This window comes from Pseudomonas sp. AC532 (assembly GCF_979258965.1).
In genome coordinates this window covers 4,405,704-4,858,998 of sequence record NZ_OZ409888.1, presented here as the reverse complement: position 1 = coordinate 4,858,998, position 453,295 = coordinate 4,405,704, and the positions used below count along the sequence as shown (strand labels likewise).

General features: G+C 63.1%; 422 protein-coding genes, 20 tRNA genes and 5 pseudogenes (2 of these 447 only partly in view). 187 read left to right on the top strand and 260 right to left on the bottom strand.

The features are described from left to right. The 14 genes from ACZ0AV_RS22660 to ACZ0AV_RS22595 form a co-directional block, all read right to left on the bottom strand. Nucleotides 1-583 carry the start of an STY4851/ECs_5259 family protein gene (locus ACZ0AV_RS22660; protein ID WP_499153096.1) on the bottom strand. It extends 2,738 nt beyond the left edge of the window, so 583 of the gene's 3,321 nt are visible here — the first part of the coding sequence; it begins with the start codon at nt 581-583; its stop codon lies beyond the left edge, outside the window. A 431-nt stretch (nt 584-1,014) separates the two neighbouring features. Beyond that, a tRNA-Pro gene (locus ACZ0AV_RS22655) sits at nt 1,015-1,091 on the bottom strand. Between the two features lie 88 nt (nt 1,092-1,179). Further along, complete coding sequence (locus ACZ0AV_RS22650) at nt 1,180-1,536, bottom strand: MerR family transcriptional regulator (protein WP_013791840.1); 357 nt, start codon at nt 1,534-1,536, stop codon at nt 1,180-1,182. Next, nucleotides 1,517-1,819, bottom strand: a complete 303-nt coding sequence (gene ihfA, locus ACZ0AV_RS22645) for an integration host factor subunit alpha (RefSeq protein ID WP_013791841.1) — start codon at nt 1,817-1,819, stop codon at nt 1,517-1,519. The genes ACZ0AV_RS22650 and ihfA overlap by 20 nt, the downstream gene beginning before the upstream one ends. A gap of 3 nt (nt 1,820-1,822) precedes the next feature. Beyond that, on the bottom strand, nt 1,823-4,201 hold the full coding sequence (gene pheT, locus ACZ0AV_RS22640) for a phenylalanine--tRNA ligase subunit beta (RefSeq protein WP_499153095.1): 2,379 nt from the start codon (nt 4,199-4,201) through the stop codon (nt 1,823-1,825). 45 nt (nt 4,202-4,246) lie between these two features. Further along, the gene (pheS, locus tag ACZ0AV_RS22635) at nt 4,247-5,263 is read right to left on the bottom strand and encodes a phenylalanine--tRNA ligase subunit alpha (RefSeq protein ID WP_070883499.1); all 1,017 of its coding nucleotides are present in this window, start codon (nt 5,261-5,263) and stop codon (nt 4,247-4,249) included. 97 nt (nt 5,264-5,360) lie between these two features. After that, the gene (gene rplT / locus ACZ0AV_RS22630) at nt 5,361-5,717 is read right to left on the bottom strand and encodes a 50S ribosomal protein L20 (protein ID WP_225833270.1); all 357 of its coding nucleotides are present in this window, start codon (nt 5,715-5,717) and stop codon (nt 5,361-5,363) included. A 27-nt stretch (nt 5,718-5,744) separates the two neighbouring features. After that, the gene (gene rpmI, locus ACZ0AV_RS22625) at nt 5,745-5,939 is read right to left on the bottom strand and encodes a 50S ribosomal protein L35 (RefSeq protein ID WP_042552869.1); all 195 of its coding nucleotides are present in this window, start codon (nt 5,937-5,939) and stop codon (nt 5,745-5,747) included. A gap of 60 nt (nt 5,940-5,999) precedes the next feature. Continuing rightward, nucleotides 6,000-6,551: a translation initiation factor IF-3 gene (gene infC / locus ACZ0AV_RS22620; RefSeq protein WP_499153431.1), complete on the bottom strand. Its 552-nt coding sequence runs from the start codon at nt 6,549-6,551 to the stop codon at nt 6,000-6,002. Then, on the bottom strand, nt 6,551-8,473 hold the full coding sequence (gene thrS, locus ACZ0AV_RS22615) for a threonine--tRNA ligase (RefSeq protein WP_499153094.1): 1,923 nt from the start codon (nt 8,471-8,473) through the stop codon (nt 6,551-6,553). The genes infC and thrS overlap by 1 nt, the downstream gene beginning before the upstream one ends. Nucleotides 8,474-8,753: 280 nt before the next feature. Beyond that, a tRNA-Val gene (locus ACZ0AV_RS22610) sits at nt 8,754-8,830 on the bottom strand. Between the two features lie 508 nt (nt 8,831-9,338). Further along, nucleotides 9,339-10,298, bottom strand: a complete 960-nt coding sequence (locus ACZ0AV_RS22605; protein ID WP_499153093.1) for a PA2778 family cysteine peptidase — start codon at nt 10,296-10,298, stop codon at nt 9,339-9,341. After that, complete coding sequence (locus ACZ0AV_RS22600; RefSeq protein ID WP_499153092.1) at nt 10,283-10,684, bottom strand: PA2779 family protein; 402 nt, start codon at nt 10,682-10,684, stop codon at nt 10,283-10,285. Before ACZ0AV_RS22600 ends, ACZ0AV_RS22605 begins: the two co-directional genes overlap by 16 nt. Before the next feature lie 197 nt (nt 10,685-10,881). Beyond that, nucleotides 10,882-11,775, bottom strand: a complete 894-nt coding sequence (locus ACZ0AV_RS22595; RefSeq protein ID WP_499153091.1) for a LysR substrate-binding domain-containing protein — start codon at nt 11,773-11,775, stop codon at nt 10,882-10,884. A 150-nt stretch (nt 11,776-11,925) separates the two neighbouring features. Here ACZ0AV_RS22595 and dkgB point away from each other — a divergent pair, with 150 nt between their 5' ends. Next, entirely contained in the window at nt 11,926-12,729 is an 804-nt protein-coding gene (gene dkgB, locus ACZ0AV_RS22590) for a 2,5-didehydrogluconate reductase DkgB (RefSeq protein WP_499153090.1), read from the top strand. Between the two features lie 7 nt (nt 12,730-12,736). Here dkgB and arfB read toward each other — a convergent pair whose 3' ends face one another. Next, entirely contained in the window at nt 12,737-13,150 is a 414-nt protein-coding gene (gene arfB / locus ACZ0AV_RS22585; protein ID WP_499153089.1) for an alternative ribosome rescue aminoacyl-tRNA hydrolase ArfB, read from the bottom strand. A 140-nt stretch (nt 13,151-13,290) separates the two neighbouring features. Between arfB and ACZ0AV_RS22580 the strand changes: the two genes are divergently transcribed. Further along, a complete protein-coding gene (locus ACZ0AV_RS22580) occupies nt 13,291-14,421 on the top strand; it encodes a metal-dependent hydrolase (RefSeq protein WP_499153088.1) in 1,131 nt (376 codons plus the stop codon). A 190-nt stretch (nt 14,422-14,611) separates the two neighbouring features. Here the strand turns inward: ACZ0AV_RS22580 and ACZ0AV_RS22575 are convergent, their stop codons facing one another. From ACZ0AV_RS22575 to hppD, 7 genes and pseudogenes are all read right to left on the bottom strand, one after another. After that, nucleotides 14,612-15,325 carry a methyl-accepting chemotaxis protein gene (locus ACZ0AV_RS22575; protein ID WP_499153430.1) on the bottom strand — a complete coding sequence of 238 codons (714 nt, stop codon included), beginning with the start codon at nt 15,323-15,325 and terminating at the stop codon, nt 14,612-14,614. 141 nt (nt 15,326-15,466) lie between these two features. Further along, nucleotides 15,467-15,655 (bottom strand): annotated as a pseudogene (locus ACZ0AV_RS22570) (HAMP domain-containing protein); the annotation flags it as partial. Between the two features lie 1,171 nt (nt 15,656-16,826). Further along, nucleotides 16,827-18,224 carry an amino acid permease gene (locus ACZ0AV_RS22565; RefSeq protein ID WP_499153087.1) on the bottom strand — a complete coding sequence of 466 codons (1,398 nt, stop codon included), beginning with the start codon at nt 18,222-18,224 and terminating at the stop codon, nt 16,827-16,829. Between the two features lie 96 nt (nt 18,225-18,320). Continuing rightward, on the bottom strand, nt 18,321-18,971 hold the full coding sequence (gene maiA, locus ACZ0AV_RS22560) for a maleylacetoacetate isomerase (protein WP_499153086.1): 651 nt from the start codon (nt 18,969-18,971) through the stop codon (nt 18,321-18,323). Nucleotides 18,972-19,081: 110 nt separating this feature from the next. Then, entirely contained in the window at nt 19,082-20,062 is a 981-nt protein-coding gene (locus ACZ0AV_RS22555; RefSeq protein WP_499153085.1) for a fumarylacetoacetate hydrolase family protein, read from the bottom strand. Continuing rightward, nucleotides 20,062-21,201 (bottom strand): homogentisate 1,2-dioxygenase, encoded by a 1,140-nt coding sequence (locus tag ACZ0AV_RS22550; RefSeq protein WP_499153084.1) that lies wholly within the window; start codon nt 21,199-21,201, stop codon nt 20,062-20,064. The genes ACZ0AV_RS22555 and ACZ0AV_RS22550 overlap by 1 nt, the downstream gene beginning before the upstream one ends. A 4-nt stretch (nt 21,202-21,205) precedes the next feature. Beyond that, on the bottom strand, nt 21,206-22,288 hold the full coding sequence (gene hppD, locus ACZ0AV_RS22545) for a 4-hydroxyphenylpyruvate dioxygenase (protein WP_499153083.1): 1,083 nt from the start codon (nt 22,286-22,288) through the stop codon (nt 21,206-21,208). A gap of 303 nt (nt 22,289-22,591) precedes the next feature. Between hppD and ACZ0AV_RS22540 the strand changes: the two genes are divergently transcribed. Then, on the top strand, nt 22,592-23,197 hold the full coding sequence (locus tag ACZ0AV_RS22540) for a hypothetical protein (protein ID WP_499153082.1): 606 nt from the start codon (nt 22,592-22,594) through the stop codon (nt 23,195-23,197). Between the two features lie 796 nt (nt 23,198-23,993). On the opposite strand, the gene ACZ0AV_RS22535 is transcribed toward ACZ0AV_RS22540, so the two are convergent. From ACZ0AV_RS22535 to ACZ0AV_RS22510, 6 genes are all read right to left on the bottom strand, one after another. Continuing rightward, complete coding sequence (locus ACZ0AV_RS22535; RefSeq protein WP_499153081.1) at nt 23,994-25,772, bottom strand: ABC transporter ATP-binding protein; 1,779 nt, start codon at nt 25,770-25,772, stop codon at nt 23,994-23,996. Then, nucleotides 25,765-26,397 carry a DsbA family protein gene (locus ACZ0AV_RS22530; RefSeq protein WP_499153080.1) on the bottom strand — a complete coding sequence of 211 codons (633 nt, stop codon included), beginning with the start codon at nt 26,395-26,397 and terminating at the stop codon, nt 25,765-25,767. The genes ACZ0AV_RS22535 and ACZ0AV_RS22530 overlap by 8 nt, the downstream gene beginning before the upstream one ends. 2 nt (nt 26,398-26,399) lie before the next feature. Further along, a complete protein-coding gene (gene trhO, locus ACZ0AV_RS22525; RefSeq protein WP_499153079.1) occupies nt 26,400-27,341 on the bottom strand; it encodes an oxygen-dependent tRNA uridine(34) hydroxylase TrhO in 942 nt (313 codons plus the stop codon). Nucleotides 27,342-27,456: 115 nt separating this feature from the next. Further along, nucleotides 27,457-29,076, bottom strand: coding sequence for an EAL domain-containing protein (locus ACZ0AV_RS22520; protein WP_499153078.1), 1,620 nt, complete (start codon nt 29,074-29,076; stop codon nt 27,457-27,459). A gap of 110 nt (nt 29,077-29,186) precedes the next feature. Continuing rightward, a complete protein-coding gene (locus ACZ0AV_RS22515; protein ID WP_499153077.1) occupies nt 29,187-29,492 on the bottom strand; it encodes a BolA family protein in 306 nt (101 codons plus the stop codon). Between the two features lie 53 nt (nt 29,493-29,545). Next, a complete protein-coding gene (locus ACZ0AV_RS22510; protein ID WP_499153076.1) occupies nt 29,546-30,046 on the bottom strand; it encodes a DUF2059 domain-containing protein in 501 nt (166 codons plus the stop codon). Nucleotides 30,047-30,295: 249 nt separating this feature from the next. Between ACZ0AV_RS22510 and ACZ0AV_RS22505 the strand changes: the two genes are divergently transcribed. The 3 genes from ACZ0AV_RS22505 (at nt 30,296) to ACZ0AV_RS22495 (ending at nt 33,381) form a co-directional block, all read left to right on the top strand. Then, nucleotides 30,296-31,306, top strand: a complete 1,011-nt coding sequence (locus tag ACZ0AV_RS22505) for a DUF2804 domain-containing protein (protein ID WP_499153075.1) — start codon at nt 30,296-30,298, stop codon at nt 31,304-31,306. A 67-nt stretch (nt 31,307-31,373) separates the two neighbouring features. Continuing rightward, a complete protein-coding gene (locus tag ACZ0AV_RS22500) occupies nt 31,374-32,768 on the top strand; it encodes a class II fumarate hydratase (protein ID WP_499153074.1) in 1,395 nt (464 codons plus the stop codon). Continuing rightward, nucleotides 32,761-33,381 carry an NAD(P)H-dependent oxidoreductase gene (locus tag ACZ0AV_RS22495; protein WP_499153073.1) on the top strand — a complete coding sequence of 207 codons (621 nt, stop codon included), beginning with the start codon at nt 32,761-32,763 and terminating at the stop codon, nt 33,379-33,381. The genes ACZ0AV_RS22500 and ACZ0AV_RS22495 overlap by 8 nt, the downstream gene beginning before the upstream one ends. Nucleotides 33,382-33,495: 114 nt before the next feature. Here the strand turns inward: ACZ0AV_RS22495 and ACZ0AV_RS22490 are convergent, their stop codons facing one another. From ACZ0AV_RS22490 to pcaQ, 5 genes are all read right to left on the bottom strand, one after another. After that, nucleotides 33,496-34,434: an AEC family transporter gene (locus ACZ0AV_RS22490; RefSeq protein WP_499153072.1), complete on the bottom strand. Its 939-nt coding sequence runs from the start codon at nt 34,432-34,434 to the stop codon at nt 33,496-33,498. Nucleotides 34,435-34,438: 4 nt separating this feature from the next. Beyond that, nucleotides 34,439-35,569 carry a cell division protein ZapE gene (zapE, locus tag ACZ0AV_RS22485; protein WP_499153071.1) on the bottom strand — a complete coding sequence of 377 codons (1,131 nt, stop codon included), beginning with the start codon at nt 35,567-35,569 and terminating at the stop codon, nt 34,439-34,441. After that, nucleotides 35,559-36,167 carry a protocatechuate 3,4-dioxygenase subunit alpha gene (gene pcaG / locus ACZ0AV_RS22480; protein WP_499153070.1) on the bottom strand — a complete coding sequence of 203 codons (609 nt, stop codon included), beginning with the start codon at nt 36,165-36,167 and terminating at the stop codon, nt 35,559-35,561. The genes zapE and pcaG overlap by 11 nt, the downstream gene beginning before the upstream one ends. 10 nt (nt 36,168-36,177) lie before the next feature. Then, nucleotides 36,178-36,897, bottom strand: coding sequence for a protocatechuate 3,4-dioxygenase subunit beta (gene pcaH / locus ACZ0AV_RS22475; RefSeq protein WP_499153069.1), 720 nt, complete (start codon nt 36,895-36,897; stop codon nt 36,178-36,180). Nucleotides 36,898-37,096: 199 nt separating this feature from the next. Further along, a complete protein-coding gene (gene pcaQ, locus ACZ0AV_RS22470) occupies nt 37,097-38,023 on the bottom strand; it encodes a pca operon transcription factor PcaQ (RefSeq protein ID WP_499153068.1) in 927 nt (308 codons plus the stop codon). Between the two features lie 750 nt (nt 38,024-38,773). Between pcaQ and glgA the strand changes: the two genes are divergently transcribed. From glgA to ACZ0AV_RS22390, 16 genes are all read left to right on the top strand, one after another. Beyond that, a complete protein-coding gene (gene glgA / locus ACZ0AV_RS22465; protein ID WP_499153067.1) occupies nt 38,774-40,318 on the top strand; it encodes a glycogen synthase GlgA in 1,545 nt (514 codons plus the stop codon). Beyond that, nucleotides 40,318-42,060, top strand: a complete 1,743-nt coding sequence (gene treZ / locus ACZ0AV_RS22460) for a malto-oligosyltrehalose trehalohydrolase (RefSeq protein ID WP_499153066.1) — start codon at nt 40,318-40,320, stop codon at nt 42,058-42,060. The genes glgA and treZ overlap by 1 nt, the downstream gene beginning before the upstream one ends. Beyond that, entirely contained in the window at nt 42,057-44,135 is a 2,079-nt protein-coding gene (gene malQ / locus ACZ0AV_RS22455) for a 4-alpha-glucanotransferase (protein ID WP_499153065.1), read from the top strand. The genes treZ and malQ overlap by 4 nt, the downstream gene beginning before the upstream one ends. Then, nucleotides 44,128-46,932 (top strand): malto-oligosyltrehalose synthase, encoded by a 2,805-nt coding sequence (locus ACZ0AV_RS22450; RefSeq protein ID WP_499153064.1) that lies wholly within the window; start codon nt 44,128-44,130, stop codon nt 46,930-46,932. Before malQ ends, ACZ0AV_RS22450 begins: the two co-directional genes overlap by 8 nt. Next, complete coding sequence (locus ACZ0AV_RS22445) at nt 46,929-47,261, top strand: DUF2934 domain-containing protein (RefSeq protein ID WP_499153063.1); 333 nt, start codon at nt 46,929-46,931, stop codon at nt 47,259-47,261. Before ACZ0AV_RS22450 ends, ACZ0AV_RS22445 begins: the two co-directional genes overlap by 4 nt. A gap of 18 nt (nt 47,262-47,279) precedes the next feature. Next, nucleotides 47,280-49,409, top strand: a complete 2,130-nt coding sequence (gene glgX / locus ACZ0AV_RS22440) for a glycogen debranching protein GlgX (RefSeq protein WP_499153062.1) — start codon at nt 47,280-47,282, stop codon at nt 49,407-49,409. After that, nucleotides 49,406-50,434, top strand: a complete 1,029-nt coding sequence (locus ACZ0AV_RS22435) for an acyl-CoA dehydrogenase family protein (RefSeq protein ID WP_499153061.1) — start codon at nt 49,406-49,408, stop codon at nt 50,432-50,434. The genes glgX and ACZ0AV_RS22435 overlap by 4 nt, the downstream gene beginning before the upstream one ends. After that, nucleotides 50,431-51,189, top strand: coding sequence for a PIG-L deacetylase family protein (locus ACZ0AV_RS22430; protein WP_499153060.1), 759 nt, complete (start codon nt 50,431-50,433; stop codon nt 51,187-51,189). The genes ACZ0AV_RS22435 and ACZ0AV_RS22430 overlap by 4 nt, the downstream gene beginning before the upstream one ends. Then, the gene (locus tag ACZ0AV_RS22425; protein ID WP_499153059.1) at nt 51,186-51,812 is read left to right on the top strand and encodes a class I SAM-dependent DNA methyltransferase; all 627 of its coding nucleotides are present in this window, start codon (nt 51,186-51,188) and stop codon (nt 51,810-51,812) included. The genes ACZ0AV_RS22430 and ACZ0AV_RS22425 overlap by 4 nt, the downstream gene beginning before the upstream one ends. Next, nucleotides 51,809-52,453, top strand: a complete 645-nt coding sequence (locus tag ACZ0AV_RS22420) for a glycosyltransferase family 2 protein (RefSeq protein ID WP_499153058.1) — start codon at nt 51,809-51,811, stop codon at nt 52,451-52,453. The genes ACZ0AV_RS22425 and ACZ0AV_RS22420 overlap by 4 nt, the downstream gene beginning before the upstream one ends. 162 nt (nt 52,454-52,615) lie before the next feature. Beyond that, a complete protein-coding gene (locus tag ACZ0AV_RS22415; RefSeq protein ID WP_499153057.1) occupies nt 52,616-53,029 on the top strand; it encodes a CBS domain-containing protein in 414 nt (137 codons plus the stop codon). Nucleotides 53,030-53,127: 98 nt separating this feature from the next. Next, nucleotides 53,128-54,039, top strand: a complete 912-nt coding sequence (locus ACZ0AV_RS22410; protein WP_499153056.1) for a DUF72 domain-containing protein — start codon at nt 53,128-53,130, stop codon at nt 54,037-54,039. Beyond that, nucleotides 54,036-54,815 (top strand): endonuclease/exonuclease/phosphatase family protein, encoded by a 780-nt coding sequence (locus tag ACZ0AV_RS22405; protein WP_499153055.1) that lies wholly within the window; start codon nt 54,036-54,038, stop codon nt 54,813-54,815. Before ACZ0AV_RS22410 ends, ACZ0AV_RS22405 begins: the two co-directional genes overlap by 4 nt. Next, a complete protein-coding gene (gene clsB, locus ACZ0AV_RS22400; protein ID WP_499153054.1) occupies nt 54,812-56,044 on the top strand; it encodes a cardiolipin synthase ClsB in 1,233 nt (410 codons plus the stop codon). The genes ACZ0AV_RS22405 and clsB overlap by 4 nt, the downstream gene beginning before the upstream one ends. Further along, nucleotides 56,005-57,033: a lysylphosphatidylglycerol synthase domain-containing protein gene (locus tag ACZ0AV_RS22395; protein WP_499153053.1), complete on the top strand. Its 1,029-nt coding sequence runs from the start codon at nt 56,005-56,007 to the stop codon at nt 57,031-57,033. Before clsB ends, ACZ0AV_RS22395 begins: the two co-directional genes overlap by 40 nt. Before the next feature lie 108 nt (nt 57,034-57,141). Next, complete coding sequence (locus tag ACZ0AV_RS22390; RefSeq protein WP_499153052.1) at nt 57,142-57,354, top strand: DUF3079 domain-containing protein; 213 nt, start codon at nt 57,142-57,144, stop codon at nt 57,352-57,354. On the opposite strand, the gene ACZ0AV_RS22385 is transcribed toward ACZ0AV_RS22390, so the two are convergent. The 3 genes from ACZ0AV_RS22385 to pdxR (ACZ0AV_RS22375) all read right to left on the bottom strand — a co-directional run bounded on the left by ACZ0AV_RS22385 (nt 57,351) and on the right by pdxR (ACZ0AV_RS22375) (nt 61,598). Continuing rightward, complete coding sequence (locus tag ACZ0AV_RS22385) at nt 57,351-58,571, bottom strand: PrpF domain-containing protein (RefSeq protein ID WP_499153051.1); 1,221 nt, start codon at nt 58,569-58,571, stop codon at nt 57,351-57,353. The genes ACZ0AV_RS22390 and ACZ0AV_RS22385 overlap by 4 nt on opposite strands. A 71-nt stretch (nt 58,572-58,642) precedes the next feature. Further along, nucleotides 58,643-59,917, bottom strand: a complete 1,275-nt coding sequence (locus ACZ0AV_RS22380) for a cytochrome P450 (RefSeq protein ID WP_499153050.1) — start codon at nt 59,915-59,917, stop codon at nt 58,643-58,645. Between the two features lie 223 nt (nt 59,918-60,140). After that, nucleotides 60,141-61,598: a MocR-like pyridoxine biosynthesis transcription factor PdxR gene (gene pdxR, locus ACZ0AV_RS22375; protein WP_499153049.1), complete on the bottom strand. Its 1,458-nt coding sequence runs from the start codon at nt 61,596-61,598 to the stop codon at nt 60,141-60,143. 94 nt (nt 61,599-61,692) lie between these two features. Here pdxR (ACZ0AV_RS22375) and ACZ0AV_RS22370 point away from each other — a divergent pair, with 94 nt between their 5' ends. From ACZ0AV_RS22370 to ACZ0AV_RS22360, 3 genes are read left to right on the top strand one after another with little or no spacing between them, the layout of a single operon-like run. Continuing rightward, a complete protein-coding gene (locus ACZ0AV_RS22370; RefSeq protein ID WP_499153048.1) occupies nt 61,693-62,319 on the top strand; it encodes an FMN-binding negative transcriptional regulator in 627 nt (208 codons plus the stop codon). Beyond that, the gene (locus ACZ0AV_RS22365; protein WP_499153047.1) at nt 62,312-62,773 is read left to right on the top strand and encodes a GNAT family N-acetyltransferase; all 462 of its coding nucleotides are present in this window, start codon (nt 62,312-62,314) and stop codon (nt 62,771-62,773) included. The genes ACZ0AV_RS22370 and ACZ0AV_RS22365 overlap by 8 nt, the downstream gene beginning before the upstream one ends. A 14-nt stretch (nt 62,774-62,787) precedes the next feature. Further along, nucleotides 62,788-63,477: a GNAT family N-acetyltransferase gene (locus ACZ0AV_RS22360; RefSeq protein WP_499153046.1), complete on the top strand. Its 690-nt coding sequence runs from the start codon at nt 62,788-62,790 to the stop codon at nt 63,475-63,477. Between the two features lie 52 nt (nt 63,478-63,529). Here the strand turns inward: ACZ0AV_RS22360 and ACZ0AV_RS22355 are convergent, their stop codons facing one another. The 3 genes from ACZ0AV_RS22355 to ACZ0AV_RS22345 form a co-directional block, all read right to left on the bottom strand. Further along, nucleotides 63,530-64,135, bottom strand: coding sequence for a LysE family translocator (locus ACZ0AV_RS22355; protein ID WP_499153045.1), 606 nt, complete (start codon nt 64,133-64,135; stop codon nt 63,530-63,532). Between the two features lie 47 nt (nt 64,136-64,182). Then, nucleotides 64,183-65,022, bottom strand: a complete 840-nt coding sequence (locus tag ACZ0AV_RS22350) for an AraC family transcriptional regulator (protein WP_499153044.1) — start codon at nt 65,020-65,022, stop codon at nt 64,183-64,185. A 180-nt stretch (nt 65,023-65,202) separates the two neighbouring features. After that, nucleotides 65,203-66,291 carry a DUF1615 domain-containing protein gene (locus ACZ0AV_RS22345; protein ID WP_499153043.1) on the bottom strand — a complete coding sequence of 363 codons (1,089 nt, stop codon included), beginning with the start codon at nt 66,289-66,291 and terminating at the stop codon, nt 65,203-65,205. Nucleotides 66,292-66,518: 227 nt separating this feature from the next. Here ACZ0AV_RS22345 and ACZ0AV_RS22340 point away from each other — a divergent pair, with 227 nt between their 5' ends. Beyond that, complete coding sequence (locus ACZ0AV_RS22340) at nt 66,519-66,803, top strand: hypothetical protein (protein ID WP_499153042.1); 285 nt, start codon at nt 66,519-66,521, stop codon at nt 66,801-66,803. Nucleotides 66,804-66,895: 92 nt separating this feature from the next. Here ACZ0AV_RS22340 and glgB read toward each other — a convergent pair whose 3' ends face one another. The 7 genes from glgB to ACZ0AV_RS22305 all read right to left on the bottom strand — a co-directional run bounded on the left by glgB (nt 66,896) and on the right by ACZ0AV_RS22305 (nt 78,139). Next, nucleotides 66,896-69,100 carry a 1,4-alpha-glucan branching protein GlgB gene (gene glgB, locus ACZ0AV_RS22335; protein ID WP_499153041.1) on the bottom strand — a complete coding sequence of 735 codons (2,205 nt, stop codon included), beginning with the start codon at nt 69,098-69,100 and terminating at the stop codon, nt 66,896-66,898. Then, nucleotides 69,097-72,435: a maltose alpha-D-glucosyltransferase gene (treS, locus tag ACZ0AV_RS22330; protein ID WP_499153040.1), complete on the bottom strand. Its 3,339-nt coding sequence runs from the start codon at nt 72,433-72,435 to the stop codon at nt 69,097-69,099. Before treS ends, glgB begins: the two co-directional genes overlap by 4 nt. A 12-nt stretch (nt 72,436-72,447) precedes the next feature. Further along, nucleotides 72,448-74,472, bottom strand: coding sequence for an alpha-1,4-glucan--maltose-1-phosphate maltosyltransferase (locus tag ACZ0AV_RS22325; RefSeq protein ID WP_499153039.1), 2,025 nt, complete (start codon nt 74,470-74,472; stop codon nt 72,448-72,450). Nucleotides 74,473-74,747: 275 nt separating this feature from the next. Beyond that, nucleotides 74,748-76,358 (bottom strand): non-homologous end-joining DNA ligase, encoded by a 1,611-nt coding sequence (ligD, locus tag ACZ0AV_RS22320; protein ID WP_499153038.1) that lies wholly within the window; start codon nt 76,356-76,358, stop codon nt 74,748-74,750. Nucleotides 76,359-76,369: 11 nt separating this feature from the next. After that, on the bottom strand, nt 76,370-77,194 hold the full coding sequence (gene ku, locus ACZ0AV_RS22315; protein WP_499153037.1) for a non-homologous end joining protein Ku: 825 nt from the start codon (nt 77,192-77,194) through the stop codon (nt 76,370-76,372). A 128-nt stretch (nt 77,195-77,322) separates the two neighbouring features. Further along, nucleotides 77,323-77,565, bottom strand: coding sequence for a hypothetical protein (locus tag ACZ0AV_RS22310; protein ID WP_042555677.1), 243 nt, complete (start codon nt 77,563-77,565; stop codon nt 77,323-77,325). Nucleotides 77,566-77,647: 82 nt separating this feature from the next. Continuing rightward, complete coding sequence (locus ACZ0AV_RS22305) at nt 77,648-78,139, bottom strand: MgtC/SapB family protein (protein WP_499153429.1); 492 nt, start codon at nt 78,137-78,139, stop codon at nt 77,648-77,650. Between the two features lie 217 nt (nt 78,140-78,356). On the opposite strand from ACZ0AV_RS22305, the gene ACZ0AV_RS22300 reads away from it, so the two are divergent. From ACZ0AV_RS22300 to ACZ0AV_RS22290, 3 genes are read left to right on the top strand one after another with little or no spacing between them, the layout of a single operon-like run. Further along, entirely contained in the window at nt 78,357-78,575 is a 219-nt protein-coding gene (locus ACZ0AV_RS22300; RefSeq protein ID WP_499153036.1) for a hypothetical protein, read from the top strand. A 23-nt stretch (nt 78,576-78,598) separates the two neighbouring features. Next, nucleotides 78,599-79,180: an NAD(P)H-binding protein gene (locus ACZ0AV_RS22295; RefSeq protein WP_499153035.1), complete on the top strand. Its 582-nt coding sequence runs from the start codon at nt 78,599-78,601 to the stop codon at nt 79,178-79,180. Continuing rightward, nucleotides 79,177-79,434, top strand: a complete 258-nt coding sequence (locus ACZ0AV_RS22290; RefSeq protein ID WP_499153034.1) for a hypothetical protein — start codon at nt 79,177-79,179, stop codon at nt 79,432-79,434. Before ACZ0AV_RS22295 ends, ACZ0AV_RS22290 begins: the two co-directional genes overlap by 4 nt. 112 nt (nt 79,435-79,546) lie before the next feature. Here ACZ0AV_RS22290 and ACZ0AV_RS22285 read toward each other — a convergent pair whose 3' ends face one another. Beyond that, a complete protein-coding gene (locus ACZ0AV_RS22285) occupies nt 79,547-82,003 on the bottom strand; it encodes a glycogen/starch/alpha-glucan phosphorylase (RefSeq protein WP_499153033.1) in 2,457 nt (818 codons plus the stop codon). 18 nt (nt 82,004-82,021) lie between these two features. After that, entirely contained in the window at nt 82,022-82,420 is a 399-nt protein-coding gene (locus ACZ0AV_RS22280; RefSeq protein ID WP_499153032.1) for a DUF2513 domain-containing protein, read from the bottom strand. A gap of 452 nt (nt 82,421-82,872) precedes the next feature. Between ACZ0AV_RS22280 and ACZ0AV_RS22275 the strand changes: the two genes are divergently transcribed. After that, nucleotides 82,873-83,136, top strand: a complete 264-nt coding sequence (locus tag ACZ0AV_RS22275) for a hypothetical protein (RefSeq protein ID WP_499153031.1) — start codon at nt 82,873-82,875, stop codon at nt 83,134-83,136. A 52-nt stretch (nt 83,137-83,188) separates the two neighbouring features. On the opposite strand, the gene ACZ0AV_RS22270 is transcribed toward ACZ0AV_RS22275, so the two are convergent. After that, a complete protein-coding gene (locus ACZ0AV_RS22270) occupies nt 83,189-83,578 on the bottom strand; it encodes a hypothetical protein (RefSeq protein ID WP_499153030.1) in 390 nt (129 codons plus the stop codon). Between the two features lie 224 nt (nt 83,579-83,802). Between ACZ0AV_RS22270 and ACZ0AV_RS22265 the strand changes: the two genes are divergently transcribed. Both ACZ0AV_RS22265 and ACZ0AV_RS22260 read left to right on the top strand, forming a co-directional pair. Then, a complete protein-coding gene (locus ACZ0AV_RS22265) occupies nt 83,803-84,252 on the top strand; it encodes a MarR family winged helix-turn-helix transcriptional regulator (protein WP_499153029.1) in 450 nt (149 codons plus the stop codon). A 218-nt stretch (nt 84,253-84,470) separates the two neighbouring features. Continuing rightward, nucleotides 84,471-84,899 (top strand): organic hydroperoxide resistance protein, encoded by a 429-nt coding sequence (locus ACZ0AV_RS22260; RefSeq protein ID WP_013791921.1) that lies wholly within the window; start codon nt 84,471-84,473, stop codon nt 84,897-84,899. Nucleotides 84,900-84,963: 64 nt separating this feature from the next. Here ACZ0AV_RS22260 and ACZ0AV_RS22255 read toward each other — a convergent pair whose 3' ends face one another. After that, nucleotides 84,964-85,233: a putative quinol monooxygenase gene (locus ACZ0AV_RS22255; protein WP_499153028.1), complete on the bottom strand. Its 270-nt coding sequence runs from the start codon at nt 85,231-85,233 to the stop codon at nt 84,964-84,966. Nucleotides 85,234-85,284: 51 nt separating this feature from the next. Further along, on the bottom strand, nt 85,285-86,022 hold the full coding sequence (locus ACZ0AV_RS22250; protein ID WP_499153027.1) for an SDR family oxidoreductase: 738 nt from the start codon (nt 86,020-86,022) through the stop codon (nt 85,285-85,287). A 275-nt stretch (nt 86,023-86,297) separates the two neighbouring features. On the opposite strand from ACZ0AV_RS22250, the gene ACZ0AV_RS22245 reads away from it, so the two are divergent. After that, nucleotides 86,298-87,209 carry an AraC family transcriptional regulator gene (locus ACZ0AV_RS22245; RefSeq protein ID WP_499153428.1) on the top strand — a complete coding sequence of 304 codons (912 nt, stop codon included), beginning with the start codon at nt 86,298-86,300 and terminating at the stop codon, nt 87,207-87,209. Between the two features lie 56 nt (nt 87,210-87,265). Here ACZ0AV_RS22245 and ACZ0AV_RS22240 read toward each other — a convergent pair whose 3' ends face one another. The 6 genes from ACZ0AV_RS22240 to dnaX all read right to left on the bottom strand — a co-directional run bounded on the left by ACZ0AV_RS22240 (nt 87,266) and on the right by dnaX (nt 94,688). Next, entirely contained in the window at nt 87,266-89,734 is a 2,469-nt protein-coding gene (locus tag ACZ0AV_RS22240; protein WP_499153026.1) for a TonB-dependent siderophore receptor, read from the bottom strand. A gap of 148 nt (nt 89,735-89,882) precedes the next feature. After that, nucleotides 89,883-90,830, bottom strand: coding sequence for a FecR domain-containing protein (locus ACZ0AV_RS22235; protein ID WP_499153025.1), 948 nt, complete (start codon nt 90,828-90,830; stop codon nt 89,883-89,885). Next, nucleotides 90,827-91,339 carry a sigma-70 family RNA polymerase sigma factor gene (locus ACZ0AV_RS22230; protein ID WP_499153024.1) on the bottom strand — a complete coding sequence of 171 codons (513 nt, stop codon included), beginning with the start codon at nt 91,337-91,339 and terminating at the stop codon, nt 90,827-90,829. The genes ACZ0AV_RS22235 and ACZ0AV_RS22230 overlap by 4 nt, the downstream gene beginning before the upstream one ends. 175 nt (nt 91,340-91,514) lie before the next feature. Continuing rightward, complete coding sequence (gene recR, locus ACZ0AV_RS22225) at nt 91,515-92,114, bottom strand: recombination mediator RecR (RefSeq protein ID WP_499153023.1); 600 nt, start codon at nt 92,112-92,114, stop codon at nt 91,515-91,517. A 163-nt stretch (nt 92,115-92,277) separates the two neighbouring features. Further along, on the bottom strand, nt 92,278-92,604 hold the full coding sequence (locus ACZ0AV_RS22220) for a YbaB/EbfC family nucleoid-associated protein (protein ID WP_042555660.1): 327 nt from the start codon (nt 92,602-92,604) through the stop codon (nt 92,278-92,280). A 17-nt stretch (nt 92,605-92,621) separates the two neighbouring features. Further along, complete coding sequence (dnaX, locus tag ACZ0AV_RS22215; RefSeq protein ID WP_499153022.1) at nt 92,622-94,688, bottom strand: DNA polymerase III subunit gamma/tau; 2,067 nt, start codon at nt 94,686-94,688, stop codon at nt 92,622-92,624. Nucleotides 94,689-95,135: 447 nt separating this feature from the next. Between dnaX and ACZ0AV_RS22210 the strand changes: the two genes are divergently transcribed. Together ACZ0AV_RS22210 and ACZ0AV_RS22205 are read left to right on the top strand one after the other, a co-directional pair. Continuing rightward, a complete protein-coding gene (locus ACZ0AV_RS22210; protein WP_499153021.1) occupies nt 95,136-95,357 on the top strand; it encodes a hypothetical protein in 222 nt (73 codons plus the stop codon). Nucleotides 95,358-95,471: 114 nt separating this feature from the next. Beyond that, nucleotides 95,472-95,759, top strand: coding sequence for a DUF3509 domain-containing protein (locus tag ACZ0AV_RS22205; RefSeq protein ID WP_499153020.1), 288 nt, complete (start codon nt 95,472-95,474; stop codon nt 95,757-95,759). A gap of 60 nt (nt 95,760-95,819) precedes the next feature. Here the strand turns inward: ACZ0AV_RS22205 and ACZ0AV_RS22200 are convergent, their stop codons facing one another. After that, nucleotides 95,820-96,389, bottom strand: coding sequence for a DUF1287 domain-containing protein (locus tag ACZ0AV_RS22200; RefSeq protein ID WP_499153427.1), 570 nt, complete (start codon nt 96,387-96,389; stop codon nt 95,820-95,822). Between the two features lie 179 nt (nt 96,390-96,568). Between ACZ0AV_RS22200 and ACZ0AV_RS22195 the strand changes: the two genes are divergently transcribed. Further along, nucleotides 96,569-96,742, top strand: a complete 174-nt coding sequence (locus ACZ0AV_RS22195) for a PA1571 family protein (RefSeq protein ID WP_499153019.1) — start codon at nt 96,569-96,571, stop codon at nt 96,740-96,742. 12 nt (nt 96,743-96,754) lie between these two features. Here the strand turns inward: ACZ0AV_RS22195 and pdxB are convergent, their stop codons facing one another. After that, the gene (gene pdxB, locus ACZ0AV_RS22190) at nt 96,755-97,906 is read right to left on the bottom strand and encodes a 4-phosphoerythronate dehydrogenase PdxB (protein WP_499153018.1); all 1,152 of its coding nucleotides are present in this window, start codon (nt 97,904-97,906) and stop codon (nt 96,755-96,757) included. 165 nt (nt 97,907-98,071) lie between these two features. Between pdxB and ACZ0AV_RS22185 the strand changes: the two genes are divergently transcribed. Then, nucleotides 98,072-99,463, top strand: a complete 1,392-nt coding sequence (locus ACZ0AV_RS22185) for an MATE family efflux transporter (protein ID WP_499153017.1) — start codon at nt 98,072-98,074, stop codon at nt 99,461-99,463. Between the two features lie 187 nt (nt 99,464-99,650). Here the strand turns inward: ACZ0AV_RS22185 and tusA are convergent, their stop codons facing one another. After that, nucleotides 99,651-99,893, bottom strand: a complete 243-nt coding sequence (gene tusA / locus ACZ0AV_RS22180; protein WP_499153016.1) for a sulfurtransferase TusA — start codon at nt 99,891-99,893, stop codon at nt 99,651-99,653. Nucleotides 99,894-99,942: 49 nt separating this feature from the next. Further along, a complete protein-coding gene (rlmM, locus tag ACZ0AV_RS22175) occupies nt 99,943-100,998 on the bottom strand; it encodes a 23S rRNA (cytidine(2498)-2'-O)-methyltransferase RlmM (protein WP_499153015.1) in 1,056 nt (351 codons plus the stop codon). Between the two features lie 248 nt (nt 100,999-101,246). Here rlmM and acnA point away from each other — a divergent pair, with 248 nt between their 5' ends. The 3 genes and pseudogenes from acnA (at nt 101,247) to ACZ0AV_RS22160 (ending at nt 105,818) form a co-directional block, all read left to right on the top strand. Then, complete coding sequence (acnA, locus tag ACZ0AV_RS22170) at nt 101,247-103,985, top strand: aconitate hydratase AcnA (protein ID WP_499153014.1); 2,739 nt, start codon at nt 101,247-101,249, stop codon at nt 103,983-103,985. A 267-nt stretch (nt 103,986-104,252) separates the two neighbouring features. Further along, nucleotides 104,253-104,576, top strand: a pseudogene (locus ACZ0AV_RS22165) (PAS domain-containing protein); the annotation flags it as partial. Nucleotides 104,577-104,900: 324 nt separating this feature from the next. Beyond that, nucleotides 104,901-105,818: a methyl-accepting chemotaxis protein gene (locus ACZ0AV_RS22160; protein WP_499153426.1), complete on the top strand. Its 918-nt coding sequence runs from the start codon at nt 104,901-104,903 to the stop codon at nt 105,816-105,818. Between the two features lie 222 nt (nt 105,819-106,040). On the opposite strand, the gene ACZ0AV_RS22155 is transcribed toward ACZ0AV_RS22160, so the two are convergent. Further along, nucleotides 106,041-106,178: a hypothetical protein gene (locus ACZ0AV_RS22155; protein WP_499153013.1), complete on the bottom strand. Its 138-nt coding sequence runs from the start codon at nt 106,176-106,178 to the stop codon at nt 106,041-106,043. Between the two features lie 162 nt (nt 106,179-106,340). On the opposite strand from ACZ0AV_RS22155, the gene ACZ0AV_RS22150 reads away from it, so the two are divergent. The 8 genes from ACZ0AV_RS22150 to ACZ0AV_RS22115 all read left to right on the top strand — a co-directional run bounded on the left by ACZ0AV_RS22150 (nt 106,341) and on the right by ACZ0AV_RS22115 (nt 110,023). Then, nucleotides 106,341-106,745, top strand: coding sequence for a hypothetical protein (locus ACZ0AV_RS22150; RefSeq protein WP_143024620.1), 405 nt, complete (start codon nt 106,341-106,343; stop codon nt 106,743-106,745). Between the two features lie 408 nt (nt 106,746-107,153). Further along, the gene (locus ACZ0AV_RS22145) at nt 107,154-107,492 is read left to right on the top strand and encodes a DUF6966 domain-containing protein (RefSeq protein ID WP_499153012.1); all 339 of its coding nucleotides are present in this window, start codon (nt 107,154-107,156) and stop codon (nt 107,490-107,492) included. Between the two features lie 35 nt (nt 107,493-107,527). Further along, on the top strand, nt 107,528-107,854 hold the full coding sequence (locus ACZ0AV_RS22140; RefSeq protein WP_499153011.1) for a hypothetical protein: 327 nt from the start codon (nt 107,528-107,530) through the stop codon (nt 107,852-107,854). Beyond that, the gene (locus ACZ0AV_RS22135; protein ID WP_499153010.1) at nt 107,851-108,390 is read left to right on the top strand and encodes a GNAT family N-acetyltransferase; all 540 of its coding nucleotides are present in this window, start codon (nt 107,851-107,853) and stop codon (nt 108,388-108,390) included. Before ACZ0AV_RS22140 ends, ACZ0AV_RS22135 begins: the two co-directional genes overlap by 4 nt. A 17-nt stretch (nt 108,391-108,407) precedes the next feature. Further along, on the top strand, nt 108,408-108,836 hold the full coding sequence (locus ACZ0AV_RS22130) for a GNAT family N-acetyltransferase (protein ID WP_499153009.1): 429 nt from the start codon (nt 108,408-108,410) through the stop codon (nt 108,834-108,836). Nucleotides 108,837-108,875: 39 nt separating this feature from the next. Next, a complete protein-coding gene (locus ACZ0AV_RS22125) occupies nt 108,876-109,037 on the top strand; it encodes a DUF2986 domain-containing protein (protein WP_499153008.1) in 162 nt (53 codons plus the stop codon). A gap of 81 nt (nt 109,038-109,118) precedes the next feature. Next, nucleotides 109,119-109,424, top strand: coding sequence for a SoxR reducing system RseC family protein (locus ACZ0AV_RS22120; protein WP_164090986.1), 306 nt, complete (start codon nt 109,119-109,121; stop codon nt 109,422-109,424). A gap of 263 nt (nt 109,425-109,687) precedes the next feature. Then, nucleotides 109,688-110,023 carry a 5-carboxymethyl-2-hydroxymuconate Delta-isomerase gene (locus tag ACZ0AV_RS22115; RefSeq protein ID WP_499153007.1) on the top strand — a complete coding sequence of 112 codons (336 nt, stop codon included), beginning with the start codon at nt 109,688-109,690 and terminating at the stop codon, nt 110,021-110,023. Between the two features lie 489 nt (nt 110,024-110,512). Here ACZ0AV_RS22115 and ACZ0AV_RS22110 read toward each other — a convergent pair whose 3' ends face one another. After that, complete coding sequence (locus ACZ0AV_RS22110; protein WP_499153006.1) at nt 110,513-110,899, bottom strand: hypothetical protein; 387 nt, start codon at nt 110,897-110,899, stop codon at nt 110,513-110,515. Nucleotides 110,900-110,974: 75 nt separating this feature from the next. Next, nucleotides 110,975-111,670, bottom strand: coding sequence for an alpha/beta family hydrolase (locus tag ACZ0AV_RS22105; RefSeq protein ID WP_499153425.1), 696 nt, complete (start codon nt 111,668-111,670; stop codon nt 110,975-110,977). Nucleotides 111,671-111,769: 99 nt separating this feature from the next. On the opposite strand from ACZ0AV_RS22105, the gene ccoN reads away from it, so the two are divergent. The 10 genes from ccoN (at nt 111,770) to hemN (ending at nt 122,202) form a co-directional block, all read left to right on the top strand. Then, nucleotides 111,770-113,209: a cytochrome-c oxidase, cbb3-type subunit I gene (gene ccoN / locus ACZ0AV_RS22100; RefSeq protein WP_499153005.1), complete on the top strand. Its 1,440-nt coding sequence runs from the start codon at nt 111,770-111,772 to the stop codon at nt 113,207-113,209. Beyond that, complete coding sequence (ccoO, locus tag ACZ0AV_RS22095) at nt 113,209-113,817, top strand: cytochrome-c oxidase, cbb3-type subunit II (RefSeq protein ID WP_499153004.1); 609 nt, start codon at nt 113,209-113,211, stop codon at nt 113,815-113,817. The genes ccoN and ccoO overlap by 1 nt, the downstream gene beginning before the upstream one ends. 4 nt (nt 113,818-113,821) lie before the next feature. Next, nucleotides 113,822-114,022, top strand: coding sequence for a cbb3-type cytochrome oxidase subunit 3 (locus tag ACZ0AV_RS22090; RefSeq protein ID WP_499153003.1), 201 nt, complete (start codon nt 113,822-113,824; stop codon nt 114,020-114,022). After that, a complete protein-coding gene (ccoP, locus tag ACZ0AV_RS22085; protein ID WP_499153002.1) occupies nt 114,019-114,957 on the top strand; it encodes a cytochrome-c oxidase, cbb3-type subunit III in 939 nt (312 codons plus the stop codon). Before ACZ0AV_RS22090 ends, ccoP begins: the two co-directional genes overlap by 4 nt. Before the next feature lie 411 nt (nt 114,958-115,368). Continuing rightward, nucleotides 115,369-116,775 carry a cytochrome c oxidase accessory protein CcoG gene (gene ccoG / locus ACZ0AV_RS22080; RefSeq protein WP_499153001.1) on the top strand — a complete coding sequence of 469 codons (1,407 nt, stop codon included), beginning with the start codon at nt 115,369-115,371 and terminating at the stop codon, nt 116,773-116,775. Nucleotides 116,776-116,886: 111 nt separating this feature from the next. Then, nucleotides 116,887-117,393, top strand: a complete 507-nt coding sequence (locus tag ACZ0AV_RS22075; RefSeq protein ID WP_499153000.1) for a FixH family protein — start codon at nt 116,887-116,889, stop codon at nt 117,391-117,393. Nucleotides 117,394-117,416: 23 nt separating this feature from the next. After that, the gene (locus tag ACZ0AV_RS22070; protein WP_499152999.1) at nt 117,417-119,822 is read left to right on the top strand and encodes a heavy metal translocating P-type ATPase; all 2,406 of its coding nucleotides are present in this window, start codon (nt 117,417-117,419) and stop codon (nt 119,820-119,822) included. Next, complete coding sequence (gene ccoS, locus ACZ0AV_RS22065; RefSeq protein ID WP_499152998.1) at nt 119,819-120,019, top strand: cbb3-type cytochrome oxidase assembly protein CcoS; 201 nt, start codon at nt 119,819-119,821, stop codon at nt 120,017-120,019. Before ACZ0AV_RS22070 ends, ccoS begins: the two co-directional genes overlap by 4 nt. Then, entirely contained in the window at nt 120,012-120,695 is a 684-nt protein-coding gene (locus ACZ0AV_RS22060) for a sulfite exporter TauE/SafE family protein (protein WP_499152997.1), read from the top strand. Before ccoS ends, ACZ0AV_RS22060 begins: the two co-directional genes overlap by 8 nt. Nucleotides 120,696-120,819: 124 nt before the next feature. After that, the gene (gene hemN / locus ACZ0AV_RS22055; protein WP_499152996.1) at nt 120,820-122,202 is read left to right on the top strand and encodes an oxygen-independent coproporphyrinogen III oxidase; all 1,383 of its coding nucleotides are present in this window, start codon (nt 120,820-120,822) and stop codon (nt 122,200-122,202) included. Between the two features lie 31 nt (nt 122,203-122,233). Here the strand turns inward: hemN and ACZ0AV_RS22050 are convergent, their stop codons facing one another. Beyond that, a complete protein-coding gene (locus tag ACZ0AV_RS22050) occupies nt 122,234-122,716 on the bottom strand; it encodes a hypothetical protein (protein WP_499152995.1) in 483 nt (160 codons plus the stop codon). Nucleotides 122,717-122,860: 144 nt separating this feature from the next. Here ACZ0AV_RS22050 and fnr point away from each other — a divergent pair, with 144 nt between their 5' ends. Together fnr and ACZ0AV_RS22040 are read left to right on the top strand one after the other, a co-directional pair. Beyond that, complete coding sequence (fnr, locus tag ACZ0AV_RS22045) at nt 122,861-123,595, top strand: fumarate/nitrate reduction transcriptional regulator Fnr (RefSeq protein ID WP_499152994.1); 735 nt, start codon at nt 122,861-122,863, stop codon at nt 123,593-123,595. 40 nt (nt 123,596-123,635) lie between these two features. Then, nucleotides 123,636-124,184, top strand: a complete 549-nt coding sequence (locus ACZ0AV_RS22040; RefSeq protein ID WP_499152993.1) for an adenine phosphoribosyltransferase — start codon at nt 123,636-123,638, stop codon at nt 124,182-124,184. A 110-nt stretch (nt 124,185-124,294) separates the two neighbouring features. On the opposite strand, the gene sppA is transcribed toward ACZ0AV_RS22040, so the two are convergent. The 3 genes from sppA to rluC are packed head-to-tail and all read right to left on the bottom strand — an operon-like array spanning nt 124,295 to nt 126,903. Continuing rightward, the gene (gene sppA / locus ACZ0AV_RS22035) at nt 124,295-125,272 is read right to left on the bottom strand and encodes a signal peptide peptidase SppA (RefSeq protein WP_499152992.1); all 978 of its coding nucleotides are present in this window, start codon (nt 125,270-125,272) and stop codon (nt 124,295-124,297) included. Continuing rightward, entirely contained in the window at nt 125,262-125,957 is a 696-nt protein-coding gene (locus ACZ0AV_RS22030; RefSeq protein WP_499152991.1) for an HAD-IA family hydrolase, read from the bottom strand. The genes sppA and ACZ0AV_RS22030 overlap by 11 nt, the downstream gene beginning before the upstream one ends. Beyond that, nucleotides 125,950-126,903, bottom strand: a complete 954-nt coding sequence (gene rluC, locus ACZ0AV_RS22025; RefSeq protein WP_499152990.1) for a 23S rRNA pseudouridine(955/2504/2580) synthase RluC — start codon at nt 126,901-126,903, stop codon at nt 125,950-125,952. The genes ACZ0AV_RS22030 and rluC overlap by 8 nt, the downstream gene beginning before the upstream one ends. Nucleotides 126,904-127,642: 739 nt before the next feature. On the opposite strand from rluC, the gene rne reads away from it, so the two are divergent. Then, entirely contained in the window at nt 127,643-130,864 is a 3,222-nt protein-coding gene (rne, locus tag ACZ0AV_RS22020) for a ribonuclease E (RefSeq protein ID WP_499152989.1), read from the top strand. A 346-nt stretch (nt 130,865-131,210) separates the two neighbouring features. Here rne and murB read toward each other — a convergent pair whose 3' ends face one another. The 11 genes from murB to ACZ0AV_RS21965 form a co-directional block, all read right to left on the bottom strand. Beyond that, a complete protein-coding gene (murB, locus tag ACZ0AV_RS22015; protein ID WP_499152988.1) occupies nt 131,211-132,230 on the bottom strand; it encodes a UDP-N-acetylmuramate dehydrogenase in 1,020 nt (339 codons plus the stop codon). Continuing rightward, nucleotides 132,227-132,691 (bottom strand): low molecular weight protein-tyrosine-phosphatase, encoded by a 465-nt coding sequence (locus ACZ0AV_RS22010; RefSeq protein WP_499152987.1) that lies wholly within the window; start codon nt 132,689-132,691, stop codon nt 132,227-132,229. Before ACZ0AV_RS22010 ends, murB begins: the two co-directional genes overlap by 4 nt. Continuing rightward, complete coding sequence (kdsB, locus tag ACZ0AV_RS22005; protein WP_499152986.1) at nt 132,691-133,455, bottom strand: 3-deoxy-manno-octulosonate cytidylyltransferase; 765 nt, start codon at nt 133,453-133,455, stop codon at nt 132,691-132,693. The genes ACZ0AV_RS22010 and kdsB overlap by 1 nt, the downstream gene beginning before the upstream one ends. A gap of 1 nt (nt 133,456) precedes the next feature. Next, the gene (locus tag ACZ0AV_RS22000) at nt 133,457-133,642 is read right to left on the bottom strand and encodes a Trm112 family protein (RefSeq protein ID WP_225833569.1); all 186 of its coding nucleotides are present in this window, start codon (nt 133,640-133,642) and stop codon (nt 133,457-133,459) included. A 41-nt stretch (nt 133,643-133,683) separates the two neighbouring features. Then, the gene (gene lpxK / locus ACZ0AV_RS21995) at nt 133,684-134,691 is read right to left on the bottom strand and encodes a tetraacyldisaccharide 4'-kinase (protein ID WP_499152985.1); all 1,008 of its coding nucleotides are present in this window, start codon (nt 134,689-134,691) and stop codon (nt 133,684-133,686) included. Continuing rightward, on the bottom strand, nt 134,691-135,119 hold the full coding sequence (locus ACZ0AV_RS21990; RefSeq protein ID WP_499152984.1) for an ExbD/TolR family protein: 429 nt from the start codon (nt 135,117-135,119) through the stop codon (nt 134,691-134,693). The genes lpxK and ACZ0AV_RS21990 overlap by 1 nt, the downstream gene beginning before the upstream one ends. Then, nucleotides 135,116-135,772: a MotA/TolQ/ExbB proton channel family protein gene (locus ACZ0AV_RS21985; RefSeq protein WP_499152983.1), complete on the bottom strand. Its 657-nt coding sequence runs from the start codon at nt 135,770-135,772 to the stop codon at nt 135,116-135,118. Before ACZ0AV_RS21985 ends, ACZ0AV_RS21990 begins: the two co-directional genes overlap by 4 nt. Nucleotides 135,773-135,844: 72 nt before the next feature. Further along, on the bottom strand, nt 135,845-138,091 hold the full coding sequence (locus tag ACZ0AV_RS21980) for a DNA internalization-related competence protein ComEC/Rec2 (RefSeq protein WP_499152982.1): 2,247 nt from the start codon (nt 138,089-138,091) through the stop codon (nt 135,845-135,847). Nucleotides 138,092-138,181: 90 nt separating this feature from the next. Beyond that, nucleotides 138,182-139,426, bottom strand: coding sequence for a lipoprotein-releasing ABC transporter permease subunit (locus ACZ0AV_RS21975; RefSeq protein WP_499152981.1), 1,245 nt, complete (start codon nt 139,424-139,426; stop codon nt 138,182-138,184). Beyond that, nucleotides 139,426-140,130 (bottom strand): lipoprotein-releasing ABC transporter ATP-binding protein LolD, encoded by a 705-nt coding sequence (gene lolD, locus ACZ0AV_RS21970; protein ID WP_499152980.1) that lies wholly within the window; start codon nt 140,128-140,130, stop codon nt 139,426-139,428. Before lolD ends, ACZ0AV_RS21975 begins: the two co-directional genes overlap by 1 nt. Beyond that, nucleotides 140,123-141,373 (bottom strand): lipoprotein-releasing ABC transporter permease subunit, encoded by a 1,251-nt coding sequence (locus ACZ0AV_RS21965; RefSeq protein ID WP_499152979.1) that lies wholly within the window; start codon nt 141,371-141,373, stop codon nt 140,123-140,125. Before ACZ0AV_RS21965 ends, lolD begins: the two co-directional genes overlap by 8 nt. Before the next feature lie 95 nt (nt 141,374-141,468). Here ACZ0AV_RS21965 and ACZ0AV_RS21960 point away from each other — a divergent pair, with 95 nt between their 5' ends. Genes ACZ0AV_RS21960 through ACZ0AV_RS21945 form a run of 4 tightly spaced genes read left to right on the top strand, consistent with a single transcriptional unit; the run spans nt 141,469 to nt 143,647 of the window. Next, the gene (locus tag ACZ0AV_RS21960) at nt 141,469-142,041 is read left to right on the top strand and encodes a PilZ domain-containing protein (RefSeq protein ID WP_499152978.1); all 573 of its coding nucleotides are present in this window, start codon (nt 141,469-141,471) and stop codon (nt 142,039-142,041) included. Next, entirely contained in the window at nt 142,038-142,334 is a 297-nt protein-coding gene (locus ACZ0AV_RS21955; protein ID WP_499152977.1) for a phosphodiesterase, read from the top strand. The genes ACZ0AV_RS21960 and ACZ0AV_RS21955 overlap by 4 nt, the downstream gene beginning before the upstream one ends. Before the next feature lie 9 nt (nt 142,335-142,343). After that, nucleotides 142,344-143,063 carry a glycerophosphodiester phosphodiesterase gene (locus tag ACZ0AV_RS21950; protein WP_499152976.1) on the top strand — a complete coding sequence of 240 codons (720 nt, stop codon included), beginning with the start codon at nt 142,344-142,346 and terminating at the stop codon, nt 143,061-143,063. Nucleotides 143,064-143,113: 50 nt separating this feature from the next. Then, nucleotides 143,114-143,647: a P-loop nucleotide/nucleoside kinase family protein gene (locus ACZ0AV_RS21945; RefSeq protein ID WP_499152975.1), complete on the top strand. Its 534-nt coding sequence runs from the start codon at nt 143,114-143,116 to the stop codon at nt 143,645-143,647. A gap of 167 nt (nt 143,648-143,814) precedes the next feature. On the opposite strand, the gene sthA is transcribed toward ACZ0AV_RS21945, so the two are convergent. The 10 genes from sthA to ACZ0AV_RS21895 all read right to left on the bottom strand — a co-directional run bounded on the left by sthA (nt 143,815) and on the right by ACZ0AV_RS21895 (nt 154,240). After that, nucleotides 143,815-145,209, bottom strand: a complete 1,395-nt coding sequence (sthA, locus tag ACZ0AV_RS21940) for a Si-specific NAD(P)(+) transhydrogenase (RefSeq protein WP_499152974.1) — start codon at nt 145,207-145,209, stop codon at nt 143,815-143,817. A 116-nt stretch (nt 145,210-145,325) separates the two neighbouring features. After that, a complete protein-coding gene (nqrM, locus tag ACZ0AV_RS21935; protein WP_499152973.1) occupies nt 145,326-145,559 on the bottom strand; it encodes a (Na+)-NQR maturation NqrM in 234 nt (77 codons plus the stop codon). Beyond that, nucleotides 145,556-146,479 carry an FAD:protein FMN transferase gene (locus ACZ0AV_RS21930; RefSeq protein ID WP_499153424.1) on the bottom strand — a complete coding sequence of 308 codons (924 nt, stop codon included), beginning with the start codon at nt 146,477-146,479 and terminating at the stop codon, nt 145,556-145,558. The genes nqrM and ACZ0AV_RS21930 overlap by 4 nt, the downstream gene beginning before the upstream one ends. Before the next feature lie 103 nt (nt 146,480-146,582). Beyond that, nucleotides 146,583-147,806: an NADH:ubiquinone reductase (Na(+)-transporting) subunit F gene (gene nqrF / locus ACZ0AV_RS21925; RefSeq protein ID WP_499152972.1), complete on the bottom strand. Its 1,224-nt coding sequence runs from the start codon at nt 147,804-147,806 to the stop codon at nt 146,583-146,585. Nucleotides 147,807-147,821: 15 nt separating this feature from the next. Further along, nucleotides 147,822-148,430 carry an NADH:ubiquinone reductase (Na(+)-transporting) subunit E gene (gene nqrE, locus ACZ0AV_RS21920; RefSeq protein WP_499152971.1) on the bottom strand — a complete coding sequence of 203 codons (609 nt, stop codon included), beginning with the start codon at nt 148,428-148,430 and terminating at the stop codon, nt 147,822-147,824. Beyond that, nucleotides 148,430-149,098: an NADH:ubiquinone reductase (Na(+)-transporting) subunit D gene (locus ACZ0AV_RS21915; protein ID WP_499152970.1), complete on the bottom strand. Its 669-nt coding sequence runs from the start codon at nt 149,096-149,098 to the stop codon at nt 148,430-148,432. The genes nqrE and ACZ0AV_RS21915 overlap by 1 nt, the downstream gene beginning before the upstream one ends. 1 nt (nt 149,099) lies before the next feature. Beyond that, a complete protein-coding gene (locus ACZ0AV_RS21910) occupies nt 149,100-149,888 on the bottom strand; it encodes a Na(+)-translocating NADH-quinone reductase subunit C (protein WP_499152969.1) in 789 nt (262 codons plus the stop codon). After that, the gene (locus ACZ0AV_RS21905; RefSeq protein ID WP_499152968.1) at nt 149,881-151,092 is read right to left on the bottom strand and encodes an NADH:ubiquinone reductase (Na(+)-transporting) subunit B; all 1,212 of its coding nucleotides are present in this window, start codon (nt 151,090-151,092) and stop codon (nt 149,881-149,883) included. The genes ACZ0AV_RS21910 and ACZ0AV_RS21905 overlap by 8 nt, the downstream gene beginning before the upstream one ends. A gap of 3 nt (nt 151,093-151,095) precedes the next feature. Further along, complete coding sequence (locus ACZ0AV_RS21900; protein ID WP_499152967.1) at nt 151,096-152,433, bottom strand: Na(+)-translocating NADH-quinone reductase subunit A; 1,338 nt, start codon at nt 152,431-152,433, stop codon at nt 151,096-151,098. A 358-nt stretch (nt 152,434-152,791) separates the two neighbouring features. Beyond that, nucleotides 152,792-154,240, bottom strand: coding sequence for a glyceraldehyde-3-phosphate dehydrogenase (locus tag ACZ0AV_RS21895; protein WP_499152966.1), 1,449 nt, complete (start codon nt 154,238-154,240; stop codon nt 152,792-152,794). A 152-nt stretch (nt 154,241-154,392) separates the two neighbouring features. Between ACZ0AV_RS21895 and mfd the strand changes: the two genes are divergently transcribed. Continuing rightward, on the top strand, nt 154,393-157,836 hold the full coding sequence (mfd, locus tag ACZ0AV_RS21890) for a transcription-repair coupling factor (RefSeq protein WP_499152965.1): 3,444 nt from the start codon (nt 154,393-154,395) through the stop codon (nt 157,834-157,836). 436 nt (nt 157,837-158,272) lie between these two features. Here the strand turns inward: mfd and nagZ are convergent, their stop codons facing one another. Together nagZ and ACZ0AV_RS21880 are read right to left on the bottom strand one after the other, a co-directional pair. Then, a complete protein-coding gene (gene nagZ, locus ACZ0AV_RS21885) occupies nt 158,273-159,271 on the bottom strand; it encodes a beta-N-acetylhexosaminidase (RefSeq protein ID WP_499153423.1) in 999 nt (332 codons plus the stop codon). Nucleotides 159,272-159,513: 242 nt separating this feature from the next. Further along, nucleotides 159,514-160,218, bottom strand: a complete 705-nt coding sequence (locus ACZ0AV_RS21880) for a TetR/AcrR family transcriptional regulator (protein ID WP_499152964.1) — start codon at nt 160,216-160,218, stop codon at nt 159,514-159,516. Between the two features lie 266 nt (nt 160,219-160,484). Between ACZ0AV_RS21880 and lexA the strand changes: the two genes are divergently transcribed. After that, a complete protein-coding gene (gene lexA, locus ACZ0AV_RS21875) occupies nt 160,485-161,096 on the top strand; it encodes a transcriptional repressor LexA (protein WP_499152963.1) in 612 nt (203 codons plus the stop codon). A gap of 10 nt (nt 161,097-161,106) precedes the next feature. Continuing rightward, nucleotides 161,107-161,565 (top strand): SOS-induced cell division inhibitor SulA, encoded by a 459-nt coding sequence (gene sulA / locus ACZ0AV_RS21870; protein WP_499152962.1) that lies wholly within the window; start codon nt 161,107-161,109, stop codon nt 161,563-161,565. A 217-nt stretch (nt 161,566-161,782) separates the two neighbouring features. Here sulA and ACZ0AV_RS21865 read toward each other — a convergent pair whose 3' ends face one another. From ACZ0AV_RS21865 to fadB, 6 genes are all read right to left on the bottom strand, one after another. Then, the gene (locus ACZ0AV_RS21865; RefSeq protein WP_499152961.1) at nt 161,783-162,016 is read right to left on the bottom strand and encodes a hypothetical protein; all 234 of its coding nucleotides are present in this window, start codon (nt 162,014-162,016) and stop codon (nt 161,783-161,785) included. Between the two features lie 113 nt (nt 162,017-162,129). Beyond that, nucleotides 162,130-162,651: a DUF6586 family protein gene (locus ACZ0AV_RS21860; protein ID WP_499152960.1), complete on the bottom strand. Its 522-nt coding sequence runs from the start codon at nt 162,649-162,651 to the stop codon at nt 162,130-162,132. A 49-nt stretch (nt 162,652-162,700) separates the two neighbouring features. Next, nucleotides 162,701-165,307 (bottom strand): type I DNA topoisomerase, encoded by a 2,607-nt coding sequence (topA, locus tag ACZ0AV_RS21855; protein ID WP_499152959.1) that lies wholly within the window; start codon nt 165,305-165,307, stop codon nt 162,701-162,703. 267 nt (nt 165,308-165,574) lie between these two features. Then, complete coding sequence (locus ACZ0AV_RS21850) at nt 165,575-165,811, bottom strand: DUF1653 domain-containing protein (protein ID WP_499152958.1); 237 nt, start codon at nt 165,809-165,811, stop codon at nt 165,575-165,577. Between the two features lie 147 nt (nt 165,812-165,958). Then, nucleotides 165,959-167,134: an acetyl-CoA C-acyltransferase FadA gene (gene fadA / locus ACZ0AV_RS21845; RefSeq protein WP_070882004.1), complete on the bottom strand. Its 1,176-nt coding sequence runs from the start codon at nt 167,132-167,134 to the stop codon at nt 165,959-165,961. A gap of 30 nt (nt 167,135-167,164) precedes the next feature. Then, the gene (fadB, locus tag ACZ0AV_RS21840; protein ID WP_499152957.1) at nt 167,165-169,312 is read right to left on the bottom strand and encodes a fatty acid oxidation complex subunit alpha FadB; all 2,148 of its coding nucleotides are present in this window, start codon (nt 169,310-169,312) and stop codon (nt 167,165-167,167) included. A gap of 432 nt (nt 169,313-169,744) precedes the next feature. On the opposite strand from fadB, the gene ACZ0AV_RS21835 reads away from it, so the two are divergent. Then, nucleotides 169,745-170,572 (top strand): hypothetical protein, encoded by an 828-nt coding sequence (locus tag ACZ0AV_RS21835; RefSeq protein WP_499152956.1) that lies wholly within the window; start codon nt 169,745-169,747, stop codon nt 170,570-170,572. A 35-nt stretch (nt 170,573-170,607) separates the two neighbouring features. Here ACZ0AV_RS21835 and ACZ0AV_RS21830 read toward each other — a convergent pair whose 3' ends face one another. Next, a complete protein-coding gene (locus ACZ0AV_RS21830; RefSeq protein WP_499152955.1) occupies nt 170,608-171,045 on the bottom strand; it encodes a hypothetical protein in 438 nt (145 codons plus the stop codon). Nucleotides 171,046-171,131: 86 nt separating this feature from the next. Here ACZ0AV_RS21830 and ACZ0AV_RS21825 point away from each other — a divergent pair, with 86 nt between their 5' ends. Continuing rightward, nucleotides 171,132-171,569: a universal stress protein gene (locus tag ACZ0AV_RS21825; RefSeq protein WP_499152954.1), complete on the top strand. Its 438-nt coding sequence runs from the start codon at nt 171,132-171,134 to the stop codon at nt 171,567-171,569. A gap of 92 nt (nt 171,570-171,661) precedes the next feature. Here the strand turns inward: ACZ0AV_RS21825 and ACZ0AV_RS21820 are convergent, their stop codons facing one another. Then, nucleotides 171,662-173,590 carry an ATP-binding cassette domain-containing protein gene (locus ACZ0AV_RS21820; RefSeq protein ID WP_499152953.1) on the bottom strand — a complete coding sequence of 643 codons (1,929 nt, stop codon included), beginning with the start codon at nt 173,588-173,590 and terminating at the stop codon, nt 171,662-171,664. Between the two features lie 382 nt (nt 173,591-173,972). On the opposite strand from ACZ0AV_RS21820, the gene ACZ0AV_RS21815 reads away from it, so the two are divergent. Next, a complete protein-coding gene (locus tag ACZ0AV_RS21815; protein ID WP_499152952.1) occupies nt 173,973-175,898 on the top strand; it encodes a transglycosylase SLT domain-containing protein in 1,926 nt (641 codons plus the stop codon). 196 nt (nt 175,899-176,094) lie between these two features. Here the strand turns inward: ACZ0AV_RS21815 and ACZ0AV_RS21810 are convergent, their stop codons facing one another. The 5 genes from ACZ0AV_RS21810 to moaB all read right to left on the bottom strand — a co-directional run bounded on the left by ACZ0AV_RS21810 (nt 176,095) and on the right by moaB (nt 180,893). Further along, a complete protein-coding gene (locus ACZ0AV_RS21810) occupies nt 176,095-176,895 on the bottom strand; it encodes an MOSC domain-containing protein (RefSeq protein ID WP_499152951.1) in 801 nt (266 codons plus the stop codon). A 207-nt stretch (nt 176,896-177,102) separates the two neighbouring features. Beyond that, nucleotides 177,103-178,029, bottom strand: a complete 927-nt coding sequence (locus tag ACZ0AV_RS21805; RefSeq protein WP_499152950.1) for a chemotaxis protein CheV — start codon at nt 178,027-178,029, stop codon at nt 177,103-177,105. A 120-nt stretch (nt 178,030-178,149) separates the two neighbouring features. After that, on the bottom strand, nt 178,150-179,046 hold the full coding sequence (gene yegS, locus ACZ0AV_RS21800) for a lipid kinase YegS (protein WP_499152949.1): 897 nt from the start codon (nt 179,044-179,046) through the stop codon (nt 178,150-178,152). A gap of 99 nt (nt 179,047-179,145) precedes the next feature. After that, nucleotides 179,146-180,357, bottom strand: coding sequence for a molybdopterin molybdotransferase MoeA (locus ACZ0AV_RS21795; RefSeq protein ID WP_499152948.1), 1,212 nt, complete (start codon nt 180,355-180,357; stop codon nt 179,146-179,148). After that, nucleotides 180,354-180,893 carry a molybdenum cofactor biosynthesis protein B gene (gene moaB / locus ACZ0AV_RS21790; protein ID WP_131178386.1) on the bottom strand — a complete coding sequence of 180 codons (540 nt, stop codon included), beginning with the start codon at nt 180,891-180,893 and terminating at the stop codon, nt 180,354-180,356. Before moaB ends, ACZ0AV_RS21795 begins: the two co-directional genes overlap by 4 nt. 69 nt (nt 180,894-180,962) lie before the next feature. On the opposite strand from moaB, the gene mobA reads away from it, so the two are divergent. The 3 genes from mobA to ACZ0AV_RS21775 all read left to right on the top strand — a co-directional run bounded on the left by mobA (nt 180,963) and on the right by ACZ0AV_RS21775 (nt 182,042). Further along, a complete protein-coding gene (gene mobA, locus ACZ0AV_RS21785) occupies nt 180,963-181,535 on the top strand; it encodes a molybdenum cofactor guanylyltransferase MobA (RefSeq protein WP_499152947.1) in 573 nt (190 codons plus the stop codon). 110 nt (nt 181,536-181,645) lie between these two features. Next, nucleotides 181,646-181,867 (top strand): YgdI/YgdR family lipoprotein, encoded by a 222-nt coding sequence (locus tag ACZ0AV_RS21780; protein WP_499152946.1) that lies wholly within the window; start codon nt 181,646-181,648, stop codon nt 181,865-181,867. A gap of 98 nt (nt 181,868-181,965) precedes the next feature. Beyond that, a tRNA-Pro gene (locus ACZ0AV_RS21775) sits at nt 181,966-182,042 on the top strand. An 822-nt stretch (nt 182,043-182,864) separates the two neighbouring features. Here the strand turns inward: ACZ0AV_RS21775 and ACZ0AV_RS21770 are convergent. The 6 genes and pseudogenes from ACZ0AV_RS21770 to ACZ0AV_RS21745 all read right to left on the bottom strand — a co-directional run bounded on the left by ACZ0AV_RS21770 (nt 182,865) and on the right by ACZ0AV_RS21745 (nt 189,719). Then, nucleotides 182,865-183,569 (bottom strand): methyl-accepting chemotaxis protein, encoded by a 705-nt coding sequence (locus ACZ0AV_RS21770; RefSeq protein ID WP_499153422.1) that lies wholly within the window; start codon nt 183,567-183,569, stop codon nt 182,865-182,867. A gap of 198 nt (nt 183,570-183,767) precedes the next feature. After that, nucleotides 183,768-184,652 (bottom strand): annotated as a pseudogene (locus ACZ0AV_RS21765) (methyl-accepting chemotaxis protein); the annotation flags it as partial. A 584-nt stretch (nt 184,653-185,236) separates the two neighbouring features. Next, the gene (locus tag ACZ0AV_RS21760; protein ID WP_499152945.1) at nt 185,237-186,565 is read right to left on the bottom strand and encodes a dicarboxylate/amino acid:cation symporter; all 1,329 of its coding nucleotides are present in this window, start codon (nt 186,563-186,565) and stop codon (nt 185,237-185,239) included. Nucleotides 186,566-186,846: 281 nt separating this feature from the next. Next, nucleotides 186,847-188,217 carry an ATP-binding protein gene (locus ACZ0AV_RS21755; RefSeq protein ID WP_499152944.1) on the bottom strand — a complete coding sequence of 457 codons (1,371 nt, stop codon included), beginning with the start codon at nt 188,215-188,217 and terminating at the stop codon, nt 186,847-186,849. Further along, nucleotides 188,214-188,891 (bottom strand): response regulator, encoded by a 678-nt coding sequence (locus ACZ0AV_RS21750; protein ID WP_499152943.1) that lies wholly within the window; start codon nt 188,889-188,891, stop codon nt 188,214-188,216. Before ACZ0AV_RS21750 ends, ACZ0AV_RS21755 begins: the two co-directional genes overlap by 4 nt. Nucleotides 188,892-189,110: 219 nt before the next feature. Next, nucleotides 189,111-189,719, bottom strand: coding sequence for a hypothetical protein (locus tag ACZ0AV_RS21745; RefSeq protein ID WP_499152942.1), 609 nt, complete (start codon nt 189,717-189,719; stop codon nt 189,111-189,113). 286 nt (nt 189,720-190,005) lie between these two features. On the opposite strand from ACZ0AV_RS21745, the gene napE reads away from it, so the two are divergent. Genes napE through ACZ0AV_RS21715 form a run of 6 tightly spaced genes read left to right on the top strand, consistent with a single transcriptional unit; the run spans nt 190,006 to nt 194,808 of the window. Then, nucleotides 190,006-190,173 (top strand): periplasmic nitrate reductase, NapE protein, encoded by a 168-nt coding sequence (gene napE / locus ACZ0AV_RS21740; protein WP_499152941.1) that lies wholly within the window; start codon nt 190,006-190,008, stop codon nt 190,171-190,173. 24 nt (nt 190,174-190,197) lie between these two features. Further along, a complete protein-coding gene (locus ACZ0AV_RS21735) occupies nt 190,198-190,458 on the top strand; it encodes a chaperone NapD (protein ID WP_499152940.1) in 261 nt (86 codons plus the stop codon). Further along, a complete protein-coding gene (napA, locus tag ACZ0AV_RS21730; protein WP_499152939.1) occupies nt 190,455-192,959 on the top strand; it encodes a nitrate reductase catalytic subunit NapA in 2,505 nt (834 codons plus the stop codon). Before ACZ0AV_RS21735 ends, napA begins: the two co-directional genes overlap by 4 nt. Before the next feature lie 10 nt (nt 192,960-192,969). Then, complete coding sequence (locus ACZ0AV_RS21725) at nt 192,970-193,455, top strand: nitrate reductase cytochrome c-type subunit (protein ID WP_499152938.1); 486 nt, start codon at nt 192,970-192,972, stop codon at nt 193,453-193,455. Between the two features lie 9 nt (nt 193,456-193,464). Further along, nucleotides 193,465-194,061: a cytochrome c3 family protein gene (locus ACZ0AV_RS21720; protein WP_499152937.1), complete on the top strand. Its 597-nt coding sequence runs from the start codon at nt 193,465-193,467 to the stop codon at nt 194,059-194,061. Nucleotides 194,062-194,082: 21 nt separating this feature from the next. Then, complete coding sequence (locus ACZ0AV_RS21715; protein ID WP_499152936.1) at nt 194,083-194,808, top strand: 4'-phosphopantetheinyl transferase family protein; 726 nt, start codon at nt 194,083-194,085, stop codon at nt 194,806-194,808. A gap of 54 nt (nt 194,809-194,862) precedes the next feature. Here the strand turns inward: ACZ0AV_RS21715 and ACZ0AV_RS21710 are convergent, their stop codons facing one another. Continuing rightward, nucleotides 194,863-196,629 carry a sodium:solute symporter family protein gene (locus tag ACZ0AV_RS21710; protein WP_499152935.1) on the bottom strand — a complete coding sequence of 589 codons (1,767 nt, stop codon included), beginning with the start codon at nt 196,627-196,629 and terminating at the stop codon, nt 194,863-194,865. A 10-nt stretch (nt 196,630-196,639) separates the two neighbouring features. Then, the gene (locus ACZ0AV_RS21705; RefSeq protein WP_499152934.1) at nt 196,640-196,906 is read right to left on the bottom strand and encodes a DUF4212 domain-containing protein; all 267 of its coding nucleotides are present in this window, start codon (nt 196,904-196,906) and stop codon (nt 196,640-196,642) included. Nucleotides 196,907-197,179: 273 nt separating this feature from the next. On the opposite strand from ACZ0AV_RS21705, the gene ACZ0AV_RS21700 reads away from it, so the two are divergent. From ACZ0AV_RS21700 to ACZ0AV_RS21680, 5 genes are all read left to right on the top strand, one after another. Continuing rightward, entirely contained in the window at nt 197,180-198,469 is a 1,290-nt protein-coding gene (locus tag ACZ0AV_RS21700; protein ID WP_499152933.1) for a M18 family aminopeptidase, read from the top strand. A gap of 7 nt (nt 198,470-198,476) precedes the next feature. Beyond that, nucleotides 198,477-199,064, top strand: a complete 588-nt coding sequence (gene lpcA, locus ACZ0AV_RS21695; RefSeq protein ID WP_499152932.1) for a D-sedoheptulose 7-phosphate isomerase — start codon at nt 198,477-198,479, stop codon at nt 199,062-199,064. Nucleotides 199,065-199,176: 112 nt separating this feature from the next. Continuing rightward, nucleotides 199,177-201,291, top strand: coding sequence for a mechanosensitive ion channel family protein (locus tag ACZ0AV_RS21690; RefSeq protein ID WP_499153421.1), 2,115 nt, complete (start codon nt 199,177-199,179; stop codon nt 201,289-201,291). A gap of 121 nt (nt 201,292-201,412) precedes the next feature. Next, nucleotides 201,413-202,009, top strand: a complete 597-nt coding sequence (locus ACZ0AV_RS21685) for a LemA family protein (RefSeq protein ID WP_499152931.1) — start codon at nt 201,413-201,415, stop codon at nt 202,007-202,009. A 14-nt stretch (nt 202,010-202,023) separates the two neighbouring features. Beyond that, on the top strand, nt 202,024-203,907 hold the full coding sequence (locus ACZ0AV_RS21680; RefSeq protein WP_499152930.1) for a M48 family metallopeptidase: 1,884 nt from the start codon (nt 202,024-202,026) through the stop codon (nt 203,905-203,907). Between the two features lie 100 nt (nt 203,908-204,007). Here ACZ0AV_RS21680 and ACZ0AV_RS21675 read toward each other — a convergent pair whose 3' ends face one another. Together ACZ0AV_RS21675 and ACZ0AV_RS21670 are read right to left on the bottom strand one after the other, a co-directional pair. Further along, nucleotides 204,008-204,325 (bottom strand): hypothetical protein, encoded by a 318-nt coding sequence (locus ACZ0AV_RS21675; RefSeq protein ID WP_499152929.1) that lies wholly within the window; start codon nt 204,323-204,325, stop codon nt 204,008-204,010. Nucleotides 204,326-204,515: 190 nt separating this feature from the next. Then, complete coding sequence (locus tag ACZ0AV_RS21670) at nt 204,516-205,394, bottom strand: CAP domain-containing protein (protein ID WP_499152928.1); 879 nt, start codon at nt 205,392-205,394, stop codon at nt 204,516-204,518. A 106-nt stretch (nt 205,395-205,500) separates the two neighbouring features. Between ACZ0AV_RS21670 and stpA the strand changes: the two genes are divergently transcribed. The 4 genes from stpA to ACZ0AV_RS21650 all read left to right on the top strand — a co-directional run bounded on the left by stpA (nt 205,501) and on the right by ACZ0AV_RS21650 (nt 209,284). Further along, nucleotides 205,501-206,763, top strand: a complete 1,263-nt coding sequence (stpA, locus tag ACZ0AV_RS21665) for a glucosylglycerol 3-phosphatase (RefSeq protein ID WP_499152927.1) — start codon at nt 205,501-205,503, stop codon at nt 206,761-206,763. Nucleotides 206,764-206,842: 79 nt separating this feature from the next. Further along, entirely contained in the window at nt 206,843-207,742 is a 900-nt protein-coding gene (locus tag ACZ0AV_RS21660) for a bestrophin family protein (RefSeq protein ID WP_499152926.1), read from the top strand. A 470-nt stretch (nt 207,743-208,212) separates the two neighbouring features. Next, nucleotides 208,213-208,539, top strand: coding sequence for a hypothetical protein (locus ACZ0AV_RS21655; protein ID WP_499152925.1), 327 nt, complete (start codon nt 208,213-208,215; stop codon nt 208,537-208,539). 184 nt (nt 208,540-208,723) lie between these two features. Continuing rightward, entirely contained in the window at nt 208,724-209,284 is a 561-nt protein-coding gene (locus ACZ0AV_RS21650; protein ID WP_499152924.1) for an MFS transporter permease, read from the top strand. An 85-nt stretch (nt 209,285-209,369) separates the two neighbouring features. Here the strand turns inward: ACZ0AV_RS21650 and ACZ0AV_RS21645 are convergent, their stop codons facing one another. Both ACZ0AV_RS21645 and ACZ0AV_RS21640 read right to left on the bottom strand, forming a co-directional pair. Then, nucleotides 209,370-210,416, bottom strand: a complete 1,047-nt coding sequence (locus tag ACZ0AV_RS21645) for a DUF2167 domain-containing protein (protein WP_499152923.1) — start codon at nt 210,414-210,416, stop codon at nt 209,370-209,372. A 119-nt stretch (nt 210,417-210,535) separates the two neighbouring features. After that, entirely contained in the window at nt 210,536-210,799 is a 264-nt protein-coding gene (locus tag ACZ0AV_RS21640) for a DUF2798 domain-containing protein (RefSeq protein WP_499152922.1), read from the bottom strand. 147 nt (nt 210,800-210,946) lie between these two features. On the opposite strand from ACZ0AV_RS21640, the gene ACZ0AV_RS21635 reads away from it, so the two are divergent. From ACZ0AV_RS21635 to ACZ0AV_RS21620, 4 genes are all read left to right on the top strand, one after another. Next, on the top strand, nt 210,947-211,879 hold the full coding sequence (locus ACZ0AV_RS21635; RefSeq protein WP_499152921.1) for a LysR family transcriptional regulator: 933 nt from the start codon (nt 210,947-210,949) through the stop codon (nt 211,877-211,879). Between the two features lie 55 nt (nt 211,880-211,934). Next, nucleotides 211,935-212,216, top strand: a complete 282-nt coding sequence (locus tag ACZ0AV_RS21630) for a peptidylprolyl isomerase (protein WP_499152920.1) — start codon at nt 211,935-211,937, stop codon at nt 212,214-212,216. Between the two features lie 144 nt (nt 212,217-212,360). Continuing rightward, nucleotides 212,361-213,509, top strand: coding sequence for a zinc-binding metallopeptidase family protein (locus ACZ0AV_RS21625; RefSeq protein ID WP_499152919.1), 1,149 nt, complete (start codon nt 212,361-212,363; stop codon nt 213,507-213,509). Between the two features lie 52 nt (nt 213,510-213,561). After that, nucleotides 213,562-213,978, top strand: coding sequence for a GFA family protein (locus ACZ0AV_RS21620; RefSeq protein ID WP_499152918.1), 417 nt, complete (start codon nt 213,562-213,564; stop codon nt 213,976-213,978). A gap of 5 nt (nt 213,979-213,983) precedes the next feature. Here ACZ0AV_RS21620 and ACZ0AV_RS21615 read toward each other — a convergent pair whose 3' ends face one another. Then, a complete protein-coding gene (locus ACZ0AV_RS21615; protein ID WP_499152917.1) occupies nt 213,984-214,817 on the bottom strand; it encodes an inositol monophosphatase family protein in 834 nt (277 codons plus the stop codon). Between the two features lie 98 nt (nt 214,818-214,915). Here ACZ0AV_RS21615 and ACZ0AV_RS21610 point away from each other — a divergent pair, with 98 nt between their 5' ends. Continuing rightward, nucleotides 214,916-215,650, top strand: a complete 735-nt coding sequence (locus ACZ0AV_RS21610; RefSeq protein WP_499152916.1) for a sulfite exporter TauE/SafE family protein — start codon at nt 214,916-214,918, stop codon at nt 215,648-215,650. 2 nt (nt 215,651-215,652) lie between these two features. On the opposite strand, the gene dgt is transcribed toward ACZ0AV_RS21610, so the two are convergent. Next, complete coding sequence (gene dgt, locus ACZ0AV_RS21605; protein WP_499152915.1) at nt 215,653-217,125, bottom strand: dGTPase; 1,473 nt, start codon at nt 217,123-217,125, stop codon at nt 215,653-215,655. A gap of 110 nt (nt 217,126-217,235) precedes the next feature. Between dgt and ACZ0AV_RS21600 the strand changes: the two genes are divergently transcribed. Next, on the top strand, nt 217,236-217,427 hold the full coding sequence (locus ACZ0AV_RS21600) for a hypothetical protein (RefSeq protein ID WP_499152914.1): 192 nt from the start codon (nt 217,236-217,238) through the stop codon (nt 217,425-217,427). Here the strand turns inward: ACZ0AV_RS21600 and ACZ0AV_RS21595 are convergent. Then, nucleotides 217,424-217,669 carry a DUF2789 domain-containing protein gene (locus ACZ0AV_RS21595; protein ID WP_499152913.1) on the bottom strand — a complete coding sequence of 82 codons (246 nt, stop codon included), beginning with the start codon at nt 217,667-217,669 and terminating at the stop codon, nt 217,424-217,426. The two genes, ACZ0AV_RS21600 and ACZ0AV_RS21595, sit on opposite strands and share 4 nt — an antisense overlap. A gap of 153 nt (nt 217,670-217,822) precedes the next feature. Between ACZ0AV_RS21595 and ACZ0AV_RS21590 the strand changes: the two genes are divergently transcribed. From ACZ0AV_RS21590 to ACZ0AV_RS21550, 9 genes are all read left to right on the top strand, one after another. Further along, complete coding sequence (locus ACZ0AV_RS21590) at nt 217,823-219,079, top strand: serine hydrolase domain-containing protein (RefSeq protein WP_499152912.1); 1,257 nt, start codon at nt 217,823-217,825, stop codon at nt 219,077-219,079. A 106-nt stretch (nt 219,080-219,185) separates the two neighbouring features. After that, nucleotides 219,186-219,695, top strand: a complete 510-nt coding sequence (locus ACZ0AV_RS21585; RefSeq protein ID WP_499152911.1) for a hypothetical protein — start codon at nt 219,186-219,188, stop codon at nt 219,693-219,695. Nucleotides 219,696-219,817: 122 nt separating this feature from the next. Continuing rightward, nucleotides 219,818-220,519 (top strand): YebC/PmpR family DNA-binding transcriptional regulator, encoded by a 702-nt coding sequence (locus tag ACZ0AV_RS21580; protein WP_111463345.1) that lies wholly within the window; start codon nt 219,818-219,820, stop codon nt 220,517-220,519. 129 nt (nt 220,520-220,648) lie between these two features. Further along, complete coding sequence (locus ACZ0AV_RS21575; protein WP_499152910.1) at nt 220,649-221,242, top strand: hypothetical protein; 594 nt, start codon at nt 220,649-220,651, stop codon at nt 221,240-221,242. A 3-nt stretch (nt 221,243-221,245) separates the two neighbouring features. Beyond that, the gene (locus ACZ0AV_RS21570; protein ID WP_499152909.1) at nt 221,246-221,650 is read left to right on the top strand and encodes an NUDIX hydrolase; all 405 of its coding nucleotides are present in this window, start codon (nt 221,246-221,248) and stop codon (nt 221,648-221,650) included. Between the two features lie 132 nt (nt 221,651-221,782). Next, nucleotides 221,783-222,037, top strand: coding sequence for a hypothetical protein (locus ACZ0AV_RS21565; RefSeq protein WP_499152908.1), 255 nt, complete (start codon nt 221,783-221,785; stop codon nt 222,035-222,037). 233 nt (nt 222,038-222,270) lie between these two features. Further along, the gene (locus tag ACZ0AV_RS21560; RefSeq protein ID WP_499152907.1) at nt 222,271-222,609 is read left to right on the top strand and encodes a DUF2025 family protein; all 339 of its coding nucleotides are present in this window, start codon (nt 222,271-222,273) and stop codon (nt 222,607-222,609) included. A 64-nt stretch (nt 222,610-222,673) separates the two neighbouring features. After that, nucleotides 222,674-223,072 carry a GNAT family N-acetyltransferase gene (locus ACZ0AV_RS21555; RefSeq protein ID WP_499152906.1) on the top strand — a complete coding sequence of 133 codons (399 nt, stop codon included), beginning with the start codon at nt 222,674-222,676 and terminating at the stop codon, nt 223,070-223,072. Between the two features lie 167 nt (nt 223,073-223,239). Next, a complete protein-coding gene (locus ACZ0AV_RS21550) occupies nt 223,240-224,271 on the top strand; it encodes a GGDEF domain-containing protein (protein WP_499152905.1) in 1,032 nt (343 codons plus the stop codon). A gap of 112 nt (nt 224,272-224,383) precedes the next feature. On the opposite strand, the gene ACZ0AV_RS21545 is transcribed toward ACZ0AV_RS21550, so the two are convergent. The 4 genes from ACZ0AV_RS21545 to ACZ0AV_RS21530 all read right to left on the bottom strand — a co-directional run bounded on the left by ACZ0AV_RS21545 (nt 224,384) and on the right by ACZ0AV_RS21530 (nt 227,459). Beyond that, complete coding sequence (locus tag ACZ0AV_RS21545) at nt 224,384-226,039, bottom strand: cation acetate symporter (protein ID WP_499152904.1); 1,656 nt, start codon at nt 226,037-226,039, stop codon at nt 224,384-224,386. Next, entirely contained in the window at nt 226,036-226,347 is a 312-nt protein-coding gene (locus ACZ0AV_RS21540; RefSeq protein WP_499152903.1) for a DUF485 domain-containing protein, read from the bottom strand. The genes ACZ0AV_RS21545 and ACZ0AV_RS21540 overlap by 4 nt, the downstream gene beginning before the upstream one ends. Nucleotides 226,348-226,473: 126 nt before the next feature. After that, nucleotides 226,474-226,818 (bottom strand): hypothetical protein, encoded by a 345-nt coding sequence (locus ACZ0AV_RS21535; protein ID WP_499152902.1) that lies wholly within the window; start codon nt 226,816-226,818, stop codon nt 226,474-226,476. A gap of 68 nt (nt 226,819-226,886) precedes the next feature. Then, nucleotides 226,887-227,459, bottom strand: a complete 573-nt coding sequence (locus ACZ0AV_RS21530) for a flavin reductase family protein (protein WP_499152901.1) — start codon at nt 227,457-227,459, stop codon at nt 226,887-226,889. A 206-nt stretch (nt 227,460-227,665) separates the two neighbouring features. On the opposite strand from ACZ0AV_RS21530, the gene ACZ0AV_RS21525 reads away from it, so the two are divergent. The 5 genes from ACZ0AV_RS21525 (at nt 227,666) to ACZ0AV_RS21505 (ending at nt 231,912) form a co-directional block, all read left to right on the top strand. Then, a complete protein-coding gene (locus ACZ0AV_RS21525; protein ID WP_499152900.1) occupies nt 227,666-229,375 on the top strand; it encodes an amidase in 1,710 nt (569 codons plus the stop codon). Between the two features lie 184 nt (nt 229,376-229,559). After that, complete coding sequence (locus tag ACZ0AV_RS21520) at nt 229,560-230,270, top strand: AzlC family ABC transporter permease (RefSeq protein ID WP_499152899.1); 711 nt, start codon at nt 229,560-229,562, stop codon at nt 230,268-230,270. Further along, complete coding sequence (locus ACZ0AV_RS21515) at nt 230,267-230,581, top strand: AzlD family protein (protein ID WP_499152898.1); 315 nt, start codon at nt 230,267-230,269, stop codon at nt 230,579-230,581. The genes ACZ0AV_RS21520 and ACZ0AV_RS21515 overlap by 4 nt, the downstream gene beginning before the upstream one ends. 229 nt (nt 230,582-230,810) lie before the next feature. After that, nucleotides 230,811-231,401: a PaaI family thioesterase gene (locus ACZ0AV_RS21510; protein WP_499152897.1), complete on the top strand. Its 591-nt coding sequence runs from the start codon at nt 230,811-230,813 to the stop codon at nt 231,399-231,401. Between the two features lie 46 nt (nt 231,402-231,447). Next, nucleotides 231,448-231,912 (top strand): MaoC family dehydratase, encoded by a 465-nt coding sequence (locus ACZ0AV_RS21505; RefSeq protein WP_499152896.1) that lies wholly within the window; start codon nt 231,448-231,450, stop codon nt 231,910-231,912. Between the two features lie 129 nt (nt 231,913-232,041). On the opposite strand, the gene ACZ0AV_RS21500 is transcribed toward ACZ0AV_RS21505, so the two are convergent. Continuing rightward, complete coding sequence (locus ACZ0AV_RS21500) at nt 232,042-232,605, bottom strand: TetR/AcrR family transcriptional regulator (protein ID WP_499152895.1); 564 nt, start codon at nt 232,603-232,605, stop codon at nt 232,042-232,044. 153 nt (nt 232,606-232,758) lie between these two features. Here ACZ0AV_RS21500 and ACZ0AV_RS21495 point away from each other — a divergent pair, with 153 nt between their 5' ends. The 3 genes from ACZ0AV_RS21495 (at nt 232,759) to ACZ0AV_RS21485 (ending at nt 235,844) form a co-directional block, all read left to right on the top strand. Next, on the top strand, nt 232,759-233,838 hold the full coding sequence (locus ACZ0AV_RS21495; RefSeq protein ID WP_499152894.1) for an alkene reductase: 1,080 nt from the start codon (nt 232,759-232,761) through the stop codon (nt 233,836-233,838). A 75-nt stretch (nt 233,839-233,913) separates the two neighbouring features. Next, complete coding sequence (locus ACZ0AV_RS21490; protein ID WP_499152893.1) at nt 233,914-234,702, top strand: SDR family NAD(P)-dependent oxidoreductase; 789 nt, start codon at nt 233,914-233,916, stop codon at nt 234,700-234,702. A gap of 140 nt (nt 234,703-234,842) precedes the next feature. After that, nucleotides 234,843-235,844, top strand: coding sequence for an NADP-dependent oxidoreductase (locus ACZ0AV_RS21485; protein WP_499152892.1), 1,002 nt, complete (start codon nt 234,843-234,845; stop codon nt 235,842-235,844). Between the two features lie 207 nt (nt 235,845-236,051). Here the strand turns inward: ACZ0AV_RS21485 and ACZ0AV_RS21480 are convergent. Together ACZ0AV_RS21480 and ACZ0AV_RS21475 are read right to left on the bottom strand one after the other, a co-directional pair. Then, nucleotides 236,052-236,127 (bottom strand) — tRNA-Thr (locus ACZ0AV_RS21480). A 69-nt stretch (nt 236,128-236,196) separates the two neighbouring features. Further along, on the bottom strand, nt 236,197-237,036 hold the full coding sequence (locus ACZ0AV_RS21475) for a CvfB family protein (protein ID WP_499152891.1): 840 nt from the start codon (nt 237,034-237,036) through the stop codon (nt 236,197-236,199). A 166-nt stretch (nt 237,037-237,202) separates the two neighbouring features. Between ACZ0AV_RS21475 and ACZ0AV_RS21470 the strand changes: the two genes are divergently transcribed. Both ACZ0AV_RS21470 and ACZ0AV_RS21465 read left to right on the top strand, forming a co-directional pair. After that, entirely contained in the window at nt 237,203-237,394 is a 192-nt protein-coding gene (locus ACZ0AV_RS21470) for a PFL_1563 family small protein (RefSeq protein ID WP_175154230.1), read from the top strand. Between the two features lie 253 nt (nt 237,395-237,647). Then, complete coding sequence (locus tag ACZ0AV_RS21465) at nt 237,648-239,864, top strand: LTA synthase family protein (RefSeq protein ID WP_499152890.1); 2,217 nt, start codon at nt 237,648-237,650, stop codon at nt 239,862-239,864. 16 nt (nt 239,865-239,880) lie between these two features. Here the strand turns inward: ACZ0AV_RS21465 and ACZ0AV_RS21460 are convergent, their stop codons facing one another. Beyond that, nucleotides 239,881-240,618: a substrate-binding periplasmic protein gene (locus ACZ0AV_RS21460; protein ID WP_499152889.1), complete on the bottom strand. Its 738-nt coding sequence runs from the start codon at nt 240,616-240,618 to the stop codon at nt 239,881-239,883. A gap of 99 nt (nt 240,619-240,717) precedes the next feature. Then, nucleotides 240,718-241,125 carry a transcriptional regulator gene (locus ACZ0AV_RS21455; RefSeq protein ID WP_499152888.1) on the bottom strand — a complete coding sequence of 136 codons (408 nt, stop codon included), beginning with the start codon at nt 241,123-241,125 and terminating at the stop codon, nt 240,718-240,720. A gap of 182 nt (nt 241,126-241,307) precedes the next feature. Here ACZ0AV_RS21455 and ACZ0AV_RS21450 point away from each other — a divergent pair, with 182 nt between their 5' ends. Next, entirely contained in the window at nt 241,308-243,083 is a 1,776-nt protein-coding gene (locus ACZ0AV_RS21450; protein ID WP_499152887.1) for a S8/S53 family peptidase, read from the top strand. 75 nt (nt 243,084-243,158) lie between these two features. After that, nucleotides 243,159-243,464, top strand: a complete 306-nt coding sequence (locus tag ACZ0AV_RS21445; RefSeq protein ID WP_499152886.1) for a hypothetical protein — start codon at nt 243,159-243,161, stop codon at nt 243,462-243,464. 81 nt (nt 243,465-243,545) lie between these two features. Here ACZ0AV_RS21445 and ACZ0AV_RS21440 read toward each other — a convergent pair whose 3' ends face one another. After that, nucleotides 243,546-244,898, bottom strand: a complete 1,353-nt coding sequence (locus ACZ0AV_RS21440) for a DEAD/DEAH box helicase (RefSeq protein WP_499152885.1) — start codon at nt 244,896-244,898, stop codon at nt 243,546-243,548. 336 nt (nt 244,899-245,234) lie between these two features. Between ACZ0AV_RS21440 and ACZ0AV_RS21435 the strand changes: the two genes are divergently transcribed. Next, nucleotides 245,235-245,870 carry a LysE family translocator gene (locus ACZ0AV_RS21435; RefSeq protein WP_499152884.1) on the top strand — a complete coding sequence of 212 codons (636 nt, stop codon included), beginning with the start codon at nt 245,235-245,237 and terminating at the stop codon, nt 245,868-245,870. Nucleotides 245,871-245,938: 68 nt separating this feature from the next. Here ACZ0AV_RS21435 and rarD read toward each other — a convergent pair whose 3' ends face one another. The 3 genes from rarD to ACZ0AV_RS21420 form a co-directional block, all read right to left on the bottom strand. After that, a complete protein-coding gene (gene rarD, locus ACZ0AV_RS21430) occupies nt 245,939-246,841 on the bottom strand; it encodes an EamA family transporter RarD (protein ID WP_499152883.1) in 903 nt (300 codons plus the stop codon). A gap of 235 nt (nt 246,842-247,076) precedes the next feature. Continuing rightward, on the bottom strand, nt 247,077-247,676 hold the full coding sequence (locus ACZ0AV_RS21425) for an FMN-dependent NADH-azoreductase (RefSeq protein WP_499152882.1): 600 nt from the start codon (nt 247,674-247,676) through the stop codon (nt 247,077-247,079). 140 nt (nt 247,677-247,816) lie between these two features. Then, the gene (locus tag ACZ0AV_RS21420) at nt 247,817-248,131 is read right to left on the bottom strand and encodes a 3-phosphoglycerate kinase (protein ID WP_499152881.1); all 315 of its coding nucleotides are present in this window, start codon (nt 248,129-248,131) and stop codon (nt 247,817-247,819) included. Between the two features lie 76 nt (nt 248,132-248,207). Here ACZ0AV_RS21420 and ACZ0AV_RS21415 point away from each other — a divergent pair, with 76 nt between their 5' ends. The 4 genes from ACZ0AV_RS21415 (at nt 248,208) to ACZ0AV_RS21400 (ending at nt 252,342) form a co-directional block, all read left to right on the top strand. After that, nucleotides 248,208-249,134 carry a LysR family transcriptional regulator gene (locus ACZ0AV_RS21415; protein WP_499152880.1) on the top strand — a complete coding sequence of 309 codons (927 nt, stop codon included), beginning with the start codon at nt 248,208-248,210 and terminating at the stop codon, nt 249,132-249,134. Between the two features lie 198 nt (nt 249,135-249,332). Then, a complete protein-coding gene (locus ACZ0AV_RS21410; RefSeq protein ID WP_499152879.1) occupies nt 249,333-249,887 on the top strand; it encodes a peptidylprolyl isomerase in 555 nt (184 codons plus the stop codon). A gap of 158 nt (nt 249,888-250,045) precedes the next feature. Next, on the top strand, nt 250,046-251,881 hold the full coding sequence (locus ACZ0AV_RS21405) for an ABC transporter ATP-binding protein (protein WP_499152878.1): 1,836 nt from the start codon (nt 250,046-250,048) through the stop codon (nt 251,879-251,881). Between the two features lie 197 nt (nt 251,882-252,078). Further along, a complete protein-coding gene (locus ACZ0AV_RS21400; protein ID WP_499152877.1) occupies nt 252,079-252,342 on the top strand; it encodes a DUF2790 domain-containing protein in 264 nt (87 codons plus the stop codon). A 57-nt stretch (nt 252,343-252,399) separates the two neighbouring features. Here the strand turns inward: ACZ0AV_RS21400 and ACZ0AV_RS21395 are convergent, their stop codons facing one another. After that, nucleotides 252,400-253,524, bottom strand: coding sequence for a GNAT family N-acetyltransferase (locus tag ACZ0AV_RS21395; protein ID WP_499152876.1), 1,125 nt, complete (start codon nt 253,522-253,524; stop codon nt 252,400-252,402). A 425-nt stretch (nt 253,525-253,949) separates the two neighbouring features. Here ACZ0AV_RS21395 and ACZ0AV_RS21390 point away from each other — a divergent pair, with 425 nt between their 5' ends. Both ACZ0AV_RS21390 and ACZ0AV_RS21385 read left to right on the top strand, forming a co-directional pair. Continuing rightward, nucleotides 253,950-255,047: a porin gene (locus tag ACZ0AV_RS21390; RefSeq protein WP_499152875.1), complete on the top strand. Its 1,098-nt coding sequence runs from the start codon at nt 253,950-253,952 to the stop codon at nt 255,045-255,047. A gap of 157 nt (nt 255,048-255,204) precedes the next feature. After that, nucleotides 255,205-255,900 (top strand): DUF2057 family protein, encoded by a 696-nt coding sequence (locus tag ACZ0AV_RS21385; RefSeq protein ID WP_499152874.1) that lies wholly within the window; start codon nt 255,205-255,207, stop codon nt 255,898-255,900. Between the two features lie 79 nt (nt 255,901-255,979). On the opposite strand, the gene ACZ0AV_RS21380 is transcribed toward ACZ0AV_RS21385, so the two are convergent. Then, nucleotides 255,980-257,104 (bottom strand): beta-ketoacyl-ACP synthase III, encoded by a 1,125-nt coding sequence (locus ACZ0AV_RS21380; RefSeq protein ID WP_499152873.1) that lies wholly within the window; start codon nt 257,102-257,104, stop codon nt 255,980-255,982. A 257-nt stretch (nt 257,105-257,361) separates the two neighbouring features. On the opposite strand from ACZ0AV_RS21380, the gene ACZ0AV_RS21375 reads away from it, so the two are divergent. After that, a complete protein-coding gene (locus ACZ0AV_RS21375; RefSeq protein ID WP_499152872.1) occupies nt 257,362-258,969 on the top strand; it encodes an FMN-binding glutamate synthase family protein in 1,608 nt (535 codons plus the stop codon). Between the two features lie 35 nt (nt 258,970-259,004). On the opposite strand, the gene ACZ0AV_RS21370 is transcribed toward ACZ0AV_RS21375, so the two are convergent. Next, nucleotides 259,005-259,970 carry an NAD(P)H-quinone oxidoreductase gene (locus ACZ0AV_RS21370; RefSeq protein WP_499152871.1) on the bottom strand — a complete coding sequence of 322 codons (966 nt, stop codon included), beginning with the start codon at nt 259,968-259,970 and terminating at the stop codon, nt 259,005-259,007. A gap of 128 nt (nt 259,971-260,098) precedes the next feature. Between ACZ0AV_RS21370 and ACZ0AV_RS21365 the strand changes: the two genes are divergently transcribed. Further along, complete coding sequence (locus ACZ0AV_RS21365; RefSeq protein WP_499152870.1) at nt 260,099-262,186, top strand: carboxy terminal-processing peptidase; 2,088 nt, start codon at nt 260,099-260,101, stop codon at nt 262,184-262,186. Between the two features lie 224 nt (nt 262,187-262,410). After that, nucleotides 262,411-264,195 carry an EAL domain-containing protein gene (locus ACZ0AV_RS21360; protein WP_499152869.1) on the top strand — a complete coding sequence of 595 codons (1,785 nt, stop codon included), beginning with the start codon at nt 262,411-262,413 and terminating at the stop codon, nt 264,193-264,195. Here ACZ0AV_RS21360 and ACZ0AV_RS21355 read toward each other — a convergent pair. From ACZ0AV_RS21355 to ACZ0AV_RS21345, 3 genes are all read right to left on the bottom strand, one after another. Then, complete coding sequence (locus ACZ0AV_RS21355; RefSeq protein ID WP_499152868.1) at nt 264,177-264,542, bottom strand: hypothetical protein; 366 nt, start codon at nt 264,540-264,542, stop codon at nt 264,177-264,179. The two genes, ACZ0AV_RS21360 and ACZ0AV_RS21355, sit on opposite strands and share 19 nt — an antisense overlap. Continuing rightward, nucleotides 264,539-264,886, bottom strand: coding sequence for a helix-turn-helix domain-containing protein (locus tag ACZ0AV_RS21350; protein WP_499152867.1), 348 nt, complete (start codon nt 264,884-264,886; stop codon nt 264,539-264,541). The genes ACZ0AV_RS21355 and ACZ0AV_RS21350 overlap by 4 nt, the downstream gene beginning before the upstream one ends. 132 nt (nt 264,887-265,018) lie before the next feature. Beyond that, nucleotides 265,019-265,576 carry a TetR/AcrR family transcriptional regulator gene (locus ACZ0AV_RS21345; RefSeq protein WP_499152866.1) on the bottom strand — a complete coding sequence of 186 codons (558 nt, stop codon included), beginning with the start codon at nt 265,574-265,576 and terminating at the stop codon, nt 265,019-265,021. A 186-nt stretch (nt 265,577-265,762) separates the two neighbouring features. On the opposite strand from ACZ0AV_RS21345, the gene ACZ0AV_RS21340 reads away from it, so the two are divergent. The 3 genes from ACZ0AV_RS21340 to ACZ0AV_RS21330 are packed head-to-tail and all read left to right on the top strand — an operon-like array spanning nt 265,763 to nt 271,504. Further along, nucleotides 265,763-266,929, top strand: a complete 1,167-nt coding sequence (locus tag ACZ0AV_RS21340; protein ID WP_499152865.1) for an efflux RND transporter periplasmic adaptor subunit — start codon at nt 265,763-265,765, stop codon at nt 266,927-266,929. Nucleotides 266,930-266,943: 14 nt separating this feature from the next. Then, on the top strand, nt 266,944-270,078 hold the full coding sequence (locus ACZ0AV_RS21335) for a multidrug efflux RND transporter permease subunit (RefSeq protein WP_499152864.1): 3,135 nt from the start codon (nt 266,944-266,946) through the stop codon (nt 270,076-270,078). Nucleotides 270,079-270,082: 4 nt separating this feature from the next. Beyond that, complete coding sequence (locus ACZ0AV_RS21330; RefSeq protein ID WP_499152863.1) at nt 270,083-271,504, top strand: efflux transporter outer membrane subunit; 1,422 nt, start codon at nt 270,083-270,085, stop codon at nt 271,502-271,504. A gap of 134 nt (nt 271,505-271,638) precedes the next feature. Here ACZ0AV_RS21330 and glpT read toward each other — a convergent pair whose 3' ends face one another. The 20 genes from glpT to leuC form a co-directional block, all read right to left on the bottom strand. Beyond that, on the bottom strand, nt 271,639-272,985 hold the full coding sequence (gene glpT, locus ACZ0AV_RS21325) for a glycerol-3-phosphate transporter (protein WP_499152862.1): 1,347 nt from the start codon (nt 272,983-272,985) through the stop codon (nt 271,639-271,641). Nucleotides 272,986-273,347: 362 nt separating this feature from the next. Further along, nucleotides 273,348-273,424: transfer RNA gene (locus ACZ0AV_RS21320), tRNA-Asp, on the bottom strand. Between the two features lie 97 nt (nt 273,425-273,521). After that, nucleotides 273,522-273,598 (bottom strand) — tRNA-Asp (locus tag ACZ0AV_RS21315). Between the two features lie 34 nt (nt 273,599-273,632). After that, a tRNA-Val gene (locus ACZ0AV_RS21310) sits at nt 273,633-273,708 on the bottom strand. Between the two features lie 98 nt (nt 273,709-273,806). After that, nucleotides 273,807-274,565 carry an SDR family oxidoreductase gene (locus tag ACZ0AV_RS21305; protein ID WP_499152861.1) on the bottom strand — a complete coding sequence of 253 codons (759 nt, stop codon included), beginning with the start codon at nt 274,563-274,565 and terminating at the stop codon, nt 273,807-273,809. Nucleotides 274,566-274,568: 3 nt separating this feature from the next. After that, nucleotides 274,569-275,780: an O-succinylhomoserine sulfhydrylase gene (locus tag ACZ0AV_RS21300; protein ID WP_499152860.1), complete on the bottom strand. Its 1,212-nt coding sequence runs from the start codon at nt 275,778-275,780 to the stop codon at nt 274,569-274,571. An 84-nt stretch (nt 275,781-275,864) separates the two neighbouring features. Further along, a complete protein-coding gene (purF, locus tag ACZ0AV_RS21295) occupies nt 275,865-277,370 on the bottom strand; it encodes an amidophosphoribosyltransferase (RefSeq protein ID WP_499152859.1) in 1,506 nt (501 codons plus the stop codon). Nucleotides 277,371-277,398: 28 nt separating this feature from the next. Next, the gene (locus ACZ0AV_RS21290; RefSeq protein WP_499152858.1) at nt 277,399-277,965 is read right to left on the bottom strand and encodes a CvpA family protein; all 567 of its coding nucleotides are present in this window, start codon (nt 277,963-277,965) and stop codon (nt 277,399-277,401) included. Between the two features lie 74 nt (nt 277,966-278,039). Next, nucleotides 278,040-278,693, bottom strand: coding sequence for an SPOR domain-containing protein (locus ACZ0AV_RS21285; RefSeq protein WP_499152857.1), 654 nt, complete (start codon nt 278,691-278,693; stop codon nt 278,040-278,042). Continuing rightward, nucleotides 278,677-279,984 carry a bifunctional tetrahydrofolate synthase/dihydrofolate synthase gene (gene folC / locus ACZ0AV_RS21280; RefSeq protein WP_499152856.1) on the bottom strand — a complete coding sequence of 436 codons (1,308 nt, stop codon included), beginning with the start codon at nt 279,982-279,984 and terminating at the stop codon, nt 278,677-278,679. The genes ACZ0AV_RS21285 and folC overlap by 17 nt, the downstream gene beginning before the upstream one ends. Further along, nucleotides 279,981-280,865, bottom strand: coding sequence for an acetyl-CoA carboxylase, carboxyltransferase subunit beta (gene accD, locus ACZ0AV_RS21275; protein ID WP_499152855.1), 885 nt, complete (start codon nt 280,863-280,865; stop codon nt 279,981-279,983). The genes folC and accD overlap by 4 nt, the downstream gene beginning before the upstream one ends. Nucleotides 280,866-281,037: 172 nt before the next feature. Further along, nucleotides 281,038-281,670: a phosphoribosylanthranilate isomerase gene (locus ACZ0AV_RS21270; RefSeq protein WP_499152854.1), complete on the bottom strand. Its 633-nt coding sequence runs from the start codon at nt 281,668-281,670 to the stop codon at nt 281,038-281,040. 84 nt (nt 281,671-281,754) lie between these two features. Continuing rightward, nucleotides 281,755-282,621 carry a tRNA pseudouridine(38-40) synthase TruA gene (gene truA, locus ACZ0AV_RS21265; protein ID WP_499152853.1) on the bottom strand — a complete coding sequence of 289 codons (867 nt, stop codon included), beginning with the start codon at nt 282,619-282,621 and terminating at the stop codon, nt 281,755-281,757. Between the two features lie 3 nt (nt 282,622-282,624). Continuing rightward, the gene (locus tag ACZ0AV_RS21260; RefSeq protein WP_499152852.1) at nt 282,625-285,489 is read right to left on the bottom strand and encodes a motility hub landmark protein FimV; all 2,865 of its coding nucleotides are present in this window, start codon (nt 285,487-285,489) and stop codon (nt 282,625-282,627) included. Nucleotides 285,490-285,637: 148 nt separating this feature from the next. After that, entirely contained in the window at nt 285,638-286,648 is a 1,011-nt protein-coding gene (locus ACZ0AV_RS21255; RefSeq protein WP_499152851.1) for an aspartate-semialdehyde dehydrogenase, read from the bottom strand. A 133-nt stretch (nt 286,649-286,781) separates the two neighbouring features. Next, nucleotides 286,782-287,894, bottom strand: a complete 1,113-nt coding sequence (gene asd / locus ACZ0AV_RS21250; protein ID WP_499152850.1) for an aspartate-semialdehyde dehydrogenase — start codon at nt 287,892-287,894, stop codon at nt 286,782-286,784. A 54-nt stretch (nt 287,895-287,948) separates the two neighbouring features. Then, nucleotides 287,949-289,031, bottom strand: coding sequence for a 3-isopropylmalate dehydrogenase (gene leuB, locus ACZ0AV_RS21245; protein WP_499152849.1), 1,083 nt, complete (start codon nt 289,029-289,031; stop codon nt 287,949-287,951). Nucleotides 289,032-289,200: 169 nt separating this feature from the next. After that, complete coding sequence (locus tag ACZ0AV_RS21240; RefSeq protein ID WP_499152848.1) at nt 289,201-289,959, bottom strand: class I SAM-dependent methyltransferase; 759 nt, start codon at nt 289,957-289,959, stop codon at nt 289,201-289,203. Between the two features lie 24 nt (nt 289,960-289,983). Continuing rightward, nucleotides 289,984-290,631 (bottom strand): 3-isopropylmalate dehydratase small subunit, encoded by a 648-nt coding sequence (gene leuD, locus ACZ0AV_RS21235; RefSeq protein WP_070881868.1) that lies wholly within the window; start codon nt 290,629-290,631, stop codon nt 289,984-289,986. 10 nt (nt 290,632-290,641) lie between these two features. Then, nucleotides 290,642-292,069 (bottom strand): 3-isopropylmalate dehydratase large subunit, encoded by a 1,428-nt coding sequence (leuC, locus tag ACZ0AV_RS21230; protein WP_499152847.1) that lies wholly within the window; start codon nt 292,067-292,069, stop codon nt 290,642-290,644. 174 nt (nt 292,070-292,243) lie between these two features. On the opposite strand from leuC, the gene ACZ0AV_RS21225 reads away from it, so the two are divergent. Together ACZ0AV_RS21225 and ACZ0AV_RS21220 are read left to right on the top strand one after the other, a co-directional pair. Then, nucleotides 292,244-293,149 (top strand): LysR family transcriptional regulator, encoded by a 906-nt coding sequence (locus tag ACZ0AV_RS21225; RefSeq protein ID WP_499152846.1) that lies wholly within the window; start codon nt 292,244-292,246, stop codon nt 293,147-293,149. Nucleotides 293,150-293,239: 90 nt separating this feature from the next. Next, complete coding sequence (locus ACZ0AV_RS21220) at nt 293,240-296,167, top strand: EAL domain-containing protein (protein ID WP_499152845.1); 2,928 nt, start codon at nt 293,240-293,242, stop codon at nt 296,165-296,167. 52 nt (nt 296,168-296,219) lie between these two features. On the opposite strand, the gene ACZ0AV_RS21215 is transcribed toward ACZ0AV_RS21220, so the two are convergent. Further along, nucleotides 296,220-296,669, bottom strand: a complete 450-nt coding sequence (locus ACZ0AV_RS21215; protein WP_499152844.1) for an Hsp20 family protein — start codon at nt 296,667-296,669, stop codon at nt 296,220-296,222. Between the two features lie 119 nt (nt 296,670-296,788). Here ACZ0AV_RS21215 and ACZ0AV_RS21210 point away from each other — a divergent pair, with 119 nt between their 5' ends. After that, nucleotides 296,789-297,535: an SDR family oxidoreductase gene (locus ACZ0AV_RS21210; protein WP_499152843.1), complete on the top strand. Its 747-nt coding sequence runs from the start codon at nt 296,789-296,791 to the stop codon at nt 297,533-297,535. 22 nt (nt 297,536-297,557) lie between these two features. On the opposite strand, the gene ACZ0AV_RS21205 is transcribed toward ACZ0AV_RS21210, so the two are convergent. Continuing rightward, complete coding sequence (locus tag ACZ0AV_RS21205; RefSeq protein WP_499152842.1) at nt 297,558-298,538, bottom strand: tRNA dihydrouridine synthase; 981 nt, start codon at nt 298,536-298,538, stop codon at nt 297,558-297,560. A gap of 172 nt (nt 298,539-298,710) precedes the next feature. On the opposite strand from ACZ0AV_RS21205, the gene ACZ0AV_RS21200 reads away from it, so the two are divergent. Then, a complete protein-coding gene (locus ACZ0AV_RS21200; RefSeq protein ID WP_499152841.1) occupies nt 298,711-299,100 on the top strand; it encodes a hypothetical protein in 390 nt (129 codons plus the stop codon). Between the two features lie 4 nt (nt 299,101-299,104). Here the strand turns inward: ACZ0AV_RS21200 and ACZ0AV_RS21195 are convergent, their stop codons facing one another. The 8 genes from ACZ0AV_RS21195 to uvrB all read right to left on the bottom strand — a co-directional run bounded on the left by ACZ0AV_RS21195 (nt 299,105) and on the right by uvrB (nt 304,537). After that, nucleotides 299,105-299,539, bottom strand: coding sequence for an acyl-CoA thioesterase (locus ACZ0AV_RS21195; RefSeq protein WP_499152840.1), 435 nt, complete (start codon nt 299,537-299,539; stop codon nt 299,105-299,107). A gap of 226 nt (nt 299,540-299,765) precedes the next feature. Next, nucleotides 299,766-299,841, bottom strand: a tRNA-Glu gene (locus ACZ0AV_RS21190). A 49-nt stretch (nt 299,842-299,890) separates the two neighbouring features. Beyond that, a tRNA-Ala gene (locus ACZ0AV_RS21185) sits at nt 299,891-299,966 on the bottom strand. 51 nt (nt 299,967-300,017) lie between these two features. Beyond that, nucleotides 300,018-300,093: transfer RNA gene (locus ACZ0AV_RS21180), tRNA-Glu, on the bottom strand. A 57-nt stretch (nt 300,094-300,150) separates the two neighbouring features. Beyond that, nucleotides 300,151-300,226 (bottom strand) — tRNA-Ala (locus ACZ0AV_RS21175). A 145-nt stretch (nt 300,227-300,371) separates the two neighbouring features. Next, nucleotides 300,372-301,853 carry a glutamate--tRNA ligase gene (gltX, locus tag ACZ0AV_RS21170; protein WP_499152839.1) on the bottom strand — a complete coding sequence of 494 codons (1,482 nt, stop codon included), beginning with the start codon at nt 301,851-301,853 and terminating at the stop codon, nt 300,372-300,374. 153 nt (nt 301,854-302,006) lie between these two features. Next, nucleotides 302,007-302,525, bottom strand: a complete 519-nt coding sequence (locus ACZ0AV_RS21165; protein ID WP_499152838.1) for a nucleoside 2-deoxyribosyltransferase — start codon at nt 302,523-302,525, stop codon at nt 302,007-302,009. After that, nucleotides 302,522-304,537 carry an excinuclease ABC subunit UvrB gene (gene uvrB, locus ACZ0AV_RS21160; RefSeq protein WP_499152837.1) on the bottom strand — a complete coding sequence of 672 codons (2,016 nt, stop codon included), beginning with the start codon at nt 304,535-304,537 and terminating at the stop codon, nt 302,522-302,524. Before uvrB ends, ACZ0AV_RS21165 begins: the two co-directional genes overlap by 4 nt. A gap of 190 nt (nt 304,538-304,727) precedes the next feature. On the opposite strand from uvrB, the gene ACZ0AV_RS21155 reads away from it, so the two are divergent. Next, nucleotides 304,728-305,924 carry an amino acid aminotransferase gene (locus tag ACZ0AV_RS21155; protein WP_499152836.1) on the top strand — a complete coding sequence of 399 codons (1,197 nt, stop codon included), beginning with the start codon at nt 304,728-304,730 and terminating at the stop codon, nt 305,922-305,924. 67 nt (nt 305,925-305,991) lie between these two features. Next, a tRNA-Asn gene (locus ACZ0AV_RS21150) sits at nt 305,992-306,067 on the top strand. A gap of 1,810 nt (nt 306,068-307,877) precedes the next feature. Here the strand turns inward: ACZ0AV_RS21150 and ACZ0AV_RS21145 are convergent. From ACZ0AV_RS21145 to ACZ0AV_RS21000, 30 genes are all read right to left on the bottom strand, one after another. Further along, nucleotides 307,878-309,281: a sigma-54-dependent transcriptional regulator gene (locus ACZ0AV_RS21145; RefSeq protein WP_499152835.1), complete on the bottom strand. Its 1,404-nt coding sequence runs from the start codon at nt 309,279-309,281 to the stop codon at nt 307,878-307,880. A 2-nt stretch (nt 309,282-309,283) separates the two neighbouring features. Then, complete coding sequence (locus ACZ0AV_RS21140; RefSeq protein WP_499152834.1) at nt 309,284-310,489, bottom strand: sensor histidine kinase; 1,206 nt, start codon at nt 310,487-310,489, stop codon at nt 309,284-309,286. A gap of 210 nt (nt 310,490-310,699) precedes the next feature. Further along, nucleotides 310,700-312,172, bottom strand: coding sequence for a sigma-54 dependent transcriptional regulator (locus ACZ0AV_RS21135; protein ID WP_499152833.1), 1,473 nt, complete (start codon nt 312,170-312,172; stop codon nt 310,700-310,702). Nucleotides 312,173-312,399: 227 nt separating this feature from the next. Continuing rightward, nucleotides 312,400-312,696, bottom strand: coding sequence for a flagellar protein FliT (locus ACZ0AV_RS21130; protein ID WP_499152832.1), 297 nt, complete (start codon nt 312,694-312,696; stop codon nt 312,400-312,402). A 26-nt stretch (nt 312,697-312,722) separates the two neighbouring features. Continuing rightward, nucleotides 312,723-313,103 (bottom strand): flagellar export chaperone FliS, encoded by a 381-nt coding sequence (gene fliS / locus ACZ0AV_RS21125; RefSeq protein WP_499152831.1) that lies wholly within the window; start codon nt 313,101-313,103, stop codon nt 312,723-312,725. A gap of 240 nt (nt 313,104-313,343) precedes the next feature. Beyond that, nucleotides 313,344-313,733, bottom strand: a complete 390-nt coding sequence (gene fliS, locus ACZ0AV_RS21120) for a flagellar export chaperone FliS (protein WP_499152830.1) — start codon at nt 313,731-313,733, stop codon at nt 313,344-313,346. Continuing rightward, nucleotides 313,734-315,215 carry a flagellar filament capping protein FliD gene (fliD, locus tag ACZ0AV_RS21115; protein ID WP_499152829.1) on the bottom strand — a complete coding sequence of 494 codons (1,482 nt, stop codon included), beginning with the start codon at nt 315,213-315,215 and terminating at the stop codon, nt 313,734-313,736. Nucleotides 315,216-315,232: 17 nt separating this feature from the next. Next, on the bottom strand, nt 315,233-315,613 hold the full coding sequence (locus tag ACZ0AV_RS21110) for a flagellar protein FlaG (protein WP_499152828.1): 381 nt from the start codon (nt 315,611-315,613) through the stop codon (nt 315,233-315,235). A gap of 80 nt (nt 315,614-315,693) precedes the next feature. Beyond that, nucleotides 315,694-316,854, bottom strand: a complete 1,161-nt coding sequence (locus ACZ0AV_RS21105) for a flagellin (protein ID WP_499152827.1) — start codon at nt 316,852-316,854, stop codon at nt 315,694-315,696. Nucleotides 316,855-317,105: 251 nt separating this feature from the next. Next, nucleotides 317,106-321,533: a glycosyltransferase gene (locus ACZ0AV_RS21100; RefSeq protein ID WP_499152826.1), complete on the bottom strand. Its 4,428-nt coding sequence runs from the start codon at nt 321,531-321,533 to the stop codon at nt 317,106-317,108. Then, complete coding sequence (locus tag ACZ0AV_RS21095; protein ID WP_499152825.1) at nt 321,530-321,946, bottom strand: sugar 3,4-ketoisomerase; 417 nt, start codon at nt 321,944-321,946, stop codon at nt 321,530-321,532. Before ACZ0AV_RS21095 ends, ACZ0AV_RS21100 begins: the two co-directional genes overlap by 4 nt. Beyond that, the gene (locus ACZ0AV_RS21090; protein ID WP_499152824.1) at nt 321,937-323,073 is read right to left on the bottom strand and encodes a DegT/DnrJ/EryC1/StrS family aminotransferase; all 1,137 of its coding nucleotides are present in this window, start codon (nt 323,071-323,073) and stop codon (nt 321,937-321,939) included. Before ACZ0AV_RS21090 ends, ACZ0AV_RS21095 begins: the two co-directional genes overlap by 10 nt. After that, nucleotides 323,057-323,539 (bottom strand): acyltransferase, encoded by a 483-nt coding sequence (locus tag ACZ0AV_RS21085; RefSeq protein WP_499152823.1) that lies wholly within the window; start codon nt 323,537-323,539, stop codon nt 323,057-323,059. Before ACZ0AV_RS21085 ends, ACZ0AV_RS21090 begins: the two co-directional genes overlap by 17 nt. Beyond that, the gene (locus tag ACZ0AV_RS21080; RefSeq protein WP_499152822.1) at nt 323,536-324,684 is read right to left on the bottom strand and encodes a CDP-glycerol glycerophosphotransferase family protein; all 1,149 of its coding nucleotides are present in this window, start codon (nt 324,682-324,684) and stop codon (nt 323,536-323,538) included. Before ACZ0AV_RS21080 ends, ACZ0AV_RS21085 begins: the two co-directional genes overlap by 4 nt. Continuing rightward, nucleotides 324,677-325,348, bottom strand: coding sequence for a phosphocholine cytidylyltransferase family protein (locus tag ACZ0AV_RS21075; RefSeq protein WP_499152821.1), 672 nt, complete (start codon nt 325,346-325,348; stop codon nt 324,677-324,679). The genes ACZ0AV_RS21080 and ACZ0AV_RS21075 overlap by 8 nt, the downstream gene beginning before the upstream one ends. Then, nucleotides 325,324-325,926: an HAD-IB family phosphatase gene (locus tag ACZ0AV_RS21070; RefSeq protein ID WP_499152820.1), complete on the bottom strand. Its 603-nt coding sequence runs from the start codon at nt 325,924-325,926 to the stop codon at nt 325,324-325,326. Before ACZ0AV_RS21070 ends, ACZ0AV_RS21075 begins: the two co-directional genes overlap by 25 nt. A 5-nt stretch (nt 325,927-325,931) precedes the next feature. Further along, nucleotides 325,932-326,690: a class I SAM-dependent methyltransferase gene (locus ACZ0AV_RS21065; RefSeq protein WP_499152819.1), complete on the bottom strand. Its 759-nt coding sequence runs from the start codon at nt 326,688-326,690 to the stop codon at nt 325,932-325,934. A gap of 164 nt (nt 326,691-326,854) precedes the next feature. Beyond that, nucleotides 326,855-328,099 carry a flagellar hook-associated protein FlgL gene (gene flgL / locus ACZ0AV_RS21060; RefSeq protein ID WP_499152818.1) on the bottom strand — a complete coding sequence of 415 codons (1,245 nt, stop codon included), beginning with the start codon at nt 328,097-328,099 and terminating at the stop codon, nt 326,855-326,857. Nucleotides 328,100-328,249: 150 nt separating this feature from the next. Further along, a complete protein-coding gene (gene flgK / locus ACZ0AV_RS21055) occupies nt 328,250-330,289 on the bottom strand; it encodes a flagellar hook-associated protein FlgK (RefSeq protein ID WP_499152817.1) in 2,040 nt (679 codons plus the stop codon). A gap of 6 nt (nt 330,290-330,295) precedes the next feature. After that, nucleotides 330,296-331,513, bottom strand: a complete 1,218-nt coding sequence (flgJ, locus tag ACZ0AV_RS21050; RefSeq protein ID WP_499152816.1) for a flagellar assembly peptidoglycan hydrolase FlgJ — start codon at nt 331,511-331,513, stop codon at nt 330,296-330,298. 12 nt (nt 331,514-331,525) lie between these two features. After that, complete coding sequence (locus tag ACZ0AV_RS21045; protein WP_042553173.1) at nt 331,526-332,623, bottom strand: flagellar basal body P-ring protein FlgI; 1,098 nt, start codon at nt 332,621-332,623, stop codon at nt 331,526-331,528. Between the two features lie 11 nt (nt 332,624-332,634). Continuing rightward, complete coding sequence (flgH, locus tag ACZ0AV_RS21040; protein WP_499152815.1) at nt 332,635-333,348, bottom strand: flagellar basal body L-ring protein FlgH; 714 nt, start codon at nt 333,346-333,348, stop codon at nt 332,635-332,637. Nucleotides 333,349-333,408: 60 nt separating this feature from the next. After that, a complete protein-coding gene (gene flgG, locus ACZ0AV_RS21035; RefSeq protein WP_042553101.1) occupies nt 333,409-334,194 on the bottom strand; it encodes a flagellar basal-body rod protein FlgG in 786 nt (261 codons plus the stop codon). A gap of 47 nt (nt 334,195-334,241) precedes the next feature. Next, nucleotides 334,242-334,982: a flagellar basal body rod protein FlgF gene (locus ACZ0AV_RS21030; protein WP_499152814.1), complete on the bottom strand. Its 741-nt coding sequence runs from the start codon at nt 334,980-334,982 to the stop codon at nt 334,242-334,244. A 194-nt stretch (nt 334,983-335,176) separates the two neighbouring features. Further along, on the bottom strand, nt 335,177-336,658 hold the full coding sequence (locus tag ACZ0AV_RS21025; RefSeq protein ID WP_499152813.1) for a flagellar hook protein FlgE: 1,482 nt from the start codon (nt 336,656-336,658) through the stop codon (nt 335,177-335,179). Nucleotides 336,659-336,699: 41 nt separating this feature from the next. Continuing rightward, nucleotides 336,700-337,371 (bottom strand): flagellar hook assembly protein FlgD, encoded by a 672-nt coding sequence (gene flgD / locus ACZ0AV_RS21020; RefSeq protein WP_499152812.1) that lies wholly within the window; start codon nt 337,369-337,371, stop codon nt 336,700-336,702. Nucleotides 337,372-337,385: 14 nt separating this feature from the next. Next, entirely contained in the window at nt 337,386-337,829 is a 444-nt protein-coding gene (gene flgC / locus ACZ0AV_RS21015) for a flagellar basal body rod protein FlgC (protein WP_042553105.1), read from the bottom strand. Between the two features lie 11 nt (nt 337,830-337,840). Next, a complete protein-coding gene (gene flgB / locus ACZ0AV_RS21010; RefSeq protein WP_499152811.1) occupies nt 337,841-338,251 on the bottom strand; it encodes a flagellar basal body rod protein FlgB in 411 nt (136 codons plus the stop codon). Between the two features lie 286 nt (nt 338,252-338,537). After that, the gene (gene cheR, locus ACZ0AV_RS21005; RefSeq protein WP_499152810.1) at nt 338,538-339,365 is read right to left on the bottom strand and encodes a protein-glutamate O-methyltransferase CheR; all 828 of its coding nucleotides are present in this window, start codon (nt 339,363-339,365) and stop codon (nt 338,538-338,540) included. 99 nt (nt 339,366-339,464) lie between these two features. After that, nucleotides 339,465-340,400, bottom strand: a complete 936-nt coding sequence (locus ACZ0AV_RS21000) for a chemotaxis protein CheV (protein ID WP_499152809.1) — start codon at nt 340,398-340,400, stop codon at nt 339,465-339,467. Between the two features lie 79 nt (nt 340,401-340,479). Here ACZ0AV_RS21000 and flgA point away from each other — a divergent pair, with 79 nt between their 5' ends. From flgA to ACZ0AV_RS20980, 4 genes are all read left to right on the top strand, one after another. Beyond that, nucleotides 340,480-341,238, top strand: coding sequence for a flagellar basal body P-ring formation chaperone FlgA (gene flgA, locus ACZ0AV_RS20995; protein WP_499152808.1), 759 nt, complete (start codon nt 340,480-340,482; stop codon nt 341,236-341,238). Between the two features lie 163 nt (nt 341,239-341,401). Beyond that, entirely contained in the window at nt 341,402-341,734 is a 333-nt protein-coding gene (gene flgM, locus ACZ0AV_RS20990) for a flagellar biosynthesis anti-sigma factor FlgM (RefSeq protein WP_499152807.1), read from the top strand. A gap of 105 nt (nt 341,735-341,839) precedes the next feature. Continuing rightward, nucleotides 341,840-342,307 carry a flagella synthesis protein FlgN gene (locus ACZ0AV_RS20985; protein WP_499152806.1) on the top strand — a complete coding sequence of 156 codons (468 nt, stop codon included), beginning with the start codon at nt 341,840-341,842 and terminating at the stop codon, nt 342,305-342,307. Nucleotides 342,308-342,388: 81 nt separating this feature from the next. After that, nucleotides 342,389-343,138: a flagellar brake protein gene (locus tag ACZ0AV_RS20980; RefSeq protein ID WP_499152805.1), complete on the top strand. Its 750-nt coding sequence runs from the start codon at nt 342,389-342,391 to the stop codon at nt 343,136-343,138. An 18-nt stretch (nt 343,139-343,156) separates the two neighbouring features. Here ACZ0AV_RS20980 and ACZ0AV_RS20975 read toward each other — a convergent pair whose 3' ends face one another. From ACZ0AV_RS20975 to ACZ0AV_RS20960, 4 genes are all read right to left on the bottom strand, one after another. Next, nucleotides 343,157-344,488, bottom strand: coding sequence for an MFS transporter (locus ACZ0AV_RS20975; protein WP_499152804.1), 1,332 nt, complete (start codon nt 344,486-344,488; stop codon nt 343,157-343,159). Nucleotides 344,489-344,668: 180 nt separating this feature from the next. After that, nucleotides 344,669-345,328 carry a YceH family protein gene (locus tag ACZ0AV_RS20970; RefSeq protein ID WP_499152803.1) on the bottom strand — a complete coding sequence of 220 codons (660 nt, stop codon included), beginning with the start codon at nt 345,326-345,328 and terminating at the stop codon, nt 344,669-344,671. 358 nt (nt 345,329-345,686) lie between these two features. Next, nucleotides 345,687-345,761, bottom strand: a tRNA-Arg gene (locus ACZ0AV_RS20965). 87 nt (nt 345,762-345,848) lie between these two features. Further along, nucleotides 345,849-349,316 (bottom strand): indolepyruvate ferredoxin oxidoreductase family protein, encoded by a 3,468-nt coding sequence (locus ACZ0AV_RS20960; protein ID WP_499152802.1) that lies wholly within the window; start codon nt 349,314-349,316, stop codon nt 345,849-345,851. 200 nt (nt 349,317-349,516) lie between these two features. Here ACZ0AV_RS20960 and ACZ0AV_RS20955 point away from each other — a divergent pair, with 200 nt between their 5' ends. From ACZ0AV_RS20955 to ACZ0AV_RS20945, 3 genes are all read left to right on the top strand, one after another. Further along, nucleotides 349,517-349,984 (top strand): Lrp/AsnC family transcriptional regulator, encoded by a 468-nt coding sequence (locus ACZ0AV_RS20955; RefSeq protein WP_499153420.1) that lies wholly within the window; start codon nt 349,517-349,519, stop codon nt 349,982-349,984. A gap of 179 nt (nt 349,985-350,163) precedes the next feature. Then, nucleotides 350,164-350,400: a hypothetical protein gene (locus tag ACZ0AV_RS20950; protein WP_499152801.1), complete on the top strand. Its 237-nt coding sequence runs from the start codon at nt 350,164-350,166 to the stop codon at nt 350,398-350,400. Nucleotides 350,401-350,589: 189 nt separating this feature from the next. Then, on the top strand, nt 350,590-350,775 hold the full coding sequence (locus ACZ0AV_RS20945) for a PA3371 family protein (protein WP_499152800.1): 186 nt from the start codon (nt 350,590-350,592) through the stop codon (nt 350,773-350,775). Between the two features lie 38 nt (nt 350,776-350,813). Here the strand turns inward: ACZ0AV_RS20945 and phnN are convergent, their stop codons facing one another. After that, nucleotides 350,814-351,383, bottom strand: a complete 570-nt coding sequence (gene phnN, locus ACZ0AV_RS20940) for a phosphonate metabolism protein/1,5-bisphosphokinase (PRPP-forming) PhnN (RefSeq protein ID WP_499152799.1) — start codon at nt 351,381-351,383, stop codon at nt 350,814-350,816. 447 nt (nt 351,384-351,830) lie between these two features. Between phnN and ACZ0AV_RS20935 the strand changes: the two genes are divergently transcribed. Continuing rightward, nucleotides 351,831-352,160, top strand: coding sequence for an Arc family DNA-binding protein (locus ACZ0AV_RS20935; RefSeq protein WP_027906133.1), 330 nt, complete (start codon nt 351,831-351,833; stop codon nt 352,158-352,160). Between the two features lie 59 nt (nt 352,161-352,219). Here the strand turns inward: ACZ0AV_RS20935 and mgtE are convergent, their stop codons facing one another. Then, nucleotides 352,220-353,668, bottom strand: coding sequence for a magnesium transporter (gene mgtE / locus ACZ0AV_RS20930; RefSeq protein ID WP_499152798.1), 1,449 nt, complete (start codon nt 353,666-353,668; stop codon nt 352,220-352,222). A gap of 317 nt (nt 353,669-353,985) precedes the next feature. Here mgtE and ACZ0AV_RS20925 point away from each other — a divergent pair, with 317 nt between their 5' ends. Continuing rightward, a complete protein-coding gene (locus ACZ0AV_RS20925; protein WP_499152797.1) occupies nt 353,986-354,483 on the top strand; it encodes a DUF4124 domain-containing protein in 498 nt (165 codons plus the stop codon). A gap of 124 nt (nt 354,484-354,607) precedes the next feature. On the opposite strand, the gene ACZ0AV_RS20920 is transcribed toward ACZ0AV_RS20925, so the two are convergent. The 15 genes from ACZ0AV_RS20920 to ACZ0AV_RS20850 form a co-directional block, all read right to left on the bottom strand. Then, a tRNA-Arg gene (locus ACZ0AV_RS20920) sits at nt 354,608-354,684 on the bottom strand. A gap of 71 nt (nt 354,685-354,755) precedes the next feature. Beyond that, nucleotides 354,756-354,832: transfer RNA gene (locus tag ACZ0AV_RS20915), tRNA-Arg, on the bottom strand. Between the two features lie 71 nt (nt 354,833-354,903). Then, nucleotides 354,904-354,980 (bottom strand) — tRNA-Arg (locus tag ACZ0AV_RS20910). Nucleotides 354,981-355,050: 70 nt separating this feature from the next. Next, nucleotides 355,051-355,141 (bottom strand) — tRNA-Ser (locus ACZ0AV_RS20905). Between the two features lie 61 nt (nt 355,142-355,202). Then, nucleotides 355,203-355,388, bottom strand: a complete 186-nt coding sequence (csrA, locus tag ACZ0AV_RS20900) for a carbon storage regulator CsrA (protein WP_013792214.1) — start codon at nt 355,386-355,388, stop codon at nt 355,203-355,205. A 182-nt stretch (nt 355,389-355,570) separates the two neighbouring features. Continuing rightward, the gene (locus ACZ0AV_RS20895) at nt 355,571-356,809 is read right to left on the bottom strand and encodes an aspartate kinase (protein WP_499152796.1); all 1,239 of its coding nucleotides are present in this window, start codon (nt 356,807-356,809) and stop codon (nt 355,571-355,573) included. Between the two features lie 111 nt (nt 356,810-356,920). Beyond that, complete coding sequence (alaS, locus tag ACZ0AV_RS20890; RefSeq protein ID WP_499152795.1) at nt 356,921-359,545, bottom strand: alanine--tRNA ligase; 2,625 nt, start codon at nt 359,543-359,545, stop codon at nt 356,921-356,923. A gap of 219 nt (nt 359,546-359,764) precedes the next feature. After that, nucleotides 359,765-360,766, bottom strand: coding sequence for a low-specificity L-threonine aldolase (gene ltaE / locus ACZ0AV_RS20885; protein WP_499152794.1), 1,002 nt, complete (start codon nt 360,764-360,766; stop codon nt 359,765-359,767). A 56-nt stretch (nt 360,767-360,822) separates the two neighbouring features. After that, entirely contained in the window at nt 360,823-361,833 is a 1,011-nt protein-coding gene (gene astE, locus ACZ0AV_RS20880) for a succinylglutamate desuccinylase (RefSeq protein ID WP_499152793.1), read from the bottom strand. A 9-nt stretch (nt 361,834-361,842) separates the two neighbouring features. Continuing rightward, entirely contained in the window at nt 361,843-362,127 is a 285-nt protein-coding gene (locus ACZ0AV_RS20875; protein WP_042553126.1) for a hypothetical protein, read from the bottom strand. Nucleotides 362,128-362,165: 38 nt separating this feature from the next. Continuing rightward, nucleotides 362,166-363,527, bottom strand: a complete 1,362-nt coding sequence (gene astB, locus ACZ0AV_RS20870; protein ID WP_499152792.1) for an N-succinylarginine dihydrolase — start codon at nt 363,525-363,527, stop codon at nt 362,166-362,168. Next, nucleotides 363,524-364,987 carry a succinylglutamate-semialdehyde dehydrogenase gene (astD, locus tag ACZ0AV_RS20865; protein ID WP_499152791.1) on the bottom strand — a complete coding sequence of 488 codons (1,464 nt, stop codon included), beginning with the start codon at nt 364,985-364,987 and terminating at the stop codon, nt 363,524-363,526. The genes astB and astD overlap by 4 nt, the downstream gene beginning before the upstream one ends. 128 nt (nt 364,988-365,115) lie before the next feature. Further along, nucleotides 365,116-366,132, bottom strand: a complete 1,017-nt coding sequence (astA, locus tag ACZ0AV_RS20860; RefSeq protein ID WP_499152790.1) for an arginine N-succinyltransferase — start codon at nt 366,130-366,132, stop codon at nt 365,116-365,118. A 52-nt stretch (nt 366,133-366,184) separates the two neighbouring features. Next, a complete protein-coding gene (aruF, locus tag ACZ0AV_RS20855) occupies nt 366,185-367,201 on the bottom strand; it encodes an arginine/ornithine succinyltransferase subunit alpha (RefSeq protein ID WP_499152789.1) in 1,017 nt (338 codons plus the stop codon). Nucleotides 367,202-367,331: 130 nt separating this feature from the next. Further along, nucleotides 367,332-368,555: an aspartate aminotransferase family protein gene (locus ACZ0AV_RS20850; protein WP_499152788.1), complete on the bottom strand. Its 1,224-nt coding sequence runs from the start codon at nt 368,553-368,555 to the stop codon at nt 367,332-367,334. A gap of 470 nt (nt 368,556-369,025) precedes the next feature. On the opposite strand from ACZ0AV_RS20850, the gene plzR reads away from it, so the two are divergent. Next, nucleotides 369,026-369,295: a PlzR type 4 pili assembly inhibitor gene (gene plzR / locus ACZ0AV_RS20845; protein ID WP_499152787.1), complete on the top strand. Its 270-nt coding sequence runs from the start codon at nt 369,026-369,028 to the stop codon at nt 369,293-369,295. A 113-nt stretch (nt 369,296-369,408) separates the two neighbouring features. Here plzR and ACZ0AV_RS20840 read toward each other — a convergent pair whose 3' ends face one another. Together ACZ0AV_RS20840 and ACZ0AV_RS20835 are read right to left on the bottom strand one after the other, a co-directional pair. Further along, complete coding sequence (locus tag ACZ0AV_RS20840; protein WP_499152786.1) at nt 369,409-370,461, bottom strand: NAD(P)H-dependent flavin oxidoreductase; 1,053 nt, start codon at nt 370,459-370,461, stop codon at nt 369,409-369,411. A gap of 48 nt (nt 370,462-370,509) precedes the next feature. Next, nucleotides 370,510-371,376, bottom strand: coding sequence for a LysR family transcriptional regulator (locus ACZ0AV_RS20835; protein ID WP_499152785.1), 867 nt, complete (start codon nt 371,374-371,376; stop codon nt 370,510-370,512). 101 nt (nt 371,377-371,477) lie between these two features. Here ACZ0AV_RS20835 and ACZ0AV_RS20830 point away from each other — a divergent pair, with 101 nt between their 5' ends. Both ACZ0AV_RS20830 and ACZ0AV_RS20825 read left to right on the top strand, forming a co-directional pair. Next, a complete protein-coding gene (locus tag ACZ0AV_RS20830) occupies nt 371,478-372,332 on the top strand; it encodes a DMT family transporter (protein WP_499152784.1) in 855 nt (284 codons plus the stop codon). Between the two features lie 340 nt (nt 372,333-372,672). Beyond that, complete coding sequence (locus ACZ0AV_RS20825; protein WP_499152783.1) at nt 372,673-372,918, top strand: hypothetical protein; 246 nt, start codon at nt 372,673-372,675, stop codon at nt 372,916-372,918. 24 nt (nt 372,919-372,942) lie between these two features. On the opposite strand, the gene ACZ0AV_RS20820 is transcribed toward ACZ0AV_RS20825, so the two are convergent. Together ACZ0AV_RS20820 and ACZ0AV_RS20815 are read right to left on the bottom strand one after the other, a co-directional pair. Then, a complete protein-coding gene (locus ACZ0AV_RS20820) occupies nt 372,943-374,754 on the bottom strand; it encodes a glycoside hydrolase family 15 protein (protein ID WP_499152782.1) in 1,812 nt (603 codons plus the stop codon). Further along, on the bottom strand, nt 374,747-375,547 hold the full coding sequence (locus tag ACZ0AV_RS20815) for a glucose 1-dehydrogenase (protein ID WP_499152781.1): 801 nt from the start codon (nt 375,545-375,547) through the stop codon (nt 374,747-374,749). The genes ACZ0AV_RS20820 and ACZ0AV_RS20815 overlap by 8 nt, the downstream gene beginning before the upstream one ends. Nucleotides 375,548-375,718: 171 nt before the next feature. Between ACZ0AV_RS20815 and ACZ0AV_RS20810 the strand changes: the two genes are divergently transcribed. After that, entirely contained in the window at nt 375,719-376,213 is a 495-nt protein-coding gene (locus ACZ0AV_RS20810; protein ID WP_499152780.1) for a CinA family protein, read from the top strand. Nucleotides 376,214-376,216: 3 nt separating this feature from the next. On the opposite strand, the gene ACZ0AV_RS20805 is transcribed toward ACZ0AV_RS20810, so the two are convergent. Continuing rightward, nucleotides 376,217-378,010 (bottom strand): thiamine pyrophosphate-requiring protein, encoded by a 1,794-nt coding sequence (locus tag ACZ0AV_RS20805; protein WP_499152779.1) that lies wholly within the window; start codon nt 378,008-378,010, stop codon nt 376,217-376,219. A 283-nt stretch (nt 378,011-378,293) separates the two neighbouring features. Here ACZ0AV_RS20805 and ACZ0AV_RS20800 point away from each other — a divergent pair, with 283 nt between their 5' ends. From ACZ0AV_RS20800 to ACZ0AV_RS20780, 5 genes are read left to right on the top strand one after another with little or no spacing between them, the layout of a single operon-like run. Beyond that, the gene (locus ACZ0AV_RS20800; RefSeq protein ID WP_499152778.1) at nt 378,294-378,434 is read left to right on the top strand and encodes a hypothetical protein; all 141 of its coding nucleotides are present in this window, start codon (nt 378,294-378,296) and stop codon (nt 378,432-378,434) included. 45 nt (nt 378,435-378,479) lie between these two features. Beyond that, nucleotides 378,480-378,911: a hypothetical protein gene (locus ACZ0AV_RS20795; protein ID WP_499152777.1), complete on the top strand. Its 432-nt coding sequence runs from the start codon at nt 378,480-378,482 to the stop codon at nt 378,909-378,911. Nucleotides 378,912-378,954: 43 nt separating this feature from the next. After that, nucleotides 378,955-379,365, top strand: coding sequence for a hypothetical protein (locus tag ACZ0AV_RS20790; protein ID WP_499152776.1), 411 nt, complete (start codon nt 378,955-378,957; stop codon nt 379,363-379,365). Next, nucleotides 379,365-379,769 carry a phage holin family protein gene (locus ACZ0AV_RS20785; RefSeq protein WP_499152775.1) on the top strand — a complete coding sequence of 135 codons (405 nt, stop codon included), beginning with the start codon at nt 379,365-379,367 and terminating at the stop codon, nt 379,767-379,769. The genes ACZ0AV_RS20790 and ACZ0AV_RS20785 overlap by 1 nt, the downstream gene beginning before the upstream one ends. Beyond that, nucleotides 379,766-380,407: a DUF3618 domain-containing protein gene (locus ACZ0AV_RS20780; RefSeq protein WP_499152774.1), complete on the top strand. Its 642-nt coding sequence runs from the start codon at nt 379,766-379,768 to the stop codon at nt 380,405-380,407. The genes ACZ0AV_RS20785 and ACZ0AV_RS20780 overlap by 4 nt, the downstream gene beginning before the upstream one ends. A gap of 134 nt (nt 380,408-380,541) precedes the next feature. On the opposite strand, the gene ACZ0AV_RS20775 is transcribed toward ACZ0AV_RS20780, so the two are convergent. Together ACZ0AV_RS20775 and ACZ0AV_RS20770 are read right to left on the bottom strand one after the other, a co-directional pair. Continuing rightward, a tRNA-Asp gene (locus ACZ0AV_RS20775) sits at nt 380,542-380,618 on the bottom strand. A 12-nt stretch (nt 380,619-380,630) separates the two neighbouring features. Beyond that, nucleotides 380,631-380,706, bottom strand: a tRNA-Val gene (locus tag ACZ0AV_RS20770). A 319-nt stretch (nt 380,707-381,025) separates the two neighbouring features. On the opposite strand from ACZ0AV_RS20770, the gene rdgC reads away from it, so the two are divergent. From rdgC to sugE, 3 genes are all read left to right on the top strand, one after another. Next, nucleotides 381,026-381,946: a recombination-associated protein RdgC gene (gene rdgC / locus ACZ0AV_RS20765; protein ID WP_499152773.1), complete on the top strand. Its 921-nt coding sequence runs from the start codon at nt 381,026-381,028 to the stop codon at nt 381,944-381,946. 189 nt (nt 381,947-382,135) lie between these two features. Then, on the top strand, nt 382,136-383,074 hold the full coding sequence (locus ACZ0AV_RS20760) for a bile acid:sodium symporter family protein (protein WP_499152772.1): 939 nt from the start codon (nt 382,136-382,138) through the stop codon (nt 383,072-383,074). A gap of 112 nt (nt 383,075-383,186) precedes the next feature. Next, nucleotides 383,187-383,504, top strand: coding sequence for a quaternary ammonium compound efflux SMR transporter SugE (gene sugE, locus ACZ0AV_RS20755; protein WP_499152771.1), 318 nt, complete (start codon nt 383,187-383,189; stop codon nt 383,502-383,504). A 51-nt stretch (nt 383,505-383,555) separates the two neighbouring features. On the opposite strand, the gene ACZ0AV_RS20750 is transcribed toward sugE, so the two are convergent. The 9 genes from ACZ0AV_RS20750 to ACZ0AV_RS20710 form a co-directional block, all read right to left on the bottom strand. Next, a complete protein-coding gene (locus tag ACZ0AV_RS20750) occupies nt 383,556-385,430 on the bottom strand; it encodes an MFS transporter (protein WP_499152770.1) in 1,875 nt (624 codons plus the stop codon). 95 nt (nt 385,431-385,525) lie between these two features. Next, nucleotides 385,526-386,416, bottom strand: coding sequence for a LysR family transcriptional regulator (locus tag ACZ0AV_RS20745; RefSeq protein WP_499152769.1), 891 nt, complete (start codon nt 386,414-386,416; stop codon nt 385,526-385,528). A 446-nt stretch (nt 386,417-386,862) separates the two neighbouring features. Next, the gene (locus ACZ0AV_RS20740) at nt 386,863-387,327 is read right to left on the bottom strand and encodes a nuclear transport factor 2 family protein (RefSeq protein WP_499152768.1); all 465 of its coding nucleotides are present in this window, start codon (nt 387,325-387,327) and stop codon (nt 386,863-386,865) included. A 46-nt stretch (nt 387,328-387,373) separates the two neighbouring features. Next, entirely contained in the window at nt 387,374-389,440 is a 2,067-nt protein-coding gene (locus ACZ0AV_RS20735; protein ID WP_499152767.1) for a 2Fe-2S iron-sulfur cluster-binding protein, read from the bottom strand. A gap of 334 nt (nt 389,441-389,774) precedes the next feature. Further along, complete coding sequence (locus ACZ0AV_RS20730; protein ID WP_499152766.1) at nt 389,775-390,377, bottom strand: glutathione S-transferase family protein; 603 nt, start codon at nt 390,375-390,377, stop codon at nt 389,775-389,777. A gap of 132 nt (nt 390,378-390,509) precedes the next feature. Continuing rightward, entirely contained in the window at nt 390,510-390,839 is a 330-nt protein-coding gene (locus tag ACZ0AV_RS20725; RefSeq protein WP_499152765.1) for an AzlD domain-containing protein, read from the bottom strand. Then, complete coding sequence (locus ACZ0AV_RS20720; protein WP_499152764.1) at nt 390,839-391,549, bottom strand: AzlC family ABC transporter permease; 711 nt, start codon at nt 391,547-391,549, stop codon at nt 390,839-390,841. Before ACZ0AV_RS20720 ends, ACZ0AV_RS20725 begins: the two co-directional genes overlap by 1 nt. 261 nt (nt 391,550-391,810) lie before the next feature. Further along, entirely contained in the window at nt 391,811-392,659 is an 849-nt protein-coding gene (locus ACZ0AV_RS20715) for an AraC family transcriptional regulator (RefSeq protein WP_499152763.1), read from the bottom strand. 2 nt (nt 392,660-392,661) lie between these two features. Further along, nucleotides 392,662-393,231 (bottom strand): GNAT family N-acetyltransferase, encoded by a 570-nt coding sequence (locus ACZ0AV_RS20710; RefSeq protein ID WP_499152762.1) that lies wholly within the window; start codon nt 393,229-393,231, stop codon nt 392,662-392,664. Between the two features lie 262 nt (nt 393,232-393,493). Between ACZ0AV_RS20710 and ACZ0AV_RS20705 the strand changes: the two genes are divergently transcribed. Both ACZ0AV_RS20705 and ACZ0AV_RS20700 read left to right on the top strand, forming a co-directional pair. Continuing rightward, complete coding sequence (locus tag ACZ0AV_RS20705; RefSeq protein ID WP_499152761.1) at nt 393,494-396,970, top strand: hybrid sensor histidine kinase/response regulator; 3,477 nt, start codon at nt 393,494-393,496, stop codon at nt 396,968-396,970. A gap of 395 nt (nt 396,971-397,365) precedes the next feature. Beyond that, complete coding sequence (locus tag ACZ0AV_RS20700; RefSeq protein ID WP_499152760.1) at nt 397,366-397,707, top strand: FKBP-type peptidyl-prolyl cis-trans isomerase; 342 nt, start codon at nt 397,366-397,368, stop codon at nt 397,705-397,707. 24 nt (nt 397,708-397,731) lie between these two features. Here ACZ0AV_RS20700 and ACZ0AV_RS20695 read toward each other — a convergent pair whose 3' ends face one another. The 3 genes from ACZ0AV_RS20695 to ACZ0AV_RS20685 form a co-directional block, all read right to left on the bottom strand. After that, nucleotides 397,732-399,558, bottom strand: a complete 1,827-nt coding sequence (locus ACZ0AV_RS20695; RefSeq protein ID WP_499152759.1) for a glycosyl hydrolase family 28 protein — start codon at nt 399,556-399,558, stop codon at nt 397,732-397,734. 191 nt (nt 399,559-399,749) lie between these two features. Continuing rightward, nucleotides 399,750-401,129 (bottom strand): DNA recombination protein RmuC, encoded by a 1,380-nt coding sequence (locus ACZ0AV_RS20690; RefSeq protein ID WP_499153419.1) that lies wholly within the window; start codon nt 401,127-401,129, stop codon nt 399,750-399,752. A gap of 150 nt (nt 401,130-401,279) precedes the next feature. Then, nucleotides 401,280-401,687: a tetratricopeptide repeat protein gene (locus ACZ0AV_RS20685; protein ID WP_499152758.1), complete on the bottom strand. Its 408-nt coding sequence runs from the start codon at nt 401,685-401,687 to the stop codon at nt 401,280-401,282. A 522-nt stretch (nt 401,688-402,209) separates the two neighbouring features. Between ACZ0AV_RS20685 and ACZ0AV_RS20680 the strand changes: the two genes are divergently transcribed. The 3 genes from ACZ0AV_RS20680 to ACZ0AV_RS20670 are packed head-to-tail and all read left to right on the top strand — an operon-like array spanning nt 402,210 to nt 405,377. Then, on the top strand, nt 402,210-404,816 hold the full coding sequence (locus ACZ0AV_RS20680; RefSeq protein WP_499152757.1) for an intermembrane phospholipid transport YdbH family protein: 2,607 nt from the start codon (nt 402,210-402,212) through the stop codon (nt 404,814-404,816). Nucleotides 404,817-404,830: 14 nt separating this feature from the next. After that, on the top strand, nt 404,831-405,022 hold the full coding sequence (locus tag ACZ0AV_RS20675) for a YnbE family lipoprotein (protein WP_499152756.1): 192 nt from the start codon (nt 404,831-404,833) through the stop codon (nt 405,020-405,022). Nucleotides 405,023-405,032: 10 nt separating this feature from the next. Then, nucleotides 405,033-405,377: a YdbL family probable chaperone protein gene (locus ACZ0AV_RS20670; protein WP_499152755.1), complete on the top strand. Its 345-nt coding sequence runs from the start codon at nt 405,033-405,035 to the stop codon at nt 405,375-405,377. A 154-nt stretch (nt 405,378-405,531) separates the two neighbouring features. Here the strand turns inward: ACZ0AV_RS20670 and pdxR (ACZ0AV_RS20665) are convergent, their stop codons facing one another. Further along, nucleotides 405,532-407,034 carry a MocR-like pyridoxine biosynthesis transcription factor PdxR gene (gene pdxR / locus ACZ0AV_RS20665; RefSeq protein ID WP_499152754.1) on the bottom strand — a complete coding sequence of 501 codons (1,503 nt, stop codon included), beginning with the start codon at nt 407,032-407,034 and terminating at the stop codon, nt 405,532-405,534. Nucleotides 407,035-407,194: 160 nt separating this feature from the next. On the opposite strand from pdxR (ACZ0AV_RS20665), the gene ACZ0AV_RS20660 reads away from it, so the two are divergent. Further along, nucleotides 407,195-408,397 carry an NAD(P)/FAD-dependent oxidoreductase gene (locus ACZ0AV_RS20660; RefSeq protein WP_499152753.1) on the top strand — a complete coding sequence of 401 codons (1,203 nt, stop codon included), beginning with the start codon at nt 407,195-407,197 and terminating at the stop codon, nt 408,395-408,397. A gap of 138 nt (nt 408,398-408,535) precedes the next feature. Further along, nucleotides 408,536-409,162: a LysE family translocator gene (locus ACZ0AV_RS20655; RefSeq protein ID WP_499152752.1), complete on the top strand. Its 627-nt coding sequence runs from the start codon at nt 408,536-408,538 to the stop codon at nt 409,160-409,162. 30 nt (nt 409,163-409,192) lie between these two features. On the opposite strand, the gene ACZ0AV_RS20650 is transcribed toward ACZ0AV_RS20655, so the two are convergent. After that, nucleotides 409,193-409,801 carry a methyl-accepting chemotaxis protein gene (locus ACZ0AV_RS20650; RefSeq protein WP_499153418.1) on the bottom strand — a complete coding sequence of 203 codons (609 nt, stop codon included), beginning with the start codon at nt 409,799-409,801 and terminating at the stop codon, nt 409,193-409,195. 1,173 nt (nt 409,802-410,974) lie between these two features. Next, a complete protein-coding gene (locus tag ACZ0AV_RS20645; protein ID WP_499152751.1) occupies nt 410,975-412,159 on the bottom strand; it encodes an aldo/keto reductase in 1,185 nt (394 codons plus the stop codon). A gap of 189 nt (nt 412,160-412,348) precedes the next feature. Here ACZ0AV_RS20645 and ACZ0AV_RS20640 point away from each other — a divergent pair, with 189 nt between their 5' ends. Then, the gene (locus tag ACZ0AV_RS20640) at nt 412,349-413,329 is read left to right on the top strand and encodes an AraC family transcriptional regulator (protein WP_499152750.1); all 981 of its coding nucleotides are present in this window, start codon (nt 412,349-412,351) and stop codon (nt 413,327-413,329) included. A gap of 15 nt (nt 413,330-413,344) precedes the next feature. On the opposite strand, the gene ACZ0AV_RS20635 is transcribed toward ACZ0AV_RS20640, so the two are convergent. Further along, nucleotides 413,345-413,893 (bottom strand): DUF4124 domain-containing protein, encoded by a 549-nt coding sequence (locus ACZ0AV_RS20635; protein ID WP_499152749.1) that lies wholly within the window; start codon nt 413,891-413,893, stop codon nt 413,345-413,347. A gap of 201 nt (nt 413,894-414,094) precedes the next feature. Between ACZ0AV_RS20635 and ACZ0AV_RS20630 the strand changes: the two genes are divergently transcribed. Continuing rightward, the gene (locus ACZ0AV_RS20630; RefSeq protein WP_499152748.1) at nt 414,095-414,595 is read left to right on the top strand and encodes a hypothetical protein; all 501 of its coding nucleotides are present in this window, start codon (nt 414,095-414,097) and stop codon (nt 414,593-414,595) included. A 55-nt stretch (nt 414,596-414,650) separates the two neighbouring features. Here the strand turns inward: ACZ0AV_RS20630 and ACZ0AV_RS20625 are convergent, their stop codons facing one another. After that, nucleotides 414,651-415,115 (bottom strand): DNA methylase, encoded by a 465-nt coding sequence (locus tag ACZ0AV_RS20625; RefSeq protein ID WP_499152747.1) that lies wholly within the window; start codon nt 415,113-415,115, stop codon nt 414,651-414,653. A 217-nt stretch (nt 415,116-415,332) separates the two neighbouring features. Here ACZ0AV_RS20625 and yghU point away from each other — a divergent pair, with 217 nt between their 5' ends. Then, a complete protein-coding gene (gene yghU / locus ACZ0AV_RS20620) occupies nt 415,333-416,178 on the top strand; it encodes a glutathione-dependent disulfide-bond oxidoreductase (RefSeq protein WP_499152746.1) in 846 nt (281 codons plus the stop codon). Between the two features lie 219 nt (nt 416,179-416,397). Here the strand turns inward: yghU and ACZ0AV_RS20615 are convergent, their stop codons facing one another. From ACZ0AV_RS20615 to ACZ0AV_RS20595, 5 genes are all read right to left on the bottom strand, one after another. Beyond that, nucleotides 416,398-418,134, bottom strand: coding sequence for a retron Ec67 family RNA-directed DNA polymerase/endonuclease (locus tag ACZ0AV_RS20615; RefSeq protein ID WP_499152745.1), 1,737 nt, complete (start codon nt 418,132-418,134; stop codon nt 416,398-416,400). A 200-nt stretch (nt 418,135-418,334) separates the two neighbouring features. Then, nucleotides 418,335-419,087 carry a hypothetical protein gene (locus ACZ0AV_RS20610; protein ID WP_499152744.1) on the bottom strand — a complete coding sequence of 251 codons (753 nt, stop codon included), beginning with the start codon at nt 419,085-419,087 and terminating at the stop codon, nt 418,335-418,337. A gap of 40 nt (nt 419,088-419,127) precedes the next feature. After that, complete coding sequence (locus ACZ0AV_RS20605; RefSeq protein WP_499152743.1) at nt 419,128-419,730, bottom strand: HEPN domain-containing protein; 603 nt, start codon at nt 419,728-419,730, stop codon at nt 419,128-419,130. Then, nucleotides 419,723-420,790, bottom strand: a complete 1,068-nt coding sequence (locus ACZ0AV_RS20600; RefSeq protein ID WP_499152742.1) for a DUF262 domain-containing protein — start codon at nt 420,788-420,790, stop codon at nt 419,723-419,725. The genes ACZ0AV_RS20605 and ACZ0AV_RS20600 overlap by 8 nt, the downstream gene beginning before the upstream one ends. A 71-nt stretch (nt 420,791-420,861) precedes the next feature. Continuing rightward, on the bottom strand, nt 420,862-421,164 hold the full coding sequence (locus ACZ0AV_RS20595) for a DNA-binding protein (RefSeq protein WP_499152741.1): 303 nt from the start codon (nt 421,162-421,164) through the stop codon (nt 420,862-420,864). Between the two features lie 91 nt (nt 421,165-421,255). Between ACZ0AV_RS20595 and ACZ0AV_RS20590 the strand changes: the two are divergent. From ACZ0AV_RS20590 to ACZ0AV_RS20570, 5 genes and pseudogenes are all read left to right on the top strand, one after another. Then, nucleotides 421,256-421,471 (top strand): annotated as a pseudogene (locus ACZ0AV_RS20590) (helix-turn-helix domain-containing protein). After that, the gene (locus ACZ0AV_RS20585; protein WP_499152740.1) at nt 421,459-421,629 is read left to right on the top strand and encodes an Arc family DNA-binding protein; all 171 of its coding nucleotides are present in this window, start codon (nt 421,459-421,461) and stop codon (nt 421,627-421,629) included. The pseudogene ACZ0AV_RS20590 and the gene ACZ0AV_RS20585 overlap by 13 nt, the downstream one beginning before the upstream one ends. 44 nt (nt 421,630-421,673) lie before the next feature. Next, nucleotides 421,674-422,336 (top strand): annotated as a pseudogene (locus ACZ0AV_RS20580) (phage integrase); the annotation flags it as partial. A gap of 61 nt (nt 422,337-422,397) precedes the next feature. Next, nucleotides 422,398-422,676, top strand: coding sequence for an antitoxin of toxin-antitoxin stability system (locus ACZ0AV_RS20575; protein WP_499152739.1), 279 nt, complete (start codon nt 422,398-422,400; stop codon nt 422,674-422,676). Continuing rightward, nucleotides 422,673-422,957, top strand: coding sequence for a type II toxin-antitoxin system RelE/ParE family toxin (locus ACZ0AV_RS20570; RefSeq protein ID WP_499152738.1), 285 nt, complete (start codon nt 422,673-422,675; stop codon nt 422,955-422,957). Before ACZ0AV_RS20575 ends, ACZ0AV_RS20570 begins: the two co-directional genes overlap by 4 nt. A gap of 93 nt (nt 422,958-423,050) precedes the next feature. On the opposite strand, the gene ACZ0AV_RS20565 is transcribed toward ACZ0AV_RS20570, so the two are convergent. Then, nucleotides 423,051-423,140 (bottom strand) — tRNA-Ser (locus ACZ0AV_RS20565). 347 nt (nt 423,141-423,487) lie between these two features. Here ACZ0AV_RS20565 and imuA point away from each other — a divergent pair. Genes imuA through ACZ0AV_RS20550 form a run of 3 tightly spaced genes read left to right on the top strand, consistent with a single transcriptional unit; the run spans nt 423,488 to nt 428,605 of the window. Continuing rightward, nucleotides 423,488-424,108 carry a translesion DNA synthesis-associated protein ImuA gene (imuA, locus tag ACZ0AV_RS20560; protein ID WP_499152737.1) on the top strand — a complete coding sequence of 207 codons (621 nt, stop codon included), beginning with the start codon at nt 423,488-423,490 and terminating at the stop codon, nt 424,106-424,108. A gap of 1 nt (nt 424,109) precedes the next feature. Further along, entirely contained in the window at nt 424,110-425,522 is a 1,413-nt protein-coding gene (locus ACZ0AV_RS20555; protein WP_499152736.1) for a Y-family DNA polymerase, read from the top strand. Continuing rightward, nucleotides 425,519-428,605: an error-prone DNA polymerase gene (locus tag ACZ0AV_RS20550; RefSeq protein ID WP_499152735.1), complete on the top strand. Its 3,087-nt coding sequence runs from the start codon at nt 425,519-425,521 to the stop codon at nt 428,603-428,605. The genes ACZ0AV_RS20555 and ACZ0AV_RS20550 overlap by 4 nt, the downstream gene beginning before the upstream one ends. A 233-nt stretch (nt 428,606-428,838) precedes the next feature. Here ACZ0AV_RS20550 and ACZ0AV_RS20545 read toward each other — a convergent pair whose 3' ends face one another. The 6 genes from ACZ0AV_RS20545 to ACZ0AV_RS20520 form a co-directional block, all read right to left on the bottom strand. After that, entirely contained in the window at nt 428,839-429,294 is a 456-nt protein-coding gene (locus ACZ0AV_RS20545) for a GNAT family N-acetyltransferase (RefSeq protein ID WP_499152734.1), read from the bottom strand. 85 nt (nt 429,295-429,379) lie between these two features. Beyond that, nucleotides 429,380-429,808 carry a group I truncated hemoglobin gene (locus ACZ0AV_RS20540; RefSeq protein WP_499152733.1) on the bottom strand — a complete coding sequence of 143 codons (429 nt, stop codon included), beginning with the start codon at nt 429,806-429,808 and terminating at the stop codon, nt 429,380-429,382. A 2-nt stretch (nt 429,809-429,810) separates the two neighbouring features. After that, a complete protein-coding gene (locus ACZ0AV_RS20535; RefSeq protein WP_499153417.1) occupies nt 429,811-430,656 on the bottom strand; it encodes a DUF3034 family protein in 846 nt (281 codons plus the stop codon). A 17-nt stretch (nt 430,657-430,673) separates the two neighbouring features. After that, a complete protein-coding gene (locus ACZ0AV_RS20530) occupies nt 430,674-432,980 on the bottom strand; it encodes a bifunctional diguanylate cyclase/phosphodiesterase (RefSeq protein ID WP_499152732.1) in 2,307 nt (768 codons plus the stop codon). Beyond that, a complete protein-coding gene (locus tag ACZ0AV_RS20525; protein WP_499152731.1) occupies nt 432,967-433,647 on the bottom strand; it encodes a methylamine utilization protein in 681 nt (226 codons plus the stop codon). Before ACZ0AV_RS20525 ends, ACZ0AV_RS20530 begins: the two co-directional genes overlap by 14 nt. 190 nt (nt 433,648-433,837) lie before the next feature. Further along, complete coding sequence (locus ACZ0AV_RS20520) at nt 433,838-434,590, bottom strand: helix-turn-helix domain-containing protein (protein WP_499152730.1); 753 nt, start codon at nt 434,588-434,590, stop codon at nt 433,838-433,840. A gap of 203 nt (nt 434,591-434,793) precedes the next feature. On the opposite strand from ACZ0AV_RS20520, the gene lon reads away from it, so the two are divergent. The 4 genes from lon to mdoH all read left to right on the top strand — a co-directional run bounded on the left by lon (nt 434,794) and on the right by mdoH (nt 443,099). After that, nucleotides 434,794-437,181, top strand: a complete 2,388-nt coding sequence (lon, locus tag ACZ0AV_RS20515; RefSeq protein ID WP_499152729.1) for an endopeptidase La — start codon at nt 434,794-434,796, stop codon at nt 437,179-437,181. A 203-nt stretch (nt 437,182-437,384) separates the two neighbouring features. Continuing rightward, nucleotides 437,385-438,641, top strand: a complete 1,257-nt coding sequence (locus ACZ0AV_RS20510) for an acyltransferase family protein (RefSeq protein WP_499152728.1) — start codon at nt 437,385-437,387, stop codon at nt 438,639-438,641. A gap of 343 nt (nt 438,642-438,984) precedes the next feature. Then, entirely contained in the window at nt 438,985-440,529 is a 1,545-nt protein-coding gene (locus tag ACZ0AV_RS20505) for a glucan biosynthesis protein G (protein ID WP_499153416.1), read from the top strand. Then, a complete protein-coding gene (gene mdoH / locus ACZ0AV_RS20500; protein WP_499152727.1) occupies nt 440,526-443,099 on the top strand; it encodes a glucans biosynthesis glucosyltransferase MdoH in 2,574 nt (857 codons plus the stop codon). The genes ACZ0AV_RS20505 and mdoH overlap by 4 nt, the downstream gene beginning before the upstream one ends. On the opposite strand, the gene ACZ0AV_RS20495 is transcribed toward mdoH, so the two are convergent. The 3 genes from ACZ0AV_RS20495 to ACZ0AV_RS20485 all read right to left on the bottom strand — a co-directional run bounded on the left by ACZ0AV_RS20495 (nt 443,082) and on the right by ACZ0AV_RS20485 (nt 444,894). Beyond that, nucleotides 443,082-443,873 (bottom strand): hydroxypyruvate isomerase family protein, encoded by a 792-nt coding sequence (locus ACZ0AV_RS20495; protein WP_499152726.1) that lies wholly within the window; start codon nt 443,871-443,873, stop codon nt 443,082-443,084. The genes mdoH and ACZ0AV_RS20495 overlap by 18 nt on opposite strands. A gap of 144 nt (nt 443,874-444,017) precedes the next feature. Continuing rightward, nucleotides 444,018-444,386, bottom strand: coding sequence for a DUF5064 family protein (locus ACZ0AV_RS20490; protein WP_499153415.1), 369 nt, complete (start codon nt 444,384-444,386; stop codon nt 444,018-444,020). Nucleotides 444,387-444,588: 202 nt separating this feature from the next. Then, entirely contained in the window at nt 444,589-444,894 is a 306-nt protein-coding gene (locus ACZ0AV_RS20485; protein WP_499152725.1) for a DUF2288 domain-containing protein, read from the bottom strand. A gap of 292 nt (nt 444,895-445,186) precedes the next feature. Here ACZ0AV_RS20485 and ACZ0AV_RS20480 point away from each other — a divergent pair, with 292 nt between their 5' ends. The 9 genes from ACZ0AV_RS20480 to tsaA all read left to right on the top strand — a co-directional run bounded on the left by ACZ0AV_RS20480 (nt 445,187) and on the right by tsaA (nt 452,609). Next, nucleotides 445,187-446,308, top strand: coding sequence for a branched-chain amino acid ABC transporter substrate-binding protein (locus ACZ0AV_RS20480; RefSeq protein WP_499152724.1), 1,122 nt, complete (start codon nt 445,187-445,189; stop codon nt 446,306-446,308). Between the two features lie 272 nt (nt 446,309-446,580). Beyond that, nucleotides 446,581-447,504: a high-affinity branched-chain amino acid ABC transporter permease LivH gene (livH, locus tag ACZ0AV_RS20475; RefSeq protein WP_070883222.1), complete on the top strand. Its 924-nt coding sequence runs from the start codon at nt 446,581-446,583 to the stop codon at nt 447,502-447,504. Beyond that, nucleotides 447,501-448,760: a high-affinity branched-chain amino acid ABC transporter permease LivM gene (locus tag ACZ0AV_RS20470; protein WP_499152723.1), complete on the top strand. Its 1,260-nt coding sequence runs from the start codon at nt 447,501-447,503 to the stop codon at nt 448,758-448,760. The genes livH and ACZ0AV_RS20470 overlap by 4 nt, the downstream gene beginning before the upstream one ends. Then, on the top strand, nt 448,757-449,524 hold the full coding sequence (livG, locus tag ACZ0AV_RS20465) for a high-affinity branched-chain amino acid ABC transporter ATP-binding protein LivG (RefSeq protein ID WP_499152722.1): 768 nt from the start codon (nt 448,757-448,759) through the stop codon (nt 449,522-449,524). The genes ACZ0AV_RS20470 and livG overlap by 4 nt, the downstream gene beginning before the upstream one ends. Then, a complete protein-coding gene (locus tag ACZ0AV_RS20460) occupies nt 449,524-450,225 on the top strand; it encodes an ABC transporter ATP-binding protein (protein WP_499152721.1) in 702 nt (233 codons plus the stop codon). The genes livG and ACZ0AV_RS20460 overlap by 1 nt, the downstream gene beginning before the upstream one ends. A gap of 264 nt (nt 450,226-450,489) precedes the next feature. Next, nucleotides 450,490-450,576 (top strand): small membrane protein YohP, encoded by an 87-nt coding sequence (locus ACZ0AV_RS20455; RefSeq protein ID WP_111463138.1) that lies wholly within the window; start codon nt 450,490-450,492, stop codon nt 450,574-450,576. 107 nt (nt 450,577-450,683) lie between these two features. Continuing rightward, nucleotides 450,684-451,394: an rRNA pseudouridine synthase gene (locus ACZ0AV_RS20450; RefSeq protein ID WP_499152720.1), complete on the top strand. Its 711-nt coding sequence runs from the start codon at nt 450,684-450,686 to the stop codon at nt 451,392-451,394. Between the two features lie 54 nt (nt 451,395-451,448). Continuing rightward, the gene (locus ACZ0AV_RS20445; RefSeq protein WP_499152719.1) at nt 451,449-451,910 is read left to right on the top strand and encodes a YehS family protein; all 462 of its coding nucleotides are present in this window, start codon (nt 451,449-451,451) and stop codon (nt 451,908-451,910) included. A gap of 6 nt (nt 451,911-451,916) precedes the next feature. Further along, nucleotides 451,917-452,609: a tRNA (N6-threonylcarbamoyladenosine(37)-N6)-methyltransferase TrmO gene (gene tsaA, locus ACZ0AV_RS20440; RefSeq protein WP_499152718.1), complete on the top strand. Its 693-nt coding sequence runs from the start codon at nt 451,917-451,919 to the stop codon at nt 452,607-452,609. 132 nt (nt 452,610-452,741) lie between these two features. Here the strand turns inward: tsaA and grxD are convergent, their stop codons facing one another. Next, nucleotides 452,742-453,068, bottom strand: coding sequence for a Grx4 family monothiol glutaredoxin (grxD, locus tag ACZ0AV_RS20435; RefSeq protein WP_499152717.1), 327 nt, complete (start codon nt 453,066-453,068; stop codon nt 452,742-452,744). 111 nt (nt 453,069-453,179) lie between these two features. Next, on the bottom strand, nt 453,180-453,295 hold the final stretch of the coding sequence (locus tag ACZ0AV_RS20430) for a molybdopterin oxidoreductase family protein (protein WP_499152716.1). Its footprint extends 1,993 nt past the window's final position; the window shows 116 of its 2,109 coding nt (coding positions 1,994-2,109); the start codon falls outside the window, past its right edge — the gene reads right to left on this strand; its stop codon occupies nt 453,180-453,182.

The window sequence follows — 453,295 nt, the reverse complement described above, 5'->3', positions numbered from 1 at the left end:
GGAGCTGACGTGTTTCCAGGGTTTGGAACGCTAGCGGCAGATCCTCCTCGAAATCCGACATCAAGTCCGAGGTGGTCCGGCGGTTTCCCTCGGTACGGAAGAAGTGCTTAATTCCGCGCTTAACCGCTCGGCCAAAGCCGTGTCTGTCATCCTGCACCAACGGCCAGGGCAGCCCGCCTTCAGCAAACAGAGTACCCAGCCAGTCGCGCCTACTATCACGCCGCCGGACGGGACGCTGCCAGTAATCGAGGCCTTTTTGGGTTAGCGTTGCGTGGTAGGCGGGGTTGAGCTGGACTCCTAATGCTGTCTCGGCGCCAGACCAAGACCAGGACCGGTTGTAGTTGCGCCGATACTGCTCGCTGACGAATAGGCAAAAACAGGCACCTAGATGCACTATATGGGCCGGATTGTCGCAACCCTGCAGATGCTGCTTAAGCAGATCACGCAACGAAGCGTATTCACTCTCGGTGAGCTGATAGCTGTATAGCGGCCTACCATTCGGCCCCTTAAAGAGCTCGCGATTGAGCAACAGTTCACTTAGCCAGGCCTTGAAGGGATTGATTACAACCGCATTGATATTCATCGGAACACATCCTTTTGCTCGAAATCTGTTTGCTCAATGCTTGACTAAATCATGCCAGTAATCTGGCAACTTGACATCATCCTTTTGAGTAACGGTAATCCGATGCTTCTGGCGCCAGTTTTCAGAGAGTAAGTTTCTCTCTGCCTCCACCGTACCCTACCTCCAATTGGTGAGGCTGGATGCAACCTGTGGATAAGGCCGAGCAAATGGGCGGTCAAGCAAGACGCAATTTCGTAAGTAGGTAACCTCGGCCTCGCCTGAATTCTCGAAGAAGAATCGAAGCCCCGAGCGAGGCCAACAGGAACGGCTACTCTCTCGGCAGAAAAATCATCGGTGGGGCAAAAAGTGGGGCAAAAATCAGAAGCTTTCAAAAACCTCCAGGCATAAAAAAATCCAGTCACCGCTAAGTGACTGGATTTTTTGGGGTATTTTGGTCGGGACGGAGTGATTCGAACACTCGACCCCTTGCACCCCATGCAAGTGCGCTACCGGGCTGCGCTACGCCCCGACGGGTGTTGCTGGTGCCTTTGGCGTTAGCCGAAAGCGGGAGAGACTATAAACTAAGCATCTGAATTGTGGAAGGTTTTTCTACAAATTCATTTGCGCAGGACGTGGAGTACATCCTCCAGCTCGGCGATCATTTGCTTGATGAGTTGCTTGTACTGGGTGGTGTCGTCCTTGGCTTCTTCGCCGGTCAGGCGCAGGCGTGCGCCGCCGATGGTGAAGCCCTGGTCGTACAGCAGGGCGCGGATCTGGCGGATCATCAGCACATCCTGGCGCTGGTAATACCGACGGTTGCCGCGACGCTTGACCGGGTTGAGCTGCGGAAACTCCTGCTCCCAGTAACGAAGCACGTGCGGTTTGACAGCACAGAGTTCGCTGACCTCGCCGATGGTGAAGTACCGTTTGCCGGGGATGACGGGCAGTTCGTCGTTATGACTTGGTTCCAGCATATGCTTCGACCCTGGCTTTGAGCTTCTGGCCGGGGCGGAAAGTCACGACACGGCGGGCCGTGATCGGGATTTCCTCCCCTGTTTTTGGATTACGACCGGGGCGCTGACGCTTATCGCGCAGATCGAAGTTACCGAAGCCTGAGAGCTTCACCTGCTCATTGAGTTCCAGGGCCTGGCGGATTTCTTCGAAGAAGAGTTCCACCAGCTCCTTGGCTTCTCGTTTGTTCAGGCCCAGTTCATCGTACAGACGTTCGGCCATCTCAGCTTTCGTCAGTGCCCCCATACGCTAGTTCCTTAACGTGGCGTTGAACCTTTGTTCCAGGGAGGTGAGGATGTTCTGGGTCGCGGTACTCACCTCATCGTCATTTAGAGTGCGCGATGGATGCTGCCAGGTCAAGCCAACGGCGAGGCTTTTTCTAAGCGGATCAATACCTTTACCCTGATAAACGTCAAACAACCTGAGGTCGGTCAGCCACTCGCCAGCCTGCTCGCGCATGTCGGCCAGCAGGTGCTGCGCCGGCACGTCGCGATCGACCAGCAGCGCCAGGTCACGACGCACTTCCGGGAAGCGCGACAGCTCCTTGAACGCGGGCATGCGGCCCTGGGTGATTTCGCTCAGCACCAGTTCGAACAGGAACAGCGGCTGATCGATGCCCAGGGTCTTGGCCAGCTCCGGATGGATGGCGCCCACGTAGCCGACCAGGCGCCCTTCCCGCTCGATGCGCGCGGTCTGGCCAGGATGCAGGGCATTGTGCTCGCCCGGCACGAAGGCGAAGCTGCCGAGGTCGCCAGCGGCGGCAAGCAGGGCTTCGACGTCGGCCTTGGCATCGAAGAAGTCCACGCCGTCGCGGCCATGAGCCCAGCTCTCAGGCAGGCGGCTGCCGGTGATCACACCGGCGAGCATTGGCTCCTGCTTGAGCTCGTCCAGTTGCCCCACGAAGCGCAGGCCGCTTTCGAACAGCCGCACGCGCGACTGCTGGCGGTTGAGGTTGTGCTCGACGGCCTTGACCAGGCCCGGCCACAACGAGGCGCGCATGGCGGCCATGTCGGCGGAAATCGGGTTGGCCAGGGTGAGCGGCTGCACGCCCGGGCTGAACAGTTCGAACAGCTTGGGATCGATGAAGCTGTAGGTGATCGCTTCCTGGTAACCACGGGCCACCAGCAGGCGACGCAGCACCGGCAGGTCGGCCACGGCTTCGGCCTTGGTCTGCGGCGCCAGGCGTGCTTGCGGGTAACGCACCGGCAGGCGGTTGTAGCCATACAGGCGGGCCAGCTCTTCGATCAGGTCGACTTCCAGGCTGATGTCGAAGCGGTGGCTTGGCACCTTGACCTGCCACTGCCCTGCCCCCTGGGCTTCGATACCCAGGCCCAGTGCGCCAAGCAGTTTGACGATCAGTTCGTCGTCGAGCTTGAGGCCGAGCATCTGCTCGACGCGCTCGGCCCGCAGGGTGATGGGTGCGATGTTGGGCAGTTGCGCCTGGTCGACCGCTTCGATGATCGGGCCGGCTTCGCCGCCGACGATCTCCAGCAGCAACGCAGTGGCGCGCTCCATGGCCTCGCGGGCCAGTTGCGAATCCACGCCGCGCTCGAAGCGGTGCGAAGAGTCGGTGTGCAGGCCGTAGGAACGAGCCTTGCCAGCCACGGCGATGGTGTCGAAGAAGGCGCTTTCCAGGAACAGGTCGCGGGTGGTGGCGCTGACGCCGCTGTGCTCGCCGCCCATCACGCCGGCGATGGCCAGGGCGCGCTCATGGTCGGCGATCACCAGGGTGTCGGCACGCAGGGTGACTTCCTGGCCGTCGAGCAGCACCAGCTTCTCGCCCTCTTCGGCCATGCGCACGCGAATGCCGCCCTGGATCACGTCCAGGTCGAAGGCGTGCATCGGCTGGCCGAGTTCGAGCATCACGTAGTTGGTGACGTCGACGGCGGCATCGATGCTGCGCACGTCGGCGCGACGCAGGCGCTCGACCATCCAGCGCGGCGTCGGCTTGGACAGGTCGACGTTGCGCACCACGCGGCCCAGGTAACGCGGGCAGGCCTGCGGAGCCAGCACTTCGACCGGGCGCACTTCGTCATGGGCCGGGACGACGACAGCCACCTGCGGGCGGGTGACGGTGGCGTCGTACAGAGCGCCGACTTCACGGGCCAGGCCAGCCAGGGACAGGCAGTCGCCGCGGTTGGGGGTCAGGTCGACTTCGATGCTGACGTCGTCGAGGTCGAAGTACTGGCGGATGTCCTGGCCAACCGGCGCATCGGCCGGCAGCTCGAGCAGGCCGTCGTTGTCGTCGCTGATCTGCAGCTCGGACGCCGAGCAGAGCATGCCGTTGGACTCGACGCCGCGCAGCTTGGCCTTCTTGATCTTGAAGTCGCCGGGCAGTTCGGCGCCGATCATGGCGAACGGAATCTTCAGCCCGGGGCGCACGTTGGGCGCGCCGCACACCACCTGGAAGGTTTCGCTGCCGTTGCTGACCTGGCACACGCGCAGTTTGTCGGCGTCCGGGTGTTGCTCGGTGCTCAGCACCTCGCCGACGATCACGCCGCTGAAGGCACCGGCCACCGGGCTGACGCTGTCGACTTCGAGGCCCGCCATGGACAGGCGCGCGACCAGCTCGTCACGGGACACCTGCGGGCTTACCCAGCTACGCAGCCACTGTTCACTGAATTTCATATTGTCTGTTCTCCTGGATCCATTCGATGACTGAACGCGGTGGCACTAGCGAAATTGCGCCAGGAACCGCAGATCGTTATCGAAGAACAGCCGTAAGTCGTTGACGCCGTAGCGCAGCATGGCCAGGCGCTCGACGCCCATGCCGAAGGCGAAGCCGGAGTATTTTTCCGGGTCGATGCCGCTCATGCGCAGCACGTTCGGGTGCACCATGCCGCAGCCCATCACTTCCAGCCAGCCGGTCTGCTTGCACACGCGGCAGCCTTTGCCACTGCACATCACGCATTGCATGTCGACTTCGGCCGAGGGTTCGGTGAAGGGGAAGAAGGATGGGCGGAAACGCACGCCCAGGGGCTTCTCGAAGAACACCCGCAGAAACTCCTCGATGGTGCCCTTGAGGTCGGCGAAGCTCACACCCTCGTCGACCAGCAGGCCTTCGACCTGATGGAACATCGGCGAATGGGTGATATCCGAATCGCAACGGTACACGCGGCCCGGGCAGACGATGCGAATCGGCGGCTGCTGGGACTCCATGGTGCGCACCTGCACCGGCGAGGTATGGGTGCGCAGCAGCATGTTGGCGTTGAAATAGAAGGTGTCGTGCATGGCACGCGCCGGGTGATGGCCCGGAATGTTGAGCGCCTCGAAGTTGTGGTAGTCGTTCTCCACTTCCGGGCCTTCAGCGATGCCGTAACCAATGCGCGTAAAGAATTGCTCGACGCGCTCCAGGGTACGGGTAACCGGATGCAGGCCACCCGATGCCTGGCCACGGCCCGGCAGGGTGACATCGATCCGTTCGGCGGCGAGCTTGGCGCTCAGCGCGGCCGATTCGAGAATCTCTTTGCGGCTGTTGAGGGCGTCCTGGACGCGCTCCTTGGCCGAGTTGATCAGAGCGCCCGCCTTGGGACGTTCTTCGGCAGACAGGTTGCCCAGAGTCTTCATCACCTGGGTCAGTTCGCCCTTCTTGCCCAGATAGTGAACCCGCAGTTGTTCCAGGGCGTTCACATCGTCGGTGTGGCTGACGGCCTCGAGCGCTTGCGAGACCAGCACATCCAGATTTTCCATTTACAGACTCCAGATACGAAACAGGGGAAGAGCTTGAAGGCTCTTCCCCTATTGGTGACGTTTAGCACCGGGCCGAAACCCGGTGATTGTCGGGGACTTAAGCCAGTACGGCTTTCGCTTTCTCGACAATCGCAGCAAACGCCGCTTTTTCGTTCACTGCCAGATCAGCCAGAACCTTACGGTCGATTTCGATCGACGCTTTTTTCAGGCCAGCGATGAAACGGCTGTAGGACAGACCGTTGACGCGAGCACCAGCGTTGATACGAGCGATCCACAGAGCGCGGAACTGACGTTTTTTCTGACGACGGTCACGGTAGGCATATTGACCAGCCTTGATGACAGCCTGCTTGGCAACACGGAATACGCGCGAACGTGCACCGTAGTAGCCTTTAGCGAGTTTCAGAATTTTTTTGTGACGAGCACGAGCGATAACGCCACGTTTAACACGAGCCATGAGCTATTTCCTCTATCTTGACCGAGATTAACGAACGCGCAGCATGCGCGCGACCTTTGCAACGTCAGACGGATGCACCATGGTGCTACCGCGCAGGTGACGCTTACGTTTGGTCGACATCTTGGTCAGGATGTGGCTCTTGAAAGCGTGTTTGTGCTTGAAGCCGGTGGCGGTTTTCAGGAAACGCTTAGCCGCACCGCTTTTGGTTTTCATCTTTGGCATGTTCGGATACTCCGCATTCAGTTGATATAGATAACCATAAGGCCTGCCGTGCCCTGGAGGTTACTTCTTGCGTTTGGGAGCGATGACCATCATCAGTTGGCGTCCTTCCATCTTAGGATGCTGTTCGACGGTACCGTATTCGATCAGGTCAGCCTCGACCCGCTTCAACAGTTCCATACCCAGCTCCTGGTGGGCCATCTCACGACCACGGAATCTCAGAGAGATCTTGGCCTTGTCCCCTTCCATCAGGAAACGTACCAGGTTGCGAAGTTTTACCTGGTAATCCCCATCTTCCGTCCCTGGACGAAACTTGATTTCTTTAATCTGCTGCTGGTGCTGGTTCTTCTTGGCGATCGCAGCCTGCTTCTTCTTCTCGAAGAGGTGTTTGCCGTAATCCATGATGCGGCAAACGGGCGGCAGTGCGTCCGCGGAGATTTCTACCAGATCCAGCTTCGCGTCTTCGGCAATTTTAAGCGCTTCATCAATCGAGACGATGCCAATCTGCTCGCCTTCAGCGCCAATTAACCGAACCTCGCGTGCCGAGATATTCTCGTTGATCGGAGCCTTCGGGGCAGCTCGTTTATCTTGTCTCATATCACGCTTAATAATAATTACTCCAAATCTTGGCGACCGCGCCGGGAAACCGCTTGTGCGAGCAACTCATTGAATTGGGCGACGGGCATGGAGCCCAGGTCAGCACCTTCACGGGTACGCACAGCGACAGTTTGCGTCTCTACTTCTCGGTCCCCGATGACTAGCAGATAGGGAACCTTGAGCAAAGTATGCTCGCGGATTTTAAAGCCTATCTTCTCGTTCCTCAAGTCGGACTTGGCACGAAAACCGCTTTGAGTGAGTGATTTTTCCACTTCAAGGGCAAAATCGGCCTGCTTGTCGGTGATATTCATCACCACCGCCTGAGTCGGAGCCAGCCATGCCGGGAAAGCGCCCTCGTAGTGTTCGATCAGAATGCCGATGAAGCGCTCGAACGAACCGAGAATCGCGCGGTGCAGCATGACCGGGACTTTGCGGCTGTTGTCTTCGGAAACGTAGCTCGCTTCCAGACGCTGCGGCATGTTCGGGTCGTACTGCAGGGTACCGCACTGCCAGGAACGGCCGAGGCAATCGAGCAGGGTGAATTCGATCTTCGGACCGTAGAACGCGCCCTCGCCCGGCAGGTATTCCCACGGCAGGCCGGCGTCGTTCAACGCATCAGCCAGGGCTTTTTCAGCGCGATCCCAGAAGGCGTCATCGCCGACACGCTTGGCCGGACGGGTGGACAACTTCATCTTGATGTCGCTGAAACCGAAGTCCGAATAGACCTGCAGGGTCAGCTTGATGAAGTCGGCCGCTTCCTTCTTCACCTGCTCTTCGGTACAGAAGATGTGCGCATCGTCCTGGGTGAAGCCGCGCACGCGCATGATGCCGTGCAGGGCACCGGATGCTTCGTTGCGGTGGCAGGAGCCGAACTCGGCCAGGCGCAGCGGCAGCTCGCGGTAGCTCTTCAGGCCCTGGTTGAAAATCTGCACGTGGCACGGGCAGTTCATCGGCTTGATGGCGTAGTCGCGGCTTTCCGATTCGGTGGTGAACATGTTGTCGGCGTAGTTGCCCCAGTGCCCGGACTTCTCCCACAGCACGCGGTCGACGACCTGCGGGGTACGCACTTCCTGGTAGCCATTTTCACGCTGCACGCCGCGCATGTACTGCTCGAGCACCTGGTAGATGGTCCAGCCATTGGGGTGCCAGAACACCATGCCCGGCGCTTCTTCCTGGGTATGGAACAGGTCGAGGCGCTTGCCGATCTTGCGGTGGTCGCGCTTCTCGGCTTCCTCGATGCGCTGGATGTAGGCCGCCAGCTGCTTCTTGTCTGCCCAGGCAGTGCCGTAGATGCGCTGCAGCTGCTCGTTCTTCGCATCGCCACGCCAGTAGGCGCCGGACAGCTTGGTCAGCTTGAATGCCTTGAGAAAGCGAGTGTTGGGCACGTGCGGGCCGCGGCACATGTCCACGTACTCTTCGTGGTAATACAGGCCCATGGCCTGCTCGTTCGGCATGTCCTCGACCAGACGCAGCTTGTAGTCTTCGCTGCGGGACGTGAACACGTCGATCACTTCGGCGCGCGGCGTCACTTTCTTGATGACGTCGTAGTCCTTGTCGATCAGCTCCTTCATGCGCGCTTCGATGGCGGTGACGTCATCAGGGGTGAAGGGGCGCTCGTAGGCGATGTCGTAATAGAAGCCATCGTCAATCACCGGGCCGATGACCATGCGCGCAGTCGGGTACAGCTGCTTGACCGCATGGCCGATCAGGTGGGCGCAGGAGTGGCGAATGATTTCCACGCCCTCGTCGTCCTTGGGCGTGATGATCTGCAGGGTCGCATCGACTTCGATCAGGTCACAGGCGTCGACCAGACGACCGTTGACCTTGCCGGCAACGGTGGCTTTCGCCAGACCGGCACCAATGGATTGCGCCACCTCGAGTACGGATACCGGGTGATCGAACGAACGCTGACTGCCGTCGGGAAGAGTAATGGTGGGCATGGCGCCTCCTCTCCTAGTGGTGACCTCTACCAAAGGCCACATGGGTTGGGATGAGCCAGTAAGCGATCCGGTGGCGTATCTGCCATACAGAGGCAGGAGCCGTGAGGCCCGACCGAGAACGAACCGCAATCACTGGAAGATGCGAAACGGTGGATGCTTTCAGAATCACGACCGCCTGACAAGGCGACCCGAGCACTTTCAGTCGCTGACGCCGCCAACAAGGCGACCGCCATTGAATCGCGACCAAAAAAAATGGCCGCCGAAGCGACCATTTAAAATTTGGTAGGCACAATTGGATTCGAACCAACGACCCCCACCATGTCAAGGTGGTGCTCTAACCAACTGAGCTATGTGCCTGCTGTGGGTGCGCATTCTACGGAGGCGCGCTGAAGAGTCAATACCCTTTTTCGCTAACTGACTAAAAAAACTGAGTTTTTTGGGTTTGAGGTCTGTAGCCGCCCGGCCCTCGCCGTCGTAACGCCAGCCTTTATTCCTGGGTATCGCTTCGCTCAACCAGGCGACGATGATGCGCATCGCCTCGTAGGGTGGAAAACGCCCTTCTTTTCCACCATTGCGGCGATTGCAAGTGGAGCTGGGCTGACGGAAGCGGCGTGAGTGATCCTTCCCTACGCTGCGCGTGGAATGCATTCCGGGACGCTCTGCGTCCCCGCGGACAGGGAAGCGGGCCCGGAACGCCCAAACCCAGCACCCACGCTTGAGCGCGGGTGCGATCAATTAACCTGGCTAGTGGATGAAAGACCGTCAACTATGCGCCCCGATCCACGTTAAAGCAGACAGGTCGGCGTATGGGGACTTGCATAGAAAAACGGCGCTCAATGAGCGCCGTTTTACTTTGCCAGATGGATTACTGGGCTGGGCACGCAATGGGCGCAGCGCACTGGCCCGATGCCGCGCCTTGCTTGCCGATCACGGTGAAGCGCTTGTCGTCCGGAGCGATACGCTGGGCGCATTGGCGGGCGCTGGTCGCTTCGGCTTTGCAGCCGCGCTCGTCGAGCACTTGAGACAAATTGAACCAGCCCGCGGCGAAATCCGGCTGGCGGCTGACGCTTTCTCTGAACGCCGCTTCGGCGCCGCGCAAATCCCCGCCTGCGTAGCGGCTGTTGGCCAGGGCGAACCAGCCTACGGCCTGCTCCGGCCAGCGCTGGGTTGCAGTGCGGTAAGCATGCTGGGCGACATCCTTGCGGCCAACTTCTTCAAGGTCCGCGGCGGCCTTGAGCCAGGTGGTGGGCTCGGCGGTGGCAGGCAGGGTATCGGGCGGCATGGTCACCACGGCCCAGCGCTTGCCCCGCGCCCAGGTCTTGTCGAAGGCGGCGAAGCTGGTCACCCAGCGGCGGCTGGTGCCGGAGCGCAGAATCAGCGTTTGCTCACGGCGGTCATAGCCCACCAGCACCGCGAAGTGCCATTGCGGGTACCAGTCGAATGCCAGGTTCTGCAGCACCAGCACCGGATTGCCGGCAGCCACTTCGGCAAGCAGGGCATCGAGTTTGGGTTTTAGCGGATAAACGAGGAGATCGTGAGAGCGCGCTGCCGCGACCATCTCGACCTGCAGGCTGCCTTCGCGGCCAGGAATGTAGACCTGGTCCTGCAGGAAACCGGGGGTGGTCAGCACACCGCGCTGGTTGAGCATGGTCGCCAGCGCGGCGGGCCCACACTGATAAGCGGTTTGCGGATAAAAAGGGACGCTGCTGAGTTCGACCCGCTCAGGCAGGCGCTCGGCCTCCGGTGACAACACCGGGGACCGAGCGCAAGCGCTGAGCAGGACGATCAGAAGTGAAGCGAGGAGCGGTTTCAGCGATTTATGCATTTGACGAAACTGAACAGGTCGGTGGCGCAGAGCATATCGGTGATGATGAAGATCACCAAGAACAACACGATGATGCCCACCACGCCAGCGCCGGCCGGAGCCTCGGACAGTTGCTGGTTGAATTGCGACAGCTCGGCGCTGGTCAGGTTGTTGATGCGGTTTTCGACCTGATCACGCTCGACACCCATGGCGAGCAGCTTTTCCTTGACCTGCTGGTCGTCGAGCATCGACAGCAGTTGCTGACGGTCGACCTGCTGTTGCTGCTCGGTGAGCACCTCACCCGTACCGATCATCGCGGCGTTGGCGAGTGGAACCTGGGCGATCACCAGGACATGGAACACTGCCAACAGCGCAGCCAAACGACGAAAGAAGGGGGATTTGGTCATTTTGGTATCTCCTTATCAACCATCATCCTAGACCCGTGTGGCACTCGGCCAGTTCCAGGGATATTTGTGGCGCCCCTGCAGGCCGCTACAGGCCAATGAATTCGGGCCTTTCGTTCAGGTTCGCCGGGCCCGCTCCGCGCCTTCGAGTCAGCCCGCTGCGGGCCCATCGAGGGCGCCTCTACAGTGCGGCAAAACTTCTATTCACCACTGCCAAGCTCGGCGCTCAGGTAATCGAGAAAACAGGTGATGCGCGACGTCAGCGCCGTGTTGCGGTAATAGACGGCATGGATCGGCTGGCGAACCTCGACGGTATGCTCGGCGAGGACCTGCACCAGATCGCCGGCGGCGCGGTCGCGGTGCGTCATGAAATCGGCCAGGCAGACGACACCGGCGCCACCCAGCGCCAATTGCCGCAGCGTCTCGCCGCTGGACGCCTGCAGGCTGGGCGCGATGGCATAACTGTCGCCAAGGGCGTGGCGCAAAGGCCACTGGTTGAGGCTGTCGGGCTGGGTGAAGCCGAGCAGGCTGTGCTCCTCAAGCGCCTCGACACTGGCTGGCACGCCTTGCTGGTGCAGGTAGGCGGGGCTGGCCAGAACGCGCAGACGATTGCTGCCCAGCGGCCGGGCATGCAGGGTGGAGTCGCGTAGCGGGCCGATGCGGATGGCCACGTCGGTGCGCTGTTCGATCAGGTCGATGATCTCGTCGCTGCTGTGCAATTGCAGCTCGATATGCGGGTAGCGCTCGCGAAAGCCGGCGACCAGAGGCACCACCGCATGCAGCATGAACGGCGCGGCGGCATTGATACGCAGCCGCCCGGCCGGGGTCTGCCGGCGTACACGCATCTGCTCTTCAGCCTCTTCGACGCTATCCAGGATGCGCCGCGCCTGGGCGAGAAAGGCATGCCCCTCCTCCGTCAGTTCCAGGCGCCGGGTGGTGCGCTGCAGCAGCGTCACATCGAGCTTTTCTTCCAGCCGGCTGAGGGCACGGCTGACGCCCGAGGCGGTCTGCGCCAATTGCTGCGCAGCGGCGCTGATTGAACCGCTGGCAACCACGGTGCTAAAGGCGAGGAGCTCATCGAGGGTGGTTTTCATGTTGGTATTCGTGACTACAGGGCAACTATGTACTGCATGAAACGCGGTTTTTGCGCATAAGTCCACGGCCCATACTGGCTCACTTCCGGCGCAACAACCCGGAACCACCGCTGTCAGCTAAAGACAGTCGTCCATTTGACAGGAGCCCCCATGCAGCAGATTCCCGCCCTAGGCCTCGGCACCTTCCGCCTCAAGGACCAGCACGTCATCGACTCGGTACGCAACGGCCTCGAACTGGGCTATCGGCATATAGACACCGCGCAGATCTACGGCAATGAAGCCGAAGTGGGCCAGGCCATCGCCGACAGCAGCGTGCCGCGCAGCGAACTTTTCGTCACCACCAAGATCTGGACCGACAACCTCGGCGCCGACAAGCTGATTCCCAGCCTGGAAGAAAGTCTGCGCAAACTGCGCCTCGACCAGGTCGACCTGACGCTGATCCACTGGCCCTCGCCCAACGACGAGATTCAGGTTGCCGAATACATGGCCGCCCTGATGGAAGCCAAGGCCGCTGGCCTGACCGGCAAGATCGGCGTGTCCAACTTCACCAACGCGCACCTGCAACAGGCCATGGAAGTGGTCGGTGCCGATCAGATCGCCACGCACCAGGTGGAAATCCATCCGTTCCTGCAGAACCGCAAGGTGGTGGAGTTCGCCCGGCAACACGGCATCCACCTGACAGCCTACATGCCGCTGGCATACGGCAAGGTGATCAGCGATACGGTGATCCAGGGCATCGCCGCCGGCCACGCCGCCAACCCGGCACAGGTCGCACTGGCCTGGGCACTGCAGCAGGGTTTTGCGGTGATTCCGTCATCGACCAAACGTGCCAACCTGGAAAGCAACCTCGGCGCCTTGCAGCTGACGCTCAGCGAGCAGGACATGGCCTCCATCGCCAAACTGGAGCGCGGCGAACGCCTGGCCAATCCGGGGTTCGCGCCACAGTGGGACTGAGCGGCGCCTAGAAATCCACCCGCCCCCTGCCTGCCTTGATCGCCCCGCGCTTGGTCTTGCCTTCCAGCCGACGCTTCTTGGAGCCCAGGGTCGGCTTGGTCGGGCGCCGGGCCTTTTCGGTCTTGCCGGCCGAGCGAATCAGTTCCGCGAGACGCTCCAGGGCGTCGGCACGGTTCTGTTCCTGGGTGCGATATTGCTGCGCTTTGATGATCACCACGCCCTCGGCGGTGATGCGGCTGTCACGCAGGGCCAGCAGCCGCTCCTTGTAGAACGGTGGCAACGACGATGCCTGGCTGTCGAAGCGCAGATGCATGGCGCTGGACACCTTGTTGACGTTCTGCCCGCCCGCACCCTGAGCACGGATGGCGGTGAGCTCGACTTCGTCGTCAGGCAGATGAATGCTGTTGGAAATGACCAGCATGGGGCACCTTGTTTCGGGTGGGCGTCAAGCATAGCCCATGACCGGTGCGGCGCTGCCTGAAACCTTTGCTCGAAATTTGCCGATACAAGATGCGACGCGCTCAAGTAACGTAGTCGACCGCAGGCATTTCAGAGAAGACCATGGACTCGATTACCCAAGCCGTACTCGGCGCCAGCATCCAGGGTGCCCTGCTGGGCCGCTGGCAGGGGCGCAAGGCGCTGGTCTACGGCGCCGTGCTGGGCACGCTACCGGACCTGGATGTAATCATCGACTACGGCGACTCGGTGGCGGCCATGACCTACCACCGAGGTTTCAGCCACTCGTTGTTCGTACTCAGCGGCTTTGCCCTGTTGCTCACCTGGCTGATACGACAATGGCGGCCCAATCCCGGTTATTCGGCGCGGCGGTTGTTTCTGGCGATCTGGCTGGTGCTGATCACCCATCCGCTGCTCGATGCCTTCACCAGTTATGGCACGCAGTTGCTCTGGCCATTCGCACCCACACCGGCAGCCTGGTCGAGTATTTTCATTATCGATCCGGTCTACAGCCTGCCGCTGCTGGGTGCCGTCATCTACGGACTGATCAGGGGCCTGCAGGACAAGGCCAACCCGGTGATCAACTGGGCACTGGCGTTTTCCACCCTGTACCTGGCCTCAAGCCTGGGCGGCAAGTACATGGCCGAACACCGGGTAGAGAGCGAACTGGCGCGCCAGGGCATCGAAGCCGAGGCTATCTTCAGTTCTCCAACGCCATTCAACACCCTGCTGTGGCGGGTCATCGTCATCGATGGGGAGGATTACCACGAAGCACTGGTCGGCTGGTTCGACAGAGCGCCACCGGTGCTGGAACGCATGCCGCGCGGTGCGGGGCTGAGCGAGGCCCTGGCTGATTCGCCGGCCCACCAGCGGTTGAAGTGGTTTACCAACGACATACTTCGCTACGACCGCATCGGCGATCACCTGGTAGTGACCGACCTTCGCCTGGGCGTGACCGGCTTTCACCCGTTCCGCTTCGATTTTGCCCACTGGCAGGACAACGTCTGGAAGGTGCAGCCGTTCATCGAGCGCTGGCCGGCAGAGCGCGGTGACATGCAGCGCCTGGCGCTGCTGCTGGAGCGCATCTGGCACCCCGAAACGCCCGTGCCGCTGGCCTTGTGGGCAAGCGAGCTGAACCGCTACCCGCAGGGCGATAGCGCACCACCCGATGTCCACCTGGCCCCTGGCCGCAAGGCTGCCAGCTCGGCGGACGACGACAGCGACCCAGCGTTGTGAGCCGCGATTGAGCGTGGCGACGACGCAGGAGTGAGCCCAGCTGCTGCAGGCTCAACCAGGGCTGTCGATGCAGCTGTAAGCCACGAGGCCCGATTGCTCGAGCAAGGAGGCTGGGCTGCCGCCGCACAGGCGGCAGCCCAGCCTGAGCCAAACCCCACGCCTGGCCCTGACAGGCGCTAGGCACGGGCCATCAGGTTCGGAACTGCCGCACCAGCCCTTGCAGCTCGACGCCCAGGCGAGCCAGTTCGGCGCTCGAAACGGCAGTTTGCTGGCTGGCACTGGCACTCTGCTCACCGATGTCGCGTACGCGGGTCACGCTCTTGCTGATGGTTTCCGCCACGGCGCTCTGCTCTTCCGCAGCAGCAGCGATCTGCTGGTTCATCTGTTCGATGGTGCTTACTGCCAGGGTGATCCGGCCCAGTGCAGCGCCCGCCTCGCCTGCCAGGCTGACGGTACGCTGGGTCAGCGCGCGGCTGCCCTCCATCTGCTCTGCCGCGCCAGTGGTCAGGCGCTGCAGGTTGGCGATGAGGTTTTCGATTTCCTGGGTAGAGTCATGGGTGCGCCGCGCCAGGGCACGCACCTCGTCGGCGACCACCGCGAAACCGCGGCCCTGATCCCCCGCCCGCGCCGCCTCGATAGCGGCATTGAGGGCCAGCAGATTGGTTTGCTCGGCGACGGCGCGAATCACCTCCAGCACGCTGCCGATGCGCCCGCTTTCCTGGTTCAGCGCCTGCATCGCCTCGGCGGACTGCTCGACCTCCCGGGCCAGCTTGTCCACCTGGCCGATCGCCTGTTGCACCACCTGGTTGCCCTGTTGCGCTTCGCGGTCGGCATCGGCGGCAGCCTGCGAGGCCTGCTCGGCGTTCTGCGCCACTTCCTGCACGGTGGCGGCCATCTGGTGCATGGCGGTGGCGGTCTGTTCGGTTTCCTCTTTCTGGCTCTGCACACCGGCGCTGGTCTGCGCAGTGATGGCCGAGAGCTGCTCGGCTGCCGCGGCGATCTGCCCGACCCCGGTGCCGATCCGCCCGACCAGGTCGCGCAGGCTGCGGGTCATGCCCTGCATGGCGTCGAGCAGTTGACCCAGTTCGTCGCGCCGATCCTGCGGGAGGTCCTGACTGAGATCGCCCTGGGCGATGCGCTGGGCGAAGGCCACCGTCTGGCGCAGCGGCGCGACGATGGAGCGGCTGATGCTCAACGCGGCGAACAGCCCGATCACCACCGCTGCGACGCCCATGCTGCCCAGCAGCAGCATGGCCTTGCGGCTATCGTCGCCCATGCTCTGCTCTTCGAGGTTCTTGGCCTGGTCGGCGAGCGCCAGCACCTGATCGGCCTGCTGCAGCATGGCCGCATCGCTGGCCTTGCTCTGTTCGAACAGTTGCTGAAAGCTGGCGAAGGCCTGCTGGTAGGCCCCGAGCGCCACCAGCGCCGCTTCGATGGCGCGCTTCTGGTCTTCATCGAGCCACACCATCAGCCCGTTTGCCGATGACTGCAGGTCGGAGCTGACGAAATTCCATTCTTCCAGCGCATCCGGGGACCCGTCGATGATGAACTGGCTTTCATGGCTGCGCAGTTCGAGCATGCGCTTGCTGAGGTTGGACGCGGTTTCCGCCAGGGTCAGCGGGTCGCTGCCGCGCAGCTTGTCGCCGGCCAGGCGCAACTCACGCACGGCGTCGTACATGTCCAATTCGATCATTTCGAACTGACCGCGCGCCTCCTGGGCCGCGTCGCTCATCTGCACGCGAGCCTGGCCCGCACGGGTCTGCTGCTGCACGCTGGCGTCGAACTGTTCGAGGTAGTCCGCGGTGGCGGCGTCCATCGCCTGCAGGCGTTCGCGCTCCGCGGGTGTGGCGCTGGCGATCTGCTCGGCCAACCCGGCACGTACCGAGGCGAGCTGGTCACGCATGCGCTGGGCATCGGCTTCACTGTGGCTGATGGCGTAATCGCGCTCGAGCCGCCGAGCGCCGAGGATCTGCGCATTGATGGTCGACAGACCGACGGATTGGGAATGGCCCTGCATGACCGCCTGCACGGCGACGAACCCGCTGCCAGTCACCGCAACGGTCAGCAGCAGTACCAGGCCAAAGCCCACCAGAAGTTTCTTGCCTACGGAAAGGTCGACGAACAGTCGAGTGGCAGAATGCACCATCTAAGCGGCTCCATTTATTTTTATACGTCGCGTTGCGCGAACACCTTGTCGGTGCTCGCGCGGGTAGTGTTGTCAATCAGTTGATCGGCTGACAGGCGCAGATCATTAGCGAAAGCTTAGTAATACCAAGTGGCCACTATAGCGGCAGGCCGACACGGCTGTTTGCCATCGCATGACAAAAGATTGCCGCTCCCAGCACCAGGCAACAGTAGATTGCGCGCTGTCCCGCAGCATCGCGCTGCGGGGGGGCAACCCGCGCTCACCCGGCCTGGCGGGCGAGCCGGCGTTGGCGTAGCTGGAAAGAGACCCAGATGAACAGCAGCCAGAACGGGATGGCGAACACCGACAGGCGAATGCCCGGGATGAACAGCATCACGCCCAGGATGAACAACACGAAGGCCAGGCACAGGTAGTTGGCGAACGGGAACCAGAACGCCTTGAAGGACGGTTCCACGCCCCTGGCCTGCATGGCTTTGCGGAATTTGATATGGGCCAGGCTGATCATCGCCCAGTTGATCACCAGGGCGGCGACCACCAGGGACATCAGCAACTCCAGGGCGCTTTTCGGCACCAGGTAGTTGACCACCACGCAGATCAGCGTGAACGCCGCCGAGAAGAAGATCGCCAGCACCGGCACGCCGCGCTTGTCGACCTTGAGCAGCGACTTGGGTGCGTTGCCCTGCTCGGCAAGGCCATAGAGCATGCGGCTGTTGCAGTACACGCCGCTGTTGTAGACCGACAGCGCGGCGGTAAGCACCACGAAATTGAGGATATGCGCGGCGGTGTCGCTGCCGATCAGCGAGAAGATCTGCACGAAGGGGCTGCTGCCGTAGGAGTCGCCACCGGCGGTGAGGGTCGCCACCAGATCGTCCCAGGGGTGCAGTGACAACAGCACGGTCAGCGCGCCGACGTAGAAGATCAGGATGCGATAGACCACCTGGTTGATCGCCTTGGGGATCACCGTTTTCGGCTGGTCGGCCTCGGCTGCGGTAATGCCCACCAGCTCCAGGCCGCCGAAGGAGAACATGATGATGGCCATCATCATCACCAGCCCTGACACGCCGTTGGGGAAAAAGCCGCCGTGGCTCCACAGATTGCTTACCGACGCCTGCTCGCCGCCGGCGCCGCTGAATAGCAGGTAGCAGCCGAGCAGGATCATGCCGATGATCGCCACCACCTTGATGATCGAGAACCAGAACTCGGTCTCGCCAAACACCCGCACGTTGGTCAGGTTGATGGCGTTGATGAACACGAAGAACACCGCCGCGGTGGCCCAGGTCGGCACTTCCGGCCACCAGTACTGCACGTATTTGCCCACTGCGGTGAGTTCGGCCATGCCGACCAGCACGTACAGCACCCAGTAGTTCCAGCCCGACAGAAAGCCCGCGAATGGTCCCCAGTAAGCGTGGGCGAAGTGGCTGAACGAGCCGGCCACCGGCTCTTCGACGATCATCTCGCCAAGCTGGCGCATGATCAGGAAGGCAATGAAGCCGCCAATCGCGTAGCCGAGGATCATCGACGGCCCGGCGGAAGCCATGACCCCGGCCGAACCGAGAAACAGGCCGGTACCGATGGCGCCACCCAGGGCGATCAACTGAATGTGGCGGTTCTTCAGGCCGCGCTTGAGCGGGCCGGTCTGGAGCATGTCGCTTGGCATCTGTCACCTGTGGGTGATCGACCGTGACGGGATCGAACCCGCTCGGCTCATGGCCAGGCGGAATGGCTGGGGTCTCGCGCTTACCTGCCGCCGGTTTTACTGCGCGTCGGGCTGGGCGTCCGGTGCGGCGTGCCGGAAAGCCTCCAGGGCTTCACAGCGTGCGGTCAGGGCGAGGATGCGAGGGTACGCATCGAGGTCACAGTCGAAACGGCGCGCATTGTACACCTGTGGAACCAAACAGGCTTCCAGATAGCCCGGCCGTTTGGCGAGAGAGAATGCGTCATCGTATACCGCCAGCCCCTGCTCCACGGCAGCCAGGCCCTCGGCGACCCAATGCCGGTACCAGGCGTTTTTCTGCTCTTCAGAGACGCCCAGCTCGCTGGCGAGGTACTGCAGTACCCGCAAGTTGTTGAGCGGGTGCACTTCACAGGCGATGTGCAGCGCCAGGGCGCGCACCGCCGCACGCTGCAGGGGATCGTCGGGAAGAATCGCCGGCACCGGGAAGACCTCGTCGAGGTATTCGAGAATCGCCAGGGACTGGGCGATCCGCGCGCCGCCGTTTTCCTCGTCCACCAGCAGTGGTACCAGGCCCTGCGGATTCAACGCCCGAAAAGCCTCGCCATGCTGTTCGCCACCCTCGCGCACCAGGTGCACCGGCACCTGCCGATAGGCCACGCCCTTGAGGTTGAGGGCGATACGCACCCGGTATGCGGCGCTGGAGCGCCAGTAGCCGTATAGCGTCAACACGGTGACCTCCCCTATTCATCGAAACCCGCCCCAAGGCGAATCAGGCGGCCTGCGCCGAGTACGCGGCAAAGCAGCTATCGCCTCGCGCCGGGGGCGACGCCTCCTACAGGCTAGGGATAGCGCTCTACCTGCTGGTCGATGGCGCCAAAGATGCTCGCGCCGGCCGCATCGAACATCTCGATGCGCACCCGGTCGCCAAACCGGAGAAACGGGGTTTTCGCCTCACCGTGTTCGAGCAGCTCCAGCATGCGTTTTTCGGCCAGACAGCTGGAGCCCGCGCTGCGGTCATAGTTCGACACCGTGCCCGAGCCGATGATGGTGCCGCTGCCGAGCGGCCGGGTGCGTGCGGCATGGGCGACCAGGGTCGGAAAGTCGAAGGTCATGTCGGTGCCTGCATCGGGCTGGCCGAACAGGCTGCCGTTGATGTGCGACACCAGTGGCCGATGCACGCGCCCGTCGCGCCAGCTCTCGCCAAGCTCGTCCGGGGTGACGGCTACCGGCGAAAAGCTCGACGACGGTTTGCTCTGGTAGAAGCCAAAACCCTTGGCCAGCTCGCCAGGAATCAGGTTGCGCAGCGACACGTCGTTGACCAGCAGCAGCAACTGCACGTGCGCGAGTGCCTGTGCAGGCGTGACGCCCATGGGCACGTCGTCGGTGATCACCGCCAGTTCGGCCTCAAGGTCGATGCCCCAGGCTTCGTCACCCAGGCGAATCGGCGCATGGGGCGCGATGAAGACGTCCGAGCCGCCCTGGTACATCAGCGGCTCGTGCCAGAACGACTCGGGCATCTCGGCGCCACGCGCCTTGCGCACCAGTTCCACATGGTTGACGTAGGCACTGCCATCGGCCCAGTGATAGGCGCGCGGCAGCGGGCTGTGGCAAGCGCGCTGATCGAAGTCGAAGGCGGCAGTTTCCAGGCCGTCATTGAGGCGCTGATAAACCGCCTCCAGCTGCGGCCGCTTGCTCGCCCATTCATCCAGCGCGGCCTGCAATGTAGGGGCGATTGCGGGCACCTCGGTGGCGCGGGACAGATCGCGGGACACGACCACCAGCACGCCATCGCGGCCGCTGTTCAGCGAGGCCAGTTTCATCAGGACTCCTTGCCCGGCGCACGCCAGGAATTTACGTATTCGGCGACATCCACCGCGGCGGCAGCATCGGCCACTTCGAGGGCGCGGCGCGTGTCGATCATCACTGCCACTTCGTCAGTGAAGCTGGCAGGATCGATCTGTGCCTTCTTTAGCGCCTTGGGGTGCGGGCCATGGGGGAATCCGCACGGGTGCAGAGTGACCATGCCGGCCTCGATGTTGTCGCGGCTGAAGAAATTGCCGCGGTGGTAGAACAGCACTTCGTCGTAGTCGTCGTTGTTGTGGAAGAACGGCACCTTCAGCGCGCCGGGATCGGACTCCACCGGCCGCGGGGTGAAGGTGCAGACCACGAAACCGTTGGCCACGAAGGTGGTGTGCACCGACGGCGGCAGGTGGTAACGGTGGCTCACCAGCGGGCGGATATCACGCCAGTTGAGGCGCACCACGGTGTTGTCGCCATGCCAGCCGACCACGTCCAGCGGGTTGTAGGGGTAGGTCACGGTACTGATCTGGTTGCGTCGCTTGATGCGGATCTGCCAGTGGCTTTCGTCCTGCTGGGCCTTGAAGGCCTCGTCGATGTGCGGGTGTTCGAGCACGCCCGGGTCGAAAATCGCCTGGGGGCCGAGCAGGCCCTTGTCGGGCAATTGATAGGCGCCGTCGGTATTCTCGATCAGCAGAAAATGACTGGGTACCGTCGGCTCGATACGCCAGGCGGTGCCACGGGGAATCACCAGATAATCACCATCGCGGTATTCCAGGTGACCGAAATCGCAATGGAAGTGCCCTGCACCGTCATGCACGAAGAGCAGCTCGTCGCCATCGCTGTTGCGCACCAGGTGGGTCATGGCGCTGGCGGTCTTCCACACCCGCAGGCGGATGTCGGCGTTGTGCAGGGTCAGCGGCGCCGCAAGCGGGCAGTCGTGCTCACTGGGAATCTGGTTGAAGTTGAAGGCGTGAGGGCGCAATGGCCCCTGCCAATCCACCCAGCCCGTGGGCGGATGCCTGTGGTGCAGGTGAGTAACGGGGCCGAAGAAGCCTTCGCGGCCCATTTCCCGCTCGTAGGTATCGGCCGGGAAGTCGCAATGCGCCTGGCGCGAGTGCTCGCCTTCACGCAGAGGGAAGCTGATCCATTTGCGGCTCATGGCGTCATTCCTCGCTGATTACACCGCGACGCAGCTGATCTTCCTCGATGGATTCGAACAGGGCCTTGAAATTGCCCTCGCCGAAGCCCTGATTGCCCTTGCGCTGGATGATTTCGAAGAAGATCGGACCGATCACGGTATTGGTGAAGATCTGCAGCAGGATGCCGTCGTCGCCCGGCGCTCCGTCAATCAACAGACTCAGGTCACGCAGCACGTCCAGTGGTTCACCATGCCCGGCCACGCGCTGGTCGACTTTCTCGTAGTAGGTATCCGGCGTGTGCATGAAGGCGACGCCGTTGGCCTGCAGCTTGCGCACCGTGGCGTAGATGTCGTCGGTGGACAACGCGATGTGCTGGATGCCCTCGCCGTGGTACTCGCGGATGAATTCCTCGATCTGCGACTTGTCGTCGGCCGACTCGTTGATGGGGATGCGGATCTTGCCGCAGGGCGCGGTCATGGCGCGAGATACCAGACCGGTGAGCTTGCCTTCGATATCGAAATAGCGGATCTCGCGAAAGCCTGCAATACGCTCGTAGAAACCGGACCAGACATCCATCTGCCCACGCTTCACGTTGTGCGTCAGGTGATCGATCATCTGCAGGCCGACGGCGTGGTCGTTTGGGCCACGGCCTTCGATGAACTCGAAGTCCACGTCATAGATGCTGTGTTCACCATAGCGGTCCACCAAGTACAGCAGCGAACCACCGATGCCCTCGACGCAGGGAATGTTCAACTCGCCGAAATTGGCATGACTGCCGACCAGGGTCGCGCCCTGCTCCTTCACGTAGGCGGCGGCCTGGGCGGCGTTGCGCACCCGGAAAGCCATGGCGCAGGCACTGGGACCGTGCTTCTCGGCGAAGGCGTGGACGTGCCCGGTCGGGCTGCCATTGAGGACGAAATTGACGCCGTGCTGCTGGAATAGCCAGACCTGCTTGCTGCGGTGCCTGGCGGTCTCGGTAAAACCCATGGCGCTGAACAGCTGGCGCAACTGCTCGATGCCCTCGGGGGTTGGCGCAGTGAATTCGACGAACTCGAAACCATCGGTTCCGATCGGGTTGTGCTGCTCGATTCTGGCCACGGCGTTCATGGGTTGCCCTCGTTGTGGTTATGGCGTCATGACAATCGAGCCGGACCGGGGCAACAAGGCCTCTGTCCATCGCAACGCACCAACCTGCAGGGCCGGCTGGCAAGCATTCGATACATCGCCAGGAAACTCAGCGGATTTTCCGTAGACAGGCCGTCTCGACTGCCCCATCCCTGTAAACCTTTCGTTACGCCACGGTCGAATTCACTGCCGACGAGATGATGGCCGAATGACAGGCGGGCAGACGCAAACGCTGCCAGAATGACAGCAGTCCGCCCTGCCACACCGATAACAACAGAGGCCACCATGAGCAGTGAAACGCCATCAGACGTCGAGAGCCCGGCAGCCGCCTTCGATCTTGCCCCCGACAGTGATGAGGCACGCCTGGCCAAGCTGGAAAAAGCCGGCCGGCTGAACCGCATCCTCATCTTCGCGCTGGCGCTGCTGCTGTTCATCGTGCTGTCCAGCCTGGCGACCTCGGCGATGGTGAACATGCTCGCCGACGAGCCACCACCGTTCGATCCCGAAGCGTTCGCCGCGCTGCAGCACCGTGCCGAAGCCCTGGAAAAGGAATTGGCCGGCCTGAAGGAGGATCAGAAACGCCAGGACGCTCTGTTGAAACTGGCCGCCACGCCGCCACCGCCCGCGCCAGTCGCCGCGGCGCCAGCGGCACCACCGGCCCAGGACATTGCCGCCTTGAAACTCATGGGTCGCACCCTGCTGGGCCAGGAGCAGAGTTTTCAGCAGAGCCTGCAGGCCCTCAAGAACGGCATGCGCGACCTGGCCGACATGATCCCTGGATCACGCAGTTGGCTGGATGATTACAACGAAGAACTCGACAAGGCCGTCAACGCCAGCGTGCAACGCACCAAGGCGATCCAGCAGTGGGGCAGCAAGCTGCCGCACGAGTAGGGACTGTTTTCGATGGCACGGCGGATCGATTCCAATGATGTGCCAAGGCGGCAATCGTTCGCGCCGGGGGCGACGCTCCTACGCGCATGGTGCGGACGTCGCGATACCTCGTAGGAGCCGCGACCCCGCGGCGAAGGGCGTATACGACGCCGATACCACACTCGGCCACAATTTCTCGCGCCGGGGGCGACGCTCCTACGCGCATGGTGGGGACGCCGCGATTCCTCGTAGGAGCCGCGCCCCCGCGGCGAAGGGCGTATACGACGCCGATACCACACTCGGCCACAATTTCTCGCGCCGGGGGCGACGCTCCTACGCGACTGTGGGACGTCGCGATACCTTGTAGGAGCCGCGACCCCGCGGCGAAGGGCGTATACGACGCCGATACCACACTCGGCCACAATTTCTCGCGCCGGGGGCGACGCTCCTACGCGCATGGTGGGGACGTCGCGATTCCTCGTAGGAGCCGCGACCCCGCGGCGAAGGGCGTATACGACGCCGATACCACACTGGCCACAATTTCTCGCGCCGTGGGCAACGCGCCTACGCGCATGGTGGGGACGTCGCGATTCCTCGTAGGAGCCGCGACCCCGCGGCGAATGGCGTGTACGAAGCCGATACCACACTCGGCCACAATTTCGCGCGCCCGGGGCGACGCTCCTACGCGCATGGTGGGACGTCGCGATTCCTCGTAGGAGCCGCGACCCCGCGGCGAATGGTGGGTGTACTGCGTGACTGGCTGAATGAGCATCGTAGCCAGCGCGCCGCAGCGACAGGCCCAGGAGCTGGCAGCCCGCTAGTGTTGCAGGTTGCCGTAGAGCTTGGCGTACAGACCGCCTTCTGCGATCAACTGGCGATGGTCGCCATCTTCGGCAACGCTGCCGCCATCGAATACCAGCACCCGGTCCGCCTGTTTCACCGCGCTCAGGCGGTGGGCGATGATCAGGGTGGTGCGGCCGTGGAGAAACTGCGCCAAGGCTTTATGCAGGGCGTACTCGGTGGCGGCGTCTAGCGCCGAAGTGGCTTCGTCGAGGATCACCACCCGCGGCTCGGCCAGCACCATGCGCGCGATGGCCAGGCGCTGGCGCTGCCCACCGGACAGACGCACGCCGGAACGGCCGACCACGGTGTCCAGGCCCTGGGGCAACTGGCGAATGGTGGTGGCCAACTGGGCGATGGTCAGTGCTTGCCAGCAGGCTTCGTCACTGCGCTCGCGGCCCATGCACAGATTGGCACGCACGGTGTCGTTGAACAGCGCCGGGTGCTGCAGCACCACCGCGACATGCTCACGGATCACCGGCAGGCCGATCTCTTCCTGGCTGCTGCCACCGAACCGGATCACTCCGGCCTGGGGCGTATACAGGCCCAGCAGCAATTGCACCAGGGTGCTTTTGCCACCGCCGCTGGCGCCGACGATGGCGACCTTCTCGCCGGGCGCAATGGACAGGTTGAGCCCCGCCAGCACTGGCTCCTCGCCATAGGAAAAGGTCAGGTCGTGGATGTCGATCCCCACGGTTTCACGGCCCGTGAACGGGTCGGCGCCGCCAACGTAATCCGGCTCGTCACGCCGGCCGAGCAGTTCGTTGATCCGCGTCAGCGCGCCACCGGCGGCATAGAACGCGTATTGCAGGCTGAGCAGCTGCTCCACCGGGCCGATCATGAACCACAGGTAGCTGAACACGGCGAGCATCTGGCCGATGGACAAGTCGGAGAACAGCACGGTAAGCATCGCCGCCGCCCGGAACACGTCGATGCCGAACTGGAACAGCAGGCCACTTGCGCGGTTCGAGGCGTCGGTCTTCCATTGCGAGGCCACGGCGTAGTCACGCACTTCTCGGGCACGCCCACCGAGGCGGCCGAGAAAGTAGCCCTGGCGGTTGCCGGCGCGCACTTCCTGGATCGAATCCAGGGTTTCCGTCAGCGCCTGAGTGAAATGCGAGGTGCTGTCGTTCTCGAGTTTTTTCAGGTGCTTGACGCGCTTGCCCAGTTGTACCGTGGCGTAGATCACCAGCGGGTTGAACAGCAGGATCAGCAACGCCAGCTTCCAGTGCATCCACAGCAGAATCCCCGAGGTGCCGGCCAGGGTCAGCACGCCGACCAGGAAACGGCTCAGGGTTTCGCCGATGAATTTGTCCAGGGTGTCGAGGTCGGTCACCAGGTGGGTGGTCACCGTGCCGCCGCCGAGGCTTTCGTACTCGGCAAGGGAGATGCGCTTGAGGCGCTCGATGAGGCGTATGCGAATGCGGTAGACGATGTCCTTGGAGAGCCGTGCGAACAGCCGTGCCTGCACCACGTTGAAGATCAGCGCAAAGCCGCGCAGCACGAAGGTCAGCGCCAGCATCAACAGTATGTAGCCGACCGCGCTCTGCCAGGCCTCGGGCAGGAAATTGTCCATCACCTTGAGCGCGGTATTGCCGTCGCCCAGCAATACCTCGTCCACCAGCAATGGCAGCAGCAGGGGAATCGGCACACTGCACAGGGTCGCCAGCACGGCGACCAGATTGGCGACGATCAGCGCGCGCTTGTGGCGCAGGGCCAGGCGACGAATTTCCGCCCAGCTCAGGCGATCAACCATCGATGGCGTGCTCCAGCCAGCGCGCGAGCAAGGGCGACAGCGCCTCGACAGGTTGATAGCCATTGGTAAGCAGGGCCAGGCGCCCACGGTTCTCCGCCAGCAGCGTCGGGAACCCGGCGATGCCGAGGTCCTGCACCCAGCTAAAATCAGCGGCGGTAGCGCTGTGCTGCTCTTCGCTGTCGAACGCCTCGGCGAACTCGATCCGTGGAATGCCGACCTCCTCGGCCAGCTTCACCAGGGTCGGCGCGCGGGTCACGTCCGCGCCTTCCTGGTAGAACGCCTGCTGGATGCGTCGCGCCATGGGCCAGGCGCTCTGCGCATCGAGCTTGCGCACGGTGACCACCGCGCGGCAGGCCGCTTCAGTGTCGTAGCACATGCCTTCGGGCAGACCGGCATCGAAGTCGAACAGTTGCCCGGTGCTGGCATTGACCGCCTGCCAGTAGCCCAGGTAACGGACTCGCGCCGCGGCGTCGATGGCCACCTGGTCACGGCGCAGGCCGCCGAGCACCAGCTCCATCGGCACGCCGCGCTCGGCAGCCTGAGCGGCCAGTGCCTCGACCACCGGCGCGAAGCCCCAGCACCAGGAACACATCGGGTCCATCACATAGAGCAGGCGCGCGTGCATCCTCAGGCCTCGGTTTTCTGACGGGGGTTGTTGCCCAGAGGATGGGGCTGATTGCGGACTTTCGCCAGCTCGATCTGCCGCTGACGCTCGCGAGCCCCTTCGCGGGTTTTCTCCGGCAGCGAATCCCAGCAATGCGGGCAGCTCACGCCCGGGCTGAAGTATTCGCTGGCACGATCTTCGACAGAGATCGGCGTACGGCAGGCGTGGCACTGGTCGTAGTCGCCTTCACTGAGGTCATGGCGCACGGTCACGCGGTTATCGAACACGAAGCAGTCGCCCTGCCACCGGGTCTCTTCCTGCGGCACGTCCTCGAGGTATTTGAGAATGCCGCCCTTGAGGTGATAGACCTCCTCGAACCCTTCGTTGAGCATGTAGCTGGAGGCCTTTTCGCAACGGATGCCGCCGGTGCAGAACATTGCCACTTTTTTGTGTTTGCTGGGGTCGAAGTGCTCGCGAATGTAATCCGGGAACTCGCGAAACGACTTGGTCTGCGGGTCGATGGCGCCTTCGAAGGTGCCGATGGCCACTTCGTAATCGTTGCGGGTGTCGATCAGCAGCACCTCGGGATCGCTGATCAGCGCGTTCCAGTCCTTCGGCTCCACATAAGTGCCGACCCGCTGGTTGGGATCAACGCCCGGCACGCCCAGAGTGACGATTTCCTTCTTCAACTTGACCTTGGTGCGGTAGAACGGCTGCTCGGCGCAGTAGGACTCCTTGTGGTCCACGTCGGCCAGGCGCGGGTCCTGAGCGAACCAGGCGAACAGCCCATCGATGCCGACACGGCTACCGGACACCGTGCCGTTGATGCCCTCTTCGGCGAGCAGCAGCGTGCCCTTTATGCCGTTGGCCAGCAGGGTGTCGAGCAGAGGTTGGCGCAGCGCCTGGTAGTCCGGCAGGGAGACGAACTTGTAGAGCGCCGCGACCACGATGGGGTTGTCGGTCATTGCAGATATCCTTCAGTAGTCGCCCACGTAAAGGGCGGACCTTAGACAAAGAACCACTACCGCCTCGTGCCGCCAGTGATGCCAGAGCACGAGAGGTGAATATGGGGCGCGCAGTTTACTGGTCTTGCGGGGGCAGGTGTACCCCAGGCGACGAGTTCGCAGGGGGCGTGCCGCCCGATGTTGCATTGTGCGCGCGGATGTAGGCGGCCAGCTCATCCATGCTCATCGGCTTGGCAAACACCCAGCCCTGGCCAAACTGAACGCCGGCATCACGCAGGATATCGCGCTGCTGCACGGTCTCCACGCCCTCGGCGATCATCTGCAGATCGAGGGTCTTGGCCATTGCGATGATATGGAACGCAACGCGACTGCTGGGCGTGTCGGTGCCCAGTGCATCGACGAACGTCTTGTCGATCTTCAGGTAGTCCAGGTCGTAGGTGGCCAGGTAGGACAGGCTGGAGTTGCCGGTGCCAAAATCGTCGATGGCAACCTTGAACCCCTTGGAGCGCACGGACAGCAGCACGCTCTGGGCTTTTTCCGGCGACATGAAGCCCCGTTCGGTGGCTTCGATGACGATATTGCGCGAGGTGCCGCCCGCATCGGTGATCAAGGTCTGCAGGCGGGCCTCGGTTGCCGGCGAATGCAGATCATCGGCGGAAAAATTGATGGCGATATGAGTGTCCGGGTAGTCGCGCAGCAGTTGCACGGTATCCCTGGCGACCATTTCCATGACCTGCGCAGTGATCTGCACGATCAGCCCATGCTTCTCGGCGACCGGGATGAATACGCCAGGGCCGATGGCTTCGTCGGCCGGGCGCTTCCAGCGCACCAGGGCCTCGGCACCCACGCAGTAGCCGGTCCGCAGATCGACCACGGGCTGGTAAAGCAGGTAGAACTCGCGGCGACTCAACGCCTGCCGCAACTGTGCCTTGAGCGACAGACGATAGCGCGCCAGGACATATACCAGGCTAGCCAGCAGCAGACCTATAAGGATGCCCAGCGGCAACACGCGCCACATCACCGCGTCGATCTTGCCCTGCAACTGCCCGTGAGTCATGGCCGCGACCACCGAGGTCTCCCGGTTGTCGGCAGGCAGGATGACCACCAGATAACTGCCATCGGCGACCGTCAGCGGCTCGCCCCGGTAGCCGTCCAGCCAGTGCGGCTGGTAGTCGCCGCGGGAGCGAATGATCACGCCCTGGTCACTGATGTGGGTGAGCGAGACGCTCTGGTCGGTCAGGGTATCGAGCACCAGATCCTGGGCGATGATCGCGGCAAAACCATCGCGACCGTTAATGTTGAAATGAGCGCCCGGCACGCTGGGCAACGCCACCCCGCTCCACGACGCCACCCCGGACGCCGTGATGCGATCGGGCGGCCCCAACGCGAGCGGTTGGTCAAGCTGGGTGAACGAGGCGCACAGCAGCGAGTGCTCGCGCAGATAGCCCAGCCCCTTGAGATAAACCGAGCCTGCAGCGACCGCACGCATGCTGCGCAACTGCTCGGGTGAGCAAGGAGCTTGAGGCGGGGTGATGCGCAGTGCCGAGATAGCGATGTCGACCTGGTTGCGCGTTTCCAGCGAGCGCCGCAACACGTCGGCCCCGAGCTGTTCGAGGTAGCGCTGGGCGTCTGCGTGGCCGCTTTGCCAGGCAAGGGAAACGGACAGGCCGATGGGCAGCACGAGGGCCGCGGCGCCCAGCAGGCAGTATAGGAAAACCAGCCTTTTCTTGCGCATCGCAAGGCACCCGTCTATCCGTATTGGCCCGAGTGTACGCTTGTAATCGACGCGATCGCATCAGATTTGTCCCCCGATGCCGAGCGCCTTTCAGGCCTGGAGACGGGGGATCAATGGTCGTGCTTGCTGCCGCCACGGCAGGTCGGCGAATCCGGGGCGATGCCTTGCGCAGCCCACTCCTGAGGCGTGTAGGTGTGCAATGCCAGCGCGTGGATCTGGCTCATCAGATCGCCCAGCACGGCATACACCCGCTGGTGACGTTTAACGGCATTCAAGCCGCCGAACTGCGGGCTGACGATCACGGCCTTGTAATGGGTTTCCAGGCCACGGCTGTGCATGTGGCTCTCGTCCAGCACCTCGAGGTGCTCGGGTTCGAGGGCTGCAAGGGCGGACTGGAGATGTTCGCTTTTCGACATCGGGGGCTCCACGGATGACACCGTGACCGGCTCATGGCCGGCCACGGCGAGGGTCAGGGCTTCTTGACGCCCAGTTCGCTGCTCATGTCAGACAGCAGCTTGTTTACCGACGGCACTGCGGTTTCCAGCTTGGCCTGGGTGAGCTGGGCAGACTGCGCGGTCAGGGCCGGCATCTTCTGCAGCACCTTCTGGCCCAGCGGCGACTGGTAGAAGGCAATCAGGTCCTTGAGTTCCTGCTCGTTGAAGTTGCTGGTGTAGAGCTTGACCATGTCGGGCTTCAGCTTGTCCCAGCCAACGGCCTTGTCCAGCTCGGCATTGGCCTTGGCCTGGTAGGTTTCCAGCACGGCCTGCTTGCTCTCTGGCGCCTTGGCTTCGGCAAAGCGCTGGGCGAACATCTGCTGAACCTGGGCGTACACCGGAACGGCCAGCTTGTCGGCATGGGCGAGCTGCAGAAAGCGCTCGGCATCGGCGGCATGGCTGCGGGCATCGGCCAGCACCTGGGTGCTGCCGACAGCCATCAGTGCGGCAATGCAGAGTGCGGGGATACGGGACATCGGGGTACTCCTGATCGCGAGGGTGAGGTGCTTTGACCGACCGCCGGGCATTTTGTGCCCCGGGGGCCCGGCCCCTCAAGTGTTTTCATGCAGGCAGTGCGCTTACCGCACGCCGGGCAGCGACTGTCATGACTATAGACAAATGCCTACTGGCGCACCCTTCGAGCGCGGTCCAAACTGCCAGTACTTGTTAGGCCATGGCGACCTCTGCATGCTAGGTGGCTGACTCCCGGACACATGGACGTGCCTATGAATAGCCCCCTGATACCCACCCCGCCGATCGCCCTGTGTAATGCACGCGGTCGCCTCAACCCGCACGCCATCGGCTGGTCGGCGCAACCACGGGTCGACTGCTCGCTGCCCGGCAACCTGGGGCGGCGCAAACGCTGGAACCACTGGACCATCAATACGCCGGACTGGACGCTGTCGCTGGTACAGGCCGACATCGACTACGTCGGTTATGGCGCGGTGTACCTGCTCGACCTCGCCACCGGCGACAACGTCGCGCACAGCCAGCTCGCCCTGTTCGGGCGCGGCTGCAGCCTGCCCGACACGCCGCTGGGCAGCCACGCCTTCGAGCACCCTCGTCTGCAGTTGCACGTTCATGAAATGCCCGGGCGCGTGCGACTCACAGCCACCTCGCCGAGTATCGGTGGCCGGCCGCTGCAACTGGCATTGGACGTCCAGCGCCCCACTCACCTTGAATCGGTCAACCTGGTGGTGCCGCTCGGCAGCCGTGGCTTCCACGCCACCTGCCGGCAGGCCGGCCTGCCAGTCAGCGGCAGCGTGCAACTGGGCGAGCGGCTGTACCACTGCGCCACTGGGCACAGCTTCGCCTCGATGGATTTCGGCCGCGGCGTATGGCCGTTCAACAGCCACTGGACCCGCGCGGTGTTCGCCGCGCCGGGAGGCATCGCCGGCAACTTCGGTGCCGGCTGGACCGATCACAGCGGCCTGTCAGAGAACGCCCTGTGGTTTGGCGGACGGCTGCTGCACCTCGACCAGGCCGTGCAGATGCGGCAAACCCAGGCGCAGCCGTTGGCGCCCTGGACACTAGCTACCGAGGACGGTCATGTCGAGCTCACCTTCACACCGCGCCACGTGCATGTCGCCCGGCCGCGCCTCGGGTTCGGGCTGCTGTATGCCGATACCCACGAATGGTTCGGCCAGTACGACGGCCTGCTGCGCAATGCCCACGGCGAGCGCGTACCGGTCAGGGCGGCGAACGGCTGGATGGGCGCGTCGCAAACCCGCTGGTAGCCGATTCGAAGTGGAACGTGTGGCCGTTGCCGCAGCCTAATTGCTGAACAGAACGGAGAGCCTTCCCATGAGCCGCACCGAAACCGACAGCATTGGCCCCATCGACGTACCCGTGGATGCCTACTGGGGCGCACAGACCCAGCGCTCGCGCGTCAACTTCGCCATCGGCGAGGAGCGCATGCCCATCGCCGTGGTTCACGCCCTGGCCCTGATCAAGAAAGCCGCCGCACGCATCAATGACCGTATCGGCGACCTGCCCCAGAACATCGCCCGGCTGATCGAACAAGCCGCCGACGAAGTGATCGCCGGTCAGCACGACACGCAATTCCCGCTGGTCGTCTGGCAGACCGGCAGCGGCACGCAGAGCAACATGAACGTCAACGAGGTGATCGCCGGGCGCGCCAACGAGCTGGCCGGCAACCCCCGCGGAGGCAAGAGCCCGGTGCACCCCAATGACCACGTCAACCGTGCCCAGAGCTCCAACGACTGCTTTCCAACCGCCATGCACATCGCCGCTGCTGGTGCCGTGCAACGCGACCTGCTGCCGGCGGTCGACGAACTGTGCGAGGCCCTGGCGGACCAGGCTGCGCGCCACGTCCGCCTGGTGAAGACCGGGCGGACCCACATGATGGACGCCACGCCCATTACCTTCGGCCAGGAACTGTCGGCGTTCGTGGCCCAACTCGAACTGGCCAAACAGGCAATACGCGCCACGCTACCCGCGGTGTGCGAACTCGCGCAGGGCGGCACCGCGGTTGGCACCGGCCTGAACTCGCCGCCCGGTTTCGGTGAGGCCATCGCCGCCGAACTGGCAGCGCTGAGCGGCCTGCCGCTGAAAAGTGCGCCAAACAAGTTCGCCGCCCTCGCCGGCCATGAGCCACTGGCGGCGTTGTCCGGCGCGCTGAAAACCCTCGCCATCGCCCTGATGAAGATTGCCAACGACCTGCGCATGCTGGGCTCCGGGCCGCGTGGCGGACTGGCCGAGGTGCGCCTGCCGGCCAACGAGCCGGGCAGCTCGATCATGCCGGGCAAGGTCAACCCTACCCAATGCGAGGCCCTCTCCATGCTGGCTTGTCAGGTGATGGGCAACGACGTGACCATCGGCTTCGCGGCCAGCCAGGGTCACCTGCAGTTGAACGTCTACAAGCCGGTGATCATCCACAACGTCCTTCAGTCGATTCGCCTGCTCGCCGACGGCTGTCGCAACTTCCGCCAACACTGTATCGTCGGTATGCAGCCTGATGAGCAGCGCATGGCGGAGCACCTGGAGCGCGGCCTGATGCTGGTCACCGCGCTGAATCCGCACATTGGCTACGACAAGGCTGCCGAGATCGCCAAGAAGGCGTATCAGGATGGCACCACGCTGCGCGAAGCAGCGCTGGCGCTGGGTCATTTGACCGCAGAGCAGTTCGATGCCTGGGTTCGCCCGGAGACGATGCTGGAGGCAGGGCACCATGACTGAAACCGCCAAGAGCGGCGCCACCCCGCTGGAAGGTGACGGCAAGCGCATCCTGATGATCATCGGCTCGCCGAAGAGCGACAGCCTGTGTCATGCGCTTGCCGAGGCCTACGCGTTGGGGGCACGCACCGAAGGGCACGTGGTGCGGCAGATCCGGCTCGGCGAGATCAGCTTCGACCCGGTGCTGCATGAAGGCTACACCCAGAGCCAGACCCTGGAACCGGACCTGCTCGAAGCCCAGCGGCAGATCCACTGGGCCGAGCACCTGGTGTTCGTTTACCCGGTCTGGTGGGGCGGCCTGCCAGCGCTGCTCAAGGGTTTTTTCGACCGTGTGCTGCTGCCCGGTTTCGCGTTCAAGTACCGCACCGACTCGCAGGCGTGGGACAAGCTGCTCACCGGCCGCACCGCGGACCTGCTGGTCACCCAGGACACACCCGGCTGGTACTTCCGCTGGGTCTATGGTGCACCGGCGCACCGCCAGATGAAGCGCACCATTCTCGGCTTCTGCGGCATCAAGACCCGCCGCCTGGCGGTATTCTCTCCGGTTCGCCCATCATCGGAAACCCAGCGCCAGAACTGGCTGCGCCGCGCCGAACAGCTCGGCAGCCAGGTGTAGGCGCCCGCGCCCGGCAGTGTGGGAGCGCGCCATGGGCGCGGCCCGCGCCCACAGTGAGCAACCGGCTCGGAGAGAGCGACGGCCCTCGGGTTGGCGCGCAGCCCGCAGCTGTTCTCAGGGGGTGGCGCCAATCAACACCAGCGCCACACTGATGGTGAAGAACGACAGCACGGTGGCGACCAGCAGCGTGGCGCTGCAGCGATCCTCGAGGCCGAAGCGCTGACCTAGAAGCGGAAAAATACTCATCATCGGCGCGCAGGCGAACAACACCCCTACCGTCTTCATGACCGGGTCGACACCCGGCACCAGCATGAACGCGCAAAGTACCGCCAGCGGGTGAACCACCAGCTTGCCGCTGGCAATCCATGCCGCATCGACCCACACCCCACGTGCCTTCATGCCGAACAACCCGGCACCAATCACGAACAGGGCGAGCGGCGCCGAGACCCCGGCCAGCATGTCGATAGGCTTGAGCAACAGCGCGGGAAGCTCGATGCGCAGCAGCGATACGCCAAGCCCGACCACGATGCCGATGATCACCGGGTTCCTCAGCAGGCGCACGAAGGTCATGCGCAGCACCGTCGACCAGCCATTTCCCTGCTGCTTGCCCGCTTCGGCAAGCGCCAGCGCCAGGGGGATCAGCAGCAGGTTCTCGACCAGCATGCCCATCGCCATGCCCAGCACCGCAGGCGAGCCAATGGCCGCGGCGACCAGCGGATAGCCAATGAATCCGCTGTTGGATACCGACATGCCCATGGCATTGATCGCCGAGCCGGAAAGGTCGTCACCGCGCAGCCAGCGCGAGACACCGAACGCAATGCCGTAGACCACCAGCGAACCCAGGGCGTAGGCCATCAGGTAGCCGGGAATGATTGTCTGCTCGATTGGCGAGGTGCCCAGGGTCTTGATCAGCAGCGCTGGCATGGCGAAGGTGATCACGAAGGTGCCGATGCCGCGCACCTGCTCGCGACTGAGCACGCCGCTCATGGCGGCGGCATAGCCGAGGCCGATCAACAGGAAGACCGGTGCGGTGATCTGGAGAATGTGCAGCACGGGCTCAGAATTCCTTGTCGATGATGCCCAGGGCGCCGTCACCAGCGCCTTCGGCCACGCGCAGCGGGTGTTGCCGCAACTGGCTCAGGCGGCTTCGCGTACGCGCGAAGTCCTGGTGGGCCGAGCCCCGGCACAAGCGCTCCAGGCTCGCCTCACTGCACAGCAGCAGGGTGGTGCCGGCATCGTACGCGATATCGACCAGATTGATGAACCGCTGGCAGGCATCGGTCGGTTGTGAATCCAGGGTCGGGACGCCGCTCAGCGCAAGCCGGGGATAGCGCTGCAGCAACCACAGAAAGTCGGCGGTCGAGTGAGCCCTGCCGCACAGTTCGGCAAACTCCAGCCAGGCACGACCCGGCGCCAGCGCACGCACCCGCAGCGGATGGTGATTGACCTCCAGTACCTGCTCGCGCACCGGGTGATCATCGAGGCCCAGCCAGCGCTGCAGATGAGCCAGGCCACCGACTGATTGCGGCCAGGCGTAGTCGCCCCAGCTCTGCCCGCTGGCGGAACGCTCGCGATAATCGATGCCGGCGTCCAGCGCCAGCACGATGAAACGCTTCTCCAGGGCGTTGATCGCCGGCGTGAAGCGATCACGGTACAGCGGATTGGGGCACAAGCCGGCCGGCGCGTAGTTGGACGTCATCACCAGGCCGACGCCCTCCTCGACCAGTACATCGAGCAAGCGGCGCAGCAGCATGGCGTCACCGATGTCGTGCACGTGGAACTCATCGAAGCACAGCAGGCGGACGTCCTGGGCCAGCGCACGAATCGCCAGCACCAGCGGATCGGGCTGACCGGCGAAGGCCTGCATGCGCTGCTGCAGTTCCTGCAGAAAGGCGTGGAAATGCACGCGCCGCTTGGCTGCCAGCGGTGCCGCGGCGAAGAAGGCGTCCATGACGAAGCTCTTGCCGCGCCCCACACCACCCCACAGGTAAACCCCGGCTGCAGGTTTGCGCAACCATCCACGACGCCCCGTGCACCAGCCTTGCAGCCATCGCGCCAGGGTATCGATTGCCCGCTGCTGCTCGGTATCGGCGCGAAAACCACGGGCTTCGAGCGCCGCCGTGAAACCTTGGTGGATACGCGCGTCGATCTGCTCGACTGGCGTATCCAGCCCTCTGTCAGAAATCAAAAAACACCGTTTCGCCGTCCCCCTGAATGCGGATATCAAAACGGTAGGCGAGTTTGCCGTCAACCTCGCAACGCGTGGCGATCAGGGTTTCACGGCGTGATGGCTGTTCGATCAGGTTGAGCACCGGATCCTTGCCGTTGGCCTCGGCCTCATCCTCGAAGTAGAGCCGCGTGTGCAAGTGAATATTGATGCCACGGGCGAACAGCGAGACGTTGATGTGCGGCGCCATCGGCACACCGGCAGCGTTCAAGACCATACCGGGCTTGACGGTCTGCACCGTCCATTCGCTGCCTGCATCGAAGGTCGTGGCAGTACGGCCAAAACCGTTGAAGGGCTTGTCGAGGTCGAACTCGGGATCGTAATGGCCCTGATGATCGGCCTGCCAGAGCTCCAGGAAGGCATCGCGCACCAGGTGGCCGTTGCCATCGTAAACGTGGCCGATGAGGGTGATGTGCTCCCCGGGCGCATCAGGCCTGGCCATCTGGTTCCAGATTTCCTGCTCGCGGGTCGGGTTGCCGGCAGCGGCCAGCGCCAGGCCGATATGCACGTAGGGGCCGGCGGTTTGCGAAGCGGTTTCACGTAACAGTTCGACAGGCATGGCAGGCTCCTCAGCAGTTCTCGAAGTGGGTCTTGCGCTGGCCGCGCAGCACGATGTCGAAGCGGTAGGCCAGGCAGTCCATCGGGTTGGCCATGCCCATGTCGAGCCTGGCGATCAGCGTCTGCACCGCGTCCGGATTGGCGATGGCCTTGACGATCGGGCACAACGCAATCAGCGGGTCGCCTTCGAAATACAGCTGGGTGATCAGTTTGCTGGCGATCGACGGCCCACTGATGGAAAAGTGAATGTGCGCCGGGCGCCAGTCATTGGGGCCGTTACGCCAGGGGTACGGGCCCGGTTTGACGGTGCGAAAGCTGTAATTGCCCTCGCTGTCGGTCAAAACGCGGCCGACGCCCCCAAAATTGGGGTCGAGGGGCGCCAGGTATCGGTCGTTCTTGTGCCGATAACGTCCGCCGGCATTGGCCTGCCACATCTCCACGAAGGTATGGGGAATCGGCTTGCCGTACTGGTCCATCACCCGCCCGCACACCAGGATGCGCTCCCCCACCGGCAAGCCGCCGTTGTTGAAGTTGAGCAACAGGTCGTTGTCGTGCCTGCCCATCTTCAGCCGAGTGAAGTCCGGTCCGGTGGTTTCCGAAATCGACTGCGCGATACTCACCAACGCCTGCCGCGGTGAACGCGGCACGGAGGTCTTGTAGTCCGGGGTGTAGGCCTTGGGGTGCCAGTTGCGATCACGGATGATGAAACGGCTGACGTCTTCGACAGGCATGGCGGGCTCCGGTTATTGGCGTTATGGGAGTCGACCCGCTGCCCCTGGCCTGGTTTGCCAAGGATGCGAGCCCAGGCAGAGATAATCACCCGAGCGCAGCGCCGCGCCCAATGAATATAAGCCACCTGAGCATAACCAAATGGTTATGGATCAGGACAACAAACCCGTGGCTGACCCGACGCAACCACCACACTCACCCTCAGCCATGCTCGCGGTACTGCAACGCCAGCTCTCGCAAGGTCTCGCAGCACCAGTGCGCGGCCAGCGACATCGGCAACGCGGCATTGCTGCATATACCCACCGAGCCTCCCGGTTCACGAACCCCCAGCGACAGCTCTGCCAGCTCGCCGCTCTGCAGGTCGAGGCGCACTGCGTCGAGCGGCGCCACCCACACGGCATCGCTGCAATGCACGTAACGCTTGCTGAGCGCTGGCGACAAGGTTTCCAGGCGCTGCCGCGGCTGCGCCACACCGCATTGCACGAACAGGCTGTCGGCGTAACGGCGGATGGTGGTGCCGGCCAACGGCAGCACCAGTGGGTAGTCGGCCAGGCGGCCAAGGCGCTCGTCGCCGAGAGCGAGTAGCGGATGCTGCGGGCGCACCACCAGGCTCATCGACTCGCTGTACAGGTGCTCGAAGGTCAAGCCCTGGATATCCGGGCTATCGGTCATCCGCCCCACCACCAGATCGAGCTCGCCCACGCGCAATTGCGACAGCAGGTAGGCACTCGGCCCCGTGGCCACGCTGACCACCAGCGCAGCGTGGCGGGCGTGCAGTCGCCTCACCACCTCGGGCATCAGCAGGCTTTCCACCGTCGACAGCACGCCGACGCGCACATGCCCGGCATCGTATTCGCCGCCCCGCAAGCTTGCTACCCCATCACGCAAAGCCTGCACGCAGGGCCCCGCGTAACGCATGAAGGCCAGGCCGGCCGCCGTGAGGCTGACGCCCGCCTTGCCCCGTTCGAACAGCACGGCGGCCACGATCTCTTCCAGCTCCCGGATGGTCTTGGACACGGCCGGCTGGCTGATCGCCAGGGCGTCGGCCGCCTTGGCGAAGCTGCGCTGCCTGGCGACCTCCAGAAAGCAGGTGAGGTGGCGAAATTTGATGCGGGTGTCGAGGTTCATGGCAACGCAACGCGTGAGGGGGCCCGGCAACAGTAGCAGAACCCCTCGCCGTCGCGCTGCCATGCACGAGGTGTTCGTGATCTGCAACGTCTTGTCGAATAGGGCCCTGGGGCTAAAGCCTGCTACAGAAGTGCGAAACGCACATAAAACGGGCCACAAACCATCATCAGACCTCAACACTCCGACTACAAGCAAAGCGCTGCGACAGGGAATATTGAACACTGTAAGCCTTATATAACCGGCGCAACTTCTTATTTATTCAAACGATCAAATTAAAGTGCCACCAGCCCAATGATTGGTGCCATCACTTAGTTCGACGAAGTCTTGTGGAGGTCTTGTATAAGTTTGATATCGCCGCTCCGATTCGACGTCCGACGCCAGTACTATGACCGCCTGTCGCCTGGCGAACGGAAAATCCGGAAAAGTGCCTCCCAGAGGCCCTCCCAAACAGATGAAAGCACCGAGCAACACCGCCCATCACAGTCGAAAACCTACAACCCATCGGCTATTCGCAGCGAAAACCTACTGTTTCGCGTTAGTTCCGCGCTTCCGGCAGCCAGCACGAAAATAGTCGAAACTTCTCTCTCACCGCTCGGGTCATCAACTACGTGGGAATTAAATAACCAGAAAGCAGCTTCTCCTCCGGCCCCAGCTTCGGGATTCAAGTGGAAAGACATGCGGCATATTCCCGTTGACGTACAAGCAAATGAAACAATTACGGGTCAAGGACAGAATCGATCGGAGGATGGTATGGGAAACGCTGTCGCAGCATCACGGTTTGATCAATCGGTACTGGTAGAAACAGAAACCCCGCTCAAGCCGCAAACCAAGATCACCAATCTCCACGCGGTGAAGAAAAAAGTCCTCTTTGTCAGCCCTGAACTGGCTGACCTCATCAAGGTTGGCGGCCTGGGCGATGTGTCCGCCTCGCTGCCCCGCGCCATGAGCGCCGACCATGACGTGCGTGTGTTGCTCCCCGGCTATCGCCAGGTCCTGGCCAGCGGTCACGCCATTCGTGATGTAGGCAGCGTGCCCGGCCATGCCGCCCTGCCGCCTGCACGTATCGGCTGCATGACCCTGCCCGATGGGCTCATCGTCTACGTACTGATTTGCCCCGAACTCTATGACCGTGACGGCACCCCTTATGGCGACAGCCAGGGCCGTGATTGGCAGGACAACCATATTCGCTTCGCCCGCCTGGGCCTGGCTGCCGCTGAAATTGCCGCCGGTACCGCGTGCCTCAGCTGGTGCCCCGAGGTGGTTCACGCCAACGACTGGCCTGCTGCGCTGACCCCGGCCTACATGAGCTGGCGCGGTCAGCAAACGCCGACCGTATTCACCATCCACAACCTTGCGTACCAGGGCCTGTGCAGCCTGGAATGCAGCCCGGAACTGGGGCTGCCGTCCTCGGCCTGCGGCCATCAGGGCATGGAGTTCTACGGACGCCTGTCGTTCCTCAAGGCCGGCCTGGTGTATTCCGACCACGTGACCACCGTGAGCGAAAACTACGCGCGCGAGATCACCACCCAGGAATTCGGCTGCGGCCTCGAAGGCATGCTGCAATTCAAGGTGAAACTCAATCAGCTGAGCGGCATTCCCAATGGCATCGATGACAGCTGGGACTCGCTGAACGACCCGCACCTGGTACAGGGCTTCGAGGCCCATGACTGGGAAGGCAAGCGTGCCAACACCCGTCATGTCGAGCAGATGTTTGGCCTGGAGCCCAGCGATGGCCCACTGTTCGCGGTGGTGTCGCGCCTGGTGCAGCAGAAAGGCATCGACATGACGCTGGAAATTGCCGACGCCATCGTCGCCGGCGGTGGCCGGATCGCCATCATCGGCCGTGGCGAAGAGCACCTGGAAGATGCCGTACGCGAGTTGGCGCGGCGTCACCCAGGCCGCGTGGGCGCCAACGTGGGCTTCAACGAAGCTGACGCGCGTTGCATGTTCGCCGGCAGCGACTTCCTGCTGATGCCGTCGCGCTTCGAGCCCTGCGGCCTCAGCCAGATGTACGCCCAACGCTTCGGTTCGCTGCCGATCGCCCGGGCCACTGGCGGCCTGGCCGACACCATCGAAGACGGTGTCACCGGCTTCCTGTTCAACGAAACCACTTGCGAAAGCTACCTGGAGGCCGTGCGCCGCGCGCTGTCGGTCTATCGCAACCCTGAATTGCTCAATGCCATGCGCGCGCGCGCCATGGCGTCACCGTTGTACTGGAAGCAATCGGTAGAGCCCTATGCGGCGCTGTACCGCAAGTTGCTGGCTGCGAAAAAGTCGGGTGGGAAACTGGTGTGATGGTAGAAAACGAAAACCGACGACAGGGTGCATGGCTGGACGAACAGGGCCGCACTCGCTTCAACCTCTGGGCACCCGACGCCAAACACGTGGCCGTGGTGTTGCAGGGCGACCAGCAGCATGAAATGAACGGCGAAGATGGCTGGTTCAGCGCCACCCTCGATGTGGCTGCAGGCGACGAATACCGTTACCTGATCGACAACGAGCTGCTGATACCCGACCCCGCTTCCCGCTGGCAGGCCAGCGACGTGCACGGGCCAAGCCGAGTCGCTGACCCGCGCCATTATGCCTGGCGCACAGCGCACTGGCAGGGCCGGCCCTGGCAGGAAACCGTACTTTATGAACTGCATGTCGGCACCCTCGGCGGCTACGCCGGGGTCGCGGCCAGGCTGCAGGAGCTGGCAGAGCTCGGCATTACCGCCATCGAACTGATGCCCCTCGGCGAATTCCCGGGTGGCCGCAACTGGGGCTATGACGGCGTATTGCCGTTCGCACCCGACTCCTCCTATGGCACCCCGGACGAGCTCCGTGCGCTCATCGACCGCGCCCACGAGTTGGGCCTGATGGTGTTCGTCGATGTGGTCTACAACCACTTTGGCCCAGATGGCAATTACCTCGGCCAGTACGCCAGCGCCTTCTTCCGTGAAGACGTGCACACGCCCTGGGGCGCTGCCATCGATTTCCGCCGCCGTGAAGTGCGTGACTACTTTATCGACAATGCGCTGATGTGGGTGCAGGACTACCGCATCGACGGCCTGCGTTTCGATGCCGTGCATGCAATCAGCGAGCGGGATTTTCTGCTCGAACTGGCCGACCGCCTGCATGGCGCCGTAGCGGACACTCGCCACCTGCATCTGGTACTTGAAAACGAGCACAACGACGCCGAACTGCTGCAGCGCGGCTTCATCGCCCAGTGGAACGACGACGGCCATAACGTTTTGCATCACCTGCTGACCGGCGAAAGCGAAGGCTACTACGCCGACTACGCCGAGGACGCCACCCACAAGCTGGCGCGTTGCCTGCGCGAGGGTTTCATCTATCAGGGCGAAACCACTCGCCGCGGCACTGCCCGCGGTAGCAGCAGCGGCCATCTGCCGCCAAGCGCCTTCGTGCTGTTCCTGCAGAACCATGACCAGATCGGCAATCGAGCAATTGGCGAACGCCTGGTGGCGCTGGCCGATGTCGACGCACTGAAGAGCGCCACTGCCCTGCTGCTGCTCAGCCCGATGATCCCGCTGTTGTTCATGGGCGAAGAATGGGGCAGCCAACAGCCGTTCCAGTTCTTCACCTCGCACAACGACGAGCTGGGCGAAGCGGTACGCAAGGGACGTCAGAACGAGTTCAGCGAATTTTCCAGATTCTCCGGCCAGGCCATTCCCACGCCCAACGACGTCAAGACGTTCGAAGCCTCCATACCCGACTACGCCGCACGCACCACGTCGACCGGGCAGGCCTGGCTGGCGTTTTATGGCGAGCTGCTGGCGCTGCGCCACGCGCATATCGTGCCGCGCCTGGCAGGCAGCCAGGCGCTGGAAAGCCGTGTACTGGGTGAAGCCGCCGTTGCCGCCAGCTGGCAGCTGGGCGATGGCCAGGTACTGAATATCGACCTCAACCTGGGTGAAGCCCAGGTGACCTGCGATACCCGCGCCGATGGCCACACGCTGTTTGCCTACCGTGCGGGGGACCAGGCTGACCGCCTGCCACCTCGCAGCATTCGGATTACCCTTGAGGGCGCAGCATGAATGAATCACGCCTTGCCGAACTGACCCGCGCCGCCGGCCTGAGCATCGACTGGACCGACGCCGATGGGCGAGCCCAATCGGTCTCCCCGGACGACCAGCGACGACTGCTCGAGGCCCTGGGTTACGCGGCGCAGGACGACGAACAGATCGAGGCCAGCCTGGCCGGCTTGCAGCAGCAGCGCGATACCCTGGCCCTGGGGCCACTGGTGACCCTCGACCAGCAGGAAACCCTCGACCTCACTCGTTATTTCCCGCCCGGCACGCCCTTCGTGATCGAACTGGAACAAGGCGAGCGGCTTGATGGCCGCCTCGACGACAGCGGCCGCCTGCCAGTCATCGGCACCACCGGTTATCACAAGCTGCGCATCGCCGACGGCGAGGTGACGCTGGCCGTCGCGCCCGCCGCATGCCCCAGCGTGGCGCAACTGGCCGGCCGCGACAATGCGAAAATCTGGGGCCTCAGCGCACAACTCTACTCGCTGCGCCGCCCCCACGACGGCGGTTTGGGCGACACCCAGGCGCTCGAATCGCTGGTGCGCAGCGCCGCCGGCCATGGCGCCGATGCGGTGGCGATCAGCCCGATGCACGCGATGTTCAGCGCCAACCTGCACACCTACAGCCCGTATTCACCCTCCAGCCGCCTGTTCTTCAACGTACTGCACGCAGCCCCCGGCACCGTGCTCGGTGAACACGCCCTGGAACAGGCGATTCAGAGCTGCGGCCTTGGCGAGGAACTGGCGCGCCTGGAACGTCTCGAGCTGATCGACTGGCCGGGCGTGGCCAGCAGCCGCATGCGCATCCTGCGTCAGTTGCATGCCGACTTCAGTGCCAGTACTCACCCCCTGCACGCCGACTTCGACGCATTCCGTGCCGATGGCGGTGATGCATTGCGCCAGCACTGCCGCTTCGAGGCGCTGCGCAATTTCATGGACCTCAACGGCCAACCTGTGGACTGGCGCGCCTGGCCCGAACAGTACCGCGACCCGGCAAACCCGGCCGTGGAGGAATTCTGCGCGGGTCATCAGCAGGAGATCGATTTCCATACCTTCGCGCAGTGGTTGATCGCCCGCTGCCTGGATCGCGCGCAAGCCAGCGCCCGCGAGGCCGGCATGGTGGTTGGCCTGATCGCCGACCTGGCGGTGGGCGCCGATGCGTCCGGCAGCCAGGCCTGGGCACGGCAGGCGGAACTGCTGCCTGCGGTGAGCGTGGGCGCGCCACCGGACATCCTCAATCGCTCCGGGCAGAACTGGGGCGTGTCGGCCTTCTCACCAAGGGGCCTGCAGCAGAACGGTTTCCGTGCCTACATCGAGATGCTCCGGGCCAACCTGGCGCACGCTGGCGGTATGCGTATCGACCACGTGATGAGCATGCGTCGCCTGTGGGTGATTCCCGAAGGTGCCGATTCCTCCGCCGGCGCTTACCTCAACTACCCCTCCCAGGACCTGCTGCGCCTGCTGTGCCTGGAGGCAGAGCGCCATGGCGCGCTGATCATCGGTGAAGACCTCGGCACGGTGCCCGACGGCCTGCGCGAGGAGCTGGCGCAGCGCAACATTCTGGGTATGCGCGTGCTGCTGTTCGAGCAACACGACGGCCGCTTCCACCCGCCGGCCCATTGGCCGCGCGACGCCCTGGCCACCACCACCACACACGATTTGCCGAGTATCCGCGGCTGGCTTGCCTCCCGCGACATTCATTGGCGCCAGGCCGCGGGTCACCGCAGCGACGATTACACCAGACAGGATCACCAATTGCGCGCTCATGAAACCCAGGCACTGCACCAGGTCTTGCAAGACCATGGCCATGCCACTGCCGACCAGATGGACGACAGCCAGCAGCTGGACGCGAGCATTGCGTTCATCGGCAGCACCCCGGCGCCGCTGGTGCTGCTGCCGCTCGAAGATGCCATGGCATCCACCGAGCAACCCAACCTGCCAGGGCCTGGCGACGAGCACCCCAACTGGCGGCGCCGCTGGCCTGAACAGGCCAGCGACATGCTCGACAGCCCGGCCGTGAGCCATCGCTTGCAGCGCCTGCAGTGGGCTCGCAACCTGGTCGAGGGTACGCGCCATGAGTGAGTTGCGTGCCAGCGTTCGCCTGCAGTTCCACAAGGACTTCACCCTCGATGATGCCGTGCCGCTGGTGGACTATTTTGCCCGCCTGGGCATCAGCCATATTTACGCCTCGCCGCTGCTCACCGCCCGGCCCGGCTCGATGCATGGCTATGACGTGGTCGACCCGACCCGCGTCAACCCCGAACTCGGCGGTGAAGCCGCCCTCCATCGCCTGGTCGCGGCCCTGCGCGCCAAGGGCATGGGCCTGATCCTCGATATCGTCTCCAATCACATGGCGGTGGGCGGCGACGCCAACCCCTGGTGGCTGGACGTGCTGGAATGGGGCGTCAGCAGCCCGCATGCGAAGTTCTTCGACATTCATTGGCAGTCCCACGACCCGCTGCTGCGTGGCCAGTTGCTGGTGCCGTTCCTGCGCAGCGACTACGGCGAAGTGCTGGCCGCCGGCGAAATCGAGCTGCACTTCGACGCCGAGCATGGCCTGCTCTACGCCCGCCATTACGACCACCGCTTCCCGCTCAACCCGCCCACCTATGGCGATGTGCTGCAGCGCAGCGAAAACGCCGATCTGCAGGCTCTGGGCAAGCGCTTCGCAGCCCTGCAGGACAACCGTGACGGCCAAGGGCAGGCCCAGGCGCTATTTCGCGAGCTGGCTCAGCTGGGCAGCCAGGCCGCCGATGCCATCCAACGCGCCATCGACAGCCTGCGCCCACACGATGGTGCCGATTTCCAGGCCCTGCATCAGTTGCTGGAACGCCAGCACTATCGCCTGGCTAGCTGGCGGACCGCCGCGGACGATATCAACTGGCGGCGCTTCTTCGACATCAATGAACTCGGCGGCCTGAAAGTCGAGCGTCACGAGGTGTTCGAAGCGACCCACGCGAAGATCTTCGAGCTGATCGAGAACGGCCTGGTCGACGGCCTGCGTATCGACCATGTCGACGGCCTGGCAAACCCGCGGGCGTATTGCCGCAAATTGCGCCGCCGGGTCGAACGCCTGCTGCCGCAGCGCCCCGCCGAGTTGCAGGGCACGCGCTTCCCGATCTACGTCGAGAAAATTCTCGGCGAGGGCGAGCACCTGCCCCGCGACTGGGGTGTCGACGGCACCACCGGCTATGAATTCATGAACCAGGTGTCGCTGCTGCAGCATGCGCCGGAAGGTGAAGCCGCGCTGGCCCAGCTGTGGAGCGAGACCAGCGGCCGTGATGCCGACTTCATGGAGGAAGTCCGCCAGGCCCGTCACCTGGTGCTCACCACCTCGCTGGCCGGTGACCTTGAAGCACTCGCCCAGGGCCTGCTGCTGATCGCCCGGGATGACATCGCCACCCGCGACCTGACCCTGGGTGCCATTCGCCGTGCGGTACTGGAACTCATCGTGCATTTCCCGGTGTACCGCACCTATGTGTCTGCCGCCGGCCGCAGTGCCAGTGATCAGGCGGTCTTCGACCAGGCCCTGGAAGGGGCGCGCACCCGACTGGCCGAAGGCGACTGGCCACTGCTCGAGCACCTCAACAGCTGGCTGGGCGCCCAGGCACTTTCGGAACTGCCGCCCAGCCAGCAGCGCAAACGCCGCGCGAAGATGATCGAGCGCTTCCAGCAGCTCACCTCGCCCGCCGCCGCCAAAGCCGTGGAGGACACAGCCTGCTACCGCAGCGCAGTATTGCTGTCGCGCAATGACGTGGGCTTCGATCCGCAACAGTTCAGTGCCCCGCTCGCAGCCTTCCACGACGGCTGCGTGGAGCGGGCCCGGCATTTTCCGGCCAACCTGCTGACCACTGCCACTCACGACCATAAACGTGGCGAAGACACCCGCGCACGCCTGAGCGTACTCAGTGAGCGCGCCTCCTGGTTCGCCGAGCGTTGCCAGCAGTGGCGTGAACTGGCCGCGCCGCTGCGCGAGGAACAGGACGACGGCGCGGCGCCCTCGCCTGGCGACGAGCTGATGCTGCTGCAGATTCTGCTGGCCTGCTGGCCGCTGGATTTGCAGGCGGATGATGCAGAGGGCCTGCAGGCCTTTACCCAGCGGCTGATCGCCTGGCAGGAAAAAGCCGTGCGCGAAGCCAAGCTGCGCAGCACCTGGAGCAACCCCAACGGCCACTACGAGAGTGCCTGCCGGGCCTACCTTGAACGCCTGCTCGGCAGCGCCGAATGCCGTGAACTGCGCGAGCAGATCCGCAGCGCCGCCGCGCATCTGGCCCCCGCCGGCGCACTCAACAGCCTGGCACAGAGCCTGCTGCGCATGAGCGTACCTGGCGTTCCCGATCTGTATCAGGGCTGCGAATTCTGGGACTTTTCCCTGGTCGACCCGGACAACCGTCGCCCCGTGGACTATGCCGCCCGCCAGCAGGCGCTGCAGGCCGGCGCCTCGCTCAGCCAGGCGCTGGGACATTGGCACGACGGGCACGTCAAACAGGCGCTGATCGCTGCCACCCTGACCGCTCGCCGGCAGCATGCGGCACTGTTCGCCAGCGGCGACTACAAGGCACTCGAGGTACAGGGTGCGCACGCCGACAAGGTGCTGGCCTTCCTGCGCAGCCGCGGTGACAGCCACGCGCTGGTGGTGGTGCCGTGCCGCGCCGCTGCCCTGCTCGGCGACAGCCCGCTGCCGCTGATTCCCCATGACCAGTGGGGCGACACCCGTATCGCCCTGCCGCCCGTGCTGACAGGCAAAAACCTGCGCAGCGTGTTCTCCCCTGCCGACCCGCTAACGAACGACGGCCAGCTTGCAGTCAGCGACCTGCTGCGCGATGTGCCCGTCAATCTGCTGATCGTCCCTAGCCCTACTCAGGAGTCAAACCCATGAGCGCCAAAGAAGAACGCATTCGTGAATTCGCTTATCAGATCTGGGAATCCGAAGGTAAACCCAATGGCCACGCCAAGCGCCACTGGGAAATGGCCACCAAGCTGGTAGAAGCCGAACAGACACCTGCCGGCAAAGCCGCCGCGGCGACCAAGCGCGCAGCCAAACCGAAGGCCGCCAGCACCGAACCGGCCGCGCCGGCCAAGCCGCGTGCAGGCAAGGCTGCTGCACCTGCCGAAGCTGAAAAGCCGGCGCTGCTCAAGCCCGCCAAGGCACCTGCCAAAGCCAAACCCGCAGCATCCAAGCCCACCGCCAAGAAACCCAAGGCCTGACACCAGGAGCCACCCAGAATGAGTCAACCACGCTCGCGTATTACCGAAGGTCAACCCTTTCCACTAGGGTCGACCTGGGATGGTTTGGGCGTTAACTTCGCGCTCTTCTCGGCCCACGCCACCAAGGTCGAGCTGTGCATCTTCGATCCCGACGGTCTCGAAGAGATCGAACGCATCGAATTGCCGGAGTACACCGACGAAATCTGGCACGGCTATCTGCCCGACGCACACCCGGGGCTGATCTACGGCTACCGGGTGTACGGCCCCTACCAGCCGGAAGCCGGTCACCGCTTCAACCCCAACAAGCTGCTGATCGACCCCTACGCCAAACAGCTGGTGGGCGAACTGAAGTGGTCCGAAGCCCTGTTCGGCTACGAGATCGGCCACCCGGACGGCGACCTCAGCTTCGACGAGCGCGACAGCGCGCCCTTCGTGCCCAAGTGCAAGGTGATCGACCCGGCCTACACCTGGGGCAAGCACCGCAACCACCGTGTGGATTGGGACAAGACCGTCCTGTACGAAGCCCACCTGCGCGGCATGACCATGCGCCACCCTGCAGTGCCCGATGACAAGCGCGGCACCTTCGCAGGGCTGGCGAACGCCGAGGTCATCAAGCACATCCGCAAGCTTGGCGTCTCTTCGGTGGAATTGCTGCCCGTGCATGCCTTCGTCAATGACCAGCACCTGCTGGAAAAGGGCATGAACAACTACTGGGGCTACAACAGCATCGGCTTTTTTGCGCCCCACCCGCGCTACCTGGCCAGCGGCCACATCAACGAGTTCAAGGAGATGGCCGCGCACCTGCACGATGCCGGCCTGGAGCTGATTCTCGACGTGGTCTACAACCACACCGCCGAAGGCAACGAGCTGGGCCCAACCCTGTCGATGCGCGGTATCGACAACGCCAGCTACTACCGGTTGATGCCTGATGACAAGCGCTTCTACATCAACGATTCAGGCACCGGCAACACCCTCGATCTGAGCCACCCGTGCGTGCTGCAGATGGTCACCGACTCGCTGCGCTACTGGGCCAAGGAAATGGGCGTCGACGGCTTCCGCTTCGACCTGGCGACCATTCTGGCCCGTCATCACGACGGCTATGACGAGCGCCACAGCTTTCTTGTCGCCTGCCGCCAGGACCCGGTGCTGAGCAAGGTCAAGCTGATTGCCGAGCCTTGGGATTGCGGCCCGGGCGGCTACCAGGTCGGTGGTTTCCCACCCGGCTGGGCCGAGTGGAACGACAAGTTCCGCGACAACGTACGCGGCTTCTGGAAAGGCGACGAAGGCCAGCTTGCCGAGTTGGCCAGCCGCCTCACGGCGTCCGGCGACCTGTACAACCAGCGCGGTCGGCGGCCGTTCACGTCGGTCAACTTCATCACCGCCCACGACGGTTTCACCCTCAATGACCTGGTGTCGTACAACGACAAGCACAACGAGGACAACGACGAGAACAACCAGGACGGCAGCAACAACAACCTGTCCTGGAATCACGGCGCGGAGGGGCCTACCGACGACCCTGAAATCAACGACCTGCGTTTCCGCCAGATGCGCAATTTCATGGCCACCCTGCTGCTTGCCCAAGGCACGCCGATGCTGGTGGCCGGCGATGAATTCGCACGCACCCAGCACGGCAACAACAATGCCTACTGCCAGGACAGCGAAATCGGCTGGATCGACTGGAACCTCGGCGAACAGGGCAAGCAACTGCAGGCCTTCGTCAGTCGCCTGATCAAGCTGCGCATGAGCTATCCGATCCTGCGTCGCGGGCGCTTCTTCGTAGGCGCCTACAACGAGGAGCTGGGCGTGAAGGACGTCACCTGGCTGGCGCCGCATGGCGAGGAGATGAGCGAGGAGAACTGGCACGACCCGCACGCCCGCTGCATGGGCATGCTGCTCGATGGCCGCGCCCAGCCGACCGGCATCCGCCGCAGCGGTGCCGACGCGACCCTGTTGCTGGTGGTCAACGCGCACCACGACGTGGTCAATTTCCGCCTGCCGGAAGTTGCCCAGGGCAGCCACTGGACCTGCATGATCGACACCAACCGCACCGACGATGCGGAAGACGAAACCTTCGAGTTCGGCAGTGAGTTCACCGTCACCCACCGCTCCCTGGTGCTCTTCGAGCTGCAGAAGGAAAAGGTGGCATGAACGACGGCAGCCATTCGACCGAACGCCTCGCTGTTCTGCTGAATGAGCTGCCGCTCGATGCACCGATCCACCCCGAGGCCCTCGCCCACGCGTTGCATACGCTGTGTCGCGCGGGCCTCGCCTCATTACCGCAGCCTGGCCACGGCCAGACCCTGCAACGCTGGCAGGCCCTGGCGACCGTTGCCGCCCATGACCTGAGTTTGTGCAAACTCTACGAAGGCCACACCGACGCCCTGGCGATTCTTCAGTACTTCGACGCACCCTGCCCCGCAGACAGTACCTGGGGCATGTGGGCAGCCGAACCACCGCATGCGCGGGTGAAGATTGCCGCCGAACTGCCGGATGGAAGCGTACGCCTGCATGGGCGCAAAGCCTGGTGCTCTGGCGCCGCACTGGTGAGCCACGGCCTGCTGACCGCCTGGAATGCCCGCGGCGAACAGCAACTGGTAGCCGTGCCGCTGGCCCAGGCCGGCGTGCGGGTGACCGCCCAGGGCTGGCAGGCCATTGGCATGCAGGCCTCCCAGAGTGTCGAAATCGAGTTCGATGATGCACGAGGCCAGCGTGTCGGCCCGGCCGAAGGCTACCTGCGCAGGCCGGGCTTCTGGCACGGCGGTGCGGGTATCGCCGCCTGCTGGTATGGCGCCGCCCAGACCCTCGGCGAAGCCCTGCGCACGCACTGCGCCCGGTATGACGAACCCCACGCTCGCGCCCACCTGGGCCAGGTCGACAGCGCTCTGCTGGCGGCTGCCGAAGCTCTGCGCGCATGCGCCCGCTGGATCGACGACCACCCTCGGGCCGATGCGCAGCTGCCGGTACGGCGGGTGCGTGCAGTCTGCGAAAGCAGTGCGGAACAGGTGATTCGCCACGTCGGCCGTGCCCTGGGTGCCGCGCCCTACTGCCGTGATGGCGCGCTGGCCAGGCACTTCGCCGACTTGCCGGTGTACCTGCGGCAGAGCCATGCCGAGCGCGACCTGGCCGACCTCGGCAGCCTGGTGGCCAAACAACAAGGAAGCTGGATGCTATGAACACCAACCCGATTCAGGGACAGGGCACCTCCTTGCACGCCTGGAAAGCCTCGCGCCGTCTGGCCGCGGCGGCGACCATCGACGGCGCCGCACTGGTGCCGCCAGGCTCGCGGGCGGTGATCGTCTCGCCCCACCCGGATGACGAAATCCTCGCCTGCGGCGGCCTGTTGCAAGTGCTTGCCCGCGAAGGTCGGCAAATCCTGCTGGTCTCCGTCACCGATGGCAGCGCCAGTCACCCGGGCTCCCGTTACTGGACGCCAGAGCGGTTGAGCATCGTGCGGCCGCTGGAAAGTGCCGATGCGCTGAAGCGCCTCGGCCTGCCCCTGAACCGGATGCAGTGGGTCCGTGGCGGCTTTGCGGATACCGCGGTCGCCAGCCGCGAACACGAACTGGTGAAGTTTCTCGGCACCTACCTGCACCCAGGCGATGTGGTGTTCACCACCTGGCGCGAGGACGGCCACAGCGATCACGAGGCCGTTGGCCGTGCCTGCGTTGCAGCCGCCGGCGCCTGCGGCGCGCGGGTGCACGAGATACCGGTCTGGGCGTGGCACTGGGCCAACCCGGAAGACCCGCGCATTCCCTGGGCGCGAGCGCACAAGCTGCCGCTGGATACCTGGACCCAGGCGCGCAAGCGCCACGCCATCCAGGCCTTCGCCAGCCAGCTGTACAGCGACCCCGACAATGGCCACGAGCCGGTGCTGTCGACACGGACCGTGGAGCGCCTGCAACAACCGTTCGAGGTGATCTTCCTGTGAGCGTTGCAGACAACTACTTCGAAAAGCTCTACCGCAGCAGTGAAGACCCCTGGTCGTTCCGTGAGCGCTGGTACGAACAGCGCAAACGCGCCCTCACGCTCGCCGCCTTGCCTCGCAGCCACTACGGCAGCATCTTCGAGCCGGGTTGTGCCAATGGTGAGCTCAGCGTGCGCCTGGCCGAGCGCTGCAGCCAGCTGCTGTGCAGCGACACGTCGGCGATCGCCCTGGAACTGGCGCGTAATCGCCTCGAACGGCGCAGCAACGTGCGCCTGCTGCAGACCCGGCTGCCCGAGCAGTGGCCGCCGGGCAGCTTCGATCTGATCGTGCTCAGCGAACTGTGCTACTACCTCGATGGCGAGGATCTCGAGCGCCTGATCGAGCATGCCCGCTCCGCGCTCAACCCGGGCGGCAACCTGCTGGCCTGCCATTGGCGCTGGCCGATCGACGAGTGCCCGCTGACCGGCGACCAGGTACACGAGCGCCTGCATGCCCGCCTGGGCCTGCCGCACCTGTTACGCATCGAGGATGCCGACATGCTTCTCGAGGTGTGGGGCACCCAGCCCACGTCAGTGGCGCAGCGCGAGGGGCTTGCCCCACTCGACGGCCCTGAGTTCACGGCGTGATCGGCATCGTCATTCCCGCCCACAACGAAGAGCAGTACCTCGACCAGTGCCTGGATGCGCTGCTCAGCGCTGCAGCCCACCCCGAGCTGGACATGCCCGTGCGCATCGTCGTGGTGCTGGACGACTGTAGCGACGGCTCCGCCCGTGTCGCCAGCGATTACCCTGTCGATACCCTGGAGGTCAATGCGCACAACGTCGGCCTGGCGCGCGCTGCAGGCGTCGAGTGGCTGCTGTCGCAGGGAGCCAACTGGCTGGCGTGTTCCGATGCCGACAGCCGTGTCGCAACGGACTGGCTGGTGCAGCAACGTCGCCTGCAGGCCGACGTGGTGTGCGGCACCGTGCAGGTGGCCGACTGGGGCGACCTCGACGAAACGGTGCAGGCTCGCTACGGCAGTAGCTACCAGGTGCGCGACGACCACCAGCACATTCACGGCGCCAACCTGTCGTTCAGCGCTGCCGCCTACCGCCGGGCCGGCGGATTCATGGCGCTTGCCGTGGACGAGGATGTGCAACTGGTGGCGGCTTTCGAGCGCATCGGCGCACGTATCGCCCGCAGCTGCCTGCCGCAGGTCTACACCAGTGCCCGTCTCGACAGCCGAGCGCGCGGGGGCTTTGGTGACTACCTGAAATCGCTGCTCTGACAAGGCGCCCCGCCGCTTGCCTGCTGCTTCTGCGCGGCAAAAACCTTGAACCGCCACCGGGTAGATCCAGTCGGAATTTAACGACGCCTGCAACCCCACGGTTGCCCAGCGCAGCCGCCAGGCGCCTCGCTGAACCACCTCGACCACCGATTGGAGGACAGAATGAAAGTCAGCGATATCATGACCCGCGGCGTGCAGACCATCACGCCCTCACAGACCATCCACGAAGCGGCCGCGATGATGGCGCGCATCGACTGCGGCGCTCTGCTGGTCAATCAGGACGATCGCCTGGTCGGCATGATCACCGACCGCGATATCACCACCCGTGCGGTGGCCACCGGCATGCCGGGCGAAACGCTGGTCTCCGAGGTAATGAGTGGCGACATTCATTATTGCTTCGAGGACGAAGACGTCGAGCATGTGGCCCGCAACATGGGCGAGAACCTGGTACGACGGCTGCCCGTGCTCAGCCGCGACAAGCGTCTGGTCGGCGTGATCTCACTGGGCAATATCGCACAGGGTGGCGACAACGACGCGAGCATCGCTTTGCTGCGCCGCGTCACCGGGGCCCACTGAGCCATGCCGATACAGGCGACACGCAAGCAGGCGTTGCGCGTTCGGCCTGCCCGCTTGCCGGGTCTGTCGCCTGGTGTGACACGCTGTGGTGACTGCCCATGAGCCGCATTCATATCGGGATTTCCGGCTGGCGTTACGCGCCCTGGCGAGGTGACTTCTACCCGGAGGGGCTGCGCCAGCGCGAGGAGCTCGAATTCGCCTCGCGTGCCGTCAACAGCATCGAAATCAATGGTTCGTTCTACGCCCTGCAAACGCCCGAGCGCTATGCCGGCTGGGCCAGCGAAACGCCGGACGGCTTTCGTTTCGCGGTGAAGGCGCCGCGCTACATCACCCACGTGCGCCGCCTGAAAGACGTCGCCACGCCAATTGCCAATTTCTTCGCCTCCGGCCCACTGCAACTGGGCGACAGGCTTGGCCCGATTCTCTGGCAATTCCCGCCCAGCATGCCCTTCGATGAGCAGCGCTTCGGCGAATTTCTCGCCCTGCTCCCGCACGATACGGAGCAGGCCATGCGCTGCGCCCGCGCGGCCGATCGGCACACCGGGGATGACGCCCCGATGCAGCCCAAACAGCGCCTGCGCCATGCCGTGGAAATCCGCCACGAGAGCTTTCGCGACCCGGCCTTCATCGCCTTGCTGCGCAAGCACAAGGTCGCGCTGGTGTTCGCCGACAGCGGTGGCAAGTGGCCGTATGCCGAGGACCTGACCAGCGACTTCGTCTACCTGCGCCTGCATGGCAACGGCAAGCTCTACGAGAGCGGCTACGACGCCAAGGCGCTGGAACACTGGCATCAGCGCATCGCCACCTGGAGCCGCGGCAAACAGCCTGGCGACGCCCAGCTGATCGATTCCCACAAGCCGCGAGCACGCGCCTCGCGCGACGTTTACTGCTACTTCGACAACGACCTTAAGGTCCGCGCGCCCTACGACGCCTATTCGCTTTTAGAGAAGTTCGACCTGGCCAAGGCGCTACCCAACGCGCCGGGCCGGTCGCCAGGAGCAGTATCATGACGACTCACCAACCGGCACCAACGGAATTGGCCGGCGCGGTCCACTCGCTGAAGATTCTCACGGTCAACACCCACAAGGGATTCACGGCGCTGAACCGGCGCTTCATCTTGCCGGAGCTGCGCGATGCCGTGCGCACCCTGTCGGCGGACATGGTGTTCCTGCAGGAGGTGCATGGCACCCACGAGCACCATGCCAAGCGTTACGAGGACTGGCCGCCGACCCCGCAATACGAATTTCTCGCCGACAGCATGTGGCCGCAGTTCGCCTACGGGCGCAACGCCGTCTATCCCCACGGCGACCACGGCAATGCGCTGCTCTCGAAATTCCCCATTCTGCGTCACGAGAATCTGGACATCTCCATCGGCACCCAGGAACAGCGCGGTTTGCTGCACACCGTGCTGGATGTGCCAGGGCATGCCGAGGTGCATGCCTTCTGTGTGCACCTAGGGCTGCGTGAGATCCACCGCAAGCAGCAACTCGGCCTGCTCTGCAAGGTGCTCGACCGCCTGCCCGCCGATGCCCCGGTGATCGTCGCCGGCGACTTCAATGACTGGCGCCAGCGCGCCGATGGGCTACTGGCCGCAAGCGGCCTGCGGGAGGCCTTCGTCAGCGAACACGGCAAGCCGGCCAGAAGCTTTCCGGCCCGGTGGCCACTGCTCTGTCTGGACCGCATCTATGTGCGCAATGCAACCACTCACAACCCGCAGGTGCTCTCGACCCGCCCCTGGTCGCACCTGTCGGATCATGCACCGTTGGCTGTGGAGATACGGCTATGAAGTACGACTGGCGTGATGGCAATCAGGTCGATCTGCTGATCAACGGCGAGGATTTCTTTCCCGCCGTGTTCGAGAGCATCCGCAACGCACAACGTGAAGTGCTGCTGGAAACGTTCATCATCTTCGAAGACAAGGTCGGCATCGAACTGCAGCAGGCGCTGATCAGCGCCGCGCGCAATGGCGCCCGCGTGGAAATCACCGTGGACGGTTACGGCACCGCCGACCTGTCGCAGCAATACATCGCCGCGCTGGCCGAGGCCGGGGTGCGCGTGCATATGTTCGACCCCGGTAAACGCCTGCTGGGCATGCGCACCAACCTGTTCCGCCGTCTGCATCGCAAGATCGTGGTGGTCGACAGTGAGGTTGCCTACATCGGCGGCATCAATTACGGGGTCGACCACCTGATGGAATATGGCCCGATGGCCAAGCAGGACTACGCGGTAAGGGTGCGCGGCCCGATAGTCGCCGACCTGCACGCGGCCAGCGAGCGGTTGCTCGAAGCCCGCGATGACCGTGATATCGCCCTGCGCCGCACCAACCAGCCGAGCAATCATCGCCACTCAGGCGACAGCCGTATGCTGATGACCATTCGCGACAATGGCGATGACACCAACACCATCGAACAGCACTACCTGGACGCGATCCGTAAGGCCCAGCACCGCCTGGTAGTGGCCAATGCGTATTTCTTCCCGGGTTATCGCCTGCTGCGCGAACTGCGCAACGCGGCGCGCCGTGGCGTCAATGTCACGCTGATCCTGCAGGGCCAGCCGGATATGCCGCTGGTGCGCCTGTGCTCGCGGCTGACCTACAACTACCTGTTGCGCGATGGCGTGACCATTTATGAGTACTGCCAGCGCCCCCTGCACGGCAAGGTCGCGCTGGCCGATCACCAGTGGTCGACGGTGGGCTCCAGCAACCTGGACCCGCTGAGCCTGTCGCTGAACCTGGAAGCCAACGTGATTATCCGTGACCCGGCGCTCAACCGCCGCCTGTATGACCATTTGATGGAACTGGCGACCTCCAGTTGCAAGTCGGTGCCGCTCAAGCGGGTGATGCGCGGTTACTGGTGGCGCGCGCCGCTGATCTTCATGTGCTTCCATTTCCTGCGGCACTTCCCGGCGATTGCCGGCTGGTTCCCTGCCCACTCGCCGCGGCTCAAATTGCTGCAGCCAAAAGTCGAGGCCCCGCAATGCGGCAACCTGCAGGTAGATCAGGAGAAGATGTCGTGAGCAAAGCCGATGACAAACAAGGCAAACCTGCATGGCGCTGGGCCAAGCGCCTGCTGACCCTGTGCTTTTTCGTTCTGGTGCCAGCGCTGCTGTTCATGCTGATCAAGAACCTCGACTGGCAGGAAGTCAGCCAGGCGCTGCGCAGCTACAGCACCTCCACCCTGCTCGCGGCAGTGGGCGTGGCAGCCCTGAGCTACGCGGTGTATTCGAGCTTCGATCTGATCGGCCGCGCCTACACCCAGCACGGCCTGCCAACCCGGCAAGTGCTGCCGTTGACGTTCGTGTGCTACGCGTTCACCCTCAACCTCAGTTCCTGGGTTGGCGGCGTGGCGCTGCGCTACCGCCTGTATTCGCGCCTGGGCCTGAAGGTATCGACCATCACCCGGGTGCTGAGCATGAGCCTGATCACCAACTGGCTGGGCTACATCCTGCTGGCCGGCGTGCTCTTCACCTTCGGGCTGCTGAAACTGCCGGAAGGTTGGGCCATCGGCGCTACCGGGCTGCGCATCATCGGCCTGGTGCTGCTGGCGGTGGGCTTCGGCTACCTGATCGCCTGCCAGTTTTCCAAGCGCCGCTCCTGGACCATCCGCGGCCACGAGTTGACCCTGCCTGCGCTCCCCATGGCGCTGCTTCAGGCCGGCCTGGGCGCCCTGAACTGGTCGCTGATGGCACTGATCATCTACCTGCTGTTGCCAGAAGAGGCCTTCTACCCGACCATTCTCGGCATCCTGATGATCAGCAGCATCGCCGGGGTGATCACCCATATACCGGCCGGGCTGGGCGTCATCGAGGCGGTGTTCATCGCCATGCTGCAGCACGAGATGTCGAAGGGCAGCATCGTCGCTGCGCTCATCGGCTACCGGGCGATTTACTTCCTGCTGCCCCTGGCGGTCGCCTGCGTGGTGTACCTGGTGCTGGAAAAACGCGCCAAGAAGCTGCGTCAGCATGGCCCGGGAGAAACCCGAGAGGAGGCTGCAGGTTCGGCCTGAACCGGTAGGCACGACGTGCGGCCCTATCCGGATGAGCGTTGATCCGGGTCAAGGGCCGTCACGCCCAGCGCGCTAGCCTGGTTCCGTAGCCACTCAGGAGTGCGCGACATGGCCAGGAAATTCCCCCTGCACCCGACCAGGCCCGAGCGTATCTGCTGGGGTTGCGACCGGTATTGCGCTGCGGATTCCCTCGCATGCGGCAACGGCGCAGGGCGCACGCAGCACCCCAGCGAAATGCTCGGTGACGACTGGTACCTGCAGGGCGACTGGGGCATCGAACCGCCGCCAGCGGAGCACAAGCCCAAACGCCAGGAAGCCTAGCGCTGCGCCAGCGGCAACAATGCCTCGATCAGCGCTGGCGATGCGCGATACAACGGCACATGCCCACGCAACAGCAACTGCGCGGTTCGCCGGTACGCGGCGCTGTCGACCTGCAGCCCGCCGTCATACTCACGGGCTACCACCGTCGTGGCGAGGATGCCCGCCGGGTTCTCGATAGCCACTTCGATATCGGTGAATGCCGCACACGGCGCAGCCAGACCTTCAGCGACCTGCCAGGCCACCGAGCCTGGAATCAGGGCCGCCGCCGCCAGGCAGCAACCGCCAGACACCGCCATGGAGGCATGCACTGCCTGCGGGGTGAAATACCGCACGGCGATATTGCCGGCGCCCGCAGGTGGTCCGACGATGCACACCTTGGGCTGGGTTTCGCTGCGCGCCAGTTCGTCTGCCGTCATCAGCTCACCATCGCGACGGCGTAGTTTCATGCGCAGCCCAGCTTCGACCCACAGGTGGCGCAGTTCGGCCATGAAGGCATGATCATGTTGGAGTTCGCCTAGCGGCTCGCGGGCTGTCTTGCCGAAGTCGCTGGCCAGGGCGATGACCATCGGCACCGCTACATCGACGCAGGACACTGCACGCCCGTCGATGTGCTCGACCACCTGCCCGGTTGGCAGCAACTGCCCGGTCTTGGCACCCACCGGCTCATGCAGGAACAGGTCGACCGCTGGAAAATCGCCATCGACGCCGGGGATCGACGCACAGGCCAGCGCGCCGTCGGCGGTGCACCCCAAACGCCCGGTGCTGATCACCCCGGTATTACTGTTGCGAATGCTGACGTCGAGAGGCTCGCCCGCCGCCACACTGACCAGCCCGACATCCAGCGCCCACAGCGGCAAGGCGCTGGACAGGTTGCCGCAATTGACGCTCCAGTCGATGGTCGCGTGATCCCCGGCCAACTGCGCCAGGGTGCTGACCAGCCGGCCAGCGCCTGCGTGCGTTTCCCAATCGGCGAAGAACACCTTGTTGCTGGTCGGCGTGCCGCGCCCAAGGCCGGTGATCTGCCGATTGCCCGGGTGCGTGCCGTGCAACGGCACGCCCATGAGATGACGCAGCAACTCGTCGCGCAGCGCAGGCTCGCTCGGTGCGAACCGTTCCCAGAGCACCAGGCCGGTGGAGGTACCACCGCGCATGTGATGCACCGGAAACTCGATCAATCCGGCACGCAGGCGCGGCCGGAACTCGGCAGATTGCAACATCGACAGGTTCTCGGGCTTGAGTGAGCCCCCATCATAACGGCATCCGCGGTAACGCTCGACCGCCGAGGCCGTTACACAGGCGCCGCATCAGTGTGCCTGCCCTGCCCGTCCAGCCAGTGCACGTGGCTGATCTCGAAGCGCCTGGAGAACCTCATCGGGAAACAGTTGCGCACGGGTTTCTCGTCGATTACCGGCGCCTGGTAGTCCACCTGGCGGCACAGCACACGCAGGCAGGTCCGCATGATGTCGATGGTCAGCCACTCGCCCGCGCAGCGGTGACCGGTGTGGTGATCACCGCCACCCTGGCTGATCAGCGTATAGGCATCGAGCTGCATGGTCTCGAAGCGCGCGGGATTGAAGCGGTCCGGCTCTGGCCACAGTTGTGGGTCGCGGTTGCTGCCGTACAGATCGAGCAGCACCCGTGCGCCACGCTTGAACTGCAGGCCACGCCACTCGAAATCGTTGACCACCCGGGCAGCCGTGAACGGAAAGAAGGCGTACAACCGCCTTACTTCCTGTACGAACGGCAACAGCCCCTGATCACCCGATTGCAACGAGTCGCGCCACTGCGGATGGCGCGCCAGTTCCACCATCGCGTACAGCACGAAATAGGCGACGGCGACGATGGGCCGCAAAACGTTGAGCAACTCCACGGCTGCGACCCGCGGGGCCAGCAGCTCGCCGTTTTCGCGGTAGGCCGCGATCTTCGCCGCCGCGCCATCGGCCGGTAGCAGCGTACCCCCGGCGCGGCGCTGCGCCTCGATCAACGCTGCGCCCCAGCGCTCGGCCTGCCGGCGCGCGCGACGGCCACGCAAGTGCTCCAGGCCGGCGCTGCCGGCGCCTTCGATCAGCGCCACCAGTTGCGCCTGGTGCCGGGCCGACAAATGCGCCGCGGGCACCCCCGCCCAGCGGTTCACCGCCCGGTAGAGAACGCCCTGCAGCTCGCTCAGCGCGTCCACCGATTCGGCGGCCACCCAGGCGTCCAGCGTACCGAGCAGCTCCTGCTCGACGCCAGCGGCCAGCCTTGCGGCCGACTCGCGGGTCAGCAACTCGATAAACAGCGCCTTGCGGCCATGGTGCGCGGTCCCGTCCAGCCCCTGTATCGCACCCGCGCCGAACAGGGTTTTGACCAGCATGCGCGGCGCCGCATCGACGCGGCTCAAGTTGGGGGTCTCGTAAAACATCGCCGCGGCGGCGTGGCCCTGCAGGCAATAGGTACGTTGCAGCAGGATGCGGCTCTGAAACACCGGGCTGTGCAAGCGGCGGCAGCGGTTGCCGATGAAGTCGTAACCCTCGCGGAGCAAGGCAAGAGAACTGTCGAAACGGGATGCGCGTGGCACAGGCATGAATGAGGGCTCCGTAATCGTCCAATGTTCTTTTATGGACTGAAGCCAGGCGCGCGAAGTTGAAGGTGATTGGAGACCGGCCATCGCCCGAAAGGCCCGTTGCAGAGCCGTTTCGCTTGACAGGTTGGGCTACTGGAGCGGCGTTGCAGCCGGGTCGAACCTACTGGCGCAGGCGGCACCTCGACTGCCGTGGGCAAATGCGGCGGCTCGCTGGACAGGCACCCTACCAGACACCACGCAACGCCTGCAGCGCCACTTCGATCTGCGCCTCGGGCACCGCCGCGAAACCCAGCACCAGGCCGGCGCGCTCATCCGGCGGCGTCTCGCCGTCCGGTAGCCATTGGATGCTCAGCGGGTTGATCTCGACGCCCCCAATGGCGGCCCTGGCAATCAGCTCACGCTCGCGCGCCAGGCTGTCGCAGCGCACGCTCAGGTGCAGGCCGGCCTGCACGCTGGGCAACGGCTGGCAACCCGGCAGCGCCTCGGGCCAGCCGGCGAGCAAGGCATCGCGACGTGTACGGGCAGCGTTACGCATGCGGCGGATATGCCGCTGAAAATGCCCGCCGGCGATAAAGTCGGCCATCACCGCCTGGGTACCGATTTCCGAGTGGCGGATATCCACCGCACGGCGCCGTGCGAACCCGCGGGCAAGGCAGGCTGGCAACACCAGATACCCCAGGCGCAGGCCGGGAAAGGCGATCTTCGAGAAGGTGCCGACGTAAAGCACGCGCTGCCCGCGGTCCAGCGCAGCCAGCGGCGCCAGTGGCGTGCCGCTGTAGCGGTACTCGCCGTCGTAATCGTCCTCGATGATCCACGCCTCGTTGCGCTCGGCCCAGTCGAGTAGCGCCAGGCGCCTGGGCAGCGACAGCGTCACCCCGGTCGGGTACTGGTGCGAAGGTGTGACGTAAGCCAGCCTGCAGGCCGCCAATCGTTCCAGCGCGCCCACATCCAGGCCGTCGCCGTCGACAGCGATGCCGCGCAGCTGCGCGCCGGCAATCGAAAAGGCATGGGCCGCGGCGCGATAGCCAGGGTCCTCGACGGCTACCGTATCGCCTGGCTCGATCAATAGCTGCGCACACAGGCTGATGGCCTGCTGCGACCCACAGGTCACCACGATCTGCGCAGGATCGCACTGCAAACCACGGCTGCTGCGCAGGTAGGCCGCGATCAATTCGCGCAGTTGCGCGTCGCCCGCCGGGTCACCGTAGCCCAGGCGCGCCGGTGACGGCCTGCGCCAGAAACGTGCCGACAGGCGCGCCCAGGTTTCGAAGGGAAACAGATCGAAGGCCGGCACCCCTACCCGAAATGCACGAGGCGGGCCGGGCAAGGGCGGCGGCAGGTGATGCTCGGCAAGCAGTTGCAACGCGCTGCTGGTCGCAGCGCCAGGCGCTTGGGCGGTCTGCGCCTGCGGGTTGGCAGTAATGTCGGCCACGTAGGTGCCATCGCCAACACGCCCCTGCACGTAGCCCTCGGCATACAACTGATCGAGCGCGCGATTCACGGTATTGCGCGAAATGCCGAGGCGCTCGGCCAGTTGCCGACTGGCAGGTAGCCGCGTGCCGCCTGGCAGGCGTCCATCGAGCACGCGCTCACGCAAGGCCTGGTAGAGCTGCCGCGCCAGGCCCTGGCCTGGCTGCAGGGAAAGACCCGAGAGATCGACTGGTAGAAGCGCGTTCGTCACGCTGAATTGGCCTTATGAAAGTCATTGGAAATGGATCTTACAACAGACCAATAGCAGTTCTAGCATAGGCCGGAACTCTCAGGGAAAACCCGCCATGTACGTGCCCTCCGCTTTCCGCCAGAACGACATTGCCCAGTTGCACCGGGAAATCGGTGACTGCCGCCTCGCCACGCTAGTCAGCCAAGGCGAGAACGGCCTGCTGGCCAGCCACCTGCCGTTGCTGCTGCGCCCCGAGGAGGGTCCGTGCGGCACGTTGTACGGGCACCTGGCACGGGCCAACCCGCATGGGCAGTTGTTGGCCGAAGGCGGTGAAGCGCTGGTGATTTTCAACAGCGCAGACGCCTACGTGAGCCCCTCGTGGTACGCGGCCAAGGCCGAGCACGGCAAAGTGGTGCCAACCTGGAATTACATCGCCGTGCACGCGTATGGTCGCGCCGAGGTCTTCGACGACGCCGAACGCTTGCGGGCGCTGCTCGGCGAGCTGACCAATCGCCACGAACAGCCGCGCCCACTGCCCTGGACCCTCGACGACGCCCCACGCGACTACATCGACGGCATGTTGCGCGCCATCGTCGGCTTCGCCCTGCCCATCGAGCGCCTGGAGGGCAAATGGAAGCTTGGCCAGAACCGCAGCGAGGCGGATCGCCAGGGCGTGCGCAATGGCCTCGACAGCAGCACCGACCGACGCGACCGCGCCCTGGCGCAGCGCATGAATGACTGACAACCGGAGACTCACCGTGCAAATACGCGCCGTAACCGCTGATGATCACGCTGCCTGGTGGCCCCTCTGGCAGCGCTACCTGCACTTTTACGCCACAGACATACCCGCCGCGACCAGTGACCTGACCTGGCGGCGTTTCCTCGCAAGCGACGAGCCGATGCACGCCGCGCTTGCCTGGCATGACGGGCAAGCCGTCGGCCTGGTGCACTGGATTTTCCACCGCTCCTGCTGGACGAGCGGTGACTACTGCTACCTGCAGGACCTGTTCGTCGATGAGCGGGTGCGTGGCGCTGGCGTCGGGCGCCAGTTGATCGAACATGTCTACGCCCAGGCCAGCCTCGCCGGCGCCTCACGCGTGCACTGGCTGACCCACGAGAGCAACACCACCGCCATGCAGCTGTACGACCGGATCGCCGAGCGCCCCGGCTTCGTGCAATACCGCCATAAACTGTGAACAGGAGCCAGAGCATGACCGACAACACACTGCTCGACTGGACACCCGCCTCGCCACCGCCGCGTGCCACGCGGGAGGGCCGCTACGTGCGACTGGAGCCATTGGATCTCGCGTCTCACGGCGACGATCTCTGGCATGCGCTGCAAGGCCCGTGCAGCGATCCAGCCCTGTGGGACTACCTGCCCTACGGCCCGTTTGCCCAACGCGGCGCCTTCGATGCCTGGCTGGCAGCCAACCAGGCCAGCAGCGATCCGCTGTTCTTTTGCGTGATCGACAAAGCCGCGCAACGCGCCGTGGGGCTGCTCAGTTTCCTGCGGATCGCCACCCAGGATGGTTGCATCGAGATCGGTCACATCGCCTTCGGCCGCGTAATGCAACGCTCGCCGGCCTCCACCGAGGCTATCTGGCTGCTGATGAGCCTGGCCATGGATGGCCTCGGCAACCGGCGTCTGGAATGGAAGTGCAATGCACTCAATCAGCGTTCGCGGCACGCGGCCCGACGACTGGGCTTCACCCAGGAAGGAGTGTTTCGCCAGCATGCGGTGATCAAGGGGCAGAACCGCGACACCGCCTGGTTCTCGATCATCGACAGCGAATGGGCGCAGCGCCGCGATGCGCTACAGCGCTGGCTGGCGCCCGACAACTTCGACGCCGAGGGCCGCCAGCGCCAGCGCCTGGAAGCACTGCGCCAACCCCGCCAGTAGGTTCGCGAGGCAAGTTCGGTGGCGCTGCTGCTAGCAGGCCGCGGGCACGCCTTCAGAGCGGCGCCCCCAGCCAGGCCGATGCCAGCAACAGCAGCGCCATGGCCTGGTTGAACCAAGTCATGGCGCGCACCGAGGTGAACAGCCGCGCTGCGCCGCGCCCGAGCAGAGCCCAGCAACCCAGACACGGCAGCGAAATGGCCAGAAATACCGCCGCCAGCACGCTCACCCGCATCGCCTGCCCGGGGCCGGGCGCGGCGAACACGCTGACCACCGCCAGGGCCATCATCCAGGTCTTGGGGTTGATAAGCTGCAGCGCTGCACCCGCCAGCAGCCCGAGTCTTTTCTCGCCGGCCTGTACCGCCGAATCGTCCAGCGCAGCGGGCGGACTGCTGAAGATCCGCCACGCCAGGTAGCTGAGCCAGAGCACGCCGAACCAGGCCATTGCCCATTGCAGACGTGGGTTCCGTTGCAGTAGCTCACCCAGGCCGAGCCCCACCGCCACGACGATTGCCGCGGCACCAAGGCAGGCGCCCAGCACCAGCGGCAGGGTCGCGGCAACCCCATAGCGGGCACTGCTGCCCAGCACCAGCACATTGGTGGGCCCCGGGGTGATGGACGCGACGAAGGCGAACAACATGAACGGCAACAACTGACTCATCAACAGGCTCCACGACAGTCCGAGGGCTGATGATCGCGGGCGCCGACTCAGGCGTCTGGAAGGTTTGAGCAACGGCGCTGGTAATGGGCCGGAGTGATCCCATAAGCGCGGCGAAACCAGCGCCCCAGGTGGCTCTGGTCGGCAAACCCGAGAAGGGCCGCCACCTGCACCGGCGGCTCGCCGCGTGCCAGCAGATGCCGCGCCCGCGCCAGACGCAATTGCACCAGGTAGGCATGTGGGGCAAGGCCGAAGGCAGCCTTGAAGGCGCGGCTCAGGCGAAAGCGATCGACGCCACAGGCCGCGGCCAAGTCGTCGAGGCCGATATCGCGCGTGTGCTGGTCATGCAGGAAGTCGCGGGCGCGTTGCGCCATCAAAGGCAGGCGCGGGTCCGGGTCGAGCCGCCGGCGCCAGTGCAGTTGCTCGGTGAGGCGCACCAGCAGGCCATCGAGCGTGCTCTGCCTGACCATGCGCATCTCCTGGCGATGCAGGGCGCCGAAGGCCGCGGACACTGCCGCCAGCAGGCGGGGCTCGCTGGCCAGGGTCGCATTGAAACCTGGCAGGCAGTCGGCAGGCGCCTCTTCGAACAGGCTGCGCAGCTCGCGCTCGAACCACTGGCTGTCCAGGTAGAGCATGGAATAGGTGAATCCTTCCGGCTCCGGAGCATGGCCATCATGCAACTCGCCGGGCTCGAGCAGAAACACCTGGCCGGCGAGGCTGCTGTTCAGTTGCCTGCGGCAATTGAATTGCTGCACGCCCTGCTCGGTGAACCCGACCAGGTAGGCGTCGTGCCAGTGGGGATCGTAGGCATGCCCGCGAAAATGTGCGCGAATGGTCTCGATACCGGTGTCTTCGTCCTGGGCCAGGTCGACCCAACTCTGCGCGCTCATGCGTGCTCCAGCGCCAAGGGTTGCCAGGCATCCATGCTAACCGACCGCTGCGTGGCATTCTGGAACTTTTGTGCAGCCCATGGCCGCGCTGCCGCTTCATCGAGGCGAGGAGCAAAGCGCCAGGCAGATGCATTACCCAGAATGTCGCACGTCAATCACCCGGGTAATGGCGCCCGTGCGTCAGCGGGCGCGCGCCATGCAGCGCTGGTGACGACTGTCGACGCGTTCAGCGAACCAGGCGGTGGTCAGGCGCCGGGTGATCTTCGGGCTCTTCAGGACGATGCCCGGCAATACGGCTCTGGGCAGCGGCTTGCCTTCAACCTCGTCGGCCAGGGCGAACACCCGCTCATACAGCCGGCTCGACTCGAAATCCAGGCTATCGCCCTCCTCCAGCCCTCGGCGAATCGCCCGCTCGCTGAGGTTCAGGCGCTCGCCAAGCGAGCGAACAGCCAACTCGGTGGCACCGGCCCTGCTGCTGCCATGAATGATCAGGTCGCCGTCCAGCGCCAGCGGAATGCCCGATGCGGTGCTCACCGCATGCTGGAACGCAGCATTGCGGCTGGCGTACCAGCCGGCATTGAAATCGGCGAAACGGTACAGCGGCTTCGGGTAATTGGCCGGGTAACCGAGCAGGTGGGCAATGCCGAAATACATGCCGCCGCGGCGGCTGAACACTTCACGGCGGATCGAGCCATCGGGCGGATACGGATAGTCGTCGGCATTGGCCTGGGCGAAGGCGATGCTGACCTGCATCGGCCCACCGGTGCGCACCGGATTGAGCGTGCCGAACAGCTGGCGACCCAGGGGCACCATGCCGGTGAAGTCATCGAAGATAGCGCTGAGCTGTTTCTCCGTGCGCACGCCGTTCAGGCGTTGCTGGTAGGTCTTTCCGGTCGGTGACTCGATGTTCAGGGCAGCATTCACCATGAAGCGCGGAATGTGGAGGCTCGCGGCACGGCGGTCGATCTCGGCCCGGGCGATCTTTGCCAGCCCCGGCACCTGCGGGTCGGCATTGAAGGTCGATTCCTGTTCGGTCACGGCCAGTACCGCGCAGATGTTTTCGGTGGTCGGGGCAATCCCCTGCGCCGCGAATGCCGCGTAGATATCAGTTGCCCAGCCCTCGCGATCACGGGTATTGGCGGGCAGCAAGCGGACTATCTCCGCTCGCACTTCAGCAGGTTTCGGCGCTGGCACCTGCGACTGGGTGGCGCAACCGGCCAACAGCAGGGTGAACAGCGCGGCGGCGGTACGCAACAAGCATGGCTTCACCAAACGCTCCTTGAGGGACAGGGTTGCAGCTCAGACCACGGCAGCGCCCAAGCGTCCGCGAATTTTTGCGGCCTGTGCCTGCCTCGCCGCGCGTTCGTCGCAGCAGGGGCGAATCGAACCGAGTGGCAAACGAAGCGGTCTATCGCTGACGAAGGCCTGGAAGGCCAGGTCTGCGGACGAGGGGCGCGTTTCGCTCCGGGATAGACGTGAGCAAGGGAGATCCACTCATGGTTACCCACTACAAGATCGACGGTCATTTAGCCTGCGGCACCCATGGCGAGAAACTCGCTGCCAGCAAGGAACTGAACCAGGTGAAATGCCGCAATTGCCGCAATACCGAGGTGTACAAGCAGGCGCGCAGAAACAGCAGAAACACCGCTCGACGAACAGCTCGCGCAGCAAAAACCGCCCAGCCGCGCAGCGACTGGCGTACTGCCTGGCAGCAACGCCTTACCGAGCTGCCGGGCTGCAGTCGTCTACCGCGCGGTTTTGCCGCGCAGCCTTTCGTCTGAGTATCGGCACAGGTACACATAAGCCGTCACCTGTGCGATAGCGACTGAGCACCCCCTGGGTGGCCCGGACATCGCGGGCCACCTCACTCGTTTCAGTGCGGCTTGATCACCAGCGTGCCAAGTGGCGGCAGATCCAGCACCAGCGATTGTGGCTGGCCGTGGCTGGCCACCGCTTCAGCCACCAGGCCACCCTGGCTACCGGCGTTGGAGCCGGCATAGCGCTCGGCGTCACTGTTCAACAGCACGTGCCAGGCACCCTCCCTGGGCACACCGACGCGGTAGTCGTTGCGCGGCTCGGGCGTAAAGTTGTGCACCACCAGCAGCGGTGCACCGGTCTCGTCCTGACGCAGCCATGCGTACACGCTGTTGCCGGCATCGTCGCCAATCAGCCAGGCAAAACCTTCCGGCTGGCCGTCCAGGCGATGCAGCGCCGGCTCGTGACGGTACAGGCCGTTGAGATCACTGACCAGTTGCTGCACCCCCTTGTGCTCGCCATAACGCAGCAGGTACCAGTCCAGTTCATGGTCGTGGTTCCACTCGCGCCACTGACCGAATTCGCAGCCCATGAACAACAGCTTCTTGCCCGGGTGGCTCCACATGAAACTCAGGTACAGGCGCAGGTTCGCGAACTTCTGCCAGCGATCACCGGGCATCTTGTCGAGCAGCGAGCGTTTGCCGTGCACCACTTCGTCGTGGGATATCGGCAGCACGAAATGTTCGGAAAATGCATACAGCAGCCCAAAGGTCAGCTGATGGTGATGATGCTGGCGATGCAGCGGGTCTTCGGCAACGTATTTGAGGCTGTCGTGCATCCAGCCCATGTTCCACTTGTAGGCAAAGCCCAGGCCGCCTTCCTGGGTAGGCCGGCTGACCCCTGGCCAGGCGGTGGACTCTTCGGCGATCACCAGCGCACCGGGCACCTCCTGGGTGACTACGTCGTTGAGGTGGCGCAGGAAATCGATGCTCTCCAGGTTCTCGCGCCCGCCGTGGCGGTTGGGGATCCATTCGCCGTCCTTGCGCGAGTAGTCGCGGTAAAGCATCGAAGCCACCGCATCCACACGCAGGCCATCTATATGGTAGGCGCGCAGCCAGTGCAGCGCCGACGCGAGCATGAAGCCATGCACCTCGTTACGGCCGAGGTTGTAGATGTAGGTATCCCAGTCCTGGTGGAAGCCTTCGAACGGGTGCGCATATTCGTACAGCGCGGTGCCGTCGAACTGGCCGAGGCCATGGGCATCGGTGGGAAAATGCGCGGGTACCCAGTCGAGAATCACACCAATGCCGGCCTGGTGACAGGCATCGACGAAGGCCGCGAAATCCGCCGGGCTGCCATAACGGGACGTGGGCGCGAATTGCGACAGCAACTGGTAGCCCCACGACCCCCCAAAGGGGTGCTCCATGATCGGCATCAGCTCGATATGGGTGAAGCCGAGTTGCTGGACATAGGGAATCAGCTGCTCGCCAAGCTCTTTCCAGCTCAGCACCCGGCTCTCTTCGCCCGCCTCGTGACGCCAGGAACCGGCGTGCACCTCGTAGATCGACATGGGCGCCTGGTAACCCTGCTGCGCCTGGCGACGCTGCATCCAGTCCTCATCGTGCCAGGCGAACTGCAGCGGCGCGGACACCACCGAGCCGGTGGCCGGCGGCAGCTCGGTGGCCAGCGCCATGGGGTCGGCCTTGAGCGGCAAGATGCCGTCGCGGCCGAGAATCTCGTATTTGTACACCTCGCCAGCGCCGAGGCGCGGGATGAACAGCTCCCAGACGCCGCTTGGCTGGCGCAGGCGCATCGGGTGCCGACGGCCGTCCCAGCCGTTGAAGCCACCGACTACCGAGACGCGCCGCGCGTTGGGCGCCCACACCGAAAAACGCACGCCCTGCACGCCTTCGTGAGTGACCAACTGAGCACCGAGGCTCTTGCCGAGCTCGCGGTGGTTGCCCTCGGCGAACAGGTAGAGGTCCATCTCGCCAAGCAGTTGCCCGAATGCGTATGGGTCCTCGGTTTCCTGAACACCGGAACTCCAGTGGATGCGGTAACGGTAGGGAATCGGCTGTTCGACACGAATGCTGAACAGGCCCGGCACGCTGGAATGCTCCAGAGCACCAACGACCTCGCCGGTTACCGCCTGAATCAGCTCGACACCCAGGGCGCCTGGCAAGTAGGCGCGAATCGTTACGCCGTGAGCCTGCGCATGCGGGCCCAGAATCGCGAACGGGTCGCCGTGCTCGGCCCTGATCAGGGCCTCGATGGCGGTACGCTCGACACCTGCGACCTGGCGATCGGTTTCTCCATTGCTCATCGTTTACCGCTCCCCAACAAATAGGTGGTCAGCTCTATCAACCCTTGAACCGGAACCTCCAGCCAATCGGGTCGATAGCGCGCTTCATAAAGAATCTCGTAGGCCGCTTTCTCGATACAGAACAGCGCCAATGCAGCCACTTCACCTTCCCGGTCGTGCCAGGCATGCGGCAAATCGGCGGCGGCCAGGCGATAGGCTTCGTTGAACGCCGTGCGCGCCTGGCTGCGATAAAGTCCGGCGATGGTCTGCCGGGCGTTTTCCGCTTCGCTGGAAACATCGGCACTCTGCGCATTGCGCATGGCCATCGCCGCGGCATAGTCGAAAGAACGCAGCATGCCGGCAACGTCCTTGAGTGGACTATAGAACGCCCTGCGCTCGTCCAGCGTGCGCGTCGGCTCACCTTCGAAGTCGATCAGGTAGGCATCGCCCTGGACCACCAGCACCTGGCCCAGGTGCAGGTCGCCATGAACACGCATGCGAATGCCACCCGCCGAACGCTTGGCCAGGTCGTCCACCAGGGCGATGATCTGTTCGTGGCGGGCAGCCAGCCAATCGGCCTGGTTGGCCGCCTCGCTCGGCATATGCCCGCGGCCCTCGGCAATCACGGTCAAGGCTTCGTGGACCTGAGCCGCGATGTTCTTCGACCACTCTGCCACATCGGCCTCGGTGGTTTCGTGATAACCGAAATCCGGGTTGTCGCTGGCCTGCCCCAGTGCCACGTGCATTTCGCCGAGCCGGCGGCCCAGCAGCCCGGCAAAGGTTTCCAGTTCGGCCAGTGCGGTGTACTGGTTTTCCTGCTGCGAAAGGCCGCCGGCCAGCTCATCGCGGATCGCTCGTTCAAGGTTGTTCTGAGTCCACTGCCAGGCATCGCCCTGATTATTCAGGAAGCCCTGCAGGATCATCAGCGTATGTGGCACGCCCTGCTCGTCCACCCGGCGCACTTCACCCAGCAAGGGGGCGATGTGCTCGAAGCCTGCAGCGGTCAGGTATCCGCCAACCTCCGATTCGGGGTGGATGCCGGGTAAGACCCGCCGCACCAGTTTGAGCACTGCCTGGTCGCCAATGATCGCCGAGCTGTTGGACTGCTCCGCGGAAATCAGCCGGATATCGGCGTCGACGAGATCGCCCAGCGCGGCCAGGCTCGGCGTCGGCACGAACTGGATCTCGCTGCCCTGCCAGGCCATTACGCTGCGTTGCTGCAAATCACGCATTACCTGACGCACGAAACCGTCGAGCGTGAAGCCGTCGGTGAGCAGGCCCACCTGCCGACCACGGCGCAAGCGCGCCAGGGCCAATTGCTGGGGCACGCTGCTACCGGCCTCGTGCTCACCGACGAATCCCAGCGGAACCTGATAATGCTCGCGGGTACCACCGGCGCGGCTGACCTCAACTTCGCCGAGCACGAACAAATCATCGCCCCGACCAAAGGGAATTGCATAGAGCATGCGCACTTCGCGCAGGTCTTCAGCCTGCCCGGAAAACCAGCGACGCTTGGGCAGGTAGGCAGGCAACGACTCCTGCTCGAGCAGGCCGCGCGCCGGTGGCTGCAACAGCTCGCTCAGTTCTTTCTTGATCACCAGAGTGGTCAGCTCCGGCATACGGTCGACCGGTGGTACGTGCCAGCTGGGCATTTGCGCCTCCTCGGCGAGCAGAAACCAGTAAAAGCCATACGGCGGCAGGGTCAGCAGGTAGTTCAGTTGGCCAATCGGTGGGAACGACGAACCGCCGACCATTTCCACCGGCACCTTGCCCTCGTGCGCGGACAGTTCCAGCTCGACCGCCTGGGCGGAACGCGACAGGTTGGCCACGCAGAGGATCAGTTCCGGGTTGCCATCGGCATCGGTGGCTTCGCGCACATAGGCCAGCACGCGGCGATTGCTCGGTCGGAGCATCTTCAGCGTGCCGCGCCCGAAGGCCCGATGCTGCTTGCGGATGGTCAGCATGCGCCGCGTCCAGTTGAGCAGCGAATGCGGATCGCGCGACTGGGTTTCCACGTTGATGCTCTGGTAGCCGTAGAGCGGATCCATCACCGGCGGCAACACCAGGCTGGCCGGATCGGCACGCGAGAAGCCGCCGTTGCGGTCCGGCGACCACTGCATGGGCGTGCGCACGCCGTCGCGGTCACCGAGAAATATGTTGTCGCCCATGCCGATCTCGTCGCCGTAATACAGCGTCGGGGTGCCCGGCATGGAAAGCAGCAGGCTATTGAGCAACTCGATGCGCCGCCGGTCTCGTTCGACCAGCGGCGCCAGGCGACGACGGATGCCCAGATTGATGCGCGCGCGTCGATCGGCGGCGTAGTAGTTCCACAGGTAATCGCGCTCGTGGTCGGTGACCATTTCCAGGGTCAGCTCATCGTGGTTGCGCAGGAAGATCGCCCACTGGCAGTTATCCGGAATTTCCGGGGTCTGGCGCAGGATGTCGGTGATCGGAAAGCGGTCTTCCTGGGCGATGGCCATGTACATGCGCGGCATCAGCGGAAAATGGAAGGCCATATGGCATTCGTCACCGGGGCCGCCGTCCTGGCCACCGAAATACAGCTGGGTGTCCTCGGGCCACTGGTTGGCTTCGGCCAGCAGCATGCGATCGGGGTACTTGGCGTCCAGCTCGGCGCGAATCTTCTTCAGCACCTCGTGGGTTTCCGGCAGGTTCTCGTTGTTGGTGCCGTCGCGCTCGATCAGGTACGGAATGGCATCCAGTCGCAAACCGTCGACGCCCATGTCCAGCCAGAAACGCATGACCCCCAGCACTTCCTTGAGCACCTGCGGATTATCGAAATTCAAATCCGGCTGGTGCGAATAGAAGCGGTGCCAATAATACTGGCCGGCTTCGGCGTCCCAGCTCCAGTTGGATTTCTCGGTGTCGAGAAAGATGATCCGCGTGCCGTCGTATTTGCCATCGTCATCGGACCACACGTAATAGTCACGCGCCTTGCTGCCGGGCTTGGCGGCCCGCGCGCGCTTGAACCAGGGATGCTGGTCGGAGGTGTGATTGATCACCAGTTCGGTGATGACCCGCAGGCCACGCTGGTGCGCTTCGGCGATGAAACGACGGGCATCGGCCATGGTCCCGTAATCCGGGTGGACATCCCGGTACTCGGAGATGTCGTAACCGTCGTCACGCCGAGGCGAGGGATAGAATGGCAGCAGCCACAGGGTATTGACGCCCAGGTCGGCAATGTAGTCGAGCTTGTCGATCAGCCCCGCGAAATCCCCGATGCCATCGTTGTTGGCATCGAAGAAGGATTTCACGTGCACCTGGTAGATGATCGCGTCCTTGTACCACTGCGGGTCATCGAGAAAGGTGCCGCGCCGGGCCTTGGCTTTGCGTGCCATCGCGTAACTCCCTCAGCTCGCCACGCGAATGCGCCAGATGCCGAACGGCTGGTGCCAGGGTTCGATGCGCATCCATTGCACCTTGCCATGCCACTGCCAGGTATGGCCGGTCATCAGATCCTCGCCTTCGGTGGTGGCGTCGTCGTCCAGCCCCAGCTCCCACAGCGGCAACTCGAAATGGGCCTCCTGGGCGTTGTGCGGATCGAGGCTCACGGCCACCAGAATGAAGTTCTCGCGGTCGGCGGTGCGCTTGCCGAAGTACAGGATGTTGTCGTTCCAGCAGGTATAGGCCTGGAAGCCCAGGTGCGTCTGCAAGGCCGGGTTGAGGCGGCGGATACGGTTGAGCTGGGCGATCTCGGCGACGATGTTGCCCGGCGCCTGGTAATCGCGCGGACGAATCTCGTACTTCTCCGAGTTCAGGTATTCCTCCTTGCCCGGCACCGGCAGCGACTCGCAGATCTCGAAGCCGGAATACATGCCCCACAGCCCCGACCCCATGGTCGCCAGCGCCGCGCGAATGAGGAACCCGGCCCGGCCGTTGTGGTGCAGGAAGTGCGGGTTGATGTCCGGCGTGTTGACGAAGAAGTTCGGCCGGTAGCAATCGCGCCACGGCGCCTCGTTGAGTTCCGTGAGGTAGCTCTCCAGCTCAGCCTTGGTGTTGCGCCAGGTGAAGTAGGTGTAGCTCTGGGTAAAGCCGAGTTTGCCCAGGCGCGCCATCATCGCCGGGCGGGTGAAGGCCTCGGCAAGGAACATCACCTGCGGGTGGGTTTTGCGGATATCGGCGATCAGCCATTCCCAGAACGGCAGCGGCTTGGTGTGCGGGTTGTCGACACGGAACTGGTAAACCCCCAGTTCGACCCAGCCGCGCACCACGTCACGCAACGCCAGCCACAGCTCGGGGATGGCGTCCTGGGCATAGAAATCGACGTTGACGATATCTTCGTATTTCTTCGGCGGGTTTTCCGCATGGCGAATGCTGCCGTCCGGGCGCCAGCTGAACCAGCCCGGATGCTGCTGCAACCAGGGGTGATCGGGTGAACACTGGATGGCGAAATCCAGGGCGATCTCCAGGTCATGCTCGCGGGCCGCCTCGACCAGGGCAATGAAATCTTCGCGGGTGCCAAGCTGCGGATGGATAGCGTCATGGCCGCCCTCGTGGCTGCCGATCGCGTAGGGGCTGCCTGGATCTTCCGGGCCGGCGCTCAGCGAATTGTTGCGGCCCTTGCGGTGCGTGGTGCCGATGGGATGGATGGGCGGGAAGTACAGGACATCGAACCCCATCGCCTGGATGCTCGGCAGCCGGCGAATGACGTCGCGCAGGGTGCCGTGGCGGCTCGGGTCATCGGTCTCCGAGCGCGGGAACAGCTCGTACCAGCTGGCGAAGCGCGCCAGCGGCCGCTCGACGTCGAGCAGGTAGACGGCGCTGCGGGTGCGGTGCGGATGCCCTTCGGCGCGACGCACCGCCGCCTGGGTGTCCGTTGCCAGCAGCAAGGCCACGCGCTCATCCAGGCTCTGCAGTTCGAGCAGTTCGTCGACCAGCGCCTGCAGGCCCGTGGCCAGATCACCCTCGGCGCGCTCGGCAGCCTGGCGCAGTAACGCTTCGCCTTCCTGCAGCTCGAGGTTGATGGTCACCCCGGCGGCGAATTTCTTCGACAGCTCGTAGCAGTAGCTGGCATAGATATCCCACCAGGCCTCGACGAGAAACTCCACTTCGCCAACCCGTTGCGGGGTGATCTGCGCCTGCCAGCGGTCGTTGCCGACAGACGCCAGCGGCTCGCGGTGCCAGTCCTGCGCACCGGCATCACGCCACAACACTTCACCGGCCAATTTGTCGTGACCATCGGCGAAAATCAGCGCGCTGACGGTGACCGGGTCACCGGCAATCGTCTTGGCCGCGAAACGGCCCTGCTCAACCTGCGGTTGCACCTCCTCGATAGCCAGGCGTGGAAGCTCGAGCGCCTGCTCGAGTGACAACTGACGATGGCTCAGACGGACGGGTTCTTGCAGATAGGGGGTTTGCAGATGAGCAGACGGCATCGAAACGGGCTCCTCACGCCTGGCAGGCGTATAAGCTGTTGCCCCATGGCCGATGCCATGGGCCGTACGCGACAGTGCGTACCTGAATGCGGAAGTGACGCGGTATCCGCGCACCTGCCGCCAGTGGGGTTATTGGGTGACCCGGCACTGACGAATCAGGGGCTGCATCGTTGCGGGGAACCGCGACCTGTCTATCTCCGAACCTGCTGGCTCGGGCAAAGTTCAGAGTTTCCAAAGCGCCACGAACGCGCTGCGACAAGGCTGGCATGGGGCTATCAGGGGGCTTCGGCACCGAGCTTTTTCCACATGCCGCGCGTGATGCGCTGGCGATTGGCGTAGCCCTCCCAAGGGCGCTGTTGCAGCGTGCCCAAGCGCTCCAGCAGGTTGCCGACATGCCACTGAGCCGGCCCCTGCAAGTGCTCGAGCTCGTCGCGCCGGATCGGCACCGAAACCGGCAGCCCGGGTCGTGCGCGCACCGAGTAGGCGGCCACCGTGCTGGCTCCACGGCCGTTGCGCAGGTAATCGAGGTACACCTTGCCAATGCGATTCTTCGGTCCCATGCGTGCGCTGAACCGATCCGGCAGCTGGTCGGCCATGAACTGCGACAACGCCTTGCCGAACGCCTTCAAGGTGTCCCAGTCGACATGCCGCGCCAGCGGCACCACCAGGTGCATGCCCCTGCCGCCGCTGGTCTTGAGAAACACCTCGAGTCCCAGCTCGTCGAGCACTGCCAGGCTCAGGCGGGTCGCCTCGACGACAGCACGCCAGGGCAATTGCGGATCGGGGTCGAGATCGAGAATCAAGCGGTCCGGCCGCTCGATGCTGGCGTAGGCGGCGTTCCAGGTGTGCAACTCCACGGTACCCATCTGCACCGCGCCGACCAGCGCCGGCACGTTTTCGATGGCCATCAGACGATCATGCCCGGGGTCCAGCTGCGGATCGAGGTGGCGAATGTTGGGAATTGCCAGGCGCTCGGCATGCTTCTGGAAGAACTGCTCGCCCTCCACCCCACCCGGGGCGCGCAGCAGTGCCACTGGGCGGTTGCGCACCTCCGGCAGCAGCCAATCGGCGATCTGCGTATAGAACCTGGCAAGCCCGGCTTTGGTGGTGCCGCTCTGCGCATCGATGACCCGCTCCGGGTGGCTGACGGAGACCCCGGCAATGGTCTCCGGACCGCTGCCCCGCGGCGCGGCAGCAGTTGGTGGCTCGCTGACCGGCTCACGCTGCTGCGCCTTTTCAGGTGCGGGCCTGGTTGCCGCCTTGCGTGTGCCCTTGGCGGCCCTGGGGCGCGCCTGGTTGGCGGCCGGTTTCTGCCTGCCACCGACCAGGGCGCCGCTGATCACGCTGGCCGGTAGCGCGCTGACGATGTCGTACTCGTCGGCGGGCCGCGCCACCTCGTCCTGCTCCTTGATCAACAGCCATTGCGGCTTGGCGCCGCTGCCCTTGAGGCGCGTGTGCACCAGCGTCCAGGCGCCGCTGAGCTTTTCGCCCACCAGCACGAACTTCAGTTTGCCGGCCTGGAGCGCGGCAGCAGGATCACCCTCCGGTTGCCAGATACCCTGATCCCAGACGATCACGTCGCCGGCGCCGTAATTGCCCTCGGCGATGTTGCCTTCGAACGTGGCGTAGTCGAGGGGATGGTCCTCTACCTGCACGGCCAGGCGCTTGTGCGTCGGGTCGAGGCTCGGCCCCTTGGGTACCGCCCAACTCTTCAGCGTACCCTCCAGTTCCAGGCGAAAGTCGTAGTGCAGATTGCGGGCATCATGCTTGTGCACCACGAAACGCAGCGCGCCGGCCTTCGAGCGAGGCCGCCGGGACGGCTCGCGAGGCTCGCTGGTGGCCTCGAAGTTGCGCTTGCGGGTGTAGGTGCTGGTTGCCTTGGCCATGCTCGCTCACCTCACTTCGCCGACCGCTTGCGCGCTGGCTTGGCGGAGTTGCCCTCCAGGCTGCGCTTGAGCAGGTCGGTGAGGTCGATGACATCGGCGCTCTTGCTTGCCGGCTTGCTCTCGCCGCTTTCGACGTCCTCGATCTTGCCGGCTTTGGCCTTCTTCTCGACCAGCGCCAGGATCTTTTCCCGAAAGGTGTCCTGATAGTCCCCCGGCTCCCAATCGACAGCCATGTCGCGCACCAGGCGCTTGGCCATGTCGCGCTCGCCCTTGCTCAACTTGGCGCCAGTCACCGCCTCGCTCAGTTCCAGGGCATCGATGCCGCGCACCTCGTCGGGCCAGCGCAGCATCACCAGCAACAACGCCGAGTCGTCGACCATCAGGGCGGCGAGGTGCTGCTTGACGTGCAGCACGACATGCGCGAGCGCCACCTTGCCGGTGTCCTTGAGGGTCTGCTGCAGCAGCGCGTACACCTTCTCGCCACGTTTGTCGGGCGCCAGGTAGTAAGGACGGTCGATGTGTTGCAGCGGAATGGCCTCGGCGTCGAGAAAGCCGAAGATGTCGATGGTCTGGGTGGACTCCGGGTGCGCGGCGCGAATCTCGTCTTCGCTGATGATCACGTAACGGCCCTTCTCCACCTGCACACCCTTGGCGATGTGCTCCTTGTCGACTTCCTTGCCGGTGGCCTTGTTGACGCGCTTGTAACCGACCGGCTCCATGCTGCGTGAATCCAGCCAGTCGAAGTCTATACCCTGTGATGAGGTGGCCGATACCAGCGAAACGGGAATATGCACCAGCCCGAAACTGATGGCCCCTTTCCAGATTGCACGCGCCATGTGAGAGACCCCGCGATATGAACGTTTACGGGTGACCGGGGGGTGAAAACAAAAGTTTCAGTGATCCGCCGGAGGGCAGCGGACGGCGCGCCAGGTGCGCGCTTTGCAATGAACGGCCGGCACCGCCGCTAGAGGGCGACGCCGTCGCGGTAGATCACGCTACCGTCGATGGTGATGTCGCGGATCTCGCGCAGCATGTTGTCTGCGGCGGTCTCCGCCTCGCTTTCGCAGATGCTACCCGGCGCCGCCACCCAGAGCATCTGCACCGCGGCACCCGCACACTTGGGCTGGTATTCGATCAGGCCAACATACTGCTGGCCATCTTTCATGGCATCCGTCCAGGCAATGCATCCCTTGAAGTTTCTGAACATGGCGAACTCCACATGGTGTCTCGCGGCCGACCTTACGCCCTGGAGGTTTTGAGCGCGTGGGCGCCAGAGCGTTCAAGTGGTTTCAACGGGCACGCTTCTCGATCCACCGGTTGAAGTGCGGAACGATATTGAAGATGAAAAACGCCAGCAGCGTACTCAGCACCGCGGTGGCCTCGCGCCCCAGGCCCACGGTAATGCCAATGGCTGCCGTCAGCCAGATGCCGGCAGCCGTGGTCAGCCCCTTGACCTCGGACATCGATTCGCCCTTGAGGATGGTCCCCGCGCAAAGGAAACCGATACCCGCCACCAATCCCTGAATGACCCGGCTCATGGCGTCGCTCTCGGCACCCATTTGCGCGGGCACCAGCACGAACAGCGCCGAGCCCATGGCCACCAGCATGTGCGTGCGAATGCCGGCAGCCTTGCCATGGGTCTCGCGCTCCAGACCCAGCAGGCCGCCGAGCAGTGCCGCCAGCAGCAGACGCAGGGTGACCTGAGTGAATTGCTCGGGGGTGCTCAGATCGGAAAACTCGTTGGCCAGCGTGGCCATTACTTCTTCCCAGAAACTCAAGATGCGTGCTCCAGCCAGTCGTGTGATTCACACGCGCGCGCAGCGCGGATTCGCCCTGCAAGCGCAGATATAAGACCGGTTTCAGCGCTATAGGTTTGGGCTTTTTTCGGCCTGACCGCTGGGCGAAAAAGCTGAACGGGGTTCGACCTTGCCCGGTCTTGATTGATATCGGCAACGCGACTTCAGCCCGTGCCACAGGCCCGAACAGACAGAGGTAAGGATGTCGAAAAATCACTATTTTCTGGTCAGCTACCGACTCGGCAGGCAAAAGAAGTCCACCGAGGTACAGGCCGGCGCCCCGGTGCTCACACCCGAACAGGCGCGTTACCACATCGAGTCGCTGCACAGCAGCGAACAGCCCAGTGAAATCACCGATATCGAGGTGAAGCCCCTGGGTGAGGCAACCGACCAGGCGCCAGGCCAGGTGCGACAGAGCTGAGTACCCGGATGAGCGAAGCGCAGATGATCGAAAAAATCGCCCTGTATGGCGCCCCGGACCGCATCACCGATGCGCTGCTCGAGGCGCTGTTCGACAGCGGCCTGCAGGCAGTGGTGATCGTCGATGACCCCACCGACATCGCCGCTCACCCGCACCTGAGTGCCAGGAGCGGTAACCCGTTCGAGGCAGCCAGTGTCGCTCGCAGCGTGGCCGGCTGCGACGCGGTGATCGTCGTGCTGAGCAGCCGGCAACTGCGCGCAGGCTGCGATGCCGATGGCTTCGAACGCACCTACGACGCGCTCATCGCCCTGCTTGAAGGGCTGCCAGCGGCGCGCGTGGAGCGCCTGATGCTGATCGGCGATCACGCCTGGCTGGACGATGCCACCGTGCTGTGCGCCGAGAAGGTCGAGCATCTGCAGCACAGCCTGCACAAGTCGCCGCTGGCCTGGACGCTGGTGGACGCCCCCGTGCAGATCAGTGACACCCGCGCAATCATCACCTTGCAACATTACGCCCGCAGCGTGATAGACCAATGCCTGCAGGGAACGAGCGTCAATCAGCGTATCCACGTCGATGCTCGCCCGCCGGCCGAGGAGGCTCCATGAGTGCTGAAAGCTACATTCTGTTGATGATCTCGGGTTGGCTGATGGTATCCGCCGCGATGCTCTGGGGCATGTTGCGCCTGGTCAACCGCTACCAGCTCGAAGCCCAGCTGGCTGAAGAGTTCCCTGCCCTGCCAACCTCGCCGAACAGCGCCTCCTGGCGCCGCCAGCACGCACCACGCCGCGCGCGCCTGCGCGAACGCGCCTACCGGACCTACCGGACCTACCGGCAGCACCAGCAGGCGCTCAACGGCTGAAGCGATGCGCGGCGGCCATTGCCGCCGCGCAGCCCTTAGCAGCTGATACATCGACACCCATGAAAAAGCGCCCGTCTCGTTGCCGATGACGGGCGCTTTTTTGCTGCATCACTCAGTCATCGATGCCCGCGACCTTCCAGATGTCCTTGGCGTACTCGCGGATCGTGCGGTCCGAAGAGAACCAGCCGGTACGCGCGGTGTTGAGCACCGCTGCCTGCCACCAACGATCCGGCGTGCGCCACAGCATGTCGACCTTGCGCTGCGCGTCCCAGTAAGCTTGGAAGTCGGCGCACACCAGAAAGCGGTCGTGGGCCAGCAGGCCGTCGATCAACCCGGTGTAACGGCCTGGATCGTCCGGCGAGAACACCCCGGAACGAATCGCCTCCAGCGCACCAGCCAGCCGTTCGGAAGCCGCCACCTCGGCACTCATGTTCAGATCACGCCGTGAGCGCGCCGCGACCTGCTGGGCAGTCATGCCAAAGATGAACATGTTCTCCCGGCCGATCTGCTCGGACATTTCCACATTGGCGCCATCCAGCGTGCCGATGGTCAGCGCGCCGTTGAGGGCGAACTTCATGTTGCTGGTGCCAGAGGCTTCCAGCCCTGCAGTGGAGATCTGCTCGGACAGATCGGCCGCCGGAATGATTACCTCGGCCAGGCTGACGTTGTAGTTGGGGATGAACACCACCTTGAGCAGGCCACGCAGCGTCGGGTCGACGTTGATGGTGCGGCTGATGTCGTTGGCCAACTTGATGATCAGCTTGGCCTGGTGATAACTGGCCGCTGCCTTGCCGGCGAAGATCTTCACCCGCGGTGCCCAGTCGGTGGCCGGGTCGTTGCGCATCGCCTGGTACAGCGCCACGGTGTGCAGCAGGTTGAGCAGCTGGCGCTTGTATTCGTGGATGCGCTTGACCTGAACATCGAAGATCGCCTGCGTATCAAGGCTGATACCCATGCGCTCGTGTATCAATTTGGCCAGCTCGCGCTTGGCGTGTTGACGCTGGGCGGCGAACTGCTTGCGGAACGACGCCTTTGCGGCAAACGGCTCCAGCTTGCGCAAGGTGTTTTCCGGGGCGTCGAGCAGCTCCTCGCCCACCGCGCCCACCAGCAGCTCGGTCAGCTGCGGGTTGGCCTGATACAGCCAGCGGCGGAAGGTCACACCGTTGGTCTTGTTGTTGATGCGCTCCGGGTACAGGCGATGGAAATCGCTGAACACACTCTTGCGCATCAGGTTGGTATGCAGCGCCGATACGCCATTGATGCTGTGCGAACCGAGGAATGCCAGGTTGCCCATGCGCACGCGGCGACCGTGATCTTCATCGATCAGCGAGACCGAACGCAGCAGGTCGAAGTCGTGGATCTCCTTGGCCCGCAGCGAATCGATGTGGTACGCGTTGATCAGGTAGATGATCTGCATGTGCCGCGGCAGCAGGCGTTCCATCAGCGAGACCGGCCAGGATTCCAGCGCTTCGGGCAGCAACGTGTGGTTGGTGTACGACAGCGTGGCGACGGTCAGCTTCCAGGCTTCGAACCACTCCAGGCGATAGACGTCCACGAGCAGACGCATCAACTCGGCGACCGCAATGGCCGGGTGGGTGTCATTGAGCTGGATGGCCACGCGATCGGGCAGCGAGTGGATGTCGAGGTTCAGCTCCAGGTGCCGGGCGATCAGATCCTGCAGCGAAGCGGAAACGAAGAAGAACTCCTGGCGCAGGCGCAGTTCCTGACCGGCCTCGGTGCTGTCGGCGGGATACAGCACGCGGGAAATACTCTCAGCCCGGACCACATCGGCAACAGCGCCGAAGTGGTCGCCAGCGTTGAAGCGTTCCAGTTTCAGGTCTTCTTCGGCACGGGCACGCCAAAGCCGCAGGGTGTTGACACTGGAATGGCGCCAGCCGACCACAGGGGTGTCGTAGGCGATGGCGCGAACCTGCTCATTGGGCAGCCATTCATGGCGAGGCACTTCGCCGGAGCCGGCGAGGTTGGCAACGCTGCCGCCGAACCCGATGCGGTAGCTCACCTCGGGGCGCTCGAACTCCCACGGGTTGCCGAAATCCAGCCAGGTTTCGGTGTGTTCCTGCTGCCAGCCATCGACCACTACCTGGCGGAACAAGCCGTGCTCGTAGCGAATGCCATAGCCGTGGGCGGCAATGTTCAGCGACGCCATGCTTTCCATGAAGCAGGCCGCCAGGCGGCCCAGACCACCGTTGCCCAAGGCGGCATCCGGCTCCATGTTGCGGATCTGCTCGAAATCCACACCCAGCTGCGAGAGCGCTTCGCGGGCGGTGTCGAGCAGCCCCAGGTTGCTGAGGTTGTCGACCAGCAGACGGCCGATCAGAAACTCCAGCGAGAGGTAATAGACCCGCTTCTGATCCTGGCGGTCGACCTGCAGCGAAGCATCTTCCCAGTGATCGACCAGGTGATCGCGGGCGGCCAGTGCCACAGCTTCGAACCAGTCGTGGTCGAACGCATTGCCTGGGTCCTTACCAACCGCGTACCTGAGCTTGGCCAGGATCAGTTGTTTGAAAGTGTCGACATTGTCTGTTGCTTTCGCTGCTTCCTCGGCCATCACAGGTCACTCCCTGATTCAGTTATAGACGTGCCCGTTATGCCCTTCATCAGCACCACGATTGGTAGCGTACAGCATGGAATCGGCGGTCGGCGCGTTCTTCAGCCCTTCGTAGGTGATGCCACCGGCGCGTGCCTGCAGGAAGGCTTTCTTGGCTTCCCACAGCGTCTCCTCGCGAATGCCGTCGAGCAGGTCATGCCCGGTCAGGGTCAAGCCGTTGGCGATGGCCACCGGTGCGCCATTCCAGGGATGGTGCTGGGAACATTCGATCAGATTAGCCTGGCACATCAGATGAATATGGTAGCTCACGGCTTCGGCCGAGTGCTGACCGACGCTCTGCGGGTAAAAATGGTGGCCAGTTTCCAGTGCTTCGATCTGCAGCAGCAGTTCGCGGATCAGTTCCCAATCGCGTTTCATCGTGGATCTCCTCGTAAATTTTTCAGCAGCTGACAGGCGCATTCCAGAGCGGGGGGCGCCCTGCCCCCAAAATCACTTAGCAATGAGTACCCGGCGCTCTGGAGAGTTCAACCCAATGGACGGATTTCACCACGACCACTCATCCATCGTGGTGAACTGCTGGCGGCCGAGCGCTTCAGAGCTGCAGAGGCCGGGAACGAGAAGGCCGACCTGCTGCGAGAAACCGCCTCATGCCCCCAGCGACGCGAAACCACCTACACCGTTGCTCGCAAGCGCAAGGCCGCGTGACCGAAGCCTGCTTTGAGAAGATCGGCGTGAGCCGGACGAAGCGCGGCCCGAGTCTCGGCGGCGGTGAACAAGCAGTACGGCGGCCCAGGCCGTCGACCGCTCCAGCATGCGCAAGGCCGAACGGGCCGGCGCCCTGAAACACCCCTTTTGAGCGGAGTGATGGCATGAGCGAAGGCAATCAGCAGGACAGCGCAATCAACCTGGCCCCGATGGAGCGGGTGATTTCCATCGCTGGCGGCGTCTTGCTGATACGCAAGGGCCTGGCGATACGTGGAATGGTCGGCATGGTCGACATCGCCGCCGGAGCCCTGGGCGTGTTTCGCGGCGTGACCGGCATCTGCCCGGCCAAACGCCGGATGGCCGCGAAGGCGCACTCGACCACGGTGAAACGCCTGCCGGCGCCGCAGCGGTTGATTGGCAACGGCTGATGACCGGGTTGCGTAGCCTCGGCCACGGGTGGAGATGGGCCGGCTGGCGGACTCAGCGGTGCGAGCAGATCATCGCCAGAAACTGGTTCTCGGTGCTGGAGCCATGGGGTGCGGTTTCGTCCCAGAGCAGCAACTCGCCGTTGTAGTGGGCAAAATACAGGGCAGCGTCCTGGCCGTCGCGGCTGGCATGGCCGCACACGGCCAGGTCATCGCCAGCCGGGCTGGCGGCGGTGCCGAACAGCGAATCGAACTGCACGCCGTCGCGCTCCACCGCCTTGAACAGGCTGGCCTTGGCCGCTTCGATGTCAGCCTCGGCCGGTGTCACCAGAAAGCGTGTCGGGTTGATCTTGCCACCGACCGGGGGCTGCGGCGTAGCGCTCTGGTGGCTGCTGCAGCCGGCCAGCGTGAGCACGGCCAGCAGGCCGGCCATCAGGTTCTTCATGGGTTTACTCCACTCGGGTTCGGATTCATGCCGCCTGCCGTGCGGGGCAGATGGACAACGGTGCTGCATTGTAGGCGCGCAGGCGAGCAGCGGCGCTGCCAGGGGTCATATAATTGGCCAGCGCTCGGGCGCGCCAGACAATGCGCCGATACGGCTTGCGCTGGTGTCGGCGTCGATGGCGCGATAGATTGCCTCCTTCGTTCTGCCCTGATCCCGGAGCCTCCATGACCACCGACGACACCTGCGCCGATCTGCTGCTCGACAACCAGGTGTGCTTTGCCCTGCATTCGACCTCGCTGATGATGACCAAGGTCTACAAGCCGCTGCTCGCCAAGCTCGGCCTGACCTACCCGCAATACCTGGCCATGCTGGTGTTATGGGAGCGCGACGGCATTACCGTGGGCGAGATCAGTGCGCGTCTGCTCACCGATCCGGGCTCCCTCACGCCCCTGCTCAAGCGCCTGGAGGCTGAAGGCCTGCTCAATCGTACCCGCAGCAGCAGTGACGAACGCGTGGTACACCTGCAGTTGACCGACAAAGGCCGCGCGCTGCATGAACAGGCCCGGCAAATTCCCGGCTGCATCATCAATGCCAGTGCGCAGACAGCCAAGCGCCTGTCGGCGCTCACCGCAGAACTCACCGCGCTGCGCAAGCAACTTCAGGACAGCCTCTGACCTGCTACGCCCCGCTGACGGCAGCGGGCGCGGCTTGCAGCACGCTGGGCACTCGTCGAGCGCCGGGCTGATCGACAGTTGCCGATGCAGGGCTGAGTAAAAACGTTGAAAAATACCTTGCGCGCTAAATAAATCGCATCTAAAGTTCGCCCTACGCAACTAGCTTGCACGCAAAACTTTAACGCGACACTAACTTAACGCACAGTAAGGAGCCCATTATGTCTATCGAAACCGTTGCCTACCGCGCCTACGCTGAAGCCACTGGCGGCCGTGAAGGCCGTGCCATCTCCTCCGACGGCGTACTCGACGTGGCGCTGACCACCCCCAAGGAGCTCGGTGGCGCCGGCGGCCAGGGCACCAACCCGGAGCAGCTGTTCGCCGCTGGTTACTCGGCCTGTTTCCTGGGTGCGATCAAATTCGTCGCCGCCCGTGACAAGCACAAGGTATCGCCAGACAGCTGGATCGAAGGCATCGTTGGCATCGGTGCGGTGCCGACCGGCTTCGCCATCGAAGTGGAACTGAAGATCACCCTGCCGGGCCTGGATCGCGAAGAAGCCAAGGCGCTGATCGACAAGGCGCACATCGTCTGCCCGTACTCCAATGCCACCCGCGGCAACATCGACGTGACCCTGACCCTGGTCGAGTGATCACGGCGCGCAGAAGGCCGTAAATGAAACGCCCCGGCCAGTGCCGGGGCGTTTTTCGTGGTGCTCAGGCTGCACGGCTGTGCAAGCTGCGAATCGCCCCGCTGCGCCAGGCGCTGTCGAGTACCTGTTGCAGCAACGGCGTGCCGAAATAGCGCTCCAGGTCGGCAGGTGAGCGCCAGTTGCCCCGCAGGCGCCAGCGCTGGCGATCACGCTGCAGTTCGAAAGCGAGGCAGCCTTCCAGGCCGCGTACCGGCTCCAGCAGGTCGCGCAGGTAGCCGCCCAGTTCCTCTACGCGCCCAGGCGGCGCATCGACAACGGTGATGTGAGTCTGCATGAGCGTCTGCTCCTCCTGAATGAATGGGTACCCGCGAGCGGCTCGCTGCGCTCAATGCAGGCTGGCGGTGGGCCGGATCACCAGTTCGCTGACGTCGACATCGGCCGGCTGCTCGATGGCATAGGCCACGGCACGGGCGATCGAATCCGGGCTGATGGCGACCTTGCGGTATTCACGCATGGCTGCACGGGCGCCTTCGTCGGAAATGCTCTCAGCCAGCTCGGATTCGACCACGCCGGGCGATACCAGGGTGACGCGGATGTCGCCGCCGACTTCCTGGCGCAGGCCATCGCTGATCGCGCGCACTGCATATTTGGTCGCGCAATACACCGCCGCCGTTGGCGACACGCTGTAGGCGCCGATGGAGGCGACATTGATGATCTGCCCGCTGCGCTGCCCCTGCATCACCGGCAGCGCAGCGGCGATGCCGTGCAGCACGCCGCGGATGTTGACGTCGATCATGCGGTTCCATTCGTCGAGCTTGAGCGCCTCGATCATCGACAGCGGCATCACCCCGGCATTGTTGATCAGCACATCGACGCGCCCGTACTCGCTCAGTGCAGCGTCCACGAACGCCTGGACATCTGCCGCGTCGGTGACGTCCAGGCGCCGGGCGATGGCGCTGCCGCCTGCGCTGGTGATGGTGTCGACCAGTTGCTGCAAGCGCTCGACACGGCGGGCGCCAAGTACCACCCGAGCCCCCTTCTCGGCCAGCAAACGGGCACAGGCTTCGCCAATGCCACTGCTGGCACCGGTGATCAATACGACTTTTTCCTGGATATTCGACATGGTGAGATCCTCTGGTAAGTGCGGTTCGTTGCGCCGCGTTACCAAAGATTAAGCAGCAGGCCGGTCAATCGTTAGTCGATTAGTCGGCCATTCTTGCCTGATTCTGCAATACCCCGCTCATCACTCCCTCAGCAGTTGCCATGGGCGGTGACAAAATTCAGGATAATTGCCTATTCCTCCCCCATGCTTGCCCATTCCTGCTGGCCAGGCCTGGCGCGCGGGACGCCCGGAAAAATCCCGGATAGTCTGCCCCCAGACTCAGGAGCAACCCCATGATGCAACCCGATCAACTCGACGAACTGGCCGCCCGACAACTCGAACTGGCCGGTCTGATCCAGCGTAAAACCCCCGCCGAGGGCATGCACGAGACCCTTATCGAGGGGCTGAGCCTCGCCTACTGCACCGCGCCCAGCCTACCGATGCCGACGCTCTATCGGCCCTGCCTGTGCATCATTGCCCAGGGCCGCAAGGAGGTCCGCCTTGGGGCGGAACGCTACTTCTATGATCCGCTGAATTATCTAGTGGCTTCGGTGACCTTGCCCGTCACCGGTCAGGTCATCGAGGCGACACCGCAAACGCCTTACCTGAGCCTGAAGCTGGACATCGACCCGGCAATGATCAGCAGCCTGATCGCCGAGGCGGGTCCCATTGGTCTGCCGGCACCGGGCGCCAACCGCGCGCTGTACGTCGACCGCCTGGACCCCTCGATGCTGGATGCGCTTATTCGTCTGCTGCGCCTGCTCGATGCGCCGCGTGATGCCGCCATGCTGGCGCCCCTGGCACTGCGCGAGATCTTCTATCGGCTACTGCGCAGCCCGCAGGGGCAGCGCTTGCGCGAGCTGGTGATGGCCGACAGCCAGAGCCATCGCATTGCCCGCGCCATCGAGTGGATCAACGTGCATTACGACAAACCGCTGCGTATCGAGGAACTGGCCCGCGAGGTCAACCTCAGTGCGTCCACCCTGCATCATCGCTTCAAGGCGGTCACCGCCCTGAGCCCATTGCAGTATCAGAAGCAGCTGCGCCTGCAGGAAGCCCGCCGGCTGATGTTCAGCGAAGGTCTGGAGGCTGCGTCCGCGAGCTTCCGCGTTGGCTATGAAAGCCCGTCGCAGTTCAGCCGCGAATACAGCCGCCTGTTCGGTGCGCCGCCGCTGCGCGACATGCACCGGCTGCGCAACGCCGGCTGAGCGCAAAGAAGCGCGGCACAGAGCGGTTCCGTGCCGACGCGCAGCAGACGCTGCTATCAGAAACGCTGGGTCAGTGTGGCCGTCACCGTACGCTCCTCACCCAGGTAGCAGGCCACGGCCGAATAGCAGGACGCCACGTAGTAGTCGTCGGTGAGGTTGTTGGCGGTGACCCGCACCGAGGTTCCCTGCAACCCGACCTGGCTCAAGTCATAGCCAACGGATGCGTCGAACAGTGTGTAGGACGGCACCTCGAAGTCATTCAGCTCACTGCCCTTGCTCTCCCCGACATAGCGCACTCCGGCGCCGAGCGTCAGCCCGGCGAGTAGGCCATCGTCAAAGCGGTAGTCCGCCCAGAAGGTGGCCATCTGTTCGGGCGTCTGCGGCGGCGTATTGCCCTTGGCATCCACCACGGCGGTACCCGCATTGACGAAATAGGACTTGCTGTAGGCGACATCCGCGTAGGTGTAGCTGGCCATCAGCTGCAGATTCTCGACGGGTTTGAAGCGCGCTTCGAGCTCGACGCCCTTGGAGCGCAGCCCTCCAACGCCCTTGTAGAAGCTGTCGGTGACCAGGCTGTTTTCCTTGGCGAACAGGCTTTCCATGTCCAGGTTGAAGAACGACAGCGTGTAGAGGTCGTCGGTGCCAGGCGGCTGGAACTTGATACCGGCCTCCCATTGCTTGCCCGTGGTCGGGTCGAGAATCTGCGCGCCACTGGAGTAGTTCGACGTCGGGTTGAACGAGGTCGAATAGCTGACGTAGGGCGACAGGCCATTGTCGAAGGCATAGAGCACGCCGGCATGGCCGCTGAGTTTCTCCCCCTGGCTATCGTTCTGGCCGGCGATTTCGTCATCGATGGATACGTCGTACCAGTCCTGACGAAGGCCAACGGACAGGTTCCAGTTATCGATCTCGATCAGATCCTGCAGGTACAGGCCGGTCTGCTTCTGCCGCCGCAGCGCATCGCTGACCGTGCGCATGGCGGTCAGGCCGGCGTAGTCCTGCACCGGATCGAACACGTCGATCGGTGCGCCCGAGCTGTCGCTCTGGCTGGCCACCTTGTTCTTCGAGTACTGATAATCCAGGCCCAGCACCACGGTGTGCTCGGCGGCTCCGGTGGTGAAGTCGGCTTGCAGCATGTTGTCGACGATCCACGCGTGCAGCTTTTCCTGGCCACCGCTGTAGCCGCGGAACAGTTCGTTGCTGGTGGCATTCAGGTAACCCGAGCCCCAGACCTGACTGTTCGACACCCGCGCATCCAGGTAACGGAAGTTCTGCCGGGCGCTCCAGGTGTCGTTGAAACGGTGCTCCAGCTCGTAACCGAGCATCTGCTGGGTGCGCGTGAACTCCTCGACCGCCGGATCGCCCTCGAAGAAGCTGCCGGAAATCCGCTGGCCATTGCGTTTGTGCACCGTGCCCGACGCCGGCAGGCTGCCATGGTAGCCGCCATTGGGATCGTCCTGCAGGTAGGCGTAGAGGGTCATGAAGGTGTCGTCACTGAGGTTCAGCGCCAGGCTGGGCATCAGCGCATAGCGGCTCTCGGTCACGTGGTCGGCCTGGGAATCTGCGTCCCCGGCCAGCCCGACGACGCGGTAAGCGATGTTCTCGTTGAGCGGCCCGGTAACATCGAAACCCAGCGACTTGCGGTTGTTGCTGCCGTAGGAAAGGTCGACCTGGCGGGCCTCGGTGAACGCCGGGCGCTTGGTACTGATGGCGGCCAGGCCACCCGGATTGCTGCGGCCGTAGAGCACCGAGGACGGCCCCTTGAGCACGTCGATCCGCTCGATGAAGTACGGATCGATCTGCAGGCTGCTATAGGAGCCGGGGTCGCCCATGGACTTCAGGCCATCGATGATGATGTTGTCCACCGCGCCATCGTTGATGCCGCGGATCGCCAGGTAGTCGTAACGGTGCGTATTGCCGTAGGGATTGGTCAGCACGCCCGGCGTATAGCGCATCGCGTCGGCGGCGCTGGCCGCGCCCTGCTTCTCGATCTGCTCGCGGGTCACCACCGATACGCTCTGCGAGGTTTTCAGCAACTCCTTGCTGGTCTTGGTCGCCACGCTGCTGTGGGTGGCGTTGTAGCCGTCCATGTTGCCCAGCGCATTGCCCAGGGCGAAGGCGCGTACATCCGTGCTGTCCAGTTCGAGCGCCGAAGGCACGGCTTCGCGGGTGGCTTGCAGCGAATACCCGCCAGCGCCGTCACCGACTGCCCGTAATCCGCTGCCTTGCAGCAACCGGGCAAAGCCCTCGTCGAGCGCGTATTCGCCCTGCAGGCCTGGGCTCTGCCGGCCTTCGGTCAGGCGCCCGTCCACCGACAGCAGCACGCCAGCCTCGGCCGCGAAACCGCTGAGGGCGGCGGACAGCGGCCCGGCGGGAATCTGATAGCCCTGGGTGCGCTGCTGGACACTCGCGGCCTCGACGGCCTGGGCATGAACGGCAGCCGGTCCGAGTGCCGCAAGTGCCAGCGTGGCGAGGCGGATGGAGCGGCGCAGACGGATAGGCGAGAAGCGAAGGCTGGGGTACATGAAGCATCCTCATTGCAGGGGCCGCGCATGACGCGCAAGGGCCGAATACACTGAAGCCAGGCGAGAATCGAAAAAGGGAACCATCACAGGCCGCATGACCGAGCGCAGCAGTTTTCACACAGCCTGACCAGGCAGGATTATTTAGCCCTCAGCCTTGTAGCGGCTCCACGGTCGCCCACCAGGGCAGCCGGCGATTGACGCGAACCGGCAAGCTGCGCTCCAGCGCGGCCAGGATGCGTCCAGGGTCGTTCAACGGGTAAGCACCGACCAGACGCAGCTCGGCGACTCGCGGGTCGCAACCGAGATAGCCGGGCACGTGCTCGGCCAGCTCGTCGATGAAATCGGCCAGGCGCCGGTTGTCGGCCAGCAGTACGCCACGGCTCCAGGCCTCGCGGGCCAGCGCAACCGGCTCGCTGGCGGCGATACCGGCGTGGCCGATGCGCACCTGGCGGCCTGTCGGCACTACCTGCGCTGGCGCACCGCTGGCGGGCTCGATGCGCACTGCACCTGCGAACACGCTGAGCTGGGTGAAGCCCTGCCCTTCACGCACGCTGAAGCGGGTGCCCAGCGCCTGCAGACGGCCATGCAGCGCATCGACCACCAGCGGGCGCGGATCACGGGCGGTGTCGACCAGCACCTCACCCTGCAACAGCTGCAGGCGGCGCAGGCGCAGGCTGTAGTCGATCTCCACCGCCGTACGGCTGCTCAGCCACAGGTGCGTACCGTCGGCCAGGCGTGTGTCGCGGATTTCCCCAGTGCCGGTTCGCTCGCTGGCCAGCCAAGCTCGCCCCTGCCGGCTGCCACCAGCCAGGGCGAGCATGCCGGCACCGCCGAGGGCGACCAGCAGCGCCAGGACCTGCCGGCGGCCGCGAGCGGCACCGCGCAGCGCCCGACCAACGGCCTGGCGGCGAACGTCGTCAGGTAAACGGGCGAACTGGCTGCTGACGGCTTCTACCCGTTGCCAGGCCACCGCATGTTCGGGCCGCGCGGCCAGCCATTGCCGCCACGCCTGGCGCTGCTGGTCGCTGACCGGTGGGTCGGCGAGGGTCGCGAACCAGTCGGCCGCCTCCTGCAGGGCGGCATGGTCGGTGGTCACGCGTGCGCCTGCGTCAGCAACAGGCACTGCAGCATCGCCTGCGCCATGTATTTCTTCACCATGCGCTCGGACACCTGCAAACGTTCGGCGATGGTGGCGTAAGTGAGGCCGTCCAGCTGCGACAGCAGGAACGCCTCGCGCACCTTGGCCGGCAGGCGCAGCAGCATGGCGTCGATGGCCAGCAGGGTCTCGATGATCAGCTCGGCAGCCTCCGGCGATGGCGCATGCTGCTGCGGCTGCAGGGCGAGTGCTTCAAGGTAGGCACGCTCGATGGCCTGGCGGCGCCAATGATTGACCAACAGCGAGTGGGCGATGGTCGACAGGTAGGCACGCGGCTCGCGCAGGGTGGGCAGCTCGCGCTGCTTGGCGAGCACCCGCATGAAGGTGTCCTGGGCCAGGTCAGCGGCGTTTTCAGCGCAACCCAGGCGCTTGCGCAGCCAGCCGTTCAGCCAGCCGCTGTGCTCGCGGTACAACTGTTGGAGAGATTGCTGAGAGGAAACAAGCGACATCGAGCACACCACCACCGCACCTGGAAACGCCGCGAATGGTAATGCTTCTCAGAAGCAAATTACAGAAATTCGTCGCGTGCCGCCTCACCAGCCGAGCTGACCTTAACGAGCCAGGGCGCGATGCACCGGGTACCGCTGCGGCCAAGCCAAGGCCATGGAATGATCGCCAGGTGAGTCAGATGTTGATCGGCCGTCGCCCTGCCAGCGCGTGGGCCAGGGTGCCGCCATCGACCAACTCCAACTCACCGCCGAGCGGCATGCCGTGGGCGATGCGCGAAGCCACCAACCCCTTGCCGGCCAGTAACTGGGCGATGTAATGCGCAGTCGCTTCACCCTCCACGGTCGGGTTGGTGGCCAGGATCACTTCGCTGAACTGGCCCGCCTCGATACGCACCATCAGCTCGGGAATGCCAATGGCCTCCGGCCCCAGCCCATCGAGCGGCGAGAGGTGGCCCTTGAGTACGAAGTAGCGCCCCCGAAAACCGGTGTGCTCCACGGCGAACACATCCATCGGCCCTTCGACCACGCACAGCAGGCTGTCGTCGCGACGCGGGTCCAGGCAGATCTGGCAAAGCTCGTCCTCGCTCAGGCTGCGGCACGATTTGCAGTAGCCGACACCTTCCATGGCCTGGCTCAGGGCCTGGGCCAGGCGCGTTGCGCCGCTACGGTCGCGCTCGAGCAATTGCAAGGCCATGCGCTGGGCAGTCTTCTGCCCGACGCCCGGCAGGATGCGCAGCGAATCGATCAGTTGGCGAATCAGGGGGCTGAAGCTCATGTGCAAGCGCTCGAAGAGGGTAAAGCGGGAAGGTGAAACAGGCCGTAGGATGGGTCGGGCCGCGCAGGTGAAACCCATCGACGATTGATGGGTTTCACCCATCCTACGGAGCGGGCCATACCCGCGAATCGTGCGTATGGCCCGCTCCCACAAGGAAGCGGCTTTAGAACGGCATCTTGAAGCCAGGCGGCAACTGCATCCCGGAGGTCATGCCGGACATCTTGTCCTGGCTGTTGGCTTCGATCTTGCGCACGGCGTCGTTGACGGCCGCGGCGATCAGGTCTTCGAGGATTTCCTTGTCTTCCTGCATCAGGCTGTCGTCCAGGCTGACACGCTTGACGTCATGCCGGCCGGTCATCACCACGCTGACCAGGCCAGCGCCGGATTGCCCGGTCACCTCGGCGTTCGCCAGCTCTTCCTGCATCTTCTGCATCTTTTCCTGCATCTGCTGTGCCTGCTTCATCAGGCCGGCCATGCCACCTTTCATCATGATGTTGTCCTCGGTAGTCAGGGATTAACGACGGTATCGACGGGTTCAATGCTGCCCGCACGCACGGAGGCGGCGAACTGGGAAATCATCTGCTGGATCAACGGATCATTGTGGATCGACGCTTCGGCCTCGCGCTGGCGGTTGGCCCGCTTGCGCGCCGCAGCCTGGGCCGGGGTTTCCTGCTCGGGCTTGATGAGTGCGATGTCCAGTTGCAGCTCGCGACCGTGGTAGGCGTTCAGCGCGTCGTTGAGGCGGCGCTGCTGAGTAGCATTGAACAGCGCGCTGTGGGCCGGATCCAGATGCAGCAACCACTTGTCGCCATCCACCGCGATTAGGCTGCAGTTGGCGGCGATGCTGCCAGTCATGCCGCCCAGGCCCAGCTTCGGAAACAGCTCGAGCCATTCGGCTGCCAGGCCGGTGGCCGGTGCACTGGCCGGCTCGGGCTCGGCTTCGGGCTGGTCGTCGGCCAGCGCATGTTCGAAATCGTAGTCGAGATTCTCGGCGTCCATCGCCACGTAGTCGTAGTCGCCAGGCGGCGGCTCGTCATCGCTGTCAGGCGGGTTCAGGTCGTTGCTGTCGATCACCGGCACGTCGGCGAGCTCGGGCACTGGCAGGGCTATCTCCGGCTCGGGCTCGGGTGCCCTGGCCGGTTCGTTTGCCTGTGGCGCCGGCACCGCCTGGCGAGGTGCCTCACCAGTTGCTGCGGCAGGCTCGACAAGCGCGGGCGCCGGGGCTGGCGGCGCGACAGGTGTTTCCTCCCAGGGCGGGGTCACCGCTGGCGTGGCGGCGGACGATACGGGCGCAACGGGCGCCGGCTCAGCAGCAGGCGACAAGGCGGCGGCCGCCGCCGGCTGGCTTGGCGCGGCTGGCTGGGCTGCGGGACTGACAACAGTTGGCGACGCAGCTGACGCTGCCTCGGCCACCGGTGCTGTCCGGGGATCAGCCTTGGCCTGGCTGATCCCCAATGGCTTTAGCGCCACCCTCGGCGCGGCGGCCTCACCTGCCGGCCTGAACGCCAGCATGCGCAGCAGCACCATCTCGAAGCCGCCCCGCGGGTCCGGCGCCAACGGCAGGTCACGGCGGCCAATGAGGCCCATCTGGTAGTAGAACTGAACATCTTCGGCCGGCAATGCCTCGGCAAGCGCGAGCACCCGATCACGGTCACCCTGACCGTTGTCCACGGCATCAGGGAGCGCCTGGGCGATCGCCACGCGGTGCAGCACGTTGAGCATTTCCGCCAGCACGCCGCTCCAGTCCGGGCCCTGCTCGGCGAGCTGGCGCACGGCCTCGATCAAGCCGCGGGCGTCACCTTCGATCAGCGCGTGCAGCACGCCATACACCTGGCCGTGATCGAGCGTGCCAAGCATGGCGCGTACATCGGCGGCGAGCACCTTGCCTTCACCAAAGGCGATGGCCTGGTCGGTGAGGCTCATGGCATCGCGCATGGAACCGTCGGCGGCGCGGCCGAGCAACCACAGCGCATCGTCCTCGAAGGGAATGTTTTCGGCGCCCAGTACGTGGGTCAGGTGCTCGACCACACGCTCCGGCGGCATGTTCTTCAAGGAGAACTGCAGGCAGCGCGACAGCACGGTGACCGGCAGTTTCTGCGGGTCGGTGGTGGCGAGCAGGAACTTGACGTGGGGCGGCGGCTCTTCGAGCGTCTTGAGCAACGCGTTGAAGGAGCTGGTCGACAGCATGTGCACTTCGTCGATCAGGTAGACCTTGAAGCGCCCGCGGCTTGGCGAGTACTGCACGTTGTCTAGCAACTCGCGAGTGTCCTCGACCTTGGTACGGCTGGCGGCATCCACTTCGATCAGGTCGACGAAACGGCCCTCGTCGATCTCCCGGCACACCGAACAGGTGCCGCACGGCGTGGAGCTGATACCGGTTTCGCAGTTCAGGCACTTGGCGATGATGCGCGCAATGGTGGTCTTGCCCACGCCGCGGGTACCGGTGAACAGGTAGGCGTGGTGCAGGCGCTGGCTGTCGAGAGCGTTGATCAGCGCTTTCAGCACATGGGTCTGCCCGACCATTTCGCGAAACGAACGCGGGCGCCATTTGCGTGCAAGAACCTGATAACTCATTGAAAACCGTCGCCAGAGGAAAGCAAAAGAGGGCTAATGCTAGCTCAAATGAGGTAATCAGTGCGACGCCGATCAGCGGACCTGAAAAAGATTGGCACGCGGGCTGGCTAAATTTTATACAGCCGCGTATAGTCGGTTCCGTTCGTACCACGCTGCAAGTCATCCGGCCCCTGGGCCTTCCCGATGGTTTCCTGGCAATCGGCATCCACACGATGCACGCATAGCTGCCAAGACCCCCTCCGCTGACTGATCTGGCCTTCCCGCTCACGCGGCGACCTTCGCCAGCCTTCCGACGTACAGACCCGCTCTAGATTCCGCCCTTTTTAAAGGTGGAACTTAAAAGCGCGCAGTCCGCTCCGATCATTCAATCCCATTGGCATGAGCCAATGCCCGGAGCCCTCTTTATATGGCGCGATCATGCGCCCGTAGTATCAGGAAACACCGATTATGAATACCAACCAACAGATTCAGGCCGCCATCCATACCCTGTCCAATGCGTTCGCGCCCCTGGCCTGCCACATCCTGGCCGCCCGCAAAGGCAGCTTCAGCTTTACCGTGGTCGACCACACCGGCGTCGCCCAGCACAGCCAGCGCCTCTACCCAGGCCAGTACTGTGATGACTCGCTGAAAGGCGTCATCGAGCGCACCCGCCAGGCGCTGCGTCGCTGATTGCTGAGTCATTTGCAAACAACATCACGTTTAATGGAGCGAAATTGCGGCCATCGTCGAACTAAATGAATCCCAGTCACTCATAGGTGTTCATACTTCAACTGGAGTTCGTCAATGGAAAATAGTAATCGACAACTTGTCGACCAGCTATTCGCCCCCCTACGCGCCACCTTCAGTCGGCCTCGCCCGGATGGCAGCATCGTCCTTTCACTGATCGATGAAGCCGATACCACCGCCTATAGCCGGGTACTGCAGAAGCTGCAGCTCAACGATTCCAATGCCTTCGCGCAAAGCCTCGAAGATATTCGCCTCGAGCTCGCCGTGAGAGCCGGCAACATTCCGGCTGACATGCGCAAGATGCTCAAGGAACAGGACAGCGTCATCAGCTACCACCACGCCTGAGACCTGTTCGACACGAAGCCCTGCCACCCTCACCGGTGCAGGGCTTTGTCGTTTCTGGGCCTAGCCAGGCGCGAAGCGGTAGTGGCCAATCACGGTAAAGCGAAACAGGATGGCCTCTTCGCGAGTGCCGGCGCCGATGTTGTGCAGGATCAACGGCTCGCCAGCCGCCGACAGGCGATCGGAAACGATACCGATGTGGGTAAGGCCGCGGCCCAGATCCCAGGTGACGATATCGCCCGGGTGATAATCGCGGGCCTCCCGGCTGAGCGCCAGTGCCATGCCCTGGCGCTGGAACCAGGTCATCAGATTGGGCACCCGGCGATGGTCGATGTTGCGGTCGGTACGGCTCAGCCCCCACTGCCTGGGGTAGGCAGAGAAATTTGCCGCCATGTCCACATGCACGGCTTTCTGCAGGTCCAACCCCTGCAGGCGCAAGGCGCGAATCACCACGTCGGTGCAGACACCGGTGTTCATCGGCACATCCCCGCCCGGGTAGTCGAGCCGCCGGTAGGCAGGATCGTAGGACAGGGTCACACCGACCTGCTCACGGGCCGCACTCGCCAGCTTTGCCGGCTCCACGGCAACTGCATGCAGGCTCAGCAGGCAGCCCAGCAGCAACAATGATCTCAGCACGCATGCTCTCCCTTCACAGCAAAACCGTTCGACGGACGCTCTTCATTATCCGGTAATTTTTTGCGACAGTATGCTTGGGCAAGGTCGAAGCCATATTGGGATGCCCCCCATCGCCAGATAACGTCGCCAGGCGTTCATGCCGGCAGACAGTGCGAACACCTGATGAGGAAACCACAATGAGCAGCCCTGACGAGCAACACGCCATTGACAGTGCGCAGTCGGAAACGAACCATGGCGCGGTGATCGACCCGCGCGGCCGGGAGATTCCGATCACCGAAAGCATGATCCAGCAAGCTTGCAGCGAACTGGACAAGCAATGGGTGAAACCAGGGGACGAAAATCCGTCCTGACCTGCGCGGCAGTCAGCCGGCGCTGATCACGCGCGCTCCAAGCGCCGTGATCAGCGCATGCAGCCGCTCGTCGCTGCCCAGCAGTTCGACGTCCAGCCCTTCCAGTTCGCGGCGCACCGGATACTGCTTGCGCAGCTGATCGAAGCCGGCCTTGCGCGCCTGCTCATCCGCCACCAGGCTACGCCGCAGGTCGGCATCGTCGCGGCGGGGGTCGTAAACCACTCGGCACAGGGCAGCCAATACCCAACCCGGATCGCTGCCAGCGGCAATGCCAAGCCTTGGCAGCCAGCGCTCGGGCGTCAGGACGCTCAGCGACAGCGTTGGTGCAAGGCCCTGGTAACGGCAGAACGCCTCGTAGATCTGCGCAGTACCACGCAACTTGCCATCGAGGCTGTAGCCGGCGATATGCGGCGTGGCGATGTGGCACAGTGCGGCCAGCGCCGGATCGACCAGCGGCTCGCCTTCCCAGACATCCAGCACGGCGTGCAGCTCGGCGCCCTGCTGCAGATGCTCACGCAACGCCTGTGTGTCCACCACCGCACCGCGGCTGGCGTTGATCAGCCATGCGCCAGGGCGCAGGCGCTGCAGATGCTGCGCATCGATCAGGTGGCGGGTGGCGAACTCCCCGTCGCGCGTCAGGGGCGTATGCAGGCTGATCACGTCGCACTGCTCGACGATCTGCTGCAAGTCGACATAGTCGCCGCCCTCTGCACGCTGACGCGGTGGATCACAGACCAGCACCCGCCAGCCCAGCCCGCGCAGCACGCGCACCAGACGCTCACCGACCTGCCCGGCCCCCACCACGCCATACGTGCGCGCTGCCAGGTCAGCACCCAGACGCTCGGCCAGCACCAGCAGGCTGCCCAGCACGTAGTCGACCACGCCCCGGGCATTGCAGCCCGGCGCGCTGCTCCAGGCGACACCCGCGGCAGCAAGGTAGTCGAGATCCAGGTGGTCAGTGCCGATGGTGCAGGTGCCCACGAAACGCACCTGACTGCCTTCCAGCAGCGTTCGGTCGACGTCCGTCACCGAACGCACCAGCAACAGCTCGGCATCACCCAGCGAGGCACGGTCGATTGCCCGCCCGGGCAAGCGACGAATCTCGCCAAAACCGGCAAAGAACTCATCGAGCAGGGGAATATTTTCATCGGCGACTATGCGCATGGAGATCTCCGCAATCAGGCGCGCATTCTAACCGGATGCAGGGCCTGGAGGAGGCCCGCGATACTGCCTGGCAAAACCCTGACCAAAGCACGGGCCACGGGCGCCTTTCCTGACCGATCCGTCAGCGCGTAGACTGTGCGGTTTTCCACGCCCTGCGGAACCATCATGCTTGCCCACCCTCGCCTACAGCGCGTGCGCACCGAGTTGCGCGCTCTGCTGGCTCTGGCCACCCTGATCATCATTGCCCAACTGGCCTACACCGCGATCGGCTTCGTCGATACGGTGATGGCCGGTCGCTTCAGCGCGCAGGCGCTTGCCGCCGTAGCGCTGGGCAACTCGATCTGGGTGCCGGTGTTTTTGCTGATGACCGGCATCCTGCTGGCTACCACACCCAAGGTGGCGCAGCGCTTCGGCGCCGGGCAGCGTGGGGAAATCGGCCCGCTGGTGCGCCAGGCCCTGTGGCTGGCGCTGGTGGTCGGCAGCCTGGCAGGCGCGGCGCTGTGGAATGCCGAGTTCGTGCTGCACCTGATGAACGTCGACCCGGCGCTGATCGAACCGGCCATGGGCTACCTGCGTGGTGTGGCGTTCGGCTTTCCCTGCGTGGCGCTGTTTCATGTGCTGCGCTGCTACAGCGACGGCCTTGGCCGTACGCGCCCGAGCATGGTGATCGGCCTGCTCGGCCTGCTGGTGAATATCCCGTTCAACTACGTGCTGATCTACGGCAAGCTCGGCCTGCCGGCTCTGGGCGCCGTGGGTTGTGGCTGGGCCACGGCAATGGGCATGGCGTTCATGCTGCTCAGCATGGTCTGGTGGGTGCGCCGCGCGCCCATCTATAAAGACACCACGCCGCTGCAGCGCTTCGAGCCGCCACGCTGGCCGCCGATCAAACGGCTGCTGGGTATCGGCTTGCCAATCGGCATTTCGGTGTTTGCCGAATCGAGCATCTTCTCGGTGATTGCCCTGCTGATTGGCGGCCTGGGTGCGACCGTGGTGGCAGGCCACCAGATTGCCCTGAACTTTGCCTCGCTGGTGTTCATGATCCCCTACTCCATCGGCATGGCCGCGACGGTGCGCATCGGCCAGGCACTGGGCCGGGGCGAGCCGCGTGAGGCGCGCTTCGCGGCAGGCGTGAGCATCGTGACGGCGCTCGCCTACGCCTGCGTATCGGCCAGCGGCATGCTGCTGATGCGTGAACAGATCGCCCAGATCTATACGCCGGCGCCGGAGGTGATTGCCCTGGCGGCGAGCCTGATCGTATATGCCGCGCTGTTCCAGTTCTCCGATGCCATTCAGGTGACCGCTGCCGGCGCTCTGCGCGGCTATCAGGACACCCGCGCGACGATGATCATGACCCTGTTCGCCTATTGGGGGATCGGTTTGCCGGTCGGCTACGTGCTCGGCCTTACCGACCTGCTCGGCCCCGCCAGCGGCCCCGCCGGGCTGTGGGAAGGATTGATCGCCGGCCTTACCTGCGCCGCGCTGATGCTCATGTTGCGCCTCAAGCGCAGCGCCGGGCGGCGGATTCAGCTGAGTCGAGCGGCCAGCCAGGCGTGCTGATCGGGGCTGCCGACCTGAGTGTCGCTGCGCTGGACGCCAGGCTACGGAGCAACCATCTCGTAGCCTGGGTTGAGCGAAGCGATAGCCGGGAAAACTCCCAATCGCCTTCCTCAGTCAGCCTTCTTGCGAATCCACCCGTAGCCTGGGTTGAGCGAAGCGATACCCGGGAAAATCCCAGCCTCCTTCTTCAGTCAGCCTTCTTGCGAATCCAGTACAGGTAGGTATCGGCGTCCTGCGCCTGCTCGACCAGCTCGTGGCCGAGAAACACGCAGAATTTGGGGATATCGCGGCGCGTCGACGGGTCGGTAGCGATCACCTTGAGCAGGCCGCCAGCCGGCAGGTCGCGCACCTTGTTGTGCAGCATCATCACCGGCTCCGGGCAGAACAGCCCGGTCGCGTCGAGGGTGTCATCGGGTGTTGAATCCAGCATCAGGGGCTCCGCAGTATCGAATCAATAACGAGCTTGGCGGTACACCGCCTTATTTGCTCAACCGCCGCAGGTGGCAGGTCACTTCCTCGCGGTCGTGATAAAGCTGTTTGCAGGCGATGGAGACCTTGACCTTGCGCGCCGCCAGGCCATCGGCGATGCGCTCGAGCAACCGCCGCACTTCGGCATAGCGCTGCTTCATCGGCAGCTTGAGATTGACCACCGCTTCGCGGCAATGTCCCTCGCCGATCCATGTTTCCAGCAGCGCCGCACTGCGCGCCGGTTTCTCGACGATGTCGCAGACCATCCAGTCCACCGGTTGCTTGGGCTTCCAGGTGAAGCCATCAACCATCAGGTGCTGCACCAGGCCGGTGTCCATCAGGCTCTCGGCCATAGGGCCGTTGTCAATGGCGGTCACCAGCATGCCGCGGCGAACCAGTTGGTAGGTCCAGCCGCCTGGCGCTGCGCCAAGATCGACACCGGTCATCTCGTCCGACAGGCGTTCATCCCACTGCTCGCGAGGAATGAAGGTGTGCCAGGCCTCTTCGAGCTTCAGTGTGGAGCGGCTGGGCGCCTCGCGGGGGAACTTGAGGCGTGGAATACCCATTGGCCAGATTGCCGAATTGTTCGCCTCGGCCATGCCCAGGAACACTTCGCGGCCGCTCTTGAAGGTCAGCAGCAGGCGTGGCGCGCGCTCGTTCTCCACCAGCCTGCCAGCGACGGTCAGCGCCTTGCGCAGCGGGCCTTCGAACTTCTTGCAGAAGCCGGACAGCTCCTTGCCATCGTTGGTGTCCAGCACCTCCAGCCACAGGCTGCCGAATACCGGTAGCGGCGCCAGGTGCTCGAGCAGCACGCTGATGCGGTCCTTCTCGGGCAAGTCGATGAAGCCGCCCCGTGCCCACTGGCGGATGAAGATCAGTTGGCTGAAACGCAGCCCCTTCATCAATCGCTCGGCGCCTTCCTCGTCATTGCAGATGAACTCCGCACAGGCAGTATTCGGCTTGGCCTTGGCATAACCAGGCACATCGAGCAGCGCCGCATGCTCGGAAATTTCCGAACACACCTCGTTTTCGAAACCGGGGCGGCAGTGCAGCAACAAAGTATTCATCGGGGCTCTCCTTGGGCCGCGCATGATAGCGAAAACTGGAACCCACGGCGCCTGCCCCCTGTCCAGTGAACAGATTCCCGGCATTTTCCGGCTCCGCTACGCAGGCGTCACACGCCAGGCGCATGATCGGACGACGGCTTATCGCAAGCCGCAAAAACGGTCCAAAGAGGAATCCTCGCGCAGAGCCGGACAGAGCCTCTGCCACAACCAGAACGGCTTGTACCGTGCAAGCCACAAGGAGATGCACGATGCCTTCCATCGATAGCCTGAACTGCCGCCGCACACTGGACGTGGACGGTAAATCCTACGATTACTTCAGCCTCCCCGACGCCGCCAAGCAACTCGGCAACATCGACAACCTGCCGGTGTCGCTCAAGGTGCTGCTGGAAAACCTGCTGCGTTGGGAAGACGACAAGACCGTCACCCGCGACGACCTGCAGGCCATGAGCGACTGGTTGCACAAGCGCGGCTCCGACCGCGAGATCCAGTACCGCCCTGCCCGCGTGCTGATGCAGGACTTTACCGGCGTGCCGGCGGTGGTCGACCTCGCCGCCATGCGCGACGCGATGGCCAAGGCCGGCGGCGACCCACAGAAGATCAACCCGCTGTCGCCGGTCGATCTGGTCATCGACCACTCGGTGATGGTCGACAAGTTCGCCACCCCCGAAGCGTTTGGCGAGAACGTCGAGATCGAAATGCAGCGCAACGGCGAGCGCTACGCGTTCCTGCGCTGGGGCCAGAGCGCCTTCGACAACTTCAGCGTGGTGCCGCCGGGCACCGGCATCTGCCATCAGGTGAACCTCGAATACCTGGGCCGCACCGTGTGGACCAAGGAAGAGGACGGCGTGACCTACGCCTACCCCGACACACTGGTCGGCACCGACTCGCACACCACCATGATCAATGGCCTCGGCGTGCTCGGCTGGGGCGTAGGCGGCATCGAAGCGGAAGCGGCGATGCTCGGCCAGCCGGTGTCCATGCTGATTCCCGAAGTGATCGGCTTCAAGCTGACCGGCAAGCTCAAGGAAGGCATCACCGCCACTGACCTGGTGCTCACCGTCACCCAGATGCTGCGCAAGAAAGGCGTGGTCGGCAAATTCGTCGAATTCTACGGCGATGGCCTGGCCGAGCTGCCCCTGGCGGATCGCGCCACCATCGCCAATATGGCGCCGGAATATGGCGCCACCTGCGGGTTCTTCCCGGTTGACGAAATCACCCTGGGCTACCTGCGCCTGTCCGGCCGCCCCGAAGAGACCGTCAAGCTGGTCGAGGCCTATTCCAAAGCGCAAGGCATGTGGCGCAACGCCGGCAGCGAGCCGGTGTTCACCGACAGCCTGGAACTGGACATGGGCAGCGTCGAAGCCAGCCTGGCCGGCCCGAAACGCCCCCAGGACCGCGTCGCGCTGCCGAACGTCAGCCAGGCATTCGACGACTTCCTCGGCCTGCAACTCAAGCCCGGCCGCAAGGAAGAGGGCCGCCTGGAAAGTGAAGGCGGTGGCGGTGTAGCGGTCGGCAATGCCGCGCAGAACGAAATACAGTATGAAATGGACGGCCATCGCTACCCGCTGAGCGACGGCGCCGTGGTGATCGCTGCGATCACCTCGTGCACCAACACCTCCAACCCGAGCGTGATGATGGCCGCCGGCCTGCTGGCCAAGAAGGCCGTGGAGAAAGGCTTGCAGCGCAAGCCTTGGGTAAAGAGCTCGCTGGCCCCCGGCTCCAAGGTGGTGACCGAGTACTTTGCGGCTGCCGGGCTGACCGAGTACCTCGACAAGCTGGGTTTCGACCTGGTCGGCTACGGCTGCACCACCTGTATCGGCAACTCTGGCCCGCTGCCGGACCCGATCGAGAAAGCCATTCAGGAGCATGACCTGACCGTCGCCTCGGTGCTCTCCGGCAACCGTAATTTCGAAGGCCGCGTGCACCCGCTGGTGAAAACCAACTGGCTGGCCTCGCCGCCCCTGGTGGTCGCCTACGCGCTGGCTGGCAGCGTGCGGATCAATATCGCCGAAGAGCCGCTGGGCGAAGACCGCGACGGCAAACCGGTGTACCTGCGCGATATCTGGCCGAGCCAGAAGGAGATCGCCGAGGCCGTGCAGAAGGTCGACACCGCCATGTTCCGCAAGGAATACGCCGAAGTGTTCGCCGGTGACGAGCAGTGGCAGGCCATCGCCGTGCCCGAAGCCGATACCTATACCTGGCAGAACGATTCCACCTATATCCAGCATCCACCGTTCTTCGAAGGCATCGCCGATGCGCCACCGCACATCGGTGACGTGCAGAACGCCAACATCCTGGCCCTGCTCGGCGACTCGGTGACCACCGACCACATCTCCCCGGCCGGTAACATCAAGGCCGACAGCCCGGCTGGGCGCTACCTGCGCGAACAAGGTGTCGAGCCGCGCGACTTCAACTCCTACGGCTCGCGCCGCGGCAACCATGAAGTGATGATGCGCGGCACCTTCGCCAACATCCGCATCCGCAACGAAATGCTCGACGGCGAAGAAGGCGGCGTCACCCTGCACGTGCCAAGCGGCGAGAAGCTGGACATCTACGATGCCTCCATGCGCTATCAGCAAGAAGGCACGCCACTGGTGGTGATCGCCGGCAAGGAATACGGCACCGGCTCCAGCCGTGACTGGGCCGCCAAGGGCACCAACCTGCTTGGCGTCAAGGCGGTGATCGCCGAAAGCTTCGAGCGCATCCACCGCTCCAATCTGGTGGGCATGGGTGTGCTGCCGCTGCAATTCAGCGAAGGCACCGATCGCAAGAGCCTGGGCCTGACCGGCAAGGAAACGCTCTCCATCAAAGGCCTGGACGGCGTGGAAGTACGCCCGCACATGCCGCTGATGCTGGAAATCGTTTACCCGGACGGCAAGCAAGAGAGCGTCGAAGTGCTCTGCCGTATCGACACCCTCAATGAGGTTGAATACTTCAAGGCCGGCGGCATCCTGCATTACGTGCTGCGCCAGCTGATCGCAAGCTAAGCCGCCTGCAAAGGCCGCCGCAAGGACGCGGCGCCCTGCATGCGATCACCGTAGCCTGGGTCGAGCGAAGCGACACCCGGGCTTTTTATGCCCTTCAAAACATGTGAACTGAACCTGAACAACCCGTAATTACGCACCAACATTGCACAATCCTACGAACGGACTGCCGTATTACCGGCGCCAAAATGTGATCCACCCCTAATTCCAGTTACACTCAAGCCCTGCCGCGCGCACGCGACACATCAAAAAATCATCAGGGTAGATGCCATGCGTAACAACCAGCCGATCACCGGGAACGAGCGCACTTTTCCAGAGCAGCAGCGTTTGATCTCGACGACCGACCTCAAAGGCCAGATCACCTACTGCAACGACGCCTTCGTCGACATCAGCGGGTTCTCGCGAGACGAGTTGATACGCGCCCCGCACAACCTGGTGCGTCACCCTGATGTACCGCCCGCCGTGTTCGAACACATGTGGGCCACGCTCAAGAACGGCCGGCCGTGGATGGGCATCGTCAAGAACCGTTGCAAGAACGGCGACCATTACTGGGTCAACGCCTACGTGGTGCCGGTGCTCGATGGCGGCAAGGTGACCGGCTACGAGTCGGTGCGCAGCAAACCCACCACCGAACAGGTGCAGCGCGCTCAGGCGCTATACGGCCGCATCAACGCAGGCAAGGCCGCCGTGCCGAGCCTTGACCGCTGGCTGCCGGTGTTACAGAACTGGCTGCCGTTCATCCTGGTCAGCCAGGTCGGCTTTCTGGTCGGCACCTGGCTGGACAGCACCTGGGGCTTCATTGCCGCCGCTGCGCTGTCGATTCCCCTCGGCCTACTCGGCCTGGCCTGGCAAGGCCGTGGCATCAAGCGCCTGCTGCAACTGGCCGAACAGAGCACCTCCGACCCGCTGATCGCGCAGATGTACACCGACAGCCGTGGCGTCGAAGGCCGTCTGGAGCTGTCCATCCTAAGCCAGGAAGCGCGCCTGAAAACCTGCCTCACGCGCCTGCAGGACAGCGCCGAAAACCTCGCCAAACAAGCCACCCAGGCAGACGTGCTGGCCCACAACAGCTCCGCCGGGCTGCAGCGCCAGCGCGAAGAAACCGACCAGGTTGCCACCGCCGTCAACGAAATGGCCGCCACTACGCTGGAAGTTGCCAACAACGTGGCACGCACCGCCATCGCCACTCAGGAAGCCAACAGCCTCACCCAGCAAGGTCGCACCATCGCCCGTGAAACCCGCGAAGCGATCCAGCGCCTGTCTCTCTCGGTCGGCGAAACCGGCGAAACCGTCACCCGCCTGGCGCGAGACAGCAACGAGATCGGCGGCGTGGTCGATGTGATCAAAGGCATCGCCGACCAGACCAACCTGCTCGCCCTCAACGCCGCCATCGAAGCCGCACGCGCCGGCGAGATGGGCCGTGGCTTCGCGGTGGTCGCCGATGAAGTGCGCTCCCTCGCCCAGCGCACCGCCCAATCCACCGGGCAGATCCACGAACTGATCGCCAAACTGCAACGCACCGCCGATGAAGCGGTACTGACCATGGACATCGGCCGCAGACAGGCCGACGAAGGCGTCGAACGCGTACAACAGGCCGACCACGCCCTCGCCGGCATCAGCGACGCCGTCGCCAACATCGCCGAAATGGCCGACCAGATCGCCGCCGCCGCCGAAGAACAAAGCGCCGTGGCCGACGAAATCAGCCGCAATATCACCACCATCGCCCAACTCTCCGACCAGACCGCAGGCGAGGCGCAGAGTACGGCGTTGTTGAGTGAAGAGTTGACCAGTACGGCGCAGGGGCAGTATTCGTTGGTGGCGCGGTTTAATCGTTGAGGCCCCAGCCAGACTTTATTTAAGGACTCTTGAACGTGGCGTGCTGATCAAAGGATTTTTCGCCTTGGAAATATTCAATAAAAACTGGGGCCAAATAAGCCAGCTCTATGAGACAAAGATAGTCAAATCAATCTATTTCTGGCTTCCACAGGTACATCCACCACTCCATGTGCGGGGGCTTTTTATTGTCTGCGCCCCCACAGCGAAACCTCCCTCTACCGGTCAAGCAGGCTGTTCACCGCTAACGCACCGCGAATGTTTCACCCACTCGGCGTAGACAGACTCAGTACGAATCGAATAATTTCTCACCCGAATCTGCTCGCGCACCTGCACCATCAATTTTGGCTTGCCGTCATCCATGTCGTATTGCTCCCTGAGTGATGTCGCGCTTACCGCGACCTAGCTCACACTAGGCAAGAAAATACGCCACAACAAGGAACGTTATCCGACATGCTGTCGGATCTTATGCGACAGCAATGTCGTCTAATTATAGTTAGGCAAAAACACCACAACGGGATACACATGACATTAAAATCAGAAAGTAAATCGTTAGAAATATTTAACTTGGCCGCCCTCTCATACGGAATTTTCACTTTCCTGGAGTTAACGGCGTGGCTAAAATATATCGGCTTTTCTAGCGTAAGAAATGGTGATTTTAACATCCTGAATCTTATGACACTCACCGCTGCTCAGATAGCAGTATTTATTGGTGGGATTCTTGTCATAAGAAAATCAAGGTTCACATTGCACGTATACGTTACGGCCGCTTTACTTGGCGCAGCAGGCACAATGGAACTAATTTTCTTTGGCCCTGCCATCAATATATTTACACCACCAACGCCAGAGCGAATGTTCTTAATTACACTGGCAGCTCTATATCTCTATAGTATTAAAGAACAAAATAGAACCAATAGCACACATGCCTAACAGGGCGCTGAAGTCGCTCATTTCATTCGCTGGGACAGGCGAAGCCTGCCCCTTAGCTTAGCAAGTAGGGTGGATGACGCTCTTTTCATCCACCATTGCACTCTGAATTGGTGGACGGATAAAGCGTCGTCCACCCTACTAAGCTGAGTACCTTGAAGGCCTTGTACCTGCGCAACTTCAGGAGCCTATTCGCTTTGTTTTCGTGGATGCAAGCAGGGCATGCTGAACCGTGAAGTAGCGATCTTCCATCTGGTCAACCACGCCACCTACCATCGGCCATGCTCTTGACCTGGCTGACAGCACCGGCCCGCCGATACCTACATGGTATTTATCATGAGGTGGAGCCTCATCGTAGAACGCCTGAGGCATACTCTTCGCTCGATACAGACCCTCACCTCCCGGCGCATCATGACCACTCCGCAAACCCAGCTGAACGAACTGATCGCTCACCTCGCGGCGCTCACCGAGATTCTCGCCCTTGACCCCGATAGCCACTGGGGCACGCATTTCCGCAATTGCCTGTCGACTGCCAGAGCGCTGGCGGGCAGCCGTTACGATGCCGATGAGCTGACAGGCCTGGCGCGCTCAGTGATGTCCGTTTACGGCGGCATGGGCAGCTTCAACGATTACGCACCGTGGCAAAATGGCCGCTTCATTGTCGGCATGGAGTTGCTGGATGAGGCGTCGAACCGCGTCTATATAGCGGCCCGGGCGATAAGGCTGCGCAACGCCACCGACGTTGACTGACTTCACGCGTACACCACAGGAGATCACCTGAATCGATGTCCGCCACTACCCTATCCGACCTATTCAAGCCTGAGCCCATCCAGTGGGGCCTGCGTGGCGACCCCTATCTGTGGCAGGAAATGAGCGAAGCGCTGGGCGCCCTGCCACTTCCGCCAAGCGAGGCAAAGCTGGCCGAAACTCTCGATGCCACCTTCGAGCGCCTGGTTGGCTTGTCGCCATGCGCGGAGCAGTCGTCGGTGTTCGTCGAACGCCATAGCCATGGTGGCATGTCGTCGGGTGGAATCAGCCTGGTCTTCTGGCGCGAGAAGGCCTTGCCGTTGTTGTTGGCGCGCTACCGCACAGCACAGGGCGACAAGCCGTGAAGGAACTCGATGGCACGCTCGTGCTGATGACCGAGCGCCTGCTGGTGCGGCGCTGGATGCCGGATGACCTGGAGCCGCTGCTGCGGATCTACGGCGATGCAGAGGCCATGCGCTGGGTCGGCGACGGCGTGCCGTTGACCCAGCAACAGGCCGCCAACTGGCTGGAGGTGACAGCGAACAATTACCGGCAGCGCGGCTATGGCATGTACGCGGTGACCTTGCGCGACGGCGGCGCGGTGATCGGCTTTTGCGGGCTGGTGCACCCGGATGATCAGGACAAACCCGAGGTGAAGTACGCCTTCGCCCGCGAGCACTGGGGCTATGGCTATGCCAGCGAAGTGGTGTGCGCCCTGCTACCCTATGCAGCCCAAAAGCTGGGCCTGACGCAGATCATCGCCACCGTCGCGCCGGACAATGCCGCTTCCCGGCGGGTGCTGAGCAAGGCTGGCATGACGCTTATCGACAGCTTGCCAGAAGGCGACGGCAGCCAGACACTGCTGCTGAGCTGGCACACGCCAGCTGCAGCACTGCAGTGACTTCAGGAGCTTCTCCCATGACCGAAAATGCCCCTGCCTACGCCATCGTGCACGCCATTCCGTCGGTGGAAATCTATCGCCATCTGCGCACTGCAGCCGGGCTGAGCGCCAAGACCGTCGAAGCGGCAAGCCGTGGCCTGCCCAACAGCCTGTTCGCCGTTCAGGTGCTATGCGCTGGCGAGCCGGTCGGCATGGGCCGGGTGATCGGTGACGGCGGCTCGTTCTATCAGGTGGTGGATATCGCCGTGCTGCCGGCCCATCAAGGACGTGGCCTGGGCAAGATGATCATGGGCGCAATCAGCGATTACATCGCTCGCGAGGTGCCAGAATCCGCGTACGTCAGTTTGATCGCCGACGGTGAGGCGTATCGCCTCTATCAGCAATTCGGCTTTGCGCTGACGGCACCGGCAAGCCAGGGCATGGGGCTGACGAAAACCGCAGGCTGAGCCACACACCAAACCACCGATCGAGACGCAGGTAGCACCATGAATCGCCGCAAGAAGATCAAGCAGTTGCTGGAGGCCCACGCGAAAAAGGCCAACGCCAAGCTGGCACCCAAAAGCAGCAAGCCCAAGTACGTCAGCAAAGCGGACCGCTTGAAATTGGCTGCGGAGCAGGACCTGGAGCCGACACCCTCCGTCGAATAAGCTGGAACAGCGCTATCGATTTGCTGGTCATTTTTTAGGCAAGGCTCTGCAGGATCGGCCATAACGACAGGGATGCCGCGTATGAATCAGGATGATTACAACCACCTGCGCAAGCACGTCGATTTTCTCGAATCGCTGCTCGCCGTGTTGGTCATTGCGCTGTTCGTGTTCGCGATGTTCAGCCCCGCGACCGAGCTACTGGTCGCGTTGGCAGCGGTCATTGGCGGGTTGCTGTTGCGTTTGTATCGGCAGCACCAGGCGCTGTCGCGTTATGCCTGCCCTGGCTGCGGTGAGTCGCCGCATAACAAGGCAGATAGCGTTGCCGGTGATCGCCATGATCCGGCGACAGCCAATTGTCTGCATTGCGGACAGCGGTTATCAGACTAAACGATTCGGGCTCGGCGCCAGATTATCGCGTGGGAGCGTCGCCCTCGGCGCGATGCGATTTTGGTCGACCTTTGATATCGGCGTTGCCTGGGCGATTCGCCGCGGGGGCGCGACTCCTACAGGTCAGCTGACGCGACAGGCTGGCTGATGCTTTTTCGTCCATCATCGAGATATCAAAGCGGTGGGCGAATTAAGCATCAGCTAGCGCACCGCTCCGCTCTACGAAACCAAGCTGGCCCCATGACTACTTTTAGGAGAACGCTGTGCCTCATTGCATCATCGAACATTCGACTTCGCTGAATGGCGAGCCTTTGGTTGCGTCCGTGTTTGCCGGCACTTTGCAGTCAGGACTATTCGAGGCTGATGGGAGGGATATCAAGGCGAGGTCGATTGCTTATCAGCATTACCTGACCGGCCCAGAGAAAGCCGACTTCGTGCATGTCACCGTAAAAATCCTGTCGGGCCGCACCCCGCAGCAAAAGCAGGTGCTGTCGCAGTCGGTGCTGACGCATCTGCAGAAGCTGGAGCAGCCGGGCTGCTCACTGACCGTCGAGATGGTGGACATCGACCGCGCCAGCTATGCGAAGGTGACCGGATAAACGATCTGCATTGCGGGCCGCGCTTGTCTGAGTAAACGATTCGGGCTAGACACCCGCCTATCCCGCAGGAGCGTCGACCTCGGCGCGATGCGATTTTGGTCGACCGTCGATACCGGCATCGCCTGGGGATTCGCCGCGGGGGCGCGGCTCCTACAATTCGACTGCAGATAGCGACGGCCGCCTGCATTGTGGCAGCGGCCAACGGAGGCGAGCATCGACAACACCGCGCAGGAGCGTCGACCCCGGCGCGATTCGATTTTGGTCGACCGTCGATATCGGCAGTGCCTGGGTTATTCGCCGCGGGGGCGCAGCTCCTACAATTCGACTGCAGATAGCGACCGCTGCCTGCATTGTGGCAGCGGCCAACGGAAGCGAGCATCGACAGCACCGCGTAGGAGCCTCGACCTCGGCGCGATTCGATTTCGGTCGACCGTCGATATCGGCGTTGCCTGGGTTATTCGCCGCGAGGGCACGGCTTCTACGGATGGGTCATTGGTCCAGCGACTTGCGGAATGACCGAGCCCCAGCGCAGGGGCTTCTGTCCCATTCGGCACTGAATAGGCTCAGCGACACGCCCTTACCGGGAATAGCGACGAAGCCTAGAGGCGTTGTACGTTTCCCATCGCGGGCGATGTAGCTGAACGTTCCGCAGGTGCCATGGTGGTCGCTGAGAATCAGCGATTCGGGGTCGGCGCCGGCACCTCGCACGTAGTCTTTCATCATTTCAATGGAAGCTGGGTTGGCGGGCACGCCGGTCAGGTACCACGTGTTCTTGCTGAACAGCAGAATGCAGCACAGCAAAACCGCCGACCACATCGCCCAACGCTTGAAACGTTGCGCATTGCGGTGAAGCGCCAGTACATCCCGATAGTGCATTCCCTTGCCCTGTTCATCTTCACCAGATCGATCCTACCCAATCGCTCGTCACCCGGCTGCCGAACACGCCACGCTTCAGCGGCCTGCAACGCCCTGCGCCAGAAATGCTGCCACGGCATCCGCCGCCGACTGCAGGTGCTGCTCATGGCTGTAACCCGACACCTTCAGCGGTTTCAGATCATGGTCGCCCGCGGTCAGCCAGAACAATTCGATGGTGCGTGACAGCTGGTAGCTCGCCACGGTGTGGCGGTCGCCCATGGCGTCGCGTTCGCCCTGCACGATCAGGGTTGGCGTTTTCAGGTCGGCCAGGTGGGCGGTGCGGGGTTTGTCGGCCTTACCGATGGCGTGGAATGGGTAGCCCAGGCAGACCAGCGCATCAGCTTGCAGCTCGTCGGCGAGCAAACTGGCCATGCGCCCGCCCATGGATTTGCCGCCAATGGCCAGCGGCCCGGTGACCTGTTGCCGCACGGCGGCATGCACCTCGCGCCAGCGCTCGAGCAGCTTGGCCTGGGGGTTGGGTGGGCGTTTCTTGCCGTCTTCGCGGCGCGCGGCCATGTAGGCGAATTCGAAGCGCACCACCGTTACGCCACGCGCGGCGAGCTTGCATGCCATGAGGTTCATGAAGTCGCTGTCCATCGGCGCGCCCGCGCCGTGGGCGAGGATCAAGGTGGCCAGGCTGTTGCCCGCTGGCCGATCCCACAGCAGCCCTGCGGCTGCACTTCCCTGCGCCTGTTGACCGGCGTCAATACCGCTTCGCTGCCCTTCTCGCATGCTTGCCTCGCTCATAAAAGCCCTCTGTTACCGTGCGCTCATTCCGATCCGCGTGGGGGCTGCAGATGATCTGCCATAACCGTGGATGGAAACCCAGACATGAACACAACAACCAGTTCCGCCTACAACTACAAGGTGGTTCGTCAGTTCGCCATCATGACGGTGGTGTGGGGCATCGTCGGGATGGGGCTCGGCGTGCTCATCGCGGCGCAGCTCGCCTGGCCGTGGCTCAACTTCGATCTGCCCTGGACCAGCTTCGGCCGCCTGCGGCCGCTGCACACCAACGCGGTGATCTTCGCCTTTGGCGGCTGCGCCCTGTTCGCCACCAGTTACTATGCGGTACAGCGTACCTCACAGGCCACGCTGTTCGCGCCCAGGCTGGCGGCATTCACCTTCTGGGGCTGGCAACTGGTGATCGTGCTGGCGGCCATCACCCTGCCGCTGGGCTACACCAGCTCCAAGGAATACGCGGAGCTTGAATGGCCGATCGACATTCTCATCACCATCGTCTGGGTCAGCTACGCGATCGTGTTCTTTGGCACCATCATCAAGCGCAATGTCAGCCACATCTATGTCGGTAACTGGTTCTTCGGCGGGTTCATCCTCACCGTGGCGCTGCTGCACGTGGTCAATAACCTCGAAGTGCCGATCTCGCTGACCAAGTCCTACTCGCTGTATGCCGGCGCCACCGACGCGATGATCCAGTGGTGGTACGGCCACAACGCGGTGGGCTTCTTCCTCACCGCCGGCTTCCTGGGGATGATGTATTACTTCGTGCCCAAGCAGGCCGGGCGCCCGGTGTATTCGTATCGCCTGTCGATCGTGCACTTCTGGGCGCTGATCACCCTGTACATCTGGGCCGGCCCGCACCACCTGCACTACACCGCGCTGCCGGACTGGGCGCAGAGCCTGGGCATGGTGATGTCGCTGGTGCTGCTGGCGCCGAGCTGGGGCGGCATGATCAACGGCATGATGACCCTCTCGGGTGCCTGGCATAAGTTGCGCACCGACCCGATCCTGCGTTTTCTCGTCGTCTCCCTGGCGTTCTACGGCATGTCGACCTTCGAAGGCCCGATGATGGCCATCAAGACCGTCAACGCCCTCTCCCACTACACCGACTGGACCATCGGCCACGTGCACGCCGGCGCCCTCGGCTGGGTCGCCATGGTCTCCATCGGTTCGCTGTACCACATGATTCCCAAGGTGTTCGGCCGCGAGCAGATGCACAGCATCGGCCTGATCAACGCGCACTTCTGGCTCGCCACCATCGGCACCGTGCTGTACATCGCCTCGATGTGGGTCAACGGCATCGCCCAGGGCCTGATGTGGCGCGCGGTGAACAGCGACGGCACGCTCACCTATTCCTTCGTCGAAGCGCTGGAAGCCAGCCACCCCGGCTACGTGGTGCGGGTGATCGGCGGCGGCATCTTCTTCGCCGGCATGCTGGTGATGGCCTGGAACACCTGGCAGACCGTGCGCGCCAGCAAGCCGGCCGAGCTGGAAGCCGCCGCATTGTATTCGGTTGAGAGAACCCACTGATGAGACACGAAATCATCGAGAAGAACGTCGGCCTGATGGCTCTGCTGATGGTGTTCGCCGTGAGCATTGGCGGCCTGACGCAGATCGTCCCGCTGTTCTTCCAGGACGTGGTCAACGAGCCGGTCGCCGGCATGCAGCCCTACACCGCGCTGCAGCTCGAAGGGCGTGATGTGTACATCAAGGAAGGTTGCGTCAGCTGCCACTCGCAGATGATCCGCCCGTTCCGCGCCGAGACCGAGCGCTACGGCCATTACTCGGTCGCCGGGGAAAGCGTGTGGGACCACCCGTTCCTGTGGGGCTCCAAGCGCACCGGCCCGGACCTGGCTCGGGTGGGCGGACGCTACTCGGATGAGTGGCATCGCGCGCACCTCTACAACCCACGCAATGTTGTACCGGAATCGAAGATGCCGTCCTATCCGTGGCTGGTCGAGAACGTGCTGGATGGCAAGGACACCGCCACCAAGCTCGAGGCCATGCGTTTCATGGGCGTGCCCTACACGGATGACGACATCGCCGGCGCCAGCGCCGCGGTGAAGGGCAAGACCGAGATGGACGCCCTGGTCGCCTACCTGCAAGTGCTCGGCACGGCCTTGAAGAACAAGAGGTGACCCCATGCTTTTCGACGTTATCGACATCGGCACGCTGCGCGGCATCGGTACCGCCCTGGTACTGATCGCCTTCACCTGCGTGACGCTGTGGGCCTACAGCAGCCGGCGCGCCAAGGCCTTCGACGAGGCGGCCAACCTGCCCTTCGCCGATGAACCTGACGCAGATGAACCCAACAAAGCAGCAGTGAGGAAAGACACCCCATGAGCACTTTCTGGAGCTGGTACATCACGCTGCTGACCCTCGGCAGCCTGGTCGCGTTGTTCTGGCTGCTGTTCGCCACGCGCAAGGGGGAACGCAACAACACCACCGACCAGATCCTGGGCCATTCCTTCGATGGCATCGAGGAATACGACAACCCGCTGCCACGCTGGTGGTTCCTGCTGTTTCTCGGCACGCTGATCTTCGCCGCCGGCTACCTGGCGCTTTACCCAGGGCTGGGCAATTTCAAGGGCCTGCTGCCGGGTTATGACGACGGCTGGACGCAAGTGGCGCAGTGGGAGCGCGAAGTGGCCAAGGCCGACGCCGACTATGGGCCAATCTTCGCCAAATACTCGGCCATGTCGCTGGAGCAAGTGGCCCAGGACGAGCAGGCGCTGAAGATGGGTGGCCGGCTGTTCGCGACCTACTGCTCGATCTGTCACGGCTCCGACGCCAAGGGCGCGGTGGGCTTCCCCAACCTGACCGACCAGCATTGGCGCTGGGGCGGCGAGGCCGAGACCATCAAGACCACTATCTTGAATGGTCGCATCGGCGCCATGCCAGCGTGGGGCAATGCTCTGGGTGACGATGGCGTACGCAACGTCGCCGCCTTCGTGCGCAATGGCCTGGCCAGGTTGCCGCTGCCCGAGGGCAATAACGCCGACCTTGAACAAGGCAAGCAGCTGTTCGGCAGCACCTGCGTGGCCTGCCACGGCCCGAACGGCACCGGCATGGCAGTGCTGGGCGCACCCGACCTGACCCAACCGGGCGGCTGGATCTATGGCGCGAGCCTGGCGCAATTGCAGCAGACCATTCGCTATGGCCGTAACGGCCAGATGCCGGCGCAGGAGCAATACCTGGGCAACGACAAGGTGCACCTGCTTGCTGCTTATGTAATGAGCCTGAGCCGCAGTAAGGCGGCGGGCGACGTTAGCAAGTAAGCGTGAAGTGATGCCTGGAAGGCCCGCTCCCGGGTTTCGCTTCGCTCTACCCAGGCTACCAACGCGAACAGCGCACCCCGTAGCCTGGCGTTGAGCGAAGCGAAACCCAGGAACCCTGCCGATGCCTTCAGCCCGTTTCCAGGCTCGCGTGGGACGCTTTCTTGGACGCATTGCGTCCCTGCAACCGTGCACAGCGCGCCCCGATAATCAATGGGTTCTGGACATCGGCGCGGCCCACACCAGGGAAACATTGCCTGCACTGATCCAGGTCAGGGCGCGCTTCAGGCACCCCATTTACCATCCCCTGGCCTGATCGCTGCGGCGGGCGGCCACACCAGCTAGCGCAGCGGACGATCCCGACCGGCACGTATCGGTCGCGACATGCCCGACCAACCGTTGTGGTAGCCCTCGATGAGCCAACAGATTCCCATCAAGAACGTATCGCCTGCCGAAAGCGACACCGTCGACCTTTATGCTGCACGCGAGAAGATCCACACCCGTGCGTTCAGCGGCTTCTACCGCAACCTGCGGCGGGCCGGTGGCGCCCTGCTGTTCATCCTCTACTTCGGCACCCTGTGGCTGAACTGGAACGGTCACCAGGCGGTATGGTGGGACCTGCCGGCGCGCAAATTCCACATCTTCGGCGCCACCTACTGGCCGCAGGACTTCGCGCTGCTCTCGGCGCTGTTGATCATCGCCGCCTTCGGGCTGTTCTTCATCACCGTGTTCGCCGGCCGCGTGTGGTGCGGCTATACCTGCCCGCAAAGCGTGTTCACGTGGGTTTTCATGTGGGCGGAAAAGGTCACCGAGGGCGACCGCAACCAGCGCATGAAGCTGGAGAAGGCGCCCATGAGCGCAGGCAAGTTTCTGCGCCGTATCGCCAAGCACGGCATCTGGCTGGGCGTTTCGCTGATCACTGCGATTACCTTCGTCGGCTACTTCTCGCCGATCCGCGAACTGCTCGGCGAACTGGTCAGCTTCGAAGCCAGCGGCTGGGCACTGTTCTGGATCGGCTTCTTCACGCTTGCCACCTACGGCAATGCCGGCTGGTTGCGTGAGCAGGTGTGCATCCACATGTGCCCGTACGCGCGCTTTCAGAGCGTGATGTTCGACCAGGACACCCTGATCGTGTCCTACGACCCGCGCCGTGGCGAAGCCCGCGGCGCACGCAAGAAAACTGCCGACTACAGGGCCCGGGGCCTGGGCGACTGTATCGACTGCACGCTGTGCGTGCAGGTCTGCCCGACCGGCATCGACATTCGCGACGGCCTGCAGATCGAATGCATCGGCTGCGCGGCGTGCATCGATGCCTGCGACAGCATCATGGACAGGATGAACTACCCGCGCGGACTGATCAGCTACACCACCGAGCACAACCTGTCCGGTCAGCAGACCCGGTTGCTGCGCCCGCGCCTGATTGGTTATGCGGCGGCGCTGCTGGCGATGTTCGCGGTATTCGCCTGGGCCCTGCACACGCGCCCGCTGGTGGAACTGGACGTGCTCAAGGACCGCGTGTTGTATCGGGAGAACGAGCAGGGCCGGATCGAAAACGTCTACACCCTGAAGGTCATGAACAAGGCGCAGCAGGACATCGCCTACCGCATCGAGGCCGATGGCCTGGATGGCCTGGTATACGAAGGCCGCCGCGAAGTCCGCGCGCTGGCCGGCGAAGTGCTGGCAATCCCGGTGGAGCTGTCCATCGACGCCGAGAAGCTGCCGTCGAGTACCAACGAAGTCACCTTCCGCATCCGCGCCAGCGATGACGCGCGCATTCACGACGACGCCAGCAGCCGGTTTATCGGGCCGAGCGTGAGATAGAGGAACGGCAGGCTCGCGCAGGGTGGACAGCGCTCTTTTGTCCACCATCACGATTGCAAGGCCATCGCCGGCTGAGGCTTGTGGCTCACGAATACAAGGAACCAGAGCACCATGAACGAGGAGCTACAACCCGCGCCCTGGTACAAGCAGTTCTGGCCGTGGTTTCTGATTGCCCTGCTCGGCTACTCGGTGATCCAGGGGCTGACCCTGCTGACCGTGGCCACACGCAACCCACCGGGGCTGATTTCCGACGATTACTACGACGTCGGCAAGGGCATCAACCAGTCGCTGGAGCGCGAGAACCTGGCCGTGCGCCTGCAACTGCGCGCCACCCTCGACCTCGAAAATCAGCGCGGTATTGCCGAGCTGCACCTGCAGGGCAGCAGCGTGCCGGCGCAACTGGTGCTCAACCTGGTATCGCCCACCCAGCCCGAGCGTGATCGTCGCGTGGTATTGCAGCATCAGGGGGACGGTCTGTATCGCGGCAACCTCCAGGAGAGCGTCCAGGGCCGGCGCTTCGTCGAGCTGATAGGACAGGAAGGCGGCCAGGACTGGCGCCTGTTCGAGGAAGAAACCCTGCAACTCGGCAAGAGCATCAGACTCGGGGATGAACACTAATCGACGCTTCAGCCTCCGGAGCGGTGCATGCCGTCCCCACGCCCTGCTACCACTGCGCTCTGCCTGTGCCCGCGGGCACGCACTTCCAGACCGTGGTACTGGGGCAACCCCGCGAAATGTGCTGCCCCGGCTGCCAGGCGGTGGCCGAAACCATCGTGCTGAATGGCCTGGAGCATTACTACAGCCACCGCAGCGAGGCGGCCAACAACCCGCAGCAGCTGCCCCAGGCGCTGCCGGATGAGCTGGCCCTGTACGACCGCAGCGACGTGCAGCGGCCGTTCGTGGAACAGCGAGGTGAACTGAGCGAAACCAGCCTGTTGATCGAAGGCATCACCTGCGCAGCTTGTGGCTGGCTGATCGAAAAACATGTGCGCGCCCTGCCCGGCGTGGCCGAGGCCCACCTCAACCTGTCCAGCCATCGCCTGCTGCTGCGCTGGAACCCGAGCGCAGTGCCGCTCAGCGACGTGCTCGGCGAAGTCCGTCGTATTGGCTATGCCGCCCATCCCTGGCAGGCCGATGCAGCCGCCGAACAGCTGGCCTGGGAAAACCGCCGCGCCATGCGCCAGCTTGGCGTGGCCGGGTTACTGTGGATGCAGGTGATGATGACGAGCATGGCCACCTGGCCCGAGTTCAACGTCGACCTGAGCCCAGAGCTGGACAGCATCCTGCGCTGGGTCAGCCTGTTTCTCACCACACCTATCGTCTTTTACTGCTGCGGCCAGTTCTTCCGGGGCGCCCTGCGTGACCTGCGTACCCGCCATCTGAGCATGGACGTATCCGTCTCGCTGGCCATCGGCGGCGCCTATGCGGCAGGGATCTGGTCCACCGTCACCGGCCAGGGCGAGCTGTATTTCGACGCGGTGGGCATGTTCGCCCTGTTCCTGCTCAGCGGCCGCTACCTGGAGCGCCGCGCCCGGGAACGCACGGCAGCGGCCACCGCGCAACTGGTCAAGCTGCTGCCAGCCTCGTGCCTGCGACTGGATGAACGGGGCCAGCGCCAGCGCATCCTGCTCAGCGAACTGCGCCTGGGGGATCGCGTGCTGGTACCGCCCGGCGCCTTGCTGCCAGCTGACGGCAAGGTGCTGCAGGGCCATTCCAGCGTCGATGAATCACTGCTGACCGGCGAGTACCTGCCACGAGCGCGCGGCGTGGGCGACGGCGTGACCGCGGGCACGCTGAATGTCGAGGGCCCGCTGACCGTCGAGGTGCAGGCGCTCGGTGATGCCACTCGGCTGTCAGCCATCGTGCGCCTGCTGGAGCGCGCCCAGAGCGAAAAACCACGCCTGGCCCATGTCGCCGACCGGGTCGCCCACTGGTTCCTGCTGATCGTGCTGGTGGTAGCGGCCATTGTCGGCCTGGCCTGGTGGCAGCTCGACCCATCGCGGGCTTTCTGGGTAGTGCTTGCCCTGCTGGTCGCCACCTGCCCCTGCGCCCTCGCCCTGGCCACGCCTACCGCGCTGACCACCGCCACCGGTGCGCTGCACCGACTCGGCATGCTGCTGACCCGCGGCCATGTGCTCGAAGGCCTGCAGCAGATCGACACGCTAATCGTCGACAAGACCGGCACGCTCACCGAAGGCCGCCTGACCCTGCGCGCGGTACAGCCCCTCGGCCCGCTGGACAGCGACGCCTGCCTGGCGCTGGCGGCGGCCCTGGAAAGCCAGTCCGAACACCCGATTGCCCGTGCGTTCGGCCATGCCATGGCACGTGTCGAAGCCCTGCAGAACGTGCCGGGCCGGGGCCTGGAGGGCGTCGTAAACGGCCGCAGGCTGCGTATTGGCCAGGCCGACTTCGTCAGCGCACTCAGCGCCGAACCGGTGCCGGCGATTAGCGGAGAACAGGGCCAATGGTTGCTGCTCGGCGACGCGCACGGGCCGCTGGCCTGGTTCGTCCTCGATGACCGGCTGAGAGACGACGCTGGCGAGTTGATCGCAGCCGCACGGGAGCGCGGCTGGCAGATTCTGCTCCTCAGCGGCGACAGCTCGCCGATGGTCGGCGAAGTGGCCGTGCAGCTGGGTATCGAACAGGCCCGCGGCGGGCTGACGCCTGATGCCAAGCTGGCCATCCTGCGTGAATTGCAACGACAAGGACGACATGTGCTGATGCTCGGTGACGGCCTCAACGACGTGCCGGTGCTCGCCGGCGCCGACATCAGCGTGGCCATGGGCTCGGCGTCGGACCTGGCCAAGACCAGCGCCGACGCCGTGCTGCTCTCCAACCGCCTGGGCAGTCTGGTCGATGCCCTGCACCTGGCACGCCGTACCCGCACGGTGATCATCGAGAACCTGGCCTGGGCCGGCCTTTACAATGGCCTGGTACTGCCCTTCGCCGCCATGGGCTGGGTCACCCCGATCTGGGCTGCGCTGGGCATGTCGTTCAGCTCACTGCTGGTGGTGCTCAATGCGCTGCGCCTGGGGAAATCATCATGACCGCCCTGTACATCCTGATTCCCGTTGCCCTGCTTTTGGTCGCCTTCGCCGTGTGGCTGTTGTTCTGGGCGGTCGACAGCGGCCAGTACGATGATCTCGACAGCCCGGCACACCGCATCCTCTTCGACGATGACGACCCGCGCCATACCGCCGCGGTAAAGCAGGCCTACGAGGCAGACAGGAAAAGTCATGACTGACCTGCTGCCGCAATTGCTGTCCGCGCTGATTCTGGGCCTGCTCGGCGGCGGTCATTGCCTGGGCATGTGCGGTGGGCTGATGGGCGCGCTGACCCTGGCCATCCCGCCCGAGCGGCGCCCGCAACGCCTGCGCCTGTTGCTGGCCTACAACGCCGGGCGCATCCTCAGTTACGCCCTGGCCGGGCTGCTGCTCGGCGCCGCCGGCTGGGCGCTGGCCAGCGGCCCGCTAGGGATCGCGCTGCGCGGCGTGGCTGGCGCACTGCTGATCGTCATGGGGCTTTATCTGGCCGGCTGGTGGAGCGGCCTGACGCGCATCGAAGCGCTGGGCCACGGCCTTTGGCGGCGTCTACAACCGGTTGCCCGCCGTTTCATGCCGGTCACCAGCCCGTCTCGCGCATTACTCCTCGGCGGGCTATGGGGCTGGCTGCCCTGCGGCCTGGTCTACAGCACCCTGCTGTGGGCGGCCAGCCAGGGCAATGCCCTGCACGCCGCCGCCGTGATGCTGGCATTCGGCGTCGGCACGCTGCCGGTACTGCTGGCCACCGGCCTGGCGGCCGAGCGCCTGAACGGCCTGCTGCGTCGCCGCGGCGTGCGCATGGCTGGCGGGTTGCTGGTGATGCTGTTCGGCCTGTGGACACTCCCCGGCCCACACCAGCACTGGCTGATGGGCCACTGACGCTTCCCCGGAGCTGGTAGACCCAACGGTCGCGCCACTGCTGCGACCCCATGACTCAGATCAAAAAGCCCCACCACTGCGTTGCCTAGACTGCTGAGCATTCACTGCTGAAGCGGACCTCGCCATGCTCGACGCCATCCACTGGGATACCGACCTGATCCGCCGCTACGATCAGCCCGGCCCGCGCTACACCTCCTACCCGACCGCCGTGCAGTTCCATGACCAGGTGGGCTCGTTCGACCTGCTGCACGCCCTGCGCGAGAGCCGCCGCGCGCTGCGCCCGCTGTCGCTGTACCTGCACCTGCCGTTCTGCGCCAACATCTGCTACTACTGCGCCTGCAACAAGGTCATCACCAAGGATCGTGGCCGCACCCAACCTTACTTGCAGGCGCTGGAACGCGAGATAACGCTGATCGGCCACCACGTCGACCCGCGCCAGCGCATCGAGCAATTGCACCTGGGCGGTGGTACCCCGACCTTTCTCAGCCACGATGAGCTGCGCCGGCTGATGAGCCAGCTGCGCGAACACTTCAGCCTGCTCGATGACGACTCCGGCGACTACAGCATCGAAATCGACCCGCGCGAAGCGGACTGGTCGACCATGGGCCTACTGCGCGAGCTGGGCTTCAACCGGGTCAGCCTCGGCGTGCAGGATCTCGACCCCAACGTGCAGCGCGCCATCAATCGCCTGCAAAGCCTGGAGGAAACCCGCGCCCTCATCGAGGCTGCGCGCACGCTGCAGTTCCGCTCGGTGAACATCGACCTGATCTACGGCCTGCCACAACAAACCCCGGAAAACTTCGCCCACACCCTGCGCCAGGTGATCGCCCTGCAGCCCGATCGCCTGTCGCTGTTCAACTACGCGCACCTGCCGGAGCGCTTTCTGCCACAGCGGCGCATCGACAGCCACCAGCTACCCAATGCCGCCAGCAAGCTGGCCATGCTGCAGGGCAGCATCGAGCAACTGGCGAGCGCCGGATACCGCTACATTGGCATGGACCATTTCGCCCTGCCCGACGACGAGCTGGCCAGCGCCCAGGAGGACGGCAGCCTGCAGCGCAACTTCCAGGGCTACACCACCCATGGCCATTGCGACCTGATCGGGCTCGGGGTGTCGGCGATCAGCCAGGTCGGCGATCTGTACTGCCAGAACAGCACCGACCTGGCGGCCTACCAGGCCAGCCTCGGCAACCAGCAACTGGCGAGCCAGCGCGGCCTGCTGTGCAACGACGACGACCGAATTCGGCGCGCCGTGATCCAGCAGTTGATCTGCCACTTCCGGCTGGATTTCACGGTAATCGAACAGCGCTTCGCGGTGGGTTTTCGCAGCTACTTCGCATACGCCTGGCCTGCGTTGCAGCAGATGGCCCGTGACGGCCTGATCGAATTGGGCGAGAGCCGCATCGAAGTGCTGCCTGCCGGCCGGCTGCTGGTGCGTTCGCTGTGCATGCTCTTCGACCGCTACTTGAGCGAGCAGAACCTGCAACGGTTCTCCCGGGTGATCTGAGCGGCGCCGCGCGCCGCACATGCCTGGGGGTTCAGCCGTTCAGCAGCGCGCCGACGGCGGCGCTCTGTTCGCTGCTCAGCTTCTGGTCCCTCATCACCCTGGCCAGCTCGGCCGTGGCGGTGGTCAGCGCACCACTGATCGAACCGACTTCGGTCTGCAGGGCCTGGGCGCTGGCCTGCCTGGTTTCGTCGTCCATATCGCCTTGCGCCATGATCGCCTGCAGTTCGGCCATCTTCTGGGCAAGCTGCGCCTTGAGCTCACGGATCATCTTGAGCAACTGTTTGACGTTGTCTGGCAGGCCGCTCTCGTCGATATCACTGTTCTTGCCCTCGGTCTTCGAGCGCATCAAGCCCTCGGCGGACAGGCTGACTTTAACGCCAGGCTCCGCTGGTGCACCGGCAGCCGGCGCGGGCCCGCTTTCGGGCGTATCGGCAGGCGAGGCCACGGCCGTCGCGGAAGCCGAATTCGTCATCACGACGCTGCGCTCGACTGCCATCGGTGAATCAACGCGCATCACACCACTCCTCGCCAATACGGGCCATGCAGCATTATCGGCACCGCTCAGCGACACTTGAGCGCAGCCTGTTGGCTGGCCGCGCACCCCTCTGGTGCGGTACCCTTACGACTTCTGTGTGTATACCCGCTAGGAACACTGCCGATGTCCGAAAGCATCAAGCTGCGCACCCCTCATCAGGCACACTGCAAGGATTGCAGCCTCGCCAGTCTTTGCCTGCCTCTCTCGCTGGATCTCGCCGATATGGACGCGCTGGACGATATCGTCAAGCGTGGCCGTCCGCTGAAAAAAGGCGAATTCCTGTTCCGCCAGGGCGACGCCTTCGGCTCGGTGTTCGCGGTGCGCTCCGGCGCGTTGAAAACCTTTGGTCTGAGCGACGCAGGCGAGGAACAGATCACCGGCTTCCATCTGCCCAGCGAACTGGTCGGCCTGTCCGGCATGGACACCGAGCTGTATCCGGTTTCGGCCCAAGCGCTGGAAACCACGTCAGTGTGTGAAATTCCCTTCGAGCGCCTCGATGAACTGTCGGTGAGCCTGCCGCAGTTACGTCGCCAATTGATGCGCGTGATGAGCCGCGAGATTCGCGACGACCAGCAGATGATGCTGCTGCTCTCGAAAAAGACCGCCGACGAGCGCATCGCCACCTTCCTGGTCAACCTGTCCGCGCGCTTCCGCGCCCGCGGCTTCTCGGCCAACCAGTTCCGCCTGGCGATGTCCCGTAACGAAATCGGCAATCACCTGGGCCTCGCCGTGGAAACCGTGTCGCGGGTATTCACGCGCTTCCAGCAGAGCAAGCTGCTCGAAGCCGAGGGCAAGGAAGTGCATATTCTCGACCCCATCGAGCTCTGCGCCCTGGCAGGTGGTAACCTTAACGGCTGATGGAGTCGCAAGGCTCAATTGACCGTTTCAAGGATTACCGATGATTTTCGACGAATTCAGCATCAAGACCCTCATCCGCCCGGTTACCGACTTTCCGAAACCGGGCGTGGTGTTTCGTGACATCACGCCGTTGTTCCAGTCGCCGCGGGCGCTGCGCATGGTCATCGACAGCCTGATACAGCGCTACGTCGAGGCCGAGTTCAGCCACGTCGGTGCCATGGACGCGCGAGGCTTTCTGATCGGTTCGATCATTGCCTATGAACTGAACAAACCGCTGGTGCTGTTCCGCAAACAGGGCAAGTTGCCGGCCGACGTGATCAGCCAGGCTTACCAGACCGAATACGGCGAAGCGTTCCTGGAAGTGCACGCCGACAGCCTCTGCGAGGGCGACAAGGTGTTGATCGTCGACGACCTGATTGCCACCGGCGGCACCCTGCTGGCCGCTGTGCAGCTGGTCAAGCGCATGGGCGCGAGCATTCATGAAGCGGCCGCGATCATCGACCTGCCAGAGCTGGGCGGCTCACGCCGACTGCAAGACATGGGTATTCCCACCTATAGCCTGACCGCCTTCGCACTCGACGAGCGCTAAGAGCGTGCACCGGGGCGTGTTGCTGACGCCTCATCCATCCACCGGACTAGCGGTGATCACCCAATAAAAAGCCCCGGCACTCGCCAGGGCTTTTTTGCGCGTGCCGCGTATCAGCGCAGCGCCGGGCCCTGGAAGCCCATCCACAGCGCGAGTTGCTCCGCCACGCTGGCACCCAGGCGCTTGGTGAAGCGATCGAGCGGGCTTTCCTGCACGGTGAAGTCGACCAGCTCTTCCTGGCCGATCACTTCGCGGGCCACATAGCTGGTGCTGCCCAACGCATCGACCAAGCCCAACTGCAGCGCCTGCTCGCCGGACCAGATCAGCCCCGAGAACAACTCGGGGTGCTCGGCATCCTTGAGGCGGTCGCCACGGCCCTTCTTGACGCTGGCGATGAACTGCTTGTGGGTGGTCTCCAGCACGGTCTTCCAGAACGCCGCCTCTTCAGGCTTCTGCGGCTGGAACGGATCGAGAAACGCCTTGTGTTCGCCCGAGGTATAAACCCTGCGATCGACACCGAGCTTGTCCATCAGCCCGGTAAAGCCGAAGCTCGCTGCCGTCACGCCGATGGAGCCCACCAGGCTGGCCTTGTCGGCGTAGATCTGGTCGGCAGCGCTGGCGATGTAGTACGCGCCGGAGGCGCCGAGGTCGGAAATCACCGCGTAGACCCTGATGTCGGGGTGCTCGCCACGCAGGCGCTGAATCTCGTCATACACGTAGCCCGACTGCACGGGGCTGCCGCCGGGGCTGTTGATGCGCAGGATCACGCCCTTGGTGTTGGGGTCCTTGAAGGCCGCGCGCAGGCTGCCGACGATGTTGTCGGCGCTGGCCGCTTCCTTGTCGGCGATCAAGCCGCGCACTTCGATCACCGCGGTGTGCGCCGTGCTGGTGGCACTCGACTGCAGGTTGAGCAGCGGCGAGAACAGCGCCAATGCGCCGAACAGATAAATGAAGGTCAGCAGCTTGAAGAAAATCCCCCAGCGCCGCGAACGCCGCTGCTCGTGCACGCTGGCCAGCAACGTTTTCTCAAGCAGCTTCCAGCTCCTCGGATCGCTCTCGGAGACCGTCGGCGTCTTTTTCTCACCCCACATGCTCAATTTCCTCGGTTCGGGACTCGGTCACCGCCTGGTTCAGCCAGGCACTCAATTCCATGAAATGGTTGATCGACAATCTCGGCCCGTGGGCATTCAACGCCGTCAGCGTCTGCGCCCCGTAGCCTACCGCGACCGCATCCATACCTGCACGCTGCGCCATCAACAAGTCAAACGAAGAGTCGCCGATCATCAGCGCCTGGCTGGCCGGCACCCCACAGTGCTCGAGAATCTCGTGGAGCATCCTCGGATCGGGCTTGCTCGCCGTCTCGTCGGCGCACCGCGTGACATCGAAATAGTCCTGCCAGCCCAGCGCATCGAGAATCCGTTGCAGGCCACGGCGGCTTTTGCCGGTGGCAACCGCCAACTGATAGCCCTGCTCGCGAAAGCGCGCCAGACTCTGCTCCACGTCGGGAAAGAACGCCGACGGGGTCTGATCCATGGCTACATAACAGTCGCTGTAGCTGGCACGGAAGCGTTCGACGTGCGCGGCCTCGACGAGTTCCGGGTAAAGCATGGTGATCGCTTCGGGCAGCGCGAGGCCGATGATGCCCTTGACCGCCTCGTCGTCCAGGCGCGGCATGCCGCACTGGTCGGCGGCCTGGTGCATGGCGGCGACGATGCGGCCGATCGAGTCGACCAGGGTGCCGTCCCAGTCGAAGATCAGCAGTCGGTAGTCACGCACTCAGGCGTTCCACGGTGCGTGCCCACACCTCGTCGACCGGCGCCTCGAGCTTCAGCACGCCGCCTTCGGGCAGCGGAATGTTCAGCTCGTAGGCGTGCAGGAACAGGCGTTTGCCGCCCAACTCGCGAATCTCGCGGCTGAAGTCGTCATCACCGTACTTGCTGTCACCGGCGATGCAGTGCCCGCCATACTGGGCATGCACACGAATCTGGTGGGTACGGCCAGTCACCGGCTTGGCCTCGACGAGGGTCGCGAACTCGCCGAAACGGCGCAGCACGCGGAAGATGGTCAGGGCCTCCTTGCCTTCCAGGTTGACCTCTACCATGCGTTCGCCGGAGCGCAGGTTGCTCTTGAGCAACGGCGCGTTGATCTGCTTCTTGGCGGTCGCCCAGTGGCCGCGCACCAGCGCCATATAGCGCTTGTCGACGCCATCGCCACGCAGTTGCTCATGCAGATGGCGCAGCATGCTGCGCTTCTTGGCGATCATCAGCAGGCCGGACGTGTCGCGGTCGAGACGGTGCACCAGCTCCAGATCCTTGGCATCCGGGCGCAGTTGGCGAAATGCCTCGATCACCCCGTAATTGAGGCCACTGCCGCCGTGCACGGCGATGCCGGCCGGCTTGTTGAGCACGATCAGCGCCTTGTCTTCATAGACGATGGCCGCTTCCAGGCGCTGCAGCAGGCCTTGAGCCAGCGGCTCGGGCTCGTCACGCTCGGCCAGGCGCAGCGGCGGCACGCGCACGATGTCGCCGGCCTGCAGTTTGTATTCGGGTTTGATCCTGCCTTTGTTGACCCGTACCTCACCCTTGCGCAGGATGCGGTAGATCAAGGTCTTGGGCACGCCCTTGAGCTGGGTACGAAGGAAGTTGTCGATGCGCTGACCCGCGAGTTCAGGCGCGACCTCGAGCAGCTGGACGCCGGAGGTTGGAGTAGTGGGTGTCGTCATGGCCGCGATCATACAATTTTTATGGATTTGAAGCACTTAATCATTGCTGCTATAGTCGCGAATGCCGCCAAAAGCGGCCTGATTCGCGGATGTTGCCAAACCGCCATCGTGAATCAAGCAACCCATTCAGGACGTAAGGCCGTCCGACGGGCGTCTCAGAGAGCAATAAGCCAGCATGGCTGCTCGAGAAACTCGGAAATAAGGCCTGACACACAGATGCGCGACCTGCCCATATGGACGGTCGCGGTAATGCCAACCCGCTGCGGATTTTCGTGAGCGGCACCCGATTTTCAGCGATACGTGTAGGGTGGAGATGCACAACGGTCGGCCTGCGTAGCAAACAGCTTTATCAGAGACGCGTCATATCGTCCGCTACCGACCCTTGATTCCTCCTCCTGACTGAGAACCTGTTTACGGTCTCGCAAGTTAGCGCCACGCAAGACGCTACGTTAGTGACAGCCTCCATTCGAGGCAGGTGAAGAAGCGAAGTTTACGGATGTAAACGAGCCCTCCAAGCCGGTTTAACGCAGCAGGCCGATGCTTAGCCGATCGCCAGCAAGTTCTGAGTGCTTTCTGTCACATACAGCAAGCAGGAGACGTCCGTCGCGGCCCAGCACAACTGGCTGCTGCCGCTCGACAATGAAACGATTTACGCCCGTTTCTGACGCACCTGACACCGACCCTGAGCGTCGTGTGTGCCTAACGCGGCTCCGGCAGCACCGGAACCCACTGGTACCACATGAAAAGAATGCTGATTAACGCAACTCAACCCGAAGAGTTGCGTGTTGCGCTGGTAGATGGCCAGCGCCTGTACGACCTGGACATCGAGTCAGGCGCCCGTGTACAGAAGAAATCCAACATCTACAAAGGTCGCATTACCCGCGTAGAACCCAGCCTCGAAGCCGCTTTCGTCGACTTCGGCTCCGAGCGTCACGGCTTCCTCCCCCTTAAAGAAATCTCCCGCGAGTACTTCAGCAAGGCCCCCGAAGGCCGCGTCAACATCAAGGACGTGCTCAAAGAAGGCCAGGAAGTCATCGTTCAGGTCGAGAAGGAAGAGCGTGGCAACAAGGGCGCGGCCCTGACCACCTTCATCAGCCTCGCCGGCCGTTACCTGGTGCTGATGCCCAACAACCCGCGTGCCGGCGGCATCAGCCGCCGCATCGAAGGTGAAGAGCGCAACGAACTGCGCGAAGCCCTCAACGGCCTCGACATCCCCAACGACATGGGGCTGATCGTGCGCACCGCCGGCCTGGGCCGTAGCAGCGAAGAAATGCAGTGGGACCTCGACTACCTGCTGCAACTGTGGAGCGCCATCAAGGAAGCCTCCCTGGACCGCCCTGCCCCGTTCCTGATCTACCAGGAAAGCAACGTCATCATCCGCGCCATCCGCGACTACCTGCGCCAGGACATCGGCGAAGTCCTGGTCGACAGCGTCGAAGCCCAGGAAGAAGCCCTGACCTTCATCCGCCAGGTGATGCCGCAATACGCCAGCAAGATCAAGCTGTACGAAGACAGTGTGCCGCTGTTCAACCGCTTCCAGATCGAAAGCCAGATCGAGACCGCCTTCCAGCGTGAAGTGAAGCTGCCGTCCGGTGGTTCGATCTACATCGACCCGACCGAAGCCCTGGTGTCCATCGACATCAACTCGGCGCGCGCCACCAAAGGCAGCGACATCGAAGAAACCGCGCTGCAGACCAACCTGGAAGCCGCCGAAGAAATCGCCCGCCAGCTGCGCCTGCGTGACATCGGCGGGTTGATCGTCATCGACTTCATCGACATGACGCCGGCCAAGAACCAGCGCGCCGTCGAAGAGAAGGTTCGCGAAGCCCTGGAAGCCGACCGCGCCCGTGTGCAGGTCGGCCGCATCTCGCGCTTCGGGCTGCTGGAAATGTCCCGTCAGCGCCTGCGTCCGTCGCTGGGCGAAAGCAGCGGCATCGTCTGCCCGCGCTGCAACGGTCAGGGCATCATCCGTGACGTCGAATCGCTGTCCCTGGCCATTCTGCGCCTGATCGAAGAAGAAGCCCTGAAGGACCGTACCGCCGAGGTACGCGCCCAGGTGCCAATCCCGGTAGCCGCCTTCCTGCTCAACGAGAAGCGCAACTCTATCACCAAGATCGAACTGCGTACTCGTGCGCGCATCGTCATCCTGCCGAACGATCACCTGGAAACGCCGCACTTCGAAGTGCAGCGCATCCGTGACGACAGCCCGGAAGCCCAGAGCACCCAGACCAGCTACGAGATGGCCACGGTCGAAGTCGAGGAAGAGAAACCGGCAGCCGCCACCCGCACCCTGGTACGCCAGGAAGCCGCCATCAAGGCCGCCCCGCCGCGCAGCGCTCCCGCTCCGGAAGTGGCCGAAGCCGCTCCGGTCGCTCCGGTTGCCGTCGCCCCGCAAACCGGCCTGTTCAAAGGCCTGGTGAAGTCGCTGGTAGGCCTGTTCGCCAGCGCCGAAGAGCCGCAGAAGCCGACCGTCGTCGAGAAGAAGCCAGGCGAGCGTCAGCCGCGTGGTGACGAGCGCCGCAACGGCCGCCAGCAGAACCGCAGCCGCGGCAATCGCCGCGACGAAGAACGCAAGCCGCGCGAAGAACGCGCCCCACGTGAAGATCGCGCAGCGCGCGAGGAACGTGCGCCGCGTGAAGAGCGTGCACCGCGTGAAGAACGCCAGCCACGCGCCCCGCGTGAGGATCGCCAGGCCCGTGAGAACGTGGAAGTGCGCGAACCTCAGGAAGTGCGCCAGTCCCGCCCGCCACGCGAACCGCGTGAAGGCCAGGAGAACCGTCGCGAGCGTCGCCCGCGTGAAGAGCGTCAGCCGCGTGAACTGCGTGCTCCGCTGGACGCCGAGCCGCAGAACCAGACCGACATCGCCGATGAAGAAACCCGTGTAGAACGCCCGCAGCGCGAACCGCGCGCGCCACGTCAGCCGCGTGAGGAACGCCAGCCACGTGCCGAGCAGGCCCAGGTCGACAGCGCTGAAGAAGAACTGCTGAACAACGACGAGCAGCAGGACGACGATCAGGAAGGCACCGAGGGCAGTGAACGCCCACGTCGCCGCTCCCGCGGTCAGCGTCGTCGTAGCAACCGTCGCGAGCGTCAGCGTGATGCCGATGGCAACCCGATCGAAGGCAGCGAAGGCAGTGATGACAGCAACGAGGAGCCGTTAGATGGCGCCCGTATCGCTGCCGCCGCCACGGTCGCCGCCGTGATCGCGGAAACCGAGCAGCCTGCCGAGCAGCAGCCCGTTGCACAGCCAGACAGCACGCCTGCCGCTACTGAAATTGCAGCCCCTGCCGCGGTTCAGGAAGTACAGGCAACGGCCGAGGTCGAGCAGCCAGCGCAAGCAGCTATCGAATTCGCCGACGCAGCTCCTGCGCCAGCTGAAGTGCCAGCTGAAACAGTGGCCGAGCGTGCCGATGCGGTGATCGAACCGCTGCCGGAAATCGAGCAGCCACGTGCCCAGGCCGCAGTCTTCGAAGCGACCCCGCAGGACGTACCGGTGGCTGCCGAGCCAGTCGTCGAAGCGGTCGTCGAAGCGCCTGCTGCCGAGACGCCGATCATCGACGCGCCAGTCGCCGAAACCACCTTCACCGCAGCGCCTGAGGCAACTCCGACAGTCGAGCAAGCCGTGGCCGAAGCGCCGACAGTCGAGGAGCAGGCAGCGCCTGCAGCCCCGGTTGCCAGCAATGGCCGCGCGCCGAATGACCCACGTGAAGTGCGTCGTCGCAAGCGCGAAGAGGAGCGTCTGGCCCGTGAAGCGGCAGAGGCTGCCAAGGTCGCTCCGGTCGCTGCTGTCGTCGAAGCTGCTCCGGCTGCAGAGGCTGCTCCGGCATCGGAAAGCGATACCCTGGTCGACACTCAACAGGCCAACGCGCCGGTCGAGCAGGTCGAGCCCGCTGATGTGATCGTCACTCCGGTAGACGAAAGCGCCCAGCAGGATCAGGACGAGCGCAAGCCGCAAGCCTGATAGGTAACGCGCCAAAGAAAAAGGGATGCTTCGGCATCCCTTTTTTGTGGCTGACATTTAGCGTTCCAGGATGGCCGGCGCGGACCGGCGCAAGCGATCAGAAAGTGCTCTTGGCCAGCAGCGCGCGCCATGAATTGCCCTGGGTATCGCTGCGCTCAACCCAGGCTGCCAACGCATGGCAGATGCCCTGTAAACAAGGTGGATAGGGCTGCTGGTCAGCGACAGCACGCACAACTTGCCGCCCCGTGGCCTGGGTTGAGCAACGCGATACCCAGGAATGGTGAGGATCAAAGGAAAGATTCTGTCTATGCACCTCGCAACTCGGCGAGGTGCACCAGGACGCCGATCAGAGCACGTTCGGCTCGATCTCCAGGCTTACCCCGAAACGTTCGGCGATATCGGCCTGGATACGCTGCGCCAGGCCAAGCAGTTGCTGCCCGGTGGCATTGCCGTAGTTGACCAGCACCAGCGCCTGCAGGCGATGAACACCGGCGTCGCCGTCGCGAAAGCCTTTCCAGCCGGCCTTCTCGATCAGCCAGCCGGCGGCCAGTTTCACCCGGCCATCGGCCTGCGGATAGGCCACCAGGTCAACATGCTCGCGCTGCAGCCGCTGCGCCAACTCGGCGGGCACCAGCGGATTCTTGAAAAAGCTGCCCGCGTTGCCCAGCACTGCCGGGTCTGGCAGTTTTTCGCTGCGGATGGCACAGATCGCGCGGCTGACATCGGCGGCACTTGGCGCCTCGATGCCCTGTTCGGCCAGGCGCTGGCGCACCGGGCCATAATCGAGATGCAGCGGTGCATTGCGGCTCAGCGCAAAGCGTACGCGCAGGATGATCCAGCGCCCGCTTTCACGCTTGAACAGGCTGTCGCGGTAGGCGAAGGCACAATCGTCCAGTGCGAACTCCCGCACCTCGCCGCTCTGCCGATCCAGTGCCGTCAGAGCGAGGAAACAATCCTTGAGCTCGACGCCATAGGCGCCGATGTTCTGCACGGGCGAAGCCCCAACGGTGCCGGGAATCAGGCTGAGATTTTCCAGGCCGACGAACCCCTGCTGCAACGTCCAGAGCACGAAGTTGTGCCAGGGCTCACCTGCCTCGGCTTCGATCACCACCTGCTGGCCGTCATCGGCGACGATGCGAATACCGCGACCGACCATGCGCACGACCAGGGCCTCGACATCGGCGGTCAGCAACAGGTTGCTGCCGCCACCCAGCACCAGCAGCGGTACCTGGCGTTCACGCGCCGCATCGAGCGCCTCGCGCACCTCGAACTCATCGCGGGCCTCGGCCCAATAGCGTGCCGCAACGTCTACGCCAAAACTGTTATAGGCCCTGAGCGATACGCTCGACTGCAGCACCAGGCTCATAAGCGCCCCTTGATTTCGCTCAGCAGGGCATCGCTGGCCTGCTCGAGCAGGTCCAGCACATGCTCGAAGCCCTCGCTGCCGCCGTAGTAGGGATCCGGCACTTCAGCTTCGGCCAATGCAAAACGACGCAGATACAGATCGAGCTCGCCACGTGCCTGTGCGGGCCGCATATGCTGCAGATCGCGCAGATTGGCAGCGTCCATGGCCAGTATCAGGTCGAAGCGCGCGAAGTCCTCGGCCGTGACCTGCCGGCCGCGCAGTCTGGACAGGTCGTAACCACGCTGATACGCCGCCTCCTGGGTTCTGGAGTCCGGCGCCTTGCCCACATGCCAGTCGCCGGTACCGGCAGAGTCGACCTCTACGCGTTCCACCAGGCCGGCCCGCTGCAGGCGTTGGCGAAACACCGCCTCGGCGGTGGGTGATCGGCAGATATTGCCCAGGCACACGAACAGGACGCGCATCAAGCGCCCAGCAACCGGCGTACGCGGTCGAGGTCTTCCTGGGTGTCGACACCGGCAGGCGGGGCCTCCAAGGCATCGGCGACGTGAATGCGCACGCCATGCCAGAGCGCGCGCAACTGCTCCAGGCACTCGGTATTTTCCAGCCAGCAGGGGCCCCAGGCGACGAAGTCCTGAAGAAAGCCGGCCCGGTAGGCGTAGATGCCGATGTGCCGCCGGTAGGGAACCCCGGCGGGCAAGCTGTCGCGATCGGCAGCGAAGGCATCGCGCGCCCACGGCAGCGGTGCACGGCTGAAGGTCAGCGCCAGGCCGTTGAGGTCGGTGGCGACCTTGACCACGTTGGGATTGAACAGCGCCGCGACATCGGTGATCGGTTCGGCCAGGGTGGCGATCGCAGCCTGGGGGTTGGCCGCCAGGTTGGCGGCCACCTGGTCGATGATGGCGGGTGGCACCAGGGGCTCGTCGCCCTGCACGTTGACCACGATGGCATCGGCTGCCAGGCCCAACGCCGCAGCCACTTCGGCGAGGCGGTCGGTACCGGAATTGTGATCGGCACGGGTCAGCAACACCTGCGCCCCAAAGGCCTGGCAGGCCTCGACGATACGCGCGTCGTCGGTGGCGACCACCACCTGGGTGGCGCTGCTCTTGCTGGCCTGCTCCCACACATGCTGGATCATCGGTTTGCCGGCGATGTCCTGCAGCGGTTTGCCCGGCAGGCGTGTCGACGCGTAACGCGCCGGGATCACCACGGTAAAGGCGTCGCTCATCTTACTTGTCCAGGCGTTCGTCATCGGTGAGGGTACGGGCTTCGCTTTCCAGCATGACCGGAATGCCATCGCGCACCGGATAGGCCAGGCCGGCGCCCTTGCTGATCAGTTCGGTCTTGTCCTGGCTGAGCTTGAGCGGGCCCTTGGTGATGGGGCAAGCCAGGATGTCGAGCAGTTTCGGGTCCATGGGTAATCCTCGAGAGCAAAAGGAATGAGCGCGTATCGCGGTTACTGCCGGGCGTCGAGCACAAGCTCCAGCCGAGCGTCGAACCAGGTGCGAAACGCCGGAGAAGGCTGAGCATCGACGGCCAGGTACCACCAGTCTTGCGCCGCGAAGGGCCGGCATTTCACCGCGTCCTTTTCCGTCATTATCAGCGGCAGCGCCGGCGAGAAATTCAGCAGTTCGGCGCTGTAGGCGGCATGGTCGGCGAAGGCATGTGCGACAGGCCGCCAGTGTAGCGCCTCGAGGGTCGTGAAGAAACGCTGCGGGTTGCCGATGCCCGCCACCGCATGCACGGCCTGGCCGGGAGCGAAGTGATCGAGCGGACGCCGTTCGCCGCTGCGCAGGTTGATCAGCGCGCTGGGCACCAGGGTGAAGGCATAGCCGCCCGGTGGATCGCTCGGCGCACCGTTGTACAGGCAGGCGTCCACGCTTTGCAGGCGCTCGGTGGGTTCGCGCAGTGGCCCGGCGGGCAGGCAATGGCCGTTGCCCAGGCCGCGTGCGGCATCGATCAGCACCAGCTCCAGGTCGCGGGCCAGCCGATAGTGCTGCAGGCCATCGTCGCTGAGCAACAGGTCCAGCGGCTCCTCGGCCAGCAGGGTTCGGGCAGCGCGCGCCCGATCGGGGTCGATCATCAGCGGCACGCCGCTGCGCTGCACGATCAGCAAGGGTTCGTCGCCAGCCTGCTCGGCTGGCTGTTCGGGCCTGACCCGCCAGGGCAAGCTTGGCGGCCTGGCGCCGTAGCCACGGCTGATCACGCCGACGCGCAGGCCGCGTGCCTGGCAGTGTTCGACCAGCCATAGAATCAGCGGGGTCTTGCCGGTACCGCCGACGGTGACGTTGCCCACCACGATCAACGGCACCGGGGCGCGGTAGATCTCGCCTTCACCGGCGAGAAAGCGTGCCCGCTTGCGCTGCACCACGCTGCGGTATATGGCCTCCAGCGGGCGCAACAGCGCCAGCGCCGGATGCCCCTGATACCAGGCTTTCACCAGGCGATCGGAGAAGCTTGCCATCAGGGCGCGGCCTGGGTCTCGACCGTGGTGATGCGCAGGTGCGAGAAGCCAAGCTTGCCGGCGGCATCCAGCGCGGTGACCACCGACTGGTGAGCCGTCTTGGCATCGGCGCTGATGGTCAGCGGCAGGCTGTTGTCGCCACCGGATTCCTTCTGCAGGGCAGCCATCAGGTTGTCCAGGTCGTTCTTGATCAGGGTCTGGCCATTGAGGGAGAAGCCACCATCGGCGCCGATCACCACCTCCAGTTGCTTGAGCTCGCTTTGCTCCGGTGGCGTGCCACTGGCAGCTTCGGGCAGATCGACCTGCATGCGCGTTTCACGGGTGAAGGTGGTGGTCACCACGAAGAACAGCAGCAGGATGAACACCACGTCGATCAGCGAGGCGAGATTGATCTCGACCTGCTCGCGCCGTCTACGTTTGAACTTCACGCCTTCTTGCTCCCCTTGGCCGGCTTGGGCTCCTCGGCAAGGTCGACATCACGCTCGCCCTGCACCATTTCCACCAGCTTGATCGCCTCCTGCTCCATGCCGACCACCAGCTCGTCGACGCGACGCTGCAGGAACCGGTGGAAGAACAGCGCCGGAATGGCCACTGCCAGGCCGGACGCCGTAGTGATCAGCGCCTTGGAAATACCGCCGGCAAGCAGCGCCGGGTTGGCACTGCTGCCGCCCACGAACGAGCCGAAGATGTCGATCATGGCGATCACCGTGCCGAGCAGACCGAGCAACGGCGTGATCCCGGCGATGGTGCCCAGCGCATTGAGGTAGCGCTCCATCTCGTGCACGACCCGGGCTGCGGCCTCTTCGATGCACTCCTTCATGATCTCGCGACCATGCTTGGAATTGGCCAGCCCCGCTGCGAGGATTTCACCCAGTGGCGAATCGGCGCGCAACTCCTTGAGTTTCTGGTTGTTGAGCTGCTTGTCCTTGATCCAGCGCCATACCTGCCCCAGCAGGTTGGGCGGCGTGACCCGACTGACGCGCAGCGTCCACAGCCGCTCGGCGATGATGCCCAGAGCGGCGATTGAACACAGAATGATCGGCAGCATCACCCAGCCGCCAGCTAATACCAGTTCCCACACGGTGGCAGATCCCCTTCGCAAAAGTGGCGCCACTCTAGCATAGGGTCGGCATGTCGCCGACGGCTGCGGTTCTCATTTTTCCCGCCAGAAACGCGGTATTTCACGCAACGCGCGGGGCTGGCCAAACGTGCCCAGGTCGATACGCAGGGCGCCGGTCTCCACAGTGTCGTAGGCGCGGGTAGCAAAGGCCTGGTAACGCGAGATGATCGCGGGGTGCGGATGCCCGTAGGCGTTGTGCTTGCCGCGCGAATACAGCACCGCGCGGGCCTCGACCGCCTTTAGCAAGGCCCATGACGAAGAGCTGCGGCTGCCGTGGTGCGGGGCCAGCAGCCAATCGGCCTGCAGCGCGCGGCCGCTGTCGATGAGCGCGCGCTCGGCACGATGATCGATATCGCCCGTCAGCAGCATGCGCTCGCCCGCCGCCTCGATCATCAACACGCAGGATGACTGGTTGCTATTCGTCGCGTGCGCCCAGCGCCAGGTGCTGAAGTGCACGCCATCCCAGGTCCAGCGCTCTTCGCTGCAGGGCTGCGCCTGCAGCACCCCGGGCAATGCCGGCGCCTCGCCGCTGACCACCCGCGCGACGGGCAGGCCGCGGGCGATGGCTTCGGCGCCGCCGGAGTGATCATTGTCGGCATGGCTGAGCAGCAGCATGTCGAGCCTGCGCACATCCAGCGCGCGCAGCGATGGCAAGACCACCCGCTCGCCGATGTCGAAATCGCCAAACCTCGCCCCCGCGTCATAGAGCAGGGCATGCTGGCGGGTCAGGACCAGCATCGACAGGCCCTGGCCGACATCCAGCATCCACACCTCGGCCTGCCGCTCCACCGGCCGTTGCATCGGCGTGAACAGCAGCGGTAGCAGCAGAAGCGGCCCGAGGCCGCGCAACGGCACACCGCTTGGCAAGAGCATCAGCAACGCGCCGATAGCGACCAGCAACCAGCTCCACAGCGGCAAGAAACTGGGTAGCCAGGCCGGTAGCCAGGCGGCCATCAGCGCCAGCAGCCGGAACAGCCATTCCAGGGCGAAACCGGCCCACCAGAGCAGCCCCTCCCCCAGCCACGGCACCGGCAACAGCAGTGTGCCTAGCAGCGCCGGCGGTACCACCGCAAAGCCGACCCAGGGCACAGCGACCAGGTTGGCCAGCGGGCTGCTGGCGCTGATCGGCAGGCCTAGCGCCAGCAGCATCGGCAACAAACCGACGGCCATCGCCCACTGCGCGCGCAACAATGTGCGCCACCAGCTCCAGTGGCCAAGACGTGCGGCAAAGATCAACACCAGCAGCCCAACGGCCCCGAACGACAGCCAGAAGCCTGGTTGCAACACCGCCAGCGGTTCAAACAGCAGCACTGCAACCAAGGCAGCCAGCAGCGGCAAGGCAATACCCAGGTGGCGAAAGCGCCAACGCCACAGCAGCACCAGGCCGATCATCGCGCAGGCGCGCTGCACCGGCACCTCGAAGCCGGCCAGCAGGCTGTAGCCCAGCGCCGACGCGAAGGCCAGCAGGCAGGCCACTGGCAACCAGGGCAGTTGCCGCGGCCACCACCCGAGGCGCGCCAGCCAGAACACCAGGCCATAGAACATGCCGGCCACCAGCGTCACGTGCTGGCCGGAGATCACCAGCAGATGCACCGTACCGGTGGCCTGCAACACACGCCAGTCCGCCACGGAAAGCCCGGAACTGTCGCCAAGCACCAGCGCCGCCAAGCCGCCTGCCCGCCCGTGGGAATCCTCGGCGAGCAGCTTCTGACGCAGGCGGTCCCGCCAGGCTGCATTGCCACCCGCCTCGCTCATCAGTTGGCCCGACTTGATGGTGCCCACGCCGCCGATACGCTGCGCCAGTAACCACGCCTCGTAATCGAAAGACTGCGGATTGACCAGGCCGTGAGGGCGTTTGAGATTGACCGCCAGGCGCCAGGTCTCGCCCGCGCGCAACCGCGGCCCGTCATACCAGGACAAACGCAGCAACTGCGGCAGGGTGGCGCGGCGCGACTGCGCCCCGGCAAGATGAAAGCGCACGACCCCTTCGCGGCTGTCCGGCAGGCCGACCACCTGGCCTTCGAGCCACAGCGTGCGACCATCCAGAGCAGGATCGAGGCGATCATCCAGCGCCCACTGGGCAGACAGGCAGGCCCAGCCGAAGCCCAGCAGCAACAGCCCTACGGGATAGCTGCGAAACGGTACCAGTGCCAGCCCGGCGACACCCAGCGTCACCAATGCCCAGGCGGGCGGCAACTGGGGCACCAGGCGCAGTAGCAGCAAGCCCGCCGTTAGACCCAGTAATGCGTTGCGCAGGTTGCCTGCCCGAATCCCGTCCATGGGCTGCCCTATCGATTCACAAACGAAAAGGCCGCTATTTTCATAGCGGCCTTTCGAGCCTAACAGGTGGACGACAAGGTGGCAGCCACCTCACTCGTAACGCAATGCCTCGGCCGGCTGCGTACGCGACGCACGCCAGGACGGATACAGCGTGGCGAGGAAGCTAAGGGTCAGTGCCGCGCTGCAGATCAGCACGACGTCGCCCGCCTGCAGCTCCGACGGCAGGGTGCTGATGAAGTACACATCGGAGCTGAACACATGCTGCCCCGTGACCCTCTCCAACCAGCCCACCAGCTCGCTGACGTTGAGCGCCGCGAGTACGCCGAGCACGCCGCCGATCAGCGTGCCGATCACCCCGATCACCGTGCCCTGCACCATGAAGATGCCCATGATCTGCCCGGGCGTGGCGCCCAGGGTGCGCAGAATGGCGATGTCAGCGCCCTTGTCGGCGACCACCATGATCAGGGTGGCGATAATATTGAAAGCCGCCACGGCGACGATCAGCAACAGCAACAGACCAATCATGGTCTTTTCCATCTTCATGGCGCTGAACAGACTGCCCTGCGTCTGCGTCCAGTCACTGGCGTGGTAGCCCTCGCCCAACTGCGCGGCAATCGCGCCGGCAACCTGCGGCGACTGGTAGAGGTCCTTGAGCTTGAGACGGATGCTCTGCACCGAACCCGGCTCCAGGCGCTGGATCTGCGCCGCATCGGCGACGTTGATCAGCGCCAGCGAACTGTCCAGGTCGGCGCCCACCTTGAACACCCCGACCACGTTGAGGCGCTGCATGCGCGGCGTGATGCCGCCGGGCACCGAACTGATCTCCGGAACGATGAGCGCAAGGCGGTCGCCGACCTGCAGCTGGAAGCGCCGCGCGGTGATCTCACCGATGATGACGCCGTATTCACCTTCGCGCAGGTCGCTCAGGCGGCCCTGCACCATGTGCTCGCCGATGATCGAGACCTTCGGCTCGAGCGCAGGGTCGATGCCGTGCAGCTGGATCGGCTGCATGACGCCGCGGTAGGACAGCATGCCCTCCAGTTCCGCGAACGGCACGGCCGCCTCTACCTGGCGATTCTCCAGGGCGACCTTGGCGGGCGCTTGCCAGTCGGCCAGGGCCGGGGCACCAGCGATGGTCGCGTGGGGCACCATGCCAAGGATCCGCGAGCTCATCTCGCGGTGGAAGCCATTCATCACCGACAGCACCACGATCATCGCCAGCACGCCGAGGGACAGGCCGATCATCGAGGTCAGGGAAATGAACGAGATGAAGTGATTGCGGCGCTTGGCACGGGTGTAACGCAGGCCGATGAAGACACTCAGCGGGCGAAACATCAGGCGTTCACCAGCTTGCCGTCTTCCAGGCTCAGCACCCGGTCCATTTGCCGCGCCAGTTGCAGGTCATGGGTCACCACCAGAAAAGCGGTCTGCGACTGCGTGCTAAGTTCACGCATCAGGTCCTGGATACCTTGCGCGGTGTGGTTGTCGAGGTTACCGGTCGGTTCGTCGAGCAGCACCAGGCCTGGCCGGTTGACCAGGGCGCGGGCAATCGCCACACGCTGGCGCTCGCCTCCGGATAGCTCGGCGGGCTTATGGCTCAGGCGATGGCCCAGGCCGACGCGCTCGAGCAGCTCGGTAGCGCGCTGACGCGCCTCACTGATCGGTGCCTTGCCGATCAACAGCGGCATGCACACGTTCTCCAGAGCGGTGAACTCGGCCAGCAGGTGATGGAACTGGTAAACGAAACCCAGTGCGCGATTACGCAGCAGACCGCGCTGCTTCTCGTTGAGCGCCGACAGTTCCTCACCGGCCAGCCAGACGCTACCACTGCTTGGCGTATCCAGGCCGCCGAGCATGTTCAGGAGGGTACTTTTGCCGGAACCGGAGCTGCCGACAATGGCTATGCGCTCGCCCGGATGAAGTTCCAGCTGCAGGTCATCGAGCACCACCACTGACTGCGGGCCTTCTTCGTAGCGCTTGCTCAGGTTGCGGCAGCTGAGCACGGCGCTCGCCTGCGCCTGCACGACCGGATCACTCATAACGTAATGCCTCCGCGGGCTGGGTGCGCGCCGCGCGCCAGGCCGGATAAAGAGTAGCGAGGAAACTCAGGACCAGTGCCGCACCGCACACCTGCAGCACGTCGGCGAGCATCAGCTGCGACGGCAGGTAGTCGATGAAGTACACATCGGCGTTGAGAAACTTGAAGCCGAGCAGCCGCTCGACGCCAGCGATGATCGAACTGATATTGAGCGCGGCAAGAATGCCCAGCACTGCGCCGATCAGGGTACCGATCACACCGATCACCGTGCCCTGCACCATGAAGGTGGCCATGATTTGCATGGGTGTGGCGCCCAAGGTGCGCAGGATGGCGATATCGCCCTTCTTGTCGGTAACCACCATGACCAGCGTGGAGATGATATTGAAGGCCGCCACGGCGACGATCAGCAGCAGCAGCAGACCGATCATGGCCTTTTCCATGCGGATGGCCTGATAGAGGTTGCCATGGGTGCGGGTCCAGTCACGCGCCAGGTAGTCCTGCTCGCCAAAGCTCTGCGCCAGTTGCCAGGCCGTGCGCGGCGCCTGGAACAGGTCGGCGAACTTGAGGCGGATGCCCTGCACCTGATCAGGCTGACGGCGTTGCAGGCGGGCCAGATCCTGGATATGGGTCATGGCCATGAAACCGTCGATCTCACCGGCACCAACATGAAAGATGCCAACCACGGTGAAACGCTTGAGCCGTGGAAACATGCCGCCGGGGGTGACGGTGACTTCCGGCGCCACGAAGGTCACCTTGTCGCCCATGCCGACACCGAGTTTCTCGGCGGCCTTGTCGCCAATGACGATGCCAAAGGTGCCCGGCTGCAGATCCTCCAGCCGGCCCTCGCGGAAGAAGTCGCCGATGATCGATACCTTCGGCTCTTCGACCGGGTCGACGGCGTTGATCAGTACCTTCTGTACCTTGCCGTCGTTGGTCAGCAGCCCCTGCATCTGGCTGAATGGTGCCACGGCAAGCACCTGCGGATTCTGCATGGCGCGGTCGCCAAGGCGTCGCCAGTCGCTGATCGGCGTGGAGCTCTCGACCGTCGCATGGGGCACCATGCCGAGCACGCGGGTGCGCATCTCATGGTCGAAGCCGTTCATCACCGACAGCACCAGGATCATCACCAGCACGCCGAGTGCCAGCCCGATCATCGAAGTCAGGGAAATGAACGAAACGAAGTGGTTGCGACGCTTGGCCCGCGTGTAGCGCGTACCAAGAAAAACGGACAGGGGTCTGAACATGTGGGGCGCTTGTTCGAGGGAAAGAGAAACGTCCTTGTGGCGGGGCCTGGCGAGCGGCCTTACACTCTGACCACCACCGCTGCCATGGGTTCGCCATGTCGACTCAAGACGAAAATGATCGCCGCGAATACTACCGTATCGAGGACACGATCGCACTGGATTTCACCCCCCTGGCTGGTGCCGAGGCCCTGGCCAGCGATGAGCTTCACGACGCCTCGCCGCTGTTCAACATGCTCAGCGAACTGCACCTGATGGATTTCGAGTCACAACACCTGCTGCGCAACATCAGCGAGCGCGACCGTACCCTGGCGAGCTACCTGAAGGTGGTCAACAAGCGCATCGACCTGCTCGGCCAGGCCATGGCGCAGAGCCTGCTGCGCGACATCGGCCCGCCGAAGCGTGTGACGCTCTCCGAAGGTGGCATCAGCTTCCTCGACGACCAGCCGTTGGCGGTCGACAGCCACCTGGCCCTGAAGATGGTGCTGATGCCACAGGCGCTGGGCCTGCTGCTACGCGCCAGGGTGATGTATTGCAACGAACACGCGGAGCAATTCGAGATCGGTGCCGAATTCGAAGCGATGACTGACGCACAGCGCCAGTTGCTCGCGCGGCATATCCTGCAACGCCAGGCGCAGGAGCGCCGCCAGGCTCGCGAGAACTCCGCATGAAATCTCCTTCATTGTTACTGGCCTTGACCTTGCTGTTGCCATCGGCAGCCCAGGCAGACACCCTGACGATCCCGATCGGCCAGCAAGGCGCCGACCTGACCGACCTGCCGCAGCTCGGCCAGTCCAAGCGCTCGGTACTGGAACGCTTCGGCCTCGCCGACGAAGAGCATGCGCCGATTGGCAAACCGCCGATCACCCGCTGGGATTTCCGCGAGTTCAGCGTCTATTTCGAATACGACCATGTGATCAACAGCGTGCGTCATCAGCAACCACGCGCGACACGCACCGAGTAAGGAGCAACCGTGACCCTGATCTACGGCCATCGCGGCGCCAAGGGCGAAGCCCCGGAAAATACCCTGACCAGCTTTCAGCATTGCCTGGAGCATGGCGTACGTCGCTGTGAGCTGGACCTGCACCTGTCACGCGACGGCGAGCTGATGGTCATCCACGACCCGACCCTCAAACGCACCACCGGCCAGCGTGGCAAGGTGGTCGAGCACGACGCCGCCGACCTGGTGCACTACGACGCTCGCCGCGGCGGCCCGGGCTGGCGTCACCCCTGCCCCATTCCGCGGCTGAGCGAGCTGTTCGAACAGTGCGATTTCGAGCACTGGCAACTGGAGGTCAAGAGCGCTTCCAAGGTCCGCGCTGCACGCACCGTGGAAGCCATCGCGCTGCTCAGCCGGCGTTTTGGCCTGGACGACAAGATCACCATCACCTCCAGCTCCCGCGAAGTGCTGGGCGCCGCCCAGCGCCTGACCCCGCACCTGGCCCGGGGACTGGTCGCCGAATACGCCTGGCTGGATCCGCTCAAGGTCGCCCACAACTATGGCTGCGATCTGCTGGCCCTGAACTGGACGCTGTGTACGCCGGAGCGCCTGCTCAAGGCACAGAAGGCCGGTTTGCACGTGTCGGTATGGACCGTAAACGAACCCGCGCTGATGCGCCGCCTCGCCGACTTTGGGGTGGACAGCATCATCACCGACTTCCCGAGTATCGCCATCAGTACATTGCGCGGCTAGACAGCAAGGCGGCTGCATGCAGCCATCTTCGAACCGACAAGTACCGCTTCATGCTCATCGTCTTCAGCGGCCTGCCGGGCACCGGGAAGACCACCCTGGCAAAGGCATTGGCAGGCGCCCTCGACGCCGTCTACCTGCGCATAGACAGCATCGAGCAGGCGCTGCGCAACAGCGCAGCCCTGCATGGCGATGTGGGGAGCAGCGGGTATGTCGTGGCCAACGCCATTGCCCTGGATAACCTCAGGGCAGCGCGCACGGTGGTAGCGGACTGCGTGAACCCGGTACGCGAAAGCCGCGAGGCGTGGGCTGATACCGCCCGACATTGCGGATGCCCGCTGCTCAACATCGAGGTCCGCTGCTCTGACAAACGCCAACACCAACAGCGAGTGGAGTCGAGAGTCATCGATGTGCCAGGACTCGCTGCACCCAGCTGGCGGTCGGTACTGGCCCATGAGTACGAAGCCTGGGGCGAGCCGCCTTTTACAATCGATACAGCCTTAACATCGCCGGACGCCGCGCAGAGGTTGCTACTCAAGCACGTTTCGGCTCATGCAGCGGCGCTCCGGGAACATGCCTACAGTTAGAGAAACCTTCGCAGGGACGAAGCGACCAGGGCTCGCGCCCATAAAAAAACCGATCCACAAGGGATCGGTTTTCAGGCCTGTTCAGACGCTCTCCCGGTTTGGCCAGCACCAGTCGCGAGAGTCGGCAAACGGATCCCCGACCGGCTCAGGCCGCCGGCCGGAGCCGCTCAAAAAAGCCGGTTGAGCCCGTCGAACGCTGCCACCCGGTAGGCTTCGGCCATCGTCGGATAGTTGAAGGTGGTGTTGACGAAATACTTCAGGGTATTCGCCTCACCCTTCTGGTTCATGATCGCCTGGCCGATGTGCACGATCTCCGAGGCCTGGTAGCCGAAGCAGTGCACGCCGAGCACTTCCAGGGTTTCGCGGTGGAAGAGGATCTTCAGCATGCCCACCGGCTCGTGGGAAATCTGCGCACGGGCCATGCTCTTGAAGAACGCCTTGCCAACTTCGTACGGAACTTGCGCCTTGGTCAGCTCGTGCTCGTTCTTGCCGATCGAGCTGATTTCGGGAATGGTGTAAATGCCGGTTGGAATGTCATCGACGATCCGCCAGCTACCGTTGTCGACGATGCTGCCAGCTGCGGAACGGCCCTGGTCAGCCGCGGCACTGGCCAGGCTTGGCCAGCCGATGACGTCACCGGCAGCGTAGATGTTGTCGACTTCGGTCCGGTAATGCTCGTCAACATGCACCTGACCGCGACTGTTGACGTTGATGCCGATGTTTTCCAGGCCCAGCTTGTCGGTGTTGCCGGTACGCCCGTTACACCACAGCAGCGCATCGGCCTTGATCTTTTTGCCGGACTTGAGGTGCAGGATCACACCGTTATCCAGCCCCTCGATGCGCTCGTACTCTTCGTTATGACGAATCAGCACATTGTTGGTGCGCAAGTGGTAGCTCAAGGCATCGGAGATTTCCGAATCGAGGAAGCTGAGCAACTGGTCGCGGTTGTCGATCAGGTCGACCAGCACACCCAGACCGCTGAAGATCGACGCATACTCGCTGCCGATCACCCCGGCGCCATAGATGATCAGACGGCGCGGCGTGTGGCTGAGGGTGAGGATGGTGTCGCTGTCGTAGACCCGCGGGTGATTGAAGTCTATGTCCGCCGGGCGATACGGGCGCGATCCGGTGGCGATGATCACCTGCTTGGCCGACAGGGTTTCCAATACGCCGTTGGGGCACACCACTTCGATGGTCTGCTCGTCGGCGAAGCTGCCGGTACCGAAGAACACGTCGATGCGGTTGCGGGCGTAATAGCCGGTGCGCGAGGTAACCTGCTTGGCGATCACTCGCTCGGCGCTCTTCAGCACATCGGGAAAGGAGAACCAACGCGGCTCGCCAATCTGGCGAAACATGGGGTTGGTGTTGAACTGCATGATCTGCCGCACCGAGTGGCGCAGCGCTTTCGACGGGATGGTCCCCAGGTGGGTGCAGTTGCCGCCGACTTCACGGCGGTCATCGACCACCGCCACCTTGCGGCCGGCCTTGGCCGCGTTCATCGCTGCCCCTTCGCCCGCCGGGCCGGAACCCAATACCACCACATCGTAGTTGTAGACCGCCATGTTCTCTCCTCAGATCACACCGGAACGCTTATCGGACGCTCTCGGTAGAACCAGGCCTGACGGCCTGGCACGTAACATCATGCACCTAGCCTAACGCCCAACGCGATGATTGGCGATCAGCGCTTGCCGGCATCGTAGGTCTGCACGGCAGCGCTGCCGCCTTCGTCGACATCGCGGGTGACCTCGTCGCACTTCTGGCGGTCACCACCGCAGATCGAGCACTCCTTTTCAATGCCCAGGTTGGCGATGCCGCCGCAGGAACCGGCGATGGGCTTGCGCCCCATTATCACGCCTACCGCCATCATGCCGACGACCAGGACCATGACTAGAAATACAACCACAAAGGTCATTGCTCTTCTCCTGCAGCGAATAGCTGCTCGAATGCGGCGGTGCCATGAGAGGCGAAACCATCACCCTCACGAACGACAAAAAATGCAGCGATGGCGTTGCGCTCGGCAAACGCCTTGCCGGCTTCCGGCCCAAGCACCATGAGTAGGGTAGACAAGCCATCGGCACGTAAGGTCGATGGATCTGCCACGGTTACCGCTGCCAGCTTGTGGCTCACCGGCTTGCCGGTCAGCGGATCGAGCGTGTGCGAGTAGCGCTGGCCATTCTCCTCGAAATAGTTGCGGTAGTCGCCTGAAGTCGAAATACCGTAACCGTCGAGCGAGAGGATCCGTTGGGCAACCCGTTGATCGTCCCGCGGTGCCTCGAGCCCGATGCGCCAGTGTGCACCATCGGGTTTGCGGCCTGCCGCCTTGAGCTCGCCGGTGGCCTCGACCAGGTAACTGCTCACCCCCAGGTCGGCAAGCCTGGCAATGATCCGATCCACCGCGTACCCGGCAGCGATACTGTTGAAATCGACTTCGACATCGACATCCTTGCAGAGCAGGTTGCCCTCGATGCGCAGGTGCCGCTGGCCTACGCGCTGGCGTACCTCGCTCAGCTTCTGTTGGCTCGGAACCGCTTCACCCTGCCCTTTGGGCCCGAACCCCCAGAGGTCGAGCAAAGGCTCCAGGGTGAGATCGAACGCACCGCCACTTTGGTCATGCAGGCGGTTGCCCGCCGCAATCAACGTCAGTACGCCCTCGGGCATCTCCTGGCAGGTACCCGGCGCGGCGCGGTTGAACTGTTCGATCAGTGAATCGGAGCGGTAAGTGGACATCTGCTGATCGATCTCGGCCAGAATCTGCTCGGTGGCCGCCTTGATCTCGCTGTGCGGGGCAACTCCTTCGCTGCGCACGTATTTGACCGAATAAGTGCTGCCCATGGTCGGACCGCCAAACTCTTCGATCCGATCAGAAGCAAGACAGCCCGTTAAGGCTGCCGCCAGGGCGACAGCGATAACGGGCCGACATACCGCTAGTGCCACATCAACCGCCAAAGTCGTCGAGAAGAATGTTTTCCTGCTCCACGCCAAGGTCGGTCAGCATCTTGATGACTGCAGCGTTCATCATGGGCGGACCGCACATGTAGTACTCGCAGTCTTCCGGTGCCGGATGGTCCTTCAGATAATTTTCATACAGCACGTTGTGAATGAAGCCCTTGAGCCCGGTCCAGTTGTCTTCTGGTTGAGGATCGGATAAAGCCAGGTGCCACTCGAAGTTCGGATTCTCCGCCTGCAACTGGTCGTACTCTTCATTGTAGAAGGCTTCACGCATCGAACGCGCGCCGTACCAGAAGCTGATCTTGCGCGTGGATTTCAGGCGCTTGAGCTGATCGAAGATATGCGAGCGCATGGGCGCCATACCGGCACCACCGCCGATGAAGACCATCTCGGCGTCGGTATCCTTGGCGAAGAACTCACCAAACGGCCCGTACACGGTGACCTTGTCACCCGGCTTGAGACTGAACACCCAGGACGACATTTGGCCTGGCGGCAGATGGTCCTTGCCCGGCGGCGGCGATGCGATACGGATATTGAACTTCACCAGGCCGACTTCTTCGGGGTAGTTGGCCATCGAGTAGGCGCGAATGACGGTTTCTTCGACCTTGGAGACGTACTTCCACTGGTTGAACTTGTCCCAGTCGCCGCGATACTCCTCCTGGATGTCGAAGTCCTTGTAGTGCACCTCGTGGGGCGGACATTCCAGCTGCACGTAACCGCCTGCGCGGAAATCGACGTTCTCGCCTTCCGGAAGCTTGAGCGTCAGCTCCTTGATGAAGGTGGCGACGTTGGGGTTGGACTCGACCGTACATTCCCACTTCTTCACGCCGAAGACTTCTTCCGGGACCTCGATCTTCATGTCCTGCTTGACCGAGGTCTGGCAGGACAGACGCCAGCCTTCACGGGCTTCGCGCTTGTTGAAGTGCGACTCCTCGGTAGACAGCATCTCTCCGCCGCCACTCTCGACGATGCACTTGCACTGCGCGCAGGTGCCGCCGCCACCACAGGCAGAAGACAGGAAAATATTGTTCGAGGCCAGCGTCTGCAGCAATTTGCCGCCTGCCGGCACCACGATGGTTTTTTCGCCGTTGATCTCGATGCTCACATCGCCGCTGGATACCAGCTTGGCGCGGGCCACGAGAATGACCAGCACCAGCGCCAGAACGATGCCGGTGAACATGCCGATGGCGAGAAAGATTTCGTAATTCATCTGTTCATCCTTTCCTTACAACTGCACGCCGGAGAAGGACATGAAGCCAAGCGACATCAGACCGATGGTGATGAAGGTGATGCCCAGCCCCTGCAGGCCGGCGGGCACATCACTGTACTTGAGCTTCTCGCGAATACCGGCCAGAGCCGCGATCGCCAGCGCCCAGGAAAGGCCGGAACCAAAGCCGTACACGGTACTTTCCGCCAGGTTGTAGTCACGCTCGACCATGAACAGGGTGCCGCCCATGATGGCGCAGTTCACCGTGATCAGCGGGAGGAACACGCCCAGTGCGTTGTAAAGGGCGGGCACGTACTTATCCAGCAGCATTTCCAGGATCTGCACGATCGCCGCGATGACGCCGATATAGCTGAGCAGCCCAAGGAAGCTCAGATCGACCTCCGGCAAGCCCGCCCAGGCGAGCGCACCGTCCTTGAGCAGGTAGGTGTAGATCAGATTGTTGGCAGGAACGGTAATGACCTGCACCACGACCACCGCAATGCCGAGACCGATCGCGGTTTCGACTTTCTTGGAAATGGCGATGAAGGTACACATGCCGAGAAAGAAGGCCAGCGCCATGTTCTCGACGAAGATGGACTTCGCCAGCAGACCGACATAATGCTCCATCAGTAAGCCTCCTTGTTCGAGACCTGGGGCGCCATCTTGAAGCTGTCCTTTTCCACCTGCTCGGTCTTCCAGGCGCGCAGGCCCCAGATAAACAGGCCGATCAGGAAGAACGCCGAAGGTGGCAGCAACAGCATGCCGTTGGGCTGATACCAGCCGCCGTCATTGACCACCGGAATGATGGTGTAGCCCATCAGCTTGCCGGCACCGAACAGCTCGCGAATGATGCCCAGCGCTACCAGCATGGCGCTGTAACCCAGACCGTTGCCGATACCGTCGAAGAACGACAGCATCGGCGGGTTCTGCATGGCGAACGCCTCGGCGCGCCCCATCACGATGCAGTTGGTGATGATCAGGCCGACGAACACCGATAGCTGCTTGGAGAGGCTGAAGGCATATGCCTTGAGCAACTGATCGACCACGATGACCAGCGATGCGATGATCACCATTTGCACGATCATGCGGATGGACGCCGGAATCTGGCTGCGAATCATCGAGATGAACAGGTTGGAAAAGCCCGTCACCAGCGTCAGGGCGATCGACATCACCAGGGCGGTCTTGAGGTTGGAGGTCACCGCCAGCGCGGAACAGATACCCAGGATCTGCAGACCGATCGGGTTGTTGTTGAAAATCGGATTGAGCAATACGTCTTTGACAGATGGCTGTGCCATATCAAGCCTCCCCTGCGCGCAGGTTAGCGATAAACGGGCCGAAACCGTTCTGACCGAGCCAGAACTTGATCAGGTGATCCACGCCGTTGGCGGTCAGTGTCGCGCCGGCCAGGCCATCGACCTGGTGCTCGGCATCCGGGCTTTGCGGGTTCACGCCGCCCTTGACGATTTCCACCGCCAGTTCGCCGTTCTCATCGAAAACCTTCTTGCCGGGCCATTGGCCCGTCCACTTCGGGTTATCGACTTCACCACCCAGGCCGGGCGTTTCAGCGTGCTGATAGAAGCCCATGCCGACCACGGTATTGAGATCCCCTTCAAGGGCAATGAAGCCATGCAGGGTCGACCACAGGCCATAGCCTCTCACCGGCAGGATCACTGTCTGAAGCTGCCCCTCCTTTTCCACCACGTATACCGTGGTGTAGCGCTCGAGGCGACGAATGGAGGCGATATCCTCGCTCGACGAAAGCTGCCTGGACAGTTCGGGATCCTTGGCAGCGGCCAGCGGCTCGAACGTCACCGGATCGAACTCGTCTGAGAACTTGCCGGTTTCCAGATCCACCAGGCGCGCCTTGATGGTGTCCTCGAACATCGCCCTGACCGCTGCACCCGGCATGCTCGGATCGCCCAGCCCGGCAATCGCCAGGATGCTGCGCTGCTTGTCCAGCAAGCGGTTTTCCAGCTGAGTGGGCTTGAGCGCGACCGCTGCACCGGCAACGAACACGGAACAAACCAGGCAGACCAGCAACGCGACCAGCAGCGTACGGGCGGTAGATTCTTTCTGACTAGACATTGCGTGCCAGCCTCCGCTTGATATTGGCCTGAACAACGAAATGGTCGATCAGCGGCGCGAACAGGTTGGCGAACAGAATGGCGAGCATCATGCCCTCGGGGAACGCCGGGTTGACGACACGGATCAGCACGACCATCACGCCGATGAGGATGCCGAAGATCCACTTGCCGGTGTTGGTCATCGAGGCCGATACCGGATCGGTAGCCATGAAAATCATGCCGAAGGCGAAACCACCTACGACGAGGTGCCAGTACCAGGGCATGGCGAACATCGGGTTGCTGTCCGAGCCGAGCGTATTGAACAGCAGGCTCAGCCCGATCATGCCGATCATGACTCCCGAAACGATACGCCAGGATGCGATCTTGGTGATCAGCAGAACGGCGCCACCGATCAGGATAGCCAGCGTGCTGGTTTCGCCGATGGAGCCATGGATGGTGCCGATGAATGCATCCATCCAGGACACACCGCCGTTGATCATGTACTCGACGCCACCCGTGGCGGCCATGCTCAGAGACGTGGCACCTGCGTACCCGTCGACGGCGGTCCAGACTGCATCACCGGACATCTGCGCCGGGTAGGCGAAGAACAGGAAGGCACGGCCGGTTAGTGCCGGGTTGAGGAAGTTCTTGCCAGTCCCCCCGAAGACTTCCTTGCCGATCACCACGCCGAAGCTGATGCCCAGCGCGACCTGCCACAGCGGAATGCTGGGCGGCAGGATCAGCGCGAACAGCACCGAGGTGACGAAGAAGCCTTCGTTGACCTCATGGCGACGAATCGACGCGAACAACACTTCCCAGAAGCCACCAACGATGAAGGTCACCGCATAGATGGGTAGAAAGTACGCCGCGCCCTGAATGAAGTTATCCCACAGGCTGTTCGGATCGAACCCGGCCAGTGCGCCGATAAGACCAAAGCGCCAGCCGTCCTGCGCCGCCAGCAGATCAGGGCTCTGGGCGAAAATCAGGTTGGCCTGGTAGCCGGTGTTCCACATCCCGAAGAACATGGCAGGAAAGGTACAGGCCCACACGGTGATCATCATGCGCTTGAGGTCGATACCGTCACGCACGTGAGCGGTGGTCCTGGTTACGCTGGCCGGACGATAAAAAAAGGTGTCGACAGCTTCGTAGAGGGCGTACCACTTCTCGTACTTGCCGCCCTTTTCGAAGTTGTGCTCGATCTTGTCGAGGAATGCACGGATGCCCACGGGTTAACCCTCCTTCTCGATACGGCTGAGGTTGTCCCGCAGGATCGGACCATATTCATATTTGCCGGCACACACGTAGGTACACAGCGCCAGGTCTTCCTCATCCAGCTCGAGGCAACCCAGTTGCTGCGCCTTTTCCGTGTCGCCGACTATCAGGTAGCGCAACAGCTGCGTGGGCAGGATGTCCAGTGGCATCACCGTTTCGTAGTTGCCTACCGGCACCATGGCCCTCGGGCTGCCATTGGTGGTGGTGGAAAACGCGAAGCGCTTGGCCCCCATCAGCTTGGAAACGAAGATGTTCAGCACCGAATGCTTGTTGACACCGGCGCGCAGGTAATGCATCACCTCACGATCGTTGCCTTCCTTGAGGCACGACACCTGCAAGTGGTAACGCCCCAGATACGCGCAAGCACCGCGGGACGTGCGACCGCCCAGCACGGAACCGGAGACCACGCGGTTATCACCCGGCACCAGTTCACCGGCGCTCAGTTCGGTGAGGTTGGCACCCAGGCGGGTGCGCAACAGGCGCGGACGCTCGACCACAGGGCCGGCCAGCGCAACCACGCGCTCGACCCACAACTCACCGGTGGTAAACAGTTTGCCGACGGCGATGACGTCCTGATAGTTGATCGTCCACACGCTTTTGCCGGCATGTACAGGGTCGAGGAAATGAATGTGGGTGCCTGGCAGGCCGGCAGGGTGCGGGCCTGCGAACGCCTCGGTGTGGACTCCTGCGACCTGCTCGCCCGGCAGGCTGACGCCGGCGGCCTTGCACAGGAAAACCCGGGCCAGACGGGTCAGAACCTTGAGGCCATTGGCGAAGTCGGCAGCGTGCTCGGCAATGATCAAGGCGGGGTCGGCAGCGAGCGGATGGGTGTCGATAGCGGTGACGAAGATCGAACTGGGCGTGCCGTCAATTGCCGGCACTTTGCTGAACGGCCGGGTTCGCAGGGCTGTCCACAGGCCTGAGGCCTGCAGGTTTTCGCGCACCAGGGCACCATCCAGGCTGTCCAGCTGCCCCTCGGCATACAGGGCGAAACGCTCATGATCATCGCCATCGAGCTCGATGACGACCGACTGCAGCACACGCTTTTCTCCGCGATGGATGGCACTGATCACGCCGGCTCCCGGCGCGGTGTAGTGCACCCCTTCGGACTGCTTGTCCGAAAAGAGAATCTGGCCCAGCTTGACCCGGTCACCCACCTGAACGGCCATGGTGGGCTTCATCCCCGGATAATCGAAGCCTATGACAGCCACGCTGCGCACGGGTCTGGTTGCCTCGATCTGCTGAGCCGGCGCGCCTGTGATGGGCAAGTCCAGCCCATGTTTTATTTTGATCATAGGTTTGCCTAACCACTGTTTTTCAGCTTTTTTTAGAATGCGTCCGACCCCTGAAAACCAAATGGTCGACGCACGCCCATATCGCATATGGATGTGTGTCGATGTCGAACGCAGGTAAGAAATCGGCGCAATTATAAAGTTGTGCGAGGAGCAGACGCCAGCCAAGCGCTTGTTTTTTTAGCCTTCCGTTACAGCGAGCAACAGAATGATGGCAAATGTGTGCACTTCCATGGATATCCAGGCCATCAGCGATGTCGAGCGGGGGTACGGTCCGCAAGACGCAGCGAAAAGCCGCAGGGCACGCAAAAAAATGGGAGCCCGAAGGCTCCCATTTTTTTGCAGTGCGACAGTCGGTAGATCAGCGCGGGAATGCCGGCGGGTTGACCCCGGCCATGTCTTCCATTACGCGGACCACCTGGCAGCTGTAGCCGAACTCATTGTCATACCAAACGTAGAGAACCACGCGGTTGTCGTTGGTGATGGTCGCCTCGGCATCGACCACACCGGCGTGGCGCGAGCCCACGAAGTCGGTGGACACCACTTCCTGGGAGCTGACGAAGTCGATCTGCTTCTGCAGGTCCGAGTGCATGGCCATCTGGCGCAGGTACTCGTTGATCTCTTCGCGAGTCGTAGCCTTCTCCAGGTTCAGGTTGAGAATGGCCATGGACACGTTCGGCGTCGGCACGCGAATGGCGTTGCCGGTCAGCTTGCCCTTGAGCACCGGCAGCGCCTTGGCAGCAGCGGTGGCCGCACCGGTTTCGGTGATGACCATGTTCAACGCGGCGCTGCGGCCACGACGGCTACCTTTATGGAAGTTGTCGATCAGGTTCTGGTCGTTGGTGTACGAGTGAACGGTTTCGACGTGGCCATTGACGATGCCGTACTGATCATTGACCGCCTTGAGCACCGGCACGATGGCATTGGTGGTACAGGAAGCGGCCGAGATGATCTTGTCCTCGGCGGTGATTTCGCCGTGGTTGATGCCGTGCACGATGTTCTTCAGGGCACCCTTGCCCGGTGCGGTCAGCACCACGCGATCGACACCGGGGCACTTGAGGTGCTGGCCCAGGCCTTCGGCGTCACGCCATACGCCGGTGTTGTCGACCAGCAGTGCGTCCTTGATGCCGTACTGGGTGTAGTCGATGGCCGACGGGTCCTTGGCATAGATCACCTGGATCAGGTTGCCGTTGGCGGTCAGGGTGCTGTTCTCTTCGTCGATGGTGATGGTGCCATCGAACTTGCCGTGCACCGAGTCGCGGCGCAGCAGGCTGGCGCGCTTGACCAGGTCGTTCTCGGCGCCCTTGCGCACGACGATGGCACGCAGGCGCAGGCCGTCGCCACCACCGGTGTGCTCGATCAGGATGCGCGCCAGGAGGCGGCCGATGCGGCCGAAGCCGTAGAGGATGACGTCGGTGCCTTTGCGCGGGGAAGCGTTCTGCTGGCCAGCAACGTCGGCGAGTTCGTCCTTGACGAACTGCTCGATGCTGCGGCCCTGGCCTTCGGCCTTGAACTTGCCGACCATCTTGCCGAGGTCGACGGACGCCGCGCCCAGCTTGAGCTCGCTCATGGCCTTGAGTACGGCGTAGGTATCGTGAACGGCCAGGCCGCTCTCGTCAGCCTGACGGTGACGGGCGAAGCGATGCGCCTTGAGAATCTCGATGACCGAGCGGTTGATCAGGCTGCGGCCATGGATCGACAGCACCACGTTGTTGTTGCGGTACAGCTGACCAATCAGCGGAATCATCGCCTCGGCGAGAGCTTCACGGTCAATCCATTCACCAAGACACTGGTCGGGCTTCTGAGTCACGGCAATACCTTCCACATGTAGGGGCTGAAAAAAGGGGCTACATTATGACGACCCAGCCAGGGGTCGGCAATCTGCAGCGGTCGAAACACTGACAGTCATCCTCGCGGATAGTTACAATCGGGGGCCAAATCGTTACCAATCGCGAGCCACCCGTGCCTGTACTGCGTCTGCCGTCCTTGCCGGCCACCGCCGGTAAACAACACTGGGGCAACCTGCCCGGTGCCGCGCTGAGCCTGGCCATCGCCGAGGCGGCCAACTCCGCCAAACGCTTCACCCTGCTGCTCACCGCCGACAGCCAGAGCGCCGAGCGCCTGGAGCAGGAGCTGAGCTTCTTCGCGCCAGAGCTGCCGGTGCTGCACTTCCCGGACTGGGAAACGCTGCCCTACGACCTGTTCTCGCCGCACCAGGACATCATCTCCCAGAGAATCGCCGCGCTGTACCGCCTGCCGGAGCTCAAGCACGGCATTCTGGTCGTGCCGATCACCACGGCGCTGCATCGCCTCGCGCCCACACGGTTTCTGCTCGGTAGCAGCCTGGTGCTGGATGTTGGTCAGCGCATCAATGTCGATGACATGCGTGCGCGCCTGGAAGCCACCGGTTATCGCTATGTCGATACCGTCTACGAGCATGGCGAATTCACCGTGCGTGGCGCGCTGATCGACCTGTTCCCGATGGGCAGCAAGCAGCCGTTTCGTATCGACCTGTTCGACGACGAGATCGAAACCCTGCGCACCTTCGACCCGGAGACCCAGCGCTCGATCGACAAGGTCGAGTCGATCAAGCTGCTGCCGGCCCGCGAGTTTCCGCTGGAGAAGAAAGCCGTCACCGACTTCCGTGGGCGCTTTCGCGAGCGCTTCGATGTCGACTTCCGGCGCTGCCCGATCTACCAGGACCTGTCCACCGGCATCACCCCGGCCGGTATCGAGTACTACCTGCCGCTGTTCTTCGAGGAAACCGCCACCCTCTTCGACTACCTGCCCCAGGACACCCAGGTGTTCTCGTTGCCCGGCATCGAAAAGGCCGCGGAACAGTTCTGGACCGATGCGCGCAACCGCTACGAGGAACGTCGCGTCGATCCCGAGCGGCCGCTGCTGCCACCCGCCGACATCTTCCTGCCGGTCGAGGACTGCTTCGCCCGCCTGAAGGACTGGCCGCGGGTGGTGATCAGCCCGGAGGACATCGAGCCAGGCGTCGGCCGTACGCGCTTCGAGGCCAGCGCCCTGCCCGACCTAGCGATCCAGGCCAAGACCAGCGAACCATTGGCCGCCCTGCGCCGCTTCATCGAGGAATACCCGGGCCGGGTGCTGTTCTGCGCAGAGTCCGCCGGGCGCCGCGAGGTGCTGCTCGAACTGCTCGCGCGGCTCAAGCTCAAGCCCAAAGAAGTCGAAGGCTGGCCGCAGTTCTGCGCGGGCAAGGAGCGTCTGGGCATCACCATCGCGCCGCTCGATGAGGGCCTGCAACTCGCCGATATCGCGTTGATCGCCGAAAGCCCGCTGTTCGGCCAGCGCATCATGCAACGCCGCCGCCGCGAGAAGACCCGCGATGCCGGCGACAACGTGATAAAGAACCTCACCGAGCTGCGCGAAGGCGCGCCGGTGGTGCATATCGATCATGGCGTGGGGCGCTACCTGGGCCTGGTGACGATGGAGTTCGATGGCCAGGCCGCCGAGTTCCTCGCCCTGATGTATGCCGAGGAAGCCAAGTTGTATGTACCGGTCGCCAGCCTGCACCTCATAGCCCGCTATACCGGCAGCGACGACGCCCTCGCCCCGCTACACCGCCTCGGCTCGGAAGTCTGGCAGAAGGCCAAGCGCAAGGCGGCCGAGCAAGTGCGCGACGTTGCCGCCGAACTGCTCGACATCTATGCCCGCCGCGCCGCGCGCGAAGGCTATGCGTTCAACGACCCGAAAGCCGATTACGAAACCTTCAGCGCCGGCTTCCCGTTCGAAGAAACCCCCGATCAGCAGAGCGCCATCGAAGCAGTGCGCGACGACATGCTCGCGCCCAAGCCGATGGATCGCCTGGTGTGCGGCGACGTCGGCTTCGGCAAGACCGAGGTGGCCATGCGCGCCGCCTTCATCGCCGTGCACGGCGGTCGCCAGGTCGCGATCCTGGTGCCCACCACACTGCTCGCCCAGCAGCACTACAACAGCTTCCGCGACCGCTTCGCCGACTGGCCGGTAACGGTGGAAGTGATGAGCCGCTTCAAGAGCGCCAAGGAAGTCAGCGCCGCCATCGAGCAATTGGCCGACGGCAAGATCGACATCATCATCGGCACCCACAAGCTGCTGCAGGATGACGTCAAGATCAAGAACCTGGGCCTGGTGATCATCGACGAAGAACACCGCTTCGGCGTACGCCAGAAGGAAGCGCTCAAGGCACTGCGCAGCGAGGTGGACATTCTCACCCTCACCGCCACGCCGATTCCGCGCACCCTGAACATGGCCGTCGCCGGTATGCGCGACCTGTCGATCATCGCCACGCCGCCCGCACGCCGCCTGTCGGTGCGCACCTTCGTCATGGAGCAGAACAAGCCGACCATCAAGGAGGCGCTGCTGCGCGAGCTGCTGCGCGGTGGCCAGGTGTACTACCTGCACAACGACGTGAAGAGCATCGAGAAGTGCGCGGCAGACCTCGCCGAACTGGTGCCCGAAGCACGTATCGGCATCGGCCACGGGCAGATGCACGAGCGCGAACTGGAACAGGTGATGGGCGACTTCTACCACAAGCGCTTCAACGTGCTGATCGCCTCGACCATCATCGAGACCGGTATCGACGTACCGAGCGCCAACACCATCATCATCGAGCGCGCCGACAAGTTCGGTCTGGCCCAGCTGCACCAACTGCGCGGCCGCGTCGGCCGCAGCCACCACCAGGCCTACGCGTACCTGCTGACGCCACCGCGCAAGCAGATGACAGACGACGCGCAGAAGCGCCTCGAGGCCATCGCCAATGCCCAGGACCTCGGGGCGGGCTTTGTGCTCGCCACCCACGACCTGGAAATCCGCGGTGCCGGCGAGCTGCTCGGCGACGGCCAGAGCGGGCAGATCCAGGCGGTCGGCTTCACCCTCTACATGGAAATGCTCGAGCGCGCGGTGAAGTCGATCCGCAAGGGCGAGCAGCCGAACCTCGACCAACCACTGGGCGGCGGCCCGGAAATCAACCTGCGCGTCCCGGCACTGATTCCCGAGGACTACCTGCCCGACGTGCACGCCCGCCTGATCCTCTACAAGCGCATCGCCAACGCCGTTGATGAAGACGGCCTGAAAGAGCTGCAAGTGGAAATGATCGACCGCTTCGGCCTGCTCCCCGAGCCGGCCAAGCATCTGGTGCGCATCACCCTGCTCAAGCTGCAGGCCGAGCGCCTGGGCATCAAGAAGATCGATGCCGGCCCGCAAGGCGGGCGTATCGAGTTCGCGGCGGAAACACCGGTCGATCCGCTGACGCTGATCAAGCTGATCCAGAGCGCGCCGAATCGCTACAAGTTCGAAGGCGCCACGCTGTTCCGTTTCTCCCTTCCCATGGAGCGGCCGGAAGAACGTTTCAATACGCTGGAAGCCTTGCTGGAACGCCTGCTGGCGACCGTACAGAGCTGAGACGAGTCAGGGCCGCACATGCGGCCCTGATTGTTTGTGGCGTGGGTGATTGAAGACGTCGCTTAAGCGACTGCTGTAAGGCAGAAGCAGCCGATCACTGCGTAGGGTGGACAACGCTCTTTTTGTCCACCATTGCGGTTGCAGAGCGGTGGACGGGTCGGGCCGCGTAGGTGAAGCGCCGTCCACCCTACGACTGTGCGAGCGGGCCGTGCCCGCGATTCGCGTGCATGAACAACTGGGCGTCCCCGCCCGCTCCCACCATTCGTAGGTTACGCATCATCTGCGCGCATCCCAGGTAGACGTAGGGTGGATGGCGCTTTTTTCATCCACCATTGCGATCGCAAAGCGGTGGACGGATGAAGCGTCGTCCACCCTACGCCTAGAGCTCCTCCCACGATCGTGAACGACCGCTACCGCCACTAAGCGGAAGTTCGCCTCACTCCACCAGCTGCGCAGCTCGCAACGCAGAGAGTGCCTGCGCCCAGCGCGGATTCTGGCGATAGTCGACGCCAGGGAAAGCGCGGCGACGCATACGCTCCAGGCCTTTCGGCGCCACGACCCCAAGACGCTGCGCTGCCGTTAGCGCCAGCTCCGCCGCCGCTCGATCATTGCACACCAGCCCCATGTCGCAGCCAGCCGTCAGCGCTGCTTCGATGCGACTGGCCGCATCGCCGACCACATGGGCGCCGGCCATCGACAGATCGTCACTGAAAATCACGCCCTCGAAACCCAACTCACCGCGCAGGATGTCCTGCAGCCAGCGGCGTGAGAACCCGGCCGGCTGGTTATCGACCTGGGAGTAGATGACGTGGGCCGGCATCACCGCTGCCAGGTCACGACTCAAGGCCGCGAAAGGTCGCAGATCGTTCTGGCGGATTTCATCCAGGCTGCGCTCGTCGGTTGGAATCGCCACATGGGAATCGGCTTCGGCCCAACCATGACCTGGGAAATGCTTGCCAGTCGCCGCCATACCCGCCTGCGCCATGCCGCGTATAAAGGCGCCGGCCAACTGGGTAGCACGCTCCGGGTCGCCCTCGAATGCTCTATGACCAACCACCGCGCTGCGCTCATGATCCAGGTCGAGCACCGGGGCGAAGCTCAGGTCCAGCCCTGCAGCGAGCACCTCGGTCGCCATCACCCAGCCGCACTGTAGGGCCAGGCCATCGGCATCTGCGCAGCCCGCGATGGCGCGCATCGCCGGCAAGCGCACGAAACCTTCTCGCAGGCGCTGCACCCGGCCGCCCTCCTGGTCGACCGCCAGCAGCAGATCCGGGCGTACCGCACGGATCGCCTGGCACAACTCACGCACCTGCCGGGCATTCTCGATATTGCGGGCGAAGATGATCAGGCCGCCAACTTCGGGCTGACGCAGCAACTGCCGGTCCTCGGCAGTCAGCCAGGTACCGGCGATATCCACCATCAGGGAGCCATACAGGGGTGTACTCACAGCAGGTATTCCTTCATTCAGTGACAGCAGTGCCCACAGCGAGTCACGCTTTAAACAGGTCGCCGGGAAACAGCATGGGCAGGCTCAACATCGGACAGCGAGACGCATACAGGTTCCTTGTAGCGAACCGGCGCGGCGAACGCACCGCACTCGCGTCACATCGGGGTGATCGGCATCGCAGGCGCAAGCTTATGGCTGCGACAACCACGCCGCAAGCCGGGCGCCAGCGATCAAGCCTTGATGATGGGTGGGGTTTTGCTTCGAGGGATGAGCTGCGCAGCCGCCAGTCGCGGGTCGGTCACGCCGCTTTCGGAGCGCATGCCGGCGGCCAGGAACGGCACCATCAGGCGCATGACCTGCTCGATCGAGGTATCCACGCCAAAATCGCTCTCCGCCATGGCCCGCAGGGCCTTGATGCCCGACATGCTGAACGCCGCGGCGCCAAGCATGAAGTGCACACGCCAGAACAGCTCGAGCGGAGGAATGCCGGGCGCCGCTTCATGCACCAGCAGCATGTAGCGACGAAACACCTTGCCGTAGACCTCTTCGAGGTACTTGCGCAGATGGCCCTGGCTCTGACTGAAGGCCAGGCCCAGCAGACGCATGAAGATCGACAGGTCGTTACCGCTGCGTGGCTTGACCGCCAGCGCCTGCTCGACCAGCAGCTCGAGCAGTTCTTCGAGACTGAATGTCACGCCGGGCTTGCTCTGGCGCTTGTCGAGCTCGCGCTCCAGGCTGGCGCAGAACGGCCCGAGAAAACGTGAGAACACCGCCTGGATCAAGGCCTTCTTGGAGCCGAAATGGTAGTTGACGGCCGCCAGGTTGACGCCGGCCTTGCTGGTGATCAGGCGCAACGACGTCTCGGCGAACCCCTTTTCCGCGAACAGCTGTTCCGCGGCATCAAGAATGCGTTCAACGGTTTCCGATTGCGCCATGACATCCACCCGACAAACAAGTGTTTGAAACATACGTTTCAGACTGCTCACCTGTCAAGTCGCGCGGGGCGGATTCTGAATGCCCGGTCACCCTTCGGCGATGGCGTCAGCGGCGCGCATGCGACAGTACAAAGCTGCCAGAGCATAGCCCGTTGTGCATCATTTATCAGCAGCCGATAAATCGCCAAGGGGACACGACAAGGATTGCCAAGCGTCGCTTACTGTATATAATCCCAGTCACTGTATAAAAAGACAGAGCCACCCACATGATCAAGCTCACGTCCCGCCAAGCTGAAATCCTCGCCTTCATCAAGCAGTGCCTGGAAGACAACGGCTATCCGCCGACCCGCGCGGAGATTGCCCAGGCACTGGGCTTCAAATCGCCCAATGCCGCAGAGGAACACCTCAAGGCGCTGGCCCGCAAGGGCGCGATCGAAATGACGCCGGGTGCCTCGCGCGGCATCCGTATCCCCGGCTTCGAACCCAACCAGACCGAAGAAGATGGGCTGCCGGTAATTGGCCGTGTCGCCGCCGGCGCGCCGATCCTGGCGCAACAGCACATAGAGGAAGCCTGCCGGATAAACCCGGACTTCTTCCGCCCCAGGGCCGACTACCTGTTGCGTGTTCGCGGCATGAGCATGAAGGACATCGGCATCATCGACGGCGACCTGCTCGCGGTGCACACCACCAGCGAAGCCCGCAACGGCCAGGTGGTGGTTGCGCGCATCGACGACGAAGTCACGGTCAAGCGTTTCAAGCGTGAAGGCAATACCGTCTGGCTACTGGCGGAAAACCCCGAGTTCGCCCCGATCGAGGTGAACCTGGAAGAGCAGGACCTGATTATCGAAGGCTTGAGTGTCGGCGTGATACGCCGTTAATGGAGGCTTTATGCAGTTCCCGCAGTCGCTGAGCCGCACCCAGCTGCCCCTGTTCGACGCTTTTCTGGCATCGACGGTGCCGCCGGCCGAACCCGAACCGATCTCCCACCAGACCACTTTCAGCGAGGTATCACTGAGAGGCGCTGCAGGCCACTGCCTCACGCTGCTGGCGCCAATGCTGCGGGAGTTGAGCGAGAAGGATGACGATCGCTGGCTGACGCTGATCGCGCCACCGGCCAGCCTCACGCAAAGTTGGTTACGCGATGCCGGCCTGAACCGCGAGCGCATTTTACTGCTGCACCCGCGCAACAGCCAGAGTGCCCTGCAGCTGGCCCAGGAAGCCCTCAAGCTTGGTCGTAGCCATACGGTCGTCAGTTGGCTGCAGCCACTGCCCCCGCATGCGCGCCAGCAGCTGGAGAGCGCTGCACACACCGGCAAGGCACAAAGCCTGAACATCAGCCTCGGCTGAAGCGCAGCGCCAGGTAGCAAGGCGCGCCGAGAGCTGCGAACAGGAGCGATACTGCCGCCAACGGCGGTACGCCTCTCATGAGCACCCAAGCTCGCGCAAGCGCCGTATACCGTGGTGAATGAAATGAACCATGGCAATGCACGCCACGGCAGCAAGTGCCTTGGCGCCGGGGCGATACCCGTCAGCTAGTCAGGTTTCGATAGCGCTACAAGCCCAATCAGTGCAGGACGCGCGGCTCATCTTCCTGTTCGAAATCGCCTTCGGCCATTTTCCCGGCCATCTGCACGCCGACGTTGAGCATCGCCTTGGCGACCTCCACGTGCTGGCCCTGGAGAAAGGCCTTGGCATCATCGGAAAAATCCAACACCACCAGCGCTTCCTCATCGTCGGCTCGACGCAGGGCGATACGCCCATCGGGCAATTCGACGATTTCAAGGAAGGAAGTAGACATGTCTCGGATTCTCCAGATAGGGCCGCCCATTGTAGCAGCCGCTCCGTTCAATCGTCTGACCAATAAGCCGCCAGGCGCTGAACGGGTTGTTCATTGATCGGCGGCCCGGCTGCTCACCACTCGCTGAGGCCAACTCGAAAACGCTGCGCCAGGGCCTTCAGTTCCTGCCGCCAGCTCTCCAGCGTATCCCGGGCGAGCGGTGGCACCTCGCGGTCCAGGCTCACAGCCTCGATCAGCGTGGCCGCGGCAGGATCTGCCTTGGCTTCACGCTGCGCGCGCGGTGGCTGAAACAACGCAGCGTGGGCTGCCAGCAACTGACCAAGCCAGGTATGCGGGTGCTCCGCAAGCTCGACCAACTCTGCCAGCTCGGGGCTTGGCGCGGTGGCCAGGCTCTGGCGATCCAGCAGCACCTCGGCACGCGACGCACTGCCGTTAGGCAGCCGATAGTAGCCGGCGATCTCGTGGCAAAGCCCGAGCAGCGCACCGTACAGGTGAAACAGCGTGGCCTCGCGCTCGGCCTGCACCAGCGCCTGGGCATTCATCGCCCGGCCCTGCTCGGCCTTCTGCCAGGACTCCAACGCGAGCCCGGCATAGAAAATCTTCTGGTTGGTGCGGGTATACAGTTCGCCTGCCATATGCACTCCTGATGCTCAGGCACGCCCTGGCGGGCATGCCTGGCGCCGATCAACGCTTGTCTTCGACCTTCCACTTGCCGCCATCGAAGAACGCTTTCCAACCGGTGGGTTTGCCGTCCACTTCGGTCTGCACGTACTGCTCCTTGGTCTTGCGGCTGTAGCGAATCACCGCGGCACGGCCTTCGGGATCCTTGGCCGGCGCATCGATCAGAAAGTGATACTTCGGATCGATCTCGTCCTTGTGCGGGATCAGCTCGAGCACCAGCGGCGCGCGGGTCTCGCGGTTTTTCGGGAACTGGCTGGCAGCCAGGAACAAACCGGAAGCACCGTCACGCAGCACGTAGGTATCGTCGACCTTTTCGCACTTGAGCTCCGGCATCTTCACCGCATCCATCTTCGGTGGCGCAGGCTCACCACTGCGCAGCAACTTGCGGGTGTTCTTGCATTCGCTGTTGGTGCAGCCGAAGAACTTGCCGAAACGGCCGGTCTTGAGCTGCATCTGGCTACCGCACTTGTCGCACTCCAGGCTCGGCCCTTCGTAGCCCTTGATGCGGAACTGACCCTGCTCGATCTCATAACCGGCGCAGTCCGGGTTATTGCCGCAGATGTGCAGCTTGCGGGTTTCATCCAGCAGGTAGGCATCCATCGCGGTGGCGCAGATCGGGCAGCGGTGCTTGCCGAGCAGCACGCGCGACTCCGACTCACCCTCGTCATCGGCGGCAATCTCGTCACCGGGTACCAGGTTCACCGTGGCCTTGCAGCGCTCTTTTGGCGGCAGGGCGTAGCCCGAGCAGCCAAGGAACACACCGGTCGAGGCGGTGCGAATCATCATCGGCCGGCCACAGTCGCGGCACGGGATGTCGGTCAGGGTCGGCGTATTGGCCCGCATGCCGTTGTCGCCGTCGGCTGCCACTTCGAGCTTCTTCTTGAAATCGCCATAGAACTCGTCGAGCAGGTGCTTCCACTCGCGCTCGCCCTGGGCCACATCGTCGAGATTCTCTTCCATGCCCGCGGTGAAGCCGTAGTCCATCAGGTCCGAGAAGCTCTCGGACAGGCGCTCGGTGACGATGTCGCCCATCTTCTCGGAATAGAAGCGCCGGTTGTGCAACGCCACGTAGCCGCGATCCTGGATGGTGGAAATGATCGCCGCGTAGGTGGACGGGCGACCGATCCCGCGCTTTTCCATTTCCTTGACAAGGCTGGCTTCCGAATAACGCGCTGGCGGCTTGGTGAAATGCTGGCTGGGGTCAAGCTTGATCAGCTTGAGCGCCTCGCCCTGTTTCATTTCCGGCAACACCGCATCGTCGCCCGGCTTGCTCATCTGTGGCTGCGCACGGGTGTAGCCGTCGAACTTGAGGATACGGCCCTTGGCGCGCAACTCGAACTGCGCAGCGGTGACGGTCACGGTAGTCGACAGGTACTCGGCGGGCGGCATCTGACAGGCCACGAACTGGCGCCAGATCAACTCGTACAGACGCTCGGCATCACGCTCCATGCCAGACAGCTGGTTGGGGCGCAGGTTGACGTCGGAGGGGCGAATCGCTTCGTGCGCCTCCTGGGCGCCTTCTTTGCTGGAATAGAAGTTCGGCTTCTCCGGCAGGTATTTCTTGCCGTACTCACTGTCGATGAAACCACGCACCATCTCGATGGCATCGGCCGACAGGTTGGTGGAGTCGGTACGCATGTAGGTGATGTAGCCGGCCTCGTAGAGACGCTGGGCCATCATCATGGTCTTCTTCACGCCGAAGCCCAGGCGGGTGCTGGCGGCCTGCTGCAGCGTGGAAGTAATGAACGGGGCGGTCGGCTTGCTGCTGGTCGGCTTGTCTTCACGCTTGGCGATGCTGTAGCTGGACGACTTGAGCGTCGCCAGCGCAGCCATGGCCTGGGCTTCGTTCAGCGGCTTGAAGGCAGCGCCGTTCTCACGGGCCACTTCGAAGCGCACGTCAGCACCTTTGGCGGTACCCAGATCTGCGTGCACTTCCCAATATTCTTCAGGCACGAACGCACGGATTTCCTTCTCGCGCTCGACCACCAGTTTCACCGCAACCGACTGCACGCGGCCGGCAGACAAGCCACGGGCGATCTTCGACCACAGCAGCGGCGACACCATGTAGCCCACCACGCGGTCGAGGAAGCGCCGCGCCTGCTGGGCATTGACCCGATTGATGTCCAGCTCACCCGGGGCCGAAAACGCCTCCTGAATGGCCTTCTTGGTGATCTCGTTGAATACCACGCGCTTGTAGCGGCTGTCGTCGCCACCGATGGATTCGCGCAGGTGCCAGGCGATAGCCTCCCCCTCTCTATCCAAGTCGGTCGCGAGATAGATGGTGTCGGCTTCCTTGGCCAGACGGCGAAGCTCTTCGACCACCTTTTCCTTGCCCGGCAGGATCTCGTACTTGGCCTTCCAGCCATGTTCGGGGTCGACGCCCATGCGGGTGAACAGCTGGCGCTTGGCCTTTTCCTTCGGTGACAACGCCGGGGTTTCGCCCGCAGCGGCTTTGCCACGCTTCACGGGTTCCTTCGCGGCCGTCGAGCCACTGGTGGGGAGGTCGCGGATGTGGCCGATGCTCGACTTCACCACGTACTGGCTGCCCAGGTACTTGTTGATGGTCTTGGCCTTGGCCGGGGATTCCACGATGACCAGCGATTTACCCATGGATTGGAAAATTCCTGAAATTCGGTAATGGAAAGGCAGCGAGTGCCTGAAAAAACTGTTGGGCGTATCGGCTCGATGCATCTCGCATCGGCGATGAAGGCGCTCGCTCGACAGAACGAACGCCAGAGAACGTGGCGCCTGCCGCGTGCATCACGCTACTCCAGCCCTTCTCCAAGCGACTTGAAGTACCCTGCGACCTGCTTTGGCCCCGCTATATATAGTGGCGGTCAAGCCAAGGTCAAGGGCAAGTGCTTTTTTGCAGCCGCCTCAAGGGCGACGCAAAACGCTCGGTTCGCCCTCGACAAAAGCAAAGCGTGGAACGTGCTCGCCGTCCACTTCGACCTCACTGGTGAACATCTCCAGTGGGCGCACCCAGAGGCCGTATTCACCATACAACGCCTGGTAAACGACGACCTGCTCCTGGGTCTCGGAATGCATGGCTACGCCTAGCACACGGTACTCGGGACCTTTGTAGTGACGGTAGAGACCGGGTTGCAGCGACATCATTCAATTTCCTGGAAATATTTTTCGTCCGATACAAATAGCCGACCGCTCGTCTGGCGGTACGACGGCTCCTCTCGGGGCCTGTCAATGGCGGCGCCAAAAAACAAAAACCGGGGCACTGGCCCCGGTTGTGCAACCGCTCGAACGTCAGATGCGCTCGAACACCGTGGTGATGCCCTGGCCGAGGCCAACGCACATGGTCGCCACGCCAAAGGTGCCGTTGTTCTGCTTCATCACGTTAAGCAGGGTACCGGAGATACGCGCCCCGGAACAACCGAACGGGTGACCCAGAGCGATGGCACCGCCATGCAGGTTGACCTTTTCTTCCATTTTGTCGAGCAGCTTGAGGTCCTTGAGCACAGGCAGGGCCTGGGCGGCGAAGGCTTCGTTGAGCTCGACGAAATCGATGTCGTCGATGGTCAGGCCGGCGCGCTTGAGCGCCTTCTGGGTGGACGGTACCGGGCCGTAACCCATGATCGCCGGATCTACACCCGCCACGGCCATGGCGCGCACCACGGCCATCGGCTGGATGCCCAGGTCCTGAGCACGCTGGGCGCTCATCACGATCATGCAAGAGGCGCCATCGGTGATCTGCGACGAGGTGCCCGCAGTAACGGTACCGCCCTTTGGATTGAACGCCGGCTTGAGGTTGGCCAGGCTCTCCAGGGTAGTTTCAGGGCGGATGGTTTCGTCGTAGTCGAAGACCTTGAGGAAGCCGTTCTCGTCATAGCCCTGCAGGGGGATGATCTCGTCCTTGAACTTGCCTTCCACGGTGGCCTTGTGGGCCAGTTGGTGCGAACGCACGCCGAACTTGTCCTGGGCTTCACGGGTGATGCCGTGCATCTTGCCGAGCATCTCGGCGGTCAGGCCCATCATGCCGGACGCCTTGGCGGCGTAAAGCGACAGATGCGGGTTGGGGTCGACGCCGTGCATCATCCCGACGTGGCCCATGTGCTCGACGCCGCCAACCACGAACACGTCGCCGTTGCCGGTCTGGATCGCCTGCACCGCGGTGTGCAGGGCGCTCATCGACGAGCCGCACAGGCGGCTGACGGTTTGCCCGGCACTGGTGTGCGGGATCTGGGTCATCAGCGACGCCATGCGCGCGATGTTCCAGCCCTGCTCCAGGGTCTGGTTGACGCAACCCCAGATGACGTCCTCGACTTCCTTGGGATCGACCTTGTCGTTGCGCTCCAGCAGCTTGCTGATCAGCTGCGCCGACATCGTTTCGGCGCGGGTATTACGGTGCATGCCGCCCTTGGAACGTCCCATCGGGGTACGGCCGAAGTCGACGATGACTGCATCTCTTGGATTCAGGCTCATAAATTCACTCTCGCTCCAATCGTTGCGCGATTAACCAAAGAAGGTCTGGCCGTTTTTGGCCATTTCACGCAGTTTCTCGGTCGGCTTATACAGCGCACCCAGATCGGCGTACTTGTCGGCCAGGGCCACGAATTCGGCAACCCCGACGCTGTCGATGTAACGCAGCGCACCACCACGGAACGGCGGGAAACCGATACCGTAGATCAGGCCCATGTCGGCCTCGGCGGCGGTCTCGACGATACCGTCTTCCAGGCAGCGCACGGTTTCCAGGCACAGCGGGATCATCATGATATTGACGATGTCCTCGTCGCTCAGCTCACGCTGCTCGGCGACGATCGGCTTGAGCAGCTCATAGGCCTCAGGGTCACTGACCTTCTTCGGCTTGCCGCGCTTGTCGGTCTCGTAGACATAGAAACCCTTGCCGTTCTTCTGGCCCAGGCGATTGGCTTCGTACATCACGTCGACCGCGGTGCGGCCTTCCACCGCCATACGATCCGGAAAGCCTTCAGCCATCACGTCACGGCCATGGTGGCCGGTGTCGATACCGACCACGTCGGACAGGTAGGCAGGGCCCATGGGCCAGCCGAACCGCTCCATGACCTTGTCGATGCGCGCGAAATCGACTCCAAAGCTCAGCAGCTTGGAGAAGCCGCCGAAGTACGGGAACAACACGCGGTTGACCAGGAAGCCCGGGCAGTCGTTGACCACGATCGGGTTCTTGCCCATCTTCTTGGCGTACGCCACGGTAGTGGCAACCGCCTTGTCGCTGGATTTCTCGCCGCGGATCACTTCCACCAGAGGCATCATGTGCACCGGGTTAAAGAAGTGCATACCGACGAAGTTTTCCGGACGCTTGAGCGCTTTGGCCAGCAGGCTGATGGAAATGGTCGAGGTATTGGACGCCAGGATGGTGTCTTCCTTGACCGCAGCCTCTACCTCGGCCAGCACGGCCTGCTTGACCTTGGGGTTCTCGACCACGGCTTCGACGACGATGTCGACGTGGCCGAAATCGCCATAGGACATGGTCGGACGGATGGCGCTCAACGACTCGGCCATCTGCGCAGTGGTCATGCGGCCTTTCTCAACGCGCTTGCCCAGCAGCTTGGAGGCTTCGCCCAAGCCCATCTGGATGCCTTCCTCGCGGATATCCTTCATCAGGATCGGCGTGCCTTTGGACGCCGACTGGTAGGCGATACCGCCGCCCATGATGCCGGCACCCAGCACGGCAGCCAGTTTCACGTCGTGAGCGATGGCGTCATGAGCCTTGGCCTTTTTCTTCAATTCCTGGTCATTGAGGAAAAGACCGATCAGGCTTTCGGCAACCGAGGTCTTGGCCAGCTTGGCAAAACCGGCAGCTTCCACTTCCAGCGCCTTGTCACGGCCGAAATTGGCGGCCTTCTGGATGGTCTTGATCGCTTCGACCGGCGCCGGGTAGTTCGGCCCGGCCTGGCCGGCCACGAAACCCTTGGCGGTCTCGAAGGCCATCATCTGCTCGATGGCGTTGAGCTTGAGTTTTTCAAGTTTGGGCTGGCGCTTGGCCTTGTAATCCAGCTCGCCGGAAATCGCGCGTTTGATCAGGTCCAGCGCACCGGCCTGCAGCTTGTCAGCGCTGACCACGGCATCCACCGCACCGACCTTGAGGGCTTCATCGGCACGATTTTCCTTGCCGGAGGCGATCCACTCCACGGCGTTGTCGGTACCGATCAGGCGCGGCAGGCGCACGGTGCCGCCAAAGCCCGGGTAGATGCCCAGCTTGACTTCCGGCAAACCGATCTTGGCGCCTTCGGCCATGATCCGGTAGTCGGCGGCCAGGCACATTTCCAGGCCACCGCCCAGCGCGATGCCATTGATCGCCACCACGGTAGGCACGTTGAGGTCTTCGAAATCACTGAAGATTCTGTTCGCCTCCAGATTAATGGAGACCAGTTGCTCTTCCGGCAATTTGAAGTTGTCGACGAACTCGGTGATATCGGCACCGACGATGAATACGTCCTTGCCGCTGCTGACGATTACGCCCTTGATCGACGCATCGGCCTTGATCGCGTCGACGGACTGACGAAGCTCGCTCAGGGTCAGACGATTGAACTTGTTGACGGATTCACCCTTGAGATCGAACTTGAGTTCGACGATGCCGCTTTCAAGAGCCTTAACCGTGATGGCTTTACCTTCGTAAATCATCAACTGATCTCCACGCTAGGGAATCTGAACAGTACACACCGGAGCCAACCAGCACACTCACGTCACCAAACACCGTAGACGAAAATCTGCTACCCACCGATGCGGTATTCGAGCTGATTGAGCGCCGCCGGGCAGGCAAACACTCAATTCATACGCCCGTTTGATTTGGGTGAGCACACCTTCTCGGAAAAGCCGGTGATTGTCAATTGGCGGTATGTAGCGAGTTGCTGCGGTCACTACCACTGCACCATGACCAGCAAAGCCTGCTGCGAAAAGCGGATCATCGCCGTCGATAACGCACCATTCGTCAGGCATGACGCCGCCTCTACCGCGCGCTGGCCAAACACGCCAACGCCGGGTAGAGTCGCGCGATTCGGCTCGCACCGAATGACCAAAACAACAATAACGACGTGTCTTCCATGAGGTACCAGCATGCCGAAATGCCTGCGCGGCCTGTCCCTGCCGAGCCTGTTCACGGCTTTTTTCCTGCTCCCCTGCCTGGCGGCCGCTGCCGATACCCAGGTCCAGCTGCAACAGGTACAGCGCCTGCACCTGGCGGTGCACAAGAGCCTGGGCGATTTCTATATGTACAACAGCATGGAGGGCGATCAGCGCTATGCGCGGATGATCGACGACGCGCGCCAGACGGCACGCGAGCAATTGCAGCAACTGGCGGGCATGCAGGACGTCGGCGCCAGCCGCCTGTACGCGCAGCTGCAACGGCAATGGCACGCCTATGACGACGAGATGACGGCGCTCATGCGCACCCTGGCCCAACAGGGCTACACCGACCTGCAGCCGGTGGCCGACATGGCGGCGCGCAACCGGGAAGTCCTCGCCACCTGCCAGAGCCTGTATGAAGCGATGCGCCGGACCGACCCGGGCGCGATATCCACACAGTACGACGGCACCCGCCAGCTCACCCTGCTGATGCAGAACATCGCGGTGAACTACGCGGCGCGCAGTGCATCGGTGGGCGCAAGCTTTTCCGGGGACGCCAGCGAGCGACCGATCGAGGAGCTGGTCGGGGATTTCTCCACGCGCCTGCAGGCCTTACGCGCCCAGCCCGGCAACAGCGCGGCGATCGATGCGGGACTGCACGGCGTGGCGACCAAATGGCGCTACATCGAGCCATCGCTGCGCAACTACAACGAGAACAGCGTTCCGTTCCTGGTCAACAAATACTCGGACAGCATCATTCGCGGCCTGTTGGACGTCGCCGATCTCTACGCCCGGCCTTACGCCGCAAGCGCCCGCTGATGCCCAGGCTGACTCGGCAAGCGGCAGGCGGCGCCTCAGGCGCGCGCCTTGAGAAAGGCGGCGATCGCCGGCAACGCGTCCGGCCGCGCCCGCTCGCCCCAGAACAGCGCGATCATCTGCGGGGTGGCCTCTGCCTGGTAGACGTCGGGTGGCAGGCTGGCAAGCTGCTCGGCCAGGACCTGGTCCGGGCACGGCTCCTGCCATTTGTTCAGCCACGTACCGGGCACGCTCTGCCAGTAGCTCCAGCTGTCCTGGCGCCCGCGGGGGCGCGGATGGTGGTACTGCGGGCACGGGCTGGGTGGCGTGTTGCTCATCCAATATGGCCACTCGGTGCGGGCAAGCTGCATGGTCAGCCCCATGCGGCGCGCCTGCAGACGAACATCCATCTGCCCGCGCTGACGCCGCGAAGGCACCAGCCACACCAGAGGGCTAAGCGCGACAATCAGTAACGCAACAACGATCCATCCCGTCATAATTTCTATCTCGACCGCTTAACCTGTGGTAAATGCTCAACCCAGCCCTACTTGAAATCACTGGTCACCTTGAAGGAGACACTCTCATGTCCTACCAGCACATTCTGGTCGCCGTCGACCTGACCGAGGAGTGCGACCCGGTAATGAAGCGCGCCCAGGCCCTGGCGGGCAGCACCCAGGCTAACCTGTCCGTGGTGCATATCGTCGAACCGATGGCCATGGCCTTCGGCGGTGACGTGCCGATGGACCTGTCGATGCTGCAACAACAGCAGTTCGAACAGGCCAAGGAGCGCCTCGATGCCTTCGCGCTCAAGTATCCCCAGCTCAGCGCGCAGAGCCGCCACCTGGCCTATGGTCAGCCACGCCAGGAAATCCACCGCCTGGCGGCCGAGCAGCACTGCGACCTGATCATCGTCGGCAGCCATGGCCGACATGGCCTGGCCCTGCTACTCGGCTCGACCGCGAATGACGTTCTGCATGGTGCGCCTTGCGACGTGCTGGCGGTCAGCCTGAAGAAACAGTAGTTTTATAGCGAACAACGCCGGGCATCAGCCCGGCGTTCAGTTTTCGACGTTATTCACTGGGCAGCGACGAGTCGTGCCACCCAGTGATGCGATCAACCTTCCAGCTCGGCCCAGCGCTCGACCAGGCGCTCCAGCTCTTCCTGCTGTGCCTGCAATTGCGCCAAAACCGCCGCTGTCTGCTCGCTGGACTGCTGATAGAACACAGGATCGGCGATCCTCGCCTCCAGTTCGGCAATCTTTTGCTCGATGGCATCGATCTGCTCAGGCATGGCATCCAGTTCGCGCTGGTGCTTGTAGCTGAGTTTCTTCCTGGCCGCTGGCGCGGCTTGCGCTTCAGGTTCGGTAACCGGGGCCGCGACCGGCGCCTCGACGACCGCCGAACCCAGTTCGGCTTTGCCGGATTTGGTCTCGCCCACGCCCAGCAAGCGCGGCGAGCCCCCCTGGCGCAACCAGTCCTGGTAGCCGCCAACGTATTCACGCACCTTGCCTTCGCCTTCGAACACCAGGGTGCTGGTGACCACGTTGTCGAGGAAGGCCCGATCGTGACTGACCATCAGCACGGTTCCCTTGAAGTTCGCCAGCACCTCTTCAAGCAGCTCCAGGGTTTCCACGTCGAGGTCGTTGGTCGGTTCGTCGAGCACCAGCAGGTTGGCGGGCTTGCTGAACAGCTTGGCGAGCAGCAACCGCGCGCGCTCACCACCGGACAGCGCCTTGACCGGCGTACGGGCCCGCTGCGGGCTGAACAGGAAGTCGCCGAGGTAACTGAGCACATGACGGTTCTGGCCGTCGATCTCGATGAAATCGCGACCCTCCGAGATGTTGTCGATCACGGTCTTTTCCAGGTCGAGCTGGTGGCGCAACTGATCGAAATAAGCGACTTCGATCTTGGTGCCCTGCTCCACCTTGCCGGTGGTCGGCTGCAGGCCATCGAGCATCAGCTTGAGCAGCGTGGTCTTGCCGGTGCCGTTGGCGCCGAGCAGGCCGATACGGTCACCGCGCTGCAGCACCATGGAAAAATCCTTGATCAACAGCGGGCCGTCGGGGTGGGCGAAGCTGACGTGCTGCAGCACCATCACCTGCTTGCCGGACTTGTCCGCCACATCGAGCTGGATGTTGGCCTTGCCGGTGCGCTCGCGGCGGTCGCTGCGCTCCATGCGCAAGGCCTTGAGGGCGCGCACACGGCCTTCGTTGCGGGTACGCCGCGCCTTGATGCCCTGGCGAATCCACACTTCTTCCTGGGCCAGTTTCTTGTCGAACAGCGCATTGGCGGTTTCTTCAGCGGCCAGCGCAGCTTCCTTGTGCACCAGGAAGCTCGCGTAATCGCCATTCCAGTCGATCAGCCCACCGCGGTCCAGTTCGAGGATGCGTGTGGCCAGGCTTTGCAGGAAGGCCCGGTCGTGGGTAATGAACAACACGGCGCCCTGAAACTCCTTGATGGCCTCTTCAAGCCAGGCGATGGCACCGATGTCCAGGTGGTTGGTCGGCTCGTCGAGCAGCAGCAGATCGGGCTCGCTGACCAGCGCCTGGGCCAGCAATACACGGCGACGCCAGCCACCGGAAAGCTCGGCGAGGGTCTTGTCGGCCGGCAACTGCAGGCGGCTGAGGGTGCTGTCGACCAGTTGCTGGAGCCGCCAGCCATCGCGGGCCTCGAGCTCCTGCTGAACGTGCATCAGCTTGTTCAGGTCGTCTTCGGTGACGCAGTTTTGCGCCAGGTGATGGTACTGCGCGAGCAGCTCGCCAACGCCATCGAGGCCCTGGGCAACCACGTCGAACACGGTACGCCCATCGGCCACCGGCAATTCCTGCGGCAACTCGCCGATCTTCAGCCCCGGCGCACGCCAGACCGCGCCGTCATCGGGTTTCTGGTCGCCCTTGACCAACTTGAGCATGCTCGACTTGCCAGTGCCATTGCGGCCGATGATGCACACCCGCTCGCCGCGAGCAATCTGCCAAGACACCTTGTCCAGCAGCGGCATGGCGCCAAAGGCCAGGGAAACATCGGTGAACTTGAGCAGGGTCATGGGTTGCCTCGAAATGCGCTGGGGTGATCGTCAGGGGCACGCAACGTCAGCAAGACGTGCGCCGGTGGCCAACCACCACGAAAACTGATCTGGCCGGCGCACACGCCAGCCGAAAACCGGGCGCATATTCTAACCGAGAAGGCCCTCGGCGTCTGTGAGCCCGTCAGTGCCGGCCGTCGATGTGACATAAACAGACATGCGCAAGGCTGCTGCGGGCCTTTCGCGCCGAGCGGGCAAAAGGCTAAGCTAACGCCCATTGTCATTAGCGCGCCCGCAACTGCCGAGCCAGCCAGCCGCGCTGAAACGGCAATCGCCCCAAGGGCATCGAGCGACCGGCATCAGCCAGATCGCGCCCGTTCACGAGATGATCCCCGGAAGTGCCATGCGCTGTCGTTTGCCCAGTCTGCTGTCCTGCCTGATTCTTTGCGCCGCTACATCCACGTTCAGCCACGCTGCCAGCCTGCAGCAGCAGCGCCAGTACTACGACGAGGCCAAGGCCGCGCTGGCCAAGGGCGACAAGGGCCCCTTCGAACGGTACGCCAGCGCCCTGCGCGATTATCCGCTGACGCCTTACCTGGCCTATGAGGAACTCACCGCGCGCCTGAAATGGGCCAGCAACGCCGAGATCGAGAGGTTTCTCGCCGCCCACGGCGACCTGCCGCAGGCCAGCTGGATGAAGCTGCGCTGGCTGCGCTGGCTGGCCGAGCGCGGCGAGTGGCAGACCTTCGCCAAATACTACGACCCGGCACTCAACTTCACCGAACTGGACTGCCTCAACGGCCAGCGCCAGCTCATTCAGGGGCAGACCGCCGAGGGTTATGCCAGCGCCGAGAAACTATGGCTGGTGGGCAAGTCCCAGCCCGAAGCCTGTGACCGCCTGTTCGACCGCTGGGCAGCCGAAGGGCAGCTTACCGAACAGCGCCTTTGGCAGCGCACCAAGCTGGCCGCCGAAGCGCGCAACTACAGCCTGGCCACCTTTCTGAGCAAAGACCTGCCCACCCTCGCCAACCACGGCAAACTGCTGGTGGACGTCGCCCAGAAACCGCAGATGCTCACCCAGGCCGCTCGCTTCGCGCCGGCCGACGATGCCATGGGCGACGTGGTCAGCCTCGGCCTGCGCCGTCTCGCCCGCCAGGACCCGGAGCAGGCGCTGAGCCTGCTCGAGGGTTATGCCCGGCGCATGCAGTTCTCCGAGCAGGAGAAGGTGGCCATCGCCAGCGAGATCGGCCTGACCCTGGCGCGCCGCTTCGACCCGCGCGCGCTGGCGATCATGGCCCAATACGACCCCAACCTGCGCGATGACACGGTCAGTGAATGGCGCGCGCGCCTGCTGCTGCGCCTGGGTCGCTGGGACGAGGCCTACGCCCTGATCAGCCGCATGCCCGAATCCCTGGCCAGCACCAATCGCTGGCGTTACTGGAAGGCGCGCAGCCTGCAACTGGCGCAGCCCAACGGCACGGCAGCACAGCCGCTGTTCCACGATCTGGCCAAGGAGCGGGACTTCTACGGTTTCATGGCGGCCGATCAGGTCAAAGAACCCTACTTCCTGAAAAACGCGCCGCTGCCGCTCAGTGCCAGCGTGATGAAGAAAGTACGCAATGCGCCGGGCATCCGCCGCGCCATGGAATTCCACGACCGCGGGCAGATCGTCGACGGCCGCCGCGAGTGGTACCACGCCAGCCTCCATTTCGACCGTGACGAGTTGGTGGCCCAAGCCCGCCTGGCCTACGACATGGAATGGTATTTCCCGGCCATTCGCACCATCAGCCAGGCCAAGTACTGGGACGATCTCGATGTGCGCTTTCCCATGGCCTACCGCGAGCCGCTGACCGCCGAAGCCAAGAAGCGCGGCCTGCATTCCAGCTGGGTCTTCGCCATCACCCGTCAGGAAAGCGGCTTCATGGCGGACGCCAAGTCCCACGCCGGGGCCATGGGCCTGATGCAGGTCATGCCGGCCACCGCCAAGGAGACCGCGCGCAAGTTCGGCATTGCGTTGAGCAACCCCAACAATACACTGCTGCCGAGCGTCAACATCCAGTTGGGTACGGCCTACCTGAGCCAGATCTACGGGCAGTTCAACGGCAACCGCGTGCTGGCCTCGGCTGCCTACAACGCCGGCCCTGGCCGGGTGCGGCAATGGCTGCGCGATGCCGACCACCTGGCGTACGACGTGTGGGTCGAGAACATTCCATTCAATGAGACCCGCCAGTACGTGCAGAATGTGCTGTCGTACGCGGTGATCTACGGTGACAAGCTCAACGCACCGCAACCGCTGGTCGGCTGGCACGAGCGCTACTTCGATCAGTGAGCTCAAGCGCAACCAGCGCCATCACGCGTTACGGTACCCGGGCAGCAACCTGACGGGTACCCTAGCGGCAGCGTGAAATTGCCGCGCATGGCCGTGATTGCCGTCTTCAGATGGCGCCGAGCTCGCAGCGCCCAACACGAGCGCGGCGGTAGCGCACGGCCCCCGCGTCGTTGCCGGCTGCGGCATTGCCCCCCTGCTATTCCAGCACGTGCACCGGCATGCCAAGGCGCAGTTCGCCGCTGACGTGATTGATCAGGTTCTGCCCGAATTGAATCTCGCCCTCACGCTGACGATAGCTGCGCAAGGTGGTCAGCGGCTCACGATCGGCGCTGCGCTCGCCGGTCTGCGGGTCGATGGTGGTAATGATGCAGCGCGAGCAGGCTTTGGCGACAGTGAACTCGACATCGCCGATACGAATGCGCTTCCAGCTGTCCTCGGCGTAGGGTTCGCTGCCCTCCACCACCAGATTGGGGCGAAAGCGCAGCATGCTCAGCGGCCTGCCTACTCGGGCTTCGAGATCATCCAGCGAGGCCTGGCCGATCAGCAACAACGGAAAGCCGTCGGCGAATCCGACTTTCTCGTTCCCGGTCACGTTGCCCTCGATGTACCGTGCCCGCTCGGCGGGCACGTGCACCAGGCGGCAGGGCTTGCCCATGAAGGCGCTGACCCAGGCTGCGGCCTCCTCGCCGGCATCCGGCACGCGCAGGGTGTCGCGCCAGATGATCACACCGCGCAGCGAGTCATCGGGATCCGGCAAGGCGACATCCAGAACAGGCTGGCCAGGTGCGCTTAGCGTCAGGCCGCCTGCCTCGTTCCAGCGCGCCGTCAAATGGCTCATCTGCGCAAAGGTTCGCTGGGTCAGGAAGCGGCCATTCTCGGCGCTCACCAGCATCCAGCGGCGATCACCGACGACTCCCAGGCCGTCGAGCTGCAGGCTGCCCAACGACTCGCCCACGGCGGACTTGAGAGGAAAGCGGTAGAGCGATGAAAGGTGCATGAGCTCGGCGTCCTGACATGAGCGAAACGGCGGTTATACGCAAACCACCGCCACGGCTCAAGCCATTCACTCGCGCCATCCAGGGTTGCCACAGACCAACTACACCGACGAGCACGCGCACGTCGCGGCGGCGGTGAACAGCAGACCCGCCTTGTTGCGCTGCATTGAACCCTACAAGGCCGACGCCCAGCGGCGGCTGCGCACCCTTTACTCGTCGAGGGCCAGGCGCTGGCGTATCACGTCGACCAGTTTGTCCGGCTGGAATTTGGAAAGGAAGTTGTCGCAACCGACCTTTTTCACCATGGCATCGTTGAAACTGCCGGACAGCGACGTGTGCAGCACCACGTACAAATCGCGCAGGCGCTGGTCCTGGCGAATCTCGGTGGTCAGGCGATAGCCGTCCATCTCCGGCATTTCGGCATCGGTGAAGATCATCAGCAGCTTGTCGGTCATCACCTGGCCGGTATCGGCCCAGGCCTTGAGCATGTTCAGGGCTTTCAGACCGTCGGTGGCCACGTGCATCTTGATACCAAGCTGCGAGAGGGTGTCGCGCAGCTGCGACAGGGCCACGCTGGAGTCGTCGACCAGCAGCACCTCACGGCCGCGGGCTTTCTCCAGCAGCGGATCCGCCAGGCGATCACTGGAAATAGTCGTGTCGTACGGCACGATTTCCGCCAGCACCTTTTCCACATCGATGATTTCCACCAGTTGGTCATCGACCTTGGTGATCGCCGTCAGGTAATGGTGGCGCCCCGCCCCGCCCGGTGGCGGCAGGATCGATTCCCAGTTGAGGTTGAGAATGCGGTCGACGCCGCCGACCAGAAACGCCTGGATCGAACGGTTGTACTCGGTAACGATGATGGTGCTGCGCTCATCGGGCACGATCGGTCGCATGCCGATGGCCTGGGACAGATCGATCACCGGCAGGGTCTGGCCGCGCAGGTGAATGACCCCGCAGACGAACCGATGCCGTTGTGGCATCAGCGTCAGCTTGGGCATCTGCAGGACTTCCTGCACCTTGAATACGTTGATGGCGAACAATTGCCGGCCAGCCAGGCGAAACATCAGGATTTCCAGGCGATTCTCGCCCACCAGCTGTGTCCGTTGATCAACGGTGTCGAGAATACCGGCCATTATTCGCTCCTGTGAGGCGTAGTGTTCAGTGAAGCTATCGGCCAGTCGTGACATTACTGAAGGCGGCATGGCGCAGCCCATCGTGCACCAGTGACAGGTGGAAAACCAGCACCTGCGCGGCTAGTCGCTCAGCAACGGCGACTGCGCAGGCAAGTGGACGCGCAACGCCTTGGCGCGGGCGGCGAAACGCATGCTGTGCCCCTCGCGCGGCTCGCCATCGAGGTTGAGGTCCAGCCCTTCCGGTGCGTCGATCTCCAGCCAGGGCAACCGCGCACTGACCGACACGCCTTCGATCCCTTTCAGCCCTCCGGACAGCAGCGTGCCCAGCGTGCCCACCACATCATGCGCGGCGGGAACGATGCAGACGTCCAGCAGGCCGTCGTTGACCCGCGCATGCGGGCAAAGCACATGCCCACCGCCAGCCTGGCGACCGTTACCGATGCCCAGGGCGAGAAACTCACCCTCCCATTCGAAATCCGGGCCCCTGAAGCGCCCGAACGCCGACCGGACCTCGGCGAAACGCGTCAGCCCGGTGAGCATGTAGGCGGCGCCGCCGAGCACCCGTTTGAGCTCTTCGGAGGTATTGGCGGTCACATTGGAGCCGAAGCCGCCAGTGGCCATGTTGAGGAACAGCTGGCCATCGACCTCGCCCAGATCGATCGGCTGTGCCGGGGTATCGAGCAGCGCCAGCGCCTCGGTCGGCGTCAGCGGAATACCGGCGGCGTTGGCAAAATCATTGGCAGTCCCCAGCGGCAGCAGGGCCAGGCTGGCATCCGTCTTGGCCTTGGCCATCGCTTCGGCGACGTCGCGCAGGGTGCCGTCACCACCGCCGGCGATCAGCGTCGGATAGCCGGCCTGCAAGGCTTCATCGACCAGCCGCTGGGCGTCACCGCCTTCCCAGGTCAGGCGCACGGCCAGATCCCATCCGAGCCCGCGCTGGGTATTGACCGCAGCACGCACCTCATCATTGAGGGACTGCTTACCATGAAGGATCAATAGCGCTTTACGCTCTTGCATAACGGCTCCGAAAACGGGATTTGAGGCGACTGTCTATGCAGACAACGCGCAAACCAAATAATCACCGTCGTTGTCGTTGCCCGGCAACGCTCCTATCACTCAGCCGAGCAAGCCACTCATGGGAATGAAGCGCAGGCTGTCACCCTCCTCGAGGGTGCTGCCTTCCAGCACTTCGGCCAGCCCCTCGGCCCACGTCGCGCTACGCAGCACGCCGGAACTCTGGTTGGCATAAGGCACCACGAGGCCGTTCTCCAGCCGGGCGCGCAGGTACTCACGGCGCTTGCCCGGCGTTGTCCAGGCAAAGCCGGCCGGTACCGAGAAGCCCTGCGGCTCGACCTTCTGCACGCCGAGCCGGCGCAGCAGATAAGGCCTAGCCAAGAGGCCGAACGTGACCAGCGTCGACGCCGGATTCCCGGGCAGGCCGATGACCGGGCGGCCGCGGAACTCGCCCACGGTAAGCGGCTTGCCGGGCTTGATCGCCAGCTTCCACAACGCCAGCTCGCCGGCCTCGCGCAGGGCCACGCCAAGAAAATCCGCCTCGCCCACCGACACCCCGCCGGTGGAAAGAACAAGGTCGACGTCCCGCAGCGCTGCCAGTGCTTCGCGGGTGCTCTGGAGGTCATCGACCAAGATGCCGCCATCGACGACCTCACAACCAAGGCGCTTCAGCCAGGCAACCAACAGGTAGCGGTTGCTGTTGTAAATCTGCCCGGCGCCCAGCGCCTGGCCTGGTTCGACCAGCTCGTCACCGGTGGACAGCACTGCCACCCGCGGTCTGCGGCGTACCGTTAGCTGCGCCAGACCAATCGACGCGGCCAGACCCAGTTCGATTGGCCCCAGGCGCGTGCCGGCGCTCAGCAGGGTTTCGCCCTTGCGGTTCTCCTGTCCCTGCGGGCGGATATTCTGGGCGACCCTGAGGGGCCGCTCGAACTGCACGCGACCGTCAGCGCTCACGCTGACGTTTTCCTGCATTTCCACCGTGTCGGCGCCCAGCGGAATAGGCGCGCCGGTGAAGATTCGCGCACAGGTGCCGGGCTGCAGCGCCTCGGGCGCGGTACCAGCGAGGATCCGTTGACTCACCGGCAGCGCTTCGCCGCGCCAGTCGGCCAGGCGCAGCGCATAGCCGTCCATGGCGCTGTTCGGCCAAGGCGGCAGGTCCAGCCCGGCAATCATCGGCTCGGCCAGTACACGTCCATCGGCCTGAGCCAGATCGACCTGCTCCAGGCCTTCGATAGGCGAGGCATCGGCCAGGGCGAGCAAACGCGCCAGCGCCTCCTCCACCGGCATCAGCGGCGAATGCGGCTCGCTCATCCGCGGCTCTCGCACGGTGCGGCGAGCTTGAGATGCGGCACGAAGTTGCAAGGGCGATGACGGGCATCGAGCTGCTCGGCGAGGATGCCGTCCCAGCCGGTACGGCATGCGTTGGTCGAGCCCGGCAGGCAGCAGACCAGGGTACCGTTGGCCAGCCCGGCCAGCGCGCGGGACTGGATGGTCGAGGTGCCGATGTCAGCGGTGGATATCTGCCGGAACAGCTCGCCAAAACCGTCCACCTGCTTGTCCAGCAGGCAGGCCACCGCCTCCGGCGTGCTGTCTCGTCCGGTGAAGCCGGTACCGCCGGTGATCAGCACGACCTGCACCACATCCTCGGCGATCCAGGTGGCGACCTGAGCGCGGATCTTGTACAGGTCATCCTTGAGCAGCACGCGTTCGGCAAGGCTGTGGCCGGCCGCTTTCAAGCGGTCGACGAACAGTTGCCCGGAGGTGTCGGTTTCCAGCGTGCGGGTATCGCTGACGGTCAGCACGGCGATATTCAGGGGCACGAATGGCGCATCGGCCTTGTGGCTCATGGCAGGCTTCCAGTTGTCGTGAACAATGGCCGGTGTTATACCACAGCGCCACCGCCGGAGACCCTTGCCATGCCCATTCCAGCCCCTTCGCACCGCCTCTCGGTAGCCCTGCTTGCAGGCGGCCGCGGGCAGCGTATGGGCGGCCGCGACAAGGGCCTGGTGCACTGGCAGGGACGACCGATGATTGCCTGGCTACATGACCAGGTGCGCCCGCTGACCGACGACCTGATCATCTCCTGCAACCGCAACAAGCACGCCTACGCGCCCTACGCCGACCGCCTGATCAGTGACGAGGCCAGCGACTACCCGGGACCGCTGGCCGGCATTCGCGCCGCCCTGCAGATCGCCCGCCACCCTCTTCTGCTGGTGCTGCCCTGTGATGCTCCCAGAGTCGACCGTGCGCTGCTCGATGACCTCCTGGCGCTGGCCGACGAGCGACCAGTCATGGCGCAGCGCGACGGCTACTGGGAACCGCTGTTCGCGGTGATACCGCGCAGCCTTCTGCCCTCATTGGAGCAGGCCTGGCAAGCCGGCCAGCGCAGCACCCAGCGCTGGCTGCAGGCCCATCAACCGGCTGCCCTGGTCTGTGCACCGGACGACGTGCGCCTGAGCAACATCAATTCATCCGGGTTGTTGCAATAGCCAGGGCTTGCAGCCGGCGCCAACGCAGCGGCTAAATAGGGCGGAACTTGAGGTCAACGCGCCCGTCTTAGCCCAAGTAATCATTCAGCTTCGATTTAAGGAGACATGTCATGAAGCAACGGACTACCGCTGCATTGCTACTCGCGCTCGGCCTCGCCACCTTGGCGGGTTGTTCCAGCCCATCGGTGATCACCCTGAACGATGGCCGTGAAATCCAGACCGTGGATCGCCCCGACTTCGACGATGACACTGGCTTCTACGAATTCGAACAGTTGGATGGCAAGCGCACCAAGGTCAACAAGGATCAGGTTCGCACCGTAAAAGAGCTGTAAGTACTGCTGCGGGGTGCCTGCGCCAGGCGCGGCACCCACTAAAAATTTTCCGCTAAACCCTTGTGCTGCAAAACTTTTTCAGTACAATTTGGCGCATTCGGAGTGTAGCGCAGCTTGGTAGCGCGTCTCGTTCGGGACGAGAAGGTCGCAGGTTCGAATCCTGTCTCTCCGACCATTTCCCTGTTTGCAGCAGCTAAACCGTGCTTGCGAAACAATTGAAAAAGCCCGCCTCGTGCGGGCTTTTTCGTATCTGCCTGCCGCTCTCCCGCCCCCTTGCGTACGTCGGTTGCACTCACCGCAACGGCACGTTGGCGACGATGGTGGCCATGCCGCGATATCGGCGTTGCCCTGCCATTCGCCGCGGGGGCGCGGGGGCGCGGCTGCTGCGGGATGTGCGCCATGATCGAAAATCACACGCCTCGCGTAGGAACGTCGCCCCGGCCCGAACGATTGTGGCCGTGCCGCACCTTCGGCGTTGCTGCCGCCATTCGCCGCGAGGGCGCGGCTCCTGCGGGATGTGCGCCAGGATCGAGAACGACGCCCCTCGCGTAGGAACGTCGCCCCCGGCACGAACGATTGTGGCCCTGCTGCGATATCGGCGTTGCTGCCGCCATTCGCCGCGGGGGCGCGGCTCCTACGGGATGTGCGCCTGGATCGAGAACGACGCCCCTCGCGTAGGAACGTCGCCCCCGGCACGAACGATTCGTGGCCGTGCCGCACCTTCGCCGTTGCTGCCGCCATTCGCCGCGGGGGCGCGGCTCCTACGGGATGTGCGCCTGGATCGAGAACGACGCCCCTCGCGTAGGAACGTCGCCCCCGGCACGAACGATTCGTGGCCGTGCCGCACCTTCGCCGTTGCTGCCGCCATTCGCCGCGGGGCGCGGCTCCTGCGGGATGTGCGCCAGGATCGAGAACGACACCCTCGCGTAGGAGCGTCGCCCCCGGCGCGAACGATTCGTGGCCATGGCGCACCATCCGCACTGACCACCTGCGCGCGTTACACGCGGAAGTGGCTGACCATCATCTGCAACTGGTTACCCAGGCGTGCCAGCTCGACGCTCGATGCGGCGGTCTCTTCGCTGGCGGCTGCGGTCTGTTCGGAGATGTCGCGAACGTTGACCACGCTGCGGCTGATTTCCTCGGCCACCGCGCCCTGCTGCTCGGCGGCTGCGGCGATTTGCTGGTTCATAGCCTGGATGCTGGACACCTTGCGGGTGATGATTCCCAGCGCGTCGCCGGCCTTGCGAGTCAGCGCCACGCTGCTGTCGGTCAACTCGCGGCTGCCGTGCATGATCGCCGCCACCTGCTGGGTACCCTGATGCAGGCCCGCCACCAGCCCTTCGATCTCCTCGGTGGACTTCTGCGTGCGCTGCGCCAGGCCGCGCACCTCGTCCGCCACCACCGCGAACCCGCGCCCGGCTTCACCGGCACGTGCCGCCTCGATGGCGGCGTTGAGCGCCAGCAGGTTGGTCTGCTCGGCCACGGCCTTGATCACGTCCATCACGCCGCCGATCTTCTTGCTTTCCTTCTGCAGTTCGCCCATCGCGTCGGTAGAACGCGTGACTTCCGCGGCCAGCCGGTCGATCTGCGCAATGGCTTCGGCCACCACGCGATCACCCTGGGCGGCTTCCTGGTCTGCATCGGATGCTGCCTGCGAGGCCTCGGCAGCGTTGCGCGCCACTTCCTGCACGGTCGCCGACATTTCCTGCATGGCGGTGGCCACCTGGTCGGTTTCCACCTTCTGGCTGTTGACGCCAGCACTGGTCTGCTCGGTGACCGCCGAGAGCTCCTCGGCGGCGCTGGCGATCTGCGTGACGCCGTCGCGAATGCCGCCGATCAGCTCGCGCAGGGTGGTGCCCATGCGCTGAATGCCCTGCTGCACGACACCGAGTTCGTCACGGCGGGTGACCTGCAGCGTGTGGGTCAGGTCGCCCTGGGTGATGCGTTCCACCGCTTCCAGGGTTTCCTGCAGCGGCCGGGTGATCTGGCGGGTGATCAACCAGGCGGCCAGGACGCCGACCAGCAACGCCAGCAGCGTGGCACCGATCATCATCCGCGTGGCAAAGCCGGCATCGCTGTCCCGCAAGGTCACCTGCATGGCCAGCAGCGCATCGCTGCCCCTGACAATCTCCTGCACCTGCTCGTTCATGGCGGCGCGCAACTGCACACGCTCCGCAGTAGCCGCTCGATAAGTGGCCAGCAGGTTGCGGTAGGCCGTGACGGTAGCCTCGAGCTGCTGGATCTGCTCGCGGAAGTCGCCGACAAACACGGCGGACAGCGTATCGAGCCCCTGATCGACGCGCTCGATCTGCTGGTTCAGCGCCTGCTCGGTGCCCTCGTTGGCATCGGCGGTGTAGTTCACCACGCGATAACGCAACGTCTGCATATCATCCTTGGCCTGGGCAATGGCCTGGTAACGTGCAAAGGCCGCTTCGTCACCAGCGGCGCTACGCGCCACTTCCCCCCTCACCCGGTCGATCAGCTCACCTGCGCGATCAGCCAGCTCGACCATCTCGGTACGCGTCTTGTTGGCAGTGGCGTATGTGGCGCTCGTCCTGTCGTAAGCCTGCTGGTACTGCCCGATCAGCCCGATCTGCTGCTTGAGCAGCCTTACGTTTTCCGGGTTCTGGAAATGCGGCAGCATTTCATTCTGCCGCTGCACGAGCAAACGGATCTGCTGCTGTACCTTGTCGGCCTCGGCCGCGGCACCGTTGGCAAGCAGATACTGCAAGCGGGCCACACGCAGGTCCGTGAGGGTATGGGTCAGTTCATTGACATCGGTCATGCGTTCGCTGCGTTGCACCACGCTGCCCAGGCTGGTCCAACTGACGGCGGCCAATGCCAGGGTAAGGGCAAGCACGAGGCCGAACCCCAGGGCCAGTTTCTGGGTGACGCTGATATTACCGAACCACGTGTTCATCTATTGCTCCACTGCAAAAAAGGGTCAGAAAACTGGAGACTTCTTGTTATTGGCCAGCCCGCACTCCCAGCGCGGTTCCGAGTCGGCATCCTTGCCGCTGTCATGTGGATTCACCCGTCGACCGAGCCTCAAAGGTGCGCGACAAGAAGCGATATCAATGTGACATCGCATTGACGAGAGGCACGCCTTCTTGGTTCAAACAATATTGCAGTAAGAGAAGTGACGATGCTGTCTAGCACGGCGCTTTCAGCGGGCCAGCTGGTGACGGCACGCTAGCCATCGCTGCCATGCGCAGAGGGGCGCGGCACCCACGACGGCCAGGCAGGTGACTGCGCAATACGTGAAACCCGCTCGCCAGGGTCCACCTATTTTTCGCCAGCCATAAAAAAACCCGCCACAAGGGCGGGCTAGTGACCTCCCCTAGCCGGGAGGTCGACGACGTCCAGCGATCAGGACACCTTGCCAGCTGTTTCGCCGGGCAGCGTGACGATATCCGGGCGACCACCGGAGGCCAGTTCGCGCTGCAGGGTGTCTTCGTCCAGCTCCTTGCACCACTTGGCGACCACGATGGTGGCAACGCCATTGCCAATCAGGTTGGTCAGCGCGCGGGCTTCGGACATGAAGCGGTCGATACCCAGAATCAGCGCCAGGCCGGCAACCGGCAGGTGGCCGACGGCCGAGAGGGTTGCCGCCAGTACGATGAAACCACTACCGGTAACGCCAGCAGCACCTTTGGACGCGACCAGCAGCACCAGCAACAGGGTGATCTGGTGGGTAATGTCCATCGGCGTGTCGGTGGCCTGGGCGATGAACACCGCAGCCATGGTCAGGTAGATCGAGGTACCGTCCAGGTTGAAGGAGTAGCCGGTAGGAATCACCAGGCCAACGACCGACTTGTTGGCGCCGAGCTTTTCCATCTTGGTCAGCATGCGTGGCAGGGCCGACTCGGAGGACGAGGTACCCAGCACGATCATCAGTTCTTCACGGATGTAGCGGATCAGGCGCAGCACACTGAAGCCGTGAGCGCGAGCGATGCCGCCGAGCACGACCAGCACGAAGAACACGCAGGTGATGTAGAAGCAGATCATCAGCTGACCGAGCTGCACCAGCGAGCCGACACCGTATTGGCCAATAGTGAAGGCCATGGCACCGAAGGCACCGATGGGCGCGAGCTTCATGATCATGTTGATGATGCCGAACATCACGTGGGCGATGCGATCGATGAACTCGAGTACCGGACGACCGAACTCACCCATGCGCTGCAGGGCGAACGCGAAGATCACCGAGAAGAACAGTACCTGCAGGATGTCGCCATTGGCGAAGGCGCCAACCACGGTGGACGGAATGACGTTGAGCAGGAAACCGATGGTCGTCTGCGCTTCGCCCGCCTGGGCATAGGCCGCGATCTTGCTGGCGTCCAGGGTGCTTGGGTCGACATGCATGCCAACGCCGGGCTGCACCACGTTGACCACGACAAGGCCGATGATCAGCGCGATGGTGGAAACGATTTCGAAGTACAGCAATGCGTAGCCGCCGGTTTTACCGACTGCCTTCATGTCCTGCATGCCGGCGATGCCGCTGACCACGGTGCAGAAGATGATGGGCGCGATGACCATTTTGATCAGCTTGACGAAACCATCGCCGAGCGGTTTGAGGGCGACGCCTGTTTCCGGATAGAAATGGCCGAGGAGGATGCCCACGGTGATGGCGAACAACACCTGGACATAAAGCATTTTATAGAACGGTTGACGGACAACTTCGTTTGTTGTGGCAGTCATGGTGAATCCTCATGGGCGCGGCAATGACATCCTGAAACGTCCGCACCGATTTTCTTGTTAAGGCGCCAACCCTCCTGACCTGGAGGGATTTGTTATAGGGCGCATAGCGCGACCTTGGCAATGAACTAGCAAGCGCCATGCCACACAAGAAAAGCAGGAATAACCCGTTATAAATCAGTATTTGGAGACAATTTGGTGGCCACCAATCGCGGGCCTTGGCGGTTTTCCGCACGGAGTCCCAGCTCCCCGTGGCGGATTCCCACCAGAACAGCTGCCGACATTCAGATGCGCACCCGAAACGCGGCGCCGCCCAGCTCGGACTCCTCGAGAAACAGCTCGCCCGCATAGCTTTCGATGATGTCCTTGACCACGGCCGTGCCGATTCCCTGCCCTGGGTGCTGGGCATCCAGGCGCTCACCACGGCGCAGGATGCGCTCGCGCTGATCGACCGGCACGCCTGGGCCGTCGTCCTCCACGCACAGCAGACAGGTGCCGTTCTCGAGGCTGGCGGATATCCGCACCGTGCCCAGGCAGAGGCGGTAGGCGTTCTCCAGCAGGTTGCCCAACAGTTCGAGCAATGCTGCGCGCTCCATGGGAATCTCCAGCCAGGGGTCGAACTCGCGCAGTACGCTCACACGCTTGTCGTGGTACACCTTGTCGAGGGCCTCGCAGAGGTTGTCCAGCACCGCGACCAAGGGCACCCGATGACGCACCAGGCCGCTCTTGCGCAGGCTGGCGCGCTGCAGCTGGTAGCCGATCTGCTGGCTCATGCGTTCGATCTGGCCTTGCAGTATCTGCGCCTGCTCACGGTTCTCCGGTTTGCCGGCGATCACCTCGGTGGCGCTCTGCAACACCGATAGCGGGGTTTTCAGGCTGTGCGCCAGATCATCCAGGGAATTGCGGTAGCGCTCACGCTGCTGACGTTCGCTATCCAGCAAGCGGTTGAGCGAACCGGTAAGGCGCAGCAGCTCGTGGGGGTGGTCATTGCTCAGTCGCTCGCGGGTGCCGCCTTCCACCTCGTCCAGTTCGGCACGCAAACCGCGCAGGCTGCGAAAGCCCCAGGTCAGGCCGAACCACAACAGACCGAGCAGCAGCAGCAGCGCGCCGCCTAGCCACAGATAGAGCTGGGTCATGAAATCGTTGTACAGCGCTCTGGTGTCGCTGGCCGGCTGCATGGTGACGATGCTGAAGGCGGCACTCTCACCACGCAGCAGCTTGATCTCCACGTCATAGATGTAGAACTCGCGGCCCTGCCGGTCGGTGACGCGCAGCAGTTCGTCGCCACGGCCGTCGTAGCGTGGCAGGTAGGAAACGGAGATGTCGCGCGCCGAGGGTGATCGCCAGACCAACTGGCCCTCGCGGTCGTAGATGAAGCCCAGCAGTTGCGCATCGGGAATATCGAATTCCTCGTCCGGCAGTTTGCTCGGCATGCGCAGCTTGCCATCGTCGGTGCGCGCCGCGGATATCAGCGCGCCGGCGTCGGCGACCAGGCGCTTCTCCACGGATTTTTCCAAGGCGATCAGGAACGCGCCCCGCAGGGCCGGCAGCAGGGCCAGCATGAACAGCACTGCCAATACCGTGCTGCCGAGCATCAGGCGCAGGCGCAGGGAGGAAATACCGCGTTCTCGCCACCGCCTGAAGCCAGATCTCATCGGCAACGCTCGTTGAAAAGGTAGCCCTGGCCACGCACGGTTTCGATCGGTTTGAAACCGTTACTGCTCTCGAGCTTGCGGCGCAGCCGGCCGACCAGCACTTCGATCACGTTGGGATCGCGCTCGTCGTCATCGGGATACAGCTGCTCGATCAGGCGCTCCTTGGGCACCACCTGCTGGTGGTGGCGCATCAGGTACTCGAGAATGCGATATTCATAGGCGGTGAGGCCCATGTTGGCACCTTCGATCAGCGCTTGCTTGCGGTTCATGTCGAGCAGCAGCGGACCGGCTTCGATGGTCGACTGGATGAAACCCGAAGAGCGGCGTAACAGTGCGTTGAGGCGCGCCTCCAGCTCTTCGAACTGGAACGGCTTGACCACATAGTCGTCAGCGCCCGAAGCCAGGCCCTCGACCTTGTCCTGCCAGTTGCCACGGGCGGTGAGAATCAAAATGGGAAAGGTCTTGTCGCGGCTGCGCAGTTGGCGGATCAGATCAAGCCCGCTGATGCCCGGCAGGCCGAGATCGATGACCGCCAGGTCATGGTGGTACTCGTCGACGCGATACAGCGCCTCCTCGGCGTTGGCCACCGCGTCCACCACGTGGCCCTGTTCACCGAGCCGGGTATAGAGATGATGGCGCAGCAGCGCCTCATCCTCCACGACCAGCAATTTCATCGTTGCATGCCCTCTTCAATATGAAACGGCAGGAACTAAAACCCTTGATTCAATCATCATGCGGGCCAGCGCCCTGCGAGGCCTGGGCGGCCCCGCAAAAACAGGCGAGAAGCGGTCGGACCCGCACCGAAGTGCATTAGCCGCAAGCGGCTGCCGACCGAGTCGACGATCCAGCCTGTTTGTAAGCAGCAGGGCCTAGGCGCAGCTGACTATGGCGATTCAGAACTTGTAGTTGGCACCCAGGTACCACTGGCCGCTGCTGTGCAGGTCCAGGGAGCCGACCTTGCCCTGGTCATGCGGGGCGAACTCGGTGCTGGCGTTGGTGCGCAGGTAACGGTAGCCACCCTCGATCGAAGCGCTCTCGTTGACCTCCTGCAGCAAGCCAGCCTGCAGACCGGCAGCATACCCGACATTGGTGTCACGCGAGACACCCGGGCTGTTCTGCTCCAGCTTGACCAGGCCCAGGGTGCCGCCGCCGAACAGCTTGGTACCGTTCTCGTTCAGCGGCAGGAAGGCGTCGTAGCTGCCGAGCAGGTTCTGCTGGCGCAGCTTGAGACCGTCGTTGCTGCCGGAGATGTATTCGTAGGTGGCGTAGTAACGGCCGACATCATTCTGCTGACCGGCACGCACGCCCCAGGTGCTTTCGTTGTTGATCACGCTGTCGAAGTTCGGGTTGCCCAGGTTGGCATTGAGCGCCGAGGACTTCTGGATGTTGTTGCTGGTCTGGCCCCAGGTGAAGCCAGCGAAGTTGTTGTCGGCATGAGCAGTTGCTGCAGCGCCGACTACCAGGGAAGTTGCCAGAGCCAGTTTGGTCAGAGTCGCTTTCATGGAGATGCCTCTCGAATGGCAGTGGGTTAATGAGAACTCGAGAATCATCCTGCCTGCCCTCACCTGAACCTGGGCTGAACCCTTGCTGAACCACTCCTGAACGAGCGCCCTCCAGCAGCTTTTGCCGCCTGCCACGGCGTAAAAGCCCGAACACTGACCCCGGTCAATACCCTTTCGGCCAGTAAGGCTAAGGTCGAGCCACCGACCAGAGACCGTCAGGTTGCCGCGCCCAGGGCGCGCACCACCCGATGACGGCGTGTGCAACCTGACCGATGAAGAACTGCCCATGTCCAGCCCACCCGTAGATACCGGGGGCAAACGCCGCGAACGCCGGCTGTTCCTGTTCCTGGTGATATTCCTCTTTCCGCTGCTCTGCGTGGCTCTCGTCGGCGCCTACGGCTTTGCCGTCTGGTTCCTGCAAATGCTTTTCGGACCGCCCGGCCCACCCAACTGACCACTCGGCCCACAGGAGCCCGTCATGGACGCCCCCCTGCATATCGCCAGCTTCGTCGTGCATGCCCGCCCCGAGCAACTCGATGCGGTGCTCGCCAACCTGCGCCTGCTCGCCGACCTGGAGGTGCATCAGCACAGCCCTGAAGGCAAGGCGGTGGTGGTCATCGAAGCGGTCGACGAACGCCTGATCATGCAACGCATCGAGCAGATCAACGCCCTGCCCGGGGTGCTCAACGCCGCGCTGATCTACCACGAATGCCTCACCCCGCAAGGAGCCGCTCCATGAGCATGACCCGCCGCGAATTCACCAAAGCCCAGGCCGCAGCCATCGCAGCCGCCGCCGCAGGCCTGCCGTTCGCCTCCACCGCCAGCAACCTGGTCGCCGATGCGGAAAATACCCGCCTGGACTGGAACAAGGCGCCCTGCCGCTTCTGCGGCACTGGCTGCAGCGTGATGGTCGCCACCCGCGACAACCGCGTGGTGGCGACCCATGGCGACATCAAGGCGGAGGTCAACCGCGGCCTGAACTGCGTCAAGGGCTACTTTCTGTCCAAGATCATGTACGGCGTCGATCGCCTGACCACACCCCTGCTGCGCATGAAGAACGGCGTATACGACAAGCAGGGCGAATTCCAGCCGATCAGTTGGGAGCAGGCCTTCGACATCATGGAGGACAAGTTCAAGGCGGCCCTGCGCGAGCAAGGCCCCCAGGCCGTGGGCATGTTCGGTTCCGGGCAATGGACGATCTGGGAGGGCTACGCCGCCAACAAACTGATGAAGGCCGGCTTTCGCAGCAACAACATCGACCCCAACGCGCGCCACTGCATGGCCTCGGCGGTGATGGGTTTCATGCGCACCTTTGGCATGGACGAACCAATGGGCTGCTACGACGACATCGAAGCCACCGACAGCTTCGTGCTGTGGGGCTCGAACATGGCCGAGATGCACCCGGTGCTGTGGAGCCGGGTCACCGATCGGCGCCTGAGCAAGCCGGATGTCAAGGTTGCCGTGCTGTCGACCTTCGAGCACCGCAGCTTCGACCTGGCTGACATCCCCATGGTGTTCAAGCCACAGACGGATTTGCTGATCCTCAACTACATCGCCAACCACATCATCCAGAGCGGCGCGGTGAATCAGGAGTTCGTCAGCAACCATACGCGCTTCGCCCTTGGCGCCGACGACATCGGCTACGGCCTGCGCCCGGACAATCCTCTGGAGCTGAAGGCGAAGAACGCGAAGAACGCCAATACCTGGAGCGACATCTCTTTCGAGCAGTTCGCCGCCTTCGTCAAACCCTACACCCTGGAACGCGCCGCCAGAGAGTCGGGCGTACCGGCCGAACGCCTCAAGGCGCTGGCCGAGCTGTATGCCGACCCGCACCGCAAGGTGGTCTCGTTCTGGACCATGGGTTTCAACCAGCACACCCGCGGCGTATGGGCCAACAACCTGATCTACAACATCCACCTGCTGACCGGCAAGATCAGCGAGCCGGGCAACAGCCCCTTTTCACTGACCGGCCAGCCCTCGGCATGCGGCACTGCCCGAGAGGTGGGTACCTTCTCCCACCGCCTGCCAGCTGACCTGGTGGTGACCAACCCGAAACACCGCGCCACCGCTGAGAAAATCTGGAAGCTGCCCGCCGGCACCATCCAGGAGAAACCCGGCTTTCACGCCGTGGAACAGAGCCGCATGCTCAAGGACGGCGTGCTCAAGGTGTACTGGACCCAGGTCAGCAACAACATGCAGGCCGGCCCCAACGTGATGCAGGAAGTACTGCCCGGCTGGCGCAAGCCGGACAATTTCGTGATCGTCTCGGACGTCTACCCGACGGTGTCCGCCCAGGCTGCCGATCTGATCCTGCCCAGCGCCATGTGGGTCGAGAAGGAAGGCGCCTACGGCAACGCCGAGCGCCGCACGCAGTTCTGGCATCAACTGGTCGGGGCGCCCGGCGAGGCGAAATCCGACCTCTGGCAACTGGTGGAATTCTCCAAGCGCTTCACCACTGACGACGTCTGGCCCGCTGAACTCCTCGCCAAGGCGCCGCAGCTCAAGGGCAAGACGCTCTATGAAGTGCTCTACAGGAACGGCCAGGTGGACGCCTTCCCAACTGAAGAACCAGAAGGCAGCTTGCGCAATGACGAAGCCAAGGCGTTCGGCTTCTATCTGCAAAAAGGGCTGTTCGAGGAATACGCGCAATTCGGCCGCGGTCATGGTCACGACCTGGCGCCCTTCGAGCGCTACCACACAGAACGCGGCCTGCGCTGGCCGGTGGTAGACGGCTCGGAAACCCGCTGGCGCTACCGCGAAGGCCATGACCCCTACGTGGCCCAGGGCAGCGGCGTGCAGTTCTACGGTTACCCGGACAACCGCGCGATCATCTTCGCCCTGCCCTACGAGCCGCCGGCCGAGGCGCCGGATGACGATTACCCGTTCTGGCTCAGCACTGGCCGCGTGCTAGAGCACTGGCACACCGGCAGCATGACCCAACGCGTCGACGAGCTGCACCGCGCCGTACCCGATGCTCTGGTGTACATGCACCCGGACGACGCCCGCGCGCTCAACGCCCGGCGCGGCAGCGAGGTGAAGGTGATCAGCCGGCGTGGCGAGATTCGAGCGCGCATCGAGACCCGCGGGCGCAACAAGCCGCCACGCGGCCTGGTGTTCGTGCCGTTCTTCGATGCCAACAAGCTCATCAACAAGGTCACTCTGGACGCCACCGACCCGATTTCCAAGCAGACCGACTACAAGAAATGCGCGGTGAAGATCCAACTGATCAGCGCAGCCTGAGGAGACAGCGATGAAAGTGCGTTATCTGCCCCTGCTGCTGCTCGCCGCCTTTGGTGTGGCGCTGGCCGCCGAGCTGGGTTACCCGCTGGATGCCCCCGCACCGGATGGCAGGCGGCCCGGCGGTACCCTGACCCAGGAATTCCCCGCGCCGCGCATCGCCCTCGAGGAGAACAAGGACATGCGCCGCGAGCGCAACTACCCGGAACAACCGCCGACCATTCCCCACACCATCGCCGGCTACCAGGTGGACAAGTACGGCAACCGCTGCCTGGCCTGCCACAGCCGCGCCAACAGCGCGCGCAACCAGGCGCCGATGATCAGCATCACCCACTACATGGACCGTGACGGCCAGCCGCTGGCGGCCATGTCGCCGCGCCGCTACTTCTGCACCCAGTGCCACGTGACCCAGGCCGAGGTGAAGCCGCTGGTGGAGAACGGCTTCAGGAACATCGACCGGCTCTTGCAGCAAGAAGCCAACCCCGCCGGGCACCCCTGAGGAGGCACCATGAAATCGCTGCTCGCTTTCCTTGGCGCTTACTGGACAGTGCTGCGCCGTCCCAGCGTGCACTACAGCCTGGGGTTCCTGACCCTGGGCGGTTTCATCGCCGGGATCATTTTCTGGGGCGGTTTCAATACCGCGCTCGAGGCGACCAACACCGAACAGTTCTGCACCTCCTGCCACGAGATGCGCGACAACGTGTATGTCGAATTGCAGGACACCATTCACTACAACAACCGCTCCGGCGTGCGCGCCACCTGCCCGGATTGCCACGTGCCGCACCAGTGGACCGACAAGATCGCGCGCAAGATGCAAGCCTCCAAAGAAGTGTGGGGCAAAATCTTCGGCACCATCAGCACGCGCGAGAAATTCCTGGAAAAACGCCGCGAGCTGGCCGAACACGAATGGGCGCGCCTCAAGGCCAACGACTCGCTGGAGTGCCGCAACTGCCACGACTTCGACTTCATGGATTTCACCCGCCAGAGCAAGCGCGCCGCGCAGATGCACTCCACCGCGCTGGCCAATGGCGAAGCCACCTGCATCGACTGCCACAAGGGCATCGCCCACAAACTGCCAGACATGCACGGCGTGCCCGGCTGGTAAGCAGCAGGGCGGCGCGGCAGAATGCCGGCCATGAACACGCCCTACCTGCCCCGCTGCTGCAGCCCCCTCGACGATCATTGGCCGTTTCCCCGGCCATTGGTCGGTGCGCAACTGATCAGCACCCACTTCGACCCTGCCTTTCTTGATGACGGCGACTACATGGCCGCTGGCGTGCCGCCGGTGCGCGGCGTTGCCAAGCGCCAGGCCGAACACCTGGCGGGGCGCCTGTGCGCACGCGAGGCGCTGTATCGGGTAACCGGTTTGGCGATCGTGCCAGCGGTCGGTGAGGACCGTGCACCGCAGTGGCCGGCGCAGGTCAGCGGCTCGATCACCCATGGCCAGGGTTGGGCCGCAGCTATCGTTGCACCAACGCAGCGATGGCGTGGCCTGGGCCTGGATGTCGAGCAACTGCTGTCGATCGAACGTGCCGAGCGCCTGGCAGGTGAAATTCTCACCGCAGCCGAACTGAGCCGTATCGCTAACCTGAGCCCCGAACAGCGCGCCTGGCAGATCAGCCTGACGTTCTCTCTCAAGGAGAGCCTGTTCAAGGCGCTCTACCCACTGGTGCTCACGCGCTTCTATTTCCAGGAGGCCGAACTGCTCAGCCTCGACCCGGCGCAACAAACCGCACGCCTGCGCCTGCTGACCGACCTGGGCGAAGACTGGCCAGCCGGCAGCCAGTTGACGGGGCTTTACACCAACGTTGCGGCGGACCGGCTGTTGAGCCTGGTGCCAATCGCCGGTTGAGCGCAAAAAAAACCAGGCGCCGTAAACGGCGCCTGGTTTTTCTCCTCTCCGTTATCAGTGATCGACTGCAGCGCCAGCGCCACGCGGCACCCGAATGTCCTCGACCAGGTGCTGGATGTGCTCCGGTGGCGGAGCGGTCATGCGCGAAACCACGAAGGCCACGACGAAGTTGAAGATCATCCCCATGGTGCCGATGCCTTCCGGCGAGATGCCGAACCACCAGTCATCGGCGGTCGCCGTCGGGTTGATGAACTTGAAGTAGACGATGTAGGCAAAGGTGAACGTGAGCCCCACGATCATCCCGGCAATCGCCCCTTCCTTGTTCATACGTTTGTAGAAGATACCCATGACGATTGCCGGGAAGAACGAGGCGGCCGCCAGCCCGAAGGCGAATGCCACCACCTGGGCCACGAAGCCCGGCGGGTAGATGCCGAACAGGCCGGCGATAACAACCGCCAGGCCTGCGGCGATCCGCGCGGCCAACAGCTCGTTCTTCTCGCTGATCGTGGGCATCAGGTTGCTCTTGAGCAGGTCATGGGAAATCGAGGTGGAAATGACCAGCAGCAAACCCGCGGCAGTGGACAAGGCGGCTGCCAGGCCACCAGCGGCGATCAGGGCGATCACCCACCCCGGCAGACCGGCGATTTCCGGATTGGCGAGTACCATGATGTCGTTATCGACGTACAGCTCGTTGGCCGCTGCAGTCGGCTCGTTGGTGAGCATGCGCTGGCCTACGTCGCCGCGTTCTGCGCCAAAGGCCGGTTTGCCGGTAAACGCCGCACCCGGGCCGTACTGGATTACGCCATCGTTGTTCTTGTCCAACCAACCGATAAGGCCGGAGTTCTCCCAAGTCTTGAACCAGACAGGCACTTCTTCGTAACTGGTGTTAGGCACGCTGGTCAGCAGATTGGTGCGCGCAAATGCCGCTACCGCTGGCGCAGTGGTGTAAAGAATGGCGATGAACAGCAGGGCGTAGCCGGCCGATTTACGCGCGTCCTTTACAGTCGGGGTGGTGAAGAAGCGCACGATAACGTGTGGCAGACCGGCAGTACCGACCATCAACGCCATGGTGATGAAGAACACGTCGGTAGTCGACTTGCTGCCATCGGTGTACGGCGTGAAGCCCAGCTCCGCGCCCAGCCCGTTGAGCCGCTCGAGCACACTCTGGCCGGTGCCGGTGACCTCGCTGCCGAAGCCCAGTTGCGGGATCGGATTGCCGGTGATCATGATCGAGATGAAGATCGCCGGCACCATGTAGGCGAAGATCATCACGCAGTATTGCGCCACCTGGGTATAGGTGATCCCCTTCATGCCGCCGAGCACGGAATAGAAGAACACGATGGCCATGCCGATGACCACGCCGGTTTCGATGCTCACTTCCAGGTAACGCGAAAAGACGATGCCAACCCCGCGCATCTGCCCAGCCACGTAGGTGAAGGAAATGAAGATCACGCAAACCACTGCCACCATGCGTGCGGTCTGGGAGTAGTAACGGGTGCCAATGAACTCCGGCACCGTGAATTTACCGAACTTGCGCAGGTACGGTGCCAGGCACATGGCCAGCAGCACGTAACCGCCGGTCCAGCCCATGAGATAGACCGAGCCGTCATAACCGGCGAACGCGATGATGCCAGCCATGGAGATGAAGGACGCCGCGGACATCCAGTCTGCGCCCGTGGCCATGCCGTTGAGCACCGGGTGTACGCCCTTGCTGGCCACGTAATACTCGCTGGTCGAGCCCGCACGCGTCCACAGGGCAATGGCGATGTACAGCGCGAAGGTAGCGCCGACGAACAGATAGATCAGGAATTGAGTACTCATGTTCGCGGCCTCATTCTTCGTGGAGGTTGTACTTGCGATCGAGGCGATTCATCTTCCACACGTAGTAGAAAATCTCGATCACGAACACGTAGATGGAGCCTTGCTGGGCGAACCAGAATCCCAAGGGAAAACCAAAGGCGTTGATGTTGTTCAGGGCATCGACGAAGAGCACGCCGCAGCCGAACGAGACGGCGAACCAGATCACCAGCAGCCAGAGCATCAGCCGCAGGTTCTCCTTCCAGTAGGCCGCAGCGGCCTCTTGCTTGGACATAGCCATGATTTCACCTCAGGGTTGTTATTGTTGTAATGGCGTTTTGAAACTAGCAACCTCTCGCCAAGCCGCCGTTCGACTTTCGTCGTATGGCGCGGTGAGTGCGGAATAGGGTTTGGGCACACCCCCTCTAGACCGCGGCCTGGCAGCCGTCGGCAATGAAATGCAGGCGGCCAGCAAGACGTCACGAAATGTGACCGCAGCGGCCCATGGCATCGGTTCCCACCGCTGACGCAGGCAAATCCTATAAACTCGGCACATTGCCGTCCGGAGTGCCCCATGCGCGAAGAACTGAACCAAGGCCTGATCGACTTTCTCAACGCCTCACCCACGCCTTTCCATGCCACCGCCAGCCTGGCCATGCGCCTCGAGGCCGCAGGGTTCCGTCACCTCGACGAGCGCGCTCCCTGGCAGACCGAAGCCGGTGGCCGTTACTACGTGACCCGCAACGATTCCTCGATCATCGCCTTCAAGCTGGGCAACCGTGCCCCGATCGACGGCGGCATTCGCCTGGTCGGCGCCCACACCGACAGCCCGTGCCTGCGCGTTAAGCCGAACCCCGAACTGCAACGCCAGGGTTTCTTCCAGCTCGGCGTTGAAGTCTATGGCGGCGCCCTGCTCGCGCCCTGGTTCGACCGCGACCTGTCGCTGGCCGGCCGCGTGACCTACCGCCGCGATGGCAAGGTGGAAAGCGACCTGATCGACTTCTACCAGCCCATCGCCGTGATCCCCAGCCTGGCCATCCACCTCAACCGCGAGGCCAACCAGGGCTGGGCGATCAATGCCCAGAACGAACTGCCGCCAATCCTCGCCCAACTCGCGGGCAGTGAAAGCGCCGATTTCCGCGCCCTGCTCAGTGAGCAGCTGGCCATGGAACACGACTTCAATGCCGATGCCGTACTCGATTACGAGCTGAGCTTCTACGACACCCAGAGCGCGGCGGTGGTTGGCCTCAACCAGGACTTCATCGCCGGTGCACGTCTGGACAACCTGCTGTCCTGCTACGCCGGCCTGCAGGCCCTGCTCGACGCCAGCGACGACGAAACCTGCGTGCTGGTGTGCACCGACCACGAGGAAGTCGGCTCCAGTTCGGCATGCGGCGCCGACGGCCCGATGCTCGAGCAGGTGCTGCGCCGCGTGCTGCCGGAGGGCGACGGTTTCGTGCGCACCATCCAGCGCTCGCTGCTGGTCTCGGCGGACAACGCCCACGGCGTGCACCCCAACTACGAAAGCAAGCACGACGGCAACCACGGCCCCAAGCTCAACGCCGGCCCGGTGATCAAGATCAACAGCAACCAGCGCTACGCCACCAACAGCGAAACCGCCGGCTTCTTCCGCCACCTGTGCCTGGAAAACGAAGTACCGGTACAGAGCTTCGTGACCCGCAGCGACATGGGCTGCGGCTCCACCATAGGCCCGATCACCGCCAGCCAGCTGGGCGTGCGTACCGTTGATATCGGCCTGCCAACCTTTGCCATGCACTCGATTCGCGAGCTGGCCGGTAGTCAGGACCTGGCGCACCTGGTGAAAGTACTCGGCGCCTTCTACAACAGCCATGACCTGCCCTGAGGCCCGCATGATCGAACACATCCGCAACAGCCTGACCGAGGCGCAGCGTGCACTCGATGCCTTCCTCGGCAACGAGCAGACCCTGGCCAATATCGAGCAGGCCGCGCGCCTGCTGGTGAACAGTTTCGAAGCCAGGGGCAAGGCATTTTCCTGCGGCAATGGTGGCTCCATGTGCGACGCCATGCATTTCGCCGAGGAGCTTACCGGGCGCTACCGCAAGAACCGTCCGGGCATCGCCGCGGTGTCGATCAGCGACGCCAGCCACATCAGCTGCGTGGCCAACGACTTCGGTTACGACCACATTTTCTCGCGTTACGTGGAATCCCACGGCCGTGAGGGCGATGTGCTGCTGGCCATCAGCACCAGCGGCAAGAGCCCCAACGTGGTCAAGGCCGCTGAAGCGGCCAAGGTGCTGGGCATCAAGGTCATCGCCCTGACCGGCAAGCCCGGCTCGCTGCTGGAGAGCCTTGCCGACGTGTGCATCTGCGCGCCGGGTGGCGATTTCGCCGACCGTACCCAGGAGCTGCACATCAAGGTCATCCACATCCTGATCGAACTGGTCGAGCGCAGCCTCAGTCCAGAGAACTACGCGTGAACGGGGTGCGTCGTCGGCTGACGACGCACCTTGAAACCCCGCTCGCGTGCTGGAGTATTCGCGCGTGATCCGCCTCAAGAATCTGCCGCTCCGTTTTCTCCTGCTAATCCTCATGGCCCTGCCCTGCGCTGCCGTCCAGGCGGCCGGCATACCGGGGCTGTTCGACGTCGGTAGCAGCGCGGGCACGCCGCAGCAGGCGGCTCAGCCGCTGGATCGTTCCCTCGACGAGGTGATCCAGACGCTGGAGGACGACAAGCAACGCGCTCAACTGCTCAATGACCTGAAAGCGCTGCGCACCACCGCCCAGCAGGCGCAGCCGGACGCCCGTGACGGTGTACTGGGGTTGATCGGAAGCACCTTGAGCGGCATCGAAAAGCAGTTCTCCGGTGACCACAGCCCACTGGCGCGCTGGCAGCTGGAGATCGCCCGCAGCCAGGACGAGCTGGCAGCACTCATGCCAGCGCCCGGCGAGCGCCTGGCGCTGGTCAGCAACTTCGCACTGATTCTAGGCATCTGGAGCCTGCTGGCCTTCGGCTTGCGCGCGCTGAGCCACCAGGTACGCCTGCGCTTCGGCCTCGCCGAGGAGCTGCCGCAGAACCCGCGGCCCACCGACCTGCTGCGCTTTGCCCTGCGCAAACTGGGCCCCTGGTTCGCCGCGCTGCTGATCACCGGCTACCTGAGTTACGTGCTGCCCGCCTCGCTGGGCCGCGACCTGGCCATGGTGCTGGCCTACGCCCTGGTAGTGGGCACCTGTTTCTCGGCGATCTGCGTGATCGCCTTTTCCTTGCTCGACGGCCCGCACCGGCGCACCGCCCTGCACATCCTTCGGCGCCGCGCGTTTCGGCCACTGTGGTTGATCGGCAGCTTTGCCGCGTTCGGCGAAGCGCTGAGCGATCCGCGTCTGGTCGCCAGCCTCGGTGCCAACCTGGCTCACACCACCGCCACGCTCACCAACGTGCTCGCCGCGCTGTGCACCGGCTTGTTCATCCTGCGTTTCCGCCGGCCGATCGCCCACCTGATGCGCAATCAGCCGCTGGAGCGGCGGCTCAAGCAACGCGGCATCAGCGAGACCGTCGAGCTGCTCGGCAGCTTCTGGTACCTGCCGGCACTGGCGCTGGTGGCGATTTCCCTGGCGGCCACATTCGTTTCCGCAGGCGATACCAGCACCGCGTTCCGCCAGGCGCTGGTGTGCACCGTGCTGCTGGTCACCTGCATGGTGATCAACGGCCTGATCCGCCGGCGCATGCTCAAGAGCCGTCTGCGTCACCGCCGTCATGCGGCGTACTTCGAGCGTTTTCAGAGTTTCTTCCATGCCCTGCTGAGCCTGGCGATCTGGCTGGTATTCATCGAGCTGGGGCTGCGGGTATGGGGCCTGTCGCTGATTCGTTTCGCCGAGGGCGACGGCCACGAAATAAGCGTCAAACTGATCGGCCTCGGTGCCACCCTGGCGTGTGGCTGGCTGGTGTGGATTCTCAGCGACACGGCGGTGCATCACGCCCTCACCCGCTCGCGCAAGGGCCAGACCAACGCCCGCGCGCAGACCATGATGCCGCTGATCCGCAACGTGCTATTCGTCAGCATCTTCATCATCGCGGCCATCGTCGCCCTGGCCAACATGGGCATGAATGTCACCCCACTGCTCGCCGGCGCGGGTGTCATCGGCCTGGCCATCGGCTTTGGTGCGCAATCGCTGGTGGCGGACCTGATCACCGGACTGTTCATCATCATCGAAGACTCGCTGGCCATCGACGACTACGTCGACGTTGGCGGCCACCTCGGTACCGTCGAAGGCCTGACCATCCGCACCGTGCGCCTGCGCGATATCGACGGCATCGTGCACACCATCCCGTTCAGCGAAATCAAGAGCATCAAGAACTACTCCCGCGAATTCGGCTACGCCATTTTCCGCGTCGCGGTGCCCCATGACATGAACATCGACGCCGCCATCAAGCTGCTGCGCGAGGTGGCCACCGAGCTGCGCAACGACGTGCTGATGCGCCGCAACATCTGGTCGCCGCTGGAGATTCAGGGCGTGGAAAGCTTCGAGTCGGGTAATGCGGTGCTGCGTGCGCGCTTCAAGACCGCGCCGATCAGGCAATGGGACGTGTCGCGGGCCTTCAACCTGGCGCTCAAGCGCCACCTGGACGAATCAGGGCTGAGCCTGGCAACACCCCGCCTGACCATCCAGATGACGGCCGCCAGCCCCGCGAACCCGGCCAGCCAGTAAGCCACGCGGGGGAGAAACGGAACCACCGCACATCCAAACCGGCTCGGGCTGCACGGCCCTCACGGGCCGGCGCGCTTTCCGCTACCATGGCCGCACGTTTTCCAACCGATAGGGACATCCCATGGATATTTCCACCCTGATCATCATCGCCGTACTGGTCGCTGCCGCCTTCTATGTGATCAGCATCTACAACCGCCTGGTGAACCTGCGCAACCGCTACCAGAACGGCTTCGCGCAGATCGAAGTACAGCTCAAGCGCCGCTACGACCTGATCCCCAACCTGGTGGAAACCGCCAAGGCATACCTCTCCCACGAGCGCGAAACACTGGAAGCGGTGGTCGCCGCGCGCAACGGCGCGGTCGAGGGCCTCAAGCAGGCCTCCGAGAACCCGGGCGATGCGCAGAGCATGAACCTGCTGGCCAATGCCGAAGGCATGTTGAAGAACGCCCTGGGTCGCCTCAATGTGACGGTCGAAGCCTACCCGGATCTCAAGGCATCGCAGAACATGCAGCAGCTCAGTGAAGAACTCTCCAGCACCGAGAACAAGGTAGCCTTCGCCCGCCAGGCCTACAACGACGCGGTCACCGCCTACAACGCCTATCGCCAGAGCTTCCCGCCGGTGGTGCTGGCGGGCGCGTTCGGCCATGGCAACGATGCCGCGCTGCTGGAATTCGCCGACAGCGCGGCGATTCAGGAAGCCCCGAAAGTCTCGTTCTAAGCGCGGCGGATTAGATGGATTTTTTCGAGCAACAAGACCGCGCCCGGCGCAACACCGGGCGGCTGGTCATGCTGATGGTGCTGGCTGTCGTCACCCTGATCGGCAGCACCACCCTGGTGATCGCCATTGCCTGGCAGGTCTACCAATACGGCAACTACAGCCTGCAGGCGCTCAGCTCACAGCTGCTCGCAAGCGTCGCGGCGGTGGTGGTCGGGGTGGTGTTTTTCGGCTGGGCATTCAAGGCTCTGCAGTTGCGTGCCGGCGGCAAGGTGGTCGCCGAACGGCTCGGCGGACGCCTGCTCAACCTCAGCCCGCAGGGCATCCACGAACAGCGCGTACTCAACGTGGTCGAGGAAATGGCCCTGGCCGCCGGCGTTCCGGTGCCGCCGGTGTACCTGCTGGAGGAACCGGCGATCAACGCGTTCGCCGCCGGCTTGCGCCCGCAAGATGCCGTGATCGGCGTGACCCGAGGGGCCATCGAGAAACTCAGCCGCGATGAGCTGCAAGGCGTCATCGCCCATGAGTTCAGCCACATCCTGCACGGCGACATGCGCCTCAATACACGTCTGGTGGCGGTGCTCAACGGCATCCTGCTGCTCGGGCTGATTGGCGAACTGGTGCTGCGCGGAGGCAGCCATGCACGCCACGCACCGCGCAGCAGCTCCAGCGACAAGGGCCGCGGCAATGCCGTTGCACTGGTCATGGTGGTGGGTCTGGCGCTGTTGATCATCGGCTACGCCGGGACCTTCTTTGGCAACCTGATCAAAGCGGCGGTAAGTCGCCAGCGCGAGTTTCTCGCCGACGCCTCGGCGGTGCAGTACACCCGCAACCCTCAGGGCATTGCCGGCGCGCTGAAGAAGCTCGGCCGCGGCTCGCAGCTCGAAGCCAGCCATGCCGCAGAGTACAGCCACATGTATTTCGGCCAGGGCCTGGCCTTGAGCAAGATGATGGCCACCCATCCGCCCCTGGAAGAACGCATTCGCCGCATCGACCCAAGCTGGGATGGCGTGGTGCTGGGCGACGAGGTGTTCGAGCGCCCCGCATCCCAGCCCACCGCGCAACAGGAGGCCACCGCCGGCTTCAGCGCCGCCGCCGCTGGCGTCGCCATCGCCAGCATCGGCGAGCCTCAGCCGCAGCATATCGACGAAGCGCGCGACAGCCTGGCGCAGATCGACGAGCGTTTGCGCGATGCCGCCCACGATCCCCACGGTGCGCTGGCGATTCTCTACGGCCTGCTGCTTGGTCACGATGCCGGCAGCCGCCAACAGCGCATGGCCTGGATGCAGGCCAACCTGCCGCCACTGCTGTCCGACCGCCTGCTGGCGCTCGATTCGGCCCTGGTGCAACTGCCGCCAGGACGGCGCCTGCCGCTACTGGAGCTGGCGATTCCGGCGCTCAAGCAACTCGAGCCTCAGGATTTCGTCGGCCTCAAGCGCGACATCGGTACGCTGCTGATCAGCACCGGGCAATTGGGCCTGATCGAGTGGGCGCTGCTGCGCATCGTCGAACGCAACCTGGGCATGCAGCGCACTCCCCAAGGTCGCCTGCCGCTGGCCGCACTGGGTGGCGAGAGCTGCGTGCTGCTGGTGGCCCTGTCACGGGCCGGCGCTGCCGATGAGGAGGCTGCTGCCCAGGCATTCGAGGCGGCCTGGAGCACCCTGCCGTTTACCGCCCGGGCTTTCACCGACCAATCGCAGACACAGATCACCGAACTGAACGCCGCGCTAAATCGGCTCAACCAGATGCGCCCTTTGCAGAAACCGCAGTTACTCAAGGCCATGGCTCGTTGCATCGAGCATGACGGACGCATCAGCGCCAGCGAAGCGGAACTGATGCGCGCCGTGGCCGATACACTGGATTGCCCAATGCCGCCGCTATTGAGTGATCGTCGGATTTGATGCGAAACGCCGGTTTTGATGAGGCTCTTGACACGCAGTTCCCATCGAGCCGGTGAGTTGACGTCGACCAACCTAACGCTCACTCCCGCGACTGGTGATACTAGTTCATGGCATAGCACCTGGAGGTTGCGACGTTCTGGTCCGCCCCGGTGCCAGCGCCTTTGAGAATACAGATGGCATAGCGCTTCTTATTACTCAGGGTAACAACCGGTCCGTCCTCCGCGATGTAAGAAGAAATCACCGTGGCGCCCTGGTTGAGCATTTGTTCCAGAGAGGTACTCAGCGGCTCGAGCTTGGTCGGGTATTCCAGCGCATTGCCGGGCACTTTTGCTCCGGTCTCTGGTGGCCAGCCGGACGCCGAAGCAACAGAGGCGCCCAGCATCAAGGCGATAGGCAAAAGGTGAGTGAGTGTTTTCATCGTGATTTCTCCCATGTCCGGCCGCTATGTTAAACCCTGAACGACCACAAACGCTTTGGTCAAAAAATCCAGGCTTGATCGGGTTCCGAAATAGCCGTGACCTTCGCTGTGCGCCGGGTCACGCCCTCACCGGGCCGGCAAGCCAGCGTGGGTTAGCGGCAGGGACGACGCCCTGCGGCCCCTGAACAAACTAAAGCCCTGACCGCCCAGCAGCACCGAACACCTGCGTCCAGTAGATGGTGGCCTGGCTTTGCGGGTTGCTGGCATAGGCCGCGCCCATCTCGCGGAAGTCCGGATTCATCAGGTTGTAGCAGTGCGAGGGGCTGGCCAGCCAGCCTTCGACGACCTGCTGCGCCTTGCCTTGCCCGGCGGCGATGTTCTCGCCAATGACCGTCCAGGCGTAGCCAGCAGCAGTGGCCCGGGCACCCACCAGGCTGCGGTCGCTGCCCTGGTGGCTGAACAGGCTGTTCATCGCCATGTCGCGGCTGTGGGCCAGGGCGGCCTGGCCCAGGGGGTCGCTCCAGGTCAGCGGCTCGGCGGCATCGAACGGCTGCTCTCCACAACGCCGCGGGGTGCTGCGCGCCTCGTTGACCGCTGCCAGGATCGCCTTGCCCTCTTCCTGCCAGTCGCCCAGCCGGGCTGGCAACAGGGCGCGCCCCAGCACCACCTGCCAGCTGTTGCCTTCGTGCAACACGCCGACATCGGCAAACTGCGCATCCAGCAACTGCGCGCAATAGGCGTTGCGCAGCATGGCCATGGCCGCCTCGGCGCTGTCCGGGCCGGTGACGCGGATCAGTTGCACGGCGGCAGCCTGGTAGCCGTTTTGCTGCAGCGCCTGCTGCAACTGCTCGGATGAGTTCACCCGTTGTCCGGCCAGGCGGCGATCGGGGGCCAACGGGCCGGCTGCCGGGCTGGGCTGGCCGTTGCAGCCCTGGCCCATTCCCCGGTAGTCATTGATCAGTTTGGTTAGCTGCTGCGAACCATCGCCCCAGGCGCTGCCGATGAAGCCCGTGCACAGCAGCGTCAGTACAGCGACCGCTTGCCGAACGTGCTTGGGTGATTCACTCATCCATGTTTCCTCTCAATGCGCACTGCCTATCTGAACATTGACACTGGGTTGAGCGAAACGCTTCAGCTAATCGCCCGGTGGTATGAAACCGCGTTAGACTCCGAGCATGATTGTGACCGATTCCGTGTTTTCCCTCGACCCTGCGCACCTGCTCGACAGCCTTGCCGGCACCGATGACCTGCTGATCATCCAGGACCTGGATGGGGTCTGCATGAACCTGGTGCGCGACCCCCTGACCCGCGCCCTTCCCCACCGCTATATCCTGGCGGCGCGCGAACTGGATGGGCACTTTCAGGTCCTCACCAACGGCGAGCATATCGGTCGCCGCGGCGTGAATGGGCTGGTCGAGCGCAGTGTCGGCATAGCCAGCCACTGCCGCGAACAGGGCCTCTATCTGCCGGGGCTGGCAGCCGGTGGCGTGCAACTGCAGGACCGCCACGGGCAGGTCTCGCACCCCGGCGTCAGCCCTGAGGAGCTGGCATTTCTGGCAGCGGCGCCGCAGCAGCTGACTCGATCGCTGCAGCATCTGCTCGGCCTGCCACCCTACCGTCTGGAAACATCCGTCATCGATCGACTGCTGGCCAGCAGCGTGCTCGACAACCCGGTTTCGCCGACCCTCAACCTCAATGCGTTCTACCACCACTGGCATGACCAGCCTGAGCTCTACGCGCAGCTGCAGGCCGATGGCGCTGCGCTGATCCAGCAATTGCTCGATGAGGCAGGCCGGCAAGGCCTGGCGGATTCATTCTTCGTCCATTACGCGCCCAACCTCGGCCGCGATGCAGCCGGCCGTGAGCGCATGCGCCCGGCTCAGGCCGGTAGCGCCGGTACCACCGACCTGCAGTTCATGCTGCGCGGCGCCCTCAAGGAAGCCGGTGTACTGGTGCTCCTCAACCGCCACTACCGGCAGCGTACGGGCAGCTGGCCGCTGGGCGAAGACTTCAACGTGCGTGAGGCCCCGACCGATGGCGACGCACTGCTGCAACTGGCCGGCGAGCGCTTCGACCCGCTGCACATGCCGCGCCTGGTTGGCGTCGGCGATACGGTGACCAGCTCACCCCGCAACAATGATGCGAGCAGCCGGCTGCGCGGCGGCAGCGACCGTGGCTTTCTGGCCCTGATCCAGGCACTGGGCCGCGCCTGCGGACAGGACAACCGGGTGCTGTACATCGACAGCAGCCGCGGCGAGGTGCAGCGCCCAGGGGTCGATGGCGACCACCTGCGCGCCCACCCTGCCGAGCCCTGGCCGGCGCTGGAAGGCATCACCGATGCCGCCGACCCGCTGCGCCTCAACAGCATCTTTCTTGGCGGCCCGGAGCAGTACATCGAGTTTTTCTGCGCATTGGCCGAGGCACGTCGCAGACGCTGATTGCGAAACTCAAGAACCTTGACGCACCTGCACGTTCGAAGCTCTGCGCCTTCGCATCCATTGCCCGCCGAGACTTCAAGTGACCCAATCCATCGCCCGCGGCTACCGCTACCTGCTCAAGACCTTCGGCTATGTCGGCTGGTCGCTGTTCTGGCTGTTGATCTGGGACATCATCGTCACCGTGGACTACATGCTGTTTCTGGAACGCAAGATCAGCCTGCCGTCGATGCCGCTGACCCTGCTCGGCTCGGCACTGGTGGTGCTGATCAGCTTCCGCAACAGCAGTGCCTACAACCGTTGGTGGGAAGCGCGCACCATCTGGGGCGCGCTGATCAACAGCTCACGCAGCCTGGCCCGGCAGGTGCTGACGCTGATCGACGACAACGAGGACGGCAACCCGGTCAAGGTGGTGCTGCTGCGCCGCCATGTCGCCTACATCAGAAGCCTGTCGGCCAGCCTGCGCAACGAACCCTGCGATGAGGAAGTGCGCGCCTTCGTGGCGGCCGAGGAGTTCGAACGGCGGCATACCACCAACAACTTTCCCAACGATATCCTCAACGGCTCCGCCGCCATGCTGGCCAGCGAATACAAGGCCGGCCGCCTGGACAGCATCCGCCTCACGCGTCTGGAATCGACGCTGGTGGATATCTCCAACTGCCAGGGTGGCCTGGAGCGCATCGCCAACACGCCACTGCCCTATCCCTACGTGTACTTTCCGCGCCTGTTCCTGACCCTGTTCTGCCTGATCGTGCCGATCGGTCTGGTCGAGACCCTCGAATGGCTCACGCCGGTGGCATCGACCGTGGTCGGTTTCATGTTGCTGGCCATCGAGCGGGTGGGCAGCGATTTGCAGAGCCCGTTCCAGGCCAGCGAGCACCAGATCCAGATGGATGCGCTGTGCGAGACCATCGAGAAAAACCTCGAATCGATGCAGCGTGACGCTCAGCGCGAACGCGACGGGCGTCTATTCTCGGGCTGACCAGAGAGTCGACAAAACACCCCTGAGTCACACCTGAACAGCTTCTTGTAGTGAGCATAAAAAATCACTACAAAACCTGTTGACGGCCCCTCCGGGCTTTTGCATGATGGACCTGCCTCCCCTGACGGGAGCCCTGACAAGGGCACTTGGGCAAGCTTGGTAACACCAGCCGAGCGTTCCACGATATGTACTGCCCACAAGGCAGATTGATGAAGTCGAGCGTCCGCACGGACGAGAGTATCAGCGAGACATTGTCATGACGCCTGTGGCTGATCTGCCGATCACCTGCATCCTGCCTCTGTCTCGCCTAATTCTCTCTCCCTGCCCTGCCCGACCTCGGTTGGCCGGTTTCGCGTAGCGCCACCTAAACGTCGCTACAACCGATCGGCAGCACTCAAACGCCACGGGCAACGACGGCGCCGCCCTCCACGCGGTCGCCCTGGACAGATCAGAGAATGAAGGGGTACACCATGAACCTGAACAAAAAACCGACCATCGAAGAGCTCGCCCAACTGTTCGCCAAGCGCAAGGACAGCCTCGACAACCACATTTTGTGGGTCTGCGAATCCGGCGAAGTTCGCATCGACTGCCTGCCTGCCGATCAGGACGAACACCAGTTCGTCAGCCAACGTCCAAGCATGCGCGCGCGCCTGCGTACCTACCGCCGTGGCCAGGGCTATGTCGGCCGCCGCGCCGCGGCTGACCGCAACTTCCTGGGCAACGTGCTGCGCACCCTCGAGCATGAGTGGACCGGCCAGCAGGCCCGCCAGGATCGCCTGCTCGACCGCTACTGCTGATAGCTGATGCGGTGGGCCGCCCGGCCCACTGCTTTGGGCAAGCCGCCTGCCCTGCCCCGTCCAGACATTCCCTGTAAACTGCCGCGCACTCCTGGAGGAGTCGTTCGCCCTCGCTACGCGCAGGCAACGCCAAACCATCGCACTGCCTGACAGCATGCAGCGCCGCGAAAGCAAAAGGGTTCACATGGACAACCTGTATCAAACGCCCAGCGCCTCACTGCTGGTCGACGAACACCCTCGCGACACCTTCTTTGTGACCGCCACCCACAAACTCTACGTGCTGTTCTTCCTGACGCTGGGGTTCTACTCGGTGTACTGGGCTTACAAGCACTGGGACAGCCAGCGGGCCGCCATGCGCCCGAAGAAGATTAGCCCGGCGGCGCGCTCGATCTTTCATATCGTATTCATCCATTCGCTGTGTCGGCTGATAGCCGCGCAGTTGCAGGCCAAAGGCCTGGGCGCCTGGAAGTATTCGGGCGTGGCGTGGCTGTATATCGTGCTGGTGTTCGCCAGTAATGGCCTGGCGCGTTTCGACGGTCGCATCGGCGTGACCCTGGAGATTCTCCTGCTGCTCGCCGGCACCATCCTGCCGGCGTGGCCGCTGGCGCTCATCCAGGAGAAGGCCAACCTGGTTAGCAATGATCCGGCTGGCGAGCGCAACAGTCACTTCAGCCTTGCCAACTACCTGTGCATGCTGCCGGGCGCCTTGCTGTGGCTGCTGATCATCATTGGCTCCTACATCTGAGCAGCGCTTGCGCAACTCGGCTCTGTAAGAGCGAGCATAAAAAACCCCGGCATTGACCGGGGCCCCTTATCGAGGCGTGAAGCCCTCAGCGTTTGTCGTCATCGCGCGGATCGTTCAGGTCCATCACGCTGGAAACCCGCTCCGGTGCCTGTGGCAGGTCGGCCTCGGCTTTGGTCTCGCGCTGTACCTGCGGCTCGGCAGGCTCCGGCTGAGCCTGCGCCTTCTTCTTGCCAGACATACGCCGCCATACCCAGCCGATCAGCAGCACGGGCAGGAACCAGGCCTTCTTGAGCAGGATCAGGGCGGCCGCGAACAGGCCGACCTTGGCAGCGGCCTTGCCCGCTATCAGCGCGCCGAGGCCATAGGCGGCCACTTCATCGAGGTCAGGGTTGAAATCGGCGTAGCGGTTGCCGTCGTTGAAGTCGGTCATCGCCAGTACCGCCGGCAGGTTCTCTTCGATCTGCGGCAACTGGTGCATACCGGCGATGAAGTTCAGCACCAGCACGCCTTTGCGGCCCAGCACGCGAATGTTGTAGTTGAGGATGTGGTCTTCACTGTCGCCGAATTTCACTTCCTTGGCCCAGTGCAACTTCTTGCCCTCGGCATCGTAGTGCGGTGCCGAGGCCCAGCCGACAATGGCGATGGGCTCGTAACCGTTTTCGGCGCGCCAGGCGTTCTCGGCCTCGGCGCCCTCCTGCAGGTCCTTGAGCATGTCGTCGTAATCGATATCCGCAGCGTCCTCATCGGAGACGTAGCCGTTTTCCTCGTATTCGACGGTAACCGCCCAGGACTCGTCAGCCAGCGGCGACACGCCTTTGGGCAGGATCATGCCCAGCGGCAGCTTTTCGTCAGGCGGATTGCCCCAGGCTTCGACCAGCACGCGCTCGGCGTCGGCGCCGTCGAGGAACACCAGGTTTTCGGGAAGATCGAGGGTCGCGAGGTTGCTGCCGACCACCACTTTGCCGGAACGGAAAGTAAGGCTGTCGAGAAACTGCTCCTCGCTCATGGCGTCATCATCAGCCACTTCTGCAGCGGGCATCTCCTGCTGCTCCGGCGTGGCGGGAACCTGATCGGCCCAACTCAGCGGAACCGCAGTGGCCAACAGGCTGGCCAGCATCAACTCCTTGTACATGTAACGCTCCATGATTGGCTTGAGTATGCGGCGCTAGCCTACCACTGGCCGCAGACTCATTTGGTAACTTCTTGTCATTTTTGGATACACCTCACACGGCAGGATATTTGGTCCGCCGTTTAGCTGCGCACCGTGAGCCGTACCAGTTGCACCACCACCGGCCTTACCCCCATCACACACAGAAACGCCACCGGCATGGCCAGCCGATAGGCCTCCAGCACAGCCGCCAGGTAGCCGTCGCTCAGGCCCCGATTGGTAGCGGTAATCACCAGGCACATGAGAAACGCCATGATCCCGGACATGAAGAAGGCAAAGACGACTGGCGACAGCCGGGCGGGCAGTTTCCAGTTTCGGCGGGTACGGCGATACGTCGATTCGGGCATGGGCACATCCTTGGACAAGCGTAATAAGGTCGCTGAAAGCGATGAAGGCGTCATTATCGGAACCGCCCGTTGCTCGCAGTAGCGGGCTGCAGGTATTGTCAGTACCAAGCAAAACTTATCAATCCACTTCTCAGTTGAAAGTCAGCCTTGGATACCCTGCGCGGCATCGAGAGTTTCGTGAAGGCGGTTGAAACCGGCAGCATCGCTGCGGGCGCCCGCCTGCTGGGCATCAGCGCGGCAGCGGCCAGCCAGAACATCGCCCGGCTGGAGGCTTCGCTGGGCGTGCGCCTGCTGACCCGCACCACACGTAGCCTGGCGCTCACTGACAGCGGCGTGGTGTATTTCGAGCAGGTGCGTGATGTGCTGCGTGACCTGGAGCTGGCCCGTAGCGCCGCCACCCTGGGTCGCGATGACCCGAGCGGGCGTTTGCGCATCGCCTCCAGCGCAGCATTCGGCCGCTACGTGCTGGCCCCTCTGCTACCCGCTTTCAGCGCGCGCTATCCGCGCCTCGCCTGCGAGCTGATCACCACGGACCGCAGCGTCAATCACATCCAGGAATCGGTCGACGTCAGCGTGCGTATTCCCGCGCAGCTGGAAGACGGCCTGGTAGCCCGCCACATCGCCAGCGTGCCATCCCTCTACTGCGCCTCGCCCGCCTACCTGCACAAAGCCGGCACGCCTGGCAGCCCCGAGGCGTTGCGCGAGCACGACTGCCTGGCGTTCAAGGTCGCGGTGGACGGCCGCCTGATGCCCTGGCGCTTCGTGCGCGACGGCGTCAGCTTCGATGCGCAGTTGCGTGTGGCGCTGGTCAGCGACGACATCGACGTGCTCGCCAGGGCCGCGGTCCACGGCGGCGGCATCACCCGCCTGGCCGCCTTCGTCGCCGAGCCGTACCTGGCAAGCGGGCAGCTGCAACAGTTGTTCGGCGACCCGCAGCATCCGTCCGGCCAGGCCCTGACCGAGCCCCTCGACTTTTACCTGTGCGTGCGTGACCGCTACGAGCTGACGCCCAAGGTGCGTGCTTTCGTCGAGCATCTGCAGCAGCACCTGCGCGACGATTGGCAACCTCGACGAATTTGACTCGCCAGGTGAATCCGGTAGGCTCGGCAGCTCATTTGAATGGAGTGTTTCCCCCATGGCTAAAGCCACTGCCCGCCACATCCTGGTTGCCACCGAAGAGAAGTGCAACGAACTGAAAGCCGCGATCGAAGGCGGTGCCGATTTCGCCCAGATCGCCAAGGACAATTCCAGCTGCCCGTCCAGCCGTGACGGCGGCAACCTCGGCTCGTTCGGCCCTGGCCAGATGGTCAAGGAATTCGACACCGTCGTATTCAGCGCCCCGGTCAATGTGGTTCAGGGCCCGGTGAAGACCCAGTTCGGTTATCACCTGCTTGAAGTGACCAGCCGCCAGGACTGATCACCTGGGCCTGGCGCCGATCGTGCCAGGCCGCTCCCCCGCCCCGGCGCCTCGTCAGCAGGCGTTCGAAATAGCCTGAACCGGCCCGCCCCTGCGCCACTCTATCGCTCCGGTAGTTCCCAGCCCCTTATGTGAGGCCATGATATGAACCGGTTCTTCCAGGCCCTCGGCCTGCGTATTGGCGACTCGGCAAAACAGGCTCGCACGCCAAGCCAGAAGGCCTTGGGGCAATGCACTTGCGGCCAGCCAATCTTCTTTCGCAACAGCCAGTGCCTGGCCTGCCAGTCGCCACTCGGCTACGAGCCCGAGCGTGGCCTGATGGTCACGCTGGTGGCCAGCGAACAGACCGATGTCTGGCGCGTGGAAGATGACCCGCAGGGCTGGCGCTACCGGCGCTGCAACAACCTGCTTACCGCTGCCGGCTGCAATTGGCTGCTACCGGCCATGTACGGCCCCGGTTTGTGCACCGCCTGCCAGCTCAACCGCACCATCCCCGACCTGACGGTGCCGGATAACGACCGGCGCTGGGCGCGCTTCGAAGCCGCCAAGCGACGCCTGGTGGCACAACTGCTGACCCTCGGCCTGCCGCTGGTCAGCAAGACAGAAGACGAAGCGCGCGGCCTGGCGTTCGACTTTCTCGGCCCGGACGCCGAGGGCAAGCAACCGACTACCGGCCACGCCAATGGCCTGATCACCCTGAACATCGCCGAAGCCGACGACGACGTGCGCGAGCAGATGCGCATCCAGTTGCACGAGCCTTACCGCACCCTGCTTGGCCATTTTCGCCATGAGGTTGGCCATTACTACTGGGACCGCCTGATTGCCAACAGCCACTGGCTGAACGACTACCGGATGCTCTTCGGTGACGAGCGTGCCGACTACGGCGCCGCCCTGCAGCGTCACTACGAACAGGGGGCGCCTGCCGACTGGCAGGCCTCCTTCGTCAGTGCCTACGCCACCATGCACCCTTGGGAAGACTGGGCGGAAACCTGGGCACACTACCTGCACATGATGGACACGCTCGATACTGCGCTGAGCTTCGGCATGCGCGCCGGCGATGTGGAACTGGAATTTCGCCCGTTCACCCGGGCGGTGCTCTATGACCAGAACGACCCGCTGGCCGATGAATTCCTGCAGTTCGTCAACGCCTGGATCGAACTGGCAGCCATGCTCAACGAGCTGGCACGCAGCATGGGCCAGAAGGATCTCTATCCTTTCGTGCTACCGGCAGCGGCCATCGGCAAGCTGCAGTTCATCCACCGGGTGGTGCAAACGGAGTCAATCAACACCTGACTGTAATCGCGCCGGTCTATGCTGGAGAGGTCCACGTCACGGAGCCACGAACATGGCTGATTTGCAAAAACACGGCAGCTGCCTGTGCGGCGCCGTCACCCTGACCCTGCGTATCGCCGAACCGAAAATCAGCGCGTGCCATTGCGGCACCTGCCGAAAATGGGGCGGCGGCCCGCTGCTGGTCGCCGAGGGCGAAGCCGCACAGTTCTCTGGCGAGCAGCACTTGCGGGTATACGCATCATCGGACTGGGCGGAGCGCGGTTTCTGCGCCGAGTGCGGCAGCCATCTGTTCTATCGGCTGAAAAGCGGTGGCCTGTGCGCCGTGCCGGTGGGCATTCTGGACGGCGAGGAGGCCTGGCGTTTCGACAGCCAGATTTTCATCGACGCCAAGCCCGACTACTACTGTTTCGCCAACCAGACTCGCGAGCTGACCGGCGAACAGGTGTTCGCCGAATTCGGCTCGGCCTGAGCCGCTCAGTCGGCATCCAGCGACGGCCCGACCAGGGCCGCCAACTGCGCATACACGCCGGGTGCGGCGACCAGGTATGGGTTGCCACCGAGCAACCCGTCACCGCGCAGGAAATCGTTGTGGCGCCCGCCCGCTTCGCGCACCAGCACTAGCCCGGCCAGGCAGTCCCAGCTTTTCAGGTGGGTTTCGTAGTACCCGAGCAGACGCCCGGCGGCCACATAGGCCGTCATCAGCGCTCCCGAGCCATTGCGCACGAACATGCCGCCTTCATCCAACAGGCCGCCGATGAAGGGCAGGAAGTTCTCTTTGCCAGCGCGGTGTGTGGTGCCGACACCCACCAGCCCCTCGCGGACATGGGTAGCGCCGTGCGCCGCCAGCGGTACGTCGTTGACGAAGGCGCCCTGGCCAACGAAACCATGAAACAGCTCGCCATGGTTGGGATCGGCGATGGCGCCCAGCAGCGGCTGCCCGTCCACCAGCAGGCCAATGGACACGCACCAGTTATGCAGCCCGTTGAGGAAACAGGCAGTACCGTCGATAGGGTCGATCACCCAGATGCAGCGGGCCTGCAAACCAGCGCTGCCACCCTCCTCGCCAACGATGCCATCCGCGGGGAAGGCCGCGGCCAACTCGGCACGGATGAACGCCTCGATCTGCTGGTCGGCAATACTGACCACGTCCTGCAGGTCGTTGCCCTTGTGCTGCACGCTCAGGCTGTTGCGCTGTGCGTAATAGGCCATGCCGCGCGCGGCTGCTTCCAGGGCCACGCGCTTGGCGAAGGCATAGCGGGCGGCCAGATCATGGACCTCGCGGTTGATACGCTCATCGGGGCTCGACATGCTCGGTGCACTCCTCGTTGGGTGGTTGAAACAGGCCGGCTTGCAGGGCAGCGCCAACAGCCTCTACCCTGCGCGCTTCCTGATCGGGCTGCGCTGCAATGACCCTCGTCGACCTCTTGTTGTTCGCCATTCCGGCGGTTTTTCTCACCGGCCTTTCCAAAGGTGGCTTCGGCGGCGCCCTGGGCGGCATCGCGGTGCCGTTGCTGGCCCTGGCCACGTCACCGATGCAAGCCGTGGCGGTGATGCTGCCGATACTCTGCCTGGCCGATGTGGTCGGGCTCAAGGCCTACTGGGGCAAGTGGGATACAGCCAATCTCAAGGTCATGTTGCCCGGCGCGGTGATCGGCATCGCCATAGGCTCGCTGACCTTCGAACTGCTCAACGAGAACCTGATCGGGCTGCTGATCGGTATCATCGCCATTTCCTTCGTACTGCTCGGGCTACTCAAGGGTGACCCGACGCCTCGCCCGTTGCGGCCCAGGCGCGGCCTGGTGCTGTCGTCGCTGGCCGGCTTCACCAGCTTCGTCGCCCATGCCGGCGGGCCACCGGTAATGATGCACCTGCTGCCCCAGCAGCTGGAAAAACTGCGCTACGTGGCGACCATCAACCTGTTCTTCCTGCTCACCAATGCCATGAAACTGATTCCCTACACCTGGCTCGGCCAATTCACCCAGGAGAATCTGCTGCTCAGCCTGATGCTCGCACCCATCGTGCCGCTTGGCGTGTGGACGGGCCTGTGGCTGCAGTCACGCATCAACCACACATGGTTTTACCGCATCGCCCGGATCGGCATGTTGATCGCCGGGCTGCAGTTGATCTGGAAGAACATCTGAATCTACAGCGCTGATAGCGTGCGGTACTCGTCGTGGGCGTGCTGGTCAGTCATGCCGCTGATGAAGTCCTGCAGCAACCGGCAGCGGTGGTAAAACTCCCAGGCCGCCCGATCCGCCTCGCCGCAGTCACGAACCGCTTGGCGATAGGCCTTGATTAGCTGGCTCGGCAGGCGCCGCACCAGCATCTGCAGCTGCGCTTCACGGCGGCAGTTGCCTTCGGTCAGGTCCTGGAAGGTCTGCGCATCGACGCGCAGCAATGCGCCATAGTTGTCCAGCAATCCCTGAATGATCCGATAGCCCTGCAACTGCAAGGTCTCCACTTCGCGGTGACAGAACACCCGCGCCATGGCGACATCCTTGAAGGTCTGCACGATGGCGTGGGGCAGGCTGTCGTCCTCGATGAGTGCACGGTCCAGCGTGCCGCTGTAGACGGCCCCGATGTTGTCGATGAACTGCCGCGCCGCATGCTGCACCAGGGGGTGGATCATGCTGACGCGCAGCCTGACGAAGAACTCGCCCGCCTTGTTGATCTCCTCCTGGTGGTAGCTGGCCAGCGCCTGCTCGACCAGGGCACGAAACGAGTGCCGGGAGCCGGGTATCGTCACGTCGGGCGATTGCATGCCGGCAAATGTGTCGATCAACAGCGGCGCCAGCTCGGCGACACCGAGGATGCCCTTTTCCACCGAGTCCTCGATGTCGGCCAGGCAATAGGAAATGTCGTCGGCGGCCTCCATGATGTAGGCCACCGGATGGCGCGTCCCCGGCTGCTGACCCAGCGCGTGCTGCAGGGCTGTGACGAAGTGTTCTTCGGACAGATAAAAACCCGGTTTCTTGTTGAGGTAGGCGCCCGGGGTGCCTGTGGCCGGCCTGGGCTGGTAAGCGGGTCGCAGGTACTTGAGCAGACCAGCAGTCTGCGTGTACGTCAGCCGCAGGCGCTGCAGGTTGACCACCAGCCGCACCGCCTGAGCATTGCCTTCGAAATTGCGCAGGTCGGCGCGCATCCTCGCGTGCAGCTCATCGTTGTCAGGCGGCTGCGGCAGTGCCACGGCGAACAGGCCGTCCAACGCCCGTTCGAACCACTCGCCAATGGCGAACTCGCCGAAATGGCCGAACGGCGGGTTGCCGATGTCATGCATCAGGCAGGTCATCTCCACCAGGCTTTCCAGCGCACCCTGCAGGCCATCGAGCCCATGGTCGGCGGCGCGCTCACCCAGTTGCGCATACAGCGTGCGCACGATGAAGCGTCCGGTCTGCTGGACTTCCATGGAATGCGTCAGGCGGCTGCGTACCGCTGCGTTGCGTTCCAGGGGGAACACCTGGGTGCGCTGCTGCAAACGGCGGATGGCCGCAGAATTGATGATGCGGCCGCGGTCGCTTTCGAAGGCATAGAGCAGATCGAGATCGGCTGCTGCGCCAACCTGATCGCCAGGACGCAACGCAACAATCCTGTCTTTGAAATTCACCACTGGTGGCATCGGAAGGGTCTCGCTCAGGCGCGCAAACCGCGAGACTAACGCGCAGGGCGCGGTTTACCAAGCCTCGGCGCAGAGGGACAATGGGCTCATCCTCGCCATGAGAGCAGCCCATGAGCCGCGCCGACCTCCACCAACAGCAGGCCGAACAGGCTACCCGTGATGCCCACAGGCTGTTGGCAGAACAGGCGGCGCTCGGGCCACACTGGCTTGGCTGGGTGGCCGGTGAACTCTACAGGTTGTCGCCGCCCGAATACGCCGCCATGGTCAGGCGTGAACTGCAACGCCTGACCGCTCCGCATTAGGCGGGCTTGTTCTCGTGCAGCCGCACGTTGAGCTCATCGACCACGGGCGCCCACTCGGCGTCTTCGAGCAGTTCTTCCTTGAGAAAGGCCGCCTGCGCCTGATTCCAGAACGATGCCTCCGAGACCTTGACGTCGTCGGCCAGCGGGTAATGCTGGGCGATGAAGGCATCGATGCTGGCGGGGTCGGAAGGCAGTCCCAGTTGTTCGAACAGGGTGCCGAGGTCTTTGTTGGGAAGTTCCATGGGGCTCTCCATCAGGTGGTTGATTGTCCGTTGAGGTGTTGAGTAGAGCGAGGTCGGGGAACCACAGTTCAACCTCTCCGACAGCGCTCAAGGGACGGTCCGACGCTGGCATCGACTATGGTTGATAGCACGAGCCAGCCGCGGGGAATCACCATGAACATCGCAAGCACGTACCGCCTCGCCCCCTTTTTACCTGCCATCGCCCTGCTGCTGGGCGCCTGCGGCAGTTCACCCGTGCCGCCTGCCGGGCAGCCCGAGCTGATCGGCCGTGCCCAGGATCTCTACGAGTTGCCACAGGCCTACCAGCCCGGCACCTATCGGCACATGGACGAGCTGTTCTTCACCCGTACCGTGCCCCGCGGCCCCAAGGTCTATCCACTGCCAGCCCGTACCGAAGTACCGGTGCAGTACAGCGTCGACGGCCAGTCGCTGGACACTGCAGCATTCATGCGTCGCAACCAGGTCAGCGGCCTGCTGATCCTCAAGGACGGCAAGGTAGCCCTGGAAAAATATGCCATGGGCAACGACGCCGGCACCCGCTGGACCTCGTTCAGCGTGGTCAAGTCGATTTCCTCGACCCTGATCGGGGCCGCCGTGCAGCAGGGCCGGATCGCCAGCGTGAAAGATCCGCTGACCCACTACCTGCCGCAGCTCAAGGGCGGCGCCTACGAGGGCGTGAGCGTCGAGCAGATGCTGCAGATGAGCTCTGGGGCCGCCTGGGATGAAACCTATCGCGACCCGAAATCCGACCGGCGCCGCATGTTCGAGCTGCAGTTGGCCAACAACCCGGGCGGCCTGCTCAGGCAGTTGTCCGGCCTTGGCAAGGCCCATACCCCGGGTACGGCATTCAACTACAGCACCGGCGAGTCCCACCTGCAGAGCGAACTGGTGCGCGCCGCCACGGGCATGACCGCCAGCGATTACCTCTCCGATCGCATCTGGGCCCGGCTGGGCATGGAGCGCGATGCGTTCTGGCAGCTGGACAGCCGTGCCGGCCAGGAAATCGGCAGCAGCGGCCTGTCCGCGACCCTGCGTGATTATGGCCGTTTCGGCCAGTTCATCCTCGACGACGGGGTGATCGATGGCGAGCGCATCCTGCCCGCCGGCTGGCTGGCAAGCGCAACCCGCGCAGCGCCGGGCTCGCACCTGCAGCCCGGCAAGCTGTACGACGGTGAATACGCGCTCGGCTATGGCTACCAGTGGTGGCTGTTCCCGACGGGCACCGCCGCGCTGCCGGAACACGACGGTGGTGCCTTCGAGGCCCAGGGCATCTTCGGCCAGCTCCTCTACATCAACCCCAGGGAAAAGATCGTGGCGGTGGTCTGGAGCACCTGGCCAAAGCCGGAAATGGATGCGCGGGAACTGGAAACCTATGCGTTCATCGGCGCTGCGGTGAAAGCCTTGCGCTGATCACGCACGCACATGAGATCGCCCTCGGCACGCACAAAGATCGCCAACAGGGCGAACCCGGCGCCGCGCCGCGGGTCGATACATCAGATTTAGCTGAGGGATACCTATGATGGATTGCCGCCACGCCGTTGGCTGCCTGCTGCTGAGCCTGGTGCTCGGCGGTTGCGCGTCGACTTCTTCCTGCGATGAACCGCTTAGCGGTGAAAGCTGCCGCGACCGCCAGTTGCTCTACCAGAACGACATGCTGCAGGCCAAGATGCTGGCGGTATCCGGCGACATGGAAAGCCACGAGCTGGCCGGCGCCCTGCTGCGCCGTGCGCAGAGCGAGGACGAGCTGGGCGAAGTGGCCTTCTACCAGGCGATTCTGATGATCCGCGAAGGCCCGCAGCCCGATGAGGTGCTGAGCAAGCTGGAGGATGCCGCCAAGCAGCAACAGCCCTACGCCGTGGCGCTGCTCTACAAGATCTGGTCTGAGCCGTACCTGGTCGACGAGGCCGACCCGATCCTCGCCGAGCAGTACCGTGCCGATTACGCCGAACTGGACGTGGCCAAGAGCGGCTATCCCTCGTTCGAAAAGGCGCTGGAGCTGGTCAACCAACTGGTCCGGACCCCCTGAGTGCGAATTGAGGATGCCAGCGCGGCGGGGACGGATTAAAATCCGCCACCCGAGTCGTCGTGCAGCCCTCTGCCTGTCGCAGGCTGCGCCAAGCCATCACCCGTATAGTCGAGAGAACAGCCATGGGCGCCCAGTGGAAAGCCAAACCTAAAGAAGCCGCCGCCAACGCCAGGGGCAAGATTTTCGGCCGCCTGGTCAAGGAAATCATGGTCTGCGCACGCAATGGCGCCGACCCGGACATGAACCCCAAGCTGCGTCTGGCCATCCATCAGGCCAAGAAAGCCTCGATGCCCAAGGAAACCCTGGATCGCGCGATCAAGAAAGGCGCCGGCCTGAGCGGCGAGACGGTCAACTTCGAGCGCACCACCTACGAGGGTTTCGCCCCACACCAGGTGCCGCTGATCGTCGAATGCCTGACCGACAACGTGAACCGCACCGTGGCGGAGATTCGCGTGCTGTTTCGCAAGGGCCAGCTCGGCAGCAGTGGCTCGGTGGCCTGGGATTTCGACCATGTCGGGCTGATCGAGGCCTCCAGCGACAGCGGCGCCGACCCTGAACTGGCCGCCATCGAAGCCGGCGCACAGGATTTCGACGAAGCCGATGAAGGCAACACCCTGTTCATCACCGAGCCGACCGACCTCGATCTGGTCAGCCGCGCGCTGCCCGAGCAGGGCTTCACGGTGAACTCGGCGTCCCTCGGCTACCGCCCGAAAAACCCCGTATCGAGCCTGACCCCCGAGCAACGCGAAGAGGTCGAGGCCTTCCTCGAAGCCATCGACAACCACGACGACGTACAGAACGTCTACGTGGGTCTGGCGGGCTGATCCGGACGGACATCTACCGCGAATTGCGGCAATCCATCACGGTATTGCCGCAATAACCCGGTATACTGTCCGGCTTCCTTCTTTGCGGATCCATCGCAGAGCGGAACATTGCCGCACAGGAGCTGCATCTTGCACAAATCACTCGTTCTCGCCGCCTGCTTAATGCTCGGAGCTTGCAGTAGCGCGCCTCAGTCATCGTCGCCCACCCAGGTGGCCGACCACAGCGGTATCGTGCGCAGCAACCTGGAGGCGATCCACAATGCCCAGGTCGTTCCGCTGCCGCTCGATCCACAGTCGCGCCTGCAACATGGCAAGGCCGGCAGCGCCAACATGCAGTTCGGCAGTTCGCTGTCCAACTACCGGGTGTATTCGCTGCAGTTGAAACAGGGCGAACGCTATCGCCTGAACGTCAATTCGCTGTGCGACCACACCTGCATGGGCATCAACAAGTTCGCCCTCAAACCGCGTGCAGTGCTGATGGATGCCTACGGCACGGTGATCCCCACCAGGCCGACGCGCCCATCCACCGTGATCGGCATGACCAGCCTGGGCTGGGATGGCGAAGCACCGGAAGACGGCACCTACTACCTGCTGGTGGCTGCCGACAAGGAAGACATCGGGCGCACCATCGTCATCGACGACGTGTGGATCAACAATTCGCCGCTGATGGCGGTGAAGGTCGGCTACCTCGACGGCCTGATGCGTCCAACCGCCCTGCATTGACCGATGCCACCGCGTACCCTGCACATCGCAGCTGCCTGCCTGTTCGACCCAGCGGGCCGTCTGCTGCTGGTGCGCAAACGCGGCACGCGCATGTTCATGCTGCCCGGCGGCAAACGCGAGCACGCTGAAACGCCCTTGCAAGCCTTGCTGCGTGAGCTCGACGAAGAGCTGAGCCTGCAACTGACCGCCTCGGCGCTCACCACCCTGGGGCATTTCAATGAAGTGGCAGCCAACGAGCCGGACACCCGGGTCGCGGCCGATATCTTTCGCGGCGTGCTCGCGCACCCCGTACAGCCCGCCGCCGAACTGGAAGAGCTGCGCTGGCTGAGCGCGGGCGAACCCCATGGCGATGACCTGGCACCGCTGCTGCGCCATCACGTGCTGCCGCGGATCTGGCCAACCGCCTGAGACCCATACGCACCTTGCCAGGCAATGTGAGCGCAAGCAGCGATAGCCACTATCGAAGCGAATGATTTCTGCCCGACGCGGCCAGTCAATAGCCTATGAACCATTCAAACGGACTGGTTCAAAGGTGCATCCATGCCACGCTCTCTGCTCGCTCTGCTCATCGCTCTCCCCCTGCTGCTCACCGGCTGCGCCAGCCCGCAATCGGCCGCGGAGCGACCCTACACCGATGCCGAAATCAAGCAGTTCGCGCTGGAAATGCTCAGCCGCAGCGGCCTGCCGTATGAAGACTACGAGAAGATCCGCAGTGCCCTGCAGGCACCCAACTACCGGGTCTCCAACTCGATTCGCGACATCGGCCCCATGCGCGGCATCGACCCGGAAGGCTGAGTGATTTCGCCCCAGCAGGCATACCCGAATAGAGCGCTGCGTCGCTCTGCCCTCCCCCGGGTGACGTGTCAAGAAGGTAGTCGAGCATGCCCGCCGCGTTGAAGCGGCCATGCTCGGAGGGCGTGGGAACGCCGCCTGCCCAGGCGCAACGCTCCATTGATCTGCGACAAGTCCCCTGCACCGCCACCCTTTAGCCTGTGCCGATCCGCTCCGTCATCTTGCGAGGGTTCATCATGGCTATCACGTCCGCCAGCATCTGCGCTGCTGCCGATCAGTTGCGTGGCTTCGTCGGTTTCAACGCCAAGACCGGCCAGCATATCGTGCGCTTCAGCGAAGACTCCTTCGGCCTCGATGTCATCGATACCAGCATCACGCCTGCCCGCGAATTCGTCTGGGCCAGCGGTGCCACGCCCGCACTGATGACCCTCAAGCGCGACCGCCTGCGCCTGCTCTGCGCACTGCGTATCGATGGGCGCCTGAACATCGGCGAACCGCTGCACACCTATCTGCGCCGCGAGGACCTGCCCGAGATCTGTGCCGAACGGCACTTGCGCGCCAGCATCCCGGAGTGATGCGGCTGGTTTCGCCGGCACACGGAATCTAAACTGGCCGCCCAGTCACCGCCTGACGAGCCCCATGCCCGCGTTCTGTCTCCTGCCCGATGACCAGCGGCCGCTGGCGGACAAGTTCTACCGTAGCCAGCGCTCGGCCATGCGTACCCGCTCAGACCATCGCGTCTGGGTTGCCAGGGAGGCTGACATCCTCGGCGCGCTGTGCCTGCAGGATATTGCCCATGGCCAATGGCTGACCAGCCTGCTGGTGGCCCCTGCGCATCGCCGCCAGCGAATCGCCAGCGCCTTGGTCGGCACCGCGCTGCACGGTGCCGAATACCCCACCTGGCTGTTCTGTCATCCCGACCTGCAGGCTTTCTACGAACGGTCTGGCTTTCGACGCTGCCATGACCTGCCGGACTCCCTTGCCGACCGCCTGGCGCGCTATCGGCGCAGCAAAACCCTCGACGCCATGGTGCGCTAAAGACGCCTCTCATCCGACTGGCGCATATGCTGGCACTTTGACCACTTTACCCGCTTGCCAGCGGCGGTACGCCCCGCCAATGTGAACGCTCCCCCAGGTCGCGACTCTATCTGCAGGTAACAGCTTGCAGTAACGAGTGCGCGCGCCCCACCACCCAGATGACAGCCATGGCTATTCACGCGAAGCGTATCCTTGCGCGCCTGCGCAAGGACTTTCAACTTTCGATCATCACCCTGATGGGCCTGTTCGGCGTGCTCGGCGTTTCGCCCTACGCCGTTTACCGCGCACTGAATGGCAATTACCTGATCAGCATCGCCGACATGGTGATCGTGGTGTCCACCATCGCGGCGGTCTTCCATGCCTGGCGCACCGGCGACACGGTCAAGCCGGGCGTGTGCCTGGCCGGCGTGCTCTCGCTGTGCGCCACGCTGATCACCCTCAATCTCGGGGTCAACGGGCTGTTCTGGATCTATCCGCTGATCCTCTTCAACTTCTTCATGGTGTCGCCTCTCAGGGCGTTGCTCGCCACGGTGCTGGTGGTAGCGACGCTGGCGATCTATGCCCTGGTGCTGCCCGGCACGGTGTTCGAGAGCCCCTACCAGATGCTGTCGTTTCTGGTGACGGCGGTACTGGCCAGCGTGCTGACGTTCATCTTCGCCTACCGCACCCAGCTCCAGCGCGAGCAATTGCAGGCCTGGGCGACACGAGACCCGCTGACCGGCGCCCGCAACCGGCGCGTCATGAACGAGGAACTGATGATCGCCGTGGCCAACCGGCGCCGCCACGGTACCAGCGCAGCGGTTCTGCTGATGGACCTGGACCATTTCAAGCAGATCAACGACCGCTTCGGCCACCAGGCCGGCGATCAGGTGCTGGTCAGCTTCGTCGAACGACTCAACCTGCACATACGTCAGGAAGATCGGCTGTTCCGCTTTGGCGGCGAGGAGTTTCTGCTGCTGCTCAACAATACCGACGAACAGGGGCTGCTCAGCGCGGCCGAAAATCTGCAAGCCGAGATTGCCGGCCACCTGCAGAGCCCGGGCGGCCCGGTAACGGTGTCGATGGGCGGCGCGGTGCTGCGCACCGACGAGCAATGGGAAAACTGGCTGCAACGAGCCGATCAACAGCTCTACCAGGCCAAGAGTGCCGGGCGCAATTGCATTCGCATCGACGCGCACGAGCTAGCCACCGAAGCCTGATGGCGCATGGCGCGTTACAACCCGAGTTGCCTGGCAAGCGCCTGCCCGCTTCACCCGATACACAAACGAAAGGGGCGGCCCCGAGGCCGCCCCTTTCGTCATGCAACAGCGGTCAGTGAGACGACGCGCCACTGGCCCCAAGGCCGGTGTGCGAGCGCACGAACTGCGGCAGGAACAGTGCACGTTCCTCTGCAGCCGACTCGGACTTGTCGGTGATCGAGAAGAACCAGATACCGACGAACGCGACGATGATCGAGAACAGTGCCGGGTATTCGTACGGGAAGATCGCCTTCTCGTGGCCGAGTACCGTGACCCAGATGGTCGGGCCGAGCACCATCAACACCACCGCGGTAATCAGGCCAAGCCAGCCACCGATCATGGCGCCACGGGTGGTCAGGTTCTTCCAGTACATGCTGAGGAACAGCACCGGGAAGTTACAGCTCGCGGCGATGGAGAACGCCAGGCCCACCATGAAGGCGATGTTCTGCTTCTCGAAAAGGATACCCAGGCCGATGGCCAGAACACCCAGGCACACGGTGGTGATCTTCGATACGCGCAGTTCATCCTTCTCGTTGACGTTGCCCTTCTTGATCACGCTGGCGTACAGGTCATGGGAAACCGCCGAAGCGCCCGCCAGGGTCAGGCCCGCAACCACCGCGAGGATGGTGGCGAAGGCCACGGCCGAGATGAAGCCCAGGAAGATGCTGCCACCCACGGCATTGGCCAGGTGCACCGCCGCCATGTTGTTGCCGCCCAGCAGCGCGCCTGCGGCATCCTTGAAGACCGGGTTGGTGCTGACCAGCAGGATCGCGCCAAAGCCGATGATGAAGGTCAGGATGTAGAAGTAACCGATGAAGCCGGTGGCATAGAACACCGATTTACGGGCTTCCTTGGCATCGCCAACCGTGAAGAAGCGCATCAGGATGTGCGGCAGACCGGCGGTACCGAACATCAATGCCAGGCCGAGGGAAATGGCCGAGATGGGGTCTTTAACCAGGCCGCCCGGGCTCATGATGCGCTCGCCACTGGCGTGAACCTTGATGGCTTCGGTGAACAGCGTGTTGAAGTTGAAGCCGACGTGCTTCATCACCATGAAGGCCATGAACGACGCACCGGAGAGCAGCAGCACCGCCTTGATGATCTGTACCCAGGTGGTAGCCAGCATGCCGCCGAACAATACGTACATCACCATCAGGATGCCGACCAGCACGACCGCCACGTGGTAATCGAGGCCGAACAGCAGTTCGATCAGCTTGCCGGCGCCTACCATCTGCGCGATCAGGTAGAACGCCACCACGACCAGCGAGCCGCTGGCTGACAGGGTGCGGATTTCCTTCTGCTTGAGGCGATAGGACGCCACATCGGCAAAGGTGTACTTGCCCAGGTTGCGCAGGCGCTCGGCGATCAGGAAGAGGATCACCGGCCAGCCGACCAGGAAGCCGATGGAGTAGATCAGGCCGTCGTAGCCCGATGTAAATACCAGTGCGGAAATACCCAGGAAGGATGCTGCCGACATGTAGTCACCAGCAATTGCCAAACCATTCTGGAAGCCTGTGATGCCACCCCCAGCGGTATAGAAATCAGACGTCGACTTGCTGCGCTTCGACGCCCAATAGGTGATGCACAGCGTGCCGCCGACGAAAGCGAGGAACATCAGGATAGCGGGCGTGTTAACCGCCTGCTTCTGCACGTCGCCGGTCAGCGCATCGGCCCACAACGCAGGGGCCAGGGCCATCAAGGCCAAGGTGGAGAGAATGCGACCGATCATTTGCCCACCTCATCCAGGATCACCTGGTTCAGGTTGTCGAATTCGCTGTTGGCACGGCGCACGTAGATCCCGGTCAGCACGAACGCCGAAAGGATGACGCCGAGGCCCACTGGAATACCCCAGGTGATGGGGGAGCTATCGGTGATCCGTGTTCCGAGCCAACCGGGCACGAAGGCAATGAGCAGAATGAAGCCGACGTAGATGCCGAGCATGATCGCCGAAAGTATCCAGGCGAACTTTTCACGCTTGGCCACTAGCTCCTTGAAGTGCGGACTTTGCTCGATCCGCCGATAAATGCCGTCGTTCATTTTATTGTTATCCTCCACAGCAGGATGCTGGTAGGGATAACTGTAAGTCAGCATACAACTTACGACAGACGACCTTAGTCGAAACCCATTCCCTTTTTAGACCAAAGTCTAATGCGCGGCAGGTGTTCAGCGCCGCTGCTGGTACTGCTGCACGTCCTGGCCCGGGTAGCGCTGGACTTCATAACCGTTGGGGTACTCGGTGCTCTGCCGAATGCCACCACGGGTTTCGAACGTCGAATTGCGCTGGCCACTTTCATAGCGGCGCGAGTCGATGCCTTGCGGTATACGCTGGCCGCCATAGAGGTTGTAACGCTCCTGACGCTCATACGTGTCGACGCTACCAGTGGCGCCCGGGCTTACATAAGCCTTGGGAATCACACGGATGGTGTGCGGCGCCCGCTCATCGGCGAGCGCTGCAGCGCCACCGGCCAGAACGGCCAGTGCCAGGGTAAGACCGATCAATGCTTTCATCGCGAACTCCGATCACGGCGCCGATGCGCCAGCGTTGCATGTCTGCATGAGACAACGCCCGACGCGAATCATTTGCGGGTCAGCGCCTCGCCGATGCCATAAAAGTGACCGCCGGCCACATGGTGAAGGCTGCGCCAGGCCGGCTCGGCGTCTTCGAAGTGCCAGCGCCCGTCGCGAAATACCCGGTCGTCAGCCCAGGCTGCGGTGACCTCGCCGATAAACAGGTCGTACGCCTGCTGGATGTGCGGCTCGTCGACCAGCCGACACGCCAGCCACGCCGAGCAGCCAGCCACGAACGGCAGATCCAGGTCTCCCAGAGCGATCAGCTCGACACCGCTATCCGCCAGTTTGCCGGGCTCGGCATTGAGGCTACGCGAGCCGACCTGATAGGTCAGTTCCAGCTGCGCGGCGGTGGGTACCTGAATGACGAATTGCCCGCTGCCTTCGACCAGCATGCGTGTAGCGGTGATTTTATCGAGCACCACGGTGAGTTTGGGTGGGTCGAAGTCCAGGGCACAGGCCCAGGCTGCAGCCATCACCCCATCGACGCCGTCGTGGCGTGCGGAAACCAGTACCGTAGGGCCGTGGTTGAGCAGTCGGTAGGCTTTGTCCAGGCTCACAGCCTTGATCGAATCGTTCATCGGGGCACCTTTATAGAATCCAGGCGCCAATGTACCGCATCGGGCCTGAAGCCTCGCACTGTGCGAAAAATTGAACGCCCGGGGCTGCCTCTTGTACGCCGGTGGCACTAGAATCGACCACCGACCGGCTCCAGCCGAGCCGCCATTCAATCGGGCACCAGGCGCGTGAAAACCTCGCCTGCCCACCAGTGTTCAGGGGTGACAGCATGTTCGAGGTAACCGAAGTTTCCATCGCCGGGCTGCGCGCTGCGCTCGAGGGCGGCCGCACTACCGCGGTCGAACTGGTGAAGGCCTACCTCGCGCGTATCGACGCCTATGATGGCGCCGATACGGACACCAAGCTCAACGCCGTGGTGGTGCGCAATCCAGATGCACTCAAAGAAGCCGAAGCCAGCGATGCCCGTCGTGCCCGTGGCGAACCCCTGAGCCCGCTCGACGGCATTCCCTACACGGCCAAGGACAGTTACCTGGTCAAGGGGCTGACTGCCGCCTCCGGCAGCCCGGCGTTCAAGGATCTGGTCGCCCAGCGTGACGCTTTCACCGTCGAACGCCTGCGCGCGGCAGGCGCCATCTGCCTGGGCAAGACCAATATGCCGCCGATGGCCAATGGCGGCATGCAGCGCGGTGTGTATGGCCGCGCGGAAAGCCCCTACAACCCCGATTACCTGACCGCCCCGTTCGCCTCGGGCTCATCGAATGGTGCCGGCACCGCGACGGCGGCCAGTTTCGCCGCCTTCGGCCTGGCCGAGGAAACCTGGTCGAGCGGCCGCGGGCCAGCATCCAACAACGGCTTGTGTGCCTACACGCCGTCACGCGGGGTGATTTCGGTGCGCGGCAACTGGCCGCTGACCCCGACCATGGACGTGGTCGTACCCTATGCGCGCAGCATGGCCGACCTGCTCGAAGTGCTGGACGTGGTCGTCGCCGATGACCCGGACACCCGCGGTGACCTGTGGCGTCTGCAGCCCTGGGTACCGATCCCGAAAGCGTCCGACGTACGCCCCGCCTCTTACCTTGAACTGGCCGCCCGGACTGATGCGCTCAAGGGCAAGTGCTTTGGCGTGCCACGCATGTACATCAACAAGGATGAGCTGGCCGGCACCAGCGAAAAGCCTGGCATCGGCGGCCCGACCGGGCAACGCATCCATACCCGCGCCTCGGTGATCGTGCTGTGGGAACAGGCCCGCGCGGCCCTGGAAAACGCGGGAGCAACGGTGGTCGAGGTAGACTTTCCGCTGGTCTCCAACTGCGAGGGCGACCGCCCCGGTGCGCCGACCGTTTACAACCGTGGCCTGGTCTCCCGCCAGTTCCTGCATGACGAGCTGTGGGAGCTGTCCGGCTGGGCCTTCGATGACTTTCTGCGCGCCAATGGCGACCCGACACTCAATCGTCTGGCCGACGTCGACGGCCCGCTTATTTTCCCCCATGACCCGGGCACCTTGCCCAACCGTGAAGACGACCTGGCCGCTGGCATGGACGAGTACGTGCGCATGGCCCAGCGTGGTATCACGCCGTGGAACGAGATCGCCAGCCTACCGGACGGCCTGCGTGGCCTGGAAAAGACCCGCCAGCTCGACCTCGAACAGTGGATGGATCAGCTCAAACTCGACGCTGTGCTGTTCCCCACCGTCGCCGACGTCGGCCCGGCCGATGCCGACGTGAACCCGCAGTCTGCCGATATCGCCTGGAGCAACGGCATCTGGGTGGCCAACGGCAACCTCGCCATTCGCCACCTCGGCGTGCCGACCGTTACCGTGCCGATGGGTGTGATGGCCGATATCGGCATGCCGGTCGGGCTGACCTTCGCCGGCCGCGCATACGACGACTCGGCGCTGCTGCGCCTGGCCTGCGCCTACGAGTCGAGCGGATCGAAGCGGCAGATACCGCCACGCACCCCACCCCTGTCAAAAGCCTGATCGCTCGAGCCGACCAGGCAGCGCGCCTCTGCCGGCATCGCCAGAGGCGCAGGCTCGCTATCAGGATTTCGAATGACAGGCAGTCGAATTATGCGTTTTGCCCGGCGGTGGGCCAGACACATACTGCGCTGCGATGAAGCGAACAGCCTGGCCAGTAAAAACCATGAGTGAACAGGAGCGGTGCGTGGCGAGCGGTGACAAAGACCTGGCGACGATCAACCTTTCCATCGCCTGGGCGGGCTTCAGGCAGTTCCTGCCGATTTCGGTATTCGTGGTGCTGTTCGGCCTGGCATTCGGGCTCGCCGCCACGCAAACGGGGCTGAGCACTGCGACCAGCCTGAGCATGAGTGCACTGGTGTTCGCCGGTGCCTCGCAGTTCGCCGCGCTGGATTTATGGGGCTCCCATATCCCGCTGGTGCCCCTGGCGCTGACGGTGTTCGCGATCAACGCCCGCCACCTGCTGATGGGGGCCACGCTGTACCCCTGGCTCAGCAACCTGCCGCCAGCCAAGCGCTATGGCGTGATGTTCGTCGCCTCGGATGCCAACTGGGCAATGTCGATGCAGGCATTCAGCCGCGGCGAGCCGGGGCTCGGCCTGCTCCTCGGCGGCGGCCTGGCACTCTGGGCTTCGTGGTTGCTGGGCACCTGGCTGGGTATCCACTTCGGCAGCGCGATCGACGACCCGGTGAGCGTCGGGCTGGACATGGTGATGGGCTGCTTCCTGCTCGCCATGGTCGTCGGTGGGCAGAAGAACCTGCGCGTGCTGATCATCTGGGCGGTGGCAGCGGGCACTTCGCTGCTGGCCTACTGGTACCTGCCCAGCAACAGTCATGTGGTCGTCGGCGCCCTCGCTGGCGGGCTGCTCGGCGCACTGTGGATGGAGAGGCAGGCATGATGATCGAATCCGCCGGGCACGGCGCCATGATCGTGGTCGCGGTGATGGCCGTGGTCACGCTTGCCACCCGCTGGGGCGGGGTTTTCGTCATGTCGTTCGTGCCGATCAACGCCCGTACCCAGCAGTTCATCAGCGCCATGTCCGGCTCGGTCCTGGTGGCCCTCCTGGCCCCCCTGGCACTGGAGGGCGACAGCGGCGCACGGCTTGCCCTGCTGACCACCGCCGTGGTCATGCTGCTGGTCAAAAAACCGCTTGCGGCGATTGCTGCGGGGATTCTGGTCGCAGGCCTGGTGCGCCACCTGGCCGCCTGAACGGCGGCCAGGCGCACCAGCGCTGTGGCCGGCCTGTGTGAGAGCGGCAGCGGCCCGCGAGCTGCCGCCAACGCCTCGCCTTTCGCGGACGCGGCAGTACCTGCACGTTTTGCCGCACGATCATCGCCTCTCCCCATATCCCGCCAACTGCCGCGACAGGGCTTGATACCCCGCCGGGTGCGCTATATCGTTTCAAACGCTTGCATATACAACCAAATGGGATCGACAGATGAATAGCGAAGAGGTCATTGCCCACTGGCAAGCCGAGGAGCAGGCCGTGCGTGCCCACCTGGCGCCAGCCGGCGTCGCAGCTGGCGAGGTGCTGGCCGGCAAATCGGGAATGGAAATGTTCCAGGCCATCTTTGCCGGCGAGCTGCCCGCGGTGCCGATCGGCGAGACGCTCGACATCGTCCCGATTCACATGGCCATCGGCGAGGCGATTTTTCAGGGCCGCCCGCAACGCCGCCATTACAATCCGCTAGGCACCGTACACGGCGGTTGGTTCGCCACGCTGCTCGACTCGGCGGTCGGCTGCGCCATCCACACCACGCTGCCGGCGGGCAAGGGCTTCACCACCCTTGAGCTCAAGGTGAACATGCTGCGTGCGCTTAACGACGGCGTAGCGCTGGTACGCGCCGAAGGCAAGGTGATCCACGTGGGCCGCCAAGTCGCCACCGCCGAAGGGCGGATCATCGGGCCGGACGGCAAGCTCTATGCTCACGCCACCACCACCTGCCTGATCTTCGATCATCCGGCGCTCGCCGCCGGCCAGCGTCATGCGCCGACCGAGCTACCGCACAGCCCTGCGCCCATCTCCTGAACCGAAGCAAGCGCTGCACCGAATCCCACCAACGAGAACGCCCACCATGACCCTCCTCTATCTTGAAGACCTGGTGCCCGGCCAACGATTCGTCGGCAGCACGCGCGTACGCATCGAAGCGTGTGGCATCAAGGATTTTGCCGCGCAATTCGACCCGCAACCCTTCCATCTGGACGAACACGCGGCAGCGAACTCGCTCTTCGCCGGGCTCGCCGCCAGCGGTTGGCATACTGCCGCGGTGACCATGCGCCTGCTGGTCGACAGCCCGTTCAGGCCGGCGGGCGGCATTGTCGGGGCGGGGTTCGATGAACTGCGCTGGCCACGGCCAACGCGCCCAGGCGATGTGCTGCAGGTGGAAAGCGAGGTACTGGAGGTGCGCGCCTCGGCATCACGCCCGCAACAGGGCCTGGTGAAAGTGCGGACCAACACCCTGAACCAGAACGGCGACGTCGTACAAACCTCGGTGGGCAACCTCGTGGTGCCGCGCCGGCACGGCCTTTCGCGTTCGTGACGGGTGTGCCGCCAGGCTGCTGGTAGTCGCAGCCAGCCTGGCGATTGTGCTAACCGGGGCCAAGGCGTCACTGCAGCAGCGCTCAGTTGCAGTAGCCAAGGGCACCCAACGGTTTCAGGCGCTGATGAATCAGGTCGAGGCCGCAGGCAAAGTGGCAAGAATCTCCTCACGACACAGGTCGAGGATTTCCTGGGCCAGCGGGCTGTCGTCCGGGCAAGCCCGGGAGAGCATGATGGCACCCAGGGCATGGGCCATGGTGTTGATCTTCCTGGCTCGCGCTTCGTGCTGCGCACTGCTGTCGAGCTCAGTGGCGCCTAGCTGACGCTCCAGGCCAGCGGCGAAGCACGCCTTGACGAAGGCAGGCTGACGCGCCGCATCGCCAGACAGTGCCGCCAGGGTGCATCCATCTCCAGGCGCATCACGGTGCTCGCGCGACAGGTAGACCTTCACGAACTCCGCCAGATCGGCGCCCTGGACCTTCTCTGCCGACTGGGCGAGCCCATGAGCGGCCGCCTCCGCCATCAGGTCCGCCTTCGAGGCGAAATGTTTGTAGAAGCCGCCATGGGTAAACCCAGCGGCCGCCATCAGGTCGGCGATGCCAATGCCATCGTAACCACGCTCCCGGAACAGCCTCGAGGCGGTCTCGACGACATGGGCACGGTTCGCTTGCACCTGGGCTTTGCTGACTTTCATGCCGATGCCTCGCGTGAACGGGTGAATGCAGAGCGCAATCCTACATTGATGTCGATCAAAATCAAAACCCTTGACACTTATGATTACAATCATAATCATTAAACCCGCTGCGTGAATCACCCTCCTTTTCACCGCCACCCTGCGAGGCACGGCATGACCGATCAGACGATTTTCGAACCTTTCACCCTGGGCAAACTGACGCTCGACAATCGCATTGTCATGGCGCCCCTGACCCGCAATCGTGCCGGCAAGGGCCTGGTTCCCGGTGAACTGGCCGCTACTTACTACGCCCAGCGCGCCTCGGCGGGCCTGATCATCAGCGAAGCCACGCAGATCTCCGCCCAGGCCCAGGGGTATCAGGACACCCCCGGTCTGTACACGGCCGAGCAGATTGCCGGCTGGCGCAAGGTGACCGATGCGGTACACGCCAAGGGCGGTCGCATCTTCGTGCAGCTGTGGCATGTGGGCCGCGTCTCGCACGTCGACCTGCAACCCGGCGGCAATGCGCCGGTGGCGCCGTCGGCTATCCGTGCCGTTACCAAAACCTTCGTCAACAATGGTTTTCACGACGTTTCCGCCCCCCGCGCGCTGGAACTGGACGAGCTGCCGGCCCTCATCGAAGACTTCCGCCTCGCCGCGGCCAACGCGATGGCGGCGGGCTTCGACGGCGTCGAAGTGCACGGAGCCAATGGCTACCTGCTCGAGCAGTTCATCAAGGATGGCGCCAACCAGCGCACCGACCGCTACGGCGGCACCATCGAAAACCGCGCGCGCCTGCTGCTGGAGGTGACCGCCGCGGTGGCCAAGGAAATCGGTGCTGAGCGCACGGGTGTGCGCATCTCGCCGGTGTCGCCGGCATCGGGCATCAGTTGCAGTGACCCACAACCGCAGTACGACTACATCGCCGAGCGACTCAGCGCCCTCGGTGTGGTGTACCTGCATGTGGTGGAAGGCGCGACCGGTGGCCCGCGCGATGTCGCACCGTTCGATTACGACGCGCTGCGCAGCCGCTTCAAGCAGGTTTACCTGGCCAACAACGGCTATGACCTGGACCTGGCCACCGACCGAATCGCGCAAGGCAAAACCGACCTGGTCGCCTTCGGCCGTGCCTTCATCAGCAACCCGGATCTGGTCGAGCGGCTCAGCGCCAACGCGCCGCTCGCCCCGCTGGACCCCGCGACCCTGTATGGCGGTGGCGCGAAAGGCTACACCGACCATCCCACGCTGGGGTAATCCAACGAGCGCTCACACACGGCAGCCGCACTGCCTGGCAGGCGGCCCGATTCAATCCTTATCAAGGCACTTCCCATGAGTACGCTCGCAACTGTTCTTATCACCGGCGCCTCCTCGGGCATCGGCGCTGTGTATGCCGACCGCTTCGCCCGTCGCGGCCACAATCTCGTCCTGGTCGCCCGTGACAAGGGCCGCCTGGATACCCTGGCAGCACGCCTGCAGGCAGAAACCGGGGTTACCGTCGATGTGCTGCGCGCCGACCTGACGCAAGCGGGCGACCTGGCCGCCGTCGAGGCCCGCCTGCGTGAGGACGCCACCATCGGCATCCTGATCAACAACGCCGGCCTGGCCCAGGCCGGCACCTTCGTGACCCAGGACGCACAGGCTGTCGATCGGCTGATCGCCCTCAACATCACCGCCCTGACGCGGCTGGCCAATGCCATTGCACCGCGCCTGGCACAAGCCGGCGAAGGCGCGATCGTCAACCTGGGTTCAGTGGTCGGCCTGTCACCCGAGTTCGGCATGAGTATCTACGGGGCGGCCAAGGCCTACGTGCTGTTCCTGTCGCAAGGCCTGAGCCTGGAACTGGCGCCCAACGGCGTGTACGTGCAGGCGGTACTGCCCGCCGCGACCCGCACCGAAATCTGGGAGCGCGCCGGCATCGACATCAACACGCTGCCTGAGGTGATGGAAGTTGGCGAGCTGGTCGATGCCGCATTGGCCGGTTTCGACCGCCGCGAACTGGTCACCATCCCGCCGCTGCACGTCGCCGAACGCTGGGACGCACTGGACGCCGCGCGCAAGCTGCTGCTCTCCGACATCCGCATGGCCAACGCCGCCGAACGCTATCGGACAGCAGGCTGACCGCCGCCTGCCGGGCGGGTCGCGAAGGCGGCCACCTGGCAGAGCCTTGCCGTACCGCGAGAACTTCACGGCCAGCGCCCTGCAGACGCCCATTGATCACATGACCGAACGCGTGCCCAGAGCGTAAAGGAATCCACACCGTGAAAGCCTTCGTCATCGATCGTTACGCAAAGCGCGCTGCCGGGCGGATCGCCGAGGTTGCCGAACCCGACATGCAGGACGGCGACGTGCTGATCCAGGTGCATGCCGCCGGCGTGAACCTGCTGGACGTCAAGATCAGCTCGGGCGAATTCAAGTTCGTCCTTGCCTACCGCATGCCGTTGATTCTCGGCAACGATGTCGCCGGCACCGTGCTCAAGGTCGGTGCCAGCGTCACCCGTTTCAGGCCGGGCGACCAGGTGTATGCCCGGCCTGATCAGGAGCGCATCGGCAGTTTCGCCGAACGCATCGCGGTCGATGAGGACGCGCTGGCGCTCAAGCCGAGCAACCTGTCCATGGCAGAAGCAGCCAGCGTTCCGCTGGTGGCGTTGACCGCCTGGCAGGTGCTGGTCGAAACCGCGAAGCTGCAGAAGGGCCAGAAGGTGCTGATCCATGCCGGCTCCGGCGGGGTTGGTACCCTGGCCATCCAGTTGGCCAGGCACCTGGGCGCGTTCGTCGCCACCACGACCAGTACCGATAACGTCGAATGGGTAAAGGCCCTCGGTGCGGATGTGGTGATCGACTACCACAAGCAGGACTTCGCCGCCGAACTAAGCGGCTACGACGTGGTGCTCAACAGCCTGGGCAGCGACGTGCTGGAAAAATCCTTGCAGGTGCTCAGGCCAGGCGGCCAGCTGATTTCCATCTCAGGCCCGCCCACGGCGCAATTCGCGACCGAGCAACGGCTGGCCTGGCCGTTGAAACTGGTCATGCGCCTGCTGAGCCGGCGCATCCGCAAACAGGCGGCGCGACACGGCGTGGGTTATTCCTTCGTGTTCATGAGGGCCGACGGCAGGCAATTGAGCGACATCACCGCCCTGATCGAAGCGGGCGTCATCCGCCCGGTGGTCGAACAGGTGTTGCCTTTCGAGGCAACGGCCGAGGCCCTGGCCCATGTCGCCAACGGCCGCACCAAGGGCAAGGTCGTCGTCAAACTGCGCTGACGCGCTGCCCATGGCCTGCGCCACGGGCAACAAAAACCCGCGTGAACGGGCCGTGAAAACGCAGCGCACGAAGGTCAGGCAAGGCAAAAACCAGCGAAAACGCGCAGTTTCGAGTGGTAAATAAGCATTTTGCGCGGGTTTAACGCCGCATGACCGAGTGCAGTCGTTTTCACACAGCCTGTGAAAGCGGGCTTCTTGTTGGGCAGATGGTGCCGGAGATAGGAATCGAACCTACGACCTTCGCGTTACGAGTGCGCTGCTCTACCGACTGAGCTACACCGGCGGGGACCGCTATTATTTAGCAGCCTGGCAGCGTCGCTCAAGCAGTTTTTCTGCGGCCACGCTGGCGGATTTACCCCACCAGCTCGATGCGGTCTTCGTGAATGTGAATCAGCCCCTGCTTGTACAGGCCGCCGATGGCTTTCTTGAAATTGCCCTTGCTGACCCGGAACATCGCGCTGATGCGCTCAGGCGAACTCTTGTCGCTCAGTTCCAGCACACCGCCGCTGTCGCGCAGGCGGCTGAGTATTTGCTCGCTGAGGCCATCGGCGGCCTGCTGGCCGATCGGCTGCAGGCTGAGGCTGATCTTGCCGTCGCTGCGCAGCTCCTTGATGAAGCCCGGCTGGCGGATACCCGGGCGCATGAAGCCGATCACCTCGTTCTTGTGGATCAGCCCCCAATGCTTGCCATTGATGATCGCCTTGAAGCCCATGTCGGTCGGTTCCACCACCAGCAGGTCGACTTCTTCGCCGTTACGGTAAGCGGCCGGCAGCTTGTCCAGGTAACGATCCAGGCGCGCCGTCGCAGTGATACGGCGGCTGCGCTTGTCGACGAACACGTGCACCACGCAGTAATCGCCGATCTGCAGCGGGCGTTTTTCTTCGGAATGCGGCAGCAGCAGGTCCTTGGGCAGGCCCCAGTCGAGAAACAGCCCGACGCGGTTGATATCGACCACTTTCAGGCTGGCGAACTCGCCGACCTGCACCTTGGGCTTTTCCGTGGTGGCGATCAATTTGTCTTCGCTGTCGAGGTAGACGAATACGTTGAGCCAGTCTTCCACCTCGCTCGGCGTCTCCTTGGGGATGTAGCGCTTGGGCAACAGGATTTCGCCATCCGCCCCGCCATCCAGGTACAGACCGAAGTCGGTGTGCTTGACGACCTGCAAGGAATTCATACGTCCGATAACAGCCATGGTGCCTACCCTCGTTTTCAGCCGGGCAGTTTACCCGAGTCGCTTGCCGGATTCTCGGCTGTGGGCGCTCGGTTCGCGGCAATTTCTGTCCATTGGTCATTGAATGAACAGTGAAGCGCCTCACGGTGGTACAATAGGCGGCCATCTTGATTCTCGAGTAGGTTAAATGGCCGTCATGCGCGTCAAAGCATCCCAGAGCAAAGCTAAACCCGCCCCAGCGGTGGAAACCAGCGAATCGATCAACGCCCAGATTGCGGCGTTTCTCCAGTCCGGCGGCAAGATCCAGGAAATTGCCAAAGGCGTGAGCGGCCAGACCAACGGTCCAGCCAGCCGCCACATCACCATCGCCAAAAAGTAAGACCGGTCTATCGACCTGCAGCGTCTGCACGCCAGACGCCAGGTCGGCAACCCCCTCCCCTTCGCCCGTCCGGGCAATGATTTGTACGACATTATTCTCGTCTTCGCCCCATGCCGCTGGCGATGAGCACACGCATGTTTCAGAATGATGACATCTGCTCGTAGCAGTCGCCCTGGCTGCCTGCGGCCATTGAAACGACCTGGCTGCGCGTGCTCTGGCCTGTCGTTCACCGGCATCTGTTCAAGGAATATACGTGCGTTTTTTCAGCCCCTGGCTGCAGCGACCCGCCTGTGCACTGGTTGCCGCGGTCGCCCTGCTGCTTGTCGCGCCGCTCGCCAGCCGCTACGCACTGGGCTGGTCCCACCCGTTCGGCTATCTGTCGGACATGGCCGTTGGCAGCCTGCTGCTGTGGCTGGTGCAGCGTCGCGGCTTGTTTTCCGGCGTTGCGCTGATCCTCACCTGGCTGACGCTCAACCTGGGCACTGTCGAACTGGTCAGCGCGGTCGGGCGCATGCCGGAGCCGGCGGACCTGCACTACCTCACGGATGCACAGTTTCTCAGCCACTCGACCCAGGGCGGCGGCCTTACCCATCCCTGGCTGGCGGCCTCGCTGATTACAACCGCCCTGGTGTTTTTCGTACTGCTACTCGCCAGCCGCCAACGGCAGGCCGCCAAGCCCTCCGCGGCCTGGCTGCTGCTGCCGCTGGGTCTGTTCGCCAGCCACGCCGTTTACCAGTACCGCAGCCCCAGCGAAGCGGATCAATGGCTGCAGTTCAACCTGCCGCACAAATGGCTGGCGGAAAGCCTCAGCCTCGCGCAACTGGGCGTCGAGGACTGGCTCGCCCGCGGCCAGCCGAGCAGCCCGCCGGACGTCACCGGCCTGACTCGCCAGGATATGCAGGGCACGCCATTGCTGAGCGAGCCCGGCCGCGCCCGCAATGTGCTGATCATTACCCTGGAAGGCATCCCCGGCGCCTATATTGCCGCCAGTCGCCAAGCCGTCGGCAGCCACTATGACGGCGACCCCATGCCACGCCTGAGCCAGTGGGCCGAGCGCGGCATGCTGACCAGCGATTACGTGCTGCATGCCCACCAGACCATCCGCGGCCTCTATGCGATGCTCTGTGGCGACTACGACAAGCTCGCCTCCGGCACCCCGAAAGGCATCGAGCTGCTGGCCAACGCCGAACGCAGCGCCCAGTGTCTGCCGGCGCAGCTTCGCGACCAGGGTTTCAGCACCCATTTCCTGCAGGGCGCCGGGCTGCGATTCATGGCCAAGGACCAGATCATGCCGCGCATGGGCTTCGACAAGACCCTGGGTCGCGACTGGTTCCGCAACACGCCCTACCTGGATTTTGCCTGGGGCATGGATGACCGCGCCTACTTCGAAGGCGCGCTGAGCTACCTCGACGGCCTGCGCAAGCAGCGTTCACCCTGGATGCTCACGCTGCTGACCGTTGGCACCCACCAGCCCTACGCGGCGCCTGACGACTACCTCGACCGCCACCCCAGCGCCAAGCAGGCAGCCATTGCCTACCTGGACGATGCCATTGGTGATTTCCTCGATGCGCTGGAAAAGCGCGGCGTGCTCGAGGACACCCTGGTGGTGGTGACCTCTGACGAATCCCATGGCATCGAGCATGTGCGCCTGGCCTCCGCCTGGGGCTTCAACCTGATGCTGGCGCCGGAACAAGGCCAGCTGCCGTCGCTCAAGCGCGGCGTTTACGGGCATGTCGACCTGACCGCTTCGATTCTCGATTACTTCGCCCTGCCGCTGCCAGCAGATATCTCCGGCCGATCGATGCTGCGCGACTACGCCGAGGGCCGCGAGATCATTTCCTATACCAATGGCCTGCTGCGCGAGCACGATGGTCGCGGCACGCTGACCGAATGCAACTTTCAGCATGTCTGTCGCCGCTATGCCAGCCCCGGCTTCATCGCCGCGCACGCCGATTACCCGGGCCGGGTCAGTGGCAAGCCGGCGCGCCTGGTCAGCCAGCGGGCCGAACTGCTGGACCGTTCCCTCAGCGCCGGTCAGGGAAACCAGTTGCTGCAGTTCGCCAGCAACGAGCGCATTCGCCTGCGCACCACACCGGGCGATGATTGGGCAGACAACCTGATCGGCGCTCAGTACCTGGAGCTGCCCGAAGGTACGCAGACCCGCGTGACGCTGAAGATCAACGCCTTGAAGATGACGGACGCCGGCGCCACGCTGCGCCTCAAGACCAAGGAATACGACCGCGATGTACTGATCAACATCCCGGACCTGCCGGTACTCAGGGAGGGGCAGCCGCTGGAGCTGAGTTTTGCGTTCGATAACCTCGATACGCGCGAGGCATTTTCATTCCACCTGGTAGGCGAAGGCCAGGGCGCGATCGAGATCACCGACTTCAGCGTCGAGACACGGCCGCTCGAGCCCGAATTGCTTGCCGCTCAGGGCGAGGAAGAAGCCACCGAGCTTGCCCAGTGAACCTCCCTGACGGCATTCAGTAAATCGCGTAGCGCCGCTCGATCTCGGCGTACTCTCCGCTTGCGCGAATGGCTGCCAAGCCCTGGTCGAAGCGATCCCGTAGCGAGGCATCATGCAGCCCCAGGTGATACGGAGTGGTGGGGAACAGCTGATGCTCGACCACCGGCTGGGCGACGTCGACCTGGCCGTACACCTCACGGTTGAAGTAATGGAGGATGCGCCGGTCACCGATCACGACATCCACCCTGCCGCTGTAGAGCAGCCGATTGCGGGCGACCTGCTGGGCCTCCTCCTGGTAACGCGGATTGTCTTGCGCCATCTGCCGGAACTCGTCGCCGAGCAGAAAGCGCGCCCGTTGGAATGCGCGCACCGAGTAATGCCGCAGATCACTGATGCGCTCGAGTCTGTAACCACGGCTGGCCAGCGACATGGCGACATTCTGGTAATGGATGTAGGGCGCCGAATAGAAAGGGGCTCCACCGCCATGAGGGTTGGTGGTCGTCATGGCATCGAGCTCACCAAGCTTGAAGGAGCGGTGCAGACGCTCCATGGGCGAATAATAGGGTTTCACCGTGAGCCCGGCGGCTCTGGCGGCTGCCACCACCACATCGAACTCCAGCCCGCGGTCCTCACGTTCAAACACATAAGGGGGCTTGTGGGTACCAAAGCCGACCCTGAACTCCTCCGCCACGCAGTCCCAAGCGAGCAGCAATAGCGCCAGCGTCCACACCTTCATCGCGTACCTGCCGCTCATCAGCTCTAGAGCCTGTGGTATAGCGGCAGCCAATCAGGCTGTCCAGCGCCGTAGCGCGCAATGGCAACGGCGCTGGTCAGCCGAGCGATCTCGGGGCCGTCAGACCAGCGTGGCCCTGGGCACCAGGCCGTCGAAGACGTCCGGGGTCAAGGCGGCCAGCCCATGCTGATCGAGCACCTCCCGCGGGTGCTGCTCGCCAGGAAAGGTACTGTCAATCATGCTCAGCAGCTGCGCGCCGCGTGGGGTGAGCATGAAGTTCTCGCCATTGCCGCCTTCACGCTCGGGACGGGGCTCGATGAAACCGCCACCCAGTAGCGTCGCCTCGTAGCGGTCCGCCTCGGCCTTGAGCCCGTCTACGTCCTGAACATTCTGCCCGGCCTGTTGCAGGGCTTCGGCCAGTTCCTGCGCGCAGCGACGCGGTAAGAAAGGCTGGTCAGCACTGTTTTGCACAGCGTGCAGCATGCGCTCGATGAGATCCCAGTTATGGGTTTGGGTCTGAGTCGTCATATCATCATCTCCCACCATTCAGGCACCCGATGGGACTATCGGATGCGGCGCCCGCAGGCACCTGTAGAACTGTGACGCCGCTGCGCTGAGCAAGGTTCGTCCTATCTGCTCGAACGCCGCCCGAACCAGGAAAATCGGCGCCAGTCTGAGGCGTATTCCCTCCATCCATACAGGATTTACCCATGCTTCGCCGGCCTCTGCTGCGCCCCCTTCTCAGCGCTATTCTTCTGGCCGCCGTGGTGCCCTCGGCGCTGGCGGCCGAGCCGCTGCGGCTCAAGCACCTGTACCGCTGCGACGACGTACTGGACCGTAACCGCCAGACCTTCTGCCTCGATGCTCGCGGCATGGCAAACGGTGAACTGCGCGTGCTGCTCGATGGCAAGCCGTTGCCCGCCAGCGCGATCGACCGCCGCGAAGGCCTGCGCATCAGCCTGGATAGCGAACGCTACCGCAGCGGCCCGCTGTGGCTGCAGCAGGGCGAAGCGGTGAGCAACCCGGTGTGGCTGTCGATGGCCGGCAGTCATGTGCTGGCGGCCAAACCCGGCGAAGTGGCCAAGAACATGGACGGTCTGAACACCTACGTCGACCTGGTCAGCGTGGTGATCGAGGAAGATGCCCAGGGCCTCGACACGGCCAGGGCACTGGCGCAGAAATACGGCGCCGAGGTGGTCGGGGCGATCCCGCCGCTCAACACCTTCCAGTTGCGCCTGCCCGCCAAGGACCTGATAGAGCGCGATGCGCTGGTGCTCCGCCTGGGCAGCGAGCTCAGCGTGGATGCCGTGGTGATCGAGGAATCCGCCGCGGAAGAGCAGGAGGCGCCTGCCGGCGAGGCGACCAACGAGCATCTCGATGAAGACGAATGGGCAGCCAACCGCTTTCTCGATGCAGTCAATTACTACCAGCGGCGCATCACCTCGAAGGGCTCCCCGATCACCACCACACCCGTGCGCATCGGGCTGATCGAGCGTAACGTCGATTTCGACGCACCGGACTTCCAGGACTACCTCGGCGCCGCCGAACGCCAGGGCCATACCCCGCATACCCGGCTGTACAGCCGCGACGCCGACAAACCCAATGGCCATGGCTCCACCGTGGCCGGCATTCTCGCCGCACGCTGGGACAACGGCGGCAACACCGGATTCCTGCGCGGCCTGGACGGCGCCGGCCCGGGCTTCGAGGTCATCGTCGACCGCAACTCCGACGCTGGCATCACCGCCAACGTCGCGGCCTCGGTGAATCTGGTAGAAGACGGTGTGCGGGTATTGAACTGGAGCTGGGGTATCCACCGAGTCGGCGCCAGGAACATTCACGGCGACGAAATCGACTCCCTGGTGCGCTCGGGCGTGGCGATGAGCGGCTACGAGGAGTTGCTCGAGGAATTCTTCCTGTGGCTGCGCCGCGAGCACCCGGACGTGGTGGTGATCAATTCCGCCGGCAATGGCGCCTCGTTCTCGGGTGCCGATGATTATCGCCTGCCCTCTTCTTTCGTCACCGAGCAGTTGTTGGTGGTCGGCGGTCACCAACGCAGTGAACGCCGTGATGTCGCCGTGGATGATCCGGCTTACGTCACCCGGCGCAGTTCCTCGAACGTCGACACCCGGGTCGATATCACCGCTGCCGCCTGCGTACGCGCGTCCACTGCTGCCGAGGACCAGCAGGGCAAGGTGCATTGCGGTACCTCCTATGCCACGCCGCTGGTGGCCGGCGTAGTGGCAGCGCTGATGTCGGTCAACCCCTCGTTGCATCCCGATCAGCTGCGCATGCTGCTGCGCCGCAGCGCCATGACCATCGGCGAGGAATTCGACTTCGAACCTACCGACGCCGACGACCTGACTGCGCCCATCCTGCCGTCCGAACGCGGCTTCAACCTGAACGACAAGGACATCGGCCGTTCCGCTCGGCTGGACATGCAAAAGGCCCTGGATCTGACGGTCAGGAGCCTGGATCAGAAGAAATGATGCGCCGGGTAAAAGCCTGAACCTTCACGCTGGGCGGGCACTCAACCGCTTCGAGCCCAGCGTGAGGTAACCCGTATGATCAAGTACATGGCGCCGCTTTGCGGCCTGGCCCTGGCGCTCTACGGCACCAGCCAGGCGCAGGCCTGCAGCACCGACGAGGCCGCCGCCCGGGCGCAGGAGCTGGCGGCCAAGGTCGAGGAAATCACCCAGCGCGATCCCGAGCGCGCCGCCCTGCTGCGTGAGCAGCTCAGGCAGGCGCCGCCGCAAACCGCTGGCGAGCAGGCCGGCAGTGAATGCGAGGCATACGACGAGCGCCTGCGCGAACTCGAAGCGATCGGCGGCGAGGTCGAGGAGCAGGTGCAAGAGGAGCAGGTCGAATAAGCCAGATCGGGCAGGCGCGCACGTCACGCGCCTCGCCAGCTGGAGCCTGCGTCGCTGCCGCGATCACAGGCGCCAGGCGGTTCAGGCATCGGCGGCGGGCGTCTTGCGCTTCAGCGGGGCGAGACCGTCCTGGCTGACCAGGGTCGGCGCGTCATTTTTTGGCTTGTTGACCGTGTTGCGCTTGGCCGGGGTTTTCGCCGCTGGCTTCTTGGCGATCTTCTTGCCGGTCTTCGGGTCGATCTTTTTCTTTTTCGCGCCCACTGCCTTGCCGGACGCCTTGAGGTTCTTCGGCCCCTGGTAGCTGCCTTTGAGCTCCTTGATGCTGCGGCGCTCGAAACGCTGTTTGAGATAGCGCTCGATACTCGACATCAGGTTCCAGTCGCCATGGGTGATTAGCGAAATCGCCGTGCCTTCGCTACCGGCACGACCGGTACGGCCGACCCGGTGTACGTAGTCGTCACCTGAGCGCGGCATGTCGAAGTTGATCACCAGGTCGAGGCCGTCGACGTCCAGGCCGCGGGCGGCCACATCGGTGGCCACCAGCACCTTTACCGCGCCCTGGCGCAGACGGTCGATGGCCAGCTTGCGGTCCTTCTGGTCTTTCTCGCCGTGCAGTACGAAGGTCTTGAATTCCTTGGCCACCAGCTTGCCGTAGAGGCGATCGGCCTGGGCGCGGGTGTTGGTGAAGATGATTGCCTTGTCGTAGGTCTCGTTGCCGAGCAGCCATTCGACCAACTGTTCCTTGTGGTAGTTGTGGTCGGCGGTGATGATCTGCTGGCGGGTGCCCTCGGCCAGTTCGCTGACCCGGTTGAGCTGGAGGTGCAGCGGGTCGCGCAGCACTTTGGCGATCACTTCACGCAGGCCGGCGCCGCCGCTGGTAGCGGAGAACAGCAGGGTCTGATGCTGGTTGCCACACAGTTCCGCCAGGCGCTGCACGTCTTCGGCAAAGCCCATGTCGAGCATGCGGTCGGCTTCGTCCAGCACCAGCATTTCGACGTCGTCGAACAGCAGGTTGCCGGCGTTGGCGTGCTCGATCAAGCGCCCCGGGGTACCGATCAGGATGTCGATCTTGCGCATCACCGCCGCCTGCACCTTGAAATCCTCGCCGCCTGTGACCAGGCCAGCCTTGAGAAAGGTGAACTGGGCGAAGCGCTCGACTTCCTTGAGCGTCTGCTGGGCCAGCTCGCGGGTCGGCAGCAGGATCAGCGCACGCACGCTCAGGCGCTGCTTGGAATTACCGTCGCCGAGCAGGCGATGCAGCATCGGCAGAACGAAGGCCGCGGTCTTGCCGCTGCCGGTCTGGGCGGTCACGCGCAGATCCTTGCCCTGCAGCGCAGGCGGAATCGCTGCCGCCTGTACCGGAGTCGGCTCGACAAAATTAAGCTCGGCCACGGCTTTGAGCAGGCGTTCATGCAGGGCAAATTGGGCAAACACGGGACAACCTCGATGCAAATGTTAAATCAGCCGCATAGGGTACCGCGTTAGCGCCTCGGGGCCGAATGCTTTCTCCGAACGGCAGGCTGAAAAACCTGCATCGCCCTTTCGATTTCAACCGCGCGGCCGCGTCGGCATCCTCGCCAACCTTTCATTAGCCAGGGCGCAGGCGGCTGACGCGGGCCGTGCGGCAGCCGCGTGTGTATGCCGTTTTGCCTGGCCATCTGTATCTAACCGCCTGCCGGCGCACGCCCTACCATGCCTGCAAGCCGCATATGCCGGTGGATGCCAGGCAATGCAAGCGGCACTCGAATGCACAAAACCAGGAGCCGCAAGATGCCCGAATTGCCCAACCTGATGGCCTATGCGCTGATTTCCCTTGGCATGGTCCTGACCCCCGGCCCGAACATGCTCTACCTCATCTCCCGGTCGATCTGTCAGGGGCCCATGGCCGGGCTGATATCCCTGGGCGGCGTGGCGCTGGGCTTCGTTTTCTACATGGTATGCGCGGCGCTGGGCATCACCGCGCTGCTGCTGACCGTCCCCTATGCGTACGACGCCGTGCGAATTGGCGGCGCCGTGTATCTGCTGTACCTGGCCTGGCAGGCTGTCAAGCCCGGCGCACGCTCGCCGTTCCAGGTCCGCGACCTGCCGAAGGACAGCCCGCGCACCCTGTTCACGATGGGCTTCGTCACCAACCTGCTGAACCCCAAGATCGCCGTCATGTACCTGTCGTTACTGCCACAATTCATCGAGCCCTCCGGCCCCGGGAGCGTGCTGACGCAGTCGCTGGTGCTGGGCTTCACGCAGATCGTCATCAGCGTGAGCGTCAACGCGCTGATTGCCCTGATGGCCGGTTCCATCGCGGTGTTCTTCGTCAACCGGCCGTTGTGGCAGCGTGTGCAGCGCTGGGTGATGGCCACGGTGTTGGCGGGTCTGGCGGTGCGCATGGCGCTCGAAGCACGGCGCTGAGACAGGCTGTGGGAAACTAATGCGCTCGGTCAGGCGACCTTTGGCAGCCGCCTCTCCCCGGCAGCAACTCAGAGCGGTTGGCGCATGCGCCGCTGCTTGATCAGCAAGCGCCCGCTGTCCCACCCCACCAGCACCACCGCCAGCCAGATCGGCAGGTAGGTGAGAAACTGCGCCGAGTCGAACTGCTCGCCCAGAAACACCAGGCTGACCATGAACAGCAGCACGGGCTCAACGTAGCTGAGGATGCCGAACAGCCCCAGCGGCAACAGCCGCGCCGATGCCATCATCGCGGCCAGGGCGATGGTGCCCAGCAGCGCCATGCCCGGTACCAGCCACCACAGGCGCGGAAATTCATCGAACACGTTGGCCGGTGCCCACTGCAGGATCATCCACACAGCCAGCGGCGCCAGCATCAGCATCTCCAGGATTAGCCCGGACAGCGCGTCCAGGCGCATCCAGCGGCGCAACATGAAGTACGGCGGGTAGCCCAACGCGGTGACCAGGGTTACCCAGGAAAATGCCTGGGAGCGCCACAGTTCGTGCAGCACACCTGCGAACGCACAGGCCACGGCGATCTTCTGCAAGGGGCGCAGGCGCTCGCCATAGAACACCCGGCCGACCAGCACCATGGCCAGCGGCAGCAGGAAGTAGCCCAGCGACACATCCAGCATATGCCCGGTGAGTGGCGCCCACACGAACAGAAACCACTGCACACCGATCAGCGCAGCAGACAGCGGCAGCGCCGCCAGCAGCAACGGCTCGCTGCGCAGGCGCTGCAGCACCGCATGCAGCACTGGCCATTGGCGCAGGACGGTGACCAGCAGCAGGACCGCCGGGATCGACCAGAGCACCCGCTGAGCGAATACCTGCCAGCCATCCAGCGGCGTGAGCATCTGCACGTAACCGGGGATCAGCGCGAACAGGATCGAGGCGCTCACGGAGAACACCACACCACGGCCGGAAAGGGTCATCACGCACCTCGAAGAAAACAAAGCCACCCACATCTGCAGCCTATCAGCAGGCCGCCAGCCTTGATGCCGAGACGGCGCAGGCAGATACGTCAACGCCGCTGCGCGAGCGGCGGCGCACCATAACGGTTCGGCGTGCGGTGGACAATCACCGGCTCTGGCAGATGCCAGGCAAAAGGCGACGGCGCGGCTATGGAGAACTGCTGGCGGGCGCGAGGGGCCCGCAAGAAGACCGTGATCAGATGATCTGGGCGAGGCGCCGCTCGGCGGCGTCGATGCCCCTGGCCCTGTATTCAGGCCCGAGGTTGAGGCCTTCGGCGTGGATGAAGGTAACGTCGTGGATGCCCACCAAGCCGAGCACCTGACGCAGGTAGGGTTCCTGATGGTCCTGGCACCCGCCGGCATAGAGGCCGCCGCGTGCGGTGATCACAAAGGCGCGCTTGCCGTGCAGCATGCCCTGGGGGCCGTTCTCGCTGTAGCGGAAGGTCACGCCGGCACGCACCACATGGTCGAACCAGGCTTTCAGCGTGCTGGGGATGGCGAAGTTGTACATCGGCGCGCCCAGCAGCAGGACATCGGCGGCCAATAGCTCATCGATCAGCCCATCGGCGCGCAGCAACGCCGCACGCTCGGCATCGCCGTGGCAGCCCGCCGGCTGCGTCCAGGCGTTGAGCAGCACGCTATCCAGATGCGGCACCGGCTCGGTAGCGAGATCGCGTCGGCAGACCCCGTCATCAGGGTGCGCCGCTTGCCAGCACACCAGAAAACGCTCGGTCAGTTGCCGGGAAATAGAGCCGAGCTGGCGCGCACTGCTTTCAATCACCAGTAGCTGAGCCATGGGCCTCCATCGACAAATGCAATCAAACGATGGGGGCGAGACTAGATTCACGAGGTTCGATAATAAAGCGTAAATATCCGCTGCTACATATCGACCACGTTGATTTGTTCAGGCGCAAACCCTAGGCTGCCGCAAGCCCGCTATTGCGGTTGGCACGTGAGCTCCACCCGCAGGCGGATGACGCTGCGCGCGAACTTCACGGTCAGGTTGCCGCTCTGCCCAGGCGCCAGGTTCACGCTGCGCGTGCGCGGGGCCTCGGGGCCGTTGCGAAATACCGCCTTGCACGAGGCCGCCGTGGCGCCGTAGTTCTGCACCATCACGGCAGCCATGTCGTGGTCAATTTCCCGGGGGCTGGCCGAGACTTCGGCGCCATTGAACTGCTTCTCGAGCTCGATGGGATAGGCCTGCACTGCCAATGGCAGCAAGGCAACGAGTGCGCAGCATATTTTTTTCATGGCAGGCCTCCGGCGGTGGGCTGTCAGTTTACGGCCAGGACCTGTCCCGTGCACAGGGACTGGCGAAGGAGAGGCAATGAAGGCTCCACGTGTAACCCTCGATCAGTGGCGCACCCTGCAGGCAGTGGTCGATCACGGCGGCTTCGCCCAGGCTGCCGAAGTGCTGCACCGCTCGCAGTCGTCGGTCAGCTACACCGTGGCACGCATGCAGGAACAACTGGGCGTACCGTTGCTGCGCATCGACGGCCGCAAGGCGGTGCTTACCGAAGCCGGCGACGTACTGCTGCGCCGCTCACGGCAATTGGTCAAGCAGGCCAGCCAGTTGGAGGACCTTGCGCAACACATGGAACAGGGCTGGGAAGCCGAAGTGCGCCTGGTGGTCGATGCAGCCTACCCGAGCGCGCGTCTGGTGCGCGCGCTGACGGCGTTCATGCCGCAAAGCCGCGGTTGCCGGGTGCGCCTGCGCGAAGAGGTATTATCGGGCGTGGAGGAGGTGCTCAAGGAAGGCGTCGCCGACCTGGCGATCAGTGGCTACAACATCCCGGGTTTTCTCGGCTCGGAGATGAGCCCCGTGGAATTTGTCGCCGTGGCCCACCCGGACCACGCCCTGCATCGCCTGCAACGGCAGTTGAGTTTCCAGGACCTGGAAACCCAGATGCAGGTGGTGATTCGCGACTCCGGGCGCCAGCAACCCCGCGATGTAGGCTGGCTCGGCGCGGAGCAGCGCTGGACGGTGGGCAGCCTGGCCACCGCAGCCACCTTCGTCGGCAGCGGCCTGGGCTTCGCCTGGTTGCCGCGGCACCTGATCGAACGCGAGCTGGGTGACGGCCTGCTCAAGCCATTGCCCCTCGACAAGGGCGGTAGCCGCAAACCGGTGTTCTTTCTCTACGCCAGCAAGGACAAGGCCCTCGGGCCGGCCACCCAGATTCTCACCGACCTGATCCAGCGCTTCGACGCCGCCCCGTTGAACGCGGCATTCGCCTCCCCGCCTACGCCCGCCTGAACCGGCCGGCTGCGTGGGCGCATGACGGGCCGCGTGGAATCCGGGTCCGCGGTATCTGTCCTGGCCCGCGGCACGCCGCCCATTACGCGGCGTACCGGGTACGGCGCAGCCGCATCGCGGCAGCGCGACCCGCTGTCTGCTTGCCTTTCTGCATGAAGTCGAAAACACTGCTGCCATCTCACTCAAGGACTACGCCCGATGTTGAAGAAACTTGCCCTCACCGCCTGCTCGCTGCTGTTCACCGCCCACCTGATGGCGGCGGAAAACCCTACCGTGCTGCTGACCACCAGCCTGGGCGAAATCGAGGTTCAGCTCGATGAGCAGAAGGCGCCGATCAGCACGAAGAATTTCCTGGCCTACGTGGACAGCGGTTTCTACAAGGGCACGCAGTTTCACCGGGTGATTCCGGGCTTCATGGTGCAGGGCGGCGGGTTCGACGAGAACATGCGCGAAAAGGACACCAAGGCGCCGATCAAGAACGAAGCCGACAACGGCCTGCACAACGTGCGCGGCACCCTGGCCATGGCCCGCACCCAGGTACGCGATTCGGCGACCAGCCAGTTCTTCATCAATCACACCGACAACGCCTTCCTCGACCACGGTTCGCGCGACTTCGGCTACGCCGTGTTCGGCAAGGTCACCCGTGGCATGGAAGTGGTAGACCGCATCGCCCAGGTGCGTACCGCCAACCGCGCCGGCCAGCAGAACGTACCGGTCGACCCGGTGGTGATTCTCGACGCCAAGCGCCTCTGATACTGCTACCCTCTTGCCCATAACTCGCGTGCCGGTGCACGCGAGTTCATCCCCGAGCGCCACGCTCACGCCTATTTGGCATGCATCATTGCGGCAGGCCTCGCCCGCCGGCAGCAAGCCGCTAACGCCCGCCCACTCGCCAGAGCAGACTGTGCCCCATGTTGTTCCGCCGCTTCGAAAACCTGATCGATGTCTTCAAGCCCAGCCCTGACGTGGCACCGCCCAGCGGTATGCTGCGCTTCTATGCCCATTACCTGAAACAGGTATGGCCGCTGATGATCGCCGTGCTGGTGATAGGCTTTTTCGCGGCCTTGATCGAAGTGGCGCTGTTCAGCTTTCTCGGCCAGTTGATCGACATGGCTCAGGCGACCACCGACGCGCGCACGTTCTTTGCCGAACACCGCAATGAACTGCTGTGGATGGCGCTGGTGGCGTTGATCATCCGCCCATTGGTGTTCGGCCTGCACAACCTCCTCACCCACCAGGCGATCAACCCGGGGCTGACCAACCTGATCCGCTGGCAGAACCACCGCTACGTGCTCAAGCAGAGCCTGAATTTCTTCCAGAACGATTTCGCCGGGCGCATCGCCCAGCGGGTCATGCAGACCGGCCCTTCATTGCGCGACTCGGCCATGCAGGTGATCGACGCGCTGTGGCACGTGGTGGTCTACGCTGGCAGTGCGCTGTACCTGTTCGCCGCCGCCGACCTGCGCCTGGTGCTGCCGTTATCGCTGTGGATCATCGGTTACAGCGCCGCGCTCTGGTATTTCGTGCCGCGCATCAAGGCCCGCTCGGCCGCCGCTTCGGCAGCGCGCTCCAAGGTCATGGGCCGCGTGGTCGACGGCTACAGCAACGTCGCCACCCTGAAACTGTTCGCCCACTCGCGCGAAGAAGAGACCTATGCCCGCGAGGCCATGCAGGAACTGCTCGACAAATTCCGCCTGCAGTCACGCACCATCACCAGCCTGGATTTTTTGATCACCTGCCTGAACGGCCTGCTGATCGTCGGCACCGGTGCCCTGGCCCTGTGGCTGTGGAGCGAGGCACTGATCAGTACGGGAGCCATCGCCCTCGCGCTGGGCCTGGTGATCCGCATCAACAACATGGCCGAATGGATCATGTGGGTGGTCAACGGCATATTCGAGAACGTCGGCACCGTACAGGACGGCATGCAGAGCATCGTCCAGCCGCGCGAGGTGCTCGATCGCGAAGACGCCAAACCGCTGCAGGTCCGTCAGGGCGGCGTGCGCTTCGACGACGTGCATTTTCACTACGGCAAGCAGGGTGGGGTTATAAGCGGCCTGGCCATCGACATCCGCCCCGGCGAGAAGATCGGCCTGGTCGGCCCTTCGGGTGCCGGCAAGTCGACCCTGGTCAACCTGCTGCTGCGCCTCTACGACCTGGAAAGCGGGCGCATCCTCATCGATGGCCAGGACATCGCCGCGGTCAGCCAGGAAAGCCTGCGTGCCAACATCGGCGTGGTCACCCAGGACACCTCGCTGCTGCACCGTTCGATCCGCGACAACCTGCGCTACGGCAAGCCCGACGCCAGCGAAGACGATCTGTGGGCCGCTGCACGCAAAGCCCGTGCAGAGGGCTTCATCGCCACCCTGGATGACAGCCAGGGCGGCCTGGGCTTCGACGCCCAGGTCGGTGAACGCGGCGTCAAGCTGTCCGGCGGCCAGCGCCAGCGCATCGCCATCGCCCGCGTGCTGCTCAAGGACGCGCCGATCCTGATCATGGACGAGGCCACTTCGGCACTGGACTCGGAAGTCGAATCGGCGATCCAGGAAAGCCTCGACAGCCTGATGAACGGCAAGACGGTGATCGCCATCGCGCACCGCCTGTCCACCATCGCACGCATGGATCGCCTGGTGGTGATCGACAAGGGCCAGGTGATCGAAACCGGCACCCACGCCGAGCTCATCGCCCGCGGCGGTCTTTATGCGCGCCTGTGGCAGCACCAGACTGGCGGCTTCGTCGGCGTCGACTGAGCGCTGTGACATTGCGAGGCAGGCCTGCAACGGCGGAAATACTTAGCTTGCTAACGTATATCATTTTCCGTGATACCCATTAACGAAGGCATCAATTTCCGCGGTACCGGCTTTGCTGGTCATATGAGTCCTACCAGGCAACGACACCGACTGGATCGGCCGGGCTGCCTGACATCGAAATGATCGAGGACTCAACCATGAAAATCGCAACCGCCGTTACCGCTCTGCTTTCCAGCCTCGCCCCCGCCGTGTTCGCTGCGGATATCCAGTCCAAGCCAGGCGCCGGCCTGCCGACCGAGGACTATCACTACGGCATGAAAGTCGATGTGCAGAAAGTGTTGTACCGCACCGACGTCTCCAACAAGCGCGGCGTGGTGCCGGTGATCATGGTGTTCACCGACAGCCAGGGTGAAACCCACAAGATGCGCTTCCTGGAATGGGGCGGCCGTTACGATGGCTGATCGGTCGCGTGCTGCGCTCGTGCGCTGCGGGTCACCGTGGCGCGTCAGCACGGCGGCTCACAGCTGCCGGTACGGCAACATCTCCCGCGCCTGCTCGGCATAGGCCAGCACGCCCACCCGCTCTTCCTGCAGAAACCCCGCCACTGCTTCGCGCAGCCCTTCGTGCACCAGGTAGTGCCAGGAATGGGTGATTACCGGCTCGAAGCCGCGTATCAGTTTGTGCTCGCCCTGCGCCCCGGCATCGAAACGCTGCAATCCCTGCGCGATGGCGTGCTCCATGCCCTGGTAGAAACAGGTCTCGAAGTGCAGCCGGTCGAACTCGGCCAGGCACCCCCAGTAGCGCCCATATACGCTGTCACCGCCAAGCAGGCTGAAGGCCATCGCCACCGGCTGCGCGCCACGGCAGGCAAGCACCACGCGAATTGCCTCGGGCATGCGCTCGGCCAGCAGGCTGAAGAAGGCGCGGGTCAGGTAGGGCGCCTGACCGCGTATGTGGTAGGTGTTGGCGTAGCAGTGATAAACGAAATCCCACTGCGCCTCGCTCAGTTGATGCCCGTGCAGCCATTCGAAGTCGATCCCCTGCCCCGCTACCTGCTCACGCTCCTTGCGCATCTGCTTGCGCTTGCGCGAGCTGAGTGTGTCGAGAAAGTCCTGGAAATCCCGGTAACCGCGGTTATGCCAGTGAAACTGGCAGCCCAGGCGCTGCAGCCAACCGGCACGGCCTTCCATTAGCTCGTTGTCAGCGGCTGTCGTGAAGTTCACATGCACCCCGGACAGCCCTTGCTCCTCCAGCGACCCGACCACCGCATCGAGCAGTTGCCCTGCGGCCTCGGTGTTGCCCAGCAGGCGCTGCCCGGTGACCGGCGAAAAGGGAATCGCGCCAAGCAGCTTGGGGTAGTACGCAATATCAGCGCGGCGGCAGGCATCGGCCCAGCCGTGGTCGAACACGTATTCACCAGAAGACTGGTATTTGACGTACGCCGGCAACGCGGCCTGCGGTTGCCCGTCGGCACCCAGCAGCAGGCGGTGCGCCGGCTGCCAACCCGTACGTCCTCCCACGCTGCCGCTGTCTTCCAGCGTACTCAGGAAAGCGTGGCGCAGGAAAGGTTGCGGGCCGGTGAGCAGAGCGTCCCAGGCCTGGGCCGGCAAGGCGCTTAGGGAATCGGCGAGCAGCAGGGGCATGGCAAGGCTCCGAAAAAGTGGCCCGAGCAGGCTGTGTGAAAAACTACTGCGCTCGGTCAGGCGGCCTGCGAGGGGTTGGCTCTGGCGCTGCGCATGCGTCAGCGAAACAGAACCGGACCGACAGTCGCAGGGCATGATGCCGTCGCAGGCGGCAGGCTACAACTCGCCGTCACCTCAAAGTTTAATAATCCCCCAGTAAGGTTAGGCCGCACTGCTCTGCCACCACGCCCACCCCTTAAAAACCTCCCCCACGGCATTCGATAATCAATGCAACTGCTTGATTATCAAAAAGTTCCCATGTCTCGAAAATGTCACACCCCAGCAAGCCGTCTGTCACATCCGATTTCCATAATCGCCCCCGTCCAACCAGACGATGTCATGCCACCGGCACTGACGGCGTTTCATAAACGAAGGAGCTTTTTTCAATGAAGATGAAGTTGATTGCGGTTGCTGTTGGTGCTGCACTGTCGGTGCCTGCTGTAGCAATGGCAGACGTGACCATCTATGGCCGCGCGCACGTATCGGTTGACTACCTCGATGACGGTGCCCGTTACTCCGAAACCAACCTGTCGAGCAACTCTTCCCGTCTTGGTTTCAAAGGCGACCATGAAATCAACCCGGATCTGAAGGCCTTCTTCCAGATCGAACAACAGATCAACTTCACCACCGGCTCCTCCAGCGGCGGCACCAGCTTCGCCACCCGCGACACCTTCGTAGGCCTGGGCGGCAACTTTGGCGCCATTCAGGTTGGCCGTTTCGACAGCCCGTTCAAGGTGGCACGCGGCCCGTTCAACCTGTTCGGTGACCAGGTCGGCGACATGAACAACCTGGCGCGCGTCACGTCCGGCCGCCTCGACGAGCGTTACGACAACACCATTCAGTACACCACGCCGGATTTCTCTGGCTTCAACGTCAAAGTGGCTTACTCGATGTATCAGGGCCAGTCGCTGAACATCACCGACACCGGCAACAACGAAGACAGCGACGCCGTCAGCACCTCGCTGAACTACATCGGCGGCCCACTGGAAGCCTCCCTGGCCTACGAAAAGGTGGAAGAAGACACCCTGCGTGGCGAGGCCGACTCCATTCGCGCCGCTGTCGCCTACAAGATCGTCGACAACTTCAAACTGGTCGGTTTCTACCAGACCACTGATTTCGAAGGCGTCAGCACCACGACTTCCGCTCAACGTGATCAGGGCACTTTCGACGTCTACGGTCTGGGTGGCGAATTCGCCGTTGCCAAGAACACTGCGCTGAAAGCTACCTGGATGACCCATGACAACGACGCCAGGGACCGTGATGCCACGATGTGGGTCGTAGGTGTCGAGCACAAGCTGGACAAGGCCGTACGCGTCTATGCCAACTACGCCGTGGTAGACAACGATGACCTGGTCGCTTACACCCCGTGGAGCCAGTCGCGTACCGCCAACCCGACCGGCCAGTCGATCGATGCGGATGGTGTAAACCAGGCGCTGGGCGAGAAAGCCTCTGGCTTAACCGTAGGCCTGCGCTACGACTTCTGATCCCATTCGCGGATTGGAATGAAAACAAGCCGGGCTGTTCTCCGAGGACAGCCCGGCTTGTCATTTAACTGACACCTTCCCGTCTTATTCTCGTTTTCGAAATGTAACCGTCCCCACACCGCCGCACATCGGCGGGTCTTCGCCCCTAGGAGTTTTCATGCGCCGCTTGCTCGTTATCGCCCTGGCCGGTCTGCTGGCCGCTTGTGCCCAGCAGCCCAAAGTTCAGCTGTATCCCGGTGCACCTCAGCCGCAGAGCGAAGTGCTGACTGTCGTGGTACCTGGCGAACTGGAAATCCGCAGCATCAACGGCCAGCCCTATACGGCGGCCAATGCTGCCTACAACCTGGATGACAAGCAGTTGCTGCTGCAGCCGGGTGCCTATCAGGTTCAAGCCTTTTACAAGTACGGTTTCGACGTTGCCGGTGGCATCAGCCATGAAATAGTGCGCGGCCGCACCGCCATCTTCGACATTGACGGCAAAGCGGGCGACGTCTGGCGCCTGGAGTTCGACCGCCCGGAGAACCTGGCCGAAGCCAAGAAGTTCGAAAATGAATTCAAGGCCTGGGCGGTGAACACTCGCACCGGCGAGCGTGAACAGGCCCAACAGGGCAATCGCAACGTCTCGGCACTCGCGGCCCTGATGGGCACCAGCGAAATCGCCACTCAGCCCACCACAGTCGCTCCGCTGGGCAGCGCTCCGGCACAAGCCGCACAGCCCGTGGCGCTGCATCCCGCGCCGGCCCAGGCTGCAGCCCTGCCGCACAACGACGCCACCCTGACCACCCTGCAGCAGATGTGGAATTTGCTGACGCCGGAAAGCCGCAGCGCCTTCCTGAAATGGGCCAAGCCGTAATTGATGAACCGAGCTCCTGCCACCGGCGGGAGCTGCTCCTCAGCGGTCATTCACCGCGCAGCCCCTCCTCCACCCGCAATCAGCGTTTGCGCAGAATCACGCTACCGATGGAGTAGCCAGCGCCAAACGAGCTGAGCACGCCCAGGCTGCCTGCCGGCAGATCATCCTGATGCTTGTGCAGGGCAATCACCGAACCGGCGGAACTGGTGTTGGCGTAGGTATCGAGAATTACCGGCGCCTCATGGGCTTCGGGGTCACGACCCAACAGCTTGCGGGCGATCAGCTGGTTCATGTTGAGGTTGGCCTGGTGCAGCCAGAAGCGCCTCACCTCGGCCACATTCAGGCCATTGTCCTGCAGATGGGCAGCGATCAGCTCGGCGACCATCGGGCAGACTTCCTTGAACACCTTGCGCCCTTCCTGCACGAACAGCCGACCTTCGGCCAGCGGGCCGCCGTCTTCGGCAGCGCGGTTGAGGAAACCGAAGTTGTTGCGGATGTTATTGGAGAACTGGGTCAGCAACTTGGTGCTGACCACGTCGAACTGATGCTCGGAGGTCGCCAGATCCGCGCGTTCCAGAATCACCGCGGTCGCTGCATCGCCAAAGATGAAATGGCTGTCGCGGTCACGGAAGTTCAGGTGCCCGGTGCAGATCTCCGGGTTGACCATCAGGATCGCCCGCGCCTGGCCGAGCTGGATGCTGTTGGCCGCCGCCTGGATGCCGAAGGTGGCCGAGGAACACGCCACGTTCATGTCGAAACCGAAGCCCTGGATACCCAGCGCCGCCTGCACTTCGATGGCCACCGCCGGATAGGCGCGCTGCAGGTTGGAACAGGCAACGATCACCCCGTCGATGTCCGCTGCGGTCTTGCCGGCGCGGGCCAGTGCCTGCTCGGCAGCAGCCACGGCCATCTCGCAAAGGATGCCCCACTGCTCGTTGCTGCGCTCGGGGATGAACGGCACCATGCGCTGCGGGTCGAGAATGCCTTGTTTGTCGATCACGAAACGGCTCTTGATGCCCGAGGCCTTCTCGATGAACGCGCTGTTCGATTCGCTCAGCGCCTCGACATCGCCACGCTCGATGGCCTCGGCATTGTCGGCGTTGAACTGCTGCACGAAGGCATTGAAGGACGCCACCAACTCATCGTTGGAAATGCTGTTGGCCGGGGTGTACAGGCCCGTACCGCTGATGACGACGTTATGCACGTGTATTCCTCTTGTTCTTCGCCGTTGGTGGCGATAGTCAGGCAAACCGCAGGGCGGCCAAGGGTGCAATTCGCCAGGCCGCCAACCACGTGCAGCCCGCGTAGAACACCACCATTACAGGCGGCCAAGTGTGCCACAGGTGCCCTGTTTTCGCCTGCCCCTCGAACAAAGGGGCAGCACGCCACGTACACGGCCATCGACGGCCAGGCCGCAAGCCGTCTACATTGCGGGCGTCGCCCATGCGCCAAGGAATCTGCATGAACCTGTCTCTGCTCAGCCGCTACGCTTTTTTTGCCTGCTGCCTGGTGCTCACCCTCGCCAGCCTGGCCTTCCTGCAGCATGAATGGATCTGGCCGTTGACCCTGATCGGTGCCCTGCTGAGCCTGATCGGCGTTGGCGATCTGCTGCAGACCCGCCACGCGGTGCGGCGCAATTACCCGATCCTGGGCAACATCCGCTACCTGGTCGAGGGCATTCGACCGGAAATCCGCCAGTACCTGCTCGAAGGCGACAGCGAACAGCTGCCCTTTTCTCGCGCTCAGCGCTCGCTGGTCTACGCCAGGGCGAAGAACGAAGGCGGCGACAAACCGTTCGGCACGCTCACCGATGTCTATCAGAACGGCTTTCAGTTCATCAGCCATTCCATGCGCCCGGCGCCGTTGAGCGACCCCGACAGCTTCCGCGTACTCATCGGCGGGCCGCAATGCAGCCAGCCGTACTCGGCATCGCTGTTCAATATTTCCGCGATGAGTTTCGGCTCACTAAGCGCCAACGCGATACGCGCCCTGAACCAGGGCGCCAAACTCGGCAACTTCGCCCACGACACCGGCGAAGGCAGCATCAGCAACTACCACCGCGAGCACGACGGCGACCTGATCTGGGAACTGGGCAGCGGCTATTTCGGCTGCCGAACGGCTTCGGGCACCTTCGATGCCGAGCGTTTCGCCGCGCAGGCCCAGCGACCGCAAGTGCGCATGATCGAAATCAAGCTGTCCCAGGGGGCCAAGCCAGGCCATGGCGGCATCCTGCCGAAACACAAGATCACTGCGGAGATAGCCGAAACCCGTGGCGTGCCAATGGGCGAAGACTGCGTGTCGCCGTCACGCCATAGCGCGTTTTCGACGCCCATCGAATTGCTCGAGTTCGTCGCCCGCCTGCGCGAGTTGTCGGGCGGCAAACCGGTAGGGTTCAAGTTCTGCCTGGGCCACCCGTGGGAATTCATGGGCATCGCCAAAGCCATGCTGGAAACCGGCATCCTGCCGGATTTCATCGTCGTCGATGGCAAGGAAGGCGGCACTGGCGCGGCGCCGGTGGAATTCACCGACCACCTGGGCGTGCCGATGCGCGAGGGCCTGCTGTTCGTGCATAACACCCTGGTTGGCCTGAACCTGCGCGACAAGATCAAGCTTGGCGCCAGCGGCAAGATCGTCAGCGCCTTCGACATCGCCCGCGTACTGGCCATCGGGGCCGACTGGGCCAACTCGGCTCGCGGTTTCATGTTCGCCATTGGCTGCATCCAGAGCCAGAGCTGCCACACCAACAAATGCCCGACCGGCGTAGCCACCCAGGACCCGCTGCGCCAACGCGCACTGGTGGTCGAGGACAAGGCGCAACGGGTCTACAACTTCCACCGCAACACCCTCAAGGCGCTGGCCGAGATGCTCGCCGCCGCCGGCCTCGATCACCCGTCACAGATGGATGCGCGCCATCTGGTGCAGCGCATGTCCGCCACCGAGATCCGCCTGTTTTCCCAGCAGCACGTGTTCCTCAAGCCCGGTGAGCTTCTCAGTGGCAACATCGAGGGTGAGTTCTACGAGAGGATGTGGAAGATGGCCCGCGCCGACAGCTTCGACGCGGCGGCCTGACACGGTGCCGCTGGGCGCCGCGCCAGGCATGCCGATCAGCTCAGGCTGTCGTCGATGACCACTACCAGCTTGCCATTGACCTGATTGCCTTCCAGGGTGGCGTAAGCCTCCTGGGCTTCGGCGATCGGGAAGGTCCTGGCCAGCTGTGGCTTGAGGCGCCCTTCACTGAACAGCGGCCATACGTGCTGACCCACATCGCGCAGCAACTCGGCCTTGAACAGGTCGTCACGGTTACGCAATGTCGAGCCGATCAGCTGGATGCGCTTGCCAAGCACCAGGGCCATGTCGATCTCGGCCTTGCGCCCGCCCATCAGGCCGATATTCACCCAGCGGCCATCGAGCGCCAGCAGCTTCAGGTTGAGCGCTGCATAGCTGGCGCCAACCGGGTCGAGAATGACTTCGAAGGGACCGAAACCTTCCGGTACATCCAGCCCCTCGCTGCCGCGGATCGCCCCGCCCGACGCCCCCAGGCTCTCGCAATAGGCCAACCGCTCGGCTGAGCCGACGGTCACCCAGCACGCGCTGCCAAAGGCCTTGCACAGCTGGATCGCCGCCGAGCCGACGCCACTGGCACCGGCATGCAGCAGGACCTTTTCACCGGGTTTAACGCCGGCGAGCTGGAACAGGTTGAGCCAGGCGGTCGCGTACACCTCGGGCAAGCCAGCCGCTTCGTGCAGCGACACGCCTTCCGGAACGGGCAGCACATGACGCGCATCGACCACCACTTCTTCCGCCAGGCCACCGCCCGCCAACAGCGCACAGACCCGGTCACCGACCTGCCAGTCGCAACCGGCGCCTACCTCGCTGACGATGCCGGCGCACTCCAGGCCCAGGATATCGCTGGCACCCGGGGGCGGCGGGTACAGCCCGGCCCGTTGCAACAGGTCGGCACGGTTCAGGCCCGCGGCCGCCACGCGAATGCGCACTTCACCCACATCGCAGGCTGGAGTGGGACGCTGCACCCATTCCACCTGCCCTTCAACGCCTTGCAATGCTTTCACGCTGCCTCCATAGTGCATTTGAACCTAGCCCGGTGCCTAGCACCGGGCTTTTGCATTGCGCCGATGGAACCTGGCGCCCTCAAAGACGGCCTAATATGCGTTATCAACTGTCCCCACGTCGAATCAGCATGAAGCGATCTCTTATCAGCGCCACCCTGGCCCTCGTTCTCGGGCTGGGCGCTTTGCCCCTCGCCGCCAAAACCAGCCAGGCCGATCCGTGGGAATACCTGCAGCCTGATCGCGATCAGGTCATCGCCAGTCTCAATGTCGTCGAATTGCTGCAGCGCCATCACTACAGCAAGCCGCCCCTCGATGACTTGCGCTCCGAGAAAATCTATCAGGGTTACCTGAAGATGCTCGATCCTGCGCGCAGTTACTTCACTGCAGGCGATATCGCCGAGTTCGATCGCTGGAAGAACAGATTCGACGACCTGTTGAAAAAGGGCGATCTCGAACCTGGCTTCCATATCTACAAGCGCAACCTGGAGCGCCAGCAAAGCCGCCTGCAGTACGTGCAGGATCTGCTCGCCAAGGGCGTCGACAAAATCGATTTCACGGTTGACGAAGAACTGCTGGTCGACCGCGAAAAGGCGCCCTGGGCCAAGGACGTCGCCGAACTGGACGAGTTGTGGCGCAAACGCTTGAAAGACGAGGTGCTGCGCCTCAAGCTCGCCGGCAAGGAGCCCAAGGCGATTCAGGAACTGCTGACCAAACGCTACAAGGCGCAGCAGGCACGCCTGCAGCAGACCCGCAGCGAGGATGTGTTCCAGGCGTACATCAACGCCTTCGCCATGACTTACGACCCGCACACCAACTACTTGTCGCCGGACAACGCGGAAAACTTCGACATCAACATGAGCCTGTCCCTCGAGGGCATCGGCGCCGTGCTGCAGAGCGACAACGAACACGTCAAGGTGGTGCGCCTGGTGCCCGCCGGCCCTGCCGAGAAGAGCAAGCAGATCTCGCCAGCAGACAAGATCGTCGGCGTAGGCCAGGGTGACGACGAGATCGTCGACGTCATCGGCTGGCGTCTCGACGAGGTGGTGAAGCTGATCCGCGGTCCCAAGGGCTCGCGCGTACGCCTGGAAGTGATTCCAGCCAGCAACGCACCGAACGATCTGACCAGCAAGGTGGTGAACATCACCCGCGAAGCGGTCAAGCTGGAAGAGCAGGCCGCCAAGAAATCCGTCCTCAAGATCGAGCAGGATGGGCGGCCCTACAGCCTCGGGGTCATCGAAATTCCCGCGTTCTATCTGGACTTCAAGGCGTTCCGCGCTGGCGACCCGGATTACAAGAGCACGACCCGCGACGTCAAGAAGCTGATCACCGAACTGCAGGCCGAGAAGGTCGACGGCATCGTCATCGACCTGCGCAACAACGGCGGTGGCTCCCTGCAGGAAGCCACCGAGCTGACCGGCCTGTTCATCGACAAGGGTCCCACCGTACTGGTGCGCAACAGCGACGGTCGTGTCGACGTACTCGCTGACGAGCAGGAAGGCGCCTTCTACAAGGGTCCGATGGCCGTGCTGGTCAATCGCCTGTCGGCGTCGGCATCGGAGATTTTCGCCGGCGCCATGCAGGACTACCATCGCGCGCTGATCCTCGGCGGTCAGACCTTCGGCAAGGGCACGGTACAAACCATCCAGCCGCTCAATCATGGCGAGCTGAAGCTGACCCTCGCCAAGTTCTACCGCGTTTCCGGGCAGAGCACCCAGCACCGCGGCGTGGTGCCGGACATCACCTACCCGGACGTGATGGACAACAAGGAGATCGGTGAAAGCGCGCTGCCGGAGGCCATGCCCTGGGACAGTATCCGCCCAGCCATCAAGCCTGAACTGGACCCGATCAAACCATTCCTGACGGAGCTGAAGAACCGCTACGACAGCCGCACGGCCGACAACCCGGACTTCAACTTCGCCCGTGAGCGCCTGGCCCTGTCCCGCGAACTGATGGCCGAGAAGACCGTCAGCCTCAACGAGGTCAAGCGCAAGGCGCAGCAGGCCGATATCGAGAAGCGTCAGCTGGCCATCGAGAATGCCCGCCGCAGCGCCAAGGGCGAAGAGCCGTTGAAGGAGCTGAAGAAAGAAGACGAAGACGACGTGCTGGCGCAGAACGAAGAGGAGAAGACCAAACCCGAAGACGACGCCTACCTGACGGAAACCGGGCATATCCTGATCGACTACCTCAAGCTCAACACCCGCCTGGCCAAGCAGTAGCTACCTGCGGGTAACCTAAAAGGGCGTCGTGCACACGACGCCCTTTTTTTGTCCGGCCCGCCTGCGAGGGCTGCCGGTGCGCCCCTCAGGTTTAATTACCTGATGGCATTCGGCCTTCACCAAACGGTCATCAATCTGTAGTGAAATGACGAGCATCAAGCGGTACCCACCCGCGTTCGGCCAGCCGCCGGGCGCTCGCTTTTCGACTCGCACAGAGACCTGCAATGACCGTCACCGAGCAATTGGGCGCGCTGGACAAGATCCTCGCGCACGGCGACCTGCATAGCCTGTTTCAGCCCATTGTGTCGCTCTCCGAGCGGCGCATCCTCGGCTATGAGGCTCTGACCCGGGGCCCTTCCAACAGCCCGCTGCATTCGCCCATCACGCTGTTCGCCGCGGCCCGGCAGAACGGCCTGCTCAGCGAGCTGGAGCTGGCCTGCCGGAAAAGCGCTTGCCGCCGGTTCAGCGAACTGAAACTGGACGGCCTGCTGTTTCTCAACGTATCGCCCGACTCTCTGCTCGACGCCCATCACCAACCCGGCCGCACCCTGAAACTGCTGCAGGCTTACGGCATCTCGCCAAGCCGGGTGGTGATCGAATTGACCGAGCAATCCCCCATCGATGACTTCAATCTGCTCGACACCGCGCTGCACCACTACCGGGACATGGGTTTTTCCATCGCCCTGGACGACCTCGGCGCCGGCTATTCCAGCCTGCGGTTGTGGTCGGAACTGCGCCCCGACTACGTGAAGATCGACCGCCATTTCATCGATGGCATCCATCAGGATGCGGTCAAACGCGAATTCGTTGGCTCGATCCTGCAGATGGCCAAAGCCTCGCGGGCGCGGGTGATCGCCGAAGGCATCGAGCTCGAGGAGGAACTCGCCGTGCTCGGTGAAATGGGCGTGGATCTGCTGCAGGGCTACCTGATCTGCCGTCCGCAGGACCAGCCACCCACCGATGCCCGCACGATACTGCCAATGCCGGGCAGTGCGCCGGCATCAATCAGTGAAGAAGGCAGCGACCTCACCGCCCTGCTCAACGAAACGCCGGCCGTTTCCATCGCCACGCCCACCGCAGATGTGCTGGAAGCCTTTCGCGCCCAGGCCAACCTCAATTCACTGGCGGTACTGGACGAACAACAGCGGCCAGTTGGCATCGTTCACCGTAACTCGCTGTCGGAAATTCTGCTCAAGCCCTTTGCCACAGAGCTGTTCGCTCGCAAGCCGATCAGCCGCCTGATGAGCAACGATTTTCTCGCCGTGGAAATCAGCCAGTCGCTGCAGAACGTCAGCCGCCTGCTCACCAGCCGGGCACGCCAGCGCATCGAGGAGGATTTCGTGATTACCGTCGACGGCGGCTACCTGGGGCTTGGCCGGGTGATCGATGTGCTCAAGCTGATTACCGAACTGAAAATCCAGCAGGCCCGCTACGCCAATCCGCTGACCCTGCTGCCCGGCAACGTGCCGATTCAGCAGTGCCTGACCCGGCTGCTGCAGCAGAACCGCGAGGCGGCGATTTGCTACGTCGACATCGACAGCTTCAAGCCCTTCAACGACCTGTACGGTTACGCCAAGGGCGACGAAGTATTGCTGTGCCTGGCCCACTGCCTGAACGAACGCATCGATCCGACCCGAGATTTCGTCGGCCATATCGGCGGCGACGACTTCCTGCTGGTGTTCGGCTCCCCGGACTGGCGCGGCCGCCTGCACCGCCTGCTCGAAGACTTCCAGGCCCAGTGCCGGCGCTTCTACCTGGACGAACACCTGGATGCGGGCTGCTTCGTCAGCCACAACCGCCAGGGCCAGCGTGAGACATTCCCGCTACTGTCACTGTCACTCGGGGTTGTTCACCTGCACTCGCAGCACTGCGCGCTGCTGGACGCCAGCGAGCTGGCCGGCATGGCCTCAGAGGCCAAGCGTCAAGCCAAGGCAGTGCCGGGCTACAGCCTGCATGTCATCGATACGCACACGCTGGAGGGCGCGGCGCCTCAGGGTTCGGCGGGATAATCGAACTCGAATACCCGGGCCACTTCGGAGGCATGCCAGGAAGCGGCAGCAACCCCATCGGAGGCGCCGTCGAAGCGGCCCAGGCGAGTGGCGCACTCGAAGAAGCCGGTGCGCGGCAGGCGGCTGGCGCCCTGGCTGATCACCAGCGCGCTGCGCAGCGGTCGCTCGCCACGGGCATCCAGCGCGGCCAGGTGTTCGAGCGCAGCGGCCAGCGTCTGCATGGCTGGCGCCGGTAGCGAGAGACGTTCGATCAGGGCGCGGTAGGTGAGCAGGTGCCGCTGCCGACGGGCGTCGTCCAGAGCAGCCAGGAGTGCCTCCCAGTGCGCGCGGCTGATGCGCACGCTCATGCACCCGACTCCCAGCCGGAAATGCCCAGCACCCAGGCCAGCGCACGCTGGATGGCTGCATCGGGCTGCCGCTCGCCGCTCTCGATCATACTCAGGTAATGCGGGCTGATGCCCACCGCACGGGCCAGTTCGTCCCGGCTCAGGCCCTTGGCTTCGCGCAGCGCGGTCAGTTGGCTGAGCGGCTTGGGAGCATCGGCGGTGGGCGCAGTCGCAGTCGCAGTCGCAGTCGCAGTCGCCGGTGCGGCAACGCTCTTGCCTGCCGCCTGCAACAGGGCCTGGTACTCGGCCCATGGCAACACGGCGTATTCAGGCTCGCCGTCACGCTCGATAACTTGTACGTTCATACGTCGATTCTCCGCGAGGCGTAGCAGCCCTGTGCGTAATCAGGTGAGGGCCAGGCCGCCTGCCACGTTGTTCGCACCATCTTATCAGCCATCACGCCCGGCGCGCTCGCGGACGATCACCCTGCGCCTGGCTTATTTGCCGGCTGCCGCGCCCTGCATGAAGAACTGCTGCAACGTGGCGCCCATGCTGGCGCGCGCCACGCGCCCGCGCCGTTCACCGTCCACCAGGCCGAACAGCAGCGAGGCGAACAACTCGGTAAGCACTGGCGCGCCGATATCGATGCGGAAAACCTTCTCCCGCTGCCCACGCAGGAAGAATTGATCCAGGGCGTTGGTGTAGGGCAGCCAGCGCGCCTCTTCCCCGCACTCGTGCAGTGAGTCCGGGCGCCACTGGAACATCAGGAACACCAGCAGGTCGCGATGAGCGAGGTGACCCTCGACAAGCCGCTGAAAGACCTCAGGCACAGGCGCCTGCGTCAGATCCGTCTCCACGATGATCTGGTTCATGACCTCGGAGCCATAATCGAAGAGCATTTCGATCATATTGTCGCGGGTTCCGCAAAAACGATTCAGGGTCGCCTTGCTCACCCCGGCAGCCTGGGCTATTTCCTTGAAGGTGCCGCGCGGGTGTTCAACGATGGCGACCGCCAGGGCTTTCAGCAGTTTTTCTTCAGCAACAGGTCTAAGCATCAAAATCCAGTCTTCATTCAGGCGCCGGCAACGGCGCGTCATTGTGCAGGAAAAACCTTTTTCCTCAAGGGGACTATCCATTTGTTCACAGAAACCGCAAGTGAGTCAATATTGACTCATTTGCAGTAACGTAAGATCATCCGCGCCTTTCAAGAACTAACGAATGGGCAACGCCCCAGGTGAAGCATGAGCAGGATTCGCGAACGTTGCGTTTTTTCGACGATAGCCCTTCTGGTTGCCGTCAGCCTCGCAGGCTGTGACAAGGGTGAACAAGGCTGGGGGGAAGCACCGCCGCGCGAAGTCGACGTGCTGACCGTCAAGACCGAGCCGTTTACCGTGGTCGCCGAGCTGCCGGGCCGCATCGAGCCGGTACGCGTGGCCGAAGTGCGCGCCCGGGTGGCCGGTATCGTGCTCAAGCGCACCTTCGAGGAAGGCGCCGACGTCAAGGCTGGCGATCTGCTGTTCCAGATCGACCCAGCGCCATTCAAAGCGGCGCTGTCGCGCGCCGAGGGTGAGCTGGCACGCGCCGAAGCGCAGCTTTTCCAGGCACAAGCCACGGTCAAGCGCTACGAGCCGCTGGTGAAGATCGACGCGGTCAGCCAGCAGGACTTCGATGTCGCCCGTGCGGCACTGCAAAGCGCCCAGGCTGACAAGCGCTCGGCCCAGGCCAACGTGGAAACCGCGAAGCTGGATGTGGGTTACGCCCAGGTGCGTGCCCCCATCGCTGGACGCATCGGTCGCGCTCAGGTTACCGAAGGCGCGCTGGTCGGCCAGGGCGAAACCACCCTGCTCGCCCGTATTCAACAGCTCGACCCGGTCTACGCCGATTTCAGCCAGCCCGCTGCCGACGCTCTGCGCCTGCGCGCAGCGATTGCCGATGGCAAGGTATCCGGTAAGGGCGACAAGACCTTGTCGCTGCGTGTAGACGGCACCGATATCGAGAGCAAGGGCACCCTGCTGTTCACCGACATCTCCGTGGACCGCAGCACCGGCCAGATTGCCCTGCGCGGTCGCTTCGACAACCCCAACGGGGTGCTGCTGCCCGGCATGTACGTACGCGTACGCACCCCACAGGGCCTCGATCAGGACGCCATTCTGGTGCCGCAACGCGCCGTGCAGCGCGCCGCCGACGGTAAGGCCAGCGTGATGGTGCTGGGCGCCGAGAACACCGTGCAACCGCGACCGGTCACCACCGGCGTCATGCAGGGTGCACGTTGGCAGATCACCGAAGGGCTGAAAGCGGGCGATCAGATCATCACCAGTTCCCTGGCGGCGATTCGCCCCGGCGCCAAGGTGGTGCCACGCCAGCCCGGCGCTGAGGCGCAGAACGAAACCACTCCCAAGGCGCAGTAAGCCGGAGCAACGACATGTCCCTGTTTTTCATCCGGCGCCCCAATTTTGCCTGGGTAGTCGCCTTGTTCATCACGATGGGCGGTTTGCTGGCCATCCCGTTTTTGCCAGTGGCGCAGTACCCCAACGTGGCGCCGCCGCAGATCACCGTCACCGCCACCTACCCGGGCGCTTCGGCGCAGGTGCTGACCGACTCGGTCACCAGTGTCATCGAGGAAGAGCTCAACGGCGCGAAGAACCTGCTGTACTTCGAGTCCACCAGCAACGCCAATGGCATCGCTGAAATCACCGTGACCTTTCAGCCCGGCACCGACCCGGAGCTGGCTCAGGTCGATGTGCAGAACCGCCTGAAGCGTGCCGAGGCGCGCATGCCCCAGGCCGTGCTGACCCTTGGCATCCAGACCGAACAGGCGACTGCCGGCTTTCTGCTGATCTACGCGCTGAGCTACAAGGACGGCAGCGCCAACGACGACACCACGGCGCTGGCCGACTATGCGGCGCGCAACATCAACAACGAGATCCGTCGCGTAGAGGGTGTCGGCAAGCTGCAGTTCTTCGCCTCCGAAGCGGCCATGCGCGTGTGGATCGACCCGCAAAAGCTGGTCGGTTACGGCCTGTCGATCGATGACGTCAACAACGCCATCCGCGCCCAGAACGTGCAGGTGCCCGCCGGTGCCTTCGGCAGCACGCCAGGCACCGCGGAGCAGGAGCTCACCGCCACGCTGGCGGTCAAGGGCACCCTGGATAACCCGCAAGAGTTTGCCGCCATCGTGCTGCGTGCCAACCAGGACGGCTCGCGCCTGACCCTGGGTGACGTCGCCCGCATCGAAGTCGGCAGCCAGGACTACAACTTCGGCTCGCGCCAGGACGGCAAACCGGCCGTCGCCGCCGCCGTGCAACTGGCGCCGGGCGCCAATGCCATCCAGACCGCCGAAGCGGTCAAGCAGCGCCTCACCGAGCTGTCCGCCAACTTTCCGGACAACGTGCAGTTCTCCATGCCGTACGACACCTCGCGGTTCGTCGACGTGGCCATCGACAAGGTCATCATGACCCTGGGCGAAGCCATGGTGCTGGTGTTTCTGGTGATGTTCCTGTTCCTGCAGAACGTGCGCTACACGCTGATTCCCTCCATCGTGGTGCCGGTGTGCCTGCTCGGTACGCTGACCTTCATGTACCTGCTCGGTTTCTCGGTGAACATGATGACCATGTTCGGCATGGTGCTGGCGATCGGCATCCTGGTCGACGATGCCATCGTGGTGGTCGAGAACGTCGAGCGGATCATGGCCGAAGAAGGCCTCGACCCGGTGCCGGCCACCATCAAGGCGATGGGCCAGGTGTCCGGGGCGATCCTCGGCATTACCCTGGTGCTGTCGGCGGTGTTCCTGCCGCTGGCTTTCATGTCCGGTTCGGTGGGAGTGATCTACCAGCAGTTCTCGCTGTCGCTGGCGGTGTCGATCCTGTTCTCGGGCTTCCTGGCCCTGACCTTCACGCCCGCGCTGTGCGCCACCATCCTCAAGCCGATCCCCCAGGGGCATCACGAAAAGACCGGATTCTTCGGCTGGTTCAACCGCAAGTTCACCGGGCTGACCGGGCGCTACACGAAACTCAACAGCGCGCTGGTACCGCGCGCCGGGCGCTTCATGTTCATCTACCTGGGCATCGTGATCCTGATGGGCTTCTTCTACCTGCGCCTGCCGGAATCCTTCGTGCCGGTCGAGGACCAGGGCTACATGATCGTCGACATCCAGCTGCCGCCGGGCGCTACCCGTGAACGTACCTCGGCGACCGCCAGGGAGCTGGAACAATTCCTCGCCTCGCGCGAAGCCGTGGCGACCTCCTTCGTGGTGCTGGGTTTCAGCTTTTCGGGCATGGGCGAGAACGCCGCCATTGCTTTCCCGCTGCTCAAGGACTGGTCCGAGCGCAACGACGAGCAATCGGTGCAAGCCGAGACCGCTGCGGTCAACGGGCGTTTCGCCAACCTTGACGACGGCGCGATGATGGCCGTTCCACCGCCGCCGATCGAAGGCCTGGGCAACTCCGGCGGTTTCTCCCTGCGCCTGCAGGACCGCGCCGGCCTCGGCCGCGAAGCGCTGCTCGCCGCGCGTGACGAAGTGCTTGGCAAGGTCAACGGCAATCCGCTGTTCCTCTACGGCATGATGGAAGGTCTGGCCGAGGCGCCGCAACTGCGCCTGGTCATCGACCGCGAACAGGCACGAGCCCAGGGCGTGAGCTTCGAGTCGATCAGCAGCGCGCTGTCCACCGCGTTCGGTTCTTCGGTGATCAACGACTTCGCCAATGCCGGGCGCCAGCAGCGCGTGGTGGTGCAGGCCGAGCAAGGCGCGCGGATGACGCCAGACAGCGTGCTCAAGCTGCATGTGCCCAACGACAGCGGCAGTTTGGTGCCCCTCAGCGCCTTCGTGACCACCCAGTGGGAAGAAGGCCCGGTGCAGGTGGCCCGTTACAACGGCTACCCGTCGATCCGCATTTCCGGCGATGCCGCCCCAGGCGTAAGCACCGGCGAGGCGATGGCCGAGCTGGAGCGCATCGCCGGCGACCTGCCAGAAGGCATCGGCTACGAATGGACGGGCCTGTCCTACCAGGAGAAGGTCGCCAGTGGTCAGGCGGTAATCCTCTTCGCACTGGCCATTCTGGTGGTGTTCCTGCTGCTGGTCGCGTTGTACGAGAGCTGGGCGATTCCGCTGGCGGTAATGCTCATCGTACCGGTCGGCGCGCTCGGCGCGGTGCTCGCGGTGACCGCCGTCGGCCTGCCCAACGACGTGTATTTCAAGGTCGGCCTGATCACCGTGATCGGCCTGGCGGCGAAGAACGCCATCCTCATCGTCGAGTTCGCCAAGGACCTCTGGGAAGAGGGCTACTCCCTGCGTGACGCAGCCATCGAAGCAGCACGCCTGCGCTTCCGGCCGATCATCATGACCTCCATGGCCTTCATGCTTGGCGTGGTACCGCTGGTAATCGCCACCGGCGCTGGCGCTGCCAGCCAGCGCGCAATCGGTACGGGCGTCATTGGCGGGATGTTCAGCGCGACGTTGCTCGGGGTGATCTTCGTGCCGATCTTCTTCGTCTGGGTGCTTTCGCTGCTGCGAACCAAGCCCAAGCAAACCGACAATCATCCCCTGCATAAAGCGGAGTAATGCCATGACGTCCCCGATCATGTTGCGCCCCGCCCTGCTGACCCTGTCCATCGTGCTCGGCGGCTGTTCTTTGGCGCCCAGCTATGAGCGCCCCGAAGCGCCCGTGGCGGCGCAGTGGAACGCACCCCAGGCCAGCGGCACCAGCGCTCAAGCGCTGGACTGGCAGACCTTCATCGTCGATGCCGACCTGCGCAACGCGGTGGCCGCAGCGCTGAGCAACAACCGCAGCCTGCGCCAGGCGCTGCTGGATATCGAAGCGGCGCGCGCGCAATACCGTATCCAGCGCGCCGACCGCCTGCCGGCGATCAACGGCAACTTAACCGGCAACCGCCAGCGCGTGCCGGCGGACCAGTCACAGACCGGGCGCTCCGACGTGACGAGCGTCTATCAGGTCGGCCTGGGCCTGGCCGAGTACGAGGTCGACCTGTTCGGCCGCGTGCGCAACCTCTCCGAGGCCGCACTGGAAACCTACCTGGCTACCGAGGAAGCCACCCGCGCCACGCAGATCAGCCTGATCGCCGAAGTAATCCAGGCCTACCTGACCCGCGATGGCGCACTGCGCCGCATGGCGTTAGTCGAACAAACGCTGGACAGCCGCCTGGCCTCGCTGGATCTGGTGAGCAGACGCCGTGAAGCCGGCACCGCCACGGCGCTGGACTATCAGGAAGCAGTAGGCCTGACCGAACAGGCCAAGGCCGAGCGCGAGAGCACCGAGCGGCAAGTGCGCCAGGCCGACAACGCCCTGGTGCTGCTGCTCGGCACGCCGGACGTGGAGCGTTTGCTGCCCGCCAAACCGCGGGAAAACCTGATGGTGCTGCAGGACATTGCCCCCGGCACCACCTCGGCTCTGATCGAGCGGCGCCCGGACATCCTGGCCAGCGAGCACCGCCTCAAGGCGCGCAACGCGGATATCGGTGCGGCCCGTGCGGCGTTCTTCCCACGCATCACCCTGACCGGCTCGGTGGGCAGTTCCAGCACCGAGCTGTCCGGGCTGTTCGACGGCGGCTCGCGGGCCTGGAGCTTCGCGCCGAGCCTGTCGCTGCCGATTTTCGCTGGCGGCCGCAATCGCGCCAATCTGGATCTCGCCGAAGTACGCAAGGACGCTGCCGTGGCGGACTACGAAGGCACCATCCAGACCGCCTTCCGTGAAGTCGCCGACGCCCTCGCCGCCACCGACACGCTGCGCCGCGAGGAAGCCGCGCGGCGTGCGCTGGCCGACTCCAGCCGGGCGGCGGAAACCCTCGCCGAAGCGCGCTACCGCGGCGGCGTGGACGACCACCTGCGCTACCTCGACGCGCAGCGCAGCAGCTTCACCGACCAGACCACCCTGATCCAGGTCAGCACCGAGCGGCAACTCGCCTTGACCGATCTGTTCAGAACTCTGGGCGGTGGCTGGACGGGCACAGACCTGGCGCAACGCCAATAAAAAAACGGGACGTCCAGCGTGCAGGCTGGATGTCCCGTTTTTCCCGTCGCGGTAACCGTTTCAACGCTGCCTGCAACCCGGTCGCGGCCGCCAGGCCAATCGCAGGCAGACGGCCTCGGTTTGGCTGCCTGCGGTTACACCGCGCGTGCTTCGCTGGGTATCTGCTTGTGCCAGAGCGTCGGGATCAGGAATACGATTGCCAGCAGGCACGCGCCAATCAGCAACACGAAGCCACCATCCCAGCCGAAATGGTCGACGGTATAGCCCATTGCCGCACTCGCCGCGACAGAGCCCCCCAGGTATCCGAACAGGCCGGTGAAGCCTGCTGCCGTGCCGGCTGCCTTCTTCGGCGCCAGTTCCAGCGCGTGCAGGCCGATCAGCATGACCGGGCCGTAGATCAGGAAGCCGATGGAAAACAGCGCGGCCATGTCGACAAGCGGATTACCCGGCGGGTTTAGCCAGTAGACCACGGTAGCGACCGTCACCAGCGCCATGAACACCACACCGGTCAGGCCGCGGTTGCCGCGGAACACCTTGTCCGACATCCAGCCGCACAACAGCGTGCCGGGAATACCTGCCCATTCATAGAAAAAGTACGCCCAGGAGGTCTTGTCGACGGTGAAGTGCTTGACCTCTTTCAGGTAGGTAGGCGCCCAATCCAGCACACCGTAGCGCAGCAGATAAACGAACACGTTCGCCAAGGCGATGAACCACAGCATCTTGTTGCGCAGGATGTATTTGACGAAGATCTCCCGCGTGCTGAATTCCTTCTCATGGCTGGCGTCGTAGCCTTCCGGGTAATCGTTCTTGTACTGCTCGATGGGCGGCAGGCCGACCGATTGCGGGGTATCGCGCATGGTCATGAACGCGAACACCGCTACCAGCAGGGCCACCGCGGCGGGCACGTAAAATGCCGCATGCCAGTCGTTGAACAGGCCCATGCCAACCAGAAACAGCGGGCCGATCAGGCCTCCGCCGACGTTGTGGGCGACGTTCCACACCGAGACCACGCCACCGCGCTCTTTCTGCGACCACCAGTGGACCATGGTTCGGCCACTGGGCGGCCAGCCCATGCCCTGCGCCCAGCCATTGATGAACAGGAGGATGAACATCATGGTCACGCTGGAGGTCGCCCAGGGCGCGAAACCGAAAACGAACATCACACCTGCCGACACCAGCAGGCCGAATGGCAGGAAGTAACGGGGATTGGAGCGGTCGGACACCAGCCCCATGAGGAACTTCGACAGGCCATAGGAGATGGCGATGGCCGACATCGCCAGGCCAAGCTGCCCACGGCTGTAACCCTCTTCTTCGATGAGGTACGGCATGGCCAGGGAGAAGTTCTTGCGCAGCAGGTAGTAACCGGCGTAGCCGATAAAGATACCGGCGAAGATCTGCCAGCGCAGGCGGCGGTAGGTACTGTCTATCTGAGCTTCGGGCAGGGTTTCCCGATGAGGGGCGGGACGGAAGAAGGCGAACATCCTGGGACTCCAGTTCTTGTTTTTAGCCGCACACTATTAATGTGACAGTTGTATGACATTTTCATTAACGAAAATATCACTCGCAACTGAAGCGGTAAAGACGGAAAACTGTTGGAATTCGAACGATGATGGCAAAAATCGGACCAAAGGCTGCGAAAGCCAGTCCGGGCGGATGCGGCAGAGCTTCGCGCTGCGGTTCGCCGGGCAGTCATCGGTGATGTGGCGATGGAATACGCAAATTGAATGAGCATACCGTGGAGGCGGCAGGCGGCAGGCGGCAGGCGGCAGGAATGAGTAGCCTGGAAACAAGAAAAGCGGCCAATGGCCGCTTTTCAGGGAACCTGCCCAAGGCAGGTAAGATGTGGCGCAGCGGACGGGACTCGAACCCGCGACCCCCGGCGTGACAGGCCGGTATTCTAACCGACTGAACTACCGCTGCGTGTCGGTGGACTTGCGTCCGTACAACTCTTGCTTCGTCAGATACGCTAGCAGTGCTTTCGTATCACATCCCAGAACGGTGTCTTGGATGGAAAATATGGCGCAGCGGACGGGACTCGAACCCGCGACCCCCGGCGTGACAGGCCGGTATTCTAACCGACTGAACTACCGCTGCGCGTCGGTGGACTTGCGTCCGATCTCTCAAGGAATGGTGGGTGATGACGGGATCGAACCGCCGACCCTCTGCTTGTAAGGCAGATGCTCTCCCGGCTGAGCTAATCACCCATTGCCTTGCGAGGAGGCGAAATTTACGCGGCGGCCTAACCTAAGTCAAGGCCGCTATTGAATTTTTTTCTAAAAAGACGCCGCGCACCCTACCCGCCTTAGCGGTAGATCATCTTGCGCGTCATGCCGCCATCGGTCACGAACTCTTGCCCAGTCACGAATCCCGCCTCGTCCGACAATAACCAGGCAACCAGCGCGGCCACATCGTCCACCTGGCCGACTCGTCCCACTAGGTGCTGCGCGTGGTCATCAGCGCTCAGCGGCTCGTCAGCACGCTGCTCGGGGTCGCGGGAGTCTATCCAGCCCGGGCTCACGGCATTTACTCGAATGCCCGGACCGAGACTGACGGCCAGCGCATGGGTCAACGCCACCAGCCCACCTTTGCTGGCAGCGTAGGCTTCACTCTCAGGCTCGGACTGACTGGCTCGTGTCGAGGCGATGTTAACGATTGCGCCACCACTGGCGCGCAGGTGCGCTGCGCAGTGCTTGGCCAACAACATCGGCCCGCCGAGGTTGATCGCCAGCACTTGATTCCAAGTATCCAGCGACAACGAGTTCAGCGGACCGCTATGAGGGCTGGCCACGCCGGCGTTGCAGACCAGGGCGTCCAACCTGCCGAAACGCTCGATGACAGTCGCCACTGCGCGCTCGACCTGCGCTTCATCGGCCACATCCATAGCGACGAACAGCGCGTCGTCGCCAAGCGCTGTCGCCACTTCGAGGCCCCGGCTTTCAGCCAGATCACAAAGGGCCACACGCCAGCCTCGGCATAGCAACCAGCGGGCAATGCCCTCGCCAATACCCCGGGCAGCGCCGGTAACCAGCGCGACCCGGCCTGGGGCCGATTCAATGCTCATCGCTCAAAGCGCCTGCAGGCCACGGCTCAAGTCGGCCTTCAGATCGGCGACATCCTCCAGGCCTACCGCAACCCGAATGAGGTTGTCGCGAATACCCGCACTCTCGCGCTCCTGGGGCGACAGGCGACCATGAGAGGTGGTCGCCGGATGAGCGATGGTGGTCTTGGTATCGCCCAGGTTGGTGGTGATCGAGATCACTCTCGTGGCGTCGATGAAACGCCAGGCACCTTCCTTGCCTCCTTTGACCTCGAAACTGACTACCGCGCCAAAAGCGCTCTGTTGGCGCGCAGCCAGTTCATGCTGAGGGTGGCTGGCAAGACCGGCGTAATACACGTGTTCGATGCCGTCCTGCTGCTCCAGCCACTGGGCCAGCTGCAGGGCACTACTGCAATGCGCCTGCATGCGGATGCGCAAGGTTTCCAGGCCCTTGAGGAAGATCCATGCGTTGAACGGGCTCAACGTTGGCCCGGCGGTCCGCAGGAAGCCCACCACGTCGGTCATCAGCTTGGCGCTGCCGGCCACCACACCGCCCATGGCGCGACCCTGCCCGTCGATGAACTTGGTCGCAGAGTGCATGACGATATCGGCACCCAACTTCAACGGCTGCTGAAGGGCTGGCGTGCAGAAACAGTTGTCCACGGCCAGCAACGCACCGCGCGCATGGGCAATCTCCGCCAGCGCCGCGATGTCCACCAGCTCGGCCAGTGGGTTGGACGGCGACTCGACGAACAGCAGCTTGGTGTTGGGCTTGAACGCAGCAGCCCAGCCCTGCAGATCGGCCAACGGCACGTAGTCGACCTGCACGCCGAAGCGCTTGAGGTACTTCTCGAACAGGCTGATGGTGGAGCCAAAGACGCTGCGCGACACCAGCACATGGTCACCGGCGCTGCACAGGCTCATGACGATCGACAGGATCGCCGACATGCCCGACGCGGTGGCAACAGCCTGCTCGGCACCCTCCATGGCCGCGATGCGTTCTTCGAACGCACGCACCGTCGGGTTGGTGTAACGCGAGTAGACATTACCCGGCACCTCACCCGCGAAGCGCGCAGCGGCGTCTGCCGCGGTGCGGAACACGTAGCTCGACGTCGGGAATAGCGCCTCGCTGTGCTCACCCTCCGGCGTGCGGTGCTGCCCGGCACGTACGGCCAGGGTGTCGAAACCGACACCCTCCAGATCGCTGTTGAGGCGCCCGGCCTCCCATTCCTGCGTCATATCGCGTCCTCGTCCAGAAACCAGTCCGGGCCACATGGGCCCGGTCATCAATAGTTCAGTGCTCGGCTCTTGGCCGCCGGCCACTCAATTGTTGTACAGATCGATGATCTCGCTGACCGCCTGACTGCTGGTCTTGGAACCGTCGTTGCGCGCCAGGTCGATGCGATTGAGATAGGCCTCGTCAACATCGCCGGTCACGTACTGACCGTCGAACACGGCGCTGTCGAAGTGCTCGATCTTGATCTTGCCGCCACCGACGGCTTCTTTCAGGTCATCGAGATCCTGATAGATCAGCCAGTCGGCACCGATCAGCTCGGCGACCTGCTCGGTGGTGCGGCCATGGGCAATCAGCTCGTGCGGGCTCGGCATGTCGATGCCATACACGTTCGGGTAACGCACGGCAGGTGCGGCCGAGCAGAAATACACGTTCTTGGCGCCAGCTTCGCGGGCCATCTGGATGATCTGCTTGCAGGTGGTACCGCGCACGATGGAGTCATCCACCAGCATCACGTTCTTGCCGCGGAACTCGAGTTCGATTGCATTGAGCTTCTGGCGCACCGACTTCTTGCGCGCGGCCTGCCCCGGCATGATGAAGGTCCGACCGATGTAGCGGTTCTTGACGAAGCCTTCGCGAAACTTCACGCCCAGGTGGTTGGCCAGTTCCAGCGCCGAGGTACGGCTGGTATCGGGGATCGGAATGACCACGTCGATACCGTGATCCGGACGCTCGCGGCGGATCTTGTCGGCCAGCTTTTCGCCCATGCGCAGCCGCGCCTTGTAGACCGACACCCCATCCATGATGGAGTCCGGACGAGCCAGGTAGACGTGCTCGAAGATGCACGGCTTGAGCTGCGGATTGGGCGCGCACTGGCGCGTATGCAACTGGCCTTCCTCGGTGATGTACACCGCTTCGCCCGGCGCCAGGTCGCGGATCAGGGTGAAACCGAGCACGTCCAGCGCCACGCTTTCGGAGGCGATCATGTACTCGACGCCCTCGTCGGTATGCCGCTGGCCGAAGACGATCGGGCGAATGCCGTTGGGGTCGCGGAAACCGACGATGCCGTAACCGGTGATCATCGCCACCACCGCATAACCACCGCGGCAGCGCTTGTGCACGTCCTTGACCGCCGCGAACACGTCCTCTTCGCTGGGGTTGAGCTTGCCGCGAACGGCCAGTTCATGGGCAAACACGTTGAGCAGCACTTCGGAATCGGAGCTGGTGTTGACGTGGCGCAGATCCGACTCGTAGATCTCCTTGGCCAACTGTTCGACGTTGGTCAGGTTGCCGTTATGAGCCAGGGTGATGCCATAGGGCGAGTTGACGTAGAAGGGTTGCGCTTCCGCCGAGCTGGAGCTCCCTGCAGTGGGATAGCGCACGTGGCCGATGCCCATATGGCCGATCAGGCGCTGCATGTGGCGCTGCTGGAACACATCGCGCACCAGGCCGTTGTCCTTGCGCAGGAACAGCCGTCCTTCGTAACTGGTGACGATACCGGCAGCATCCTGGCCGCGGTGCTGCAGAACGGTGAGCCCGTCATACAGCGCCTGATTGACGTTCGATTTACCGACGATACCGACAATGCCACACATGTGACGCAACCCCTACTCAGTGGAACGACTAATTACCAGTGCCTGCAGGGATGGTTCCCTGCAGCACGTCTTTGAACGGCAGTTCGACCGGCTCGCGGATCCCGCTCGCCAACCATTCACTGGACATCCCCAGAATGAGGTTCTTAGACCAGTCTGCAACCAACAGAAAATGCGGTATCAACGTGGACTGCTGCCACCAGACGTCCTGCTCGACAGGCGCCAGGCTCAACAGGCCGACGGCGATCACGACCAGCAAGGCGCCGCGCGCAGCACCGAAAACCATGCCCAGGAAGCGGTCGGTCCCGGAAAGCCCAGTCACCCGGATCAGCTCGCCGATCAGGTAATTGATCAGCGCGCCGACCAGCAGGGTCAATACGAACAACAGGACACAGGCGGCAATGACACGGGCGGAGGGGGTTTCGATATAGGCGGCGAAATGCTGCGAAAGCGCCCCGCCGAACATCCAGGCCACCACACCCGCGATAATCCAGGTGACCAGCGACAGGGCTTCCTTGACGAAGCCACGGCTCAAGCTGATCAGACTCGATACGGCGATGATGGCGATGATCGCCCAATCGACCCAAGTGAATGCCACGATGCAGGTTACCGATGGAAGAGGCGCTGCATTTTAGCAGAGCCCTGCCCATCGGTTAAGCGCAGATGCCGAAGTCAGTTGCTTTCCGGCTGGAATCGCACCACGAAACCATTGAGCTTGTGCTGACGATTGAGCTGGTCGCGCAGGCGATCGGCCTCGACCCTCTCCACGAGCGGGCCGACGAACACCCGATTCATGCCGTCGGCATTGCGAATGTAGGCGTTGTAACCCTGGGCGCGCAGGGTTTTCTGCAGCGTCTCGGCACCCGGGCGGCTGGACAGGCTCGCCAGTTGCACCGACCAGCTGACCGGCAGGCTGTTGGCATCCAGCCGTTCGGCAGGCGCCTTTTGCGGCGGTGGCGCAACCTCGGCAGGTTTGCTGGGCGTCGGTTGTGGCGTCGGTTGTGGCGTCGGTGCCGGTGTCGCCACCGGCGCGTCAGCAACGGGCAGTTCACCGATCGGTTGCTCGACGGGTGCAGGCGCCTGCCCGGCCGCCGCACTGTCACCGGGTACCGGCTCCTGCGGCAACTCCTGCGGATCCGGGACGATCACCGGCTGCATCTCGATTTCCGGCACTACCGGCTTGGCCGGCATCGCGGGTGCGTCCACCACGACATGGCGCAACTCGTCGGGACGGGACAGCAGCATCGGCAGGAAAATCACCGCCAGCGCCACCAGCACCAGCGCCCCGACAATACGTTGCTTCGTTCCGCTATCCAGCATTGCCATCCTGCACACCCTCCTGGGCGTGACGCTCCAGCCACATCAAGGCTTCGGCCACGCAGAAAAAAGATCCAAAGAGCAGAATTTCATCCCCGGCCGCGGCACGCTCGCACTGCGCCTGCAACGCGCTGCCTACATCGGCATGCATCTCGGCATGGGCGGCGCAGGCGGCCAGGTGGCCGTGCAGCTCAGCCGCTGAGCGCGAACGCTCGCTTGGCAGCGGCGTCACCGCCCAGTGCCTCACCTCGGCGAGCAGAGGCCCCACCACGCCAGGCAGATCCTTGTCCGCCAGCAGGCCGAACACCGCAAGCCGCCGTTCGGCAGACTGATTCGCCTGCAGGCGAGCGGCGAGAAACTGCGCAGCATGGGGATTGTGCCCTACATCGAGCAACAGAGTGAGGGACTTGCCCCGCCAGTTCAAGTGACGACGATCCAGACGACCGACCACCCGCGTCGCCTGCAAGGCCAACGCGATACGCTCGGCGTCCCATGGCAGGTCGAGCAAGGCGTAGGCTTGCAACGCCAGCGCGGCGTTCTCCATGGGCAAGTCGAGCAGCGGCAGGTCGGCAAGGCGCAGGACCTCGCCTCGCGGCGTCAGCCCGTACCAGCTCCAGCCATGCGGGCCGACGCTCAGGTCAAAATCACGGCAACGAAGGAACAGCGGCGCATCCAGCTCAACGACGCGCTCCAGCAGCGGCAACGGCGGGTCGAAATCACCGCACAGGGCCGGCTTGCCGGCGCGCAGAATACCGGCCTTTTCGAACGCCACCGACTCGCGGCTATCGCCCAGCCAGTCTGCATGGTCGATACCGATACTGGTGATCAGCGCCAGATCGGCATCGATCAGGTTCACCGCATCCAGGCGCCCGCCCAGGCCGACTTCCAGCACCGCGACGTCCAGCCCGGCACGCTCGAACAACCAGAATGCCGCCAGGGTTCCCATTTCGAAATAGGTCAGCGACGTATCGCCACGCGCGGCCTCTACGGCGGCGAAAGCCTCGCAAAGCGCCTCATCGCTGGTTTCGCGACCGTCGACTTGCACGCGCTCGTTGTAACGCAGCAGGTGGGGCGAGCTGTACACCCCGACCTTGAGACCCTGGGCACGCAGCAGCGCGGCGAGAAAGGCGCAGGTCGAGCCCTTGCCATTGGTACCGGTGACGGTGATCACGCGCGGCGCCGGCCGGGACAAGCCCAGGCGTGTAGCGACGTCCCGGGAGCGTTCGAGGCCCATGTCGATGGCACTCGGATGCAACCGCTCCAGGTACGCCAGCCACTCGGCCAGGGAGCGCTGGGTCATGCCGTGACCGGCAGCGCTGCAGGAGATGGCTGGTGGGTGAATTGCGCCAGCAGACGAGCGAGGCGCGAGCGCAGTTCGGCACGGTGAATGATCATGTCGATGGCGCCGTGTTCGATGAGGAACTCGCTGCGCTGGAAGCCTTCCGGCAGCTTCTCGCGAACGGTCTGCTCGATCACCCGTGGGCCGGCGAAACCGATCAGTGCCTTCGGCTCGGCGACGATAACGTCGCCCAGCATCGCCAGGCTCGCCGATACGCCGCCGTAGACCGGGTCGGTCAGCACCGAGATGAACGGAATACCTTCTTCACGCAAACGCGCCAGCACCGCCGAGGTCTTGGCCATCTGCATGAGCGAGATCAGCGCTTCCTGCATGCGCGCACCGCCGGAAGCGGCGAAACACACGAATGGGCAGCGCTTCTCCAGGGCCACGTTGGCGGCCTGCACGAAACGCTCGCCGACGATGGCGCCCATCGAGCCGCCCATGAAGGAAAACTCGAACGCGCAGGTCACGATCGGCATGCCTTCCAGCGTGCCGCTCATGGAAATAAGCGCATCCTTCTCGCCGGTCTGCTTTTGCGCAGCGACCAGGCGATCCTTGTACTTCTTGCTGTCACGGAATTTCAGACGATCGCTCGGTTCCAGATCGGCGCCGATTTCCTCGCGGCCATCGGCATCGAGGAAGATGTCCAGGCGCGCACGGGCACCGATACGCATGTGGTGATTGCACTTGGGGCAAACGTCGAGGGTCTTTTCCAGCTCGGGCTTGTACAGCACGGCCTCGCAGGACGGGCACTTGTGCCACAGGCCTTCGGGCACCGAACTCTTCTTGACCTCGGAACGCATGATCGATGGGATCAGTTTGTCTACCAGCCAGTTGCTCATGCTCTCAATTCTCCAACGCTGTAGGCTTCAACATGCTTGCTGCACATGACAAGCGAATTCAAAAAGTGGTCGGGACCGGGGCCGGCGTGAAGCCCGCCACCTGACCCAACCACGAAAAAAGCGCGCACTCGTTGCGGCGATAGGAGTATGGACGGCGCGCTGCGCGGCGCCGTCACATCGAGTCTCCAACCGCTCGCACCCGCTGCACGAAGTCCTTTACCCTGCCTGCATCCTTGATGCCCTTGGCCTGCTCGACGCCGCCGCTGACATCCACCGCATAAGGGCGTACCTGAACGATCGCCGCGGCAACGTTCTCCGGGGTCAAACCGCCCGCCAGGATCACCGGTTTGCCGAGGCGCGCCGGTACCAGCGCCCAGTCGAACGCCTGCCCGGTGCCGCCGGGCACGCCGTCGACGAAGGTATCGAGCAACACCGCGCGGGCGCCGGGATAGGCATCGACCAGGGCCGCCACATCGTCTTGCGCACGAACACGCAATGCCTTGATGTAAGGGCGCTTCAGCGCCTCGCATGCGGCAGCGCTTTCATCACCGTGAAACTGCAGCAGGTCCAGCGGCACCGTGGCCAGCACTGCCTCGATGTCGGCTTGCGGCATGTCGACGAACAGGCCGACCGTGGTCACGAACGGCGGCAGGCCGGCTACGATGGCACGCGCCTGCTCGATCGATACGGCTCGCGGGCTGGGCGCGTAGAACACCAGGCCGATAGCGTCCGCGCCAGCAGCAACTGCGGCCAGCGCATCCTCGAGGCGGGTAATCCCGCAGATCTTGCAGCGAACGACTGACAACGGACGAATACCTCCGCGAAATGCCGGATGGTAGCAAATGACCGACAGGCTGGGGCCATTAATTGCAGTGCCAGCCCCGCCCTCTCACTGCGTGAGCGCCACGTCCGGGAGCCCGGAGAGAAAGTGCGGCCCCAGATAACGCGTCGGCAACTCGAACTCGGCGGGATAGTCCACCTGCACCAGGTACAACCCGTAGGGGTGCGCCGTTACCCCGCCCGTGCGCCGCACGCCGGTGGCCAGCACCTCGCCGGCCCAGGCCACCGGGCGCTCGCCAGCGCCGATGGTCATCAGCACCCCGGCGATGTTTCGCACCATGTGGTGCAGAAACGCATTGGCGCGGATATCCAGCACGATGAAGCGCCCATGCTGCAGCAGCTCGAGGTGGTGGACGGTCTTGATCGGTGATTTGGCCTGACACTGCCGGGCTCGGAAGGCACTGAAGTCGTGAGTGCCGAGGAACGCCTGCGCCGCTTCGCGCATGCGCTCGATGTCCAGGGGACGGTGATTCCAGGTGATTTCTTCGGCCATGTGCGCCGGGCGAATCTGGTCGTTGTAGATCACATAGCGATAACGACGTGCCATGGCGCAGAAGCGCGCGTCGAAATGCGCCGGCATGGCCTTGGCCCAGGTCACGCTGATGTCGCCAGGCAGGTTCATGTTGGCGCCCATGACCCAGGCATGCATGGAGCGCTCGACGGTGGTATCGAAATGCACTACCTGACCACTGGCATGCACCAGAGCGTCGGTACGCCCTGCGCAGCTCAAGGTCACCGGCGCACCGCCGGCGACCTTGGAAAGGGCCTTCTCGAGCGATGCCTGGATGGACGGAACCCCGTCGCGCTGGCGCTGGAACCCCCGGTAACGGGCACCGCGATACTCGACGCCCAGGGCAATCTTGTAAATGCCGACGGCAGCCATTTCGGCTGCCGTCGTGTTACGCAAATCAGACATGTATCAAACCAGTTTGCCGATCAGCTCACGCGCTTCCTGCTGCTGACCGTCGTTACCTTCGGCGATCACTTCATCGAGGATGTCACGCGCACCCTCGGAATCGCCCATATCGATATAGGCCCGCGCCAGATCCAGCTTGGTCGCGGTTTCATCGGTACCGGACAGGAAATCGAAATCTTCGTCGTCGTCGAGCGACGCGTTATCCGCCTGCAGGCCTTCGGGTTCCAGTTTACCTTGTTGTTCGAGGCTTTCGGCCAACTGATCGAGCTCAGCCGTGACGTCATCAAGCTGAGCGGCGAAACTGGCGCCACTGTTTGGCGCCGGCGCTTCGTCGTTGAGCGACAGGTCGAAATCGGCCGGCAGGGCGAAATCGTCCTGAGCCTTGTCTGCCTGCGTCGCCGGGAAATCGGCCACGCCATCATTGGCCGGGGTCTTGTCGGCTTCGTCGTCGAGGCTGAGCAGGAAGTCATCTTCCTGCGCCGCGGCCGGCGTGTTCGGCGAGTCCAGGTCGAGGCTGAAATCCGCCAGCTCTCCGCCAAGCTCCTGACGGCTGTCGGCATCATTGCCGAGGTCCAGATCGAAGGCCACGGCGTCATCCTTGCTCGCAGCAGGTTGCTCGGGTGCCTGCAGGTCCAGATCGGAATCCAGGCTCAGGGTGTCGATTTCGTCGAAACGACCGGTGTCCTGATCGCGGGCGTCCGGGTTGGCGGCGAACTCGGCTTCGAGTGCGTCCAGATCCAGATCGAAGGCATCGTCGGCAGGCCTGGAGGCCACCGGCTGCGCCGGCTCGTCCAGGGCCAGGTCATCGAGGCTGAAGGAGTCCAGATCATCCGCCGCGGCGCTGCCGGCCAGGGCAGCACTGCCGCCCAGCATCACCATGGCCGGGTAGCGGCTCTTCAGTTGCTCGACTTCGGCGTTGGCACCACCAATTTCGCGCAGTTCGTTTTCCTGACGGGCGAATCCTTCACGGTCACCCAGCTCGGCATAGACCTCCATCAGTTTCAGACGCAGATCGGTGCGCTGCGGCTCGTCGTTGATGGCGTTGTGCAGCAGCTCTGCGGCCTGGTTGAAACGGCCGTAGGCAATGTAGATATCGGCCTCGCCCAGGGCATCACCGGTCTGCGCGGTAACGCGCTCTTCACCAATGGGCTGCAGCGGCGCGCCAGGCTCGTTCGGCAGCTCGTTGAAGCTTTCGGCAGGCAATTCCAGGTCGCTGTCGAAGCGATGGGTATCTTCCTCGTAAACCGCGACGCTCTCTTCCTGCTCGGCTTCCTTGCGTGCGTTGCGGCGCGACAGGATCAACAGCACCAGCAACAGCGCCAGCAATAGGCTGCCACCGATCAGGCCGAGCAGCATCGGATTGGCCAGCAGGTTGTCGAGCGCGCTGTCTTGCTCGACGGGCTCGACGGGCTCAGGCGCGGCGGCTACCGGCGCGGGTGCCTGAGCATCGTCGGTTGCGGCAGGTACGGCCGGCGCGGGCTCGGCGGCCGGCACCGGCTGCTCGGCTGGAGCGGCGCCCTCTACCGGAGCGGCGTCGCTCCCGGCTTGCGGCGCCGGCTCGGCGGCCAGAGGCGCCTCGGCAGCAGCGTCGGGCGCAGCCGCGGTTGCATCACCGTTCGGTGCAGCGGGTGCGGCGGCAGGCGCATCTTCAGCTGCATCGGCGGCAGGCTCCGCAGGTGCCTGGGAGGGTGCCGCAGGTGCTGGAACCGGCGCAGCAGATTGCCCGGTGCCGGCAACCTGACCGGCGGGCGACGATACATCGGCCTGCAGCTTGGCCAACTGGTTGTCCTTGAGCTGGATGAGCCGCTGCAGCTTGTCGAGCTGGCTCTGCAGATCAGTCATCCGGTCCTTGAGCTCGTCGTTTTCACGCCGAGTGGAATCCAGACTTTCCTGAGTGACGGCCAACTGGTTACTCAACGCAGCGCTGTTGCTGGCACCGTTCTCGCTGCCGGCAGTGGCCTTGCCGGCATCGGCGGCCAGGAGTTTGAGCTTGTCTTCGGCCTGCACTTCGGCAGGCGCGGCGCCAGCGCCGGTGCGGCGGGTGGCATCGATCTGACGAGTACCGGCCACCGCGGGGGCACTGCGACCCTGGCGCCAGGAACTGTTCTGCTCATTGACCTGGGCCAGTGCCTGGGCCTGGCTGCGGCTGGCGATCTGCTGCTCGTCGGGCAGGCGCAGCACCTGGCCACTCTTCATGCGGTTGATGTTGCCGCCGATGAAGGCATCCGGATTGAGGTCCTGGATGGCCAGCATGGCCTGATGCACGCTGCCATTGCCACGGGCCCGCTGGGCAACTTCCCAGAGGGTGTCATTGTTGGTGGTGCGGTATTCGTTGCCCCTCGTGGCGGCACTGGCGCGCGGCGCGGCAGGTGCAGCAGCAGGTGCGGTGGCGCGCGGCGCAGCGGCAGCTGGCCGCGAGACCGGTGCTGCCACCGGCAGTTGCGGCGCTGCCGCTGCCTGAGGAGAGTACAGCGGCGGGTCGAGCAGCAAGGTGTATTCACGCAGCAGGCGGCCATTGGGCCACAGCACTTCCACGAGGAAGTTCAGGTAGGGCTCGCGGACGGGCTTGGTCGAGGTCACGCGGATCACGTTCTTGCCGTTTGGCTTGACGATGGGCGTGAACTTCAGATCGGTCAGGAAATACTGGCGGTCGACGCCTGCCTTGTTGAATTCCTCGGGCGAGGCCAGCGTCGGGCGTACTTCCGCAGCGGACAGGTCACGCACATCGAGGAGCTCGATTTCTGCCACCAGCGGCTGGTTCAGAGACGACTGCAGCGTCAGCTCGCCGACCCCCAGCGCATGCGCCATACCGGAAGACAGCGCCGACGCGGCAGCGATAGCCAGTACCAGTTTACGAACCCGAACCATAGCCTTTTCCTTTGTGTTAACAGCTCTCGAACAACGAGAGGGTTTGGTGACTGCTGGCTGCCCCTCTTAAGGTTCCCCCAGCCAGCAATCAGCGCGCTCAGTAATTGCCAAGCTCGAATAGATCTTCAAATTTCCAGATAAGTATCTTTTACAGATGGTGTTTTATCAACAACTCGCCCAGTTGCACGGCGTTCAAAGCCGCACCTTTTCTCACGTTATCAGACACAATCCACAAAGTTAGCTCGCAGGGGTCATCCAAACCACGCCGTACGCGCCCTACATATATCTCGTCCTGGCCAACTGCGTCACCGATGACGGTCGGATAGTCGCCCGCCTCGACAAGCTCGATCCCGCTCGCGGCATCCAGAGCGGCGATCACCTGATTCACTTCTACAGGTGTAGACGCCTGCACAGTCACACTCAAACTATCGCCGAAGAAAACCGGCACCTGATGACAACTGACGGCAACATTCAGCGAGGCGTTGTCGAGCAGAGCCTTGATATCCTGGTTGATGCGGCGCTCCAGCAGACCATGCCCGTCGGCATCCGGCTCGTCGACCTGGGCGAGCACGTTGAAGGCCATCTGCCGGTCAAACAGGCGCGGTTCGAATGAACGGCCGTTGAGCAACTCGGCAGTTTGCCGAGCCAACTCCGAGACCCCTTCCCGGCCGCGGCTGGACACTGCCAGCGCGGCGTTGATCACCAGTCGATCGACCTGCACCTGATCGCGCAGAGCGGCGAGCACCAACGTGACTGCCACAGCTACCGAAGACGGACTCGTCAGTGCCAACGGCGCCGTACGCCCTTCCAGTATTGCCGCGTTGACCTCAGGCACCACTCGCGGCGCCTGCTCTGCCGGCAGTGCGCCAGACAGGTCGATAAGCGAACATCCGGCCTTGCGCACCGCATCGGCATGGGCCAGGGTCACGCTCTGGTCCGCAGCAAAAAACGCCAACTGCACCGCTTTGAAATCGAAACCCTCGACGGCCCTAACGCGCAGATTGCGGCCCTTGTAAGGGAGCGTTCGACCCGCCGATTCATTGCTGGCGAGCAAATGCAGGTCACCCACCGGGAACCCGCGATCTTCGAGAATTTGCAGAAGGGATTCGCCGACACCGCCGGTGGCGCCGACGATGGCGATAGCAAAGGTAGAAGTCATGAGGGGCGTCTGATGCTCGATGGCTGAAACAGACTCGGCACTCTACCGAAAAGCAGAGGGGCGGGCGACGGCAATCGCTAGCGACACCGTACGACCCGCCCCTCGCTGCACGCTTGCGGCGCGCTCGTGACGATCAACGCTCCAGCAGAATCCGCAGCATGCGCCGCAGCGGCTCGGCCGCGCCCCACAGCAACTGGTCACCGACGGTGAAGGCACCGAGGTACTGCGAACCCATATTGAGCTTGCGCAGACGGCCGACCGGCACGCTCAAGGTGCCGGTAACGGCAGTCGGGCCGAGGTCGCGAATGCTCGCTTCGCGGTGGTTCGGCACCAGCTTGACCCACGGGTTGTGCTGGCTGATCAGCCCTTCGATGTCGGTCAGCGGTACGTCCTTGTTCAGTTTGATGGTCAGCGCCTGGCTGTGGCAGCGCATGGCGCCGATACGCACGCAAATGCCGTCGACCGGAATCGGATTCTTGAAGCGACCGAGAATCTTGTTGGTTTCCGCCTGGGCCTTCCACTCTTCGCGGCTCTGGCCGTTGGGCAGCTCCTTGTCGATATAGGGGATCAGGCTGCCGGCCAGCGGCACGCCGAAGTTGTCGACCGGGAACGCATCGCCGCGCATGGCCTCGGCGACCTTGCGGTCGATATCGAGGATGGCGCTGGCCGGGTCGGCCAACTCATCGGCGACGCTGGCGTTGACCGCGCCCATCTGCTTGATCAGCTCGCGCATGTTCTGCGCGCCGGCACCGGAGGCTGCCTGATAGGTCATGGCGCTCATCCACTCGACCAGGCCGGCTTCGTAGAGGCCGCCCAGGGCCATCAGCATCAGACTGACGGTGCAGTTGCCGCCGATGTAGTTGCGCGTGCCCAGGTCGAGCTGATGATCGATGACCCGACGGTTCACCGGGTCGAGCACGATCACCGCGTCGTCGGCCATGCGCAACGAGGACGCCGCATCGATCCAGTAGCCCTTCCAGCCGGCTTCGCGCAGCTTGGGGAATACTTCGCTGGTGTAGTCGCCACCCTGGCAGGTGAGAATCACGTCCAGACCTTTCAGCTCATCAATGCTGTAGGCATCCTTGAGCGTCTCGGTTTCCTTGCCGATGGCCGGGCCCTGGCCGCCGACATTGGAGGTGGTGAAGAACACCGGCTCGATCAGATCGAAATCCTGTTCTTCCAGCATGCGCTGCATGAGCACGGAACCGACCATGCCACGCCAACCGATAAGACCTACACGTTTCATAACCACTACACCTATATGAACAAGCCGCCGGCCACTTTCCGGCGGCCTGGAAGATTACAGACTACGCAGCGCTTCGACTACTGCATCACCCATTGCCGCCGTGCCGACCTTGGTCATACCCGCCGAATGGATGTCGCCAGTGCGCAAGCCCTGGTCGAGCACGCGGCTCACGGCCTGCTCGATGGCGTCAGCGGCCTGGGTCTGGTTGAAGCTGTAACGCAGCATCATGGACACCGACAGGATGGTTGCCAACGGGTTGGCGATGCCCTGCCCCGCGATGTCCGGCGCCGAACCGTGGCACGGCTCGTACATGCCCTTGTTGTTGGCGTCCAGCGAAGCGGACGGCAGCATGCCGATGGAGCCGGTGAGCATCGAGGCTTCGTCCGAGAGAATGTCGCCGAACATGTTGTCGGTCACCACCACGTCGAACTGCTTGGGCGCACGCACCAGCTGCATCGCCGCGTTGTCGACGTACATGTGGCTCAGCGCGACATCCGGATAATCCTTAGCCACTTCCTCGACCACAGTGCGCCACAGTTGGCTGGAGGCCAGCACGTTGGCCTTGTCCACCGAGCACAGTTTGTTGCCACGCACGCGGGCCATGTCGAAGCCGACCTTGGCAATGCGGCGGATCTCGCTTTCGCTGTACGGGAGCGTGTCGTAGGCCATGCGCTCGCCATTATCCAGCACCTTGCTCTCGCGCGGCTGGCCGAAGTAGATGCCGCCGGTCAGCTCGCGGACGATGAGGATGTCCAGGCCCGCGACCACTTCCGGCTTGAGCGACGAAGCGTCGGCCAGCTGCGGGTAAAGGATGGCCGGTCGCAGGTTGGCGAACAGGCCCAACTGCGAGCGGATCTTCAGCAGGCCGCGCTCGGGGCGGATGGCCGGGTCGATCCTGTCCCACTTCGGCCCGCCGACCGCACCCAGCAGCACGGCATCGGCAGCGCGCGCGCGCTCAAGGGTTTCGTCGGCCAGCGGCACGCCATATTTGTCCACGGCAGCGCCGCCCAGCTCGTCGAACGACAGCTCGAAGCCCAGTGCGTACTTGTCATTGGCCAGGCGCAGCACCTTCACCGCTTCGGCCATGATTTCCGGGCCGATGCCGTCACCGGGAAGAACCAGAATCTGCTTGCTCATCGCTTTTATCCTTCGCAACTCAGGTCGCCGGGCGTCGGAATGCCCTGGCGACAATTAGAAACCGGAGCGGACCGCGAGCACTGCCCAAACCCAAAAGGGGCGCCATGTTCGACGCCCTCGTGGCATGGGTCAATGGTGCGCACGGCCCATCGACAGACAACACGTAACCTTATCTTTCCGCCCACAGCACCAGCACGTCGGTGCTGAACGAGCCATCGGCGGCTATCTCGAAGTACTTGCGCACCTCCCCAGCCATCGCGCATTGCATGGCCAGGATCGCCTCACGCATTACCTGCGGCGTGCGCATGCGCTCGACCCAGGAGGCGAACTCAAGATGAAGGCGCTGCCGGGCGTGGCTGCGCACCTGCAAGCCTGCCTCGCTGACATGCTGCAGCCACTCGGCCGGCGAGTAGTTGCGCACGTGGCTGGTATCGCGCAGCACTTCGACGGCCTGCAGGTAGGTATCGAGCAGCGGCCGCCCTGGCGAGGCGACATCGATGAACGCCGCCACGCCGCCAGGCTTGAGCACCCTGCGCACTTCACGCAGGGCTACCGCCAGGTCGCTCCAGTGATGGGCCGAGTAGCGGCTGAACACGAAATCGAATTCGCCCTCGGCGAATGGCAGCGCCTCTGCAGCGCCATGCACCGTACGGACATTGCTCAGCCCACGTTCAGCGGCAGCTCTGCTGACCACCTCAAGCATCTGCGCAGAGAGGTCGTAGGCCACCACTTCGCCCACCAGCGGTGCAACCTGAAAGGCGACATGCCCGGCGCCGCAGCCCAGATCCAGCACGCGGGCATCACGGCGCCCGGCCACTTCGGCCTGCAGCAACGCGAACTCGCTGCCATGGGCATGCACCGAACTGTTCAGGTAGGCACTGGCCTGCTCGCCGAACTGCCGTTGCACCACCTGTTCATGACCTGCCATGCGCGCGACTCCTGCACCCGTAACTTACTTGATAGCGCCAAACAACCAGGGCTGGCGCTGCTGATAACCCACCTCGAACTCGCGGATCGAGTCCGCGTTCTGCAGGGTCAGGCCGATGTCGTCGAGGCCATTGAGCAGGCAGTGCTTGCGAAACGCATCGACCTCGAAGCGGTACTGCACGCCATCGGGACGAGTGACCGTCTGCGCCGCGAGGTCAACGGTCAGCTGATAGCCTTCCTGCGCCTCGGCCTGCTCGAACAGCGCATCCACTTCTTCCTCGGCCAGCACGATCGGCAACAAGCCGTTCTTGAAGCTGTTGTTGAAGAAGATGTCGGCGAAGCTCGGCGCGATCACCGTACGGAAGCCGTATTCATCCAGCGCCCAGGGCGCATGCTCACGACTCGAACCGCAGCCGAAGTTCTCGCGGGCAAGCAGCACGCTGGCGCCCTGGTAGCGCGGGAAATTGAGCACGAAGTCCTTGTTGATCGGCCGATTGGAGTTGTCCTGGTTCGGCTGCCCGACGTCCAGGTAACGCCACTCGTCGAACAGGTTCGGGCCAAAGCCGGTGCGCTTGATCGACTTGAGAAACTGCTTGGGGATGATCTGGTCGGTGTCGACGTTGGCGCGATCGAGGGGAGCGACCAGGCCGGTGTGTTGAGTGAAAGGTGTCATGTCGTGCTCCTCAGGCCTGGATCAATTCGCGAACGTCGATGAAGCGACCGGTCACCGCCGCGGCGGCGGCCATGGCCGGGCTCACCAGGTGGGTACGGCCACCAGCACCCTGACGGCCTTCGAAGTTACGGTTGGAGGTCGAGGCGCAATGCTCGCCGTTGCCGAGTTTGTCCGGGTTCATCGCCAGGCACATGGAGCAGCCTGGCTCACGCCATTCAAAACCAGCCTCGATGAAGATCTTGTCCAGCCCCTCGCTTTCCGCCTGAGCCTTGACCAGACCGGAACCCGGCACGACCAACGCCTGCTTGATGGTACTGGCGACCTTGCGGCCCTTGGCCACTTCGGCAGCGGCGCGCAGGTCTTCGATGCGCGAGTTGGTGCAGGAACCGATAAATACCCGATCGAGCTGGATGTCAGTGATCGGCTGGTTGGCGGCAAGGCCCATGTACTTGAGGGCGCGGGTGATCGAATCCTTTTTCACCGGGTCGCTTTCACGGGCCGGGTCCGGCACGTTCTGGTCGACGGCCAAGACCATTTCCGGCGAGGTGCCCCAGCTGACCTGCGGCTTGATGTCTTCGGCACGCAGCTCGACCACGGTGTCGAAATGCGCGTCGGCATCCGACACCAGGTCGCGCCATACGGAAACAGCCTGCTCCCAATGCTCGCCCTTGGGCGAATAAGGACGGCCCTTTACATAAGCCATGGTCTTTTCGTCCACGGCCACCAGCCCCACCCGGGCACCGGCCTCGATGGACATGTTGCAGATGGTCATGCGGCCTTCGAGAGACAAATCGCGGATCGCGCTACCGGCGAACTCCAGCGCGTGGCCATTGCCGCCGGCGGTGCCGATCTTGCCGATCACCGCGAGCACGATGTCCTTGGCGGTGACGCCGAACGGCAGCTTGCCTTCAACGCGCACCTGCATGTTCTTCATCTTCTTGGCGATCAGGCACTGGGTGGCGAGCACGTGCTCGACCTCGGAGGTGCCGATGCCGTGGGCGAGCGCGCCAAACGCACCATGGGTAGAGGTGTGCGAGTCGCCGCAGACCACCGTCATGCCCGGCAGGGTAGCGCCCTGCTCCGGGCCGACCACGTGCACGATGCCCTGACGCACGTCGTTCATCTTGAATTCGAGGATGCCGAAGTCATCGCAATTTTCGTCCAGGGTCTGCACCTGAATGCGCGATACCTCATCGGCGATGGCTTCCAGGCCGCCCTGGCGCTCGGCGCGGGTGGTCGGCACGTTGTGGTCCGGCGTGGCGATGTTGGCGTCGATGCGCCAGGGCTTGCGCTGAGCCAGACGCAGGCCTTCGAAGGCCTGGGGCGACGTCACTTCGTGAAGAATGTGGCGGTCGATGTAGATCAGCGACGAACCATCGTCGCGTCGCTTCACTTCGTGCATTTCCCACAACTTGTCGTAGAGCGTCTTGCCTGCCATCAGCCTGTCCTCATCGGTCTTTCTGTGCCCGGGCAATAGCCCTCTGGCTTATGGGGAGAATGCTATGCCTGGCTAGCGAATAACTCAAATTCATATTTTTCATCCAGAAGATTCCTCGGCGGAATTCATATAGCATCAAACCATCATCACCCTGAACCTTACCCGGGACGGCCCATGGATCTCGCCACGCTCAATGCCTTTATAGCCATCGCCGAACTCGGCAGCTTTTCCGAGGCGGCGATTCGTCTGCATCTCACCCAGCCAGCGGTGAGCAAACGCATCGCCAGTCTCGAACAGCAGCTACGGGTACGCCTGTTCGACCGCCTGGGCCGCGAGGTGAGCCTGACCGAAGCCGGGCGTGCCCTGCTGCCGCGTGCCTACCAGATTCTCAACGTGCTGGAAGACACGCGCCGTGCGCTGACCAACCTCAATGGTGAGATCACCGGCCGGCTGACCCTCGCCACCAGCCACCACATCGGCCTGCACCGCCTGCCACCGCTGCTGCGCGCCTTTACCCGCGCGCACCCGCAAGTGGCGCTGGACATCCAGTTTCTCGACTCGGAGGTGGCCTATGACGAAGTCTTCCATGGCCGTGCCGAACTGGCGGTGATCACCCTGGCTCCGGACACCCGCGAGCCGGTCCGGGCCACGGCGGTGTGGGACGATCCGCTGGATTTCGTCACCGCGCCCGAGCACCCGCTGGCGCAGAGTGACGGCGTCACCCTGGCCGATGTTGCCGGGCACCCGGCTGTATTTCCCGGCGGCAACACCTTTACCCACCATATAGTGCAGCGCCTGTTCGAGGCTCAAGACCTGACGCCCAATATCGCCATGAGCACCAACTACCTGGAAACCATCAAGATGATGGTGTCCATCGGCCTGGCCTGGAGCGTGCTGCCGCGCACCATGCTCGACGACCAGGTTGCGCGCCTGCCCCTGCCCGGCATCCAGCTGTCGCGGCAACTGGGCTACATCGTGCATACCGAACGCACCCTGTCCAACGCCGCGAGGGCCTTCATGCAGTTGCTCGACAGTCATCGCGACAGCCTTGCTTTCGCGCCGGGGCAACGGCTAACGTGACAGCCATGCAGGCTATCTGCCTTCCGGACGCGCATACGCGCAACGGACCGTCTCACCGCCGTTCTACCGTCCTTCGTAGAGGAAGGGTTAATGGGCAACTACAACGATAAACGCCCGCCAACACCCTATGTCCCGGCACTCGACCCCGCCGAGTTCGAGAAGACCTGGCACGACTCCCAGCACCTGCTGGCCGCCCTCAACGGCGCCGAACTGGGCGCCTGGTTCTGGAACGTCGACACGGGCGAGGTAAATTGGTCACGCGGTGCGCAGAAACTGTTCGGCCTCGACCCCAACAGCCCGTTGAGTGCGCCCGTCGATTACATGGCGCTGATTCCCGGAGAAGACCGCATCGAAGTGATGCGCATGTTCCAGGCCGTGCTCGACGGCTCACCCACTGCCGAACCGATCCGCCACCGCATCCACTGGCCGGACGGCAGCCTGCACTGGCTGGAAATCACCGGCAGCCTGCAGGCGGGAGAGGCCGGCCAGCACAAGATGTTCGGCGTGATTCGCGACATCACCCGCCAGCGCACTCAGGAGCAAGCCCTGGCCGACAGCCAGGAGCGCCTGCGCATGGCCCTCGAGTCGGCTGATCTGGGCACCTGGGACTGGCACATTCCCAGCAATACCATGTTCGCCTCGGCGCGTGCCGCAGTTCTCCATGGCCTGCCCAACAACCTTTTTCACGGTCCCTTCCTGGACTTCTTCGCGCACGTTCCGGACGATGACCGACAGGCCATGCGCCAAGCCTATCGGGACTTGTTGCCCGATGGCGGCCAGGATTATCAGGTCACCTACCGCACGGTGTACCAGAACAAACAAGTGCACTACCTGGAGAGCACCGCCAAATTGCACCGCGACGCCCACGGCCAGCCGGTGCGCATGACGGGCATCCTGATCGACACCAGCGAACGAACCCTGCGCGAACAACGCCTGCAGGCCTCCGAACGCAAGTTCGCGACCGTATTCCAGGCAAGCCCGGATCCGATCTGCGTCACGACGTTGCCGGAAGGTCGCATCCTTGAAATAAACCCGGCATTCACCCAGGCGTTCGGCTGGCGCTCTGCAGAAATCACCGGCCGCAACATCTTCAAGCTCAAGCCCTGGCAGACCCTGCCCGAGGGCTCCGGCCTGCGCCAGAAGATCCTCGGCGGCACGGACCTCGATGACGAGCGCATCGACCTGATCGACCCCAACGGCGCGGGCATGACCTGCGTGGTGTCATGCCGACGCCTGGAGCTCGGCGGGCAGCCTTGCATGTTGACCAAGTTCCGCGACATCACTGAACAGCAACGCGCCGAGGCCGCACTCAAGGCCAGCCAGGAGAAATTCTCCAAGGCTTTCCACTCCAGCCCGGACGCCATCACCATCACCACCCGCGACACGGGGCGCTACATCGAGGTCAACGATGGCTTCACGCGCCTCACCGGTTACAGCGCCGAAGAAGTGATCGGCAAGACCTCGGAGCAGGTGCAAATCTGGGCCGACGCCGAACAGCGCCAGCGTCTGCTCGACACGCTGCAGCGCGAGGGCCATATCCAGCGCATGGAGATGCGTGCCAGGGACCGCGACGGCAACCGCGTGGAAGTCGAGGTATCGGTCGAGCAGATCCACCTCGACGGGCAAACCTGCCTGCTGGTGACCGCACGTGATATCGGCGAGCTCAAGGCTGCCCAGGCGCAGATCCAGCACCTGGCCTACCACGACCCGCTGACCAACCTGCCCAACCGCGCCCTGCTGATGGATCGCCTGACCCAGCAGATCGCTCTGTTGCAGCGCCATGGTCTGCGCGGCGCCCTGCTGTTCATCGATCTCGATCACTTCAAGCACATCAACGACTCGCTCGGCCATCCGGTTGGCGATGCGGTACTCAAGCTGATCACCGCGCGGCTGGAAGTGAGCGTCCGCGAGGAGGACACCGTGGCCCGCCTCGGTGGCGACGAGTTCGTGGTGCTGCTGACCGGTATCGAGGGCAAGCTTCGTCAGGTCATCGGCCATGCCCGCGGTGCGGCTGACAAGCTGCGCAAACTGCTTACCGAACCGATGCTGCTCGATGGCCACCGCCTGCAGGTCACGCCAAGCATCGGCATCGCCCTCATTCCCGATCATGGGCGCACCCCCGCCGACCTGCTAAAACGGGCGGATATCGCCCTGTACCGCGCCAAGGACTCCGGCCGCAACACCGTGCAGCTGTTCCACGCCACCATGCAGCACGCTGCCAGCGAACGCCTGCGCCTGGAGAACGAACTGCGGCTGGCACTGAGCCGCGGTGAATTCGAGCTGTATTTCCAGCCCCAGGTCGACGCCCGCGACGGTCAGATCATTGGCGCCGAAGCCTTGCTGCGCTGGATTCATCCGACACTCGGCGAACAGTCACCGGCGCTGTTCATCCCTGTACTGGAAGAAAGCGGCCTGATCCTCGAGGTTGGCGGCTGGGTGATGGCCGAGGCCTGCCTGCTTTGCGCGCAACTGCTGGAGGAAGGCGTCATCGATCAGCGGTTCAGCCTGTGCGTGAATATCAGCACGCGGCAGTTCCGGCAGGGCGACTTCGTCGAGCGCGTCGAACATTGCCTGCGCAAGAACAGCCTGCCGCACGGCATGCTCAAGCTGGAGATCACCGAAGGCATCGTCATCCAGGACATCGACGACACCATCGCCAAGATGAATCGCCTGCGCAAACTGGGCGTGAGCTTCGCCATGGACGATTTCGGCACAGGCTATTCGTCGCTGACCTACCTCAAGCGACTGCCCGTGGACGTGCTTAAGATTGACCAGTCATTCGTGCGCGACGCCACCAGCAACCCGAGCGACGCCGAAATCATCCGCGCCGTGGTGGCGCTGGGCCTGAGCCTGGGCCTCGAGGTGATCGCCGAGGGCGTTGAACAGCAGAGCCAGCTGGACTTCCTGCAAAGCCAGGGCTGCCACTGCTACCAGGGCTACCTGTTCAGCCGCCCTCAGCCCCTGGCGGAGTTTCGCGCGCTGCTGGCCCGCAGCGGGCAGCGCCCACACCCAGGGTGAAACAGAAAAGGCGCCATCTTGGCGCCTTTTCCGGTCAGTGCCGTCGTGGCAGTCAGCTCTCCAGCGCGGGGCGTGCAGAGCCGCCGATGGGGATACGCTTGGGCTTGGCCTCTTCCGGAACCAGGCGTTCGAGCTCGATATTGAGCAGGCCGTTGACCAGGCTGGCACCCCTCACCTCGATGTGATCAGCCAGCCGGAACGACAGCTTGAACGAGCGCTGGGCGATGCCCTGATACAGGTAGGTGACGTTGTCACCGTTGTCCGCACGCTTGCCACCGGTCACGGTCAATACCCCACGCTCCACCTGCAGGTCGAGGTCTTCATCCTGGAAGCCAGCCGCCGCGATGACGATACGGTAGCGGTCGTCGGCATGCTTTTCGACATTGTAGGGCGGATAGCTGCTACTCGTTTCGTTGCGCATCGCCGACTCGAACAGGTCGTTGAAGCGGTCGAAGCCAATCGACTGACGGAACAGCGGGGTCATGGAAAATGCGTTGCTCATGGTACGTCTCCTGATTGTTCAGCGAGTGATAAGGTGCGAGACCCGACTTCGGCATCCCGCACTACCAGAAATGTGGATCCCCGAAAAAATTTCAAGGGCCGTCCAAAAGGAGTTTTTACATGAGCAAAGTGATCCTGATCACCGGCGCCAGCCGCGGTATCGGGGCTGCCACGGCTCGCCTGGCGGCGCAACGCGGCTACACGGTGGCGATCAATTATCGTCGGCAGGCCGATGCCGCCGACGCGTTGGCCAGCGAGATCAACCGCGCGGGCGGCAGAGCCCTGGCCATGCAGGCAGACGTAACGAACGAGGCTGAGGTCAGCCAACTGTTCATCGCCATTGATGAGCGTTTTGGCAGTCTCGATGTGCTGGTCAACAATGCCGGCATCCTGGAGCAGCAGATGCGCCTGGAGGCGATGTCGCTGGAGCGCTGGCAGCGGGTCTTCGCCACCAACGTATTCGGCAGTTTTCTGTGCAGCCGCGAGGCGGTGATGCGCATGTCCACCCGCCAGGGCGGGCGCGGCGGCGCCATCGTCAACGTATCGTCGATTGCTGCACGGCTCGGTGCACCGGAGGAATACATCGACTACGCCGCCGCCAAGGGTGCCGTGGACAGCATGACGGTCGGGCTGGCCAAGGAACTGGCCGCTGACGGCATCCGCGTCAATGCGGTGCGTCCCGGCGTGATCGACACCGAGATTCACGCCAGCGGCGGCGAGCCGGGGCGCGTTGCCCGCGTTGCCAGCAGTATTCCGCTGGCCCGCGGCGGGCTGGCTGATGAGGTGGCGGAGGCGATCCTCTGGCTGGCCGGCGATAAGGCTTCATACACCACCGGTTCCCTGCTCGACGTCAGTGGCGGCCGTTGAGTGAGCCAGGCCAGGCGGCTCGCTAGACCGCCTGGCGCTCTTCGTCATGGCGCGGTGAAAAGGCCACGCCGAGCAGCACATCGATCTGCTCGCAACTGGTTTCACGGCGTAGCTGAGCGAACAGTTCGACCGCTTCCGGGTAGCCGCGGGTAAGCATGGCCAGCCACTGTTTGAGCCGCCCTGGCGCATAGCGCGGGGACATCTTGCGGCGCGCCTGCAGCCAGAAATCGGCAAGCAGCGGCTGCAGCTCTGACCAACTCATCACACCGGCATCCCGCCCGGCCCGCGCCGCCGCGATCTGCCGCGCCAGGTCGGGGCACGCCACCACGCCGCGGCCGAGCATGATGTTCTCGACGCCACTGACTTCGCGGCAGCGCCGCCAGTCTTCCAGCGACCAGATGTCACCGTTGGCATACACCGGCACCCCTACGGCTTCCTGCACCCGCGCCACCCACTCCCAATGCGCAGGCGGCTTGTAGCCCTCGACCTTGGTACGCGCATGCACGACGATCTGCGAGGCGCCGCCCTCGGCCAGCGCCTGCGCGCAGTCGATGGCCCAGTCCTTGTGGTCAAAACCCAGGCGCATCTTCGCGGTTACCGGAATCGCCGCCGGTACGCTGCGGCGTACCTCACGGACGATGGCATGCAGCAGCTCGGGCTCCTTGAGCAGCACGGCACCACCTCGCGACTTGTTGACGGTCTTCGCCGGGCAGCCAAAGTTGAGGTCGATCACCGGCGCGCCCAGCTTGCAGGCATAGGCGGCGTTGTCGCCAAGGCACTGCGGGTCGGAGCCGAGCAATTGCACCCGCAGCGGCGTGCCCGCGGCGGTTTGCGCGCCGTTGAACAGCTCCGGGGCCAGCTTGCGGTAGGTGGAGCGCGGCAGCACCCGGTCGGTGACGCGAATGAATTCGGTCACGCACCAGTCGATACCGCCGACCCGGGTCAGCACATCGCGAAGGATGTCGTCGACCAATCCTTCCATGGGCGCCAGGGCGATCTGCATAGCGGTTCTCTCGAAGTGACGGAAGCCTTGAACAGGCGGGCAGCAACGGCAAGCCCGCAAGGCGGCGCGTAGTGTAACGACGCCCGGACCAGGAGGACAGCTACCGGGCGGCTGAACGACGGGCTGCCGATTGCAGTCCATTGCTATACCCGACGCCTTGCCTGGACCACCCATGACCCGACTTCTGTTGACCGGTAGCCTACTCGCCCTGCTACTGCCAGCCCCAGCGAGCTTCGCTACAACGCCGATTTCCGAGGGCGTGCCCATCGATCCGGCCGCCACAGCGAAGCTGATCATCAGCCGCGACCGCAACGCGCCGAATGCCTGCGACCTGCAGTTGCGCGTGGACGAACAGGTGATCGTGCCAATCCCGGCTGGCCAGAGCGTCACGCTGGACGTGCCGAGCGGCGAACGCAGCGTGGTGCTCACACCCGCGCGGGAAGGTTTTTGCGCAGAAATCGACCTGGTGAGCAGCCAGTCGATCCTCCTGCAACCCGGCGAGGTGCGACGTTACCAGGCTATTTATGAAGAGCAGAAGCTGTTTCTGGCTCCGCAACCCTAGGCTCTCAGGAGGGCTGCAACGCCTTGCCATACCCCTCGACGAATTCCGGCGGCATGCGCTTGGGCCGGCCGCTGGACAGCTCGATGCAGACGAAGGTGGTTTTCGCGCGCAGCAGCGTGGCGCCATCCTGCGGGCGGATCAACTGGAAGCAGCGATCCATCTTCAAGCGCTGATCGGACTGGACGATCCAGGTTCCCAGCAGCAGCTCCTGACCTTCATAGGCGCTGCTCAGGTAATCGATCTCGTGGCGCACCACCGCCATGGCGCGATCCAGGCGCCGGTACTCGACCAGGTCCAGCCCGAGGGACTGCGAATGGCGCCAGGCACAGCGCTCCAGCCAGGTCACGTAGACGGCGTTGTTGGCGTGGCCCAGGCCGTCGATCTCATCCCTGGCGACGACCAGCTCCAGGGTGAACGGATGCGGACGATCCCAGTTCAACGTTGATCCTCCCCAATCACCCGGTATGCAGATGGCACCGAGGCCAGCCCTGTCAGCTTCATGCAACGCTCCCTCACCGAACCCTTTGCAGGCCAGACAGTAGGAGCTTTCCCTGATGGGACGCAAGCGGCATCGGCAAGCAGCTGTCGCGCAATGTCGAGCGCACAAAAACAAAAGGGCCACTTCCTGAGAAGTGACCCTTAAAAATCCCGCAGAGCGGGCAAACTGGCGTCCCCTAGGGGACTCGAACCCCTGTTACCGCCGTGAAAGGGCGGTGTCCTAGGCCACTAGACGAAGGGGACGAAACCTTCGAAGAACAAGGCCAGCACTGATGCTGGCCTGTCGTGGAATTGGTGGAGCTAGACGGGATCGAACCGTCGACCTCTTGCATGCCATGCAAGCGCTCTCCCAGCTGAGCTATAGCCCCGGATTTAACGTCTCTCGACACACATCGCCGAAGCAATGCGGCTGGAAATAATGGCGTCCCCTAGGGGACTCGAACCCCTGTTACCGCCGTGAAAGGGCGGTGTCCTAGGCCACTAGACGAAGGGGACGCAAGGCCCTTCTTTACAACCAACCTGCTCCTGAGAACCGGTTGTGGCATCCGAGATTGGTGGAGCTAGACGGGATCGAACCGTCGACCTCTTGCATGCCATGCAAGCGCTCTCCCAGCTGAGCTATAGCCCCATCTCGAGGACGGGGCGCATGTTAAGTGCGGCCCCGCACCCTGTCAACAAAATTCTAGCCGGTAGTGCGTTTTTTTTCGCTGACATAACAAACACTTACCGCTTGCGCCGGGCGGTTGCCCGGCGCAAGCGACCAGCGGCCGGCATCAGGCGATGCTGGCCAGGTGCTTTTCCCATTCCTTGTTCTCTTTCTTCGACACGCCACCGAGCAGCTCGATAGCCTGGCGCAGGCGGAAGCGGGTGAGATCCGGGCCGAGGATTTCCATGGCATCGAGCACCGACACCGAACTGGCCTGGCCGGTGATGGCGGCGAACATCAGCGGCATGGCATCGCGCAGCTTCAGCTCAAGGTGCTCGACCACCGCCTGGATGCACCCGGTGATGCGCTCCTTCTCCCACTGGCGCAGGGCTTCGAGCTTCCAGAGAATCAACTGCATCAGTTGGCGCACCTGGTCGTCGGACAGTTTCTTGTGTGCGAACAGCGCTTTGTCCGGCTGCACGCCACCGGCGAAGAAGAAGCTGGCCAATGGCGCGATCTGACTGAAGGTCTCCACCCTGCCCTGCACGTGCGGGGCGATCTGCATCAGGTAGTCGCTGTTGAACGCCCACTTCTGCACGCCGGCGGCGAATTCTTCGACGCTCAGGTCGCGCATCCACTGGCCGTTGAGCCAGGACAGCTTTTCCAGATCGAAGATCGGCCCGCCCAGGGAAACGCGCTGCACGTCGAAGTGCGCGATCATTTCATCGAGGGTGAATTTCTCGCGCTCATCAGGCATCGACCAGCCCATGCGGCCCAGGTAGTTGAGCATCGCCTGCGGCAGGAAACCCATGCGTTCGTAGAAGGTTATCGAGGTCGGGTTCTTGCGCTTGGACAACTTGCTCTTGTCCGGATTGCGCAGCAGCGGCATGTAGCACAGCTGCGGTTTTTCCCAGCCAAAATACTCGTACAGCAGAATCAGCTTGGGTGCCGACGGCAGCCATTCTTCGCCGCGCAGCACGTGGGTGATCTTCATCAGGTGGTCGTCGACCACGTTGGCGAGGAAGTACGTCGGCAGGCCGTCGGTCTTCATCAGCACCTGCATGTCCATGCGATCCCACGGGATCTCGACATCGCCGCGCAGCATGTCCGGTACCACGCAGATGCCTTCGCTCGGCACCTTCATGCGGATCACATGAGGTTCACCTGCTGCCAGACGGCGCTGCACCTCTTCATCGGACAACAGCAGGCCGCGGCCGTCGTAGCGCGGCGTCTCGCCACGGGCCATCTGCTCGGCGCGCATCTGGTCGAGCTCTTCCGGGGTGCAGAAGCAGTAGAACGCGTGGCCCTTCTCGACCAGTTCCAACGCGTACTTGCGATAAATCTCGCCGCGCTCGCTCTGCCGATAGGGACCGTACGGGCCACCTACGTCCGGACCTTCGTTCCACTCGATACCCAGCCAGCGCAGGGCGTCGTAGATCTGCTGTTCCGACTCGCGGGTCGAGCGCACCTGGTCGGTGTCCTCGATGCGCAGGATGAACTCACCACCATGCTGACGGGCGAAGCACAGGTTGAACAGGGCGATGTAGGCAGTGCCGACATGGGGATCGCCAGTGGGCGATGGTGCGATGCGAGTACGGACGGTGGTCATGGAAAGTCCCGATGAGGTAAGGCGCAAACCGGCATACGACGGTTCTGCAGCGCGGCCACACGGCCGCCAGCGCAGGCGCCGTGGAAAACGCACAAGGGCGAAAGGCGTGAATATTAACAGGCCAGCCCCGGCAGGCTCCAGCGACCTGCGGTATCAGCTCGAGGTGGGCAGGCCGGACAGATGCTGCCGCAAGGCGATGACGCCCTCCTCCACGCTGGCACTGCAGCCCGCCCAGGAACAGGCGAGCATCAGGTTGCGTGGCAGGCCGAAATCCTCGATCAGCAATCCGTCGGCATCGCGCCCCTCCAGGTCCCCAGGCAACCACTCCCGCATGGCGCCCCGAGGCTGGAAATATGCCCACACCGGCTTGCCGAGCGCCACCGCAGCGCCAACCTCGAACGCAGTCCCCGAATCCGGCTCGAACCCGCGAAACAGGTTGAGGTTGGCCAGCACCGCGTCTGCCTCACGGATCATCGCCAGGTTCAGCCGGCAGATCTGCGCGGCGAACTCGGCCGACGAAAGGCTTTGCGCGACCTCGTTGTCGAAGGGATAAAGGCCTTCCATCCCCTGCTGCCCACAGAGGCCTTTCAGGTACTCACCGTGTTCAACGGCATCGCGCCTGAACACGTCGAAACCGGCCAGATAGACTTTTGCCCTTTGACGCATATTCATACGCTCAGCAGACGCTCACGCAGTTTCTGGATGTCGTCGCGCATCTGCGCCGCGGCTTCGAACTCCAGATCGCGCGCCAACTGGTACATCTTCTCTTCCAGCTGGCGAATGCGCTTGGTGATCTCCGAGGGCGAACGCAGCTCGGCTTCGTAGCGCGCACTCTCTTCCGCGGCCTTGGCCATGCCCTTGCGCTTGTTGCTGCGGGCGCCGGGTACCACGGCGCCTTCGAGGATGTCCTTGACGTCCTTGAACACGCCCTTGGGCACGATACCGTTGGCCTCGTTAAAGGCGATCTGCTTCTCGCGGCGGCGCTCGGTTTCACCGATGGCGCGCTCCATGGAGCCGGTCATGCGGTCGGCATAGAGAATGGCCCGGCCGTTGAGATTACGGGCGGCGCGGCCAATGGTCTGGATCAGCGAGCGCTCGGACCGCAGGAAACCCTCCTTGTCGGCATCGAGGATCGCCACCAGCGACACCTCGGGCATGTCCAGCCCCTCGCGCAGCAGGTTGATGCCGACCAGCACATCGAAGGTGCCGATGCGCAGGTCGCGGATGATCTCGACGCGCTCCACGGTGTCGATGTCCGAGTGCAGGTAGCGCACTTTGACACCGTGATCGCCCAGGTAGTCGGTGAGGTCCTCGGCCATGCGTTTGGTCAGGGTGGTGACCAACACACGCTCCTCGATCGCCACGCGCTTGTTGATTTCGGAAAGCAGGTCGTCGACCTGGGTGCGCGCCGGGCGGACTTCAATCTGCGGATCGACCAGCCCCGTCGGCCGCACCACTTGCTCGACCACACGCCCGGCATGATCGGCCTCGTAAGGACCCGGCGTCGCCGAGACGAAAATGGTCTGCGGGCTTGCCGCCTCCCACTCCTCGAAGCGCATCGGCCGGTTATCCAGCGCCGATGGCAACCGGAAGCCGTACTCCACCAGGGTTTCCTTGCGCGAGCGGTCGCCTTTGTACATAGCGCCCACCTGGGGCACGCTGACGTGGGATTCGTCGATCACCAGCAGGGCTTCCGCGGGCAGATAGTCGTACAACGTAGGCGGTGGCGCGCCGGAATCACGACCCGACAGATAGCGCGAGTAGTTTTCGATGCCGTTGCAGTAGCCGAGCTCGAGGATCATTTCCAGGTCGAAACGGGTGCGCTGCTCGAGCCGCTGCGCTTCCACCAGCTTGTTGGCACCGCGCAGGTAGTCCAGGCGGTCCTTGAGCTCGACCTTGATCTTCTCCATGGCCTCGAGCAGCGTGTCGCGGGGCGTCACGTAGTGGCTCTTGGGATAGAAGGTGAAACGCGGCAGCCGACTGATCACCTCACCGGTGAGCGGATCGAAGGCGCTGATGTTCTCGACCTCGTCATCGAACAGTTCGACGCGGATCGCCTCCAGATCGGATTCGGCCGGAAAGATGTCGATGACATCGCCGCGCACCCGAAAGGTCGCACGGGCGAAATCCATGTCGTTGCGCGTGTACTGCAACTCGGCCAGGCGGCGCAGCAGCGCGCGCTGGTCCATCTTGTCGCCACGGTCGAGGTGCAGCACCATTTTCAGGTACTCCTCGGGGCTGCCCAAGCCGTAGATCGAGGACACGGTGCAGACCACGATGACGTCCTTGCGCTCGATCAGCGCCTTGGTCGCCGACAGGCGCATCTGCTCGATGTGGTCGTTGATCGAGGCGTCCTTCTCGATGAAGGTGTCCGACGACGGCACGTAAGCCTCGGGCTGGTAGTAGTCGTAGTAGGAAACGAAATACTCCACCGCGTTATTCGGGAAGAACGACTTGAACTCGCCATACAACTGCGCCGCCAGGGTCTTGTTCGGCGCCAGCACCAGGGTCGGTCGCTGCACGTGGGCAATCACGTTGGCGATGCTGAAGGTCTTGCCGGAGCCGGTCACACCGAGCAATGTCTGGTGCGAAAGGCCCGCTTCCAGGCCCTCGATCATCTGCCGGATCGCCTCGGGCTGATCGCCGGCAGGCTGGAAACGGGTGACCAGTTGGAACTCGGACATAAATACCTCTACAAAAGGCTGTGACGCCGCGAAAAAGCTGGCGTCATACCTGGTGTACGCTGTCGCGACACAGAATATGGGCCGCTATACTAACGGCCCGCTTGCGCAACCCCAAATTGCAGTTGCCGGGGTTGCTCTAGGAACGTAAATCGGTTTCCAAACCCACCCTCACTACAGAGCTGCCGCCCTCATGAGTTTGTTCTCCGCCGTCGAAATGGCTCCGCGCGATCCTATCCTGGGCCTCAACGAAGCATTCAACGCCGATACGCGCACCACCAAGGTCAATCTTGGCGTGGGCGTTTATACCAACGAAGAAGGCCGCATTCCGTTGCTGCGTGCTGTGGTCGAGGCAGAAGCCGCACTGACCGCCGCCCGCTCGCCGCGTGGCTATCTGCCGATCGAAGGCATCGCTGCCTACGACAAGGCCGTGCAGACACTGCTGCTGGGCAACGACTCGCCACTGATCCAGCAAGGCCGCGTAATCACCACCCAGGCCATCGGCGGCACCGGCGCGCTGAAAACCGGCGCGGATTTCCTCAAGCGCCTGCTGCCTGACGCGACCGTGGCGATCAGCGACCCGAGCTGGGAAAACCACCGCGCGCTGTTCGAGGCGGCCGGCTTCCCGGTTCGCAACTACCGCTACTACGACGCCTTCAGCAACGGCGTTAACCGTGGCGGCTTGCTCGAAGACCTGAAGAACCTGCCTGCGCGCTCGATCGTGGTGCTGCATGCCTGCTGTCACAACCCGACCGGTGTCGACCTGACGCCTGAAGACTGGCAAGCAGTGCTGGAAATCGTGCGCGAGCGCGAGCATGTACCCTTCCTCGATATCGCCTACCAGGGTTTCGGCGACGGTATTGAAGAAGACGCCGCCGCGGTGCGTTTGTTCGCCCAATCTGGCCTGACCTTCTTCGTCTCCAGTTCGTTCTCCAAATCCTTCTCGCTGTACGGCGAACGTGTCGGCGCACTGACCATCGTCACCGGCGACCAGGAAGAAACCGGCCGTGTGCTCTCGCAAGTCAAGCGCGTAATCCGCACCAACTACTCCAACCCGCCGACCCACGGCGCCAGTGTGGTTGCCGCCGTACTCAACAGCCCTGAGCTGCGCGTGATGTGGGAAACCGAACTGGGTGAAATGCGCGATCGCATCCGCACCATGCGCCTGGCCATGGTCGAGCAGCTGGCTGCCCTGAATGCAAAGCGCGATTTCGGCTTCGTCGCACAGCAGCGCGGCATGTTCTCCTACTCGGGGCTGACCACCGAGCAGGTCGAGCGCCTCAGGAATGAGTTCGGCATCTACGCCGTCGGCACCGGCCGCATCTGCGTCGCAGCGCTGAACACGCGTAACCTGCCGGTCGTCACCAAGGCTATCGCCGAGGTCCTCTGAGTGGCGTGAGGGGAAGCCGGCAGATGCTTGACTTCCCCTTCGTAATCAGTAGGATACGCGTCGTTGTTCCGCGATAGCTCAGTCGGTAGAGCAAATGACTGTTAATCATTGGGTCCCTGGTTCGAGTCCAGGTCGCGGAGCCAAATTCAAAGCCTCGGTTCATACCGGGGCTTTTTTGTGCCTGCCGGACTCTCACCAGGGACTACGTCCCAGGTTATTCGCTTCGCTCACCCCTTCGGGGCCGCGCTGAAGCGCGTTCAGCTGCGCTGTCGAGTCCAGGTCGCGGAGCCAAATTCAAAGCCTCGGTTCATACCGGGGCTTTTTTGTGCCTGCCGGACTCTCACCAGGGACTACGTCCCAGGTTATTCGCTTCGCTCACCCCTTCGGGGCCGCGCTGAAGCGCGTTCAGCTGCGCTGTCGAGTCCAGGTCGCGGAGCCAAATTCAAAGCCTCGGTTCATACCGGGGCTTTTTTGTGCCTGCCGGACTCTCACCAGGAACTACGTCCCAGGTTATTCGCTTCGCTCACCCCGTCCTTTGGCTTTCCTGACTAACCCGAAATTGCGCAATGGCCACAATCGCCTTCGCCCCGAGGTCGGGACTCCTACACGACCGCGTGGACCCAAACCAACCTGTAGGAGCTGCGCCCCCGCAGCGAATGGCGGCCATACCTCAACATACCGGGACGGCCACTATCGCCTTCGCCCCGAGGTCGGGACTCCTACACGACCGCGTGGGGACAAACCAACCTGTAGGAGCTGCGCCCCCGCAGCGAATGGCGGCCATACCTCAACATACCGGGACGGCCACAATCGCCTTCGCCCCGAGGTCGGGACTTCTACACGACCGCGTGGACCCAAACCAACCTGTAGGAGCTGCGCCCCCGCGGCGAATGGCGGCCATACCTCAACATACCGGAACGGCCACAATCGCCATCGCCCCGAGGTCGGGACTCCTACACGACCGCGTGGGGACAAACCAACCTGTAGGAGCTGCGCCCCCGCAGCGAATGGCGGCCATACCTCAACATACCGGAACGGCCACTATCGCCTTCGCCCCGAGGTCGGGACTCCTACACGACCGCGTGGACCCAAACCAACCTGTAGGAGCTGCGCCCCCGCAGCGAATGGCGGCCATACCTCAACATACCGGAACGGCCACTATCGCCTTCGCCCCGAGGTCGGGACTCCTACACGACCGCGTGGACCCAAACCAACCTGTAGGAGCTGCGCCCCCGCAGCGAATGGCGGCCATACCTCAACATATCGGAACGGCCACTATCGCCTTCGCCCCGAGGTCGGAACTCCTACACGACCGCGTGGACCCAAACCAACCTGTAGGAGCTGCGCCCCCGCAGCGAATGGCGGCCATACCTCGACATACCGGAACGGCCACTATCGCCTTCGCCCCGAGGTCGGGACTCCTACACGACCGCGTGGACCCAAACCAACCTGTAGGAGCTGCGCCCCCGCAGCGAATGGCGGCCATCCCTCGACATACCGGGACGGCCACAATCGCCTTCGCCCCGAGGTCGGGACTCCTACACGACCGTGGGGGCCGAACCAACCTGTAGGAGCTGCGCCCCCGCAGCGAATGGCGGCCATACCTCAACATATCGGAACGGCCACAATCGCCTTCGCCCCGAGGTCGGAACTCCTACACGACCGCGTGGACCCAAACCAACCTGTAGGAGCTGCGCCCCCGCAGCGAATGGCGGCCATACCTCGACATACCGGGACGGCCACAATCGCCTTCGCCCCGAGGTCGGGACTCCTACACGACCGCGTGGACCCAAACCAACCTGTAGGAGCTGCGCCCCCGCAGCGAATGGCGGCCATACCTCGACATACCGGAACGGCCACGATCGTCTTCAAACCCAGGCTGTAGCGCAAAATCGACCGCCAACCAGAGCGCCCGCAGACACCAGGCTCGGTAGCGAGCGGCGTACAAGGTATTCAACTGGCGTACAGATACGCCTCGACATCCATCCCCGCATCGCGCATCTGCGCCAGTTTGTAGCGCAGTGTGCGCGGGCTGATGCCCAGTCGTTCGGCGGCTTCCTTGCGGCGACCACGCTCGGCACGCAGGATGTCGATGATTACCTGGTACTCCCGCCGACGCAGATCCTCTCCCAGTGCACCCTCCATCACCGTGGGCTCTGCCGGGGCCGAAACGGGGGGCACGACAGCAAGGTGTGGCTGCGTCAGCACCGGCGCCGGAGCAAAGCCGATTGGCGCGGTCAGGCACAGGTCGTGCGGCTCGATAGTGCCGCCCTGCTGAAGGATGACGGCGCGCTGGATGGCGTTGTCCAGCTCACGCACATTGCCCGGCCAGCCATGCTGCGTCAGGCAGGCCACCGCCTGGGCAGAGAAGCGCAGTGGTACCAGGTTCATCTTGCGTACGTATTTGCCCAGCAGGCGCTCGGCCAGCGGCAGGATATCCGCCGGACGCTCGCGTAAAGGTCGCCAGGCCAGCGGAAATACCGACAGCCGATAGAACAGGTCCTCACGGAAGCGCCCCGCCGCTACTTCCGCCGCCAGGTCCCGGTTACTGGTCGCGAGCACGCGAATATCCAGGGCGATGGGCTTGCGCGCGCCAACCCGCTCCACCTCGCGCTCCTGCAGCACGCGCAACAACTTGGCCTGCAAAGCGAGGGGCATTTCGGAGATTTCATCGAGCAGGATGGTGCCGCCCTCGGCCAGTTCGAACTTGCCTGGCGCACTGGCCACGGCGCCGGTGAATGCGCCCTTCTCGTGACCAAATAGCGTGGCCTCGAGCATGTTGTCTGGAATCGCTGCGCAATTGATCGCGACAAAGGGGCCGGCGGCGCGCGGCGATTGCTGATGAAGATAGCGCGCCAGCACCTCCTTACCGGTACCCGACTCGCCGGTGATCAGCACCGTGGAGTCACTGCGCGCCACGCGCGCGGCCAGCTCGAGCAGTTGCAGGCTGGCCGGTTCGCGCGCCACCGGCCCGTCCGTTTCAAGGCCGCTGGCGCGGCACAGGGCGTGTTGTTCGACAAGTGACAGCAGCGCCTTGGGCTCGAAGGGCTTGACCAGGTAATCGACCGCGCCGCGCCGCATCGCCTCGACGGCTCGCTCCACCGCGCCAAAGGCGGTCATCAGCAATACGGGCAATTGCGGTTGTCGCTCGCGAATCAGCATCAACAGGCGATGCCCGTCCATGCCTGGCATGTTCACGTCGCTCACCACCAGGCCAAACGGCTCTTCGTCAATGGCAATCAGCGCCGCTTCAGCGCAATCGACAGCACGGTAATCGTGACCGCCCAGCTCCAGGGTGTCGGCCAGGGCCTCACGCAGCGCGCGGTCGTCTTCAACCAGCAGGACTTTGGCAGCCATGGTCACTCCTTAATCGAGGGTTGCGCTGGCGTTATCAGCGGCAGAGTCAACAGGGCGCAGGTACCACGCCCCGGTCGCGAGCGCAGTTGCAGCTCGCCGTGATGAGCGCGGGCGACCGCCTTGACCACCGCCAGCCCCAGGCCGGTTCCGGTGGTTTTGGTGGTGAAGAACGGCTCACCCAGACGTGCCAGCGTGGCAGCATCGATGCCCGGGCCGTTGTCGCTGACGCACAGGCGCAGGCGTTCCCCGCGTACATAGGCGTGCACCTTCAAACGAACGTCACGGCCGGATGCCTGAATGGCGTTTTCCACCAGATTGAGCAGCGTGCCAACCAGGGTGTCGCGATTGCACATCAACTCACCTCGCCAGGCATCGCACTGCCAACGCACGTCGAGCCCCTGCACCAGCGATTCGCCCGAACGCCGCAGGGCATCGAACAGCTGCCCGGGCGGCAGGCGGTCCGATAGCGGCAGCTCTCCCCGGGCGAACACCAGCATGTCGCGCACCTGATGTTCCAGCTCATGCAGCCGCTCCTTCAGGCGCCCAGCGAAACGCTGTTGCTGCTCAACCGGCAGCACCTGGTCGGTCAGGTGGCTGGCATACAGCAGCGCGGCAGACAGTGGCGTGCGCACCTGGTGTGCCAGCGAGGCGACCATGCGCCCCAGGGCACTCAGCCGCTCGTGACGCGACAGTTGATCCTGCAGGCGACGGGTTTCCGTCAGGTCGGTGAGCAGCACCAGTTGCCCAGGCTCGCCCTGCAGCGAGCGCGTGGAAATGGACAGCCGGCGCCCATCCGCCAGCGAAATTTCATGACCATCGTCCTGACGGGGGGCGAACCGTTGAGCGATCACCTCACGCCACAGCCGCCCGAGCAGCGGCTCACCGAGCATGTCGCGGGCCACAGGATTGGCTTCGCGCACCACGCCATGGCCATCAATGACCACCACCCCGCCCGGCAGCAGATCAAGCAGGCTCTGGAGCCGATGCGCAAGGCGCTCCTTCTCGTTCAATTCCTGGACGCGCTGCTCACTGACCAGGGCCAGCTGGCCAGTCAGTTCATTGACGCGGCTTTCGAGAAGATCGTAAGAGCTGCCCAGCCGGTTCGACATCTGCTCGAACAGAGCCAGCGACTGCTCAAGATCGCCACGAGCCGCCTGTGCAGGCGGTGTAGGATCTATCGAGGCGGACAGGTGGAGGCTGGATTTCATCGTGCTATCTCGCGTGGCGAGCCGTCATAAGACAGTCAGTTGCCTGAGAGATAGCAATACTCATGCCTGAAAATAAATCCTTTTACTTTCATGCAGATAACTATTTTATAGCGCTGCCACCGTCATTTTGGTGGCCAATCCGCGCCTGGTCGAGCAGTGCTTAGGCGCTGGCGAACAGGGCAGTGACGAGCTGCTTACTGGCCAACACGATTAGTCGTCGCCGACCTCATCTTCACGACGGCTCATGCCGTACTTGCGCATTTTCTCGACCAGAGTGGTACGCCGAATGCGCAAGCGCTCTGCGGCACGTGCGACGATCCCGCCGGCGTCATCGAGTGCCTGCTGAATCAAGCCCTGCTCCAGATTCCCAAGATAGTCCTTCAGGTCCAGCCCCTCTGCCGGCAACATCGCCGTAGATCCCATGCCGGACGAAGGGGCCGTAAGCACGGTGCGCTCGTCGAGCTCTTCGCGCAGGCTGGCGGCAAGCTGCTCGTCCTCGTCATCCACATGGCGGAATTTCTTCGGTAACTCGCCAACGCCGATCACGCCATAGGGGTGCATGATCGCCATGCGCTCCACCAGGTTGGCCAGCTCACGAACGTTACCGGCCCAGTCATGGCGACACAGCGACATGATGGCTGCGGAGTTGAAGCGGATGGAACCACGCTTTTCATGCTCCATGCGCGAGATCAACTCGTTCATCAGCAACGGTATGTCTTCGATGCGCTCGCGCAAGGGCGCCATCTCGATCGGAAACACGTTGAGGCGGTAGTACAAGTCTTCCCGGAAACTGCCACCCTCGATCATGTTCTCAAGGTTCTTGTGGGTAGCAGCAATGATGCGCACATCGGCGTTCTGGGTCTTGTTGCTGCCTACCCGCTCGAACGTGCGCTCCTGCAACACACGCAGCAGCTTGACCTGCATCGGCAGTGGCATGTCACCGATCTCGTCGAGAAACAGCGTGCCGCCATTGGCCAGTTCGAAGCGCCCGGCACGGCTGGTAATCGCCCCGGTGAATGCGCCCTTTTCGTGGCCGAACAATTCGCTTTCCAGCAGCTCGGCAGGAATCGCCCCACAGTTCACCGGTACGAACGGCGCTTCACGTCGCCTGGAGTGGTAGTGCAGGTTGCGGGCGACCACTTCCTTGCCGGTACCCGATTCGCCGAGGATGAGTACGCTGGCCTCGGTATCGGCCACCTGCTGCATCATCTGCCGCACATGCTGGATGGCTCGGCTGGTGCCCACCAGACTGCGGAACAGATTGGGCTCACGCTGGCGTCCACGCTCGCGGGCCTGATCGTACATCTCCCGATAGACCTGGGCACGGTGCAGCGAATCCAGCAGTTTGTTGTAGCTGGGCGGCATTTCCAGCGAAGCCAGTACTCGCCGACGAAACTCCTCCGGCCAATCGCTGGTGGCGTGCTCCTCGATCGTCAGCACGGGCAGGTACTCATCCCACGCGGCGAACTCCTTGAGCAGGTCCAGGGCACCGCCCTTCAGCCTCACATCGCCGAGCAGCACGCTGAGAACGCCCCTGCTGGAGTCGATCTGATCCACCACCTCGCGCCAGTCGGAACTGCCGCACACCAGATGATCCTCACCCAGGAAGTTGAGAATCACCGACAAATCACGGCGTCGTTCGAGGTTATCGTCAATCAGCAGAAGCTTGGTTTCACGCCACATAGTTGGTCTGGCCCAGAAGGAAAAGCCACCTAACGCTTTAAAGCGCCAGCATTTAGCCAGCAGTTAAGACAATTTCTGGCGCTTAGTCAATTTTATGGCGTGCTTTTTTTTGCGAGGCAGACCAGTGGAGCTGGCCAGGTGTCAGGAGGGGCGGTTCGAAGGGGAATTTTACGCGAAATTACTACAGGGGGCGTGTAATTCGTGATCGCGCGCCCCTGCCCACGGCCTTAGCCGAACAGCTGATAAACCTTGGCACCTTGCTGCGACTGATTCAATTGAATCAGCTCACCCGCCAGCCTCTGCCGCTCGGTCTGGCAAGCTGTGACGAGATCCTTGTACAGGTCCAGCAGCTCCTGCATACGCGCCCGCAACGCACCATCGTCATTGGCGGCATCGACCATCGCGTCTTCAACGGCTTGACGGCACTGCAGATCGAGCTCGCCGATTGCAGACCAGTCCTGGGCAGATAACGCCTGGCGCATGGCAGTGCCGGTGCTCTGCAAACGTTGCACGGAAGTATTCATGGGAAGGCTCCTTTCACACACGCCAATCACTGGGCGATTGCATCCCAACCAGCTTTCACATTACGCAGCAGCGCGGCGACTTCATCAAGTGGCTCGACGGTATTTTTCAGATTGGCCTCGAGCAGACGACGGGTCATGTAGTCGTAGAGGTTATCCAGATTCTCCGCCAGCTCGCCACCCTCTTCCAGGTTCAGCCCGGCGCGCAAGCCGCCGATGATACCGATGGCCTTACCGATGAGCTCACCTTTCATGGCGAACTGGTCCCGCTCCATGGCGCCGCGCGCCTGCGCCAGACGAGTCAGGCCACCTTCCATCAGCATCTGGATCAGGCGATGCGGGCTGGCATCGACAGCCTGAGCCTGAGTGTTGACATGTTGATACTGACGCATAGCGGCCATGGCGTTCATGCTGAATGTACTCCAGTGTAAAGCGGGAATACTCAATGTATCGGCATGAGGGGCGTGAGCTTTAGGAGGGATTAATCATTAATGTAGAGCAGAGGCGCATGATGCCAGGCGGTTCATTCGACAGTTTCGCGCCGGGCAAAGGCCCTGCCAGGCTGACGATGAGCCCTCAACGGCCGACAGCCACCAGGCAGTGGCTACGACCGTTCGAAAGCTGACAACCCCGAGTGATCCGGCACCTGCTCAGGCGGGAGAACCTTCGTCGACTTCAGGAGCAATCGCTTTCCAGGCATCACGGATCTGCGTGAGCAGTGCCTGCACCTCTTCAAGCCTGCGCGGCGTATCGTCTAGCGCCACGCCAACCAGCCGACGGTTGATGTAGTCGTACAAATTGTCGAGATTCTGCGCCAGCTCACCGCCAAGCTCCTTGTCCAGGCTCGACTGCAGAACCGAGATGATGGAGATGGTGCCGCTGACCGCCTCGCCGCGCAAAGCGGGATTGGCCTGTTGTTGAGCCAGCAGGGCCAGCGAGACACGCTCGATGGCGCCGTCCAGCAGCAGCTGCACCGCCTGGTATGGCGTAACCACCTGGCTTGTTTTGACGCTTTTATAGGTATCGATAGGACCGTTCATTTAGGTACTCTTCCTCACAACGCCGGGCAAGCTGGACAGCGTGTTTTGCAACTGGCTGCTGGTTCCGTTCAATTGTCCGACCAGCTTTTCCATGGCGTTGAACTGCGCCAGTAGCCGCTTTTGCATGCTGTCGACACGCAGTGTGAGGTCCTCGGTCTGCTTCTTGATATCGGTACGGGTGGACTCCAGTGCCTGCATGCGCTGAGACAGAATACCGCCCGTCTGACTGTAGGCATTCACCTGGCCATCAAGACGCTTCATCAAGCCGGTGTCACCCAGGAAAAACGCGCCGACCCCATCGAAGTTGTCTTTCAGAGCGGCATCGAGTCGGGCGTCCTCGATTTTCAGGGTGCCGTCCTTCTGCGTGGTGATGCCAAGGTCGGCCAGCACCTTCACGCCATCACCGCCAACGGGATTGACGAGCTCGTTACGAACGCCGCCAAGCAGGTTTCGAACGGTCGAATCGCCAACCAGACCGCCCACCAGAGGGGTTCCATCCTCACCGACCTTGGTCACTCGGGTCAGATCGTTGCTGGTATTGATCAGCTTGTTGTAGGCATCGACGAACTTCTTGATACCGGCTTTGACACCGGTATTGTCCTCACCGACCTTGAGGGTCAGGGGCTTTTCCTTGTCGGTTGTAGCGAGCAGTTCGAAATTGACATCGGCAATTGCCCCCTTGACCGAGTTGGTGGGGCTGGTGAGCGCCAGACCATCGATCGAGAACTTCGCATTGGCCGCCTGGACGATAAAGCCGGCAGCGGCGTCGTCGCCAGTAACGAGCTTGTTACGGCCGTCGACACTGAGCGCGCTGAGGCTGCCGCTGCCGGAAACGATGACATCCTTGCCGTCACCCGTCTCATTACCACTGAACACCAGGCGAGACTTGCCAGTGGCAGGATCGTTGATGGTGCTGACGGTTACGCCCTTATCCTTGAGCGCGGTATTGAGCTGATCACGAATGCTGGCCAGGTCGGACCCGGCGGTAATCTTGACGTCAATGGCGGTACCCGCGTCGCCAAGCTTGACGCTCAGCACCTCGTCGCTGTCGCCGCTCTTGAACGTACCGTCGAGAGCCTTGGTCGCCACCTTGCTGGCGGAAGCCAGGCTATCCACCGCGATTTGATAATTCCCGGACGATGCAGTCTTTCCCGCGGTGGCCGTCAACGCGCCAGTATTGGACGATGTGGCCGTGCGTTTCTCGAACAGAGTGGCGCTATTGAGATCCTTCAGCGCGGTCTGAAACTCGCCAAGCGCAGTATTCAGCTGACCCAAGCCGGAGAGCTTGACGGTAGTCGAACTCGACAGGCGCGCCAGTTGCGCTTCCTTGGGTGCCTTTTCGGCATCGACCATCGCCTTCACCAGATCGCCGATCGGCAGCCCTGAGTTGATACCCGTCTGAACTCCACCAATAGCCATAAATTCTACTCCGTCACGATATTGACGTTCATGCGAAAAGTTCTGCAGCCTTCTCCTTCGCATTCAAAAACCGCGCCATCTCAGGCTTCGGCCTTGAACAGCAGGCTTCGTACTTCTTCCAGACTTTCCGCCAACCGCAAGGCCTCCTCGGATGGCAACTGGCGAATGACATCGCCTGAAGCACGATCGGTCACCTTCACCACAACCCGACCACTCGAGTCATCGACACTGAAATTCAGATCACGCCGAATGTTCTGCACGAAGCTCTGGATGGACGTGACAGCATTATCCACTTGCTCGTAGATCTGCCCGCTATCTTCAGCCGCTGCCTGCCCCTGGCGTGCAGCTGACTGCTCAGTGCCGGCCTCGGAAGAGACAGCCGCACCAGCATACGCTGCGGGTACGGAAGTACCTGCGGGCTTGGCCAGTACCGGCGACAAACTATTTATTGCGATGTCCATTTCTTTTACCTCGCAAGGCAAAACGGGGAGAAGCGCTATGCACTTCCCCCCGGAGTTTAAAGCAGCCTAGCCGATTTGGCTTACTGCAGGAGGCTGAGGACCGCCTGCGGCAGCTGGTTGGCCTGGGACAGGATCGCGGTACCGGCCTGCTGCAGGATCTGGTTCTTGGTCAGGTTCGCGGTTTCTGCCGCGAAGTCCGTATCCTGAATCCGACCACGTGCTGCCGAAACGTTTTCTGCGATGTTCTGCAGGTTACCAATGGTGTTCTCGAAGCGGTTCTGCACAGCACCGAGGTCGGCACGTTGTTTGTCGATCGCCTGGATCGCCTGGTCGATGACGATGACCGACTCCTGGGCGCCCTGCACGGTGCTGACGTCGATGTTGGTCATTTCGGTTTCGGTGACGGCAGTGGCAGCGGTATATGCCCCAGTGCCAGCACCTGCCACGGTACCGCTGATGCTCAGCGCGGACAGCGCGTTCTCAGTACCATCGGTATTCTGACCAGAAATCAGCGTGGTGGCTCCAGTGTCGTCCACGAACGCACCGACCCCGATGTTGGCATCGTTGATCGCCGTGGCAACAGACTGGCTGATCTGCACTGCAGTTGCGCCGCTGGCTACCGCTACGTCGACCGAGAAATCGGTACCGTTTACGGTGCCGGAAACGGTGATGGTACCCGAAGCGGTGGCTGGCCCGGTGGAAGCGGCGATAGTGCCTTCGTAGTACTTGCCCTTCAGCGACGCCGTGCTCATCTCGTCGATTTTCACGCTGATGGTTTCGTTCGCCGCGCTACCAACCTGGAAGGTGGTGGTGCCGAAGTTGCCATCGAGCAGTTTCTTGCCACCGAAGGTGGTGGTGTTGGAGATACGGTTCAATTCCTTCTTGAGCTCGGTCACTTCCGAGTTCAGTGCCTTACGCTCGCCTTCGCTGTTCGAGCCGTTGGCCGATTGCAGGGACAGGTCACGCATACGCTGCAGGATGGTGGTCGACTGCTGCAGGGCGCCTTCAGCGGTCTGCGCCATGGAGATGCCGTCGTTGGAGTTCTTCACCGCGACGTTCAGGCCGTTGACCTGGCTGGTCAGGCGGTTGGCGATTTGCAGGCCAGCCGCATCGTCCTTGGCACTGTTGATGCGCGAACCGGTCGACAGACGCTGCAGGGAGGTGTTGAGCGCGTTGGACGAGGTGTTCAGGTTGCGCTGAGTGTTCAACGACGCAATGTTGGTGTTTACGGTCAAAGCCATGATGTTTGTCCTCCATCGGACACTAACTGTTTGCCTGGGCTTGCGACTCTGGCCTGCAATGCTCAGGCAACATTGAGTTCGCTTTCATACTCTGTATCGACCTGACTCTGCGAAGCTTTAGGAGAGAAGCTGGTTTTTTTTGCGACTCCCTTGACAACCCGGGAGCCATGACTCTTCCACTTCATCCTGAACAGCGTATCGGCGCTCTTGACGGATTCTTGAATCCGAGAATCACGCCGATACATCCGCCCTCAGTCAGGCAGCCAGGCCCGCCGCCAGGCAACCAGGTTGTCGCCCTCCAGCGTCCAGTCACGCATGACCTGCTGGTGCAAGTCGCTGCCTGCACGGGCCGACGCATCGAGGTCAGCGACATGCATCCTGATGGCGTCTGCCCAATCCCGGTAACGATTCTTCACACGGGTGACCGGCAGCGATCCTTCATAACTGCGCACGTCACTGCACACCACGGGAAAGCCGCAGGCTCCGTATTCCAGCAAGCGCAGATTGCTCTTGCACTGGTTGAACGGATTCTCCTCCAGCGGAGCCACCGCCAGATCCAGATTGAGCGCAGCCAGTGCACGCGGATAAGCCAGGATATCGACCCCCTGGTGAATCTCCTTGACGAAGGGCCGAAGCTTCTCCGGACACATGCCCATGAACACCCAATCGACTTCATCGGCCAGCGCTTGCACGACATCGGCAATCATTTCCAGATCACCGGTGTGACTTATGCCACCCGCCCAGCCGACCCTGGGTTTGCCGGACCGGCTGCGCGGGCTGGCAAGCCCTTTCCACCAGGCAGGTGGCAGATAGTTCTCGATCACCCGGATATCACCGTGCAGGCCACCACAGGCTTCGGCCAGGGCCTGAGTGGACACCACGAAGCGGTCCACATAGCTCAACCCACGCCGCATGGATTTCAGAATGTCCTTGGGCATCTGCGCGCGGTGAACACTTTTTACCGGCAGATTCGGCAGGTAGTCGTCGAGTTCGTACACCTTGAGTGCTCGTGAAAACGCCTGCATGCGACGCATGGCCTCGAAACGGTCATCACCAATCTGCTTCTGTAAAAGGATGACATCCGGGTCGTAGCGCTCCAGATCCGTCACATGCATCAGCCCTGGGGACACGCCGCCCTCGATCAACCCCGCCTGTTGCAAGGCGGTAAATGGCTGAATCACTCGATAGTGCCCCGAGCCGTAGTTGTCCGACGGGTGGGCGAGCACGGTTGGCAGAGGCTTCCATGAGGATAACGGGCGCCACGACAACGCCGTGTCGGCCAGCTTGAAGCCCCCCGGCTGCGAGAGGGAGAAGTTCGGGTTGTAGGCGGGATCGCGGGCCAGCACCGACAACCACCTGGCATACAGGGCGTCATGCTCCGCGGTAGTGCCCCGGGTGCTGTCTACCGGGTCGAGCATCAACTGCGAGAATGGTGTCCACACGGTCAGATAGCCGGCCTGGCGCGCCTTCAGGCAGAGGTCGACACCCGCGTAGCGCCACGGCATCTCGTCCTCGCTCAGCCCACCCAACTGCAGGAATACGGCCTTGGCCACCAACAGGCACTCATGGCCGACAGCGCTGCTGTTCTGTGCCACCTGCAGGCGCTGCATATAACCCGGCGCATCCAGGGGCTCACCGACATAGGGCCGGCCCACCGGCCCCTCGAGCCCGAGGATCAGGCTGGCCCGAGCGATTTTTCCGTCGGCAGCCAGCAGCTTGGCGCCGACGCAGCCGACTTCCGGACGTTGCGCGTGGTTGAGCAGCTCACACAGCCAGTCATCGCTGATCGCGGCGGTATCGGCCGACAGCAACAGCAGGTAGTCCCCATGCGCCTGCTCGGCAGCCTGATTGAGCAGCGTTTGCGGCGCCATCGCCTCCTGTCCTGCAGGCAGTACCCTGATACGCGCCTCGCCAAGCGAGGCCAACGCGCTAAGCCAGGCACCGACCTCGTCAGCCTGGAGAGGGGTCTGAATCAGCAGCAACTCGTAGTTCGGATAGCGGGTATTCTCAAGAATGCTTTCTACACAGCGCTGCAGGTTCTCCAGACGTTCACCAGGGAGGATCAGAAAGGACACCAGCGGCGATTGCGCATGACCGTAGTCAATCCGATAACGTCCGGGCTTTGCCGATGTGACAGCCGCATCCGAGTAGCCACGTTGCTGCAGGTGCAGGAGGATCGCCTGCTGCTCGGCCTCATTGTCCGCCAGTGCAGGTGCCGCGGTGATGAGCAGCGGTTCCGCCACGTGCCCCAGGCCATCGAGGCCGCCCTCGTTGATCAGCCTGAGGATCAGCTCCAGCTCCGGAGCCTGCTCGAATGCAGGGTCGAACCCACCGGCAGCTACCACGACCTCTCGGCGGAACAACCAGTGCCTGGCCATCCCCGCGGGGAAACTCAACAGATAATCGAGATTGAAGGCCGGGCGAAGAGCCGCCGCCAACTGCTCGTCCTGGCGGAACATTTCATCGCAGTAGATCGCACGGCAGTCCGGCGCGGTGAGCAACTCGAGCCCAGCCATCATCAGGCCCGACGCGGTTAGCTCATCGCCCGCGCGTAGCAGTAGGCACCAGTCGAAAGACGAAGCGGCCAGACGCTCATTGAGCGGCGTGATCCACTCTTCAGGCCGCACCGCGACGACCTCGCATGGTGTGGTCGATTTCGGGATGTCGTCGGCAGCAGTCAGCACTAGCGCCTGCAATCTTCCGTAGTTTTGCCGCGCGCTGTCCAGAGAGGCAAGCGTGCACGCCAGTGCTGCGCTATCCCCCTGCAGGTCCACGATCAGAACCGCGAAATGGGGCGCTACACCTTCCACTTGCAAGCGCCCGTCCACCAGCTTTTTCTGAGTAGGCGTCAAGGCACGCTTTTGCAGCCATGCCTGCATGCTCGGTAGCAGGCGGCTGACCTCAATGTCGACACCAAGACGCTGCAACAGCGTTGCCCTGCCAGCCATGACTGCAGAACTGCCAGTGTCGCTGTGGCGTCGATACAGCTCCATATACAGCGCAGGATAGTCCTTCAGCGCCTGCTGGGAGCGTCGCTCGGGCAACGATTCGTCAGCACGCATGCGTACCTGCACGGTCTCTTGCTGCAGGTGGTGGAACGGCAGCCGAGCAGCGAGCCGCATCAGGAAATCCCAGTCCTCCAGACCCGATAGGTCCTCATCGAACCCCCCCACCTCCAGCGCAACAGACCGCGGCCAGGCAAAGGTATTGACCGGAATGTAGTTGTCTACCAGCAGGCGCTCGCGTGAATAGTCACCATGCGGATAACGACGTTCCTGGTTGAGCACATGGCGCACGCCCTTCTCGACGCGCTCTGCAATGAACAGGGCGTCGCTGTAAACCACCTCACCCGGGTGTTGTTGCAGTGCGGTTGCCAGCACCTGCAGGTGATCCGGCAAAAAGATGTCGTCGTCGTCCAGATAAACCAGATACTGACCGCGGGCCAGGCGATGCGCCGCATTTCGCGCCGCCGCGGGTCCGGCATTGCGGCCCTGACGCAAATAGGTAAGACAGAAGGGGTACTGCTCCAGAAGCGATTCGACACCCTCTCCGTGGTCATTCACCAGAATGACCTCGAAATCCTCGAATGTCTGAGCCTTGACGCTATCGAGCGCGAAACGCAGCAGCTCGCGCCTGTTGTATGTCGTCATGATGATCGAGAACAGGAACTGCGATGGAGCCATGGACAATTCGCCCTTGGCCATCAACGCCGTATGTATCGCATCGATTCTGCGTTGATAGGACGCCGTGGTTTCAGAGGGATAGGCGTTTATCCGCTGCTGATACAACGCCCAGATAGCATCGCCATTGGCGATCATGCGCCTGCGGGTGGGCGCATCGGCGAGGTTCATTTCCAGTATTTCGGTGTGCTCGCGCAGCGGACGCTCGCTGCCGTAGAACGTGTTCGATATCTGTCCGCTATGGATGCGGTAACCAACGCTCGCCTGCCGCAGAAACACGAAGTCGGGAAAGGTTCGCGCTAGACGAATCCACAGCTCCCAATCACCAGCCAGCAGGTCGTGACGATGGATACCGCCTTCGGACAATGCGACATGAGACAGCGCGCTGCGCCGCAGGATTGCGGCCGATGGCGTGATGTAACTGTCGAACGTCAGGAGGTCCGCCACCTCGTCACGACCACCGGAATAGGACTGTTTGCGGTGCCCCGGATGATCGGCAAAGCGGATGAACTCCCCGTTCTCATCGATCCAGTTGCACTGGGCATACCCGAGGGCCGCACCGGGGCAAGCATCCATCGCCGCCACGAGAGAAGCGAGATGCCCTGGATAGAGAACATCATCGGAACCCAGCACGACCAGGTATTTGCCACTGCCTGACTGAACGCAGCGATTGTAGTTTCCGGCCATCCCCAAGTTGACCGGGTTGACCTGGAAACTGAAGCGCGGGTCAGCCGCGTACCCCTTCAATACCTCGACACTGTCATCGGAGGAGCGATCATCGAAAACCAGCAGTTCGAGACTCACACCTTCCTGGGACAGCACCGACTCGATAGTTTGCGCAAGGTAAGGTGCGTTGTTGTAGGACATGACGGTAACGGTCACGTCAACATCGTATCGACTGCCCCCCTGGCCACGTCGCGAGGCCTTCAGCCTGTCGAGGCTCGCCAATCCATCGAGCAAGCGCTCGAGTGGTTGACCGTTAGAACTGACTGAGCTCATGCCGAAGGTCCTTGTACCGCTTTTTTGAAATCATCGTAGTCCCTGAAATAATCATCTTCGTCATAAAACTGGGAAGCCATGACCATACAAACCGAACCGCTCGAAAAGTTGTCGATTTCGCGCCATATCATCGGCGGGATGTAAAGACCGTAGTACGAGCGATTCATGTGATATTTGAATCGGGTTCGTCCGTCATCCAGCAAAATATCGAAACTGCCCGACATGGCGATAAGGAGCTGGTGCAAGCCCTTGTGCGCATGACCGCCACGGTGGGATCCGCCCGGCACGTCGTAGAGGTAATAGACGCGCTTGAGATCGAATGGAACATGCCGCCCGCCCTCGACGAAAGTCAGGTTGCCGCGCGGGTCTTCGATCTTTGGCAGATCAATGATCTTGCAATCTTTTAGCGACATGGGTCCTCTCTACTTCCGTCGTGCGGAAAATCATTGCAGGCGTCAATGACCAAAGCCACATAGTCTTCTGTCATGCCGGGATACAGAGGCAGGCTGAGCACCTGAGTGGCCAATCGCTCCGTAACCGGCAGCGGCATTGCGCCAAGCTCGGCATATGCGGCCTGTCGATGAATCGGAACGGGATAATGAATCAAGGTAGGGATACCACGACGCAGCAGATGCTCCTGCAGCGCCTGGCGCTGGGCACAGATCACCACGAAAAGATGCCAGACGTGGCTGAGCGCAGACGACGGCTCGCTCGGCAGGGTGATCGCCGGATGCGAGATACCCTTCAGGTATCGGCTGGCAATGGCTCGCCTATGCTCGGCATCCTCACCTAACCGGCGTAACCTGACTCGCAGCAGTGCAGCCTGCAGCTCGTCCAGGCGTGAGTTCACGCCCTTTACCTCATGAACGTACTTCTCGGTAGAGCCATAGCTGCGCAGCTTGCGCACTTGGCCGGCCAGAGCAGGATCATTCGTGGCAACCGCACCGCCGTCACCAAGAGCACCCAGGTTCTTCACCGGAAAGAAGCTGAATCCTGCGGCATCCCCCAGTGCACCCGCCACACGGCCCTGCTCGTCACGCGCACCATGCGCCTGTGCCGAGTCCTCGACCAGCAACAGCCCATGCTGCTGTGCCAACTTTCGCAAGCCGGACATATCCGCCAATTGCCCGTAAAGATGAACGGCAATCACCGCCCCCGTTCTGGCGGTGATTGCTGCTTCGACGGCGGCAACCGAAATGGCAAAGTCGCTTTCCTGAGGTTCGACCAGCACGGGAACCAGGCCGGCCTCGGTAACGGCCAGCGCCGTGGCGATGAATGTGTTGCCTGGCAGTATCACCTCCGCGCCTTCGGCAAGACGTCCAAGCTGGCGATAGGCGCGGAGGATCAGCGTGAGAGCATCCAGCCCATTGCCGACCCCGACAACATGATCAACGCCACAGAGTTGCGCGAACTCGCGCTCGAACGCTTCCACTTCGGGCCCCAACACGTACCAACCAGAATGCAGAACTCGGGCGAATGCTTCTTGCAGTGCCTCTTCGTCGCGCCCCATGAGCGCCTTCAGGTCAAGAAACGGGTGCATGGCGATCATCCAGATAACGCACGACTCGTGCTGGGTTGCCGACGACCAGCGCATGCGCGGGCACGTCCCGGGTCACCACCGAGCCGGCTCCGACCATCGCACCGGCTCCGATCCTCAGGCCTGGCAGGATGACCGCGGCAGCACCGATAGAAGCGCCGTCCTCGATGTATGTCGGCAGAAAACGTTCGGGCCGTTGCCGCGAGCGTGGAAACGGATCATTGGTGAAGGTGACGTTCGGGCCAATGAACACATCGTCGCCGACCCGCAGGCCATCCCACAGATAAACGCCGCATTTCACCGTAACCCGGTCGCCCAGCACCACGTCATTCTCGATGAAGCAATGCGCATTGATGTTGCAATCACGACCGATGACGGCATCGGCCAGGACCACGACGAACTGCCATATCCGGGTTCCATCGCCGATTACTCGACTCTGGATATCCGCGAGCGGATGACGTGTCGTCATGCCATCAGCCCCTTGAGGACTTCCAGTACACGACGCCCGGCGCCACCATCAAGTTCGTGGAAAAAATGCCTGATCGCTGCAGTACGACTGAGATGCAGCGGGTCCTCGTCTCGACGCTGCTGATCCAGGAATGCAACGACCTGGCCGGCATCCACAGCGGTCTGGTACTGACGAACCACGGCGGCGCCCTCTTCGTTGAGGCCCTGACCATGAGGGTTTTTCAGGTACAGCACCGGCTTTCCAGTCGCCAGGTACTCCATCAGGAAAGACCCTGCATCGCTCATCATCGCCGCACTGGCCGCGAAGGCGTGACGGTGGTCCGAGCGCTCATCGATGATCACCCCCAGTTCCCGCAACTGCGCCTTTAGGTCCGCTATATCGCGCTCAGTCAGGATGTTCAGGTTGATCAGCTTCTTCCAGAGCAGCGGATGAGGCCGCAACAGCAGCACCAGTTCAGGACGAGACGCGAACGCATCGATGATGCCGCCCGCTAGCTGATCAAAGGTCGACCACAGGTCACCATCGAATGAAAAGTGAGCGTTCCACAGCACGGCCTTGCGTCCGTCGATCGCCTCCAGCAGGGCGGGGTCCACCGGGAACTGCGCGATATCGACCAGCCCATCCATACGCGGGTGCCCGGTGACATGAACATGGCCGGCACCCGTTGGGCAATGGCGGGCGAACATCTCGCGAACACTTTGCGACCTGACAAAGACAGCATCGGCATGAGCGGTGACGGGCTGGCCGTACTGATAGACGTAGTTCAGCTCGCCGCCGCCGACTTCCAGCCCATAGGGGACATATGCGGTAAGTCCTGCGCGCTGGCGAAGCTCGGCAAATTTATAGGCGGGCGGCCTGGTCTCATCATAAGGCGAGGTGTACAGCACGGCATCCAGTCGCTCGCCTTCGAGCACATGGGAATCCCACGGTACGAACGGAACGCCAAGCGCGCGCAGGTGTTCTTCAGCCTGCTCGCGCTGCCACTGGTAATCGCGATGGATGAATGGCAGGACTATCACCGAGACGTCGACTGACTCGTCAGCCCGAGCGGCCTCCCAGATGGACCGCACATTGGCCCAGGACTCAGGCAGCTGATAAAGGATGACGAGATGCTTTTTGCCAGTGTTGATCGAGTCGTTATGCATAGTTATCTCTATCGAGCCATCCATCTGCAAGAACCTGACGCGCCATATCGAGGTCGGCAATCGTGTCGATATCGAATGCTTTGATCTCGGCAGCGCGCATGGGCAGAGAACCTTCAAGTGCCTGGTAAACGTAGATGGGTTTGTCGACCACAACCGCCGGATCGATGACGGCAATGCCCGTCCACTCCCAGGCATGCTCTGGCGCCCGCGTGAACGCGGTAACGCACGCGCCGGCTTCGTCGAGGAGCACGCGAACACCATCGCTCGTGGTGTAACGGGAAATACCGATCAACTGCGTGCAATCGTTCGCTGCCGCCATGAAGGCGTTGAACGACGCCGGCTCGACGACGGTATCGGCATCGATTACCAGAAATCGCTCCTGCAAATGCCGCGACACGAGATGGATGCTCTGTAGCGTATTGGTCCTCGCGTAGTCCGGGTTGCGAACGATGATCAGGTCGTTACGCAAGGACATAGCGTGGCGGATGACGTCGGTTTCTTCAAAGCCGACAACCAGCCAGATATTCTCCGCCCAACGCAGGCGTTCAAGGTGATAATCGAGCAGCGTCCGCCCTGCTATTTCTACCAGGCACTTGGGCTTGTTCAGGCCCAGCCTGGAGCCAATCCCTGCGGCGCTGATTACAACGTGTTTAATAGGCGACACAACGCACCCCCGTCGTTCACAACAAAGTCACTCAACTTCACCAAGAGATGATTCGGGCTGTGGGCACCGCCGAACGCGATGCGCCAGTCTGCCACTTCGAACATCGGCACATCGTTCATGCCATCGCCGACGGCGATGATACGGTCGAAGCGATTTCGCAGGCCAAGGACGGCATCGCCCTTGTGCAAAATATGCTCGATCCCTTCAAGGCGGGAACCGTTCATCTGCGCTGTCGATGTGAAGCTCTGAATGCCCAGGCGATCAAGTACGGGCTTGACCCATACATCGAGGTTGCCTGTCACCACGAAGCATTGGTCAGGCCGGCTGGCGATGAACTTGATCATGTCCGCATTGAATTCGACCTGCTCCAAAAGCGCCGAGTGAATCCAGTCGATATTCGCATCGCGCAGCAAGCGAACGCGCAATTTGAAGGATTTTTCGAACGGGAGAATTCCATTTATGGTCGCTTCGGTCAGTACCGATATCTCATCCTCCAAACCGACGGACGATGCGATCAATGGCAGCAGTTCCTGCTGAGTCAAGGTGCCATCGAGATCGAAGCAATAGGCTGTGGCCATAGCGCTCAACTCTTTTGAAGGATGAAATAGTGCTGCCGAGTTTCCGTTCTTTTTTCCAGATCAGAGGAAAACAGGCACGCTGACACCTCGATGCGCATGGCGGGCAAGAGCTCCGCCTGCCCCAGTAACTCCTCCAGCTCCGCAACCGTGCGGTAGATGGCCGAATACTCGTACTTCAGCTCTTCTGAATAGAATCGGTCAAGTGTCAGGCGCTCTTGCACGCCCACAGGTTCTCGCAGGTAGATCTTTCCCTCGGGCGCACATAATGCGCGGGCCGAGCGCAAAACCCTGATGCAGTCATCGTCATTCAGGTAGATCAGCAGCCCCGAAATGATGACCAGATCGAAGGGCGGCCTGACCAGCAATTCGCTCGGCTGGATATCGATTGCCGACATCGTCTGAAAGCGCAACGCGTTGTCACCCAGTTGCAGGGCTTCCTGCCTGGCCTTTTGAATCAGAGCCTCTGAAAAATCGATACCCAGGTAATCGATGCCGGGAACGGTCTGATTAAGGAACCAGCCCCAGCGCCCAACACCACATCCGATATCAAGAGCTCGGGCTGCCGCGGGGAGCTGTAGTTTCGGGGCCAGCACGGCCTTCTCGGCCTGATCGCGCTGCCTGACCAATTCAGGGTCATTGTCCTGATACATCGTGGTACTTAGCGCACTGGCATATTCTCGCCGGCCTCTCTCATCGAAAAAGGCCTGCGTTGCCTCGTAATCGATAGGAATGTTGGTCCCTTTTATCCGGCCTTGAGTGCTCATTCGTTCTCCACACGGGCTTGGTATGCGCGACGCGCCATTGGCGATCAACTCTGCGTCAATCTTCCGACATTCAGAGACCACCAAGCAAAAGATTAGCCAACAGGAGAGAAGCTGCTACTGGTTGCCACATAGACATGCAGAATGTGGCAATGCCAGCCAAGAGATCAGAGCTTGTTGAACAGGTTCAGGCTCGAGACTTTCACGTAGCTCTGCTGCGCAGCTTCGAGGATCAGCGTCTGGAATGACAGGCGCGAGAGCGCCTCGGGATAGTCCAGCTCACGCAGTTCGGCCTGCACCGACTTGTTGGCGAGGGCGGTGTCTTCGTTGCTGGTCAGCGTACTTTCGATAATGTTTCGACGCGCGCCAATGTCGCCACGGGTGGCATCGACCGTAACGCTGGCATGTGACAGATTGGTTATCGCCTGTGCGACGGCATCGCGGACCTGCCGGTTGCCCTCCGGCGTTGCCGGCGACTCCTCGAGCGACTTGCGCAGATTGGCGATGGTGTCGAGCGCGCCCTGTTTCTGGCGGTTGGGATCGGACGTGACGGTGACCGTATCGCCTGCAGCGGGAGCGCCATCGAAGTTGATCACCACGCCGCGAAAAACCAGCTTGTCGGTGGCGTCGGGCTGGTCATCCATGGCACCGCTGGCCAGTGCCGGCGTGGTGGTTCCAGCTGCAAACACCTCGTAGCTATTGGCATCCGGGTTGCCGAATACGATATCAACGCCACCATCCGGAAAACGCGGTGTGCCACTGAATGCCACCTCATCCTGAACCAGTGGCGTGGAGGCGCGCAGAGTAGACCCAGGCTGAGCGGCGACGGCCGCATCCAGGCGACCGGCATTGATAACGTCCTGAAATACCTTCTTGCCGTTATCACTGATCGGTACGCTGAGCGAGCTGGCAATTTCCAGCTTGCGCTGCCCTTCGTCGCCCTGATAGCTGTAAGTGCCATCGGCATTGCGAGCGAAAGGCTCGGCTTTGCCCTGGAATCCCGAGAAAAGATATTCACCGCGGGCATTCTTGGTATTCATGAGGCCGAGTAGCTCGTCTTCACGCTCACGCAATTCGGCTGCGATAGCTTTGCGCTGCTCGGGAGCCAGGCCGCCGTTACCGGCAGTAAATGCAAGTTCCTGCACCCTTATCAGTACGGTGTTCACCGACTGTAAAACGCTTTCCTCCTGAACGAGGCTGTTATCTGCCGCATTCAGGTTTTCCTTGTGTTGGCTCAGCACATTCTGCTGCTGCTCGAGCTGCAGCAGACGCACGGACGCGACCGGATCATCGGCTGGCGTGAGGATGCGGTTGCCGGTGCTGATCTGTTCCTGAGTGCGGATGGCATTGGCGTAGTTGCGCTGCAGGCCTTGCACGCCGTTGTTGAACGCCTGAACAGTGGAGATGCGCATAACAGCCTCGTCTTCTCTGGCGGTGGCTGGCGTTTGCCAGAGCCGCACCCGCTTGGGGATTTGTTCACCACCTGGCCAGTGCTGGATGGTTGATCGTGTTGTGTGTTTGTGGGCTGAAGCCCACCCTACCCGACGGGCGCGTTCGCGCCACTACCTGAATGCCCCGATCAGGGTATCGAACAAAGAGCGCGCAACTTGAATCACCTGGGCGGACGCGTTGTAGTACTGCTCGAACTTGATCAGGTTGGCCGCCTCTTCATCCAGGTTGACTGCAGACAGCGAATCTCGGTTGTCCTGCGCCTGTTTGAGAATAGCAGTTGTCGCCTCGCCGTCCTGCCGAGCCTGTGCGGTCAGCGTGCCGACCCGCTCGATCAGGTCCCCGTAGCTGTCGGTGAAACTGGAGCCGGTGGCAATGCCCGTCACCGTGGGGTCGACACCGACCACCTGCTTGCTCTGCAAGCCGACCAGCGCCAGAGCGTTACGGTTGTCCGACACACCGTTCTGGTTGAAGCCGATCGTGAAGCGATCACCGTTTTCCGGGCGGCCGCTGAGGCTCATGTTGGCGCGGGTGCCATCGGCCAGGGTCAACTGGTAGTTGTTTTGCTGGCCCGGCTCGAATAGCGGTGTCGGTGCAGGGGTGATCGGCTGCCCCTTGTTATCGACACGGGTCAGCGTCGCGCCGGCAGGCAAGCCGTTGAAACCGCCCGCTGCCGAGTCGTAGGTCAGCGCCAGCGGTGGAAATGCGGCCTGCAAAGCTGCCGGGTCGATATTACTGCCTGTGGGCTGCAGCGTCGGCTGGCTGATCACACCATTGCCGCGGTTCTGCGTGTTGGCCTCGGCGCGAATCGGCGCGGCGAAGGCCAACTGATCGGCCTGATCGAGGATTGTCGACATGGTCGAGGCGCCGATGCGGGTCGGCTGCAATACGAACGAATCGCCAGCTGCCGGCGCGGGCGTGCCGACCACGACCTGGAAACCCTGGCTGCGCCCGGCGCTGTCCTGAAAACTCAGGGTACCGGGAGGGTTCTGCGTCACGGTCATCGGCTGGTTGTCGCTCAGGCGCCGCGCCGTGTAATTGCCACCGTCGAACTCCAGTCGATAATCGCTGGTGGTCAACAGCGAGCTGTTGCTGATGTTGAGGATCGGTGAAGCATTGCTGCTGTTGGTAGAAGACGGCAGCACGCGCAAGCGGGCCAGTGATTCGGCGTTGAAATCACCGAACAGCTTGGTGCCAACCTGCCCTTTCAGATCCAGGCCCTGCCCCAGCTGGCTGTTGACCTGATCACTCACCGCCAGCGCCAGGCGCCCCAGGGAATTGAAGGTGGTGTCCAGCACCTCCTCGCGATACCGCAGGATGCCGCCCAGCTCGCCGCCAGTGACTTGTGTGGTGATGGTCTGCCGAGATGCACCCACCAGAAACTGGATTTCCGAGCGATTCGGATCATTGGTGCCGGGCACCACTTCCAGGCGCGCCGCACTGTTGCCGATTACCAGCGGCTGGCCAGAGCCGATGAAGACGTTTTGCGTACCATCGTTCTGCGCGACCACGTTGACGCCAATGAACGTCGACAATTGCCGCACCGCTTCTTCACGGGCATCGAGCAGATCATTGGGCTGACTGCCGTTGGATTGCGCGACGGCAATCGATTCATTGAGACTGGCGATGGAGCCGGCGAGCCGATTGACCTGCTCGGTCACGGCCCCCATCTGCTTGTTGGCGAACGCGTTCTGCTCGCTCAAACGGTCGTAAACGGTATTGAATCGCCGACTCAGCCCCTCGGCTTCTGAGAGCACCAACTGCCGGGCGGGCACGTTGGACGGATCCTCGGCGGCGGTCTGCAGGGACGAGAAGAACTTCTGCAGCGACGGTGTGACTCCCGTGGTGGTGCCGGCCAGCAGTGAGTCCAGCTGATCGATCTGGCTCTTGTAGGCCGCCACGTCGCTGCTCAACGAGGTGCTGCTGCGCAGTTGGGTGGTCAGAAACTCACTGTAACTGCGGCGGATATCCACCAGCGAGGTGCCGGAGCCAATGTAGCCCGCCCCGCTGAACTGCGGCGTACGTGTGGCCTGGATGGTGTCCTGGCGCGAGAACCCGGGCGTGTTGATGTTGGTGATGTTATGGCCGGTGACCGCCAACGACGTCTTGTTCGCCGACAGGCCCGACAGGCCAATGCTCAGTAAGTCAGCCATGCTTCATCATCCCTGGTTCGAGGGCGCGCCGTTGGCGGCGATCATCTGGTAGGTCGACATCTTGCGAGCGATCTGCGACACCTTGTTGGCGTACTGCGGATCGGTGGCATAGCCGGCTTTCTGCAACTCGCGGGCGAACTGCTCGGGGTTGGCGGTCGAGCTCAGGGCTTTTTCATAGCGCCCGTTGCTCTGCAGGAAGCTCACGTAATCGTCGAAACTGTGGGCAAAGGATTCGTAGGCGCGGAAGGACGCGGCTTCCTTCACCGGTTTGCCGTTCTGGTATTCGGTGGTCATCACCCGTGCGGAATCACCGCCCCAGGTGTTGTGGGTCTTGATACCGAACAGGTTGTGGCTGCTGCTGCCATCGCCCTGCTTGATGATCGACTTGCCCCAGCCGGTTTCCAGGGCCGCCTGGGCGACCAGGTACCGCGGGTCGACGCCCAGTTTGGCTGCCGCCTTCTCGGCCATCGGCAGCATGGTTTCCATGAATTCCTTGGCCGACTTGAAGGTGGTGCGGCTGGCAATGGCTTCGCTGCCGTTGATGTCCAGGCGGCGTTCGGTCGGCGCCGCATAGGCCTTGGCAGGCAACCAATCACCTTTGGCCAGCGGCTTGCCCACGGCATCACCGGCGGGCGTGCCTGGCGCTGTAGCAGCCGTAACCGCCTCAGCGCCAGGCACGATGCCGGCCTGAACACGTTGAGCCAGTTTGCCGGGCAGTGACAGGCGGCGCTGATTGAGCAAGGCCATGTCATTGCGCTCGCCGTCCGCAACCGCCGCGGCCTTTTCGACCTGCATGGGCGCGGCTGCCTGTTCGGTGCGCGCCAGCGGCTTGCTCGGTGCGGCCGGCACCGGTGCGTCGACCTGGGCGAATGGATTGGGCCGCTCGCTGACGTTGCGCATCTTCGACATCTGCCGCGCCATCACGTCGGCCAGGCCGATACCGTTCTTGTTGCCGGCCATGGTCACCGACAGCTGTTGGTCGTACATGTCCTGGTAGGTCTTGGCTTCGTTGCTGTTCATGAAGTTGCCTTCACCGAACACTTCGTTGGCCGAGCGCATGGTCTTGAGCATTTCATTGAGGAACAGCGACTCGAATTCCTTCGCAACCTTGCGAATGTTTTCCTCATTGTCGCCACCAACCTTGAACTGGTTGAGGCGATTGAGATCGGTATAGGCGCCAGTATCAATGCTGCTGGTGCCGGCGGCCGCGAGTCGAGTATCCATGTCCCGTTCCTTTTAAATCACGATCAGGTCGGCCTGCAGAGCGCCGGCTTGCTTGAGCGCCTCCAGGATGGCCATCAGGTCGGAAGGCGCCGCGCCCACCTGGTTTACCGCCCGCACGATCTCGTCGAGGGTGGTGCCCGGGCCGAACTTGAACATCGGCTTCATTTCTTCATCGGCGCCCACCCGTGAGCGCGGCACAACCGCGGTCTCGCCGCCGGACAAAGCGCCTGGCTGGCTGACGATCGGGTCTTCGGTGATGGTCACCGTCAGGCTGCCATGGGTCACGGCGGCAGGCTGCACACGCACGTTCTGGCCGATCACGATGGTGCCGGTACGCGAGTTGATGATGACCTTGGCGACCGCCTGCCCGACATCGACCTCGAGGTTCTCGAGGATCGACAGGTAGTCGACACGCTGGCTCGGGTCGAGCGGCGCGCTGACGCGAATCGAGCCACCATCGAGCGCCTGAGCCACGCCGGGGCCAAGCAGTTCGTTGATGTGGTCGACGATGTTCTTGGCGGTGGTGAAGTCCGGGCGATTGAGGTTCAGCGTCAGGGTATTGCCCTGATCGAAACCGCTCGGCACCGGACGTTCGACCGTGGCACCACCGGGGATGCGGCCAGCCGAGGGCACGTTGACGGTGATGCGCGAGCCGTCGGCGCCACTGGCATCGAAACCGCCCACCACCAGGTTGCCCTGGGCAATGGCGTAGGTGTTGCCGTCGATACCCTTGAGTGGCGTCATCAGCAGGCTGCCACCGCGCAGGCTCTTGGCGTTGCCGATGGAGGAAATGGTGATGTCGATGGTCTGCCCGGGCTTGGCGAACGGCGGCAGGTCGGCATGGATCGACACCGCGGCGACGTTCTTCAACTGCACGTTGCCGCCTTCCGGCACCTTGATACCGAACTGCGCCATCATGTTGTTGAAGGTCTGCACGGTGAAGGGCGTCTGGGTGGTCTGGTCGCCGCTGCCATTGAGGCCCACGACCAGGCCGTAACCGATCAACTGGTTACTGCGTACACCCTGGATGCTGGCCAGGTCCTTGAGCCGCTCGGCTTGAGCGGTGGAGGCCAGCAGCAGCGCCGCGACAGTGATGATCCATTTGCGCATGATCAAGAACCTCAGAACGGCCACAGCGGGCTGACGAAAAAGCGATCCAGCCATCCTGGCTGACTGGCATCGGCGAAGGCGCCGGTGCCGGAATAGGTGATGCGTGCATCGGCGATACGGGTCGAGGCCACCGTGTTGTCACGGGCGACGTCGTCGGAGCGAACCAGCCCGGCTATACGCACCAGTTCGTCACCGGTATTGAGCGTCATCCACTTCTCGCCGCGTACCACCAGCAGACCGTTGGGCAGCACCTCGGCCACGGTAACGGTGATCGAGCCGGTCAGGCTGTTGCTCTGCCCGGCCTGGCCGGAGCCATTGGTGTCACGCTGGGCACCGTACTGGGCGCTGAGCCCCAGGTTCTCGGCCTTCAGCGGGTTGAGGCTGGAACTGGGATTGTCGATCGACACACCACCGCCAAACAGCGAGGTCAGGCCAATGTTCGCGTTGCTGTCCTTGGACATCTGCGAGCTGGCGTTCTTGCTGGCCTGCATGCGTTCACTGAGGCTGATGGTGATCACATCGCCGACGCGAAACGCCTTGCGGTCGCCGTACAGGTTGTTCTCGAAACCCGACTGGAAGATCGAGCCATTGTTCTGCGCAGCCGGCAACGGTGTGCGCGGCAGCACTGGCGCGTAGTACGGGTCGTTGGGCTTGGCGGCAGGCGCCATGCAGCCAGTGAGCACTACACTGCCGAGAATCGAGAACACACACACCAAGCGGTTCATAACCACTACCTCACAACGTTCAGGCGTATCGAGGGGCGGGCTGTCGCCCTACCCCGGGTCTTAAAGGTTCTGCGTGATGAAGGACAACATCTGGTCGGCGGTGGAGATGACCTTGGAGTTCATCTCGTAGGCGCGCTGGGTGGTGATCATGTTGACCATCTCCTCGACCACGCTGACGTTGGAGTTCTCCAGGGTGTTCTGCAGCGTCGTGCCCAGCCCGTTGAGGCCCGGCGTACCCACTTGCGGGGCACCGCTGGAGGCGGTTTCCAGGAACAGGTTGTTGCCGATCGCCTCCAGGCCCGCCGGGTTGATGAAGTCGGTGATCTGGATGTTGCCGACGATTTGCGGCTGCGGGTTGCCGGTGGTGGTCACCGACGCGGTACCGTCTTCACCCACGGTGAACGTACGCACTTCCGGCGGCAACACGATAGCCGGCTCCAGGGCGAAACCCTGCGAAGTCACGACCTGGCCATCGGAGTTCAGGTGGAAGCTGCCATCACGGGTGTAGGACACCGTGCCATCGGGCATCAAAACCTGGAAGAAACCACGGCCATTGATCGCCATGTCCATCGGCTGCTCGGTGGTTTGCAGGCTGCCGGCGGTGAAGATCTTCTGCGTGCCGTTGATGCGCACACCGGTACCCAGTTGCAAGCCGGACGGCAACTGGCTGTCCTGACTCGACTGGCCGCCGGGCTGGCGACGGATCTGGTACAGCAGGTCCTCGAACTCGGCGCGATCGCGCTTGAAGCCCGTGGTGGACACGTTGGCCAGGTTGTTGGAAATGGTCGTCAGGTTCATGTCCTGAGCGGACAGGCCGGTCTTGCTGACCCAAAGTGCCGGAAGCATAGCGTTTCTCCTCGGGCGCCGGATTCATGGCGCCGCGCGTTTGGTTATCAGGTCATTTGCAAGACACGCGCCATAGCGGTGTCATTGTCTTCGGCCGTACGCATCATCTTTACCGACAGCTCGAACTGCCGGGACAGCGCCAGGATCGAGGTCATTTCCTCGACCGCGTTGACGTTGCTGGCCTCGAGAAAGCCCGAGGTGATCTGCACGGTGGCATCCGCCTCTGGCGGCTGCGGGCCGGTGAAGCGGATCATGCCGTCGCTGCCTTTCTGCATCTGTTTCAGGTCAGGATTGACCAGCCGCAACCGGTCAACCTCGGCGAGCACCCGCGGCGCTTCGCCCAGGGCACGAATGCTGATGGTGCCATCCTGGCCGATCTCGATCTTCTGCTCCGGCGGCACGGCAATCGGCCCGGCATTGCCCATGACCGGCATGCCATTGCCGGTGCGCAGCATGCCCTGGGCATCGACGTTCAGGCTCGCGGTACGCACATAGGCCTCGGTGCCATCCGGCGCCTGCACGGCCAGCCAGCCCTTGCCGCCAATCGCGACATCCAGATCACGGCCGGTTTCCTGCAGGGCGCCCGGCGTAAAGTCGGTACCGGGTCGCTCGCTCATGGCGAACACTCGCGACGGCTGAGTCTCACCAAAGATCGGCATCGAGCGCGCCTGCTCGAAATCGCGGCGGAAGCCGGTGGTGGAGATGTTCGCCAGATTGTTGGCGTGGGCACGCTGGGCCAACGTGTTGTTGTGGGCACCAGTCATGGAGACGTACAGCATCTTGTCCATGTTTCCTCCGAGGTGGGGCAACTCGCCCGCGACTCTGACAAGAGCTTAAAAGCAATTGGCGTGCCATGGCTTATAAAAACACATAAGCCATTGATTTTATTTGAATAAATAAAACAGAACAGGCTCCCGAGGGAGCCTGTAATTTGTCGCTTGGCGAGTTGTTGCCGCTGGCGGCAACAACTCCCTGACGCCTATCAACGCAGGTTGATGATCGTCTGCGTGATGGCGCTCTCGGTCTCGATGGTCTTGGCATTGGCCTGGTAGTTGCGCTGGGCGACGATCAGGTTCACCAACTGGTCCGACAGCTCGACGTTGGAGTCTTCCAGCGCGCCGGACTGCAGCGTACCCAGCGTGCCGCTTTTCGGCGTGCCTACCACCGGCTCGCCGGATGCCGACGATTGAACCCAGGCAGTTTTACCGACCGGCGTAAGCCCCTGCATGTTGGCAAAGTTGGCCAGCACCAACTGGCCCTGAACCTTGGTCTGGCCGTTGGTGTAACGCGCGAACAGCACGCCGGTCTCATCGATCTCCAGGCCCGACAACTCACCGGTGCTATAGCCGTCCTGGACGACCCTGGCGACCGAGAACGTGCTGTTGTACTGGGAGGAGCCGCGGAAATCGAACTTCACCGCGTCGCTGGCATCCGAGCCATTGGCCGCCCAGGTAGTGCCTTCGGCATTGGTGGGCGCTGCCGGAATCCAGCCATTCATGCTGATGGTGCCATCGGGGTTGACCGTGAGCCCGGCGCTCAACGCAGTCGGATCCACGGTCTGCAACTTGCCCGAGGCATCGAAGCTTATGCTGGCGGAAAGCGGCTGAGTGTTGGCAGGGTTCAGCGGGTTGCGACCGTCGACGAGGATTTTTACGTCCCAGTTGTTGGCATCGGTCTTCACGAAATATTGAGTGAAGGAATGCGCGTTGCCCTGGGCATCGTAGATGTTGACCGATGTGGAGCGGTTGTAGCTGGTCGGGTCCGCAGGGTTGAAGGAGGCGTTGGCAGCCGTGGAGCCCGCGGTATTACCCGCCGCGTTGGCAGCTGCAAGCTGTGCCGGCGTCGCCGCCGCGGTCGCTGCAGCAATCTGAGCAGGCGTCGGATTGGGGACACCAGGCAGGAGGGATCCATTGAAAGCGGTTTGGAAGGCGCCATCAAAGGCACTCTGGCGTAGCACCGGAACGGTTTCGGTCGAGTTCAGGTTGAATGGCTGGGTAATCGTACTGGTCGAGCGCGGCGCCTGACTGGCTGTTTCCACCCTCAGGTTGCCGATGATGCCGTTCTGCAGATTGCCGTTAGCGTCTACGCCATAACCCTGCAGGTTATGCCCGAAATTGTTGACGATGAAACCTTCGCGATCAGTACCGAAATAACCGGCACGGGTGTAGCTGATATCACCGTTGTTGCTGGTGCGGAAGAAGCCACTGCCGTTGATGGCGAGGTCCAGCGAGTTCTGGGTGTAGTTGATGTTGCCCTGGCTGAACAACTGCGACACGTCGCTGAGCAGCACACCGCTACCGATCGGGTTCGAGCCGCTGCTGAGCATCGACGAGGCATAGAGGTCGGCGAACTCCGCACGTGACTGCTTGAAGCCCGCGGTACCGGCGTTGGCGATGTTGTTACCCGTTACGTTAAGGTCACTGGTCGCAGCGCGCAGGCCACTAAGACCGATATTGAACGACATGAAATTCTCCTTGCCGATACCCGGCAGTTACAACCTGTTAGTTACTGACCAATGACCTGCACTTGCGACAGCGGCACATTGCCGATTCCTGCAAGGTTGAGCATCAATTCGTTGCCGCCCAGCGTCACGCTGTCGACGTTGGCCGGCAGCATGGTGTGCAGCCCCTTCGTCTCGTTGCCGTACGTTGCCTGGGCCTCGAACCGGTAGGTGCCCGGCTTCATCACGTTGCCGCTGGAGTCCTTGCCGTCCCAGATAAAGTTGACGTTGCCGGCCTTCTGCTCACCCAGGTTGATTCGGCTGACCACCGCGCCGGAACCGTCATAGACGTTGACGTACACGTTGCTACTGCTGGTCGGTAGCACGGCGCTGGCCTTGAAGCTCTCGCTGGTATCGACCACGGCCTTGTCCACCGGCACGATCACTTTGCGACCGACCAGCGAAGACGCCTGCAGAGCTTGGGAAGACTGATAACCCGAGAGAATGGTCTCCATGCTCGAGTTGAGCTTCTCGACGCCTTCCACGGTACTGAATTGCGCCAGCTGTGCGATGAACTCGCCGTTGCCCTGGGGCTCCAGCGGGTTCTGATTGTTCAGCTGCGCCACCAGCAGATTGAGAAACTGGTCCTTGCCCAGTTCCTTGTTCTGCGTGGTGTCCTGCTTGACCTGAAACTGATCCAGTACCGAACTGGAGCCGACGCCATCAACAGTGCTCATCTCTCACTCCCGGCTTACTGACCCAAGGTCAGGACGCGCTGCATCATCTGCTTGGCGGTATTCATCATTTCCACGTTGGTCTGGAAGGCGCGACTGGCGGAAATCATGTCCGCCATCTCCTCGACCACGTTGACGTTGGGGTAATACACATAACCGGCTTCATCGGCCGCCGGGTGGTTCGGCTCGTAGCGCGGCATCAGGCTGCTCTGATCCTCGACGATACCCAGCACCTGCACGCCGGCACCCGACTGATCCTGGTCGGCGAACAGCGAACCGTTCTCGCCACCCTGTGCCTGCTGAAAGACGGTCGCGAACACCGGGTGCCGCGCCCGATAGGTCTGGTCGATGCTCGACGAGACCGTTTCGGCGTTGGCGATGTTGCTGGAGATGGTATTCAAGCGAGTGCTCTGGGCACTCATGCCGGTTCCGGCGATGTTGAACACGCTGGTAAGTGACATGTCGGGCTCCTTTATTCACCACGCAGGGCGCTTACGAGCCCTTTGAATTTGCTGTTGAGAAGCGTGAAGCTGGTCTGGAAGGCCACCGAATTCTCGGCATAGTTGGCCTGCTCTACCTGCGCGTCCACGGTGTTCTGATCGATCGAGGGCGCTGTGGGGATGCGGTAGGCCAGGGCCGCATCACCCATTGGCACGCCTTCTGCTGCAATATGGCGACTGTTGGTGGTCTTCAGGCCCGCATTGCCGGTGCCGCCGCTCTTGGCGGCCTGCTGGGCCAGCACAGAGGCGAAGTCCAGATCTCTGGCCTTGTAGTTGGGGGTGTCGGCGTTCGCCATGTTGTTGGCCAACACCTCGGCACGCTGGGCGCGGAAGCCCAATGCCTTCTCATGAATACCCAATGCGCTGTCGAAACTGATGCTCATCTCAGGAACCTTTGCCATGGCGGCTAGCCTGTTTTCGTGCAAAGTTCTCAGCAAAGCACGTGCCAATTTATTTTTTTCTTTATAAATCAGCTTGATGAGCAATAAAGGAGTCGAGCAGAGAGGCTAAGCGGCAAAGCTTTTCCGCCGGTTGGCAAGGTGAAGGCGGCAATTGCCGAGCGGCTTGCCGCTTTTCTGACGCCCAGGTGACGGAACACTGTCAGTCATCGAAGGGATTTTGCAGAAACGCAAACGGGAGGCCTGGGCCTCCCGTCTTGAGCAGCTGCAATCATTTGGCTTTGTAAATGATCCCGGGACTGCACTGCACCATCTGGTACTTCTCCGGCAAGCCATTGAGGGCTTCGGAAGCACCGAGAAACAGATACCCGCCAGGCTTGAGCATGGCGTGGATGCGCGTGAGGATGTCCTTCTTGACGTCAGCCGAGAAGTAGATCAGCACGTTGCGGCAAAACACGATGTCGAACTTGCCCAGGCTGGCATAGCTGTCCAGCAGGTTCAGCGGGCGAAACTCGACCCGACTCTTGATCGCCGGCTTGACCACCCAGCGCCCCGGCCCCTTGGGGTCGAAGAAGCGCTGCAAACGCTCCTGGGCAAGGCCGCGGCCCATGGCCAGGCTGTCGTACTCACCCGACTTGCAGTTGTTGAGCATGGTCGGCGACAGATCCGTTGCAACGATCTGCACCCCGGTCTTGAGCTGACCAAGGTTGCTGCGCTCGAATTCATCGATGCTCATCGACAGCGAATAAGGCTCCTGCCCCGAGGAGCAGGCTGCCGACCAGATACGCAGACGCTGTCCCGGGTACGCCTTGATGAGCTCCGGCAACACGCGATTCTTGAGCACTTCGAATGGATAGGCATCGCGAAACCACAGGGTTTCGTTGGTAGTCATGGCATCGACCACCTGCTCACGCAGGCCACTGCGTGGCTGAGTCTGCATGCGCTGCACCAGTTCTCCGAGAGACTTGATGCCATTGGTTTCCATCAGTTTGTTCAGCCGGCTGGAGACCAGGTACTGCTTATTGCTACCCAGCACGATGCCACAGGCTTTTTCCAGAAAGATCCGGAATTGCTCAAAATCCAAATTACCTGAAGACACTCGCGCAGCCTCGCCCATCTGAAAAGTAGAACGACAAGCGAGCCACTGCGCACCTGCCGATTATGCTACTGCCGCCAGATAGATCGGGCGGCTGATACGTCATGTCGATTGAACGCTCGCCTTGATGCGTTCGACCACTCGAGAGGCCAGATCATCCGGACGAAATTTCGCCAGGAAGTCGTTGGCCCCCACCTTCTTGACCATCGCCTGGTTGAACACCCCGGACAGCGAAGTATGCAGCAGTATATGCAGCTTCTGCATGCGCGGGTCGGAGCGTATCGCGGCGGTCAGTGTGTAGCCGTCCATCTCGGGCATCTCGATGTCGGAGATGAGCATCAGCAGCTCCTGCTCCGGCGATTTGCCCTCGTCTGCCATGGCACGCAGGAAATCCAGCGCCTGGCGACCATCATTCAATGCCGTCACCTCGACGCCGATGGTCTGCAGGCAGCGCATCACCTGCTTGCGGGCAACCGACGAGTCGTCGACGATCAACACGTGCTGGCTGACGGCCTTGGTCTGGGTTTCGGCGTCGACCACGCCCACGGAAATCACTTCGGAAGTCGGCGCCACCTCGGCGAGAATCTTCTCCACGTCGATGATTTCGACCAGCTTGTCGTCCAACCGCGTAACCGCCGTCAGGTAGTGATCACGCCCGGTCCCCTTGGGTGGCGGGTGGATTTCTTCCCAGTTCATGTTGACGATGCGCTCGACAGAACGCACCAGGAAGCCCTGCACCTTGGTGTTGTACTCGGTGATGATGACGAAGCTGCCCTCCAGATCACCCAGCGGGCGCTTGCCCGTCGCCATGGATAGATCGAGGATCGGAATGGTGCCGCCACGAATGTTCGCCACGCCGCGAACCACCGGGCTCGACTTCGGCATTATGGTGAGTTTCGGGCACTGAAGTACCTCCTTCACCTTGAAGACGTTGATCCCGTAAAGCTGTGAGCCATCGAGACGAAACAGCAGCAGTTCCAGGCGATTCTGCCCAACCAGCTGAGTGCGCTGGTTGACCGAATCCATCACACCGGCCATGTGTGGGCCCTCATTAATTCAGTAACGCATCTGATTTGGTCAGCGTAGCAGGCGGCACGCGCTTTGCTTCTAACCAGGCATGAATGCACAAACGACAATTATTCGACGCGCGATGGCCAAGAGCCTTCGATGCCTGGCAGTTTTACCTGCTTTACTGGCGCTCGGCTATAGCACGCTGTCAACTGCCTCCGTCACCCTGCCCGATCAGCTTATCGGCGAGAGTCAGCGCTTTCTTGAGCAGGCTGTTGATGAGTATTTGCAGCGCAGCAACATTCAGGCTCGCCACGAGATCGAGATCAACCGCCTGGACCCGCGCTTGCGGCTGCCGTTGTGCGATCAGCCACTGACCACCACCCTGGAAACCCCGGCCGAACCGGTAGGCCGGGTGACCACCCGGGTACGCTGCGACGGCACCTCCCCCTGGACGGTATTCGTGCCAGGGCAGGTTCGCCTGTTCCGCGAAGTGGTCACCGTGGTGCGCCCCATCAAGCGCGACGGGGTATTGAACGAAGCGGACATCATGCTCGCGGAACGCGATGTGGGTCTGCTCAACCAGGGCTACCTGACAGATCTCGGGCAGGCCCTCGGCAGGAAAGCGACACGCGCCATGCAGCCGGAGCAGGTGCTGGCGCCGGTGTATATTCGCCAGGCCGAGGCCATTCGTCGTGGTGACCAGGTGGTGATCAGTGCACGCAGCGGGGGCATCAATGTGCGCATGCCTGGCGAAGCCCTCTCCGACGGCACCGTGGGCAAACAGATCAGTGTGCGCAACCAGCGCTCACAGCGGGTGGTACGGGCTCGGGTAATCGGCCCAGGGCAGGTTGAAGTATCGATGTAGGAGTCTGCGGACTCATTTGCCGAAAGGATTGTCAGAGCTCTGGCTGACTGATGAAGCAGCGTGTTTTAGACTGTGCAAGCGACGCGATTTTTTTGCCTAAAGTTTTCTCGGAAGTCGCCGACACACTAGGCAAGCGTCCAAACCCTGTCAGAGGTTCTGCATCATGGTCATCGATTTCAATCGGCTCAACAGCACCACGCCAGCCAGCACCACACGTGCAGGTAGCACCCAGGGCGGCAAGAATGAAGCCGCCGACAAGGCCGCAGGCAACGAAGCCGCGAGCCAGAAAGCAGCCCTTGGCGGCAAGAGCGGTGAATCCGTTCAACTGAGCAGTGAAGCTCAGCAGCTGCAGAAGACCGTGGACAAGCTGCGCGACCAACCGGTCGTCGACACCGATCGGGTCGCCAAACTGAAGCAGGCCGTCGCCGATGGCAGTTATCAGGTCGACAGCCAGCGCGTCGCCAGCAAGCTGCTCAATTTCGAATCCCAGCGCTAGTCTGCGGGCTTGCACTGGGGTGTTGGACGCCCGGGAACCGTTTCGATGTGTGCCAGCCACGCGGCTAGCCCTCTTCGAACGAGTTGCCCCCCCAGAGAGCCCGTTATGAACGCTAAAACCCTGCTTGACCTGTTCAATGAAGATATCGGCCATGCAGGCCGGTTGCTTGAGCTGATCGAGGCCGAATTCCAGGCCTTGAGCGAACATGACCTTACCCGCCTGCAACAGATCCTGGCCGACAAGCAGCCTCTCCTTGCCTGCCTGGACCAGCACGGCAGACAGCGCTCCCAGACACTGATGAACCTCAACCTGAGCGCCGACCGCACCGGCTTGCAGGCGCTCGCCCAGGGTTCCGATCAGGGCGATGCCCTGATGGCCAGCAGCGACCAGCTGAGCGCTCTTCTGGAAAGCTGCCAGAGCGCCAATCTGCGTAACGGCCGCGTGATCCGCTCAAGCCAGACCTCCACCGGGAAAATGCTTGGTATCCTGCGTGGCAACGAGACACCTTCGCTCTATGACAGCAGCGGCGGTACCGCTAAGATTGGCAGCAAGCGCCCGCTTAGTCAGGCCTGAATATAACGACAAGATGCGCAATGATGCCGAAATGGCATTATCATAGGCGCAGCAGTACCTTGCCCCGGAGATCACTGGACCGTGTCCAACCCCTTCGTTCAGGACGATGGCCCGCAACCCCCGAAAGTGCTCAAGGCACCCATGGAAATCGTTGCCAACCTACGCCTTCTGCAACACCACCATGACCCCTTGATCATCATGTTTCAGGAACGCAACCAGCGCTTCCAGAGCTATGTCATCGAAGTGGACCGTGATCAGAATTTACTGATTCTCGATGAAATGATCCCGAGCGACGGCGAACGCTACATGCAGAACGGCGAAGCCTTTCGCGTCGAGTCGCTGCATGACGGCGTGCGCATAGCCTGGGACTGCCCGACGAGCATGCAGGCCGGCGAATTCCAGGGCGAGCGCTGCTATGTAGGAAGCATCCCCGCAGAGATGCTTTATCACCAGCGCCGTAATGCATTTCGCGCCGCGCTGAAGCAGTCGGATCAGGTCAAGGTCGAGCTGGGCGGCAGTAGACTGCGCTCCCCCCTGGAAGGCCAGATGCTCGACATATCCGCCTCGGGCTGCAAGGTGCGCCTGCCTGGCGATGCCAGCGAAAAGCTGCAGCCGGGTCAGGTCTACGAAGGCTTCCATGCATTGTTGCCGGTAGGCCGCCTGGACGTCGCCGTCGAGCTGCGCCATGCACGCTATGATGACAAGCTCGACCTCACCTTTGTCGGTCTGCATTTCGCCAACATGAGTGGCCTGCAGCAGCGCCTGATAGAGCGCTTCGTGTACCAGTTGCAACGTGAGGCGCGGCGCTTCGAGAACGATACCTTTCTCTGACGCCCGCCTTCGAAACCTTCAGGTCTGCGGTGCGCCCGCAGGCCTGCCTTCGTCATCTTCCTCGTTGCGCACTTCGGGATCGACTGCGACCGAATCCTGCATCTGGTCCTGAATCACCTGCTCATCGACCCGCGGATCCAGCGCTGCCATCAGCGGAGAAGCCGTCATGTTCACCGGCATGGCCACGTGCTGCAGCGGCGCATCATCGACCTGATGAAGATGCGTGACGATGTTCGAGCGCACCCGCCAGACCAGGAACAGCCCGCAGAGGCAGAAGAAGGCATACAGCATGTTGGCGCCGAAGAAGCGCATCAGCACTCCTACCAACAGCGGGCCGATACAGGCACCGACGCCAAAGGTCACCAGCAACATGGCGGTCAGCGATACGCGCCGATCGGCCTCGACGTGGTCGTTGGCGAAGGCAACCGCCAGGGGATAGAGGCTGAATTGCAGCATGCTGACCACGAAACCGACCGAAATCAGCAACAGCAGCGGCGCTTCGGTGAGGATCGCCAGCGGCGCCGCGACCAGCGCCATCAAGCCGGCCATGCCGCGTATCAGTTTGACCCTGTCGAAGCGATCCGACAGCCAACCCAGCGGCGCCTGCACGATGAGACCGGCGAGAATGCAGCACCCCATGAATATCCCGATCTGCTCGGTGGCCAGCCCCATATCCGTAGCGTAGAGCGGCGCAAGACCGTAGAAGGCGCCGATCATCAGGCCGGCCACGCCGATGGTAGTCAGCGACAGCGGCACACGCTTGATGAAGAAACGCATCTCCAGGGGCGCCGGGTGCAGGGGCAACGGGTGCAGGCGCCGAGTGAGCGCCACCGGCACCAGGCACAGGGCAAAGGCCAGGGCCACCAGCATCAGCAGTTCCAGCCCCAGGGTGGGATGCACCACCAGAACCAGTTGACCGAGCACCAGGCCGAGGTAGGATGCCGCCATGTAACCGGCGAACACCAGGCCACGCTGCTTGGTATCGGCCTGCTCGTTCAGCCAGCTCTCGATCACCATGTACTGGCACATCATGCCCAGCCCGACCAGCACGCGCAGGACCAACCAGGCGGGCAGCCAGTCAAGCAGACCATGCCCCAGCACGGCGGCGGTGACCACACCTGCACAGGCCACATAGGCACGGATATGCCCGACCCTGGCGATCAGCCGGTGGCCGATCTTGCCGCCCAGCACCAGGCCGAAATAGTTGGCCGCCATCAGCGCACCCGCCCACACACCCTCCCCGGACTCTGCCAGGCGCAACGCCAGGTAGGTACTCAGAAGGCCGGAGCCCAGCAGCATCAGTACGGTGGCGATATACAGCGAACTGAAGGACTTCCAGATCATGCGCATTAGACAGCAACGACTCCTTGTAACCAGCCGAGCAGACCGCTCAACCTAAACCAAAACGGATACCCAACACGGCAAACGGCATTCCAGAAAAGGGGGGTGCTCGTGCCGTGCCATATTGAGGATGCGCACTGCGCAACAGTTCATTATTCCCGCGACGATCAACGCCAGGCTCGGTTCAACTCAGCCCGCGATGCCACCCTCCAGTACCGCCAGGCGCGCTTCGAGCTCGCTGATCCTGGCTTCGAGCGCTTCCAGACGCTCGGCAGAAGATCCCGCAGTTGGCCGCTCTGCGTGCCCTGCCCGCTCCTGGATCTGCGCCTGCAACTCGGCCGGATCGCCCAGCAGGTGGGCGTAGCGGTCTTCGCGCTGGCCAGGCTGGCGCCCCACCAGACTCACCAATTGCCGGGCGATCAGGCGTTCGAGGTGATGCTGCACCTGGTCGGCGTCATCGAAGTCATGCAGGCGGTTACTGCGCGTCAGCAATTCGCTGATGGTCTGCGGGCCACGCAGCAGCAGCAACCCCACCAATGTGACCTGCGGGGCCACCAGTTCCAGCGCCTTGTCGGCCCGTTGCTCCCAGCGATCGGCACGGCTGCCCATCACCAGTCGCGCCAGGCCCCGCTCCTCCAGGCTGCGCAAACCCTGGCCGACGGCACCTTGAGTAAGGTTCATCAGCGGGTCGCGACTGGTCTTCTGGTTGCACGCCAGCAAGAGCGCATTAAGGGTCAGGGGATAGGCTTCTGGAGTCGTCGCCTGCTTCTCGATCAGGCTTCCCAGAATGCGAGCCTCGACGGCAGTCAGCGGCTCTGCGCCTGATACATCGTTAGGCTGATCGGACATATCGCTTACCTGGGCTGGAAGGAAAGGCCTAGGGTAGCCTGCTGATTGGCAGATAACACGCCTGACGCATTATTTTGCATCGCGTGATGCCGCGATTTTCCGGGATCAGGGGAGCGCCTGGAAAAGCATCGACGCAAATGAGAGGAATTTGTATTGACTCTTATTCGAGAATGATTATTATCTACTTCGTCAGCTGCGAAGCTGGCTTGATAATCTGAATGCATCCACACGGAGGCTCCAGATTATCTCCTCATCAGGCTAATCACGGTTATTGACCCGGCTTTTTGCCGGGTCTTTTTTTGCTTTTTTTCAGGCTAACGCAAACTGTCGACTGGACCACATCCGCGCCGCAGGATGATGGCGTCCCCTGCTGGAATCGAACCAGCATCTAGCCCTTAGGAGGGGCTTATTCTATCCGTTGAACTAAGGAGACTCGTGCAAACCGGCGTCATCGCAACGGCCGGCCGGCATGTTAACCATCACGGCGACATTTGTCATGCCGTTGCCGCCCTGCCTGGCCTCATGCTGCCGGTTCGAACATCCTGACGACCGTTATTTCAGTGGTTTTCATCCGCGCTTGCAACTGCTGTTCCTGCTCACGCACCCGGTGCACCGCCTTTTCCTTCACATGCCCATAGCCGCGAATCTGCTCCGGAAGCTCGGCAATGGCCAGCGCGGTCTGATAGTTGGCGGCGCTCAAGCCATCCAGCAGCGCGGCGATGCTGCATTCGTAATCCTCGATGAGCTGGCGCTCAAGTTTGCGCTCTTCGCTGTGCGAGAACGGGTCCAGCCAGGTGCCACGTAGCCCGCGCATGGCCGAGAGCAACCTGAATGCCTTCAACATCCAGGGACCGAAACTGCGCTTGCGCGGCTCGCCGGTCGCCTTGTCGACAGGGGTGAGCCAGGAAGGCGCCAGGTGGAATTGCAGGCGGTAGTGCCCCTCGAATTGTGCCTGCAGCGCCTCGGTGAAGGCTGCATCACTGTACAGGCGCGCCACCTCGTACTCGTCCTTGTAGGCCAGCAGCTTGAAGTAATAGCGCGCCACGGCCTGGCTCAGCCGCTGGGAGGGGTCGCTATCACGGGCGCTGACGCGCATCACCAGTTGTCGGTAGCGCTCGGCATAGGCTGCATTCTGGTAGGCCGTCAGGCGTGCACTGCGGTCCTCGATCAGTTCCTCCAGCGTCTCGCAGCGCGGCGCCGTCGCGTTGACAGGCCGCACCAGGCGCTCGATCGCTGCGGCGTCATGGGCAGCGCGCCGCCCCCAGAGAAAGGCCTGCTGGTTGAATGCCACCGCCACATCGTTGAGTTCGATGGCCCTGTCGATCGCCTGAGCACTGACCGGCACCAGCCCCTTCTGGTAGGCATAGCCAAGCATGAACAGGTTGGTGGCGATGCTGTCGCCAAGCAGGCGAGTGGCCAGCTGGGTGGCGTCGACGAACCAGGTCTTCTCGGCGCCCACCGCATCGATCAGTGCCTGGCGCATTGCCTGGCCAGGTACCTGGGCATCCGGGTTGCGGGTGAACTCGGCGGTAGCCGCCTCATGGCTGTTGATGACCGCATGGGACACCTGCTCGTTGAGTTTGGCCAGGGCGTCCTCGCCCGCGGCCACCACCAGATCGCAGCCGATCAACAGGTCGGCCTCGCCCGCGGCGATGCGCACCGCATAGATGTCATCCTGGCGTGCAGCAATGCGTACATGGGTATTCACCGGGCCGAACTTCTGCGCCAGCCCAGCCTGGTCCAGCACGGTACAGCCCTTGCCTTCCAGGTGCGCTGCCATGCCCAGCAGTGCGCCCACCGTGGTCACGCCGCTCCCGCCAACGCCGGGCAACAGAATGCTCCAGGGCCTTGCCAGAGAAGGCAGGCGCGGCTCTGCAAGCGCCACGAACAAGGCGCCCGCGCCGACCGCCTGTGGCTGGCGCAATTTGCCGCCATGCACGGTGACGAAACTGGGACAGAAGCCCTCCAGGCAGCTGAAATCCTTGTTGCAGGCGTTCTGATCGATTTCGCGCTTGCGACCCAGCTCGGTTTCCAGCGGCAACACAGCCAGGCAATTCGATTTCACGCTGCAGTCGCCACAGCCTTCACACACTGCCGCGTTGATGAAGGCGCGTCGCGCCGGATCGGCCAACTTGCCGCGCTTGCGCCGACGCCGCTTCTCGGTGGCGCAGGTCTGGTCATAGATGATCACCGAGACGCCCTTGAACTCGCGCAGCTCCCGTTGCACGGCGTCCAACTCACGGCGGTGGTGAAAGCTGGTAATCGGCGCAAAGGACGCACGGCTCGGGTATTTGTCCGGCTCGTCGCTGACCACCGCGATGCGCTTGACCCCTTCGGCGAAGACCTGCTGACTCAACTGATCAACACGCAGCTCGCCGTCCACCGGTTGGCCGCCAGTCATCGCCACCGCGTCGTTATAGAGAATCTTGTAGGTAATGTTCACGCCAGCCGACACGGCGGCGCGCAGCGCAAGGTGCCCAGAGTGGAAATAGGTGCCGTCACCGAGGTTCTGAAATACGTGAGGCGTGTCGGTAAAGGGCGCCTGGCCAATCCATGTCACGCCCTCGCCGCCCATCTGGGTGAAGGTCTCGGTGCTGCGATCCATCCATTGGGTCATGTAATGGCAGCCGATGCCGCCCATGGCCCGACTGCCTTCCGGCACCTTGGTGGAGCTGTTATGCGGACAGCCCGAGCAGAAATGCGGAGTACGTACTGTGCTGTAGCTGCGCGCCGCCAGCGCCTTCTCCTTGGCATCGAGGAAACCGAGGCGCGCCTCGATGACCTCGCTGGTGTAGATGGGAGCCAGACGCCGGGCAATCACCCGCGCCACCATGGCAGGCGTCAGCTCGCCCAGGTTGGGCAATAGCGATTGGCCGTGCTCATCGAACTCACCCACCACCCGTGGGCGCTTGCCGACCGGCCAGTTGTACAGTTGCCCGGTGAGCTGGTCCTCGATGATGCTGCGTTTCTCTTCGACCACCAGAATTTCGTCCAGCCCATCGGCGAAATCGTGGACGGACACCGGCTCGAGCGGCCAGCTCATGCCCACCTTGAGCACCCGCAGACCGACGCGCGCGCACAGCGCCTCGTCGAGCCCCAGATCGTCCAGCGCCTGGCGTACGTCCAGATAGGACTTGCCGGTCGTAATGATGCCCAGCCGCGGGTTGGGCGAATCGAGCATGACCCTGTTCAGCCCATTGGCCCGGGCGAACGCCCGGGCTACGTAGATCTTGTGGACGTTGAGGCGTTTTTCCTGCGCCAGGGGTGGATCCGGCCAGCGGATATGCACGCCGTCAGCGGGCAGCTCGACGTCATCGGGCAGGGTGATGGCGACCCGCTGCGGATCGACATCCACCACCGCCGAAGAGTCGACGTTCTCGGCAATGGTTTTCAGCGCCACCCAGCAGCCGCTGTAACGCGACAGCTCCCAGCCGATGATGCCGTAATCGAGAATTTCCTGGACGTTGGCGGGGTTCAGCACGGGAATCGAGGCCGCGATGAACGCATGCTCGCTCTGATGGGCGATGGTCGAGGATTTGCAGCCGTGGTCGTCCCCGGCCAGCAACAGCACCCCGCCGTGGGGCGACACGCCCGCCGAGTTGCCATGTTTGAACACGTCACCACTGCGGTCTACGCCAGGGCCCTTCCCGTACCACATGGCAAACACGCCATCGTAGCGGGCTCCCGGAAACAGATTGGTCTGCTGGCTGCCCCATACGGCAGTCGCCCCAAGCTCTTCGTTGATACCGGGCTGGAAGTGAATGGCGTGTTGCTGGAGGAATTCGCGTGCCTCCCACAGGCTCTTGTCGAGCCCACCCAATGGTGAGCCGCGGTAGCCGGAAATAAAGCAGGCCGTGTTGAGCCCGGCGACTACATCGCGCTGTTTCTGCAGCATGGGTAAACGGGTCAGTGCCTGGGTACCGGTGAGGTAAAGGTGACCCGTAGCGAGACGATACTTGTCGTCCAGGCGGATTTCGGCCAGAGACATGGGACGGCGCTCCTTTTATTTTTATAGCGACCTTCAGGCGGCAACGGTATGTACTGCCTGCTCACATCCGCCAGGATCACTGTGCAGATGCCTTGCGTAAGCATAGCCTGGAGGTCAGCGAATTTTTGTTTCTAATTCGCGCCGTCAGCGCCAATACTCAACATGATCATTCCAATAAAAACGACAAATCGGAAAAAAGCATGCACGAACCGTTGAGCGCCATCGATCGCCGTATCCTGCGCCTGCTGCAACGCAATGCCGACCTCAGCGCAGCTGAAATTGCCAAGAAGGTGGAGCTATCCCAGTCGCCGTGCTGGCGCCGTATCAGCCGGCTGCAGGAGGAAGGATTCATCGAACGCAAGGTGGCATTGCTGAGCCACAAACGGCTGGGGTTCAATATCACCGTGTTCGTCAGCATCAAGTTATCGGCTCACGGGCGCAGTAATCTTGACGAGTTCGAGCAGGCGATCATCGGCTACCCAGAGGTGCTGGAATGTTTCACCATGGCCGGCAGTTCGGACTACCTTTTGAAGGTGGTGGCGCGGGATATCGCAAGTTACGAGCGGTTTCTACGCGATCAATTGCTGCAGCGGCCACACGTTCAGGAGGCCCATTCCGGCATCGCGATGAGTGAAGTCAAACGCACAACTGAACTTCCGCTCGATTAGGAACTCGTGCACAGTCATGCATTTTGCAATACGACGGAAGCCGCACCTTGCAAGCTGCACGAGATCAACGCTTAAAAGTATTCTTATATGCTTGATTTTAAAGGATTTTTTATTTTAAAAATCTTGGCATGAGAACTGCTCTTTTACTCGCATAGAAATCGAATGCGAGATCCCCAACCATGAAAAGCATCATCGCCCTGGCCACCGCCATTGCCCTGACCCTCCTGGCAGGCGCCGCATTCGCCAACTTTCAAATCAATCAGCAACAGGCTACTGCTACCCAACTGGTACAGCAGATGCGCGCCACGCCGGTGCAATTCAAGCATGCGACCAACGTCGAGCCCAGCCAGTTCGTTGCCAAGCCTCTGACCGATAGCGACTGGCAACCGCGCCCTCAACAGCGTTTCACGTTCTGAGCAGCGGCCATGTGGAGCGTATTTTTCCCAGGCTTCATTCTGCTGCTGGCCACCATTACCTGCGTTGCCATCTGGCTGATCGACGGCTTATCCGATCGAGTTCCGCCTCAATCCTTCACAGATGAACAAAATGGCCCCCATGACCCATTTTTCTAAACGCCAGCCACGCAGTAGCGCGAGGAAACCATGATGTCCAAACCAGCCCTGTTGAGCATAGTGATGGCGGCGATCTCCGCCGGCATGTTGTGGATGGCGCCTGAGCAATCCGCCTGGCTGACGGCTGCTGCCAAGGTGGTGCTGGCCCTGAGCGGACTGGCCCTGATGGTGGCCCTGCTGATTGGCAAACGAGTCAAGTTCGACCCCATCCTGCGCTAACTGCAACCCTGGTCGAGCAGATCACATGATGTGAAGGTTCACGCCTGCGGGCTGGCCGCTTCGATCACATGCAGAAGCTGTATTACCGTGACCTCGAGCGGCCCGGAATTGTCCAGCCGGATCAGCTTGGCGCCTACCTCCCCCACCCCCTGCGACGTGAATTGCGCGTTGCGCGCCAGCCTCGCTTCTATCTCTACAGATGGTTCCCGACCACGGTTCATCAGCCGGGATCGCAACGCCTCGGGTGAGACCTCTAGCAGAATCGGCAGCAAATCCGGATAACGCCGAAAGGCGTCGGCCAGATAGCCGCGTGAACCATTGACCAGCACCTGGCGGCCTTCGGCCATCCAGCCGTCGATCTCCGTGGGAATGCCATAGCACAGCCCGTTGGCGCGCCAGTTCATGGCAAACTCGCCGGCAAGCAGGCGCTCCTCGAACTCGCGCCGGGAAACAGCCAAGGCATCCTCGCCAACCGCTTCGGCAGACCGTGTGATCACCCGCCTGGCCACACGACAGCCCCGGGCTTCAAGCCGGGCCCGGGCAGCATCGAGCAGGCTGTCCTTGCCGGCCCCGGACGGGCCCATCAGATAAATCAGCTTACCCGCCACTCACTTTTCCTCGTTTGGTCGTGCGCCGGCTGTTCAGCTTGGCGACTTGGTTCACGACGGCGCTCCACCTGAACGATATCATTTGCGACGGAGCGCGCCGATAGCTCGACAGGCAGGACACCCGTTCGTCTGCGCACGCCATGCCTGAACGCGCAAGAGATCAGATGACTATCGGCCTGCCATTTCAACTTTTGCCGCTGGAAAACCGCTCAAATGCGACATCCCACGCATTTGAGAGTGATTTCGCTAATTGGTGCTGGCAAAAAGCCGGTACTCAGGCCAGAATACGACACGTAATTGGCGTCAAATATTTGCTAGAAAGATGTACGATCACCAGACAAAATGCCGACCGAGTTGAACGGATAGCGCTAGAGATGGTCAGAATGCTGACACTCCCGTAGCTATATGCCATTACAGCTTCGTTTCCCTGAACTAATTGGTTGATGTATGCGCCCTATGAAACAGGCTATCTACTCCAGCCGTACGGCTGACAAGTTCGTCGTTCGGTTGCCCGACGGCATGCGCGAGCGCATCGCTGATGTCGCCCGCCAACACCACCGCAGCATGAATTCCGAGATCATTGCGCGACTGGAGCAGAGCATGCTTCAGGAAGGCGCTCTGGACGACGAGCTCGGCGTGCGCCTGGACAGCCCAGAGCTTTCCTTGCACGAGCGAGAACTGCTGCAGCGCTTCCGCCAGCTGTCACGCCGCCAGCAGAACGCGCTTGTGGCATTGATCGCCCATGATGCAGAGATGGCCGCCGGCAACGACGACTGAACTGCACAATCAGAAAAACCGGCCTTAGCCGGTTTTTTTGTTGCCTGCGATAAAGCTCCTCAAAGCAGGAACAGCGTCGCCAGGCCGAGAAAGATGAAGAACCCGCCGCTGTCGGTGACGGCGGTAATCATGACGCTTGCCCCCATCGCCGGATCGCGGCCGAGGCGCATCAAGGTCATTGGAATCAGCACGCCCATCAACGCAGCAAGCAACAGGTTGAGGGTCATCGCAGCGGTCATCACCACACCCAGCGACCAACTGTCATACAAGCCGTAGGCAACCACCCCGATCACCCCGCCCCAGACCAGGCCGTTGATCAGCGCCACGCCCAGCTCCTTGCGAATCAGCCGCGAGGTATTGCCATTGCCAGTACTGACCTGGTCGAGCGCCATGGCGCGCACGATCATGGTGATGGTCTGGTTACCTGAGTTACCGCCGATACCGGCGACGATGGGCATCAACGCGGCCAGCGCCACCAGTTTCTCGATGGAGCCCTCGAACAGGCCGATGACCCGCGACGCCATGAACGCGGTCACCAGGTTCACAGCCAGCCAGGCCCAGCGGTTGCGCACCGACTTCCAGACGGAGGCGAAGATGTCTTCTTCTTCGCGCAGACCCGCCATGTTGAGTACTTCGCTCTCACTCTCCTCGCGAATCAGGTCGACCATCTCGTCGATCGTCAGACGCCCAATGAGTTTGCCGTTCTTGTCGACCACCGGCGCCGAGATCAGGTCGTAACGCTCGAAAGCCTGAGCGGCGTCATACGCATCCTCGTCGGGATGGAAGCTGACCGGGTCATTGCCCATGACCTCGGCCACCTGCTTCTCGGGATCGTTGACCAGCAGCCGCTTGATCGACAGAACACCCTTGAGTACCCCGTCGTAATCGACCACGAAAAGCTTGTCGGTATGCCCAGGCAGCTCCTTGAGACGACGCAGGTAACGCAGCACCACTTCCAGGCTGACGTCTTCACGAATGGTCACCATCTCGAAGTCCATCAGCGCACCGACCTGCTCCTCCTCGTAGGAAAGCGCGGAACGCACCCGCTCGCGCTGCTGGGCGTCGAGGGTCTCCATCAATTCATGGACAACGTCACGCGGCAGTTCGGAAGCCAGGTCCGCCAGTTCGTCGGCATCCATCTCCTTGGCGGCAGCGAGGATCTCATGATCCTCCATGTCGGCAAGCAGCGTTTCGCGTACCGCGTCGGACACTTCGAGCAGAATGTCGCCGTCACGATCAGCCTTGACCAACTGCCAGATGGCCAGACGGTCATCCAGCGGCAGGGCTTCGAGAATGTAGGCGACGTCGGCAGAGTGCAGCTCATCGAGCTTGCGTTGCAGCTCCGCCAGGTTTTGCCGATGCACCAGACCTTCGACGCGGTTCTGGTGCGGGCCTTCCTGGCGATGAGTCAGGTCTTCGACCAGCCGATGCCGCTGCAACAACTCGACGACCTGTGCGAGTCGATCCTGCAGGCTTTCTTGCGGCTTCTTGGCTTCTACTTCGGTCATGGCACACTCCGCCCCCAGCAGCGGCGCGCGCCCGAGGGTCAATCAGTCAGTACGTGATTGCACAGTTGAAATTCTGAATTACTACTGGGTAAGTCCATGGTGAGGATCCACAAGCCCCGGCGGGGCTGACAGCGCGAATAATAACACGCGAATCGGCCATGCACGTGACAAAGGCATGGCAAGACAAGCGCTTGCAGCGTTTTCCTGAGCCAATTGGCATGAGTTCGAAATACTGCGACGCACATCGGCCTTGGCAAGACACCTGGCAGTGGCAAGATTGTCGAGAACCCGATTGAAACGTCACGGAGGACGCCACCATGCATCGAATGCGCTGCGTAGTCACCTGCGCCATTCTGCTTTGCCCTGCCCCACTGCTGGCCTCGAGCGTGTTTCGCTGCGAAGACGAAAACGGCCATACCACCTTCACGCGGCACGGCTGCGCCAGCAGCCAACAACAGCAGATTCAGAATACCCACAATCCCAGACCCGGCAGCGGCGCAGCCGTTCCGCTGGCACGCCCACAGGCCGAGCTCAACGAGCCGGCACCCCGCAATACGGGGAGCACGCTGACCATCGTCGGCGAACAGCAGGACGGTTGCGGCAACGCGGTGACCGGCAGCACCCGGCGCGAGGCGATCATCAGGAAACAGGTGCGCACCGGCATGACCCGTAGCGACGTGGAAAGCGCCCTGGGCAAGCCGGAGCGCATCAGCCGGCGCAACGGGCAGACCACGTACCACTACGCGAGCAAGCACAATAACGAGCGGCGCACGGTAGTCTTCGACCAGAATGACTGCGTGGCAGGCAAACGCTAGGGCTCACCGAGAGTTCGGCAAGACCGCGCCCGAGCCAGATTGCAGAATTCGCACTGCCCACGTGCTGCGACAGCGAATTCTGGACAAAGAAAAAGGGCCTGCATCGCTGCAGGCCCTTCTTGTATGGCGGACTCAGGAGGATTCGAACCTCCGACCGCTCGGTTCGTAGCCGAGTACTCTATCCAGCTGAGCTATGAGTCCGTTTGGCACTTTTAGACCAGATCACCGCTGGTTGAAGCAAAATGATTTGCACTGCTGCAAGCCATTCAATATGGCGGACTCAGGAGGATTCGAACCTCCGACCGCTCGGTTCGTAGCCGAGTACTCTATCCAGCTGAGCTATGAGTCCGTTTGGCACTTTTAGACCAGATCGCCGCTGGTTGAAACAAAATGGCCTGCACTGCTGCAAGCCATTCAATATGGCGGACTCAGGAGGATTCGAACCTCCGACCGCTCGGTTCGTAGCCGAGTACTCTATCCAGCTGAGCTATGAGTCCGTTGGTGTTTTTAGACCAGATCACCTCTGGTTTGTTTGCCAACCCGGCCTAAGCCTGGCTTGCCAAATAATGGCGGAGAAGGGGGGATTCGAACCCCCGACACCCTTTTGAGGTGTACTCCCTTAGCAGGGGAGCGCCTTCGGCCACTCGGCCACCTCTCCGCAACACGGGGCGCATGATAAACATGTTTTCCCCGTTTGCAAACCAAAATTTCGATAAAAATTAGTGGTTTGGTTCTTCGCCCTTCTCTTTCTGGATGCGCTGGTAAATCTCTTCGCGGTGTACGGCAACTTCCTTGGGCGCATTCACGCCAATGCGCACCTGATTACCTTTAACGCCCAACACGGTGACAGTGACTTCGTCACCCACCATCAGGGTCTCTCCGACCCGGCGAGTCAGAATCAGCATTCCTTTCTCCTTACGGATTCAATTTCGGACAACATGTCTGCAAGCAAGTGAAAAGCACCTAGCAAAATCGATGAGAAACTGCCGATACCCTGGTATTGACCAGCGCAAACGGAAGGAAAGTTCCGCCCACGCCAACCAAAAGTACAAAAGGCGCGGAATCACCGCGCCTTTTGCAGAATGCCTCAGTCGCCCTGGCGGGCTGGTGCATCCAGCTCGAACGCAGTGTGCAGGGCACGCACCGCCAATTCCAGATATTTCTCTTCGATGACGACCGAGACCTTGATCTCCGAGGTGGAGATCATCTGGATATTGATGTTTTCCTTGGCCAGCGCCTCGAACATGCGGCTGGCTACACCGGCGTGGGAACGCATGCCAACGCCAACGATGGACACCTTGGCGATGTTGACGTCGCCGACCACCTCACGGGCACCGAGCTCGCGCGCGGTGGTTTCCAGCACCTGCTGAGCGCTCTGATAGTCGTTGCGGTGCACGGTGAAGGTGAAATCGGTGGTGTTATCGTGCGCGACATTCTGCACGATCATGTCCACTTCGATATTGGCGGAACTGATCGGACCGAGGATCTTGAATGCAACGCCCGGCAGGTCAGGTACGCCACGGATGGTCAGCTTGGCTTCGTCGCGATTGAAGGCGATGCCGGAGATGATCGGCTGTTCCATGGATTCCTCTTCGTCAAGGGTAATGAGGGTGCCCGGCCCCTCCTGGAAGCTGTGCAGAACGCGCAGCGGGACGTTGTACTTGCCGGCGAATTCCACCGAACGGATTTGCAGGACCTTGGAGCCGAGACTGGCCATCTCCAGCATCTCTTCGAAGGTGATCTTCTCGAGACGCTGGGCCCTGGGCACGACGCGCGGGTCGGTGGTGTAGACCCCGTCGACATCCGTGTAGATCTGGCACTCGTCGGCCTTCAGGGCCGCCGCCAGTGCCACGCCAGTGGTATCGGAACCGCCGCGACCCAGGGTGGTGATGTTGCCGTGCTCGTCGACGCCCTGGAAACCTGCGACCACGACCACGCGGCCGGCCTTCAGGTCGGCGCGAATGTTGGTATCGTCGATGCTCAGGATACGCGCCTTGGTGTGCGCGCTATCGGTCAGGATGCGCACCTGGCTACCGGTGTAGGACACCGCCGGAACGCCACGCTTGATCAGCGCCATGGCCAGCAGTGCGATGGTCACCTGCTCGCCAGTGGACACCATCACGTCGAGCTCGCGCCCTACCGGCTGGTCATCGGTGATCTGCTTGGCCAGGTCGATAAGGCGATTGGTTTCGCCGCTCATGGCGGATACCACGACGACGATGTCGTCACCCTTTTCGCGGAATTTCTTCACCTTTTCGGCGACCTGCGCGATACGCTCGACGGTGCCGACGGATGTACCGCCGAATTTCTGTACGATCAAAGCCATTTCAAAGCTGCCTCAGCCCGTGAAGGGCGCCCATTAAACAGACAACACCGCACACCACCAGGCTGCTCGCCGGGCATGGCGAGCGGCCTGGTCACGCTTGAGTTACGGACCCTAGAGACCCTGTTCGACGAAGGGCCCGACCAGCGCCAGGGCACCGTCGAGCGCGGTCGCATCGACCCCGCCGCCCTGCGCCATATCCGGCCGACCGCCGCCCTTGCCGCCGACTGCCGAAGCAGCCTGCTTCATTAGATCACCCGCCTTCAGCCTGGTGGTGAGGTCCTGCGTCACACCGGCCACCAGCACGACCTTGTCGTCCTGCACGCCGCCGAGCAGGATCACCGCGCTGCCAAGCTTGTTCTTCAGCTGATCGACCAGCGCCAGCAGGCCTTTGCCATCCAGGCCGTCGATGCGCGCACTGAGCGTCTTGACGCCTTTGATGTCCACGGCCGAACCGGCCAGGTCACTGCCTGCGGCGCTGGCGGCCTTGGCCTTGAGCTGCTCCAGCTCCTTTTCCAGCTGACGGTTGCGATCGATCACCGCCGCGAGCTTGTCGAGCAGGTTGTCGCGGCTGCCCTTGACCAGCGACGCCGCTTCCTTCAACTGCTCGTCCGCGCCGTTCAGGTAGGCGAACGCCGCCGCACCGGTGACCGCTTCGATGCGGCGCACACCGGCGGCCACACCGCCCTCACTGACGATCTTGAACACGCCGATGTCGCCGGTACGGCCGGCATGGATACCACCGCACAGCTCCACCGAGAAGCCATCGCCCATGGTCAGTACACGCACGCTGTCGCCATACTTCTCGCCGAACAGCGCCATGGCGCCCTTGGCCTTGGCGCTTTCGATGTCCATCTCTTCGGTCTGCACCGGAGTATTGCGGCGCACTTCGCGGTTGACGATGTCTTCGAGCTCCTTGAGCTGCTCGGGCTTGATCGCCTCGAAGTGACTGAAGTCGAAACGCAGACGCTGGCTGTCGACCAGCGAGCCTTTTTGCTGAACGTGCTCGCCGAGCACCTGGCGCAACGCGGCGTGCAGCAGGTGGGTCGCCGAGTGGTTGAGCCCGGTCGCCGTGCGCACGGAAGCGTCCACCTCGGCGTTGATGGTGGCGCCGACACTCAGGCTGCCCTTGCTGACCACACCGTGGTGCAGCCACGCGCCGCCCACCTTGGTGGTATCGCGCACGTCGAAACGCACGCCCGGGCCTTCCAGGAAACCACAGTCACCGATCTGACCGCCGGACTCGGCGTAGAACGGCGTCTGGTCGAGAACCACCACGCCCTCCTCGCCCTCGTTCAGGGTGTCGACGGACTGGCCGTCGCGCAGCAGCACCAGCAGCTGGCCACTGGCGACGGTAGCGCCGTAGCCGAGGAAACGGGTGTCGCTATCGACCTTGACCAGGTTGTTGTAGTCCATGCCGAAGGCACTGGCAGAACGGGCACGCACGCGCTGGGCGTCCATTTCACGCTCGAAACCGGCCTCATCGAGGGTCAGCTCACGCTCACGGGCGATGTCGCCAGTGAGGTCCATGGGAAACCCGTAGGTGTCGTACAGCTTGAAGATCACGTCACCAGGGATCACCGAGCCCTGCAGTTCGGCCAGATCCTGCTCGAGGATCTTCAGGCCCTGCTCCAGGGTCTTGGCGAACTGCTCTTCTTCGGTCTTCAGCACGCGCTCGATATGCGCCTGCTGCTGCTTGAGCTCAGGAAAGGCGTCGCCCATCTCGGCGACCAGGGCCGCGACGATCTGGTAGAAGAAGCTGCCCTTGGCCCCCAGCTTGTTACCGTGACGGCAGGCACGGCGAACGATGCGGCGCAGCACGTAGCCACGGCCTTCGTTGGAAGGCGTCACGCCATCGGCGATCAGGAAGCCGCAAGAACGAATATGGTCGGCCACCACTTTCAGCGACGCCTGGCCTTCATTGGCGCAGCCAATGGCCTTCGCCGCAGCGTTGAGCAGGCTCTGGAACAGGTCGATCTCGTAGTTCGAGTTGACGTGTTGCAGCACGGCGCTGATGCGCTCAAGCCCCATGCCGGTGTCCACGCTCGGCGCCGGCAACGGGTGCAGCACGCCATCAGCGGTGCGGTTGAACTGCATGAACACGTTGTTCCAGATCTCGATGTAGCGGTCACCATCTTCTTCCGGGGAGCCGGGTGGGCCGCCCCAGATATGGTCGCCGTGATCGAAGAAGATCTCGGTGCACGGGCCGCACGGGCCGGTATCGCCCATGGTCCAGAAATTGTCGGAGGCGTACGGGGCGCCCTTGTTGTCACCGATGCGGATCATGCGCTCGGCCGGCACGCCGACCTGCTTGTTCCAGATGTCGTAGGCCTCGTCATCGGTGGCGTAGACCGTGACCCAGAGTTTTTCCTTGGGCAGGTTCAGCCACTTTTCACCGGTGAGGAACTCCCAGGCGAAATGGATCGCGTCGCGCTTGAAATAGTCGCCAAAGCTGAAGTTGCCGAGCATTTCGAAAAAGGTGTGGTGACGTGCGGTGTAACCGACGTTTTCCAGGTCATTGTGCTTGCCACCGGCGCGTACGCACTTCTGGCTGGTCGCCGCGCGGGTGTAAGCGCGTTTCTCCAGACCCAGGAAACAGTCCTTGAACTGGTTCATGCCGGCGTTGGTGAACAGCAACGTCGGATCGTTGTTGGGAATCAGGGAGCTGGAAGCGACACGGGTGTGCCCCTTCTCTTCGAAGAAGCTCAGGAAAGCTTCACGGATTTCTGCGCTTTTCATTGGCATTTTCCAGGAAAACAGGCGGCCACGGCGAAGCCGGCAAAAGCCCGCATTATATCGGGCTTGTCCGCCGCGGCTAGGCCATCGCGCAATTATTTGCAGGCAGCTCGATGGCCGGGATTCACAGGCCCCGCAGCAGGTTGACGCCCGCGCCCATCGGTCGCCCTGAAGGCAACCAGCAGCCTGCGCACGAAGGCCTGCGGCCCAGCGCGCGGTCAGTCAGCCGCGAAACGCGGCGAAGGCTTCGATCACCTGGCCGATGGCCTCGGCGCCGACATCCAGATGCGTGACCATGCGCAGGCGCGGCGCAGCGGTGAGGCGAATGCCGCGCTCGGCGCAGAAGGCTTTCAGCGCGCCGGCCCGTTCACCGAGCTGCACGTAGACCATGTTGGTCTGCACCGGCTCGACCGAATAACCCAGTTCGCGCAGGCCGGCCGCCAGGCAATCGGCATTGGCATGATCCTCGACCAGCCGCTCGACCTGGTGATCCAGCGCATACAGGCCGGCCGCCGCCAGCACACCAGCCTGGCGCATGCCGCCACCGACCATCTTGCGCAGGCGTCGGGCCTTGCCGATCAACGCTTCGCTGCCACACAACACCGAGCCGACCGGCGCGCCCAGCCCTTTCGACAGGCACACCGATACGGAATCGAAATGCCGGGTGATTTCCCGGGCCTCGACGCCCAGCCTCACCGAGGCATTGAACAGCCGAGCGCCATCGAGGTGCAGGGCCAGCCCCTTGTCGCGGGTGAAAGCGCGGGCATCGGCAAGGTAGTCGAGCGGCAGCACCTTGCCCTGCATGGTGTTTTCCAGGGCCAGCAAGCGGGTGCGGGCGAAGTGGATATCATCCTGTTTGATCGCCGCCTCGACCCGCCCCAGGTCCAGGGAGCCATCGAGTTCCATGTCCAGCGGCTGGGGCTGGATCGAGCCCAGTACCGCGGCGCCACCGCCTTCGTATTTGTAGGTGTGCGCCTGCTGGCCGACGATGTATTCGTCGCCACGTTCGCAGTGGGCCATCAGGCCAAGCAGGTTGCTCATGGTGCCGGTCGGCACGAACAGCGCGGCGGCGAATCCCAGCTCTTGCGCCAGGCGCTGCTGCAGGCGATTGACGGTCGGATCCTCGCCATACACGTCATCGCCCAGCTCGGCGGCCAGCATCGCGTCGCGCATGCCGGCGGTGGGTTGGGTGACGGTGTCGCTACGCAGATCGATGAGGGACATGAACGCTCCTGTGCATGCAGGTGAAGGAAAGTCGAGCGCGGCGCTGGGGCGGACGGTCATCCCAGCCGTGAGGCATCGACGGGCACAATGAGAATGCCGGCACGCTGGCCGTTGTGCACCTTGGGATTGGGGAAAATGATTCGTGCGCCCTGCTCTTCCACCACCCAGCGACTGCTGGCCAGGTCTTCGGCGAGCAGGTAGCCGGGCGCCAGCTCGGTGAAGTTTTCCACATCGGCGGGCAGGTGCAGGGTGAAAGCGTCGCTGTGCTTGATCACCTCACGGGCAAAGGCGAACAGTTGCAGTCGCTCAAGGGCCGACTCGTCCACGGGCGGCTCGGCCCCTTCGATGAGCGCCCGCAGGCGCATTTCCAGGCGATCAAGATTGACCAGCTCGTTGTGCCCGAACGGCCGCGCCTTGCCCAGCTCCAGCGTGAACGCCTCGGCGCCCAGTTCGGCGTAGGTGTAGGCGCTGAAGGTAGTCGAGGCTTTGCTCTGCAACAGCACCGCGTCGATACCGGCAGCCTGCAGGCGCGCGCACTCGTGGCGCGACTGCTGTCGCCCGTCGGCCCAGGGGTACAGGGCGAACTGTTCGATACGCGAAGCGCGAATGGCGGTATGCAGGTCATAGTGCAGGCGCGTGCGCTCGGCATCGGCGAAGAACGACGATGCCAGGTGTTCGAGCTCGCAGGCGCGCATCGCTTCGGCTCCGCTGCTCAGCTCATGACGGCCACTGAACAGGCGATTGAGGTCCTGCTCGACGAAACGCTCGCCACGGCGCATCGCCAGCGGGTTGCCGAACAGCAGTAACAGACGCGCCCGCGGCTGCAGTTCGTTGCGCGCAATACCGCGCAGCAGGCGGTCGAGCAGTTCGATGGGGGCCGTCTCGTTGCCGTGGATGCCGGCCGAGAGCAGCAGGTCCATGCCGTTGTCGCGGCCAGCCGCCGGCGTCACTTCGAGCGCGCCCTCGGCGAGCCAGCGCAGCCGCGTGCCCTCCGGCGTCAACTGGATCTTCGAGGCGGGCTCATGGCCGGCCAGGGTCAGTTCGAGCAGTTTACCGAGGGCGAGCATGGGCGATCCTCAGTGATTGCAGTCCGGGCCATGGACATGATCGTCATCGGCGCCGTCGTCAGCCGGCTCCATCTCCAGCTCCAGGCTGACCAGGTTGGTGGCCAGCGGGCGCAGCAGCAAGTTGGCGTATTCGGTGTCGCCCTCGGCCACGTCGACGCCGATCATCAGCTGGCCGTTGCCGACCTGCTGGATCCACACCTCCTTGCCTTGCCAGAGCACGGCAAACCGCGTGCACGAGGTTTCCAGCTGGGTGCCGTCGCTGTCTTCGAGGATCAGTTGCAGGGCGTCGCTCATAAGTACTCCAGGTCAGTAACGGCTCGCAGCGAGCCGACTCAATTCAATTGAAAGGGATAAACCGGGCCCAGTCCAAGGATCTGCGTCAGTTCATCCAAGGCAGTGCGGCATTCGCTCAACAACTGCGGGTCGGCCAGGTCGCAGTCGCTCAGGCGATCACGGTAATGCTGGTCGACCCACTGCAGCAGCCGCTGGTAAAGCGTCGGCGTGAGCATCACGCCCGGGTTCATGGCAGCCAGCTCCTCGGCCTGCAAGGCCACCCGCAGGCGCAGGCAGGCCGGGCCACCACCATTCTGCATGCTTTGCTTGAGGTCGAACGCACGAACCTCGGCAATCGGCCCGTCGCTACCCAGCAGGGTTTGCAGGTAGGCCCAGACACGCGGGTTGCCGCGGCATTCTTCCGGCACCACCAGCAGCATACGCCCGTCGGCACGGGTCAGCAGTTGGCTGTTGAACAGATAAGAGCGCACCGCGTCTTCGACACCCAGCACCTGGCGTGGCACGCGCACCGTCTGGAGGTTCGCGCCAAGCCGGGCAAGCTTGTCGCCCAGCTCGCCGATGACCCGCGGGCCGTCCAGGAAGGCGTCTTCGTGGTGGAACAGCACCTGGCCGTTGCCCACGGCGATCACGTCGTTGTGAAACACGCCCTGGTCGACCACGGCAGGGTTCTGCTGGGCGAACACCACCGCCGTGTCGCTCAGCCCGTGCAGGCGCGCCACCGCCTGTGACGCCTCCAGGGTCTGCCGCGCCGGATAGCGTTGCGGCGACGGCAGACGCAGGTCGAACGCGCTGCGGCCGAACACGAAGAACTCCACGCCAGGCTCGCCATAGTCGCGGCACAGGCGCGTGTGGTTGGCAGCGCCCTCGTCACCAAACTGGCTGACCGCCGGCAACGCCGCGTGGTGCGCGAAATGGCGCGGGTCAGCGAACATCGCCGCCAGCACCCGGCTGGTGGTGGGATGCTCGATGGACCGGTGAAACTTGCAGTTGAGGTTGGCAGCGGTGAAATGCACCCGCCCATCCGCCGTGTCGGCGCTGGGGCTGACGGTGGCGGCGTTGGCCGTCCACATGCTCGACGCCGAACAACTGGCGACCAGCAGCGGCATGGCCTCACGGGCGGCACGCTCGATCACCTGGGCATCGCTGCCGCTGAAGCCGCAGCTGCGCAGGGCCTGTACATCCGGCCGTTCCTGGGGCGCCAGCACCGCCTGGGCGAAGCCCATGTCCATCAGCGCCTTCATCTTCGCCAAGCCCTGGCGTGCGGCCTCGCGGGGGTTGGAGGCCACCTGGCTGTTGTTCTGCGAGGCAACGTTGCCGTGCGACAAGCCACCGTAGTTGTGGGTCGGGCCAACCAGGCCGTCGATGTTCAGCTCACAGGCCGAGGCAAGCGGGCGACTCATAGGCTGACTCCCGGCGCCAGGCTGTCCGGCAGCGCCAGCCGCTCGCTTTCCAGGGAGGCGACTGGATAGGCGCAGTAGTCCGCCGCGTAGTAGGCGCCGGGACGGTGGTTGCCGGAGGCGCCAACGCCGCCGAACGGCGCGCTGCTGGCGGCACCGGTCAGCGGCCTGTTCCAGTTGACGATGCCGGCGCGGCTGCGCAACCAGAACTGCTCGTAGCGTTCGCGCGAGTCCGACAGCAGGCCAGCGGCCAGGCCGAAACGGGTGGCGTTGGCCTCCCCGATGGCCGCGTCGAAATCGCTGTAGCGAATCACCTGCAACAGCGGCCCGAACACCTCCTCATCGGCACGCGGCTGCACAGCGGTCACGTCGATGATGCCCGGCGTCAGCAAGGCGGCGCCCTCCAGCGGCTGGCTCATGGCAAGCAACGAACACGCGCCCTTGTCGATCAGCCGCGCCTGCACCTTGAGCAGGTGCTGAGCGGCATCCAGGGAAATTACCGCCCCCATGAACGGCGCCGGCTGGGCGTCGAAAGCACCGACCCTGAGGCTCGCCGCCACGCTGACCAGGCGCGCCAGCAGGGCGTCGCCCCAGCCGCCCTCGGGCACCAACAGGCGCCGCGCGCAGGTGCAGCGCTGGCCCGCCGAGAGGAAGGCGGACTGGATGATGCAGTACACCGCGGCGTCGATATCGGCGACTGCCTCGACGATCAGCGGGTTGTTGCCGCCCATCTCCAGGGCAAGGATGGTTTCCGGCCGGCCGCCGAACTGCGCATGCAGCAGGTTGCCGGTGCGGCTGGAGCCGGTGAAGTACAGGCCATCGATGCCCGCACTGGCAGCCAGCGCGGCACCGGCATCGCGGGCGCCCTGCACCAGGTTCAGCACGCCGGCCGGCACGCCGGCGTCGATCCAGCACCCGAGCGTCAGCTCGGCGACCTTCGGCGTGTACTCGCTGGGCTTGAACACCACCGTGTTGCCGGCCAGCAGCGCGGGCACGATATGCCCATTGGGCAGGTGGCCCGGAAAATTGTACGGCCCGAACACTGCGACAACACCATGGGGCTTGTGGCGCAGCACGCTGCTGGCGTCGCCCTGCACGGCGCGCCTGGTTCCACTGCGTTCGGCCTGGCTCTGCAGTGAAATGGCCACCTTGTTGATCATGCTGACAACTTCGCTGGCGGCCTCCCAGAGCGGCTTGCCGGTTTCCTCGCCAATGGCCTGGGCGAGCTCGTCCTGCCTGCGCGTCAGCGCTGCGGCGAACCGCTCGAACACGGCGATCCGCTCGGCCACGGGCAGCGCCGCCCAGGCTGGGAATGCCTGGCGCGCGGCGAGCACGGCAGCTTCGACCTGCGCGGTGCTCGCTTCGCGCCCCTCCCAGAGCACCTGCTGGCTGACCGGATCGAGAGATTGCAGGCTATCGCCCTGACCAATTTGCCAGAGACCTGCAATGTAATGCGTGCTCATGGTCTTCAACTCCAGGCTTCACGGTTCCACGGGCCGCCGCCGGGCGACGACCTTGTTCTGACGGCTGCCGCTCTGTGGCGGCATCACTGGTCAAGAGCAGGTTGCCCCGCTCACGGCACAGCGGTGTTTCAGGCGTGCGCGGCCAGCGCCACCGCACGCACCTGGTCACCCACGGTCAGGCGCAGGCGCCTGGCCGTGAGTGGGTCTACCACCAGAGTACCGGCAGCCATGCGCGCCCGTGCCGCGGTGATGCGGCACTCTTCACGCTTGCGGTTGTGCACCAGGTACACCGGCGCATCATCACCAGGCGTACCGATGGCCAGCACCAGCAACTGGCTGTCGCGAATGGCACGGATCTTCGCGGTCTCCGCCTCGATGGCCGGGCCGGCGTCGAAGATGTCGACATAGCCCTGGTAACTGAAGCCCTCGGATTTGAGCATCGCCAGCGCCGGCTCGGTGTCCGGGTGCACCCGGCCGATCACCTCACGGGCGGCCTCGGACAGAAAGCAGGTATACAACGGAAACTTGGGCATCAGCTCGGCAATGAAGGCCTTGTTGCCAACGCCGGTGAGGTAGTCGGCCTGGGAGAACTCCATGCGGAAGAAGTGCCGGCCCAGGCACTCCCAGAATGGCGAGCGACCCTGTTCATCGGAAACGCCGCGCATCTCGGCGATGATCTTGTCGCCAAACTGCTCGCGGAATTCGGCGATGAACAGCAGCCGTGCCTTGGCCAGCAGCCTTCCATTGAGGCCGCTGCGGTGATCGGCGTGCAGGAACAGCGAGCACAGCTCGGAATGCCCGGTCAGGTCGTTGGCCAGAAAAAGCGTCGGCACCTTACGGTGGATATTCAGCTCCTGGGACGCGCAAACGGTCAGCCCTACCCGGTAGTTGTACCAGGACTCGCGCAGGCCCACCCCGCCGGCAATCGCGGAAATGCCAAGCACGCGGCCGTCGTCGTCTTCGAGCACGAACATGTAGTCGCAATCGCCACGTTCGGCCTCGCCGCGAAAGGTCTTTTCGGCGCGGCCGACCCGATACGCCAGGCGCGCTTCATTGGCCGGCAGGGTGGTCAGGCCGGTCCCCGTGCTGCGCGCCAGTTCAATCAACGCCGGCAGGTCGCCGGCACGTACGGAGCGAACGATCATGATGCCTCCGGAAAACTGCGAGCCAGACGCGTGGCGTTCATCGCGGACAGATTCATACCGCCACCAACCGGACCTGCCCGCCTTCGCCAACGCCGAGCGTCTGCGCGGTGAGCGGGTCGAGCACGGCCGGCTGGCCGGGCGCCCAGTCGAGTTCGGCGATCACCGCGCGAAACTCCTGCAAGTGCTCGTTGCTGACCAGATACGCCTGCCCGCCCTTGGCCGCCTCGCTGAGTACCACCGGCACCACAACGCTCTGGGCGATGGAGCGGATGCCCGAGGTGCGCGCGTGCAACGTCGGCCCGCCGTCGAAAATGTCGATGTAGTGGTCGGTCTCGAAGCCGTCGCGCATGAGGATGTCAAAGGACACCTGGGCGCGTGGGTGTACCAGGCCCATGGATTCCTGCGCCGTATCGGGCAGCAACGGCACGTAAATCGGATAGTGCGGCATCAGCTCGGCCAGATAGGCACGGCTGCGCAAGCCGCACAGGCGCTCGGCCTCGGCGTAGCTCATGCCGAAGAAATGCCGCCCCACCGCATCCCAGAACGGCGACTCGCCGGCATCGTCGCTCTCGCCGACGATTTCCACCACCATGGCATCGGCAAAGCGCTCCGGGTGACAGGCGGCGAACAGCAGGCGGGCGCGCGAATTAAGCTCGGCCCACACGCTGTCGACCAGCGAGCGCTCCACGTAGAAACTGGTCAGCAGGCTGTTGCCGGTGAGGTCGTGGCACAGCGAGAGCACGTGGATCTTGTTGTGGATTTTCAGCTCACGGGAATTGTGAACGAAGGTCTCGTTGCGAAAGCTGTAGAACGGCTCGGAATAACCGGCCGAAGCGACGATGCCCGAACAGCCCACCAGGCGAGCGGACTGCGTATCCTCGAGGACGAAGAAGTAGCGTTCCTCACCATTGAAACTGACCTCGGCGGCGAACGAGGCTTGCGAGGCGGCGATCTTGTCGCGCAGGCGCTCGGCGTTGTCCGGAAGCGAGGTGACCCCAACCGGGCTGTCCGCAGCCAGGCGCTGCACTTCAGCGAGGTCGGTCATTCGCGCGGGGCGCATCACCAGCATGGTGTCACTCCTTCAGCAGAATCCGCAGACTGCTGTCCCGGCAGCGAGATCCAGCGTCCCTGGTGCCGACCGGTTCGCCCGGTCGTGCATGTATGAACATGGGCGGCACCCGAGCCGCCAGCGAGACCGATCAGACCGCGGCCGCCAACTTGGCCACGGCGCGCTCGAAGCGATCCAGGCCTTCGTCGATGTCGGCATCCTCGACCACCAGGCTGGGCGCGAAACGCACCACGTCCGGGCCGGCCTGGAGAATCATCAGATTCTCCTCGGCTGCCGCGTCGAAGAAGGCGCGCGCCTTGCCCTTCCACGCGTCGGACAGCACCGCGCCGATCAGCAGGCCCATGCCACGCACGCCCGAGAATACGCCGTACTGCTCGCCGATCCGCTGCAGGCGGGTCTTGAAGCGCTCGTGTTTGGCCTTGACGCCATCGAGCACCTCGGCGGTATTGACCACGTCGAGCACCGCTTCGGCCACCGCGCAGCCCAGCGGATTGCCACCGTAGGTGGTGCCGTGGGTGCCCACGGCCAGGTGGCTGGCCAATGCTTCGGTGGTCAGCATCGCGGCAATCGGGAAACCGCCGCCCAGGCTCTTGGCACTGGACAGCACGTCCGGAATCACCCCGTAGTGCTGGTAGGCGAACAGGTGACCACTGCGGCCCAGGCCGCTCTGCACTTCGTCGAACACCAGCAGCGCGTCGTGCTGATCACAGAGCTCACGGGCGCCCTGCAAGTAGGCCAGGTCCGCCGGCAGCACGCCGCCTTCACCCTGGATCGGTTCCAGTACCACGGCGCAGGTCTTGTCGCTGATGGCCGCCTTGAGGGCCGCGAGATCGTTGTAGGGCACATGGGTGATGCCCTGGATCTTCGGCCCGAAACCATCGGAGTACTTCGGCTGGCCGCCGACACTGACGGTGAACAGGGTGCGCCCATGGAAGCTGTTGGTGGCGGCGATGATCTCGTGCTTGTCGGCGCCGAAGCGGTCGTGGGCCACGCGACGGGCCAGCTTGAAGGCCGCCTCGTTGGCTTCTGCACCGGAATTGCAGAGGAACACGCGCTCGGCAAAGGTGGCCTCGACCAGCTTTTTGGCCAGCCGCAACGCCGGCTCGTTGGTAAACACATTGGACACGTGCCACAGCGTGCTGGCCTGCTCGGTCAGCGCCTTAACCAGCGCCGGATGGGCATGGCCCAGCACGTTCACGGCAATGCCACCGGAGAAATCAATGAGTTCACGACCGCTCTGATCCCACACGCGCGACCCTGCCCCACGCACTGGCACGAACGCGGCAGGCGCGTAGCTGGGCACCATCACCTGGTCGAAATCGGCGCGTTGCACCGGGGCGTGCTGAACTGACATCGGATTCTCCTGACGAGACACGCCAGCCTGGGGCTGGCGATGCGAAAGATTGTAGGGGGTGCTCGAAGGCCGGCATTGCCGGCATGCGACAACTTCTTACAGCGCCGCCCCAGACACGCGACGCCTGCAAAACGAGCCGCGGACCGCGCTGGTGCGGCGCAGTTTAAACGCTGCCGCCCTGCACACGCACGGAGCCGTGAATAATTATCCACGAGCGATATGTGAAACGCTGTACCACCGCCCTGCAGCCGCCGTAATCCGCGGCGTTGCGATTCAAAGCCGGCCGATGGAATATATTTTCATTCGCGCCTGATCGCATCTTGCCAGCACCCGGTGTGACAGTGATATGCTTTTTCTCATGCGACGGTTCCGGCTTGTGAACGGCGTCCGCTAGGCTGACTCAAGGATATGACGGCCTGCTCCATCCCCTCCATGCAATGCATCGACTCGTCCAGTCAAGGAAGCGCGAGATGAACGCAAAAGAACAACAGCTGACCGACCTGCTCACCCTGACCTCCCGCACCATCACTCACATGACGGCCGCCATGACCGCACTGTCGTTCGACCTGCTGCGCAGCGATGACAGCGGTGTGCGCTCGGCAGCCTCGAAAATGATCACCCGCCTCGGTGCCGTGAGCCAGGAACTCGACCAGCAGTGGGCCTTGATCAGCGAACTGACCGGCGTGGAGGCCCCCATGCGCAACGACGCCATCGAGGAAGTGCTGCTGCACAGCGCCTGAGGCAGACAGGCCGGCGGCGGCGCTGCCGTCAGCCTGAGCCATCGCATCGTCATGTGAATTTTGCCGAGTGCGCCCAGCATGTCCAGCCGGGTCGTTCGCACTCGGGCAAACGGCTAGCAGGCCGCGAGGTACTCGCGTTGCAGCACCGCCACCAGCTCGGCAGCCGGCAGCGCGCGAGCCAGCGCCGCCCCTTGCCCTGCCCAGTGCGCAGCGAATTCCGCGTCGCCAGCTTTGGCGGCCGCTGCGATGAGTTGCTTGCCGGCATCATAGGCAATGCCGAAACCCGGCACGGGCGGATGCCCCGGTGCTCCAACCTCCGCCATGAAGCGGTTGACGATACCGCGCGCCGGGCGGCCCGAGATCGCCGTGGTCACCTGGGTAACCTGCGCCCGCTCGCTGCTCAGCATGCGCCGGTAGGCGTCGTTGGCAGCTGACTCGGGGCAGAGGATGAAGGCCGTTCCCAACTGCGCGGCGCACGCGCCAAGGGCCATGGCGGCCGCGATACCGGCACCATCCATGATGCCGCCAGCGGCGATCACCGGCCGCGACAGGTGACGCACCAATACCCGTACCAATGCCAACGTGCCAATGCCCTGGTCGCCCCGTTGCGGTTCGAACACCCCGCGATGGCCGCCCGCCTCGATGCCTTGGGCAACGATGATGTCGATGCCGGCGGCCTCCAGGAGGCGCCCTTCTTCCAGCGTGGTGGCCGATGCCAGCAGGGTGATGCCTGCTTTCTTCAGCGCATCGATACGCGCCTGAGGCGGCAGCCCCAAATGGAAACTGACGATTGGCGGGCGCTGCTCGAGCAGCACCTCAAGCTGGTCAGCGTCATCATAGAAGCTGCTGTAGATATTCCCGATGGACTGGGGCGCGGCGACGCCAAACTCGGCGAAATAGGGCTGCAGATGGTCCAGCCAAGCCTGCTCGACCAGCGCATCGGCGATGCTGGGACGATTGCAGAACACATTGACGTTGAACGGCCGGCGGGTCGAGGCGCGGGTCGCGAGGATCATCTGACGCCCGACATCGGCCTTCACGGCGGCGATCGAAATCGAGCCCAGGCCTCCGGCATTGCTCACAGCCGCGGCCAGTTCCGGCGTGGCGGTGCCGGCCATCGGCGCCTGAATGATCGGGTAATCGATTCCCAGGGCTGCACAGGTCATAAGATCCTCGAGGATGTCCGCGTTGGGGCCTCGAACTATAGCCGACTTCTATTCGAAATCCCGACGCAGGGTCTGCAGCACCTGGTCATGCAAGGCATCGACCAGCGCCGGCGATGCCGGTGCACGCGTACGGATGACCACCACATCGAGCATCGGCAGGCCCGGCAAACCCTGGCTCGTCCCCAGTACCTGCAAGCTGGCTGGCACGCAGCAGCGGGTCAGCACACCCAGCGCGGCACCACTTTGCGCCACAGCCAGTTGCCCGGCCACGCTGGGGCTGTTGTACACCACGCGGTAATCGCGGCCGAGCACTTCGAGGCTCTTGAGTACCCGGTTGCGGGCCTGGCTACCCAGCTCGTAGACGGCAATGGGCAACGGCGTTTGCCGCCAGGTTTCCTGGCGCGCGTTACCGACCCACACCAGCTCTTCGCGAAACAGCAGCGCACCGCGCTGCGGCTTGTCACGCGTGACGATGGCGACATCCAGCTCACCGCTCTCGACCTTGGGGATCAACTGGGTGGACGGCTCGCACACCAGGCTGACCTCGACCGCCGGCTGCCCGCTGGCGAAGTCGTTGAGCAGGGGCGTCAGATAACCCAACGCATAGTCATCGGGAATGCCCAGCGACACTTTACCAACGAGCCGCACGCCGCCCAGCGCCAGCACCGCTTCACTGTGCACCCTGAGCAGCTTGTGGGCATAGCCCAGCAACTCCTCGCCAGCCGGTGTCAGGCTCAAGTGCCGCGGACCGCGCAACAGTAACTGCCGGCCCACGGCAGCCTCGAGCTTCTTGATCTGCATGCTCACTGCCGATTGCGAGCGGGCCAGCCCAACGGCTGCTGCGGTCAGCGAGCCGCTACTGACCACCGCCACGAACGCTTGCAACCAATCGATCTGTAAATCCTGCCGGGCCATGTCCAACCATTCGATTAGCGGATAACAGCCCGCACTATAATCCGTTTTACGGGACACGCGGCCGTTGGCATTCTTCGCTCATCTCACCAGGCACGGGTCCCATGAGCCATCGCATCGCCCATTTTCAACTGCACTGCGCCGCGCTGCTGGTCGGCGTGTCCGCGCTGTTCGGCGAATCGCTCAACGTCAGCGCGAGCATGATCGTGTTTGGCCGGGCCGCGTTCGCCCTGCTGGCCTTGAGCCTGATCTGCCTGTTCCTGAACAGGCACCCCTGGCGTGGTGTGAGTGGCGGCACCATGGCCAGGCTACTGACCACTGGCATCGCTCTGGGCGCCCATTGGATCGTGTTTTTCCATGCGGTGCAGACCGGTGGCGTGGCGGTCGCCACATTGGGTTTCGCCTCGTTCCCAGCCTTCACCGCACTGATCGAGCGGCTGGTATTCGGCCAGCGTCTGGGCCGTGCCGACAGCCTGATCCTGTTGCTGGTATCGGCAGGTCTGATCTTCGTCACGCCCTCGTTCGACCTGAGCGATGGCGCTACCGAAGGGTTGCTTTGGGGCGTACTGTCCGGCGCCAGCTATGCAGCCATCGCGGTCGCCAACAGGCATTTTTCCAGCAAGGTCGATGGTTTGTCCTCGTGCTGGTGGCAATGCCTGGCCATCAGCCTGGCGCTGTTACCCGGGTGCCTGCCGGCACTGCCCTTGATCGCCAGCCACGACTGGTGGCAACTGCTGGCACTCGGCGTGCTGTGCACGGCGCTGGCGTACAGCCTGTTCATTGCCTCGTTGCGCCATGTGCGCACCCATACCGCGGCGGTGGTGATCGCCATGGAGCCGATCTACGCCATCGCCGGCGCGTGGCTGCTATTCGGTTCGGTGCCCACCACCGGGATGCTGATTGGCGGTCTGCTGATTCTCGGCGCCGTTGCCTGGGCAGGCTTGCAACGCCGCGGCTGAGCCATCGCAATGCGTCCAGGGCAACGCGCCGGCCAGTCCTCATTGATGCTCGCGGCCTGCCGTCGATCAGACCATCGCGAGGGTTCATACGGTTGTCGCAATTGGCGCAGTAACTTTCTTCAGGCGATTTTCTCGCCTATGCTGCGGGCTCGGGCAACAGACCCGTACCGCAAGGGCCTGCATACCCATGCGCAACAACGTTCGCTGCCACGCGTAGCGACACGGCACCCGGCCTGATCGCAGGATCATCGAAACGCTGGCCAGAAACGGTGCCCGCCTTGCCTCTGGCGCAGCCAACCTAGCCGGCACTGCATCCACAGATTACGGGGGGCATAGAACAATGGATTGTTTGATCATCTATTCGCGCAACGGCGAACGACGGTTCCAGACCCTGACCACCCGCTTCATACCCAACATGAAAGCGGTCGAATTCACCATTCTCAACGCCGAACTGCAGGCCAGCCGCCAGGCGGCAAGGCTAGAAACGGGCGGCTCGGTCAGACAAATGATCCAGCAGCTCGGCATCGAGATTCTCGACGTACTGCCGCTGCGCAAGCAGGTAGCGGCGTGTGAGCAGCGGGCCTGACCGCTACTCGCACGCCACGCGCGCTCAAGGTTGCCAGGTCGTGCGTTCGCCACTGAGCTTGTGGTTGAGAAAGCTGGCGGCACTGATCAGCGCCAGGTGGCTCAGCGCCTGGGGCGTGTTGCCCAGATGGTGGCCGCGGCGGTCGAGCTCCTCGGCATACAGCCCCAGCGGATTGGCGTAGCGAAGCAGTTGCTCGAACTCCAGGTGCGCCTGCTCGGTGCGGCCCGCTCGTGCCAGGCACTCGACGTACCAGAACGAGCAGGCCACGAACGAGCCCTCCTCGCCTTCCAGGCCATCGTCGGTGCGATAGCGATAGACCATACCGTCACGCACCAGCTGCCTTTCGATGGCCTCCAGGGTCGCCAGCCAGCGCGGGTCGGTCGCCGCCACGAAACGCATCAGGGGCATCAGCAGCATCGAGCCGTCGACATCCTGGCAACCGATGCGCTGTACGAAGTGGCCGCACTCGTCATCCCAGAAATTGTTCCAGATGTCATCGTGAATGGCCTGGCGCTGATCGTTCCAGCGCGCGAACGGTGCAGGTAACGACCGTTTTTCCGCCAGGCGAATGGCCCGATCCAGCGCCACCCAACACATCAGCCGTGAATGCAGGAAATGCTGCTCCTCGCCACGGATTTCCCAGATGCCGACGTCCTTCTGCTGCCAGCTGTCGCAGACCTGATCGACGATCCCCACCACATGCCGCCAGCCATCATGGGAGATCGCCTCGCCGTACTTGTTGGCGAGATACACGGCATCCAGCAGCTCGCCGAAGATGTCCAGCTGGACCTGCTCGTGCGCTTCGTTGCCGATACGCACCGGGCGTGCGCCGCCATGCCCCGAGAGATGGTCGAGGGAGGTTTCCGGCAGATGATGCTGGCCTTCCAGGCTGTAAAGAATGCGCAGGTGCGCCGGGGTTTCCGAGCAGTCGTCGACACGCTCGCGCACCCAGCGCATGAAGGCGTTGGCCTCCTCGGAGAACCCCAGGCGCATGAACGCATACACGGTGAACGAGGCGTCGCGAATCCAGGCGTAGCGGTAATCCCAGTTGCGCTCCCCGCCCGGCGCTTCCGGCAGGCCGTAGGTCGCCGCCGCAATGATGCCGCCGTGCTTGCGCGAGGTCAGCAGTTTGAGCGCCAGCGCCGAGCGATGAACCATCTCGCGCCAGCGCCCCTGGTAGTTGGACTGCTTGATCCAGCGCCGCCAGTAGGTAAGCGTTTCCTGGAGGCAATGCTCGCAGGCGCCAGCGGCGACCAGCGGATCATCCAGCGCACCCAGCACGAACTCGGCGTGTTCGCCTTCCTGCAGCTCGAATTCGGCGACCCCGCAGTGCCGGTCGACCATCAGCGGCCGGCTGGAAGAAAGACGCAGGCTGGGCTGACCCGGTGCGTGAAACACCACATCGTGCCCGTCACTGTGCGCCTCGGTGTCGGCACGGCTGTAATCGTGGCGCACCCGGCAGCGCATGCGGATTAGCGCGCGGCCGGAGACCACCTGAATGCGACGAATCAGCCGAGGATGATCATCGGCGTCGGTATTGATCGGCATCAGGTCGGTGCATTCCACCACCGCCTGGTCGTCCAGCCAGCGCGTTTGCAGCACGTTGGTATCCGGCAGGTAGAGCTGCTGGCGGCGCGCACGCGGCAGATCCGGAGCGAGCTGGAAGACGCCCGCTTCGGGGCTATCGAGCAGCGCGCTGAAAATCGACGGGCTGTCGAAGTCCGGCCAGCACAAAAAATCTACGCAGCCACTATCGGCGACCAGTGCGGCGCTGCGCATGTCACCAATGATGCCGTGGGCCTCGATGGGCATCTGTCGTGCCTGTATATCAGCCATTGTCGCGAAACTCCGGATAGAGGCTCATGCCGCCGTCGATGAACAGCGTCGTGCCGTGCACGTAATCGGCCGCATCGGACGCCAGCCAGACCACCGCGTTGGCGATGTCCTGGGCGTCGCCGATGCGCCCGTAGGGAATCAGTTCGAGCAGGGCCTTGGCCGCCTCGCCTTCGGTTGCCTCACGGTTGATCGCCGTGCGGATGGCGCCAGGGGCAATGGCGTTAACGCGGATGCGCTGTTCGCCGACCTCCTGCGCAACACTGCGCATCAACAGATCCAGTCCGCCCTTGGAAGCGGCATAGTTGGCGCGCCCGGCCCAGGGGATCAGCTGGTGCACGGAGCTCATCTGGATGATCTTGCCGGCGGCCCGCGATACCTCCTCGCGAATGTCCTGCCGGGCGAACTGGCGCAAAGCGGCCCGTACGCACAAGAATTGCCCAGTGAGGTTGACCTGCAGCACCTGGTTCCAGTCCTCCAGGCTCATGTCCACGGTCGGCGCATCGCGCTGCATGCCGGAATTGGCCAGCAGGATGTCCAGGCGGCCGAATGCGTCAATCGCTGCCGCGAACAGCGCCTCGACGTCCTTCTCGCTGGACACGTCGGCACCGACTGCAACAGCCTGGCCGCCCGCACCACGAATCTCGTCCGCCAGTTGCTCGGCGGCCTCTCGACCGGAGCGATAGTTGAGCACCACCGCCGCCCCCGCATCGGCCAATGCCTTGGCCGATGCGGCGCCGATGCCCGAGCTGGCGCCCGTGACGAGAGCAACCTGATCCTTCAATGAAATGTGCATGGGTTTACCTCCTGAGCCTGTAGCACCTGACTGGCTGACAAGCGGCAGAGTTCATGTAAAGCGCGCGGGCCGTGCGGCGGGCGAAGGATGGCGCCGCTGATCAGAATCCCCGCACCTGCTGGCCTGCAGGCCCCTCGATATTCATGTCAGCGGAAACAACAGGAAACTCTTATGCACCGTATCGAAGCGCTGCTCGATTACCTGCGCGAGCACAAGCTGTACCTGACCACGGCCGAATCCTGCACGGCGGGCATGATCGTCGCCGTACTGGCGAAGATTCCCGGCAGCGGCGAATGCCTGGACAGTGGCCACGTGGTGTACTCACCCGCCGCCAAGAAGCGCCTGCTCGGGGTTCGCCAGGAAACTCTGGATGCCTTCAATCTGACCAGCGAGGAAATCGCACGGGAAATGGCCAGCGGTGCGCTGCAAGGCAGCCCGGCCAACGTCGCGGTGGCCACCACTGGAGTGGCCGGCCCGGACGCCCAGGGCGACATCCCGCCCGGCACGGTGTGCTTCGCCTGGGCGTTTCGTCGTGAATCGGGCGCCATCGAGTTGTACTCCAGCACAGAACACTTCGAGGGCGGACGCTCACAGGTGCTCGACGACGCCGCACGCTTCGCCCTGCTGCGCCTGCCCCACTGGCATGCGCAGCTCCGCGCCGGCTGACCGCTAGCGGCGCGCCTTGCCGGGCAGGATCGAGCCCAGCACCTGCTTGGTGGCCTGACGAATGATGCCGCGTTGGTTCGGGTCGCCTTGCCACAGCGTCGACGCGAAGGTCTTGGCCTGAGCCAGGCTGACATGCGGCGGCAATGGCGGCACATCCGGGTCGGTCTTGAACTCGATCAGCACCGGCCGATCCGACGCCAGCGCCTCTTCCCAGGCACCGGCGACATCTTCCTCACGGTCGACATAAATGCCTTTGAGGCCGATCGATTCGGCGAAGCGGTGATAAGCGACGTTGGGGATGTCCTGGGACGCCGGGAATTTCGGATCCCCTTCCATGGCGCGCTGTTCCCAGGTCACCTGGTTGAGGTCTTCGTTGTTGAACACCGCGCAGATCCAGCACTTGTCCTGCCACTGCTGCCAGTATTTGGCGACGGTGATCAGTTCGGCCATGTTGTTCATCTGCATCGCGCCGTCACCGACCAGCGCCACCACCGGGCGATCCGGGTGGGCGAACTTGGCCGCGATGGCATAGGGCACTGCAGCGCCCATCGACGCTAGCCCGCCAGACAGCGAGCAGAGCATGTCTTCGCGAATCTTCACATCCCGGGCGAACCAGTTGGCGCAGGAACCCGAGTCGCAGGTGACCACCGCGCGATCCGGCAGGCGCGGCGACAGTTCGAAGGCGACACGCTGGGGATTGATCGGATCAGCCGAGGCCATGGCGCGGCGCTGAAGCGTGGTTTGCCACTGCCCGGTCCAGCGCTCGACACGTTTGCGCCAGGTGCGCAGCGTCTTGCGTTCGAGCAATGGCAGCAAAGCGCGCAGGGTCTCCGCGGAGTCGCCCTGGAGGTTGACCTCCATCGGGTAACGCAGGCCGAGCATGTCCGCCTGGATGTCGATCTGCACGCCACGCGCCTGGCCTTCCTTGGGCAGGAATTCGGCGTAGGGAAAGCCCGAGCCAATCATAAGCAAGGTGTCGCACTCGTTCATCAACTGGTAGCTCGGCTTGGTGCCAAGCAACCCAATGGAGCCGGTGACCCAGGGCAGGTCATCGGGCAGTACCGCCTTGCCGAGCAGCGCCTTGGCGACGCCCGCGCCGAGCACATCGGCAATCTGCGCCACTTCCTGGCTGGCGCCCAACGCACCGGCACCCACCAGAATCGCCACTTTCTTGCCGGCATTGAGCACCTCGGCGGCGCGCGCCAGATCATCCGCGTACGGCAGTATGCGCGGCCGGCTGTAGCCGACCCCGGAATGCAGGGTACCGTGCTCGCGGGGCGGTTCCTGGTAGGGCAGGTCCTGCAGGTCGTTGGGCAGGATCATCGCGGTTACCCGGCGGTCCCCCAGTGCGGTGCGGATGCTGCGGTCCACCAGGTGACGCACCTGGGCAGGCGAGCTGGCCTGCTGCACGAAGGCACCCGCAACGTCCTTGAACATCGACAGCAGGTCGACTTCCTGCTGGTAATGCCCGCCCAGCGAATTGCGCGCCTGCTGGCCGACGATGGCCAGCACCGGCATGTGGTCCATGCGCGCGTCATACAGGCCGGTTAACAGGTGGGCGGCCCCCGGCCCCGATGTGGCGATGCACACGCCCAGATCGCCGGAAAACTTGGCATCGGCGGCGGCCATGAAGGCCGCCATTTCCTCATGTCGGGCCTGGATGAAGCGAATCTTGCAATCGGCCCTGGCCAGCGCGCCGAACACGCCGTTGATGCCATCGCCCGGGTAGCCATAAATGCGTCGAACGCCCCATTGATAGAGGCGTTCGACGATGAAATCTGCGACTGTCATGCTCATGGAAAACTCGCTCGAAGTTCAGGCCCTAAGCGGACCGACATGGATGGAGTTGCCACGCGGCGTCAGCGTGCGCGACCGGTCTGCCCCTGCGGATCGACCGCAGGGTGCAGGAATCTTGACCGGGCCCGCTCGGCAGAGGTTTAAGGTTTCTGCCGACAGGCCGCTGCGCCTGTGGCAGCCCGCCCAGGCGGGCTGACGACCTGCACCGGCTTCTCGGCAAAAAGATCGAACATGCAGCGCCCACCACCCTCAAACCACGTAGAGCACACACCGGAGACGCATTATGAGCCAGCGAGTACCCAGCGAGGACCCCACCCAGGTGCCCGGCGCACTGGACACGCCAGCCGAACCCGCGCCTCTCGGCCATCCCCATGAACCGGACAACGATGTATTGCCGGCCAAGCCGCAGCCCGATCCCGTATGAGGCCGCACGCCCGTCAATCATCCACAACCAGCCAGGAGTGAACCCATGGTCGCCTTTGAACCCCAATCGCAACCCGCTCGACAGCAGCCCCTGCGCCAGAATGTAAGAGGCTGGGAACGCCTGCTGTCCATCGGCGGCGGCCTGCTGTTCGCGGCGCTGGGCGCCGGCAAGCCGGGCCAGGTGGGCAATCGCCAGTTGAGCGTTGGCAGTTTGCTGCTGCTACGCGGGCTCAGCGGGCATTGCAGTGTTAAAAGTGCAATGGATGATCCGCTGGAAGAGATCCGCTACCTGCGTGCACGCGTGCAACGCCTGCAGGAACTGGTATTGATGGCCGAGGAGCTGGCCGACCGCACGCGCGCCGCCCCGGTCGCGGCCGCACCGTCGGCACCGATCACGCCAGTCACCCCGGTACCGGTGGATATCGACATCAACACGGCCGTTGCAGATGAATACGCCAGCCGCGAGCAGAGCCGCTGAGCCGAGACGTACAGCCCTTTCCAGCATGAACAGGTGTAGTCACATGGATAACGACAACCACGAACGACCGCACAAGCGGCCGCCTACCCTCATTTCCGGGCACTGGCAGCAGAATGCCGAAGAGCGGCTGCGTGCCCGCATCCAGGCCGACCAGGCGCATACGGATGAGCTGGAGGCACTGGCGAACATGGCGCGTTCGACCATCGCCGATCTGGAAAACCTGGACAGCGCTCAGTCGCCGGATCGCCTGCGTGACGCAACCCGCCAACTGGCCCTGCTGCGCGATGCCCTGAACAACGCCCGCGGCCATGCTGCGCACCGCGTCGAGCGCTTCGCGCACAGCCATCCGTTCTGGCTGGCTGCCGGTGGCCTGGCCTGTGGTCTAGCGCTCAGCCAGTTGCTGAGCAAGCGTGAGCGCGCTGTGGATGGACACCTGCGAAAAGGAGCCTTGTGATGAACGAAGACCCGCGCCAACCCGCTGTGGAACCCTCCCTGCTTGGTCTGTTGCGTCAGCTGACCCGTGAAGTGCAGACGCTGTTCACCAAGGAACTGGCCCTGGCCAAGGTCGAGCTGAACGCCTCCCTGCAGGCCACCAAGACCGGCATCGCCGCCGTCGCTGGCGGTGCCATCGTACTGCTGTGCGGCGTGCTGATGCTGCTGCTCTCCGCCGTCTATGGCTTGAGCACGGTCGTCGCTCCGTGGCTGGCGGCGCTGATCGTCGGCGTGGTGGTCATCGTCATCGGCCTGATCATGCTCAAGATCGGCCAGCAGAAATTCGCCCCTTCTCAACTCACCCCCGAACGCACCCTGGATTCCTTGCAGAAGGACAAGGAAGCCGTGCAGAGGCAAATGTCATGAGTACTCACAGCACCATCGCTGCCGAATCGCTGAAATCTCCCGAGCTGCTGGAGCAGGAAATCGACCAGCAACGCAGCCGCATCGACGGACTGATAGATGACGTCGAAGCGCGCCTGAAGCCACAACGCCTGATCGATCAGGCCCTCGCCTACGGGCGTGACAGTGGCGGCCTGGAAATCGCCGAGCGCCTGGGGCAGACCCTCAAGGCCAACCCGCTACCGGTGGCCATGACCGCCATCGGCCTCGCCTGGCTGGCCATCGAGCAGACCCGCGCGCGCCCGCAACCTGTGGACGACCATGCCGTACCGGACGACCACGAGTCTCTCGCCGACGCGCTGCGTGAAGCCAAGCAAGCCCTCCACCAAAGCACCCATGCAGCCAGACAGAAGCTGCACGACCTGGCGGACGGAGCACAGACGGTGAAGGATCAGGTTAAACACGGTGCCGGCACGCTGAACGATGCGCTGCACCGCCGGCCATGGGCGTTCGCCGCTGCAGGCCTGGCACTCGGTGCCGTGGTGGGCATTCTCGGCACCAGCCGCAAGGACGAGCCCGAGCCCTACGACATTCCAAACATGACCGACGGCTTCGAAGACCTCGACGACGACGAGCCGCCGTTTCGCCCCGGCGCCATCTAGGCGGCGTTTCCGGTTGGCTGCAGGCAGTTCCGCGAGCCAACCGGGGCGTGACCGAAACGCAGAAACGAAAAAAGCGCCCTAGGGCGCTTTTTTACGTTGCTTCCGGGTGTTCAGTGGGCCCTGGAAGCGATATATGGCGCAGCGGACGGGACTCGAACCCGCGACCCCCGGCGTGACAGGCCGGTATTCTAACCGACTGAACTACCGCTGCGCATACCTCGATTGGTGGGTGATGACGGGATCGAACCGCCGACCCTCTGCTTGTAAGGCAGATGCTCTCCCGGCTGAGCTAATCACCCTTCACTCTCGAAGTGGGGCGCATTCTAGAGAGCGACCTGAACCTTGGCAACCCCCTCGGCGAAAAAAAATTATCGGTGTTCCAAAGGCTTAGGAATCATCACGGTTTCAGCCCATAAATATCCGCCGGCCTCGATACAGGGTTGGCCTAATCAGCCGCCGGAAGGAATAATGCGCCCTCGCGCTGGTCTGAACGTCGCGCGGCGCATTTGCCGAGCTGCCGCCACACTGCCCATGCCCTGCCTACGCAGAGGCCTCGCGCCCGAATTGTCGATTTTCTGCGCGCCACGCGCGCATCCGCTAACTGGAGACACCCCGCTCATGTGGTTTCGCAACCTGCTGGTCTACCGCCTCACCCAGGACGTCAACTTCGCCACCGAAACGCTGGAAACCGCGCTGGCTGCCAAGCCCGCACGCCCATGTGCCAGCCAGGAACTGGCCACCTATGGCTTCGTCGCCCCATTCGGCAAGGGCGAGGATGCCCCGCTGGTGCATGAGAGCCAGGGCTTCCTGCTGATTTCGGCACGTAAGGAAGAACGCATCCTGCCCGGCAGCGTCGTCAAGGACGCCGTGAAGGAAAAGGTCGACGAGATCGAAAACGAGCAGATGCGCAAGGTCTACAAGAAGGAACGCGAGCAGATCAAGGACGAAATCGTCCAGGCCTTCCTGCCACGCGCCTTCATCCGCAAGTCGGCGACCTTCGCTGCCATCGCACCGGCCCAGGGACTGATCATCGTCAACGCCTCCAGCCCGAAGCGTGCCGAAGACCTGCTGTCCACCCTGCGTGAAGCCATCGGCTCGCTGCCAGTACGCCCGCTGACCGTGAAGATCGCCCCGAGCGCGACCATGACCGACTGGGTCAAGGCTCAGCAGGCCGCGGCCGACTTCCACGTGCTGGACGAATGCGAGCTGCGCGACACCCACGAAGACGGCGGCATCGTGCGCTGCAAGCGCCAGGACCTGACCGGTGAGGAAGTGCAACTGCACATGAGCTCCGGCAAGCAGGTGACCCAGCTGTCCCTGGCCTGGCAGGACAAACTGTCCTTCGTGCTCGATGACAAGCTGGTGGTCAAGCGCCTGAAATTCGAAGACCTGCTGCAGGAACAGGCCGAGCAGGATGGTGGCGACGACGACCTCAGCCAGCAGGACGCCAGCTTCACGCTGATGATGCTGACCCTGATCGAGTTCCTGCCGGCACTGTTCGAAGCACTGGGCGGCGAAGACACCCCTCAGGGTATTTGATATAGCGCATTCGCGTAGGGTGGACGGCGCCTTATCCGTCCACCGCTATGCTTACCTGCTGCATGCGACGTCCCGGGCTGCCTCGCGCGGGCCTGAGCTTTGCCGCTGACATCGCTGCAGCATCCAATTACCGGCTCCGCGGTTCTTGCCACTTCGCAGCCAGCTACCTGTCATTACGGAATCCCTGTCATGTCCGCCCTGATCGCCCTCAGCCGCTTCGTCGGCAACACCTTCGCCATCTGGGTTCTGCTGTTCGCCGTGCTGGCGTTTCTGATCCCCGGTGCATTTCTCCCGCTCACGGCGTGGATCGTGCCGCTGCTCGGGCTGATCATGTTTGGCATGGGCCTGACCCTCAAGACCGAAGACTTCCGTGAGGTGGCCCGACACCCGGTGCGCGTGCTGATCGGCGTGCTGGCGCAATTCATCATCATGCCGCTGCTGGCCTGGCTGCTGTGCAGGCTGTTCGCCCTGCCGCCGGAAATTGCCGTAGGGGTCATCCTGGTGGGCTGCTGCCCGGGCGGTACGGCCTCGAACGTCATTACCTGGTTCGCCAGGGGCGATCTGGCGCTCTCGGTCGGCATCACCGCGGTGACCACCCTGATGGCGCCTATCGTCACCCCGGCACTGATCTGGCTGCTGGCTTCCGAATGGCTGCCGGTGTCGTTCTGGGCGATGTTCAGCTCGATCCTGCAGATGGTGCTGCTGCCGATCATTCTCGGCCTGGTCGCCCAGCGCCTGCTTGGCCCGCGGGTCAGGTTGGCGGTCGAGGTACTGCCACTGGTCTCGGTGGTCTCCATCGTCGCCATCGTTGCCGCGGTGGTTGCCGCCAGCCAGGCGAAAATCGCCGAATCCGGGCTGTTGATCATGGCCGTGGTGATCCTGCACAACGGTCTCGGGCTGGGCCTTGGTTACCTGGCCGGCGTGCTCAGCGGCATGCCGCTGGCGCAGCGCAAGACGCTGTCCATCGAGGTCGGCATGCAGAATTCCGGGCTGGGCGCAGCACTGGCCAGCGCGCATTTCTCGCCGCTGGCGGCCGTACCGAGCGCGCTGTTCAGTGTCTGGCACAACCTCTCGGGGCCCTTGCTGGCAACGCTTTATCGGCGCATGAAGGACGACAGACAGGACTGATCGCGGTGTTCCGTGACAGGCGCTTCATGCACAATAGTGGGGCACGCCGGGGACGACCCCGGGCCTCGTGCGTGGCTGCCGGGGACGACCCCACCCACAGTGGAATCGCTGCATGTCCTGGATCATCCTGTTCTTCGCCGGCCTGTTCGAGGTCGGCTGGGCCGTTGGCCTGAAATACACCGACGGTTTCACCCGCCCCCTCCCCACCCTGCTGACGGTCGCGGCCATGGCGATCAGCCTGGCCCTGCTCGGCCTGGCGATGAAGGAACTGCCCCTGGGCACCGCCTATGCCATCTGGACGGGCATCGGCGCCGTGGGCACGGTCATCGCCGGCATCATCCTGTTCGGCGAATCGATGGCGCTGACGCGCCTGCTCAGCGTGGTATTGATCATCTGCGGCCTGATCGGTCTCAAGCTCAGCCACACCTGAAACCACAGGGCCCGCCAATTGGCGGGCCCTGTCGCTCGGCGCAGACGCCCCTCAGCGCCTGTTACCTCGCAAGGCTGCCACCTCTGCCTGCAGCACCTCCCGCGTGGCCGCCGTCGCGTCGATCGGCGCGCCGGCTACCAGTTCCACTCGAGACCAGAAACGCCGGAACGGGCGCTTGTGCGGGTCACGGCTGAAGAAACTGCCCCACAAACCGCCCAGGGCCATGGGAATCACCGGTACCGGATAGTCCTGAAGGATGCGCTCGACGCCGGCCTTGAACGCATCGATCTCGCCGTCGGCGGTCAGTTTGCCTTCCGGAAAAATGCACACCAGTTCGCCGTCGCGCAGGTATTCGCCGATGCGTTTGAACGCCGCATCGAACACCAGCAAATCCTCGTTGCGCCCGGCAATCGGCACGGTTCCGGCGGTGCGGAAGATGAAGTTGAGCACCGGCAGGTTGTAAATCTTGTAGTACATGACGAAACGGATGGGCCGGCGTACCGCGCCGCCGATCAGCAGCGCATCGACGAACGACACGTGGTTGCATACCAGCACCGCCGGCCCTTCATCGGGGATGGCATCCAGCCCCTTGTGCGACACCCGGTACATCGAGTGGCCGAGCAGCCAGATCAGGAAGCGCATGGTGAATTCAGGGACGATCTTGAAGATGTAGCTGTTGACCGCCACGTTCATCAACGAGATGACCAGGAACAGTTGCGGGATCGACAGCCCTGCCACGCTGAGAAAAAGGATCGACACCAGCGCGGACACCACCATGAACAGGGCATTGAGGATGTTATTGGCGGCGATCACCCTGGCGCGCTCGTTTTCGGCGGTCCGCGACTGGATCAGGGCATACAGCGGCACGATGTAGAAACCACCGAATATGCCAATACCCAGAATCGACCCCATCACCCACCAGGCGTGGCCGTAGCCCAGCAGCGCCAGCCAGTTGTGCGGCTGCGCTTGTTGCGGCACGCCGCCCGAGGCCCACCAGAGCAGAATGCCGAACAGCGACAGGCCGATGGAGCCGAACGGCACCAGGCCGATCTCCACCTTGCGCCCGCTCATGCGCTCGCAAAGCATCGAGCCCAGGGCGATGCCCACCGAAAACACGGTGAGAATCAGCGTGACCACGCTCTCGTCGCCGTGCAGCCACTCCTTGGAATAAGCGGGAATCTGCGTCAGGTACACCGCGCCGAGGAACCAGAACCAGGAGTTGCCGACCAGCGAGCGCGACACCGCCTTGGGCTGCATCAGGCCCATGCGCAGGGTCAGCCAGGTCTGCCGCAGGAGGTTCCAGTCCAGCGCCAGCGTCGGCAGTGCGGCCTCGGCCCGCGGAATGGCCCGCGCCGACAGGTAGCCGAGCACCGCCACCAGCACCACCGAGGTGGCGACGATCACGCTGTAGTGGCTGCTGGTGAGCATGATGCCGGCGCCGATGGTACCCGCCAGGATCGCCAGAAAAGTGCCCATTTCCACCAGCGCATTACCGCCCACCAACTCCTCGGGTTTCAGCGCCTGAGGCAGGATCGAGTACTTCACCGGGCCGAACAGCGCCGACTGCAGGCCCATGGTGAACAGCACGCCGAGCATCAGTGGCAGGCTGCCAAGCAGCACGCCAAGGCCGCCGACCAGCATGATGAAAATCTCGAAGAACTTCAGCCGGCGGATCAGCCAGTCTTTCGCGAATTTCTCGCCGAACTGGCCGCCGAGCGCGGAAAACAGAAAGAATGGCAGGATGAACAGCATGGCCGCCACGTTGACCAGCAGGTCGCGGTCCGTGTCGAGGCTGAGCTTGAAGAGGATGGCGAGGATCAGCGACTGCTTGAAGATGTTGTCGTTGAATGCACCCAGCAGCTGAGTGATGAAGAACGGCAGGAAGCGCCGGCTTTTCAGCAGGGCGAATTGCGATTGCTGGCTCATCGAGACCTTCCCTATGGATGATTCGCTGAGCATTGGACTGCAACTGTGCGGGCAAAGCCACAGCTCCGGGCATTTTTGTCGAGCGCGGCACCTTTTCAGTTGAACAGCGGATTGCCACGCAGCCGAGCCACCGCAAGATCAACGAATGCTCGCACCTTGGCCGGCGCCTGGCGGCCCTGCGGGTACAGCACGTGGATCGGCAAAGGCGGCTCCTCGAAAGCATCCAGCACGACCTGCAGCGTGCCCTCCTGCAACGCCGCGCCGACCTGATAGTGCAACACCCGGGTCAGCCCCCAGCCGGCGCGAGCGGTGGCGATGGCCGATTCGTTGGTGTTGGACTGCAGCACAGGATCGACGAGCACCCTTTGCCCCTCGGCGAAGCGCCACTCCGGCGAAGCCCAGGCGCTTTGCGAGACGACGATGCGGTGGTGTTTCAGCTCGGCCGGGGTCATCGGTACGCCGTACGTTTCCAGGTAGGACGGCGCGGCGCAAATGACCCGCCGCACCGAACCGACCTGAATGGCGGTGAAGCCCGAGTCTGCCAAGTGGCCGATACGGACCGCCACGTCGATACCTTCATCGACGATATTCACCGGGCGGTCGACGAAAAAAGTACGCGCGTGCATACCCGGGTAGGCATCCAGATAATCGAGCACCAACGGCAGCACGTGCAGATGGCCGAACATCGACGCCGCGGTCACGGCCAGGCTGCCAGAGGGCTCGGCGTAATGACCGGCGGCGGCCAGTTCCGCTTCAGCGATATCGCCGAGAATGCGCCGGCAATCCTGCAGGTAACGGCTGCCCGCATCGGTGGTCTTCACCGAGCGCGTGGTGCGCACCAGCAGCCGGGCACCGATCAGATCTTCGAGGCCGGCGACGATGCGCGTCACCGCCGGCGCGCTCATGTGCATCTGCCGCGCGGTGCTGGCGAAACTGCCGGTTTCCGCGACTTTCACAAAGACTCGCATCGCCTGCCAACGGTCCATCTGCCTGTCGTTCCTCTGCTTGAGCGTTGGCTGCGCTAGTGGCGCAGCGAAGGGAGTATGCCGTATCCGATGGCTGCCGAGAGGCGATGCGACTGCGTATTCAGAACCTGCTCTCGATCATTCAAGACTGGTTCGCGAAATCGACCAGTGACAGGAACGTGGCGACACCATCTGCTCCCACCGTAGGGTGGACAACGCTCTTTTTGTCCACCATTGCGATTGCAGAGCGGTGGATGGGTCGGGCCGCGTAGGTGAAGCGTCCTCCACCCTGCAGCCTGCTCCTTGCGAGGTATTGCGATAGCTGTCGTCGACGCGCTTTTTGTGGGAGCGCGCCATGCGCGAAAAATCGCGGGCACGGCCCGCTCCCACAGGGAGAATGCAGCTATCTGCTTCTGCCTCCAAATCCTCAAGCAACCCCAGACCCTCGGACGATGGCGCCCCGCTACTCAGAAACCGAAGTCACTGAGGCTCGGATGATCATCCGGGCGACGCCCCAACGGCCAGTGAAATGTGCGCTCGGCCTCGGTGATCGGCTTTTCGTTGATGCTGGCGTGGCGTGTGCGCATCAGGCCGTCATCTGCGAACGCCCAGTTCTCGTTGCCGTAGGCGCGGAACCACTGTCCGTTGTCGTCGCGGTACTCGTAGGCGTAGCGCACGGCGATACGGTTACCGGTAAAAGCCCACAGCTCCTTGATTAGCCGATAGTCGAGTTCGCGGTTCCATTTGCGGGTCAGGAATGCTTCGGCCTCGGCCCGATTGGTGACGAACTCGACGCGGTTGCGCCAGTGGGTATCGACCGTATAGGCCTGCGCCACCTTGGCGGCGTCGCGGCTGTTCCAGCCGTCTTCGGCCAGACGTACTTTTTCGATGGCGGATTGCTCGTCGAACGGCGGCAGCGGTGGGCGCGACATGGCACAACTCCTTGCTTGGGTTGGGAAAACCGGTTGGGGGTGAATATCAGAGCGCCAGTTCGAGGCGCTCATCATCGGCGCCTTGCGGCTGCGCCGGTACTGCACAGCAGATCAGCACTTCGTTGTCGTCGAGCTTGGCGGCAGGTTGCTTCAGGTAACTCACCGCGCCTTTCAGCAACCGAGTTTTGCAGGTTCCGCAGGAGCCTTCGCGGCAACTGAATTCCGGCTCCAGGCCACGTGCCTCGGCCAGTTCCAGCAAGGTGCCGGAGCCCGGCGTCCAGCGTCCTTCCTTCAGCGACTCGGTGAACAGCACCGGTACCGGCTCGTTAGCCGGCGGCAACATGACGGCAGCGGCCACCGGTTGTTCACGGCTACGCACCAGGGACGCCGGGCCGAAACCTTCGGCATGGATGCGCCGGTCAGCGATGCTGTAATCGCGTAAGCCATCGTACAGGCCCTGGGTGAACGGCGGCGGCCCGCACAGGTAGAAGGCGTAATCGTCAAAGGCCAGAAAACGGCTCAGCAGCGCCATGTCGATGCGCCCTGCCGTGTCGTAATCGATGCCCGGTTCAGCGCCACGCGTATCGCTGAGCACACGCACCAGCCTGACGGCACCCTGGGCGGCGGCGACCAGGTCAGCGAGCTCACGGTCGAAGGCGCGCTCGGCTTTCGAGCGGGCGGCGTAGAACAGCGTGACCGGCCTGATGCGCTGCTGGCGCCAGCCTTCGTAAACCACATGACGCAGCATCGCCAGCATCGGCGTGATGCCGATGCCACCGGCCAGCAGCACCAGCGGGCGATGCTCCTGCGCGTCGAGGGTGAACGCACCGGCTGGCGCGCGGGCTTCGATCAGGTCGCCCTCACGCAGTTGATCATGGAGAAACTGCGACACCCGTCCTTCGCGCTTGACGCTGATCCGGTAGGTGCCATCGGACGGCGCGACCGACAGGGTGTAGGTGCGTATGAGCGGCTTTTCATCCGCGCCAAGCTGCACCCGGATCGGTAGATGCTGGCCCGCCAGGTGCGGCAGCAGCCCGGCGCCATCGAGCGGTTCGAGGTGCAGCGAACGGATCGACCGGCTTTCCTCGACGATGCGCGACACCCGCAGCGTTCGCCATTGCGTGGCGTACTGCGCAGCACGCAGCCGGTCGGCAGCCTGCTGCCAGTTGCCGGTCAGCAGCGAACTGTCCGCCCAACCATCGCGACCCAGCGCCCAGCGCAAGGCCACTGCGCCCGGACGGCGCACGATACGCCGCGCCCGAAACCTCCACAGCCGCTCGGCGCCCTGGAATGCAGCGATCTCCGGTGAGTCGAAAACGAGCTCCGCCGCGCCGCTCAGTTGCAGCACGTCACCCGTGGCGAAATCCACGAATAGCAGGCCGGCTTTGCCGTTGAGCACGATGTTGCCCAAGGTGGAAAAGAACAGGTTGCCGTTAAAGTCCGGGATGGTCAGGGTGCCATCCGCGTCGACACGCACGAAGCCGGTATTGCCGCCGCGATGCGAGACATCGACCTGGCGGTGCCCCTCGACATCGGCATAGGTAGCCACGAAAAAGGTATCCGCCCCTTCGATCAATGCCCGAGCTGCGGCATCCAGCGCCGGCAACGCCTCGACCTCACCAGCGAACGGTGTCGCCGGATCACGGGCGAAGGTGAAATCGCGTTGCTGTATGTAGCGCGGGCAGTTACCGAAGCTCTGCTCGACGTTCACCCGCAGGCCCTGAGTACCGGCCGCCACCACACCATTCATGCGGTTGCGCCGGCGAGTGTGCAGCTCGATACCCAGCAAGCCAAGCGCCGCGCCCTCGCCCATGCCCTGCGCGACAGGATCAGCCGGGTGCGGACGGGCAGCGATATCCAGCGCGGTGGGCGTCGGCGATGCCATGAAACCAGCCGCCCCTTCGAGCATGCCGGCCCAGGCGGCGTCTTCTGCGTCCACGCTGCCCAGTACGATGAACGGCAACTGGGCGTAAAACTCGCGGTGCTGGTCGGGCATGAAGTCGCGCACCACACGCTTGCCGACCGCGGCCATCCGCTCGGCGACGCCGAGTTTTTCCTGGATGAAGGTTTCACCCGGATGCCAGGTGGCAGGCACTTTCGCAAGATCGGTCATGGCGGTTCTCCCGGTGGCGGCAACGGCGGTGTGGCTGCTTAGAGCCTGTTCACGATCTTTATGCGCCTGAAGTAGCAGCTACAAGGCAGTAGCAGCCGTAGGGTGGATGACGCTCTTTTCATCCACCATTGCGATCGCAGAGCGGTGGACGGGTCGGGCCGCGTAGGTAAGGCGTCGTCCACCCTACGACTGTGGGAGCGGGCCATGCCCGCGAAAAATCACGGGCATGGCCCGTTCCCACAATGAATCACCGAACGGCTGCTTTCGCCACTTAGCTGCCAAAATCGGCGAATCTGGGCTGCAAGATCATGAACAGGTTCTTAGGCGTTGGCGGTCAGCCCGGCAGCGCTCTCGGCATCGCGACGAAACCCGGCAACGCCTCGATGCGTGCCAGGAAGGCCCTGACCTGTGCATAGGCAGACAGGTCGACGTTGCCCTCCGGCGCACGGGCCAGATAGCTGTACAGCGCCACATCGGCGATGGTCGGGTGATCGGCGGCCAGCCACTGGCGACCGGTCAGGTGACGTTCCAGGCGGGCGAGCAGCACGTGGGCACGGGCGATCACTTCCTCGGCGTTGAAGTCATGGCCGAATACCGTGATCAGGCGCGCCGCACACGGCCCGTAAGCCAGTTCGCCAGCGGCCACGGACAGCCAGCGCTGCACCGCCGCCGCACCAGCGGGGTCTTCCGGCAGCCAGTCGGTGCGCCCGGTTTTCTTGGCGAGGTAGACCAGGATGGCGTTGGAGTCGGCGACGACCACACCATCGTCCTCCAGCACCGGCACCTGACCGAACGGGTTGAGCGCCAGAAACTCAGGCTGCTTGTGTTCACCCGCAGCGAGGTCGACCTCTATCAGTTCGGGCTTGAGGCCAAGCAGCGAGGCGAACAGAACGGCGCGATGGGCATGGCCGGACAGCGTGACGTGATGGATTCTCATGGGTCGGCTCCTCGTCGATGGTGGGCCGGGAGAACCCCGATCCGTACGACCAGCTTGCGACCCGATGCTGTTTTGAGGAATACGCGTTGTTGGCACTACTTCATTTCGATAAGTGGAATAATCCCACCCACGTCAGATCGGTAGTTGCCCCAGCGCCCAGCGCAGCACGAAGAAAATCACCAGCCCGCCACCGATGGTCGCCAGCAGATGGCGGGTCACCACGGCGATGGCGATGGTCGCCAGGCCCGCCAGCAGGTAGGCGTTGTCCCAGCTCAGCGCCCAGGTGCGCCCGTCGGGCAGCAACATGGCCGGTACCACGATGGCGGTAAGCACTGCGGTCGGGACGTAATGCAGGGCCTGGCGCACCGCCTGGGGGAAGCGCAGGTCGGGAAAGGCGAACAGGCTGTAGCGCGTGGCGAAGGTGATCGCCAGCATGCCCAGGATCAGAATCCAGTTGTCCATCAGCAAGGCTCCTCCCGCAGCGGCGCCTGGAGGCGCTCGAGCAATACACCCACCACGATGCCGGCAAAGGCTGCGGCCAGCAGGCCGAGTTTGTAGGGCAGGCCATGAAAGATCAGGGCGGTGACCGCAGCCACCAGCGCTGCGGCAACCTGGGGGCGGTTGTGCAGCATCGGCACGACGATGCCGACGAAGGTGGCGATCATGGCGAAATCCAGGCCCCAGGCAGCGAGGTTCGGCACGGCCTGGCCGAACAGCAGACCGATCAGCGTGCAGCCGATCCAGTTGACGTACATGGCCAGCCCCGCGCCGAGAAAATACCAGTGCTTGTGTGGCGACGTATCGGTTCGCGAATAGCGCTGCTGCACCACAGCGAAAGCTTCGTCGGTCAGCCAGAATGCCAGCGGCACCCGCCAGCGCTTCGGCAGGTGGCGTACGAATGGCTGCAAGGTGGCGCTGTACAACGCATGGCGCAGGTTCACCACCAGGGTAGTCAGCCACAGCACCGCCAGCGTGGCGCCGCCGGTCAGCAGGCTGACGGCAATGAATTGCGCGGAGCCGGCGAATACCAGCACCGACATGCCGATGGTCTGCCAGGCATCGAGCCCGGCAGCACCGGCCAGGCTGCCATAGATGATGCCGAACGGCATCGCGCCGAGCAGCATGGGCAGCATGTCGCGCAAGCCCTGAAAGAATTCTTGGTATCGGGACATCGGCTCATCGCTTGACTGAAAAATCGCCTGCAGGCGACAGGGAGCGAGTGAGGCTAGCCCGCCCTGCCCCGGCTGTCTTGAACAATCTTGCGCAGTTCTCGCGTAGCCTGGGTTGAGCGCAGCGATACCCGGGGGCGGTCTTTAGCCTGGCAGTACCTGTGGGAGCGGGCGGGGACGCCCAGTCCATGCCCGCGATTTTCAAGCACATGGACTACGCGCCCCATCCGTTCCCACTGATAACTGCCCCGGGTATCGCTTCGCTCAACCACAGGCTACGGGGCTGTGATGGCAGGCCTTGCGGTACTCGCCGGGGCCCACGCCATACACCTGCTTGAACTGCCGCGTCAGGTGGCTCTGGTCGGCGAAGCCCAGTTGCAACGCCACGCTCAGCGGTGCGCAACCCTCGCGCAGCAGCGCCCTCGCCTGCTCCAGGCGGCGCTGCTGCAGCCAGGCGTGGGGCGGCAGGCCGGTGGCGCGGCGGAACACCCGGGCGAAATGAAACGGTGAAAGATTGACCGCCATGGCCAGCTCTTCCAGCGATGGCGGCTCAGTCAGGCGCGCAGCCAGCAGCTCCTTGGCACGGCTGACGGCCAGCGGCTCGCTGCCAGCGGTCACGCTCACCGCTGTCTGCGCATGGCGCTGCAACAGGTGCAGCATCACCTCGCGCCAGCGCGTCTGACGCTGCAGCACGTTGACCAGTGGATCCTGCAACTGCCGATGCAGGTCGAGCAGCGCAGGCACCAGGTGCTCGTCACGGTGCACACTGCCACGCAACGCCGGTACGCCGGCCGGCAACTCCAGCTCTTCGAGCAGGGCCTGGAATTGCTGGGGTTCCGGGTAGAACACCCGGTAGCGCCAGCCTTCGTCGCTAGCCTTGTGGCCGGTGTGCACCTCGTCGGGATTGAGCAGGGCCAGGTGACCGGCACTCACTACATGCTCCTCGCCGCGGTAGCGATATCGCTCCGCGCCGGCTTCGACCACCGCAATGGCGTAGCTCTGGTGCACGTGGGGCGCGAAGCGGTGCTCGACGAACCGCGCGGTCAGCAGTTCCACGCCACCCACCTCGGCGCAGGAACTGAAACGGGCCTGTTCGCGATCTCCCAGCTGCATGTTCAGACGCCGAAGCGTGCCTCCAGCCCGGCCTTGACCACCGGCCACTCCTGGTCGGTGATGCTGTAGATCACCGTGTCGTCGAGGCGCCCGTCGGCCAGGCGACGGTGATTGCGCAGCAGGCCTTCGCGGATCGCGCCGAGCTTCTCGATGGCGCGCTGCGAGCGCAGGTTGCTGCCGGCGGTTTTCAGCTGAACGCGCACCATCTGCCAGTTTTCGAAGGCGTGGCGCAGCATCAGGTACTTGATCATGCTGTTCAGGCCGGTGCCGTGCTGGCTGGCGTCTAGCCAGGTCCAACCGATCTCCACGGCCGGCAGGGTCGGCATGAAGTCGGCGAAACGGGTGGTGCCGACCAACTGCTCGCCAAGGCGAATCACGAACGGCAGCGCCCGGTCCTCGCGCTGTTCGTGCAGGGCCTGACGGTACCAGTCCAGGCGCTGGGTACCGCTCATGTAGGTCAGCTCCTGGCGATTGGCTTCGGCCAGGGTCACCAGGGCCGGGATGTCGCCATCGAGCAACGGCTCGATGCGCAGGGCGCCACGTTGCAGCGTGATCAACTGCGGCTTGAACATTGATTCTCTCCACGAACACCGGCGAAGGCCCGTCAGTTTCGCACCGAACGCCGGGCCTGTCTGCCATCAACCCTATTGCAACAGCGTGCCGCATTCCTTGCCGTGGTGCCTGTGCGACCATGGTCGCGCCTGACGTTGCGGCGCTTTGCTGCGACACTACTGCGGTATCTTCGCTGCCCCTCGACGGATGCACGCTCAGGTGCACGAGTGCGTGCCAAGATACGACCCAGGCAAGCCCCCTAAGTTTTCCCCCGGAGTCTGCATGTCGCTGTCCAGCTGGCTAATCGCGGCGGTCGCCCTGCTCTACATGGCCGTTCTGTTCGCCATCGCCTTTTACGGCGACCGCCGGCGCAAGCCATTGCCGCCGCGCGTGCGCGCCTGGGTCTACAGCCTGTCGCTGGCCGTGTACTGCACCAGTTGGACCTTCTTCGGCGCGGTCGGCCAGGCTGCCGAACAGCTGTGGTCGTTCTTGCCGATCTACTTGGGTCCGATGCTGCTTCTGCTGTTCGCCCCCTGGGTGATCGAGAAGATGGTGCTGATCAGCAAGCAGGAAAACATCACCTCGATTGCCGACTTCATCGCCGCGCGCTACGGCAAATCCCAATCGCTGGCCATCGTCGTCGCGCTGATCTGCCTGGTCGGCGTGCTGCCCTATATCGCCCTGCAGCTCAAGGGCATCGTGCTTGGCGTCAACCTGCTGATCGGCTCGGAAACCGATCCCGACGGCACCCGCGCCCAGGACACCGCCCTGGTGGTGTCGCTGATCCTGGCCCTGTTCACCATTCTGTTCGGTACGCGCAACCTGGACGTCACCGAACACCACCGCGGCATGGTACTGGCCATCGCCTTCGAATCACTGGTCAAACTGCTGGCGTTCTTTGCGGTGGGCGCCTTCGTCACCTACGGCCTGTACAACGGCTTCGGCGACCTGCTCAGCCAGGCGCAGCGCAACACCGAGCTGGAGGACTACTGGGCGGTGGCGGTGAACTGGCCGGCGATGCTGGTGCAGACCGGCATGGCGATGATCGCCATCATCTGCCTGCCCCGCCAGTTCCACGTCACCGTGGTGGAGAACACCGAACCGCGCGACCTGCGCCTGGCACGCTGGGTATTTCCGCTGTACCTGCTGCTTGCCGCGCTGTTCGTGATTCCCATCGCCCTGGCCGGGCAGATGCTGTTGCCCGGCGGCGTCAGCCCGGACTCCTTCGTGATCAGCCTGCCACTGGCCGAAGCTCATCCGGCCCTGGCCCTGCTGGCCTTTATCGGCGGCGCATCGGCGGCCACCGGCATGGTGATCGTCGCCTCGGTGGCACTGTCGACGATGATTTCCAACGACATGCTGCTGCCCTGGCTGCTGCACCGCAAAAGCACCGAGCGGCCCTTCGAGGCGTTCCGCCACTGGATGCTCACCGCGCGCCGGGTCAGCATCGTATTGATCCTGCTGCTGGCCTACGTGTGCTACCGCCTGCTGGGCAGCAACGCCAGCCTGGCGACCATCGGGCAGATTTCCTTCGCCGCCATCGGCCAGCTGGCACCGGCCATGTTCGGCGCGCTGGTGTGGAAGCAGGCCAACCGACGCGGCGTGTTCGCCGGGCTGATGACCGGTGCCGCGCTGTGGGTCTACACCCTGGTGCTGCCGGTGCTGGCACGCGGCCTGGGCTGGCCGCTGGATATCTTCCCCGGCCTGCGCACCCTGCTGTACGCACCCATCGGCTTTGAAGTGGATGCCCTGACCCGCGGCGTAGTGCTGTCGCTGGCTGGCAACCTGACGCTGTTCGCCTGGGTATCGTCGTTCTCGCGCACTCGGGTGTCCGAACACTGGCAGGCCGGGCGCTTCGTCAACCACGACTTCGGCAACAAGCCCGGCGGGCGCACCGCGCTGGCGGTGCAGGTCAACGACCTGCTGCTGCTGGCGGGCCGTTTCGTCGGTGAAGAGCGCGCGCAGCACAGTTTCAGCCGTTTTGCCGCGCGCCAGGGCAAGGTCTTCAACTCGGCGCAACCGGCCAACAGCGAATGGATCGCCCACACCGAACGGCTGCTGGCCGGCGTGCTCGGCGCTTCATCGACCCGCGCAGTGGTCAAGGCAGCCATCGAAGGCCGCGACATGCAGGTCGAGGATGTGGTGCGCATCGTCGACGAAGCCAGCGAGATGCTGCATTTCAACCGCGCCCTGCTGCAGGGCGCCATCGAGAACATCAGCCAGGGCGTCAGCGTGGTCGACCAGTCGTTGCGCCTGGTGGCCTGGAACCACCGTTACCTGGAAATTTTCGAGTACCCGGACGGGTTGATCTGCGTCGGCCGGCCGATTGCCGAGATCATCCGTTTCAACGCCGAGCGCGGCATGCTCGGCAGCAGCGATGTCGAGGAAAGCGTCGCCAAACGCCTGTACTGGATGCGCCAGGGCACGGCCCACAGTTACGAGCGGGTGTTCCCCAACGGCCGGGTCATCGAACTGATCGGCAACCCGATGCCGGGTGGAGGCTTCGTCATGAGCTTCACCGACATCACCGAATTCCGCGAGGCCGAACGCGCCCTCAAGGCCGCCAACGAAGGGCTGGAGCAACGGGTGGCCGAGCGCACCTTCGAGCTGTCGCAGCTCAACCAGGCACTCACCGCCGCCACTGGCGTTGCCGAAGCGGCCAACGCCTCGAAAACGCGCTTTCTCGCCGCGGTCAGCCATGACCTGATGCAGCCGCTGAACGCCGCACGCCTGTTCTCCGCCGCCCTCTCACACCAGGAAGACGCCCTGCCGCGCGAAGCCCAGGAACTGGTGCGCCACCTCGACAGCTCGCTGCGCTCGGCCGAGGACCTGATCAGCGACCTGCTGGACATCTCGCGCCTGGAGAATGGCCGCATCACCCCGGACCGCAACCCCTTCGTGCTCAACAACCTGTTCGACACCCTGGGTACCGAGTTCACCGTGCTGGCGGCCGAATGCGGCGTCGACTTCCATCTGCGCGGCAGCAGGCTGCAGGTGGACAGCGACAGCAAGCTGTTGCGCCGTGTGCTGCAAAACTTCCTGACCAACGCCTTCCGCTATGCAAAGGGGCGTGTGCTGCTGGGCGTACGCCGCCAGGGTGGGCACCTGCGCCTGGAAGTGTGGGATCGCGGGCCCGGCATTCCCGAGGACAAGCGCCAGACCATCTTCGAGGAATTCAAGCGCCTGGACAGCCACCAGACCCGCGCCGAAAAAGGCCTGGGGCTGGGGTTGGCAATCGCCGACGGGCTCTGCCGCGTGCTGGGCCACAGTCTGGAAGTGCGCTCCTGGCCCGGCAAGGGCAGCGTGTTCAGCGTCACCGTGCCGATTGCCCGCAGCCAGACCGCAGTCGTGCCACGCCCGCGCCTGGAAGGCAGCGGCCAGTTGCTGACCGGCACCCAGGTGCTGTGCATCGACAATGAGGAAAGCATCCTCACCGGCATGCACAGCCTGCTGTCGCGCTGGGGCTGCCAGGTGTGGTCGGCGCGCAACCGTGCCGAGTGCGAAGCACTGCTCGATGGCGACGTGCGACCACACCTGGCGCTGGTCGACTACCACCTCGACGAAGGCGACACCGGCACCGAGCTGATGGCCTGGCTGCGCACCCGTCTGGGTGAGCCGGTGCCCGGCGTGGTGATCAGCGCCGACGGCCGCCCGGAGCTGATCGCCCAGGTGCACGCCGCCGGCCTGGCGTTCCTGCCCAAACCGGTGAAGCCGGCCGCCTTGCGCGCACTGATCAGCCGGCACCTGCCGCGGGTGTAAGGCGTAAGCGGACGTGCATCTGGCAGGGTGGATGACACTCTTCTCATCCACCATTGCGATTGCAGAGCGGTGGACGGATAAAACGTTGTCCACCCTTGTATCTCGACCATGGCCTCTCGTTTGAATTACGCCTCATACGATCATGAGCGGACTACTCCCTCTACTCGCGCGCAGTTTCGTAGGATGGGTGAGACCCATCGGCCATTGATGGGTTTCACCCATCCTACAAGTCTGAATTCCTGCCTGGACCACCACATTGCTGCCATCGCCTCACGGTTGAATTACGCCTCACTCGGTCGTGAACGGATTACACGCCTTTACAGGCGTTCGACGGTTGCAAATCGCCGCGTTTCTTGCGAAAACGCAAGCCCTCGACAACTGACCGGACCGGCAACATGAGTGATGAACTGCGCATAGAAGATCTGCAAGTGGGTGACGGCAAGGCCGCGGTCAAGGGCGCCTTGATCACCACTCACTACCGCGGCTGGCTGCAAGACGGCACCGAGTTCGACTCGTCCCACTCGCGCGGCAAGCCGTTCCAGTGCGTGATCGGCACCGGTCGCGTGATCAAGGGCTGGGATCAGGGCATCATCGGCATGCAGGTGGGCGGCAAGCGGCGCCTGTTCGTGCCCGCGCACCTGGCCTACGGCGAGCGGCAGATGGGCGCACACATTACGCCCAACTCGGACCTGACTTTCGAAATCGAATTGCTCGAAGTGCTGACGCGGGACGACTGAGCCACCCGCGCCAGCTGTTTACCGCTACTGCTTTGGCTGCGGCTCGACACGGTCGAAACTCAGCCCCTCGCTACCCTTGATGTCCCAGGGGTTGCCGTCGCTACCAACGAAGCTCACATCGGTGAAGCTGGCGTTGCGCAGCCCGTCGATCTGCGCCTTGGCCTTACCCTTGAAGCGCACCTGCTCGAAGGCGACGTTCTCGTGGTAGGCATCGTGGGCACTGTCGCCCTTGACCTGAATCGCCGCGCCGGCAGCATCCTCCACCGTCACATTGGCCACGCGGATATCACGGAACTGGCCCGGCACGGTCGAGCGTTTGTAGTCGAGAATGGCGTTGGGGTCGTGGTAATCGAGGGTCATGATCACCCCCTGCTTGACCGTGTTGCGGATCGCCGAGTCGCGAAAGATGACATTGCGCGCGCCGCCGCCCATGAAATTGGTGCTTTTCATGCGCAGGCCGGTGTCGGTGCCATCGGACACATTGTCTTCGGCAAGAATGTTCTGGATCCAGCCGCCAGTGTGGCTGCCGGCAACCACCATGCCGTGGCCGCGGCGGAAGTAGTTGTTGAAGATCCAGGCATCTTCCTGAGGCGGCTGCCTGGTCGCATCGGCGCCCGTGCCCGAAGCGAAGTTGACGCAATCGTCGCCGGTGTCGAAGAAGTTGTTGAAGACCATGGCGCCCTTGCTGTTGGCGAACTCGATGCCATCGCCGTTATTCGCGTCGTAGGTCTTGTGCACGGTATTGGCCATCACCACGTTCTCGGTCTCCAGGTTCATGATGCCGTGGTAGGCCGGGTTGAGTACGGTAAAGCCGCCGTAGAACACGTTCTTGACGTTGCGCAGGGTCATCAGTGACGAGCGCATCTGCCCGTACGCGTCCTTGACGATGATGCCGCGCGCCACCGCCTTCTCGACCTGATCCCTGGCGAGGATGCCGTCTTGCATATAACGGGTGTTGTCGCTGGCCCGATAGAACGGCAGCGGATTGCCCAGTTCGTCCTGGCTGTCGTCGTTGCGCTTCCAGCCGTTGCCGTCGATGGTGCCCTTGCCGACGATGCGGATGTTCTCGAACGACTGGTGCTGGCGTGGGTCACGCGGCAGCGCGTTGATCAGCGACGCCGGGCGCACCATGGTCGAGTACGGGTACTGAATGTAACCCTCCAGCGGGTAATCCTCGGCGCGTTCCGAGCCAAGCAACGTCGCGCCCTCGGCGATTTCCAGGGTCATGTTGCTCTTGAGGTACAGCGCGCCGGTCTTGAACACGCCAGCGGGAATCAGCACCGTGCAGTTCAGCGAACAGGCGTCGATGGCTTTCTGGATGGCGGCGGTGTTGAGCGTCTTGCCGTCGCCCTTGGCGCCCTGCTCCTCGACGTTGAACACCTCGGGCACCGCCGTGGTTCGCTGCACCAGCAGCGGGCTGTCGGCGGACTCCTGGCCTTTGGCGTCCACCGAACGCACGGTGAAGCGGTATTCGGTCTCGGGCTTCAGGCCATCGACGGTGTAATTGTGAAGGGAAATACGGTGGTGGAAGTTCGCCGTATCGTCTTTGTAGAACTGGTCGATATACGGCTTGGCCGGCGAGTGCCGGTCGTTGTTGGCGCTGGCGCCACCGAGCCGCTTGCCGTCCATGTACACGTGATAATCGACGATGCCCGCGGTGTTTTCCGGCTTCTCCCACACCAGAATGATCTGGCTGTCGTCATAAGCCAGGGTCGGGACCTGAACCTTTTGCGGGGCATCCAGTGCCAGCGCAGAAGCGCTGAACAACAAGGCAAGCGGTACGACAACATACTTTTTTGCTTGCCAGGCGCGAGGTGCTGCTGGCGCGGTGAAGCGCTCGATGAGCGGCATATTCTTATCCTTGTTATGGCCAATCTGTTGAATAGACTGAAATTCGCTCAAAGCACATAGCTCGGCGAGCATTCAGCCAGGCATAGTTGCCACACCATCTAGAAGTATGACAACCGACAAGATAGCCAAATTTTCGGACACGTCCAGCCCGCAGGTCAAATCACCCTGGCAGTGGATGTTTCAGGCATGAGTCAGTCGTCCAGTGGTTCATCCAGCGGCAGGCCGGCGGCTCGCTCGAGCAGCTCGGGAGGCAGGCTCTTGCTGGCCCGGGCGCCGAGCAGCTTGATGTTTTCGGCCCGGCTGATCAGGTTGCCGCGACCGTCGACCAGCTTGTTGCGCGCTCCGGCATACGCCTTGTCGAGCTGCTGCAGACGCATGCCCACTTCGTCCAGGTCCTGGATGAACGCCACGAACTTGTCGTACAGCGCACCGGCCCGCTCGGCAATTTCCCGGGCGTTCTGGCTTTGCCGCTCCTGGCGCCAGAGGCTGTCGATGACCCGCAGCGTGGCCAGCAGCGTGGTCGGGCTGACGATCACGATGTGCTGGTCGAAGGCTTCCTGAAACAGGCCCGGATCGGCCTGCAGGGCGGCTGCGAACGCTGCCTCGATGGGCACGAAGAGCAGCACGAAATCCAGGCTGTGCAGCCCGTCGAGGTGCTGGTAATCCTTGAGCGACAGCCCCTTGAGGTGGCTGCGCAGGGACAGCACGTGCTGCTTCAGGGCCAGTTGCCGCGTCGGCTCGTCAGTGGCCGCCACGCATTGCTGGTAGGCGGTCAGGCTGACCTTGGCATCGACCACCACCTGCTTCTCACCCGGCAGCTGGATCAGCACGTCCGGCTGAAAACGCTCGCCGTCGGCGCTCTTCAGGCTGACCTGAGTGTGGTACTCGCGCCCCTTCTGCAGCCCGGCGTGCTCCAGCACGCGCTCGAGCACCAGTTCGCCCCAGTTGCCCTGGGTTTTCTGCCCCTTGAGCGCCTGGGTCAGGTTCATCGCCTCCTCGCTCAGGCGCTGATTGAGCCCCTGCAGGCGCTCCAGTTCCTTGCCCAGTGAAAAGCGTTCGCGTGCCTCCTGCTGGTAACTTTCCTCGACCCGTTTCTCGAAGGACTGAATGCGCTCCTTGAGCGGGTCGAGCAATTGTCCGAGACGCTGCTGACTGGTTTCCGAGAAACGCTGCTCGCGCTCATCGAATATCTTCCCGGCCAGCTCGGCGAACTGCGCCCGCAAGGCATCACGGGCGCCCTGCAGGTCTTCGAGGCGCTGCTGATGGTGTTCCTGTTGCTCGTGCAGCTCGGCGGCCAGCCCGGCTCGCTCGCTGTCCAGGCGACGCAACTCGGCTTCGCGCTGCTCACGCAGGGTCTGGCCGTCCTTAATGTCTTCACGCGCCAGCTGCAGGTCGTTTTGCAGCAGGTGCGTTTCCCGACGCAGCGCGGCGAGTTCGGCCTGCTGGTCTGCCTTGATCTCGAGAATGTCGGCCAGCTCGTCGCGACAACTGTCCAGCTGCGCACTCAGGCCCGCCTGAGCCAGCTGGGCGGCATTCATGCGCTCCTGGGCAAGCCCGGACTGCAGGCGCATCTCCTCGGCCTGGCGCGACAGGGCGACGGCACGCAGCCATAAAGGAACGGCAGCGACGAGCGCGCCGACCATAAAGGCCGGCAGCAGCGAAACGAGATCGAAGGGCATACGAGCATCCAGGCAAGACTGCCGCGCAGTATACCGCGCAGGCTAGAGCCGCCCCAGCAAGTCTCGCGCTTCAGCGTGCCCCTGCAGCGCCGCCAGCTCCAGCCAGTGCCTGGCCTGCTCGGGCTCGAGAGTGCGTGGCTGGCAATAGAGGCGACCCAGTTCCAGCTGGGCGGCGCCGTCGCCGGCACGTGCCGCCTGGCGCAGCAGCTCGACGCCGATACGCCGGTCCCGGGCATTGCCGCAGTCTCGGCAGAGCATCTGGCCGAGGCGGCTCTGGGCCTGCACCACGCCCTGGCGCGCCGGCTGCTTGAGCAAGCGGCCAGCGAAGCGTTTCACACTGTCGGTATGGCCAATGCGCGGGCTGTCCAATAGCCAGGCAGCGACACGAACAGGGACCTGGGCACGGACAGGAAGCGAGTGCAGTTCACAATGGGGTAACACGCGGGGCATAAGAAAAAAGCGGGCGATGGACAGGCGCGCCACTCTACTCTTTTTTGTTTCCAGGTAAAGCCCGCCCTACTGCCAGCTGAGCTGCTTGCGACAATCCACAGAAGCTGTGGATAACTGTGTGCATATCGTGGGCGAAAGGCCTCCCAACGCCGATGATATGGGGGCCCCGGTCAAACTGGCTATTTTTTCGCCACATTGAAAAAATCCATATTTTTCATGCACTTAAAATCACTCATACGACAATCACGGGATTTACGCAAGCGGCAATATGCTGCTTGACAAGCTGCATCTCGATTGTGCACAAGTCCGTCGAGAGGCCGCCCGGCATGCCCTTTTGCGGGGCGCAGCCAGCCTCTGCGCGGCCTCGCGCCGCGACAGGCGGAGCTTCCAGCTGCGCACCAATTAGGCTCATGTCATCGTTTCGACACTAACCTGTGATCGCCCCTTCCGACGAACGCCCGTTTGGCAGCCCCTGCCGCTTCGGGTTAACGTCGCCAATCCGCTCGCCATTGGATGATGCCCATGCCCAGCCGCCGCACCTGGCTGCGACTGTCGGTTGTCGTGACGCTGTTCGTCGCCCTGATCGCCGTCCTTTATCTGGGTGGCCGCTACCTGTTGCAGCGCAACGGCGTCGAATACCTCGACTGGCAGGGCATTTCGCTCTCCGCTGCCGGCGTGCGACTCGATGGCCTGCAACTGACCCAGCGCAGCAGCGCCGGCACGCTGGAGCTGCATGGCCAGGGCCTGCAGCTGGCCTGGCGCGATGCTGGTTTCAGCCTGCCGTTGTTCCAGCACCTGGCTATCGACCGCCTGGCACTCAGTTGGCTGCCGGTGAGCCAGCAGACCGAGCCGGCCACGCCTGCGAGCGATCTCGACCCGCAACGGCTGGCCGCCCCGCTAGGCCTGCTGCCGCGCAGCGTGACGATCCATGCCCTCGATGCCACCCTGCCCTGCGCCCGCGGCCAGTGCAGTGCCAGCGGCCGCCTGAGCCTGCAACGAGACGAGGCCGAGCACACCCGGCTGCAGCTCGATCTCGACCACCAGGCGCAGCAGATAAACCTCAGCCTCGCCGCGCACCCGCGCGATGACGCGATCGATCTGCTACTGACCCTGGCCGTCGATCGGCAGCCCCAGGTGACCATCACCAGCAGCCTGGCGCGCAACGCGAATGGCCTGGCCTGGAGCGGCGAGCTCGACGCCACTCGCCTGAGCCAGGCGGCAGCTCTGCAGACCTGGCTGAGCGCCTGGACGGTTCCGGCCGGCGCGCAATGGCCAGAAGCGCCGGGCGAAGCCGCCCTGCAGGGCTCCTGGCACCTGAACCTGCCGGAGCGCGCAGCGAGTGTCGACAACCTCCTGGCCGCCACGGGTCGCTTCGACCTGCAAGGCAACCTGCCACAGCCCTGGCCATTCCCGGGCCTGGGCCAGGTCCAGGGCCAGCTGGCACTGGCAGCCCACAACGAGGGGCAACGCTGGATCGCCCGGCGCATCGAGGCCGACCTGCAACTGACGCAGCCGACTGGCGACTGGCTGAACGCCGTGCCAGCGCAATTGCGCAGCGAATCGGTACGGCTACAGGTACAAGCCGATACGCCGTTGGGCGACCTGCGTGCCGACCTGGCCGAGCGCAGCCTGCCGCTGAAGCTTACCCTGGCATTGCGTGGCGCCACCCAGGTGGACCTCCAAGGTCGCCTGGCCGCGGCCAGTTCGGCACCCTGGGCCGTGCAGTTCGCCGACGCGCGATTGACCACCCGCACTGCCAAGGCCGACGTGGGCAGCTGGCAACTCGGCGATCTGCGCAGCGATCTGCGCCTCGCGGGCCACGCCGATGGCGCTGCGCTGGCGCTGACCTTCGGCCAGGGCTCGCAGTTGCAGGCGGGCACCGTGCAAGGCGCCGCCCTCAGCGCACAACGGCTGCAGCTCGGCCTTGCTGGCAGCGCTCTCGACCTGCAGTTGCAGGCCGGCGCGGTGCAGCACTGGCAGCTCAAAGGCCCGCTGCAACTCAGCGCCGCACGCGTGGAACAGGCCAACCTCAAGCCCCAGGGCTGGCGTCTGCGGGCCGAGCTCGACGCCGCCGACCAGGCCGGCAGCCTGCGTGGCACGCTGAACAACGACAGCGACCTGCAACTCGACCTGCTTGCGCGCCTGGACGCAGCCCAGAATCTGCAGCTCGAGGCGACCCTCGGCGAGCTGTTCCTGCGCTCCGGCAACCCGCTGGCGAAAACCCTGGTGCAGTGGCCGGAGTTGCTCGACCTCAACAGCGGGCGCCTGAACGCCACCGCGAACCTGGCCCTGGCCCTGGCCGCCGGCAGCGACGCACCGAGCGTCGACCTGAACCTCACTGGCACGGGCCTGGGCGGCATCCATGACCGCGCCGAACTCAACGGCATGGACATCCGCCTGCAGTTCCAGCTGGCCCGCCGGCGCTTCGAGCTGTACGTCCCGCAGCTGAAAATCCAGCAGGCCAATCCCGGCCTGCCCATCGGCCCCCTCGAAGCGCGCGCCCGTTACAGCGCAGCGCTGGCCAGCGCAGACGCGGGCACGCTCGAGGTGAACCTGGCGCAGACCGCGCTCATGGGCGGGCACGTCACCCTCACGCCGGGGCGGTGGAACCTGGCGGCCGGTAATCAGTTGTTTCCTATCCGAATTCGCGGGCTGGAACTCCAGCAGCTTTTCACCCTCTACCCGGCAGAAGGCCTGGCCGGTGACGGTACGCTGGATGGCGACCTGCCGCTGCGCCTGGGCACCAACGGTATCGAGGTGGACGGCGGGCATATTGCCGCGCGTGAACCCGGCGGGCGCCTGCAGTTCAGCTCCGAGCGGATCAGGGCGCTGGGGCGCAGCAACCCGGGCATGCAACTGGTGACCCAATCCCTGGAGGACTTCAGATTCACCACCCTCAACAGCGCGGTCGACTATGATCAGCACGGCCAACTGCGCCTGGCCATGCGCCTGGAGGGCCAGAATCCGGCAATCGAGAATGGCCGGCCGATCCACTTCAACATCAACCTGGAGGAGGACATCCCCAGCCTGCTCGCCAGCCTGCAACTGACGAACCGGGTCAACGACATCATCACGCGGCGCGTGCAGCAACGCATGCTGGAACGCAACACCGCACCCAAGGAGCCTTGACGAGGAGAAGCGCCATGCGCTTGCGTAGTTGCATCACCGCCCTGCTGCTGGGGCTAATGACCGTCGCCTGTACCCCGACGGTACAACTGGCGATGCCCAACGAGCCGATCAACATCAACCTGAATGTGAAGATCGAGCACGAGATCTATATCAAGGTGGATAAAGCGCTGGACAGCATGTTCAGTGAATCCAGCGGACTGTTCTGAGGAAGCGCACATGAGTCTGATCAAACCCTTCGCCGCCCTGCTGTTGCTGCTCAGCCTGAGCCTGCCGGCCCATGCACTCAGCCTCAACGAGGCGATGTCTGCCCTGGGCGACGCCAAGGCCAGCGGCCAGCTTGGCGAGATGCCCACCGGCTACCTTGGCGTGGTCAAGTCCGGTGGGCAGGCCGAGGAGATCGCCAAGCTGATCAACGCCGCGCGCCGCGCCGAGTACCAGAAGCTTGCCCAGCAGAACGGCATCCAGCTGACCGACGTGGAGACCATCGCCGGTCAGAAAGCCATCGACAGGACACCCGCCGGGCAGTACATACAGCAACAGGGCCAATGGCGCCGCAAGTAACCATCCCAAGCGCTCGCCCTCAACCGCGAGCGCTGCGGGGCGCTCCACCGCTGCACCGCGGCAGGGCTAACGGCGCCGTGGATCGCGCGGCTGATCCTCGGTGTGGTGGCGATGATCTGCATCACCGTGATCAGCGTCGCGCGCCGAACCCGCTTCAGCGGCCGCGCAGAATCCGCGCTACATCCTTCGCGGCGCGCTCGATGACCTCCTCGGCATAGGGCGCGAAGCCCATCACCAGCCCCGGCGCCTGCGGCTTCACGCAATAGCGTTGCAAGGGCATCACGTCGATGCCCTCTTGCGCCAGCCGCGTCCTGGCGTCCATTTCGTCGCCCACCTGCAAACGACACACTACATCCAGCCCGGCACGGATCGGCGGCACGTCGATCAGCCCTTGCCAGTGCCTTTGCGCCGCATCGGCGAAGGCCTCGGCCCGCGCCGCATAGAGCTTGCGCATGCGGCGCAGGTGACGGTCGAAATGGCCCTCGGCGATAAAATCGGCCAACACCGCCTGCGACAGGCTGTTGGCGTGCCGCGCGGTCAGCGAAACCAGCCGCGTGAAGCTCTCCACCAGTTGCGGCGGCAACACCACGTAAGCCAGGCGCAGGGACGGAAACAGCAGCTTGCTGAAGGTGCCGGCGAGAATCACCGAGGCATCGGTATTGGCCAGGCTGCGCAGTGCCGGAATGGGTTTGGCGACGAAGCGGTATTCGCTGTCGTAGTCGTCTTCGAAGATGTAGCTGCCACGCTCGCTGGCCCAACGCAACAGCGCCAGCCGCCGCGCCGGTGACAGCTCGCCACCCATGGGCGCCTGGTGCGACGGGGTCACGTAGGCCATGCGCGCATCCGCTGCCACGCGCATGCCCTCCTCGACCTGCAGGCCGTCGCGGTCGACCGGCACGTCGACCATCGCCACGCCGCTGGCGTTCATCAGTTGCCGCGCGCCGGGGTAGCCAGGATCTTCCATCCAGACCTTTTCGCCGGGAGCGACCACCAGCCGCAAGGTCAAATCCAGCGCCTGCTGGACGCTACCAAGAATCACGATGCGCTCGGCCCCCACCTGCACGCCGCGAGCGATCGACAGGTACTGGGCGATGGCGCTGCGCAGCGCCGGCAGGCCCGCCGGGTCGGCGTCGAGCATATCCAGCAGGCGTGACGAGCGCAGATGCCCGGTATGCAGCTTGCGCCACAGGTCGATGGGGAACGCCAGCACGTCGCCGCGGTGCGGGAAAAACGCTCGCAACCCAGGCTGCACGGCGCCGCCCATGAACACCGGCTTCTCGGCGGCCAGGCGCTGCGCCCATCGAGTGGTCGGCGACTCGCGCTGCTGCTCGGCAGGCGGCGTGATGGGGCGCCGCACGTAGCCTGCGTTTAACGTTACATCCGGCAGCACCGCGCTGACCCGCGTGCCGTAACCGCTGCCGGTATCCAGGTAACCCTCCGATTGCAGTTGCTGGTAGGCAGCCTGCACCGTGCCACGGGCGAGGCTGTAGTGCTCGGCCAGCGCCCGCGTACTGGGCAGCAGGCTGCCCGATGGCAGGCGATTACTGAGAATCGCCTGACGCAGCGAAGCGTACAGCCAGCGCTGCAGGCTTTCGCCCGGCTGCGGTGCACCGAGCGGGAGCGACACCACCAGAGGCGCCTTTTGTGTGCCCGCCATATAGCCTCACTTGGATCAATTCATTTAGCACTTTATGGATCAATACGCTGGTCCACTTCAAGTAGAGAATCACCTCGTCAGCCGCTAATGACCACTTAACGTCGTAGCGACCGCCTGCATCGTCACCCGCGAGCAGGTCACCGTTTTCGAGGACTCTGTGATGAAACAACGAATTCTGATCGTCGGCACCGGCTTCGCCGGCCTGTGGAGCGCCCTGAGCGCGGCGCGCCAGCTCGACTTGCAGGCACGCGACGACATCGAAATCTGCGTGGTCGCGCCCCAGGCGAACCTGCATGTTCGCCCACGCTTCTACGAGGCGGATGTGGCGCGGATGCGTGCCCCGCTGGACGCGCTGTTCGCCGTTGTAGGTGTGCGCTTCGTGCCGGGCTGGGTCACCGGAATCGACAGCGACGGGCAAACCCTCACCTACCGTGACGCCGACCAGGCCGAGCACAGCGTGAGCTACAGCCGTCTGATCCTGGCCAGCGGCAGCCAGGTGAACCGCCCTGCCCTGAGCGGCGTCGAGCATGCCTTCGACGTTGACAGCCTGGAACAGGCCGAAGCCCTTGAACGCCACCTCTTTGGTCTGCGCGACCTGCCGGACAGCCCAGCACGCAATACCGTGGTGGTGGCCGGCGGCGGCTTCACCGGCATCGAAACCGCTACCGAGATGCCAGCGCGGCTGCGGGCGATCCTCGGCGAGCGAGCCGACATCCGCGTGATGGTGATCGACCGAGGCACGCAGATTGGCGCCAGCCTCGGCGCACAGGTCGCCCCGGTGGTCGCCGAAGCCAGCGCTCGTCAGGGCGTGACCTGGCGCCTGGGCAGTTCGGTGAGCGCGGTGGATGCAGGCGGCGTCACCCTCGCCGATGGCGAGCGCATCGACGCCCTGACGGTGATCTGGACGGTCGGCGTTCACGCCTCGCCACTGACTGCACAGCTGCCCGCCCAACGCGACGCCCACGGCCGCCTGCACGTCGATCGCAACCTCAAGGTCGTGGGCCTGAATAACCTGTACGCCGCCGGCGATACCGCCTTTGCAGCCACCGACGACCTCGGCAATCACGCCCTGATGACCTGCCAGCACGCCATCGCCCTGGGCCGCTCGGCCGGCAACAATGCGGCCGCCGACCTGCTCGGCGTCGCGCCGATGCCTTACAGCCAACCCAAGTACGTCACCTGCCTGGACCTCGGCCAATGGGGCGCGCTGTACACCGAAGGCTGGGATCGCCAGGTGGTGCTGACCGGCGCCGAAGGCAAGCAGCTGAAGACGCAGATCAACACTCAGTGGATCTACCCACCGGCCGCCATCCGCGAAACCGCCCTGGCCGCGGCCGACCCGCTGATTCCCGTGGTGGCGTGAGTTAGCCAGTGGCTACGCATATGGCCAGCGCCGCGTCAGTCGTCTTCCCCAGGGAGGTGGCTGACGATTTCCTTCAAGACAGCCCCATTCGCGCAGCCACAGACTGCCGGCATCCTGTCTCGAGAAGCGATGCCCGCCATGCAACAATTCCTGCTCATTGCCGCCGCCCATTTCCTGGCGCTGCTGTCCCCCGGACCGGATTTCTTTCTGGTGGCCCGTACCTCGCTGGCTGCGGGATGGCGAGTCGCCAGCGGCGCCTGCCTGGGCATCGCCGTGGCCAACGCGGTGTTCATCGTCGCGGCGTTTACCGGCGTGTCGGTGCTGCAGCCGGGCAGCGTGCCCTTCATCGCGCTGCAACTGGTCGGCTGCCTGTACCTGCTTTATCTCGGCGTGCTGTTCATCCGCCACGCTGGCAGCAACGTGCTGCAGGCCGCGCACGGCGTAGTTCCAGGCAGACAATCAAGCTGGTGGCAAGCCGCCGGCATGGGCTTTCTGTCCGGCATTCTCAACCCCAAGAACGCGCTGTTCTACGTCAGCCTGGCGAGCATGCTGGGCAGCGCACACAGCAGCGCTGGTTGGAAGCTGTTCTATGGCGTGTGGATGTTCGCCGTGGTGCTTGGCTGGGACCTGCTGGTGGCGCTGGCCATTGGCAATGGGCGGTTGCTGCAGCGTTTCCAGCGTGCGCTACCAACACTGGAACGCGCCTCCGGGCTGGTATTGATCGCCCTGGCGCTGGGCATGCTGGGGCTGTTGCTGCTGGGCTGAGGAAACAGCCCAGCGAGAACGGTTTGCCAATCAATCCTTAAGCCGCGCAGCCAGCGTCGACAGGTCACCGGACAGCCCCTGCATCGCGCGGCTCGCCGACTCGCTGCGCTGCAGGTCGGCTTCGTTGCTCTGGGCGATGGAAACGATTTCCGCCAGGTTGCGGGCGATGTCTTCGGCCACCGAGGTCTGCTCTTCGGCAGCCGTGGCGATCTGCCGGTTCATGTCGCGGATGGCTTCCACCGCCAGGGTGATGCTATGCAGACGCTCGCCGGCCGCGCCAACCTCGGCACGGCCCGCCGCACTCTGCTGAGCACCGGCGCTGATCGCCGCGGTCGCTTCCTTCGAGGCGCCCTGCACGTTGGCGATCAGTTGGTGGATTTCGCTGATCGAGCTGGCAGTGCGAAACGACAGGTTGCGCACTTCGTCCGCCACCACTGCGAAGCCCCGGCCGGCATCGCCCGCCCGCGCCGCTTCGATGGCCGCGTTGAGGGCCAGCAGGTTGGTCTGGTCGGCGATGCCGCGAATCACTTCCAGCACGCCGCCAATGCGCTCGCTGTCGCTTTCCAGCCGGGTGATAACTGCCGAGGTGCGGGTGATTTCACCATGCATCTGCTCGATGGTGGCGATGGTGCGGGCCATGGTCGCCTCGCCTTCGCGCGCCGCCAGGTCGGCGTCATCGGCTGCACGGGCTGCGCTCGCGCAATGCCGCGCCACTTCGTCGGCCGTTGCGCTCATCTCGTGCATGGCCGTGGCCACCTGATCGGTGCGCGAAAACTGCTCGCGGATACCGTGACCGATATGCCCGGCCACGCTGCTCAGTTCATGGGTGGCGGCGTCCAGCTCACCCGTGCCGCGGCGCAGCTGTTGCGACAGCGTCTGCATGAACTCGCGCAGGCGATTGGCTGCCTGGGCCAGGCGGCCCACTTCGTCCTCGCGGCCTTCGCTCAAACGCGCACCGAACTGCCCACGGCTGAGCAGATCGAGCTGCCCGGTCGCCTGCAACAGCGGCGTGGTGATGCGCCGGTTTACCAACCAGGCACTGAACAACGCCAACAGCACGCCAAGCCCGAGCATCGCCAGACTGCCGAACAGCACGCTGCGCTGGGCGATCTCGCTCAACTGCGTGGCGCTCGCCTGGCTGCGCGCGTGCAGCTCATCGACCAGCAACGACAACTGCTCGGTGGTCGCCCGGTCGATACCCTTCACGGCAGCATCACCGGCCTCGGCGGAAAAACCAGCCGCAGTAAACGCCTCATAACCGCGGCGATACGCCTGGCCCATTTCGGCATGGGCACGGCGCAATTCGCTCAGGCGCTGCCGCAGCTCGGCACTGCCTGCCATGTCGATAAGGTGGCCAATCTGCGTTTGCACCCGTGCTTCTTCGCTCTGGAATTGCTGCCAGTAGCGGTTGCGCTGCGTCTCGTCAGTGCCGCGCAGCAGAACGTTCTTCCATTCCTGCACCTGGATCTTGAACGCCACGTTGGCGCCATCCACCTGCCGCGCCTCTTCGAGGGGGCCGCGCAGCAATGCCTGGTAACCGTCCAATTGCCGCGACAACAACGCAAAGCCGGCTAATGCAATCAACAACATCAACACCAGGCCACCGCCAATCAGCAACACCAATTGGGCACGTAGCGAACGACCAAGGCTCATGAAAATCTCGAACGGGAGGGAAAAGATCGAAGATCTTATGAATAATCTGTGACAGTTATGTTGCAGCTCGACAATCATTTGGCGGAGCGGTGGTCACCCGTGACCGACGCGCTTGCGCAAGATCGCCACCAGATCGCAGCCGGTGGCTATTCAACATGATCAGGCCGGAACCGGCGCCTGGGCATCGATCAGCTTCTGGCTTTTCAACTCACTCCAGAAAGCAGCAGGAATACCGACCTTCATTGCCTGCACATTGGAGACGATCTGCCCTGGTACCCGTGCGCCAGGCACGATTGCGGACACCTGCGGATGCGCTGCGGCGAACTGCAAGGCGGCGGTGTGGATGTCGATGCCGTGCTGCCTGGCAATGGCCATGATTCGCGCACGCTTCTCAACGGCGCCCGCCGGAATGTCCGGGCTGAAGTTGAAACGGCTGCGCCCACCGAGGAACCCGTCATTGAGCGGTGTACCCACCATGACGCTGGTGCCCTTTGTCTGCAAGGCGGGGAATGTGTTGCGCAGCGCGTCGGCGTGATCGAGTAGCGAATACTGGCAGGCCAGCAGCACGATGTCGGGAGTGGGATCATCGTTTGTCACCGCTTGCACGGCAGCATTGGGCGTATTGATGCCAAAGCCCCAGGCCTTGATTAGGCCCTCGTCGCGCATTTTTTCCAACTCGACCATCGCCCCTTCACGGGCAATCCGGTAGGCCGCCTCCCAGCCGCCCTCCAGCTCGGTGTTATCGGGCGACAGGTCATGGATGAACACGATGTCGAGCCGCGGCAGGCCTAGGCGCTGCAAACTGTCCTCCACGGAGCGCCGCGCGCCTGCGGCGGTATAGTCGTATCGATAATTGAAAGGCGCTGGCGACTTCCAGATGGCATGGTCTGCGCGCTTGCCTCCTGCCGCCGTCAGCACCCGTCCCACTTTAGTGGATACGACGTATTCATCGGGATTGCGGTTATGCAGAAAGCGACCCAAGCGGTACTCGCTCAAGCCAAACCCGTAGAACGGAGAGGTATCGTAAAGCCTCACGCCCGCTCCCCAGGCGGCCTCCAGAACCGCAGCCGCCTGCTGGTCGCTTATCGGCTCGAAAATATTGCCGATCTGCGTGCCGCCCATGCCAAAACGGTGAGGCGTCATGTAGCGCATCTTATGGGAAGGCGAATTGGCAGGCAGATTCGCACGCACGATTTTCCCTTCCGTACGCATCACGCTGCCGCGCTCGGTCAAGGATGCCGGGAGCGAAGCAGCAGGTGCCGTACCAGCAACGCTCATTGTCGGCAGCAACGTGGCTGCAACGGCACCAGCCGCTGAAAAGGTAAGAAAGTCTCGTCTGTCCATCTGGTTTTCCTTTCGCGGCACAAGGGGCAAGGGCTTCAGAAAAGCCGGCATCGGTGCTGGAAAACTAGAGCAAGGGCGACTTGTTGGGTGACCCTAATGCGGCCTATCTTTTGCACAATCCTGCCGATGCACTTGTGCTGATCACAGTCTCTCAGCAGACTCGACACTTCCATGAGCAGGGGTGCAATCATGACCGGCGTATCCTCCTCCCAACCCGCTGTCGGCACTGCACGGCCTGTCGCCCTGGGCGAACCAGTGCGCCCCGCTGAAACCTCTCTGGCACTCAACCAACTGATTGAACGCGTGGCGTCGGCAACAGGATTCGACGAGGTTCACCAAACCTCGATACCCGGCCTGACCTTCTACCGAATGGCCGATCTGGGAACCCCGACCTACTGCATCTACGAGCCTTGCGTAGCCATCATTCTGCAGGGTGCCAAGGAAATCATCTTTGGCGAAGAGGCCTGCGAATTCGGCCCCGGCGTGTTCTTCGTCACATCGGTGGACATTCCAACGCTGGCGCGTGTAACCGCAGCCAGTGAACAGACGCCTTATCTTTCATTGGTATTGAAGCTCGACCTGGCCATGCTCAATGAAGTGATCCAGACCCTGGCACCGGCAAAGCAGGAAGCCACTCACAAGGCGCGGGGATTCGTATCGGGCGCGGCGCCCAGGGAAATGCTCGACGCGTTCGAGCGCTTGGCCGCATTGATCGACCGACCGCTGGAAGCAGGGTTGATGTCGGATCTGATCAAGCGAGAGATTTGTGTTCGGCTGCTGCTCGGGGCTGCAGGCCCGTGGCTGCGCAGCGTGACCCGTGATGGCTACCGAGACAAAGGCATCGTCAGAGCCATCGAGTGGCTGAAGCACCATTATGACAAGCCGCTGCACGTGGCTGATCTTGCCGAGCGTTCAGGAATGGCCAGCTCCACGCTGCACCATAACTTTCGAAAACTCACCGGCACCAGCCCCGTTCAATATCAGAAGCAGCTAAGGCTGCAGGCGGCGCGCAGCATGATGCTCACCGACCGGATCGACGTGAATACCGCTGCGTTGCGGGTGGGCTATGAAAGCGTCGCGCAGTTCAGCCGTGAATACGCCCGACGCTTTGGCGCGCCACCCTCCAGAGACATCAAGCACGCGCGCCAAAATGGCGGAACGCTCGCCTGAAAGCGCGAGGCCGGCTCACGGTTTTCGAACGCGTGCCCTGGCCTCCTTTTCGGCCTCATCCATGGCTGCGGAAAGCAGCCCGGAACAGGCCAGAACACCGGCGCCTTTGGAGAGGCACTCATAGCGCTGCCGGTCTTCAGCGGAACTGGTGAGGCAGTCCTGCAAGGTGATTCGCTGTTCGGCGCCGGCGAGGTTCGTTTGGCCCTGTTGGTATTCGGCCGCGGTGATTCGGCCAGCGTCCCGGCGCTCCTGCGCGATCTCCCTCAGGTTCTGCAGATCGATAGCCGTCCAGTGCATGGCGCTCTGACACATCTCACGCCTCGAGAGCTTGCCTGCAACAGCTTCCCCCGCCGCAGCCTCGACAGGCGCCGCGGACACTGCGGCTCGCGGCTCACCGGCATACCCCTGCTTGACCGTCACGGCCTCGACCTGCTGCTGAGCGGGCGGTGGCTGACTGCCAAAATGCTTCTGGCCCTTCTCGTCCACCCAGGTATATACCTGGCTCAGCGCCTGAGTGGAAAGGCTGCACAGCAGCAGCAATGCGAGCGTCTGGCGAGCGAGCATGATCGATCAATTCCCTTGCGGAGCGCGGGCTGCGCTGTGGGCAATCTAGAACCGGGCGAAGGGTTTGCCAAGGGGCGGCCGCACCATCGACAGCCAATTTGCGAACCGGTCCATGAGGGTTCTGCAAAGTTGCCCAACGAAATGGGCAAGACTGAATACAATGCGCATCCGCTTCCAGCTCCCCACAAGGAACTCGCCGCCATGGCCTCCCTCGACAAGCAGAAAAAACGCGCCCAGCGGGCCAAGACCAAGGCCAAGCAGAACCGTGTGGGCCAGCCCAGGGCCAATCTCATCCATCCGGTATTGGCCAACCCGATGATCGACGAACCCTTCGATGACGTGGAGATCGACCTGAGCACCTTCGATTTCAAGGACATCGAAGAGAACGGCTTCGACCCGGCTCACTTCGATGACCTGTTCCAGGCCATGAAAGCGGGCGAAGGCATCAGCCTGCTCGCAATGTGCCTGGTGTTCCTGCAATACCCGGTGCTGGAGCTGGTGGTAGCCGAGGAGGAGGAAGACGCGGCCACCGACTTCATGATGGGCCTGCTGATCATCTACCGTGGCATCTTCCATGATGACGACGAGGACGCGGCGGTGCAGTGGATCGGCAGCGAAGCCTTCCAGGATGCCTACAACGAAGCGTCGGTGATCCTGCAGAAGAAGACCGCTCGCGAGCGCGTTCGCACGCAGGGCCAGTAGCGCCACGCACGCAGACTCGAAAACGCATGCGAGCGCTACCGAAAGGTTGCGGCGCTCATCCTCCATATGCCGATGCGCTGCCGTACAAACCCAACGCGGCCTCGCGCATGAAGATTTCCACGGTCTTCGGGCCTATACCCTCGAACTCGCTCAGGCGCCGCACGAAGTCTTCCTCGCTGGGGCTGTGCTGGCGGAGGGTGGTGAGCGTGCCCGCATAGTCGTCGATAAGCTTGGTGCCGAGCTTCAAGAGACGCTCAGCGGTGGAGATGTCATAGCGAACGTAGCGCGCCTGGCCGAGCATGCGCACCAAATGCTGTTTGCTGCAGCCGACGAGCCTGGCGGGTGAGTCCAGCCGATGCTGCTCGACGAGCACCCGGTAAGCCCGCTCGGCAACCGATTGCTGGATGGGCTTGCCGAACAGGAAGCTCGCGAGCAACCACTTGAACAGTGCTGCCTCCTGCGCATCGTCGAGCCCCGCCTTGAGCCCCAGATGCTGCGCCGTAATCCGCTTTTCGGTCACCGCCGCACTCCTTCTCTGTTCGATGTTTTACAGGCCATGAACAAGTGGACAGCAGGAGGCAGGCCCAGGGTTCCCGCCGCTGCTCACCTGCCGCCTGCCAGGCTGGCACATCAACCGCGATAATGAGCAACATGCGCGCTACGCAGTCGAATGCCTCGCACAATCCAGATAGCCTAGGCCGCACATGCAGTGTTCATGAGCCGATAGCGAGGAATCGATGAGCGAATCTACTTACGTACCGCCCAAAGTCTGGCAACACCTGGAAGCCTCGGGTGGCCAGTTCTCCAAGATCAACCGGCCGGTCGCCGGCGCCACCCACGAGAAGGACTTGCCGGTCGGCAAGCACCCTTTGCAGCTCTATTCACTGGCCACCCCCAACGGCGTGAAGGTGACCATCCTGCTCGAGGAACTGCTGGCGCTCGGGCATGCCGACGCCGAGTACGATGCCTGGCTGATCCGCATTTCCGAAGGCGAGCAATTCTCCAGCGGTTTCGTGGGCGTTAACCCGAACTCGAAGATTCCCGCCCTGCTCGACCGCAGCACCGATACGCCCATCCGCGTGTTCGAGTCTGGCTCGATCCTGCTGTACCTCGCGGAAAAATTCGCCGAGTTCCTCCCGAAGGACCCAGCCGGCCGCACCGAAACCCTCAACTGGCTGTTCTGGCAAATGGGCGCAGCGCCTTACCTGGGCGGCGGCTTCGGGCACTTCTACGCCTACGCACCGGAGAAATTCGAATACCCGATCAACCGCTTCACCATGGAAGCCAAGCGCCAACTCGACGTGCTCAACCAGCGCCTGGCCGAACACCGCTACCTGGCAGGCGACAGCTACACCATCGCCGACATCGCCGTGTGGCCCTGGTACGGCGAACTGGTGAGAAACAACGTGTACTCGGCAGCCGAATTCCTCGCCGTGCATGAATACCCCCACGTACTGCGCTGGGCCGACGAAATCGCCAACCGCCCTGCCGTCAAACGCGGCAAGCGCGTGAACCGCACCTGGGGTGATGAAGCCGAGCAAGTACCCGAGCGCCACGACGCTTCGGATCTGGATAGGGTTTGAGGCGGGAAGACTTTCTATGGAATTGTTGAGTTAGCCAGGTTAGAAACGACAAAACCCCGATGCTGAAAAGCATCGGGGTTTTGTTTGGTATGGCGGGAAGATAGGGATTTGAAACCCGCTTTTGAGCGGTTTCAGTGCGTCGCAGTACGTGCCAATTTGTGATTCCAAGGGACCTTAACGTGTCAGTTCGTAGCTATGACGCACAGTGTTTTCGACACTTCAATGCTCCTCACTCTTTTGTGCTGGCTGTTGATAAAATTTTATAGCCTTCACTACGTTCTCCAGAATTGGATGAAACCTGGAGAAATCAATTGACTCCTGATTTTTGCTTACAACATGTTCTGCAAATGTATTTTTTCCATAACTTGAGGAGGTGTCATAATCACTCGAGAAATTAAAGGTCTTATCCCCCAGCTTTAGCGCTAAAGTCTCATCACTGAAGAAGTTCTCTATCATGCTTTCCGGTTTGCCATTCTTTGGCGTAGGAATAACAAAAAGATTTCTAACAGCATTGTACATTCCTCTGCTTCCGTCGACGGGTTCAGACAAGCCTTGAATTTGCTTTATGAGGCTATATATATTCTTAGCTCCCTTGTCATTATCAACAACCATAACAACAGGTTTAATATTACCCGGCGCTTTGAACTTCTGACAAACGTCTGAATACTCAGCAATAAGTTTCTTTAGCTGCTCAGCCCCACCAGTCAAACCCAAGATATTGGATGTAGTCTTAGTAAACCTAAAGAATTCAACATTAAACACATACTCATCATTCTTTTTCTCTGCGAGCTCAGGAAAAACACCAAGCCGTGCGAAATATCTCATTGCACAGCGCAGATAAATTGCGTCGGTTTTACCCTCATAGATGACTAATGGCTTGGGGTTCGCATAAAACTTCCTATAAAAGAGAAACTTTCGGTAAACCTTCTCAATCCCCAAAAGATCCCTAGCACTTTGAGTATCTATAGCGCCATTCAATCTTATAGAGCGATTGAATTCAATTATCATATGGATATAGCTTAGCATCCCTGACAGTTGCTCTATAGAGCCGGGTTTTTTTGGCCCTTCAAAATCCTTTGAATGCGGAAGGTAAAATATTCCAGTTCTAAAAAGACTATCAGCCATAGCCCTCACAGATCGCTGATAGCGATAGTTAACATTTACTTTCTTGTTAACCACAAGCCCTGTTACGGCTTGCGATGATGTTCGGAACTGCATCCTAGTTTTCTTAGCGTTTACCTGAAACCCTGAGTTTTTGATAATTCTCTTTGTTTTACTTCCTATATCCCACTGACCAGTGCCTTCAATTGCTTTGGCAACGTGCTTCGGGAAAGAAAATTTATTAGTAGAGAATGTTAAATCATCCGCGTAGCGCGAATAAGTGCACCCTTGCGCCTTTGCTAACTGAGCAAGCCTTATATCTAAAAGGTGCCCTATAAGGTTTGATATGACGGGAGAACATGGACTACCCTGAGGCAGAGCTCCATTGTGGCAAGCGATCTGCGCAATAACAGTTGCAACAGGCTCTTTTAGCTTAAAGTCGTTATTTGAAATAAAAAAGCCTCGAACTCGCCCAAAATTTATACTCCCAAAAAAATCCTCAAGATCAGCATTAAACACAAAACGCCGACCCTTGTGTACAAATGCGTTTGTCGCTATTGAGTGCTTTCTTTTAAATGCATGAGATATAGATATCTTGTTGCCTTTAGCAGCATTAATTTCTTCAATCGAGTCCTGAAGGAAGTCTGCAAGTTTTCTTTGTAGAGCCCTAAGTTCATCACACGGCGCCGCAATTTTTCTTACACCGCCGCTCTTCTTAGGTATTTCAAACTCTCTATAAAGGTCTTTCTTAGGCTTTATGTATAGAATATAAGAAAGATACTTAGGCTTATAACCAAGCACCACTGCAAGCTCTCTCAAAGAACTTGCACTCTGCAGGCTAATCAAACGAGACATAATGGAATTATATTGAAAGAGGGTTTATAGGCACTCTTACGCGTATCGGAGCGACCTATTGAGTGGATCACTCTGGGAGGGAATTGGGAGCAATGGCGCCCAACGTTGTTGCCACTTGTCACAGAAGCATGACAAAAAATCTGCCTATAAACCCAAGAAAAAATTATCATTCCCTTGTTCCTTTGTCCAGCTTCCCGTTTCTATCCCATTGGGCTAAAGCTACTAGCTGCCCCGCAATATCGAGCTTTCATCCGATCACTTTGTTCTTTACGGTCACTTTCGTACCTTGACCGCCAATTTTTGCACTCTTCGTGGTAATGCTGCTTCGCAGCTTTGCGACATTCGCGGTAGTCGATTGATCCGCGCTTGTGGTTTGCGCATACGGTGGTGCCGTCGATGTGGTTGTTAATCGATATCCACTCGGCCAGATAGTTGGTGCCAACATTCCAGCTTTTGATCCATCTGGAAGTACGTTCACGCTCTACGGTGCGTTGCTGCTGTCTCGGCTGCTCAACTGATGCGATCTGTTGAACTGGTACGGGTGCCGGCTTGTAGGTGTTTACAGACTGCTTTGGTGTGTAGTTATTATCGTTGAACACAGTTTGCCGTTCGTGAGTTTCCTGGGCACGTTGGCGTGACCATTCTTCAAGCTCACGATTGGCTTGGATGGTCTGTTGGGCTTGGCTTGATCTGATCCAGTCTTGATCATTGCCTTGTAGCCCTTCGGCTGGGGGTTGCTGAGGCTGTGCGGGCTGTTGGCTAAATATGGGTTCGCCGCCGAAGCGGATCGCCTGCTTGAGTTGTGCCACGTCGATCACGATGGGTTTTGCAAATACTGTAACCAGGCCCCAAAAGATTGCAGAGCCAATACCAAGGATAGCCAGCTTACGCCATGGGCCTTGTTTCTTGCGTGGCTTTAGGTAATCAGGAATATCGTCCTTGTCAGCTTTCATCACCAGTCCTTGGGTACTTAAGATCGGCTAGCCTTTAAAATCAGCGAAATATATTATTATTTTGCTGCACCGTATCAGCTATGGCGCTCATATAAGACTTTACATTTGCAGTGTAAACCAACAAATCCCCAAGTGTTACGTCCGAGGCGTCATCATTGTGATGTATTATATTATTTCTTTTATTCACAATGTTCTTGATTCCTTCTTTACCCTCTGTAAAACCAGCACACGCATTAAGATCCAAGCCTATGTATTTAAATAAATCGAAAGTCCTATGAGGCTGCCCTGAAATATGATCCCCAAGATCCTTCTTCTTAATTTTAATCACTAAATCTTCAAATTTAGCATGACCATCTTTCAATTCTTTGAAGTCCGCTAAATACCACCTGATCAGGTTCTGCGGAACCTTCGCTTCCTTTACTTTATTAGAGATCAGTTCCACTCTACAATGAGCAATATCTTTCAGATACGACTCTAAATATGTGCAAATTGTAATCAAATAAGCTTTAACAAAGAAATTAACATTATTTTCGAAAAATACGTCAGGCGTTACTGCTAGCACACGTCCTTCCGTCTCTTCAATAATCTGTTCTATAGACTCCATCAGTTCAATATATTTATGCTTTATAGCTTCCTCATCCATTCATAATGTCTCCCAAGATTTTAGCCCACAAGGATCTGCGCTTTAAAATAGATCCTTTGTTTTGCAACCCTGACGACAATGTTTTCTGAAACTGTGGCATTTTGCAAAGCTCAGAAAAGCCGGCTTTGATTTCATCTTGCTTATCCATCAAAGCTTTTTCTGGAATACCACTAAAGCTGAACATTAACAGATCATAATGAACCATGCTTTGCCGGGCATATCTTTTATTCGTATCAACAAATACGCTATCCCCAAAGACCTTTACGCATTTCTTAAGCGTACTTTTAAAGTCCTTCCTGTAGGCTAGTATTTCTTTCTCACTCGTATCTTTTTGACTTGATATATACCAATCTAGATACTTCGATAGCTTATCTTGATAACCTTCTAATTCCCCCTTCAGAGCGAAATATCGTAAAACCTGCTCTTCGCCTTCCTGACTGTCCCGCTTAACAGTGCTTTTTTCTCCCATTGCAAACTTCGAAATTTCTTCCAGCTCAGCTAACTCTTTAAGCAAATCCGTAAATTTACTTGGGTAAATCGCATGTCTGATCTCTTGATCTGAAAGCTTAACCGCTCCCTGATTTAGCCTTGCAAAAATCTCTCTAATCAAGGACTTTGGATTTTCTTTACGAAGAACAATACAGCGAATCGTTGTAGCCTCTAGCTCAGTTTTGTATTGCCCCAACTCAGAAAATTTCTTGCCCTCTAGTTCTCTAAAAGCGCTCATTCCCTCCAGCGCGAATTCATCGTCAAAAAACCGAACTATAGTCGTTAAGCGCTGCACCCCATCTATGACTTCATGCTGACCACTTTCAGTTTCAGCAAAGTAACAAGAGGGCAACGGTATTCTCATTAAGCAAGATTCAATGAACCGCGAGGCACGTTCCCACCCCTCCTTATCCCATTTATATTTTCGTTGAAAGTCGGGATCCAATATCAACTTAGGCACAGATGATTTTATCCGCGAATACAATGTTTCAAACGGATAATCAATAGGATATAAATTTAACGTTTTTCCAGCATCAATGCTTTCCATAAACCACCCAAATTCTGCAAGCACCAAAAGTACTTGTCATGTTTAATTAACATTAGACCGGGCATACCAGCGCCTAGCTACTTCCGTTGTAATCGCTATCCCGCGTTTTGATTGGGCAAGTTTCGGTTGGCCTCTTCGTAGTCGGGGCTGACTTGGCCTTTATCTGGCATGACCTCCCCCGTCATGAGCCACCAGCGGTACTGAGGATACATCCTCCCCAGATGCTCCACTTCTTCGGCACCAAGCCGCGCCTTTCCTCTTTTAATGTTCTGCCACCGCACGTAATCCTTGCTTCCTACAGGTGCCAGCTCTTTCAGGCTGGTGCTGCTCAGCAATTGAAGCGCTCTATCGGCAATCCCGTCTGCCATTGAAAAATGCCATTGATGTTCTATATACATTATAGGAGCCAAGTGTATTATATACATTGTGTACATTTAACACGAAGCAAGTTCAATTTCCCAATATTGACACGAATAGGCACGGAACGACATGGGACTGGAGCAGCTGGACACCAACAAGCTGATAGGCCCGCAACAGGACGTTGAAACCATCGAAACCTGGGCGGATCGCAACGGCATTACCTAGGACACAGCTCGCTCCTGGGCAATGCGGGGCGTGATTCCCAGCGTAAAGCTCGGCAAACGCCGCATGGTCAACAGCGCCATGCTCCGCCACTGGCTGCTTGAACAGGAATGGACGGCATGAGTCGCACAGATCCGCAATTCAAGCTCCGTATGCCCCCTGCCCTTCGCGCCCAGGTAGAGCAAGCCGCTAAAGCTTCGCGCCGCTCCCTGAACGCCGAACTCGTCCACCGCCTGGAATCGTCGTTCGCCCAGGCTCAGCAAGGGGAACGGAGGCCATGACTCTTGCACAAGTATCTGTATCAACCTCACAGCCTGGACTGCCACTCGGCTACCTGCGCTCCGTCTTCAACGTGCTGCACCAGCTTGAGGAAATCGACTACCCCAATCCGCTGGCCAGGGTGAAGCCGCTACGCCTGCAGGAAAAGGAATTGGCCTACCTGACCGATGCTCAGGTCGACCACCTGTTCCAAGTCATTCATGAGCGCTGCAGAACGCCCCACGTCGCCATGATCACCGCGATCTGCCTCGCTACGGGTGCTCGATGGGGTGAAGCACAGGCACTGACGCCGGAACGAGTACGCGGCGGACTGGTGACCTTCGTTAACACCAAGGGCAAGCGCGTTCGCTCGATCCCTATCGACCCGCTCCTGGAACAGCAGATTCACCGGCACTTCAAGCTTCATGGCGTGTTCTCGAACTGCCTCAACAGCTTCGACAAGACCCTGGACGCTACCAAGCTGGTCCTACCTGCGGGTCAGGCTTCCCACGTTTTACGCCACACCTTCGCTAGTCGCTTCGTGATGAACGGTGGAAACATCCTGACCCTGCAGAAAATCCTAGGCCATCAATCGCTGGCCATGACCATGCGCTATGCGCATCTCGCACCGGACCACCTGCAGGACGCCGTTAAATTCGGGCCTGTTGGTGACTATCGCCGCTTCATCAACCTGATCGCGCCAGATCCCGTATTTGCTGACAGTCTCTGAGTCTTGGCTTACCATGCTTGAAAACGTATATACGTCGTACACACGACCAGAGGTGTCTGTCATGGCTAAAGAAGCTGTATTCAACCTGAAGCTGGAGCCTGAACTGCGTGACGGATTCATGGCTGCTGCGCAAGCTGCACACCTCCCGGCCTCCCAGGTAATGCGTGACCTCATGCGCGATTACATCAGTCAGCAACAGCAAGCCAAGGCACATGATGAATTCGTTCAACGCAAAGTGACTGCTGCTAGAGCTTCTGTTGAGGCTGGCCGTGGCCGATCCAATGAAGATGTAGAAGCCGCATTCGCTGCACGCCGTGCAAAGGCATTGGGACACGAATGAAGGTTATCTGGACGCCCGAAGCTGAGCAGGATCGTTTGGATATATGGGACTACATTGCGACAGATAACCCTCCAGCAGCCGTACGCATGGATGAGCTATTCAGTGCTGCTGCAGCATCCTTGAAGGTGTTCCCTGACAAGGGCAAGTTGGGGCAGATCGTCGGCACCCGCGAACTGATTCCCCACGAAAACTACCGGCTCGTCTATCAGACTGAAAATGATGCGGTCTGGATTCTCGCACTGGTGCATGTCGCCAGGATGTGGCCCCCGCTCAAGGGTTGAGCGATAAGCCACAGGGGCTTTCGACAGTCGGTATGCCCTGAAAAGCAAAAGCCCCCGAAACTCTAGGAATTTCAGGGGCTTAGGCTTGAGATATGGCGGGAAGATAGGGATTTGAACCCTAGGTACCATCGCTGATACAACGGATTTCGAATCCGTCCCGTTCGGCCACTCCGGCATCTTCCCAGGCGGCGCGCATGATATCAGTAGAAATCGCTTTGGCGAAGCCCGTCTGGCGATTTTTTTCGCTTGGTTTCAATTGCTTGCCTCGATCTGCCTGGCAATGGCTCACGCCAAACACGCTTGCTAACGGCCCCAGGCCTTGTGGGTGAAGCCTCCCAGGCCATCGAGGCATTGAACGACTTGGCGCCTCAGGCCGTATGGAACCTACTGCGCTCGGTCATGCGGCCTGGTCTGCCTCCGACTTGCTATCGATCGAGCAGAGTGCGAAGCGATCCACTCGGCGGATGCTGGCTTGTCGCCTGCGCAAAATACTGTACATTTGAACAGTATTTTTCTGCCGTCCGATTGCCATGTCTTCTGTCGTCGCCCTCGATCATTTGCTCAATGAACGCCGTATCTGGCGTGGCCAGAGCATTGTCGCGCCTAGCGGTCATCAGCCTACGGGCAACCCTGTGCTGGATGCAGCACTGCCAGGCGGGGGCTGGCCGGAGGCGGCGTTGAGTGAGCTGCTGGTGGCGGCCCCGGGTGTGGGTGAGTTGCGCCTGCTGCTGGCCACGCTGGCGCGTTTGAGCGGTGCGGGGGAGCGGGTGGTGCTGGTTGCTCCGCCTTACCTGCCCTACCCCGCCGCCTGGCTGGCGGCTGGAGTGGAGATGGCGCAGTTGGCGCTGATCCAGGCGCCCGCCCGCGAGGCTCTGTGGGCAGCCGAGCAGTGTTTGCGTTCAGGCAGTTGCGGCGCCGTGGTGCTCTGGCCTCAGCGCGCCGATGACCGCGCCCTGCGCCGCCTGCAGATCGCCGCGGAAACCGGGCAGACCCTGGCCTTCGCCTACCGCCCGCTGAACGAGGCGCAGAACCCTTCGCCCGCGGCCTTGCGCCTGACCATCGAGGCGCAGCCGGCCCAGGTGCGCGTGCTCAAGTGCCGTGGCGGACAGCCGCCGGCGCGCGCGTTTCCCCTGAGCGCCTGGGGTCGATGACATGCGCTGGGCCTGCATTCTGCTGCCACAACTGGCCATGGACGGGATGTTGCGTGGCCGTGAAGACAGCGACACGCCGCTGGTGCTGCTCAGCGGCCCGCCGCAGCGCCGGCTGCTGCAAGCGGTCACACCCTCGGCGCGGGCGCTTGGCTTGCGCCCCGGGCAGACGCTGACCGCCGCGCAGTCGCTCAATTGCGCCTTTGCCAGCGCCGAGTATGACCCGGCCCAGATCGAGCGCTGGCGCACCTTCCTGGCTGCCTGGGCCTATGGTTTCAGCTCTCAGGTGAGCCTGCATTACCCACGCTGCCTGCTGTTGGAGGTGCACTCCAGCCTTGCCCTGTTTGGCCCCTGGCCACGGTTCGAGGCGCGGTTGCGCGAGGAGCTGACCGCGCTGGGCTTTCGGCACCGCATCACCCTGGCGCACAACCCGGCCGCGGCGCGGATGCTCGCCAACCTGCATGACGGCCTGGTGGTGAGCGACGAACAGGCGCTGCGCCAGCGCATCGCGGCCATGCCGCTGGACCGTATCGGCCTGCCTGCCGAGCTGGCTACCGCGCTGGCCCGCATGGGCCTGCGCCAGGTGCGCCAGTTGCAGGCGCTGCCGCGTGACAGCCTGGCGCGACGCTTTCCCGCTGAGCTGCTTGTGCAACTGGATACGCTAATGGGCGTGCGCCCGCTGGCGCTGGACTATTACCGGCCACCGGATGTGTTCGATGCGCGCCTGGAGCTGCACTTCGAGGTCGAGTCGACCCAGGCGCTGCTGTTTCCGCTGCGCCGTCTGACGGCCGACCTGGCCGCCTACCTGGCGGGCCGGGATTGTGGCGTACAGCGCTTCGTGGTGCACCTGGAGCACCGCGTGGGCGATGACAGCCAGGTGCCGGTCGGCCTGCTCAGCGCCGAACGGGAGGCGGCCATGCTGCTGGAGTACACCCGCGGCCGCCTGGAGCAGGTGCAACTGCCTGCACCGGTACTGGCGATCCGCTTGGTGGCTCGTGATCTGCCGGTGTTCGTGCCGCAGCACCAGGCGCTGTTCGACGAGCGCCCGCAGCAGACCCTGGGCTGGGAGCAGTTGCGCGAACGCCTGCGCGCCCGCCTGGGTGACGACGCCGTGCATGGCCTGAACGCCCACGCCGACCATCGCCCGGAAAAAGCCTGGCGCACGCAGACGGTCAGCAGTTCGCTGACCCGCCACAGCGGCGCGCGCCCCACCTGGCTGCTGGCGGAACCGCAGGTGCTGCGCGAAGCCGGGCTGCGCATTCTCACAGGGCCGGAGCGCATCGAGTCCGGCTGGTGGGATGGCGAGGACGTACGCCGCGACTATTACCTGGTGGAAACCCGCAATGGCCAGCGCGGCTGGGCGTTTCGCAGCGTTGGTGAAGACGGCCCCCTGCTGCTGCACGGGTGGTTCGCATGAGCCCGCCCGAGTATGCCGAGCTGCACTGCCTGTCGAACTTCAGCTTCCAGCGTGGCGCCTCAAGCGCCGATGAGTTGTTCGAGCGCGCGCGCCTGCTCGGCTACCGCGCGCTGGCGATCACCGATGAATGCACCCTGGCCGGCATCGTGCGTGCCTGGCAGGCCGCCAGGAAGCATGAAGTCGCCTTGATCGTCGGCAGTGAAATGACGCTGGAGAACGGCGCCCGGCTGGTCCTGCTGGCAGAAAACCTGAGCGGCTATCAGGCGCTCTGCGGGCTGATCACCCGCGCCCGACGGCGGGCGGAGAAAGGCCGTTACCGGCTGCTGGATGATGACTTGCCCGCGGCGCCCGAAGGCTTGCTGGCCATTTGGCTGCCCCGCCCGGAGGATGACAGCAGCACTGGCGCCTGGCTGCAGGCACGCTTGCCCGAGTGCCTGTGGTTGGGTGTGGAGCTGCACCGTGGCGCCGATGACCCGGCCTACCTGCAGCAGTGCCTGAGCCTGGCCGGGCAGCTGGGTATCGCGCCAGTCGCTTGCGGCGATGTGCACATGCATGCCCGCGGCCGCCGCGCCCTGCAGGACTGCATGACGGCGATCCGTCACCACCTGCCGGTGGCCGAAGCCGGCGCCCACCTGTTCGCCAATGGCGAGCGGCACCTGCGCCGCCGCGAGGAACTGGCAGAGCTGTACCCGCCGCGGTTGCTGGCTGAAACCCTGCGCATTGCCGAGCGCTGCCGGTTCGACCTCGACGCCCTCAAGTATCACTATCCCCATGAGCTGGTGCCGGCTGGCCACGACGCCAGTTCCTGGCTGCGCACGCTGGTCGAGGACGGCATCCGCTGGCGCTGGCCTGGCGGCATCAGTGAAAAGGTACGCGCCCAGATAGAGAAAGAACTCTCGCTGATCGGCGAACTGCAGTACGAAAGCTATTTCCTTACCGTGCACGACATCGTGCGCTTCGCCCGTGAGCAGTCGATTCTCTGCCAGGGACGAGGCTCGGCGGCCAACTCTTCGGTGTGCTTCACCCTCGGCATCACCGAGCTGGACCCGATGGCGGGTAACAGCCGGCTGTTGTTCGAACGCTTCCTGTCCCGCGAGCGCAACGAGCCGCCCGATATCGACGTGGATTTCGAGCATGACCGTCGCGAGGAGGTCATCCAGTACGTGTTCCGCCGCTATGGCCGCGAGCGGGCGGCGCTTACCGCGGTGGTCAGCACCTATCACGGCGCCGGGGCGATTCGCGATGTCGCCAAGGCGCTGGGCTTGCCGCCGGACCAGATCAACGCCCTGGCCGCCTGCTGCGGGCGCTGGAGCGACCGCATTCCTGATGCCGAACGCCTGCGTGAAGCGGGCTTCGACCCGCAGAGCAAGGTGCTGCACCGCGTGCTGGTGCTGGCGGGCGAGCTGATCGGCTTTCCGCGCCACCTCTCGCAGCACCCGGGCGGCTTCGTGATTTCCGAGAACCCGCTGGACACCCTGGTGCCCGTGGAAAACGCCAGCATGGCCGACCGCACGGTGATCCAGTGGGACAAGGACGACCTCGACGCCATCGGCCTGCTCAAGGTCGATGTGCTGGCCCTGGGCATGCTCAGCGCCCTGCGCCGCTGCTTCGACCTGCTGGCGCACTACCGCGGCAAACGCTGGACACTGGCCAGCCTGCCGCCGGAAGACCCGGCCACCTACCAGATGATCAGCCGCGCGGACACCGTGGGCGTGTTCCAGATCGAGTCCCGCGCGCAGATGGCCATGCTGCCACGCCTGCGGCCAAAGACCTTCTACGACCTGGTGATCCAGGTGGCCATCGTGCGGCCGGGGCCGATTCAGGGCGATATGGTGCACCCCTACCTGCGCCGTCGTAACAATGAGGAAGAGGTGACCTACCCCTCCGAAGAACTGAAGCCGGTATTCGAGCGCACCCTGGGCGTACCGCTATTCCAGGAACAAGTGATGGAGCTGGCAATCATCGCCGCCGACTACACCCCGGGCGAGGCCGACGAATTGCGCCGTTCCATGGCCGCCTGGAAGCGCCACGGCGGCCTGGAGCCACACCGCAAGCGGCTGACAGAGCGCATGCTCGAGAAAGACTATCCCCTCGAATACATCGGCCGCATCTTCGAGCAGATCAAGGGTTTCGGCAGCTATGGCTTTCCCGAATCCCATGCGGCCAGTTTCGCCCTGCTTACTTATGCCAGTTGCTGGCTCAAGTGCCATGAGCCGGCGGCCTTCGCCTGCGCGCTGATCAACAGCTGGCCGATGGGCTTCTACAACCCGGACCAGGTGCTGCAGGACGCCCGCCGCCACGGCTTGCGCATTCATCCGGTGGACGTGCGCCACAGCCAGTGGGACTGCACCCTGGAAGCCATCGACAAACCGCAACCGGCGATCCGTCTCGGTCTGCGCCTGGTCAAAGGGTTTCGCCAGGATGCGGCGCAACGCATCGTCGCTGCCCGCAGCGTTGCGCCCTTCCACGACATCACCGACCTGTGCCAGCGCGCCACGCTGGATAATAACGCCCGCGCGCGATTGGCCGATGCCGGCGCGTTGCAGGCACTGGTTGGCCATCGCCACCAGGCGCGCTGGGCCATCGCCGGCGTGGAGCCGCAATTGCCGCTGTTCGCCAGCCTGCCGGCGCCAACGGAAACCGCCATCGCCCTGCCACGCCCCAGCGTCGGCGAAAACCTGCTGACCGATTACGCGACGCTGGGCACCACGCTCGGCCCGCACCCGCTGTCCTTGCTGCGCGGCAAGCTGCGTGCGGCCCGCTGCCGCAGTCGTCGCGAGCTGCAGCACGTGGAGCCTGGGCGGATGGTCAGCGTGGCTGGCCTGGTCATCGGCCGCCAGCGCCCGCAAACCGCCAGCGGGGTGACCTTCGTCACCCTCGAAGACGAGTTTGGCATGATCAACGTGCTGGTGCGCCTGGACCTCGCCGAGCGCCAACGCAAGACGCTACTGCAGGCTCAATTGCTGCGCATCGACGGCCACCTGGAAGCCGCCAACGGCGTGCAGCATGTGATCGCCGGCCGGCTGGTCGACCTGACCGACTGGCTATTGGGGCTGGATGTACGCAGTCGGGACTTCCACTGAGCGGTGGTGGGCGGCAGCGGGCCGCCTTTGTCGTTCGGCTGCAGGCTTGATGGGCTGGCGCCCATCCTGCGGGCTGCTGATTTCGCAAGGTTGTGGGAACGGGCGGGGCGCCTAGTTCACTACTGTGGGAACGGGCCATGCCCGTGAGCTTTTCGCGCGCATGGCGCGCTCCCACATTCCAGCCCCCACACAAGGTGAGCCTGGCATACCAGATCGTGCCGTAGCGCTGTCGCTTACAGCGTGCGGCGCATGCCGATGTGCGGGATATCGTCTTCCAGGTATTCGTCGGTCACCGCGGCGAAACCGTAGCGCCCGTAGTAACCCTGCAGGTGCGCCTGGGCGGACAGGTAGACCGGCACGCCCGGCCAGCGCTGGGCACAGGCCAGCAACGCCTGCTCCATCATGCCGTGACCAAGCCCGGTGCCGCGTGCGCTGGCGGCGGTGACTACACGGCCGATGACCACATCACCCTGACTGAGCGCGGGGTCGAGCAGGCGCAGGTAGGCCACCAGTTCATCGCCCTGCCAGCCCAGCAGATGGCAGGTATCGCCTTCGAGATCACGGCCGTCGACTTCCAGGTACGGGCAGTTCTGCTCGACGACGAACACCTGGGTACGCAGCGCCAGGGCGGCGTACAGCTCGTGTTTGCTCAGATCGGCGTGGTGTTTGCAGTGCCAGGTAACGGACATGAGCGGCTCGCGGAAAAATAGGCAGAAAGACGGCAGCGACTTTAAGCCTATTTGCTCAACGAGAAAACAAACGCGGCACAGCGCCTCACTTAGCGATGATTTGCCCGCGCAAGGCTGCCAGGCGCGCCACCAGACGGTTCTGGGTAGGCGTCGGCACGCCCTCGCTGTCCATCGCGGCCTGCAGGTTTTCGACCAGGGCATTGAAATGGCTCGGCGTGAGGCTCTGGCCCTTGTGGCTTTCCTCCAGCGTGTCGCCGGTATACACACATGGCCCGCCGGCAATCACGCAGAATTTGTCGACCAGCTTGTCGCGCAGCCCGGCAATATCGACACGGGTGAAGAACTGCACGATGCGCTCGTCGCCGGCCACGTTGAGCAGCATGCCCTCGACGATGCGGGTGATGCCAGGCTTCTCGCCCAGTTCACGGTACAGGCTGTCGTCCGTGGCGGGCTGTTGAGCACAGCCGACCAGAAGCACCAGGGAAAAAAACGCCAGGCAGAGTGAACGCAGCATGCTCAGAAGCTCCCCTGCACGGACAGATAGGCACCGTTCTGATCATCCAGCGTGGCGATCTCGCCCAGCCGCGCATACGCCAGCACGATGGCCAGGTGCTTGTTGGGGAAATAACCGACGAACAGGTCGGCCCAGTCGCTCTCCCCGGAAAAATTGAGATTGTCCGGCTTCTCGCGGTACTCCACGCCCACCGCCCAGTAGCGGTTGAGCAGCACCGCCACGGAGCCTTCCTTGAGCACCGAATGACGGTCCCGGCGGTCGCCGCCGAAGCCCAGCAGCCCGAGCTCGTTGGCGCGGCTGTAGCGCACGCCACCGTTGAGCAGCAAGTTGTAGCCGAAGGCCCCGCCAAGAATCAGCCGGCTGGCGGTCAGGTAGCCTTCGGTGTCTTCGTTGCGCTGCGCGCCGATCAGGCTGGGAATCAGGAAATCCTTCTGACGCTTGTGCTGAATACCCAGCGACACCTGGGGAAGCTGGTCGTAGATGAGGTCTCCGAACAGCCGCACTTTGAGGCCGAAGATATCCTGGCTGAGGCTGTTCTCGGGCAGGCTCAAATCGCGCGCCAGGTTGCCCAGGTCGAGGCGCTGGCGAGCGTAGGACAGCTCGATGCGATTGCCATAGGCCGCGGCCACACCGGCCACGTCGAGCCGATAGTCGCCAGTTTCCACGCGCGTGGCGAACACGTCCGCGCCCCACTCGCCCTGCTCGCCATACCCGGACAGCACCGCCCACGGCGTGATGCCGCCGCCAGCAGCGCCTTCCAGGCTGGTGGCGCCACCGGTAACGAGCAAACGCCCGTCGCCCGCCACCGCTGCACTGGTGAACAGGCCGAACAGGAGTGCGCCGGTCAGTTGAAGTAAGGCCACGATCAATACACCAGAGAAACGGGGGACGTTAACGGCCGCTGCATCCAGGCCTCGAAGGCCTCGGGCGCCAGTGGCCGGCTGATCAGGTAACCCTGCACGCTGTCGCAATGCCAGCGGTCGAGCAGGTCCAGGCTGCGCTGCAGTTCGACGCCCTCGGCCACCACTTTGAGGCCAAGGCTATGGCTCATCTCGATGGTCGAGCGCACGATCACCGCGTCTTCGCTGGTGTCGTGCAGGTCGCGGATGAAGGTCTGGTCGATCTTCAACTCCTGCACCGGCATGCGCTTGAGCTGCGCCAGTGACGAATACCCCGTGCCGAAGTCGTCCACCGACAGGCCGATGCCTTTGTCGCGCAGGCCGTGCAGCACCTGCAGGGCTACCGCGGGGTTGAGCATCACGCCGCTTTCGGTGATCTCGAAGATCAGCTGCGAGGCGTCGACCTGATAATGCGCCAGCAAGCGAGCGACGCGCAGCGGCAAATCGGGATCCACCAGATCCTCGGTGGAGATGTTCAACGACAGCTGCACGCTGTACCCGCGCTGGCGCCATTGCTGCAACTGCCGCACGCCCTCCTCGATCACCCAGGCGGTGAGTATCTGGATGCTGCCGGTACGCTCGGCCAGCGGAATGAATTCACCCGGCGACACCATGCCCAGCACCGGGTGCTGCCAGCGCAGCAGGCCTTCGGCCTGGAGCTTCGCCGGGTTGCGAATATCCAGCTTGGGTTGGTAGTGCAGCAGCAGCTCGCCCTGTTGCGCCGCACGGCGCAGGTCGCGGATCAGCTGCACCTGGCGCTGCTGGGCGGCATCCAGGCCGCTCTCGTACAGTTGAATGCGCCCGGCCAGATGCCCGGCGTCCTGCATGGCGACGGCAGCGCGGCGCAGCAAATCCTCGGGCGTTGTGCCATCGGCCGGATAGGCCGCGATGCCGATACGGCAGTCCAGGGCGATGTCCACATTATCGACCCGGAACGGCTTCATCGAGAGTTGCTGGACGCGGTCGGCAGTGGCCACGGCATTGTCGATGTCGCTGCCCTCGAGGAGCAGAACGAACTCGTCACCGACCATGCGCGCCAGGCTGTCGGCGGGCCGCAGCACCACTTTCAGGCGATTGGCCAATTGCTGCATGACGCGGTCGCCGCCGCCTGCCTCGCAGCTCTCGCAGACCGTGCGGAAGTTTCCGATACCCAGATACAGCAAGGCGATGTGGCGGTCTGCGGCGATGGCACTGCCCAGGCGCTCCAGCGCCAGGTTACGGTTGGGCAAGCCGGTCAGCGAGTCGTGCAAGGCATTATGCGCCAGTTGCCGCTCACGCTCGGCAAGTGCCTGCTGCATGCTGTGAAACGCCTTGGCCAGGCTACCCAGTTCATCACCGCGGTTGAGCGCCAGCGGCACATCGTAGTCACCCTGCCCGACCCGCTCGGCAGCACCTGCCAGGTGGCGGATCGGCCGCGACAGGCTGCGCGCCAGCAGCAGCGCCCCGACCAGCGAGGCCAGCAACGCGGCCACGGCGATCAGCAGGATTTTCTGGTTGAGCGCGGCCACCGAGCCGCGGGCCTGCTCGAGTGAGCGCTGCAACAGCGCCTGCACCCGGAAGCCCTCGCCGCTGGCGAGCACCAGGCGCTGCACCAGAAAGGGCTCGCCGCCATGCAGCACTTCGCCGCTGTCGCCCTCGAAGGCAATCATCGGCATGTCGTCCAGGGTGCTCACGCGCACGTCGGGCTGGCCGTCCATGCTGCCGGTGAGGGTCAGGTCAAGATGGGTCAGCTGGTTCAGCTCGCGGGCGAAGCTGTCGTCGATGGCGAAGCCCATGATCAGGCGGGCAATGGGCAGCGGCGCGCTGATGGTGGCCTGCACCAGCAGGTAGATGCTGCCGTCGAAGGGCATCAGGAAGCTTTGGCCCTGGCGGCCCACCTGCGCGTTGATCTGCTCGGCGCGTGGCGCCGACAGCGGCGTCAGCGTGCTGGCAGACAGTTTGCCGTCCATGTCGAACATCATCACCACGCCGGCATTGATGCGCGCGCCATGGTTGAACAATGCCGAACGGATGGTCGCCTCGTCGCCGCTGGCCACTGCCTCGCGAAAGCCGAAGTCGGTGGTCAGGACCTGCACCGCATCCCTGAGCTGACGTGCGTGCACATCCAGCAGTTGGCCGAACACGCCGGTGCCGACGTCCAGTTGTTCGCGGGCCTGGGTGCGAATCGAGGCAGTGGTCGCCGCCTGCACGGCAAAGTACAGCGCACCGACCACCACGAGCAGCAGCAGGATCAGCACACTGGCGATGCGGGCCTGGAAACTAGTGCGAACCATGTTCCACGGCTTTCTTGAAGGCGTCGCCGAAGGCACTGGGCGGCGCACCCGGTGGCTCGGTTTCGCTGGGCGCCTCGACGGGCAGTTGGAAGCGTTGCTGCACGGTGCTCGCCTCGACCTTCAGGGTACCTGCAGCCTGCGGCCGCATGTCCGGCAAGGCCGCGTGCCACAGGGTGACGCGATACTCACCGGCCGGCAGGTTGTCGATGAGCACCTTGCCTGCGGCATCGCTGACGGCGAACCAGGGGTCGTCGGTGATGTACACGTAACCGACCATCCAGTCGTGGATGTTGCAGCCCAGCACCACCAGGCCGGGTTTGTCGAACACCACCGGCGCGCTGGGCGTGCCCTGGTACAGGCGCAGTTCGAAACGCTTGGGGGCCGAGAACGAATAGACGTGGTGGCGGATGTCGTCGCGGTTCGGGAAGGTCACCGAGGTGCCGCTGCGCACGGCCAGTACGGTAGGCACGAAGCGCATATCCTGCTGGTCCATAACCGCCTTGCCAGGGGCAGCGGCACCATCGGCCGGGCCCTGCAGGGTGATCACCGTATTGGCCAGCGGCGCGCCTTTGGCGTCCACCAGTTCGCCTTGCAGGCTGGCGGCCTCGGCGACGGCCAGGGAACCGACCAGCCAGAGGTGCAACGCGAAGAGAAACCTTTTGGTCATGAGAACCCGTCCAGAACACGCCAGCCTTGTAGCGGGGCCGAGCCGCACCACCCTGCTGGGTGGCCTGCGAGAAAGATTAGCTGCCCATGTGAATAACTTCACGCTTTATTCAAGGCGATAATGTCAAAACGCCACCAAGCCTGGCAGTACAGACGAAAAGCCGTCGTTCGAGCGCTCGTTCGAGAGGGATTTATTCGCTGCCGCGCAGGCGCTTGGGCGTCAGGCCCATGTAGCGACGCATGGCGGTGGTCAGCGCACTCTGGCTGGAAAACCCACATTCCTCGGCGATACGGACCAGCGGCAGGCCGCTCTCGCGCAGCAGCCGCGTGGCGCGGTCGAGGCGAGTCTTGAGCAGGTACTGGTGCGGCGTTAAGCCGACGCTGTCCTTGAACTGGGCGTGGAAATGGCTCGGGCTCAGGCAGGCGACATGGGCCAGTTCCGCCACGCTGATGCGCCTCGCCAGGTTGTCGGCGATGTAACCGTCAAGGCGCTGCACATCCATCGTCCCATGGCTGCGTGCGGCCGATTCGCCGAACAACCGCAGGTGCAGGGCCCGCAGCAGCACGCCGCCCAGCGAGCGTGCCAGCAGCGGGTCGCTGCCATAGCGCTCCAGTTCGGCGCCGGCATAACAGAGCAGATGCTGGAAGTCGGCATCGAGTTGCGGGTAGCGCGGGGTGTCGAACAGATGTTCGAGCAGCTGCAGGTCCTCGGCGGACATGTCCTGATCGTTGAGGTCGACGATCAGCATGCGGTTGTCACCGATGCCGGCGAACTGGTGATCGGCATCGCCGGGCACCAGGCAGGCACGCATCCGGCACACTTCGCCGCCGCGGCCCACCACCTCGAACTCGGCACGCCCGGACACCGACATCACCAGTTGATGGTGGTCGTGGGTGTGTTCGTGGGCCTGATCGTCAAGGCGCATGAGGCGGGCGTTGAGCATGGGACGCAACTCGGTAGGCGACTCGCGCACTCTACCGCGTTGCCTGCAAAAACTGTATGGGCCACGACCGATGGAGGCCCGCTTTCACCAACGACACACCCGGTATGCATTCGCCACGGCGCAAGGCGGCGGCGCAGCGAATAAATGTTGAAAAAAGCCGGCAGCCCCCCATCTAACACTCAACGTGAAAAGACAGGTGCCGCATGAACGAACCGCAAGATATCGAGATCGCTTCGGAGCAGACCAGCCACAGCCTGATGCTGCCCGGCCAGAACCTGCCGGACAAACTCTATGTGATTCCGATCCACAATCGGCCGTTCTTCCCGGCGCAGGTGCTGCCGGTCATCGTCAACGAGGAGCACTGGGCAGAAACCCTCGAACTGGTCAGCAAGACCGAACACCGCACCCTGGCGCTGTTCTATGTCGACCAGCCGGTCACCGACCCGCGCCATTTCGACACCTCCACCCTGCCCGAGCACGGTACCGTGGTGCGCATCCACCATGTCAGCAATGACGACGGCAAGCTGCAGTTCGTTGCCCAGGGCCTGACCCGCGTGCGCATTCGCGGCTGGCTCAAGCATCATCGCCCGCCCTACCTGGCCGAGGTCGACTACCCGCGCAACGCCAACGACGGGCGCGACGAGGTAAAGGCCTACGGCATGGCCCTGATCAACGTGATCAAGGAACTGCTGCCGCTCAACCCGCTGTACAACGAGGAGCTGAAAAACTACCTCAATCGCTTCAGCCCCAACGACCCGTCGCCGCTCACCGACTTCGCGGCGGCGCTGACCACGGCGCAGTCGAAGGTACTGCAGGAAGTGCTCGACACCGTGCCGATCCTCAAGCGCATGGAAAAGGTGCTGCCGTTGCTGCGCAAGGAAGTGGAAGTGGCGCGCCTGCAGCACGAGCTGTCCGCCGAGGTGAACCGGGCCGTGGGCGAGCACCAGCGTGAGTTCTTTCTCAAGGAACAGCTGAAGATCATCCAGCAGGAGCTGGGCATCACCAAGGATGACCGCAGCGCCGACGCCGAACAGTTCAGCCAGCGCCTGGAGGGCAAGACCTTGCCCGATCAGGCGCGCAAACGCATCGACGAGGAAATGAACAAGCTGTCGGTGCTGGAAACCGGCTCGCCGGAATATTCGGTGACGCGCAATTACCTGGACTGGGCGACCAACGTGCCCTGGGGCGTGTTCGGCAAGGACAAGCTCGACCTCAAGCACGCGCGCAAGGTGCTCGACGATCACCACGCAGGCATGGACGACATCAAGGAGCGCATCACCGAGTTCCTCGCCGTGGGCGCCTTCAAGGGCGAGATCGCCGGCTCCATCGTGCTACTGGTCGGCCCCCCGGGCGTGGGCAAGACCAGCATCGGCAAATCCATCGCCGAATCCCTGGGCCGCCCGTTCTACCGCTTCTCCGTCGGCGGCATGCGCGACGAGGCCGAGATCAAGGGCCACCGCCGCACTTATATAGGTGCGCTGCCCGGCAAGCTGGTGCAGGCGCTCAAGGACGTGGAGGTGATGAACCCGGTGATCATGCTCGACGAGATCGACAAGATGGGCAGCAGCTTCCAGGGCGACCCGGCCTCGGCGCTGCTGGAAACCCTCGACCCGGAGCAGAACGTCGAATTCCTCGACCATTACCTGGACCTGCGCCTGGACCTCTCCAAGGTGCTGTTCGTGTGCACCGCCAATACTTTGGATTCGATTCCCGGCCCGCTGCTCGACCGCATGGAAGTGATTCGCCTGTCCGGCTACATCACCGAGGAAAAGCTGGCCATCGCCAAGCGCCATCTGTGGCCCAAGCAATTGGACAAGGCCGGCGTATCGGCCAAGCAACTGACCATCAGCGACAGCGCCCTGCGCGCGCTGATCGAAGGCTATGCCCGTGAAGCGGGGGTCCGCCAGCTGGAAAAGCAGCTCGGCAAACTGGTGCGCAAGGCGGTGGTCAAGCTGCTCGAAGAGCCGCAGACCAAGGTCAAGATCGCTGCCAAGGACCTGGAACAGTACCTCGGCATGCCGGTTTTTCGCAGTGAGCAGGTGCTCTCCGGTATCGGCGTGATCACTGGCCTGGCCTGGACCAGCATGGGCGGCGCCACGCTGCCGATCGAGGCAACGCGCATCCACACCCTGAACCGCGGCTTCAAGCTCACCGGCCAGCTCGGCGAGGTGATGAAGGAATCAGCGGAAATCGCCTACAGCTACATCAGCTCGAACCTGAAGACCTACAAGGGCGACCCGACCTTCTTCGACCAGGCCTCCGTGCATGTGCACGTTCCCGAGGGTGCCACGCCCAAGGACGGCCCGAGCGCTGGCGTCACCATCGCCAGCGCGCTGCTCTCCCTGGCACGCGACAAGGCGCCGAAAAAAGGCGTGGCCATGACGGGTGAGCTGACCCTCACCGGCCAGGTGCTGGCCATTGGCGGCGTACGCGAGAAAGTCATCGCGGCGCGGCGCCAGAAAATCCATGAACTGATCCTTCCGGAAGCCAACCGCGGCTCCTACCAGGAACTGCCGGAGTACCTCAAGGAAGGCATCACCGTGCATTTCGCCAAGCGCTTCAGTGATGTCGCCAAGGTGCTCTTCGACTGACCGTCCCGCGCGGTAGGCTGCCCGACATGGGCAGCCTACCGCAGCGCTGCGCCGCCCCGCCTCCTGCCGCCCCGGCAAATCAGATAGATCGAAACGCGATTGACGCTGTCAGAAGCTGACCCCGCTGCCGCAAGGCTGCGCAGCTCCGCCGTCTGCGCAGGCCGCCGAGTGCCCGGGAGTTGGTCGATATAAGGAGAACGGGAATGACCCGAACCGACAAGGAACACTTCATCGGGCTCGAATGGCTGCGTTTCATACTCGGCCTGTACATCGTGGTCTTCCATACCCTGCACAACTACCCCGAACAGAAGCTGCCGATCATCAAGCAGCTCAGCGGCGTGGGTTTCTTCGCCACCAGCACCTTCTTCGTGCTCTCCGGCTTTCTGCTCGCCCACGTGTATTGCAAGCGCGGTGTGCTGCGCGAACCGGCAGTGAGCTTCTGGAGCAAGCGCTTCGCCAACCTGTATCCGCTGCACATCTTTTCCCTGCTGCTGACCATTTCCGTCATCTTCGTCATCAGCAGCCTGGGCATCCCGCCGGACGACACAAAGGCCAGCATTCGCTTCGTGGTGTACGACACCAACGAGGACATGAGCGAGATCTCCCGCGCCACGCTCGAACATTTCATGAGCAACGGCGAGCTGGCATTCAACAGCGCACTGCAACTGCTGATGCTGCAGGCCTGGAACCCCTTCTACCTGACCTTCAATGCGCCCTTGTGGTCGATTTCCACCCTGTTCTTTTTCTACCTCACCTTTCCCTTCGTGGCGCCGCGCCTGGCGCGCCTCAAGCACAAGGTGCTGTGGCTGGGCGTGCTCACCCTTATCTACATGATTCCGCCGGCGCTGGTCATTCTCAATGGTGACTATGGCATGCCGTTCACCGGCATTCTGCACCGCAACCCACTGGTGCGGCTGCCAGAGTTTCTTGCCGGGATCCTCGCCTATGGCCTGTTCCGTGACATGAAGGACGCTGGTCGCACGCCAGGCGCTGGCGGCATCGGGCTGATGATCGCCAGTGTGCTGGCCTGTTTCCTGGGCGCAGCCTGGTTGATCGAGGGTCCGCAATTTTGGTATTACCTGCTGCATAACGGTCTGCTGATGCCCGTGCAGATCATGCTGATCTACATCTGCGCCCTCGCGCCGTCGCCGAGCAGCGAGCCGCTGCAGCGGTGGTCGCAGCGCCTGGGCGCGGCCTCGCTGCCGCTGTTCGTGCTGCACGTGCCAGCCTTCACGCTGTTCTCACGTTCGGAAATGCTAGTGGGCGTGGCATCCGGCGACTGCTTCGCAGACTGGGCGCAGTGCGCCGTGCAGGCCGGCGAACAGACCCCGTCGATCGTTTTCTACCCACTGTACCTGCTGCTCACGGTGATCCTCTGTGTGTGGGCCCAGGAGAACGCCGTGGTGCCGACGCGCAAACGCCTCCTCAAATGGCTGCCCGTGCAACGCAAAACCGCCTGAGGGCCCCTCCACTGCATGCCTGGCCCAGCACTGGCCGCGAGTGGCCTTGGCGGCCCGGCGCGGCACTGCTCTCTGCCCCTGCCCTGGCTAAAGCCAGGGTTGCGGGCCAGGCACGCACAGTGATGGAGCCTGGCCCGGCCATCGATGGCAGGTATCTGCCCCGCCAGCGCTGGCATGCGCCGCGCTACGAGACGCACCAAGCGAAACGGTGGGAAATTCCCAGGAATCATCTGCGAGCATAACGGTCCGAAGGAGATGTTCGGCCCACCGTGCCGCTGTTTCCTACTGTTTTCTGGAGGGATCCGTGATCCTCAAAACCGTCAAGGCATCTGTCCGTCACAGCATGCTTCCAGCCGCGCTGTGCCTGGCCTGCACCACCTCGCTGTTCAGTGCTCATGCACTGGCTTTTTCGATCGATGACGTGGCCTCCGAGGCCAAAGAGCTGCTGGACAAGCCTTATGCCACCCCCGCCAGCAACCTGCCCAACGAATTGCGCACCCTGTCATTCGCCGACTACCAGAAGATCAAGGCCCGCGAAGACAAGTTCCAGTGGGCTGACAGCAAGACCCCCTTCAAGCTGAGCTTCTATCATCAGGGCATGCATTTCGACAGCCCGGTGAAGATCAATGAAGTGACCGCCACCAGCGTCAAGGAAATCAAGTACGACCCCGAGCGATTCGACTTCGGCGACCTGCAGGTCGACAAGGATGCCATCAAGGACCTGGGCTACGCCGGGTTCCGCGTGATGTACCCGATCAACGTCAAGGGCAAGTCCGACGAGATCATGAGCATGCTCGGCGCCAGCTATTTCCGCGTGATCGGCAAGGACCAGGTCTACGGCCTGTCGGCCCGTGGTCTGGCCATCGACACCGCGCTGCCGACCGGCGAGGAATTTCCCTACTTCCGCGAATTCTGGATCGAGCGCCCGAAGCCCGAAGACAAGCACCTGGTGATCTTCGCCCTGCTCGATTCGCCGCGCGCCACCGGTGCCTACCGCTTCATCCTGCGCCCGGGCGACGATGCCGTGGTCGACGTGCAGTCGCGGGTATTTTTGCGTGACAACGTCAACAAGCTTGGCGTCGCGCCGCTGACCAGCATGTTCCTGTATGGCCCCAGCCAGCGTTCGAGCAAACCCAACTACCGCCCTGCCCTGCACGATTCCAACGGCCTGGCCATCCACACCGGTAGCGACGAGCACATCTGGCGCCCACTCAACAATCCGCAGAACCTCGCCGTGAGCACCTTCGAGGTCGAGAACCCGAAAGGCTTCGGCCTGTTGCAGCGCGGTCGCGACTTCTCCCAGTACGAAGACCTCGACGACCGCTACGAGCAGCGCCCCAGTGCCTGGATCGAGCCCAAGGGCGAGTGGGGCAAGGGCAAGGTCGAGCTGGTGGAAATCCCTACCCCGGATGAAACCAACGACAACATCGTCGCCTTCTGGACACCGGCCGAGCAGCCCAAGCCGGGCGAGCCGATGACCTTCGATTACCGCATGCACTGGACCAAGGACGAACGCGCCCAACTGGGCAAGGACACCGCCTGGGTCAAACAGACCATGCGCAGCGCTGGCGAAGTACGACAGCCCAACCTGACCCGCAAGCTCGATGGCAGCATCGCCCTGCTGGTGGATTTCGAAGGCCCGGCGCTGGCCAAGCTCAAGCCTGATGCGCCGGTGGCATCGAACTTCAGCATCAACGACAACGCCGAAGTGCTGGACAACAAAATGCAATACAACCCCGCGACCAAAGGCTGGCGCATGGTCGTGCGCTTCAAGGTCAAGGATCCCAAGCAAGCGGTGGAAATGCGCGCGGCTCTGGTCGAGGGTGACAAGACCCTCAGCGAAACCTGGAGCTATCAACTCCCGCCCAACACGGTTACCGCCCAATGAACAACACCGAGCAGTCCGCCCTGGACGAGTACCTGGACAGCCTGCCGCTGAGTGCCACCGAGCGTGAAGCCCTGGCAGACTGCCGTGATTTCACCGAACTGCACAGTCGCCTTGGCAGTACGCAGGCAAGCACGGCCGAAGAGGCGCTGCACAGATCGGCTGCCCGGCGTATCGAGCTCGGCGCTGGCGAGCCACTGGAGGCCACGGGCCTGCTGTCGCTGGACGCCGCGGGCCGGCCCATCCTGCGCGCCGCGCCGCCACTGCGGCGCACCAAGATGACCCCCGAACCGTGGCGCACCAACCTGCTGTCACGCGCCTGGCGCTCGCTGCTCGGCAAGAGCAACCCACCACGGCCGCCGAAACGTGAGCTGGAGCCGGCGCGCTGGCGCCGGGTCGGTTCGCTGCGCCGCTATGTGCTGTTGCTGCTGATGCTGGGGCAAACCGCCGTGGCCACCTGGTACATGAACAGCATCCTGCCCTATCAGGGCTGGGCGCTGATCAATCTGCAGGAGGTCATGGAGCAAGGTTGGCGGGAAAGCCTGCTGCAAGTGCTGCCGTACGTGGTGCAGGGCAGCATCCTGGCGCTCTTCTCGCTGTTGTTCTGCTGGGTGTCGGCGGGCTTCTGGACGGCGCTGATGGGCTTCTGGGAGCTGCTGCGCGGCTATGACCGCTACGGCATTTCCGGCAGCAGTGCCGGTGACGAAAAGATCGACGCCAAGGCCCGCACCGCGATCATCATGCCGATCTGCAACGAGGACGTGCCGCGGGTCTTCGCCGGCCTGCGCGCCACCTACGAATCGGTCGCCGCCTCAGGTGAACTGGATCAGTTCGACTTCTTCGTGCTCAGCGACACCGGCGATGCCGACATCGCGGTCGCCGAGCAGCGCGCGTGGCTGGAGCTGTGCCAGGAAACCAAGGGTTTCGGCAACATCTTCTACCGTCGCCGCCGCCGCCGTGTGAAGCGCAAGAGCGGCAACATCGATGACTTCTGCCGCCGTTGGGGCGATGACTACCGCTATATGGTGGTGCTCGACGCCGACAGCGTGATGAGCGGCGAGTGCCTGACCAAGCTGGTGCGGCTGATGGAGGCCAACCCACAGGCCGGCATCATCCAGACCTCGCCAAAAGCCGCCGGCATGAACACCCTCTATGCACGCCTGCAGCAGTTCGCCACGCGGGCCTACGGGCCGCTGTTCACCGCGGGCCTGCACTACTGGCAGTTGGGTGAATCCCACTACTGGGGCCATAACGCGATCATCCGCATGCAGCCGTTCATCGAGCACTGCGCCCTGGCGCCATTGCCAGGCAAGGGTTCGTTCGCGGGCGCCATCATGTCTCACGACTTCGTCGAGGCTTCGCTGATGCGCCGCGCCGGCTGGGGCGTGTGGATCGCCTACGACCTGCCGGGCAGCTATGAGGAACTGCCACCCAACCTGATCGACGAGTTGCAGCGTGACCGCCGCTGGTGCCATGGCAACCTGATGAACTTCCGCCTGTTCCTGGTCAAGGGCATGCACCCGGTACACCGCGCGGTGTTTCTCACCGGCGTGATGTCCTACCTGTCGGCACCGCTGTGGTTCATGTTCCTGCTGCTCTCCACGGCGCTGCTGGCCATCCACACGTTGATGGAACCGCAGTACTTCCTGGTGCCGGGCCAGCTGTTCCCGGTATGGCCACGCTGGAACCCGCAGCTGGCCGTGACGTTATTCTCCACCACCCTGACCCTGCTGTTCCTGCCCAAGCTGCTTGCCGTGATCCTCATCTGGATCAAGGGCGCCAAGGCCTACGGTGGCGCCTTCAAGGTGACGCTGAGCATGCTGCTGGAAATGTTCTTCTCGGTGCTGCTCGCGCCGGTCCGCATGCTGTTCCACACCATGTTCGTGACCGCGGCGTTCCTGGGCTGGTCGGCCACCTGGAATTCCCCGCAGCGTGACAACGGCATCACCACCTGGGGCGACGCCACACGCCGTCATGGCTGGCAGGCACTGCTGGGCATCGTCTGGACGGCGGGCGTGGCCTGGCTCGACCCGAACTTCCTGTGGTGGCTGTCGCCGATCGTGGTGTCGCTGATGCTGTCGATTCCGGTCTCGGTATTCTCCAGTCGCCTCAGCCTCGGCCTGCGCAGCAAGAGCGGCAAGTTGTTCCTCATCCCAGAGGAATCCAACCCGCCGCAGGAACTGCTGTCCACTTATGCCTACACCCGGCACAACCGTGATCACGCCATGGAAAACGGCTTTCTGCAGGCCGTATTGCGGCCCTTCCCGAATGCGCTGGCCTGCGCCATGGCCACTGCCCGTCACGGTGAGGCTGCGCTGATCGAGCGTGCCCGCCAGCGGGCCCTGCAGGAGGCGCTGGAGCTGGGTCCGAAAAAGCTCGACGGCAAGAGCAAGCTGGCCCTGCTCAGTGATCCGGTGCTGCTGGCACGCCTGCATGCCCAGCTGTGGCAACAGGCCGAACAGCACCCGCTGTGGCGCCATGCCTACAACCAGAGCGCACCGCAGCGAGCCGAGCAGGCAAACCTGGCGCTCAAGACGCCTGAAGTCGGCGTTTCCTCACCCCTGATGAACTGACCGCCAGGCGTTCATCCAGCCCAGGCTGGCACGGGTATCGCTCCCTTCGGGGCGATACTCGGCGCCCAGCCAACCGCCGTACCCACTCCCCTCCAGCGCCTCGCGCAGCGCGGCGAAATCGAGCGTGCCAGTGCCTGGTGCGCCTCGCCCGGGAAAATCGGCGAACTGCACATGGCCTATCTGCCCCGCCAGCGTCGCAACGGCACTGACCGGATCGATGCCCTGCCGCGCCATGTGGAAGATATCCAGCTGCGCCCGGAAATTGTCGTGGTCGACCTGCGCCAACAGCGCCTGCAACTGCTGCGGCGTGTTGACGAGAAAACCGGGAATGTCGACAGGATTGATCGCCTCGCTGACCACGCCGATGCCCAGCGTCTGAAACGCGTCGGCGGTCTTGCGAATGTTGCCGCTCAGCGTAGCCAGCGCCTGCTCGGACTCCACACCCGCGGCGAGCCGGCCAGGCAGCACGTTGACCAGCAGCGGACGCGCCATGGCGGCATAGGTCAGTGCCTCTCGCAGGGCGTGGTCGAACTCGGCCTGGCGCTCGGGCACGGCGGCCAGCCCGGGCCCGCCCGCCGCGAAATCGCCACCGGGGAAATTGATCAGCACCAACGGCAGCCCTGCGCGCGCCAATGCCTCTTGCAGGCGCAGCGCCGGCACTTCGTAGGGAAACTGGATCTCCACACCGTCGAAGCCGGTGGCAGCGGCGGCCACGATGCGCTCCAGCAGGGGCCGCTCGGTGAACAGCATCGTCAGGTTGGCGGATAGTTTCATGCACGACTCCAGACATACGCCGACCCCAGGGGTCGACCGGCACGTCAGGTTACGCCATGCCGCCTGCGCCCTGCCATGGCTCCGGCCCGATGGGCGTGCTCGGCAGCCCTGCGGCGTCGAAATGATGGAGCTGGCTGGCGCCCCCTACAGGCCATCCTTTTCCAAGTGATCGAGGTCGACCGGATCACCGCCGTGAGCACCCAGGCGCTGGCGGATGTCATCGAACATCAGGTCGAACTCCTCGTGCTCGTGGCTGATCAGCACCACGCTTGTCGGCAGCCCGTGCTTGTGCGCCACGCGGCTGACCACGCTGGCGAAGTTGAAGGCAGTATCGCGGTGCAGTTCGAACGACTCGTCGAACGCCTTGCCGCCAATGTCCCCTTTCAGAGTCATGTGCAGCATGGGCCCTTCGGCGGCGTCCTGGCGTACCTCGTAGTGCAGGTCGACGGCGTAGGTTGGGAGGTCTTCGCTGGCAACGCTGTTACCACGAAACAGATGGCCGGGCTCGAACATGGTGATCTCCTCGACGAAGTCGCTGGAATGCAGCGCAGGCAGGCTGACGTTCAAGCATAGACAGCGCAGACCCGCGATGATCCCAGGCCTATCACGCACCGCATGGGTGCACGAAAGGCACCAAAAGCGATCACCGCAACCACCCGCTTTTCCGACCAAAGGCCCATTGCAGAGCGGTTGAAACGAGCGTTCGAGACGGATGCTACTTTTCAGCGCGCTCTTGCACCAGAACCCAGGGTGCCACCACCACTGCCCAGAGAGGCGGATCGCGGCTCAGCAGATCCTCGGCACGGGCATCGTCCATTACCGCGATACGTGCCGCGTCCAGCCAGGCGGCAACCCGGTCCCGCTGGTTTTCGGCGACGGCCTCGGCCACCGCGATCAGATCCTCGCCACTGTCGACCCACAGCAGGGAACCGCGGGCGAAGAACGGCTGCAGCTCCTGCCAGGTAATAGAGGCGGTTTCGCCAAGCAATTTGGCATAGAGGGTGCTTGGTTGTTCATTCATGGCAGGTTCCATCGTGAAGGCCGTTACGTGACGGTCGCCATGATAGCCACGGGAGAGGGGCAGGCAAGACGTGTCAACCTTCCGCCAGTCAGGAATCCGCCGTTTTTCTATACATTTCTTGCGATTACGCGACATTCCTACCCTTCTCTCTCGACTGCCGACTTTCAAGGCGCAAAACAGCGCTCTACACTGTATCGGTACAGTTGCCGGGGGTATGGCCGGGAAAGTCGACTCCGGTTCTGCTGCTTTGGCTACCAGAACTACAACAATGAACACAACGAGTGGAGCACTCATGAACAACGCTACTAAGCAGGTTACCAAGCTGTTCGCCGCGATGGCCCTGGCTGGCGCCGCCAGCTACTCGGTCGCTGCCGACACCATCAAGATCGCCATGGCCGGCCCGGTTACCGGTGCTGTAGCCCAGTATGGCGAGATGCAGTTCGTCGGTGCCAAGATGGCCATCGAGCAGATCAACAAGGCCGGTGGCGTCAACGGTGCTCAGCTCGAAGGCGTGGTCTACGACGACGCCTGTGATCCCAAGCAGGCCGTGGCCGTAGCCAACAAGATCGTCAACGACGGTGCAAAATTCGTCGTTGGCCACCTGTGCTCCAGCTCCACTCAGCCGGCTTCGGACATCTACGAAGACGAAGGCATCCTGATGATCACTCCGGCTGCCACCAGCCCGGAGATCACCGCCCGTGGTTACGAGCTGATCTTCCGCACCATCGGCCTGGACAGCCTGCAGGGCCCGACCGCCGGCAACTTCATCGCCGACAAGGTGAAGCCCAAGAACGTTGCCGTCATCCATGACAAGCAGCAGTACGGTGAAGGCATTGCCAGCGCGGTCAAACAGACCCTGGAATCCAAGGGCGTGAAGGTTGGCGTGTTCGAAGGCATCAATGCCGGCGACAAGGACTTCTCCTCGCTGATCGCCAAGCTCAAGCAACAGGGCGTGGATTTCGTCTACTACGGCGGCTACCACCCGGAACTGGGCCTGCTGCTGCGCCAGTCCAAGGAAAAAGGCCTCGCCGTTCGCTTCATGGGCCCGGAAGGCGTCGGCAACAAGGAAATCTCGGCCATCGCCGGCCCGGCTTCCGAAGGCATGCTGGTGACCCTGCCGCAGTCCTTCGACCAGGATCCGAAGAACAAGGCGCTGGTCGATGCATTCAAGGCCAAGAACGAAGACCCGAGCGGTCCGTTCGTGTTCCCGGCCTACGCCGCTGTCCAGGTCATCGCCGGCGGCATCGAGAAGGCCGGCAGCACCGACACCGCCGAAGTGGCGGCCGCCCTGCGCGCCAACACCTTCGAGACCCCGACCGGCACCCTCGGTTTCGACGAGAAAGGTGACCTGAAAGACTTCAACTTCGTGGTTTACGAATGGCACCAGGACGGTACCAAGAGCGAAGCCAAGTAAGTCCCCCGCCGAAGAAGCTGACTCATGAGCTAGCGAGCTAGCGCCATGCAAGACAAGAGCAGGCCGGGAAGCGGAGTGTACTTTTGTACATGAGCATTCCGACTGAGCTGGCAATCCAGCCTGCTCTTGACGCAGCAGGGCCGACGCGCAGCAGATCATGAGCAGGTTCTGAACCAAGAGCCCACTGCTGCAGTGGGCTTTGTTTATGAAAAAACCCCGGTTTCGCGCTGCGCCACGAGCGCGGTCGTGCGCGTTAACCCAGGAGTTAGGCAATGCCTGATCTTTATCACTACCTGCAACAGCTGCTCAACGGGTTAACCGTCGGCAGTACCTATGCCCTGATCGCCATCGGCTACACGATGGTCTACGGCATCATCGGCATGATCAACTTCGCCCACGGCGAGGTGTACATGATCGGTTCCTACGTGGCCTTCATCGCCATCACCCTGTTGGCCATGATGGGCCTCGACAGCCTGCCGCTGATCATGATCTGCGCCTTCGCGGCGAGCATCATCGTCACCAGTGCGTTTGGCTATAGCATCGAACGGGTTGCCTACCGACCGCTGCGCGGCGGTAACCGGCTGATCCCGCTGATTTCCGCGATCGGCATGTCGATCTTCCTGCAGAACGCCGTGATGCTTTCCCAGGATTCCAAGGACAAGGCCATCACCAACCCGCTGCCCGGCAACTTCGTGTTTGGCGAAAGCGCCATGAACGGCGTGGTGATCTCCTATATGCAGGTGCTGATCTTCGTGGTCACCTTCCTGACCATGATCGGCCTGACGCTGTTCATCTCCCGCTCCCGCCTGGGCCGCGCCTGCCGCGCCTGCGCCGAAGACCTGAAGATGGCCAACCTGCTGGGCATCAACACCAACAATATTATCGCCCTGACCTTCGTCATCGGCGCCGCCCTGGCTGCCGTCGCTGCCGTGCTGCTGGGCATGCAATATGGCGTGATCAACCCGCACCTGGGCTTCCTCGCCGGCATCAAGGCATTCACCGCCGCGGTACTGGGCGGCATCGGCAGTATCCCTGGCGCCGTGCTGGGCGGCCTGGTACTGGGCGTGGCAGAAGCGTTCGGCGCCGATATCTTCGGTGACCAGTACAAGGACGTGGTCGCCTTCAGCCTGCTGGTGCTGGTGCTGCTGTTCCGTCCGACCGGTATCCTCGGCCGCCCGGAGGTTGAAAAGGTATGAGCAAGAACCTCAAGACGGCCCTGTTCAGCAGCATTCTTCTGCTGCTGATCTCCTACCCGATTCTCGGCCTCAAGCTCAGCGTCGTCGGCATCAGCCTGCAGGTCCAGGGCGCCAGCGCCCAGACCCTGTGGACCATCGGCATCGCCGCGGCCCTGCTGTTCATCTGGCACCTGGTGCTGCGTGATCGCCTGGTCGGCGGTGACAGGCTCAAGGGCGCCCTGCCCAGCGTGCCGCAAAACCTCAAGGACGCGATGACCCTGCCCAGCGTGCAGCGCTGGATCATGCTGGCGTTGTTCGTGGTCGCCCTGGCCTGGCCGTTCTTCGGCTCCCGCGCGGCAGTGGACATCGCCACGCTGATCCTCATTTACGTGATGCTGGGCATTGGCCTGAACATCGTGGTCGGCCTCGCCGGCCTGCTCGACCTGGGCTACGTCGGCTTCTACGCCGTGGGTGCCTACACCTATGCGCTGCTCGCCGAGTACGCCGGTTTCGGCTTCTGGACGGCATTGCCGATCGCCGGCCTGATGGCCGCTACCTTCGGCTGCTTGCTGGGCTTTCCGGTGCTCAGGTTACGCGGCGACTACCTGGCCATCGTGACGTTGGGCTTCGGCGAGATCATCCGCATCATGCTGCGCAACCTGACCGACATCACCGGCGGCCCGAACGGCATCAGCTCGATCCCCAAGCCGGAACTGTTCGGCCTGTCGCTGGATCGCCGCGCGCCGGATGGCGGCCAGACCCTGCATGACTTCCTTGGCATCGCCTATAACTCCACCTACAAGGTGATCTTCCTGTACCTGATCGCCCTGCTGCTGGTGCTGCTGGCCATCTTCGTGATCAACCGTCTGATGCGCATGCCGATCGGCCGCGCCTGGGAAGCGCTGCGCGAAGACGAGATCGCCTGCCGCGCGCTGGGCCTGAACCCGACCACGGTCAAGCTTTCGGCCTTCACCATCGGCGCCAGCTTCGCCGGGTTCGCCGGCAGCTTCTTCGCCGCCCGCCAGGGCCTGGTGACACCGGAGTCGTTCACCTTCATCGAGTCGGCGATGATCCTCGCCATCGTCGTACTGGGCGGCATGGGCTCGCAGTTGGGCATCATCTTCGCCGCCATCGTGATGACCTTGTTGCAGGAGATGCGCGACTTCAACGAGTACCGCATGCTGATATTCGGTCTGACCATGATCGTGATGATGATCTGGCGTCCGCAGGGCCTGTTGCCCATGCAGCGCCCCCACCTGGAGTTGAAACAACGATGAGCCGCCCGATTCTAGAAGTGAGCGGCCTGTCCATGCGTTTTGGCGGCCTGCTGGCCGTCAACGGGGTCAGCCTCTCGGTCAATGAAAAACAGGTCGTGTCGATGATCGGCCCGAACGGCGCCGGCAAGACCACGGTGTTCAACTGCCTGACCGGTTTCTACCAACCGACTTCGGGCAGCATCCTTCTCAACGGCGAGCAGATCGAAGGCCTGCCGGGCCACAAGATCGCCCGCAAGGGCGTGGTGCGTACCTTCCAGAACGTTCGCCTGTTCAAGGAGATGACCGCGGTGGAAAACCTGCTGGTCGCTCAGCACCGCCACATCAACACCAATTTCCTCTCCGGGCTGTTCAAGACCCCGGCGTTTCGCCGCAGCGAGCGCGAGGCCATGGACTACGCGGCGCATTGGCTGGAACAGGTCAACCTGACCGAATTCGCCAACCGCACCGCCGGCACCCTGGCCTACGGTCAGCAGCGCCGCCTGGAAATTGCCCGCTGCATGATGACGCGGCCAAGCATCCTGATGCTCGACGAGCCGGCCGCCGGCCTCAACCCGCGGGAAACCGATGACCTGAAGGCGCTGATCGGCGTGTTGCGTGATGAGCACAACGTCACCGTGCTGTTGATCGAGCACGACATGAAACTGGTCATGAGCATTTCCGACCACATCTTCGTGATCAACCAGGGCACGCCCCTGGCCGACGGCACGCCGGAGCAGATCCGCGACAATCCGGATGTGATCAAAGCCTACCTGGGGGAAGCGTAATGCTGTATTTCGACAACGTTTCCACCTTCTACGGCAAGATCCAGGCACTGCACGGCGTCAGTGTGGAAGTGCGTCAGGGCGAGATCGTCACCCTGATCGGCGCCAACGGCGCCGGCAAGTCCACCCTGCTAATGACCCTGTGCGGCAGCCCCCAGGCCGCCAGCGGCAGCATCCGTTATCAGGGCGAGGAGCTGGTTGGCATGGAAACCCCGCTGATCATGCGCAAGAGCATCGCCGTGGTACCGGAAGGCCGCCGCGTGTTCGCTCGCCTGACCGTCGAGGAAAACCTCGCCATGGGCGGCTTCTTCGGCAGCAAGGCGGATAATCAGGAGCAGTTGGACAAGGTGCTGCACCTGTTCCCGCGCCTCAAGGAACGGCTGGTGCAGCGTGCCGGCACCATGTCCGGCGGCGAGCAGCAGATGCTCGCCATCGGCCGTGCGCTGATGAGCAAGCCCAAGCTGCTGTTGCTCGACGAGCCGTCGCTGGGCCTGGCACCGATTATCATCCAGCAGATCTTCGAGATCATCGAACAGCTGCGCAAAGACGGTGTGACGGTATTCCTGGTCGAACAGAACGCCAACCAGGCGTTGAAGCTGGCGGACCGTGGCTACGTGCTGGAAAACGGCCGAATCGTCATGCAGGGCAGCGGGCAAGAGCTGCTTGACGATCCGAAGGTGCGTGACGCCTACCTCGGCGGCTAGAAGACCACCTCGGCGTTGGCATCCGGCGTCTACCTCCTGCATGCAGGAGCACGTTGCCATCGCTGCGTTGAAAGCAGGCTAAAAATGCTCATGTACAACTCGTACACTTCGCTTTTTAGCCTGCTTTGCGGGGCCGCCACCAGTGTTGCGCTGGCTGCGTCGCCTATGTTTTCGCAGCTCTGTGTCAGCAAGGGATAATTACCCTGAACGATGCCTGGCGCACTCCAGTCCCAATACTGAGCGGACAACTACAGGAGTCGCACCATGCTGAAGTTTCTCGGCAGCACCATCGGTATCATCTTCCTGATCGGCCTGCTGGTCGTGATCGGTATCTTCTCGCTGATTTTCTGATTGGCAGTGCCTGCAAGCCGGGCGCCCTGCCCGGCTTTCTTCATGCCGCGCGCATCCCTCGCCGCACGGCGGTACAATGGGCATCACTTCGCTGACGATGTCCTGCCATGACCGAACCCCTGCGCCTCTCCAAACGCCTGATCGAACTGACCGGCTGCTCACGCCGCGAGGCCGAACTGTACATCGAGGGTGGCTGGGTCACGGTCAATGGCGAGGTGGTCGACGAGCCGCAGCGCAAGGTCACCGACGAAACCGTCGAACTGCTGCCTGACGCCGTTGCAGAACCCCTGGTACCGGTCACCTTGCTGCTGCACATCCCCAGCGGGCGCTATCCCGAACGCGCCGCCGAGGCCATTGGCCCGGATGACCGCTGGCCCGAAGACCGCTCCGAGCAGCGCACCCTCAAAGGTCACTTCAGCAACCTGACCCCCTGTATTCCCCTGCAGGCGGGTGCCGATGGCCTGCACGTGCTGACTCAGGACTGGCGCATCGAACGCAAGCTCAAGGACGACCTGGGCAAGCTGGAGCAGGAGTACGTGGTGGAGGTTAGCGGTGAGCTGTCCGAGCGAGACCTCAAACGCCTCAACCACGGCCTGGTGTTCAACGGCACCGCGCTGGCGCCCTGCAAGGTCAGCTGGCAGAACGAAACGCGCCTGCGCTTCGCCATGAAGAACCCCCTGCCCGGGCAACTGGTATTCATGTGCAACAACGTTGGCCTCAAGGTACTGGGCATGAAGCGTATCCGTATCGGTGGCGTGCCGATGTCCAAGGTGCAACCTGGGCAATGGCGTTATCTGGGCGCCAAGGAACGTTTCTAACCTCAATTCTCCCGGCCGCGCCCGCTGGCACGGCCCCTGCAATCAGGAATTTCCATGCTCAATAATGATGTGCTGCGCAGCCTGCGCTACATGCTCGATGTCAGCGATGCTCAACTGGCCGAGATCGTGCAGCTGGGCGGCAAGACGGTCGCCGTGGACGAGATCACCGCGGTGCTGAAGAAGGATGACGAGCCGGGTTACCAGGACTGCAGCGACGAACTGCTGGCCCATGCCCTCGACGGCCTGGTGTACTTCAAGCGCGGCAAGGATGACAGCCGCCCGGCCCCGGCACTGGAGCTGCCGGTCAGCAACAACCAGGTGCTGAAGAAGCTGCGCGTGGCCTTCGAGTTGAAGGAAGACGATGTCCACGCGATCATGCGCAGCGTCGACTTTCCCGTGTCGAAGCCGGAAATGAGCGCGCTGTTTCGCAAGCAGGGGACCAGCAACTACCGCGCCTGCGGCGACCAGTTCCTGCGCAACTTTCTCAAGGGCCTGACCCAGCGCCTGCGTGACTGATACGCCATGAGCTACCTGGTTTCGCCCATCGGTTATGTGCGCTCCTGCTTCAAGGAGAAATTCGCCATTCCGCGCCAGCCGCAACTGGCACCGGCAGCCCGTGGCGTGCTCGAACTGTGCGCACCGTTCGACCAGGGCGATGCGGTTCAGGGCCTGGAGCAGGCCAGCCATGTCTGGCTGCTGTTCCTGTTTCACCAGGCACTGGAAGACAAGCCCAGGCTCAAGGTGCGCCCGCCACGCCTGGGCGGCAATCGCGCTATTGGCGTATTCGCCACCCGAGCCACTCATCGGCCCAACGGCATCGGCCAATCGGTGGTGAAGCTGGAAAGGGTCGAGAAGGATCGCCTCTGGTTGTCGGGCATCGACCTGCTCGACGGCACGCCGGTGCTCGACGTCAAACCCTATGTGCCCTATGCCGACAGCGTGCCCGGCGCCTTTAACCACATTGCTGCCGACGCACCGGTGCAGATCGAGGTGCAGTGGCAAGACAGCGCGCTGGCTCAGGCCAACCAACATGGGCTGCGCCTGAACGAGCCGCTGGTCGAGCTGATCGGCCAGTGCCTGGCCCAGGACCCACGCCCGGCCTACCAGCAACCCCAGCCGGAGCGCCGCTACGGCGTGCGCCTGTGGGATGTCGACGTGCACTGGCACTACCCACAACCTGGCTGTATTCGCGTACTCGATGTGACCCTGCCCTGAGGCGGGCGCGCTCGGACGACCAACCCACAGTGCAGGTGCTGGAGCGCTCGCCCTCTCAGCGGCCGAACACCTTTTTGCAGGCGAAAAAAATCCGCAGTCATCGCTGACTGCGGATTCGTGACCGTCCGGCGATCAGGCGCCAGCTTTTTCCACGGCGGCCTTGATCAGGGTTTGCAGCTCACCTTTCTCGTACATCTCGCTGATGATGTCGCTACCGCCAACCAGCTCACCGCCGACCCACAGTTGCGGGAAGGTCGGCCAGTTGGCGTACTTCGGCAGGTTGGTGCGGATTTCCGGGTTTTGCAGGATGTCGACGTAGGCGAACTTCTCGCCACAGCCCATCAGGGCCTGCGCAGCGCGGGCAGAGAAGCCGCACTGTGGCGCATTTGGAGCGCCTTTCATGTACAGCAGAACGGTGTTGCTGGCGATCTGCTCTTTGATCGTTTCGATGATTTCCATGGGGGCACCTCAGAACTGGACTATCCGACTCACGGGTCGATACGGTGCGCGCATTGTAACCAAAAGCCGAGCGCAATGCTCGGCCATGCTGCATCGGCTTGCACCGGTCGCTCAGGCTGCCACCACCTGCACCGGCACGCCATTGAGCACTGCATTGCCGGAGAGCCGATCGAGCAGGCGCTCGTCGGTCAGGTCATTGGCACTGGCCCCTGCCGTCGCGCTGGCGA

Coding starts and splice junctions, on each gene's coding strand:
- ACZ0AV_RS22650 (WP_013791840.1), bottom strand. CDS start 1,536: ATGCTGGAACCAAGTCATAACGACGAACTGCCCGTCATCCCCGGCAAA.
- ihfA (WP_013791841.1), bottom strand. CDS start 1,819: ATGGGGGCACTGACGAAAGCTGAGATGGCCGAACGTCTGTACGATGAA.
- pheT (WP_499153095.1), bottom strand. CDS start 4,201: ATGAAATTCAGTGAACAGTGGCTGCGTAGCTGGGTAAGCCCGCAGGTG.
- pheS (WP_070883499.1), bottom strand. CDS start 5,263: ATGGAAAATCTGGATGTGCTGGTCTCGCAAGCGCTCGAGGCCGTCAGC.
- rplT (WP_225833270.1), bottom strand. CDS start 5,717: ATGGCTCGTGTTAAACGTGGCGTTATCGCTCGTGCTCGTCACAAAAAA.
- rpmI (WP_042552869.1), bottom strand. CDS start 5,939: ATGCCAAAGATGAAAACCAAAAGCGGTGCGGCTAAGCGTTTCCTGAAA.
- thrS (WP_499153094.1), bottom strand. CDS start 8,473: ATGCCCACCATTACTCTTCCCGACGGCAGTCAGCGTTCGTTCGATCAC.
- ACZ0AV_RS22605 (WP_499153093.1), bottom strand. CDS start 10,298: ATGCATAAATCGCTGAAACCGCTCCTCGCTTCACTTCTGATCGTCCTG.
- ACZ0AV_RS22600 (WP_499153092.1), bottom strand. CDS start 10,684: ATGACCAAATCCCCCTTCTTTCGTCGTTTGGCTGCGCTGTTGGCAGTG.
- ACZ0AV_RS22595 (WP_499153091.1), bottom strand. CDS start 11,775: ATGAAAACCACCCTCGATGAGCTCCTCGCCTTTAGCACCGTGGTTGCC.
- dkgB (WP_499153090.1), top strand. CDS start 11,926: ATGCAGCAGATTCCCGCCCTAGGCCTCGGCACCTTCCGCCTCAAGGAC.
- arfB (WP_499153089.1), bottom strand. CDS start 13,150: ATGCTGGTCATTTCCAACAGCATTCATCTGCCTGACGACGAAGTCGAG.
- ACZ0AV_RS22580 (WP_499153088.1), top strand. CDS start 13,291: ATGGACTCGATTACCCAAGCCGTACTCGGCGCCAGCATCCAGGGTGCC.
- ACZ0AV_RS22575 (WP_499153430.1), bottom strand. CDS start 15,325: ATGCACCAGATGGCCGCCACCGTGCAGGAAGTGGCGCAGAACGCCGAG.
- ACZ0AV_RS22565 (WP_499153087.1), bottom strand. CDS start 18,224: ATGCCAAGCGACATGCTCCAGACCGGCCCGCTCAAGCGCGGCCTGAAG.
- ACZ0AV_RS22555 (WP_499153085.1), bottom strand. CDS start 20,062: ATGAAACTGGCCTCGCTGAACAGCGGCCGCGATGGCGTGCTGGTGGTC.
- ACZ0AV_RS22550 (WP_499153084.1), bottom strand. CDS start 21,201: ATGAGCCGCAAATGGATCAGCTTCCCTCTGCGTGAAGGCGAGCACTCG.
- hppD (WP_499153083.1), bottom strand. CDS start 22,288: ATGAACGCCGTGGCCAGAATCGAGCAGCACAACCCGATCGGAACCGAT.
- ACZ0AV_RS22540 (WP_499153082.1), top strand. CDS start 22,592: ATGAGCAGTGAAACGCCATCAGACGTCGAGAGCCCGGCAGCCGCCTTC.
- ACZ0AV_RS22535 (WP_499153081.1), bottom strand. CDS start 25,772: ATGGTTGATCGCCTGAGCTGGGCGGAAATTCGTCGCCTGGCCCTGCGC.
- ACZ0AV_RS22530 (WP_499153080.1), bottom strand. CDS start 26,397: ATGCACGCGCGCCTGCTCTATGTGATGGACCCGATGTGTTCCTGGTGC.
- trhO (WP_499153079.1), bottom strand. CDS start 27,341: ATGACCGACAACCCCATCGTGGTCGCGGCGCTCTACAAGTTCGTCTCC.
- ACZ0AV_RS22520 (WP_499153078.1), bottom strand. CDS start 29,076: ATGCGCAAGAAAAGGCTGGTTTTCCTATACTGCCTGCTGGGCGCCGCG.
- ACZ0AV_RS22515 (WP_499153077.1), bottom strand. CDS start 29,492: ATGTCGAAAAGCGAACATCTCCAGTCCGCCCTTGCAGCCCTCGAACCC.
- ACZ0AV_RS22510 (WP_499153076.1), bottom strand. CDS start 30,046: ATGTCCCGTATCCCCGCACTCTGCATTGCCGCACTGATGGCTGTCGGC.
- ACZ0AV_RS22505 (WP_499153075.1), top strand. CDS start 30,296: ATGAATAGCCCCCTGATACCCACCCCGCCGATCGCCCTGTGTAATGCA.
- ACZ0AV_RS22500 (WP_499153074.1), top strand. CDS start 31,374: ATGAGCCGCACCGAAACCGACAGCATTGGCCCCATCGACGTACCCGTG.
- ACZ0AV_RS22495 (WP_499153073.1), top strand. CDS start 32,761: ATGACTGAAACCGCCAAGAGCGGCGCCACCCCGCTGGAAGGTGACGGC.
- pcaG (WP_499153070.1), bottom strand. CDS start 36,167: ATGCCTGTCGAACTGTTACGTGAAACCGCTTCGCAAACCGCCGGCCCC.
- pcaH (WP_499153069.1), bottom strand. CDS start 36,897: ATGCCTGTCGAAGACGTCAGCCGTTTCATCATCCGTGATCGCAACTGG.
- pcaQ (WP_499153068.1), bottom strand. CDS start 38,023: ATGAACCTCGACACCCGCATCAAATTTCGCCACCTCACCTGCTTTCTG.
- glgA (WP_499153067.1), top strand. CDS start 38,774: ATGGGAAACGCTGTCGCAGCATCACGGTTTGATCAATCGGTACTGGTA.
- treZ (WP_499153066.1), top strand. CDS start 40,318: ATGGTAGAAAACGAAAACCGACGACAGGGTGCATGGCTGGACGAACAG.
- malQ (WP_499153065.1), top strand. CDS start 42,057: ATGAATGAATCACGCCTTGCCGAACTGACCCGCGCCGCCGGCCTGAGC.
- ACZ0AV_RS22450 (WP_499153064.1), top strand. CDS start 44,128: ATGAGTGAGTTGCGTGCCAGCGTTCGCCTGCAGTTCCACAAGGACTTC.
- ACZ0AV_RS22445 (WP_499153063.1), top strand. CDS start 46,929: ATGAGCGCCAAAGAAGAACGCATTCGTGAATTCGCTTATCAGATCTGG.
- glgX (WP_499153062.1), top strand. CDS start 47,280: ATGAGTCAACCACGCTCGCGTATTACCGAAGGTCAACCCTTTCCACTA.
- ACZ0AV_RS22435 (WP_499153061.1), top strand. CDS start 49,406: ATGAACGACGGCAGCCATTCGACCGAACGCCTCGCTGTTCTGCTGAAT.
- ACZ0AV_RS22430 (WP_499153060.1), top strand. CDS start 50,431: ATGAACACCAACCCGATTCAGGGACAGGGCACCTCCTTGCACGCCTGG.
- ACZ0AV_RS22415 (WP_499153057.1), top strand. CDS start 52,616: ATGAAAGTCAGCGATATCATGACCCGCGGCGTGCAGACCATCACGCCC.
- ACZ0AV_RS22410 (WP_499153056.1), top strand. CDS start 53,128: ATGAGCCGCATTCATATCGGGATTTCCGGCTGGCGTTACGCGCCCTGG.
- ACZ0AV_RS22405 (WP_499153055.1), top strand. CDS start 54,036: ATGACGACTCACCAACCGGCACCAACGGAATTGGCCGGCGCGGTCCAC.
- clsB (WP_499153054.1), top strand. CDS start 54,812: ATGAAGTACGACTGGCGTGATGGCAATCAGGTCGATCTGCTGATCAAC.
- ACZ0AV_RS22395 (WP_499153053.1), top strand. CDS start 56,005: ATGCGGCAACCTGCAGGTAGATCAGGAGAAGATGTCGTGAGCAAAGCC.
- ACZ0AV_RS22390 (WP_499153052.1), top strand. CDS start 57,142: ATGGCCAGGAAATTCCCCCTGCACCCGACCAGGCCCGAGCGTATCTGC.
- ACZ0AV_RS22385 (WP_499153051.1), bottom strand. CDS start 58,571: ATGTTGCAATCTGCCGAGTTCCGGCCGCGCCTGCGTGCCGGATTGATC.
- ACZ0AV_RS22380 (WP_499153050.1), bottom strand. CDS start 59,917: ATGCCTGTGCCACGCGCATCCCGTTTCGACAGTTCTCTTGCCTTGCTC.
- ACZ0AV_RS22370 (WP_499153048.1), top strand. CDS start 61,693: ATGTACGTGCCCTCCGCTTTCCGCCAGAACGACATTGCCCAGTTGCAC.
- ACZ0AV_RS22365 (WP_499153047.1), top strand. CDS start 62,312: ATGACTGACAACCGGAGACTCACCGTGCAAATACGCGCCGTAACCGCT.
- ACZ0AV_RS22360 (WP_499153046.1), top strand. CDS start 62,788: ATGACCGACAACACACTGCTCGACTGGACACCCGCCTCGCCACCGCCG.
- ACZ0AV_RS22355 (WP_499153045.1), bottom strand. CDS start 64,135: ATGAGTCAGTTGTTGCCGTTCATGTTGTTCGCCTTCGTCGCGTCCATC.
- ACZ0AV_RS22350 (WP_499153044.1), bottom strand. CDS start 65,022: ATGAGCGCGCAGAGTTGGGTCGACCTGGCCCAGGACGAAGACACCGGT.
- ACZ0AV_RS22340 (WP_499153042.1), top strand. CDS start 66,519: ATGGTTACCCACTACAAGATCGACGGTCATTTAGCCTGCGGCACCCAT.
- glgB (WP_499153041.1), bottom strand. CDS start 69,100: ATGAGCAATGGAGAAACCGATCGCCAGGTCGCAGGTGTCGAGCGTACC.
- treS (WP_499153040.1), bottom strand. CDS start 72,435: ATGGCACGCAAAGCCAAGGCCCGGCGCGGCACCTTTCTCGATGACCCG.
- ACZ0AV_RS22325 (WP_499153039.1), bottom strand. CDS start 74,472: ATGCCGTCTGCTCATCTGCAAACCCCCTATCTGCAAGAACCCGTCCGT.
- ligD (WP_499153038.1), bottom strand. CDS start 76,358: ATGGCCAAGGCAACCAGCACCTACACCCGCAAGCGCAACTTCGAGGCC.
- ku (WP_499153037.1), bottom strand. CDS start 77,194: ATGGCGCGTGCAATCTGGAAAGGGGCCATCAGTTTCGGGCTGGTGCAT.
- ACZ0AV_RS22310 (WP_042555677.1), bottom strand. CDS start 77,565: ATGTTCAGAAACTTCAAGGGATGCATTGCCTGGACGGATGCCATGAAA.
- ACZ0AV_RS22300 (WP_499153036.1), top strand. CDS start 78,357: ATGTCGAAAAATCACTATTTTCTGGTCAGCTACCGACTCGGCAGGCAA.
- ACZ0AV_RS22295 (WP_499153035.1), top strand. CDS start 78,599: ATGATCGAAAAAATCGCCCTGTATGGCGCCCCGGACCGCATCACCGAT.
- ACZ0AV_RS22290 (WP_499153034.1), top strand. CDS start 79,177: ATGAGTGCTGAAAGCTACATTCTGTTGATGATCTCGGGTTGGCTGATG.
- ACZ0AV_RS22285 (WP_499153033.1), bottom strand. CDS start 82,003: ATGGCCGAGGAAGCAGCGAAAGCAACAGACAATGTCGACACTTTCAAA.
- ACZ0AV_RS22280 (WP_499153032.1), bottom strand. CDS start 82,420: ATGAAACGCGATTGGGAACTGATCCGCGAACTGCTGCTGCAGATCGAA.
- ACZ0AV_RS22275 (WP_499153031.1), top strand. CDS start 82,873: ATGAGCGAAGGCAATCAGCAGGACAGCGCAATCAACCTGGCCCCGATG.
- ACZ0AV_RS22270 (WP_499153030.1), bottom strand. CDS start 83,578: ATGAAGAACCTGATGGCCGGCCTGCTGGCCGTGCTCACGCTGGCCGGC.
- ACZ0AV_RS22265 (WP_499153029.1), top strand. CDS start 83,803: ATGACCACCGACGACACCTGCGCCGATCTGCTGCTCGACAACCAGGTG.
- ACZ0AV_RS22260 (WP_013791921.1), top strand. CDS start 84,471: ATGTCTATCGAAACCGTTGCCTACCGCGCCTACGCTGAAGCCACTGGC.
- ACZ0AV_RS22255 (WP_499153028.1), bottom strand. CDS start 85,233: ATGCAGACTCACATCACCGTTGTCGATGCGCCGCCTGGGCGCGTAGAG.
- ACZ0AV_RS22250 (WP_499153027.1), bottom strand. CDS start 86,022: ATGTCGAATATCCAGGAAAAAGTCGTATTGATCACCGGTGCCAGCAGT.
- ACZ0AV_RS22245 (WP_499153428.1), top strand. CDS start 86,298: ATGCAACCCGATCAACTCGACGAACTGGCCGCCCGACAACTCGAACTG.
- ACZ0AV_RS22240 (WP_499153026.1), bottom strand. CDS start 89,734: ATGTACCCCAGCCTTCGCTTCTCGCCTATCCGTCTGCGCCGCTCCATC.
- ACZ0AV_RS22230 (WP_499153024.1), bottom strand. CDS start 91,339: ATGTCGCTTGTTTCCTCTCAGCAATCTCTCCAACAGTTGTACCGCGAG.
- recR (WP_499153023.1), bottom strand. CDS start 92,114: ATGAGCTTCAGCCCCCTGATTCGCCAACTGATCGATTCGCTGCGCATC.
- ACZ0AV_RS22220 (WP_042555660.1), bottom strand. CDS start 92,604: ATGATGAAAGGTGGCATGGCCGGCCTGATGAAGCAGGCACAGCAGATG.
- dnaX (WP_499153022.1), bottom strand. CDS start 94,688: ATGAGTTATCAGGTTCTTGCACGCAAATGGCGCCCGCGTTCGTTTCGC.
- ACZ0AV_RS22210 (WP_499153021.1), top strand. CDS start 95,136: ATGAATACCAACCAACAGATTCAGGCCGCCATCCATACCCTGTCCAAT.
- ACZ0AV_RS22205 (WP_499153020.1), top strand. CDS start 95,472: ATGGAAAATAGTAATCGACAACTTGTCGACCAGCTATTCGCCCCCCTA.
- ACZ0AV_RS22195 (WP_499153019.1), top strand. CDS start 96,569: ATGAGCAGCCCTGACGAGCAACACGCCATTGACAGTGCGCAGTCGGAA.
- pdxB (WP_499153018.1), bottom strand. CDS start 97,906: ATGCGCATAGTCGCCGATGAAAATATTCCCCTGCTCGATGAGTTCTTT.
- ACZ0AV_RS22185 (WP_499153017.1), top strand. CDS start 98,072: ATGCTTGCCCACCCTCGCCTACAGCGCGTGCGCACCGAGTTGCGCGCT.
- tusA (WP_499153016.1), bottom strand. CDS start 99,893: ATGCTGGATTCAACACCCGATGACACCCTCGACGCGACCGGGCTGTTC.
- rlmM (WP_499153015.1), bottom strand. CDS start 100,998: ATGAATACTTTGTTGCTGCACTGCCGCCCCGGTTTCGAAAACGAGGTG.
- acnA (WP_499153014.1), top strand. CDS start 101,247: ATGCCTTCCATCGATAGCCTGAACTGCCGCCGCACACTGGACGTGGAC.
- ACZ0AV_RS22160 (WP_499153426.1), top strand. CDS start 104,901: ATGTACACCGACAGCCGTGGCGTCGAAGGCCGTCTGGAGCTGTCCATC.
- ACZ0AV_RS22155 (WP_499153013.1), bottom strand. CDS start 106,178: ATGGATGACGGCAAGCCAAAATTGATGGTGCAGGTGCGCGAGCAGATT.
- ACZ0AV_RS22150 (WP_143024620.1), top strand. CDS start 106,341: ATGACATTAAAATCAGAAAGTAAATCGTTAGAAATATTTAACTTGGCC.
- ACZ0AV_RS22145 (WP_499153012.1), top strand. CDS start 107,154: ATGACCACTCCGCAAACCCAGCTGAACGAACTGATCGCTCACCTCGCG.
- ACZ0AV_RS22140 (WP_499153011.1), top strand. CDS start 107,528: ATGTCCGCCACTACCCTATCCGACCTATTCAAGCCTGAGCCCATCCAG.
- ACZ0AV_RS22130 (WP_499153009.1), top strand. CDS start 108,408: ATGACCGAAAATGCCCCTGCCTACGCCATCGTGCACGCCATTCCGTCG.
- ACZ0AV_RS22125 (WP_499153008.1), top strand. CDS start 108,876: ATGAATCGCCGCAAGAAGATCAAGCAGTTGCTGGAGGCCCACGCGAAA.
- ACZ0AV_RS22120 (WP_164090986.1), top strand. CDS start 109,119: ATGAATCAGGATGATTACAACCACCTGCGCAAGCACGTCGATTTTCTC.
- ACZ0AV_RS22110 (WP_499153006.1), bottom strand. CDS start 110,899: ATGCACTATCGGGATGTACTGGCGCTTCACCGCAATGCGCAACGTTTC.
- ACZ0AV_RS22105 (WP_499153425.1), bottom strand. CDS start 111,670: ATGCGAGAAGGGCAGCGAAGCGGTATTGACGCCGGTCAACAGGCGCAG.
- ccoN (WP_499153005.1), top strand. CDS start 111,770: ATGAACACAACAACCAGTTCCGCCTACAACTACAAGGTGGTTCGTCAG.
- ccoO (WP_499153004.1), top strand. CDS start 113,209: ATGAGACACGAAATCATCGAGAAGAACGTCGGCCTGATGGCTCTGCTG.
- ACZ0AV_RS22090 (WP_499153003.1), top strand. CDS start 113,822: ATGCTTTTCGACGTTATCGACATCGGCACGCTGCGCGGCATCGGTACC.
- ccoP (WP_499153002.1), top strand. CDS start 114,019: ATGAGCACTTTCTGGAGCTGGTACATCACGCTGCTGACCCTCGGCAGC.
- ccoG (WP_499153001.1), top strand. CDS start 115,369: ATGAGCCAACAGATTCCCATCAAGAACGTATCGCCTGCCGAAAGCGAC.
- ACZ0AV_RS22075 (WP_499153000.1), top strand. CDS start 116,887: ATGAACGAGGAGCTACAACCCGCGCCCTGGTACAAGCAGTTCTGGCCG.
- ccoS (WP_499152998.1), top strand. CDS start 119,819: ATGACCGCCCTGTACATCCTGATTCCCGTTGCCCTGCTTTTGGTCGCC.
- ACZ0AV_RS22060 (WP_499152997.1), top strand. CDS start 120,012: ATGACTGACCTGCTGCCGCAATTGCTGTCCGCGCTGATTCTGGGCCTG.
- hemN (WP_499152996.1), top strand. CDS start 120,820: ATGCTCGACGCCATCCACTGGGATACCGACCTGATCCGCCGCTACGAT.
- ACZ0AV_RS22050 (WP_499152995.1), bottom strand. CDS start 122,716: ATGCGCGTTGATTCACCGATGGCAGTCGAGCGCAGCGTCGTGATGACG.
- fnr (WP_499152994.1), top strand. CDS start 122,861: ATGTCCGAAAGCATCAAGCTGCGCACCCCTCATCAGGCACACTGCAAG.
- ACZ0AV_RS22040 (WP_499152993.1), top strand. CDS start 123,636: ATGATTTTCGACGAATTCAGCATCAAGACCCTCATCCGCCCGGTTACC.
- sppA (WP_499152992.1), bottom strand. CDS start 125,272: ATGTGGGGTGAGAAAAAGACGCCGACGGTCTCCGAGAGCGATCCGAGG.
- rluC (WP_499152990.1), bottom strand. CDS start 126,903: ATGACGACACCCACTACTCCAACCTCCGGCGTCCAGCTGCTCGAGGTC.
- rne (WP_499152989.1), top strand. CDS start 127,643: ATGAAAAGAATGCTGATTAACGCAACTCAACCCGAAGAGTTGCGTGTT.
- murB (WP_499152988.1), bottom strand. CDS start 132,230: ATGAGCCTGGTGCTGCAGTCGAGCGTATCGCTCAGGGCCTATAACAGT.
- ACZ0AV_RS22010 (WP_499152987.1), bottom strand. CDS start 132,691: ATGCGCGTCCTGTTCGTGTGCCTGGGCAATATCTGCCGATCACCCACC.
- kdsB (WP_499152986.1), bottom strand. CDS start 133,455: ATGAGCGACGCCTTTACCGTGGTGATCCCGGCGCGTTACGCGTCGACA.
- ACZ0AV_RS22000 (WP_225833569.1), bottom strand. CDS start 133,642: ATGGACCCGAAACTGCTCGACATCCTGGCTTGCCCCATCACCAAGGGC.
- lpxK (WP_499152985.1), bottom strand. CDS start 134,691: ATGGCAAGCTTCTCCGATCGCCTGGTGAAAGCCTGGTATCAGGGGCAT.
- ACZ0AV_RS21980 (WP_499152982.1), bottom strand. CDS start 138,091: ATGGACGGGATTCGGGCAGGCAACCTGCGCAACGCATTACTGGGTCTA.
- ACZ0AV_RS21975 (WP_499152981.1), bottom strand. CDS start 139,426: ATGTTTCGCCCGCTGAGTGTCTTCATCGGCCTGCGTTACACCCGTGCC.
- lolD (WP_499152980.1), bottom strand. CDS start 140,130: ATGAGTGATCCGGTCGTGCAGGCGCAGGCGAGCGCCGTGCTCAGCTGC.
- ACZ0AV_RS21965 (WP_499152979.1), bottom strand. CDS start 141,373: ATGTTCAGACCCCTGTCCGTTTTTCTTGGTACGCGCTACACGCGGGCC.
- ACZ0AV_RS21960 (WP_499152978.1), top strand. CDS start 141,469: ATGTCGACTCAAGACGAAAATGATCGCCGCGAATACTACCGTATCGAG.
- ACZ0AV_RS21955 (WP_499152977.1), top strand. CDS start 142,038: ATGAAATCTCCTTCATTGTTACTGGCCTTGACCTTGCTGTTGCCATCG.
- ACZ0AV_RS21945 (WP_499152975.1), top strand. CDS start 143,114: ATGCTCATCGTCTTCAGCGGCCTGCCGGGCACCGGGAAGACCACCCTG.
- sthA (WP_499152974.1), bottom strand. CDS start 145,209: ATGGCGGTCTACAACTACGATGTGGTGGTATTGGGTTCCGGCCCGGCG.
- nqrM (WP_499152973.1), bottom strand. CDS start 145,559: ATGACCTTTGTGGTTGTATTTCTAGTCATGGTCCTGGTCGTCGGCATG.
- ACZ0AV_RS21930 (WP_499153424.1), bottom strand. CDS start 146,479: ATGGGCAGCACTTATTCGGTCAAATACGTGCGCAGCGAAGGAGTTGCC.
- nqrF (WP_499152972.1), bottom strand. CDS start 147,806: ATGAATTACGAAATCTTTCTCGCCATCGGCATGTTCACCGGCATCGTT.
- nqrE (WP_499152971.1), bottom strand. CDS start 148,430: ATGGAGCATTATGTCGGTCTGCTGGCGAAGTCCATCTTCGTCGAGAAC.
- ACZ0AV_RS21915 (WP_499152970.1), bottom strand. CDS start 149,098: ATGGCACAGCCATCTGTCAAAGACGTATTGCTCAATCCGATTTTCAAC.
- ACZ0AV_RS21910 (WP_499152969.1), bottom strand. CDS start 149,888: ATGTCTAGTCAGAAAGAATCTACCGCCCGTACGCTGCTGGTCGCGTTG.
- ACZ0AV_RS21900 (WP_499152967.1), bottom strand. CDS start 152,433: ATGATCAAAATAAAACATGGGCTGGACTTGCCCATCACAGGCGCGCCG.
- ACZ0AV_RS21880 (WP_499152964.1), bottom strand. CDS start 160,218: ATGGCGCAATCGGAAACCGTTGAACGCATTCTTGATGCCGCGGAACAG.
- lexA (WP_499152963.1), top strand. CDS start 160,485: ATGATCAAGCTCACGTCCCGCCAAGCTGAAATCCTCGCCTTCATCAAG.
- sulA (WP_499152962.1), top strand. CDS start 161,107: ATGCAGTTCCCGCAGTCGCTGAGCCGCACCCAGCTGCCCCTGTTCGAC.
- ACZ0AV_RS21865 (WP_499152961.1), bottom strand. CDS start 162,016: ATGTCTACTTCCTTCCTTGAAATCGTCGAATTGCCCGATGGGCGTATC.
- ACZ0AV_RS21860 (WP_499152960.1), bottom strand. CDS start 162,651: ATGGCAGGCGAACTGTATACCCGCACCAACCAGAAGATTTTCTATGCC.
- topA (WP_499152959.1), bottom strand. CDS start 165,307: ATGGGTAAATCGCTGGTCATCGTGGAATCCCCGGCCAAGGCCAAGACC.
- ACZ0AV_RS21850 (WP_499152958.1), bottom strand. CDS start 165,811: ATGTCGCTGCAACCCGGTCTCTACCGTCACTACAAAGGTCCCGAGTAC.
- fadA (WP_070882004.1), bottom strand. CDS start 167,134: ATGAGCCTGAATCCAAGAGATGCAGTCATCGTCGACTTCGGCCGTACC.
- fadB (WP_499152957.1), bottom strand. CDS start 169,312: ATGATTTACGAAGGTAAAGCCATCACGGTTAAGGCTCTTGAAAGCGGC.
- ACZ0AV_RS21835 (WP_499152956.1), top strand. CDS start 169,745: ATGCCGAAATGCCTGCGCGGCCTGTCCCTGCCGAGCCTGTTCACGGCT.
- ACZ0AV_RS21830 (WP_499152955.1), bottom strand. CDS start 171,045: ATGACGGGATGGATCGTTGTTGCGTTACTGATTGTCGCGCTTAGCCCT.
- ACZ0AV_RS21825 (WP_499152954.1), top strand. CDS start 171,132: ATGTCCTACCAGCACATTCTGGTCGCCGTCGACCTGACCGAGGAGTGC.
- ACZ0AV_RS21820 (WP_499152953.1), bottom strand. CDS start 173,590: ATGACCCTGCTCAAGTTCACCGATGTTTCCCTGGCCTTTGGCGCCATG.
- ACZ0AV_RS21815 (WP_499152952.1), top strand. CDS start 173,973: ATGCGCTGTCGTTTGCCCAGTCTGCTGTCCTGCCTGATTCTTTGCGCC.
- ACZ0AV_RS21810 (WP_499152951.1), bottom strand. CDS start 176,895: ATGCACCTTTCATCGCTCTACCGCTTTCCTCTCAAGTCCGCCGTGGGC.
- ACZ0AV_RS21805 (WP_499152950.1), bottom strand. CDS start 178,029: ATGGCCGGTATTCTCGACACCGTTGATCAACGGACACAGCTGGTGGGC.
- yegS (WP_499152949.1), bottom strand. CDS start 179,046: ATGCAAGAGCGTAAAGCGCTATTGATCCTTCATGGTAAGCAGTCCCTC.
- ACZ0AV_RS21795 (WP_499152948.1), bottom strand. CDS start 180,357: ATGAGCGAGCCGCATTCGCCGCTGATGCCGGTGGAGGAGGCGCTGGCG.
- moaB (WP_131178386.1), bottom strand. CDS start 180,893: ATGAGCCACAAGGCCGATGCGCCATTCGTGCCCCTGAATATCGCCGTG.
- mobA (WP_499152947.1), top strand. CDS start 180,963: ATGCCCATTCCAGCCCCTTCGCACCGCCTCTCGGTAGCCCTGCTTGCA.
- ACZ0AV_RS21780 (WP_499152946.1), top strand. CDS start 181,646: ATGAAGCAACGGACTACCGCTGCATTGCTACTCGCGCTCGGCCTCGCC.
- ACZ0AV_RS21770 (WP_499153422.1), bottom strand. CDS start 183,569: ATGTCGGCGACCGTGCAGGAAGTGGCGCGCAACGCTGCCGAGGCCTCG.
- ACZ0AV_RS21760 (WP_499152945.1), bottom strand. CDS start 186,565: ATGACTGCCACAACAAACGAAGTTGTCCGTCAACCGTTCTATAAAATG.
- ACZ0AV_RS21755 (WP_499152944.1), bottom strand. CDS start 188,217: ATGAGATCTGGCTTCAGGCGGTGGCGAGAACGCGGTATTTCCTCCCTG.
- ACZ0AV_RS21750 (WP_499152943.1), bottom strand. CDS start 188,891: ATGAAATTGCTGGTCGTGGAGGATGAGGCGCTGCTGCGCCATCATCTC.
- ACZ0AV_RS21745 (WP_499152942.1), bottom strand. CDS start 189,719: ATGAAAGCGACTCTGACCAAACTGGCTCTGGCAACTTCCCTGGTAGTC.
- napE (WP_499152941.1), top strand. CDS start 190,006: ATGTCCAGCCCACCCGTAGATACCGGGGGCAAACGCCGCGAACGCCGG.
- ACZ0AV_RS21735 (WP_499152940.1), top strand. CDS start 190,198: ATGGACGCCCCCCTGCATATCGCCAGCTTCGTCGTGCATGCCCGCCCC.
- napA (WP_499152939.1), top strand. CDS start 190,455: ATGAGCATGACCCGCCGCGAATTCACCAAAGCCCAGGCCGCAGCCATC.
- ACZ0AV_RS21725 (WP_499152938.1), top strand. CDS start 192,970: ATGAAAGTGCGTTATCTGCCCCTGCTGCTGCTCGCCGCCTTTGGTGTG.
- ACZ0AV_RS21720 (WP_499152937.1), top strand. CDS start 193,465: ATGAAATCGCTGCTCGCTTTCCTTGGCGCTTACTGGACAGTGCTGCGC.
- ACZ0AV_RS21715 (WP_499152936.1), top strand. CDS start 194,083: ATGCCGGCCATGAACACGCCCTACCTGCCCCGCTGCTGCAGCCCCCTC.
- ACZ0AV_RS21710 (WP_499152935.1), bottom strand. CDS start 196,629: ATGAGTACTCAATTCCTGATCTATCTGTTCGTCGGCGCTACCTTCGCG.
- ACZ0AV_RS21705 (WP_499152934.1), bottom strand. CDS start 196,906: ATGGCTATGTCCAAGCAAGAGGCCGCTGCGGCCTACTGGAAGGAGAAC.
- ACZ0AV_RS21700 (WP_499152933.1), top strand. CDS start 197,180: ATGCGCGAAGAACTGAACCAAGGCCTGATCGACTTTCTCAACGCCTCA.
- lpcA (WP_499152932.1), top strand. CDS start 198,477: ATGATCGAACACATCCGCAACAGCCTGACCGAGGCGCAGCGTGCACTC.
- ACZ0AV_RS21690 (WP_499153421.1), top strand. CDS start 199,177: ATGGCCCTGCCCTGCGCTGCCGTCCAGGCGGCCGGCATACCGGGGCTG.
- ACZ0AV_RS21685 (WP_499152931.1), top strand. CDS start 201,413: ATGGATATTTCCACCCTGATCATCATCGCCGTACTGGTCGCTGCCGCC.
- ACZ0AV_RS21680 (WP_499152930.1), top strand. CDS start 202,024: ATGGATTTTTTCGAGCAACAAGACCGCGCCCGGCGCAACACCGGGCGG.
- ACZ0AV_RS21675 (WP_499152929.1), bottom strand. CDS start 204,325: ATGAAAACACTCACTCACCTTTTGCCTATCGCCTTGATGCTGGGCGCC.
- ACZ0AV_RS21670 (WP_499152928.1), bottom strand. CDS start 205,394: ATGAGTGAATCACCCAAGCACGTTCGGCAAGCGGTCGCTGTACTGACG.
- stpA (WP_499152927.1), top strand. CDS start 205,501: ATGATTGTGACCGATTCCGTGTTTTCCCTCGACCCTGCGCACCTGCTC.
- ACZ0AV_RS21655 (WP_499152925.1), top strand. CDS start 208,213: ATGAACCTGAACAAAAAACCGACCATCGAAGAGCTCGCCCAACTGTTC.
- ACZ0AV_RS21650 (WP_499152924.1), top strand. CDS start 208,724: ATGGACAACCTGTATCAAACGCCCAGCGCCTCACTGCTGGTCGACGAA.
- ACZ0AV_RS21645 (WP_499152923.1), bottom strand. CDS start 210,416: ATGTACAAGGAGTTGATGCTGGCCAGCCTGTTGGCCACTGCGGTTCCG.
- ACZ0AV_RS21640 (WP_499152922.1), bottom strand. CDS start 210,799: ATGCCCGAATCGACGTATCGCCGTACCCGCCGAAACTGGAAACTGCCC.
- ACZ0AV_RS21630 (WP_499152920.1), top strand. CDS start 211,935: ATGGCTAAAGCCACTGCCCGCCACATCCTGGTTGCCACCGAAGAGAAG.
- ACZ0AV_RS21625 (WP_499152919.1), top strand. CDS start 212,361: ATGAACCGGTTCTTCCAGGCCCTCGGCCTGCGTATTGGCGACTCGGCA.
- ACZ0AV_RS21620 (WP_499152918.1), top strand. CDS start 213,562: ATGGCTGATTTGCAAAAACACGGCAGCTGCCTGTGCGGCGCCGTCACC.
- ACZ0AV_RS21615 (WP_499152917.1), bottom strand. CDS start 214,817: ATGTCGAGCCCCGATGAGCGTATCAACCGCGAGGTCCATGATCTGGCC.
- ACZ0AV_RS21610 (WP_499152916.1), top strand. CDS start 214,916: ATGACCCTCGTCGACCTCTTGTTGTTCGCCATTCCGGCGGTTTTTCTC.
- dgt (WP_499152915.1), bottom strand. CDS start 217,125: ATGCCACCAGTGGTGAATTTCAAAGACAGGATTGTTGCGTTGCGTCCT.
- ACZ0AV_RS21600 (WP_499152914.1), top strand. CDS start 217,236: ATGAGCCGCGCCGACCTCCACCAACAGCAGGCCGAACAGGCTACCCGT.
- ACZ0AV_RS21595 (WP_499152913.1), bottom strand. CDS start 217,669: ATGGAACTTCCCAACAAAGACCTCGGCACCCTGTTCGAACAACTGGGA.
- ACZ0AV_RS21590 (WP_499152912.1), top strand. CDS start 217,823: ATGAACATCGCAAGCACGTACCGCCTCGCCCCCTTTTTACCTGCCATC.
- ACZ0AV_RS21585 (WP_499152911.1), top strand. CDS start 219,186: ATGATGGATTGCCGCCACGCCGTTGGCTGCCTGCTGCTGAGCCTGGTG.
- ACZ0AV_RS21580 (WP_111463345.1), top strand. CDS start 219,818: ATGGGCGCCCAGTGGAAAGCCAAACCTAAAGAAGCCGCCGCCAACGCC.
- ACZ0AV_RS21570 (WP_499152909.1), top strand. CDS start 221,246: ATGCCACCGCGTACCCTGCACATCGCAGCTGCCTGCCTGTTCGACCCA.
- ACZ0AV_RS21565 (WP_499152908.1), top strand. CDS start 221,783: ATGCCACGCTCTCTGCTCGCTCTGCTCATCGCTCTCCCCCTGCTGCTC.
- ACZ0AV_RS21560 (WP_499152907.1), top strand. CDS start 222,271: ATGGCTATCACGTCCGCCAGCATCTGCGCTGCTGCCGATCAGTTGCGT.
- ACZ0AV_RS21555 (WP_499152906.1), top strand. CDS start 222,674: ATGCCCGCGTTCTGTCTCCTGCCCGATGACCAGCGGCCGCTGGCGGAC.
- ACZ0AV_RS21550 (WP_499152905.1), top strand. CDS start 223,240: ATGGCTATTCACGCGAAGCGTATCCTTGCGCGCCTGCGCAAGGACTTT.
- ACZ0AV_RS21545 (WP_499152904.1), bottom strand. CDS start 226,039: ATGATCGGTCGCATTCTCTCCACCTTGGCCTTGATGGCCCTGGCCCCT.
- ACZ0AV_RS21540 (WP_499152903.1), bottom strand. CDS start 226,347: ATGAACGACGGCATTTATCGGCGGATCGAGCAAAGTCCGCACTTCAAG.
- ACZ0AV_RS21535 (WP_499152902.1), bottom strand. CDS start 226,818: ATGAAAGCATTGATCGGTCTTACCCTGGCACTGGCCGTTCTGGCCGGT.
- ACZ0AV_RS21530 (WP_499152901.1), bottom strand. CDS start 227,459: ATGAACGATTCGATCAAGGCTGTGAGCCTGGACAAAGCCTACCGACTG.
- ACZ0AV_RS21525 (WP_499152900.1), top strand. CDS start 227,666: ATGTTCGAGGTAACCGAAGTTTCCATCGCCGGGCTGCGCGCTGCGCTC.
- ACZ0AV_RS21515 (WP_499152898.1), top strand. CDS start 230,267: ATGATGATCGAATCCGCCGGGCACGGCGCCATGATCGTGGTCGCGGTG.
- ACZ0AV_RS21510 (WP_499152897.1), top strand. CDS start 230,811: ATGAATAGCGAAGAGGTCATTGCCCACTGGCAAGCCGAGGAGCAGGCC.
- ACZ0AV_RS21505 (WP_499152896.1), top strand. CDS start 231,448: ATGACCCTCCTCTATCTTGAAGACCTGGTGCCCGGCCAACGATTCGTC.
- ACZ0AV_RS21500 (WP_499152895.1), bottom strand. CDS start 232,605: ATGAAAGTCAGCAAAGCCCAGGTGCAAGCGAACCGTGCCCATGTCGTC.
- ACZ0AV_RS21495 (WP_499152894.1), top strand. CDS start 232,759: ATGACCGATCAGACGATTTTCGAACCTTTCACCCTGGGCAAACTGACG.
- ACZ0AV_RS21490 (WP_499152893.1), top strand. CDS start 233,914: ATGAGTACGCTCGCAACTGTTCTTATCACCGGCGCCTCCTCGGGCATC.
- ACZ0AV_RS21475 (WP_499152891.1), bottom strand. CDS start 237,036: ATGGCTGTTATCGGACGTATGAATTCCTTGCAGGTCGTCAAGCACACC.
- ACZ0AV_RS21470 (WP_175154230.1), top strand. CDS start 237,203: ATGGCCGTCATGCGCGTCAAAGCATCCCAGAGCAAAGCTAAACCCGCC.
- ACZ0AV_RS21460 (WP_499152889.1), bottom strand. CDS start 240,618: ATGAGCGGCAGGTACGCGATGAAGGTGTGGACGCTGGCGCTATTGCTG.
- ACZ0AV_RS21455 (WP_499152888.1), bottom strand. CDS start 241,125: ATGACGACTCAGACCCAAACCCATAACTGGGATCTCATCGAGCGCATG.
- ACZ0AV_RS21450 (WP_499152887.1), top strand. CDS start 241,308: ATGCTTCGCCGGCCTCTGCTGCGCCCCCTTCTCAGCGCTATTCTTCTG.
- ACZ0AV_RS21445 (WP_499152886.1), top strand. CDS start 243,159: ATGATCAAGTACATGGCGCCGCTTTGCGGCCTGGCCCTGGCGCTCTAC.
- ACZ0AV_RS21435 (WP_499152884.1), top strand. CDS start 245,235: ATGCCCGAATTGCCCAACCTGATGGCCTATGCGCTGATTTCCCTTGGC.
- rarD (WP_499152883.1), bottom strand. CDS start 246,841: ATGACCCTTTCCGGCCGTGGTGTGGTGTTCTCCGTGAGCGCCTCGATC.
- ACZ0AV_RS21425 (WP_499152882.1), bottom strand. CDS start 247,676: ATGGCTCAGCTACTGGTGATTGAAAGCAGTGCGCGCCAGCTCGGCTCT.
- ACZ0AV_RS21420 (WP_499152881.1), bottom strand. CDS start 248,131: ATGAAAAAAATATGCTGCGCACTCGTTGCCTTGCTGCCATTGGCAGTG.
- ACZ0AV_RS21415 (WP_499152880.1), top strand. CDS start 248,208: ATGAAGGCTCCACGTGTAACCCTCGATCAGTGGCGCACCCTGCAGGCA.
- ACZ0AV_RS21410 (WP_499152879.1), top strand. CDS start 249,333: ATGTTGAAGAAACTTGCCCTCACCGCCTGCTCGCTGCTGTTCACCGCC.
- ACZ0AV_RS21405 (WP_499152878.1), top strand. CDS start 250,046: ATGTTGTTCCGCCGCTTCGAAAACCTGATCGATGTCTTCAAGCCCAGC.
- ACZ0AV_RS21400 (WP_499152877.1), top strand. CDS start 252,079: ATGAAAATCGCAACCGCCGTTACCGCTCTGCTTTCCAGCCTCGCCCCC.
- ACZ0AV_RS21395 (WP_499152876.1), bottom strand. CDS start 253,524: ATGCCCCTGCTGCTCGCCGATTCCCTAAGCGCCTTGCCGGCCCAGGCC.
- ACZ0AV_RS21390 (WP_499152875.1), top strand. CDS start 253,950: ATGAAGATGAAGTTGATTGCGGTTGCTGTTGGTGCTGCACTGTCGGTG.
- ACZ0AV_RS21385 (WP_499152874.1), top strand. CDS start 255,205: ATGCGCCGCTTGCTCGTTATCGCCCTGGCCGGTCTGCTGGCCGCTTGT.
- ACZ0AV_RS21375 (WP_499152872.1), top strand. CDS start 257,362: ATGAACCTGTCTCTGCTCAGCCGCTACGCTTTTTTTGCCTGCTGCCTG.
- ACZ0AV_RS21365 (WP_499152870.1), top strand. CDS start 260,099: ATGAAGCGATCTCTTATCAGCGCCACCCTGGCCCTCGTTCTCGGGCTG.
- ACZ0AV_RS21360 (WP_499152869.1), top strand. CDS start 262,411: ATGACCGTCACCGAGCAATTGGGCGCGCTGGACAAGATCCTCGCGCAC.
- ACZ0AV_RS21355 (WP_499152868.1), bottom strand. CDS start 264,542: ATGAGCGTGCGCATCAGCCGCGCGCACTGGGAGGCACTCCTGGCTGCT.
- ACZ0AV_RS21350 (WP_499152867.1), bottom strand. CDS start 264,886: ATGAACGTACAAGTTATCGAGCGTGACGGCGAGCCTGAATACGCCGTG.
- ACZ0AV_RS21345 (WP_499152866.1), bottom strand. CDS start 265,576: ATGCTTAGACCTGTTGCTGAAGAAAAACTGCTGAAAGCCCTGGCGGTC.
- ACZ0AV_RS21340 (WP_499152865.1), top strand. CDS start 265,763: ATGAGCAGGATTCGCGAACGTTGCGTTTTTTCGACGATAGCCCTTCTG.
- ACZ0AV_RS21335 (WP_499152864.1), top strand. CDS start 266,944: ATGTCCCTGTTTTTCATCCGGCGCCCCAATTTTGCCTGGGTAGTCGCC.
- ACZ0AV_RS21330 (WP_499152863.1), top strand. CDS start 270,083: ATGACGTCCCCGATCATGTTGCGCCCCGCCCTGCTGACCCTGTCCATC.
- glpT (WP_499152862.1), bottom strand. CDS start 272,985: ATGTTCGCCTTCTTCCGTCCCGCCCCTCATCGGGAAACCCTGCCCGAA.
- ACZ0AV_RS21305 (WP_499152861.1), bottom strand. CDS start 274,565: ATGAGCATTGAATCGGCCCCAGGCCGGGTCGCGCTGGTTACCGGCGCT.
- ACZ0AV_RS21300 (WP_499152860.1), bottom strand. CDS start 275,780: ATGACGCAGGAATGGGAGGCCGGGCGCCTCAACAGCGATCTGGAGGGT.
- purF (WP_499152859.1), bottom strand. CDS start 277,370: ATGTGTGGCATTGTCGGTATCGTCGGTAAATCGAACGTCAATCAGGCG.
- ACZ0AV_RS21285 (WP_499152857.1), bottom strand. CDS start 278,693: ATGGCAATGCTGGATAGCGGAACGAAGCAACGTATTGTCGGGGCGCTG.
- folC (WP_499152856.1), bottom strand. CDS start 279,984: ATGACCCAGCGCTCCCTGGCCGAGTGGCTGGCGTACCTGGAGCGGTTG.
- accD (WP_499152855.1), bottom strand. CDS start 280,865: ATGAGCAACTGGCTGGTAGACAAACTGATCCCATCGATCATGCGTTCC.
- truA (WP_499152853.1), bottom strand. CDS start 282,621: ATGTCTGATTTGCGTAACACGACGGCAGCCGAAATGGCTGCCGTCGGC.
- ACZ0AV_RS21260 (WP_499152852.1), bottom strand. CDS start 285,489: ATGGTTCGGGTTCGTAAACTGGTACTGGCTATCGCTGCCGCGTCGGCG.
- ACZ0AV_RS21255 (WP_499152851.1), bottom strand. CDS start 286,648: ATGACTTCTACCTTTGCTATCGCCATCGTCGGCGCCACCGGCGGTGTC.
- asd (WP_499152850.1), bottom strand. CDS start 287,894: ATGAAACGTGTAGGTCTTATCGGTTGGCGTGGCATGGTCGGTTCCGTG.
- leuB (WP_499152849.1), bottom strand. CDS start 289,031: ATGAGCAAGCAGATTCTGGTTCTTCCCGGTGACGGCATCGGCCCGGAA.
- ACZ0AV_RS21240 (WP_499152848.1), bottom strand. CDS start 289,959: ATGGCAGGTCATGAACAGGTGGTGCAACGGCAGTTCGGCGAGCAGGCC.
- leuD (WP_070881868.1), bottom strand. CDS start 290,631: ATGACACCTTTCACTCAACACACCGGCCTGGTCGCTCCCCTCGATCGC.
- leuC (WP_499152847.1), bottom strand. CDS start 292,069: ATGGCAGGCAAGACGCTCTACGACAAGTTGTGGGAAATGCACGAAGTG.
- ACZ0AV_RS21225 (WP_499152846.1), top strand. CDS start 292,244: ATGGATCTCGCCACGCTCAATGCCTTTATAGCCATCGCCGAACTCGGC.
- ACZ0AV_RS21220 (WP_499152845.1), top strand. CDS start 293,240: ATGGGCAACTACAACGATAAACGCCCGCCAACACCCTATGTCCCGGCA.
- ACZ0AV_RS21215 (WP_499152844.1), bottom strand. CDS start 296,669: ATGAGCAACGCATTTTCCATGACCCCGCTGTTCCGTCAGTCGATTGGC.
- ACZ0AV_RS21210 (WP_499152843.1), top strand. CDS start 296,789: ATGAGCAAAGTGATCCTGATCACCGGCGCCAGCCGCGGTATCGGGGCT.
- ACZ0AV_RS21205 (WP_499152842.1), bottom strand. CDS start 298,538: ATGCAGATCGCCCTGGCGCCCATGGAAGGATTGGTCGACGACATCCTT.
- ACZ0AV_RS21200 (WP_499152841.1), top strand. CDS start 298,711: ATGACCCGACTTCTGTTGACCGGTAGCCTACTCGCCCTGCTACTGCCA.
- gltX (WP_499152839.1), bottom strand. CDS start 301,853: ATGACCACCGTCCGTACTCGCATCGCACCATCGCCCACTGGCGATCCC.
- ACZ0AV_RS21165 (WP_499152838.1), bottom strand. CDS start 302,525: ATGAATATGCGTCAAAGGGCAAAAGTCTATCTGGCCGGTTTCGACGTG.
- uvrB (WP_499152837.1), bottom strand. CDS start 304,537: ATGTCCGAGTTCCAACTGGTCACCCGTTTCCAGCCTGCCGGCGATCAG.
- ACZ0AV_RS21155 (WP_499152836.1), top strand. CDS start 304,728: ATGAGTTTGTTCTCCGCCGTCGAAATGGCTCCGCGCGATCCTATCCTG.
- ACZ0AV_RS21145 (WP_499152835.1), bottom strand. CDS start 309,281: ATGGCTGCCAAAGTCCTGCTGGTTGAAGACGACCGCGCGCTGCGTGAG.
- ACZ0AV_RS21140 (WP_499152834.1), bottom strand. CDS start 310,489: ATGAAATCCAGCCTCCACCTGTCCGCCTCGATAGATCCTACACCGCCT.
- ACZ0AV_RS21135 (WP_499152833.1), bottom strand. CDS start 312,172: ATGTGGCGTGAAACCAAGCTTCTGCTGATTGACGATAACCTCGAACGA.
- ACZ0AV_RS21130 (WP_499152832.1), bottom strand. CDS start 312,696: ATGAATACTTCCGTGCAACGTTTGCAGAGCACCGGCACTGCCATGCGC.
- fliS (WP_499152831.1), bottom strand. CDS start 313,103: ATGAACGCCATGGCCGCTATGCGTCAGTATCAACATGTCAACACTCAG.
- fliS (WP_499152830.1), bottom strand. CDS start 313,733: ATGAACGGTCCTATCGATACCTATAAAAGCGTCAAAACAAGCCAGGTG.
- fliD (WP_499152829.1), bottom strand. CDS start 315,215: ATGCGAAGGAGAAGGCTGCAGAACTTTTCGCATGAACGTCAATATCGT.
- ACZ0AV_RS21110 (WP_499152828.1), bottom strand. CDS start 315,613: ATGGACATCGCAATAAATAGTTTGTCGCCGGTACTGGCCAAGCCCGCA.
- ACZ0AV_RS21105 (WP_499152827.1), bottom strand. CDS start 316,854: ATGGCTTTGACCGTAAACACCAACATTGCGTCGTTGAACACTCAGCGC.
- ACZ0AV_RS21100 (WP_499152826.1), bottom strand. CDS start 321,533: ATGAGCTCAGTCAGTTCTAACGGTCAACCACTCGAGCGCTTGCTCGAT.
- ACZ0AV_RS21095 (WP_499152825.1), bottom strand. CDS start 321,946: ATGTCGCTAAAAGATTGCAAGATCATTGATCTGCCAAAGATCGAAGAC.
- ACZ0AV_RS21090 (WP_499152824.1), bottom strand. CDS start 323,073: ATGCACCCGTTTCTTGACCTGAAGGCGCTCATGGGGCGCGACGAAGAG.
- ACZ0AV_RS21085 (WP_499152823.1), bottom strand. CDS start 323,539: ATGACGACACGTCATCCGCTCGCGGATATCCAGAGTCGAGTAATCGGC.
- ACZ0AV_RS21080 (WP_499152822.1), bottom strand. CDS start 324,684: ATGCATAACGACTCGATCAACACTGGCAAAAAGCATCTCGTCATCCTT.
- ACZ0AV_RS21070 (WP_499152820.1), bottom strand. CDS start 325,926: ATGGCCACAGCCTATTGCTTCGATCTCGATGGCACCTTGACTCAGCAG.
- ACZ0AV_RS21065 (WP_499152819.1), bottom strand. CDS start 326,690: ATGAGCACTCAAGGCCGGATAAAAGGGACCAACATTCCTATCGATTAC.
- flgL (WP_499152818.1), bottom strand. CDS start 328,099: ATGCGCATCTCCACTGTTCAGGCGTTCAACAACGGCGTGCAAGGCCTG.
- flgK (WP_499152817.1), bottom strand. CDS start 330,289: ATGGCTGACTTACTGAGCATTGGCCTGTCGGGCCTGTCGGCGAACAAG.
- flgJ (WP_499152816.1), bottom strand. CDS start 331,513: ATGGATACTCGACTCGCGGCCGCCGGCACCAGCAGCATTGATACTGGC.
- ACZ0AV_RS21045 (WP_042553173.1), bottom strand. CDS start 332,623: ATGCGCAAATGGATCATCACTGTCGCGGCGCTGCTGCTGGCCTCCACC.
- flgH (WP_499152815.1), bottom strand. CDS start 333,348: ATGAACCGCTTGGTGTGTGTGTTCTCGATTCTCGGCAGTGTAGTGCTC.
- flgG (WP_042553101.1), bottom strand. CDS start 334,194: ATGCTTCCGGCACTTTGGGTCAGCAAGACCGGCCTGTCCGCTCAGGAC.
- ACZ0AV_RS21030 (WP_499152814.1), bottom strand. CDS start 334,982: ATGGACAAGATGCTGTACGTCTCCATGACTGGTGCCCACAACAACACG.
- ACZ0AV_RS21025 (WP_499152813.1), bottom strand. CDS start 336,658: ATGTCGTTCAATATCGGTCTTAGTGGCCTGCGCGCTGCGACCAGTGAC.
- flgD (WP_499152812.1), bottom strand. CDS start 337,371: ATGAGCACTGTTGATGGCGTCGGCTCCAGTTCGGTACTGGATCAGTTT.
- flgC (WP_042553105.1), bottom strand. CDS start 337,829: ATGTCACTTACCAGCGTGTTCAACATCGCCGGAACCGGCATGAGTGCC.
- flgB (WP_499152811.1), bottom strand. CDS start 338,251: ATGAGCATCAGTTTCGACAGCGCATTGGGTATTCATGAGAAGGCATTG.
- ACZ0AV_RS21000 (WP_499152809.1), bottom strand. CDS start 340,400: ATGGCCGGTGTGATGGATTCGGTCAACCAGCGCACTCAGCTGGTTGGG.
- flgA (WP_499152808.1), top strand. CDS start 340,480: ATGAATGCACAAACGACAATTATTCGACGCGCGATGGCCAAGAGCCTT.
- flgM (WP_499152807.1), top strand. CDS start 341,402: ATGGTCATCGATTTCAATCGGCTCAACAGCACCACGCCAGCCAGCACC.
- ACZ0AV_RS20985 (WP_499152806.1), top strand. CDS start 341,840: ATGAACGCTAAAACCCTGCTTGACCTGTTCAATGAAGATATCGGCCAT.
- ACZ0AV_RS20975 (WP_499152804.1), bottom strand. CDS start 344,488: ATGCGCATGATCTGGAAGTCCTTCAGTTCGCTGTATATCGCCACCGTA.
- ACZ0AV_RS20970 (WP_499152803.1), bottom strand. CDS start 345,328: ATGTCCGATCAGCCTAACGATGTATCAGGCGCAGAGCCGCTGACTGCC.
- ACZ0AV_RS20960 (WP_499152802.1), bottom strand. CDS start 349,316: ATGTCTCTGGCCGAAATCCGCCTGGACGACAAGTATCGTCTCGCTACG.
- ACZ0AV_RS20955 (WP_499153420.1), top strand. CDS start 349,517: ATGCACGAACCGTTGAGCGCCATCGATCGCCGTATCCTGCGCCTGCTG.
- ACZ0AV_RS20950 (WP_499152801.1), top strand. CDS start 350,164: ATGAAAAGCATCATCGCCCTGGCCACCGCCATTGCCCTGACCCTCCTG.
- ACZ0AV_RS20945 (WP_499152800.1), top strand. CDS start 350,590: ATGTCCAAACCAGCCCTGTTGAGCATAGTGATGGCGGCGATCTCCGCC.
- ACZ0AV_RS20935 (WP_027906133.1), top strand. CDS start 351,831: ATGCGCCCTATGAAACAGGCTATCTACTCCAGCCGTACGGCTGACAAG.
- mgtE (WP_499152798.1), bottom strand. CDS start 353,668: ATGACCGAAGTAGAAGCCAAGAAGCCGCAAGAAAGCCTGCAGGATCGA.
- ACZ0AV_RS20925 (WP_499152797.1), top strand. CDS start 353,986: ATGCATCGAATGCGCTGCGTAGTCACCTGCGCCATTCTGCTTTGCCCT.
- csrA (WP_013792214.1), bottom strand. CDS start 355,388: ATGCTGATTCTGACTCGCCGGGTCGGAGAGACCCTGATGGTGGGTGAC.
- ACZ0AV_RS20895 (WP_499152796.1), bottom strand. CDS start 356,809: ATGGCTTTGATCGTACAGAAATTCGGCGGTACATCCGTCGGCACCGTC.
- alaS (WP_499152795.1), bottom strand. CDS start 359,545: ATGAAAAGCGCAGAAATCCGTGAAGCTTTCCTGAGCTTCTTCGAAGAG.
- ltaE (WP_499152794.1), bottom strand. CDS start 360,766: ATGTCCCTCATCGATCTGCGTAGCGACACCGTCACCCAACCCACCGCC.
- astE (WP_499152793.1), bottom strand. CDS start 361,833: ATGCTCGCCCTCGGTAAACTGCTCGAACTGACCCTGGCCGGCCATGAG.
- ACZ0AV_RS20875 (WP_042553126.1), bottom strand. CDS start 362,127: ATGAGCGACGCCCTGCAACTGATCCTCGAAGACAGCGACGGCACCCAG.
- astB (WP_499152792.1), bottom strand. CDS start 363,527: ATGAGTCGCCCGCTTGCCTCGGCCTGTGAGCTGAACATCGACGGCCTG.
- astD (WP_499152791.1), bottom strand. CDS start 364,987: ATGAGCACGCATTACATTGCAGGTCTCTGGCAAATTGGTCAGGGCGAT.
- astA (WP_499152790.1), bottom strand. CDS start 366,132: ATGATCGTTCGCTCCGTACGTGCCGGCGACCTGCCGGCGTTGATTGAA.
- aruF (WP_499152789.1), bottom strand. CDS start 367,201: ATGCTGGTGATGCGCCCCGCGCGAATGACCGACCTCGCTGAAGTGCAG.
- ACZ0AV_RS20850 (WP_499152788.1), bottom strand. CDS start 368,555: ATGTCAGTTCAGCACGCCCCGGTGCAACGCGCCGATTTCGACCAGGTG.
- plzR (WP_499152787.1), top strand. CDS start 369,026: ATGAACGCAAAAGAACAACAGCTGACCGACCTGCTCACCCTGACCTCC.
- ACZ0AV_RS20840 (WP_499152786.1), bottom strand. CDS start 370,461: ATGACCTGTGCAGCCCTGGGAATCGATTACCCGATCATTCAGGCGCCG.
- ACZ0AV_RS20835 (WP_499152785.1), bottom strand. CDS start 371,376: ATGGCCCGGCAGGATTTACAGATCGATTGGTTGCAAGCGTTCGTGGCG.
- ACZ0AV_RS20830 (WP_499152784.1), top strand. CDS start 371,478: ATGAGCCATCGCATCGCCCATTTTCAACTGCACTGCGCCGCGCTGCTG.
- ACZ0AV_RS20825 (WP_499152783.1), top strand. CDS start 372,673: ATGGATTGTTTGATCATCTATTCGCGCAACGGCGAACGACGGTTCCAG.
- ACZ0AV_RS20820 (WP_499152782.1), bottom strand. CDS start 374,754: ATGGCTGATATACAGGCACGACAGATGCCCATCGAGGCCCACGGCATC.
- ACZ0AV_RS20815 (WP_499152781.1), bottom strand. CDS start 375,547: ATGCACATTTCATTGAAGGATCAGGTTGCTCTCGTCACGGGCGCCAGC.
- ACZ0AV_RS20810 (WP_499152780.1), top strand. CDS start 375,719: ATGCACCGTATCGAAGCGCTGCTCGATTACCTGCGCGAGCACAAGCTG.
- ACZ0AV_RS20805 (WP_499152779.1), bottom strand. CDS start 378,010: ATGAGCATGACAGTCGCAGATTTCATCGTCGAACGCCTCTATCAATGG.
- ACZ0AV_RS20800 (WP_499152778.1), top strand. CDS start 378,294: ATGAGCCAGCGAGTACCCAGCGAGGACCCCACCCAGGTGCCCGGCGCA.
- ACZ0AV_RS20795 (WP_499152777.1), top strand. CDS start 378,480: ATGGTCGCCTTTGAACCCCAATCGCAACCCGCTCGACAGCAGCCCCTG.
- ACZ0AV_RS20790 (WP_499152776.1), top strand. CDS start 378,955: ATGGATAACGACAACCACGAACGACCGCACAAGCGGCCGCCTACCCTC.
- ACZ0AV_RS20785 (WP_499152775.1), top strand. CDS start 379,365: ATGAACGAAGACCCGCGCCAACCCGCTGTGGAACCCTCCCTGCTTGGT.
- ACZ0AV_RS20780 (WP_499152774.1), top strand. CDS start 379,766: ATGAGTACTCACAGCACCATCGCTGCCGAATCGCTGAAATCTCCCGAG.
- rdgC (WP_499152773.1), top strand. CDS start 381,026: ATGTGGTTTCGCAACCTGCTGGTCTACCGCCTCACCCAGGACGTCAAC.
- ACZ0AV_RS20760 (WP_499152772.1), top strand. CDS start 382,136: ATGTCCGCCCTGATCGCCCTCAGCCGCTTCGTCGGCAACACCTTCGCC.
- sugE (WP_499152771.1), top strand. CDS start 383,187: ATGTCCTGGATCATCCTGTTCTTCGCCGGCCTGTTCGAGGTCGGCTGG.
- ACZ0AV_RS20750 (WP_499152770.1), bottom strand. CDS start 385,430: ATGAGCCAGCAATCGCAATTCGCCCTGCTGAAAAGCCGGCGCTTCCTG.
- ACZ0AV_RS20745 (WP_499152769.1), bottom strand. CDS start 386,416: ATGGACCGTTGGCAGGCGATGCGAGTCTTTGTGAAAGTCGCGGAAACC.
- ACZ0AV_RS20740 (WP_499152768.1), bottom strand. CDS start 387,327: ATGTCGCGCCCACCGCTGCCGCCGTTCGACGAGCAATCCGCCATCGAA.
- ACZ0AV_RS20735 (WP_499152767.1), bottom strand. CDS start 389,440: ATGACCGATCTTGCGAAAGTGCCTGCCACCTGGCATCCGGGTGAAACC.
- ACZ0AV_RS20730 (WP_499152766.1), bottom strand. CDS start 390,377: ATGAGAATCCATCACGTCACGCTGTCCGGCCATGCCCATCGCGCCGTT.
- ACZ0AV_RS20725 (WP_499152765.1), bottom strand. CDS start 390,839: ATGGACAACTGGATTCTGATCCTGGGCATGCTGGCGATCACCTTCGCC.
- ACZ0AV_RS20720 (WP_499152764.1), bottom strand. CDS start 391,549: ATGTCCCGATACCAAGAATTCTTTCAGGGCTTGCGCGACATGCTGCCC.
- ACZ0AV_RS20715 (WP_499152763.1), bottom strand. CDS start 392,659: ATGCAGCTGGGAGATCGCGAACAGGCCCGTTTCAGTTCCTGCGCCGAG.
- ACZ0AV_RS20710 (WP_499152762.1), bottom strand. CDS start 393,231: ATGTTCAAGCCGCAGTTGATCACGCTGCAACGTGGCGCCCTGCGCATC.
- ACZ0AV_RS20705 (WP_499152761.1), top strand. CDS start 393,494: ATGTCGCTGTCCAGCTGGCTAATCGCGGCGGTCGCCCTGCTCTACATG.
- ACZ0AV_RS20700 (WP_499152760.1), top strand. CDS start 397,366: ATGAGTGATGAACTGCGCATAGAAGATCTGCAAGTGGGTGACGGCAAG.
- ACZ0AV_RS20695 (WP_499152759.1), bottom strand. CDS start 399,558: ATGCCGCTCATCGAGCGCTTCACCGCGCCAGCAGCACCTCGCGCCTGG.
- ACZ0AV_RS20690 (WP_499153419.1), bottom strand. CDS start 401,129: ATGCGCCTGCAGTCCGGGCTTGCCCAGGAGCGCATGAATGCCGCCCAG.
- ACZ0AV_RS20685 (WP_499152758.1), bottom strand. CDS start 401,687: ATGCCCCGCGTGTTACCCCATTGTGAACTGCACTCGCTTCCTGTCCGT.
- ACZ0AV_RS20680 (WP_499152757.1), top strand. CDS start 402,210: ATGCCCAGCCGCCGCACCTGGCTGCGACTGTCGGTTGTCGTGACGCTG.
- ACZ0AV_RS20675 (WP_499152756.1), top strand. CDS start 404,831: ATGCGCTTGCGTAGTTGCATCACCGCCCTGCTGCTGGGGCTAATGACC.
- ACZ0AV_RS20670 (WP_499152755.1), top strand. CDS start 405,033: ATGAGTCTGATCAAACCCTTCGCCGCCCTGCTGTTGCTGCTCAGCCTG.
- pdxR (WP_499152754.1), bottom strand. CDS start 407,034: ATGGCGGGCACACAAAAGGCGCCTCTGGTGGTGTCGCTCCCGCTCGGT.
- ACZ0AV_RS20660 (WP_499152753.1), top strand. CDS start 407,195: ATGAAACAACGAATTCTGATCGTCGGCACCGGCTTCGCCGGCCTGTGG.
- ACZ0AV_RS20655 (WP_499152752.1), top strand. CDS start 408,536: ATGCAACAATTCCTGCTCATTGCCGCCGCCCATTTCCTGGCGCTGCTG.
- ACZ0AV_RS20650 (WP_499153418.1), bottom strand. CDS start 409,801: ATGGCCCGCACCATCGCCACCATCGAGCAGATGCATGGTGAAATCACC.
- ACZ0AV_RS20645 (WP_499152751.1), bottom strand. CDS start 412,159: ATGGACAGACGAGACTTTCTTACCTTTTCAGCGGCTGGTGCCGTTGCA.
- ACZ0AV_RS20640 (WP_499152750.1), top strand. CDS start 412,349: ATGACCGGCGTATCCTCCTCCCAACCCGCTGTCGGCACTGCACGGCCT.
- ACZ0AV_RS20635 (WP_499152749.1), bottom strand. CDS start 413,893: ATGCTCGCTCGCCAGACGCTCGCATTGCTGCTGCTGTGCAGCCTTTCC.
- ACZ0AV_RS20630 (WP_499152748.1), top strand. CDS start 414,095: ATGGCCTCCCTCGACAAGCAGAAAAAACGCGCCCAGCGGGCCAAGACC.
- yghU (WP_499152746.1), top strand. CDS start 415,333: ATGAGCGAATCTACTTACGTACCGCCCAAAGTCTGGCAACACCTGGAA.
- ACZ0AV_RS20615 (WP_499152745.1), bottom strand. CDS start 418,134: ATGTCTCGTTTGATTAGCCTGCAGAGTGCAAGTTCTTTGAGAGAGCTT.
- ACZ0AV_RS20610 (WP_499152744.1), bottom strand. CDS start 419,087: ATGAAAGCTGACAAGGACGATATTCCTGATTACCTAAAGCCACGCAAG.
- ACZ0AV_RS20605 (WP_499152743.1), bottom strand. CDS start 419,730: ATGGATGAGGAAGCTATAAAGCATAAATATATTGAACTGATGGAGTCT.
- ACZ0AV_RS20595 (WP_499152741.1), bottom strand. CDS start 421,164: ATGTATATAGAACATCAATGGCATTTTTCAATGGCAGACGGGATTGCC.
- ACZ0AV_RS20585 (WP_499152740.1), top strand. CDS start 421,459: ATGGACGGCATGAGTCGCACAGATCCGCAATTCAAGCTCCGTATGCCC.
- ACZ0AV_RS20575 (WP_499152739.1), top strand. CDS start 422,398: ATGGCTAAAGAAGCTGTATTCAACCTGAAGCTGGAGCCTGAACTGCGT.
- ACZ0AV_RS20570 (WP_499152738.1), top strand. CDS start 422,673: ATGAAGGTTATCTGGACGCCCGAAGCTGAGCAGGATCGTTTGGATATA.
- imuA (WP_499152737.1), top strand. CDS start 423,488: ATGTCTTCTGTCGTCGCCCTCGATCATTTGCTCAATGAACGCCGTATC.
- ACZ0AV_RS20555 (WP_499152736.1), top strand. CDS start 424,110: ATGCGCTGGGCCTGCATTCTGCTGCCACAACTGGCCATGGACGGGATG.
- ACZ0AV_RS20550 (WP_499152735.1), top strand. CDS start 425,519: ATGAGCCCGCCCGAGTATGCCGAGCTGCACTGCCTGTCGAACTTCAGC.
- ACZ0AV_RS20545 (WP_499152734.1), bottom strand. CDS start 429,294: ATGTCCGTTACCTGGCACTGCAAACACCACGCCGATCTGAGCAAACAC.
- ACZ0AV_RS20540 (WP_499152733.1), bottom strand. CDS start 429,808: ATGCTGCGTTCACTCTGCCTGGCGTTTTTTTCCCTGGTGCTTCTGGTC.
- ACZ0AV_RS20530 (WP_499152732.1), bottom strand. CDS start 432,980: ATGGTTCGCACTAGTTTCCAGGCCCGCATCGCCAGTGTGCTGATCCTG.
- ACZ0AV_RS20525 (WP_499152731.1), bottom strand. CDS start 433,647: ATGACCAAAAGGTTTCTCTTCGCGTTGCACCTCTGGCTGGTCGGTTCC.
- ACZ0AV_RS20520 (WP_499152730.1), bottom strand. CDS start 434,590: ATGCTCAACGCCCGCCTCATGCGCCTTGACGATCAGGCCCACGAACAC.
- lon (WP_499152729.1), top strand. CDS start 434,794: ATGAACGAACCGCAAGATATCGAGATCGCTTCGGAGCAGACCAGCCAC.
- ACZ0AV_RS20510 (WP_499152728.1), top strand. CDS start 437,385: ATGACCCGAACCGACAAGGAACACTTCATCGGGCTCGAATGGCTGCGT.
- ACZ0AV_RS20505 (WP_499153416.1), top strand. CDS start 438,985: ATGCTTCCAGCCGCGCTGTGCCTGGCCTGCACCACCTCGCTGTTCAGT.
- mdoH (WP_499152727.1), top strand. CDS start 440,526: ATGAACAACACCGAGCAGTCCGCCCTGGACGAGTACCTGGACAGCCTG.
- ACZ0AV_RS20495 (WP_499152726.1), bottom strand. CDS start 443,873: ATGAAACTATCCGCCAACCTGACGATGCTGTTCACCGAGCGGCCCCTG.
- ACZ0AV_RS20490 (WP_499153415.1), bottom strand. CDS start 444,386: ATGTTCGAGCCCGGCCATCTGTTTCGTGGTAACAGCGTTGCCAGCGAA.
- ACZ0AV_RS20485 (WP_499152725.1), bottom strand. CDS start 444,894: ATGAATGAACAACCAAGCACCCTCTATGCCAAATTGCTTGGCGAAACC.
- ACZ0AV_RS20480 (WP_499152724.1), top strand. CDS start 445,187: ATGAACAACGCTACTAAGCAGGTTACCAAGCTGTTCGCCGCGATGGCC.
- livH (WP_070883222.1), top strand. CDS start 446,581: ATGCCTGATCTTTATCACTACCTGCAACAGCTGCTCAACGGGTTAACC.
- ACZ0AV_RS20470 (WP_499152723.1), top strand. CDS start 447,501: ATGAGCAAGAACCTCAAGACGGCCCTGTTCAGCAGCATTCTTCTGCTG.
- livG (WP_499152722.1), top strand. CDS start 448,757: ATGAGCCGCCCGATTCTAGAAGTGAGCGGCCTGTCCATGCGTTTTGGC.
- ACZ0AV_RS20460 (WP_499152721.1), top strand. CDS start 449,524: ATGCTGTATTTCGACAACGTTTCCACCTTCTACGGCAAGATCCAGGCA.
- ACZ0AV_RS20455 (WP_111463138.1), top strand. CDS start 450,490: ATGCTGAAGTTTCTCGGCAGCACCATCGGTATCATCTTCCTGATCGGC.
- ACZ0AV_RS20450 (WP_499152720.1), top strand. CDS start 450,684: ATGACCGAACCCCTGCGCCTCTCCAAACGCCTGATCGAACTGACCGGC.
- ACZ0AV_RS20445 (WP_499152719.1), top strand. CDS start 451,449: ATGCTCAATAATGATGTGCTGCGCAGCCTGCGCTACATGCTCGATGTC.
- tsaA (WP_499152718.1), top strand. CDS start 451,917: ATGAGCTACCTGGTTTCGCCCATCGGTTATGTGCGCTCCTGCTTCAAG.
- grxD (WP_499152717.1), bottom strand. CDS start 453,068: ATGGAAATCATCGAAACGATCAAAGAGCAGATCGCCAGCAACACCGTT.